The sequence below is a fragment of the Clostridium sp. JS66 genome (assembly GCF_033561535.1).
Taxonomy (GTDB): Bacteria; Bacillota; Clostridia; order Clostridiales; family Clostridiaceae; genus Clostridium_AM; species Clostridium_AM carboxidivorans.
In genome coordinates this window covers 4556052-5017424 of sequence record NZ_CP131467.1, presented here as the reverse complement: position 1 = coordinate 5017424, position 461373 = coordinate 4556052, and the positions used below count along the sequence as shown (strand labels likewise).

The 461373-nt window shown below is 29.7% G+C and carries 401 protein-coding genes, 1 tRNA gene, 2 pseudogenes, 8 riboswitches and 3 other annotated features (2 of these 415 running past the window's edge); of the genes and pseudogenes, 316 read left to right on the top strand and 88 right to left on the bottom strand.

Features of this window, described 5'->3' with window-relative positions; all coding sequences use genetic code 11:
• The 36 genes from sigE to Q6H37_RS22975 all read left to right on the top strand — a co-directional run.
• Nucleotides 1-356 carry the 3' portion of an RNA polymerase sporulation sigma factor SigE gene (sigE, locus tag Q6H37_RS23150; protein WP_007061497.1) on the top strand. Its footprint begins 352 nt before the window's first position, so 356 of the gene's 708 nt are visible here — the last part of the coding sequence; the start codon falls outside the window, past its left edge; the stop codon is at nt 354-356.
• A gap of 76 nt (nt 357-432) precedes the next feature.
• A complete protein-coding gene (sigG, locus tag Q6H37_RS23145; protein ID WP_029161429.1) occupies nt 433-1206 on the top strand; it encodes an RNA polymerase sporulation sigma factor SigG in 774 nt (257 codons plus the stop codon).
• 147 nt (nt 1207-1353) lie between these two features.
• Nucleotides 1354-1617, top strand: coding sequence for a YlmC/YmxH family sporulation protein (locus Q6H37_RS23140; RefSeq protein WP_318736920.1), 264 nt, complete (start codon nt 1354-1356; stop codon nt 1615-1617).
• 92 nt (nt 1618-1709) lie between these two features.
• The gene (nrdR, locus tag Q6H37_RS23135; RefSeq protein WP_318736919.1) at nt 1710-2165 is read left to right on the top strand and encodes a transcriptional regulator NrdR; all 456 of its coding nucleotides are present in this window, start codon (nt 1710-1712) and stop codon (nt 2163-2165) included.
• 162 nt (nt 2166-2327) lie between these two features.
• The gene (gene pgeF / locus Q6H37_RS23130; RefSeq protein WP_318736917.1) at nt 2328-3035 is read left to right on the top strand and encodes a peptidoglycan editing factor PgeF; all 708 of its coding nucleotides are present in this window, start codon (nt 2328-2330) and stop codon (nt 3033-3035) included.
• 27 nt (nt 3036-3062) lie between these two features.
• Entirely contained in the window at nt 3063-3758 is a 696-nt protein-coding gene (locus Q6H37_RS23125; protein WP_007061492.1) for a response regulator transcription factor, read from the top strand.
• A 12-nt stretch (nt 3759-3770) separates the two neighbouring features.
• Nucleotides 3771-5471 carry an ATP-binding protein gene (locus tag Q6H37_RS23120; RefSeq protein WP_318736915.1) on the top strand — a complete coding sequence of 567 codons (1701 nt, stop codon included), beginning with the start codon at nt 3771-3773 and terminating at the stop codon, nt 5469-5471.
• Nucleotides 5472-5788: 317 nt separating this feature from the next.
• Nucleotides 5789-6679 (top strand): phosphate ABC transporter substrate-binding protein, encoded by an 891-nt coding sequence (locus Q6H37_RS23115; protein ID WP_318736913.1) that lies wholly within the window; start codon nt 5789-5791, stop codon nt 6677-6679.
• A 61-nt stretch (nt 6680-6740) separates the two neighbouring features.
• Complete coding sequence (gene pstC / locus Q6H37_RS23110; RefSeq protein ID WP_318736912.1) at nt 6741-7646, top strand: phosphate ABC transporter permease subunit PstC; 906 nt, start codon at nt 6741-6743, stop codon at nt 7644-7646.
• Complete coding sequence (gene pstA / locus Q6H37_RS23105; RefSeq protein WP_318736910.1) at nt 7647-8534, top strand: phosphate ABC transporter permease PstA; 888 nt, start codon at nt 7647-7649, stop codon at nt 8532-8534. It begins immediately after the preceding gene.
• Between the two features lie 12 nt (nt 8535-8546).
• Nucleotides 8547-9296: a phosphate ABC transporter ATP-binding protein PstB gene (gene pstB / locus Q6H37_RS23100; protein ID WP_318736908.1), complete on the top strand. Its 750-nt coding sequence runs from the start codon at nt 8547-8549 to the stop codon at nt 9294-9296.
• A gap of 66 nt (nt 9297-9362) precedes the next feature.
• The gene (gene phoU, locus Q6H37_RS23095) at nt 9363-10019 is read left to right on the top strand and encodes a phosphate signaling complex protein PhoU (protein WP_007064510.1); all 657 of its coding nucleotides are present in this window, start codon (nt 9363-9365) and stop codon (nt 10017-10019) included.
• Nucleotides 10020-10397: 378 nt separating this feature from the next.
• Nucleotides 10398-11021: a DUF47 domain-containing protein gene (locus tag Q6H37_RS23090; RefSeq protein WP_318736906.1), complete on the top strand. Its 624-nt coding sequence runs from the start codon at nt 10398-10400 to the stop codon at nt 11019-11021.
• Nucleotides 11014-12018, top strand: a complete 1005-nt coding sequence (locus tag Q6H37_RS23085) for an inorganic phosphate transporter (RefSeq protein ID WP_318736903.1) — start codon at nt 11014-11016, stop codon at nt 12016-12018. The genes Q6H37_RS23090 and Q6H37_RS23085 overlap by 8 nt, the downstream gene beginning before the upstream one ends.
• A 166-nt stretch (nt 12019-12184) precedes the next feature.
• Nucleotides 12185-13519 carry a DUF512 domain-containing protein gene (locus Q6H37_RS23080; RefSeq protein WP_318736901.1) on the top strand — a complete coding sequence of 445 codons (1335 nt, stop codon included), beginning with the start codon at nt 12185-12187 and terminating at the stop codon, nt 13517-13519.
• Nucleotides 13520-13521: 2 nt separating this feature from the next.
• Complete coding sequence (der, locus tag Q6H37_RS23075) at nt 13522-14838, top strand: ribosome biogenesis GTPase Der (protein ID WP_318736899.1); 1317 nt, start codon at nt 13522-13524, stop codon at nt 14836-14838.
• Nucleotides 14839-14840: 2 nt separating this feature from the next.
• Nucleotides 14841-15839, top strand: coding sequence for an NAD(P)H-dependent glycerol-3-phosphate dehydrogenase (locus Q6H37_RS23070; RefSeq protein WP_318736897.1), 999 nt, complete (start codon nt 14841-14843; stop codon nt 15837-15839).
• An 86-nt stretch (nt 15840-15925) separates the two neighbouring features.
• Complete coding sequence (spoIVA, locus tag Q6H37_RS23065; RefSeq protein WP_318736896.1) at nt 15926-17404, top strand: stage IV sporulation protein A; 1479 nt, start codon at nt 15926-15928, stop codon at nt 17402-17404.
• Nucleotides 17405-17669: 265 nt separating this feature from the next.
• The gene (locus tag Q6H37_RS23060) at nt 17670-18548 is read left to right on the top strand and encodes a YicC/YloC family endoribonuclease (protein WP_318736894.1); all 879 of its coding nucleotides are present in this window, start codon (nt 17670-17672) and stop codon (nt 18546-18548) included.
• 16 nt (nt 18549-18564) lie between these two features.
• Nucleotides 18565-18843: an extracellular matrix/biofilm regulator RemA gene (gene remA / locus Q6H37_RS23055; RefSeq protein WP_007061476.1), complete on the top strand. Its 279-nt coding sequence runs from the start codon at nt 18565-18567 to the stop codon at nt 18841-18843.
• Nucleotides 18843-19472 carry a guanylate kinase gene (gene gmk, locus Q6H37_RS23050; RefSeq protein ID WP_318736891.1) on the top strand — a complete coding sequence of 210 codons (630 nt, stop codon included), beginning with the start codon at nt 18843-18845 and terminating at the stop codon, nt 19470-19472. Before remA ends, gmk begins: the two co-directional genes overlap by 1 nt.
• The gene (gene rpoZ, locus Q6H37_RS23045; RefSeq protein WP_318736889.1) at nt 19453-19671 is read left to right on the top strand and encodes a DNA-directed RNA polymerase subunit omega; all 219 of its coding nucleotides are present in this window, start codon (nt 19453-19455) and stop codon (nt 19669-19671) included. Before gmk ends, rpoZ begins: the two co-directional genes overlap by 20 nt.
• 3 nt (nt 19672-19674) lie before the next feature.
• Nucleotides 19675-20862, top strand: coding sequence for a bifunctional phosphopantothenoylcysteine decarboxylase/phosphopantothenate--cysteine ligase CoaBC (coaBC, locus tag Q6H37_RS23040; RefSeq protein WP_318736887.1), 1188 nt, complete (start codon nt 19675-19677; stop codon nt 20860-20862).
• A gap of 81 nt (nt 20863-20943) precedes the next feature.
• The gene (priA, locus tag Q6H37_RS23035) at nt 20944-23148 is read left to right on the top strand and encodes a primosomal protein N' (RefSeq protein WP_318736886.1); all 2205 of its coding nucleotides are present in this window, start codon (nt 20944-20946) and stop codon (nt 23146-23148) included.
• 43 nt (nt 23149-23191) lie between these two features.
• On the top strand, nt 23192-23647 hold the full coding sequence (def, locus tag Q6H37_RS23030; protein WP_007061471.1) for a peptide deformylase: 456 nt from the start codon (nt 23192-23194) through the stop codon (nt 23645-23647).
• Between the two features lie 4 nt (nt 23648-23651).
• Nucleotides 23652-24584 (top strand): methionyl-tRNA formyltransferase, encoded by a 933-nt coding sequence (gene fmt, locus Q6H37_RS23025; RefSeq protein WP_318736884.1) that lies wholly within the window; start codon nt 23652-23654, stop codon nt 24582-24584.
• Between the two features lie 39 nt (nt 24585-24623).
• Nucleotides 24624-25304: a zinc metallopeptidase gene (locus Q6H37_RS23020; protein WP_318736882.1), complete on the top strand. Its 681-nt coding sequence runs from the start codon at nt 24624-24626 to the stop codon at nt 25302-25304.
• Nucleotides 25305-25329: 25 nt separating this feature from the next.
• Nucleotides 25330-26658, top strand: a complete 1329-nt coding sequence (rsmB, locus tag Q6H37_RS23015) for a 16S rRNA (cytosine(967)-C(5))-methyltransferase RsmB (protein ID WP_318736881.1) — start codon at nt 25330-25332, stop codon at nt 26656-26658.
• A gap of 9 nt (nt 26659-26667) precedes the next feature.
• The gene (gene rlmN / locus Q6H37_RS23010) at nt 26668-27717 is read left to right on the top strand and encodes a 23S rRNA (adenine(2503)-C(2))-methyltransferase RlmN (RefSeq protein WP_029161454.1); all 1050 of its coding nucleotides are present in this window, start codon (nt 26668-26670) and stop codon (nt 27715-27717) included.
• Nucleotides 27718-27721: 4 nt separating this feature from the next.
• A complete protein-coding gene (locus Q6H37_RS23005) occupies nt 27722-28471 on the top strand; it encodes a Stp1/IreP family PP2C-type Ser/Thr phosphatase (RefSeq protein WP_318736878.1) in 750 nt (249 codons plus the stop codon).
• Complete coding sequence (gene pknB / locus Q6H37_RS23000) at nt 28449-30335, top strand: Stk1 family PASTA domain-containing Ser/Thr kinase (RefSeq protein WP_318743136.1); 1887 nt, start codon at nt 28449-28451, stop codon at nt 30333-30335. Before Q6H37_RS23005 ends, pknB begins: the two co-directional genes overlap by 23 nt.
• Nucleotides 30336-30358: 23 nt before the next feature.
• Nucleotides 30359-31225 (top strand): ribosome small subunit-dependent GTPase A, encoded by an 867-nt coding sequence (gene rsgA, locus Q6H37_RS22995; protein WP_048029787.1) that lies wholly within the window; start codon nt 30359-30361, stop codon nt 31223-31225.
• Nucleotides 31226-31264: 39 nt separating this feature from the next.
• Complete coding sequence (gene rpe, locus Q6H37_RS22990; RefSeq protein WP_007061461.1) at nt 31265-31915, top strand: ribulose-phosphate 3-epimerase; 651 nt, start codon at nt 31265-31267, stop codon at nt 31913-31915.
• A complete protein-coding gene (locus Q6H37_RS22985; RefSeq protein WP_318736875.1) occupies nt 31916-32554 on the top strand; it encodes a thiamine diphosphokinase in 639 nt (212 codons plus the stop codon).
• Between the two features lie 178 nt (nt 32555-32732).
• Nucleotides 32733-33407: a DUF2971 domain-containing protein gene (locus tag Q6H37_RS22980; protein WP_318736874.1), complete on the top strand. Its 675-nt coding sequence runs from the start codon at nt 32733-32735 to the stop codon at nt 33405-33407.
• Between the two features lie 91 nt (nt 33408-33498).
• The gene (locus Q6H37_RS22975; RefSeq protein WP_007061458.1) at nt 33499-33666 is read left to right on the top strand and encodes a hypothetical protein; all 168 of its coding nucleotides are present in this window, start codon (nt 33499-33501) and stop codon (nt 33664-33666) included.
• A 146-nt stretch (nt 33667-33812) separates the two neighbouring features.
• On the opposite strand, the gene rpmB is transcribed toward Q6H37_RS22975, so the two are convergent.
• The gene (rpmB, locus tag Q6H37_RS22970) at nt 33813-34004 is read right to left on the bottom strand and encodes a 50S ribosomal protein L28 (RefSeq protein ID WP_007061457.1); all 192 of its coding nucleotides are present in this window, start codon (nt 34002-34004) and stop codon (nt 33813-33815) included.
• Between the two features lie 205 nt (nt 34005-34209).
• On the opposite strand from rpmB, the gene Q6H37_RS22965 reads away from it, so the two are divergent.
• The 6 genes from Q6H37_RS22965 (at nt 34210) to Q6H37_RS22940 (ending at nt 40099) form a co-directional block, all read left to right on the top strand.
• Nucleotides 34210-34560, top strand: coding sequence for an Asp23/Gls24 family envelope stress response protein (locus Q6H37_RS22965; protein WP_007061456.1), 351 nt, complete (start codon nt 34210-34212; stop codon nt 34558-34560).
• Nucleotides 34561-34575: 15 nt separating this feature from the next.
• Nucleotides 34576-36213 carry a DAK2 domain-containing protein gene (locus tag Q6H37_RS22960; protein ID WP_318736870.1) on the top strand — a complete coding sequence of 546 codons (1638 nt, stop codon included), beginning with the start codon at nt 34576-34578 and terminating at the stop codon, nt 36211-36213.
• A 95-nt stretch (nt 36214-36308) separates the two neighbouring features.
• Complete coding sequence (gene recG / locus Q6H37_RS22955) at nt 36309-38354, top strand: ATP-dependent DNA helicase RecG (RefSeq protein WP_318736868.1); 2046 nt, start codon at nt 36309-36311, stop codon at nt 38352-38354.
• A gap of 157 nt (nt 38355-38511) precedes the next feature.
• Nucleotides 38512-39072 carry a 16S rRNA (guanine(966)-N(2))-methyltransferase RsmD gene (rsmD, locus tag Q6H37_RS22950; RefSeq protein WP_318736866.1) on the top strand — a complete coding sequence of 187 codons (561 nt, stop codon included), beginning with the start codon at nt 38512-38514 and terminating at the stop codon, nt 39070-39072.
• Between the two features lie 5 nt (nt 39073-39077).
• Nucleotides 39078-39560, top strand: coding sequence for a pantetheine-phosphate adenylyltransferase (gene coaD / locus Q6H37_RS22945; protein WP_318736864.1), 483 nt, complete (start codon nt 39078-39080; stop codon nt 39558-39560).
• 14 nt (nt 39561-39574) lie between these two features.
• Nucleotides 39575-40099 carry an ATPase gene (locus tag Q6H37_RS22940; RefSeq protein WP_318736863.1) on the top strand — a complete coding sequence of 175 codons (525 nt, stop codon included), beginning with the start codon at nt 39575-39577 and terminating at the stop codon, nt 40097-40099.
• On the opposite strand, the gene ylbJ is transcribed toward Q6H37_RS22940, so the two are convergent.
• On the bottom strand, nt 40082-41251 hold the full coding sequence (ylbJ, locus tag Q6H37_RS22935; protein WP_318736862.1) for a sporulation integral membrane protein YlbJ: 1170 nt from the start codon (nt 41249-41251) through the stop codon (nt 40082-40084). The genes Q6H37_RS22940 and ylbJ overlap by 18 nt on opposite strands.
• A gap of 160 nt (nt 41252-41411) precedes the next feature.
• Nucleotides 41412-42638 carry a nucleotidyltransferase gene (locus Q6H37_RS22930; RefSeq protein WP_318736860.1) on the bottom strand — a complete coding sequence of 409 codons (1227 nt, stop codon included), beginning with the start codon at nt 42636-42638 and terminating at the stop codon, nt 41412-41414.
• Between the two features lie 334 nt (nt 42639-42972).
• Here Q6H37_RS22930 and pta point away from each other — a divergent pair, with 334 nt between their 5' ends.
• The 22 genes from pta to Q6H37_RS22820 all read left to right on the top strand — a co-directional run bounded on the left by pta (nt 42973) and on the right by Q6H37_RS22820 (nt 61022).
• A complete protein-coding gene (gene pta / locus Q6H37_RS22925; protein WP_318736859.1) occupies nt 42973-43977 on the top strand; it encodes a phosphate acetyltransferase in 1005 nt (334 codons plus the stop codon).
• A 16-nt stretch (nt 43978-43993) separates the two neighbouring features.
• The gene (locus tag Q6H37_RS22920) at nt 43994-45193 is read left to right on the top strand and encodes an acetate kinase (RefSeq protein ID WP_318736857.1); all 1200 of its coding nucleotides are present in this window, start codon (nt 43994-43996) and stop codon (nt 45191-45193) included.
• A 96-nt stretch (nt 45194-45289) separates the two neighbouring features.
• Nucleotides 45290-45793 (top strand): YceD family protein, encoded by a 504-nt coding sequence (locus tag Q6H37_RS22915; RefSeq protein ID WP_318736856.1) that lies wholly within the window; start codon nt 45290-45292, stop codon nt 45791-45793.
• Nucleotides 45794-45807: 14 nt separating this feature from the next.
• Nucleotides 45808-45990 carry a 50S ribosomal protein L32 gene (rpmF, locus tag Q6H37_RS22910; protein ID WP_007060114.1) on the top strand — a complete coding sequence of 61 codons (183 nt, stop codon included), beginning with the start codon at nt 45808-45810 and terminating at the stop codon, nt 45988-45990.
• 91 nt (nt 45991-46081) lie between these two features.
• Nucleotides 46082-47092, top strand: coding sequence for a phosphate acyltransferase PlsX (gene plsX / locus Q6H37_RS22905; RefSeq protein WP_318736854.1), 1011 nt, complete (start codon nt 46082-46084; stop codon nt 47090-47092).
• 133 nt (nt 47093-47225) lie between these two features.
• The gene (gene acpP / locus Q6H37_RS22900; RefSeq protein WP_029161473.1) at nt 47226-47459 is read left to right on the top strand and encodes an acyl carrier protein; all 234 of its coding nucleotides are present in this window, start codon (nt 47226-47228) and stop codon (nt 47457-47459) included.
• A gap of 133 nt (nt 47460-47592) precedes the next feature.
• Nucleotides 47593-48294 carry a ribonuclease III gene (rnc, locus tag Q6H37_RS22895; RefSeq protein ID WP_318743132.1) on the top strand — a complete coding sequence of 234 codons (702 nt, stop codon included), beginning with the start codon at nt 47593-47595 and terminating at the stop codon, nt 48292-48294.
• Nucleotides 48287-49375: an elongator complex protein 3 gene (locus tag Q6H37_RS22890; protein ID WP_318736852.1), complete on the top strand. Its 1089-nt coding sequence runs from the start codon at nt 48287-48289 to the stop codon at nt 49373-49375. The genes rnc and Q6H37_RS22890 overlap by 8 nt, the downstream gene beginning before the upstream one ends.
• A gap of 48 nt (nt 49376-49423) precedes the next feature.
• On the top strand, nt 49424-49684 hold the full coding sequence (locus Q6H37_RS22885) for a stage V sporulation protein S (RefSeq protein ID WP_007060107.1): 261 nt from the start codon (nt 49424-49426) through the stop codon (nt 49682-49684).
• A gap of 161 nt (nt 49685-49845) precedes the next feature.
• Nucleotides 49846-49944: a DUF4044 domain-containing protein gene (locus Q6H37_RS22880; protein WP_318736850.1), complete on the top strand. Its 99-nt coding sequence runs from the start codon at nt 49846-49848 to the stop codon at nt 49942-49944.
• A gap of 11 nt (nt 49945-49955) precedes the next feature.
• Nucleotides 49956-53522: a chromosome segregation protein SMC gene (smc, locus tag Q6H37_RS22875; RefSeq protein ID WP_318736849.1), complete on the top strand. Its 3567-nt coding sequence runs from the start codon at nt 49956-49958 to the stop codon at nt 53520-53522.
• Nucleotides 53523-53553: 31 nt separating this feature from the next.
• The gene (ftsY, locus tag Q6H37_RS22870; RefSeq protein WP_318736847.1) at nt 53554-54465 is read left to right on the top strand and encodes a signal recognition particle-docking protein FtsY; all 912 of its coding nucleotides are present in this window, start codon (nt 53554-53556) and stop codon (nt 54463-54465) included.
• A gap of 114 nt (nt 54466-54579) precedes the next feature.
• Nucleotides 54580-54921: a putative DNA-binding protein gene (locus tag Q6H37_RS22865; RefSeq protein ID WP_318743130.1), complete on the top strand. Its 342-nt coding sequence runs from the start codon at nt 54580-54582 to the stop codon at nt 54919-54921.
• A gap of 12 nt (nt 54922-54933) precedes the next feature.
• The gene (ffh, locus tag Q6H37_RS22860; RefSeq protein ID WP_007060102.1) at nt 54934-56298 is read left to right on the top strand and encodes a signal recognition particle protein; all 1365 of its coding nucleotides are present in this window, start codon (nt 54934-54936) and stop codon (nt 56296-56298) included.
• A gap of 32 nt (nt 56299-56330) precedes the next feature.
• Entirely contained in the window at nt 56331-56588 is a 258-nt protein-coding gene (gene rpsP, locus Q6H37_RS22855; protein WP_007060101.1) for a 30S ribosomal protein S16, read from the top strand.
• Between the two features lie 21 nt (nt 56589-56609).
• Nucleotides 56610-56837 carry a KH domain-containing protein gene (locus Q6H37_RS22850; RefSeq protein WP_007060100.1) on the top strand — a complete coding sequence of 76 codons (228 nt, stop codon included), beginning with the start codon at nt 56610-56612 and terminating at the stop codon, nt 56835-56837.
• An 86-nt stretch (nt 56838-56923) separates the two neighbouring features.
• Complete coding sequence (rimM, locus tag Q6H37_RS22845) at nt 56924-57412, top strand: ribosome maturation factor RimM (protein ID WP_007060099.1); 489 nt, start codon at nt 56924-56926, stop codon at nt 57410-57412.
• Nucleotides 57403-58119, top strand: coding sequence for a tRNA (guanosine(37)-N1)-methyltransferase TrmD (trmD, locus tag Q6H37_RS22840; RefSeq protein WP_318736844.1), 717 nt, complete (start codon nt 57403-57405; stop codon nt 58117-58119). Before rimM ends, trmD begins: the two co-directional genes overlap by 10 nt.
• Before the next feature lie 130 nt (nt 58120-58249).
• The gene (gene rplS, locus Q6H37_RS22835) at nt 58250-58594 is read left to right on the top strand and encodes a 50S ribosomal protein L19 (protein WP_318736843.1); all 345 of its coding nucleotides are present in this window, start codon (nt 58250-58252) and stop codon (nt 58592-58594) included.
• Nucleotides 58595-58701: 107 nt separating this feature from the next.
• Nucleotides 58702-59223, top strand: coding sequence for a signal peptidase I (gene lepB, locus Q6H37_RS22830; RefSeq protein ID WP_318736841.1), 522 nt, complete (start codon nt 58702-58704; stop codon nt 59221-59223).
• Between the two features lie 34 nt (nt 59224-59257).
• Nucleotides 59258-60100 (top strand): ribosome biogenesis GTPase YlqF, encoded by an 843-nt coding sequence (gene ylqF / locus Q6H37_RS22825; RefSeq protein ID WP_318736840.1) that lies wholly within the window; start codon nt 59258-59260, stop codon nt 60098-60100.
• A 121-nt stretch (nt 60101-60221) separates the two neighbouring features.
• Nucleotides 60222-61022: a ribonuclease HII gene (locus Q6H37_RS22820; RefSeq protein WP_318743128.1), complete on the top strand. Its 801-nt coding sequence runs from the start codon at nt 60222-60224 to the stop codon at nt 61020-61022.
• An 88-nt stretch (nt 61023-61110) separates the two neighbouring features.
• Here Q6H37_RS22820 and Q6H37_RS22815 read toward each other — a convergent pair whose 3' ends face one another.
• The gene (locus tag Q6H37_RS22815) at nt 61111-61479 is read right to left on the bottom strand and encodes a YraN family protein (RefSeq protein WP_318736839.1); all 369 of its coding nucleotides are present in this window, start codon (nt 61477-61479) and stop codon (nt 61111-61113) included.
• Nucleotides 61480-61806: 327 nt separating this feature from the next.
• Here Q6H37_RS22815 and Q6H37_RS22810 point away from each other — a divergent pair, with 327 nt between their 5' ends.
• Complete coding sequence (locus tag Q6H37_RS22810; protein WP_318736837.1) at nt 61807-63324, top strand: YifB family Mg chelatase-like AAA ATPase; 1518 nt, start codon at nt 61807-61809, stop codon at nt 63322-63324.
• Between the two features lie 48 nt (nt 63325-63372).
• Here Q6H37_RS22810 and Q6H37_RS22805 read toward each other — a convergent pair whose 3' ends face one another.
• Nucleotides 63373-64191, bottom strand: a complete 819-nt coding sequence (locus Q6H37_RS22805; protein WP_318736835.1) for a TIM barrel protein — start codon at nt 64189-64191, stop codon at nt 63373-63375.
• 12 nt (nt 64192-64203) lie between these two features.
• Nucleotides 64204-65007 carry an MBL fold metallo-hydrolase gene (locus tag Q6H37_RS22800; protein ID WP_318736833.1) on the bottom strand — a complete coding sequence of 268 codons (804 nt, stop codon included), beginning with the start codon at nt 65005-65007 and terminating at the stop codon, nt 64204-64206.
• 323 nt (nt 65008-65330) lie between these two features.
• Between Q6H37_RS22800 and dprA the strand changes: the two genes are divergently transcribed.
• From dprA to Q6H37_RS22610, 38 genes are all read left to right on the top strand, one after another.
• The gene (dprA, locus tag Q6H37_RS22795; RefSeq protein ID WP_318736831.1) at nt 65331-66410 is read left to right on the top strand and encodes a DNA-processing protein DprA; all 1080 of its coding nucleotides are present in this window, start codon (nt 65331-65333) and stop codon (nt 66408-66410) included.
• Nucleotides 66411-66553: 143 nt separating this feature from the next.
• Nucleotides 66554-68659: a type I DNA topoisomerase gene (gene topA / locus Q6H37_RS22790; RefSeq protein ID WP_318736829.1), complete on the top strand. Its 2106-nt coding sequence runs from the start codon at nt 66554-66556 to the stop codon at nt 68657-68659.
• A 250-nt stretch (nt 68660-68909) separates the two neighbouring features.
• Nucleotides 68910-69686, top strand: a complete 777-nt coding sequence (gene codY / locus Q6H37_RS22785) for a GTP-sensing pleiotropic transcriptional regulator CodY (protein WP_007060087.1) — start codon at nt 68910-68912, stop codon at nt 69684-69686.
• 303 nt (nt 69687-69989) lie between these two features.
• Complete coding sequence (rpsB, locus tag Q6H37_RS22780; RefSeq protein WP_048029810.1) at nt 69990-70691, top strand: 30S ribosomal protein S2; 702 nt, start codon at nt 69990-69992, stop codon at nt 70689-70691.
• Nucleotides 70692-70766: 75 nt separating this feature from the next.
• Entirely contained in the window at nt 70767-71687 is a 921-nt protein-coding gene (tsf, locus tag Q6H37_RS22775; RefSeq protein ID WP_318736828.1) for a translation elongation factor Ts, read from the top strand.
• 129 nt (nt 71688-71816) lie between these two features.
• On the top strand, nt 71817-72530 hold the full coding sequence (gene pyrH / locus Q6H37_RS22770) for a UMP kinase (RefSeq protein WP_007060083.1): 714 nt from the start codon (nt 71817-71819) through the stop codon (nt 72528-72530).
• A gap of 21 nt (nt 72531-72551) precedes the next feature.
• On the top strand, nt 72552-73109 hold the full coding sequence (gene frr / locus Q6H37_RS22765) for a ribosome recycling factor (RefSeq protein WP_007060082.1): 558 nt from the start codon (nt 72552-72554) through the stop codon (nt 73107-73109).
• Nucleotides 73110-73261: 152 nt separating this feature from the next.
• Nucleotides 73262-73966, top strand: coding sequence for an isoprenyl transferase (locus Q6H37_RS22760; protein WP_318743126.1), 705 nt, complete (start codon nt 73262-73264; stop codon nt 73964-73966).
• Nucleotides 73967-74041: 75 nt separating this feature from the next.
• Complete coding sequence (locus tag Q6H37_RS22755; protein WP_318736825.1) at nt 74042-74839, top strand: phosphatidate cytidylyltransferase; 798 nt, start codon at nt 74042-74044, stop codon at nt 74837-74839.
• Between the two features lie 334 nt (nt 74840-75173).
• Nucleotides 75174-76328 (top strand): 1-deoxy-D-xylulose-5-phosphate reductoisomerase, encoded by a 1155-nt coding sequence (dxr, locus tag Q6H37_RS22750; protein WP_318736823.1) that lies wholly within the window; start codon nt 75174-75176, stop codon nt 76326-76328.
• Between the two features lie 50 nt (nt 76329-76378).
• Entirely contained in the window at nt 76379-77389 is a 1011-nt protein-coding gene (gene rseP / locus Q6H37_RS22745) for an RIP metalloprotease RseP (protein WP_318736822.1), read from the top strand.
• Between the two features lie 115 nt (nt 77390-77504).
• Nucleotides 77505-78554 (top strand): flavodoxin-dependent (E)-4-hydroxy-3-methylbut-2-enyl-diphosphate synthase, encoded by a 1050-nt coding sequence (ispG, locus tag Q6H37_RS22740; protein WP_318736821.1) that lies wholly within the window; start codon nt 77505-77507, stop codon nt 78552-78554.
• 218 nt (nt 78555-78772) lie between these two features.
• Entirely contained in the window at nt 78773-79237 is a 465-nt protein-coding gene (rimP, locus tag Q6H37_RS22735) for a ribosome maturation factor RimP (protein WP_007060076.1), read from the top strand.
• A 17-nt stretch (nt 79238-79254) separates the two neighbouring features.
• Nucleotides 79255-80361, top strand: coding sequence for a transcription termination factor NusA (gene nusA, locus Q6H37_RS22730; protein WP_007060075.1), 1107 nt, complete (start codon nt 79255-79257; stop codon nt 80359-80361).
• 23 nt (nt 80362-80384) lie between these two features.
• On the top strand, nt 80385-80654 hold the full coding sequence (rnpM, locus tag Q6H37_RS22725) for an RNase P modulator RnpM (RefSeq protein WP_007060074.1): 270 nt from the start codon (nt 80385-80387) through the stop codon (nt 80652-80654).
• Nucleotides 80644-80958, top strand: a complete 315-nt coding sequence (locus tag Q6H37_RS22720; RefSeq protein WP_318736818.1) for a ribosomal L7Ae/L30e/S12e/Gadd45 family protein — start codon at nt 80644-80646, stop codon at nt 80956-80958. Before rnpM ends, Q6H37_RS22720 begins: the two co-directional genes overlap by 11 nt.
• 17 nt (nt 80959-80975) lie before the next feature.
• Nucleotides 80976-83063 carry a translation initiation factor IF-2 gene (gene infB, locus Q6H37_RS22715; protein WP_318736816.1) on the top strand — a complete coding sequence of 696 codons (2088 nt, stop codon included), beginning with the start codon at nt 80976-80978 and terminating at the stop codon, nt 83061-83063.
• A 74-nt stretch (nt 83064-83137) separates the two neighbouring features.
• Nucleotides 83138-83503, top strand: coding sequence for a 30S ribosome-binding factor RbfA (gene rbfA / locus Q6H37_RS22710; protein WP_007060071.1), 366 nt, complete (start codon nt 83138-83140; stop codon nt 83501-83503).
• A complete protein-coding gene (locus Q6H37_RS22705; protein WP_318736814.1) occupies nt 83490-84449 on the top strand; it encodes a bifunctional oligoribonuclease/PAP phosphatase NrnA in 960 nt (319 codons plus the stop codon). Before rbfA ends, Q6H37_RS22705 begins: the two co-directional genes overlap by 14 nt.
• 21 nt (nt 84450-84470) lie before the next feature.
• A complete protein-coding gene (truB, locus tag Q6H37_RS22700; RefSeq protein WP_318736813.1) occupies nt 84471-85346 on the top strand; it encodes a tRNA pseudouridine(55) synthase TruB in 876 nt (291 codons plus the stop codon).
• A gap of 6 nt (nt 85347-85352) precedes the next feature.
• The gene (locus Q6H37_RS22695; RefSeq protein ID WP_318736811.1) at nt 85353-86291 is read left to right on the top strand and encodes a bifunctional riboflavin kinase/FAD synthetase; all 939 of its coding nucleotides are present in this window, start codon (nt 85353-85355) and stop codon (nt 86289-86291) included.
• A 115-nt stretch (nt 86292-86406) separates the two neighbouring features.
• Nucleotides 86407-86670 carry a 30S ribosomal protein S15 gene (gene rpsO, locus Q6H37_RS22690; RefSeq protein ID WP_007060067.1) on the top strand — a complete coding sequence of 88 codons (264 nt, stop codon included), beginning with the start codon at nt 86407-86409 and terminating at the stop codon, nt 86668-86670.
• 154 nt (nt 86671-86824) lie between these two features.
• Nucleotides 86825-88939: a polyribonucleotide nucleotidyltransferase gene (locus Q6H37_RS22685; protein ID WP_318736809.1), complete on the top strand. Its 2115-nt coding sequence runs from the start codon at nt 86825-86827 to the stop codon at nt 88937-88939.
• A 76-nt stretch (nt 88940-89015) separates the two neighbouring features.
• A complete protein-coding gene (locus tag Q6H37_RS22680; RefSeq protein WP_318736808.1) occupies nt 89016-90314 on the top strand; it encodes a pitrilysin family protein in 1299 nt (432 codons plus the stop codon).
• A gap of 68 nt (nt 90315-90382) precedes the next feature.
• Complete coding sequence (locus Q6H37_RS22675) at nt 90383-90655, top strand: YlmC/YmxH family sporulation protein (RefSeq protein WP_007060064.1); 273 nt, start codon at nt 90383-90385, stop codon at nt 90653-90655.
• Nucleotides 90656-90709: 54 nt separating this feature from the next.
• Nucleotides 90710-91915, top strand: a complete 1206-nt coding sequence (gene dapG / locus Q6H37_RS22670) for an aspartate kinase (protein ID WP_318736807.1) — start codon at nt 90710-90712, stop codon at nt 91913-91915.
• 64 nt (nt 91916-91979) lie between these two features.
• A complete protein-coding gene (locus Q6H37_RS22665; protein ID WP_318736806.1) occupies nt 91980-92651 on the top strand; it encodes a ClpP family protease in 672 nt (223 codons plus the stop codon).
• A 110-nt stretch (nt 92652-92761) separates the two neighbouring features.
• A complete protein-coding gene (locus Q6H37_RS22660; RefSeq protein WP_318736804.1) occupies nt 92762-95026 on the top strand; it encodes a DNA translocase FtsK in 2265 nt (754 codons plus the stop codon).
• Between the two features lie 96 nt (nt 95027-95122).
• The gene (gene rimO, locus Q6H37_RS22655; RefSeq protein WP_318736802.1) at nt 95123-96460 is read left to right on the top strand and encodes a 30S ribosomal protein S12 methylthiotransferase RimO; all 1338 of its coding nucleotides are present in this window, start codon (nt 95123-95125) and stop codon (nt 96458-96460) included.
• Nucleotides 96444-97031, top strand: a complete 588-nt coding sequence (gene pgsA, locus Q6H37_RS22650) for a CDP-diacylglycerol--glycerol-3-phosphate 3-phosphatidyltransferase (protein WP_318736801.1) — start codon at nt 96444-96446, stop codon at nt 97029-97031. Before rimO ends, pgsA begins: the two co-directional genes overlap by 17 nt.
• Nucleotides 97032-97368: 337 nt before the next feature.
• Nucleotides 97369-98445 carry a recombinase RecA gene (gene recA, locus Q6H37_RS22645; protein ID WP_412523884.1) on the top strand — a complete coding sequence of 359 codons (1077 nt, stop codon included), beginning with the start codon at nt 97369-97371 and terminating at the stop codon, nt 98443-98445.
• Between the two features lie 263 nt (nt 98446-98708).
• The gene (gene rny / locus Q6H37_RS22640; protein WP_318736800.1) at nt 98709-100250 is read left to right on the top strand and encodes a ribonuclease Y; all 1542 of its coding nucleotides are present in this window, start codon (nt 98709-98711) and stop codon (nt 100248-100250) included.
• Between the two features lie 140 nt (nt 100251-100390).
• Nucleotides 100391-100651, top strand: a complete 261-nt coding sequence (spoVS, locus tag Q6H37_RS22635; protein WP_007060056.1) for a stage V sporulation protein SpoVS — start codon at nt 100391-100393, stop codon at nt 100649-100651.
• A 151-nt stretch (nt 100652-100802) separates the two neighbouring features.
• A complete protein-coding gene (locus Q6H37_RS22630) occupies nt 100803-101669 on the top strand; it encodes a decaprenyl-phosphate phosphoribosyltransferase (protein WP_318736798.1) in 867 nt (288 codons plus the stop codon).
• A gap of 38 nt (nt 101670-101707) precedes the next feature.
• A complete protein-coding gene (locus tag Q6H37_RS22625) occupies nt 101708-102961 on the top strand; it encodes a hypothetical protein (protein WP_318736796.1) in 1254 nt (417 codons plus the stop codon).
• Nucleotides 102958-103314, top strand: coding sequence for an SMR family transporter (locus Q6H37_RS22620; RefSeq protein WP_029161526.1), 357 nt, complete (start codon nt 102958-102960; stop codon nt 103312-103314). Before Q6H37_RS22625 ends, Q6H37_RS22620 begins: the two co-directional genes overlap by 4 nt.
• A gap of 202 nt (nt 103315-103516) precedes the next feature.
• Nucleotides 103517-104710, top strand: a complete 1194-nt coding sequence (locus Q6H37_RS22615; RefSeq protein ID WP_318736792.1) for a pyridoxal phosphate-dependent aminotransferase — start codon at nt 103517-103519, stop codon at nt 104708-104710.
• Between the two features lie 169 nt (nt 104711-104879).
• Complete coding sequence (locus tag Q6H37_RS22610; protein ID WP_318736790.1) at nt 104880-105140, top strand: HPr family phosphocarrier protein; 261 nt, start codon at nt 104880-104882, stop codon at nt 105138-105140.
• Nucleotides 105141-105169: 29 nt separating this feature from the next.
• On the opposite strand, the gene Q6H37_RS22605 is transcribed toward Q6H37_RS22610, so the two are convergent.
• Nucleotides 105170-105409 carry a DUF378 domain-containing protein gene (locus Q6H37_RS22605; RefSeq protein WP_318736788.1) on the bottom strand — a complete coding sequence of 80 codons (240 nt, stop codon included), beginning with the start codon at nt 105407-105409 and terminating at the stop codon, nt 105170-105172.
• A 203-nt stretch (nt 105410-105612) separates the two neighbouring features.
• Here Q6H37_RS22605 and purB point away from each other — a divergent pair, with 203 nt between their 5' ends.
• The 18 genes from purB (at nt 105613) to dut (ending at nt 126608) form a co-directional block, all read left to right on the top strand.
• Complete coding sequence (gene purB / locus Q6H37_RS22600; protein ID WP_318736786.1) at nt 105613-107049, top strand: adenylosuccinate lyase; 1437 nt, start codon at nt 105613-105615, stop codon at nt 107047-107049.
• 159 nt (nt 107050-107208) lie between these two features.
• Nucleotides 107209-107469 (top strand): hypothetical protein, encoded by a 261-nt coding sequence (locus Q6H37_RS22595; protein ID WP_007060048.1) that lies wholly within the window; start codon nt 107209-107211, stop codon nt 107467-107469.
• A gap of 281 nt (nt 107470-107750) precedes the next feature.
• Entirely contained in the window at nt 107751-109838 is a 2088-nt protein-coding gene (locus Q6H37_RS22590) for a molybdopterin oxidoreductase family protein (RefSeq protein WP_318736784.1), read from the top strand.
• 2 nt (nt 109839-109840) lie between these two features.
• On the top strand, nt 109841-110257 hold the full coding sequence (locus Q6H37_RS22585; RefSeq protein WP_318736783.1) for a 4Fe-4S dicluster domain-containing protein: 417 nt from the start codon (nt 109841-109843) through the stop codon (nt 110255-110257).
• 47 nt (nt 110258-110304) lie between these two features.
• Complete coding sequence (locus Q6H37_RS22580; RefSeq protein ID WP_318736781.1) at nt 110305-111531, top strand: NAD(P)/FAD-dependent oxidoreductase; 1227 nt, start codon at nt 110305-110307, stop codon at nt 111529-111531.
• Nucleotides 111532-111826: 295 nt separating this feature from the next.
• The gene (locus tag Q6H37_RS22575; protein ID WP_318736779.1) at nt 111827-113137 is read left to right on the top strand and encodes an MFS transporter; all 1311 of its coding nucleotides are present in this window, start codon (nt 111827-111829) and stop codon (nt 113135-113137) included.
• A 236-nt stretch (nt 113138-113373) separates the two neighbouring features.
• Entirely contained in the window at nt 113374-114144 is a 771-nt protein-coding gene (locus Q6H37_RS22570) for a formate/nitrite transporter family protein (protein ID WP_318736778.1), read from the top strand.
• 43 nt (nt 114145-114187) lie between these two features.
• Nucleotides 114188-115189 (top strand): anaerobic sulfite reductase subunit AsrA, encoded by a 1002-nt coding sequence (asrA, locus tag Q6H37_RS22565; protein ID WP_318736776.1) that lies wholly within the window; start codon nt 114188-114190, stop codon nt 115187-115189.
• On the top strand, nt 115190-115981 hold the full coding sequence (asrB, locus tag Q6H37_RS22560; RefSeq protein ID WP_318736774.1) for an anaerobic sulfite reductase subunit AsrB: 792 nt from the start codon (nt 115190-115192) through the stop codon (nt 115979-115981).
• A 19-nt stretch (nt 115982-116000) separates the two neighbouring features.
• Nucleotides 116001-116948, top strand: coding sequence for a sulfite reductase subunit C (gene asrC, locus Q6H37_RS22555; protein ID WP_318743122.1), 948 nt, complete (start codon nt 116001-116003; stop codon nt 116946-116948).
• A 152-nt stretch (nt 116949-117100) separates the two neighbouring features.
• A complete protein-coding gene (locus Q6H37_RS22550) occupies nt 117101-117793 on the top strand; it encodes a Crp/Fnr family transcriptional regulator (RefSeq protein WP_318736773.1) in 693 nt (230 codons plus the stop codon).
• 298 nt (nt 117794-118091) lie between these two features.
• Nucleotides 118092-119555, top strand: coding sequence for a transcriptional repressor LexA (gene lexA / locus Q6H37_RS22545; RefSeq protein ID WP_318736771.1), 1464 nt, complete (start codon nt 118092-118094; stop codon nt 119553-119555).
• A 57-nt stretch (nt 119556-119612) separates the two neighbouring features.
• Nucleotides 119613-119912 carry an ATP-dependent Clp protease adaptor ClpS gene (locus tag Q6H37_RS22540; protein WP_318736769.1) on the top strand — a complete coding sequence of 100 codons (300 nt, stop codon included), beginning with the start codon at nt 119613-119615 and terminating at the stop codon, nt 119910-119912.
• A 2-nt stretch (nt 119913-119914) separates the two neighbouring features.
• Nucleotides 119915-122134 (top strand): ATP-dependent Clp protease ATP-binding subunit ClpA, encoded by a 2220-nt coding sequence (clpA, locus tag Q6H37_RS22535; RefSeq protein ID WP_318736767.1) that lies wholly within the window; start codon nt 119915-119917, stop codon nt 122132-122134.
• Nucleotides 122135-122343: 209 nt separating this feature from the next.
• On the top strand, nt 122344-123582 hold the full coding sequence (gene fliD, locus Q6H37_RS22530) for a flagellar filament capping protein FliD (RefSeq protein WP_318736765.1): 1239 nt from the start codon (nt 122344-122346) through the stop codon (nt 123580-123582).
• 90 nt (nt 123583-123672) lie between these two features.
• Nucleotides 123673-124131 (top strand): translation initiation factor IF-3, encoded by a 459-nt coding sequence (gene infC / locus Q6H37_RS22525; protein ID WP_412523948.1) that lies wholly within the window; start codon nt 123673-123675, stop codon nt 124129-124131.
• A gap of 129 nt (nt 124132-124260) precedes the next feature.
• A riboswitch (Lysine riboswitch) is annotated at nt 124261-124438 on the top strand.
• Between the two features lie 110 nt (nt 124439-124548).
• Nucleotides 124549-126003 (top strand): amino acid permease, encoded by a 1455-nt coding sequence (locus tag Q6H37_RS22520; protein ID WP_318736764.1) that lies wholly within the window; start codon nt 124549-124551, stop codon nt 126001-126003.
• Nucleotides 126004-126161: 158 nt separating this feature from the next.
• Complete coding sequence (gene dut, locus Q6H37_RS22515; protein WP_318736762.1) at nt 126162-126608, top strand: dUTP diphosphatase; 447 nt, start codon at nt 126162-126164, stop codon at nt 126606-126608.
• Nucleotides 126609-126681: 73 nt separating this feature from the next.
• Here dut and Q6H37_RS22510 read toward each other — a convergent pair whose 3' ends face one another.
• The 6 genes from Q6H37_RS22510 to Q6H37_RS22485 all read right to left on the bottom strand — a co-directional run bounded on the left by Q6H37_RS22510 (nt 126682) and on the right by Q6H37_RS22485 (nt 133194).
• The gene (locus Q6H37_RS22510) at nt 126682-127767 is read right to left on the bottom strand and encodes a protease complex subunit PrcB family protein (protein WP_318736760.1); all 1086 of its coding nucleotides are present in this window, start codon (nt 127765-127767) and stop codon (nt 126682-126684) included.
• 200 nt (nt 127768-127967) lie between these two features.
• Nucleotides 127968-128879 (bottom strand): DUF4367 domain-containing protein, encoded by a 912-nt coding sequence (locus Q6H37_RS22505; protein WP_318736758.1) that lies wholly within the window; start codon nt 128877-128879, stop codon nt 127968-127970.
• Entirely contained in the window at nt 128869-129390 is a 522-nt protein-coding gene (locus Q6H37_RS22500; protein ID WP_007064264.1) for a sigma-70 family RNA polymerase sigma factor, read from the bottom strand. Before Q6H37_RS22500 ends, Q6H37_RS22505 begins: the two co-directional genes overlap by 11 nt.
• Nucleotides 129391-129899: 509 nt before the next feature.
• A complete protein-coding gene (locus Q6H37_RS22495; RefSeq protein ID WP_318736755.1) occupies nt 129900-130670 on the bottom strand; it encodes a CpsB/CapC family capsule biosynthesis tyrosine phosphatase in 771 nt (256 codons plus the stop codon).
• A 382-nt stretch (nt 130671-131052) separates the two neighbouring features.
• Complete coding sequence (locus Q6H37_RS22490; RefSeq protein WP_318736753.1) at nt 131053-131832, bottom strand: LysM peptidoglycan-binding domain-containing protein; 780 nt, start codon at nt 131830-131832, stop codon at nt 131053-131055.
• 4 nt (nt 131833-131836) lie between these two features.
• Nucleotides 131837-131970, bottom strand: a riboswitch (cyclic di-AMP (ydaO/yuaA leader).
• A 339-nt stretch (nt 131971-132309) separates the two neighbouring features.
• The gene (locus tag Q6H37_RS22485) at nt 132310-133194 is read right to left on the bottom strand and encodes a DegV family protein (RefSeq protein WP_318736751.1); all 885 of its coding nucleotides are present in this window, start codon (nt 133192-133194) and stop codon (nt 132310-132312) included.
• A 266-nt stretch (nt 133195-133460) separates the two neighbouring features.
• Nucleotides 133461-133567: riboswitch (TPP riboswitch) on the top strand.
• 125 nt (nt 133568-133692) lie between these two features.
• Between Q6H37_RS22485 and thiC the strand changes: the two genes are divergently transcribed.
• Nucleotides 133693-135006, top strand: coding sequence for a phosphomethylpyrimidine synthase ThiC (gene thiC / locus Q6H37_RS22480; RefSeq protein ID WP_318736750.1), 1314 nt, complete (start codon nt 133693-133695; stop codon nt 135004-135006).
• A gap of 202 nt (nt 135007-135208) precedes the next feature.
• On the opposite strand, the gene Q6H37_RS22475 is transcribed toward thiC, so the two are convergent.
• Entirely contained in the window at nt 135209-135649 is a 441-nt protein-coding gene (locus Q6H37_RS22475) for an ImmA/IrrE family metallo-endopeptidase (RefSeq protein ID WP_318736749.1), read from the bottom strand.
• A 14-nt stretch (nt 135650-135663) separates the two neighbouring features.
• Complete coding sequence (locus tag Q6H37_RS22470; RefSeq protein ID WP_318736748.1) at nt 135664-136077, bottom strand: helix-turn-helix transcriptional regulator; 414 nt, start codon at nt 136075-136077, stop codon at nt 135664-135666.
• Between the two features lie 230 nt (nt 136078-136307).
• Here Q6H37_RS22470 and Q6H37_RS22465 point away from each other — a divergent pair, with 230 nt between their 5' ends.
• The 13 genes from Q6H37_RS22465 (at nt 136308) to Q6H37_RS22405 (ending at nt 144682) form a co-directional block, all read left to right on the top strand.
• A complete protein-coding gene (locus Q6H37_RS22465; protein ID WP_318736747.1) occupies nt 136308-136514 on the top strand; it encodes a helix-turn-helix transcriptional regulator in 207 nt (68 codons plus the stop codon).
• Nucleotides 136515-136652: 138 nt separating this feature from the next.
• Nucleotides 136653-137174 carry a hypothetical protein gene (locus tag Q6H37_RS22460; RefSeq protein ID WP_318736745.1) on the top strand — a complete coding sequence of 174 codons (522 nt, stop codon included), beginning with the start codon at nt 136653-136655 and terminating at the stop codon, nt 137172-137174.
• A 216-nt stretch (nt 137175-137390) separates the two neighbouring features.
• Nucleotides 137391-137561: a hypothetical protein gene (locus Q6H37_RS22455; protein WP_318736744.1), complete on the top strand. Its 171-nt coding sequence runs from the start codon at nt 137391-137393 to the stop codon at nt 137559-137561.
• A 71-nt stretch (nt 137562-137632) separates the two neighbouring features.
• The gene (gene terS / locus Q6H37_RS22450) at nt 137633-138412 is read left to right on the top strand and encodes a phage terminase small subunit (protein ID WP_318736743.1); all 780 of its coding nucleotides are present in this window, start codon (nt 137633-137635) and stop codon (nt 138410-138412) included.
• Nucleotides 138390-139652 (top strand): PBSX family phage terminase large subunit, encoded by a 1263-nt coding sequence (locus Q6H37_RS22445; protein ID WP_318736742.1) that lies wholly within the window; start codon nt 138390-138392, stop codon nt 139650-139652. The genes terS and Q6H37_RS22445 overlap by 23 nt, the downstream gene beginning before the upstream one ends.
• A 13-nt stretch (nt 139653-139665) precedes the next feature.
• Nucleotides 139666-141072 (top strand): phage portal protein, encoded by a 1407-nt coding sequence (locus Q6H37_RS22440; protein WP_318736741.1) that lies wholly within the window; start codon nt 139666-139668, stop codon nt 141070-141072.
• Nucleotides 141073-141111: 39 nt separating this feature from the next.
• Nucleotides 141112-141696: a phage scaffolding protein gene (locus Q6H37_RS22435; RefSeq protein ID WP_318736740.1), complete on the top strand. Its 585-nt coding sequence runs from the start codon at nt 141112-141114 to the stop codon at nt 141694-141696.
• A 15-nt stretch (nt 141697-141711) separates the two neighbouring features.
• The gene (locus Q6H37_RS22430; RefSeq protein WP_318736739.1) at nt 141712-142038 is read left to right on the top strand and encodes a hypothetical protein; all 327 of its coding nucleotides are present in this window, start codon (nt 141712-141714) and stop codon (nt 142036-142038) included.
• 13 nt (nt 142039-142051) lie between these two features.
• Nucleotides 142052-143071, top strand: coding sequence for a major capsid protein (locus Q6H37_RS22425; RefSeq protein ID WP_318736738.1), 1020 nt, complete (start codon nt 142052-142054; stop codon nt 143069-143071).
• A gap of 37 nt (nt 143072-143108) precedes the next feature.
• On the top strand, nt 143109-143447 hold the full coding sequence (locus Q6H37_RS22420; protein WP_318736737.1) for a phage head-tail connector protein: 339 nt from the start codon (nt 143109-143111) through the stop codon (nt 143445-143447).
• Between the two features lies 1 nt (nt 143448).
• Entirely contained in the window at nt 143449-143799 is a 351-nt protein-coding gene (locus tag Q6H37_RS22415) for a hypothetical protein (RefSeq protein WP_318736736.1), read from the top strand.
• Entirely contained in the window at nt 143799-144251 is a 453-nt protein-coding gene (locus tag Q6H37_RS22410) for an HK97 gp10 family phage protein (RefSeq protein WP_318736735.1), read from the top strand. Before Q6H37_RS22415 ends, Q6H37_RS22410 begins: the two co-directional genes overlap by 1 nt.
• Nucleotides 144248-144682, top strand: a complete 435-nt coding sequence (locus Q6H37_RS22405; protein WP_318736734.1) for a DUF6838 family protein — start codon at nt 144248-144250, stop codon at nt 144680-144682. Before Q6H37_RS22410 ends, Q6H37_RS22405 begins: the two co-directional genes overlap by 4 nt.
• 108 nt (nt 144683-144790) lie before the next feature.
• Here the strand turns inward: Q6H37_RS22405 and Q6H37_RS22400 are convergent, their stop codons facing one another.
• Nucleotides 144791-146086, bottom strand: coding sequence for an IS110 family transposase (locus Q6H37_RS22400; protein ID WP_318733743.1), 1296 nt, complete (start codon nt 146084-146086; stop codon nt 144791-144793).
• Nucleotides 146087-146579: 493 nt separating this feature from the next.
• Between Q6H37_RS22400 and Q6H37_RS22395 the strand changes: the two genes are divergently transcribed.
• From Q6H37_RS22395 to Q6H37_RS22310, 18 genes are all read left to right on the top strand, one after another.
• Nucleotides 146580-147671: a phage tail sheath subtilisin-like domain-containing protein gene (locus tag Q6H37_RS22395; RefSeq protein WP_412523883.1), complete on the top strand. Its 1092-nt coding sequence runs from the start codon at nt 146580-146582 to the stop codon at nt 147669-147671.
• 15 nt (nt 147672-147686) lie between these two features.
• Nucleotides 147687-148142 (top strand): phage tail tube protein, encoded by a 456-nt coding sequence (locus Q6H37_RS22390; RefSeq protein WP_318736732.1) that lies wholly within the window; start codon nt 147687-147689, stop codon nt 148140-148142.
• 96 nt (nt 148143-148238) lie between these two features.
• Nucleotides 148239-148658 carry a phage tail assembly chaperone gene (locus Q6H37_RS22385; protein ID WP_318736730.1) on the top strand — a complete coding sequence of 140 codons (420 nt, stop codon included), beginning with the start codon at nt 148239-148241 and terminating at the stop codon, nt 148656-148658.
• A gap of 243 nt (nt 148659-148901) precedes the next feature.
• Entirely contained in the window at nt 148902-152084 is a 3183-nt protein-coding gene (locus tag Q6H37_RS22380) for a transglycosylase SLT domain-containing protein (RefSeq protein ID WP_318736729.1), read from the top strand.
• Between the two features lie 75 nt (nt 152085-152159).
• Nucleotides 152160-153539, top strand: coding sequence for a C40 family peptidase (locus tag Q6H37_RS22375; protein WP_318736728.1), 1380 nt, complete (start codon nt 152160-152162; stop codon nt 153537-153539).
• A 14-nt stretch (nt 153540-153553) separates the two neighbouring features.
• Nucleotides 153554-153871, top strand: coding sequence for a DUF2577 family protein (locus tag Q6H37_RS22370; protein ID WP_318736726.1), 318 nt, complete (start codon nt 153554-153556; stop codon nt 153869-153871).
• Between the two features lie 11 nt (nt 153872-153882).
• Nucleotides 153883-154305: a hypothetical protein gene (locus Q6H37_RS22365; protein ID WP_318736724.1), complete on the top strand. Its 423-nt coding sequence runs from the start codon at nt 153883-153885 to the stop codon at nt 154303-154305.
• Nucleotides 154306-154316: 11 nt separating this feature from the next.
• Nucleotides 154317-154745: a DUF2634 domain-containing protein gene (locus tag Q6H37_RS22360; protein ID WP_318736723.1), complete on the top strand. Its 429-nt coding sequence runs from the start codon at nt 154317-154319 to the stop codon at nt 154743-154745.
• A complete protein-coding gene (locus tag Q6H37_RS22355; protein WP_318736722.1) occupies nt 154738-155784 on the top strand; it encodes a baseplate J/gp47 family protein in 1047 nt (348 codons plus the stop codon). The genes Q6H37_RS22360 and Q6H37_RS22355 overlap by 8 nt, the downstream gene beginning before the upstream one ends.
• A 5-nt stretch (nt 155785-155789) precedes the next feature.
• On the top strand, nt 155790-156602 hold the full coding sequence (locus Q6H37_RS22350; RefSeq protein WP_318736721.1) for a hypothetical protein: 813 nt from the start codon (nt 155790-155792) through the stop codon (nt 156600-156602).
• Between the two features lie 3 nt (nt 156603-156605).
• Nucleotides 156606-157220 carry a YmfQ family protein gene (locus tag Q6H37_RS22345; protein ID WP_318736719.1) on the top strand — a complete coding sequence of 205 codons (615 nt, stop codon included), beginning with the start codon at nt 156606-156608 and terminating at the stop codon, nt 157218-157220.
• Between the two features lie 16 nt (nt 157221-157236).
• Complete coding sequence (locus Q6H37_RS22340) at nt 157237-158742, top strand: hypothetical protein (protein WP_318736717.1); 1506 nt, start codon at nt 157237-157239, stop codon at nt 158740-158742.
• Between the two features lie 18 nt (nt 158743-158760).
• Nucleotides 158761-159399, top strand: coding sequence for a hypothetical protein (locus Q6H37_RS22335; RefSeq protein ID WP_318736715.1), 639 nt, complete (start codon nt 158761-158763; stop codon nt 159397-159399).
• On the top strand, nt 159366-159833 hold the full coding sequence (locus Q6H37_RS22330) for a putative ABC transporter permease (protein ID WP_318736714.1): 468 nt from the start codon (nt 159366-159368) through the stop codon (nt 159831-159833). The genes Q6H37_RS22335 and Q6H37_RS22330 overlap by 34 nt, the downstream gene beginning before the upstream one ends.
• 168 nt (nt 159834-160001) lie before the next feature.
• Nucleotides 160002-160715, top strand: coding sequence for a hypothetical protein (locus Q6H37_RS22325; protein WP_318736713.1), 714 nt, complete (start codon nt 160002-160004; stop codon nt 160713-160715).
• Nucleotides 160716-160925: 210 nt separating this feature from the next.
• Nucleotides 160926-161174, top strand: coding sequence for a hemolysin XhlA family protein (locus Q6H37_RS22320; RefSeq protein ID WP_318736711.1), 249 nt, complete (start codon nt 160926-160928; stop codon nt 161172-161174).
• A 22-nt stretch (nt 161175-161196) separates the two neighbouring features.
• A complete protein-coding gene (locus Q6H37_RS22315; protein ID WP_318736709.1) occupies nt 161197-162030 on the top strand; it encodes a GH25 family lysozyme in 834 nt (277 codons plus the stop codon).
• A 66-nt stretch (nt 162031-162096) separates the two neighbouring features.
• The gene (locus tag Q6H37_RS22310; RefSeq protein ID WP_318736708.1) at nt 162097-162669 is read left to right on the top strand and encodes a bZIP transcription factor; all 573 of its coding nucleotides are present in this window, start codon (nt 162097-162099) and stop codon (nt 162667-162669) included.
• 175 nt (nt 162670-162844) lie between these two features.
• Here Q6H37_RS22310 and Q6H37_RS22305 read toward each other — a convergent pair whose 3' ends face one another.
• Nucleotides 162845-163174 carry a hypothetical protein gene (locus Q6H37_RS22305; RefSeq protein ID WP_318736706.1) on the bottom strand — a complete coding sequence of 110 codons (330 nt, stop codon included), beginning with the start codon at nt 163172-163174 and terminating at the stop codon, nt 162845-162847.
• A 389-nt stretch (nt 163175-163563) separates the two neighbouring features.
• On the opposite strand from Q6H37_RS22305, the gene Q6H37_RS22300 reads away from it, so the two are divergent.
• From Q6H37_RS22300 to Q6H37_RS22260, 9 genes are all read left to right on the top strand, one after another.
• Entirely contained in the window at nt 163564-164856 is a 1293-nt protein-coding gene (locus tag Q6H37_RS22300; protein WP_318736705.1) for a hemolysin family protein, read from the top strand.
• Between the two features lie 52 nt (nt 164857-164908).
• On the top strand, nt 164909-166648 hold the full coding sequence (locus Q6H37_RS22295; protein WP_318736704.1) for an ABC transporter ATP-binding protein: 1740 nt from the start codon (nt 164909-164911) through the stop codon (nt 166646-166648).
• A 141-nt stretch (nt 166649-166789) separates the two neighbouring features.
• Nucleotides 166790-167263 (top strand): HAD family hydrolase, encoded by a 474-nt coding sequence (locus tag Q6H37_RS22290; RefSeq protein ID WP_318736703.1) that lies wholly within the window; start codon nt 166790-166792, stop codon nt 167261-167263.
• 339 nt (nt 167264-167602) lie between these two features.
• Nucleotides 167603-168229 (top strand): TetR/AcrR family transcriptional regulator, encoded by a 627-nt coding sequence (locus Q6H37_RS22285; RefSeq protein WP_318736702.1) that lies wholly within the window; start codon nt 167603-167605, stop codon nt 168227-168229.
• A 297-nt stretch (nt 168230-168526) separates the two neighbouring features.
• A complete protein-coding gene (locus Q6H37_RS22280; RefSeq protein ID WP_318736701.1) occupies nt 168527-171613 on the top strand; it encodes an efflux RND transporter permease subunit in 3087 nt (1028 codons plus the stop codon).
• Nucleotides 171603-172889, top strand: coding sequence for an efflux RND transporter periplasmic adaptor subunit (locus Q6H37_RS22275; RefSeq protein ID WP_318736700.1), 1287 nt, complete (start codon nt 171603-171605; stop codon nt 172887-172889). Before Q6H37_RS22280 ends, Q6H37_RS22275 begins: the two co-directional genes overlap by 11 nt.
• A 200-nt stretch (nt 172890-173089) precedes the next feature.
• On the top strand, nt 173090-173371 hold the full coding sequence (locus tag Q6H37_RS22270) for a metalloregulator ArsR/SmtB family transcription factor (protein ID WP_318743115.1): 282 nt from the start codon (nt 173090-173092) through the stop codon (nt 173369-173371).
• 21 nt (nt 173372-173392) lie between these two features.
• Nucleotides 173393-175903, top strand: coding sequence for a CoA-disulfide reductase (locus Q6H37_RS22265; RefSeq protein WP_318736698.1), 2511 nt, complete (start codon nt 173393-173395; stop codon nt 175901-175903).
• A gap of 72 nt (nt 175904-175975) precedes the next feature.
• Nucleotides 175976-176461 carry a DUF6803 family protein gene (locus Q6H37_RS22260; protein ID WP_318736697.1) on the top strand — a complete coding sequence of 162 codons (486 nt, stop codon included), beginning with the start codon at nt 175976-175978 and terminating at the stop codon, nt 176459-176461.
• Nucleotides 176462-176567: 106 nt separating this feature from the next.
• Here Q6H37_RS22260 and Q6H37_RS22255 read toward each other — a convergent pair whose 3' ends face one another.
• The 7 genes from Q6H37_RS22255 to glgB all read right to left on the bottom strand — a co-directional run bounded on the left by Q6H37_RS22255 (nt 176568) and on the right by glgB (nt 187445).
• Nucleotides 176568-177224 (bottom strand): superoxide dismutase, encoded by a 657-nt coding sequence (locus Q6H37_RS22255; RefSeq protein ID WP_318736694.1) that lies wholly within the window; start codon nt 177222-177224, stop codon nt 176568-176570.
• A gap of 77 nt (nt 177225-177301) precedes the next feature.
• On the bottom strand, nt 177302-179233 hold the full coding sequence (locus Q6H37_RS22250) for a glycoside hydrolase family 13 protein (protein WP_318736693.1): 1932 nt from the start codon (nt 179231-179233) through the stop codon (nt 177302-177304).
• Nucleotides 179234-179249: 16 nt separating this feature from the next.
• Complete coding sequence (locus Q6H37_RS22245; RefSeq protein ID WP_318736691.1) at nt 179250-181694, bottom strand: glycogen/starch/alpha-glucan phosphorylase; 2445 nt, start codon at nt 181692-181694, stop codon at nt 179250-179252.
• A gap of 35 nt (nt 181695-181729) precedes the next feature.
• Complete coding sequence (gene glgA, locus Q6H37_RS22240; RefSeq protein WP_318736689.1) at nt 181730-183163, bottom strand: glycogen synthase GlgA; 1434 nt, start codon at nt 183161-183163, stop codon at nt 181730-181732.
• Between the two features lie 26 nt (nt 183164-183189).
• Nucleotides 183190-184311, bottom strand: a complete 1122-nt coding sequence (gene glgD, locus Q6H37_RS22235) for a glucose-1-phosphate adenylyltransferase subunit GlgD (RefSeq protein WP_318736688.1) — start codon at nt 184309-184311, stop codon at nt 183190-183192.
• Nucleotides 184312-184330: 19 nt separating this feature from the next.
• Nucleotides 184331-185467, bottom strand: coding sequence for a glucose-1-phosphate adenylyltransferase (locus Q6H37_RS22230; protein WP_318736686.1), 1137 nt, complete (start codon nt 185465-185467; stop codon nt 184331-184333).
• On the bottom strand, nt 185415-187445 hold the full coding sequence (glgB, locus tag Q6H37_RS22225) for a 1,4-alpha-glucan branching protein GlgB (protein ID WP_318736684.1): 2031 nt from the start codon (nt 187443-187445) through the stop codon (nt 185415-185417). Before glgB ends, Q6H37_RS22230 begins: the two co-directional genes overlap by 53 nt.
• 296 nt (nt 187446-187741) lie before the next feature.
• Here glgB and Q6H37_RS22220 point away from each other — a divergent pair, with 296 nt between their 5' ends.
• The 3 genes from Q6H37_RS22220 to Q6H37_RS22210 all read left to right on the top strand — a co-directional run bounded on the left by Q6H37_RS22220 (nt 187742) and on the right by Q6H37_RS22210 (nt 190227).
• Nucleotides 187742-189055, top strand: coding sequence for a M48 family metallopeptidase (locus tag Q6H37_RS22220; RefSeq protein ID WP_318736683.1), 1314 nt, complete (start codon nt 187742-187744; stop codon nt 189053-189055).
• An 81-nt stretch (nt 189056-189136) separates the two neighbouring features.
• A complete protein-coding gene (locus tag Q6H37_RS22215) occupies nt 189137-189832 on the top strand; it encodes a metallophosphoesterase family protein (RefSeq protein WP_318736682.1) in 696 nt (231 codons plus the stop codon).
• A 68-nt stretch (nt 189833-189900) separates the two neighbouring features.
• On the top strand, nt 189901-190227 hold the full coding sequence (locus Q6H37_RS22210) for a hypothetical protein (RefSeq protein ID WP_318736681.1): 327 nt from the start codon (nt 189901-189903) through the stop codon (nt 190225-190227).
• Between the two features lie 119 nt (nt 190228-190346).
• Here the strand turns inward: Q6H37_RS22210 and Q6H37_RS22205 are convergent, their stop codons facing one another.
• From Q6H37_RS22205 to Q6H37_RS29610, 3 genes are read right to left on the bottom strand one after another with little or no spacing between them, the layout of a single operon-like run.
• The gene (locus tag Q6H37_RS22205) at nt 190347-191468 is read right to left on the bottom strand and encodes a DegT/DnrJ/EryC1/StrS family aminotransferase (RefSeq protein WP_318736679.1); all 1122 of its coding nucleotides are present in this window, start codon (nt 191466-191468) and stop codon (nt 190347-190349) included.
• A gap of 23 nt (nt 191469-191491) precedes the next feature.
• The gene (locus Q6H37_RS22200; RefSeq protein ID WP_318736678.1) at nt 191492-192670 is read right to left on the bottom strand and encodes a DegT/DnrJ/EryC1/StrS aminotransferase family protein; all 1179 of its coding nucleotides are present in this window, start codon (nt 192668-192670) and stop codon (nt 191492-191494) included.
• Nucleotides 192671-192697: 27 nt separating this feature from the next.
• Nucleotides 192698-193897 carry a MerR family transcriptional regulator gene (locus Q6H37_RS29610; protein ID WP_412523882.1) on the bottom strand — a complete coding sequence of 400 codons (1200 nt, stop codon included), beginning with the start codon at nt 193895-193897 and terminating at the stop codon, nt 192698-192700.
• A 182-nt stretch (nt 193898-194079) separates the two neighbouring features.
• Here Q6H37_RS29610 and Q6H37_RS22185 point away from each other — a divergent pair, with 182 nt between their 5' ends.
• A complete protein-coding gene (locus Q6H37_RS22185) occupies nt 194080-194238 on the top strand; it encodes a hypothetical protein (RefSeq protein WP_318736676.1) in 159 nt (52 codons plus the stop codon).
• A gap of 134 nt (nt 194239-194372) precedes the next feature.
• The gene (locus Q6H37_RS22180; protein WP_007060155.1) at nt 194373-194930 is read left to right on the top strand and encodes a GNAT family N-acetyltransferase; all 558 of its coding nucleotides are present in this window, start codon (nt 194373-194375) and stop codon (nt 194928-194930) included.
• 98 nt (nt 194931-195028) lie between these two features.
• On the opposite strand, the gene Q6H37_RS22175 is transcribed toward Q6H37_RS22180, so the two are convergent.
• Together Q6H37_RS22175 and Q6H37_RS22170 are read right to left on the bottom strand one after the other, a co-directional pair.
• The gene (locus Q6H37_RS22175; protein WP_318736671.1) at nt 195029-198085 is read right to left on the bottom strand and encodes an efflux RND transporter permease subunit; all 3057 of its coding nucleotides are present in this window, start codon (nt 198083-198085) and stop codon (nt 195029-195031) included.
• 15 nt (nt 198086-198100) lie between these two features.
• The gene (locus Q6H37_RS22170) at nt 198101-199384 is read right to left on the bottom strand and encodes an efflux RND transporter periplasmic adaptor subunit (protein ID WP_318736669.1); all 1284 of its coding nucleotides are present in this window, start codon (nt 199382-199384) and stop codon (nt 198101-198103) included.
• A 195-nt stretch (nt 199385-199579) separates the two neighbouring features.
• Between Q6H37_RS22170 and Q6H37_RS22165 the strand changes: the two genes are divergently transcribed.
• The 4 genes from Q6H37_RS22165 to Q6H37_RS22150 all read left to right on the top strand — a co-directional run bounded on the left by Q6H37_RS22165 (nt 199580) and on the right by Q6H37_RS22150 (nt 202494).
• Nucleotides 199580-200221 carry a TetR/AcrR family transcriptional regulator gene (locus Q6H37_RS22165; RefSeq protein ID WP_318736668.1) on the top strand — a complete coding sequence of 214 codons (642 nt, stop codon included), beginning with the start codon at nt 199580-199582 and terminating at the stop codon, nt 200219-200221.
• 215 nt (nt 200222-200436) lie between these two features.
• Nucleotides 200437-201441 (top strand): asparaginase, encoded by a 1005-nt coding sequence (locus Q6H37_RS22160; protein ID WP_318736666.1) that lies wholly within the window; start codon nt 200437-200439, stop codon nt 201439-201441.
• A 130-nt stretch (nt 201442-201571) separates the two neighbouring features.
• Nucleotides 201572-201680: riboswitch (TPP riboswitch) on the top strand.
• 72 nt (nt 201681-201752) lie between these two features.
• Nucleotides 201753-202340, top strand: a complete 588-nt coding sequence (locus Q6H37_RS22155; protein ID WP_318736665.1) for a thiamine phosphate synthase — start codon at nt 201753-201755, stop codon at nt 202338-202340.
• Between the two features lie 63 nt (nt 202341-202403).
• Nucleotides 202404-202494 (top strand) — tRNA-Ser (locus tag Q6H37_RS22150).
• Nucleotides 202495-202579: 85 nt separating this feature from the next.
• Here the strand turns inward: Q6H37_RS22150 and Q6H37_RS22145 are convergent.
• Genes Q6H37_RS22145 through Q6H37_RS22135 form a run of 3 tightly spaced genes read right to left on the bottom strand, consistent with a single transcriptional unit; the run spans nt 202580 to nt 205291 of the window.
• A complete protein-coding gene (locus Q6H37_RS22145) occupies nt 202580-203335 on the bottom strand; it encodes an aminotransferase class IV (protein WP_318736663.1) in 756 nt (251 codons plus the stop codon).
• 17 nt (nt 203336-203352) lie between these two features.
• Nucleotides 203353-204702 (bottom strand): aminodeoxychorismate synthase component I, encoded by a 1350-nt coding sequence (gene pabB / locus Q6H37_RS22140; RefSeq protein WP_318736662.1) that lies wholly within the window; start codon nt 204700-204702, stop codon nt 203353-203355.
• Nucleotides 204703-204706: 4 nt separating this feature from the next.
• On the bottom strand, nt 204707-205291 hold the full coding sequence (locus Q6H37_RS22135) for an aminodeoxychorismate/anthranilate synthase component II (protein WP_318736660.1): 585 nt from the start codon (nt 205289-205291) through the stop codon (nt 204707-204709).
• A 598-nt stretch (nt 205292-205889) separates the two neighbouring features.
• Here Q6H37_RS22135 and add point away from each other — a divergent pair.
• Nucleotides 205890-206915, top strand: a complete 1026-nt coding sequence (gene add, locus Q6H37_RS22130; RefSeq protein WP_318736658.1) for an adenosine deaminase — start codon at nt 205890-205892, stop codon at nt 206913-206915.
• Nucleotides 206916-206949: 34 nt separating this feature from the next.
• Here the strand turns inward: add and Q6H37_RS22125 are convergent, their stop codons facing one another.
• Complete coding sequence (locus Q6H37_RS22125) at nt 206950-207474, bottom strand: DUF1256 domain-containing protein (protein WP_318736657.1); 525 nt, start codon at nt 207472-207474, stop codon at nt 206950-206952.
• Between the two features lie 276 nt (nt 207475-207750).
• On the opposite strand from Q6H37_RS22125, the gene Q6H37_RS22120 reads away from it, so the two are divergent.
• Entirely contained in the window at nt 207751-208392 is a 642-nt protein-coding gene (locus Q6H37_RS22120; RefSeq protein ID WP_318736656.1) for a DUF5105 domain-containing protein, read from the top strand.
• An 87-nt stretch (nt 208393-208479) separates the two neighbouring features.
• On the opposite strand, the gene Q6H37_RS22115 is transcribed toward Q6H37_RS22120, so the two are convergent.
• Nucleotides 208480-210231, bottom strand: a complete 1752-nt coding sequence (locus Q6H37_RS22115) for a stage V sporulation protein D (protein WP_412523881.1) — start codon at nt 210229-210231, stop codon at nt 208480-208482.
• Nucleotides 210232-210649: 418 nt separating this feature from the next.
• Between Q6H37_RS22115 and thiS the strand changes: the two genes are divergently transcribed.
• The 4 genes from thiS to thiH are packed head-to-tail and all read left to right on the top strand — an operon-like array spanning nt 210650 to nt 213528.
• The gene (gene thiS, locus Q6H37_RS22110) at nt 210650-210757 is read left to right on the top strand and encodes a sulfur carrier protein ThiS (RefSeq protein WP_318743109.1); all 108 of its coding nucleotides are present in this window, start codon (nt 210650-210652) and stop codon (nt 210755-210757) included.
• Nucleotide 210758: 1 nt separating this feature from the next.
• Nucleotides 210759-211568 carry a sulfur carrier protein ThiS adenylyltransferase ThiF gene (thiF, locus tag Q6H37_RS22105; RefSeq protein ID WP_318736654.1) on the top strand — a complete coding sequence of 270 codons (810 nt, stop codon included), beginning with the start codon at nt 210759-210761 and terminating at the stop codon, nt 211566-211568.
• A 15-nt stretch (nt 211569-211583) separates the two neighbouring features.
• On the top strand, nt 211584-212354 hold the full coding sequence (locus tag Q6H37_RS22100; protein ID WP_318736653.1) for a thiazole synthase: 771 nt from the start codon (nt 211584-211586) through the stop codon (nt 212352-212354).
• Nucleotides 212355-212367: 13 nt separating this feature from the next.
• Complete coding sequence (gene thiH / locus Q6H37_RS22095) at nt 212368-213528, top strand: 2-iminoacetate synthase ThiH (protein ID WP_318736651.1); 1161 nt, start codon at nt 212368-212370, stop codon at nt 213526-213528.
• A gap of 71 nt (nt 213529-213599) precedes the next feature.
• Here the strand turns inward: thiH and Q6H37_RS22090 are convergent, their stop codons facing one another.
• From Q6H37_RS22090 to Q6H37_RS22080, 3 genes are read right to left on the bottom strand one after another with little or no spacing between them, the layout of a single operon-like run.
• On the bottom strand, nt 213600-215342 hold the full coding sequence (locus Q6H37_RS22090) for an NADH-dependent [FeFe] hydrogenase, group A6 (RefSeq protein WP_318736650.1): 1743 nt from the start codon (nt 215340-215342) through the stop codon (nt 213600-213602).
• A 26-nt stretch (nt 215343-215368) separates the two neighbouring features.
• Complete coding sequence (locus Q6H37_RS22085; protein WP_318736649.1) at nt 215369-217249, bottom strand: NADH-quinone oxidoreductase subunit NuoF; 1881 nt, start codon at nt 217247-217249, stop codon at nt 215369-215371.
• A gap of 30 nt (nt 217250-217279) precedes the next feature.
• Nucleotides 217280-217762, bottom strand: a complete 483-nt coding sequence (locus Q6H37_RS22080) for an NAD(P)H-dependent oxidoreductase subunit E (protein WP_318736647.1) — start codon at nt 217760-217762, stop codon at nt 217280-217282.
• A 247-nt stretch (nt 217763-218009) separates the two neighbouring features.
• Here Q6H37_RS22080 and Q6H37_RS22075 point away from each other — a divergent pair, with 247 nt between their 5' ends.
• A complete protein-coding gene (locus Q6H37_RS22075) occupies nt 218010-218429 on the top strand; it encodes a hypothetical protein (RefSeq protein WP_318736645.1) in 420 nt (139 codons plus the stop codon).
• 176 nt (nt 218430-218605) lie between these two features.
• On the opposite strand, the gene Q6H37_RS22070 is transcribed toward Q6H37_RS22075, so the two are convergent.
• Nucleotides 218606-220582 carry a methyl-accepting chemotaxis protein gene (locus tag Q6H37_RS22070; protein ID WP_318736644.1) on the bottom strand — a complete coding sequence of 659 codons (1977 nt, stop codon included), beginning with the start codon at nt 220580-220582 and terminating at the stop codon, nt 218606-218608.
• A gap of 662 nt (nt 220583-221244) precedes the next feature.
• Between Q6H37_RS22070 and nirJ1 the strand changes: the two genes are divergently transcribed.
• The 3 genes from nirJ1 to Q6H37_RS22055 all read left to right on the top strand — a co-directional run bounded on the left by nirJ1 (nt 221245) and on the right by Q6H37_RS22055 (nt 224011).
• On the top strand, nt 221245-222429 hold the full coding sequence (nirJ1, locus tag Q6H37_RS22065; protein ID WP_318736642.1) for a putative heme d1 biosynthesis radical SAM protein NirJ1: 1185 nt from the start codon (nt 221245-221247) through the stop codon (nt 222427-222429).
• 105 nt (nt 222430-222534) lie between these two features.
• Entirely contained in the window at nt 222535-223521 is a 987-nt protein-coding gene (gene nirJ2 / locus Q6H37_RS22060) for a putative heme d1 biosynthesis radical SAM protein NirJ2 (RefSeq protein WP_318743107.1), read from the top strand.
• Between the two features lie 31 nt (nt 223522-223552).
• Nucleotides 223553-224011: an AsnC family transcriptional regulator gene (locus Q6H37_RS22055; RefSeq protein ID WP_318736641.1), complete on the top strand. Its 459-nt coding sequence runs from the start codon at nt 223553-223555 to the stop codon at nt 224009-224011.
• Between the two features lie 87 nt (nt 224012-224098).
• On the opposite strand, the gene Q6H37_RS22050 is transcribed toward Q6H37_RS22055, so the two are convergent.
• Nucleotides 224099-226120, bottom strand: a complete 2022-nt coding sequence (locus Q6H37_RS22050; protein ID WP_318736640.1) for a methyl-accepting chemotaxis protein — start codon at nt 226118-226120, stop codon at nt 224099-224101.
• A gap of 438 nt (nt 226121-226558) precedes the next feature.
• Here Q6H37_RS22050 and Q6H37_RS22045 point away from each other — a divergent pair, with 438 nt between their 5' ends.
• The 27 genes from Q6H37_RS22045 to Q6H37_RS21915 all read left to right on the top strand — a co-directional run bounded on the left by Q6H37_RS22045 (nt 226559) and on the right by Q6H37_RS21915 (nt 258563).
• Nucleotides 226559-227338 (top strand): short-chain-enoyl-CoA hydratase, encoded by a 780-nt coding sequence (locus Q6H37_RS22045; protein WP_318736638.1) that lies wholly within the window; start codon nt 226559-226561, stop codon nt 227336-227338.
• A gap of 80 nt (nt 227339-227418) precedes the next feature.
• Nucleotides 227419-228264, top strand: a complete 846-nt coding sequence (locus Q6H37_RS22040) for a 3-hydroxybutyryl-CoA dehydrogenase (RefSeq protein ID WP_318736636.1) — start codon at nt 227419-227421, stop codon at nt 228262-228264.
• 66 nt (nt 228265-228330) lie between these two features.
• Entirely contained in the window at nt 228331-229509 is a 1179-nt protein-coding gene (locus tag Q6H37_RS22035) for an acetyl-CoA C-acetyltransferase (protein WP_318736634.1), read from the top strand.
• A gap of 167 nt (nt 229510-229676) precedes the next feature.
• Complete coding sequence (locus Q6H37_RS22030) at nt 229677-230105, top strand: MaoC family dehydratase (protein WP_318736632.1); 429 nt, start codon at nt 229677-229679, stop codon at nt 230103-230105.
• A gap of 73 nt (nt 230106-230178) precedes the next feature.
• Nucleotides 230179-231318, top strand: coding sequence for an acyl-CoA dehydrogenase (locus Q6H37_RS22025; protein ID WP_318736630.1), 1140 nt, complete (start codon nt 230179-230181; stop codon nt 231316-231318).
• A gap of 13 nt (nt 231319-231331) precedes the next feature.
• The gene (locus Q6H37_RS22020; RefSeq protein ID WP_029161646.1) at nt 231332-232111 is read left to right on the top strand and encodes an electron transfer flavoprotein subunit beta/FixA family protein; all 780 of its coding nucleotides are present in this window, start codon (nt 231332-231334) and stop codon (nt 232109-232111) included.
• A 75-nt stretch (nt 232112-232186) separates the two neighbouring features.
• Nucleotides 232187-233194 carry an electron transfer flavoprotein subunit alpha/FixB family protein gene (locus Q6H37_RS22015; protein WP_318736625.1) on the top strand — a complete coding sequence of 336 codons (1008 nt, stop codon included), beginning with the start codon at nt 232187-232189 and terminating at the stop codon, nt 233192-233194.
• 451 nt (nt 233195-233645) lie between these two features.
• Nucleotides 233646-235352 carry a sigma 54-interacting transcriptional regulator gene (locus Q6H37_RS22010; protein ID WP_318736624.1) on the top strand — a complete coding sequence of 569 codons (1707 nt, stop codon included), beginning with the start codon at nt 233646-233648 and terminating at the stop codon, nt 235350-235352.
• Between the two features lie 353 nt (nt 235353-235705).
• Nucleotides 235706-237259: an acyl CoA:acetate/3-ketoacid CoA transferase gene (locus tag Q6H37_RS22005; RefSeq protein ID WP_318736622.1), complete on the top strand. Its 1554-nt coding sequence runs from the start codon at nt 235706-235708 to the stop codon at nt 237257-237259.
• Nucleotides 237260-237306: 47 nt separating this feature from the next.
• Nucleotides 237307-238701 (top strand): GntP family permease, encoded by a 1395-nt coding sequence (locus Q6H37_RS22000; protein ID WP_318736620.1) that lies wholly within the window; start codon nt 237307-237309, stop codon nt 238699-238701.
• Nucleotides 238702-239081: 380 nt separating this feature from the next.
• Complete coding sequence (locus tag Q6H37_RS21995; RefSeq protein WP_318736618.1) at nt 239082-239426, top strand: hypothetical protein; 345 nt, start codon at nt 239082-239084, stop codon at nt 239424-239426.
• Between the two features lie 238 nt (nt 239427-239664).
• A complete protein-coding gene (locus Q6H37_RS21990) occupies nt 239665-240603 on the top strand; it encodes a hypothetical protein (protein ID WP_318736617.1) in 939 nt (312 codons plus the stop codon).
• A 32-nt stretch (nt 240604-240635) separates the two neighbouring features.
• On the top strand, nt 240636-241103 hold the full coding sequence (locus Q6H37_RS21985; protein WP_318736615.1) for an Lrp/AsnC family transcriptional regulator: 468 nt from the start codon (nt 240636-240638) through the stop codon (nt 241101-241103).
• Nucleotides 241104-241253: 150 nt separating this feature from the next.
• A riboswitch (THF riboswitch) is annotated at nt 241254-241349 on the top strand.
• Nucleotides 241350-241481: 132 nt separating this feature from the next.
• Nucleotides 241482-242273, top strand: coding sequence for an ECF transporter S component (locus Q6H37_RS21980; protein WP_318736614.1), 792 nt, complete (start codon nt 241482-241484; stop codon nt 242271-242273).
• Between the two features lie 185 nt (nt 242274-242458).
• A complete protein-coding gene (locus Q6H37_RS21975) occupies nt 242459-243091 on the top strand; it encodes an MtnX-like HAD-IB family phosphatase (RefSeq protein ID WP_318736612.1) in 633 nt (210 codons plus the stop codon).
• A 120-nt stretch (nt 243092-243211) separates the two neighbouring features.
• Nucleotides 243212-243395: riboswitch (cobalamin riboswitch) on the top strand.
• Nucleotides 243396-243655: 260 nt separating this feature from the next.
• Entirely contained in the window at nt 243656-244396 is a 741-nt protein-coding gene (locus Q6H37_RS21970) for an energy-coupling factor ABC transporter permease (RefSeq protein WP_318736611.1), read from the top strand.
• Nucleotides 244397-244400: 4 nt separating this feature from the next.
• Nucleotides 244401-244715 carry an energy-coupling factor ABC transporter substrate-binding protein gene (locus Q6H37_RS21965; protein WP_007062110.1) on the top strand — a complete coding sequence of 105 codons (315 nt, stop codon included), beginning with the start codon at nt 244401-244403 and terminating at the stop codon, nt 244713-244715.
• Nucleotides 244715-245503, top strand: coding sequence for a cobalt ECF transporter T component CbiQ (gene cbiQ, locus Q6H37_RS21960; protein ID WP_318736607.1), 789 nt, complete (start codon nt 244715-244717; stop codon nt 245501-245503). The genes Q6H37_RS21965 and cbiQ overlap by 1 nt, the downstream gene beginning before the upstream one ends.
• On the top strand, nt 245503-246339 hold the full coding sequence (locus Q6H37_RS21955; protein ID WP_318736606.1) for an energy-coupling factor ABC transporter ATP-binding protein: 837 nt from the start codon (nt 245503-245505) through the stop codon (nt 246337-246339). Before cbiQ ends, Q6H37_RS21955 begins: the two co-directional genes overlap by 1 nt.
• Nucleotides 246340-246383: 44 nt before the next feature.
• Entirely contained in the window at nt 246384-247637 is a 1254-nt protein-coding gene (locus tag Q6H37_RS21950) for a 4Fe-4S dicluster domain-containing protein (protein ID WP_318736605.1), read from the top strand.
• A 292-nt stretch (nt 247638-247929) separates the two neighbouring features.
• Nucleotides 247930-251280 (top strand): ATP-binding protein, encoded by a 3351-nt coding sequence (locus Q6H37_RS21945; RefSeq protein ID WP_318736603.1) that lies wholly within the window; start codon nt 247930-247932, stop codon nt 251278-251280.
• Between the two features lie 173 nt (nt 251281-251453).
• On the top strand, nt 251454-251804 hold the full coding sequence (locus tag Q6H37_RS21940; RefSeq protein WP_007064476.1) for a CidA/LrgA family protein: 351 nt from the start codon (nt 251454-251456) through the stop codon (nt 251802-251804).
• Entirely contained in the window at nt 251801-252502 is a 702-nt protein-coding gene (locus tag Q6H37_RS21935) for an LrgB family protein (protein WP_318736600.1), read from the top strand. The genes Q6H37_RS21940 and Q6H37_RS21935 overlap by 4 nt, the downstream gene beginning before the upstream one ends.
• Before the next feature lie 25 nt (nt 252503-252527).
• Nucleotides 252528-253595 (top strand): CdaR family transcriptional regulator, encoded by a 1068-nt coding sequence (locus Q6H37_RS21930; RefSeq protein WP_318736599.1) that lies wholly within the window; start codon nt 252528-252530, stop codon nt 253593-253595.
• Between the two features lie 191 nt (nt 253596-253786).
• The gene (locus Q6H37_RS21925) at nt 253787-254482 is read left to right on the top strand and encodes a response regulator transcription factor (RefSeq protein ID WP_318736598.1); all 696 of its coding nucleotides are present in this window, start codon (nt 253787-253789) and stop codon (nt 254480-254482) included.
• Nucleotides 254467-255687 (top strand): HAMP domain-containing sensor histidine kinase, encoded by a 1221-nt coding sequence (locus Q6H37_RS21920; RefSeq protein ID WP_318736597.1) that lies wholly within the window; start codon nt 254467-254469, stop codon nt 255685-255687. Before Q6H37_RS21925 ends, Q6H37_RS21920 begins: the two co-directional genes overlap by 16 nt.
• Before the next feature lie 284 nt (nt 255688-255971).
• Nucleotides 255972-258563 carry an Ig-like domain-containing protein gene (locus Q6H37_RS21915; protein WP_318736596.1) on the top strand — a complete coding sequence of 864 codons (2592 nt, stop codon included), beginning with the start codon at nt 255972-255974 and terminating at the stop codon, nt 258561-258563.
• Nucleotides 258564-258766: 203 nt separating this feature from the next.
• Here the strand turns inward: Q6H37_RS21915 and Q6H37_RS21910 are convergent, their stop codons facing one another.
• From Q6H37_RS21910 to Q6H37_RS21900, 3 genes are all read right to left on the bottom strand, one after another.
• Nucleotides 258767-259573 (bottom strand): ExeA family protein, encoded by an 807-nt coding sequence (locus tag Q6H37_RS21910; protein WP_318733562.1) that lies wholly within the window; start codon nt 259571-259573, stop codon nt 258767-258769.
• 15 nt (nt 259574-259588) lie between these two features.
• Complete coding sequence (locus tag Q6H37_RS21905) at nt 259589-260848, bottom strand: DDE-type integrase/transposase/recombinase (protein ID WP_318734736.1); 1260 nt, start codon at nt 260846-260848, stop codon at nt 259589-259591.
• A 206-nt stretch (nt 260849-261054) separates the two neighbouring features.
• Nucleotides 261055-261609 carry a DUF6431 domain-containing protein gene (locus tag Q6H37_RS21900; RefSeq protein ID WP_318742904.1) on the bottom strand — a complete coding sequence of 185 codons (555 nt, stop codon included), beginning with the start codon at nt 261607-261609 and terminating at the stop codon, nt 261055-261057.
• A gap of 213 nt (nt 261610-261822) precedes the next feature.
• Here Q6H37_RS21900 and Q6H37_RS21895 point away from each other — a divergent pair, with 213 nt between their 5' ends.
• The gene (locus Q6H37_RS21895) at nt 261823-264528 is read left to right on the top strand and encodes an Ig-like domain-containing protein (RefSeq protein WP_318736595.1); all 2706 of its coding nucleotides are present in this window, start codon (nt 261823-261825) and stop codon (nt 264526-264528) included.
• A 108-nt stretch (nt 264529-264636) separates the two neighbouring features.
• On the top strand, nt 264637-266451 hold the full coding sequence (locus Q6H37_RS21890) for a motility associated factor glycosyltransferase family protein (protein WP_318736594.1): 1815 nt from the start codon (nt 264637-264639) through the stop codon (nt 266449-266451).
• Between the two features lie 223 nt (nt 266452-266674).
• Here the strand turns inward: Q6H37_RS21890 and Q6H37_RS21885 are convergent, their stop codons facing one another.
• Nucleotides 266675-267709 (bottom strand): GntG family PLP-dependent aldolase, encoded by a 1035-nt coding sequence (locus Q6H37_RS21885; protein WP_318736592.1) that lies wholly within the window; start codon nt 267707-267709, stop codon nt 266675-266677.
• Nucleotides 267710-267916: 207 nt separating this feature from the next.
• The gene (locus tag Q6H37_RS21880; protein ID WP_318736590.1) at nt 267917-269065 is read right to left on the bottom strand and encodes a methyl-accepting chemotaxis protein; all 1149 of its coding nucleotides are present in this window, start codon (nt 269063-269065) and stop codon (nt 267917-267919) included.
• A gap of 276 nt (nt 269066-269341) precedes the next feature.
• Between Q6H37_RS21880 and Q6H37_RS21875 the strand changes: the two genes are divergently transcribed.
• The 3 genes from Q6H37_RS21875 to Q6H37_RS21865 are packed head-to-tail and all read left to right on the top strand — an operon-like array spanning nt 269342 to nt 272169.
• On the top strand, nt 269342-270301 hold the full coding sequence (locus Q6H37_RS21875; protein WP_318736588.1) for an efflux RND transporter periplasmic adaptor subunit: 960 nt from the start codon (nt 269342-269344) through the stop codon (nt 270299-270301).
• Nucleotides 270302-270324: 23 nt separating this feature from the next.
• Nucleotides 270325-270987, top strand: coding sequence for an ABC transporter ATP-binding protein (locus Q6H37_RS21870; RefSeq protein WP_318736586.1), 663 nt, complete (start codon nt 270325-270327; stop codon nt 270985-270987).
• 12 nt (nt 270988-270999) lie between these two features.
• A complete protein-coding gene (locus tag Q6H37_RS21865; RefSeq protein WP_318736584.1) occupies nt 271000-272169 on the top strand; it encodes an ABC transporter permease in 1170 nt (389 codons plus the stop codon).
• A 59-nt stretch (nt 272170-272228) separates the two neighbouring features.
• Here Q6H37_RS21865 and Q6H37_RS21860 read toward each other — a convergent pair whose 3' ends face one another.
• Complete coding sequence (locus Q6H37_RS21860; protein WP_318736582.1) at nt 272229-273089, bottom strand: YitT family protein; 861 nt, start codon at nt 273087-273089, stop codon at nt 272229-272231.
• 545 nt (nt 273090-273634) lie between these two features.
• Here Q6H37_RS21860 and Q6H37_RS21855 point away from each other — a divergent pair.
• Both Q6H37_RS21855 and Q6H37_RS21850 read left to right on the top strand, forming a co-directional pair.
• Nucleotides 273635-277954, top strand: a complete 4320-nt coding sequence (locus tag Q6H37_RS21855) for an acyl-CoA dehydratase activase-related protein (protein ID WP_318736581.1) — start codon at nt 273635-273637, stop codon at nt 277952-277954.
• A complete protein-coding gene (locus Q6H37_RS21850; protein ID WP_318736579.1) occupies nt 277947-278546 on the top strand; it encodes a TetR/AcrR family transcriptional regulator in 600 nt (199 codons plus the stop codon). Before Q6H37_RS21855 ends, Q6H37_RS21850 begins: the two co-directional genes overlap by 8 nt.
• 38 nt (nt 278547-278584) lie before the next feature.
• Here the strand turns inward: Q6H37_RS21850 and Q6H37_RS21845 are convergent, their stop codons facing one another.
• Complete coding sequence (locus Q6H37_RS21845) at nt 278585-279643, bottom strand: HD-GYP domain-containing protein (protein ID WP_318736577.1); 1059 nt, start codon at nt 279641-279643, stop codon at nt 278585-278587.
• A 299-nt stretch (nt 279644-279942) separates the two neighbouring features.
• Nucleotides 279943-280419 carry a spore coat protein gene (locus Q6H37_RS21840; RefSeq protein WP_318736572.1) on the bottom strand — a complete coding sequence of 159 codons (477 nt, stop codon included), beginning with the start codon at nt 280417-280419 and terminating at the stop codon, nt 279943-279945.
• A gap of 169 nt (nt 280420-280588) precedes the next feature.
• On the opposite strand from Q6H37_RS21840, the gene Q6H37_RS21835 reads away from it, so the two are divergent.
• On the top strand, nt 280589-281740 hold the full coding sequence (locus tag Q6H37_RS21835; RefSeq protein WP_318736571.1) for an MFS transporter: 1152 nt from the start codon (nt 280589-280591) through the stop codon (nt 281738-281740).
• 422 nt (nt 281741-282162) lie between these two features.
• On the opposite strand, the gene Q6H37_RS21830 is transcribed toward Q6H37_RS21835, so the two are convergent.
• Entirely contained in the window at nt 282163-282606 is a 444-nt protein-coding gene (locus tag Q6H37_RS21830) for a hypothetical protein (protein ID WP_318736569.1), read from the bottom strand.
• A 444-nt stretch (nt 282607-283050) separates the two neighbouring features.
• Between Q6H37_RS21830 and Q6H37_RS21825 the strand changes: the two genes are divergently transcribed.
• From Q6H37_RS21825 to hisC, 3 genes are all read left to right on the top strand, one after another.
• A complete protein-coding gene (locus Q6H37_RS21825) occupies nt 283051-285141 on the top strand; it encodes a sigma-54 interaction domain-containing protein (RefSeq protein ID WP_318736567.1) in 2091 nt (696 codons plus the stop codon).
• A gap of 177 nt (nt 285142-285318) precedes the next feature.
• The gene (gene buk, locus Q6H37_RS21820) at nt 285319-286380 is read left to right on the top strand and encodes a butyrate kinase (RefSeq protein WP_318736565.1); all 1062 of its coding nucleotides are present in this window, start codon (nt 285319-285321) and stop codon (nt 286378-286380) included.
• Between the two features lie 26 nt (nt 286381-286406).
• Nucleotides 286407-287507, top strand: a complete 1101-nt coding sequence (hisC, locus tag Q6H37_RS21815) for a histidinol-phosphate transaminase (RefSeq protein ID WP_318736557.1) — start codon at nt 286407-286409, stop codon at nt 287505-287507.
• 90 nt (nt 287508-287597) lie between these two features.
• Here the strand turns inward: hisC and pdaA are convergent, their stop codons facing one another.
• The 4 genes from pdaA to Q6H37_RS21795 form a co-directional block, all read right to left on the bottom strand.
• Nucleotides 287598-288497: a delta-lactam-biosynthetic de-N-acetylase gene (gene pdaA / locus Q6H37_RS21810; protein ID WP_318736556.1), complete on the bottom strand. Its 900-nt coding sequence runs from the start codon at nt 288495-288497 to the stop codon at nt 287598-287600.
• A gap of 107 nt (nt 288498-288604) precedes the next feature.
• Complete coding sequence (locus Q6H37_RS21805; protein WP_318736554.1) at nt 288605-289297, bottom strand: DUF3298 and DUF4163 domain-containing protein; 693 nt, start codon at nt 289295-289297, stop codon at nt 288605-288607.
• Between the two features lie 162 nt (nt 289298-289459).
• Nucleotides 289460-290815: a PFL family protein gene (locus Q6H37_RS21800; protein WP_318736553.1), complete on the bottom strand. Its 1356-nt coding sequence runs from the start codon at nt 290813-290815 to the stop codon at nt 289460-289462.
• An 11-nt stretch (nt 290816-290826) separates the two neighbouring features.
• Nucleotides 290827-291096, bottom strand: coding sequence for an ACT domain-containing protein (locus tag Q6H37_RS21795; protein WP_007059808.1), 270 nt, complete (start codon nt 291094-291096; stop codon nt 290827-290829).
• Nucleotides 291097-291152: 56 nt separating this feature from the next.
• Nucleotides 291153-291322 (bottom strand) — a binding site (T-box leader).
• A 34-nt stretch (nt 291323-291356) separates the two neighbouring features.
• Nucleotides 291357-291522, bottom strand: a binding site (T-box leader).
• Nucleotides 291523-291692: 170 nt separating this feature from the next.
• On the opposite strand from Q6H37_RS21795, the gene Q6H37_RS21790 reads away from it, so the two are divergent.
• Nucleotides 291693-292592 (top strand): fumarylacetoacetate hydrolase family protein, encoded by a 900-nt coding sequence (locus tag Q6H37_RS21790; protein WP_318736551.1) that lies wholly within the window; start codon nt 291693-291695, stop codon nt 292590-292592.
• Nucleotides 292593-292761: 169 nt separating this feature from the next.
• On the opposite strand, the gene Q6H37_RS21785 is transcribed toward Q6H37_RS21790, so the two are convergent.
• Nucleotides 292762-293049, bottom strand: a complete 288-nt coding sequence (locus Q6H37_RS21785; RefSeq protein ID WP_318736550.1) for a hypothetical protein — start codon at nt 293047-293049, stop codon at nt 292762-292764.
• Between the two features lie 311 nt (nt 293050-293360).
• Between Q6H37_RS21785 and Q6H37_RS21780 the strand changes: the two genes are divergently transcribed.
• On the top strand, nt 293361-294113 hold the full coding sequence (locus tag Q6H37_RS21780; protein ID WP_318736548.1) for a DeoR/GlpR family DNA-binding transcription regulator: 753 nt from the start codon (nt 293361-293363) through the stop codon (nt 294111-294113).
• Nucleotides 294110-295021: a 1-phosphofructokinase gene (pfkB, locus tag Q6H37_RS21775; protein ID WP_318736546.1), complete on the top strand. Its 912-nt coding sequence runs from the start codon at nt 294110-294112 to the stop codon at nt 295019-295021. Before Q6H37_RS21780 ends, pfkB begins: the two co-directional genes overlap by 4 nt.
• A 310-nt stretch (nt 295022-295331) precedes the next feature.
• Here pfkB and Q6H37_RS21770 read toward each other — a convergent pair whose 3' ends face one another.
• Nucleotides 295332-296639, bottom strand: coding sequence for an IS110 family transposase (locus tag Q6H37_RS21770; RefSeq protein ID WP_318736544.1), 1308 nt, complete (start codon nt 296637-296639; stop codon nt 295332-295334).
• A gap of 373 nt (nt 296640-297012) precedes the next feature.
• Here Q6H37_RS21770 and Q6H37_RS21765 point away from each other — a divergent pair, with 373 nt between their 5' ends.
• From Q6H37_RS21765 to Q6H37_RS21735, 7 genes are all read left to right on the top strand, one after another.
• Entirely contained in the window at nt 297013-298902 is a 1890-nt protein-coding gene (locus Q6H37_RS21765) for a fructose-specific PTS transporter subunit EIIC (RefSeq protein ID WP_318736543.1), read from the top strand.
• A 784-nt stretch (nt 298903-299686) separates the two neighbouring features.
• Complete coding sequence (locus Q6H37_RS21760; RefSeq protein WP_318736542.1) at nt 299687-301072, top strand: peptide MFS transporter; 1386 nt, start codon at nt 299687-299689, stop codon at nt 301070-301072.
• A gap of 214 nt (nt 301073-301286) precedes the next feature.
• The gene (locus tag Q6H37_RS21755) at nt 301287-302186 is read left to right on the top strand and encodes an NUDIX hydrolase (protein WP_318736540.1); all 900 of its coding nucleotides are present in this window, start codon (nt 301287-301289) and stop codon (nt 302184-302186) included.
• Nucleotides 302187-302201: 15 nt separating this feature from the next.
• The gene (locus Q6H37_RS21750) at nt 302202-302786 is read left to right on the top strand and encodes a DUF4291 domain-containing protein (protein ID WP_318736538.1); all 585 of its coding nucleotides are present in this window, start codon (nt 302202-302204) and stop codon (nt 302784-302786) included.
• A gap of 133 nt (nt 302787-302919) precedes the next feature.
• A complete protein-coding gene (locus Q6H37_RS21745; RefSeq protein ID WP_318736536.1) occupies nt 302920-303468 on the top strand; it encodes an NADAR family protein in 549 nt (182 codons plus the stop codon).
• Between the two features lie 399 nt (nt 303469-303867).
• Nucleotides 303868-304665, top strand: a complete 798-nt coding sequence (locus Q6H37_RS21740; RefSeq protein ID WP_318736534.1) for a ribose-phosphate pyrophosphokinase — start codon at nt 303868-303870, stop codon at nt 304663-304665.
• A 47-nt stretch (nt 304666-304712) separates the two neighbouring features.
• Nucleotides 304713-306182, top strand: coding sequence for a nicotinate phosphoribosyltransferase (locus Q6H37_RS21735; RefSeq protein WP_318736532.1), 1470 nt, complete (start codon nt 304713-304715; stop codon nt 306180-306182).
• Between the two features lie 362 nt (nt 306183-306544).
• On the opposite strand, the gene Q6H37_RS21730 is transcribed toward Q6H37_RS21735, so the two are convergent.
• A complete protein-coding gene (locus Q6H37_RS21730) occupies nt 306545-307300 on the bottom strand; it encodes a TSUP family transporter (protein WP_318736531.1) in 756 nt (251 codons plus the stop codon).
• 208 nt (nt 307301-307508) lie between these two features.
• On the opposite strand from Q6H37_RS21730, the gene Q6H37_RS21725 reads away from it, so the two are divergent.
• The 3 genes from Q6H37_RS21725 to Q6H37_RS21715 all read left to right on the top strand — a co-directional run bounded on the left by Q6H37_RS21725 (nt 307509) and on the right by Q6H37_RS21715 (nt 309767).
• Entirely contained in the window at nt 307509-308387 is an 879-nt protein-coding gene (locus Q6H37_RS21725; protein ID WP_318736529.1) for a LysR family transcriptional regulator, read from the top strand.
• A gap of 163 nt (nt 308388-308550) precedes the next feature.
• On the top strand, nt 308551-308727 hold the full coding sequence (locus Q6H37_RS21720; RefSeq protein WP_318736528.1) for an aspartyl-phosphate phosphatase Spo0E family protein: 177 nt from the start codon (nt 308551-308553) through the stop codon (nt 308725-308727).
• A gap of 245 nt (nt 308728-308972) precedes the next feature.
• Nucleotides 308973-309767, top strand: a complete 795-nt coding sequence (locus tag Q6H37_RS21715; protein WP_318736526.1) for a Cof-type HAD-IIB family hydrolase — start codon at nt 308973-308975, stop codon at nt 309765-309767.
• An 82-nt stretch (nt 309768-309849) separates the two neighbouring features.
• Here Q6H37_RS21715 and Q6H37_RS21710 read toward each other — a convergent pair whose 3' ends face one another.
• Nucleotides 309850-310305: a CBS domain-containing protein gene (locus Q6H37_RS21710; RefSeq protein ID WP_318736525.1), complete on the bottom strand. Its 456-nt coding sequence runs from the start codon at nt 310303-310305 to the stop codon at nt 309850-309852.
• A 379-nt stretch (nt 310306-310684) separates the two neighbouring features.
• On the opposite strand from Q6H37_RS21710, the gene Q6H37_RS21705 reads away from it, so the two are divergent.
• The 3 genes from Q6H37_RS21705 to Q6H37_RS21695 all read left to right on the top strand — a co-directional run bounded on the left by Q6H37_RS21705 (nt 310685) and on the right by Q6H37_RS21695 (nt 314080).
• Entirely contained in the window at nt 310685-311380 is a 696-nt protein-coding gene (locus Q6H37_RS21705) for a response regulator transcription factor (RefSeq protein WP_318736524.1), read from the top strand.
• Nucleotides 311370-312755 (top strand): HAMP domain-containing sensor histidine kinase, encoded by a 1386-nt coding sequence (locus Q6H37_RS21700; protein ID WP_318736523.1) that lies wholly within the window; start codon nt 311370-311372, stop codon nt 312753-312755. The genes Q6H37_RS21705 and Q6H37_RS21700 overlap by 11 nt, the downstream gene beginning before the upstream one ends.
• A gap of 74 nt (nt 312756-312829) precedes the next feature.
• Entirely contained in the window at nt 312830-314080 is a 1251-nt protein-coding gene (locus Q6H37_RS21695) for a hypothetical protein (RefSeq protein ID WP_318736521.1), read from the top strand.
• Nucleotides 314081-314400: 320 nt separating this feature from the next.
• On the opposite strand, the gene fdhF is transcribed toward Q6H37_RS21695, so the two are convergent.
• Nucleotides 314401-316557, bottom strand: coding sequence for a formate dehydrogenase subunit alpha (gene fdhF / locus Q6H37_RS21690; RefSeq protein WP_318736520.1), 2157 nt, complete (start codon nt 316555-316557; stop codon nt 314401-314403).
• 240 nt (nt 316558-316797) lie between these two features.
• Here fdhF and prdD point away from each other — a divergent pair, with 240 nt between their 5' ends.
• A complete protein-coding gene (gene prdD / locus Q6H37_RS21685) occupies nt 316798-317553 on the top strand; it encodes a proline reductase cluster protein PrdD (RefSeq protein ID WP_318736518.1) in 756 nt (251 codons plus the stop codon).
• 54 nt (nt 317554-317607) lie between these two features.
• Nucleotides 317608-318555, top strand: coding sequence for a DMT family transporter (locus Q6H37_RS21680; protein WP_318736517.1), 948 nt, complete (start codon nt 317608-317610; stop codon nt 318553-318555).
• 69 nt (nt 318556-318624) lie between these two features.
• Here the strand turns inward: Q6H37_RS21680 and Q6H37_RS21675 are convergent, their stop codons facing one another.
• Nucleotides 318625-319851, bottom strand: a complete 1227-nt coding sequence (locus Q6H37_RS21675) for an MFS transporter (protein WP_318736516.1) — start codon at nt 319849-319851, stop codon at nt 318625-318627.
• Between the two features lie 220 nt (nt 319852-320071).
• Between Q6H37_RS21675 and Q6H37_RS21670 the strand changes: the two are divergent.
• Nucleotides 320072-320206: pseudogene (locus tag Q6H37_RS21670) on the top strand (3,4-dihydroxy-2-butanone-4-phosphate synthase); the annotation flags it as partial.
• A 277-nt stretch (nt 320207-320483) separates the two neighbouring features.
• Here Q6H37_RS21670 and Q6H37_RS21665 read toward each other — a convergent pair.
• From Q6H37_RS21665 to Q6H37_RS21650, 4 genes are all read right to left on the bottom strand, one after another.
• Nucleotides 320484-321473, bottom strand: coding sequence for a GerAB/ArcD/ProY family transporter (locus Q6H37_RS21665; RefSeq protein WP_318743104.1), 990 nt, complete (start codon nt 321471-321473; stop codon nt 320484-320486).
• Nucleotides 321474-321606: 133 nt separating this feature from the next.
• A complete protein-coding gene (locus Q6H37_RS21660; protein WP_318736515.1) occupies nt 321607-322380 on the bottom strand; it encodes a Ger(x)C family spore germination protein in 774 nt (257 codons plus the stop codon).
• Between the two features lie 23 nt (nt 322381-322403).
• Complete coding sequence (locus Q6H37_RS21655; RefSeq protein ID WP_318736514.1) at nt 322404-322775, bottom strand: hypothetical protein; 372 nt, start codon at nt 322773-322775, stop codon at nt 322404-322406.
• Between the two features lie 32 nt (nt 322776-322807).
• A complete protein-coding gene (locus Q6H37_RS21650) occupies nt 322808-324244 on the bottom strand; it encodes a spore germination protein (RefSeq protein ID WP_318736513.1) in 1437 nt (478 codons plus the stop codon).
• A 315-nt stretch (nt 324245-324559) separates the two neighbouring features.
• On the opposite strand from Q6H37_RS21650, the gene Q6H37_RS21645 reads away from it, so the two are divergent.
• Nucleotides 324560-326047 (top strand): hypothetical protein, encoded by a 1488-nt coding sequence (locus Q6H37_RS21645; protein ID WP_318736512.1) that lies wholly within the window; start codon nt 324560-324562, stop codon nt 326045-326047.
• A 48-nt stretch (nt 326048-326095) separates the two neighbouring features.
• On the opposite strand, the gene Q6H37_RS21640 is transcribed toward Q6H37_RS21645, so the two are convergent.
• Nucleotides 326096-327553 carry an ArnT family glycosyltransferase gene (locus tag Q6H37_RS21640; protein ID WP_318736510.1) on the bottom strand — a complete coding sequence of 486 codons (1458 nt, stop codon included), beginning with the start codon at nt 327551-327553 and terminating at the stop codon, nt 326096-326098.
• Between the two features lie 214 nt (nt 327554-327767).
• Between Q6H37_RS21640 and Q6H37_RS21635 the strand changes: the two genes are divergently transcribed.
• Nucleotides 327768-328826, top strand: a complete 1059-nt coding sequence (locus Q6H37_RS21635) for a glycosyltransferase family 2 protein (protein WP_318743102.1) — start codon at nt 327768-327770, stop codon at nt 328824-328826.
• A 232-nt stretch (nt 328827-329058) separates the two neighbouring features.
• Complete coding sequence (locus tag Q6H37_RS21630; RefSeq protein ID WP_318736509.1) at nt 329059-330384, top strand: amidase domain-containing protein; 1326 nt, start codon at nt 329059-329061, stop codon at nt 330382-330384.
• A gap of 105 nt (nt 330385-330489) precedes the next feature.
• On the opposite strand, the gene Q6H37_RS21625 is transcribed toward Q6H37_RS21630, so the two are convergent.
• Nucleotides 330490-331056 carry a hypothetical protein gene (locus Q6H37_RS21625; protein WP_318736507.1) on the bottom strand — a complete coding sequence of 189 codons (567 nt, stop codon included), beginning with the start codon at nt 331054-331056 and terminating at the stop codon, nt 330490-330492.
• A gap of 272 nt (nt 331057-331328) precedes the next feature.
• Here Q6H37_RS21625 and Q6H37_RS21620 point away from each other — a divergent pair, with 272 nt between their 5' ends.
• From Q6H37_RS21620 to polC, 6 genes are all read left to right on the top strand, one after another.
• Nucleotides 331329-332030, top strand: a complete 702-nt coding sequence (locus tag Q6H37_RS21620) for a response regulator transcription factor (RefSeq protein WP_318736506.1) — start codon at nt 331329-331331, stop codon at nt 332028-332030.
• Nucleotides 332020-333468 carry a HAMP domain-containing sensor histidine kinase gene (locus Q6H37_RS21615; RefSeq protein WP_318743100.1) on the top strand — a complete coding sequence of 483 codons (1449 nt, stop codon included), beginning with the start codon at nt 332020-332022 and terminating at the stop codon, nt 333466-333468. The genes Q6H37_RS21620 and Q6H37_RS21615 overlap by 11 nt, the downstream gene beginning before the upstream one ends.
• An 88-nt stretch (nt 333469-333556) precedes the next feature.
• Complete coding sequence (locus tag Q6H37_RS21610) at nt 333557-334903, top strand: hypothetical protein (protein WP_318736503.1); 1347 nt, start codon at nt 333557-333559, stop codon at nt 334901-334903.
• A gap of 276 nt (nt 334904-335179) precedes the next feature.
• A complete protein-coding gene (locus tag Q6H37_RS21605) occupies nt 335180-337288 on the top strand; it encodes a M1 family metallopeptidase (RefSeq protein WP_318736502.1) in 2109 nt (702 codons plus the stop codon).
• Between the two features lie 192 nt (nt 337289-337480).
• Complete coding sequence (locus Q6H37_RS21600) at nt 337481-338299, top strand: type II CAAX endopeptidase family protein (protein ID WP_318736500.1); 819 nt, start codon at nt 337481-337483, stop codon at nt 338297-338299.
• Between the two features lie 153 nt (nt 338300-338452).
• A complete protein-coding gene (gene polC, locus Q6H37_RS21595) occupies nt 338453-342802 on the top strand; it encodes a DNA polymerase III subunit alpha (protein WP_318736498.1) in 4350 nt (1449 codons plus the stop codon).
• A gap of 131 nt (nt 342803-342933) precedes the next feature.
• Here polC and Q6H37_RS21590 read toward each other — a convergent pair whose 3' ends face one another.
• The gene (locus Q6H37_RS21590; protein ID WP_318736497.1) at nt 342934-343827 is read right to left on the bottom strand and encodes a LysR family transcriptional regulator; all 894 of its coding nucleotides are present in this window, start codon (nt 343825-343827) and stop codon (nt 342934-342936) included.
• A gap of 113 nt (nt 343828-343940) precedes the next feature.
• Here Q6H37_RS21590 and mdcA point away from each other — a divergent pair, with 113 nt between their 5' ends.
• The 6 genes from mdcA (at nt 343941) to Q6H37_RS21560 (ending at nt 350563) form a co-directional block, all read left to right on the top strand.
• On the top strand, nt 343941-345602 hold the full coding sequence (gene mdcA / locus Q6H37_RS21585) for a malonate decarboxylase subunit alpha (RefSeq protein WP_318736495.1): 1662 nt from the start codon (nt 343941-343943) through the stop codon (nt 345600-345602).
• Between the two features lie 62 nt (nt 345603-345664).
• Entirely contained in the window at nt 345665-345973 is a 309-nt protein-coding gene (locus Q6H37_RS21580; protein WP_318736493.1) for a malonate decarboxylase subunit delta, read from the top strand.
• Nucleotides 345954-347651 (top strand): biotin-independent malonate decarboxylase subunit beta, encoded by a 1698-nt coding sequence (locus Q6H37_RS21575; RefSeq protein ID WP_318736491.1) that lies wholly within the window; start codon nt 345954-345956, stop codon nt 347649-347651. The genes Q6H37_RS21580 and Q6H37_RS21575 overlap by 20 nt, the downstream gene beginning before the upstream one ends.
• Nucleotides 347642-348283 carry a malonate decarboxylase holo-ACP synthase gene (locus Q6H37_RS21570; RefSeq protein ID WP_318736489.1) on the top strand — a complete coding sequence of 214 codons (642 nt, stop codon included), beginning with the start codon at nt 347642-347644 and terminating at the stop codon, nt 348281-348283. Before Q6H37_RS21575 ends, Q6H37_RS21570 begins: the two co-directional genes overlap by 10 nt.
• A 1-nt stretch (nt 348284) precedes the next feature.
• Entirely contained in the window at nt 348285-349214 is a 930-nt protein-coding gene (mdcH, locus tag Q6H37_RS21565; protein ID WP_318736488.1) for a malonate decarboxylase subunit epsilon, read from the top strand.
• A gap of 233 nt (nt 349215-349447) precedes the next feature.
• The gene (locus Q6H37_RS21560; RefSeq protein WP_318736487.1) at nt 349448-350563 is read left to right on the top strand and encodes a hypothetical protein; all 1116 of its coding nucleotides are present in this window, start codon (nt 349448-349450) and stop codon (nt 350561-350563) included.
• Nucleotides 350564-350749: 186 nt separating this feature from the next.
• On the opposite strand, the gene Q6H37_RS21555 is transcribed toward Q6H37_RS21560, so the two are convergent.
• On the bottom strand, nt 350750-352429 hold the full coding sequence (locus Q6H37_RS21555) for an alpha-keto acid decarboxylase family protein (protein WP_318736485.1): 1680 nt from the start codon (nt 352427-352429) through the stop codon (nt 350750-350752).
• 231 nt (nt 352430-352660) lie between these two features.
• Between Q6H37_RS21555 and Q6H37_RS21550 the strand changes: the two genes are divergently transcribed.
• The 3 genes from Q6H37_RS21550 to Q6H37_RS21540 are packed head-to-tail and all read left to right on the top strand — an operon-like array spanning nt 352661 to nt 355972.
• Nucleotides 352661-353047: a GntR family transcriptional regulator gene (locus tag Q6H37_RS21550; protein ID WP_318736484.1), complete on the top strand. Its 387-nt coding sequence runs from the start codon at nt 352661-352663 to the stop codon at nt 353045-353047.
• The gene (locus Q6H37_RS21545) at nt 353044-353943 is read left to right on the top strand and encodes an ABC transporter ATP-binding protein (RefSeq protein WP_318736482.1); all 900 of its coding nucleotides are present in this window, start codon (nt 353044-353046) and stop codon (nt 353941-353943) included. Before Q6H37_RS21550 ends, Q6H37_RS21545 begins: the two co-directional genes overlap by 4 nt.
• Entirely contained in the window at nt 353918-355972 is a 2055-nt protein-coding gene (locus Q6H37_RS21540; protein ID WP_318736480.1) for a DUF6449 domain-containing protein, read from the top strand. Before Q6H37_RS21545 ends, Q6H37_RS21540 begins: the two co-directional genes overlap by 26 nt.
• 423 nt (nt 355973-356395) lie before the next feature.
• Here the strand turns inward: Q6H37_RS21540 and Q6H37_RS21535 are convergent, their stop codons facing one another.
• Nucleotides 356396-357397, bottom strand: a complete 1002-nt coding sequence (locus Q6H37_RS21535) for a sodium:calcium antiporter (RefSeq protein WP_318736479.1) — start codon at nt 357395-357397, stop codon at nt 356396-356398.
• A 363-nt stretch (nt 357398-357760) separates the two neighbouring features.
• On the bottom strand, nt 357761-357973 hold the full coding sequence (locus Q6H37_RS21530) for a hypothetical protein (RefSeq protein ID WP_318736478.1): 213 nt from the start codon (nt 357971-357973) through the stop codon (nt 357761-357763).
• Nucleotides 357974-358256: 283 nt separating this feature from the next.
• Between Q6H37_RS21530 and Q6H37_RS21525 the strand changes: the two genes are divergently transcribed.
• The 4 genes from Q6H37_RS21525 (at nt 358257) to Q6H37_RS21510 (ending at nt 364754) form a co-directional block, all read left to right on the top strand.
• Nucleotides 358257-360482, top strand: coding sequence for an ABC transporter ATP-binding protein (locus Q6H37_RS21525; protein WP_318736477.1), 2226 nt, complete (start codon nt 358257-358259; stop codon nt 360480-360482).
• The gene (locus Q6H37_RS21520; protein WP_318736475.1) at nt 360479-362362 is read left to right on the top strand and encodes an ABC transporter ATP-binding protein; all 1884 of its coding nucleotides are present in this window, start codon (nt 360479-360481) and stop codon (nt 362360-362362) included. The genes Q6H37_RS21525 and Q6H37_RS21520 overlap by 4 nt, the downstream gene beginning before the upstream one ends.
• A gap of 152 nt (nt 362363-362514) precedes the next feature.
• Nucleotides 362515-363228, top strand: a complete 714-nt coding sequence (locus Q6H37_RS21515) for a MurR/RpiR family transcriptional regulator (RefSeq protein ID WP_318736474.1) — start codon at nt 362515-362517, stop codon at nt 363226-363228.
• Between the two features lie 188 nt (nt 363229-363416).
• On the top strand, nt 363417-364754 hold the full coding sequence (locus Q6H37_RS21510; RefSeq protein ID WP_318736473.1) for a 6-phospho-alpha-glucosidase: 1338 nt from the start codon (nt 363417-363419) through the stop codon (nt 364752-364754).
• 103 nt (nt 364755-364857) lie between these two features.
• Here the strand turns inward: Q6H37_RS21510 and Q6H37_RS21505 are convergent, their stop codons facing one another.
• Nucleotides 364858-365421, bottom strand: a complete 564-nt coding sequence (locus Q6H37_RS21505; protein WP_318736471.1) for a hypothetical protein — start codon at nt 365419-365421, stop codon at nt 364858-364860.
• A gap of 576 nt (nt 365422-365997) precedes the next feature.
• On the opposite strand from Q6H37_RS21505, the gene Q6H37_RS21500 reads away from it, so the two are divergent.
• The 3 genes from Q6H37_RS21500 to clpP all read left to right on the top strand — a co-directional run bounded on the left by Q6H37_RS21500 (nt 365998) and on the right by clpP (nt 368961).
• Nucleotides 365998-367662: a glutamine--tRNA ligase/YqeY domain fusion protein gene (locus Q6H37_RS21500; RefSeq protein ID WP_318736470.1), complete on the top strand. Its 1665-nt coding sequence runs from the start codon at nt 365998-366000 to the stop codon at nt 367660-367662.
• A gap of 243 nt (nt 367663-367905) precedes the next feature.
• Nucleotides 367906-368289, top strand: coding sequence for a helix-turn-helix transcriptional regulator (locus Q6H37_RS21495; RefSeq protein WP_318736468.1), 384 nt, complete (start codon nt 367906-367908; stop codon nt 368287-368289).
• Between the two features lie 87 nt (nt 368290-368376).
• Nucleotides 368377-368961 carry an ATP-dependent Clp endopeptidase proteolytic subunit ClpP gene (clpP, locus tag Q6H37_RS21490; protein WP_318736466.1) on the top strand — a complete coding sequence of 195 codons (585 nt, stop codon included), beginning with the start codon at nt 368377-368379 and terminating at the stop codon, nt 368959-368961.
• Between the two features lie 133 nt (nt 368962-369094).
• On the opposite strand, the gene Q6H37_RS21485 is transcribed toward clpP, so the two are convergent.
• Nucleotides 369095-369658, bottom strand: coding sequence for a nitroreductase (locus Q6H37_RS21485; protein ID WP_318736463.1), 564 nt, complete (start codon nt 369656-369658; stop codon nt 369095-369097).
• A gap of 108 nt (nt 369659-369766) precedes the next feature.
• Nucleotides 369767-370843 carry a Xaa-Pro peptidase family protein gene (locus Q6H37_RS21480; protein ID WP_318736461.1) on the bottom strand — a complete coding sequence of 359 codons (1077 nt, stop codon included), beginning with the start codon at nt 370841-370843 and terminating at the stop codon, nt 369767-369769.
• 335 nt (nt 370844-371178) lie between these two features.
• Between Q6H37_RS21480 and Q6H37_RS21475 the strand changes: the two genes are divergently transcribed.
• The 15 genes from Q6H37_RS21475 to Q6H37_RS21405 all read left to right on the top strand — a co-directional run bounded on the left by Q6H37_RS21475 (nt 371179) and on the right by Q6H37_RS21405 (nt 388742).
• Entirely contained in the window at nt 371179-371724 is a 546-nt protein-coding gene (locus tag Q6H37_RS21475; protein WP_318736458.1) for a cupin domain-containing protein, read from the top strand.
• Nucleotides 371725-371823: 99 nt separating this feature from the next.
• Nucleotides 371824-373623, top strand: coding sequence for an aminopeptidase P family protein (locus tag Q6H37_RS21470; RefSeq protein ID WP_318736455.1), 1800 nt, complete (start codon nt 371824-371826; stop codon nt 373621-373623).
• A 36-nt stretch (nt 373624-373659) separates the two neighbouring features.
• Complete coding sequence (locus Q6H37_RS21465) at nt 373660-375036, top strand: peptide MFS transporter (RefSeq protein ID WP_412523947.1); 1377 nt, start codon at nt 373660-373662, stop codon at nt 375034-375036.
• A gap of 138 nt (nt 375037-375174) precedes the next feature.
• The gene (gene feoB, locus Q6H37_RS21460) at nt 375175-376944 is read left to right on the top strand and encodes a ferrous iron transport protein B (RefSeq protein ID WP_318736448.1); all 1770 of its coding nucleotides are present in this window, start codon (nt 375175-375177) and stop codon (nt 376942-376944) included.
• On the top strand, nt 376934-377128 hold the full coding sequence (locus tag Q6H37_RS21455; protein WP_318736446.1) for a FeoB-associated Cys-rich membrane protein: 195 nt from the start codon (nt 376934-376936) through the stop codon (nt 377126-377128). The genes feoB and Q6H37_RS21455 overlap by 11 nt, the downstream gene beginning before the upstream one ends.
• 99 nt (nt 377129-377227) lie before the next feature.
• Nucleotides 377228-378274: an HD-GYP domain-containing protein gene (locus tag Q6H37_RS21450; RefSeq protein WP_318736442.1), complete on the top strand. Its 1047-nt coding sequence runs from the start codon at nt 377228-377230 to the stop codon at nt 378272-378274.
• Between the two features lie 551 nt (nt 378275-378825).
• The gene (locus Q6H37_RS21445; protein WP_318736439.1) at nt 378826-379935 is read left to right on the top strand and encodes a DUF362 domain-containing protein; all 1110 of its coding nucleotides are present in this window, start codon (nt 378826-378828) and stop codon (nt 379933-379935) included.
• Between the two features lie 255 nt (nt 379936-380190).
• Complete coding sequence (locus Q6H37_RS21440) at nt 380191-380871, top strand: GntR family transcriptional regulator (protein ID WP_318736437.1); 681 nt, start codon at nt 380191-380193, stop codon at nt 380869-380871.
• 373 nt (nt 380872-381244) lie between these two features.
• Nucleotides 381245-383359 carry an AAA family ATPase gene (locus tag Q6H37_RS21435; RefSeq protein WP_318736434.1) on the top strand — a complete coding sequence of 705 codons (2115 nt, stop codon included), beginning with the start codon at nt 381245-381247 and terminating at the stop codon, nt 383357-383359.
• A 55-nt stretch (nt 383360-383414) separates the two neighbouring features.
• Nucleotides 383415-384065: an oxalate oxidoreductase subunit delta gene (locus Q6H37_RS21430; protein ID WP_318743099.1), complete on the top strand. Its 651-nt coding sequence runs from the start codon at nt 383415-383417 to the stop codon at nt 384063-384065.
• 23 nt (nt 384066-384088) lie between these two features.
• Nucleotides 384089-384382: a 4Fe-4S dicluster-binding protein gene (locus Q6H37_RS21425; RefSeq protein WP_032079124.1), complete on the top strand. Its 294-nt coding sequence runs from the start codon at nt 384089-384091 to the stop codon at nt 384380-384382.
• Nucleotides 384383-384414: 32 nt separating this feature from the next.
• Complete coding sequence (locus tag Q6H37_RS21420) at nt 384415-385605, top strand: oxalate oxidoreductase subunit alpha (protein ID WP_318736427.1); 1191 nt, start codon at nt 384415-384417, stop codon at nt 385603-385605.
• 20 nt (nt 385606-385625) lie between these two features.
• Nucleotides 385626-386570: an oxalate oxidoreductase subunit beta gene (locus tag Q6H37_RS21415; RefSeq protein ID WP_318736426.1), complete on the top strand. Its 945-nt coding sequence runs from the start codon at nt 385626-385628 to the stop codon at nt 386568-386570.
• Between the two features lie 193 nt (nt 386571-386763).
• The gene (gene oxlT, locus Q6H37_RS21410; protein ID WP_318736425.1) at nt 386764-388065 is read left to right on the top strand and encodes an oxalate/formate MFS antiporter; all 1302 of its coding nucleotides are present in this window, start codon (nt 386764-386766) and stop codon (nt 388063-388065) included.
• 347 nt (nt 388066-388412) lie between these two features.
• Nucleotides 388413-388742 (top strand): hypothetical protein, encoded by a 330-nt coding sequence (locus Q6H37_RS21405; RefSeq protein WP_318736422.1) that lies wholly within the window; start codon nt 388413-388415, stop codon nt 388740-388742.
• A 69-nt stretch (nt 388743-388811) separates the two neighbouring features.
• Here the strand turns inward: Q6H37_RS21405 and Q6H37_RS21400 are convergent, their stop codons facing one another.
• Nucleotides 388812-390260: an MEDS domain-containing protein gene (locus Q6H37_RS21400; RefSeq protein ID WP_318736419.1), complete on the bottom strand. Its 1449-nt coding sequence runs from the start codon at nt 390258-390260 to the stop codon at nt 388812-388814.
• Nucleotides 390261-390760: 500 nt separating this feature from the next.
• On the opposite strand from Q6H37_RS21400, the gene Q6H37_RS21395 reads away from it, so the two are divergent.
• Complete coding sequence (locus tag Q6H37_RS21395; protein ID WP_318736416.1) at nt 390761-391942, top strand: cation diffusion facilitator family transporter; 1182 nt, start codon at nt 390761-390763, stop codon at nt 391940-391942.
• A gap of 11 nt (nt 391943-391953) precedes the next feature.
• Here the strand turns inward: Q6H37_RS21395 and Q6H37_RS21390 are convergent, their stop codons facing one another.
• From Q6H37_RS21390 to Q6H37_RS21380, 3 genes are all read right to left on the bottom strand, one after another.
• Nucleotides 391954-392289, bottom strand: a complete 336-nt coding sequence (locus Q6H37_RS21390) for a YnfA family protein (protein ID WP_318736414.1) — start codon at nt 392287-392289, stop codon at nt 391954-391956.
• Between the two features lie 41 nt (nt 392290-392330).
• The gene (locus tag Q6H37_RS21385) at nt 392331-392873 is read right to left on the bottom strand and encodes a GNAT family N-acetyltransferase (RefSeq protein WP_318736411.1); all 543 of its coding nucleotides are present in this window, start codon (nt 392871-392873) and stop codon (nt 392331-392333) included.
• A 149-nt stretch (nt 392874-393022) separates the two neighbouring features.
• The gene (locus Q6H37_RS21380; protein WP_318736408.1) at nt 393023-393901 is read right to left on the bottom strand and encodes a PHP domain-containing protein; all 879 of its coding nucleotides are present in this window, start codon (nt 393899-393901) and stop codon (nt 393023-393025) included.
• Between the two features lie 99 nt (nt 393902-394000).
• On the opposite strand from Q6H37_RS21380, the gene Q6H37_RS21375 reads away from it, so the two are divergent.
• The 7 genes from Q6H37_RS21375 to Q6H37_RS21345 all read left to right on the top strand — a co-directional run bounded on the left by Q6H37_RS21375 (nt 394001) and on the right by Q6H37_RS21345 (nt 404203).
• Entirely contained in the window at nt 394001-394237 is a 237-nt protein-coding gene (locus Q6H37_RS21375) for a hypothetical protein (RefSeq protein ID WP_318736405.1), read from the top strand.
• 90 nt (nt 394238-394327) lie between these two features.
• On the top strand, nt 394328-395650 hold the full coding sequence (gene xylA, locus Q6H37_RS21370) for a xylose isomerase (protein ID WP_318736403.1): 1323 nt from the start codon (nt 394328-394330) through the stop codon (nt 395648-395650).
• Between the two features lie 74 nt (nt 395651-395724).
• On the top strand, nt 395725-397221 hold the full coding sequence (gene xylB, locus Q6H37_RS21365) for a xylulokinase (RefSeq protein ID WP_318736400.1): 1497 nt from the start codon (nt 395725-395727) through the stop codon (nt 397219-397221).
• Nucleotides 397222-397479: 258 nt separating this feature from the next.
• Nucleotides 397480-398658: an ROK family transcriptional regulator gene (locus Q6H37_RS21360; RefSeq protein ID WP_318736399.1), complete on the top strand. Its 1179-nt coding sequence runs from the start codon at nt 397480-397482 to the stop codon at nt 398656-398658.
• 93 nt (nt 398659-398751) lie between these two features.
• A complete protein-coding gene (locus Q6H37_RS21355) occupies nt 398752-399375 on the top strand; it encodes an HAD family hydrolase (protein ID WP_318736397.1) in 624 nt (207 codons plus the stop codon).
• A 515-nt stretch (nt 399376-399890) separates the two neighbouring features.
• Nucleotides 399891-401537, top strand: a complete 1647-nt coding sequence (gene abc-f, locus Q6H37_RS21350) for a ribosomal protection-like ABC-F family protein (RefSeq protein ID WP_318736395.1) — start codon at nt 399891-399893, stop codon at nt 401535-401537.
• A 107-nt stretch (nt 401538-401644) separates the two neighbouring features.
• The gene (locus Q6H37_RS21345) at nt 401645-404203 is read left to right on the top strand and encodes a SpoIID/LytB domain-containing protein (RefSeq protein ID WP_318736392.1); all 2559 of its coding nucleotides are present in this window, start codon (nt 401645-401647) and stop codon (nt 404201-404203) included.
• 57 nt (nt 404204-404260) lie between these two features.
• Here the strand turns inward: Q6H37_RS21345 and yedF are convergent, their stop codons facing one another.
• The gene (gene yedF / locus Q6H37_RS21340) at nt 404261-404842 is read right to left on the bottom strand and encodes a sulfurtransferase-like selenium metabolism protein YedF (protein WP_318736389.1); all 582 of its coding nucleotides are present in this window, start codon (nt 404840-404842) and stop codon (nt 404261-404263) included.
• Nucleotides 404843-405158: 316 nt separating this feature from the next.
• On the opposite strand from yedF, the gene Q6H37_RS21335 reads away from it, so the two are divergent.
• Entirely contained in the window at nt 405159-406676 is a 1518-nt protein-coding gene (locus Q6H37_RS21335; RefSeq protein ID WP_318743097.1) for a glycosyltransferase family 2 protein, read from the top strand.
• Nucleotides 406677-406846: 170 nt separating this feature from the next.
• On the opposite strand, the gene Q6H37_RS21330 is transcribed toward Q6H37_RS21335, so the two are convergent.
• Nucleotides 406847-408763 carry an ABC-F family ATP-binding cassette domain-containing protein gene (locus Q6H37_RS21330; RefSeq protein ID WP_318736385.1) on the bottom strand — a complete coding sequence of 639 codons (1917 nt, stop codon included), beginning with the start codon at nt 408761-408763 and terminating at the stop codon, nt 406847-406849.
• Nucleotides 408764-408957: 194 nt separating this feature from the next.
• Here Q6H37_RS21330 and Q6H37_RS21325 point away from each other — a divergent pair, with 194 nt between their 5' ends.
• The 4 genes from Q6H37_RS21325 to Q6H37_RS21310 all read left to right on the top strand — a co-directional run bounded on the left by Q6H37_RS21325 (nt 408958) and on the right by Q6H37_RS21310 (nt 415004).
• The gene (locus Q6H37_RS21325) at nt 408958-411405 is read left to right on the top strand and encodes a VIT and VWA domain-containing protein (RefSeq protein WP_318736383.1); all 2448 of its coding nucleotides are present in this window, start codon (nt 408958-408960) and stop codon (nt 411403-411405) included.
• A gap of 271 nt (nt 411406-411676) precedes the next feature.
• Nucleotides 411677-412402, top strand: coding sequence for an ABC transporter ATP-binding protein (locus tag Q6H37_RS21320; RefSeq protein WP_318736380.1), 726 nt, complete (start codon nt 411677-411679; stop codon nt 412400-412402).
• Nucleotides 412395-414059 (top strand): putative ABC transporter permease subunit, encoded by a 1665-nt coding sequence (locus Q6H37_RS21315; RefSeq protein WP_318736378.1) that lies wholly within the window; start codon nt 412395-412397, stop codon nt 414057-414059. Before Q6H37_RS21320 ends, Q6H37_RS21315 begins: the two co-directional genes overlap by 8 nt.
• A gap of 90 nt (nt 414060-414149) precedes the next feature.
• On the top strand, nt 414150-415004 hold the full coding sequence (locus tag Q6H37_RS21310; RefSeq protein ID WP_318736375.1) for a 4Fe-4S binding protein: 855 nt from the start codon (nt 414150-414152) through the stop codon (nt 415002-415004).
• A gap of 78 nt (nt 415005-415082) precedes the next feature.
• Here the strand turns inward: Q6H37_RS21310 and Q6H37_RS21305 are convergent, their stop codons facing one another.
• The 6 genes from Q6H37_RS21305 to tenA form a co-directional block, all read right to left on the bottom strand.
• A complete protein-coding gene (locus Q6H37_RS21305; protein ID WP_318736373.1) occupies nt 415083-416870 on the bottom strand; it encodes an ATP-dependent metallopeptidase FtsH/Yme1/Tma family protein in 1788 nt (595 codons plus the stop codon).
• A gap of 413 nt (nt 416871-417283) precedes the next feature.
• Nucleotides 417284-418459, bottom strand: a complete 1176-nt coding sequence (locus Q6H37_RS21300) for a M20 family metallopeptidase (protein ID WP_318736370.1) — start codon at nt 418457-418459, stop codon at nt 417284-417286.
• 219 nt (nt 418460-418678) lie between these two features.
• On the bottom strand, nt 418679-419695 hold the full coding sequence (locus Q6H37_RS21295; protein WP_318736367.1) for an ABC transporter substrate-binding protein: 1017 nt from the start codon (nt 419693-419695) through the stop codon (nt 418679-418681).
• Entirely contained in the window at nt 419692-420435 is a 744-nt protein-coding gene (locus Q6H37_RS21290) for an ABC transporter permease (protein ID WP_318736362.1), read from the bottom strand. Before Q6H37_RS21290 ends, Q6H37_RS21295 begins: the two co-directional genes overlap by 4 nt.
• The gene (locus Q6H37_RS21285) at nt 420432-421184 is read right to left on the bottom strand and encodes an ABC transporter ATP-binding protein (RefSeq protein ID WP_318736359.1); all 753 of its coding nucleotides are present in this window, start codon (nt 421182-421184) and stop codon (nt 420432-420434) included. The genes Q6H37_RS21290 and Q6H37_RS21285 overlap by 4 nt, the downstream gene beginning before the upstream one ends.
• A gap of 6 nt (nt 421185-421190) precedes the next feature.
• Nucleotides 421191-421850: a thiaminase II gene (gene tenA, locus Q6H37_RS21280; protein WP_318736357.1), complete on the bottom strand. Its 660-nt coding sequence runs from the start codon at nt 421848-421850 to the stop codon at nt 421191-421193.
• 117 nt (nt 421851-421967) lie between these two features.
• Nucleotides 421968-422078, bottom strand: a riboswitch (TPP riboswitch).
• Nucleotides 422079-422383: 305 nt separating this feature from the next.
• Between tenA and Q6H37_RS21275 the strand changes: the two genes are divergently transcribed.
• Nucleotides 422384-424084 carry a methyl-accepting chemotaxis protein gene (locus Q6H37_RS21275; protein ID WP_318736355.1) on the top strand — a complete coding sequence of 567 codons (1701 nt, stop codon included), beginning with the start codon at nt 422384-422386 and terminating at the stop codon, nt 424082-424084.
• Between the two features lie 89 nt (nt 424085-424173).
• A complete protein-coding gene (locus Q6H37_RS21270; protein WP_318736352.1) occupies nt 424174-425340 on the top strand; it encodes an AI-2E family transporter in 1167 nt (388 codons plus the stop codon).
• 632 nt (nt 425341-425972) lie between these two features.
• Here Q6H37_RS21270 and Q6H37_RS21265 read toward each other — a convergent pair.
• The gene (locus Q6H37_RS21265) at nt 425973-427973 is read right to left on the bottom strand and encodes a methyl-accepting chemotaxis protein (RefSeq protein ID WP_318736348.1); all 2001 of its coding nucleotides are present in this window, start codon (nt 427971-427973) and stop codon (nt 425973-425975) included.
• Nucleotides 427974-428527: 554 nt separating this feature from the next.
• On the opposite strand from Q6H37_RS21265, the gene glf reads away from it, so the two are divergent.
• The 12 genes from glf (at nt 428528) to Q6H37_RS21205 (ending at nt 442918) form a co-directional block, all read left to right on the top strand.
• Nucleotides 428528-429703: a UDP-galactopyranose mutase gene (gene glf / locus Q6H37_RS21260; protein WP_318736346.1), complete on the top strand. Its 1176-nt coding sequence runs from the start codon at nt 428528-428530 to the stop codon at nt 429701-429703.
• Complete coding sequence (locus tag Q6H37_RS21255) at nt 429703-430722, top strand: glycosyltransferase family A protein (protein ID WP_318736344.1); 1020 nt, start codon at nt 429703-429705, stop codon at nt 430720-430722. The genes glf and Q6H37_RS21255 overlap by 1 nt, the downstream gene beginning before the upstream one ends.
• Before the next feature lie 441 nt (nt 430723-431163).
• Entirely contained in the window at nt 431164-431814 is a 651-nt protein-coding gene (locus Q6H37_RS21250; protein WP_318736341.1) for a GntR family transcriptional regulator, read from the top strand.
• Nucleotides 431815-432131: 317 nt separating this feature from the next.
• Nucleotides 432132-433154, top strand: a complete 1023-nt coding sequence (locus Q6H37_RS21245) for a zinc-binding alcohol dehydrogenase family protein (protein WP_412523880.1) — start codon at nt 432132-432134, stop codon at nt 433152-433154.
• A gap of 57 nt (nt 433155-433211) precedes the next feature.
• On the top strand, nt 433212-434660 hold the full coding sequence (locus Q6H37_RS21240) for a tagaturonate reductase (protein ID WP_318736339.1): 1449 nt from the start codon (nt 433212-433214) through the stop codon (nt 434658-434660).
• Nucleotides 434660-436144, top strand: a complete 1485-nt coding sequence (locus Q6H37_RS21235; protein ID WP_318736336.1) for an altronate dehydratase family protein — start codon at nt 434660-434662, stop codon at nt 436142-436144. The genes Q6H37_RS21240 and Q6H37_RS21235 overlap by 1 nt, the downstream gene beginning before the upstream one ends.
• Nucleotides 436145-436335: 191 nt before the next feature.
• On the top strand, nt 436336-437292 hold the full coding sequence (locus Q6H37_RS21230; RefSeq protein WP_318736333.1) for a 2-keto-3-deoxygluconate permease: 957 nt from the start codon (nt 436336-436338) through the stop codon (nt 437290-437292).
• Nucleotides 437293-437343: 51 nt separating this feature from the next.
• The gene (locus Q6H37_RS21225) at nt 437344-437982 is read left to right on the top strand and encodes a bifunctional 2-keto-4-hydroxyglutarate aldolase/2-keto-3-deoxy-6-phosphogluconate aldolase (protein ID WP_318736331.1); all 639 of its coding nucleotides are present in this window, start codon (nt 437344-437346) and stop codon (nt 437980-437982) included.
• Between the two features lie 180 nt (nt 437983-438162).
• Entirely contained in the window at nt 438163-439113 is a 951-nt protein-coding gene (locus Q6H37_RS21220) for a sugar kinase (RefSeq protein ID WP_318736328.1), read from the top strand.
• 281 nt (nt 439114-439394) lie between these two features.
• On the top strand, nt 439395-441947 hold the full coding sequence (locus Q6H37_RS21215) for an HD domain-containing phosphohydrolase (protein WP_318736325.1): 2553 nt from the start codon (nt 439395-439397) through the stop codon (nt 441945-441947).
• A gap of 176 nt (nt 441948-442123) precedes the next feature.
• Nucleotides 442124-442615: a ribonuclease domain-containing protein gene (locus Q6H37_RS21210; protein ID WP_318736323.1), complete on the top strand. Its 492-nt coding sequence runs from the start codon at nt 442124-442126 to the stop codon at nt 442613-442615.
• Nucleotides 442616-442639: 24 nt separating this feature from the next.
• Nucleotides 442640-442918, top strand: coding sequence for a barstar family protein (locus Q6H37_RS21205; RefSeq protein ID WP_318736321.1), 279 nt, complete (start codon nt 442640-442642; stop codon nt 442916-442918).
• Between the two features lie 195 nt (nt 442919-443113).
• Here the strand turns inward: Q6H37_RS21205 and ablB are convergent, their stop codons facing one another.
• Nucleotides 443114-443992, bottom strand: coding sequence for a putative beta-lysine N-acetyltransferase (gene ablB / locus Q6H37_RS21200; RefSeq protein ID WP_318736320.1), 879 nt, complete (start codon nt 443990-443992; stop codon nt 443114-443116).
• A 183-nt stretch (nt 443993-444175) separates the two neighbouring features.
• Nucleotides 444176-444306, bottom strand: a riboswitch (cyclic di-AMP (ydaO/yuaA leader).
• A gap of 334 nt (nt 444307-444640) precedes the next feature.
• Nucleotides 444641-444696 (top strand) — a sequence feature (sodium ion sensor (DUF1646 type); this cis-regulatory element may regulate processes involved in with the transportation of sodium ions).
• A 47-nt stretch (nt 444697-444743) separates the two neighbouring features.
• Between ablB and Q6H37_RS21195 the strand changes: the two genes are divergently transcribed.
• Nucleotides 444744-445940: a cation:proton antiporter gene (locus tag Q6H37_RS21195; protein ID WP_318736319.1), complete on the top strand. Its 1197-nt coding sequence runs from the start codon at nt 444744-444746 to the stop codon at nt 445938-445940.
• A gap of 186 nt (nt 445941-446126) precedes the next feature.
• Here Q6H37_RS21195 and Q6H37_RS21190 read toward each other — a convergent pair whose 3' ends face one another.
• Both Q6H37_RS21190 and Q6H37_RS21185 read right to left on the bottom strand, forming a co-directional pair.
• On the bottom strand, nt 446127-446906 hold the full coding sequence (locus Q6H37_RS21190; protein WP_318736316.1) for a dimethylarginine dimethylaminohydrolase family protein: 780 nt from the start codon (nt 446904-446906) through the stop codon (nt 446127-446129).
• A gap of 132 nt (nt 446907-447038) precedes the next feature.
• A complete protein-coding gene (locus tag Q6H37_RS21185; RefSeq protein ID WP_318736314.1) occupies nt 447039-448406 on the bottom strand; it encodes a sigma-54 interaction domain-containing protein in 1368 nt (455 codons plus the stop codon).
• A 439-nt stretch (nt 448407-448845) separates the two neighbouring features.
• Between Q6H37_RS21185 and Q6H37_RS21180 the strand changes: the two genes are divergently transcribed.
• From Q6H37_RS21180 to Q6H37_RS21145, 8 genes and pseudogenes are all read left to right on the top strand, one after another.
• Nucleotides 448846-449229 carry a hypothetical protein gene (locus tag Q6H37_RS21180; protein WP_318736312.1) on the top strand — a complete coding sequence of 128 codons (384 nt, stop codon included), beginning with the start codon at nt 448846-448848 and terminating at the stop codon, nt 449227-449229.
• Nucleotides 449230-449728: 499 nt separating this feature from the next.
• Nucleotides 449729-450416, top strand: a pseudogene (locus tag Q6H37_RS21175) (response regulator transcription factor).
• A 4-nt stretch (nt 450417-450420) separates the two neighbouring features.
• A complete protein-coding gene (locus Q6H37_RS21170) occupies nt 450421-451368 on the top strand; it encodes a histidine kinase dimerization/phospho-acceptor domain-containing protein (protein WP_318736309.1) in 948 nt (315 codons plus the stop codon).
• Nucleotides 451358-451915, top strand: coding sequence for a HAMP domain-containing sensor histidine kinase (locus Q6H37_RS21165; RefSeq protein ID WP_318736306.1), 558 nt, complete (start codon nt 451358-451360; stop codon nt 451913-451915). Before Q6H37_RS21170 ends, Q6H37_RS21165 begins: the two co-directional genes overlap by 11 nt.
• Before the next feature lie 139 nt (nt 451916-452054).
• On the top strand, nt 452055-453356 hold the full coding sequence (locus Q6H37_RS21160) for a hypothetical protein (protein ID WP_318736304.1): 1302 nt from the start codon (nt 452055-452057) through the stop codon (nt 453354-453356).
• A 396-nt stretch (nt 453357-453752) separates the two neighbouring features.
• Nucleotides 453753-455099, top strand: a complete 1347-nt coding sequence (locus tag Q6H37_RS21155; RefSeq protein WP_318736302.1) for an FIST signal transduction protein — start codon at nt 453753-453755, stop codon at nt 455097-455099.
• 120 nt (nt 455100-455219) lie between these two features.
• Nucleotides 455220-457040 carry an ATP-binding protein gene (locus Q6H37_RS21150; RefSeq protein WP_318736299.1) on the top strand — a complete coding sequence of 607 codons (1821 nt, stop codon included), beginning with the start codon at nt 455220-455222 and terminating at the stop codon, nt 457038-457040.
• Between the two features lie 47 nt (nt 457041-457087).
• Nucleotides 457088-457606 carry a ferritin-like domain-containing protein gene (locus Q6H37_RS21145; protein WP_318736298.1) on the top strand — a complete coding sequence of 173 codons (519 nt, stop codon included), beginning with the start codon at nt 457088-457090 and terminating at the stop codon, nt 457604-457606.
• A gap of 207 nt (nt 457607-457813) precedes the next feature.
• Here the strand turns inward: Q6H37_RS21145 and Q6H37_RS21140 are convergent, their stop codons facing one another.
• Nucleotides 457814-459481 (bottom strand): metallophosphoesterase family protein, encoded by a 1668-nt coding sequence (locus Q6H37_RS21140; RefSeq protein ID WP_318736296.1) that lies wholly within the window; start codon nt 459479-459481, stop codon nt 457814-457816.
• A 341-nt stretch (nt 459482-459822) separates the two neighbouring features.
• Here Q6H37_RS21140 and Q6H37_RS21135 point away from each other — a divergent pair, with 341 nt between their 5' ends.
• Entirely contained in the window at nt 459823-460551 is a 729-nt protein-coding gene (locus Q6H37_RS21135; RefSeq protein ID WP_318736293.1) for an HAD-IB family hydrolase, read from the top strand.
• Between the two features lie 210 nt (nt 460552-460761).
• A protein-coding gene (locus Q6H37_RS21130) for a ribonuclease H-like domain-containing protein (protein ID WP_412523879.1) crosses the window boundary here: on the top strand, nt 460762-461373 show its 5' portion. It continues 57 nt past the right edge of the window; 612 of the gene's 669 nt are visible here — the first part of the coding sequence; the start codon lies at nt 460762-460764; its stop codon lies beyond the right edge, outside the window.

Here is a 461373-nt window from a genome sequence, read left to right as displayed (position 1 = left end):
TACTCATGTATTTAAGAAGAAATAGTAAAGTAAAAGCTGAAATATCCTTTTATGAGCCTTTAAACATAGATTGGGATGGAAATGAATTACTCTTATCTGATATATTAGGTACAGATAATGATGTGGTTTACAATTTGATAGAGGATGAAGTAGACAAACAATTACTTATGGTAGCCATGAAAAAACTTAATGATAGGGAAAAGGAAATAGTTAATTTAAGATTTGGTCTAAATGGACAAGGCGAGAAAACTCAAAAGGAAGTAGCTGATATGCTTGGTATATCACAATCTTATATTTCAAGATTGGAAAAAAGAATAATAAAGAGGCTAAAAAAAGAAATAAATAAAATGTTGTAAGGTTGTCTTTAGTATAAAATTTCGCTCCTTAGGAAACAATTAAAATGCGATATATTCTGAAGGGGCTGATAACTTTATGATAATTAATAAAGTTGAAATTTGTGGTGTAAACACAGCAAAACTACCAGTTTTAAAAGAAAAAGAGATGAAAGAATTATTAATAAGTATGAGAAATGGAGATGTAAGCTGTAGGGAAAAATTTATAAAAAGCAATTTAAGATTAGTACTAAGTGTGATTCAAAGATTCAATAACAGGGGAGAAAATGTAGACGATTTATTTCAAGTAGGATGTATAGGGCTAATCAAATCAATTGATAATTTTGACTTGAGCCAAAATGTAAAATTCTCTACATATGCTGTACCAATGATTATTGGTGAAATAAGAAGATATTTAAGAGATAACAATTCTATAAGAGTAAGTAGATCACTTAGGGATATTGCTTATAGAGCATTGCAGGTTAGGGATAAACTTATAAGTGAAAATAATAAAGAACCTACAGTATCACAAATAGCAAAAGAATTAAAGGTTCCTAGAGAGGAAGTGGTATTTGCTTTAGATGCTATACAAGATCCAGTATCACTATTTGAGCCAATTTATCATGATGGAGGCGATGCAATTTATGTAATGGATCAAATAAGTGATAACAAAAATATGGATGATAGCTGGCTTGAAAATATAGCCATAAAGGAAGCTATGAAAAAATTAAATGACAGAGAAAAACTCATACTTAATTTAAGATTCTTTGATGGAAGAACTCAAATGGAAGTGGCAGATGAAATAGGTATATCTCAAGCACAGGTATCTAGGCTTGAAAAAACTGCTTTAAGACATATGAGAAAATATGTTTAAACATTAGTAATTATATTGTTTATAGATAAGTTGTATAGAATGCTGAAAATATAAGATTATTTAATATTTTCAGCATTTTTTGTTGTGGTAATTAATAATTAATATAACTCATATATTAATAAAAAGAGATAAAATGAGGTGATAAAAGTGGAAGATGAAAAAGGATTATACTCTATAAGTAATTTAAGATCCATGGAAATTATAGAGATAAATACTGGAGCAAAATTAGGTTTTATAAAAGATTTAAAAGTAGATTGTGATGAATGTAAAGTTATATCAATTATTTTGCCTTCTGGAAAAATGTCTTGGTTTGGTAAAAGTGATGATATAGAAATTCCATGGGAAAATATTAAAAAGATAGGCATAGATGTGGTTTTGGTAGAAACTAATGATTTTGGTATAAAAGATTAATAGTAGAAATTTATTAAAAAAAGTGTATAATATATATATTGAGTATTTTTAAAGCTAAGGTAAAAATTGATTTTAAAAGGACGTGAATAGATGTGAAATGCCCTTACTGCGGCTATGCGGAAAGTAAAGTTGTAGATTCTAGATCTACAGAGGACAATATGTCTATTAGAAGAAGAAGAGAATGTTTGAAGTGCAGTAAAAGATATACTACATATGAAAAAGTTGAAAATGTACCTATACTAGTAATAAAGAAAAATATGAATAGAGAATATTTTGATAGAACTAAAATAATAAATGGTTTAATAAAAGCTTGTCAAAAAAGACCTGTGTCTAGACAACAGATAGAAAGCATAGCTTACGAAGTTGAAAAGACAATAAACAATCAAATGCTGACAGAAGTACATTCCGAATATATTGGAGAAATGATAATGGAAAGCCTTAAAAATATAGATGAAGTTTCCTATGTTAGATTTGCATCTGTATATAGGCAATTTAAAGATATAAATACCTTTATGGAAGAAATTAAAAATTTAATTAGTGATAAGTAAGTGGTATGCTGAATTAGTATACCACTTATTTATTATTAAACTTAATTTATTTTTATTAAAAGCATGCTGTGTTAAATTTAGGTTAAAACAACTAAATTTTTCTGTGTCTACAAAACAAACAATGTTAAAATATAATTAACAGTTAGTTAATGGAGGAGTAAAATGGAAGAATTAAGAATTGAGAATTATAAATTTATAAAAGTGTCTTTAGAAGGAGCAGATATGATTTTTTCTACTGCAGAAGGTGGGTTAGATTTTAATAAAAATTCGTCTAATGGAAAAAAAAGTTTGCAAAATATAAAAAAATGGTTTGGAGTAAATGAAATTGGATTTTTAAATCAAATACATAGTGATAAAATTATTGAGTACAAAAATGAAACAGAAGAAGGGGATGCTTTAATTACAGACAAAAAAAATACAGCAATAGGTGTATTTACTGCAGATTGTGTTCCAGTTCTTTTATATGATAAAAATAAAAAGGTAATAGCAGCAGTGCATAGTGGGTGGAAAGGAACTTTTGATTGTATATTGCTAAAAACAATTGAAAAAATGGAACAACAATATGAAACTAAATGTGAGGATTTAATAGCTTATATAGGACCACATATACATGAATGTTGTTATGAAGTAGGATTTGATCTTATAGATAAATTTAAGGGTTTAGAAATATACAAAGATGTGAACATATGCAGTGGAAGGTATTTAAGTTTGAAAAAATGCATACTACATCAGCTAAATTTAAAGAATATAAATAAGAGTAATATAAAAGATTTAGATATATGTACCTTCTGCAGTACAGAATATAAAACTCATTCTTATAGAAGAGATAAAAATCAAGGAAGATTATTTTCATTTATTTATTTAAAATAGTTTTTAATGGAGTGGGAGGGAAAATTAGTGTCAGAAGAAAAAATACTTATTGTAGACGATGAAGAACACATAACAGAATTGATAAAATTCAATTTGGAGAATAGTGGATATAAGACTATTTGTGCGGATAATGGTTTAGATGCAATAAAGAAAGCTAAAAGGGATACTCCAAATCTTATATTATTAGATATTATGTTGCCTGGAATGGATGGATATGATGTATGTAAGGAAATTAGAAAAGATAATTCCATATCCTCAACTCCTATAATAATGATAACTGCTAAGGGAGAAGAATTTGATAAAGTATTAGGTTTAGAGTTAGGAGCAGATGATTACATTACTAAGCCTTTTTCTATAAGAGAATTATTAGCTAGGGTAAAAGCAATTCTTAGAAGAACTACAGCTAAATCTATAGATAAAAACTTTGGTTTTGGAAAAATTAACATAAATTTTGAAAAACATGAAATTTTAAAAGATGGTGTTAAATTAGACCTTACTTTAAAGGAATTTGAAGTATTGGAACTCTTAATAAAAAATAGAGGAAGAGTCATGACGAGAGATTTTTTATTGGATAAAGTGTGGGGATATGAATATATAGGTGAAACAAGAACTGTGGATGTTCATATAAGACACTTAAGACAAAAAATAGAGGAGGATGATAAAAATCCAAAATATATAGAAACTATTCGTGGAATAGGATACAGGTTCAATTCAGAAGAGTAGTTGGTGATTAAAATGAAAAAAAAATTAATGATAACAATGCTCATTACATTGCTTCTTACATTTTCTATAGTTACTACCTTATTTGTAATTATTGAAAATTATCAATATATGCAAAACACAAAAGAAAATTTGAGAATAAATAATCAAATTGTAGTAAATGTGTTAAAGACAGAAGGATTTAATAATAAAAATTTTTCTTTCAAGAATAATTTTAAAAATGATGTTATTAGAGAAACATTAATAGATAAAAAAGGAAAAGTATTAAGCGATACTATAGCAGATGCCGAAACAATGGATAATCATAATGAGAGAAAAGAAGTTAAGGACGCAAGAAAATATGGTACGGGGTATAGTACACGATATAGTGCTACTTTGGGGAAGAAGACTTTGTATTTTGCTACAGCTGTTGATAATGGTTATGTGGTAAGAAGCGCTATAGCCATGCAAATTATTAAAGGAATAGAAATGAGCTATCTGAAATATTATATAATTGCTATGATGTTTTCAATTATGGTTTCTATAATATTTGCATCAAAGCTTTCTCATACCATAGTTAAACCCATTAAAGAATTAGAATTTACTACTTCAAGTATTGCTTCAGGAAAATTGGATAAAAGAGTAAAGGCTAGTTCTAAAGATGAAATAGGTCAATTAGCCATAACTTTTAATAATATGGCAGATAAACTTAATAATACCCTGAATGATGTTTTAGATAAGCAAAATAAATTGGAAGCAATATTAAAGAGCATGGACAGTGGAGTTATAGCTGTAGATGTAAACTACAAAATTATTATGATAAATCCTTATGCAAAAAAAATATTTGGTATAAATAAAGACATTATAGGTGAAAATCTTATGGACAATATAAGAGATTTTGAGTTTGAAGATGTATTTAAAAATACTGATGAAGACTATGTAGAAATAAAGATATTGTGGCCTAAGGAAAGAAATTTAAGAATAAGGACTGCTGATATAATTAATGTTAGAGAAAAAATTGGTACAGTTGCTGTAGTACAAGATATAACTGATATAAAAAGATTGGAAAATATGAGGACTCAATTTGTAGCCAATGTTTCTCATGAGCTTAAAACACCATTAACTTCAATAAAGGGATTTGCAGAAACTTTGAGATATGTAGATGATTTTGAAAACAAAGAAAAGTTTTTAAATATTATAAATGATGAAGCTGATAGATTAACAAGATTAATTAATGATACCCTGACACTTTCGCATATTGAAAGTAGTATAGAGAATAAGGAAGAAGAAATAGATGTAAACTTTATTATAAAAGATGTATGTTGTTTAGTTAAAAATTCGGCTGAAAAGAAGAATATTAAGGTTCTTACAATGGGAGATAAGGTTCCTAATTTAAAAGGAGATAATGATAGATTTAAACAAATGCTTATAAATCTAGTGGATAATGCAATAAAATATTCTGATAACAATGGAATTGTAAAAATAGGCACTAAGCTTGAAAATAATAATTGCATAATATGGGTTGAAGATAAAGGTGTTGGTATATCAAAAGAACATATAGATAGAATCTTTGAAAGATTTTATAGGGTTGATAAAGCAAGATCAAGAGCTCAAGGTGGAACAGGATTAGGCCTTGCTATTGTAAAACATATAGTTATGGCTCTTAATGGAAATATTAGAGTGGAAAGTGAGATAGGAAAAGGAAGCAAATTTATTTTGGAAATACCTATTGTATGATTTTTAGCATATTACTATACCAATTGTTTATGCTTAGAATAAACAATTTTAACGTTTATGTTAGCAATGTTAAGAGTTTGTTAAGTAAGTAAAATTAAATGATTTTGTTGAATATTGTGAAAAGAACCTTTGTATATAGAGTATGCAAAGGTTCTTTTATTATATTTTCAATAAAAATGGTGAAAATAAATAAATTTCCAATGTTAATTTTAATTAACCTATGTATAATAATGGGTTAACTTTGTAAAGTTATCATAGTATTCATAGGGAATAATTTAAAATTAATAAACGTTGAAAGTTTTAGGAGGTTCGTATTAATGAAGAAAAAGAGTTTAAAAATTATAATAGCTGCATTAGCAGTTACCATGGTAACTGGTGTATTTGCAGGATGTGGATCAAAAGAACAATCATCTTCAGGAGATACTAAAAAGGAAGTTTCAGGTTCAATAACATTGGCAGGATCTACAGCGCTTCAACCATTGGCTGATCAAGCAGGAAAGAAATTTACTGAAAAAAATTCTAAAGCTACTATTAATGTTCAAGGTGGAGGTAGTGGTACTGGAATAAAATTAGTATCTGAAGGCACTGCTGATATAGGAAACTCTGATATAACAGCAGAAGCGGCCAAGCTAGATGCACAAAAGGCAAAAGAATTAGTTGATCATAAAGTTTGTGCTATTGGTTTTGCAGTAGTTGTAAATAAAGAAGTTAAAGTTGATTCTTTAACAAAAGATCAGATACAAAAAATATTTACTGGTGAAATTACTAACTGGAACCAAGTTGGAGGAGACAACCTACCTATAAATGTAATTAATAGAGCAAAATCTTCTGGTACAAGAGCAACATTTAAAGATACAGTAATGGGTGGAAAAGATGAAAAGGACGGACTAGGAACTACACAAGATTCAAACGGAAACGTTGAAAAAGGAATACAGTCTACAAAAGGTTCTATAAGTTATTTAGCGCTGTCATATTTAAGTGATAAAGTTAAAGAAAGTGTAAAACCATTAAAAATAGATGGAGTAGATGCAACTGAAGAAAATATAACTGCTGGAAAATATCTTTTCTGGTCATATGAGCATATGTATACAAAGGGAGAAGCTAAGGATTTATCAAAAGCATTTATTGATTACATGTTGAGCAGCGAAAATAGTGATTTAGTTAAAAAATTAGGATATATTCCAATGAGCGAAATTAAAAATAAATAAAGTTTTTTATGGGGCTGGCTGTTAATCAGTCAGCCATTAAATTAATATTGAGGTAGAGAGTATGGAGAATAGTATAAAGAAAAGAACCTTTTGGAAAAAGTTAAAAACTGAATATTTAGGAAGAAGTTTTGCCATATTTTGTGGAATGTTAATAATAATTTTAACTTTAAGTATAATAGGATTTGTAACTGTAAAGGGATTAAATACTTTTATAAAGCATGGATATTCATTAAAAGACTTTTTATTTACTGCAAATTGGAATCCAGATAGTGAAAAACCTAAATTGGGAGCACTTATATTTATTGTAGGTTCTACTTTAGTATCCATAGGTGCAGTTATTTTGAGTGCACCAATAAGTATTGCACTAGCAATTTTTATGAACTTTATTTCACCAAGGATTGGAAATAAATTAGTTCAACCTGCATTGGAATTGTTCGTAGGAATACCTTCAGTCGTTTATGGCTGGATAGGATTTAGTGTTTTACTACCTCTTATTAAAAAAGGCTTTGGAGGTATTGGATTTAGCTTAATAGCAGGTATTATAGTATTAAGTATTATGATATTGCCAACTATAGCTAGTTTATCAGCAGATGCTGTTAGAGTTGTACCTAAGAGCTATTTAGAGGCATCCTATGGATTAGGTGCAACCAGATGGCAAACTATAAGCAAAGTTATATTACCAGCAGCCAAAAGTGGTATATTAACTTCAATAGTATTAGGACTTGCAAGAGCTTTTGGAGAAGCTTTAGCTGTTCAAATGGTTATAGGTAATTCCATTAAATTTCCTAAAAATTTAGTAAGCCCAACAGCTACATTGACTAGTATTTTAACTATGGATATGGGAAATACAATATCAGGAACAGCATGGAATGATGCGTTGTGGTCGCTTGCTTTATTGCTTTTAGTTATATCATTTTTATTTATTTTGCTAATAAGAGCCATTGGAAAAAGGAGTGAACTTAAATAAATGGATGCTAAGTTAAAAGATAAAATATGGACAGGAATTTTATATGTTGTATCTGGATTTGTAATATTACTTCTAATGGCCTTGATAGGATATATATTATATAAGGGCGGAAATTCATTAAATCCTTCTTTCTTGTTTGGAAAACCTAAAGTAGGTGAAGCTGGAGGTGGAATAGGTCCTCAGCTATTTAATTCCTTCTACATGCTAGTAGTATCTTTAGTAATAACTGTGCCTTTTGGAGTAGGTGCAGGTATATATTTAGCAGAATATGCGAGAGAAGGATTTTTATTAAATATAATAAGGTTATGTATTGAAACTATGGCTTCATTGCCTTCTATAGTAGTAGGTCTTTTTGGTCTTTTAGTATTTGTTGGTATGACGAATTGGGGGTTTACACTTTTATCAGGAGCATTAGCTATAGCAGTGCTAAATCTGCCATCTTTAACAAGAGTTAGTGAAAGTGCTATAATAGCCGCTGGTAAATCTGTGAAGGAAGCAAGTCTTGGACTTGGAGCAACTAAATGGCAAACTATAAAAAATGTTATATTGCCTTCTGCCATTCCTCAAATTTTAACAGGAATAATATTGGCATCAGGAAGAATATTTGGTGAAGCAGCAGCGCTTTTGTATACTGCAGGTATGAGTGCACCAGTACTCCCATTTGATAGCTTTAGTTTAGTTGGAAAATCATCTCCTTTCAGTGTAATGAGACCTGCAGAAACATTAGCAGTATACATTTGGAAGCTCAATTCTGAAGGAATGGTACCAGATGCAACAGCTATAGCAAATAAAGCATCAGCGGTACTTATAATAATGGTTTTGTTATTTAATTTAACTGCTAGAATATTAGGAAAAAAAATATATGAATCTTATGCTGGTAAAAAATAAGGAGGAAGCTAAATGGGTATAATACAAACTAAGGCACTTGATTTATACTATGGAAATACTCAAGCCTTGAAAAAAATAAACTTGGATGTAGAAAAGAATGCAGTTACAGCATTAATAGGTCCATCAGGTTGCGGTAAGTCTACCTTTTTAAGAACTTTAAATAGAATGAACGATTTAATAGACTCTGTAAAAATAGAAGGAGAAGTACTATTTGAAGGTAAGAATATATATAAGGATTATGATGTAATAGATCTTAGAAAAAGAATAGGAATGGTTTTTCAAAAGGCTAATCCTTTTCCAATGTCTATATATGACAATATAGTATATGGACCCAAGATACATGGAGTAAAAGATAAAAGTAAGTTAGATGAATTGGTTGAAAGTAGTTTAAAAGGTGCTGTACTTTGGGATGAAGTAAAAGATAGATTAAATAAAAGTGCACTAGGACTTTCTGGGGGTCAGCAGCAGAGATTATGCATTGCAAGAACGTTAGCAGTAGAGCCAGAGGTATTACTGATGGATGAACCAACTTCTGCATTAGATCCAATATCTACATTAAAAATAGAAGAACTTATGGATGAGTTAAAGAAAAAGTATACTATAATTATAGTTACGCATAATATGCAGCAGGCAGGAAGAATATCAGATTATACAGCATTTTTTCTTAATGGAGAGATAGTTGAAAATGGAAAAACTGAAAGTATTTTTTATAAACCTCAGGATAAAAGAACAGAGGATTATATAACAGGAAGATTTGGTTAAAACTGTTTGTAGATAAAAGCATATAATACAATAATGTAAACTTAATTTAAATAGAGGTGAGTATGAATGACTAGGACCGGATTTGATATTGCTTTAAAAGAACTTCATAATGATTTATTAAGAATGGGAAGCATAGTTGAAAAACAGATACATCAGTGTATAGAATCATTAGTTAATAAAGATGTTGAATTAGCAGATAACATAATAAAGAACGATGATTTGGTAGATGATCTTCAAAAGGAAATAGAAAATAAATGCATAAGATTAATAGCTAAAGAACAACCCTTGGCTATAGATTTAAGAACTATTTTTACAACTACTAAGTTAGTAACAGATCTTGAAAGAATGGCAGATTATGCAGTAGACATAGCAAAAATAACAAAAAGACTTAAAAATGAACAGTATGTTAAGGAACTTATAGATATTCCTAAAATGTCGGAGATAGTTAAAAAGATGATAAGAAGTGGGTTAGATGCTTATGTAGCTGCAGATGTGGATAAGGCCTATGAAGTGTGTAAAATGGATGATGAAATAGATAACTTGTATAAAAATGTTTTTACTGAAATGCTAACTATAATGGCAAACAATAATCAAAATATAAATCAAATAACCCAACTTTTATTTGTGTGTAAATATTTAGAAAGAGTTGGCGATCATGTGACTAATATATGTGAATGGACTATATATTTAGTTACAGGAGAATTAAAAGATTTAAATGAATAAAACATTTTGAATTTTATAGAAAAATGAACTTTTGAAAATGATTACATGCATTATGATTTCTATAATATTAGGATACCAGCATATGGATTGATATGCTGGCATCCATTTTTGTGCAATTTATTTTTTTGTTAAAGTGTGATTTGTGCTTGTTTAAATATTTCCTTATAATTAGTAAATACAAACTAGAAACATAAAGAAGAAAAAAGTATAATGATGTAATATAATGTAGAAAAAATATTTGAAATAAGTTTATACAAACACTGTATAAAAGAGTTATTGAGTAAAATATATGTTAATTTTCTGTTTTATTTTTGTAAAATCTATGGTATACTTTATAAGGTCGAAAATTTATACTTTTAGATTCAGGAGGGATAAAGATTGTTTAGTTTGACTCCAAAAGAAGACAAATTTTTCGAATTTTTCGTAGAAACTGCTAATATAGCTTATAAAGCATCAAATATGTTGGTAGAGTTTCTAAAGGATCTTGACAATTCAGAGGAAAATTTAAAAAAACTTAAAGAGGTGGAACACGAAGGAGATAGAAAACAACATCAAATACTTGAACAACTTAATAAAACATTTATAACACCCTTTGACAGAGAGGATATTTACATAATAGCAAAGGATATGGACGATATTATAGATCTTATAGAGTCTGCTGCAAGCAGATTTGTTATGCTAAATGTAAGTAATACCACAAAGGAAGCAATTATATTAGGTGATATGATTGCAGCAAGTTGTAAAGAAATTATTACTCTCATGGAAGAATTGAAAAATATGAAAACCAGTAAATATCTAAATAAAAAAATTATAGAAATTAATAGAATTGAAGAAGAAGGAGACAGAGTTTCAAGAAGAGCTATTGGTGATCTCTTCAGATCAAATATTGAAGTTATTGAAGTTATTAAATGGAGAGAAATTTATCAGTATTTAGAGGATACTTTAGATGCTTGTGAAGACATAGCTAATGTAATTGAAGGAGTAGTAATGAAAAATGCTTAGTGGAACTTTGATTTTAATATCGGTCATAATTGTTACTGCTTTAATTTTTGATTTTATTAATGGCTTCCATGATAGCGCCAATGCTATAGCATGTTCTGTATCTACTAGGGTTTTAACGTTAAAGCAGGCAGTTATAATGTCAGCCACATTAAACTTTATTGGAGCTTTTGTTTGGGAAGGAGTTGCTAAAACTATAGGTAGTGGTATCGTAGATCCCAATCATATATCACAAACTGTAATTGTAGCTGCTTTGATTGGTGCAATAGTATGGAATATAATAACATGGTATTTTGGAATTCCAAGTAGTTCTTCACATGCCCTTATAGGAGGATTAATTGGATCTGCAATGGTTTTTCAATGGTCTTTCAGTATAGTTAATTGGTCAAATTTATTTTGGAAAGTTATAATATGGATTTTTTTATCGCCTATGATAGGATTTGTTATAGGATTTGTAGTTATGACTATTATGAATACTGCTTTAAGAATTATGGAAGCAAGACCTTCATCTGTTAGCAAAATTTTTTCCAAGGCTCAAATATGTTCAGGAGCGTTTATAGCTTTTAATCATGGATGTAATGATTCTCAAAAATCTATGGGAATTATTACGATGGCACTTATAAGTGGTAATTTTATAACACAGTTTGAAATACCAAATTGGGTAAAGATTTGCTGTGCTTTAGCTATGGCGTTAGGCACAAGTCTCGGAGGAAAAAAGATTATTAAAACCATGGGCACAGGTATGACCAAACTTGCACCTATTAATGGATTTACAGCTGAAATGAGTGCATCAACAGTAATGCTTACTGCAACTTTGTTAAATGCACCAGTAAGTACAACTCATATAATTACTGGCTCTATAATGGGAGTTGGTGCATCTAAAAGATTTTCAGCAGTAAAATGGGTTATAGCCAAAGATATTGTAACTGCTTGGGTGATTACTATACCAGCCAGTGCTTCAATTGCAGCTTTAGCAATGTTTTTAATAAAATTACTTTAAAATGTGATTTACCCTTCTTAAATATGAAGGGTTTTTTTGTTTCCTTAAACAATAAAGCTAATACGTTGACTAAATAAACATATTAAGGTAATATTACTAAATGGATATTTTTTTAGTAACAGAGCCATATTGCGAGATGTCCATAGGTCAAAAAGGAGTTGTATATATGAAAAATCAAATAGCGCTAGTAGAACTGGGAAGTATTGCAGAAGAAATGGGAATAGAAGTAGGAGACTATTTATTAAGCATTAATGGCAAAATTGTTAAGGATATTATAGATTACAGATTTCTTATGTGTGATGAATATATTAATGTAGAAATAGAAAAGAAGTCTGGAGAGATATGGGAGTTAGAGATAGAAAAAGAGTATGATGAAAAGCTAGGAATACAATTTGCAGAGGCTATTTTAGATAAACCTAAAAGTTGTCATAATAATTGTATATTTTGCTTTATAGATCAATTGCCTAATGGTATGAGAGAAACTCTTTATTTTAAAGATGATGATTCAAGGCTTGCTTTTTTGCAAGGTAACTTTATAACATTGACTAATATGAAGGAAGAAGATATAGACAGGATAATTCAATATAAAATTAGTCCAATAAATGTATCTGTTCATACGACAAACTCTGAACTTAGAATTAAAATGATTAACAATAGGTTTGCAGGAAATGTTTATGACAGATTAAAAAGACTATCTGAAGCAGGTATAAAAATGAATTGCCAAGTGGTGTCTTGTCCAGGAATAAATAATGGAAAAGAGCTGCAAAAAACCATAGAAGATTTATATAAACTGTATCCACAAATTGAAAATTTAGCAGTAGTTCCAGTAGGTGTTACAAAGTATAGAGAAGGATTATACGAGCTTAAATTATATGATAAAAAAACAGCACAAGAGGAATTAGATAGAATTTCTGAAATTCAAAAAAAGTATATAAAAGAAATAGGATCTCCATTTGTAAGATTATCAGATGAATTTTATGTTCTAGCAGAAAGGGATGTTCCTTCGTCAGACTTTTACGATGGCTTTGAACAGCTGGAAGATGGAATAGGCATGATAAGAGTTTTTAGAGATACTATTGAAAGTTCTTTAAAAAATTTGAAGAAAGATATAAAGGGTTCTTTTACTGTTATTACAGGAGTTTCTGCTTATGAAGAAATAGTTAAGGGTACTCAAAAAATATGCAATGTTAATAATAAAATTAATATAAAGGTTGAAAAGATAATTAATGATTTTTTTGGCCATACTATAACTGTAGCAGGACTTGTAACTGGTGGAGATATAATCCAGCAGTTAAAGGAAGTAGAGCTAGGAGAGTATATTATAATTCCTAATGTTATGCTGAGAAAAGGATATGAACTTGCCTCAAATAATGAAAAAGTATTTTTGGATGATGTTACTATAGAACAATTAGGAAAGGCTTTAAAGAGAAAAGTTATCATATGTGACTTCACAGGAGAGGATTTAATAAATATAATAAATGATCATTGTAAGGAGGAATAAAAATGGGAAAACCAATAGTAGCGATAGTAGGAAGACCTAATGTAGGAAAATCTACATTGTTTAATAAAATGGCTGGAAAGAGAATATCTATAGTTCAAGATACACCAGGTGTTACTAGGGACAGAATATATGCAGAGGCTGAGTGGCTTAAGTATAATTTTACTATAATTGATACAGGTGGTATAGAACCTGAAAATAGTGATATAATAATTTCTCAAATGAGAAGACAGGCAACAATGGCAGTTGAAACTGCAAATGTCATAGTATTTATAGTAGATGGTAAACAAGGACTTACAGATGCTGATAAAGAAGTAGCTCAAATGCTTAGAAAAAGTAAAAAACCTGTAGTACTTGTAGTTAACAAAATAGATAGTTTAAAGGATGAAGATAATGCATATGAATTTTATAATCTAGGAATAGGAGAGCCTATTGCTATATCAGCTTCACAAGCACTTGGACTTGGAGATATGCTAGATAAAGTTGTATCATATTTTGATGATGACAAATTAGATGATGAAGATGATGAGTATATAAAGATAGCATTTGTAGGAAAACCTAATGTAGGAAAGTCATCTCTTATCAACAAGCTTTTAGGAGAAGATAGGGTTATAGTAAGCGAGATACCTGGAACTACTAGGGATGCTATTGACAGCTATTTAGAAACAGAACAAGGCAAATTTACTCTTATTGATACAGCAGGGCTTAGAAGAAAAAGCAAGGTAAAGGAAGAAATTGAAAGATACAGTGTAATAAGAACTTATACAGCCATAGAAAGAGCAGATGTTTGTATACTTATGTTAGATGCTACTCACGGTATAACAGATCAGGATGAGAAAATAATAGGTTATGCTCATGAAATGAGTAAAGCTATTATGGTTATAGTAAATAAGTGGGATTTGGTGGAAAAGGATACAAACACCATGAATGCTTTTAAAAAGCAAATAGGAATGAATCTTTCATTTATGTCTTATGCTCCATATCTATTTATATCTGCAAAAACAGGACAGAGAGTTCAAAAAGTGTTAGATATGGTTAAGGAGTGCTATTCTAATTACTCTAAGAAAATAAAAACAGGTGTATTAAATGATGTAATAAGTAAAGCTGTAATGATGAAAGAACCTCCTATAGTGGGGACAAAAAGATTAAAGATATATTATGTTACACAAATAGGTACAAAAGCACCTACTTTTGTATTCTTTGTAAATGATCCATCATGTCTTCATTTTTCCTATGAGAGATATATTGAAAATCAATTAAGGGAAAATTTTGACTTTACGGGCACAGGTATAAAGCTGCAGTTTAGGGAAAGGAAGGAATAAATATGAGTTCTAAAGTTGCTTTTTTAGGTGGAGGAAGTTTTGGAACAGCGTTATCTATAATGCTAGCTAAAAAAGGAACTAAGGTTAAAGTTTGGGATAGAAACAAAAGTGTAGTAGATGATATTAATATCAAGAAAGAGAATATAAAATATTTGCATGGAGCAGTTATACCTGTTGGTGTAGAAGCTTCAGAAAATATGGAAGAAGTAATAAAAGATAGTGATTACATAGTAATTTCGGTTCCATCTCATGTGGTAAGAACAATATCTAGAGAAGTGGCAAAGTTTATTAATAAAGATCAAATAGTAATAAGTATAGCTAAAGGAATTGAAGAAAAGACTGGTAAGAGACTTTCACAAGTTATAAAAGAAGAATTGCCGTTAAATCATATAGTTATTTTATCAGGACCAAGCCATGCTGAAGAGGTAGCTCAGGACATACCAACTACTGTAGTTGCTGCTTCAGAAGATATAAAGTTTGCAGAGAATGTGCAGGATTTATTTATGACAAATAAATTTAGAGTTTACACTAATGATGATTTAATAGGAGTTGAAATAGGTGGTGCTGTTAAGAATATTATAGCACTAGCAGCAGGAATATCTGATGGTGTTGGATATGGTGACAACACAAAAGCTGCACTTATGACAAGAGGTATGAGTGAAATAATAAGAATTGGATTAGCTTTAGGTGGAAGAAGAGAAACTTTTTCAGGACTTACGGGTATAGGAGATCTTATAGTTACATGTACTAGTATGCACAGCAGAAATAGAAGAGCCGGTATACTTATAGGAAAAGGAACTGCTCCAGAAGAAGCTACAGAACAAATAGGAATGGTTGTAGAAGGCATAAAGGCCTGTAGGGCATTTTATGATTTAAAAGAAAGTTTAGGAGTTTCTATGCCTATAACAGACGTTTTGTATAAGGTACTTTTTGAAAGTAAAGATGTTAAGTATGGGGTTTATGAATTGATGACTAGAGACAAGAAAGAAGAAGTTTATTAAACAGTATAATTTTCATATTTAGTAATAAGTTGCCTCTCATTTTAATATATATATATTGTTAATATTAGAATATTGGGGGGTATACTTTGGAAAATTTTGATATATACAAAGACATAGCGGAAAGAACCCAGGGAGACATATATGTGGGAGTAGTAGGTCCTGTTAGAACTGGAAAATCTACATTTATAAAAAGATTTATGGAACTTATGGTATTGCCTAATATAGAAAATTCCTATAAAAAAGAAAGAGCTAAGGATGAATTACCTCAAAGTTCATCAGGAAAATCCATTCATACAACTGAGCCAAAGTTTGTACCAAATGAGGCAGTAGAAATAACTTTGGATGAAAGCACTAGGTTTAAGGTTAGAATGGTGGATTGTGTTGGATATATTGTAAAAAGTGCATTGGGATATATGGAAGGCGAAGAGGCAAAAATGGTTACTACACCTTGGTATGATTATGAAATACCTTTTGAAGAGGCAGCTGAAATAGGTACTAAAAAAGTTATAAACGAGCATTCTACTATAGGACTCTTAGTTACAACAGATGGATCTATTACAAATATAAGCAGAGATGATTATCTAGAAGCAGAGGAAAGAGTAGTAAATGAACTTAAATCAATAAATAAACCTTTTATGATAGTTCTTAATTCTCAGCACCCATATGACCCAGAAACTATGACTATTAAAAAAGATCTAGAGGATAAATATGATGTTCCTGTTCAGACCATGGATGTACTTAATATGAGACAGGAGGATATAACTAACATATTTCAAAGAATATTAAAAGAATTCCCAATTAAGGAAATAAACATTGATATGCCTGAATGGATTGAAAAGTTAGAAGCAAAGCATTGGCTTAAGGTAGATTTTATTAATGTTGTAAAAGATATGTGCAAGAACATATATAAGGTCAGAGATATAAACAAGTCTGTGGATAGTTTAAGCGATGTAGAATTTATAGGAAGATCAGATATAAATGAAATTAATATGGGAGAAGGCACTTCAAGGGTAAGTATAAATCCTAAGGAAGATTTATTCTATAGAGTACTCAGTGAAGTTTGTGATAGTGAAATAGCAGGAGAGAGCGATCTTTTGAGAGCAGTACAGGAGATGCATGAAGCAAAGATTGAATATGATAAGGTGGCAGATGCGTTAAGAGATGTTAGAGAGACAGGTTACGGATTAGTTGCTCCGCAGCTTTCAGAAATGAAATTGGAAGAGCCAGAAATAGTAAAGCAAGGTAATAGGTCAGGAGTTAAATTAAAAGCTAGCGCACCTTCATTACATTTTATAAGAGCAGATATCGAAACAGAAGTTTCTCCTATAATTGGTACAGAAAGAGAAAGTGAGCAAATGATTAAATCACTATTAGAACAGTTTGAAAATGATCCATCAAAGATATGGCAAAGCAATATGTTTGGTAAGTCTTTGGAAATACTGGTAAAAGAGGGACTTCAAAATAAATTGTATAAGATGCCTGAAGATGTTCAAATAAAAATACAAAAAACACTTCAGAAGATTATAAATGAAGGTAATGGTGGATTAATTTGCATTATATTATAAAAGTTCATATGTTAGCATATAATTTCATTAAAATAAGCCTGTGAATTTAAATTCACAGGCTTTGAAGCGTAATATACAATAATTTAAAATAAATTTTCAATATTTCATTAAATATGTTTATACCTTATATTTTGTGGTATAATTTTTATAAATGTATTTTAATCTTCTTATGATATTAGTAATTGTAAATTTATCTTGAAATTATTATTAATATTTATGTATAATTAGTATGGATTGGTAAGGTAAACACGGAAGGATGAAAAATATGATAAAAAGTATGACTGGTTTCGGAAGGGGAAGTACAGACCAAGAAGGTGGAAGATTTACAGTAGAAATAAAAACTGTTAATCATAGGTACTTTGATTTAAATATTAAAATGCCGAAGGCCTTTATAGCTCTTGAAGACAGAATGAGAAAACTTATTAAGGAAAAGATCAATAGAGGCAAAATTGATGTTTTTATCACGCAAAACAATTATGAAAAACAAGGTGTAAATGCCGTATTAAATGAGTCACTAGCTGATAGTTATGTGCAATGTTTAAACAAAATAAGAGAAAGATATGGTATACAAGAAAATATAACTGTATCACTTGTTGCGAAGTTTCCAGAAGTAATAACTGTAAAGCAAGAGGAAGAAGATTTAGAAATACTATGGAAATCTCTTAGAACTCCATTAGAAGATGCAGTGAATATGCTTGTTTCTATGAGAGAAAAAGAGGGAACAAAGTTGCAGCAAAATATATTTGTAAAGTGTGACTATATTAAATCCCTATTGGATAAAATAGAGAAAAGATCACCACAAGTAGTAGTGGAATATAGGCAAAAACTTACTACTAGGTTAAGTGAGCTAATGCAGGATTGTACAATAGACGAGAACAGAATTGCTATGGAAATTGCTTTGTTTGCAGATAAGGCTTGTCTAGACGAAGAAATTGTTAGATTAAATAGTCATTTGATTCAAGTGAAGGATACTTTAAATTTAGATGAACCTATAGGAAGAAAGTTGGATTTTATTGTTCAGGAAATGAATAGAGAAGCCAATACTATTGCGTCAAAGTCAAATGATTTAGAGATCACTAACTATGTATTAAATATAAAAAATGAAATTGAAAAAATTAGAGAACAAATTCAAAACATAGAGTAAAATTAGGAGGAAGCATATGGGTATAAAATTGATAAATATAGGTTTCGGAAATATAGTTTCAGCAAATAGATTAGTAGCTATAGTTAGTCCTGAGTCTGCACCTATAAAAAGAATAATACAAGAAGCTAGAGACAGGGGAATGCTTATAGATGCTACTTATGGAAGGAGAACAAGAGCTGTTATAATTACAGATAGTGATCATGTAATACTTTCAGCAGTTCAACCGGAAACTGTAGCACATAGATTGGCTTCAAAAGAAGAAGATGATGATGCAGTTAACGAGGTAGAGGAATAATGAAGGAAAAAGGGCTATTAGTGGTGATATCAGGTCCATCAGGAGCTGGTAAAGGAACTATATGCAAGGCTTTATTAGAAAAGAATGATTTTTGGCTTTCTGTTTCTGCAACTACGAGAAATCCAAGGGTAGGAGAAGTAGATGGCGCAAATTATTATTTTTTGAGTAAAGAAGAGTTTCAAAATAGAATAAAAAGTGAAGGATTTCTTGAATATGCAGAGGTTTATGGAAATTACTATGGAACACCTAAAGACAGTGTTTTATCAGCAGTAGATAGTGGTAAAGATGTAGTGCTGGAAATAGATATTCAAGGGGCTTTAAAGGTAAAAGAAACTTATCCAGAAGGAGTTTTCATTTTTATACTTCCTCCTTCTATGAAAGAATTAAGACAAAGGATAATAAACAGAGGAAGTGAAACTGAAGAGTCTTTAATGACAAGATTTAAAGCTGCATATAAAGAAATAAATTATGTTTCAAAATATAACTATGCAGTTGTAAATGACACTGTAGAAGAAGCAGTAAAAAAAATAGAAGGTATAGTTATAGCAGAAAGATGTAGAGTAGACAGAGTTAAAGAAAATATATTAGATTCAAAGGAGGGTATTATTCATGAGCAACTCTATGATTAATCCATCAGTGGTAGATTTATTAAAAAAAGTAGACAATAGATATACATTAGTTACAATGACAGCTAAAAGGGCTAGACAACTAATTGAAGGTGCAGAACCTATGGTAAGAATTACTTCTACTAAACCTGTTACAATAGCAATAAATGAAATTAGTCAAGGAGCAATTACTTATACTACAGTTAGAGAAGGTATTAAATAAACAATGACTAATAAAAAGACTATAGTTATAGGGGTAACGGGTGGTATTGCAGCTTATAAAGCTTTAGATATAATAAGTAAACTAAAGAAAAAAGATTTTGAAATACATGTGATTATGACTAAAGCAGCTTTGGAGTTTGTCACTCCTTTAAGTTTTCAAACCCTAAGCCAAAATATAGTTAGTTTGGATATGTTTTCTGAACCAAAGGCTTGGGAGATACAACATATTTCTCTTGCGAAAAAAGCAGATTTAATGTTAATAGTTCCTGCTACAGCAAATATAATAGGAAAAGTTGCCAGTGGCATAGCAGATGATTTGCTATCTACAACTATTATGGCCACTAAGGCACCAGTAGTTTTTGCGCCTGCTATGAACACTAATATGTATAATAATCCTATAGTACAGGATAATATGGGAAAACTTATTAAGTTTGGATATAAGTTTATATATCCAGAGTCAGGAAGATTGGCTTGTGGTGATGAAGGCGAAGGTAAGCTGGCTAATACAGAGCTTATATCAGAGTTTGTGCAAAGTATGATGTATGACATAAAAGATCTTGAAGGTAAAAAAGTTTTAGTAACAGCAGGACCAACTATAGCATCAATGGATCCTGTTAGATACATAACCAATAGATCTTCAGGAAAAATGGGTTATGCTATAGCAGAAGAAGCTAGGGACAGGGGAGCAGATGTAACTTTAATATCTGGAGATACTTATATTAAAGCTCCTGCTGGAGTAAATGTAATCAATGTTAAAACTAATGAAGAAATGCTAAATAGTGTTATAGATAACTTTGGAAAGCAGCATATAGTAATAAAAGCTGCAGCTGTAGCAGATTATAAGCCAAAGAATTATTCAGAAAAGAAAATAAAAAAATCTGAGGATGAGTTTGAATTAAAACTTGTTAAAGATGAGGATATACTTAAAAAATTAGGAACTTTAAAGAAAAAACAAATACTTGTAGGTTTTGCTGCAGAAAGTAATGATTTAATGGAAAATGCACAGAAAAAACTTCAGGTTAAAAATTTAGATTATATTGTTGCCAATGATATTACAGCATCAGATACAGGTTTTGCTTCTGATAACAATAAAGTAACCATTTTGTGTAGAGATGGAAGAAAAATTGATTTAGAAAAGATGTCTAAGAGGCAAGTTGCAAAGAAATTATTTGATTTAATAAATGAAAAATAAATTTTGGGGAGGGGTTGAAACTTACGATTTATCGTAAGGAAATACCTCTCCTATTTACTATTGGAAACAAAGGGTGATTAAGTGTACAGTTATGCAGGTATAGTAGTTAATAATAGTTCCTTACAAGTAGATAGAATTTTTACATATAAAATACCAGAAACATTAGTAAATAAAATAGATATTGGCATTAGGGTAAAAGTTCCTTTTGGTATGGGAAATAAAAAAATAGATGGATTTGTGTTAGAACTTTATGATGAATATACAGGTAATACAAGAATTAAAGAAATATCAGGAATATGCGATAAATTTACCTTGTTTACCAGAGATGATGTAATTCTTATTAAAGAGATGAAGAGTAAATATTTGTCAACTTATTTGGAATGCATAAAAGTTTTTATTCCAACAGGTATTTCTAGTGGAATGAAAAATAAGACAGAAATCCAAGTGTATATGGGAGAAGTAGAGTTAAGTGAAAAATTTCAAAAAGAACCTTATTTAAGTATATACTCAATAGTGAAAAAAAATCCGGGTATGTACAATAAAAATGCCTTAGCAAAAAAATTTAATATATCATTATCTTCTGTAAATACAATGATAAAACATGGTTTTCTTTCTCAAAAAGAGAATGTGGTAAATAGATATAATGTAAGACAGTATGAAAAATACTCCAAAAAGATTTTAAATAGGGAACAGCAAAGCGCTGTAGATACTATATTGAATTTCCCCAAAAGTGTGTTTCTGATACATGGAGTTACAGGTAGTGGAAAAACCGAAATATACATGCATTTGGTAAGTAACATGATAGAAAAAAATAAAGAATCTATAATACTAGTACCTGAAATTGCACTTACACCTCAAATGGTAGAGAGGTTTAAAGGCAGATTTGGAAAGGATATAAGTGTTTTTCATAGTAAGTTATCACCAGGGGAAAGATATGATGAATGGCTAAGGGTAAAGGAAGGAAAAGTTAAAGTAGCAATAGGAGCTAGATCTGCAATATTTCTTCCTTTTAGCAATCTAGGAATGATAGTTATAGATGAAGAACATGAAGGAAGTTATAAATCTGACAGTAATCCTAAATATAATGCCAGAGAAATTGGGGAAATGAAATGTAGAATAAGTAATTGCAAGTTAATTCTAGGTTCAGCCACACCATCTGTAGAAACCTATTATAGATGTAAAAATAAAGATATAGAACTTATAACTATAAAAAATAGAGCTGATAATGCTATTATGCCTAAAATTGAAATTGTTGATATGAGACAAGAATTGCTAAATAATAATAAATCTATGTTTAGTAAAAAGCTTTATGAATCTATAGAAGAAAGATTAAATAAAAAAGAACAAATAATACTTTTCTTAAATAGAAGAGGTTTTTCTACATTTGTTTCCTGTAGAAAGTGTGGTTATGTATTCAAGTGTGATAACTGTGATATATCTCTAACCTATCATAGGGATGAAGGAAAATTAGTGTGCCACTATTGCGGCAGTAGCAGAAAATCACCTAGTATTTGTCCTGAATGCGGAAGTAAGTATGTTAAGTATTTTGGTGTTGGTACTGAAAAAATAGAACAGGAAATAAAAAAGTATTTTCCTGAGGCTAGAACTTTAAGGATGGATTTTGATACTACCAGAGGTAAAAATTCTTATGAAACAATATACAACACTTTTAAAGAAGAAAAGGCAGATATACTTATAGGAACTCAAATGGTAGCAAAAGGATTGGACTTTAAAAATGTTACGCTAGTAGGGATAATTGCAGCAGATTTATCTTTAAATTTGCCAGACTTCAGATCTAATGAAAGGACATTTCAGCTTATTACACAGGTTTCAGGTAGAGCTGGCAGAGGGGAAAAAAGAGGAGAAGTTATTGTTCAAACCTATAGTCCAGAAAACTATAGTATAATATGTGCAACTAATAATAATTATAAAGGTTTCTATGAAGAAGAGATAAAAGTTAGGAGTATTATGGAGTATCCACCGTTTGTTGATCTATTTCTTATTAATATGAGCAGCAAGAACGAAAATATATTAATAAAAAGTATACAAAATGTTGGTATATTTTTAAAAAATATATTAGAAAAAAATGATACAATTAAAATATTAGGACCTTGTCCTTGTGAAATTTCTAAAATTAAAGAATTTTATAGATGGCAAATAATATTAAAGGGCAATATAGAAAAGGAACTTAAGGAAAAAATAAGAAAACTAGTTTATGATTTATTAAAAAATGTTTATAATGATATAAGGGTAAGTATTGATGTAAACCCTAATAGTTTATTATAGTTGGGTAAATAAAGTTTGTATTTAAATTTAGGAGGTAAAAGTAATGGCTTTAAGAAATATTAGAAAATATGGTGATGATTTATTAAGAAAAAAGAGTAGAAAAGTAGAAAATATAGATGATAGAATTGTAACATTATTAGATGATATGGCAGAAACTATGTACGATGCTGATGGGGTAGGACTTGCAGGCCCTCAAGTAGGTATACTTAAGAGAGTTGTAGTAATAGATGTAGGAGAAGGAATATTAAAGCTCATAAATCCTGAAATTATATCTACAGAAGGTAGTTACATAGATGAAGAAGGATGTTTAAGTGTACCTGGTGAACAGGGAAAAGTGGAAAGACCTTACAAGGTAAAAGTAAAAGCTTTAAATGAAAAAGGAGAAGAAATCATAGTAGAAGGCGAGGAATTGCTTGCAAGAGCATTATGCCACGAAATAGATCATTTAGAGGGGATATTATTTGTTGATAAAATTTTAAAAACAGAAGGAGAAAATTAGGAGTATGAATATAGTTTTTATGGGAACACCAGATTTTGCAGTTCCTTCATTAAAAAAACTTATAGAAAAATTTAATGTAACAGCTGTCTTTACTCAACCAGATAAACCTAAGGGAAGAGGAAAAAAATTAGGTATGTCAGCTGTAAAAGAAGTAGCAGTACAATATAATATACCTGTATATCAACCAGAAAAGTTAAGAAAAGATATTGAAGCTTTAGAAAGCTTAAAAAATATAAATCCTGATTTTATAGTAGTAGTAGCATATGGGCAGATACTTACAAAAGAAGTATTAGACACACCTAAATATGGATGTATAAATTTACATGCTTCGCTTCTTCCAAAGTATAGAGGAGCTGCACCTATAAATTGGGCTATAATAAATGGGGAAAAGGAAAGTGGAAATACAACCATGTTTATGGATATTGGTTTAGACACTGGTGATATGCTTTTAAAAAGCCATGTGGACATTACAGAAGATATGACGGCAGGAGAACTTCATGATATTTTAATGGAAGATGGATCAGATCTTTTAGTTAGAACTTTAGAAGGTATTGAAGACAAAACTATAAAAAGAGAAAAGCAGGGAGATTCAACTACTGCTTATGCAGCCATGTTAAATAAGGATATGGCTAAAATAGATTGGAATTTAAGTAATAGGGAAATAAAAAATTTAATTAGAGGATTAAATCCTTGGCCTATTGCATATACTCAATATGAAGGAAAAAATATGAAGATTTATGAAGCAAACATATTAGATGAAAATAGTAATTACAACCCTGGATATGTAATAGATGTATGTAATGAAGGAATAAAAGTTGCTTGCAAGGAAGGATCTATACTTTTAACAAATATACAATTTCCAGGTGGTAAGCCTATGAAGGTTAGTGAATATATAAGAGGACATAAATTAAATAAAGGTATTACATTGGGAGAATAAATTACTTTTAATTTAAGTAATTGGAAGGGGAGTATAGCTATGTTTTATTTTGATAGTAGTTTCATTATACTAATTCCAGCATTAATAATAGCAGCTGTAGCTCAATATAAGGTTTCTTCTACTTTTGATAAGTATTCGAGATTTGGAAATCGTAATGGATATACAGGATCACAGGTTGCAAGAATGCTACTTGACAATAATGGATTATATGATGTACCAGTAGAAGTTATTCCAGGAAAACTTACAGATCATTATGACCCGACTAGAAGAGTAATGAGGCTTTCAGAAGAAGTTTTTTATGGGAATTCTGTAGCTTCTATTGGAGTGGCAGCTCATGAAACAGGCCATGCTTTTCAACATAAAGAACGTTATGCGCCTTTAGTGATTAGAAATTCTATAGTTCCTGTGGTAAATTTTAGTTCAAATATTTCATGGTTATTATTTTTTGCAGGGTTTGTACTTGGCATAAAGCCTCTAATTAATTTTGGAATATTATTATTTTTAGCAGTAGTGATATTTCAACTTATAACATTGCCTGTAGAATTTGATGCTTCCAGCAGAGCATTAAGAATATTGGAAAGAAGAGGTATACTATATAGTGAGGAACTAAAAGGAGCTAAAGCTGTATTAAGTGCAGCTGCTATGACATATGTAGCAGCAGCTATAACAGCTATATCAAACTTGATAAGATTAATACTTATTAGCAGAAGAGAAGATTAAAAATAATTGAAGCAGAGGTAATATAATGGATAGTGCTAGAAAAACAGCAGTTAAAATACTTAAAGAAGTATTTTATGGAAATTCATACTCTAATATGGTTATAGGAAAAGAATTAAATAGATCTGATATGAATGATAAAGATAAGGCTTTAGTAACAGAAATAGTATATGGAACCTTAAAATACAAATATACAATAGATACTATATTGAATTATTATATAAAAAGTGGACTTAAAAAATTAGATGTAGATATCCTAAATATACTTAGGATATCTATTTATCAGATAAGGTATTTAGATAAAATACCAGAGTTTGCTGTAGTTAATGAGGCAGTTGAATTGGCTAAGAGAAAGGCTGTGAAGACTGCAAGACTTGTAAATGGAGTGTTAAGAAGTTATCTTAGAAGCAATAATATAGATTATTATAATAAAAATAGTGATATAGAAAAAATGTGTTTTGATTACTCTTTTCCTAAATGGATGGTTAGTTTATTTAGTAACCAGTATGGAAAAGAAGAAACTAAAAAAATATTACAGGGATTAAATGAAGTTCCTGCAATTACAGTGAGAGTAAATAATTTAAAAACTAATTATGAAGAAGCTTGGGAAGAACTTAAAAAGAATGGATATGACATAGAAGAAGGAAAAGTATGTCCAGAAGCAATTATAATAAACAGAGGTAGAAATATAGAGAACAACCCTCTTTTTAAAAATGGACTAATCACTGTTCAGGATGAAAGTGCAATGATGGTGGCTCCTTCCATGGAGTTAAAGGAAAATATGACTGTTTTGGATTTATGCAGTGCTCCAGGAGGTAAAACTTGTCATATAGCAGAACTTACAAACAATCAAGGAAAAATATTTGCTTTTGATATTCATGAAAATAAATTGCCTTTAATAAAGGAAAATGCTAAAAGACTTGGAATAACGAATGTAAAATGTGGCACTTTAGATGCTTCTAAATATATGGATATATATGAAGAAAAAGGTGATAGGGTATTGATTGATGTGCCTTGTTCAGGACTTGGAATTATAAGAAAGAAACCAGAAATTAAGTGGAATAAGGATAAAGAGTCCTTAGAAAGTCTTGTGAAAATTCAAAAGACAATTATGCTCAATGCAGCTAAATATGTTAAAAAGAATGGAAAACTTATTTATGCTACTTGTACTTTAAATAAGGAAGAAAATGAAGAAAACATAAAGTGGTTTATAAAGAAGAGACCAGATTTTCAGATAGAACCAATATATTACGGGAAATTAGATAATATAATTTATCATAATGAAGGATATATAACAATATTGCCAAATAAATATATGGATGGATTCTTCATTGCAAAAATGATAAGACGTGGGTAGGTGTAATTAGTGGATAATATTTTAGACTTAAGCCTTGAAGAACTAAAGCAGTGGATGAAGGATAATGGAGAAAGTGAATTTAGGGCTAAGCAAGTATTTCACTGGATATACAAAAATAATCAGTGGGATTTTGAAAAAATGGATAATTTGCCTAAAGGTACAAAAGAAAAACTTATAAAATGTTTTGAGATAGATATACCACAAATTATAGAAGTATACAAATCTGAGAATGATGATACACATAAATTTCTTTATGAATATAAGGATGGAAATATAATTGAAACAGTAGTTATGAAATATAAACATGGAAATTCTATATGTGTTTCTACTCAAGTCGGTTGTAGGATGGGATGCAAGTTTTGTGCATCTACTGTAGAGGGTATGGTGAGAAACTTAAGTAGTGGTGAAATAATAGCTCAAATTTTAAAAGCTCAAGAAAAAATAGGAGAAAGAATATCGAACATAGTTTTAATGGGAAGTGGGGAACCTCTAGATAACTATGAAAATGTAATAAAATTTTTAAGCTTAGTAAATGCTGAATATTGTCTTAACATTGGTCAAAGACACATAACTCTTTCAACTTGTGGCATAGTTCCTAAAATTAAAGAACTAGCAGATAAAGATTATCAAATAACACTAGCAATATCACTTCATGCTGCTAATGATGAACTTAGAAAAACTATGATGCCAATAGCTAATAAATATTCTATAAACGAGATTATAGAAGCATGTAAGTACTATATAAGTAAGACAAACAGAAGAATTACCTTTGAATATGCTTTAGTAAAGGATGTTAATGATAGTGCTCAATCTGCAGAAGAATTAGTTAATCTTTTAAGGGGGATTTTATGTCATGTAAATCTTATACCTGTAAATAAAGTGCGGGAAAACAATTTTGAAAAATCTCCTACAAATAATATAAAAAACTTCTCTAACATTTTGATTAAAAAAGGTATAGAAACTACTATTAGAAGAGAAATGGGCTCAGATATAAATGCTGCATGTGGTCAGTTGAGAAGGAGCTATTTGAAATCTAAAAATTATTTAAGAGGGGTGTAAAAAAATGGTAGGGATGTTGTCAGATATAGGTAACGTTAGGAAAATTAATGAAGACTCAGTGGGATTTTATCAAAATGAAAACTTTGATATTTATGTTATTGCCGACGGTATGGGAGGACATAATGCCGGAGAAGTTGCTAGTAAATTGGCAGTAGACACTACTATTGATTATGTAAAATCATTTGTTAGTTTTATTAGTATAGAGAGTATGAAGGATACATTGAAATCAGGTATAAAATTAGCTAATGAAAAAATTTTTAGTTTATCTAAAAGTAACTCTGAGCTCAATGGAATGGGGACAACTATAACTGCATGCTTAGTTAAAGAGAATAAAATGATAGTAGCTAATGTAGGAGATAGTAGTTGTTACATTATGAAGTATGATGGAATAATTAAAATAACTAAGGATCATTCATTAGTGCAGCAGTTAGTGGATGAAGGAAGTATTACTGAAGAAGAGGCTGTAAGTCATCCTAATAAAAATATAATAACAAGAGCATTAGGCACAAATATAGATGTAGATATAGATATTTTTGAAGCAAATTTATCTGATACGTTAAAAATAATTCTCTGTACTGATGGATTATCTAATGGAGTAAGTTTAAATGAAATGTATGATATAATAATGAATAATAATAATCAGGGAGCATGTAAGCAATTAATAGAACTTAGTAAGTTAAAGGGTGGAAGAGATAACATATCAGTTATTGTATTTGGAGGAGAGTGTGAAGATGATAGGAACCATGCTAGGTAATAGGTATGAATTGTTAGAAAAAATAGGTGAGGGAGGTATGGCATTAGTTTATAAGGCTAAATGTCACTTATTAAATCGTTATGTAGCAGTTAAAATATTAAAAGAACAGTATTCTGATGATAAAGAATTTGTTGAAAAATTTAAAAGAGAAGCAACAGCAGTAGCCAGTCTTTCAGATAACAATATAGTAAATATTTATGATGTAGGTACGCAAGGTGATATAAATTATATAGTAATGGAATATGTTAATGGTAAAACCCTGAAACAAATAATTCGTGAACAAGGCAAGATACCTACAGCAAAAACTGCAAACCTAGCTATTCAAATAGCTAGAGCTTTAGATTGTGCACACAGAAATAACATTATACATCGGGATATAAAACCACAAAATATATTGGTTACTAATGAAGGAGTAGTAAAAGTAACAGACTTTGGTATAGCCAAAGCTTCCAATTCAGTTACGATAACTAATTCCAGCAAGGTTATGGGATCAGCACATTACTTTTCTCCTGAACAGGCTAGAGGAAGCTTTGTAGATTGTAGAACAGATATATATTCTTTAGGTATAGTTATTTATGAAATGTGTACAGGAAGAGTACCTTATGATGCTGATAGTCCAGTATCTGTAGCATTAAAGCATATACAAGAACCAGTGATTCCACCAAAACAGTTAAATGAAAATATACCTGATAATTTAAATAAGCTTATATTAAAAGCTGTGGAAAAGGAACCTATTAAAAGATATCAGACAATAAAAGATATGCTCACTGATCTTAGAAAAATAGAAAATAATCAGGAAGTTGATATTTCCACTAGTGATTTTGATGAAGACATGACTAGAATAATGGATGCTGTAGTAGTAGATGATAAAGATAAGTATAATAGAAATAAATATGAAGATAGTAAATACGATAATAAGTATGCTAATGATAAAAAGTATAATGATGATTATGATGAACAATATAATAAAAAGAAAACAATGCTTGATCCTAAGAAAAGAAAAATACTAATGTTTGTTACTGCAGCAATATTAGTATTAGTTATAGGTGGAATTTCAGGATACTTTGCACTTAATAAGGCATCTGCTAAAACTACAGTACCTAAAATAATTGGAATGAAGCAAGAAGATGCAAAAAAGGCTGTTGAAGATAGCAAGTTAAAATTTGTTTCTATTGGAAAAGAAAAAAGTGATAAGCCAGAAGGAACTGTGCTTAGAACTTATCCAGAGCCAGGAACAAGTGTAAGCGTAAATTCGGAAGTTAGAGTTAGTATAAGTGGTGGACCAGATAAGTTAGCAGTTCCTAGTTTAATAGGTATGGATTTAGATTCTGCAAAGGATGTTATAGAAAAAAGTGGGTTAAAGCTTGGAGATGTAAGTCGAGAGTATAGCGATAGTGTACCTAAAGGAAGTGTAATAAAGCAAGATCCTCAACCAGATTCAGATGCTACAGCAGATACTAAAATAAATCTTGTAGTGAGCAGAGGACAAGAGGTTAGAAATTTAACTGTTCCAGATGTAAATGGAAAAGGTATTGATGAAGCCTCAGGAACAATATCTAGTGCAGGTTTTAAAGTAACAAAATCAGCAGTAGATACATCAGATAAATCACAAGATGGAAAAGTAATAAGTCAGTCTATTTCAGGTGGAGAACAAGCAAAAGCGGGAAGTACTGTTAACTTAACTTATTATAAGTATAAAGAACAGCAACCTGCTCAATCAGATATTAAGAAGCCAGATCCAGGTACAGTGACAAAGCCAAATGATCAACCAGGTCAAAATCCAAGTACTGTGAATCCAGGAAAATCCGGTTCAGGAGACTCAAATAATAAAACAGATTCAGGTAACAATAATAAAAGTCAGTAATTATTAATTCAATAGGAGGGTGTATGGAAGGAACTATAATAAAGGGAATAGCAGGGTTTTATTATATAAAAACAGATAAAAATGTAGTTGAATGTAAAGCTAGGGGTAAGTTCAGACATAATGAACTTACGCCTATGGTTGGTGATAAAGTAGAAATTACAATAAAAAATGGAAAAGGTGTTATAGATAAAATCTACCCTAGAATAAATAAGCTTATAAGACCTTCTGTGGCAAATGTAACCCAGGCATTAGTAGTTTTTGCATTAAGAAATCCTGAAATAAATGAAGAATTGTTAAATAAGTTTTTACTTAGTTGTGAATACAATAATTTAAAGGCCATAGTATGCTTTAATAAACTAGATTTAGTATTACAAGAAGAAATGAATGAAATTGTAGAAATGGTTAAAAGTGCAGGATATGAAACGCTGTTTTTGAAAGCCAAGGAAGGTTATGGAATTGATTTAATAAGAGAAAAGCTGCAGGATAATGTTACAGTTTTATGCGGACCTTCTGGAGTCGGAAAATCTACAATATTAAACTCCATAATGGGAGAAGAAGTTATGGCTACTGGGGAGATAAGTGAAAAGTTGAGACGTGGTAAACATACTACAAGGCACAGTGAACTCATAGACATTGGGAATGGATTTTTAGTGGATACACCAGGATTTTCTTCTTTAGAAATAGAGTTTATTTCTAAAGAAGATTTACAACAGTGCTTTCCTGAATTTGATTCATATATAGGTAATTGCAAATTTACAGGATGTTTTCACTATAAAGAACCTGGATGTGCTGTAAAGCATGCTGTGGAACAGAAAAAAATAAATGCAAAACGGTATGAATTTTACATAAAAACATTGGAAGAAATAAACAATAGAAAAATTCAATGGTAACTATTTTTAGTTACTTTAATTAAGGAGGAAAATACAAAAATGATAAAATTAGCACCTTCAATATTGTCAGCAGATTTTTCTAAATTGGGTGAGGATGTTAAAGCATTAGAAAAGTATGGAGCAGACTGGGTACATATAGATGTAATGGATGGAATGTTTGTACCTAACATATCTTTTGGGATACCTGTAATTAAAAGTATAAGAAACATTACCTCCCTTACTTTTGATGTTCATTTAATGATAGAAGAACCTGCTAGATTTGTGGAAGACTTCGTAAAAGCAGGAGCAGACATGATAACTATACATTATGAGACAGATAGACATATAGACAGAACAGTGAATTATATAAAAAGTTTAGGAGCTAAAGTAGGAATAGCTTTGAATCCGGCTACACCTGTGGAAAGCATAAAGTATTTGATACCTAATTTAGATATGGTACTTATAATGACTGTAAACCCTGGATTTGGTGGACAAAAGTACATAAATTATTGTTCTGAAAAAATAAAGGAATTAAAAGAATTAAGCAATAAGTTTAATAAAAATTTGCTTATAGAAGTAGATGGTGGAATAGGAAAAGACAATATAAAAAGTGTAGTGGAATGTGGTGCTAATGTAATAGTGGCTGGATCTGCAGTTTTTAAGGATGGAAAAATTGAAGAAAACATAAAGATTTTAAAAGGGGATAGGTAAATGAAAATAGTAATTGTATCAGGGGGAGAAGCACCATCCTATGAGTTAATAAAAAATGAATTAGAAGATAGTTCTTTTTTGATTTGTGCAGATAGTGGTGGAAATTGCTTATATGAATACAATATATTGCCTAATTATTTAATGGGGGATTTTGATTCTATAGATAGGAAAGCTTTAGAATTTTTTAAAGAATCTCCAAAATGTTGTATAGAAACTTATCCTACAGATAAAGATTTTACTGATACAGAGCTTGTGTTAAATAAAGCATTGGAACTAGGTGGAACTGAAATTATTTTATTAGGCTGTACTGGTACAAGAATAGATCATCTAATGGGAAATATGGGTATGCTTTTGAAATGTTTAAAATTAAATATAAATGCTTATATAAAGGATGATCATAATTGTATTCAAATAGTAGATAAGCCTATAAAAATAAAAGGAAAAAAGGGTGAAACATTTTCACTTCATTGTTATGGTGAAAATGTAGAAAATTTAAGCATAAAGGGAGCTAAGTATAAGCTCCAAGAGTACCTTTTAAAGATAGGAGACCCTAGAACTATATCTAATGAATTTTTAGATGGGGAAGTTGAAATAAACTTTACTAGTGGAAACTTAATGGTGTTTTATAGTAAAGATTAGATATAATTAAATAGAAAGTATATAATGAAAAAAGTTCACAGATTCTAGTGGACTTTTTTATATTTTTTGAATTTATCAAAATATTAAGTAGTTAAAGGGGAATATTACATAACATATACATGTTATTTAAAATCTTATAATTTTGGAGTATTTAAGTTTAGGAAAGGAAAAATAAATAATGAATGCATATGGTCTTATTGTTGATAAAAGTATTAAAAAAAATATAAAAATTTATAGATATATGACATTAGGTAAATTTATGTCCATGATGGAAAAACAAGAGATTTATCTTACAAAAATTAAGTCTTGGGAAGATAAGTGGGAAATACCTACTGATGAAATTGAAAATAAATATTTACAGGATAATGATTTATATGGACAATGCTGGAGTTTAGAAGGAACTTCAGATGCCTTATGGAAAATCTATTCATCAAATAAAGAAGGGATATTAATTGAAACTTCTCCAGAAAAATTTAAATTAATTTCTGATATTAAGTTTGGAATACTTTCACCAGTGATATATTATAATGATTTAGAAAAAGCACTATTACAATTAAAAAATATGAAAGGTGATAAATCCATATTTGGAAGTGGATTATTAAAAAGGTCAGCTTTTAAACATGAAAATGAAGTCAGATTGATTGTTATAAATAATGAAAGATGTTTAGACAAAAAATATGAAAATTGCACACATATAAATTTAAGAATAGATCCATTTAAGTTTATAGAAGGTATAATAGTTGATCCAAGAGCCAGCGATTGGTATTTAGAAGCTATAAAATTATACTGTTTGCGATTAGGCTTCAATATTATTCCGATAAAATCAGATTTATATTCACCAGGTGATTTCTAAATAATTAAAATTTTAAGATTATCAATATTTTTGTAACATTCTATTTTGCTATTTCATATAATAATATAGAATGACTTTGGGGGATAATAATATGTCTAAGAAGGTGTGTACTAAAAGTTTTAAGAAAAAGGTTGGAATTGCTCTGGTATCCATTGGCTTGGGGATTATAATTACTGTTATTATCCCATTTTGGGGGTTTATAATGGTAGTTGGTGCATTACTCATTTGCCTAGGATTTAAGCTTATAGATTTTCATTAATTTGGGGGAGGAATATATATGAAATTTATTACCATAAAACTTCCTAGATTTATATCTAGAATCATAAAAGTCTTTAAGAAAAAAAAATAAGTTTATAGTAAAATAAATAAAAATGCAATTGTAAAAACAACTGCATTTTTTATTTATTAAATAGCACGTTGAACCTTTCCAGAACGAAGGCATCTTGTACAAACATGAATAGTTTTTGGAGTTCCGTTAACTATAGCTTTAACTTTTCTTATGTTTGGAGCCCATGATCTTTTAGATTGACGGTGTGAATGGCTGTATTGAACACCAAATACAACACCTTTTTCGCATATTTCGCACTTCTTTGACATTAAAAACACCTCCTTAAAAAACTGTGAAGAAATAATCTCCTCAATTCAAACATTTATTATTTTACCATAGAATAGGTTAGTTGCGCAAGTATATAATATAATTTTAGTAGTATAAATAATGTTTTAAATTATATATTTCCTTGAATAAATTTATTATTTAATATAAAATATGTTATATGATGTTTAAAGTAGGGAGGATTTTATTATGATAGGTAATATCACCAGCGAAAATGGGTATATTAATTATTCAGAAGAAATTGTTGCCAACATAGTTGGAGTTTCAACTATGGAATGTTATGGTGTTGTAGGTATGGCTTCAAGAAATGCTAAAGATGGACTCTGGAAATTAATAAACGGTGAAAACTTAAGTAAAGGTGTAAAAGTTCGTTCAAAGGATAACGAGTTATTTATAGAGTTATATATAATGGTTGAATATGGAACAAAGATATCTGTGATAGCTAATAACATAATTCAAAAAATAAAATATAATTTAGAAAATTATACAGGACTTAAAGTATCAAGTATTACTGTAAATGTTCAAGGTGTCAGAGTCTAGGGAGGTAATTCATAAATGGAACACTTAAAAATAGATGGGCAATGCTTTTATAATATGGTTGTGAATGGGAGCAACTCCCTAGAACAAAATAAGGAGTATGTAAATTCTTTGAATGTTTTCCCAGTTCCAGATGGCGATACAGGAACTAATATGTCTATGACATTTAGAACAGCTGTATCAGAAATACAAGGTATGCAAAATAAATCGGTAGGAGAAATTGTAAAAAAGTTATCCAAAGGTGCACTTATGGGTGCAAGAGGTAATTCTGGTGTAATACTTTCACAAATATTTAGGGGAATCGCAAAATCATTAGAAACAAAAGAATATGTTAATTCTAAAGAATTTGCAGAAAGCTTAATGGAAGGGTCAAAGGCTGCCTATAAAGCTGTTATGAGGCCAACAGAAGGTACTATACTTACTATCATAAGAGCAGCTGGTGAAAGTGCAGTTAAATGTGAAAGTAATGATATAGCAGTAATGTTAGAAGAAGTTTGTGACTACAGCAGATCAATGCTTAATAAAACTCCTGAAATGCTTCCAGTGCTTAAAAAAGCTAAGGTAGTTGATGCTGGCGGTATGGGACTTCTTATAATACTTCAAGGAATGTATGAAGTTGTAAAGAATAATATGGAGTCAATAGAAATTAAATCTCCTAAAAAAATTGAAGTGCCATCAGTAATTCAAAACTTAGAAGAACATGAAATAAAGTTTGGATATTGTACTGAATTTTTTATACGTTCAAACAATGTTGAAATTGATGATTTTAAACACACCATAGAAAAGATTGGTGATTCTATGGTAATAGTTAATGATGAAGATATAGTAAAGGTTCATATTCATACAAATGATCCAGGTAAGGTATTGTCAGAAGCCGTTAAGCTTGGAGAACTTTCCAAAATAAAGATTGATAATATGAGAGAACAGCATAGAAATGTATTAGATATACATAATGAAGCCTCTATTGAAAAGGATGAGGAACAGGAAAATATTCAGTTAAAGAAGTATGCTTTTGTATCAGTTGCCATGGGAGAAGGAATAAAAAATATATTTGAGGATCTAGGAGTAGATTTTGTTATAGAAGGCGGCCAAACTATGAATCCAAGTACTCAAGATATATTAGAATGTATAAATAAAATAAATGCAGAAAATATTCTGGTTTTCCCAAATAATAAAAATATAATCATGGCAGCTAATCAGGCAGCAGAAATTTCTGATAAAAATGTAAAGGTGGTAGAAACTAAAACTATACCTCAAGGAATTACAGCTATAACGTCATTTAATCAAGAATTAGAACTTGATGAAAATATAAAAGCTATGGAAGAAGGTATAAATAAGGTAACTACAGGTTCTGTGACTTATGCCGTGAGAGATACTGAAATAGATGGTAAAGCCATTAAAGAAGGAGATATTCTAGGTATTGTAGAAGGAAAAATAGAGGAAATAGGAAATGATATGTTTAACATATGCAATAATATTGTTTCCAGCATGGTGAAGGACGACAGTGAGCTAATAACTGTTTTTTGTGGAAAGGATTGCGAAAAAGATAAAGTAGATGAATTTTCAAGTAAACTTCAAGAAAAATATAAAGATATAGATGTACAATTTTACGATGGAAATCAGCCATTATACTACTTTATTGTATCTGTGGAATAAAATCTACAAATAAAAAAAGCCTTTAGGCTTTTTTTATTTGTAGATAAGCAAGTGTTTGGTAAGGTTTATTATGAGTTTTAAAAGTGGGTGGTTTTGTGGATGTATATAGTGACATAAGCAGCATAAAGGGAGTTGGACCTAAAACAGCAGACAATTTAAGAAAATGTAGTATATTCAATGTTATGGATTTACTTTTATATTTTCCAAGAGATTATGAAAGTATATCTTCTTGTGGAAATATAAAGGGAGAAAAAACTAATAATAAAGTGATAATAAATTGCAAAACCATTAGAATTGAGAGAGATATAAGAACTAAAACAGGAAAAATATTAACAACTATAGTTTTTCATGATGGGAACAATATTTTAAAGGGAAAATGGTTTAATCAGCCTTATATAAAAAATAGCTTTAGAATAGGTAACATATATACTTTGATTGGAAAAATAGAAGAATTTAGAGGAGAAATGTTTATTGCTAATCCTAAATTGTTGAAAAATAATCAAAATATTTCAAAAGTAGAGGAAAAGATAATACCAAAATATCCTTTAAAATCTGGAATAACTAACAATTTAGTAATTAAGTTAGTAAATATAATATTAGAAGATGTAGTAATAGTAGAAAATCTACCTGATTATATAATAAATAAATATAAATTATGTGATCTAGATAAAGCCATAAGAGTTATACATAATCCTATAAATTTAGCTGAGTTAGACGAAGCTACTAAAAGACTTAAATTTCAGGAATTATTTACGTACTCATTAAAAATATTGATGCTTAAAAATTATTTTAATGAAAATAAAAAAGGCATAGCATTTAGTATAGCAAAAGAACTAAATGCTTTAAAGGATAGGCTGCCTTATCAGTTGACTAAGGCTCAAAATAGGGTAATACGAGAAATATTAATAGATGAAAAAAAATCGTGTCCTATGAATAGGTTGGTTCAAGGTGATGTAGGAAGTGGTAAAACTATTGTAGCATTAATATCTATATTTAATGTTATAAAAAATGGGTATCAAGCTGTAATGATGGCACCTACGGAAATATTAGCCACTCAGCACTATGATGAAGCATTAAAATTATTTGAAGGCTTTGATATAAATATAAAATTACTTTGCGGAAGTGTATCACAAAAAAACAAGCAGGAAATAAAAAAAGAATTGGCCAATGGAGAAATAGATTTAATAATAGGTACACATGCTTTGATTGAAGATGATGTGGAATTTAAAAATTTGGGAATGGTGGTTACAGATGAACAGCATAGATTTGGAGTAATGCAGAGAAGCAGGTTGACTAATAAAGGAGCAAATGTAGATACTATTGTTATGACAGCTACTCCTATACCTAGAACTTTAAGCCTTTATCTTTATGGTGATTTAAATGTATCAATTATTGATGAACTACCTCCAGGACGTCAAAAAATAGAAACTCAATATATTAAACAAGATTTTAAATATAAAGCTTATAATTTTGCCTTAGATGAAATAAGAAAAGGACGACAAGTATATATAGTTTGCCCACTAGTTGAAGAGAATGAAGAATTAAAATTAAGTTCTGTGGAAAACTTATACATGGAATTGAAAGAGGAGTATTTTAAGGACATAAGTATGGAAATTCTACATGGTAAAATGTCTCCAAAACTCAAGGAAAAAATAATGAATGAGTTTAAGGAAGGAAAAACAAAGGTTATTGTTTCCACTACAGTTATAGAAGTGGGAATTAATGTTCCTAATGCTACTCTTATGATAATAGAAAATGCAGAAAGATTTGGATTAGCACAGCTCCACCAATTAAGAGGAAGAGTGGGAAGAGGAAAGCATAAATCCTACTGTATACTTATTGCAGATATTAAAAATGATATTATAAGAAAAAGAATGGAAATTATGAAAAGCAGTAATGATGGATTTTTTATTGCTGAGCAAGATTTAAAAATTAGAGGAGCAGGAGAGATATTTGGTTTTAGGCAGCATGGCGAAAATGGACTTATACTGGCAGATGTGGTTCAGGATATAAATTTATTGAAATTAGCAAATGCAGAAGCTAAAAGACTTACAGAAAGTAAGGATGACAAAGATATAAATATTAAAAATGGGATTTATGATAAAATTGGTAAAAGTACAAAATACATTTGTTTTAATTAATTTTGCATTTATTTAACAAAAAAACAAGTATTTTGAAAATCGAAATTGTAGTTCTAATAACGGAAATAAATTTTGTATAATGAAAGCATATATGTTAAAATATTATAGAAAAATATATAATTTTTAAACATCGTGCTAATTACAAGGAGGAAAAATTATGAGAATTATTGCAGGTCTTGCAAAGGGAAGAAAAATTATGTCACCAATTGGTATGGATACCACGAGACCTACTTTAGATAGAGTAAAAGAAGCCATGTTTAACATAATACAAAATAAAACTTATGGTTCAATAGCTTTGGATGTGTTTTCTGGAACAGGAAGTTTAGGATTAGAAGCTGCTAGCAGGGGAGCTAAACAATGTTATTTAGTTGACAGAAGTCCTGAAACTTATTCTTTTTTAGTTAAAAATGTACAAAATCTAAAATTTGAACAAATTTGTAAGTGTATTAATATGGATTCGTATAAGGCTTTAGAAGAATTTGCTAGAAAAAAAATAGTTTTTGATTTGATTTTTATAGATCCACCTTACATGAAGGATATGATTCCACCTGCAGTTGAAATTATAGAAAAAGAAGGATTGTTAAATAAAGATGGACTTATAGTAACTAAAATTGATACTAGAGAAGAATTATATCAGGGAACAGATAAAATAATTCTTGTTGATTATAGAAAGTACGGTAAAACAACAGTTTGTTTCTATAGGTACAGGGAGGATTAATTATTATGAGAACAGCAGTATACCCCGGAAGTTTTGATCCTATAACTAATGGTCATTTAGACATAATAAAAAGATCTTCAAAGGTTTTTGATGAATTAGTTGTTGGAGTATTAGTAAATCCACAAAAAAAAGGACTTTTTGATATAGAAGAAAGAGTTGAATTAATTAAGAAAGCAGTCAAAGATATACCAAATGTAAAGGTTGAAAGTTTCAGTGGATTACTAATTAATTTTTTGAGACAAAAACATGCTAAGGTAATAGTTAAGGGGCTTAGAGCAGTTTCAGACTTTGAATATGAATTTCAAATGTCACTTATGAATAGTAAACTGGATCCTAATATAGAAACAGTATTTATGATGGCTAGTGCAGGAAATTCTTTTTTAAGTTCTTCATCAGTCAAGCAAGTAGCTATGTTTGGTGGATGTATTCAAGGATTAGTACCAGATAGTGTAATACCAGCTGTAATTAATAAGATAAAAAACCTTTAGGGGGAAAAGATTTTATGGATGTTATTAAATTACTAGAATATCTTAATGAAATTATAGAAACATCTGCAAAAGTTCCTATGACAGGGAAAGTTATAGTACAAAAGAAAGAAACTTTGGAAATAATAGAAAAAATAATTAATTATCTTCCAGATGAATTGAAAAAAGCACAGTGGATAGTTGAGGAAAAAGAGAGAATATTAAGTGAGGCTATTGAAGAAGCTGAAAATCTAAAAAGAGAAAATATTAACTTTTTAAAGAAGCAAATAGAAAATCATGATATAACAAGACAAGCAAAAGTAAAAGCAGAGGCTATTGTAGCTTCTGCTGAAAGAAGTGCTAAATCCATAAGATTAGGAGCTAGGGACTACGCAGATGAAATTTTAAATCAGTTAGACAATGAAATAGATAATAAAAGTAAAACTATGATGATAAACTTAAAAAAGCAAATGCAAGATTTTGTAGTTGATTTAGAATCTAGCATTAGCTTGAATTCTGATACTATAAGAGAAAATATTAAAGAACTAAGGGATATGAAATAGTTTCTTGATCTTAAAAGTAATCCAAGGCAGCATTATTAAAAAAATAATTGTTATTATAAAAGTATATTCAAGTGAATAAGTACTTATATAATTTATATTGGAGCTTTGTTTTGATTGATTGAGATACAGGAGTTTATAAAGAATAATGCTTATTATAGAGCAACTTATACCTTGTAATATCTTTCTGAAAGCATATTTTTTCATGGAAATATTAAATTTATAAGTAAAAGAGTAAACTTGTGAAATAATGGATAATCCACTAAAGGTAAAAAGAAAACTTACCAGTGCTATTTTTAATAATATGGATGAATTTGACGCTGAAACTAAATTACATCCATTAGTCATTTCTATTATTCCAAGCAGGAAACCCTGTAATATGTCTTGGGGAGTATTAAGTAATAGAGAAAGCTTATGTGAAAAACTGTTAAATAAATAATTGCTTTTAACAATGTTATTTACTACAGAAAAAAGAGTAACAAATCCGCCTATAGATAGGCAGGTTTTAATGGAATTTTCGATACTGGATTTAAGAACATTACCAATGTTTGAATTTGAGTAAGTGTGAGTTCCCTTAAAGCCATTTTTTTGTCCACAAATATCTGCAGGAAGAAAAAAACCCATAGCTATACATGAAAGAGCATTTGATAATAATAATATATATCCTATTTTAGAGTCTTTTAACATAGATATGCCTACAGATCCAAGTACAAATAGGGGACTTGCATTTGAAGCTATATTTAATAATCTTTCACAGGTTTTTAAATTTATTATGTTCTTTTCATATAAATCACAAGCATATTTTGCGCCTAAAGGATATCCACAAAGTAAACTTATTATTAGTACAAAGCTGCAGCTTTTTGGCAATCTTAATGGTCTACATAAAGCATTGCCAAGAATTTTAGAATATATGTAGATGCCATCGTAAGCCATTATTACATTTGATACTATCAAAAATGAAAATAGAGAAGGAAATACTTTATAGAAAAAAAGTAAAGCTCCAGATACTGCACCATCTATACACAGTTTAGGAGAAGCTATTATTTCTAATATAATCAAAGAACAAACAATGGTTACAAAAAGATTTTTGTTCTTCAGTAAAACAGCTAGTAATATAATTATAAGTATTATCAATATGTATAATATAATTTTCAATCTTAACCACCAACCTTACATAAATCCATGATGTGGAAAAATTCCACAAACATTGCTAAGTTTAACTTGCTATATAAGTATATTTGCAAATTTTACTAGTTATTCTAGTTTTATATAAGATGATGTTAAATTTAATTGCTTTAAATTTATGCTATAAAAATTACTTAATTATTATTGGACTAGTTAAATAGTCTGAATTAGGATTTATACTTTTATTTAACAGGCTGTAAACTCTAGTAGCATGTATATCTAAGCCTAAAGTAGGAATTGGATTTTTGGGAAGCTTTGTATATATAGGTATAGTTGAGTTTTCCTTTATTGCTTTTAAAATTTTTGATCCTGTAGAATTAAAACCAAGAATTCTAGCATAGGGACACGACTCCTTTCTTAAAGTTACAGTATCCCAATTTTCAAGTCCTAGGAAAAATTGACATAAGATTCTGTTTATACGAGTATAAGTATATCTTTTAGTTTTTGAGTCCGATATTAGTTCGTTAAAATTTTCAGTATTTTCTAAGGCTTTGAATATTCTATTTTCAATACCTTCAGATACGTCTGGAAGCTTTGTTATAGAATTTTTATATAGAGTATATTTGTATTTTATGTAAGGGAATATTTCATCTTCAAAAGTAAAATGATAATTGTTTCTATTTAAATTTAGTAATAAATTATATACATTATCTGGAATATAATTTGTTAAAATATCAATATCTTTGTTATCCTTCATATATTTTCTTATAGAAGAGGCACTAGAAAATTGCTCGTTGAAAACAGTGCTGTTATAGTGTCCGCCTTCTCTCTTTATAGTAAATGGTAAAATGTTGCTATTTAATTTGACTAATTTTTTACAATATTCTAAACCTAAAATATTATTGGAGGAATTTAAAATTTCCTCAATATTTTCAAAATGTAATGATTTACTATTGTTAACTTTCAAGAATTTTAATAATGCTTTACTTCTTGCAAGTGGATAGGAAAAACCTTCATTGAGTTCATCCTTGAGAAATTTTTTGAAATTTATAGGCTCTTCAGATAGTATTTTTGATATATATAATAAAGTTTCAATATCTCCACATTCACTTCCAAAACATATATTGTTTACCACTCCTAAATTATTCAAAAGGCTTATGGACCCGCCAGCAAAAAATTCAGCAGAAGATACGCTATAAACTAAAGGAAGCTCTATGACTAAATCAACTCCATTCATCAATGCCATTTTAGCTCTGGTCCATTTATCGACTATAGCAGGAAGTCCTCTTTGAACGAAGTTGCCGCTCATTACTGCAACAATAGCATCACAATTAGTTAGTGATTTGGATTTTTTTATATGGTGTAAATGCCCATTGTGAAAAGGATTATATTCAACTATAATTCCTGTAACTTTCATATCTTGCCCTCCAATTTTTTATGTAAGGTCTAATTTAATTACTATAATTTTCTTAATTATAAAATACTTATGTTTTTATAGGCTATGTAAAATTAAATATTAAGAATTATAATTTATTTATGAGTAATTTATGTAATATTAAGTATAACATTTTACATAAATTAATAAACAAATGTTATAAAAAATATTGTAAATTTTACGTTTTATAGAATTTTTTTTAGAAAAAATTAAAAATATAAGTTTTTTTTATTGAAAAATATATAAGAAAAGGATTATAGTATATAGTGTGTATACTTTTATTTAATTCTATATATTTGAAGGGAGCAATAAAAAAATGAAATTAATGGATGAGATTTGGAAAAAGGCAAAAGCTAATAAAAAAACAATCGTTTTGCCAGAAGGTGAAGAAGAAAGAACACTTAAAGCAAGTGCAAAAATAGCAGAAGAAGGACTTGCAAATTTAGTTCTTGTAGGAAATGAAAAAGTAATAAAAGAAAAAGCTGCAAATCTTGGAGTCAATTTAGAAGGAGTAAAGATAGTAGATCCTGAAACTTCAGAGAATACTGCGAAATATGCTAATGGATTTTATGAATTAAGAAAGAAAAAGGGAATGACTCCAGAAAAAGCAGATAAAATAGTAAGAGATCCTCTATATTATGGAACAATGATGGTAAAATTAGGGGATGGAGATGGAATGGTTTCAGGAGCTATCCATACTACTGGTGACCTTTTAAGACCAGGACTTCAAGTAATTAAAACTGCTCCTGGAGTATCGGTAGTTTCAAGTACATTTATTATGAACATACCAAATTGTGAATATGGAAAAGATGGAATGCTTCTTTTTGCAGACTGTGCAGTTAACCCATGTCCAACTGCAGAAGAACTAGCTTCAATTGCTGTAAGTACAGCAGAAACTGCAAAAAATCTTTGTGGAATGGATCCAAAAGTTGCAATGTTATCATTCTCAACTATGGGAAGTGCTAGCCATGAATTAGTTGACAAAGTAACAAAGGCTACTGAACTTGCAAAATCAATGAGACCAGATTTAGATATAGATGGAGAATTACAGCTTGATGCTGCTATAGTTCAAAAAGTAGCTGATTTAAAAGCTCCAAATAGTAAAATAGCAGGAAAGGCAAATGTGTTAGTATTCCCAGATATTCAAGCTGGAAATATAGGATATAAACTAGTTCAAAGATTTGCTAAGGCAGAAGCTGTAGGACCAGTTTGTCAAGGATTTGCTAAACCAATCAATGATTTATCAAGAGGATGTAGTGCTGAAGACATAGTTAATGTTGTTGCTATAACTGCAGTTCAAGCACAAGCACAAGAAAACTAAAAGGAGAGATTGAGAAATGAAAGTATTAGTAATAAATTGCGGAAGTTCATCCTTAAAATACCAATTAATTAACATGGAAGATGAAAAAGTACTTGCAAAAGGATTAGTTGAAAGAATAGGAATAGAAGGTTCAATATTAACTCAAAAGGTTAATGGAGAAAAGTACATTATTGAACAACCAATGAAGGATCATAAAGTTGCAATAAAATTAGTATTGGATGCTTTAGTTGACAAAGAACATGGAGTAATCAGCAACATGTCAGAAATATCAGCAGTAGGTCACAGAGTTGTTCATGGCGGAGAAAAATATGCAGAATCAGTGCTTATAAATGAAGATGTTATGAAAGCTTTAGAAGAATGCGTTAAATTAGCACCACTTCATAACCCACCAAACATAATAGGAATTAATGCTTGTAAAGAATTAATGCCAAACACTCCAATGGTTGGTGTATTTGATACAGCATTCCACCAAACTTTACCAGATTATGCATTCACATATGCACTACCATATGAACTTTATACTAACAATGGTGTAAGAAAATATGGATTCCACGGAACTTCTCATAGATTTGTATCAGCAGAAGCTGCAAAAATGATGGGTAAAGATGCAAAAGATTTAAAAATAATAACTTGTCATTTAGGAAATGGTGCTAGCCTTTGTGCTGTAGATGGAGGAAAGGCTGTAGATACTACAATGGGATTTACACCACTTGCAGGACTTGTTATGGGAACTAGATGTGGAGATGTGGACCCTTCAATACTACCTTTCTTAATGAAAGAATTAAATTTAAATGTGGATGAAATTAATGATCTAATAAATAAAAAATCAGGTGTATTTGGTGTATCAGGAGTAAGCAGTGACTTTAGAGATATTGAGAATGCAGCTAAAGAAGGAAATAAGAGAGCAGAACTTGCACTAAATGTGTTTAATTATAGAGTAAGAACTTCTATAGGTTCTTATGCAGCAGCTCTAAATGGAGTAGATGCTATAGTATTTACAGCAGGTCTTGGTGAAAATTCAGGTGTAAATAGAGAAAATATCTGTAATGGATTAACTTATTTAGGAATTAAAATAGATGCAGAAAAGAATGCTAAAAGAGGAGAAGCAATGGAAATAAGTACTCCAGATTCAAAAGTTAAAGTATTTGTAATTCCAACAGATGAAGAACTTATGATAGCTAGAGATACAAAAAACATTGTAGCATCTGGTAAATAAGGAAAATCATAATTAAACAAGCAACAATAAATAATTCTTGACTTTTAATGCTCATCTTTATATAATAAATGTGGCTAATATGTAGAGGTGAGCATTATGAAATTAGATGTGTCAGATTTATTAAAAAGAGAAAAGGCCACAAAAGAGCTTCATCTTGAAATTCAGGAAGAAAGTTTTCATGATGGTAGAGAAACTATAAAATTTCTACAGCCAATTAAATTAAATGGAACACTAGATAAGATTGGTGATATGCTTACTTTAAATGGCACTATAAGCACCAAGTTAGAGCTAACTTGTTCAAGGTGTCTTGAAAAATTTAGTTATGCTGTAGATATTACCATTGAAGAACAATTTACCAATAATGATGGAGCAAGTAGAGATGGCGATGTCATCTTTATTGATAGTGATACAATAGATATCACAGAAGTAATAGAAAACAATATAATTGTAGAGATGCCAATTAAAAGGCTTTGTAGAGAAGATTGCAAAGGATTATGTCATAAATGTGGTACTAATCTAAATTTTGCTACATGCCAATGCGAAGATGATAATATTGACCCAAGATTGGCAAAATTGAAAGACATGTTTTCGACTGATTAAGGAGGTGTTTTACTGTGGGAAATCCAGCGAGAAGATTTTCAAAAGGAAGAAGAGATAGAAGAAGAGCACAAACTTTCAAATTAAGTTTACCAGGAATAGTTGAATGTCCTCAGTGTCATGAAATGAAACTTGCTCATAGAGTGTGCAAGAGTTGTGGATATTATAATGGCAAAGAAGTTGTTTCAACAGAAAAATAACAAAAGAGAAAGTCATAGGACTTTCTTTTTTTTGACAATAATTATTAAATGTTAGGGTTTATCAGCCGTTGCGTAAAAAGGAAGTGAGAATATGATTATTGCAGTAGATGGTATGGGAGGAGATTTTGCACCAGCCGCTGTGGTAGATGGATGTGTTCAAGCCGTAAAAGAGTACGATGTAAATATAATTATTACAGGTAAGAAAGAACTTATTGAAAAGGAATTGAATAAGTATAAATATCCTAAGGATAAAATTGAAATACTTAATGCTGAAGAGATAATAAGTACAAATGAAGCTCCAGTTATGGCTGTTAGAAAGAAAAAGGACTCTAGTTTAGTTAAAGCTTTTGAATTAGTAAAGGAAGGAAAAGCTCAAGGCATTGTTTCAGCAGGAAGTACAGGTGCGATAATGACGGGAGCTACACTTATAGCAGGAAGAATTAAAGGAATAGATAGAGTAACTTTAGCACCTATTATTCCGGGCAAAAATGGAGCTTTTATGGTAACAGATGTAGGAGCTAATGTTGATTGTAAACCTCAATATTTAATTCAATTTGCTTTAATGGGGAAAATATACTTTGAAAATATTTTGAAGATTAGTAATCCAAGTATAGGATTAGTAAATATAGGAGTTGAAGAAGAAAAGGGAAATGAGCTCACTAAAAGTACTTATCAAATGTTTAAACTTAAATCAGATGAGTTCAATTTTGTAGGTAATGTGGAACCAAGGGATGTATGTAATGGTGATGTGAATATTTTAGTTTGTGATGGATTTGTAGGAAATACCATACTAAAGATGTATGAAGGGGTAGCTATGAATTTGTTTAGCATGATTAAAGAAGAAATTATGAAATCATTTACAACAAAAGTAGGTGCTGCACTATTAAAACCTGTATTTAAAGGATTAAAGAAAAAAATGGATTATTCCGAATATGGAGGATCTGCATTTTTAGGATCAAAAGCAATTTGCATAAAGGCTCATGGCAGTTCAGATAGTAAAGCTTTCAAAAATGCAATAAAACAAGCTTATAATTGCTATGAAAATGCAATTGTAGATAAGATAAAAACTCAATTAGAAAAGTTAGCAGAAGAAAATCAATAATATATTTTTTAAATAATAGAAATTTAATGAATTAATATAAAATAATTTAACATAATAAATTTTAGCAGTATTTATATTGACGGTGAAGTAGTTATGTAATATTATTTATGTATAAAGCTTTTAGGAGGTGACAATTATGTTTGAAAAAATTCAAAATTTAATTTCAGAGCAGCTTGGTATAAGCGCAGAAGAAGTAACTATGGAAGCATCATTTATTGATGATTTAGGTGCTGATTCACTTGATGTTGTTGAATTAATAATGGCTTTGGAAACAGAGTTTGATTTAGAAATACCTGATGAAGATGCTGAAAAAATAACTACTGTTGGTGACGTAGTTGAGTACATAAAAAATCATACTGAAGAGTAGAATTAAAGTCCCGCTATATACGGGACTTTAAATCTGTAAAATTGTAGTTTATTCTTGAGTTTACTTAAGTAAATAGCAACCTGAAGAATAAACTTCAGAAGGAGTTAAAACAATGCTTGTAAATGAATATGTAATAAATAAAAATGACACATTTGTAGAATTAGAACAAAAATTAGACGTATGTTTTAAAGATAAAGAATTATTAAAAATAGCATTAACACATAGTTCTTATGCAAATGGAAAGAAAAATATTAAGTTTAATGAAAGATTAGAATTTTTAGGAGATTCTGTACTTCAGATTTCTATATCTGAATATTTATTTTTAAATTATTCGAAAAAAACTGAAGGAGAACTTACTAAGAGGAGAGCACTTATTGTGTGTGAAAATTCTCTTTATGAAATAGCAAAGAAGTGGGATCTTGGAAAATACATAAGAATGAGTAAGGGCGAAGAGCTTACAGGGGGAAGAGAAAGGGTATCAATATTGGCAGATTGTGTAGAAGCTATAATAGCAGCTATTTATATTGATGCTGGCTTTGAAAAGGCAAAGGGATTTGTACTTACTAATTTCAAGGATACTATAGAGAAGGCAATAAAGAATAAAATAATATTAGATTACAAAACAAAGCTTCAAGAGGTAATGCAAAAAAATGGCGATGTAGACATACAATATGATCTAATGAAATATGAGGGACCTCCTCACAGAAGAAAATTCTACACACAGGTATCTGTAAATAATAAAGTTTTAGGCAATGGTACAGGTTATAGTAAAAAGGAATCTGAACAAAGCGCAGCAAAAAAAGCACTAAAGGGGTTGGAGAAGAATAATGGGTAAAAATCATTACATAATACCTATATTTGTGCCTCACGAAGGTTGCCCACACAACTGTGTATTTTGCAATCAAAATACTATAACAGGAAGCAGCGGGAAAATAGATGCTGAATTTACTAGAAATACTATAGAAGAATATTTAAAAACTATAAAAAGGGAAAATTCAATAGTTGAGGTTTCTTTTTTTGGGGGTACATTTACAGCCATAAGTATGGAAAAGCAGAAGGAATTTTTGGCTGTAGCAAAAGAATATAAAGAAAAAGGATTTATCGATCTTATACACTTATCTACAAGACCTGATTATATAGATGATGAGATACTTACAAATCTTAAAAATTATTCTGTAGATGTAATAGAACTTGGTGTTCAATCCTTAGATAAAGAAGTGCTTTTAAAATCTGGAAGAGGACATTCAACAGAAGATGTAGTTAAAGCATCAAACCTTATTAAGGAATATGGATTTGTATTAGGACATCAAATTATGTTAGGTTTACCAGGTGATACTTTTGAAAAAGATATAGAAACTACTAAAAAGTCTATACTTATGAAACCAGATATATATAGAATATATCCTGCACTAGTTATTAAGGATACACCTATGGAAAAAATGTATAAGAGTGGTATGTATAAGCCTTATGATTTATATGAAGCAGTAGAAATATCAAAAGTAATATATTGTATGCTTACTTCCAATAATATAAATGTTATAAGAATTGGGCTTCAGCCAACAGAGGAAATAAATGAAGGAAAAGAGATTGTAGCAGGTCCTTTTCATGCTGCATTTAGAGAATTGATGGAAGGAAGTTTATATAATCAGTGCATATTAGAAGAGATAAATAAGGTTAAAGAAGAAAAGATTACGATTAAAGTTAATAGTAGAGATTTATCAAAAATATATGCAAATAAAAAAAAGTTTTTTCAAGACATTAAACAACAATTAATTACAACAAATATTCAAGTAAAACAGGATAATTGTGTGCAAAGAGGAAGTCTACTTTTTGTACATAGCGAAAAAAGTAAAAATGTATCAATTTTTGAATATATGAGGAAAAAGTATAAAGAAGGAAAATACAGGGTTTTATAGAATTATATCCTTATAAATATATGCATATTTGTAGGGAGGAATTAAATTATGGAAGTATTAAAAGTATCAGCTCAATCTCAACCAAAATCTGTAGCAGGAGCATTGGCAGCAGTGCTTAGAGGAAATATTTCGGCAGAAGTTCAGGCCGTTGGAGCAGGGGCAGTTAATCAAGCTATAAAGGCTATTGCAATTACACGGGGATTTGTAGCACCAAATGGTATTGATTTGGTAGTGGTTCCAGCTTTCTCTGAAATAAAAATAGAAGGTGAAGAAAGAACTGCTATAAAATTTATAGTTGAACAGAGATAATCTAATTAATAAAAAGCCCTGTGTTAAACAGGGCTTTTATTTTTGCATTGATATTTTAATTCATATATTATAAACTATATTTTGTATTAAATATAAAGATAAAATATTAAAAAGGTTAATAATTTGCATGAAAATTAAAAAATTAGGAGAGGTGTTTTCTTATGAAAAAAGAGAAGAGAGAAAAAATGACTAAAATATTTGTAGTTTTGGTAGTAATTATATTTGTGGTTAGTATAATTCCGCAACTGTTTGGAAGATAAGGAGATACCTTATGTTTTTGAAGTCTATGGAAATAAGAGGATTTAAATCCTTTGCAGATAAAACAGAGCTGGTATTTAAAAATGGAATTATGGGTATAGTAGGACCTAATGGCAGCGGTAAGAGTAATATTTCTGATGCAGTAAGATGGGTTCTTGGAGAGCAAAGTGTAAAGAGTTTGAGAGGCGGGAAAATGGAAGATGTTATTTTTGCTGGTACTCAATTTAGAAAACCTGTAGGGTTGTGCCAGGTATCTTTAACACTGGATAATGAAGACAAAAAGCTTTCGCTAGATTATGCACATATCACCATATCCAGAAGATTGTACCGTTCAGGAGAAAGTGAGTATTATATAAATAATACTCAATGCAGATTGAAAGATATTCAACAATTATTTATGGATACAGGAATAGGAAAAGAAGGATATTCTATAATAGGTCAAGGTAAAATTGAAGCAGTATTAAGTGGCAAGCCGGAGGAAAGAAGAAGCCTTTTAGAGGAAGCAGCTGGTATAGTAAAGTTTAAATGGAGAAAAGAGGATGCACAGAAGAAACTAGAAAATACTGAAAGCAACCTTGTAAGAATAGATGATATTTTAGAAACTTATAGTGAAAGGTTGGAACCTCTAAAGATTGAAAATGAAAAGGCTAAGGAATTTATAAAGTTATCTGAAGAGCTTAAAATTAAGGAAATAAATATTGCTGCTCACTCTATTGAAAAGGTTCAATGTAAATTGAGTGAAATAGAAAATACCATAAATAATATGAATTTGGCTAATGAAGAATTGAATAACAGATGCAATGAAGTAAAGAAGTCTATTGAAAAATGGAATGAGGAAATTCAAACAATAAATTTGAAAAGTGAAGACTATAAAAATGAATACTTTAACACTAAGTCTAAAAAGCAAAATTTAGAATCTCAAACTTCTTTGCTGCATGAAAGATTAGAAAATTTGTCTCAGATTATAGAAAAAAATTTCAAGGAACTTGAAATTGTAAAAAATAAGATATTGAATATGAATAAAATAGAGAATGAGGAAATTACGGAATTAGAATCTTTGAAAGCTGAGCAGAAAAATTTAAATAATGAAATAGATAATTATGAAAAGTTTATAGAAAAAGTAAACTTATCTATTTATGATAAAAATGATTTAGTTAAGAAATTAAAAGATGATCAAATAGAATATTTAAGCAGTATTGCTAATTCTAAAAATAGTTTGATCATGATAAAAAATGATTTGGATGAAACAAAAAAGAAAATACAAGAATTAAAGGATTCTTGTAATAGTTATGTGCATTCTATTACTATAAATCAAGGAACAAAAGAAACATTAGTATCTGAAATTGAAACAGTGAAAAGTAAGATAGAGGAATTTGAAAATAATATTAAATCTAATAAACAGCAAATTAATAAGATCAATAATAATTTGGGTAATAAAGATAGGGAATTTAAAGAATTAAATGTTTTGCACAATAAGTTAGAGGCTAATTGTCACATGCTTATTAATTTGGAAAAGCAGTATGAAGGATATAATAGAGCTGTAAAAAACCTTATGCAAGATGTAATAAAGGGTAAGGTAGCAGTGGAAAAGGATAGCTGTTCTGTATTGGGAGAAGTAATAGATGTAAAAAAAGAATTTGAAACAGCTATAGAAATAGCATTAGGAGGAACTATTTCTGATGTTATAACTAGAAATGAAGAGATTGCTAAGAAGCTTATAAAACATTTAAAAGATAATAATATGGGAAGAGCTACCTTTTTACCTTTAAATATAGTTAAAGGCAAAAAGGTAGCTTATGAGGATAGAGTATCCAAAATTGATGGATACATAGGAATAGCAAGTAAGCTTATACAATATGATAAAGTTTTTACTAATGCTATAGAGTATGTAATTGGTAGAACTATAATTTGTAGAGATATGGATAGTGCTCTTAAAATTGCTAAGGAGACTGGATATAGCCTCAAAATAGTTACACTTGCAGGAGAAGTAGTGAATCCAGGAGGAGCTCTTACTGGAGGAAGCATTTATCATAAGAGTGTTAGTATCATGGGAAGAAAAAGAGAAATAGAAGAGACTAAAATAAAAATACAAAGTACTGAAGAAAAAGTAAATTTGTTGAGTGATGAAATACAAGGATTAAGAACTACTTTGAAAAATTTAGATGAGCAAAATTTAAATTTAAAAGATGCAGTTTATCACGAAAATATTGAAATAACAAGAATAAAAGGAAAAATAAGTACTATAGATAGTGAAAGCTTAAAAATTAAAGAAAATCTTAAGGTATCCAATAATGAAATAGAATTGCTAAATGAAAAAGCAAACAATATGATGAAAGAGATTGGGGAAAAACAAGAAAACTTAAAAGTGTTATCTGAAAAGCAGTTAAAAAATGATGACTCTATTATTGAAATGGAAGAGAAGCTTAAAGATAAAAATAAAGAAGTTCAAGTTACTAAGGAAAAACTTGTTGGTCTTAAAATAAAAAAGGCTAGAGTGGATGAAAATACTGCTAATAGAACTAATACATTGCAAAAGTTAAGTGAAGACTTGGAGGAATTAAAGCAAAAGAGAATTCACATAGAAGAAGAAATTAAAGATTCAAATGAAAATGTATCTAAGTGTAAAAGTGAAATTGATTCCAATGGAAAAGAGATAAGCAAGGTTAGTGAGTATATATTAAAAAAGGAAGAAGATATTAAAGAGCTAGAAGTGGAATTGATTGAAGCAAAGGAAAAATTAAAAATAAGCAATGAAAAAATGGAAAGTATTAATTTGTTAATTGGCAAAAAGGAAGATGAATTACATAGGATGGAAGTTTCTTCGGCAAAGCTTACTACAGAAAAAGAGGTGCTTTACAAAAAACTTAATGAAGAACTTCAAATTACATATGCAGAAGCATTAGAATATAAAGCAGAGATAAAGGATATAGATGCTTATAAAAAAGATATTTTAACCTTAAAAAATAGTATAAGTTCCTTAGGTATAATTAATTTAGGTGCAATAGAAGAATTTAAGGAATTAACTGAAAAAGTAAATTTTATGACCACTCAAAGAAATGATTTAATAAATGCAAAAGATGAATTAGTAAGTTTAATAAATGAAATGACAGATAAAATGAAAATAGTGTTTAATGAGAATTTTAATAAATTAAGACATAATTTCAATGAAACTTTTATAGAACTTTTTAAAGGTGGAAATGCAGATTTGGTTTTATCAAATGGAGATGAATTAACAGGAAATATAGAAATAACAGTTCAACCTCCAGGTAAAAAACTTCAAAATATAAATCTGATGTCTGGAGGAGAAAAGGGATTATCTGCTATAGCACTACTTTTTGCTATTTTAAAGATGAAGCCTACACCTTTTTGTATACTGGATGAAATAGAAGCAGCTCTAGATGATGCAAATGTGTCTAGATATGCTGAATTTTTAAAAAAGTTTTCTGGAAGCACACAGTTTATTGTTATAACTCACAGGAAAGGAACTATGGAAGCTAGTGATGCATTATATGGAGTTACCATGGAGGAAAAAGGAATATCTAAAGTAGTTTCCGTAGATTTAGAGAAAGAAGCATCTTAAATAACTTATGATTCATATAGGAGGAGTACAAATGTTTGGAGGATTTTTTGACAAACTAAAGAAGGGTCTTACAAAGACTAAGGATAATTTTACTGAAAAGATAACAGATATGTTAAGTGGTGCTATGAGCATTGATGACGATTTGTATGAAGAGTTAGAAGAAATATTGATAACAGCAGATATAGGTGTAGATACTACACTTTATATAATAGAAAAGCTGAAAGAAAAGATAAGAGAAAAGAAGATAAAGGACCCTAGCCTAGTTAGTGGTTGTTTAAAAGAGGTTATAGTAGATATACTTGGAGAAGAAAGCTCTACTATAAAACCTAATAAAACTCCTGAAGTAATATTGGTTATAGGGGTAAATGGAGTAGGTAAAACTACATCTATAGGTAAAATATCAGCTAAGTTAAAGAATGATGGATATAAAGTATTAATGGCAGCAGCAGATACGTTTAGAGCAGCAGCTATTGATCAACTTGAAGTATGGAGTAGCAGAGCATCAGTAGATATTATAAAGCATCAAGAAGGATCAGATCCTGCAGCAGTTGTATTTGATGCAGTGCAGGCTGCTAAGGCTAGAAAAACTGATGTACTTATATGTGATACAGCTGGAAGATTACACAATAAGAAAAATTTAATGGATGAGCTTGGAAAAATCAACAGAGTAATAGATAGAGAATTTAGCGAAGCGGAAAGAGAAACTCTTTTAGTGCTAGATGCTACTACAGGACAAAATGCAGTAGAACAAGCAAAACAATTTATGGAGGTTTGTCCTATAGGCGGAATTATTTTAACTAAATTAGATGGAACTGCCAAGGGAGGAATAGTTATTTCAATAAAACATAGTTTAAACATACCTGTAAAGCTTGTTGGCGTAGGTGAAGGTATAGATGATTTGCAAGAATTTAATCCAAAAGAATTTGTAGAAGCATTATTTTAAAATGTGTTAAGTAAAAATACTTGACAGGTAACTAAATTTTTGATAAGATAAACATCGTTGAGTTAATAATAAATTGAGGAAGTGAATTTGCAATTAAAAATTGCAGTATATATCATGGAAGAAAGAGTTAAGCTTTCTATACTATTAGATTTATATGGTGAACTTTTGACTGAAAAACAAAAAGATGTTATGGATCTTTATTATAACGATGATTTATCTTTATCAGAAATATCAGAGCTTACAAATACTAGCAGACAGGCAGTTCATGATATTATAAAAAGATGCCATAAACTTTTAGTTCAGTATGAAGAAAAATTAGGTTTAATGAATATAAAATTTAAAATGAAGCAATTTAAGGAATGCCTTTTACAGGATATAAATAATTTGGTAATACAAGATAAAGTTAATTTAGAAAAATTAGAGAAAATGAAAGAATATATAATAGATAATATTTAGGAGGAATAGCTCATGGCTTTTGAAGGATTGGCTTCTAAGCTTCAGGAAACCCTAAAAAAACTTAGAGGTAAAGGTAAACTTTCTGAAAAAGATATAAAAGATGCTATGCGAGAAGTAAAACTTGCACTTTTAGAAGCAGATGTTAATTATAAAGTTGTAAAAGATTTTATTAAAAAAGTTAGTGAAAAGTGTCTTGGAGAAGAAGTTTTAAAAAGTCTAACTCCAGCACAACAGGTTGTTAAAATAGTTAATGATGAGCTCTCAAACTTAATGGGTAGCACTGAAAGTGGAGTGCAATTTTCCTCTAGTGGTTTAACAATGATAATGTTAGTAGGATTGCAAGGTGCAGGAAAAACTACTATGGCTGGTAAACTTGCACTTCAATTTAGAAAGAAAAATAAGAAACCACTTCTTGCAGCATGTGATATATACAGACCTGCAGCTATAAAGCAGCTTCAGGTAGTTGGAAAACAAATAGATGTGCCGGTATTTGCTATGGGGGATAAGGTTAGCCCTGTAGATATATCAAAAGGTGCTATAGAATATGCAAAAAATAATGGATTGAATGTAGTTATAATAGATACTGCAGGTAGACTTCATATAGATGAAGAGCTTATGAATGAGCTCAAAGATGTAAAAGAAAATGTAAAGCCAGATGAGATATTATTAGTAGTAGATGCTATGACAGGTCAAGATGCAGTTAATGTGGCTAATAGCTTTAATGATCAGCTAGATATAAGTGGTGTAATACTTACAAAACTAGATGGTGATACGAGAGGTGGAGCAGCTCTCTCTATAAAAGCTATGACAGATAAACCTATAAAATTTGTAGGTTTAGGAGAGAAAATGAGTGATTTTGAAGTATTCCATCCAGATAGAATGGCTTCAAGAATACTTGGAATGGGTGATGTACTTTCTCTTATAGAAAAAGCTAAACAATCTATAGATGAAGAAGAAGCAAAAAAAATAGGAAGCCGTATGATGAGTCAGGAATTTAACTTAGAAGATTTCTTATCATCTATGAAGCAAATAAAAAAAATGGGGCCAATGAATAAATTATTAGAGATGGTTCCAGGATTAAATACTAAAGAATTACAAGGCGTAGATTTAAGTGGCAGCGAGAAAGAAATGGCAAAAATAGAAGCTATCATAAGTTCTATGACTGTAAAGGAAAGAAGAAATCCTTCATTAGTGAGTGGTTCACCATCAAGAAAGAAGAGAATTTCACAGGGGTCAGGTACTACAGTACAGCAGGTTAACAAAATTCTCAAGGATTTTGAAAATATGAAGAAGATGATGAAGCAAATGAAGGGAATGCAAAAATCTTTCGGTAAAAAGGGAATGCTTGGTAAGTTACCTTTTAATGGTTTTAAATAGATTGCATATATTTTTTAAAGGAGGTGATACTAATGGCAGTAAAGATGAGATTAAAAAGAATGGGTGCTAAAAAGTCTCCATTTTATAGAATAGTTGTAGCAGATTCAAGATCTCCAAGAGATGGCAGATTTATAGAAGAATTAGGTTATTATAACCCATTAACTGAACCAGCTACTATAAAGTTTAATGAAGAAAAAACTATTCAATGGGTAAAGAATGGTGCTCAACCAACAGAAGTAGTTAAAAGACTTTTTGCAAAAACTGGATTAAATGAAAAACTTGCAAAATAGTGTTACTGGGGGTGTAATATTATGAAAGAATTAGTTCAAATTATAGCTAAATCATTAGTTGATAACCCAGATGAGGTTCAAGTTAATGAAGTTGCAGGTGAACAATCTATTATTCTTGAACTAAAAGTTGCACCAGATGATATGGGAAAAGTAATAGGAAAACAGGGTAGAATAGCTAAGGCTATAAGAACTGTTGTAAAAGCAGCAGCTATAAAAGAAAATAAAAGGGTTGTTGTTGAAATAATTTAAGAGTTAGGTGCACCTAACTCTTTTATTATATATAATTAAGATGAATTTTCATTAATTAATTTAAGAAATTAGGAGGATTTATTCGTATGAAGCAGTTTGTAACTGTAGGACAAATAATAAATACTCATGGTATTAAAGGAGAATTAAAAATATATCCTTTAACAGATGATTTAAGAAGGTTTAGAAAACTTCAAAAGGTTTATGTAGAAGGTGTAGAAAAAAATGTAGTTTGGTGTAAACTCCAAACTGATAAAGTTATATTGAAAATTGAGGGTATTGATTCCGTAGAAGAGGCTATGAAATATAAGGAAAAATACTTAGATGTATCTAGAGAAGATGCAGTTAAATTGCCAGAAGGCAGTTATTTTATTGCAGATATAATTGGATGCAGTGTAGTAGGCGAAAATGGGGCTGAATATGGTAAGATAGCAGATGTGATTAAAACTGGTAGTAATGATGTATATTGGATAAAGGAAGGAAAAGAACTTTTAATTCCAGCTTTAAAGGATATTGTCATTGATATGGATATAGAAAATAAAAGAATTGTAATAAAGCCGGTGGAAACATGGCAGTAAAAATAGATATTTTAACACTTTTTCCTGAAATGTTTGATATATTTAATTACAGCATAATAGGAAAAGCTAAAGAAAAGGGTATTGTAAATATAAATACAGTTGACATAAGAGATTATACATTAGATAAGCATAGGAAAGTTGATGATTATCCCTATGGTGGTGGAGCAGGTATGGTCATGGCTGCGCAACCTATAGTAGATTGCATCAAGAAAGTAAAAGAAAGTAATACAGGAAAAGTAATATTTCTAGGTCCAAGAGGAAATAAATTTAATCAAGAGACTGCAAAAAAACTTTCTAAGGAAAAGGAATTAATTTTTCTCTGTGGTCATTATGAAGGTATAGATGAAAGAGCATATAAATATATAGATATGGAAATATCTTTGGGAGATTTTGTACTCACAGGTGGAGAAATGGCCTGTATACCTGTAATTGATAGTATATGTAGAATGATTGATGGAGTTTTAAAGACTAGTGAAAGTTACACGGAGGAGTCTTTTTATAGTGGCGTGTTGGAGTATCCACAATATACTAGGCCAGAGTATTTTCAGGGAGAAAGGGTACCTGAAGTTTTAATTTCAGGACATCATGAAAATATAAGAAAGTGGAGAAGATTGCAATCTTTAAAAATAACTAGAGATAGAAGAATAGATTTATTTCAAAAGTTAAATTTATCTGATGAGGATAAAAAACTTTTAAAGGAGCTCTAGAAAAAATAGAATTTCATATTGAAAAATTTGTACACATATGATAAAATGAATTTTGTGCTACACAGGCGCTCCGCTGTCTGCTTACATAGCTGGGCATGAACGTCGAATAAATTTTAGGAGGTAATGCACAATGTTAGATATAATAAAACAAATAGAAGCAGAACAAATAAGAACTGATTTACCAGCATTTAATGTAGGTGATACAGTAAAGGTTCATGTAAGAATCACAGAAGGTAACAGAGAAAGAATCCAAGTTTTTGAAGGAACAGTTTTAAAAAGACAAAATGGTGGATTAAGAGAAACTTTTACAGTAAGAAGAGTAGCTTACAATGTTGGAGTTGAAAGAACATTCCCTGTTAATGCTCCTATCATTGAGAAAATAGAAGTAGTAAGAAGAGGTAAAGTAAGAAGAGCTAAATTATTCTACTTAAGAGATAGGGTTGGTAAAGCTGCAAAAGTAAAAGAAATAAGATAAGTAAATTTGTAAGTATTACATAAGTTAGTTATCTGGTATAAGAAATACTATGTTGAAAATGGGGCTTAATAAGTCCCTTTTTTGCATATTGGGGTGGTGTGAAAATTTTGGTAAAAGAGTTAATAGAACTTGGTAAGTCAGTAATTATAGCTATAATAGCTGCGTTTCTAATAATAACATTTGTGTTTGAGACTGTAAGTGTTGATGGTCATTCTATGGATCCAACTTTAGCTAACAAAGATAGGTTAATAGTAGAAAAAGTAACATATTACTTTAGTAAACCAAAGCCTGGAGATATAGTTGTAATAAAATATCCAGCGGATCCAAAGGAAAAATTTATAAAAAGAGTAATAGGTATAGCTGGAGATAGAGTAAAAATAGAGAATAATAAGGTTTATATAAATGATAAGCCTCAGGATGAAAATTATATACTTGAACAAAATATGCGCGATTTTAGTGAAGTAACAGTTCCAGATGGCACTATATTTGTATTAGGTGATAACAGGAACAATAGTAGAGATAGTAGATATTCAGATGTAGGGTTTGTAAAATATAATATGGTGGTAGGAAGAGCTGCATTACGAATTTACCCATTTAGTAAATTTGGGAGTTTGTACAAATCAAAATAGGTAAATTTATGCATAAGAAAGGATAAGATAAAATATGGCTATAAATTGGTTTCCAGGTCATATGGCCAAAACTAGAAGAGAGATAAAAGAAAACTTAAAATTAGTAGATGCTATAATAGAGATCAGAGATGCAAGAATAGTAAGGTCTAGTAAAAATCCAGATATAGATGATCTATGTGGTAATAAGCCTAGAATAATACTGCTAAATAAAAGTGATCTGAGTGAAGAAAAAGTAACTAAGGAATGGATAAAAACACTTTCTAAAGACAATATAAGAGTTCTAACTGTAAATTGTATTACAGGTGAAGGATTAAAAGGTATTAGAGCAGTAGTAAATGAACTTTTGCAAGAGAAACATGAAAGAATGAAAGCAAAGGGTATTGTTAATATAACAGATAGAGTTATGGTAGTTGGAATACCTAATGTAGGAAAATCATCTTTTATAAATAAAATTGCAAAAAGCAGTATAGCCAAAACTGGAGATAGGCCTGGAGTTACTAGAAGCAGGCAGTGGATAAAGACTAAAATAGGTATTGAGCTTATGGATACTCCAGGAATTTTATGGCCTAAACTTGAAAGTGAGGAAACTCAACTGAATCTTGCATTTACGGGAGCAATAAAAGATGAAGTAATGGATATTGAAGAATTAGCATTAAAGCTTGTAGAAAAGCTTCAAAATGAATATCCACAAAAGTTAATGGAAAGATATAAGCTTAAGGAATTAAGTGAAACACCATTGGACAATATGGATAACATAGGAAGAAAAAGAGGAGCTGTAATAGCTAGAGGTGAGATAGATTATAATAGGGTGGCAGTAATGCTTTTAGATGAATTTAGAGGTGGAAAAATAGGGCATATTTCTCTTGAAACACCCTAAAAAGTGAAAGACAGTTTATAGAAAGTGGAGATATTCAATTATGAATGAGAGCATACAAGATAATCATAATGAATTTTATGGTATAGAACAAAAGATATTTACGGAAATTAGTAATTTAAAAATGAAGGATATTAAGTTTTATACTGACTATTTGAAGAAAAACTATTTCCATATTGAAAAAGATAGATTAGGCAAAGTACTAGAATGTCTAAATAGAGATGGCAGGAAAAATGTACAGCTTTTGGCACAAAGTTTAAGTAAATTTTCAGTTAAACAGGAAAATGAATTGATTAGGGTTAAATCTATGTATAGCTTTGATAAGAATTTTGGAAATTATGTATATATAGCTGGAGTAGATGAAGTAGGTAGAGGACCTTTGGCAGGACCAATAGCAGCTGGTTCAGTAGTTTTAAATTTAAGGTCTCACGATTTCAAAGATCTATTACTTGGCATTAAAGATTCTAAAAAGCTTTCACATGATACTAGAGAAAGACTGTCAAAACTTATAAAAGCTAAATCTATAAGTTATAATATTTCGGTTATAAATAATGCAGAAATAGATGAAAGAGGAATAGCATGGTGCAATAATGAAGTGCTTAGAAGAGCAGCTTCTGGATTAAAGATTGCACCGGATTTAGTGCTTTCAGATGGTTATGCTGTAAAAAATTTAAATATAGAAAATGAATTTGTAATAAAAGGAGATGCTAAAAGTGCTAGTATAGCATGTGCATCTATAATAGCAAAAGTTTATAGGGATAATTTAATGCAGGAATATGCTAAGATATATCCGCAGTACGGATTTGAAAGAAATTCAGGTTATGGCACAGAAGAACATATTGAGGCCATAAAGAAATATGGAATTTGCAAAATACATAGAAAAAGCTTTCTAAAAAATATTTTACCACATAATTGCATAATCTAATATTTGAAACAAAAAATTATTCTCCACGTTTATAAAAACATAAAGGTTGTAAACAATATTAAGCATATGAATTTTATCATATGCTTTTTTACATTTGAAAAGCATCTTTAATAAGTCTTATAGATGGGATGTTATTAGAATTGTTTAATATAATTTCTATAACATCAAATCTAAAGTTAAATTTAAAAAGCTTCTTTTTCATTATATAAATTTCTGCAGTTTTATATATTTTGTGCTGCTTAGAATAAGTTACAGCTTCGCAAGGATTACCATATAATGAACCATATCTAGTTTTTACTTCTATGAAGCAAATATAATTGCCATCACGTCCAATTATATCTATTTCACCTATTTTACATCTAAAATTTCTGTCTAATATGGTGTAACCAATTTGTCTTAGATAATTGTCAGCAATATCTTCGCCCAGGAAACCTATTTCCTTGTTAAAAGAATGCATAAATTTGCTCCTTTCGAAAAATATATTATATTGTTCATTTTAACCAATAAATTCATAAAAATCCATATAAAAGTGCAAATATTAATGAAAAGAGTTTAAATTTTTAAATGCTGTAAAATGATTATATTTGTTGATGTGAAAAATTAATTCATTAAGATACATAAGTAAACTTTATATAAATTTACAAACCACTTAACAAATTAATATATATTAATTTTAACAATATTAATTAGTGTTGTAAATATAATCTTTACAGTAAAGATTATACATTGAAAAAATGAATATAAATGGATATCGATGTTAATAATTAAGCTGAGGTGATATCCAATGACAATTAAAATAAATTCTGCCACATTTACTGGTATAGAAGGTGTAGTAGTGTCTGTAGAGGTAGATATTGCAAGAGGAATGCCGTGTTTTAATATAGTTGGACTTGCTGATACTTCTGTTAAAGAATCTAAGGATAGAGTAAGAGCTGCAATAGTAAATTCAGGCTTTGATTTCCCGGTAAATAGAATAACTGTTAATTTAGCTCCTGCAGATATAAAAAAGGAAGGAGCTCTATTTGATTTGCCTATAGCGATAGGTATTTTAGCAGCTACAGAACAGATAAATTTTGAAGATACTGAGAATTTTCTCATAATGGGTGAACTGTCCCTTTCAGGACAATTGAAAAAGGTTAAAGGAATATTACCTATTGCAATTGAAGGGTTAAAAAATAATATATATAGTTTTATCTTGCCAATGGAAAATGCGGAAGAGTGTTCAGTAGTTAAAAAAAGCAATGTATATCCATTTAGTAATTTGAAAGAAGTTATAGGATATATTAAGTATAGGGACTTAGTACCATATGAATATAAAAGTATAGGTTACAATAGAAAAAGTTTATTAAATTTTGAGGATATACTAGGTCAAGAAAGCTGTAAAAGAGCTGTAGAAGTTGCTGCAGCTGGAAATCACAATTTACTTATGATAGGTCCACCTGGTTCTGGAAAAACTATGATTGCACAGAGAATACCAAGTATACTCCCTCCTTTAAATTATGAAGAAGCATTAGAGGTAACTAAAATTTATAGTGTTTCTGGAAATTTGAAAGATGCTAAAGGGTTAGTAAGAGAAAGACCCTTTAGAAATCCTCATCATACAACCACATGTGCTGCTTTAGTTGGTGGAGGGAGAAAACTTATGCCAGGAGAAGTATCGCTTGCACATAATGGTGTTTTATTTCTAGATGAAGTTCTGGAATTTAAAAAATATGTTTTAGAGGTTTTAAGGCAACCTCTTGAAGATAGAACAGTAAAAATATGCAGAGCTTCTGGAACCGTATCATATCCTTGTAATTGCATGACTATATTTTCCATGAATCCATGTCCGTGTGGATTCTATGGATCAGATAAGCAGTGTGTTTGTAGTGAATACGAGAGAAAAAGGTATATGCATAAGTTATCTGGACCTATGCTTGATAGAATAGATATATTTACTTTTGTAAAGTCCTTATCTTATGAGGAATTAAAAAATAAACCTAAAGGTGAATCATCTGAAGTCATAAGAAATAGAATACAAAAATGCAGGAAAATACAGCAAAATAGATTTAAAAATGAGAATATATTTTGCAATTCCCAAATGAGTAGCAAGCTAATAAGAAAGTATTGTAAGTTAGATAATAAATCCAGTAAAATAATAGAGAAAATTTACAATAAGTACGCTTTGAGTACAAGAGCTTATACCAGAATTTTAAAAGTAGCTAGAACTATAGCGGATTTAGATGAAAGTGAATCTATTAAAGAAATTCATATTATAGAAGCGCTTCAGTATAGAAAATTTTTAAATAAGGAAATAATTTAATTTATAGCATAAGCATAATACGAAGCTTTGCTTCGCATTATGCTTATTTTAAAAACTATTATACATTTCTTTAAGCAGAAGGGCATCCTTTTCTAAAATAGGGCTTTCGCATATGATACAGCCTTTTACATCAAATTTTTTTAAGGCCTTTAAGCAAGCCGCATAATTAAAATCACTTTCTTGAAGTGGAAGATGGGTTCTTTCCCCCTTTGCAGTATAATTTATGCCAGATAAATGGATATGGATATCTTCTAAAGCACTTCTTCCTAATTCATCTTCAATGTATTTAAGAATAGATTCAAAACCTTCATAGTCTTTTAAAATTCCATTAAATCTAGCATGAATATGTGAAAAATCTATGCACAATTTGCAGTGATTGATTTCTTTACATAGAGAAACTAATTCTTTCAAATCACCAAATTGAGTACCTTTACCGGTGGTTTCTAACCTATAATCTACACCTAAATAAGGCAACTTGGTTAAATTATTTTTTATGGTATTAAAGGTTTCTTCTTTTGAGTCCTTTAAATAGAAACCTGGATGAAAAATTAGACTTTTACCTTCAACTTTTAATAGACCTTGGGCACCTTTAACTATTCTTTCCATAGATTGTTCTTGCTTTTCTTTTTCATCAGCATTTAAATTTATGTAATAGGAACCGTGAGCAGAAAGATAAAAATCATTATCTATTTTTGCTTTTAATATTTTATCTTTATTTTTATCTGTAACATTTACAGATCGTACAAAAGGTAGTTCTATTGCATCTAAACCTATAGATTTTAAATAAATTATGCTTGATTCATAATTAAATTTTTTACTTCCATCTCCAATAGGTGTACCAGATATACCAAATAACAATTTCTCCATGGTTAACCCTCCTTAAAGATTTATTATTTCTAGATCGTTAGGTACTAATATATTTCCACTAAAAAATTTTTTACCTTCTTCTGTATAAAGTTCTTTTTTGTTCATAAGATTTTTATCCTCAGAATGATATAAAATCACATTTTTAACATTTAATTTAGAGGCATTTTCACAAGCATCTTTTACTGTTGAATGAAATTTTTCATAAGGTTTGAATATATGCTTTTGGGAATATAAACAAAAAGCTTCATGCAATAAGTAGTCAACTTTATAAGCATATTTGAAGAGTGGGTCCTTATAAGGTTCATCACCTAAGAAGGTTAAGTTTTTTCCATTTTCCAAATTTAAATTGAAGCCAAATTGTAACTGCTTGTTACTTCCAATGTCAAAAAAGTTTACATCCCAATTGAGTATTTTAAAAAAACTATTATTTTCTATTTCTTTAAAGAGGATTCTATTATCTATAAAGTTTGTAAATTTCTTTTGAAGAAGTAAATCGCAAATAGTTCGTATTACTTTTATTACTTCTTTATGAGCATATATGTATAAATTATTTTGGTAGCTTTCATTTAAAATTTTTTGAGCCACAGCTCTTATAATCCAAATAATACCTGTTATGTGATCATTATGACTATGAGATATAAAAACATGGTGGATATTATCAATAGATATATTGGTACTTTCTAAATTGGATAAAATAGTATTACCACCACCAGTATCTATTAGAAAATGTTCTTTGTCATTTGAAAGAGTAAAACATGTATTATAACATTTTGTAACCATAGCAGAACCTGTACCTAATATAGTTAATTTTTCCAAAGTAAAAATCTCCTTCCTTAATACAAAACCTTCATCAAGTAATTCTTAGACTCAGGTGAAGTTTGCCTGTGAGGAATACCTCTCTCCATCTGAGTCTTAGAAGAACTTATCCAGGCGCGTAGCAGTGCTTATCCACCACTTGAAGAAGTGGCTGGATTAGCAATGGTAGCGGTCGGATAAATAATTGTTTCAAACAAATAATAATATAACATATAAATAAAAAAATATGAATAAAAATGTTTTTATAGATTTTTGTGAATAAAAAACAAGAATTATGACAACAATTTTACATATTAATTATATGTTTTTGAAAGGGGACCAAAATGAATATTTATGATTTATGGTTTAGTTCTATACAATTATCAAATAGAATAAAGCTGTTACTATTAAAAAATATGATAAATACTGAACAGCTATGGAATTATACCTTCTATGTAAAAGATAGTATAACTATTAATGAAAAAATTAGATATTATTTAAAAAAAGCATGGGATAAAGTTCAGTTAGAATCTTTATATACATATCTTTCAAGTAAAGGGATTGGAACTGTAGTTTTTAATGAAAAAGTATATCCTAAAAATTTAAAAAATATCATAGATGCACCTGCAATAATTTTTTATAAAGGCGATATAAATGGTGTAAGTAAAAAATTATCAGTTGGAATTGTAGGTTCTAGAAATTGCAGTGTTTATGGAGAAAATGTTGCAGAAATCATAAGTAAGGAACTTTCCATAGATGGAATGAATATAGTGAGTGGCATGGCTAGAGGTATAGATAGCTTTGCTCACAAAGCATGTTTAAAGCAGAGAGGATATACTTGTGCGGTATTGGGATCTGGAATAGATGTAGTATATCCTAAAGAAAATAAAAAAATATACGATAAAATTTCAGAAAACGGTTGTGTATTATCGGAATTTTTACCAGGAACAAAGCCATTATCAAGAAATTTTCCAATAAGAAACAGAATAATAAGTGGCCTTAGCGATTTGATAATTGTAGTTGAAGCTGGAGAAAAAAGTGGATCCCTTATAACTGCAGAATTGGCTTTAGATCAAGGAAAGGACGTTGTAGCTGTTCCGGGAACAATCTTTTCAGATCAAAGTAAAGGAACTAATAAATTGATTAGAGATGGAGCGTACATATTTACTGGTTTTGAAGATTTATTTCAAATATTAAATATGAAATATGTACGTCAAAACTCTAAAAAATTGAAAGAAATGACAAGTATAGAAAAAAAAATTTATGATAGCATAACTGATACTCCGGCTCATATAGACGATATATTTGAAAGAACTAATGTTGACATAAAACAATTATATGAGGTATTATTTGAATTGCAGCTTAGAGATGAAGTAATATGTATTTCGGGAAATTATTATGCTAGGATAAATAAAGCGCTGTAAAAACATTAATGTAGCAAAATCAGGTATATTTATTTAGATAGGGAATAGTATTTAGTAAATGTAAAGAAAATAAGCAATATAAGTGTAGTTCAAAACGAGGGGGTGTGAAAACTCTGGTGTAAAATAATTCATCGGAGCACAAAATGGGACAAAAATTAGTTATAGTAGAATCACCGGCAAAAGCCAAGACTATAGGAAAATATTTAGGTAAAAACTATATAGTAGAGGCATCTATGGGACATGTAAGGGATCTTCCCAAAAGTCAATTGGGAGTTGATATAGATAATAATTATAATCCTAAATATATAACTATAAGAGGTAAAGGGGAATTATTAGATAAATTAAAAAAGGAAGCAAAAAAAAGTGACAAAATATACCTTGCAACCGACCCTGATAGAGAAGGAGAAGCTATTTCATGGCATTTATCCCACGTACTTAAATTAGACGAAGATGATAAGTGTAGAATAGAATTTCATGAGATAACAAAAAATGCTATAAAAAGTGCAATTAAAGAGCCAAGAAAAATAAATGTGGATTTAGTTAATGCGCAGCAGGCAAGAAGAGTTTTAGACAGATTGGTTGGATACAAAATAAGCCCAATTTTATGGAGAAAAGTAAAGTGGGGATTAAGTGCAGGAAGAGTTCAATCTGTTACTTTAAAAATGGTATGTGATAGAGAAAAGGAAATAGAAAACTTTGTAGCAAAAGAATACTGGACTGTAGAATGTGAATTAACTAAAAATAAAACTAAAAAATCTTTTAAAGTTAAATTAAGTACTTTTAACAAGAAAAAAATAGAAATAGGAACAAAAGAAGAAGTTGATAAAGTAATAGAAGAGCTTAATGGTGGAGAATTTCTAGTTAAGGGTATTAAGAAAACGTCAAAAAATAAAAATCCATTAGCTCCATTTACAACCAGTACTTTGCAGCAGGATGCTTATAAAAAGTTAAATTTTGCAACTAAAAGAACTATGTCAATAGCACAGCAATTGTATGAAGGTATTGACATAAAAGGTTATGGGACAGTGGGTCTTATAACATATATGAGAACAGATTCAGTTAGAATAGCTGATGAAGCACAAGAAGCTTGTAAGAATTTTATTAATAAAAGCTTTGGTGAAAACTATGTGCCAAAACAACCTAGAGTGTTTAAAGGAAAGAAAAATGCACAGGATGCACATGAAGCAATAAGACCAACTAATGTTGAGATAACTCCTCAAATTGCTAAAGAAAGTTTAAAGGATGAGCAATATAAATTATATACATTGATATGGAATAGATTTGTAGCAAGTCAAATGTCTTCTTGTATAATGGATATTACATCTGTTAGCATAGAAAATGGTAAGTATTTACTTAAGGCAAGTGGTTCTTTAGTGAAATTCGATGGATTTATGAAAGTATATGAATATGCAACAGAAGAAGAAAAAGAAGATATAAATTTACCTTTACTAGAAGAGGGCGAATTGCTTCAAAAAAAGAATATAGAAGGTAAACAACACTTCACTCAACCGCCAGCTAGGTATTCAGAAGCTACTGTTGTAAAAACCCTAGAAGAAAAAGGTATAGGAAGACCAAGTACTTATGCTCCAATTATATCTACACTATTGGATAGAAAATATGTGGAACGTGAGAAGAAGACTTTAAAACCAACGGAACTTGGCTATATAGTAAACAATATAGTTAGTGAGTATTTTAAACAGATAGTAGATGAAGAATTTACAGCAGAGATGGAAGAAAAGCTAGATTATGTTGAAGAAGGAAAACAAAATTGGAATACAGTAGTAAATGAGTTTTTTACTCCATTAAAGGATGCTATAGATATAGCTGAAAAAGAAGTAGCTAAAGTTACTATAGAAGATAAAGTTACAGATATAAAATGTGAAAAGTGTGGAAAATTCATGGTTATAAAACATGGTAGATTTGGAGATTTTCTTGCATGTCCTGGTTATCCTGATTGTAAAAACACTAAAGCCATAGTGGAGGAATTAGATGTAAAATGTCCTAAATGTGGTGGAAATATTTTAATTAAAAGAAGTAAAAAAGGAAGAAAATTCTATGGATGCAGCAATTATCCAGATTGTGATTTTGTAAGTTGGCTTGAGCCTGTTTCCCAAAAGTGCTCTGTTTGTGGAAATTATATGGTAAAAAAACATAGTAAGAGTAAAGGTGATTATTTGCAGTGTTCTAATAATGAATGCAAGAATATAGAAGATATAGCAGAGAATCAGAGCAATAGTGAAAATAAATAAAGGTTATTAACTAAAATGTCGAAATTTATAAAATTGATGTTGAAAAGTAATAATTATTATGTTATCATGATTAGAGAATGGACAATAATTCTAAATATTTTAAAAAGTCTAAATTATTAATACAATAACTCATATTTGTTTAAGTCTTTAATAATTGAAGAAAAAAATTCATATAATTAAATTGAGCACAGATAGATGTATAAGTAATAATGGTTAGGACTAGTATAAAAATAAAAAAGGAGGAATACAAATGACATCATTGTTAAATAAAACAAGAATGTTAAATAAAATATTACAAAAATCAGGAACAGAACCAGTTGTTTTTGATGACATATGCAACTTATTAAGTGAAGTGTTATCTTGTAATGTTTATATAATAAGCAGAAAAGGAAAAGTACTTGGATATAACTTTTCAACAGGTTTTGAATGTGAAACAGTTAAAGAGAAAGTTTTAAGTGAAATGAGATTTCCAGAAGGATACAATAACAAATTACTTAATATTCATGAAACACTTTCAAATTTAACTAACCATGGTATTTGTGTTTATGATGAAAGTGAACCTTGTGCCATAAAAAATAAGCTAACAACTATAGTACCTATAAATGGGAATAGGGAGAGATTAGGTACATTGATGCTTGCAAGGTTTGATGAAAACTTTACAGATGAAGATTTAATATTATCTGAATATAGTGCTACCATCATAGGCCTTGAAATACTAAGAGCTAAACACGATGAAATAGAAGAAGAAGCAAGAAAAAAGGCAGTAGTACAACTTGCAATAGGTACACTTTCTTATTCAGAATTAGAAGCTGTAGAACATATATTTAATGAATTAGATGGCAGCGAAGGGTTACTTGTTGCTTCTAAAATAGCAGATAAAGTTGGAATTACTAGATCTGTAATAGTAAATGCACTAAGAAAATTTGAAAGTGCTGGAGTTATTGAATCAAGATCATTAGGTATGAAGGGAACACACATAAGAATACTTAATGAAAAGTTATTAGACGAATTAAAGAAAATAAAATAGTGAATAAAATATTTTAAAAACCCACATGAATAAATCATGTGGGTTTAATAAATGAATTATTTAAAATTTTGTGTATTTTGTGTATTGGTATAAAAATTCATAAATTTGAAAATAATTTTAACAGAAGCAATAAGCTTTAAATGGTACATAAATTAAAATTTATTGTTGAATAGAGTCAATGCTTGTGATATACTACTAAGGTAAGAAAATACGCACATTATCCAATTTATAGAATAGTGCCTTGTTTTAAGGTGTTCTATAAATATGACGATAGTGGAGGTAAAAACTAGGAGGGAAAAATTTATGTCAGTTATTTCAATGAAACAATTATTAGAAGCAGGTGTTCACTTTGGACATCAAACAAGAAGATGGAACCCTAAAATGGCTCCATACATATTCACAGAAAGAAACGGAATATACATTATAGACTTACAGAAAACAGTTAAAAAGGTTGAAGAAGCTTATAATTTTATAAGAAGCGTTTCAGAAGAAGGAAAAGATGTTCTATTTGTTGGAACTAAAAAACAAGCTCAAGAAGCTATTCAAGAAGAAGCAAAGAGATCAGGAATGCACTTTGTTAATAATAGATGGCTTGGTGGAATGATGACTAACTTTACAACAATCAAGACTAGAATTGGAAAGTTAGAAGAATTAGAAAAGATGGAAGAAGACGGAACTTTTGAAGTTCTTCCTAAAAAAGAAGTTATAAAGCTTAAGAATGAAAAAGAAAAATTAGAGAAAAACTTAGGCGGAATAAAAGAAATGAATTCTGGAAATGTAGGAGCATTATTTATTGTTGATCCAAGAAAAGAAAAAAATGCTATATTAGAAGCTAAAATTCTTGGAATTCCAGTAGTAGCTATAGTTGATACAAACTGTGACCCAGATGAAGTTGATTACGTAATACCAGGAAATGATGATGCAATTAGAGCTGTAAAATTAATAACAGCTAAAATGGCAGATGCTATTATAGAAGGAAGACAGGGAGAACAACTAGCTGAGTAATTTGTGGAGGTAGATGAAGAAATAAGTTTTCTTCATTTACCTTTTAAATCAAGTTTGAATTAGGAGGAATTTACAATGATAACTGCACAGATGGTTAAAGAATTAAGAGAAAGAACTGGAGCAGGCATGATGGACTGCAAAAAAGCTTTAAATGAATCTAATGGAGATACAGAAAAAGCTGTTGAAATATTAAGAGAAAAAGGTTTAGCAGCTGCTGCTAAAAAATCTGGAAGAATAGCTGCTGAAGGTTTAGTAAAAACTTTTGTTTCAGAAGATGGAAAGCTTGCTTCAATAGTAGAAGTTAACTGTGAAACAGATTTTGTTTCAGTTAATGATGCTTTTGTAGGATTTGCTGATAATGTTGCAAAACAAGCAGCTAATACAAATGCTACTACAATAGAAAGCTTCTTAGAAGAAAAATACATAGCAAATGAAGAAAAGACAGTTCAAGGTGCTGTAACAGACTTAATAGCAAAACTTGGAGAAAATATGGCAGTAAGAAGATTTGAAAAATTTTCTGTTGAAAATGGAGTAATTGAAAGCTACATCCACGGTGGCGGAAGAATTGGAGTTCTTGTAAAACTTGAATGTGAAAAAGATAGTGAAGTTTTAAAAGAAATTGCTAAAGATGTTGCTATGCAAGTTGCTGCAACAAATCCATTATTCTTAAATAAGGATTCAGTTGACAATGAATCTTTAGAAAAAGAAAAAGAAATATACAGAGTTCAGGCATTAAATGAAGGAAAACCAGAAAAAATCGTTGAAAAAATGGTTATGGGAAGAATTCAAAAATACTATAAAGAAAATTGTTTAGTAGAGCAGGTTTGGGTAAAAGATTCAGACCTTACTATTCAAAAATATCTTCAAGCAAAATCAAAAGAAGTTGGAGCTCCAATAACAATAGCTTCTTTTGTAAGATTTGAAAAAGGTGAAGGTATAGAAAAGAAAGAAGAAAATTTTGCTGAAGAAGTTCAGAAGCAGATAGAAGGTAAATAGTAACTGAAAAGAGAACACTGCGTGTTCTCTTTTTTTAAGGTAGGATTCTATTAAGTTTTAAAAAGTTCATATAAAATAAAACTTAAAATTAAATAGTATGTAATTTTTTACAATTTGGAGGTATAATATATGTGTAAGCCTAGATATAAAAGAGTAATGTTGAAACTTTCAGGAGAAGCTTTAGCAGCAGACAAAGGTTATGGAATAGACTTCGATGTTACTAACAAGATAGCTGAAGAAATAAAAGCTTTAGTTGACATGGGAGTAGAAGTAGGTGCTGTTGTAGGTGCAGGAAACATTTGGAGAGGAAGAAGCGGTGAAGGAATGGACAGAACCACTGCTGATTATATGGGCATGCTTGCTACATGTATAAATGCTTTAGCACTTCAAGATTCTCTTGAAAATATTGGAGTTAACACAAGAGTTCAAACAGCAATAGAAATGAGAGAAGTAGCAGAGCCTTTTATAAGAAGGAGAGCTATGAGACATTTAGAAAAAAGCAGAGTAGTGATTTTTGGTGCTGGCACAGGAAATCCATATTTTTCAACAGATACTGCTGCAGCATTGAGAGCAGCTGAAATAGAAGCAGATGTTATACTTCTAGCTAAAAAAGTAGATGGCGTTTATGACAAAGATCCTCATCGATATTCAGACGCTGTAAAGTTCAATAAATTAAGTTACATAGAGGTATTAGAAAAAGGATTACAAGTTATGGATTCTACAGCAACATCATTATGTATGGATAATGATATTCCTATTCTAGTATTTGGATTAGATAATCCAGAAAATATAAGAAAAGCTATATTAGGCGAAGAAATTGGTACATTAGTTTGCAAAGAATAACAAAATAAGGAGGTATTTTCTATGATAAAAGACATAATGAAAAAAGCAGATGAAAAAATGAATAAAACTGTTGAAGCCTTAAAAAGGGAATTAGCTTCTATGAAGGCTGGAAGAGCTAATCCTGCTATGCTGGATAAAATAGAAGCAGAGTATTATGGAACCATGACTCCAATAAATCAGCTTGCAAACATATCAGTTCCAGAACCAAGGGTGCTTGCTATACAACCTTGGGATAAAGGATCGTTTAAAGCTATTGAAAAAGCTATATTAAAGTCAGATTTAGGAATAAACCCATCTAGTGATGGTGAAATGATTAGACTTGTTATTGCAGAACTTACAGAAGAAACAAGAAAGAATATTGTTAAGAATATAAAAAAAGATGGTGAAGATTCAAAAGTTGCTGTTAGATCAATTAGAAGAGATTGTAATGATAAGATAAAGGTATTGAAAAAAGAAAGTGATATATCAGAAGATGAAATTAAAAAAGCTGAAGACGAAATACAAAAAAAGACAGATGCTTTTATTAAGCAAGTAGATAAAATTGTGGAAGCTAAAGAAAAAGAGATTATGTCATTATAATTGCTTAAACCTGCGAATCCGCAGGTTTTTATTAACATATTAAGTTTAATTGTTATATTATACTTATGAATGGAGAATAGAATATGTTAAGTTTTTTTAAAGTTAAAAAGAATAATGAAAATAATGATGAAAATGATAAGATAGAAATTGATATGAACAACATTCCAAAACATATAGCTATAATAATGGATGGAAATGGCAGATGGGCAAGGGAAAGAAACCTTCCAAGAACTATGGGACATAAAGCAGGGGTAGAAGCTATAAGAGAAATTGTTAAGGAGGCAAGTACCTTAGGAGTAAAGTATTTGACTTTGTATGCTTTTTCAACAGAAAATTGGAAAAGACCTTCTGATGAGGTTGGTGCACTTATGAATTTACTTGTTCAATATTTAAAAAAAGAATTTAAAGAATTAAATAATAATAACGTTATTATAAATCATATAGGAGACATATCAAAATTACCATCAGCTTGCCAAAAAGAATTAATCGATGCCTATAATAATACAAAAAATAATACTGGACTAACTTTAAATTTAGCTTTGAATTATGGTGGAAGAAATGAGATAGTTCGTGCATTTAATCTTATATATGAGGATATAAAATCACATAAATTGAGTGAAAAATGTATAGATGAAACTGTTATATCAAAATATATGTATACTAGTAATATGCCTGATCCAGATTTAATAATAAGGCCAAGTGGTGAGCAGAGACTCAGTAACTTTTTGTTATGGCAGTGTGCTTACTCAGAATTTTGGTATTCAAATATAAAATGGCCTGATTTTGGAAAAAAGGATTTGCATAAAGCAATATATGATTATCAAAATAGAGATAGAAGATTTGGAGGAGTAAAATAAAATTTGGAATTTATCTAAATCTTATTTGAACTGATAGTCATAGGATAAAAAACCTATAGCTTAGGAGATGATGGCGTGAATAATAGATATATTGGAGCAGTTATATTAGCACCTTTTCTTATATTTCTATTTTTAGGAGGAGTATATTTAAAGTTTGCAGTTATGCTTTTATCTTTATTGGGAATGTATGAATTTTATAAAGTAGTTAAAGAAAAAGATATTAATGCTATAAGTTTAATAGGATATCTATTGTGTATAGTTTATTATATAAGTTTAAATGCAGAGATCAATTTAAAGCTTACATTTTTTATGATTATAATAGCTGTCTTTATTTTGATGTGTATACCTGTGCTGAATTTAAAATATAATTTTATAGATGTGTCTATAACTATATTTGCTTTCTTGTATATAGCTGTATTTTTTAGCTTTATTGTATTAGTAGATAATAAGCCTTATGGAAAATATTTGGTGTGGCTCATATTTCTTGCTTCTTGGCTTTGTGATACTTTTGCCTATTATGCGGGTAAGGCTTTTGGTAAAACAAAATTATGTCCAAAAGTAAGTCCTAAGAAGACTGTAGAAGGTTCATTAGGTGGAATTTTAGGAAGTATTATATGTTGTGGAATATTTGGATTAGTACTCAATTTAAAGGGAATTAATATACCTGTTTATAACTTTTTTATTATTGGTGCATTTTGTGGCACTATTTGTCAGCTCGGAGATCTTACTGCATCGTCAATAAAAAGATATGTAGGAGTAAAAGATTATAGTAATTTAATTCCTGGACATGGCGGAATACTAGATAGATTTGATAGCATATTATTCTCATCTGTTGTTGTATATTATTACTTAACATTTGCAATAGGAATGTAATAAAAATATTGATGTTATAGTCACATATAAATAAAGTTTTTTGTATGTTAAAAAATTAAAATTTTGATATACAGAAATTAATACATAAAGCATACTATAGTGTGAATTTTTATAGAATATTTAAAATTCCACTATAGTATGCTTTTTGTATGGATTATATTTTAAAATTTTGTAGACAATATTTATGATTACTTTATTTTGAGATATAAATATGATATAGTTAATCATGTTACTAATTGAAATTAATTTAAGTGATGTTTAGATAAATGTGAAAGAAGACTACTTGACAGTACTTATTTTAATGGAAGTTTGACATATGTAGGGAGATGATGGCATGAAAAATATAGCTGTACTTGGAGCAACAGGATCTATAGGAACACAAACTATGCAGGTTATAAGACAACAAAGTGAAGAGTTTAAATTAATAGCTGTTTCAGCTAATACAAGTTCACATAAAATAATAGATATTATTGAAGAATTTAAACCACTTTATGCGGTACTAATGGATAGAAATGCTTTTAATGAAGTTAGAAAATATTGCAGTGATAAAAGAATAAATACGGAAATACTAATTGGAATAGAAGGACTAAACACAATAAGTACATTACCAGAAGTGGACATGGTAGTTACATCTGTAGTTGGTATGATTGGATTAACTCCAACACTAAAAGCTATTGAAGCAGGTAAAGATATAGCGTTAGCTAATAAAGAAACTTTGGTAGCAGCAGGCAAGTTAGTTATGGATGAAGCACAAAAACATAAAGTGAGAATATTACCTGTAGATTCTGAGCATGGAGCCATTTTCCAATGTTTGCAAGGCAATGATAAGTCATCAGTAAACAAAATATTACTTACTGCTTCAGGAGGACCATTTAGGGGAAAAAGAAAAGAAGATCTTTTAAATGTTACAGTAGATAATGCATTAAAACATCCGAGATGGAAAATGGGAAGAAAAATATCTATTGATTCAGCTACTCTTATGAACAAAGGATTAGAGGTTATAGAGGCTCATTGGCTTTTTGATGTAGATTATGATAATATTCAAGTTATAGTTCATCCTGAAAGTATAATACATTCCATGGTTGAATATATAGATGGAAGTGTCATAGCACAATTGGCTAGTGCAGATATGAAATTGCCAATACAGTATGCTCTAAATTATCCAAAACGCCAACAATGTGTAATAAAAAAGTTGGATTTTTATGATTTGAAAAGTTTAAGTTTTGAAAAGCCTGATTTAGATACTTTTAAGCCTTTAAAACTTGCATATGAAGCGGGTATTACAGGTGGAACGATGTCAGCTATATTAAATGCTGCTAATGAAGCTGCAGTAGAACTTTTCTTAAATAAGAAAATTGGATTTTTAGATATAGGAAACATATTAGAAGAATGTATGAATAAGTTTGAATCAAAGGAAAACTATATTTTGGAAGATATACTAGAAATAGATTCTAAAGTAAAAGAATATGTTAGTAGTAAAGTATATTAAATAAAAAAATAATTTATAGATAATTGCAATCTATAAAAGGAGGAATGTGTTTGTATATTATAGCCGCCATTATAACTTTTGGCATCTTGATTTTAATCCATGAACTTGGTCATTTTACACTGGCTAAACTAAATGGTATAAAAGTAGAAGAGTTTGCAATAGGCATGGGACCACAAATATTTAAAATAAATAGAAAAGAAACAGTGTATTCAATTAGGATACTTCCTATAGGTGGATATGTAAAAATGTTGGGAGATGAAGGTGAGTCCACAGACCCTAGAGCATTTAATAATAAAAGTCCTCTTCGTAAGCTTAGTGTTGTTTTAGCAGGACCAGTAATGAATTTTATATTGGGTATAGTACTTTTTGCTATTATAGCTGCGGCAAAAGGTTATTTATCTCCAATAGTCGATAAAGTAGTTCCCAACCAACCAGCAGCTGTTATGGGAATAAAAGCTGGTGATAAAATAGTGAAAGTTAACGGATCAAAAATTATAACATGGGAAGATTTTGAAACTCAAGTATACACTTCAGCGGGAAAACCTATGGATATAAGTTATGTCCGTAACGGTGAAATAAAGAATGTAAAACTAACACCTGTAAAAGATATGAAAGACAATAGATTTATTGTTGGTGTTTATGCTACGGCAATTGAAAAACCTACTATAGGTCAATCAGTATCTTATGGATTTATTGAAACTAATTCTCTAGTAAAACAAACTTTTTCTTTCATTGGATCTGCTTTTAAGGGAAAAGTTAGCAAAAATGATTTTGGTGGACCTGTAACTATAATAAAACTTTCAGGAGCAGCTGCTAAAGCGGGAATTTTAACTCTTACTGCGTTTGGAGCCTATATAACAGTACAACTTGGAATATTTAATCTTTTACCTATTCCAGCATTGGATGGTGGATATATATTCTTATTCCTATTTGAGCTAATTACAGGAAAAAAAGTAGATCAAAACAAAGTTGGAGTTATAAATTATGTAGGCTTTGCATTACTTATGGGATTGATGGTTTTAGTTACTATAAAAGATATACTTTATCCTATTAAGTTTTAGAAGAAATTAACAGATACACAAAGTACTTTAAATTAGAATTTTATATTGGGAATGGAGATTATCTTCATTCTCAATTTTAATTTTTTACATTATAATTTTTGTAGGAGATGAAGATATGAATAGAGTAAAAACTAAAAAAATTAAAGTTGGAAATACCTTCATTGGTGGAGATTCTGAGATTGCGGTTCAGTCCATGACTAATACAGATACTAGAAATGTAGAACAAACAGTGAAACAAATAAAGGAACTTCAAGAAGCTGGGTGTGATATAATAAGATGTGCTGTACCAGATATGGAAGCTGGTGAGGCTATAAAAAAAATAGTTAAAAGTATAAACATTCCTTTAGTATCAGATATACATTTTGATTATAAATTAGCGTTGAAATCTATAGAAAATGGAGTATCAGCACTTAGAATAAATCCTGGAAATATTGGAAGTATAGATAGAGTAAGAGAAGTGGCTAAAGCAGCTAAGGAAAAAAACATACCTATAAGAATAGGAGTAAATTCAGGTTCTCTTCAAAAAGACATATTAAATAAATATGGTAAGGTTTGTGCAGAAGCTTTAGTAGAAAGTGCTTTAGAGCATGTTAACATTTTGGAAAGTGTAAATTTTGATGATATTGCTATATCTATAAAATCTTCAAATGTAATTCAAATGATAGAAAGCTACAGGATGATATCAAAAAAAGTAAATTATCCACTACATCTTGGAGTTACTGAAGCAGGAACTATTTGGAGAGGAACAATTAAATCCAGCGTTGGCATAGGAACTCTTTTGTCAGAAGGTATAGGAGATACTATAAGAGTTTCTTTAACAGGAAATCCTGTTGAAGAAGTTAAAGTTGGAAGGGAGATATTAAAATCTTTAGGTTATCTAAATGAAGGAATAGAGTTTGTTTCCTGTCCTACATGTGGAAGAACCAGAATAGATTTAATAAAAATAGCAGAAGAAGTTGAAAAAAGGTTAGGTAATTGTAATAAAAATATCAAAGTAGCTGTAATGGGTTGTGTAGTAAACGGACCAGGAGAAGCTAGGGAAGCAGATATAGGTATAGCTGGTGGTAATGGTGAAGGACTTATATTTAAAAAGGGTGAAATTATTAAAAAGGTAGACGAGAAGGATTTAGTAAATGAACTCTTAAAGGAAATTGAAAGTATGTAGATGGCTTATACCAGTTGTTAACTTTTTCTTGAAATAACCAAAACAGTGTGTTAAAATGAATTTGGGAAATCTACAGAAGTTTATTGGAATTGTAGAGTGGGTTTACAGCCCGCTCTTTCTATTTGTAAAAAACGCAGCGTTAGTTGCGTTTTTAAATTAGGACAAAAAAGTTATTTTTTATGAAAAATTGCAGAACATACAGATAAGGAGGGATTATGATGAATAAAAAAATTTTAATAGATGAACTTACAAATCTAGTAAAGCCAATAGTAACTGAATTAAATTATGATTTATATTATTTGGAATTAGTAAGAGAAGGAAAAGACAACTATTTAAGAATATATATAGATAAAGAAAATGAAGGAATATCACTACAGGATTGTGAAAAAGTAAGTAGGGCAGTTAGTGAGATGTTAGATGTAAAAGACCCTATTAAAGAAGGATATTATTTAGAAGTTTCTTCACCAGGAATAGAGAGAATTTTGCATACAGATGAACATTTACAAAAATACACTGGAAATGATGTAGTAGTCAATATATCCGGATTATTAAATGGAAAGAAAAAGTACGAAGGTCAGTTAGTAAACTTTAATAATGAAGAGTTAAATATTAAGGTTGAAGATGAAGAAATATCTATTCCTAGGGAAAAAATTTCAACAGTTAATTTAAAAGGTGAATTTTAAGGAGGTTAAATGGAAAAATGAATCAGGAATTTATTGAAGCCTTAAAAGAAATAGTGAAAGAAAAAGGAATTAGTGAAGATTTATTATTTACGACTATAGAGGATGCATTAGTTGCTGCATACAAAAAAAATTATATAAATCAAGGCGGAAACAATCAAAATGTTAAGGTTACAATGAATAGGGAAAATGGAGAAATTCATGTTTATTCTCAGAAAACTGTAATTGATGAAGTGTTTGATGAAATAAATGAAATTTCTTTAGAAGAAGCTAAAAGTATAGATCCAAATTATGATATAGATGATGTAGTTAGCATAGAAGTTACACCTAAAAAATTTGGAAGAGTAGCTGCTCAAGCTGCTAAACAGGTTGTTATACAAAGAATAAAAGAAGAAGAAAGAAGAATTGTATACAATGATTTTATAGAAAAAGAAGATGACATAATAACAGGAGCAGTTATAAGAAAAGATAAAAACAATGTACTTGTAGACCTTGGTAAGACGGAAGCTGTTCTTGGACCAAATGAACAAATGCCTGGAGAAAAATATAATTTTAATGATAAAATAAAATTATATATTGTAGAAGTTAAAAATACTACAAAAGGTGCTCAAATAGTAATATCAAGGACACATCCAGGTCTTGTAAAAAGATTATTTGAACTTGAAGTTCCTGAAATATTTGATGGTACAGTTGAAATAAAATCTATTGCAAGAGAAGCAGGATCTAGAACTAAAATAGCTGTAAATTCAAATGATGAAAATGTAGATCCAATGGGAGCTTGCGTTGGACCAAAGGGAATAAGGGTTCAAAATATAGTAAATGAACTTAAAAATGAAAAAATAGATATCATCAAGTGGAGTAAATTACCAGAGGAGTATATAGCTAATGCTTTAAGTCCTGCAAAAGTAATAGATGTTACTTTAGATGAAGAAAACAAATTTGCTCAAATTGTAGTGGATGATAATCAATTATCACTAGCAATAGGAAAAGAAGGCCAAAATGTAAGATTGGCAGCAAAACTTACAGGATGGAAAATAGATATTAAAAGCAAATCTCAGGTGGAAACTGTTCCTGAAGTAGAAACTGTTTCTCAAGCAGAAGATATTTCTGATGAAGAAGATATCTAAATTTTAGGTGAGGTGGTTATAATATGAAGATGAAGAAAATACCACAGAGAATGTGCACAGGATGTATGGAGATGAAACCTAAAAAAGAGCTTATAAGAGTGGTAAAAAGTAAAGAAGATGAAGTGTCTGTGGATTTAACAGGTAAAAAGAATGGAAGAGGAGCTTATATTTGTAAAAGCAGCGAATGTTTAGAGAAGGCTTTTAAAAGTAAGAAGCTTGAAAAAAATCTTGAAACTAAGATAAGTGAAGAAATCTACAATAGATTAAAGGAAGAGATAGAAAATGGAAAATAAGTTTTTTCAATTTCTAGGATTAACAAAACGTGCAGGAAAAGTATTAGAAGGATATAATAAATGTGAAGATGCTTTAAAGAGAAGAAAAGCATATCTAATTATAATATCAGAAGATGCATCGCAAAATACAGTGAATAAATTTCTAAATTATAGTGAGAAATGTAAAATTCCTGTTTTACAGGGATATAATAAAGAAGATTTAGGAAAAGCTTTAGGTATGGAACAAATAAAAATTTTAGGTGTGTCTGATAAACGAATGAGTGAAAGGTTACTTGTCTTATGGAAAGAATGTGAAAAAATTTAGTTTCGGGGGTGAATACTTTGTCAAAAATAAGAGTTTATGAATTAGCAAAGGAATTAGGAATATCAAGTAAAGAATTAATTGGTATTCTTTCCAGTGAGTTTGGTATAGAAGTTAAGAATCATATGGGTGTTATTGAAGATGAAGATGCAGAATTAATAAAAGAACTTTTTGCAGAAAAGGAGAAAGAAAAAGCGTCGGATCCAAGTGATATTGTAGAAGAGAAGTATGAGGATTTAGCTGAGGAAAATCTTAAAAAAAGCATAAAGGTAACTAAAGTTAAAAATAAGAACAAGGATAACAAAGGTCAACAAGGTTCTGATGAAGATAATGAAGGTAATGAAATTGAGAAAGTTATAGAAATAGATGAAACTATAACAGTAAAGGAAATATCAGAGAAAATTGGCAAACCTACTACAGAAGTTATCAAACAGCTTATATTTATGGGAGTAATGGCAGCTATAAATCAAGAAATAGATTTTGATACTGCAGAAAAATTAGCAGAAAAATTTGATGTTTTAGTAGCTAAAAAGGAAAAGGATATAGATAAGGAATCTGTAGAGCAAGAAGAAGATGAAGAAGATGATGATGATTTACAAAAAAGACCTCCAATTATAACAGTTATGGGTCATGTTGATCATGGTAAGACATCTTTACTAGATGCTATAAGAAAAGCAAAAGTTACATCTACAGAAGCAGGCGGAATTACTCAGCATATTGGTGCATACACTGTAACTATAAATGGAGAAAAAATAACATTCCTTGATACACCTGGACATGAAGCTTTTACTTCTATGAGAGCAAGAGGTGCTCAAATCACAGATATAGTTATACTTGTAGTAGCTGCAGATGATGGAATAATGCCTCAAACGGTTGAAGCTATAAACCATTGTAAAGCTGCTAATGTTCCTATGGTAGTTGCTATAAACAAAATGGATAGACCAGGAGCTAATCCAGATAGAGTTAAGCAAGAATTAACTGAACATGGGTTAGTAGCAGAAGACTGGGGCGGAGATGTAATATGTGTACCTGTGTCTGCGCATACAAAAGAAGGAATAGATACATTACTAGAAATGGTGCTTTTAACGGCTGAAATGCAAGAATTGAAAGCTAATGCTGGTAGAAATGGTAGGGGAACAGTAGTAGAATCTAAGCTTGACAAAGGAAGAGGAGCTGTAGCTACATTGTTAGTCCAAAATGGTACTATACATGTTGGAGATTCTATAATAGTAGGATCTACTTATGGAAGAATAAGAGCCATGTTTGATGACAAGGGTAAGAAAATCAAATCAGCAGGACCTTCTATACCAGTAGAAATACTTGGATTATCTGAAGTTCCAGCAGCAGGAGATAGATTCCACCAGGTAAAAGATGAAAAAACTGCAAGAGAAATGGCTGATAAGAGAAAAGAAAAATTAAGAGCTGAGTACTTACAATCAACACATAAAGTTTCTCTTGAAGATTTATATAATCAGATACAAGAAGGAAAAGTTAAAGAATTGAACATAATAGTTAAAGCTGATGTTCAAGGATCTATAGAAGCTTTAAAACAATCTCTTCAAAAGTTATCTAATGAAGAAATAAAAGTTAGAGTTATACATGGAGCAGTTGGTGCAATAACTGAAACTGATGTTACTCTTGCATCTGCATCTAATGCTGTAATTATAGGATTTAATGTAAGACCTGATAATAATGCAACAGCAGCAGCAGAAAAAGAAGCTGTAGATATAAAAACTTATAGAGTTATATATAATGCTATAGATGATATAAAAGCAGCTATGATTGGAATGCTTGAACCAGATTACAAGGAAGTAGTACTTGGAAAAGTTGAAGTAAGACAGGTATATAAAATATCTAATGTGGGAACTATTGCAGGATGCTATGTAACAGATGGAAAAATTGTTAGAAATAGCAGTGTTAGAGTTATAAGAGATGGTATAGTAATATTTGAATCAGAGCTTGCATCTTTAAAGAGATTCAAGGATGATGTTAAAGAAGTGGCATCAGGTTATGAATGTGGTCTTTCTGTTGAAAAGTTTAATGACATAAAAGAGGGAGACGAAATAGAAGCTTATACTATGGAAGAAGTTAAAAAGGATTCACTTTAATTTAAAAATATTAGGAAATTGAGAATTAAAAGTAGTTATGTCATATATACTATGTAAGAATGAGGTGATATTATATGGCTAAATATAGAAGTGGTAGAATAAATGAAGAAATGAAAAGAGAAATAAGCACTATAATTCAGAATGATATAAAAGATCCAAGACTAAGTGCTATGATAAGTGTTACTAAAGTAGATGTGACAAAGGATTTAAGGTATGCTAAAGTATACGTAAGTATTTTTGGAGATGAAGAATCTAAAAACAGCACATTTGAGGCTTTAAAGGGTTCAGCCGGATTTATTAGGAGAGAAATTGGGCATAAAATAAATTTAAGATATACACCAGAAATACTTATAGAATTAGATAATACTATAGAACAAGGTATGCATATAGATGCACTTTTACACAAAATAAAGGAGAAAGAGCATCATGATAATGAATAATATTTTAAAAAAAATAAAGGAAAGTAATAGAATAGCTATTACTTTCCATGAATCTCCTGATGGAGACTCATTGGGATCTGCTCTTGCTTTGATGCAGGGGCTTAATAAGCTTAATAAGGAAGTTTATATACTTTCTAAAGAAAAAGTACCAGAATCTTTTTCTTTTTTACCTTGTTCAGAAGAAATAGATGGATTAAAGCATGAAGTTATTAATGAAACCCAGTGTGTAATAGTTTTAGATTGTGGCGATGTAAAAAGAATAAATGCAAATTTGGATTTTGAAAATAGGAAATATACATTGATTAATATAGATCATCATATGTCAAATGAATTATATGCAGACTTAAATTATGTAGATACTAATGCTGCGGCAGTAAGTGAAATTGTTTATCAAATGCTCAAAATTATAGGTATAAATATTACTAAAGATATGGCAGTGTGTTTATATACTTCATTGATTACAGATACAGGAGCTTTTAAATATTCATCAACTACTTCAGTTACACATACTATAGCAGGAGATTTAGTAAATACGGGTATTGACTTTAGTGAAATTCATAGAATTATATATGAAAACAAAAAGTTTGAGAGAATAAAATTTTTTGGAAAAGCTATTGAAAAAATGGATTTAGTTGGAGATAAAATATGCGTGATAACTATTACAAAAGATATGTTGTTACAGAATGGAAATGCAAAGGATACTGATACATCTGATATTATAGCTTTTGCTATGCAAATAGATACTGTAGAAGTAGCATTGCTTATAAAAGAAACTGAAGCAGGTATAAAAGCAAGTCTTAGATCTAAATCAAAAGTGGATGTGAGAAAAATTGCAGAAAAATTTGGCGGCGGTGGACATATAAAAGCTTCTGGTTTAGCTATGAATGATAAAACTTTAGAAGAAGCAAGAGAACTAATACTTAATGAAATAGAAAATTTATTATAAACAGAAAAAGAGTTGATATATATGAATGGAATATTAAATATTAATAAACCTTTAGGAATGAGTTCTTTTGATGTAGTAAGAAAAGTAAAATCTATTGCCAAAACTAAAAAAGTAGGTCACACAGGTACTTTAGATCCAGAAGCTTCAGGGGTGCTTCCTATATGTATAGGAAATGCTACTAAGCTTGTAGATTATATAATGAGCGATTATAAAATATATAAAGTAGAATTAATGTTAGGAATTACCACAGATACTTATGACAGGGAAGGAAAAGTAATTAAGAATTCTCCTGTGGATTTAGAGGTTGAAGAGGTTAAAAAGGTTATTAAAGAATTTGAAGGAAATATAGACCAAGTTCCTCCTATGTATTCTGCTTTAAAAGTTAATGGACAAAGATTGTATTCTTTGGCCAGACAGGGAATAGAGATAGAAAGAAAACCTAGAAGTATAACTATATACAGTATAAATATAATAGATATTCAATTGCCTAAAGTGATATTTGAAGTAAAGTGTTCTAAGGGTACATACATAAGAAGCTTATGCTATGATATTGGAGAAAAGCTTAAGTGCGGAGGCACTATGTGGAATCTTCAAAGAACTAGAACAGGAAGTTTTAATATAGAAAGTTCAGTGGATTTGGATAAATTAAATATAGAAAATATTAATGAATATTTAATTCCAATGGACAGAGCTTTAGAAAAATATCCTGCAGTTTACATAGATGAAAAATATGAAAAACTGGTGCTTAATGGAGTTACATTAAAGAATCCTATGTTGATTGAAAACATAGAAATGGATATATTGTATAGAGTTTATTTGGAAAAAGAAAAATTTATTGGCATTGGTATGAAACAAAAGTTTGGATTTAAAATGATAAAACTATTAATTCAGAGGTAATTTAATATGATTATAATGGAGGATAACTTTAAAAAATATTTACAGTATAATACATATATTGCCCTAGGAAGTTTTGATGGTATACATATAGGACATGTAAGTCTAGTAAATAAAACAATAAAGCTTGCAAGAAAAAATCAGGCTAAAAGTATGATATTTACTTTTAAAAATCATCCACTTAGTGTTATAAATAAAGAAATAGCACCTAAGATTATCATGGATAATTCTAGTAAAATAGAAGTTTTAGAATCTTTTGGGTTAGATGTGATAAACATGGCCAATTTTGATAAAGAACTTATGATGTTATCACCAGAAGACTTTATATTAAATTTAGTAAGTCATTATAGAGCTAAAGGCATAGTAGTAGGATTTAATAACAGGTTTGGATATAAAAATCTTGGTGATGTGGAACTGCTAAAAAAATTAAGTAAAAAATATGGATTTGATCTTTGTGTGATGGATCCAGTAAAATATAAAACTCAAGTAGTTAGTAGTTCAGTTATAAGAAATGTTATCTCCGACGAGGGTGATATGAAAAAAGCAAACAAAATGCTTACTAGACCTTTTATGCTGCAAGGTGATGTAGTTAAAGGAAAGCAATTAGGAAGAACACTAGGATTTCCAACTGTAAATTTGAATTATGATAAAAGATTTGTGCTTCCAAGAGGTGGTGTTTATTACACCTTAGTAAAATATGAAGATAAATTTTTTAGAGGAATAACAAATGTGGGATATAATCCAACTGTAGAAGATAATAAATTAAGCGTAGAAACCCATATATTGGATTTCGATGAAAATATATATAATAAGCATATAAAAATATATTTTATGGATAGAATAAGAGATGAAAAAAAATTTGATTCTGTGCAATTTTTAGCTGAACAGCTAAAGAAGGACAAAATATATGCAAAAAAGCAAAAATTAGAAATTAATTTTAAAAATTAATTTACAAGTGTATTTAGATTTGTTATAATACGTTTGTGATCCTTATGCTAAGAAACTCGACTTGCCGACGCTTTTCTTGGAATAAAGGGGATTAACATTTGGAGGTGTAGGTTTAATGGAAAAGGCAATAAAAGAAGAATTAATGAAAAAGTATGCAAGACATGAAGGAGATACAGGTTCTCCAGAAGTGCAAATAGCATTACTTACTGAAAGAATTAATCATTTAAATGATCACTTAAAGACTCATAAGAAAGATCATCATTCAAGAAGAGGTCTTTTAATGATGGTTGGTAAAAGAAGAGGTCTTTTAAACTACTTAATGAATCAAGATATTGCAAGATATCGTGCTATTATCGAAAAGTTAAATTTAAGAAAATAGTTTTATTAGAGCGGCTTAAAACCGCTCTATTATTTTAAACAATAATTCTTAAAATTATTGTAAATTCATAGTTGAATTAGTTTAATAATTGTATAATATAATTGATAAATAATGATAATAATATTATAACCATTGAGAGGAGGTTAATTTATTTATGAATCAAACACTAGAAACTACTGTTGCAGGAAGAACCCTTAAAATTGATTTTGGCAAAGTTGGAATGCTTTCAAACTGTGCTTTGCTTGTAAGTTATGGTGAAACAGTAGTACTTATTAATGCAAATGCTTCAGAAAAACCAAGGGAAGGGGTTGATTTCTTTCCTTTAAGTATAGAATATGAAGAAAGACTATATGCTGTAGGTAAAATACCAGGAGGATTTATCAAAAGAGAAGGAAAACCTTCTGAAAAAGCAATTCTCCATGCTAGAGCTATAGATAGACCTTTAAGACCATTGTTCCCAAAAGGATATAGAAATGACGTACAGGTGGTATGTACTGTAGTATCTGTAGAGCAGGATAATGCTCCGGACATATTAGCTATAAACGGTGCATCAATAGCGTTGAGCCTTTCAAGTATTCCTTTTAACACACCTTTAGGTGCTGTATCTGTAGGATTAGTAGATGATGAATTTGTAATAAATCCAACATTAGAACAAAGAGAAAAAAGCACATTAAATTTAACTGTATGTGCTACTAAAGAAAGAGTTATGATGGTTGAAGCTGGTGGATCTGAAATACCAGAAGATGTAATGTATGATGCCATCATGTTTGGATTTGAAGAATGTAAAAAAATAGTAGCCTTCCAAGAAGAAGCCATGGAAAAGCTAGGAAAACAAAAAGTAGAACCTAAATTATATAAGGTAGATGAAGGTTTAGAAAAAGAAGTTAGAGATTTTTCTTTTGAAATGATAAAAGAAGCTATGTACATAATGGATAAGGATGAAAGAAATGCGGCCATAGATTCTGTGAAAGAAAAAATTAATGATGAATTTGAAGAAAAGTATCCAGATAATGGTGCAGATGTAGCCGAAGTAGTATATAAACTTCAAAAAGAAATAGTAAGAAATATGCTTTTAAATGAAAACAGAAGACCTGATGGAAGAGGTTTTGAGGAAATAAGACCTATAAGCTGTGAAGTTGGATTACTTCCAAGAACTCATGGTACAGGTTTATTTACAAGAGGATTAACTCAAGTAATGACTGTGGCTACTTTAGGTGCTTTAGGAGATGTGCAAATTCTTGATGGACTTGGTTCAGAAGAATTCAAAAGATATATGCATCACTATAATTTCCCATCTTATAGTGTAGGAGAAGTTAGACCTTTAAGAGGACCAGGAAGAAGAGAAATAGGTCATGGAGCTTTAGCTGAAAAAGCTTTAGAACCACTAATACCAAATGAGGATAGTTTCCCATATACTATAAGACTTGTATCAGAAGTTTTAAGTTCAAATGGTTCAACTTCTCAAGCTAGTGTATGTGGTAGTACTTTAGCACTTTTAGATGCTGGTGTACCAATAAAAAGACCAGCAGCAGGTATAGCTATGGGACTTATAACTAGTGAAGATTTATCTAAGGAGAAGGTTTTAACTGATATACAAGGTATAGAGGACTTCTTTGGAGATATGGATTTTAAAGTAGCTGGTACAGAAGTTGGAATTACTGCTATACAATTTGATACAAAAATTCACGGATTATCAAATGATTGTATAAAGGAAACTTTAGATAAAGCTAGAAAAGCTAGATTGTTTATACTGGAGAAAATCCACGATTGTATTAGTGGACCAAGAGAAGAGTTATCAAAATATGCTCCTAAAACTTATACAATGAGTATTGATCCTGATAAAATAAGAGATGTAATAGGACCTGGTGGAAAGGTAATAAATAAGATTATTGCTGAAACTGGTGTTAAAATTGATATAAAAGAAGACGGAAAAATATTTGTAATGTGTGATGATAGCACATGTGCAAAAAGAGCTTTAAAAATTATAGATGATTTAACTAGAGAAGTAAAATCAGGAGAAATTTATTTAGGAAAAGTTACTAAGACAACAAATTTTGGTGCCTTTGTAGAAATACTTCCTGGTAAAGAAGGATTAGTTCATATATCTAAGTTGGATTTTGCTAGAGTAAATAAGGTTGAAGATATAGTATCTGTTGGAGATGAAATACTTGTTAAGGTAACAGATATTGATAATCAGGGTAGAATTAATCTATCAAGAAAAGATGCTATAAAGGATTCAGAGGAAAAAGAATCAAAGGAAGAAGAATAAAAATAGAAGGGCATTATGGTGCCTTTTTATTTTTATATAGGATATAAAAAATTATGTAATTCCTTAGGAGGAGATAATGTATAATTTATTTAAGTTGAATAATGGATTAAGAGTTGTTGTGGAAAATATAGATTATGTTAATTCTGTAAGTGTAGGCTTGTGGGTGGAAAATGGTTCAAGAAATGAAGACAAAACTAACAGTGGAATTTCTCACTTTATAGAACATATGTTTTTTAAAGGTACAAAAAAGAGAACTGCACTTGAAATAGCTGAATGTATAGAAGATGTTGGGGGTCAAATAAATGCTTTTACAGGGAAAGAAGCTACTTGCTTTTATATAAAAGCTTTAGATTCACATTTAGAATTAAGTCTAGATGTAATATCAGATATGCTCTTTAATAGTAAATTTTCCACTGAAGACATAGAAAAAGAAAAGGGTGTTGTAATAGAAGAAATAAACATGAATGAAGATTCACCAGAAGATGTATTATCAGACCTTCACAGTGAAGCTATATGGGGAGAAGACCCTATATCGCTTCCTATACTAGGGGACATAGATACAGTAAAATCTTTTACAAAGGATCAAATAGAAAAATATATTTCTTCATATTATATACCTGAAAATTCAATAATATCTATTGCAGGAAAATTTGATATGTCTAATATAGAAAAGCTTGTAGAAAAATATTTTGGACATTGGAATAGTAATAATAAAAAAATTACTATTTATTCAAAACCAGAATTACAGCAAAATCATCTCTTTAAAAAGAAAAGTATAGAACAACTTCATCTAAGCTTAGGTATACCAGGAATTGAAACAGGGAATGACAATATTTATACATTATTACTTTTAAGTAACATATTTGGTGGAGGAGCTTCTTCTATATTATTTCAAAAAATAAGAGAAGAAAAAGGCTTTTGTTATTCAATTTATTCATATGTTTCAGCTTTTAATAATACAGGTGTATTAAACATATATACCAGTTTAAATCCTAAGTATGCAGCAGATGTAGTATTTACTATAAAGGAAGAAGTGGAAAAGTTCACTAAAACTGGTGTAAGTAAAGAAAAATTAGTTAAAGCTAAAGAACAGCTTAAGGGAAGCTATATTTTAGGATTGGAAAGCACTAGTAGTAGGATGTTTAACAATGGAAAATCAGTTTTGTTTTTAAATAGGATTAATACACCGGAACACATTATAGAAAAGATTAATAAAATAGATGAAGAAAGTTTAAATTCTGTTATGAAAAAAAGCTTTGGAAAAGGTATAATAAATTCAGCTTTTGTAGGAGAAAAGGTAGATTTATCTCTTGTAACTGATATAATACAAAAGGATACTGTACCGTTTAAAAACTTCAAAAGTAAGCAAGTGTAATAACTACCTAATATAATTCATAGTATTAAAAATAAGATTAACTATAATTATATTAGGAGGTATTTAAAATGAGTGATAACGTAAAACTGTATAGTGAAATGGAGAGATATGAAATAATAAATGTAAATGATGGAGATAAGTTTAATTCATTAGGAAGTAATGATGTAGTTATTGACGAAGAAGGAAATTTAAAACTATTAATACTGAATAGTAGCAAATCTAAACTTGGATTGTTCGGAAAGACAGAATTTATAGAAGCACCATGGGAATGTGTAAAAAAGATTGGTTCAAAAACTATAATAATAGATGCGGATGAAAAAATGATAAAGAGATCTCATTAACATAAAAGAGGTCTCCTTAATATAATATTAATATAAATTTTTATGGAGGAAAAAATGAATATATTAGTACAAAAATTTGGAGGGACCTCTGTTTCTACTCACGAAAGAAGATTAATGGTAGTTGATAAAATATTAAAAGCTAAAGAAGAAGGATTTTCACCAGTAGTAATAGTATCTGCTATGGGAAGAAAAGGTCAGCCTTATGCAACGGATACTCTTCTTTCATTAATAGGTGAAGAATTTAAAAATAGTAACAAATTAGCTGCAGATTTATTAATGAGCTGTGGAGAAATTATAAGTACTGTAGTAATGAGTGAGGAATTAAATAAGAAAAATTTACAAGCAGTACCGCTAACAGGGGGACAAGCAGGGATTATAACTAATGATAATTACAATGATGCTTCTGTTTTAAGAGTAGACACAGATAATATAATGAATATAATAAAAGAAGGCAAAATTCCAGTAGTGGCAGGTTTCCAAGGAAGAAGTGAAAAAGATTTTATTACTACTTTGGGAAGAGGTGGAAGTGATGTTACAGCTTCTCTTTTAGGAGTAGCATTAAAAGCTGAGGAAGTTCAAATATATACAGATGTAGATGGTATAATGACTGCAGATCCTAGAATAGTTTCAGATGCTTTATTAATTGAAAAAATAGGGTATAATGAAGTTTTTCAATTTGCAGATCAAGGAGCAAAGGTAATACATCCTCGTGCTGTAGAAGTTGCAATGAAAGGAAATATACCTCTTGTTATTAAGAATACTCTTAATGAGTGCAAGGGTACTATAATAAGTAATCATGTAATACCTAATTCACATAACGTGATAACTGGAATAACTTCTATGGGAGATAGAGTTCAAATTACGGTAGAATTTGAACAAAATAAAAATAATGAAAATTACCATATATTATTAGATGAATTGGCTAATGATATGATAAGTATAGATTTAATTAATGTATTTCCAAAAGAAAAAATATTCACTATTGACGAAAAAGATATGGAAGATTTTAAAATAGTTATGGAGAATTTAGGGTTAAAATATTCTTTTGTTGAGCACTGTACAAAAATTGCTGTAATTGGAAGTAGAATGAGAGGTATTCCAGGTGTTATGGCAAAAATATTAAAAGCACTGTTAATGAATAATGTAGAAGTGCTTCAAACTGCGGATTCACATACAACTATATGGTGTCTTGTAGAAGAGAAGGATGCAGATAATGCTATAAATTCACTTCATAGTGAATTTAAGTTGGGAAAAGAATAATATTAAAATGAATAGGTGTCCTCTTTAATGCACAAAATAAACTTGTGTTAAGGAGGGGATTATTATGCCAGAAGAAAATGATAATAAGAATGAAAACTTGGAAAGCATAAAAGAACTAGGTGTTATGAATAATGAAAAAAATAAGGATAAAATTCAGGTGCTCCCTATAATAGGGCAAATAGAAGGACACATGATTTTACCTCCACAAAGTAAAAGTACTAAATATGAACACGTTATACCTCAATTAATAAATATAGAAAATGATGGCAATATAGAAGGATTGCTGATAGTTTTAAATACTGTAGGTGGTGATGTTGAAGCAGGACTTGCCATAGCTGAGATGATAAGAAGTTTAAGTAAGCCTACAGTTTCTTTAGTTATTGGAGGAGGACACTCCATAGGAGTACCACTTGCTACTGCAGCAGATTATTCTTTTATATCACCTTCAGCTACTATGATTATTCATCCTATAAGAATGAATGGTTTAGTTATAGGTGTTCCTCAAACCTTTGAATATTTTAACAAAATGCAGGAAAGAATAACAGAATTCATAGTTAGAACATCCAAAATAAAGAGAGAACAGGTGCAAAAACTTATGGTTCAGACAGATGAGCTTTTAAATGATATGGGCACTATATTAATAGGAGAACAGGCAGTAGAAGCTGGACTTATAGATCAGGTAGGGGGCATAAGTGATGCCATAAAGAAATTAAATGTTCTTATGGAGGAAAAATAGTTTTTAGTAAAAATCACCATAGGTGCTTCCTATGGTAATTTATATTTATAGAAAATTTGAAAGGAAATCCTTATTAAATGTAGAATTATTAACTGGAGGTGATAAGTTACATGGCTAGAAAAATGGCTAGGAAAAAGGAAAAATATGAATTAAATAGTGATATAAAAGGCATTTTATTAGTTACTATAGGAATACTCATGGTAATTAGTGTTTTTTCTTCTGAAGCCTCAGGCATCTTAGGCAAGTTTGTAAGAAAGATATTAATAGCCATTGCAGGACTTGGAGCCTTTATTTTTCCTATTTTAATAATTTTTATAGGATTTTGTTGCATAGTAAAAAAAAATAGGATAAGCTTTAGTAAGAAATTTTATGGAATACTAATTTCTATAATAAATACTTTATTATTTATACAGATGATATTAATGCCTAATTATTATGTAAATAATGATATAAGCCTAGGTATAAAAAAGATATATGAGACAGACAAAATAGTACATGGAGGAATTATAAGCTTTTTAATCGATATACCTTTATTGAATTTATTTGGTACTGCAGGTTGCTATGTGATTTTTATTGCTATATATATAATATGCTTCATATTAATGAGTAAGATTAGCATATATGATATATTACATAATATTAAATATGCACTAAAAGATGATGGTGTGGATGATGAAATTATTCAAGAAAAAGAAGACATAAAAGGTGATCATTTAGAAAATAATGATGAAAAGCAAAGTTTTATAAAAAATATAAATAATAGAATAAAGATATTAGACTTTATGAAAGCAGGAGATAAGAAAACTGATGAAGAAGTAAAGGATATTGAAATTAAAAAAGATGAAAAATTAAGGGACAAGGTTCCAGAAGTGCAAATTCAATGTGCTGCAGATAAAGCAGTAGATGATTCAATTAACATGGAACTTGATAGACAGATAAAAATAGGTCATAATGTACAAAGTATCAAATATAAAATTCCACCGATAGACTTGCTTAAGCTCAATGTTCAATCTAAATTAAATAAAGAGGATAAAAGGGAATTAATCAGTAATGCTAATAAGTTAGTTGAGACTTTAGCTAGTTTTGGTGTTGAGGCTAATGTAAATCAAGTTAGCAAAGGTCCTTCAGTTACCAGATTTGAACTACAACCAAGTCCAGGAGTGAAGGTAAGTAAAATAGTTAATTTATCTGATGACATAGCATTAGGACTTGCAGCTTCAGGAGTTAGAATAGAAGCTCCTATACCTGGTAAATCTGCTATAGGAATAGAAGTACCTAATAGAGATTTAACACCTGTTTATTTGAGAGAAGTTATAGAGTCACCTGAATTTGCAAATTATAATAAAAATTTGGTTTACTGCTTAGGAAAAGATATAGGAGGAAATTGTGTTGTATCTGATCTTAGCAAAATGCCTCATATGCTTATAGCAGGTGCAACTGGTTCTGGTAAAAGTGTATGTATAAATACACTTATAATAAGTTTGCTTTATAAATACTCACCAGAAAATGTAAAGCTCTTAATGATAGATCCTAAAGTAGTTGAACTCAGTGTTTATAATGGAATACCTCATCTTTTGATACCTGTGGTTACAGATCCTAAAAAAGCTGCAGGTGCTTTAAATTGGGCTGTTCAAGAAATGACTAGAAGATATAAGCTTTTTGCAGAAAATTCAGTGAGAAATATTGAAGGTTATAATGAATTATTTGAAAAAGGCAAAATTGAAAGTAAGTTACCTTTTGTGGTAATAATTATTGATGAATTAGCAGATTTAATGATGGTATGTCCAAATGATATTGAAGATTATATAGGAAGGCTAGCACAAATGGCAAGAGCTGCAGGAATGCATTTAGTTATTGCAACACAAAGACCTTCTGTTGACGTTATTACAGGAGTTATAAAAGCTAATATACCATCGAGGATATCTTTTGCTGTATCAAGCCAGATAGATTCTCGAACTATACTTGATACCACTGGTGCAGAAAAGCTTTTAGGAAAAGGTGACATGTTATTTTATCCTGTAGGGGAGCCTAAACCTGTAAGAATACAAGGCGCATTCATTTCAGAAAATGAAGTAGAAAATGTGGTTAACTTTATTAAAGAACAGCAGGGAGAACCAGAATATAAAGATGAAATAATAAATCAAATAGATAGTAGTACAAGTGGAAGCAATTCAGAATGTGATGAATTATTGAGTGAAGCTACCAGAATAGTTGTTGATGCAGGTCAAGCTTCTACATCGCTTTTACAAAGAAGACTTAGAATAGGATATAATAGAGCTGCTAGAATAATAGACCAAATGGAGGAAAGAGGAATTATTTCAGGGAGAGATGGAAGTAAACCAAGGCAGGTGCTTATAAATCGAGAAGATTTGTAATTAAATCTAAAAACTTACTTGTAAAATATAAAAAGTAGATTTAAAATAAAGTGTGTGTTTTTTAATTTTAACAGTATATATTCAGGAGGAAAAATAGTGGATAATTTAAAAGTTGGACTAATAAGTTTGGGATGTGATAAAAATAGAATAGATTCTGAAATTATTCTCAGCAATATTAAAGCTAACAATGAAATAATAAATGATGCAAAAAAAGCAGACATAATAATTGTAAACACCTGTGGATTTATAGAATCTTCAAAACAAGAATCTATAGATACTATACTGGAAATGGCTAAATATAAAAATAAATATAATTGTAAATTGCTTGTAGTAACAGGATGTCTTACTCAAAGATATGGTAAAGAACTTATGGAGCTTATGCCGGAAATAGATGTAATGCTAGGAGTTAATGATTATGATAAATTAAATGAAAGCATAGATAAGTGTATTAAAAATAGTGAAGAAAAGGTTTATAGCTGTGAATATAAAGATGCAGGAATAAATGAAGGAGAAAGAATTTTAACAACTCCATCTCATACAGCTTACATAAGAATAGCAGAAGGCTGTAATAATTTTTGCACTTATTGTATAATTCCTAAAATAAGAGGAAAATATAGAAGTAGATCAATGGAAAATATTATAAAAGAAGCACAAAGTTTAGCACAGCAAGGGGTTAAAGAAATAATACTTGTAGCCCAAGATACTACTAGATATGGAACAGACATATATGATAAAAAAGCTCTTAGTGAACTTATACGTGAGCTTTCTAAAATAGAGAATATTCATTGGATAAGGATACTTTATTGTTATCCAGAAGAAATTACAGAAGAACTTATAGATGAAATAGCAACTAATACTAAAGTATGTAAATATTTAGATATTCCACTTCAACATATAAGTAATAATATTTTAAAGGCTATGGGAAGAAGAGGAACTAAAGAAGAGATATTAAATAATATAAATAAACTTCGAGAAAAAGTAAAAAATATTGTACTTAGAACATCTATTATAGTAGGCTTTCCAGGAGAAACTGAAGAAGACTTTCAGGAATTAAAAGATTTTATTAAGGAGGAAAAACTGGATAAGTTAGGAGTATTTAAGTATTCCAGAGAAGATGGAACTCCAGCAGCTTTAATGAAAAATCAGATCGATGAAAAGGTAAAGGAAAGTCGAGAAGAAGAACTGATGAGTATTCAACAGGAAATATCAAAACAGATCAATAGCAATAAAATCGGAAGAGTGTATGAAGTTATAGTAGAAGGTAAAGAAGAAGAATGGTATGGAAGAAACTATGAGATGACACCAGAGATAGATGGGTTAGTCTACTTTAACTGTGATAAGAATTTGGAAATTGGGTCCATAGTTAACGTAAAGATTACTCATAGCTTGGAATATGATTTAATAGGAGTTGTATGTGATGAATCTTGCAAATAAACTTACGATATTAAGAATTTTATTAATTCCCTTCTTTCTAATATTTATAACTATAAAAGGTGTACCTTATGGTAAACTTATTGCCATTGCTATATTTATAATAGCTTCAATTACAGATAAGCTGGATGGATACATAGCAAGAAGTAGAAATCAAGTAACTAGGTTTGGCAAATTTATGGATCCTTTGGCAGATAAGTTATTAGTTACAGCAGCATTAATATCATTAGTGGAATATCGTATAATACCAAACTGGGTAGCTACAATAATTATTGCTAGAGAATTTGCAGTAACAGGCTTGAGAACAGTAGCTGCAGCAGAAGGTATAGTTATAGCAGCTAGTAAATGGGGAAAGGCTAAAACAGTAACCCAAATAATAGCAATTGTATTAGCATTGGTAAACTTGAATTATAATCATGTATCTTTGGGAATTATTAAAAGGTTTATTAATTACCCACATAAATTTTTAAATATAACTACAGATGTAGCAATGGGATTAGCAGTGATTATTACTATAATTTCAGGTGTGGATTATTTTGTTAAAAATAAGGAAGTAATGAGAACAGACAAATAGAAAATAAAATTTAGCATGATAAGTAAAATGTGATACAATATTTTAGTGGATATTTAATAGTTAAGAAAGTTACTTTTTACAGTAAAGAACTTTCTTAGCTGATTATTAATTATTATTCATTTTGAAAATTGTATCTTATTTTTTTGTTTGTGGACTAGATACATGCAATACTGTCAATAATTACATTGTAAAGTTAAAAATGTTATTTTTAATTAGATTTATGTAGTTGACCATGAATGTAATATATTATATAATTAGTTTAGAACAAGTGTTCGAATTTGTGATAAGCGAGTTTTATATTATTATATATTGTAATTTAAGAAAGGAAGTGACCCTTTTGGGAAACGTTAATGGCGAAAAGTTAAAGGCTTTAGAAGCTGCACTTGGACAGATAGAGAAACAATTTGGAAAAGGATCTATAATGAAATTAGGGGAACATAGTACTTTAGATATAGAAGCTATATCAACAGGATGTTTAGATCTTGATATAGCTTTAGGGATAGGTGGTGTTCCAAGAGGCAGAGTAGTAGAGATATATGGCCCTGAATCTTCAGGTAAAACTACTGTTGCACTGCATATAGTAGCTGAAGCGCAAAAAGCTGCAGGAGCTGCTGCATTTATAGATGCAGAGCATGCATTAGATCCAGTTTATGCAAGAGCATTAGGTGTAGATATAGAAAACTTAATAGTATCCCAACCAGATACAGGAGAACAAGCATTAGAAATAGCTGAAGCTTTAGTAAGATCTGGAGCTGTCGATGTAATTGTTGTAGATTCTGTTGCGGCTTTAGTTCCTAAGGCTGAAATAGAAGGAGAAATGGGAGATTCACATGTGGGATTACAGGCAAGACTTATGTCTCAAGCTTTGAGAAAACTTACAGGAGCTATAAATAAGTCAAAATGTGTGATTATATTTATAAACCAATTAAGGGAAAAAGTTGGTGTTATGTTTGGAAATCCTGAAACTACACCAGGTGGAAGAGCATTAAAATTCTATGCTTCAGTAAGAATGGATATTAGAAGAATAGATTCCATAAAACAGGGAGATTCAATTGTAGGTAATAGAACAAGAGTAAAAGTTACTAAAAATAAAGTTGCACCACCATTTAAACAAGCGGAATTTGATATAATGTATAATCAAGGAATATCAAGAGAAGGAAATGTATTAGATGTAGGAGTAAGGGAAGAACTTGTACAGAAAAGTGGAGCATGGTTTGCATATAAAGAAAATAGACTTGGTCAAGGAAGAGAAAATGCAAAACAATTTTTAAAGGAAAATTCAAGTATATTATGTGAAATAGAAAATAAAATAAGGGAAAAATATGAGTTACCTATTATTAAACCTAGTGCTAATAAAGCTGAAGCTAAGAATGAAAATAAATCAAAACAAGAAGCTAATTCTGAAAATAAATAGTGTTTAGGTTATCGCAAGTTGTAAAAAACTTGCGATTTTATTAAACAATTATTGGTGTAATTTATTGAAGGAATTAGTAAGAAAGACAATAACTGAAATAATGCACATAAAACTTGACAATGGGCAAAATATAATATAAAATTAAGACAAATTCTGGTTTATCATGTATTAAATTAATTACCAATTGAATAAATATGTCACCTTTTCTATGCTTGCATATTTAACTAAAGGATAGATGCACAAAAAGCAAAGGAGGTGTTCATGTGAGTCCTATTATATATGAAATTATTGCTGGCGTAATAATAGCCATTGGTTTATTAGTAGAGTTTTATGTTGTAAAAAATAAAGCGTATGCTATAAAATCACAGGCTCAAGAAGAGTCTAATAGATTAAAAGAAGAAACAGAAAGAGATGCTGAGTCTAAAAAGAAAGAGGCTATACTTGAAGCTAAGGAAGAAGTTCATAAATTAAGATCAGATTTAGAAAAAGAATCAAGAGATAGAAGAAATGAAAGCCAAAGGCTTGAAAGAAGATTAATCCAAAGAGAAGAATTGCTTGATAAAAAAAGTGATATGTTGGAAAAAAGAGAAGAAAGTATAAGTAAAAAACAACAAGAGATTAATGAAATTCAAGCAAATGTAGAGAAATTATATGAAAAAGAAAGACAAGAATTAGAAAAGCTTTCAGGTTTAACAACTGAAGAAGCTAAAGAAATTTTATTAGAAGAAGTTAGTAAGGAAATAAAACATGAATCTGCAATGATGATTAAAGAAGTGGAAACAAAAGCAAAAGAGGAAGCAGACAAGAGGGCAAGAGAAGTAATAACTTGTGCTATCCAAAGGTGTGCAGCAGATCATGTAGCTGAAACTACAGTTCATGTAGTTACTCTTCCTAACGATGAAATGAAAGGAAGAATAATAGGTAGAGAAGGTAGAAACATACGAACCCTTGAAACTCTTACTGGTGTAGATTTAATTATTGATGATACACCTGAAGCAGTAATTCTTTCAGGATTTGATCCAATAAGAAGAGAAGTAGCAAGAATAGCGTTAGAAAAATTGATTATTGATGGAAGAATTCATCCAGCAAGAATTGAAGAAATGGTTGAAAAAGCTAAAAAAGAAGTTGAAAATGATATCAAAGAAGAAGGCGAACAAGCAACTTTTGAAACAGGAGTACACGGTCTTCATTTAGAATTAATAAAATTATTAGGAAGATTGAAATATAGGACCAGTTATGGTCAAAATGTACTAAAACATTCTATAGAGGTTGCTTATTTAGCAGGTCTTATGGCTTCAGAACTTGGAATAGATCCAACTGTAGCTAAGAGAGCAGGATTACTACATGATATAGGTAAGGCTGTGGATCATGAAGTAGAAGGGCCTCATGCTATCATTGGGTCAGAAGTTGCCAAAAAGTATCGTGAGTCTGCTATAATAGTTAATGCTATTGCAGCTCATCATGGGGATGTAGAATCTATATCCTTAGAAGCGGTACTTGTTCAAGCAGCAGATGCAATATCAGCTGCAAGACCTGGAGCAAGAAGAGAAACTTTAGAAGCTTATATTAAAAGGTTAGAAAAATTGGAAGAAATAGCAAACACATGTGAAGGCGTAGAAAAGTCATATGCCATTCAAGCAGGTAGAGAAATCAGAATTATGATAAAACCAGAAGAAATTGATGATGCAGGTGCTATTGAAATGGCAAGGAATATAGTTAAAATCATAGAAAATGAATTAGAATATCCTGGTCAAATAAAGGTTAATGTTATAAGAGAAACACGTGCCATCGAATATGCAAAATAGTTAAAATGATAATTATTCCTTTTGAATTCTGTAAAGTTTAAAGCTTTACAAAATTTAAAAGGAATTTTTAATTTTTTGTAGAATATTATAAAGTAGTAACAATAACTAATTAAGTTAATATAACATATAGGAGGTTTATTATGGAAGTATTAAAAGTTTCAGCAAAATCAAGCCCAAATTCAGTTGCAGGTGCTCTAGCAGGAGTTTTAAGAGAACGAGGAGCTGCAGAAATACAAGCTATAGGAGCAGGAGCATTGAATCAAGCTGTAAAAGCTGTGGCTATAGCAAGAGGATTTGTAGCACCAAGTGGAATAGACCTAATATGTATTCCAGCATTTACTGACATTGAGATAGATGGAGAAGAAAGAACTGCTATAAAGTTAATCGTGCAGCCAAGATAGGAATAATAAGATTTGTAAAAGGATTTGAATTTTAATTCAAATCCTTTAGTTTATTATAGCTGTTAATTCAAATTATATTGACTATATTGTATGCTGTGCTAAAATGTAAAAGGTATATAATAATACAACCTTTGATTTTTAGGAGGAAAAAATGGACATTAAGGCAATTGTGAAATTATTGAGACCAAAGCAATGGATTAAAAACTTTTTTATATTTGCAGCTATAGTTTTTTCAGGAAAGTTTTTTAATACACATATATTGTATGCAAATGTTTTAACTTTTATTTTATTTTGTTTTACATCTTCTTCTATATATGTATTAAATGATATAGTTGATATAGAAAAGGATAGATGCCATCCAGATAAAAAAAATAGACCACTACCAAGTGGAAGAGTATCAAAAAAGCAAGCAATTATCCTTGACTTTTTCATTGTTTGTGCTGTATTGTTTTTTTCATATATGTACTTAAGTATTAAAGTTTCAGCTATACTTATAGCATATATGTTAATAAATGTGGCTTATTGTTTTAAGTTAAAAAACATAGTAATTATTGATGTTATGGTAATTACTTTTGGATTTGTTTTAAGAGTGGAAAGTGGAAGTCTTGCTACTGGAGTGCAAGTATCTTCATGGCTGTTCTTGTGTACAATTCTATTGTCGCTATTTTTAGCACTTAACAAGAGAAAAAGTGAAATTATAACACTAAAAGATAAGAGCGGCTCTCACAGAAAAATACTTGAAGAGTATTCAGTTGGTATGATAGATAAAATGTTGACTATAGTAACGCCATCTATTCTTATGGCTTATTGCTTATATACTTTTAGTTCTGTACAAAGTAAAACCATGATATTTACCATTCCGTTTATTTTATATGGGATTTTTAGATATGAGTATTTAATGGACAAGAAGAATATAGGTGGAAAGCCAGAGGACGTGTTTGGAAAGGATAAGCCTTTTCTAATAAATATAGTTATGTGGGGAATATCAGTTTTAGCCATAATATATTTTAAATTATAATAAGAATTAAACTTACAGTTTTAGAAAGGATTTTATACATGGAAATCAAAAGTTTAAAAGAAAATATGTATTACAAAGTTGTACTAGTTTTGGGGTTATTAGCTTCTATACTATGGGTGACTTTTGTAAATACACAGCCCTTTTCTGATTTTGACTATTACTACAATTTATCAGTTGATATAGCTAATGGACTCCCTTGGGGAGATACTTATACATCTGTAGGATATTGTATAGTATTAGGAGGCATATTTAAGTTGTTTGGGGCTAGCATACTTAAAGCAAAAATATTTAATATATTGCTTACCCTTGTAAGTAATATATGCTTTATTTCTATACTAGACAAATTGGACATCAAAGAAGGAAAAAAGAAAATAATATTTGCTGTATTTGTATTTATGCCTAATAACATATTTTACAATAGTATGCTTGCAACAGAAGTGCTGTTTACCACAATTTTACTTTTAATCACTAATATATATTTTGGAAGTGGAAAATTTAAATATTTATGGATAGGTATTTTAACTGGATTAAATACTATGGTAAAGCCTTTTTTTGCAATATTTTTCTTTGCAATATTTTTAGTTGATTTGCTTAAAGAAAAGAAACTTGTGAAATCTATTAAAAATTCTTTTGTGGTTCTTTTAATTTCTACATTAGTAATTTCTCCTTGGCTTTATAGAAATACAAAACTTATGGGACAACTTACTTATGTATCTAATAATGGGGGAATAGTTTTATATATAAACAACAATTCTCAAAATAAGGTAGGAAGATGGATGCCAGCAGAAGAAGTAGAAAATTCTATAGTAAAAACAGATGAATACAAAAGTGCTAACATGACTCAGAAGAATAAAATGTTAAGCAGTGCATCAAAGAAGTGGATTAAAGAGCATCCAGTACAATTTCTAGAATTAGGATTTAAAAGATTGTTTAATACATATTTTGTAGGAGATGATATTTCATATAGTACTTATGGAACTGGAATAAGCGAACATACTAAAACAACTATGTTAACTATAACTAATAATATAAGAAAATTAATATTTGGTTTTGGTATTATATATATACTAATTTACAGCATATGTATTTTAAAAAGTATATTTAAGAAACAAACTGAATTGTTGAGTAAATTTGATTTGTATTTAGTTGTATTGTTCTTTATGTTTACTTCAGTTTATTTTGTAACGGAAGGCCAAGGGAGATATGCTTTCCCTGAAATATTTATAATGATATATAGCTTTTATAGCTTCATTAATGCTTTAATAAATAGATATAAGGAGTTGCGAGTATGATAGGTTTGATTTTAATTTCAGTTTTTTTAGGAGCTATTGGACAGGTTTTAGTTAAATATGGAGCAGTTAATTTACAGCTGAATTTTTCTGGTAGTTATTTAATACCTAGTATTTTAGGAATTTTGAAAAATGTACCAGTAATGTGTGGTATTATATCTTATGGAGTAAGTTTTTTATTGTGGATAAAAGTTTTAAGTAAAGTAGAGTTAAGTTATGCATATCCTATGGTTAGTATAGGATATGTACTAATAATGTTTTTTTCTTATTTTATATTTAAAGAAAATATATCAATAATAAGAATAGCAGGTGTTGTTTTTATTATAATAGGTGTAATATTGGTATCTAGAAGTTAAAATTACTAATTTAAGGTAGTAATAAGTATCTTTAAGTAAATCTGAATATAGTTATTATGCATGAATCACGTTTGTCAAATTGCAAAAAATAAAATATTTAATTGTAAACATGCCAATATGATGGTATATTATAACTAAACGAAATTTTTAAGTTGCAATTTAGTTAAATATTTAAAATTTACTATATATGGAGGAAGTAAAAATGATACTATCAAAAAAAGCCCAGCAAATTCAACCATCTATTACATTGGCCATAACAGCAAAGGCTAAAAAGATGAAGTCAGAAGGAATTGATGTAATTGGATTTGGAGCTGGAGAACCAGATTTTAATACTCCAGAAAACATACAAAATGCAGCTATCGAAGCTATAAAGCAGGGATTTACAAAGTATACAGCTGCATCTGGAATTACAGAATTAAAGGAAGCTATAGCTAATAAGTTTTATAAGGATAATGGCCTAAAATACAATGCTTCACAGATTATAATTTCTACAGGGGCAAAGCAGTGCTTGGCAAATGCCTTTTCAGCAACATTAAATCCTGGAGATGAGGTTATAATACCAATACCATATTGGGTAAGTTATCCTGAACTAGTAAAATTAGCAGATGGTGTACCTGTATTTGTGGAAACTAGCGAAGCTAATAATTTTAAATATGATATAAAGGATTTAGAAAAAGCAATAACAGATAAAACAAAGATTATACTTGTAAATAGTCCTAATAATCCTACAGGAACTGTTTATACAAAAGAAGAATTAACAGCCATAGCGCAGTTAGCTAAGAAGCATGATTTAATAATACTATCTGATGAAATATATGAAAAACTTATATATGGAGATGAAAAACATATAAGTATTGGCAGTCTTTCAGAGGATGCTTATAATAGGACTATAACTATAAATGGAGTTTCTAAAACTTATTCTATGACAGGTTGGAGAATAGGATATGCCGCAGCTAATGAAGAAATAATAAAATTGATGTCAAGTCTCCAAAGTCATACTACAGCCAATCCTAATTCAATTGCGCAATATGCGTCTGTAGCAGCTTTAAATGGTGATGAAGCACAAATTGAAAAAATGGTAAAAGAATTTAAAAGCAGAAGAGATTATATGGTAAAAAAGATAAATGAAATAGAAAACTTATCTTGCACTGAACCTAAAGGTGCTTTTTATGTAATGATGAATATATCAAAGACATTTGGTAAAAAGTCTAATGAATGTAAAATTAAGGATTCATTAACTTTTTCACAAGCACTTTTAGAAAAAGAAAAGGTTGCAGTTATACCAGGTATAGGATTTGGTATGGATAACTATGTAAGACTATCTTATGCTACATCTATGGATAACATAAAAGCAGGATTAGATAGAATAGAAAAATTCGTAGGTGAATTGCAATAAGAATCATAAATTTAGGTATACTATTATATATAAATAAGTCGACATAAGTAAAATTTATTACAATGTAACCATTTTCATACAAAAATAATTGTTGAAACATCCGCAGAAAATGATATAATTGAATTGAAAAGTTAGTACAATGTAAAATTTTAAAATAGAGGTGAACTAAATGGTATCAAAAGAAGTTATAGTTAAAAGTGCAACTGGTTTACATGCTAGACCAGCTACATTATTAGTAAAGAAAGCGTCTTCTTTTAAATCAGACATAAGTATAGAGTTTGACGGAAAAAAGGCTAATGTGAAAAGTTTAATAGGAGTTTTATCTTTAGGAGTTACTAAAAATGCAACTATTAAAATTACTGCATCAGGTGATGATGAATCATTAGCTGTAGAAGAAGTTACTAAATTAATAGATTCATTAGATGAATAATATTTGATTTTTATAAATAAAAGGCTCTTTTAGAGCCTTTTATTTATTGGACTAATATTTACAGCTCTTTTCATTCTAAAAAGAATAAGTAATATGTTAAGACCAGATACACCTACTAATATATAGATAAGCCTACCTATTAAATCAGCTGGTTCTCCTAAAAAAAGTCCTATTAAATTAATATTTGATAAACCTATAAGTCCCCAGTTAATAGCACCTAATACTACTAATACGAGAGAAATTTTGTCTAAAATGCTAAACTTGTACATAAATTCTCATCCCCCCAAATCTAATAAACTTAATATAGTAAATTATATTAACCACAATACATAAAATAGAACAACTTATTGAAGTTAAATAATAAAAAATAAAAATACGAACATAATATATATGAAATGAATTAAACATATGTTATAATATGAATTAAAAAGGCACAATTATAAATTATATACGCATTGGAGGTACTTTTATTATGAAACAAAGAGATATATATAACACACCTTTAAATACTAGATATGCATCTAAGGAAATGAGTTATTTATTTTCTGATGAAATGAAATTTAAGACTTGGAGAAAATTATGGGTAGCTCTAGCTGAATGTGAAAAAGAGCTAGGTTTAAACATAAGTGATGAACAAATAAAAGAACTGAAAGAAAATGTAGATAATGTAAATTATGAAGTAGCAGAAAAGAGAGAAAAAGAAGTAAGACATGATGTTATGAGTCATGTATATGCATATGGTGTACAATGTCCTAAAGCTAAGGGAATAATACATTTAGGGGCTACTAGCTGTTATGTAGGAGATAATACCGATTTAATAGTAATGAAAGAAGCTCTTTTTATAATAAAGAAGAAAATCATTAATACCATAAATTCTTTAACTAAATTTGCTTTAGAATATAAAGATTTACCTACTCTTGGATTTACCCATCTTCAACCTGCACAATTAACTACTGTAGGTAAAAGAGCATCACTTTGGATTCAAGATCTTTATTTAGATTTAGAAAACATAGACTTTTTAATAGATCATATGAGATTCAGAGGAGTAAAGGGAACTACAGGTACTCAAGCAAGCTTTATGGAGCTTTTTAATGGAGATGAATCTAAAGTAAAAACTTTAGACAGAATGGTTACTGAAAAGATGGGATTCAAAAAGGAATTCATGGTAACAGGTCAAACTTACACAAGAAAGTTAGATTCAACAATACTTAATACTCTTTCAGAAGTTGCTCAAAGTGCATATAAATTTAGTAACGATTTAAGAATACTTCAGAATATGAAGGAAATGGAAGAACCTTTTGAAAAGAATCAGATAGGTTCATCAGCTATGGCATATAAGAGAAATCCTATGAGATCAGAAAGAATAGGTGCTCTTTCAAGATATATAATAGTTGATTCATTGAATCCAGCAATAACAGCTGCTACTCAATGGTTTGAAAGAACATTAGATGATTCTGCAAATAAGAGAATATCTGTAGCGGAAGCATTCTTAGCATTAGATGGTGTATTAAATCTTTATATGAATGTATCCTCCAACATGGTAGTATATCCAAAAGTTATTGAATCACATGTTAAAAAGGAACTTCCTTTTATGGCAACAGAAAATATAATTATGGAAGCTGTAAAAAAAGGTGGAGATAGACAGGAACTTCACGAAAGAATAAGACAGCATTCCATGGAAGCGGCTAAAATGGTAAAGGTTGAAGGAAAGGATAATGATCTTATAGAAAGAATAATAAATGATTCTTTCTTTAATATGACTTCAGAAGAAATATTATCACTAATAGATCCAGTGAAGTTTGTTGGAAGAGCACCAGGACAAGTAGTAGATTTTGTAGAAGAACAAATAAAACCTATATTAGAGAAAAATAAAGATTTATTAGGAGAAGAAGCAGAAATAAACGTTTAATTAGAATATTAAAACATTTCATAATTGTAACGAAAAACTAGTATATGTGATAAAATATAATATATACTAGTTTTCTATACAGATATTTATGCATAATATATAGTTATCTTTAATATTTTTATAATAATATCAATATCGCGATACTATAATTATGGGGTGATGGAAGTGAGCACACAAATATATCAAAGTCCAGATTTTAAGGTTTATAAAACTGGGGATGGTTATATAGTTCACAATAGGCATAAAGATTTTAAGTATGGACATACTCATGTGAAAAAATATGATATATGTATGGTTATGATTAAATTAGTGGAAAAGAAACGGATGCCTAAAAGTCACAGTAAATATTTTATAGAAAGCCTTTTGCGGATAAGCAATGATAGAAGGTATATAAAAAAAATAAAACAATATGTTGGATAAAATTTAATGTTAGAAAAGTCTACTTTTGAGTAGGCTTTTTTTATTTATAAATTTAAGAAATACACATCAGAATAGTTTTAGATATTATTTTTCAATAACCCATAAAATGTGATATAAATCACGGAACAAAAAAATATACAATGATATACTTACAATTAATAGGAAAAAATATTCTTTTTTAAAGAGTTTAAGTTAAATAATTAACAATTTTTTGAAATAATCAATGATATAAATGTGAATAATGCAACCATTAATACTAAATTTGGGAAAGAGGGGTAGTTATGAAAAAAATTCAATCAACATGTAATTATTGCGCCTTAGATTGTAATTTAGACTTTTATGTTGAAGACAATAAAATAGTTAAAGTAATACCAACAAAAGGTTATCCAGTGAACAATGGTTTTTCATGTATCAAAGGAATTTCATTGGATAAGCAGCAAACAATAGTAAGAGAATCAACATTACCTAGGCTTAGACAAAAAGATGGTTCTTTTAAAAGAATTCCTTGGGATGATGCATATAAACTAGTTGCAGATAAGTTTTTAGAGTTGCAAGAAAAGTATGGAAGAGAGAGTGTTGCAGGTCTAGGTACTGGCCAACTAGCCTTGGAGGAGTTTGCATTATTTGGTCACGTAATGAGAAATTACTTAAAGACCAATGTTGATGGAAATACTAGACTATGTATGGCAACATCAGTAGTTGCTCATAAGCAGAGTTTTGGATTTGATGCACCACCATATACATTAAAAGATGCAGAACTTTCTGATACAATAATATTAATTGGAGCTAATCCAGTTTTGGCTCATCCTATATTATGGGGAAGAATAAAAGAAAATAAAAATAAAAAATTAATAGTTATAGATCCAAGAAAGTCAGAAACAGCACAGAATGCTGATTATTGGTATGGTATTAAAGGAAAAACAGATTTAATACTGCTTTATGCTGTAGCTAATAAGCTTATAGAAAAAGGATACATAGATAATGAATATATAAAGAATTATACAGAAGGCTTTGAAGATTTTAAGGAATTTGTTAAAGGATATACTGCCACAAAAGCAGCTGAAGCAACAGGGCTTAGTGAAGCCTCCATTTTAGAATTGGTAGAATTAATTCATAAGGGTAAAAGGGTTTCATTTTGGTGGACTATGGGAGTTAACCAAGGATATGAAGCAGTTAGAACTGCTCAAGCTATTATTAATTTGGCTTTAATGACAGGTAATATTGGCAAACCAGGTACTGGGGCTAATTCTATTACAGGTCAGTGTAATGCAATGGGTTCTCGTGCATATAGCAATACTACAATGCTTTACGCTGGTGGAGATTTTGACAATACGGCTAGACGTAAACGAGTGGCAGAAGTCCTTGGCGTTAATGAGGATGTACTTGCAGATAAGCCAACACTGCCTTATAACGTTATCATTGAAAAGATAATTTCTGGAGAAATAAAAGCTTTATGGATTGTCTGTACAAATCCTCGTCATTCATGGACCAATAATGAAACTTTTAAAGAAGCAATGAAAAAATTAGAGCTTTTTGTTGTACAAGATATCTATGGTGATACGGATAGTTCGAAGGACTGCGATATATATCTTCCAGCTGTTCCTGGTATAAAAAAAGAAGGTACATATATCAATACAGAAAGACGTATTTCTGCTATGCAGCCAGTTCTTAAGAAATCAGAAGATGAAAGAAGTGACTATGAAATTATATATGGTATTGGAAAAGCATTAGGCATGGGAAATCTTCTTGATAAATGGAAAACTCCAAGAGATGCATTTAACTTAATGAAGGAGTGTTCAAGAAATATGCCTTGTGATATGACAGGAGTTAGTTATGATGGATTGGTAAATTCAAAAGGAATACAATGGCCTTTTAGGGAAGGTGAAGTTCTTACAGATGACCAAAGACGTTTATATGAAGATAATATGTATTATACACCTTCAAAAAAAGCCAAGTTTATATTTGAAGAAGTGTGTGAAAATCCATTAGTAGCTACGAAAGATTTCCCATACACATTGAATACAGGTAGAGGAAGTGTTGGGCAATGGCATACACAAACACGTACAAGAGAAGTTGCATTTGTTGAAGATGTCAGTGTTAAAGATGCATATATCTATATCAATACTAAACTTGCGAAAGAAATTGATATTAAAGAAAATGAAATGATTAAAGTTTCTTCCATAAATGGAAAGCATTCAAATTTTATGGTTAAGCTTACAAACAATGTTAGATATGATGAGCTTTATGCGCCTTTACATTATTTGGAATGCAATAATCTAACACCATCTTTATATGATTTTTACTCTAAAGAACCTTCATATAAGACTACTCCAATTAATATTTCCAAAATTAAAATGGGAGGAATCTAATTATGAAAAGAATAAAAATTGATAGAAGCAAATGTATAGGATGTTTAACTTGTGTTACTGCTTGTATTGTTAGCCATGAAAGTAGTGATGCAAGAAATCGTGTAACTATAGATAGTAAAACTAAACCTGCACCTATTTTCTGTCGTCATTGTGATAAACCAGAATGTGTTTATACATGTATGACTGGTGCTATGTCTAAAGATAGAGAAACTGGATTGGTTCAATATGATAAAGAACGATGTGCAAGCTGTTATATGTGTATAATGGCATGTCCTTACGGTGTATTGAAAAGTGATCGAATTGAATATAAGGAAATTATGAAATGTAATATGTGTGTTCATCGTACAGAAAATAATGAACCAAAACCTATGTGTGTAGAAAAATGTCCAATGGGAGCAATAACATTAGAAGAAGCATAAGGATTAATAATCCTTACGTGCTAATAAGGAATACGGGAGGGAGTTTTATGAAATATGTTGTTTTAGGTGCTTCGGCATCAGGAGTTAATGGAGCCCGTCAGCTTAGAAATTTAGACAAAGAAGCTGAAATTACATTAATATCGAAGGACGATAAAATTTATTCTAGATGTATACTTCATCATTATATGGAAGGCATTCGTGATGCTAAAAAGCTTGAATTTGTTGAATACGATTTTATAAATAAAAATAATATTGAATGGATTAGAGGTAATGAAGCTGCTAAAATTGATGTGAATTCAAAGGAAGTTGTGCTTTTAGATGGGGAAATAGTGAAATTTGATAAATTGCTTATAGCAACAGGATCTAACACATTCTTCCCACCTATACCAAATTTAAGAACTGCACCTAATGCTATTGGATTTCGTAATTTTGATGATTGTGAGAAGGTAATGGAGCTATCAAAAACATGTGACAATATAGTAATTATGGGTGCCGGACTTATAGGAATAGATGTTATTTCGGGTTTACTGCATACTGGTAAAAATATTGCTCTTGTTGAAATGAAGGATCACATGCTTTCAATTCAGCTTGATAAAAGAGCGGCGACCGCTTATGAAAAAGGTTTTGAGAGTAAAGGCGTTAAGCAGTATTATGAAAAAGGAATTAAGGAATTAATTGTTGATGAAGAAGGAAAGATTACAGATATATTGCTAACAAATGGAGAAAAAATTCCTTGTGATTTATTAGTAGTTGCAGCTGGTGTTCGTGCTAATGTTGGATTTTTGGAAGGTTCGGGAATTGAAAAAGATAAGTTTGGACTTATTATTGATGCCGCTGGAAAAACAAATTGTGAGGATATTTATGGTGCAGGAGATGTTACAGGAAGAAATCCTATTTGGCCTACAGCTGTTAAGGAAGGAATTATTGCAGCAAGCAATATGGCAGGAGTAAAAAGTGAAATGACTGATTTTTTTGCCAGCAAATCAACAATGAACTTTTTAGGAATTCCTACAATGTCCCTTGGAATTAATGAGCCTGCAGATGAAACTTATACAGTTGAAATTGAAAGTGATGATAATGGAAATTATAAAAAGGTAATATATAAGGATGGCAGGATTTATGGGGCTATTCTTCAAGGAGATCTATCTTATGCTGGTATTTTGACTCAATTAATTAGAGCTAAAATTGATGTTTCAAAGGTTAAAAAGCCAATATTCAAGATAGATTACTCAGATTTTTTTAATATTAAGGAAAACTTTGAATTTACGTATTAGTTAGTCTAAATTAGTATGTATATTAAATGAGAAAAGGTAATGATATGTTTTATCCCATTGACATGTCATTACCTTTTTTCTTTATATAGAGTTTTTGGACATAGTTGATAGTTTCACCATTTAAGAAAAAAATTGTTTTAAAAATCTAATAGAAAATCATAAAGCGTGATATAAATCACGGAACAAAAAAATGTATAGTGATATACTTAGCGTAAAAATAAATGGAATTCCTTTATAAAATGAAGTTAAATAATTAACAATTTTTTGAAATAAATATAATAAAGGGGGAAAAATAATGAATTCTGTAAAATTAAAGGGAAATTCAAAACAAGGACTAACAGGAGCAACCACTGGTTTTTTTGTAGGCTTTGCTGCAGTAGCACTTTATGGAGCTACAATTGCTGTTTTTAAACAAAGCTTTTCAACTCTTAATCCTATTCTACTAGCATTGCTTATTGCAATACCAAATCTGTCAGGTTCATTGCTCAGAATTCCATTTGCAGCTTGGGTAGACATAAATGGTGGAAGAAAACCTTTTATCACATTACTTGGACTTTCAATAATTGGCATGACTGGTTTGTACATAATTATGGCATTTTTCAAACAAAATTTAAGTCAGTATTATTCTTTGTTATTAATTTTTGGAGCATTATCTGGCTGTGGTATAGCAACATTTTCCGTTGGAGTTAGCCAGGCATCTTATTGGTTTCCTCAGAGTAAACAAGGAGCGGCTTTGGGAATATATGGAGGTGTTGGAAACCTGGCACCAGGAATATTTACATTATTACTACCTAATGTTGCACTGCCATTATTGGGGTTATCAGGTTCTTACTTAGCTTGGTTAATATTTTTAATAATAGGAACTATAGCGTATTGTATTATAGGCAAAAATGCATGGTATTTTCAATTAATTGATGCTGGAGTAGAAAAAAGTGAAGCAAAACGAATAGCATCAAAAGAGTATGGTCAAGAATTATTTCCAAATGATAAAGTAAGTGAAAGTTTAATGATTTCTGCAAGGACTTGGAAGACATGGGCACTAGTATTAATATATTTTACAACTTTTGGAGGATTTTTAGCTCTAACAAGCTGGTTACCTACTTACTGGATGAGTTTCTTTAAACTAAATATAAAAATGGCAGGTGTGTTAACTGCAGTTTACTCAATTACTACATCTGTTGTAAGAGTATATGGTGGAAAGATAGCTGATAAGCTTGGAGGCGAAAGAGTTTCTAATGTATCCATTTTTATAATGCTTATAGGAACTATTTGTATGGTTATTGCTAGTTCATTACCAATAGCTATAATAGGAATTTTATTTTTAGCAGTTGGAATGGGTGTAACAAATGCTGCTGTATTTAAAATACTTCCAAAAGAAGTTCCACATGCAATAGGAGGAGCTTCAGGATGGGTTGGAGGAATTGGTGCCTTTGGAGGCTTTGTAATACCACCTGTAATGGCATCATTCATAGATAAAACTGGTGCAAATTTAAGTGGATTTTCAAGAGGCTTTTTAGTATTCACAGCATTAGCTGCAATGTCATTAATAATTTTATGGTTATTTAAAATGGGATCAAAAAATTCCCCATCTACTAGTAAAGCTTAAAAAATTAACAAACGTGATGGACGTCACAGAGTTTAAAAAGAAGTTGTGATATATTTATCATATAGTGGGGGATGGGAAATAACATACACCAAGATGCTTTCGCCCCACTATAAAAATGCAAAACTGTAAATTATACTTTGTGAGTCTAAGCAGCAGTTTGAAGTAAGCCCACAATTTATACAAATTAATTATGTTGATATGTAATACAGTATAAAAAATTTGAAAGGGTGGTAAATTTGTTTAGCGAAGAAATTAACAAACTTAGTGGAGCTGCAGTAAAAAAGGCATCATTTTTAAAGGAAAGTAAGAGCAGGTATTTGATTGCATCGGCGTTAGCGGGTATGTTTGTAGGTTTTGGAATTATACTTATATTTACGGTAGGGGGACTGCTATCCTCTGTAAATGCGCCAGCTACTAAAATTGCAATGGGAGTTTCTTTTGGAATCGCATTAAGTTTAGTATTAGCCGCTGGTTCAGAACTATTTACAGGTAATAACATGATTATGCCAATAGGTGCTCTGGAGAAAAAGGTCCCATGGAGTTCAGTTTGGGGCATATGGGTTTTTAGTTATATTGGAAACGTTTTAGGCTCAGTAGTGTTAGCAGCACTATTTGTACAATCAGGACTTTGGAAAGGTACTACAGCTGAATTTATTTTAAAAACATCAGCTGCAAAAATGACAGCACCATATATGGAGCTATTTGTAAGAGGAATTTTATGTAATATTCTAGTGTGTTTAGCAGTATGGTGCTTTTTCAAATTAAAGGATGAAGCTGCAAAGCTTATCATGGTATTTTGGTGTTTGTTTGCATTTATAACTTCAGGTTTTGAACATAGTGTAGCAAATATGACGTTGCTTTCAATAGCTTTAATGATTCCACACAAAGCAGCAGTATCCATCAATGGATTTATGTATAATCTATCAGCAGTTACCTTAGGCAATATTGTTGGTGGAATGATTTTTGTTGGTATAGCTTATTGGTATATATCTAACAAAAAATCTTAAAGAATTTAGATAATTAAAATAAAGTAACATAAGGAGGATCAATATGGGATATAAGTTAAACTCAGAAAAGTTTAATAATTTTTTAACCGCAATAGGAGATGAATATAAGGTTTATGCTCCTATACTTTTAAAAGGTAAGGGTACCTTCTCAGATACAGATACTGTTAGGTATGGACAAGTTAATAAGGTTGAGGAAATAGAATTTAATAAGAAGTCTAATTTTTCACCAAAGGAAGTTATTCTTCCAATTACACAAACTATCTTCTACTTTACAGAAGATAGTGTAACAGAACCTAAAGTAGAAGATAAGAAAGCGTTAATATTCTTAAGAAGCTGTGATATACATGCTGTTAAGAGATTAGATCAAATATATTTAAAGAATGGTGCTGAAGATCCATATTACAAGAGATTAAGAGAAAAAGTTAAATTTGTACTTATGCAATGTGAAAACAGCTTTGAAAACTGCTTCTGTGCAAGTATGGGAAGTAATAAAACAGAGGAATATGATTTATTTGTAAAAGTAGTAGATGGACAAGTTTTTGTTGAATGTAAAGATGAAAGCTTTAAAGGATATTTTGAGGCTTCTGAACAGTCTGAAGTAAGTCCAAAATTCATAGAATCTAACGAAAAAGAAGTAAAAGTTCCTGAAAACTTAGATACAAGTGTATTTGGTTGGAGTGGATGGAAAGAGTATTCACAAAGATGTATAGCTTGCGGCAGATGCAATACAGTCTGTGGAACCTGTGCTTGCTTTACAATGCAGGATATATTCTACAAGGATAATGAAAAGACTGGAGAAAGAAGAAGAGTCTGGGCTTCTTGTCAAGTAGATGGATTCTCAGATATGGCTGGTGGTCATAGTTTTAGAAAAGAGCAAGGTGAAAGAATGAGATTTAAAGTTATGCATAAGGTTTATGACTTTAAGAAGAGATTTGGTTATCACATGTGCGTAGGTTGTGGGAGATGTGACGATGCCTGTCCAGAGTATATCTCACTTTGCAATTGTATAAATAAATTAAACAATGCTATGGAAGAGGTGAAGTAAATGGAGAATATATATTTACCAAAGGCTAGTAAGATAATTAGTATTACTCCACATACAGATATTGATTATACATTTAGAATGGAATTTACAGGTGATGTAAAGCCTGGCCAATTCTTTGAGGTTTCTATACCTAAATATGGAGAAGCTCCAATTTCTGTCTGTGAAATAGGAGAAGGATATATAGATTTAACAATCAGACGTGTGGGAGTAGTTACAGATGTTATTCATACTTTTTTCCCAGGAGACACACTTTTCATGAGAGGACCTTATGGAAATGGGTTTGATGTAAATATATACAAGGGAAAAGAAGTTATTGTAGCTGCAGGTGGAACTGGACTAGCTCCGGTTAAAGGAATTGTAGATTATTTTTCAGCACACAGAGATGAAGTTAAGAACCTTGATCTTTTAGTTGGATTTAAATCACCAGACGATATACTGTTCAGAGAATCACTAAAAAAGTGGAGCGAAAGTGTAAATGTTACAGTAACTGTAGATAAAGCTGAAGAAGGATATACTGGTAATGTTGGCTTGATTACTACGTATATTAAAGATTTAAAAATCGAAAATATAGAAGAAGCACAAGTGGTGGCTGTTGGACCTCCAATAATGATAAAGTTTACTATAGCTGAGTTTCTTAAAAGAGGAATCAAAGAAGAAAATATATGGGTTTCCTATGAAAGAAAAATGTGCTGTGGTCTAGGTAAGTGTGGACACTGTAAAATGGATGATACTTATATCTGTTTAGAAGGACCAGTGTTTAACTATACTAAGGCTAAACATTTAATGGATTAAAGGGGGGATAACTATGTCTATAGATATTAATACAAAAAAGTTGAAAAAGAATGCATTTAGAGTTACAAAGGAAAGAGGAAAGACTGCGGTAAGAGTAAGAGTTCCAGGTGGACATATGGAAGCAAAGCATTTTGAAATATTACAGAAAATTGCTGAAGAATATGGTAATGGAACTGTTCATATAACTATAAGACAAGGATTTGAAATACCTGGAATAGACATGAGAAATATTCCCAAAATAAATGAATTGATTCAACCTATAATAGAAGGTTTAGAAATAAATCAAGTTGATTCAAATACAGGTTATGCTTCATCTGGTACAAGAAATGTATCTGCCTGTATAGGAAATAGTGTCTGTCCTTTTGGTAATTATAATACATCTGCTTTTGCAAAGAAAATGGAAAAAGCAATTTTTCCTAATGATCGTCATGTAAAAATTGCTTTTACAGGATGTGCTAATGATTGTGTAAAAGCTAGAATGCAGGATTTCGGAATTATAGGAATGACTGAGCCACAATATGACAGTTACAGATGTATAGGATGTCAAGCTTGTGTTAAGAATTGTAAAAAAAGATCAACAGGAGCATTACGTTTTGAGAATTTTAAAGTTGTAAGAGATCATGATAAGTGCATTGGCTGTGGAGAATGTGTTGGTAAATGCCCAACAGGTGCCTGGACAAGAAGTGATGAAAAATACTTTAAGCTAGTTATAATGGGAAGAACAGGTAAGAAGAACCCGAGACTTGCTAAGGATTTTGCTAAATGGATAGATGAAGAAAGCATAATAAAAATTGTATTGAATACTTATGATTTTATAGAAGAATATATTGATAAAGATGCACCATTAGGTAAAGAACATATTGGATACATCATAGATAGAACTGGATATCAGGAATATAAGAAATGGGCATTAAAAGATGTAAAATTAGGAGATAAAGTGGAGATACAAGATAATATTTATTGGTAATAAGCTAATTTAAGGAACGGGCATTGATGTCCGTTCTTTTAAGCATATTTTTGTAACATAAGTTACTGACAAATGTATGTAAAATTGCTAAAATAAAATTAAGAAAAGAGAATTTCATTTAAATAAATTAAAAGTATGGGGTTGAAGTAATAATGATTAAAGCCACAGAACAAGATTTTAATCAAATATCAATTTTTAATTGCATAAATGAAAGAACTTTAGAATTGTTAAAAGCTAAGGCTTTTAAAGTGAAGCTCAAAAAAGGAGAACTTTTGTTTTACGAAAAGCAGAAGGTTAATAAAATATATTTAGTTTTACATGGAAGGGTAACCATGTACAGAAACTCAGAAGAGGGACAAAAAAGAGTAGTTTATATTTTAGGTGATGGAGATTTTGTTAATGAAGTAATCTTTGATGACTTGCCTGCATCTATAAATTGTGAGGCTTTTCAGGAAAGTTGCATCTTATGCTTTTACAAAAAAGATTTATTAGAAATTATGGCTGGAGATTTTCAATTGACAAGAACTATAATAAATTCCATGGCACGAAAAATTAGAAGGCTTTATAGGCAGCTTAAAAATACTGTACCTATAAAGATGGATAAAAAGCTTTCAGCAAAGCTGTGGAAATTGTGTAAAGATTATGGAGTTGAAGTGGAAGAAGGAACATTAATTGATATGAATATAAGCATTACTTATTTAGCAGATATGTTAGGAAGCACAAGAGAAACTATATCAAGATGCATGAAGGGATTTGAAAAAAGTGGTATGCTTAAATTTATAGGTAAAAAAATATTAGTCAGAGATCCTAAAGAGTTGTCTATATACTTTAGGGGCAGGGAGTAAATAGAGTTTATTTTGTAATACATATGAAAATGTAATCAATATTAAAATTGAATTTAAACAAATAATTCATGAAAACCAACATGTATTAATGAAGAAAACATTATGTATATGTTGGTATTTTTGTTATATTTATAAACATTTTCGTGGAATTATTTATAATTATTGAGGAATAATTGCAGCTAGAGCTTTAGCTTGCGGCAGTTACTTTATTTTTAATAAAATATTTATAACATAACACAACAATTTAAGTTATAATATACTTAAATTAAAGGTTATTCCTATACAAGGGGGTGTGGTTATGGAATTAAATGCAGCACAGATAAAATTAGTTGAAAATAAATCGTTAGGATATAATTTACTAAAGGGAGTAACAGGCTCGGGAAAAACTACAACAGCAGTGTATAGAAGCGTGTATTTAGAAAACTACTATTGTTTATATGATAAAGATAGAATTTTGATGATTGCTGGAGATAGTACACAAATTGAAGATATAAAAACAATGTATGATAAAGCAAAAGAAAATACTAAATTTAATTATATAACCTTGTTTTCAAAGTTAGATGATAAATTGCATATACATAGTATAGAGGACATTGTATATAAATATTTTCATTATGACAAAAAATATAGTAATTATAATTTAATAGAAAGTAAAGAAGAAAAGGAATCGATATTAGTTCAGTGCATAAAAGATGTTAAAAAGTCATATGAGAAAATAAAGATATTGAATAATAAGTATATAGAATTTATTATAGATGAAATAAGTTGGATTAAAAGTTGTAATTATAATACACTTGAGAAGTATCAAGATGCAGATAGAATAGGAAGAAGTAATAGTAAAATACAGGGACCTAGAAGGTTGATGAAAAACTCTGATATAAGAAAAGCTATTTTTAAAATTATGAATTTATACAATGAAAAGCTTGAAGAAAAAAATTTAATTGATTTAGAAGATATGGCATTAATAGCATTGCAGCAGTGCAAAAATATTATTGATGAAAGGTATACTCATGTTATAGTAGATGAAAGTCAAAACCTAACTAGGGTGCAATTAGAGCTTGTAAGAGAGATAAATAGCAATGAGACTTATTCTAGTACTACTTATGTACTTAGTAAGGATAACTGCAAAAATTCAAATGGGTGGTTAATAAAATCACGTAAGGCTAGTAGTTTAGGATTACCATCAAAAGTAAAAGGGCACATATTTACTAAAAGATATGAAAATTATGTAGAAAAGAAAAGGATTGAGTATTCTATGGAATCATTTAAGTATTGTGACATAAAGCATGGAAGAGATTATGAATTATCTAGAGATATAAATAATATTTCTGAAATAATAGTAAAAGATTCAGATTCGCAATATAAATATAGTGAAGAGGAATTAAAAAAGTTACCTGTATATAGTGATATAGCAGCAGGAGAACCAATACTCATGAATCCAGAAATTGAAGATGTTTTTTATGTTCCAACTTATTGGCTTAAAGGTATGAAGGATTGCTTTATATTAAAAGTTAGAGGAGACAGTATGATAGGTGCGGATATAGATAATGGAGATTACGTAATAATCAAAAAACAATATACAGCTCAAAACAAAGATATTGTAGCAGTTAATTTAGATGGAAATGCTACATTAAAAAGGTTTGTAAATAAAAAAGAAGGAATATACCTTATGCCTGAAAATAAGAAATATGAACCTATTCGCATTAATGATGAAGGAGCAAGGATTATAGGAGTAGCAGTAGGAATAATTAAACAAAATTAGACTAAACTTAATTTATACCTAACGGTATAATAATTTTAACTTTGGAGTTGTTTATAAATGAGTCAGAAAACTATTGAAAAGCAAGATACAAAAATAAAAATAAGAAAACCAAAAATGTATAAAGTAATTATATACAATGATGATTATACTACTATGGAGTTTGTGGTAAAAATTTTAATAGAAATTTTTAAGAAGTCTGTAGTAGAAGCTACAAAGGTTATGTATGATGTACACAGGAGTGGCATAGGAATTGCAGGTATATATTCCTATGATATAGCGGCTACTAAAGTGACACAAGCGATGAGTGCATCACGGGAAAGTGGATTTCCATTAAAATTTAGTATAGAAGAGGAGTAAAAATGAAATTAGATACTATAGTAAATGAAATCATTACAGCTGCATATAATGAAGCGAAATATTCAAAACATGAATATTTTACACCAGAACATATTTTATATGCTTCCTTATTTTTTGAAGAAGGAAAAAAAATAATAGAAAATTGTGGTGGTAATGTAGAATATATAAAAGAAGATTTAATAAAATATTTTAAAGATAATATGGATTTGATAGAAAAAGGAGAACCAACAGAAACTGTTGGAATAGGCAATATAGTGGCTTCAGCAGGACAGCATGTATTATCAGCAGAAAAGGAAATTATAGGTTTAGGTGATATATTTGTAGCTATGTATGACGAAGAAGAAAGCTATGCTAGCTATTTCTTAAAGAAGCAGGGAATTCAAAGATTAGATATGTTAGAGTATATAACTCATGGTGCTTCAGAATTTGATTTGGAAGAGATAGAAGAAGATGTTTATGAAGAGAACCATGAAAGACAAGAAGAGGGTTCGTTAAGTCAGTACACTATGGAACTTACAGAAAGAGCTAGAAATGGACAGATAGACCCTCTTATTGGAAGAGAAGATGTATTAGATAGAACTATACAAGTGCTTTCAAGAAGACTTAAAAATAATCCAATTCATGTAGGTGAACCTGGAGTAGGCAAAACTGCAATTACGGAAGGATTAGCCAAAATGATTGTAGAAAATAAGGTGCCAAAGCTTCTTCAAGGAAGTAAGATATATTCTTTGGATATGGGAACTCTTTTGGCTGGAACTAAATACAGGGGTGATTTTGAAAATAGAATAAAAAATGTGCTTAAGAATTTAGAAAAACAAGAAAAGGCCATTGTTTATATAGATGAAATTCATACTATAATAGGTGCTGGAGCAGTTTCAGGAGGCTCTGTAGATGCTTCAAATATACTAAAACCTTTCTTAGCTAAAGGAAATATTAAATTTATAGGTTCTACTACCTATGATGAGTATAAAAAGGTTTTTGAAAAGGATAAAGCTTTAGCAAGAAGATTTCAAAAAATCGAAGTAAGGGAACCTTCTATAGAGGATACCTTTAATATATTAGACGGACTTAAAGAAAGTTATGAGCAATTTCATAATGTAAAATATACAGAAGAAGCCTTAAGAGCTGCAGTGGAGCTTTCAGCAAAGTATATTACAGACAGGTATCTTCCAGATAAAGCAATTGATGTTATGGATGAAGTAGGAGCTTATGTAAAGCTTCATTCAGATATGGAAGGTACTGTTGAAATACAGGCTAAGGATGTGGAAAAAATAGTGGCATCCATAGCTAAAATACCTGAAAAAACTGTGTCAGTAGATGAAGCTGATATACTTAAAAACTTAGATGAAACGATAAAAAAGGAAATATTTGGCCAAGAAAAAGCAATAGAATCTATAGTTACAGCTATAAAAAAATCTCGTGCAGGTTTTAATGATGAAAATAAAACTGTGGCTAATCTGTTATTTGTGGGACCTACAGGTGTAGGAAAGACAGAAATATGTAAACAGGTGTCAAAGGCATTAAATATTCCACTTATAAGATTTGATATGAGTGAATATCAAGAAAAGCATACAGTGGCAAGACTTATTGGGGCTCCTCCAGGATATGTAGGTTATGAAGAAGGTGGACTTCTTACAGATGCAGTAAGAAAAAATCCTTATTGTGTACTGCTGCTGGATGAAATTGAAAAAGTTCATCCAGATGTTTTAAATGTATTACTGCAGTTAATGGATTATGCAACTCTTACAGATAGTACTGGAAAAAAGGTTGATTTTAGAAATGTAATACTTATAATGACTTCTAATGCAGGAGCTAGATCTATTGGAAAACCTCTTATGGGATTTGGAGGAAGAACTGTAGAAAATGAAAATATAGATAAAGAAATAGAAAGATTTTTCTCTCCAGAGTTTAGAAATAGGTTAGATAATATCATAGTGTTTAATAAAATGAATGAGGATATGGCACTTTTAGTAGCTAAAAAGACTATAAGAGAATTTGAAGAAAAGTTAAAAACTAAAAATATAAAAATACAGGTTACAGAAAAGTGTTATAAGTGGTTAGCAAGTAAAGGATTATCTTTAGAATATGGTGCAAGGGAAATAATAAGAATCGTATCACAGCAAATAAAACCTTACTTTGTTGATAAGGTACTATTTGGAGATGTAGATAATAAAAAGATCATAGTCATAGATACAAAAGAGGATAAAGTTTTTATTAGCTAAAAAATATATAAGTATTTAAAGATAAAGTTTATAAGCTTGTAAAAAAACAGTTTTGGAAATTCCAAAGCTGTTTTTTCTAAATTTAATTACATAAGTTTGTTATTTTCAAAAAAGTAAGAAAAAAATGATAAAATTATATAAATTATCCTTAAAGTATGCGATAATATAAATAATGAGTTTGGAATATTATACCGTGGAGGAGGATTATAATGATTAATGGTTTAAATTGGAATTACCAAAACATTCCTATGATAGACGATACAAGTAGTGTTAGAAAATATAATACATTAGATGATCTTTCTTTAGCATACAATAGTATAAAAACAAATAATAGTGATTATTACTATAATATTAAAAATTCCTCTAGCAAAATATATTCAGTATCTACAGTGAAAAATGATGCTTCGGAGCTTTTTACTAGAGGTAAAAATTTAGTAGATGAAAGTAACAATGGATTATTTCAATCCAAAACTGCTGTTTCTAGTGATGATAAAAAGGTTTCTGCTTCAGCAAAAGAGGGGGCATTAAATAAAACCTATAGTGTAGAAGTTAAAAACATTGCTAAATATCAAAGTAATAAGAGCAATGAGATTAATGCTTATGATAAAGCAAGGTTTAATGTAGGAAATAACACTTTTGCAATAAATCACAATGGACAAACTAAGGATATATCCTTTAAAGTAGATGCAAGTGACAACAATGAAAAAGCTTTAAATAGTATGGTTAATGCTATAAATAATTCTGATGCAGGAGTTAAAGCTTCAATAGTAAAAGATTCTAAAACTAATTTAATGTATATGAAAATTGATTCAAAGGAGACTGGAAAAGGTAATTTTTTTGAAGTTGTAGACAAGATTGGTAATGCAGCAGCTGCATCTGGGACTAGTAATAAAGTTCAGACAGCTGAAGATGCAAATTATAATGTAAATGGGGTAAACTATACATCTAAAACAAATGATATAAGTTTAGATAATGGAAAAGTTAATTTAAATCTTAAGGAAAGCACTACAACTCCAATTAATGTAAAAGTTAAAAGTGATGCCAATAAGATAGAAAAGGGTATTGAAAACTTTGTAAATAGCTATAATAAATTTTCCAGTGACATACAAAATAATGATTTCGATTCCAACATATTAAAAGCATCAACAAGTGCATTAAAAAGAAATGAAGCTAGATTAAAAGGTATAGGAATAACTGTTAATGAAGATAATACTTTATCTATTGATAAGAAAAAACTTAATGAGGCAATTGAAAATGATGCTGATAAAGTAAAAAATATATTTTCAGGGTATACTGGAATTGGTAAAAAAATAACCAGTGCTGCTAAGGCAGTGGAAATTAATCCAAATATAGTTGTACAAGTTAATCAAAATATTGGATATAATAATAATTATGCTATTATGCAAAGTACAGCTCAGTATGGAAATTTTCTTAATTTAATCAGATAAAAATAATAATAAATTATAGATTCAAAATTATGGAGGTGTTGTATTATTAATAAAAATTTTAATTTAAATGAAGGTATTAGGGAAAATGAAATTAGATTGGTGGGTGAAGAAGAAAGTGTAATTATCAAAACTAATGAAGCTTTAAATCGTGCTAGAGATGAAGGATTAGATTTGGTAATGATTTCTCCAACAGCTAAGCCGCCAGTGTGTAGGATAATGGACTATAATAAATTTCTTTATGAACAATCTAAGAAAGAAAAAGAAGCAAAAAAGAATCAAAAGGTTGTTGATATTAAAGAGATAAGATTAAGACCTAATATCGAAGAACATGACATACAAATTAAGGCTAATAATGCTAAAAAGTTTTTATCTAGCGATAATAAAGTGAAAGTATCCATTAGATTTAGAGGTAGAGAAAACAATTATACTCATTTGGCAAGTAAGGTATTTGATGTATTTATTTCTAAATTAGAAGATACTGCAGTAATTGAAAAGTCACCTAAATTAGAGGGAAATAATATGATTATGATATTAGCACCTAAGAAATAATATATTTTTAGTAATTGGTTTATGAACTATTTAACTTAATATGAAATATATTACTATAATTAGTAAATACATTTAAAATGTATTTACTAATTATAAGTTTTAGTGTATAATAGTTAATTATAAGTGAATAACTGAGATAGAGGCGCAAAATTTAAGAGTAGCACTGCAGAGGTAAGTACTATGAAGCAGTTTGAAAGGAAATTTTGCCGAAACTTATAGCAGATGCTTTAATGCTATATAGTTGGGCTTTGTATAGAATATGTACAGGACTGTCACAAAGTTTATTTTGTGGAGAGCTATCATTCATGTATTAATATGTATTAAATACGTATTTTAATGCTCTGAGTGTGTTCTCAGAGCATTTTTTATCTTAGTTATTTCACTTATCGGAGAATATTACCGATAAGGGGGAGAAAAATGGAACAAGTTAATCAAATTAAAGAGCAGGAGTCAGGTGGATTAAAAAGAACTCTAAAGGCAAGACATCTTAACATGATTGCAATGGGTGGTGCCATTGGAACAGGAATATTTTTAGCACTGGGAGATACAATTAAACAAGCAGGTCCAGGAGGTGCTTTAGTTGCATATGGTTGTATAGGTATTATGGTATATTTTTTAATGACTAGTTTAGGAGAAATGGCAACCTTCATGCCAGATTCAGGTTCTTTCAGTGTTTATGCAACAAAGTTTGTAGATCCAGCATTTGGATTTGCTATGGGATGGAATTATTGGTATAACTGGGCTATTACTGTTGCTACAGAAATGGTTGCAGGTGCTGTGCTTATGAAATTTTGGTTTCCAGGAGTTCCACCTGTTATATGGAGTGTTATATTCCTTACATTAGTAGTTGTGCTTAATCTTTTATCAGCGAGAGCATATGGAGAAGCAGAATTTTGGTTTGCAGGTATTAAAGTAGCTACTGTAATTGTATTTTTGATAGTAGGTATTGCAACTATATATGGAATAATAGGCGGACATTATGTTGGATTCAAGAATTTTACAGTTGGTGAAGCACCATTTGTAGGTGGACCTAAATCAATTTTTCTAATATTTTTAATTGCAGGATTCTCATTTCAAGGAACTGAACTTGTTGGTGTAGCTGCTGGTGAAAGTGAAGACCCTGGCAAAAATATACCAAAGGCGATAAATACAATATTCTGGAGAATTTTGCTATTCTATATGGGAACAATATTTGTAGTTGGAGCATTAATTCCTTACACAGATGCAGGTGTTCAGACTAGTCCATTTACTATGGTATTTCAAAGAGCTGGTATTGCAGCTGCAGCATCGTTAATGAATGCTATTATCTTAACTTCAGTACTATCAGCTGGAAATTCAGGAATGTATGCTTCAAGCAGAACCTTATATGGAATGGCTAAGGATGGAAAAGCTCCTGCATTCTTTGGAAAACTTAATTCAAGAGGAGTGCCTGTAAATGCATTAATAGCAACTACAATAGTAGCATCACTTTGCTTTTTAACAGGTCTTTATGCAGAAACAACGGTTTATGTATGGCTTGTAGCAGCTTCAGGACTTGCAGGATTTGTTGCCTGGGTAGGCATAGCGTTGTGCCATTATCGTTTCCGTAAAGCTTATGTGGCTCAAGGACGTGATTTAGGTAAATTAAAATATACAGCTAAATTATTTCCATTAGGTCCAATAATAGCCTTGGTATTATGCGTAGTAGTTATTTTAGGCCAAGGATTAACTTATTTTCAAGCAGATACAATAGATTGGAAAGGAGTAACTTCATCATATATAGGATTACCATTATTTTTAGTATTATGGTTAGGATACAAAAAGAAACATAATACTAAGGTTGTAAAATTGGAAGATGTTGATTTGAAAGTTAATGAAGAAAAAACATTTTAAATAGCATATGTTTTGTAAGGTAAAAAGTACACGCTAGGTTATATATAGCGTGTACTTTTATACTTTACTAACTATTTTTACAAGATTCCTTGGCAGTATAACTAATAATTGATAAAATAAATAATGTCACAAAATATATGATTAAGGAGATAAATGCAATGAATGAAAGTACAATACAAGTAAAAGTTATAAAGGTTAATGAACTGGCAAAATTACCAGAGTATGCTCATGAAGGTGATGCAGGTATGGATTTATTCTCTATAGAAGAAATTGTTATACCTCCATTAGAAACTGCACTTATACATACAGGTATAAAAATAGAACTTCCAAGAAATACTGAGGCTCAAATTAGGCCAAGAAGTGGTCTAGCACTTAAACATTCTATAACAGTTTTAAATACTCCAGGAACTATAGATGAAGGATATAGAGGTGAAATTGGAGTAATACTTATCAATCATGGAAAAATTCCATTTAAAGTTGAAAAGAATATGAAAATAGCTCAAATGGTAGTTAAACCTATAACTAGAGTTAGCATATTAGAAGTAGAAGAGTTATCTGAAAGTGAGAGAGCAGAAGGCGGATTTGGATCAACAGGAGTTAAGTAGTGAAAAGCTTCATAATAGCATATTAGCAGTATAAAAAATGAGTACTTATAGAGTTCTATAAGTACTCATTTTTTTATTGAATAGATACTTGAAATTGCATTCTGTAGCCTTGATTAGAAACCTTAATATTAGAAGTAACATCACTTGTTATAAATAGATAATATGTTTGATTAGCAACATAAGGTTTCAAAGGAATAATTCTTATAGATTTTTTATCATCAGACAAAGATGCTTCAGTAGGAATTCTAGTTCCATCACTATCAACTACATATATATTCGTATTGTTTACATTTTCTTTTGCAAGTTCTTTATCATAATACAATGTCAATTGCATATTTTTGTCTAAGTTTTTTTGGAAATTTAAATCTTGCCATTTTGAGTCAGTAAAGGAAGATTTATCAACAGGGAGTAATATCTCTGTTAATGGGAAAGAAGAATTATTATTATATTTTTGTGGAGTTCCTAATGCATATTTAATAGTAACATTACTATTTAACTTTAAATCTTTAATTTTGTTTTCACTTTCTTCATTATCGTTAAGGTAGAAGAATTGGGATACTCCATTAGAATTTTGAATTTCTAAAAATATAAAATTATTTTCTTTATATATATTTTTTAAATTACCTGAAGCCCAAGATATACCAATTATAGGCTGAAAGCTTCTTTGAATATCATAATAGCTAAAATTTTTTCCGTCAGAATTTTTTACTGTTATATTGTGCAATGGAACATCTGCTTCTATTATAGTGTAAGGATAACTTGCTATTTGAGACAATGCAACATTATTATCTGGAGAAGTTTCTTCAACTAATACATTTACTTGTTGCTCAGAATCTTCCACAGCCTTTACAGTGATTCCATAACCAGAAGTAGGCTTTTCTCCACTCATAACAGCTATATAGGACTTGTTAGAAGAGCTGTCAGTATAAGAAACAAAACCTTCATTGTTTTTATAAAGTTCGATTTTTTTCATTAAATCACTAGGAGCCTCATCTTGTGATATAGTATGAAAATTAACTTTATTATAAATTATAGAATATGTCTTTGCTTCAATAGAATTTGTGTTTTTGGACAAAACTGCAGCGCTTACTTTGAATGGCATGTATACTAAACCTATGCCCAAAGCAATACACGTGGATATTAAAAATTTTTTTCTCATTAATGGGACCTCCCTGAAAATAATCCTTTAGTTAATTAAATAAAAAATAAATGTACTTTTAAAATTCTAAATTTGTCAAACGCCATTTTAATAGGGTACAAGAAATATACCCTATTAAAATATAAATATATAGAGCTTCCTCCGTATATTAAATTAGACGTAACCATAATATAAAATGTTTCAAAAACTTTTATATTTTTTTAATTAATAGATTTAGCTATATTTATCAACGAATCTTCTGGCAAAGTACTGGATAAATAATATTGTACATTATTGTTTATCCATACTATTTGTGTAGTGGCAGATTTACTGTCTTTCATATAATTAATATAAGCTTTATTACTATTTATATATACAGTTTTAGATCCGTCTAAATTGGATATATTTTTGCTCTCATATATTTCAAAATATGAGGAATCTGAGCTATATTTTAATTTAATACATTTCAATTTTGCATCTGGAATTGATATATCTGTAAGATTAAAACCATCTGGAACATAAGATGGAGTTATGATCTTACTTTCAAAATATTTTTCAGCAGTTGCCATATCTAAGTTTTTCTGTGGTGAAGCTATACCTTGAAGTCCCTTATAGGATTCTTTACCACTAAAATTTTCACTTGGTGTCAAAGAGTTTTGCGTTGAGTTTCCAGATGTAGAAGTACCACTTGAACTCTTGGAATCAGCAATGCTATCTACTGAATTGGCAGTATTGGTGCTGCTTTTAGTTGTCTTATCATCTGGTTTATTATTAGCGGATGTACCAGATTTATCTTTATTTTTTGAAGAATCATTTACTGATTTAGCTAAATCATTATTACTTTTTGTTTTTGAGCCTTCTTTAATTTTTCCACTATCATTAGAGTTTTTATACTGTTGCTCATTATTATCTACGTAATTACGAGGTATAGTTGAATTATTAAAGAAATAATTATATGTAAATCCGATTATTAAAAAAGCTGCAGAAGCTGCCGTAGCAAGTATAGGTTTTATCCTATTCTTTTTTTTACTTTTACATTTTTCTAAAGTCATTTTTTTTAATTTTTCAGTAGCATAAATGTCTTTAAGGAGCAAATTTGATGCCTCTTTAAAATATTCCATATTATCCTTCATATTCAATCTTCCCATCTATATTAAATTTTAACATTTTTCTAGCACGAAAAAGCCGACTACGAATCGTTGCTTCTGGTACATTTAAAATTTTACTTATATCCGTAGTAGATAATTCCTCGTAATAATAAAGTAGTATAGGCTCTTTATATTTATGAGGCAAATTCATAACTTCATTTAATAATTTTTCATATTGAATTGAATTAATAACCTTATTGTCTATATTAGCATCTACATAATTGTCAGCTATTGAAGGGTTGTCAGTATAGTCAAATGCAAATACCCTCTTAAACCATGAATTTCTTAATATATCCTTGCAGGCATTCATGGTAATAGTCATAATCCATGTTTTTTCACTACTTCTCTTTTCAAACTTGTAAAAATTCTTATAGACTTTTATAAATACTTCTTGAAAAACATCTTCAGCTAAATACTTGTCCTTAAGGTACATGTAAGCAATTCTTAGTACATCATCGCCATAGTCGTTCATTAATCTTTCTAGTTCCTTGTCCATGTTTTAATAATATCTTTTTTCAAGATATTTCCCCCCCATCACAAATACCAAATGTACTAAAATGTAATAGCTTAATTAATTTCTGAATTGAGCAACTAAAAATTAATGGATATAAGAATTTCATATTATATAATATCATATCACATTTTCCAGTGTTTGGCGTAGTTTTAAAATCAAAAAATATATGATATAACGATAAAAATAGCTAATTTAGAGAAATATTAAAGAAATAAATATATAATACTATAATTTTTACAACATTCCATAGTCAAGTATTAGTAAATTTCTATTTTAATTTACATAGTAACAATTTTATAAATGCAAACATTCATTTGTTGAACAATTTTGAGGAATTAAAATATTAATTTGTGTTTGATTTGATATTGTATTTTTTTATAAGTACGATAATAATAGCATATTTTGTATTTGAAAAAAAGATGACAAAAAAGCTTAGAAAAACTTCTAAGCTTTTTTGTCTAAGGGAAATTAATAAGAACATTGAAAAAATTTCATATACCATAAGGACCTGTTATACTATTACCAAATCCCATAGCCCTTGAAATAGAACAATCATATTTTAAAATTTTAATAGACTTATGTTTGGATAACATATTTCCTATTTTAAGCTTTCTTATATCATAATAATCAAGGCAATGAGTATCAGAACCAACAGATATTTTTATATCATTTTTTTTCAAATGTTTAAATAATCGTTTAGTTTTCCAAGTATCTATGGATTTTACTATTTCATCAAAATACTCGTAACCTTCATTTACATTTAGTTCCCAGAATAGATTGTTTTCTTTTAATTTGCTTATTAAAAAATTCAATCCATAATTTTTATATAAGCGAAGCAAATCGGTGTGTGCCAAACCAATATTGCATTTTAAATGTTTTGTGTATTTATCTAATTCACTAAGTTTTACACTATTTTTAAAGTAGTCTATATATTCTAAAAGAACATAATCTAACTTATTAAATAGATCATAGGGTAAATTATTTAAATCGCATAAGTCCTTATTCATACATATTTCAATTCCAGAATATATTTTTATATTGTTCTTATATTTTAATTTTAAACCTTCTAAGTTTTCTATATAGCGTCCTAAGTTTTCTATAAGTACAGAATTACATTTATCAGTTTGAAAGTGATCAGATATACCTATTGCAGTTAAGTTATGTTCTATAGCATTTTCAATTATTTTTTCTGGAGAGTGAATTCCATCTGACCAAAGAGTATGATTGTGTAAATCCATAAAATCTATTGAACTTAAGTCCATTAAAAATACCTCTTTTCAATTCAAGTATTTATTCTTATAAATTTTCTAATAATTTTTAATTTAATATATTTTCTATAAAACGATTACACTTATATGATATAATTAAATTAAAGAAATGTAAATGATATTTTAAACAGATCATATAGAAAATTAATTGAAAATTTCTGTGTCAACTTATTGATTTATTAATATAATGAAATTAAGCAAGGGATGTAAAGTGATGAAATTAGGATTATAAAATGAGGTTACTATTAGAAAAAACAAAGTATAATATTAAAATATACTAAATTTTAATATACTTTATTAAATTTTTATAATTAAAAATAAACACTATTAGTTTATTAAAATCTAATAAACCAATAGTGTTTTATTATATTTAACTTTAATATACAAATACCAATTTATCTATTCTAGCAGCTAATGGCTTAGACCAAAGCCATTGATTAGTAGCACTATCATCAAAATAGTAAAAAGCTCCCTTAGATGGATCAACGCCATTAAGAGCATCCTTAGCAGCTTGTACACATTCTGCTGATGCAGACTTATCAATCCATCCATTTGCAACTGGAGTAAACTGGTAATATCCACCAGATTTTTCGTATATTACAGAAGATATAGTTTTTGGAAAACGAGGGTCTTTAACTCTATTTAACACTACAGCACCTACAGCTACCTTAGCATTGTAAGATTCACCTTGGGCTTCAGCCATTATGAGTCTAGAAAGAATATCTAAGTCACTTGCTGTATAAGAGGCAGTTGTATTAGAAACTGCTGTAGCAGAAGTTGTTGTTGTATTTAATGAAGTTATTCCAGGTAAAGTAAGCTTATCACCAATATTTAAATAGTTGTCCCATTTATTATTAGCTTGTCTTAAATCGGAAATGGACACACCATATCTTTGTGATATTAGATATAAACTATCCCCACTTTTTACAGTGTAAATGCATCCGGGAACAGTAAGTGTTTTTCCTGGATATATTGCTGTGTTTGTAAGATTATTGTCTTTCATGATAGACGTATAGGTTGTATTAAAAAGTTTTCCTATAGTATAAAGAGAATCTCCAGATGTTACAGTATAACTAGCAGCTTGTACTGGAGTACATATCATTAAAGATAAAGATGCAATTGATACTAAGTTTCTGATTTTTTTTAAGTTAATCATAAAATTTATCCCTCCATTTTGCCTCCGAGGTTAGTTGACGGGTTCGGGTTGAGAGTCACCCTACTTCTTATTATAGAAGATTCACCCCAAGATAATTGATCCCCCGTACTCATTTTAGAGATTCGGCACGATTTGTTTCTAATTCTAACAGAAGTCTGATAATACATCTATGGTTGATTCATGGTTATTTAGGAAAATTAATGATTTATATATAATATTAATTACTTGTTACATAAAAAGTAAAAAAATAAAGTACAGGCAAGTTTTATCCGATCGCTACCATTGCTAATACCCCCACCTTCTTCAAGTGTGGGATAAGCACTGCTGCGCGCCTGGATAAGTTCTTCTAAGGCTCAGATGGGTAAAATACCTAAATGGTATTTTACGAGCTTTTGCTCAGGTAAGAGGGTATTCCTCAGAAGCAAACTCCACCTGAGTCTAAGAATCACTTGATTACCTGTACTTTATTTTAATATTTTAGTTTGCATGAATTTCTCTTTTTTTACCTAAAAAGAATAAAGCCAGAGCACCTGGACCTCCATAAGCACCAACTACAGGTCCAACATAATTTATAATTACATCCTTGATCTTAAACTTGTTTAAGATAAGTTTTTTCAGAGCTAAAGCATCTTCTATGCAATCACCATGGGAAATTGCTATAATTTGCTCTTCAGGATTTTCTATTCTTTCAATAAATTTTTCAAAAAGAGTAGATAAGGCTTTTTTTCTACCTCTGATTTTTCCTATAGGTAAAACTTTACCTATATTGCTTATAGTCAAGAATGGCTTTATATTTAATAGCATACCTACAAAAGCAGAAGTTGCAGATATTCTCCCGCCTCTTTTTAAATGATTAATATCATCTACAATAATATAGGTATTTAACTGGTGTTTAACGTTTTCTAAATAGTCCATAATTTCCTTTAAAGTTTTACCGGATTTCTGCATTTCATAAGCTTGTAAAACCATAATACCTTGTCCTAAAGAAGCTGTTAAAATATCAATTATATGAATATTTGAATCAGGATACTCTTCTTTTAACATATGCTTGGCTATATGAGCACCATTAGTAGTTCCACTTAAGCCGCTGGAAACTCCAATATAAAGTATATCTTTTTCAAGTTCTAAAATTTCTTTAAAAGAGTTATAAAAAGCATGGCTACTAGGTTGAGAAGTTTTTGGTATTTCACCTTTTCTCATATCTTCATAAAAGTCCTTAAAAGGATAACTTTCACCAAAATTGTCCAATACTTCCGTACCCTTACAATTACAAGTCAGACTGACATAAGGTATTTTTAAATTATTGATATAGCTTATTGGTAAATCACAGCAAGAATCTGTAATGATAATAAAATCTTTCATAAATACATTCCTCATAAATTTTATTTTTGTATAAAAAATTTGTCATAATTCATTTTATAATGTAATCCTTTAAAGTTCAATAGATAAGAGGAAAAATTAAGAATGATTAAATTTACAAAAATTCATTTTTAAGTATTTAAATACTACTCTATTAGATTAAAAAATATATAAAAATAAAATGATTAGGCCGAATTTAATTGTGTGAATTTAACAAAGCTGGAATATTGAAAAAATTAAACATATATGATATAATTTACATGAAAAATTAAATAATCTAGGGGGGCCTATGTTATAGGCTGAGATAGAACTGTTAGTTCTGACCCTCATACCTGATCTGGATAATTCCAGCGTAGGGAAGAGCTTTATATAGTTTTAAAATGCAACTTTATAAGGTTGCATTTTTTTATTTATATAAAGATGAATATGAGGGAGATGTAGAATCTCCTCCTTTTTTATTTAACATAGTTTTTGAAAAATATGTTAAGGGAGATGTTTTAAATGAATTACACAACACAAATGGATGCTGCTAAGAAAGGCATAATTACAAAAGAGATGGAGAGAGTAGCTGCTAAAGAAAACATGGAAACATCGCAACTAATGGAATTAGTTGCGCAGGGTGCAGTTGTAATACCAGCTAATAAAAATCATAATGCATTAGATCCAGAAGGTGTAGGACAAGGACTTAAAACTAAAATAAATGTAAATTTAGGAATTTCAAAGGATTGTAATTGTGTAGATGATGAATTAGAAAAAGTTAAGGTAGCTTTAGAAATGAAAGCAGAAGCCATAATGGATTTAAGCTGCTTTGGAAAAACTGAAGAATTCAGAACTAAATTAGTAGAAATGTCACCTGCTATGATAGGTACAGTGCCTATGTATGATGCAGTAGGATTTTACGACAAAGAATTAAAAGATATAACTGAAGAAGAACTTTTAGGAGTAATTGAAAAACATGCACAAAATGGTGTGGATTTTATGACTATTCATGCAGGCATAAATAGAGAAACTGCAGCAGTTTTTAAGAGAAATGAAAGACTTATGAACATAGTATCTAGGGGAGGAGCCTTGATATATGCATGGATGGAACTAAACGGAAAAGAAAATCCTTTTTACGAGTATTTTGATAAAGTCTTAGATATATGTGAAAAATACGATGTAACTATAAGTTTAGGAGATGCTTGCAGACCAGGTGCTATAAAAGATTCTACAGATGCTTCACAGATTAAGGAGCTTATGACTTTAGGAGAACTTGCAAAAAGAGCTTGGAAGAGAAATGTACAAGTTATGATAGAAGGGCCAGGACATATGAGTTTAGATGAAATAAAAGCAAATATGCAATTAGAAAAGAAATTGTGTCATAATGCGCCGTTTTATGTGCTAGGACCTTTAGTTACAGATATAGCTCCTGGTTATGATCATATTACATCAGCTATAGGAGGAGCAATAGCTGCATCTTCAGGAGCAGATTTCCTATGTTATGTAACTCCAGCAGAACATTTAAGGCTTCCAAACTTAGAAGATATGAAAGAAGGAATTATAGCCACTAAAATTGCAGCTCACGCAGGAGATATTGCCAAAGGAATAAAAGGTGCAAGAGACTGGGATAATGCTATGAGTAAGGCTAGAAGAGAACTTAATTGGGAAAAAATATTTGATTTGTCTATAGATCCAGAAAAGGCAAGAAGATATAGGGAAGAATCAAAACCAGAAGATGAACATACATGTACTATGTGTGGAAAAATGTGTGCTGTTAGAAACATGAACAAGGTTATGGAAGGAAAAAATTTAAATGTTTTAAGAGATGATGATTAGTGTGCGTGCATAAAAAAAGAAGATAAATTAAAATAGGTTTTAGAAATTTTTCAAATAAGCATTAGTGAAAATACTAATGCTTATTTAAATTACAATAAATTGTACATATGAAAATAAAATTACTATCAGAAATTAAATATAGAGTTGCATATATATTGAGAACATATAGATAGATGATAAGAGGTTGTATTATATAGAATACTTATTCAAAAAACTTATACATAATAAGTCTTTCAGGAACTCCAAAATAGCAACTTAGTTCATTTATAGACATAGTTCTAAGAGAATACATATCAATATCATTTTCATTAATTAATATTTCTGCAGCAAATTTATTAGCAGCATTTTCATATTTACCACGTGGAAATAAAGTAAATTCATGTATGTAATATGATGATTTACTTATATGCAAAGTAGCATGACCTAATTCATGAGCCAAAACAATTTTTTGTAAAAACTCACTAAGATTTGAGTTTATTACAATAAATTTTTTGCCAAATTGTTTTTTAAAGAATCCTTTTGTTTTTTGTGATTTAAAGGGCACCTTTTTAATTATAATATTTAGTTCTTTAGCAAGTTTTTCGGGATCTCTAGTACCATATTTTTTTACTAAATGATTAACCCTAACGCGTATATTTATCATTATAAGTCACCTGCCTATTTTTTAGGTTTTCTTTTATTAAGCGCTTTAGCTTCCCAAAAAATTTCATTCATAATGTCCAAGATTTCTTTTTTATCTTCTTCGTCGAATTCATCATTCATAAAAAATCCTTGAGCTTCTTTTTTTAAAAATTCTTTATATTGATCTTTATCTCTCTTAGTAACCTTAAACTTATCAGAGTATTCTTTAGGTATATCTATATAGTCTTCTTCTGAATCCTCTTTAAAAAATTCATCTATAGTCACATTTAAAGCTTTTGCTATTTTAGATAAAGTGTCAGCAGTTGGGTTGCTTTTATCATTTTCGATTTCACTTATTGTAGACTTTGAAAGACCAGTAATGTTTTTCAAATCTAATATTGATAATTTATGTTTTTTTCTTATAAATCTTATCCTTTGTCCTAAAGTCATAAAAATCACCTTTACTTTTTATTCGGTATTATTTACCGTACTTTTATTGTAACACAAGGTTCGGTAAAGTAAACTAAAAATTTAAGAAAATCAAAGAAATAGAACGTAAGTTCTGCTTATCGAAACAATAAGTTCGATATACAGGTAATTTTGGGCTGTGAAAATAGTTCGATAAAGTGGTAATATATATATATGTAAAAAGCAATAATAATTAAAAATGAGGTGATAGAGTGCTCAATAAAATAAGACAAGCTATAGAAGAAAAGAATCTTAAAATTACTAATGTTATAAGAAACATAAGGGTATCAAAGTCCTATTTCTATGATGTTATGAATGGAAATAGTATTCCTTCGCTCGTAGTAGCCAGGAAAATTGCACATGAACTTAAGGTTCCTTTAAACGAACTTTTTCCAGAACAAAAATTTGATAGTTATTAATGTTACAAAACTAGCAAAAGAAAATTTTGTAATTGTATCATTAAATAAATTATATAGCAGTATATTAAAAATCACATAATAAGATTTTAATTTAAAGAAGGCCAAAAAGAAAAAATTCATAATTTTAGGAGGAAAAAAATGATAGATAAAAGTACTTTTAAACATATAGAAAACAAACTATACAATTATTATGGTAGGAGTAAAAGAGTTAATAGTATTAATAGAAAAATAAATTTACTGAAAAATCAAATAAAATGTATAGAGGATAAACTAAAAAATGTGGATATTGAAATACCAGAAGAGTCAAGAAGTATGACATATGAAGAAAGAGTTCAAACGTCTAGTGGTGGTGAAAGTTATGCGGAAAAAGCTCTAATAAGAATTACAGACAAGTTATTAAGAGAAAAGTCAAGAAAAGAAGAAGAAGTTGTGGATTTAGAGGAAGAACTAAGAAATATAGAAGCTGATAATGTAGTTATAGAAGATAATATAAGGGATATAGAAGACAGGCAAATTTTGGATTTCTTAAGCATGAAATATAAGGAACAATTAAAAGATTGGCAAATAGGTATGAAAATAGGAAAGGATCAATCCACTGTTACTAGAACGAGGCAGAAAATAATTTCAAATATAGCAAGTGGAGAAGAATGGGATAGATAAAAGATATTAAAAATATGCATTAAATATGCATTAGGTACGCATTAGATATGCATTAAATTTAAAAAAATCGATGTTATAATAGTATCATAGAAAAAATTAAAAGATGGTTGCTGTAGTAAATATTTATTGAAGAATATAATAAGTTGTCCTTATTATATATAAAGCACTAGTGGAAGTAACACTAGTGTTTATTTAAATTTATAGGAGGTGAGAGGTGTGAAGATAGTAAGATCTCAGCGATCAGATATACATGAAGAATTAAATAAGCAAAATATCAAAGAAAGTAAAAATAAAGTTGAAAAAGAACAACTCTCTTTTTATGATATTTTAAGTTTAATGAAGCATGATAGTTATTATAGACATAGAGGAGCTATAAGACAAAGATAATACGAAATTGTAATTTTTTATTCTAAAACTTTCAGAATGTATAAATAAACAGTTAGAGTAGGTGAAATGATATGCCAAGACAAAGAAGTCCTAACAGTATAAGAGCAGAGCAAATGTATATAAGTGGTAATGGAAAGATGGAATTAGTTGATATTGCTAGGAAATTAAAAGTACCTTATGGAACCATAAAATCATGGAAAAGTAGATATAGATGGAATAACAAATTAAATGAATCATTAGAAAAAGAAAGAATGAAAATTAAATGCAATACTATAAATGAGAAATATACTAAAGGAGCACCAAGGGGTAATAAAAATGCTGAAAAACACGGCTTTTTTTCTAAGATATTTCCACCTGAAACATTAGATATAGTACAGGATATTATAGTCAAGAATCCGTTAGATATGTTATGGGAAAATATAATAATTCAGTATACAGCTATAGCAAGATCACAAAAAATTATGAATGTAAAAAATCAGGAAGATCTAACTAAAGTACTTAAAAAGCAAAAAGAATCCAATGGAGATACATCAGAAAGCTGGGAAAAAGAATATGAGCTGCAGTTTGCATGGGATAAACAAGCTACATTTTTACAAGCTCAATCAAGAGCTATGAAGACTTTAGAAAGTATGATTAAACAATATGATGAACTATTAAGAAGCAACCTTGCTACAGAAGAGCAAAAACTTAGAATTGAAAAACTTAAGATTGATATTAGCAATGTTAATGTTGGTAATAATGGCAGCAATAAAGAAGGAATTAAGGAATTTGTAAAAGCTACAACAATGAATGAAGATGAAGTAAAAGAACTATTTAAGGATGATGAAAATGAAAAAGAAGAAACAGAATAAAGGCTTTAAGTTTCAACCATTTTCTTTAAAGCAGAAAAAGTTGTTGTTCTTTTGGGAAAAAGGGTCGCCATTTGCAGACAAGGATATAGTAATTGCTGATGGAGCTATTAGGTCAGGTAAAACTATAGCAATGATATGCAGCTTTATAAGATGGACATTAAAATATTTTAATGGTGAGAATTTTATTTTAGCAGGTAAAACAATAGGTGCACTTAAAAAGAATGTTATAGGTCCTATGCAGCAAATATTAAATTCTTGGGGACTTAAATATGACTATAATAGGTCAGAAAATTATATAACTATAGGTGATAATACTTATTATATGTATGATGCAAATAATGAGAAATCACAGGATAGACTTCAAGGTTTAACTGCTGCTGGAGCATTAGCTGATGAAGTGGCTTTGTTTCCTCAAAACTTTGTAGATCAAATGATAGGACGCTGCTCAGTAGATGGTGCTAAAATTTTCATGAATTGCAACCCGGGTAGTCCATATCATTTTGTTAAAATAGAGTTTATAGATAAAGCTAAAGAAAAAAATATATTATATATGCACTTTACTATGGATGATAATTTAAGCCTTTCAGAAAAGGTTAAAGAGAGATTTAGACGTATGTTTAGTGGAGTATTCTTTAAACGATATATACTTGGCTTATGGGTACAAGCAGAAGGCTTAATTTATGATATGTTTGATGAGATTAAGCATAAAGTACAAACTATAGTAAGAGATTATAAAGAGTTTTATATAAGTTGTGATTATGGTACTCAAAATGCAACTGTATTTTTATTATGGGGTAAGTACTTAGATAAATGGTACTTAATAGATGAATATTATTATTCTGGTAGAGATAAGGGAAAGCAAAAAACTGACAATGAATATTATGATGACTTAATTAACTTTGCTAAAGACAGAAGAATAAAAGCAGTTGTAATAGATCCAAGTGCAGCTTCTTTTATAGCAGTGATAAGGAAAAAGGGTAAGTTTAGAGTTAAACAAGCTAAAAATAATGTGCTAGAAGGAATAAGAAATGTTTCAAGTGCGCTAAATGATTCAATAATACAGTTTAATGATAAGTGCATAAATACATTTAAAGAATTCTTCTCTTATATTTGGGATGAAAAGTCTATTGAAAGAGGGGAAGATAAACCTGTAAAAGTAATGGATCATGCTATGGATGCTGTAAGGTATTTTGTTAATACAATTTTATATAAAAATTGTGGTGTATCAGTATTTAAGTAAGGAGGTGGAAATTATGTTATTTGACTTTAAGCCTAAAGTATTAGCAATGAGTCAGGAAGAAATTATAAAGGAATTTATTGATGAATTTGATAAGTCAGGCAAAAGAAAAAACATGCTAATTGGCCAAGCTTATTATGAAAATAGAAATGATATAAATAATAGAGAAATATACTGTTATGTAAATAAGCAAAAAATGATAGATGATACTAAAGTAAATAATAAGCTAAGTCATGCATTTATGAAGCTTTTAGTAGATGAAAAGATTGGTTATATTTTGGGTAAATCTCCGGTATATACTTCTTTGGATGATAAGTTTCAAAAAAAAGTAAATGAAATATTGGATGAGGATTTTGATGATATTTTGAATGAGTCTGGAATTGAAGCAAGTAATAAAGGAATTTCGTGGCTGCAGGTATATATTGATGATAGTGAAAAATTAAGATTTAAATTAATTCCAAGTGAGCAAGTGGTTCCTTTATGGGAGGATACAGATCATTCTAAATTGCAGGCGGTCATTAGATATTATTATGTTACTGAATATGAAGGTAAAAATAAGAAGGATGTGCTTAAAGTAGAATACTGGGATGATAAAACTGTTATGTATTACACAGATTATAATGGAAAAATTATTTCCGATGTGGAAGCTAATGAAACAACAGAACCATTAGGTCATTATTTAAAGGATAAAGAGCATTATGGCTGGGGAAGAGTTCCATTTATAGCAGTTAAGAATAATAGTAAAGAGCTTAGTGATTTAACATTTGTTAAATATTTGATTGATGATTATGATTTAAATACTAGTGATATAAGCAATAATCTTGCTGAACTACAATCTCTTATATATGTGTTGAAAAATTATGCAGGACAAGATGTTGGAGAATTTATACAGGACTTAAGATATTATAAGGCAATAAAGGTTGAAGGTGATGGAGGGGTGGAATCACTTAATTCTAATTTAAATGTTGATGCAGCAGAGAAACATTTAGATAGGCTTAAGAAAGATATTTATCAATTTGGGCAATGTGTAAATATGGATACAGATAAATTTGGAGCCAATCCTTCAGGGGTAGCACTTAAATTTTTATATAGTGGTTTAGATCTTAAATGTAATAATTTTGAAAGAAAACTTAAGAAGGCATTTAAAAACATATTTTGGTTCATATCAGAGTATTTAAAAATAAAGAAAGAAGGAAATTTTGATTATACTAAAGCAAAAGTGAATTTCAACAGAAATATGATTACTAATGAAACAGAAATAATCCAAGATTGTCAAAATTCAAAGGGCATGGTAAGTGATAAAACTATAATTGCTCATCATCCTTGGGTAAGTGATGTAACAGAAGAAGAACAAAGATTATCAGATCAATATAAAAATTTGAAGTGCAATAAATCCAATTACATTGATAATGCAATCAATTAATAACTATTATTTAAGAGATCAAGAAAGGAGTGATAGTAAATGCCAAAGTTAACTGAAATACTTGGAGAAGCATATTCTCAAATACCAAAAGAAATAAAAAGTAAGTATAGAGATATGGATTTGGTTGACAGTTCTAATTATATAATCAGAGAAAAATATAATAGCTTGAAAACAGATATAGAAAATGAGCTTAATATTGCTAATAAGACTATCGAGGAATTGAAGAAAAACAATAAAGGAAATGAAGAGCTTAAAAATAGGATAGATCAATATGAAAAAGATTATAAAAAATTAAAAAGAGATAGTGAAAAAGAAATAGGTGAAATGCAATTTAATTATGCATTAGAAAAGGCTTTAAATAAGTCAGGAGCCAAAAATAGCAAAGCAATAAAAGCTTTGATAAATACTGAAAAAATTAAATTAGAGGGAGAATCAATCATAGGGTTGGATGAGCAGTTAAAGAATTTGAAAGCATCTGATCCTTATTTATTTGCAGAAAATAAAATAATTACACCTAAACCAGGAGATGGAATAAGTACACCAGGAGGAAGTTCCTTAGCTGTTAAAATAGCAAAGAAGAGAAATAAACAAGTTCAAAATTCATATGAAAATATGTGGAAATAGAAGGAGGTACAAGGTATGTATGTAAAAACAATAAACATTAATGATCAAATTGAATTCTTAGCTAGTGAAAAGTATGTTAATTTCACTACCACAGTAAGTGATGAAGGTATAACAGCTGATGAGCTTGGAAGAAAAATAGTTCTTGCAGGTAGTATACTAGATGCAAATGGAAAAGTAGTTAATGATAGTACTGCTGCAGGAATATTATTTTCTAGCGTAGATGTTACACAGGGACCGCAGCCAGGCTCATTAATGGTTGAAGGTTATGTATTAGAAGATAGGCTTCCTGTTAAGCCTGCAGACACAGCAAAAACAGCATTAAAAGAAATAAAGTTTAGATAGGAGTGAGTTATAAATGACTAGAGTAGAAGAATTATTTTCACCACAAGCAATTTTAAATTATGTAAAGAACAGAGAACAGACACCAATGTTAGGAGATATATTATTTCCAGAAACAAAAATAGAAGGATTGGATTTCAAAATAATAAAGGGCGCCAATAATTTGCCTGTAAGTGCTAGTATACATGGGTTTGACACTGAAACTGAAATAGGTTCAAGAGATGGAGTTTCCTATAGTGTAGAAGAATTAGCATTAATCAAAAGAAAAATTAAAATGGATGAAAAATTAATAATACAATTAAATTTTCCAAGAAGCACGCAAGAAGAAACTCAGGCTATTAACCAAATTTATAATGACGTAGATAATATGGTAAACAGTGTTAAAACTAGAATTGAAGCTATGAGAATGGAAGTTATAACTACTGGAAAACTTAACATAAATGAAAATGGAGTTAAAACCTCTATAGATTACGGCACACCTAAAGTACAGCAAAGTACAACCGATTGGACTAGTACAGATGCAAAAATATTAGAGGATATTTATAATTGGACAGATAAGGTAGTACAAAACGTAGGTTGTACTCCTACTAGAGCTGTAACTTCTAAGTCAGTATTAAACTTGCTTTTAACTAATATGGCAATAAGAAAGGCTGTATTTGGAATTAATGCAGATAGATTATTAACCAAAGATATGCTTAATCAACTATTATCATCTATGGATTTACCTGAAGTAGCAACCTATGATTCACAATATAGAACGCAAGGTAATGATGGAAAGTATGTAGTAAAAAGGTATTTTGAAGATGGTAAATTTGTATTACTTCCAGATGGTAAATTAGGTGATACTATTTATGGACTCACTGCAGAAGAAATAGAATTAAGGGGTAAAAGTGATACTAAAATAGAGTCCTTTGGAAATATTGTAGCTGAAATATATAGTACTAAAGATCCAGTAGCAAGGTGGACAAAAGCAGTTGCCACTTGTTTACCATCATTCCCTTATGCTGATCAGATATATATTGCTAAAGTGAAGTAAAAAAGTTTATTATTTTATAGGCTAAGGAGAATTAATTATGTTAGAAAATATAAAAAATATTTTAGGAATAACAGATGATTCCGAGGATAAAATTATTAATCAATATATAAATAAATTTACCCAAAAGACACTTAATTATTGCCATATTAAAAAGTTACCAGAAGAATTAAAAGGATTTGTAGAAGATAAAGTAATAGCTGTAATGCAATATAGATCTCAGAACAGCAGTATGAGCTGTGAAAAAAAAATTAAATCCGTAGAAAGGGGTGATACCAGGATAGAATATTCAGTAGATGAAAAAGATGAAAGAACTTTATTAAGTTTTGGAAATGAGGATATTCACGAATTAAATATTTTTAGAAGGGTTGCTTGGTAATATGACAGAAGCTGAAATATTAGAGTTGACTTATTTTGATAAAGCTGCAGTATATGGTCAAATAGAGTATAAAAAACCTAATGGGGCTACAGCGTTTAAATCAGGTGTAAAAGCAGAAAATGTTAAATGTGCAGTTTCAAAGAAAGATATAAACAATGTAAATCAAACAGATATCACTAATAATATTAAGTATAATGTGATTATGTTTTGCTCTTCAGATACACCTATAGCTGCAGGTGATGATGTAGAAATTACTTTTGAAAATGGTATAAAGAGAAAGTATGAAGCGGGAGAATTTTTTCCTTATTTAAGTCATTTAGAAGTACCTCTTTTAAGAAAGGATAAAGCATAATGGGATTTGAGATAGATGAATTATATCAGTTTGAAAATGCTTTAATGAATTTTACGAATGTTGAGTTCCCTAAAGAACTAGAAAAAGAAATTTTGGAACTTTCAAATAGTTTTTTACAAAGTTTAAAGAATAAGTCTTCAAGTGTAAATTATGAGCATAGTACTTCAGAAGAAAGTTTAGCAAATAACTGGAAGGTAGGTAATTTAGTAAGAGATGATAATGAATACTATATAGAAGTATTTAATAACTCACCTTATGCAGAGGATATTGAATATGGATATAGGTCGAAATTAGAGAAAATTAAAAATGGTGAAAAATATAAATCAAACAATAAAATGGTTTTTATACCTGGAAGGCATATGCTTAAGGTTAGTACAGAGCAGCTTAGTAAAGAACTACCTGAACATTTATCAGAATGGCTTGATGAAACAATTAAGGAGCTAAGTTTATGATTACATTTAAAGATATTAAAGATGCTGTAACTTTAAAATTAAGTACGGAGTTTTCTAAAATAAATGTATATGATGAAGAAATAAGACAGGGGTTTAGTCCACCTGCTTTTTTTATTGAGTTAATTCCTGTAAGTACAACTAGAGCAAGTTTTTTTACTAAAAATCCTACTTTAATTGTAGATGTTCAGTATTTTGCCAAAGAAGAAAGTAATGAAGAGCTTTATGATATGGCTGATAGTTTGGAAAGAAGCTTTAAATTTTGTATACAAGTTAAAGACAGAGTCCTAAATATAATGAAAATAGAATATGAAATAGTTGATTTTGTGCTTCATTTTCAAATAAGTTTAAATTATTTAGTTTCAATTCGTGAAGATATTGAAGCTGTAGAAAATATTGAGCCTATGAGAAAGCTTCATTTTGAGACCAGCTAGTAAAAGTCAATAAGTTTTTATAAAAAATTTTATTAATAAAAATAGGTATCACAAAAAATCCATTAAAAAACACGAATAATGGAAATTACTTCCTAATTATTTTAGCCGTTAGGCTGCTGGTTTAGATAGCTTATTAAGATACATTTTTGTATGTATTTTAGGGTCACGTAATTCATACTCTTTTTGATTTTTAAGAACAGAGAATATGTAGTTAATTAGCTTATGCATTATTGCCACTAAGCCTACTTTTTTACTTTTACCTTTCATATTTTCAGTATAAAAATTAAGTAAAACTTTATTTATTGGTTCACCGTTTCTACTTTTACGTACGGATGATAACGCGACAACATATAAGGCTCTTCGTCCTATTCGGGTACCTCGTTTAGACATAACATTTTTGTTACTATTAAACTTACCAGATTGTTTAACTGAAGGATCTAAGCCAAAATATGCAACTAAATGCTTAGGTTTAACAAAACCTTTAATATTACCAATTTCGCTCATTATTGCAATGGATGTAAAATCTCCAACACCAGGTATTGAGTAAAGTAATTGTACATTTTTCTTAAATTCATCAGAAATTCTATTGCTACACATTAATATATGAATTTCAGTTAATAGGTTTCCAATTTGGATTTCCAATGATTCTATTATTGCAATAGTATTAATTACTTTTACAAATAGACTTGGTGATTTAAGACCAATGTAAACAGCTTCCTCAGCAGCAGCATATAACTTTTTATATATCTTTTCACTATGTACTAACCCTTTTCTAGAATTGCTTGAAATGAGATTAATAACTTCATCTCTATCAGCATTTAAAACTGCTTCAGCACTAGAATACTTTTTTAAAATGGCTATTGATGTTTTTCCTGTAATATTTGAAAAAACAGACCTGTAACCAGGAAAAATGACTCTTAAATCCGTAGAAAGTTTTTTTGTAAATGTAGATTTACTATCAGTAAATTTATAGTAATCTCTACAAAGAGATTTTAAAGTGTAGATTTCAATATCAAAACTAGAAGAATATTTGACATCTTGAAATTTACCTATATTAGCAATGGTTAATGCATCTTTTTTATCATTTTTTACTTTTCTTATATCCACATTTTTGTTACAATTAGTAATGAGTGGATTAAGGATACATACTTCAAATGTATCTTTAAGAAAGTGGAAAAGAGTAAGATGGTATACACCAGTAGATTCCATGAAAATGGCTGTTTTCATGCTAAACTCTTCTTCCACTTTTTTTATTTGATCTACTAGGTAATCAAAACCATTTCTATTATGCATAATCTTAAAAGGTTTTCTATAAATTTCACCGTTAGGTGCTAGTATAGCAGCTACTGAAAAATCTGCGGATACATCAATTCCAACTGTTGGTCTATAAAAAAATTTACTCATATACATTATCTCCTTTGTTTGTAAGAGATAGAATAGATATTCCATTTCTATCAGTAATTTTGTAACCTTGTTTGTGACACAGGTAATTCCCAAAGGGAAACCTAACCAGCTAAACACAGAATTCTCACTGATGGAATGACATGCTCAGTCACGGGTAATAATGACTCGATAGAGTCATTTCCCAGGAGGTGTCCATCTATCTTCTATTCAGGAGATATTATACATCAATATTTACTAATTTGGTTTCCCCTTAAGGGAAAATAGAAAACTAAGTTAGAGTAGAAACATACACCCTGTCGGGTAAAAGAATTACGAATAATAAGAAAAAACTAAGTTGTAATATTCACAAATGGTATAGATAGTTTTCTATTGAATGTTATGGCTACATTATACAAGGAGGTGATATATAAATGATTAAAAAAATATCTTTAGAGTAATTGTTATAAAAGGTTGTGTAAATTATTAAAAAAGAACTATAAAAAAGGAGATGAGTATGTTGGGATTACCATCATTAAATATAATTTTTAAAGAAACAGGTACTACAGCAGTTGATAGAGGTACAAGAGGAGTAGTAGCACTAATATTGAGAGATAAAACTGTACCTCAAGTAAATCCTATAATTTTAAATGGAGTAGATGAAATTCCAAGTGGATTGACAGCTGATAATCAGGAACAAATTAATCTTGCGTTTATAGGATATAAGTATCCTCCTAAACAAGTTATTGTTTATGTTCAAGTTGACACAGCTGCAGATTATGTAGAAGCACAACATTATCTAGAAACTATTAAATGGGATTATTTGGCAATACCTGGTATATCAGATGCAGATACTACAGCATTTGCTACTTGGATAAAAAAGCTTAGGGATTCGGATGATAGGAAGGTTAAGGTTGTACTTCCAAATACAGCAGGGGATCATGAGGGCATAATTGATTTTTGTGCTTCTACAATTAAGACAACAAATAAAACATATACTGCCAAGGAATATTGTGCTAGAATAGCTGGATTACTTGCAGGAACACCGTTATCTATAAGTGCTACTTATGCACCTTTACCAGAAGTAATTGATTGTGATCATCTTACAAAAACAGATATGGACACTGCTATTGATGCTGGAAAATTGATTTTAATGAATGATGGAAGAAAAGTTAAGGTTGCAAGAGCAGTAAATAGTTTAGTTACCACTATTGAAGATAAAGGGAAGATATTTAAAAAAATCAAGGTAATAGATATTATGGATCAAATACATGATGATATCAAATCTACTGTAGAAGATAATTATATTGGGAAGGTACAAAATGATTATGATCATAAAATTTTACTTATAAGTGCTATAAGCAATTATTTTGATGGACTTGAGTTGGATGGTTTATTAGATAAAGGTAAAAGTAATGTATTTATAGATACCACAGCTCAAAAAATTTATTTAAAAACTTCTGGATATGAAACAACAGATGGAAGAACAGTTGATCAAATGTCAGAAAATGAAATTAAAGAAGCAAATACAGAAGATCAAGTATTTATAGCTGCTTCAATTAAGATTTTAGATGCTATGGAAAACATTAAATTTGGAATTGCAATTTAAAGGATGGTGAAATATATGAATAGACAAGGATATTATGATGAAACCAAAACTATATATGGAAATTATGGAACTTTATTTTTAAATGATGCTCAGATTGCAGAATGTACAGCATTTCAAGCTAAAGCTAAGTTAAATAAAGTTGAAGTACCTATGTGCGGGACTAATGCAAAAAAGCATAAGACTGTTGGTTGGGATGGTTCAGGTACAATGACCCTAAATAAAGTTAGTGACAGAATGATATTACTTTTAATGGATAATCTTAGAGATGGCATAGAAACAGTTTGTACTTTAATTAGTAAAATAAGTGACCCAGGAAATGGAGGAACTTCAAGAGTTAAACTTAGTGGTGTCAAATTTGATGAGTTGACTGTAGCAGATTGGTCATCTAATAAATTAGGCACTGAATCCATTCCTTTTACTTTTGAAGATATGGAAGCTTTAGATACTATTGATCCAAGCATAGTTAAATAAGAAAAGTTGTATAATTACAAACATAATTTAGAAACCCAGCATTAAAAAATGCTGGGTAAAATTATTTAATAACATTTTTAATTTAGGAGGAAAGTTATGAGTAAGATAGATTTATTATTAAAATTAGACAAATCAAAATTAGTGAGACCAACAAAGGAAATAGAAATAAAGAGATTATCAGAGGTGTTAGGAGAGCCTTTTTCAGTTACAGTTCAATCAATTACAGCAGATGAATTTGAAGATATTCAAAATGGAGTGTCAGTAAATGCAGATGGAAAAGTAGAATCTGAAAAGAATATTCAAGCTAAGTATGTAGTTTCTGGAATAAAAGACCCAGATTTCAACAATCAACAGGTTATAGAACAGTTTGGTGCAGTTAATGCAGCAGAAGCTGTAAATAATATATTTTTACCTGGAGAAATAACAGCAATATTTAATGTAATAAATGAATTAAGTGGATTTAGTAAAGATTCAGTTAAAGAAATAAAAAACTCATCACCAGAGACAGCGAAGTAAATTTAATGTACTGCCTCTGGAAAGAGAAAAGAATTAATATTCCCTCGGACTATTGGAATTTAAGTCAGGGGGATAAAATCTTTTTAAGAGCTTTCTATGAGAAAGAAATTGAAGATAAAAATAATGAAAGAAGAGAAATAAGAAGTAATAAAATTCCAGTGTTTTTAACAGAGTCCATTTAGTTTAAAAAGAATTATATTTTTGTTTTTTATATGATTTTTTTCTTGGATGGGAGGTGAGAAGATGTCAGAAATAAGTGCTAAAATGACGTTAGATACTAGTATGTATATAAGTGCAATTAAACAAAGCATTGAATATACTGATAATTTCAGAAAAACAGTAGAAGAAGCAAAACAAAGTATAAACTTAATTAGCATGACAAAAGTGCAAGTTAAAATTGAAATTAATATAAATAAAACTTTAGAAAATATAGCAGAAACGAAAAAACAATTAGATGGAATTAAAAAGAATGTGAAAAGTCAAATATTAATAGAGGCACCTCTTAATACTATATCAGAAACAAAGAAACAACTTAATGAAATTAAAAAAAATGTTCAAATTATGATAGCAGCCAAAGATTCAGCAAGTAACAGTATAAAAAACATCGGAAAAGAAGTTAAGTCTTTAGTAAGTAGACCTTTTCAAGTTGTATTTAAAGCTAAGGATGAAGTAAGTAAAGTGATAAAAAGTATCACGGATAAAGTGAATAGTTTAAAAGATTTAGCAGATAAAATTGGGAAAAATACTATAGGTGCAGCAGCTGAATCAGAGCAACAAGAAGTAGTAATGAAACACGTTATAGGAAATAATAATCAAATGTCAAGTTCTCAAGATATACAGAAAATGACCAATGATTATATATCACAGCTTAAATCACAAATAAATGAAGCCCCTTTTTTACCATCTGATTTTATGTCAGCAGGTCAAAAAGCTGTAAATATAACTAATGGTAATACTAAAGAAGGTATGGATTTAGTAAAATTAAGTGAGAACATGGCAGTTTTAAATCCTGGTAAAAGTTTAATGGATGCTATGAATGCTTTATCAGATTTAAAAAAAGGTGAAACGAAAAGCATGGAGGGTTTTGGAGTTAAGATATCCGCAAATGATATAAGTAAGGCAGGAGGAATTGATAATTATTTTAAGACCCAAATAAATGATAAAGGCAGTTTAGGAAAAGTATTTGCTGGTGGTGCAAGTAGCCAAAGTAAAACAGCATTAGGTCAATGGGATACTGTTAAAAATAATTTAAAAAGTATGGGAGAAAATATAGGAGAAGCATTTTTGCCATCTATAAGCAAGGTTTTAATACCTATAAATAATTCTTTAGATAAAATAGGTAAGTCAAAAGCATTTGCTAATTTAAAGAAGGATCTAATGGATTTTGTAGGGAAAGGTGCGGATAAAGTTGTTAAATTCTTTGATGATTTAGGAAAAAATCCAGAGCAGCTTAATAAATATAAAAATTCATTTAAACAATTAGTTAAAGATATTCAAGCAGGTTGGAAAGAAGCGAAACAATTTGTAAAAGCTATGGGAGACATAATAAAAGGATTAATGCCAATAGTTAGCTTTGCAGCATCTCATGCTAATTTATTTATAGGAATTTTGGGGGGAACTAAAGTTATTCAAATGGGTATTTCTTTATATAACACCATTTCTAAAATAAGAACTGAATTTCCAATATTGGGAGCAGCTATTATCAAATTTTCAGGTGGTGCTGTAAAAGCTTTAAGTGCTGTTGGAAAAATATTTGTAGATAATCCGTGGGTTGTGGCTATAGGATTAATAGTTTTGGCAGTCGTTGGACTATATGAAGCATGGACAAAAAACTGGGGTGGATGTAGGGACTATGTGGAAAAAATTATAAAAGATGTAGAAGACGATTGGGCTGCTTGGAGAAAAGAATGGGAAAAGTTAAGAGAATTCTTCAAAGACCCAATCACAGCAACTGTTAAATCAGTTCAAGAAGGAACAGCAGTCACATTACCTAAAGGTACAAAACAAGATAACCAGGCTATTCCTCACGGATTAGCAGTAGATAGTGGTGATGTTAAATATAAAGCATTAGGTACAAATTATTTTGAAGGTGGAAGGACTTGGGTTGGTGAACATGGTCCCGAACTTTTGAAACTTCCAGGTGGATCAAAAATAATTAGTAATAGAGAATCTATGAATATGATAAAGCCTAAAAATAATCAATTACCTAATATGGCTTTTTCATCTACAATAGCAAGTCAAACTAAATCAATGGTTCCAGAAACTAATAAATGGGGACAAGATATTCCTGATAATTTAGCAAAAGGAATAAAAAATAATACTAAATCTGTTACTGATGCAGTTACTTTCATGGCTACAAAAATAAGAGAATTGATACATTTTAGTGTTCCTGACAAAGGACCACTTTCTGATTTTGATACTTATTCAGTTGATATGCTAAAGAATTTTGGCACAGGTATAAAGAATAATACCAAATTAGTAACAGAGCCAACCACTAATATGAGTACTAATGTTAAAACTGTATATTCTCAATTGTCTACAGAAAGTAATAGTTATGGAAAACAAGTTATCCAAGAACTTGGAGAAGGGGTTCAAGTCTCCTCAAATAATTTAATTAGCATTGTAAAAACACTTACAGATAAGGTTATACAGCAGTTTAAAACAGGATTTGGAATTCATTCACCTTCAAAGATTATGTTTGAGATGGGTGGATTTTTAATGCAAGGACTTGTAAATGGTATGTCTTCAAAAGATGTAAGTGGATTTATTGAAAATTGGATAGGAAGTATTACAACATCAGCTGGTGGAGCAATAAATGGAAACTTAAAAATGTGGATTGCAACTGCAATGGCATTGACTGGAGTTTCATCAGACTGGTATGGACCATTAGCACAAATTATCGAGCATGAATCTAGTGGAAACCCAAATGATATAAATTTATGGGATTATAATGCGCAGCATGGAGATCCGAGTCGTGGACTTATGCAACTCACGGGTGAAAACATGAGAGACTTTCATCTTTCTGGAATGGACAATATTTATGACCCAATATCTAATATTGCAGCAGGAATACAATATATAAAGTCCAGATATGGAACTGTATATAATGTTCCAGGCGTTCGGGCCCTAGCTGAGGGACGATCATATGTAGGTTATGCTAATGGAGGTATAGCAAACAGAGCAGCTATTTTTGGTGAAGGACAATATGCAGAAGCAGCAATTCCATTGAAGAAAAATAGTTCTCGTTCTCAGCAACTTTTAGATATAGCAGATAGTTATATAAATGGTGATAAAAAAGAATCTGACAAGAAAGATATAAAACTAATAATTAATTTTAATGGTGTGACAATAGGTGAAGAAGAATTTTTTGATAAGGCAGGCGAACATATAGTTAAAAAAGTAAAGCTTGCATTAAATAATATGTAGAATGTTTTAGTAAAAACATCTTAGAAATAAGGTGTTTTTATTTTATGCAATTTTAATAAAAGGAGCGTTTTGACAATGTGGACTTTTAGCACTAACTACATAATAGGTAAGGGCCAACTTTCACAACCAGAAGATATAATCGACAGGTGTGGTAGTTTTAGTTGGACAGATGATTCTGACACCTTAGCAGTAAGCCTAACCTTCGATAGTACGTTAGACCTTGCAGAAGGAAGAAGCCACCTAACTTTAAAAAAAGATAGTAAGGTAGTGTTCCAAGGCGTTATTGTAAATAAAACAAATAAAGATAAAACAAGTTCTTATACTGCCATGGATTACGCTTTTTACTTAAATAAAAATGAAGATATAATTCAATTTAATGGTTTGAACGCTAAAGATGCTATTTATGCATTGTTAAACCGACAAGGCATAGGTGGGGCTTGCACAACATTAAGTACAAAGATATCGAAATTTTATAAAGGAAAAGCAGTAAGCGATATTATAAAGGATATTTTGGAACAATGTAAATTAGAGCTTGGTGAAGATGTATGTATGGAAATGCGAGGTAATGTCCTTTGGATAGATAGAATAAGTAATCTAAAACTTGACTGTAAATATGCATTAGGTACTGATTTTTCTGTAACTAGAAGCATGGAAGATATGGTCAACTATGTTAATGTTGCAATCAATGAAGAAAGTGATACAGGCTCATATGCTCACGCAAACGACGACAACAGTGTAAGGATATTTGGTAGACTTAGCAAAGTAATAACTATAGAAAAAGGTAATGCCGCACAAGCACAAAACGTTGCTAATAAGTATTTAGATGCTTACAATGGAACAAAAAAGGAATTAACTTGTACATTAGTAGATATAAAAAATTGTGAAGACATTAGATCAAAGAGAAGTATTTACATTAGTATTGCAAGATACGGGGTGCAAGGGTATTACAAGGTAAAATCAGCACAACATTCTCTTAATAATGGCATACATAAAGTAACTGTTACTATAGATTTTAGTGGAGTTACTTTTGCAGATCCCGAGGAGTTAACAGCAGCTAGTAGTAGTTCTGCTAATAATAGTAGTAGTAATTCTAGTAGCGTAAGTAGTAAGGCTGATCAAATAATTGCCTTTGCTAAACAGTTTCTTGGCGTTCCATATGTTAATGGCGGTGGTAATCCTCCAAGCAGTTTTGATTGTAGTAGTTATGTAGCCTATGTATTTAATCATTTTGGATATCACCTTACAGCTTATACTTATGACATGGTAAATGAAGGCACAAGAATAAGCATCCAAGAAGCAACTGCAGGAGATATTTTATTCTTTCATAACACGGGGCATGTTGGCATTTACATAGGTAATGACCAATTTATACATTGCCCACACACGGGAGATGTAGTTAAAATAAGTCAGTTCTCTACTTATGGTGACTGTAATGCAGCAATAAGGGTACTATAGGAGGTATAAATAAAATGAGTTATGATACAGATTTAGCTAAAGAAATGAAGGGTAGAGATAACGAAAGTTATATAGGTGTTATTGTTGGCATTGTAGCCAAAGAAAATCCTCTAACTATAAGCATATATAATGGTGCAGGATTATTTACAGGTGATAATTTGTATGTATGTAAAAGTGTAACAGAGTATAAAATCCCATTTAGTTTGAACGGATACGAAGGTGCTACAGTAACAGGAACTATTACACATGAAGGATTAAAGCAAGGCGATAGAGTGGCTGTAATAGCCACAGAAGACAATCAAAAACTTTTTGTTATAGATAAATTAAGTTAGGAGGTACCTGTATGGAATTTTGGTTAAAAGTAGAAAGAAATGATAATAACCCACTTAATAAGAATCAAATCTTCCAGTTGCCAGTTAATCCTCCCAGCTTTGAACTAGAGAGAGGCGCAAATAATGAAGTTTTTGAAACTGAAGAAGGGGAAATAAATCTCATAGGAAATAAGAAGTTAGCTACAATAACATTTAGTAGCTTTTTTCCTGCTCAAAAGGGAACTTATTGTGTATGTACTCCACGAGATGATCCATACGAATATGTTTGGATAATTGAAAACTGGATGCATTGGAAATCCCCGGTAAGGTTAATTATTACAGATACAAACATTAATATGCTTTGCAGCATAGAGAGCTTCCCATATAAAGAAGTAGCAATGAGTAGGGATATTGAATTTACTTTAAACTTAAGAGAATACAAAAAGTTTTCATAGGGGGTGAATAAATGAGTATTTTCCCAGACTATGTTTTAAATTTAAATACGACAACAGAGGATGTTACAACAACTACTACTATTCCCAAAGAATATGCTTGGGACTTTGAAAATAATGATTTTTTATTAAAAGACGGGAAGTTTCAAATAGTAACAGGCAAAAAGGCTTTAAAAGTGTGGATATGGAAAGCACTTCATACTATGAAGATGACTTATAGTATTTATTCAGATAATTATGGTCATGATTTAGACAGTATTGTAGGACAAGGACTTAGTAATGGAGTAATACAAAGCGAAGCTAAAAGATTAGTATGGGAGTGCTTAAGTATAAATCCTCATATTATAGATATAGAGAATTTTTTAGCTAGTGTAGATGATGATTTATTAGTTATAAACTTTATGGCTATTACAGACCAAGGGGAGGTGCCAATAAGTGTTTAGTGAAGATAATTTGGCTAGTGACATAAGGAATAGAATGTTAAATAATGTACCTTCTGATATAGATAAGTCAGAAGGATATTTTGTTTATGATGCACTTTCACCAGCTTCAAAAGAATTAGAATTAACATATGCTAAAGATGATGAAATATTGAAAAGAACATCTCCATATACAGCAACTGGAGCTGACCTTGAGAAAATAACTAATCCAGTTGGAGTTTACAGAAAAGAAGGCGGTTATGCTCATACCGACTTAACTGTAAATGGAAATGCGTCCATAAACGGAGGAGACATAGTTCAAACTCCATCAGGTTTAAAATTTGCATGTATAAAGCAAACCGTAATAAATGGTAGTGGGACAATACCTATTCAAGCTTTAGAGATTGGATCAGATAGTAATGTACCAGCAAATGCTATTACACAAATGCCTGTAACAATTCAAGGGGTAGTATCTGTAACAAATTTACAAGCTGTAACAAATGGATATGATGTTGAAAATGATGAAAGTTTAAGGCAAAGATACTTTGAAAGAATGCAGACACCAGCAACTAGTGGTAATAAATATCATTACAGAAATTGGGCCAAAGAAGTTGTTGGGTGTGGAGATGCTAAGGTGAATCCATTATGGGCCGGAAATGGTACCGTAAAAATAATAATAGTAAATGAAAATAAAAGGGCAGCAGACACAACACTTATAAATGCAGTTGCAGAACACATAGAAGATAATAGACCTATAGGAGCTACAGTTACAGTAGTAAGTGCTACAGAAAAAGCTATAAATATTGGTGTTACTTTAGTAATAGACACTAAGAAATATACTTTAAGCGATATGCAAATAGTATTAGAAAATACCCTTAAACAATATTTTAATAAAATAGCTTTTGTAAATAACTATATTAGTTATGCAAGTATAGGTAACCTTATTTTTAACACTCCAGGAATAATAGATTACAGCAACTTATTGATTAATAGTGAAGCTAAGAATATACCTTTAGCGGATGAAGAAATACCAGTGTTCGGCACTTTAAATTTAGGGGTGTGATATAGATGGCGTACCCAGATAGCATTGATAAATTCACAGAAAAACTTAATAAATTAGATGGAAATACGTATGTAATTGAGGAAGAGATAACACTTACCAACGGAATGTATGAAGGTGACTTACAGCATGACAATATAAGTTTACCTTCTTTTTCTGTTTGGACAGGTTCAAAGTTAACAGGAGAAAAAGTAGAAAATTATATACTTAGTACTCCAAGTTCTACTCCATGGAAAAAACATGTAAAAATATTTAATAGTGTTTCACCAGTTTATGTGACTTACGAAACACAGGGGGATACTGTTGAAGCTGAGGACATTAATAAGGTTCAAGAGAGTATAGTAAATACACAAAAAGAAGTAGACAGATATAAATCCTCAAATGATGCCAGAATAACTCAAGATGAAAATAGACTTACAACAGCAGAAAATAACAAGGCAGAGAAAACCTATGTTGATACTGAATTAAATAAAAGGTGTTTAAAAACTGAAACCTATACTAAAGAAGAAACAGATCAGAGAATACAAATGGTTGTTAATGCAGCACCTGCAGCACTGGATACCTTAAAAGAAATTGCAGATGCTTTGAATAACGATCCAAATTTTGCAGCAACAATAACAACTCAATTAGCAGGGAAAGTAGACAAAGTAACTGGAAAGCAATTAAGCACAGAAGATTATACAACTGAAGATAAGGCTAAAGTTACCAACATGCCAAGCAAATTTGTAATAACAGTTAATAACAAAGCTCCAGATGCCAGTGGTAATGTGTCGGTTATCTTTACTGGATCCTTTACTTGGAACCAGCTTAAGGGGGTGTGATGTATGTATGGAGAAAATTTATATGGGAATACATTATATGCTAGCAATAACCTAACTTCTGAACAAATAGATCCATATGTTCCAGATTTGATGAAATACTTACCTCCTTGGTACCGCAACTCTAAAATAATGGTAAATATACAAAATGCTATTGCTATAGAAATTGGAAAAAATAGATATTGGAAAGATAGTTTGTACAAGCAATTCTATATAGACACTGCTACCTGGGGACTAGGTGAGATATGGGAGAAGCCTTTAGCTATAGAAACAGGTCTAAATAAAAGCTATGAAGAAAGAAGAGAAATTGTAAAAGCAAAATTAAGGGGTTCTGGAACTGTAACAAAGAAAATGATTAAGAATACAGCAGAAGCTTTTTCTAATGGTGAATGCGATGTTATAGAGCATAACGACCAGTATTACTTTACTGTTAAATTTATTGGAGTAAAGGGTATTCCTCATAATATGAACTCATTTAAAAAAATGTTAGAAGATATTAAACCTGCACATTTAGGTTATGATTTTTCTTATAACTGTACTGTGTGGGATTTTATAGACTTTAAAAATACATGGGACCAAGAAAAAGCTAAAAATACATGGGATAGTATAAGAGCTTATTAAGGGAAGGTGAGATGTAATGCAAACAACAACTAACTATGGACTTAAAATGCCCGAGGGCAGTGATGCAGTAAATATAGATGATATAAATTATAATACTGCTCTTTTAGATAAAAAAGTAAAAGAAGTAGAAACTGTAGCTTCTAATAGTGCCGCAGTAACACAATTACAAAAAGATTTTAATTCACATGAGGCAGATTATGTGAAACATCCAGGCTATGTAGTAGCAACAGGAAGTGCTAATACTTATGCTGTAACTTTAAATCCAGCACCAACAGCTTATGCTGATGGGATGGGTATTGTAGTAAAGATAAATGTAGCAAGCACAAGTGCAAGTACTATAAATGTGAATGGATTGGGTGCAAAAGCCATAAAAGATAGTTTAGGAAATGCAGTTGCAGCAGGTGGATTAAAAGCAAATACACCTTATACTTTAAGGTATGAAAGTACATCAGATTCTTTTATTGTACAGGGTAAAGGAGGTGGTGATAGTAGCACCGAGCCCCCTATAAAGTATATATATTCAATTAATTCATCATCTTCATTAGTAGAAGTTGCTGATTCAATACCTGGCAAAATTGTTGCGATAAATTTATATAATGGGCCATCTACTCTTGGTGGTTGTACATTAATTATAAATAATCAAGGTAATATTATAGCTCAATATACTCATCCTACTGGAGTATCTGCAAATAATGGAAAAGCAATAGTTATATTTACAAGTGATAATGGGTGGATTTTAGGATATACTCAGTCTATGAATACATCAATATCACGATATAATAGTTCAGGAAGTTTAATGTGGACAGTACCCTTATCTAGTGACACATATTTTACAATCACAAATGTTCAGATACCAAAAGACCACAGTGATGTAATTGGAGTATCATATTTTCATCAGCCAAATTATACTAATATTCAAATACTAAATTTAAATATTGCAGATGGTAGTTCGCTTTCAACAACATATTTTGATAAAACTATTGATAATTCAAATGCTACAATTGATGGTTATTCATATAAAATTGAGATAAACCAATGGAGTACAATGCAAAGCGGTAATGTAACTCCAGTATATAAAGCTATAATAAATAAATTAGATAATAATCAGAATGTAGTTAATTCAGTAGCATTAACAGGAGACCTTATAAGGATACCACCTATATATCCAGATGGGATTAAACTATATAATGATTATTTAATTGCATCTATAAAAATGTCTGATACAACAAAATCTGTATATATTATAGACAAAAATCTCAATATTATCGGAAAATTTGAAAACTGTTCTAATATATATATTGCAAATTATGATGGAAAAGATTCAGTTATATCATATATTGATCTTGGTACATCTTGTTATTTATCACTATATAATATAGATTGTTCTTTTGTTAAAAGTATCCAAACATTTGAATTTAAAATAGTATATTGTTTAAATAATATTATATTAGGATACAATAAAGCTTTAATAAATAATAATGTAGAAACACTATATATTAAAGAATTAATTAATTTGTTTTAGATAAAGGGGTGAATAATTATGTATTTTTATAAAATTAGCAATTTGCTTAAAGGAACAACATGTGATTACAAAGGGTTAAATTTAGACCTAATTATACCTGGCACTCAATTATATCCAGATCTTAATCAAAATAATATATGTATACTTGCATCTTCTGAAAATATTCCTTCAAAAGATGATTTAATACAACTATCGGAAGATGGATATAATAGTATAAAGAAACAAATTCAAGCTTCTTTAATATCACCTGTAACATTAGAAAATATTAGAGCAACGAAGATTCAAGAAATACAAAAAAAATGTATTGAATTATCTACAGGAACTTTTAAATCAAAAGCATATGATGGAGAAACTGAAGAAGAGTATTCTTGCTCAGAAAAAGATCAAATGAGGATAAATGGAGAATTTTCTATAGCATTAGCTGTCAAGGCAGGATTTAGTACAAGACCAGTATCATGGTATAAAAATAAAGATGCTGTAGAATGTATAGAATGGAACGCAGATAACATGATAAAACTTGGTGAAGATTTGCATAAATTTGAAACAGATTTAACAGATAGAGTTGAAGCTTTAGCAGCATATGTAATGTCACTTACTACAGTTGAGGAGGTACAAAAAGTAGCATGGGATACAGTAATTCCAACAACAACTACTTAAAAAAGGACTTGCTCTTAATATTTATAATGGGTGCTTTATACATGGTATTGGAGGGTGTGTGGCGTGGATGGACACATATAAGTATGCTGGTAGTTGGTGGACTAGCTGCTTTCCTTATTGGACGATTAAATCAGCATCCTAAATTCTATGATAGAAAGATGTGGCAGGAATGTGTTATAGGTACTTTAATAATTCTTATATTAGAATTTACAAGTGGTATGATACTTAATGTATGGCTAGGATTAGGAATTTGGGATTATTTAAATGAGCCCTTTAATCTTTATGGACAAATATGTTTACCTTATGTTGTGCTGTGGTTTTTCCTAGTTCCATTTTGTGTATTTGTAGATGATTATTTAAGGTATAAACTCTTTGGAGAGAAGAAACCAGAAGGATTATTAAAGAATTATAAGGACATGGCTACAGGAAATTAACTCCACCATACAAAAATTACCAAAATATTTTACAAAATGAATAAGCTACAATATGATTATGCATATTAATTACACAATTTACATAACTTGACAAATAGGAAAAATAGTAATAGTATGTAATTGTATTAAACACCAATATTTTACAAAGGCATGAAAGAGGGTATTGTCATGAATAAAAAAATTAAATTTTTAACACCTATTCTATGTGGTACATTGTTAGCTTCTGGCTTAGCTTTAACAAATGCACAAGCAAGCAGTATAAAGAATGATACTACAAAAGTACAAAGTTATTATAGTTATCCAGAAACATATCAAGATTATAACTATTATACTACTTTATCAGAGGATGTAGTGCAAAAATTGGAAAACTATTGTGCTGAGTCACCATCTCATCGCACTGAATTAGCTGTAAATAATTTCCTGCAAGATAATAATCTTACAAGTAGTTCAGTTGCAAATACCATTTCTTATGAACTAGCATATTGGATTAATTCAACAGCAAGAGCCCAAGATTATGGTAATGGTTTAACAGTTTTAAAAGTACCTGATTCTCTTGTAAGAGTTACTATAATTCCTAATGATCAATATAATTATGATTATAATTTTTATACAAAAATATCAGTTGCTGATGCTGATAAAATAAGCGGTTATATAGATAATCCTAATTTAACTGTTAGCCAGCTAGCAAGTTATTTAGTAAATAACAATATAATGGGTTGGTCTTATGCAAATAAAGTAGCTCCTTTGTTACTCTATGCAGGCCATGGAGTATTTAAATCTCAAGGTCGTATCAACTATTTGAATGCAAGAGGTGGTGGGATACTAGTACTTCAATCAAAAACAAACCCTGACGTACTAGTATTAGCACCTTGGCAAATATAAGTTTAATAAATAGAAGGGTGAAAAAAAGAAAATAAAAAGGCACTCAAAGGAGTGTCTTTTTATTGTTAGTTTTAAGTCAGAATAGAAAAATTATACGAACTAATTTAAATTCAAAGAACATGAGTTTTTGAGAAATTTGATTTGATATTAGAAGGACTATTAACGTAAGTCTTTTTATTTTATTTAAAATTATTATAACAGAGGTGGCATATGACTTATGATGAAAAATTATGCAATGAAAAACATCAAAACATAAAGCTTACATTAAAGGATCACGAGGATAGACTAAATGGACATTCTAAAAGGCTTGATGTTCTTGAACAAAATGATAGAGAAAATCATACTGAAATTAAAAATTTAATAAAAAAGATGGACACATTTATAAATGTGATAATGTGGGGACTTGGCATATTTGTCACAGTCTCTATTTTTGTTATTGGAGTTTTATTAAAAAAATGAATATATAAGGGGAGGATCAATAATGCTGAAGGGTATAGACATATATGAGGGTGATAATGTTCAGGATTGGAATGCTGTTAAAAATGAAGGAATAGAAATTGTAATTCAAAAGGCGAGCCAAGGGACAACACATGTAGATAAGCTTATTAATTATAGATATCCACTTATAAAATCAGCTTGTTTAAAAATTGGATTTTATCATTTTGCTTCATATAATTCTCAAGATCCAAAAGGAGAAGCACAACATTTTCTCAATTCCATAAATGGACTGGAAAGCGATACAATTATGTGGCTGGATTTAGAAGCTGAAGAACATTGGGATAAACAAATAGCTATAAATTATGCAAATACATTTATAAATTATATAAAAAATCAAGGGCATAAAATTGGCATATACACAGGTGATAGCTTTTTTCATTCCTATCTTGAAGGTAATATTCCAGATATTCCTTTGTGGTTAGCGAGTTATGGCAGAGAACCAAGTTTATATACAAATGGTGCAGCTTCATGGCAATATTCAGAATTGGGAAGTTTAGATGGAATTATAGGAAATGTGGACCTTGATTATTTTCTAGATAATATACTTGTAAAAGATGGAGGTATAAAAAAAGTGGATTATTTAGTAGTAGTAAATAGAGGGGCAGATGAAAATAGTGCTAACGTACTGGCTGATTATCTTAATTGTCCTGTTATAACCAATGATAGAAAATTTGATTATGCTTGTGTGAAAAATATAATAGGTGTTGGAGGTAAGAAAGAACAGTATACAAGTTACCTTACCAAATTGATATCAGGTTCAGACAGATTTCAAACTAATCAAGCAGTATTGGACTTTATAAAAAATTGTGATAAATAGTAAAATTGAGAGCTTAAAGGCTTTTTTTATTTACAAAAAAATTTGAAATTGAAGGAGGAATTATTTATGTTGAATGTGCAAGAGATGAGTATTTTAGTAATGTTAGGTGTGGTTATGGGAGTTCTAGGAATTATGTTGATTGTAGTTCCAGCATTAAAAAAGAATGGCATAAATGGAGAGGCAAATTTAAAGAAGATTCAAGAGGTAGTAGGTGCTTCAGATGCAGCTATAAAGGCAGTTGATGGTATTTTACCAGGTAACAAAGCTGTAGGTATATTAAAAGTTATAGAGAAATGGGCAATAATTGCAGTAGGACATGCTCAACAACTTTATTATACAAAAAGTATAGACAAGGATGAAAGAAAAAAAGTAGCTCAAGATGTAATATATAAAATGTTAAGAGAACTTAATGTAGAGCTAACAGAGTCAAGACAATATTTAATCAATGCTGCTATAGAAAATGCAGTGAATGATTTAGGACATACAGATTCTACAGAAGCTGAAAAACAAGCTCAAAAACAGGAATTACAAACAAAAGTTATTCAATTAACTACAGAAAATACTAATTTGAAAAATACAATAAATGATATAACTAATGCAGTTAGTATAGTTAAAAGTGCTGAACCAATAACACAATAATATTTAATAAGTTGAACTTAAGCAGCAGAGTAGATTAAGTTTATATAATATGGATTTTCTAATAATGCAATCCCTAGGCTAAAAGCCTAGGGCATTTTGGCTTTTAGGAATAAAAAATTTATAAGAATAAAGCTTTTATATCGGAGAAATATGACTAATATTACAAAGTTAATTTTTATAAATATTTTTTTCCTTTTACATACCTTCTTAGTGATTCACCTTCTTGAGCAAGTGGAAAAGTATTCACTAATATTCCTTCTTTGTTTTTAGTCTTGAGATTTTCAATGTCAAAAAAAGAAAATGAGTCTTTAACCAATTCATTCTGTACAGAATCTAAGGAACAATATATTACTTTTCTACATTCCTTGTCCAGCTTAACAGTGTACCTATTATAACCAATCCAATCGTGAAAATAAGGTATAAAATATTTAAAATCAAAGCCATCTAAGAATTTTTTACAATCCTCTCTGTTATTAAAATAATTTAAACTATTAATTTTTAACATCTCCTTTCTATGTAAATTTACAATTTTCTAACTTATTGATTACATTATACTTTGAAGTTGTCTTATTGCCAATGTATATTTTATATTATAAAAATATATTTAGAAATATAATAGATAACATTAAGTATTGTTAGTAATTAAACTTGATTTGAATACCTAATAAATTGTTTAAAAAGTTAAAATTTATGAAAGACTTATATTAGGAATGTAATGAACTCGGATAAAATGGAGTTTAGTATTAAAAGTAAATTTAACTTTAATGCTGAAGCCTTTATTTGATATTATGGAATAAGTGCAAAACAGAGACTTATACAAGTATATTTATATATTAAGTTTGTGATATAATACTCTTACTTACGAATTGAAACTGAGAAAGGGGAAATTAGAGAATGATAATGTTACTTAATGTTTTTATTATATTTTTGCTTGTTTTTATGAATGGATTTTTTGTAGCAGCAGAATTTTCTATGGTTAAGGTCAGAAAATCAAGAATAGAAACTTTATTAGCACAAGGAAATACAGGTGCTAAATATGCTAAAAATGTTGTTAATAATTTAAATTCTTATTTGTCAGCATGTCAATTGGGGATAACCTTAGCATCACTAGGATTAGGCTGGATAGGAGAACCTTCAATATCTAAAATGATTATGCCTCTTTTTAAGCTGTTTAATTTATCAGATGTTGCCATACATTCAATATCCTTTGTATTGGGTTTTACTATAATTACAGCATTTCATATTGTACTTGGGGAACTTGCACCTAAATCTTTAGCAATTATAAATACTGAAAAAATAGCATTATTTACTGCAGCACCTTTAATACTTTTTTTTAAAATAACTTATCCTATAATATGGCTATTTAATCATAGTACTAATGCAATATTAAGTATATTTAATGTTTCTCTTACTGAAGAACATGAAGTGGCACATACTGATGAAGAAATTAAATTGTTAGCAGAAGAAAGCTATAAACATGGACTAATAGATAAAACAGAACTTACCTTTGTGGATAATATTTTTGATTTTTCTGAAAAAACCGTAAAGGATATAATGATTCCAAGAACTGATATGATTTGCATTTTTAAAGAAGATTCTTTTGATGAAATTTTAGAAATGACTATGAAGGAACAGCTAACTAGATATCCTGTTTGTGAAAATAGTAAGGACGAAGTTATAGGATTTATACATATAAAAGATTTGTATAAACAAAAAATCGAAGGAAATGAGCAAAGCATAGAAAAAATCACACGAAGTATATTATCTGTACCTGAATCTACATCTATTAGCGTACTATTCAAAAAATTCAAGAAAGAAAAGGAACATATGGCCATAATAATTGATGAATATGGTGGTACTTCAGGCTTAGTAACTATTGAGGATATTTTAGAAGAAATTGTTGGAGAAATTCAGGATGAATTTGATGAAGGATTAGAGGAAATTCAATTACTTAATGATGGAAGCTATATTGTAGATGGTAAAGTTATTTTAGAAGATATTGAAGATATTTTGAATATTCCTATGATAACAGAAAATATTGATACTATTGGAGGGTGGTTGTATTCAAAAGTTGAATTGCCACCACAAGCTGGAAGTAAAATTACCTATGAAAATTATGATTTTATAATAAGCAAATGTAATGGAAAAAGAATAACTAAAATTTTAATTAAAAATGTTTCACAGTAATAAATGTAAAATAATAATTTAAAATTATTAATTGTTACAAAAGGAGGTAAATATGAATATACTAAAAAAATTTATTGATTATTATAAGCCTTATAAAGGCATGTTTTTCATGGACATGTTTTGTGCGCTTGTTTTATCAGCTATAGATTTAGCATTTCCACTTATAGTAAGATATCTTTTAAATGATGTTTATACTTTAGTAGACAAAGCAAAATTACTTCATTATGTAATGCTTATAGGCTTAGGATTGCTTTTAACTTATGTAATAAGATATTTTTGTCAATATTATATAACTTCCTGGGGACATATAATGGGAGCTAAAATGGAAGCAAATATGAGAAGTGATATATTTAATCATTTGCAGAAGCTTTCCTTTTCATATTATGATAATACAAATACAGGAAAACTAATGTCCAGAATTATTACAGATTTATTTGATATATCAGAATTAGCACATCATGGACCAGAGGATATATTTATATCCATGTTAAAAATACTTGGATCTTTTATAGTGCTTTTAAGTATTAATGCTAAAATAACTATGATATTATTTTTTATAACTTTAGTAATGATTTATTTTTCATACTTTTATAACAAAAGAATGAAATATATATTCAAAAAGAATAGGGAAAAAATTGCAAGTGTAAATGCTCAAATTCAGGACAGCCTTTCAGGTATAAGAGTAGTAAAGTCTTTTTCAAATGAAGGTGTTGAAAAATCAAAATTTCAAAGAGGAAATATGGAATTTTTACAAACCAAAGAGGCAAGCTATTTTATAATGGGAAAGTTTTTTAGTGGAAATGGATTCTTTCAAGGAATATTATACTTAACTGTAATATTATTAGGAGGAATATTTATAAGTAATGGTGGGCTAAATGTTTCTGATTTAGTTGTTTATATACTATATATAAATGTATTTTTAAATCCTATAGATAAACTTGTAAATTTTACTGAACAATTTCAAAGAGGAATTACAGGATTTGAGAGATTTTTAGAAGTTATGAACACTGAACCAGATATACAGGATGAGCCTAAGGCTATTGAAGTTAAAAATCCAAAGGGACAAATAGAGTTTAAAAATGTATCTTTTGGATATAATGAGGACAACAATATTTTAAACAATATAAACGTAAATATAAAAGCAGGTAAAAATATAGCATTGGTAGGTCCTTCTGGCGGAGGAAAAACTACATTTTGCAGCCTTATACCTAGGTTTTATGAAGCTACTCAAGGTAGCATAAATATAGATGGAATAAACATAAAAAATATAAAGCTAAAATCATTAAGAAAAATTATAGGCATAGTTCAGCAGGATGTATATATGTTTGCAGGATCTATAAATGAAAATATAGCTTATGGAAAACCAGATGCTTCTTTTGAAGAAATAGTTGAAGCAGCTAAAAGGGCTAATGCTCATGATTTTATAATGAATTTAGAGGATGGGTATGATACCTATGTTGGAGAAAGAGGAGTAAAACTGTCAGGAGGACAAAAACAGAGAATATCCATAGCAAGAGCTTTTTTAAAGAATCCACCTATACTTATATTAGATGAGGCAACTTCCGCACTTGATAATGAGAGCGAATATTTTATACAAAGATCTTTAGATGAACTTTCTAAAAATAGAACTACCATAGTTATAGCACATAGATTAAGTACTATAAAAAATGCAGATGAAATATTAGTTCTTACAGAGGATGGAATAGAAGAGTCAGGAACTCATGAACAGTTACTTAATAAAGATGGAATGTATGCTTCATTGTATAATATGCAATTTGAACAAATTTCTTAGCAAAATAATGTAATTATAGTATGTAACTGTATAAATATATTAAGGTAGCAAGTTAAATTTTTATTTAACTTGCTATTTTAATATATATTTGTATTATCAATCATATTTTATTATTATTAAAATAAAAGGGAGATGGTATATATGATAATGGTTAATATACCGGGATATAAAATCATTGAAATAGAAAATGTTGTGTTTGATTTTAATGGTACTATTGCCGAAGATGGTATTTTGCTTAATGAAGTAAAAGAAAAGATAAAAGAATTAAAAAATAAAGAAATTAATATTTTTATTGTTACATCAGATACCTATGGTACTGTAATTGAACAATGTAACAATTTGCCTGTGAAAGTACAGATCTTTAATAAGGAGAACGCATCGCAAGATAAAAAGAAAATAGTTGAGAAACTTGGCCCTGATATAACTGCTACAATTGGTAATGGAAGAAATGATGTAGAAATGTTTAAAAATAGTATTATGTCTGTTGCGGTTATAGGAAGAGAAGGGTGTTTTGCTAAAGCAGCATTTGAAGCTGATATTATAGTAAATAATCCAATAGATGCTATAGATTTATTAATAAAACATAGTAGAATTAAAGCTACGCTTAGAACATAATATTGAGTTGATTCTATAAATTAGGGGAAATTAGTAAAGTCAGTTAGAATAGTTTTTAAGATTATTCTAACTGACTTTTTAATATTATTGTGTTAAATAAAAATCTAATATATCAATGTTAATAAACTATAAACATTAATTGAACATTAAATTAACATATATGATGCTTACAATTTTAGTATTCTTTTAAGTGCTTTGTTTTGTGGATTACATTGGATTAAGCGCATTTTTTTACCTTGTATTTAAGTGTAAAAAATAAAGTAAAAATATGTTGACGGTAGTAATATTTAGGATTACAATAACTTTATTGAACGCTCGATGAATAAAATGGAGGAGAATATGAATAGTAGAAAAAAAATGACCAGTAGAGAATTGCAAGCGATTGAAAGAAAACAACAATTGCTTAAAACATCTAAAAAATTGTTTGCACAAAATGGTTATTATAGTACATCTGTTCGATCTATTACTAAAAGTATAGGTATGGCTGATGGACTAATTTATCACTATTTTCCTAATGGTAAAATGCAAATCCTGAAAAGTCTGTTCAAGGAAGGTAATGAAACTTTAGACAAGCATTTATATGAAACACTAAAAGGGATAAAAGATGAAATGACATTGAGAGAAGTAATGATTTATTTAGGTAATAATTTCAAGGAAAACTATAGAAAAGATGATGAGTTTGCATCTATCATTTTTCGTGAAAAAGATTTATTAGAGAATGATGATGTTGATTTTCTTTCACAAATTTTTAAAAAACAGATTAACATATTAGCAGACTTTTTCAAAAAAAGAGCTGAAAAAGGGGAAATGAAAAAATTAGATTTTGAAATGGTAGCATATCAATTTATAAGCACTATAATAACTTTAGTTATGCTGGAGTATATGGAAATTTATGATATATGTAAACAAAATGATGTTGATGAAATAGAAAAGGTAGTAGATTTTATGTTGAATTTGTGGGTGTGATCATGAGCTCAATTAGGTATTAATAAATTAAATATATGACAAAAGTCATAGTGATTTTTATAACTAAAGTAACTATAATTAAGACAGCTTGTAGACTAATATATTCATGTAAATATGACTAAATTATGCAAAGTAGTAAAAGTTAGAAATATAAAATGATTAATTCAGGGCTATCTATGCATTATGAATGTTAATAATGGATTTATGGGGGTGATTATGTAAAAAATTTTTAACTCAGTAGTATTTGAATTTATACATACTAAAGATTATAGTAAAGATTGTTAATGGAGGTAAAGCATGAGTGTAACTGAAATATCAGTAAAAAGACCAACTGCAGTGTGGATGGCTGTAGTATTAATACTTGCACTAGGTGTATTTGGTTATAAAAGCATGGGATCAAGCTTATTACCAGATATGAATATGCCTATTTTATCAATAATGACAACATATAATGGTGCAAGTGCTGAAGATATAAAGAAAGATATTGTTAAGCCTATAGAAGATTCAGTATCAGGAATAAGCGGTGTTGACACTATTAGTTCCACTTCCCAAGAAGGAAGCGGTTCTGTTATGATAAAATTTAAGTCAAGTGCTAATATGAATACTGCATATCTAGATGTGCAGAAAGCTATGGATAATGCATCTAGAAGTCTTCCTAAAGATGCTGATAAACCGACTATATTTAAAATGGATACTAATGCTATTCCAATTCTAGTAGTTTCATTAAATGGAAATGCTAATTCTGATGAATTGTATAATGAAGGGGATACATTAAAGCAAAAATTAGAAAAAATACCTGGCGTAGGACAGGTTAGTATAATGGGTGCACAAAAGAAAGAGCTGGTTATAAGAATTGATAAAACTGCTATGGAGTATTATGGAGTGAGTACGAATACCATATCCAGTAAAATTCAAGCAGCTAATACAACTGTACCAGCAGGACAAATTAAGCAGGATAATATGAATCAATCAGTTAGAGTTATTGGACAATTTAATAATATAGATTCTGTAAAAAATATGTTAATCCCTACAACAGCTGGCGGAACTGTACGTCTTGGTGATATTGCTAAAGTAAGCCTAGAAGCTCCTGAAGATACATCAATAATGAGATATAAGGGAAAGAAAACTTTGGCGGTTGTAATTAGCAAGCAAAGTGATGCTAATGTGGTAGAAGTAGCAGATACTGTAAAAAAAGAATTGCAATCAATGAAAAAAGATATTCCAAGTGGAATTAATATGGATATTGCAATGGATACTACTACTTTTATTACTTCTTCATTGGTTCAAATAAAGCACAATCTTATTGAAGGAATTATAACTACTGCAATAGTACTTTATTTATTCTTCCGTAGTTTACGTTCTTCTTTAGTTGTTTTAGTTGCAATACCTACATCACTTATAGCTACTTTCTTTATGATGTATGAATTGCATTTTTCAATGAATATGCTGTCTATGATGGGATTATCTCTTGTTGTAGGTACTCTGGTGGATGACTCTATAGTTGTAATAGAAAATATACAGAGGCATTTTGACATGGGAAAACCTCCTATAGAAGCAGCTATTGGTGGTCGTAAAGAAGTAGGACTAGCAGCTATAGCAATAAGTTTTTGTGATATGGTTGTATTTGCACCTATTTCACTTATGTCTGGACAAATAGGTCAGATGTTTAAGGAGTTTGGTTTAACTATAGTTGTAGCTACAATATTTTCACTTATAGTATCATTTACAGTAACTCCAATGCTGTCAGCACGTTTACTTAAAAAGAGAGAAGAAAGTGCTAAAGAAAAAAGTGGATTATTTAGTAAATCAATAGATATTTATAGAGGGTTAATTATAAAATCATTACATCATAGAGGAAAAGTTATAATTGCTTTTATTATAGGTTTGATATTTAGTGTGGCTCTTATTCCAATGGGATTAGTAAAATTGGAAAATATGCCAAAGTATGATCAAAGTGAATTTACTATTGATATAAAACTGTCAGCTGGAGCTACTTTAAAGCAAACAGATGAAAAAGTAGCACAGGTAGAAAATTATTTAAATGGACTAAAAGAGGTAAAAAGTTACTATTCATCAATTGGAGCAAGTGGACGAAACTCCCAAGCTGCTTCAGGACAAATTACTGTTAATTTGGTTCCAAAGAGTAATCGTAAGAAAAGTCAAAGTGAACTTGTAAGTCAAGTTCGTGATTTTGGAAGTAAAAATTTGACTGGAGTAGACTTTAATGTATCAGAATCAGAAGGTGGTTCAAGTGGTGCTAGCAAGCCAATTGCTATTGAGATAAAAGGTAGTAATTCAGATACCATAAAGGAATTGTCAAAAGAGGTTGAAGATATAATAAAGAAGGTTCCAGGTGTTACAGATATTGGAAGCTCGGCTGAGCAAACAGATAATGAAATTAAGGTAAATATAGATAATCTTGCTGCTTCTCAATATGGTCTTTCTACTTCAGATATAGGAAGTACTATTAGAGTAGCATTAGCAGGCAGCAGTGCAGGAACATATAGAGCAAATGATAATGAAAATGACATAACTCTTAAGTTCATGGATGGACAAATAAAAAGTGTTGAAGATATAAAGAATATGAAAATAGCAAATCAATCAGGTCAGCAAATAGCAGTAAGTCAGGTTGCTACTGTTGAAAAAGCAGATACTAAACAATCAATATCAAGGGAAGATAAACAGGACATAGTTACTGTTAGTGCTAACATTGCTCAAGGAAAATCCTTGGGAGAAGTATCAAAGGCTATTGACAGTAAATTAAAAGCAACTACAATACCTTCAGGTTATACTGTAAGCTTTGGTGGAGATAGAAAAAGTATGGATGATTCATTTTCATCTCTTGGAAAAGCTTTAGCAGCTTCGGTAGCTCTTGTTTATATGATACTGGTAGTACTTTATCAATCATACCTGACTCCAGCTATAAGAATGCTATCCTTGCCTTCAGCTATGATGGGCGCGCTTATTGCACTTGCGTTAACAGGACAAAGTATAAATACAATGTCATTTATTGGTATAATTATGCTTGAAGGATTATCATCTAAAAATGGTACATTGCTTATAGATTATACTAATACTCTTATGGATAGAGGAATGAGCTTAAGGGAGGCTCTTGTAGAATCAGCAATTACCAGATTGAGACCTATAGTAATGACTACATCTACAATAATAGTTTCAATGCTTCCAGTTGCATTATCTCTTGGAGAAGGTGCTGAATTGAAAAAGAGTATGGGCATAGTAATAATAGGTGGTATGCTTATGTCAACGGTACTTACCCTTTTTGTAATACCAGTAGTTTACACATTAATGGAAGATTTTAAGAACTTTATTTTCAGAAAAAGAAAATCTAAGAATGTAGGGGGTAGAGGACAGTATGAAGTTTAAAGGTATTAAATTTAACGCTGCTAAGTTAAAAAGCTTATTAAACAAAAGAAATATAATAATACTTGTAGTTTTGATAGTTGTTGTAGCAGTAGGTTCCCGTTTCCTAGGTAAAGGTAATAAAAAAGTAGAAATAAAGCAGAATGTTAAGAACGTAAAAACAGAAAAAATAAAAGTTAGTTCAATATCTTCTGATGTACAATATGCATCAGCTCTAAAACCTATAAAGCAAGTTGATGTTTTGCCAAAGAGCAGTGGTAAAGTTGCTAGTGTAAATGTTAATGTTGGAGATAAAGTTACAGCTGGACAAACATTATTTACATTGGATACTTCAGATCTTAGAGCTACACTTCAGCAGCAGCAGGCATTGGTGGAGTCTGCAAATGCTAAGTTACAACAAACAGGTGGTTCAAATTATCAAAAGCAATTAGCAAGCTATGAACAAGATCTTAAAGGTAAACAAATAAAGTATAATGCAGCACAGAGAGATTATGAAAATTATCAGAAATTGTACAATGCAGGTGCTGCATCAAAAAATGATTTCGATCAGAAAGCGGATGTATACTATACTGCTAATGCGGACCTAGAAACGGCAAAGCAAAATTTGAATTTATATGAGAGTGGAATAGGGCCTCAGGATACGAGAGCTGCAGTAGCTTCTGTTACGCAAGCTCAAGCTGGAGTGGATTCTGCACAAATACAAATAAACAATGCCACAGTTACAGCGCCAATTTCAGGAGTTGTATCGGTAAAAAATGTTGAAGTAGGCCAAATTTCTGGCGGACAATCAGGTTCAGTTACTATTATAGATTCAAGCAGTTTAAATGCAGAAATAAATGTTCCAGACAAAATAATTGGAAAAATTCAAGTAGGACAATCAGTCCCTGTAATAATAACTGCATTAGATGATAAAGAAATAAAAGGTACAATAGATAATATAAGTCCTAATACTAATTCAAAGGATAATTCTTATACTGTGAAAGTTAAAATTGATAATGCAAGTGGTGAATTAAAAGCTGGTATGTTTACTAAAGTATCATTACAAGCTGAAAATAAGAGCAATGTACTGGTTGTTCCAAATGAAGCAATAAAGGTAGAAAATGGTGTAAATTATATTTATGAAGTTAAAAATGGAAAGATAAAAAAGGCAGCTGTCACTACTGGAATTTCAAATGATAAATCAATTGAAGTATTAGGTAATGTAAAAGCAGATGATGATATAATCACAGAAGGTCAAAGCTTATTAAGTGATGGAGAAAAAGTTAATATAGTTAAGTAAGAGTTTATTTTGTTAAAGTTAGATCCTCTAATAATAATGGTATTATTAGAGGATCTTTTATATTTGAAGAAAAATAGTTATCTAATTTTAAAATATTATTGACATTTGCATTTATATATCGTAATATATAAATATAGTAATTAATGAATATGAGAATAGATGATAGTTAAACTTAATAATGGAGGTAAAAATATATGGATATGGATAAAGATTTTTCTAAGTACAATGAATCAGCAGAATTATTAAAAGTACTAGCACATCCTGTTAGATTATGTATAGTTAAAGGGTTGCTGGAAAATGGCGGATGTAATGTTAGTCACATGCAAGATTGTTTGCAGGTACCTCAATCCACTATATCCCAGCATTTACAAAAGCTTAGAGCAGCAGGAATTGTGGAAGGAAAAAGAAATGGTCTTGAGATTTATTACAGTGTTTCTAATGAAAAGGCTGTAAGATTAATAAAAGAATTATTTAAAAACTAAAATATTGAGGGGGGAATTTGTATGAATAAAAAGGTATTGATAGTTGGTGGAGTAGCTGGAGGTGCTTCAGCTGCTGCTAGGCTTAGAAGGCTGGACGAAAATTTAGACATAATAATGTTTGAAAAAGGACAGTATATTTCATTTGCAAACTGTGGACTTCCTTATTATATAGGCGAAAGAATAAAAGAAAGAGAAAAACTTTTGGTTCAAACTCCAGAAGCAATGAAGGAAAGATTTAATATAGATGTCAGAGTAAATAGTGAAGTGGTTTCTATAGATTCTAAAAACAAAAAAGTAACAGTATATAGCAAGGATAAAGGTGAGTATAATGAAAGCTATGACTATTTAATTTTATCACCAGGAGCATCACCTTTAAAACCTCCTATAGAAGGTATAAATAGCAAAAAAATATTTACACTTAGAACTGTACCAGATACAGATAAAATAAAGACCTATGTAGATGATGAAAATGTTAAAAATGCAGTAGTTATAGGCGGAGGCTATATAGGGGTTGAAATGGCTGAAAATCTTAAAGAAAGGGGATTAAATGTAGCATTAGTTGAAGCTGCACCTCATATATTAGCACCTTTTGATTCTGATATGGTTACTTTTGCAGAAAAGGAATTAGAGGATAATGGCGTTGGAGTTATTTTAAATGATGGAGTTAAGGCTTTTAAGGAAGAACATAATGGCATAAATGTAATGTTGAACAGTGGAAAGTGTTTGTATGCTGATATAGTTATACTTGCTATTGGTGTGAAGCCTGACACTGAATTTTTAAAGGATTCAGGTTTAGAATTTGGACCAAAAGGTCATATAGTGGTAAACAGCAATATGGAAACAAGTTTGCAAAATATATATGCTGTAGGTGATGCTGTAGAAGTAGTTGATTTTGTGAATGAAAGTAAAACTGCCATAGCATTAGCTGGTCCTGCAAATAAACAGGGGAGAATTGCAGCAGATAACGTATGTGGATTAAATTCAAAGTATAAAGGTACTATGGGAACAGCAATTATAAAAGTATTTGGAATTACAGGTGCAAGTACAGGAAATAATGAAAGAATCTTGAAAAGTAAAAACATATCTTATAAAGTTATATACATTCATCCACAATCCAGTGCATCTTATTATCCAGGAGCATCTCCTATGTCTATAAAGCTTATATTCAATGGAGAAGGAAAAATTCTTGGAGCTCAGGCTTTTGGATATGCTGGGGTTGATAAAAGAATTGATGATATAGCAGTTGTTATGAGGCTTAAGGGAACCATTTATGATTTAGAGGAATTGGAGCTTGCTTATGCACCACCTTATTCTTCAGCAAAGGATCCAGTAAATATGGCAGGTTTTGTAGCTGAAAATGTAATAAACGGAAGAATGAATTCAATAGTTCCAGAAGACATAGACAATAGAAATAAAGATAACAGTGTGCTTGTAGATGTAAGAACAGATTTAGAATTTGATAATGGACATATTGAAGGTGCTTTAAACTTACCTGTAGATGACTTAAGAGAATTAAAAAATAAATTGGATAAGGATAAGGAAATATTAATATACTGTCAGGTAGGTCTTAGAGGATACATTGCATCTAGAATTTTAACTGCTCATGGATTTAATGTAAAAAATTTAACTGGAGGATATAAAACTTATTCTATGAGTAAATTTAAACCTGCAGATGTTGTAATGAATAAAAATGATAAGGGCAGTTTCATTAATTTTAAAACAAAAGTTATGGAAGAAGTAAGTTTGGAAAGTGATGGTAATGAGTATAATGAACAAAAAGAAGAAAGTTTTAATAAGACTTTAGATGCTTGTGGATTATGTTGCCCTGGACCATTAATGCAAGTTGGTAAAAGTATTGAAGATATGAAAGATGAAGAAGTTTTAAAAGTTACTGCATCAGATCCTGGATTTTATGAAGATATAAAATCTTGGTGTAAAACTACAAACAATGAATTGTTAAATAGAAAAAAGGATAAAGCAAATATAGAAGCACTTATAAGAAAAGGTAAAAAAAAACTAATGAATAGTAATGATATGAACTTAAATAGTGAAGCATTACAAAAAGATAATAAAACTATGGTGGTTTTTAGTGGAGACTTAGATAAAGCTATAGCATCTTTTATAATAGCTAATGGTGCAGCTTCCATGGGTAAAAAAGTTACTATGTTCTTTACTTTCTGGGGACTTAACATACTTAGAAAACCTGAAAAGATTAAAACAGATAAAGGTATTATGGATAAAATGTTTAGTATGATGATGCCAAGAGGAAGTAAAAAATTAGGACTTTCCAAAATGAACATGTGCGGCATGGGTGCAAAAATGATTAGAAAGGTTATGAAGGATAAGAATGTAAACTCCCTTGAAGAATTAATACAGTCAGCTATAAATTCAGGTATAGAAATAGTAGCTTGTCAGATGTCAATGGATGTTATGGGAATAAAAAAGGAAGAATTAATTAATGGAGTAAAAATAGGAGGAGTAGGTTATTATTTAGGAGAAGCAGAGGATTCCAATGTCAATTTATTTATCTAGAAGATCTTTATAATATCTTCATAAAAAAATGCTATTATTACCTCAAGTAAATAAACAGGAGGTAATTAAATTATGAGTATGACACATTATATGTCTCTTTTGGCAGACAATCAGCCATGGAATCTTATAATATTTATGGTAATCCCAGTTGTAATGGCAGAAACCCTTACAATTACAGAATTTTTTATTGTGTTTAACAGATTAAAAAGTGGAGGAATTAGAACTTTAAATAAAGTTGTAGGTATTTTTGATGGATTTTATTTTACAGGTATCTTTATATATTTGTTTATAAATGCTGTATTACCATTAACTCAAAGTGGTGGATGGCATACTTGGGTAGATGTTGTAGCAGTAGGTTTTTATCTAAGTGGAGTTCTATTCCTTCTTCCAATAGCACTTATGGAGCTTGGAATTTTATTTAGAGGAAAAAACGATGAAGAAAAGATGAAGATTCATTTTATATTAGTCAGTGGGTTTTTAGTAGTTGCTCATGTGGCAATGATATTTGGTATGGTAAATCCTCAAATAGTAGGAAACATGTCAAACATGAAAATGTAGAAAAGTAATAAAAGAAGCTATGTTGTCTAATGTTTTTTTAATATCCAATATTGAGCGATTTGATCAATAATATAAAGAAAGTGGTACAAAAAATGTACCGCTTTTTTTAAATGTACCATCTAGGGCATATAGAATTATTGCCAAAGCACCTAAGATTGTTCAATGTAGATTTGATTAAATAGTATTTTTGAAGTCTTTCATTTACTATTTTCCAATTTATATTTTCTATAAATATCTGAATGTATTTTTTTCTATCTGTCTGAAAATCTATGAAATAAGCATGTTCATATACATCCATGACAAGTAGAGGATAACAGTTCCACAAGGCTCCAACATCGTGAGCATCAGAACCTATTATATGGAGTTTATTATCTATAGGATCTATGACTAAAATAGCCCACCCCCTCATGGAGAGCCCTACATTTGTTAAATACTCCTTGAAATTTTCAAAGCTTTTAAAATCTCTTATTATTAAATTAAGTATTTCACCATAGGGTTTTTTAAAACTGTTACATATATTTTCAAAATATAATTGATGAAGGATAATTCCATCTAAAGCATAAGTTTCTCCTAATTTAAGACTTCTCATATTGCTATAAGTTGAATTACCTTCACCATAGCTTCCAGCATCTACAGGAAAATTCCACAGTTCATTTAATTTCTTTACGTATCCAGAATATAATTTATAATGCTGCATTAATTGATCTTCAGTAATACCTTTTACAGTAGAAAAATTAAAATTCATAGGCTCTAGTTTAAACAATGAAAAAATCTCCTTAAAATTTCTTACTCAACCTTCATACTATATATTTTATTAAAGTACTCAATAAATTGTGATATTTAATTGCCAATATATAGTTTTGCATCTAAAGGTTTAATAAAAAGATTAAGTTCATTATTATCAAATTCTACCTTATCACATTTGTTTAAAAAGTTAGTGAAACTACTATATTTATAGTTGTCCATATTTATTTTAATATTGCAGCCTTCAGTTGGACTCTTATTTACTAGTATGAGACACAAAGAATTTTCACAAGGAATATTAAATTCATCTTCGTTATTATCTATATAACGAAAATAACCATATACATTATCATAAAAGTACATCTGTTTCCATTTTCCTGTTCTCAAAGCTTTGTTATCATTTCTTATATGAATTAAATTTTTGTACCAATTTAATACTTCTTTATTTTCAAATCCCCAAGGATAAGTAGCTCTATTATAAGGATCTTTAAGCCCTTCAAGTCCTGCTTCATCTCCATAATATAAAAGAGGGACCCCTGGAAATGTAAATTGGATTAATGTTACTATTTTTAATAACTTAAAACATATATCACCCAAATCATCAAAGGAATTTACCATGTAATTATTAGCAATTTGTTTAAGTAATGTGTGAATTCTTTCAACATCATGACTTCCAATAAGATTAACTAAGGAATAAAAGTTATGGCGAGGATAATTTTCATATAAACTCATAAATTTATTGTGTAAAGTTTCAGAGTTTATATTATTCCATAGAAAATTTAAAAGGTTATCTCTCATTAAATAGTTAGTTACAGAATCCAGTTCTTTTCCCAAAAAGTATTGTCTTCTTTTACTATAGCTTATTTTATTTGAAGCATCTTCCCACACTTCACCTATAACTATAGAATCTGAATTTTTCTTTGAGCTTATCTTTTTTAATTCTTTTATGAATTCATCAGGAAGCTCATCTGCTACATCTAATCTCCAGCCTTTTACTCCAGCCTTCATCCAGTGATTTATAACGCTGTCCTCATCTTTTATGATGTAGTTTAAGTAGTCTTCATTCAGCTCATTGACATTAGGCAAATCTGATACTCCCCACCAGCTTTCATATTCATTTGGATGGTTTTTGAAATTATACCAGGAATAATACTTAGAATCCTTTGATTGATATGCTCCTAAAGAATTATAATTGTTATATTTGTTAAAATACAAACTGTCAGAGCCTGTATGACTGAAAACTCCGTCTAGAATTATACTTATACCTCTTAAGGAAGCTTCCTTTACAAGAAGTTTAAATAAGCTTTCATCACCAAACATACTGTCTATTTTTTTATAGTTACCAGTATCGTATTTATGATTGCTGCGTGCTTCAAATATAGGATTGAAATAAATAACGTTCACACCTAAATTTTTCAAATAATCAAGCTTTTTTAGAACACCATTTAAATTTCCACCATAAAAATCCCATCGTAATATTTCATTGGTTTCAGGATTTCGTATATACATAGGTTTATCATACCAATTACCATAAATAAAAGTATTTTTTTTAGGATTCAATATAGAATTATCATCATTTCCATTAAAAAACCTATCCACAAATATTTGATAAATTGTAGAATTTTTAAACCAATTAGGTGTACTATATCCCTTTTGGAAAACTGTGATTTGATAAGGAAGAGGAGAACTTTCATAAAGGTCTCCTTTTCCACCAGTCAATAAAGAATTATTTCCATAATAAAGAACTTTATTATCTATCCACACTTCAAAATAGTAGAAAAGTAAAGAAGGATTAGCTGGAGTTTTTAAATTAAAATTAAAGACAGTTTTATCATTTTCTTTAAATTCAAAGTCCATAGGATAATAATTTTTATTATAATCATCAAATATCACTAGCTTGACAACATTAACATAAGAATTTGCAGTTATTTCAATTCTAAGGTGAATATCTTTGTCACATTCAACTGCGCCAAAAGGACATCTAAAAAAGGAATCCCAGGAATTGTGTAAAATTGAAATTGAGTTCATTTAGTGCCCCTCCAATTTAATCAAGTGCTTGACTTTTTAAATACACTTTTTTTATATTCCATATTTCATCAGCGTATTTTGCTACAGTATTGTCACTGGAAAAAATACCTGAATTAGCAATGTTTATTATGCTCATTTTTTGCCATTTTGATTTATCCGTATAAAGCTGATTTATTTTATTTTGAGCATTTACATAGGCATCAAAATCTTTTAATACAAAATACTCATCATTTTTGAATAAAAGGTTGTCATATATATCATTAAATTCATAATTGGATACATTTAAAAATCCATTGGTGAGTTGAGTTAAAATTTTGTTGATTCTAAGATCATTATTAAAGATATCTCTAGAGTGATAGTTCTTATTTTTATAAAATTCAATTACTTCACTAGCAGTTAAACCAAATATTACAATATTATCTTCTCCAACAGCTTCTTTTATCTCAACATTTGCTCCATCTAAGGTAGCTATAGTGACAGCACCATTCATCATAAATTTCATATTTCCTGTACCAGAAGCTTCTTTGGAAGCTGTTGAAATTTGTTCGCTTACATCTGTACAAGGAATAAGCTTTTCTGCTAAGGAGACACTGTAATTTTCAAGAAAAACTACTTTAATTTTATCTCCTATGCTAGTATCATTGTTTATTTTATCAGCTACGCTATTTATTAATTTTATAACTTGTTTTGCTAGATGATATCCAGGTGAGGCTTTGGCAGCAAATATGAATGTTCTTGGAACTATATCTAAATTTGGATTTTCTTTTAATCTGTTGTATAAATCTAAGATGTTTAGTACATTTAAAACCTGTCTTTTATAAGCATGAAGTCTCTTAGCTTGAACATCGAATATAGAGTTTGGGTTGACGTTAATATTATATTTATTTTTAATGTAATTAGATAAAGTTATTTTATTATCTCTTTTTATATTTGCAAATTTATCTTGAATTGAAATATCATATGCAAAGCTTTCTAGTTTCTTTAATTCTAAAGGATGTTTAATCCAATCTGTACCTATAGTTTCATTAATTAAATTAGTAAGCTTAGGATTTGACTCCATAAGCCATCTTCTATGGGTTATACCATTAGTTTTATTGTTAAATTTTTCAGGATAAAAATCATAGAAATTTTTAAGTTCTTGGTTTTTCAATATTTCTGTATGAAGTTTTGCCACTCCATTTACTGAATGACTTCCTACAATGGCAAGATAGGCCATTCTTATAGTATTATTAGATATAATAGACACTTCATTTATTTTGTTCCAGTTTCCGTTATATTCATCAAAAACTTCTGCACAAAATCTTCTGTTTATTTCTTCTATAATCATATAAATTCTAGGAAGAAGTTTTTTAAACATATCTACAGGCCATTTTTCTAAAGCTTCAGCTAAAATAGTATGATTGGTATAAGCCATAACATTAGTAGTAATTTTCCAGGCTTCTTCCCAAGACATTGATTTTTCATCAACCAATAATCTCATTAATTCTGCTATGGCAACAGATGGGTGGGTATCATTTATGTGTACAGCTATATATTGAGCTAGTTTATTTAAAGGTAAGCCCAGCTTTTCATATCGTCTTAATATACTTTGAAGGCCTGCGCTTACAAAAAAGTATTGTTGTTTTAATCTTAAAATTTTTCCTTTTTCATTTGAATCGTCAGGATATAGTACTTGAGTAATGGATTCTACTGAATATTTATATTCTACGGCTTTCAAATAATCTCCATTGCTAAAAGAAGAAAAATCAAAATCATCATCAACAGTTTCTGCGCTCCAAAGCCTTAAATTATTTACAATATTGTTATCATAGCCAACAATAGGTATGTCGTATGGTACTGCAAGAACAGGTTCATAATTTTTGTATATTACTTTAAAGCTATCATTTTCTTTAATAAGATCAACATTTCCACCAAATTTAACTATGACAGATTTATGAGGCTTTCTTGTTTCCCATACATAGCCTTCCTTAAGCCAATTGTCAGGAACTTCAACTTGATAACCATTTGCAATTTTTTGTTCAAATAGTCCATGTTTATATCTTATACCACAACCATGACCTGCAATTCCAATTGATGCCATTGAATCCAAAAAACAAGCAGCTAATCTTCCTAGTCCACCATTCCCAAGACCAGCATCTTTTTCAACAGATAAAACTTCATTAAAATCTACTCCAAGGTCTGTTAAAGCTTCTTCACATACATCCCTTAAGCCAAGATTAATTAGGTTACTTTCAAGAAGTCTTCCTATAAGAAATTCCATTGAAAAATAGTAAACTTGTTTTTGTTTATTATTTAAGTAATACTTATTTGTCTTCATTAAACCCTCTGAAATATAGTCTTTCACTAGATTCCCTAGAGCTGTAAAGTAATGATATTTATTTAATTCACTTATATCCTCTGCATATAAACTCATTAATTTCTGCTTAAAGGCATACTTTATGAATTCCTTATCTAAAATCATTTTTAATCACCTCGTATAAGCTTTGGAATAAATTATTATGTCAATGTTTTGTATAAATCTATATAAGTTTTTGCGGAATTTTTCCAGCTATTATCTTCAAGCATAGCTTTTTTCATAAGTTTATTCCAAGCTTTTTTGTTATTATATATTTTTATAGCATATTTTATTATGTCTAGCATTTCATAAGCATTATAATTTTTAAAAGAAAAACCATTCCCTTCCTCTGTGTATTGATTATAAGGAGTTATGGTATCTTTTAGGCCTCCTGTTTCTCTTACTATTGGAATTGTTCCATATCTTAGAGAAATTAATTGGCTTATTCCACAAGGCTCAAAAAGAGAAGGCATAAGAAGCATATCGGAACCTGCATATATTTGTTGAGCTAAACAATTATCAAACTTTATATTAGTTGAAATTTTTGAAGGATATATATGTGAAAAATATTGGAACATATCTTGAAAACAGTCATCACCAGTACCTAATATTACTAGTTGAATATCCATAGCAAGTAATTGCTCGACGATTGAAGCAACTAAATCTAAGCCTTTTTGGCTCACAAGTCTTGATATTATGGAGATAATTGGTATATTCTCGTTTTGAGGAAGGTTTAGTATTTTTTGAAGTTTTGTTTTATTTTTTACTTTATTGTAGGTAGTTGATGAATTATATCTATAGTGTATGTGGTTATCTGTATTAGGATTAAAAAGTTCATAATCTATTCCGTTGACAATGCCGTGCAGTTTATAGTCTTTACTGCATAATAATCCATCTAAATTTTCGCCATAGAAAGGAGTCTTTATTTCTTCTGCATAAGATTTACTTACAGTAGTTATTATATCTGAAAAGTTAATACCAGCCTTCATAAAGGAGATTGCATCATAATACTTAACTGCATCTTCGTTAAAATATTCTTCTCCAAGAGAAAGTAAATCGCCTAAATTTTCCTTTCCAAAAACTCCTTGATATTTTAAATTATGAATTGAAAAAATAGTTCTAGTATTTATAAATTCATTTTTCTTTTTATAATGTTCATTTAGTAAAACAGGTATCATTCCAGTATGCCAATCATTGCAGTGTATTATATCTGGAACAAAATCACCCATGTATTTCATGGATTCTAAAACGGCTCTGCAAAAATATGAAAATCTTTCACCATCATCAAAAAATCCATAAAGATTGTTTCTTTTAAAATAGTATTCATTATCTATAAAATAAAAAGGAACTCCATTAAATTCATAATATTCTAGTCCACAATACTTGTTCCTCCAGCCAACAGGTACATCAAAATTGTTTATATGATTCATTTTTGACTTGAAATTTGAAGATATATTTGAGTATTTAGGAATTATAACTCTAGCATCAATTCCTAATTCTCTTAAGGCTTTAGGAAGTGAGTAAGCTACATCACCAAGACCACCTGTCTTTATAAAAGGATGGGCTTCTGCTGCTGTAAATAAAATTTTTAACATATTGTTTCCTCCCTTATATAAAAGATTTAGTTAGAATTTAAAACGCTATTTTTTTCTACAACTAACGGAAATTCACATGTTCCTTGAACCTTTACATTTTTTCGAACTAAAACATCCTTGTCCAGTATTATGTTATTTAAGTAAGTACCTTCTTCTATTGTGCAATTTTGAAATATTATACAGTTTTTTATTACAGCACCTTTTGCTATATGTACTTGTCTTGAAATAATACTATTCTCTACAGTGCCTTCTATGACACAACCGTTGGCAATTAATGAATTAGATACAGAAGAGTTTTTTAAATATTTTGTAGAAGGTTCATTTTTAGTTTTAGTATATATAGAACCATTCTTGTAAAAAAGCTCCTCAAGAACTTCAGGATTAAGTATATCCATATTAGCATCATAGTATTGATTTATTGAATTAACGGACTTTACATATCCTTGAAATTCATAGGCATTTACAGTATATCTATCTATATTTAGATAGATGCATTCATATAAATTTTCATATATATCAGATTTTGCAAGTTCATATAAAAAGTTAAACAGTAACTCCTTTTTCATTAGTATTATATCCATGGAGATCTTAGCTTCTTTGTTAAAGCCAATGTTGTTTCGTATTTTGGATACTTTGCCTTCTTTATTTATATTTATAATATTGCAGCCATGAATGTATGTATCCCCATTTTTCACATTTTTGTAAACAACCGTAATGTCATTTTGAGATTCTTCATGATTTTTTATAACTTTATCAATATCAATATTACATATCATATGTGATTGACATAATATAACATTTTGCTGCTTGCTGATGTTAACATATTCTATAAAATTTTTTAGTAAATTTTCATTTTGTTGATAACGGTATTTTGAATAAGAACTAAATATAAATAATCCGTCCACGTTTCTATTCAAATCCCAAGAACGTCCAGTACCTAAATGGTCAATTAAAGAACGGGAATTATTAGGTGAAAAAATGCCAACATTTCTTATACCGCAGTTAACTATATTTGAAAGGATAAAATCAATGATACGATACCTTCCATAAATGGGTATTGACGCTAGAGGCCTATTTTTAGTTAAGCTTCTAATATCTTGCTGATGTTCATTTAACATTAATATTGCCATATATGAGTTTTTTATCATGTTTAATCACCTCTTATAGTTATAAATTTGCACCTATTTCTTCTTCTTCACCAATGAGGACAATTTCATTTGAATTTGCTACTATGTTATTTTTCCTTATGATACTGTTATTTCCTATTATTGCTCTATCTACTATTACATTATCTTCTACCATTACATTAGGTAAAATTACGGAATTAATTATTCTTGAGTTTTTGCCAACATGTACACCTGGAAATAGAATAGAATTTAATACATCACCTAATACTACACAGCCATCGGAAATTAAAGAATTTTCTACCTTAACATCCTTACCAATGTACTGTGGTGGGAGGGTGGAGTTATTAGAATAAATTCTCCAGCTTTTTTCATATAAATTAAGCTGATTGTTTTCTTTTAATAAATCCATATTAGCTTCCCAATAACTTTCAATAGTACCAACATCCTTCCAATAGCCTTCAAATTGATATGCAAATAGTTTTTTCTCTTTTCTAAGTAAAGCAGGTATTATATTTTTACCAAAGTCATTGCTAGAGCTTGGATTATTTTTATCTTCTTTTAAAAATTCCTTTATTAATTTCCAATTAAAAATATATATTCCCATAGAAGCCATGTTGTTTTTAGGTTCTTTAGGCTTTTCTTCAAATTCAACTATAGCGTTGTCTTCATCGGTGTTCATGATTCCAAAACGACTCGCTTCTTCAAAGGGTACTTGTATAACTGCTATAGTTGCATCTGCCTTCTTTTCTTTGTGATAGTTAAGCATATCTGAATAGTCCATTTTGTATATATGGTCACCAGATAGTACAATTATATATTCGGGATCATAATAATCTACAAAACTGATATTTTGATATATAGCATCAGCTGTACCATTATACCAATTCATTCCGGATTGGTTTACGTGAGGGGGAAGAATTGTTACGCCTCCATTCATTGTATCAAGATCCCAGGGACTGCCGATACCAATATGATTACTTAAAATTAAAGGTTGATATTGAGTCAATATTCCAACTGTATCAATACCAGAGTGGGTGCAATTACTTAAAGTAAAATCAATTATTCTGTATTTTCCTCCAAAAGGTACAGCTGGTTTAGCATTATATTTAGTTAAGTCCTTTAATCTAGTACCTTGTCCTCCTGCTAGTAGCATGGCGATAATTTCTTTTTTTATCATTAAAACCCCTCCTAATAGCATTTAAGCTAAGATGTATTTTGTTCATAGAGCATTTGCTTTTTAATAATTTTTTAGGCTTATTAACATCTTTAAATATTGGTTTAATAAAGATTACTGATAGTGGTGGTATTTTTATCTTTATGCAAAATGGTTTGGTATTCCATTTTTCCATGACTGGGTCAATAATTTCACTATTTAATTTATTTGAACCCCCATAAAGACTATTATCACTATTAAGAATTTCTTTATAATGAGTTAGTCTTGGAACTCCAACTTTATAATTTTTATATGAATTTAATGAAAAATTACATATAACAATAGTAAAGTTGTTTCCATTGAATCCCTGTCTTATAAAAGAAACTATACTTTGATTGTTATTTGAGGCATCTATCCAGTTAAATCCATGAAAATTATGATCTTGTTGCCATAGTGAGCTCTCATTTTTATATAGATGATTTAAGTCTTTAACATATTTTTGCATTTTGGAGTGCATAGGATAAAGCAATAATTTCCAGTCTAATGCAGAGTTGAATTTCCATTCATCAAATTGAGCAAATTCATTTCCCATAAAACTTAATTTTTTACCTGGATGACCAATCATGTATCCATAAAAAGCCCTTACCCCTGAAAATTTATCTTCATAAGTACCTGGCATTTTATTTAAAAGAGATTTTTTACCATAGACAACTTCATCATGGGATATAGGTAGTATAAAGTTTTCTGAGAATGCATACATTATTGAAAATGTGATTAAGTTATGGTTAAGTTTTCTTTGCGACATGTCTAATTGCATATATCGTAAAATATCATTCATCCAACCCATATTCCATTTATAATTGAAGCCAAGACCGCCAGCATAATCTGGGCTTGTGACCATAGGCCAAGATGTTGATTCTTCTGCAATTACAAGAGCATTTGGGAAGCGTTTAAATATGGCCCTATTAAGTTTTCTTAGAAAATCTACAGCTTCAAGGTTTTCTATTCCGCCATATTTATTTTTTAAATTTGGATTTCCCTGTTTACCATAATCTAAATAAAGCATACTTGCTACTGCATCTACTCTTATGCCATCTATATGATACATTTCAAACCAGAAAATAGCACTGGATATTAAAAAATTTTGTACTTGCGTTTTACCTAAATTAAAGTTGGCGGTTCCCCAACCACAATTTTCTCTTAGATCTTCATTATCATATTCATAAAGATATGAACCATCAAATTTATATAGTCCATGTTCATCTTTGCAAAAATGTCCTGGAACCCAATCAATAAGGACACCTATACCATTTTGGTGGAATTTATCTATAAAGTACTTAAAATCTGATGGAGTGCCGAAACGGCTAGTTATGGAATAATATCCCGTTGCTTGATATCCCCAGGAAGCATCAAGGGGATGTTCTGTAATGGGAAGTAATTCTACATGGGTATAACCCATGTCCAATACATAAGGAAGGAGTAAATCAGCTATTTCTCTATAAGAGTAGAAATTGTTCTTATCACTTAGTTTCCATGAACCTAAGTGTACTTCATATATATTTAATGGAGATGAAAACGTATTTTTTTTACTTTCCAGCCATGATTTATCATTCCAAACATAATCATCTTTAATGTTCGTAACAATGGAGGCCGTATTAGGTCTTAGTTCTGAATAAAAAGCATATGGGTCTGATTTTAAAACAGACTTACCATCAGGCATTAAAATTTCATACTTGTATAACTCTCCTTCCATAACATCTTCTACAAATAGATTCCAGAATCCAGTATTAGGTTGCTTTTTCATAAGGTGATTTTTTCCATTCCAACTGTTAAAATCACCAACAACACTAACCTTTACAGCATTGGGTGCCCAGACTCTGAATAAAGTTCCTAAAGTTTCTTTTAATCTTATAAATCTACTTCCAAGAAACTTATAAGACCTAAAATTGTCTCCATTATTAAATAAATATGTTTCATAAGAATTTACATTTAAATTTAACATAATTAAGTATCTCCTTATAAAGTGTTGTATACTATAAATAACACTAATACCATATTTTGTTAATTATTCAGTTAAATAGTATTTTTATATATGGGTAAATAATACATATTTTTTGGATAATTGTCAACATTTTTCTAGAGATTATGAATTCATTTCCAATAAAAAATATTGAGAAAGTTAATAGCTTAAGCATGGAGTTCTTACCATACGAAATTTAAATTAATAATAAACAGTTCATTATCATAGATTATAAAGTATAATAAAAATTATTAAGCTACAAAAAGGAGGAGATATAAATGCAAAGAAAATTAGTTTTATCCATAATAGCGATGACTATTTTAATGGCTATATTTTCTGTATCTGTTAAGATTACAGAAGATGTTAATAATAAAAGATTAGTTCAAGAATATACATATTCAACGAGAACAGTTGGAAACATCAATACATCCATTGCACCCCCAACACAAAAAGCTATAGAGTATCATAATAAAAGAGTGAATTTGTGGATTTTTAGTACAGCTATGAGTTTATTAATTCCTATAATTTTTTTATTTTCAGGATTATCAAGTTTTACAAGGAACTATTGTTTAGGCAAGAGTAAAAATTTACTTATAATCATGTTTTTATATTTTTTAATATATTCTATAATTAATACCATTATAGATTTTCCCTTGGATTACTATAGTAGCTTTATCTTGAAGCATTCTTATGGACTTTCAGATCAAAGTTTTATCAAATGGGTTGTGGATTATTTTAAAAGTTTTGCTATTTATACCTTGGTAGGAGCATGTTTTGTTTCTATACCGTATCTGCTTATAAAAAGATTCCCAAATTATTGGTGGTTTAATTTAGGATTACTCTTAATTCCTATAATTGCTTTTGTAACCTTTATAAGCCCAATGTATATTGATCCTATATTTAATAAATATGAAAAAATTCAAGATACTACATTGGAAAGAAAAATATATGAGGAGCTTGATAGAGCATCTATAAAAAATTGCAAGGTTTACCAAGTAAATAAAAGCGTGGATACGAAAGAAATGAATGCTTATATGACAGGAATTTTTAATACAAAAAGAATTGTATTGTGGGATACTACTATTAAGAATCTGACTGACAGGGAAACTCTTGGAATATTGGCACATGAAATGGGACATTACCTAATGGGACATGTATGGAAATCTATAGTGTTGGGTGGAATATTAAGTGTGTTCATTTTTTACCTTGTAAATAAAGGTTCAATTTGGGTTATAGATAAATCAGGAGGTATTTTTGGATTTACAAAATTATGTGATATAGCATCACTTCCTTTATTAATATTAATGTTGAATATATTTATGTTTATAGCACAACCAGCAATTAATACTTATACTAGATATACAGAAAAGGAAGCAGATAGATTTGAATTGGAACTTACAAAGGATAATGAAGCTTCAGCATCTGCTATGATAAAATTACATGAAACTAGTTTAGTGCTGCCTTCTCCAGGAATAATATATAAATTGTGGAATTATGATCATCCAACATTTGAAGAAAGAGTGAAGTTTGCTAATAGCTATAAACCTTGGGAACAGGGTAAACCTATTAAATACGGAAAATTTATCAAATAAATTTGTAGCATTGAAACAATGGGTATTTTGTTATATCCTAATACTATATTAATTAAATAGACTTTAGCATAGGAGGAAAAAATGAGAATAGCAGTTATATCAGATATTCATGGTAATTTAGAAGCACTAAAAACAGCATTTTGGGATATAGAGGAAAGAAATGCAGATACTATAATTTGTTTAGGAGACTTAACAGGCTATGGACCATATCCAAATGAGGTTATAGATTTTATAAGGGAAAAGAGAATAATAAGTATTTTAGGCAATTATGATGCAGCAGTAGTAGAGGAAAAGTTTAATTGTATAAGGCCTAATGAAGTTAATAAATTCTGTATGCCATGGGCTGCACGTGAGTTAACTCAGGATAATAGGGAATATCTGAAGTTCCTTCCACAGAATTTTATAGTTAAATTTCAAGGTAAAGAAATAGTTTTTGTTCATGGAAGCAATAGAGACATGAATGAATATTTAAAGGAAAATTCAAAGGAAGCAGAAGAAGCTATGAAAGAATTTTCTGGAGATGTGTTAGTATGTGCTCATACTCATATACCTTATGAAAAACATTATGGAGATAAAATTTTATTAAATGATGGAAGTATAGGTAAGCCTAAAATAGGAAGACCAAATGGTACTTATATTATTTTAGATATGCAAAATAATAGTTTAAATATAGAGTTTATAGAATTTGAGTATGATTATGAAAAGACTGCAGCAGCTATGGAAGAAAAAAGAATACACTTAAGCTGTATAAATAATATAAGAACTGGAATTGAATAGAAGCTTTATATATAATAAAGTTAAGAATGTTTTACATTAATTAGTAAAATTAGTTGGGAGTGATTCATGTGGGTGAAAATGTAAGTGCAGAGGGGCTTTATATGGTGGTTACCTTATTAGAAGATAGAATAAGAATAGAAAAAAATCATGGCTTTTCAAACAATTATCAGAGGCTTTATGATGAGGTAATGCTTGCTGATATAGATTTAAACCATATAGAGTACTCTCAGGCAAGATCCATGCTTATAAAAGGATATCTTCTTATTCCATTGAATAAGAAATTAGCATTTCCTAATACTTTTAATGCAAAAGCAAGAGAAATAAAATTATGGTTTAAAACAGATGGTAATGAAAGCTTTGAAGGGTTTAAGCAGGCTTTGATGGAAAGAAGATAGGGAAATTAAGAGGACAGATGACAATTCACCTTCATTGTCCTCTCAAAAAGTTGTGCCGCATTATACTTATTAAGTCAAAGATAAAGTATAATGAGGCACAACTTTTTTGAATTAAGGTTTTATTTTCTATAGAATTTTTTAATAGTTTCACATACAAAATCTACTTCTTCTTCTTTTATTTCAGGATATATAGGAAGAGCAAGTACCTTCTGACATAGCTTTTCAGCAATAGGGAAGTCACCTTTCTTATATCCTAAATAGCTAAAGCATTTCTGAAGATGAAGAGGTATTGGATAGTAAATGCTTGTGCCTATTTCATTTTCCTTTAAAAAGGAAGCAAGTTCATCTCTTTTTTCTGCTAAAGTATTAAATGCATAGTAAACAGGTTTTTGATCTCCTTTTACTACAGGTGTTTTTATATATTCGCAGTCTGCAAGTTTTTCTCTATACCAATTTGCTACAGTTTCTCTTTTCTTTATAGCTTCATCTATATATTTCAATTTAACTAAAAGTACAGACGCTTGCATTGAGTCAAGTCTTGAATTATAACCTATATAATCATAATGATATTTTTTAGATGCACCATGTACTCTAAACATTTTAGCTTTATTTGCTAAATTATCATCATTAGTTATTATCATACCAGCATCACCATAGGCACCTAGAGTTTTAGTTGGGAAGAAAGAAAATACACCTAAATCCCCAATAGTTCCAGAATGTCTATATTCAGTGCCATTACCTTTCCATCTCATACCAAAAGCTTCAGCAGCATCTTCTAAAACACGTACATTGTGTTTTGAAGCTACTTCCATAATTTTATCCATGTTAGCCATTTGAGAGAAAAGGTGTATAGGTATAATACCAGCAGTATTTGAAGTTATTTTTTCTTCTATTTTATTTACATTTATATCAAAAGTGTCTTCGTCCACATCAACAAATACAGGTTTCGCATTATGTTTTGCAATACAAGAAGTTGATGCAAGAAAAGTAAATGGAGATGTTATAACTTCTTTTCCATTTTCAAATCCAAGTATATGAGAACCTATTATTAATGCATCACTACCAGAAGCAACACCTATTGCATGTTTTGCTCCAGTATATTTTTTTACAGATTCTTCTAATTCTGTAACTTTAGGTCCTAATATAAAGCTTCCACTTTCTACAACATCAAATATAGCTTTATTAAATTCTTCTTTCTTTTCTGAGTATTCTCTTAGAGAAGTATAAAAATTAACCTTCATAATTTAAAATCCCTTCCTTATTTTTATTTCATAACTCTTTCTACAGCTTTGATAAGTTCTTTAGCTACATATTCAGTATCTTCTAATGTAAGAAGAGAATAAAGTGGTAGAGAAATCTCATTTGCATATTGTGCATAAGCATTTGGATAGTCTTCAATTTTATATCCTAAATTTTTGTAGAATGTAAACATTGGCAATGGAACATAATGAACATTAGTAGCTATATCAAGTTCAGCTAACTGTTTTATAACTTCATTTCTTTGTTCTTCACCAAAACCTTTAATACGTAAAAGATATAAGTGATAAGAGCTTACAGTACTGCCATCCCCTTTTGATGGAAGTATAGCCCAATCTTTTTCAGATAAATATTTGCTGTAAATATCAAAAATTGCTTTACGCTTTTTCAACATTTCTTCATATCTTGTTAATTGAACAAGACCGATAGCAGAACCTATATCTGTAAGATTGCATTTAAGACCATCTGTGACTATATCATATCTCCAAGCGCCTGCTTTCATTTTTGAAAGAGCATCTTTGGATTGACCATGTAAAGATTCCAATTTAAATTCTTTGAATAAATCTTCATGTCCTCTAAAATTGTTATTGGCAAAAGTTAAAGCTCCACCTTCAGCAGTAGTGAAATTTTTTACTGCATGAAAAGAGAATACGTGAAAATCAGCTTGGCTTCCAACCATTTTGCCTTTATATCTTGCACCAAATGAATGAGCAGAATCTGAAACAAAAATTATATCTTCACGATTTTTAGCTTTTAAAACTTCGCGAACTTTATCATAATCTACAGGTAAGCCTGCAACATCTACAGTGTAAATAGCTTTTGTTTTAGGAGTTATAGCATCAGCTATTTTATCAATATCTATAAGGAAACTATCCTTTTTAACATCTACCAAAGTAGGCTTAATACCTCTATGAATAGATGCACTAGCAGTAGCTGTGTAGGTATAAGGGGTAGTTATAACTTCATCGCCCTCTTTTATATCAAATGCTTTTAAAACAAGTTCCAATCCAGCAGAGTTACTATTTAAAGTTACAGCTTTACCAGTTTGAAGGTAGTCTGCTAGTTTTGTTTCAAGCTCAGCAGTTTTAGGTCCTGTGGTAATCCATCCTGATTTTAAAACTTCAGTTACAGCTTTTATTTCTTCTTCTCCTATATCTGGTGGTGAAAATGGTATTTTTTTATTCATAAAATATCAATCCTTTCTTAAATTAAATTATTTGATCCCTTGAAAAAATCCTGTGTCTTTTGTTATATAAATTCCTCCTGTTTTTTTTATTTCTTCTTGCAAAAATTTTATAAGACTTTGAAGTTTATCTTCAGTAAAAATATCTTTTGTATTTCCAGGCATTGAAAATATGTAATCTACAAGAGGAATAGGGTCTGTTACAATTAAACTATCTTCATATCTTTTTAGTTTTACCTCTTTAAACCATTTTGAAACCTGTTTAAAACCATTTTCTAATTGAAAGTTTTCTGTTAAATCCCAACTCTTAGTAGTTATATTCTGAGAATTAAATTTTGCTACGATTTCTCTCATTTCCTTCATATGGTTCTTGCCAACTGTAGAGGCATAGAATAAACCGTTATTTTTTAAAACTCGTTTTGCTTCTGAGAAAGCTTTTTCTCTGTCAGGCACATGATACAGCATATTATTAGCAATAATTACATCAAAAGAATTATCTTTAAAAGGTAATTTCTCAGCATCAGCTATTTTAAATTTAAATCTTGATGCTTTATTTGCCAAATTTTTTTTAGCATCTTTAAGCATTCCATTAGAAAAATCTGTTAAGGTTATATTCCAATTACATGGGATATCTGAGAAATTTCTTTCCCATAGGCTTCCATCACCGCAGCCAACTTCAAGTATAGAGGCATTGGAAGGTACATATAGGTTATTGAAAAACCAATTCATCCATCCTTGTTTGTTGGTACTAAAAAGTTCATGTATTCTAATTCTTGATCGCAGGTTAGAAGCATTTTCATATTGTTCAATCCACTTTTTATCAGTATTTATTGCATTTATTATATTAACAAACTTATCCCAATTTAGTATATTGTTGTTGTCTAACATATGTACTGCTTCATCAATAGCTTTTATAACCATTTGTATATGTTGTATTTTTTCTTCCATTATGGTTTTTTGTATTTCCAGAGGCTTTTTTAAATCTTGATCATTGTTGTCGTACTTTATTATATTGGCTATATCATCTAAAGAAAGACCTATAAATTTCAAGGTTAGTATTTTTTGCAGCCTTCCAAAATCCTGCTCACTGTATAACCTATGACCTAAATCATTATGATAACTAGGTTTTAGTAACCCTATTTTATCATAATATCTTAAAGTTCTTAAGGTAACTCCTGCCTTCTTTGAAAACTGACCAATAGTAAATAAGTTATTTTCATTTTGGCACATTTTATCACCTCTACTTAGAATATTTTAACACATTACGTAAGGTAATGGGCAAGAACTTTTTTTATTAAAGTAACATTTTTTATTTAAATCAATAATATGGTAATAAACATAAGAAAAAACAAAAATTAATTTATTTAATTTTTAAAGCTTAGTAACGGTTAAGAGAATAAGGAGGGTTTAACATGTGTGAAAAATGTAAATGTCATAAACATCATAGATGCCATAGATGTTGTAAAAAAATTCATATAACTATAAGATGTTGTGAGAAAAAGAAATGTAGATGTCATAAAGAAAAGAAAAAAAGATGTTCTAAAAGAATAACACATGACTGCTGCTGTTAAATATGAGTTGAGGAGAATCAATATTATTCTCCTCAATTTAATTATATAAAATTGACAGGGGAATAAGTATTAATTAAAATCAAAATATAAATTAAAGGTTTAAAAATATTTTAATATATAGGGAGATTTTAATAATGTATACAAATTTAAAAAGTTTGCTTAAGGGAGAAAGATTGAGACTGACATCATTAAATGAAAAAGATATATTATCTATGGAACAATGGTACAATGATGTAGATTTTCTGCGATTATATGATATGACTATGGCTTTTCCCAAATCTTCAGCTCAATTATATGAAATGCTCAATGAAAAGAGAAAGTCTAATAATAGTTATATTTTTGCCATAAGAACCTTAGAGGAAGATAAATTTGTAGGTGTTGCAGGTTTTGAAAATATACTATGGAACAATGGTACAGCAGTAGTTTTTATAGGATTAGGAGATGAAGAGTGTAGAGGAAAGGGATATGGCAAAGAAGCTATGCAAATGCTTTTAAATTTTGCATTTCAAGAACTTAACTTACATAGAATTCAACTAGATGTTTTATCCTATAATAAGGCAGCTATCAAGCTTTATGAAAGTCTTGGATTTAAGAGAGAAGGGGTTTATAGGGAGTTTATACATAGAGATGGAAAAAGATATGATATGTATCTTTATGGACTTTTAAGATATGAAGTAGAGAATAATATGTAAATTTAAAATAAGCTGCATGGAAGTAGAAATTATTTTCTTTTTTCCATGCAGCTAAGCATAATTACATTGAATATTTTTTTATATATGACATGATATTTCTAGTTAGCAGTAATTTCCTTACTTTTTGCTTTTTCTTCTAATTTAGTATTTATCATAGAATAAATTACAGGTACTACTATAAAGGTTAGAAATGTAGCTGTCAAAAGTCCACACATCATGGCAACTGACATAGGTCCAAATAGTGCACTGCCTGAAAAAGCTAGTGGTATAAGTGCTGTAATAGTTGCTGTAGAACTCAATATTATAGGCCTAAATCTTTGGCTTACAGCATGCATACAAGCGTCATCTATAGAAAAACCATTTTCTCTAGCATCATTTATATATTCAATAAGAAGTATAGCATTTCTTATAACTACTCCAATTAAGCTTATTATTCCCATAAAGGCTGTAAGTGACAAATTCATTCCAAAAGCATGAAGTCCTATTGAAACGCCTATAAGTGACAGAGGCAGAGAACACATTATTACAAGTGGTTGTATAAATGATTTGAATTGAACAAACAAAAGTACATAGATTATTACCAAAATAAGTACTCCAGCGACGCCAAGACTTGTAAAGTATTTACTTATTTGAGCTTTTTCTCCGTCGTATATAACTTTTATTGGATCTAAATTCATTCCATCTATTTTTTGCTTTAATTCATTTTCTATATTAACAGAATTATATCCACTTTTAACATCACTATAAACGGTTATAGTTCTATCTTCCTTATAATGTGTTATTTTATCTACTTCTGAGTTAAGTTTAATAGATGCTACCTCATATAAAGGTATTTTGTTTTTGATAATACTTGATTCAATGTATAAATTTTTCAGATCTTCTACAGATGAAATATTTGTTTTAACCATAATATCATACTCACTACCATTTTTTCTATAAGTAGATGCTTTATATCCTTTAAGTGCAATATTAATTTGCTGTAGAACATCTGACTTCAATAGTCCAAGTTGTGATGCTCTATTTTCATCTATATTTACTTCATATTCATAAGTTTTTTTTGCAGCATCATCTCTTACATTCATAGTTCCAGGCATATTTTTTAACTGTTGTTCTATTTTTTCAGAAGCTTTTTGAATCTGATCTAAATCATCTCCAGTAAGTCTTAAACGTATTGGTGCACCTATAGGCATTGCTTCTTCAAGTTGCTTTACTGTAGCTGTGCCACCTGAAATGTTAGTATCTATTTGTTTTTGTATATATTCTACTAATTCTTGCCTTGTTTTAAACCTCTTTGATTTATTTAAATCTACTTTTACCATGATTTGAGCTGTATTGTCAGCAGGTGCAACTGTAGCTAATGTTACATAAAACTTAGGCATACCACCGCCTATAGCTGATGTGTAACTTTTAACTTCTTTTTCCTGTTTTAATATGCCTTCTATTTGATTTACTAATTTACTAGTATTTCTTATATCTGTAACTTTTTCATTTGAAACATCTATATATATTATATCTTTATCTACATAAGGAAAAAGCTGCATTCCAAGGGTTTTCATTAAAATCAATGCTGCTGCAAAGACAGCTAAAGCTGCTGAAATAATAGTCTTTTTATGCTTAAGTCCATATTTTAAAAGATGCTCAAACATCATACGAATTGGATTTGTCCCTTTGTTTTCTTTACTCTTTTTAAAAAACAAGGAAGACATAGCGGGAGTTACAAACAATGCACATAAATATGAGCAGATTACACATATTATAACAACCTGTGGCAGACTTTTTAAAAACTTACCAACTACTCCTGATATGGACAGTAGAGGCAAAAAGGCTCCTACAATAATTAAGGTAGAGGTGAATACTGGTATAAACAGCTTTTTTATACCAATAAATGCTGCCTCACTTCTTTTTAATCCCTCATCTATTCCAACTTGTACAACATCACCTATTACTATAGCATCATCAACAAGTATACCAAGAGCTATAATAAGTGCTGTAGTCGACATCTGTTCAACTTTTATTCCAAGTGCATACATAATGATAAAATTCATGCATATTGATATGGGTATAACTGTAGAAACTACCATTGAATTTCTAAAACCCATACCTATTAGTACTGTTATAATTACAAGTATTATTCCATCTCTAAGATTCTTCATAAAAAACGAAACGGAATTGCTCACATCTTTAGGCTGAAAAGTAACCTCATCTATTTTCAGATCACTTGGCATTCCTTTTTTTATTGTATCTAATTTTTTGTTTATATCATTTCCTATTGGAATTATATTTTTATTTTTTTGAAAATAAGTTGCCAGTAATACTGCATTTTGTCCATTATCAGTAAATTTGTAAGTAGAATCATTATCATAGTCCATATATACTTTTGCTATGTCCTTAATCCTTATAGTTTCACCAGTACTGTTTGAAATTCCTATAACAGTATTTTCTATATTATGTAATGAACTAAACATACCAGGTGTGTTTACTTTTATTTTACCTGTAGCTAAATTTAAAGATCCTGATGGTATGTCGACATTTTGTGCACCTAATATAGTACATATATCTTTTACAGATACCTCGTACTTATTTACCTTGTTCCAATCCACCTCTACATTTATTTGTCTATCCTGTTTACCTTTTACGTCTATTCTAGAAACACCATCAGTATCACGAAGTTGTTTCTTTATATCATCAGCATAATCTCCTAATTGTTGGTAAGAGTAATTATTACCTGATATACTTATTATAATACCAGCTGTTTCTGTAAGATTAGTATTAATTTCACTATCTCTACATCCACTAGGAAGATCTGATTTTAAGTCTTTTATTTTATCTCTTAAATCTCTCCAGGCTTTATCTTCATCAGCGTTGTTGTTTAAATTAATAATAACTATGGAAGCATTACTTTCCGAATAAGATTGTACATAGTCGCATCCATCAACTTCTTCAGCTTTTTGTTCAACTTTTTTAGTAACCAACTTTTCTATATCACTAGGTGAAGCACCTGGATAAACCGTAGTAATCATGGCTGCTGGAGATTCAACATCTGGGGTTTCTTGCTTTGAGATGCCACTATAACAGTAAAAGCCACTAACTATAATTATAGCCACTAAAAATAATACGATTTTTTTATTTTTTATAGCTGCTTTAATTAATCCCATATTATATATCTCCTTTTATTTAATTGTAACCTTGTACCCTGATTTTAGATTTTTCATTCCTTCAATTACAAGCTTATCTCCATTTTTTAGACCTTCTACTGAAACTTTATCTTCATTGGTATCACCTAGAGTTATATTTTTTTTAACAGCATGTCCATTTTCAACTACATAAACATAATCCTCTCCATCGTTTAAAACTGAGTTGATTGGGATAGATATAGAATTTGTTTGACCCATATCTATATAAACTGTTGAAGTTTCACCTACATAATATTTGCTAGTATCTATGGGAGTGGAAAGATTAATTTCAGCACTATATGTGCCAGATTTGCTGTCTGCTAATTGAACTATATTTATAATTTCTCCCTGTGCTTTATCATCACCAATATTTACTTGTGCTTTTGTTCCAATCTTTACTTTTTTTACATCATCTTCTGATAGACCTACTGTAATAACTTGTTTTTCACTTCTAAATAATATTACAGGATTGCCTGCTTGCTGCATTTCTCCTTCTTTACCTAATACATCAACAACATAACCATCCATATCTGCAGTCATGGATGCATCGTTTAGTATATTTTCTTTTGATTCGTAATCTGCTTTTGCTTCATTTAATTGACCCAAAGTTGCCTGTTTATCTTCAGGTCTAGATCCTTTTTGCAACTGCTGTAAACTTTGCTCAGCACTATTTAATGAGTTTTGAGCATTGTCCAATTGAAGTTTTGAATCATTTAATTGCTGGCTTGAAATAGCACTTGACTGATACAATTTAAGATATTTATTATATAAATCCTTATAATAATTACAGCCATTTTGTGCATTTTTTACAGCTATTTCGGCCCTATTTATATCTTCTTGTTGAGTTCCATTTACTGCCTTATCATATTGTGCTGAAGCTTCATCCACTTTAGATTTAGAAGCCTGTGCTGCAAAATTTAAATCGGTTTTATCAAGTTCAGCCAATTTTTCACCTTTTTTTACATGTTGACCTTTTGATACATATATTTTCATGATTTTGGCTGAGCTTTTAAAAGATAATTTTCTGACCTCGCTGCCTCCAGTTAATCCCTGATATTGAAGTGTCATAGGAAAACTTCCACTCTTAATTTCCATAGTTTTTACTGGATAACTTTTGGTAGTAGTTTCTTTTTCAGTATTCTTTGAAAAAACTGTAAAATACGCTGTTAATGCAACAATAGCTAAAATAGTTATAGTAGATAGAAATATAATAGATAAATTTTTTCTTGTTGCAGTATTAGATAATTTATTTTTTATAATGTTAAGAATTTTGTTTGACATAATACACCTCCTAATGCGAGAATGATAGGTCGCGACTGTATGGTCAACATAGAAAATTATATCATTATGTGCTTTTTGATGTCAATGCTAGAAAACTTTTTCACAAATGTTATAATTATTATTGATAAGATTATATAATTAGAAATTCATTACTTAAGTTATATTAATTATGAAACTACGAAATTAGGAGTGGTGATGTTGCCAAATAAGACTTTTTTTAATTTGCCCCAAGAAAGGCAAGAAGAAATTATACAAATATCTATTGGAGAATTTGCAAATCATGATTTTGATTCAGCTTCTTTAAATAGAATTATAAATAGTTTAAAAATTGCTAAAGGAAGTTTCTACAGGTACTTTAATAACAAAACAGATTTGTATATTTTTCTTATTGATTATACTATAAAGAAACAGTTGGATTATATAACTGATTTTGAAGCTGAGGAAGAGCATTTAGACACTATAGCTATAGCAAAAAAACTTGTACTACATGTGTTGCAATTTGATTTTATATATTACAATTATGCTAATTTTCTTTTTCATGCCTGCAAAAGTGAGCAATTTAAATCATATTTGCCAATGAGACGCAAAGAATTTATAGATATAGTAGATGTGTTTCAAAATAAAAAATTGATACGCAAGGATTTAGATAAAAGTATTATAATTTTTTATATATTTAGAAATATGATACTTTTAAGAGATTTTATTATGGAAAAATTAAATATACCAGAAACAGAATTTTCTAAAGGATATATTACATATAAAAAGCATGAAAAATCTATAAGTGAAATTACAGAAAAATATTGTGATTTATTATTGAATGGTATAAAACAGAAATGATTTAAGAATTCAAATACGAATTGATAAAATCAATATATATAGTAATTGGATAATTATTTTCATTACTATTTTAATATATAAAATGCCTATCCTTAAACATTATTAGAAGCATATAAGGAATATTATTGGTAATATGTGAAACATTCTGAAATTTAGAGGAATAAGCTATATTATGAAGAATGTTAAATAATCCAATAAAATTAGGGGGGATAGGTGTGTCTGAAATACTTGTGAATGTAAAAAGAGGATCTATAGTAGAAAGCTTGCATAGAGGTGATATAGCTGTAGTTAATAATGACGGAAAACTTTTATATTCTATTGGAGATCCATACAAGGTTACTTATATGAGGTCAGCAGCAAAACCAATTCAAACTTTAAATGTAATCCTAAGTGGTGCAGCAGATAAATTTAAGTTTACAGATGAGGAAATTTCTATAATGTGTGCTTCCCATTATGGTGAAGATTTTCATAGAAAAACAGTTGAAGGCATAATGAAAAAAATAGGATTGTCTGTAAATGATCTTTTATGTGGAACTACGTTATCTTTAAATGAAGAGTATAAGAATCAGCTTATATGGGATCACGTAAAACTAAATCCTACAAATACTGATTGTTCAGGAAAACATGCAGGTATGCTTGCTGCATGTATTTGCAAGGGTTATGATGTAAAGGATTATAATTTGGAACAACATGTTATACAAAAAGAAATAAAAAAAGTAGTAGCAGAAATGTGTGGTATAGATGAGAAAAAAATATTTATAGGAACAGATGGATGTACGGTTCCAGTATATGGTATTCCTCTATATAATATGGCATTTGGATTTGCAAAGCTGGCCAATCCAAATAATTTGTCTATAGAATATAGAAATGCTGCCAACAGAGTATTTAAGGCTATGAATAATGCACCTGAAATGATAGCAGGTACTAATGGATTCTGTACAGAACTTATAAAAAATACTCATGGTAAGCTAATAGGTAAATTTGGAGCAGAAGCAGTTTATTGTATTGGAATAAAAAATATGAACATTGGTATAGCAGTAAAAATAGAAGATGGAAATAGTAGTAGAGCATTATATCCAGTAGTTATTCAATGCCTTGAAGATTTAAATGTTTTAGATGAAGAAGAGAAAAAGGCTTTAAATAAGTTTAAAATAATGAAAAATTTAAATAATGTAGGAAAAAGTGTTGGAGAAATAAAGCCTGTTTTTAATTTAAAATAACAGTATATATAAAAATAATTTTAACATCACTGGAAAATTGATGATTAGCACATAATAAGGCTAGATTTAAATGAAATTGACTTTATTTTAAGCTTATGGTAAATTGATGCTAAAATGTGTTGACAAATTAATATAAGTTAAGGGGAGTTCATAATAGTGGACTGAGAGTGGAATGATATTCATTATCTTCATAACCTGATTTGGGTAATAACGACATAGGGAGAAGAATTATAGATTTTAAGCACAAATTCTCTATGAATTTGTGCTTTTTACGTTTTGATATGATTTTAATAAAAGGTGGTGGATAAGCTTTGTTTAATTTAAAGGAAAATAAAAAAATATATGTAGTTACAAATAGGCATTTAATAGAGCAGAGCAGCAATCTGTGTGAAGTAATAGAAAAATGTGCATTTAAGGGTGCAGATGGTGTTATATTAAGGGAAAAAGATTTAGAGTATGAAGCGTTAAAACATTTAGGTGAAAAAATTAAAACTATAACAGGTGAATATAATATTCCTTTAATTATTAATGGAAATATTAAAGCAGCTCTAGATATAAATGCTTATGGATTTCATACAAGCTTTGAAAACTTTAAAAATATGAAAAGCAATGAAAGTATTTGTAAAAAAATTGTTGTGGGGGTATCTGTTCATAAAGTAGAAGAAGCAGTGGAAGCAGAAAAGCTTGGTGCAAGTTATTTATTGGCAGGTCATATATTTGAAACAGACTGTAAGTTGGGGTTAAAAGGAAGAGGAATAGAGTTTTTAGAAAAAATATGTGAAAGTGTTACTATACCAGTTATAGCCATAGGAGGAATAAATGAAGATAACATAAAAAAAGTTTTAAGTACTAAAGCTTATGGAGTGGCTATTATGTCTTCGGCTATGAAAATAGGATAAAAATTAAATTTAAAAAAGTGTTGACATTTAATCATATGGTTGTTATAATTATAAATGTTCTTTGGAAAGATGGTCGAGTTGGTTTAAGGCACCGGTCTTGAAAACCGGCGTACGGGTGACCGTACCTAGGGTTCGAATCCCTATCTTTCCGCCATAGAAAACACCTAATTATATTTTAAATATAGTTAGGTGTTTTTATTTTAAATTACTTAATAAAATAAGTTATAGGCTGCCTTGCTTTAATATTTATTTAAATGTTCTTTATAAACTTTTCTTATTTCCTCAATAATACTATAGTCGTTAAAATTTCTATTGCAAATATTAGAAACCTTCATTATTCCCATAAGGCTATTAGTTAAAAAAACACTATCTGCGGACATTAAATCCTCCTTGTTGAATTTACCTTCAGTAACATCAAAGTTATTTATTATAAACTTTCTTACTGTACCTTCAAGTAATCCACATTTTTTATGTGGAGTATATATTTTTTTGTTCTTGATAAAAAATACATTAGAGATACTTCCTTCAGTTAGCTTATTGTTGGTGTTGAAAAATAATACTTCATTATATCCTTCATTAATACATTTTTCGTGCTCTAGTATATTTTCTAAATAATTTAAAGATTTTAGATATGTAAGCTTAGAAAATTCATTTTTTTTAACAGAACTTATTTTAGCTTTAAATCCTTTATTATATTGTTCAACAGTATAATTATTTTTTTTAGTAGTAAATAATACATTTTTTTCTGTAACTACTAGCTTTAACACACAATTGCTGCAGTGAAGTTTTTTTACAGCATCTATAACTTCAGCTTCAGTAATTTTTTTATCTATTCCTATAATGGAAAGCCCATTATTTATCCTAAATAAATGATCCTCAAGAAAAATTGGTATATTATTTACAAGCATTGTTTCAAAAAGTCCTCTTCCAAAATAAAAACCACTATCTAAAAGTAAATTCTGATTTTTTGATATTTTGCCATTTAAAAGTATCATGAACTCAAATCTCCTTTTCATAGTACATTCATCAAAGCCTTAGCTTTATCCAATGTTTCATTATATTCAGACTCATTTTCGGATTCCCAGGTAATTCCTCCACCAACACCTAAATAAGCCTTTTCATCTTTTATAAGTATAGTTCTGATAACTATATTTAAGTCTGCATTACCATCAAAACCTAAATATCCTATAGAACCTGTATAAATATTTCTTCTAGTATTTTCTAATTCCTCAATTATTTCCATAGATCTTACTTTAGGGGCCCCTGTTATAGAACCACCAGGAAAACATGCCTTTATACAATCAACTGCTGTGTATTCTGTTTTTAATTCTCCAGTAATAGTTGATACTAAATGAAATACCGTACTGTATTCTTCTAATTTAAAGAGTTCTGTTACTTTTACAGAATAAGGCTTACAAACCTTACTCAAATCATTTCTCTCCAAATCTACAATCATTAATAATTCAGACTTATCTTTTTCACTATTTATAAGTTCTTGCCTATTTTTTAAATCTTCTTCTTTATTTTTTCCTCTAGGTCTTGTACCTTTAATAGGTCTTGTTTCAACAACGGTATTCCTTATTTTTAAAAACCTTTCTGGAGAAGAAGATACTAAACTAAAATCTTCAACATTCATCAATGCAGCAAATGGAGCTGGATTTATATGTCTTAAATTTTTATATATTTCATAAGGTTCTTTTTTTGTTTTGCAACAAAATCTTTGAGTTAGATTAGTAATATAAATATCTCCATTTCGTATGAACTGTCTAACCTTTTCTACTGTTTCAATGTATTTACTCTTACTAAAGTTTGATGTGAATTTGGTATCACTTTTGTAAATTTCTCTATATATGATCTTGCTTCCTGATATTATTTTATGTTTTATTTTATATATGCTTTCTTCTTTGGAATTTAATATACCAAGGGAAGTGATATAAGTTTTCTTTTTTAAGTTATCTACTATAACTGCATTGTCATAGAAGTAAAAATAGCAATCTGGTATTTTTACTTCTTGCTTAGCTGTTATAGGGAGATCTTCTATAACTCTTCCTAGATCATAGGAAAAGTAACCCATGGCTCCTGCAACATATGGGAGTTCTGTGTTATTTTCAATTTTACATCCATTGATAAGTTTATTAAGCTCTTGAAATGGATCAGCATTAAATTCCTTTCCATTTATAGTGCAAATATGATTTTCATACTTAAAAGTAGTAAATGGTTTTAGTCCTATAAATGAGTATCTACCCAAATTTTCTGTGCTCATACAACTATCCAAAATAGTAACTGTTTTATCATCCTTAAATAACGAGTAAATATCGAAAGCATCTAAATTTGTATTTATTTCTTCAATCAAGAAATCCATATCATTACCTCCTGTTAAATATTTTTGATTCTTCTATAAAATTTTTTAGCATTTTATGTCCACATTCTGTTAGCTCTGCTTCAGGGTGAAATTGTACTCCTTCAACAAGATATCTTTTATGTCTGATTCCCATTATAATTCCATCAGTGGTTTCACAGGTTATATTAAGGCATTCAGGAAGTGTATTCCTATCTATTATTAATGAATGGTATCTTGTAACGTTTACTGGATTTTTAAGTCCTTTAAATACTCCTATATTTTTATGATGCACTTTGCATACTTTACCGTGTATTGGTTCTTTGCCCTTTATTATATTAGCACCAAAAGCATATCCAATACATTGGTGTCCAAGACATATGCCCAAAATGGGAATTTTATTACTAAATTTTCTAACTACGTTTGTACAAATGCCCGATTGGTCAGGAGATTTAGGGCCTGGAGAAATTATAATTCCTTCTGGATGCATTTTATTTACATCTTCTAAAGTTAATTTATCATTCCTATAAACTTTAATATCTTCCTTTAATTCTTCTAAGTATCTTACTAGGTTATATACAAATGAGTCATAGTTATCAATCATAAGAAACATAGATTTTCACTCCTTAACATTAAAATATATTGTTATTAAAATTTCATTTGTATTTTAATTAGAATATACTCTTTATCTTTTAATAGAAAAATCTATTTATTTAAAAATAATAAAGACATATAGTGCATTTTATTTATCCAATTACACCAAACACAAACACACCATTTCTCTTTACGAAAAGAGAAATGGCAGTAGAATTCTCTAGATTTAACTAGCTAAGAATTCTTATATTGTGTATACTAGAACTTTTGAAATTTAAGATTTTAAAGTTCTAGATGTACATAGGTTATTTAAACCTTGGATAAGTTTATACACTATATGCCTTTATTTTTTTATATCATTATTGATAAGAATATAAATTGAAATTCTAATAACTTATAAATAGTATACCATAGTGAAATAAATCATAGCAATATGAAAACAAATGCATGAAATTGTTTTGCATTAAGTAATTTATATATAAAAAGTTATAATAATGATTTTGTATTAGTGACATTACTGTTATACTCATATAATATAATTTGTAATTAGTAGTTATATGTTTTTTATAGAATTGATTTATTATAAATGTTATTATATTAGAAAGAGGTGAAGTAAAATGGATTATAACAAAATAATTAAAAATCTCCCTAAGGTAGATCTTCACTGCCATTTAGATGGAAGTTTAAGACCACAAACCATAATTGATATTGCTGTGAAGGAGAATATAGATATTCCAACTAAAGAATTAAAAGAATTTGAGAAGTATGTAAAGGTCTTTGGAGAATGTAATTCTTTAAAGGATTATTTAGATAAGTTTGAATTACCAATTAAAGTTATGCAAAATAAAAAAAATATATATAGAATAACTAGTGAACTTTTAGAAGATGTTTCAAAGAATAATGTAAAATACATAGAAATAAGATTTGCACCTTTTAACCATATACAAAAAGGACTTAAAGCAGAAGAGGTTATAGAAGCTGTTATTGAAGCTATGGGAGATGGAAGAAAAAAGTATGGAGTTATGTCAAATCTTATTTTGTGTGCCATGAGACATGAATCTGTAGAAAGCAGCAAGCGTTTAGTTGAAATAGGTAAGAAATATCTAGGAAAAGGAGTAGTAGCAGTAGATTTAGCAGGTAACGAGCATGATTTCCCTCCAGAAATTCATAAAGAAGCTTTTGACTTAGCACAAAAATATGGATTTCATTGTACAATACATGCAGGAGAAACAGGCATAGAGAAGAATATAATAAAGTCAATTGAATTGCTCCATGCAGAGAGAATAGGACATGGAGTATATGCTTTTAAGGATGAAAGAGTAGTTGAATATTTAAAAGATAAACAAATACCTTTAGAAATGTGTATAACAAGTAATATTGATACTAAAGCGGTTAAAGCCTATGAATTGCATCCTATAAAAAAGTATTTGGATGAAGGATTGGTGGTAACTGTAAATACAGACAATATGACAGTTTCTAATGTATCTCTAAATGATGAGTTTAATCATTTAGTTAAAGAACAAAATTTTACTTTAGAAGATATAAAGAGGGTAGTAAAGAATGGAATAGAAACTTCTTTTGCTTCTGAGGATGACAAAAATATATTGAGAAAGCAGTATGAAAAGGCTTTAGAAATATTATAAGTAGAATAGAGGAGTTAATTTAAACTTCTCTATTTTAATTAACAAAGTTTTTGGCTTTAATTATAGAATTACAAACAATCCTAGAAAATTTATAAACGTCATTAAAGCTAACTTTTTTATTAAGCAGCAGATATTGAAGTTTTTCTGATACGCTGCACATAATACTACTGTGGCCTATTGAAGGCATGTTTTTACCTAAGGCAGAACCTGGAGTTATACCACCATTTTTTAATAATATCATTCCAACGTCATCTTTGAGCGATAAAATAGAATCTATAGCTAAAATATGCTTTTCCTTTTTTTCTATATGTGGGAGTTTACTTTTGATATTTATAGAATTAATTGGAGAATCTAATGTGCCATATACTTTAATATTCAAATCTTTTTTGTTTTCTTCAATAAGAGTGCCTGTAAAGGGACCAATTAGATCCTCTATGCAATCATTTGTACCTAAGCATATTATAGCAGTATCTTTATTTATAAGATTATTATGTATCAATGCTTTGACTATTATATTCTCAGCACAAGGAGACGTTAATTTAACTTTGTCTACAATCATAAATATCACCTTTGTATAATAAGTATTTAAAAATGTATAGTTATTATTCCCTATAATACTTAAGTTATTAACAAGTGGTTTATATATATGCTAACATAGTATAAGTATAGCATTTGACAGTATTTTGATTTGTAAAAGATTTAAATTAAATTCAATATTGAAAATAATGATAAAATTTACATAAACATGTAATGAACGAGAAAATATTGACGAAATATACATTATGTGGTATATTAACAGAGCAATAAAATATATATAATTTTACAGGGGGTAACTATGAAAAACTTAAAAAGAAATTTAGCAATATGTATGAGTTTGCTAATGATTCCTTTAATGCTAATGGGATGTAAACCTAAGGTAGGACCTGATGAAACTGCAAAAACTTTGGTTGAATTTGCTATTAAAGGAGATCAAAGTGGTGTATCAAAAATTGGAGTATCTCAAAGCGAAATTAATGATGCTGTAAAGGCTGAAAAAGATGATTTCCTCAAAGAAATAAAAAGTAGTTTTACAACTCAAGGATTAAATGTTACAGATGCACAGGTGAATGCAATTTATAACGCTGTTATGGATGATTTTAAAAAGGTTACAGTAACTACACAAGTTGCATCACAAAATGACAAAACTGCTGAAATAAAATTAAAATCAACTTATTTTGATTTAGAAGCAATTTCTGTAAAGGCTGCTAATAATGTTATTGCTCAATTTAAAGATTCTCAAATAGCAGATGAAAAGGAACGTAAAACAAAAGTAACAGATGCTTTTGTTAAAAATTTAATAACAGAATTAAAAAATGCTAAACCATCGGAAGCTAAAGAGAAAACTTTTAAATTTGTGGTAAAGGATAAAGTTTGGTTACCAGAAAATGAAAGTCAATTCTTTTCAGATGTAGCTAAATTAGTTTCTGGTCAAAAATAAAATCTTATTAGGATTTAGGTTAAATATTAAGGGACTATCTTATACACATATTTTATATGGTATTAAGAATAGTCCCTTTGTTATATACTAGTTAGCAGGTTTATCCAGTGATAACTGGCCTTTCATTATCATATAATTAAATATTTGACTAAAAAGATCCTTGGCTACTGGAGCAGATACTTGACTGCCATAGTAGTTTGATGGATCAGGTTCATCTACTGAAACTAGCAAAGTAATTTTAGGATCATCTTCAGGTGCCATACCAGCGAAGGAAGAAAAATACTTATCACTTTCGTAGCCACCGCCCTTTGGATTTGCCTTTTGAGCAGTTCCTGTTTTACCTGCAATGTGATAACCATCAATAAAAGCATTATGTCCAACTCCTGTAGGCAAGCTTACAACTTTTTCTAAATAAGTTCTCAAAGTAGCAGCAGTATTAGAATCAAGAATTGATTTTTTACCAAGGTCAGTAAAGGTTTTATCTACTACTGGGTTATTATTTTCATCTGAGTGAGTTATTTGCTTCATAATATGAGGTCTTATCCAAGTACCACCATTTGCTACAGAATTAAAAGCAGCTAAATATTGGACTGCAGTAACTGAAAGGCCTTGTCCAAAAGCTAAAGAAGCCAAGTCAAAATTAGTTAATTTGTTAGGATCTTTAACTATACCATTAGACTCTCCTGGTAAATCAATACCTGTTTTTTGTCCAAATCCAAATAAAGAAACATAATACCCTAAACGTCCTTTGCCTAGCTGCAATCCTAATTGAACAAATCCTACATTACAGGAATTTTTAATTATGTCAACAAAACTTTCTGCTCCATGACCATTTAAATTCCAGCAGTTAATAGGATACTTGTCTACTTTTACACTACCATTACAGTAAAATGAACTATTTTCATTTGCTACATTTTCTTTCATGGCTGCATAGGAAGTAATTACTTTAAATATGGAGCCAGGTTCAAAAGCACTTTGTACAGCAATGTTTTTTACAGCATCATCAACAGATTTTACGGCATTTCCTTTTGAATCTTTACCTGGATTGTTTGGATCAAAGTCTGGTTTATTTACCATAGCTAATATTTCACCGGTTTTAGGATCCATTACAGTAATGGTAACTGACTTAGCTTTGTTATCAGTTAAAGCCTTTTGAGCAGCTTTTTCTGCTATGGATTGAATGTTCTCGTCAATAGTTAAGACAAGATCTTTACCGTTAACAGGAGCCTTATAATCCGAATTACCATAAGGTAATTGAGTACTGTTTCTATCTGCTTCATAAGTAGTACGCCCAGGAGTTCCAGATAACTCTTTGTCATAATTTAATTCTACACCAGAAACACCTTTGCCTTCTAAATTTACATAGCCAAGTACTCCAGCTAAAAAGTTATTATTAGGATAATACCTTTTTGAATCAGAGGAGATAATAATGCCTCTGATGTTTAATTCCTTTATTTTATCTACCTGAGGTTTATCAATACCTCTGGCTAGAATAGCAAACTTTATTGGAATTCCATTAGAGGAGGTTCTATTTAAAGTATCAGATAGTTTATCAGTGCTAGTGTTTAGTATAGTCGATAACTTTGCAGCAAGTTGTTCCATTGACATTTTTTTATTTATTAAGCTTTCTCTTAATGTAACCATATCAAGATCCACTCTATAGGCATTCATGCTTACAGCTATTTCCATACCATTACGATCTAGTATTCTACCTCTTCTGGCAGGAATTTCATAATCGTTTGTCCATTGATCTAGGGCTTTGGCTTTATAAACTGGAGACTTAATATGCATGATATAAAAAAGTCTTCCTACTAAACCTAAAAATATAAAAATTAGCATAACTAGTATAAAAAATGATTTTTTAGATGATTTGTTTTTTTTCTTTTGTACCAGAATGGTTACCTCCTTTTTAAATGATGCTTTTTAGCAATCATATAGTGTTATAAAACTATTATAAGATATAATCCACAAAAAAGCATAAAATATAATAAAAAACTTAATAAATTATACTGTATTAAATTTAAATTGACCATAATTTACTAAAATGATATAATAACAGCATAATAATATAATGAAATTTAGAGTGTGAGGGTCACACGAAGGGGTACACCACCATGGGTGTAATTTCTTCGTGTGGCCTTTTTGCTTGATGTAAAAGAGGTGATTAAGTGATAAAACTAAATGAAAAAGAAATAAATAATGCTAATGATACATTTTTGGACAAGCTTCTTATTAGTGAAGGTATTCACTTCAAAGAATTGCTGTTGAATTAAATGGTGATATAATACCAAAATCTCAGTATGTTAACAAAGAGGTTAAAGATGGTGATTTTATCCAAGTAGTTAGTTTTGTAGGAGGAGGCTAATATGAATCTTTATGTGAATGGAAAAAATAGAACAACAGAATGCTGTTCATTATGTTCATTAAAAGAAGAGTTATTTTCAGAAGTTTCTAATATTATTATGATTTACAATGGCTTTCAAACAGAAAATGACATTATGCTTAATGAGGGAGACAGTGTATCTTTTATAGAAAGAGGTGCTATGCCTTCAGAAGATGAATTGGAAGCATTGATGATGGCTAGACATACACCATTTGTACATGAAAAAGTAAAGAGAGCAAGAGTTGCAATTGCAGGTCTTGGAGGTCTAGGTTCAAATGTGGCAGTTGCTCTTGCAAGAACTGGCATAGGTCATCTTCATTTAGTAGATTTTGATATAGTAGAGCCAAGTAATTTAAATAGGCAGGCATATAAGATAAGGCATTTGGGAATGAAAAAAACAGAAGCATTAAAATCAGAAATTAAAGATACTAATCCCTATATTAAAGTTTCTATTGATAATGTAAAAGTTACAGAAGGAAATGCTATTTCTTTATTTGAAAATGATCCTATTGTTTGTGAAGCCTTTGATAGGGCTGAATATAAAGCAATGCTTATAAATACTTTATTGGAAAAGCAATCAGAAACTAAATTAGTGTCAGCATCTGGTCTAGCAGGCTATGAAAGCAGTAATTCAATTACTACTAGAAAGGTTTTTAATAATCTCTATTTATGTGGAGATAGGAAAAGTAATGCAGAACCAGGAAGAGGTCTAATGGCTCCTAGAGTAAGTATTTGCGCTGGCCATCAGGCTAATATGATTTTGCGACTAATTTTAGGTGTGGAAGAAGTCTAAAGGAGGATATAGATAATGGAAAATGATAAATTAATAATCGGAGGACATGAATTTTCATCTAGATTTATTTTAGGTTCAGGAAAATATAATTTGAATTTAATTAAGGCAGCAGTAGAAAATGCTGGTGCAGAGATAATTACTTTAGCAGTAAGACGTGCCAATACTAAAGGTAGTGAGAACATTTTAGATCACATTCCTAAGGGTGTAACTTTACTGCCTAATACATCAGGTGCAAGAAATGCTGAGGAGGCAGTTAGAATTGCAAGATTGGCGAGAGAATTAGGATGTGGAAGCTTTGTAAAAATTGAAGTCATTCATGATTCAAAATATTTGCTTCCAGATAATTATGAAACAATTAAAGCTACAGAAATTCTTGCAAAAGAAGGATTTGTAGTAATGCCATATATGCATGCGGATTTAAATGTAGCTCGTGATTTATACAATGCTGGAGCAGCTTGTATTATGCCTTTAGCGTCACCAATTGGTTCTAATAGGGGATTGAGTTCAAAAGATTTTATAAAGATACTTGTAGATGAAATTGATCTTCCTATTATTGTTGATGCAGGAATTGGACGTCCATCTCAAGCTTGTGAAGCTATGGAAATGGGTGTTGCAGCTGTTATGGCTAATACTGCAATTGCAACTGCTGGTAATATTCCAATGATGGCAGGAGCTTTTAAACAAGCTATTGAAGCAGGACGTACAGCATATCTTTCTGGTTTAGGACGTGTACTAGATAAGGGTGCATCTGCATCTTCACCATTAACTGGATTTTTGGCGGAATAGGAGGAATGTATTTATGGATGAACAACGTACAAATCATATGGAATACATGCCAGGAATGGAAGTATTGGAGTCAAATGTTATGGATCAAGTCATAAGTAGTATGCATGCTTATGATTACAATAAATATACAGCACAAGATGTAAAGAGAGCATTGCAGCGTGAATACCGTACACCAGAAGATTTTGCAGCATTGTTATCTCCTGCAGCTGAAGAATTTTTAGAAGAAATGGCTAGACTTGCAAAAGAGGAAACAAGAAAGCATTTTGGCAATTCTATTTATATGTTTACTCCAATATATATTGCTAATTATTGTGAAAATTACTGTATTTATTGTGGATTTAACTGTCACAATAAAATAAGGCGTGCTAAATTGAATTCTGAAGAAATAGACAGGGAAATGCAGTCTATAGCTAAAACAGGTTTAGAAGAGATATTGATTCTTACTGGAGAAAGTAAAAAAATGTCAGATGTAAAGTACATTGGAGAAGCTTGTAAAATAGCACGCAAATATTTTAAGTTGGTTGGATTAGAGGTATATCCAATGAATTCTGATGAATATGAATATCTTCATAAATGTGGTGCGGATTTTGTTACTGTATTTCAAGAAACCTATAATTCGGACAAATATGAAACTCTTCATTTAGCAGGACATAAACGTATATTTCCATATAGAGTTAATGCTCAGGAAAGAGCTTTAAAGGGTGGTATGCGTGGTGTTGGTTTTGCAGCTTTACTTGGACTAGATGATTTTCGCAAGGATGCCTTTGCCACGGGAATGCATGCATATTTTCTGCAAAGAAAATATCCACATGCAGAAATAGCATTTTCATGTCCAAGGCTAAGACCAATTATAAACAACGATAAAATAAATCCTAAGGATGTTCATGAACCTCAGCTTTTACAGGTGATTACAGCATATCGTCTCTTTATGCCTTTTGCAAGTATTACTATTTCTACAAGAGAGTGCGAAAGATTTCGTAACAATGTAATTGGACTAGCAGCTACTAAGATTTCAGCTGGGGTAAGTACTGGAATTGGAAGTCATGTGGAAGAAGTAGAGGATAAGGGAGATGATCAATTTGAAATTGCAGATACAAGGTCTGTAGATGAAGTGTATCAAGCAATTAAGGAGCAAGATTTACAACCAGTAATGAATGATTATGTTTATGTATAAAAGTTCATAATTGACAGTTGAAGGTTGTTTTTTCCTCAACTGTCAATTTTACATTGTAAATTATCAACTATTTATAATTTTTGTCTTTTTGTATAGTGAGTATGAAGAAGATCATGAGCTTTTTTGCCACCTACTTCTCCAATAAATTCCTTATATAGAGCTTGAACTTCAGGATTTTCATGAGATTTTCTTAGATGTTTGTTTCTATCTTCTCTGTATATAGCTTCCATTCTTTTTTTCACAATGTCTAAATCTCCAAAGTGATATGGTTGACCTCCTCCATCAATACATCCTCCAGGACATGCCATTATTTCTATAGCATGATATTTTGATTCGCCAGATTCTATTTCCTCAAGAAGTTTTCTTGCATTACCAAGACCGTGAGCTACACCGATGTTTATATCTTTACCATCAATATTAATACTAGCTTCTTTAAGTCCGTCAAGGCCTCTTACACTATGAAATTCTACTTCTTTTAAAGTTTCTCCTGTAATCCATTCATAAGCAGTTCTAAGAGCTGCTTCAATTACACCACCAGTAGTTCCAAATATTACAGAGGCTCCTGTGGATTCTCCAAGTGGATTATCAAAATCTTCATCAGGAAGTTTACTAAAATCTATTCCTGCTTCCATTATCATATCTGCAAGCTCTCTTGTGGTAACTACAAGGTCAACATTTTTTTGACCTTCGTGTTCAAGTTCTGGTCTACTTATTTCATATTTTTTTGCAATACATGGCATAATTGAAACTACTACAATTTTAGATGGATCAATATTTAATTTTTCTGCCATATATGTTTTAGCTAAAGTACCAAACATTATGTGTGGAGACTTACAAGTTGAAGGTATATCTAAAAGATCAGGAAATTGATGTTCTATAAATTTTACCCAGCTAGGGCAGCAGCTTGTAAGTATTGGAAGCCTTCCTCCATTTTGAAGTCTATCTATAAATTCATGAGCTTCCTCCAAAATAGTTACATCTGCTGCAAAGTCTGTATCACATACCTTATCAAACCCCAATCTTCTTAAGGCTGCAACCATTTTCCCAGTTACAATGGTCCCCGGTTCCATACCAAATTTTTCACCTAAAGTAACCCTTATAGCAGGTGCAGTTTGAACTAATACATATTTATCAGGATCAGCTAGCACTTCCCATACTTTAGCTACATTACTAACTTGAGTTAATGCAGCAGTTGGACATACAGATACACATTGACCACAAAATGTGCATTGAGTGTCAATCATAGGACGACCAAATGCAGGGGATACTACGGTTTCGAAGCCTCTATCTACTGCAGAGTAAACCTGGCAGGTTTGAACTTCATTGCACATGGTTTCGCATCGTCTGCACATTATACACTTATCCAGATTTCTATATAGAGCACCACTGGAGGAATCCTTCTTGTAATTAGACATAGCACCTTTATATCTTATTTTTCTTATACCTAATTCAGCAGCAATTAATTGAAGTTGACATTGAGTATTCTTTTCACATACAAGGCAGTCGGTGGGATGATCTGATAATAAAAGTTCTACCATGGTACGCCTTGCTTTTATAGCTCTGAAACTATTGGTTCTAACGATCATGCCTTCAAAAGCTTCTGTAGAACAGGAAGGTGCAAGGTTACGTCTTCCTTCAACTTCAACAAGACAAACTCTACAGGAAGAAGTTCTATTTACCATTTTTATATCATGAAGATCAAGGTAGCAAAGAGTAGGTATATTTATGTTTATTTTCTTTGCAGCATCTAAAATTGTAGTGCCCTCTGGTACTGATACTTTTACATCATTTATAGTTAAATTTACCATTTTCATTCTTACAAACTCCTTTCTTAAAACTATTATTGCTTTGTAATAGCAGAAAATTTACAAGTAGTACTGCAGCCACCACAATTTATACATTTTTCTTTATTTATTACATGAGTTTTCTTAACTCCACCAGAAATGGCATCTGTAGGACATACCCTTGTACAAGCTGTACATCCAATACATTTTTCAGGATCTATACTATATTTTAAAAGTGCAGTGCAAACTCCAGCTGGACATCGTTTATCTTTTACATGAGCTACATATTCATCCCAGAAAAATTTCATTGTACTTATAATTGGATTAGGTGATGTTTGACCAAGACCGCATAGAGAAGAATCCTTTATTACATAGGATAAATCTTTTAATCCTTCAAGATGTTCCATGGTACCTTTTCCTTTGGTGATATCCTCTAAAATTTCTAAAAGTCTTTTATTTCCGATTCTGCAGGCAGTACATCTTCCACAGGATTCATCTACACTAAATTGAAGATAAAATTTTGATATATTTACCATGCAGTCATCTTCATCCATTACTATCATTCCGCCAGAGCCCATCATGGAGCCTATTTCAGTAAGGCTTTCATAGTCAATAGGAATATCCAAGTGATCAGCAGGAATACATCCTCCAGAAGGTCCACCAGTTTGAACGGCTTTAAATTTTTTGCCTCCTCGAATACCTCCACCTAAATCAAATATTATTTCTCTTAAGGTTATTCCCATAGGTACTTCTACAAGACCAACATTATTAATCTTACCTGCCAATGCAAAAACTTTAGTTCCTTTACTCTTTTCAGTTCCTATAGAACTAAACCATTCAGAACCCTTTAATATAATAGGAGAAATGTTTGCTAAAGTTTCTACATTGTTTATGTTAGTAGGCTTTTTCCACAGACCTATTTGAGAAGGGAAAGGAGGTTTTACAGTAGGTTCACCACGCCCACCCTCTATAGAATTTATAAGTGCAGTTTCCTCACCACATATAAAAGCTCCAGCACCATACTTTAAATCAATATGGAAGGAAAAATTAGTGCTAAAAATATTGTCACCTAATAAACCCAAATCATAAGCTTGTTTTATGGCAATCCTTAATCTATTTATTGCAAGGGGATATTCAGCTCTAATATAAATATAACCTTTATTTGCACCTATACAGTAACCCGCAATAGCCATAGCTTCAAGTACAGAGTTGGGATCCCCTTCCAATATACTTCTATCCATAAAAGCACCAGGATCTCCTTCATCAGCATTGCAAATTATGAATTTTGTATCAGACTTGGACTTTTTGGTCATTTCCCATTTTATGCCTGTAGGAAATCCGCCGCCACCACGTCCTCTAAGGCCACTTTTCTTTATTTCATCGATTACACTATCAGGAGTCATTTGTGTTAAAACTTTACCTAAAGCTTCATAACCATTCATTGCTATGTATTCAGTAATGTCTTCAGGGTTTATAAGACCACAATTTTTAAGAGCAATTCTTTTTTGCTTTTTATAAAATGGAATATCCCTTTGTTTGGATATTTTATTGTCTGTAGATGGCTCTTTATATAATAATTCATCAACGATTATGTTTTTTGAAATATGTTCATATACAATTAGCTTTGCTTTTTCAGCAGTGACCTCAACGTAAAAAACATTATCAGGTACAACTTTAACGATAGGTCCTTTTTCGCAAAAGCCAAAGCAGCCTGTTGAAATAATATTGACTTCATTTTCTAGGCCTGCATTTTTAATTTCCTTTTCTAGTGTGCTAATTACATCTAAACTTTTTGAAGCATGACATCCTGTTCCACCACATACAAGTATGCTCTTTTTCACATTTTCATTTGCATTTTCAATGGTACGATTTTCAACTTTAGCTTTGAATTTTTTTCTTAAAGCTGTTAGTTCTTTAAAGGATTTTATTTTATCCATATATTTACCTCCAAATTAAGTTTTAATATTTTAATCTACAGTATATTGACTTAATATTCCTTCAACATCTTCAACCTTTACTTTTCCATAAACCATTCCATCAATTACAACTACTGGTGCAAGACCACAAGCACCAACACATCTTAAAATATCTATGGTGAAGAGTCCGTCCTCCGTTGAAAATCCGTCTTTTACTTTAAGTTGCTTCCTAAATTCTTCTAAAACCTTTTCTGCACCTTTTACAAAGCAGGCAGTACCCATACATATACTTATTACATGCTTACCTCTAGGTTCCATGGTGAAGTATGAATAAAAGGTAACCACACCAAATACTTTGGCAGCAGTAATATCAAGCTTGTTGGCAATAAATATTTGTAATTCTTCAGGAAGATATCCAAATATATCTTGTGCCTTGTGAAGAACGCTTATAAGAGAACCTTCCTTTTCCTCTAAATTATCTATATAGGAGGAGAGTTCTTTTAATTTTTCATTGTCTAATTTGCATACACCCATAACTTTCCTGCAGCGCTGCAGGTTTTTCACCATCCTTCTTTCTTATATTCTCAAAGTAGTATTGGCAATATGAGTAATTTTTATTATGTAATATGTCGAGAATATTGAATTTTAATTAGATTAATGAAAATTATTTTGTGTTATGGAGAAAATATATATAGAAATGATATAATGGGATGGTGAAAATTTATTTATGTAGTGTTGAATTTGATTTTATATAGATATTGTGGAAAGGATATAGATATTAATGAATGATAAAATTAAGGTAGAGATATTTGGTTTAAAATATAAAGAACTTCCTCAAGGCTGTGGCTGCAGTCATAAAAACAGTTCTTGCAGCGGTTGTGGCAGCGGAGAAAATAAAAATTGTGGAGGTTGCAGTGGTGGAGGATGTACAAAAACCGCTGAAGATAAGAAAACGAAAAACATAGGAGAAGTTTTTGAAGAATTAAAGGAATTTATTAATGACAGTGATGTTAAAGATAATGTGGAACTGGAATTTATAGATTTAGATAAAATTGATATAGAAAAAAAATATGAAAGGGTATATGAAACTATAAATAATGGATTTGAGCCTCCTATTACGGTTATTGATAATATAATAAGATATTATGGAGGAGTATCTGCAGCTTTAATTTATAAGGATGTAAAGGAGCTTTTAGAGTGAAAAACGACTTATGTGTAGCTGTTTTTCTATTGTATGATACAAACTAATTTTAAAGAAAAATTGATATAAGCGTGGACAAAGTTCACACTTATATCAATAAAAATTAAATTGCTATTTTTGATTCATTTTGCAATCAGGCCTTATTGTATGTAGAATCAGGATATAATGTGCTTTAACTAAACAAAAAATTTATTTAAAGCTTCATTAAGTTCTTGAGCCATTTTAGAAAGAACTTGACTAGATGAGGAAATTTCCTGTACTGAAGCTGATTGTTCTTCAGTAGCAGCTGATACCATTTGAGATTGTTCTACAGTCTTTTTACTTAGCTCATCTATATCTTTAACAGCCAATACAATATCTTCACTATTAGTAGTGATTTGTTGGGTAGCAGAGGAAATACCTCTAACCTCTTCCGATACTTTCATTACTAAGTCAGCGATTTCTTTAAATACACGTCCAGCAACATTTACTACCTCTGTACCAATTTTAACTTCATTGGTGCCTTCATTCATAGCTTTAATAGCTTTATCAGTATCAGATTGAATTTCACCTATTAATACAGATATTTGATTTGTAGCGTTTTGTGATTGTTCTGCAAGAATTTTAACTTCTTCTGCAACAACGGCAAATCCACGACCTTGTTCACCTGCTCTTGCAGCTTCTATTGCAGCGTTAAGGGCTAATAAGTTTGTCTGTTCAGCGATATCTGATATAGTATCTAAAATTTGTCCAATTTCTTTAGATCTTTCACCAAGTTTAGCAACTACTTCAGCTGAGTGATTAACTGTATCTTCAATATGTGTCATTTGGATAACAGCCTTTTTTACAGATTTTTCACCTTCCTTAGCTGATTCAGCAGCTTTAAAGGAGTTGTTTGCTACGTGATTTGTACTATTTGCTACTTGAGTTATGTTAGTAGCCATTTTTTCTACTATATTGGTTGCTTTATTTACTGTATTTAATTGAGCTTCTGCACTATAAGCAACATCTGTTATAGATGCAACTACCTGGTTTGCCGCTTGTGCTGATTGGTCTGAGCTAGCAGTTAACTCTTGTGATGATGCAGCAAGTTGTTCAGCACTATTTTGCACTTTGCAAATTAGCATTTTCATATTTTTAATCATTTTTTCAAAACTATTAGCTAGATTTCCAAACTCATCATTAGAGGTGATATTTATTCTTTCTATTCTTAGGTCGCCATTTGCAATTTTGTCTGATGCTTCACGTATAATGTTAATAGGTTTTATTGCGCTTGATGTAATTATATAACAAATTAAAATACTAATTAAAAGAGTTATTATTGTCACTATAAGAAAAATAACTGTTAATGAATTTAGTTGATTTCTTAATTCTATTGAATTAATACTTACAGCAATGGACCATTCAGTGCCTGGAACCTGAGAATATGAAGCTATTGTTTCTGTATTATTATAGTTGTAGTGTGCAATTCCAGATTGTCCAGAGGCCATTTTTTTACCTAGGCTTTTAAAATCTTCAGAAATTGTTTTGTCTTGAAGTAAATTTAGTTTCATTACTAAATTAGTGTTTGGATGTGAAATAACAAAACCATCCTTTTGAATAATAAAATTCTGACCTGTATTTCCAACTTTATTTGATATAACTTTTTTGTTAATAACATCAAATGGAATATTTCCACCAATAACTCCAATTAATTTTCCATCTTTTTTTATTGGTGAGGCAACTATAATAGATAATTTACCAGTAGATTTATTTAAAAGTACCTCTGAAAAAACAGTTTTTTGAGTACTTATAACCTTTTGAAAGTACTCTCTTTCTTTAATAGAACCTTTCCATCCTCGTGATGAATATCCATTTCCATTTATATCTGATACAAATATTCCATCATAAAGTGCAATTCTTTTATCTTCTTTTGTTATATAAGAAAGGATAATTTCTGAATTTTCTGATACTAAGTCGTTAGTATTTGCAAGTGTCTCCATATCATTTTGGCGAGCTTGCAGCCATAGGCTAATTTCGTTACTAATAGCATCGGTTTTTAATTTTAATGTTTGTTCTGTTTGGTTTGTAAGTATATTGCTGGATTTCCAGTAATTAAAACCTGATAAGGTTCCTAGGGATAAAAACATCATTACAATAATAATTACCATAAGCTTTGATTTAATGCTTTTCATATGTGTTCCTCCTCAATCTTGGTTTTAGAATATTTTGAAAATTGGAGCAATTATACTTCCTATTTTTCAATGATTAATATAAAAAAGTAATTATTTAAAATAGCTTAAGACATAAGTTTGAAACATAGATTTATAATTTAAGTTTGTTTTAGTTAAAATTGTTAGATTTTGCATACATGTTAATGTAATTAAAATATGGAAATTTTAATACTATATTAATACAACAACTAGATAAAGTGTAAAAAGTGACATAATAATCTAATTTATGATCTTATTAAAAATTTTAATCACTTTGTATTCAAATGTCAACTAAGAAATTTTAACACCTATAGCTTTTAGTATGAAATTTAATGAGTTATTTACTCATAGTGTGATTTAAATTATAAATTGCCACAAAAGACACTAAGGTTTTACTAAAAGTACAAGTTTTAGGTATATTATTCTATTGTAAAATGGTAAAATTAAAAGAAATATATGATTATAAAAGAGCAGTAAAAGTAAAGTAAATGTCATTAACTAATTTGATATTTATGTAAACTGAGTATTAATTATCACTATATCAGTAAATATTGTGTAAAAACTATTATAGATAGTATTATTAATAAATACATAAAAATATTAATATATAAATGGTATAGTGTTAGAGGAGAGGTAATGAAAAAATGATTGGCATAACTAAATTATTGTGTAATTCACAAAATTTTGGCGATAGCATTCGTTATGTAAAAGGAGCAGCTGAAGAAAAATTTGGAGTGAGTCCTGGTAGAGGACCTGTTGTGGTTTGGAATTGTACAAAAACTTGTAACTTAAAATGTATGCATTGTTATGCAGAATCAGATAACAAACAATATGAAGGAGAATTAAGCCTTAAGGAAGCAGAAAATTTTATTGAAGATCTAGGAGAATTTAAAGTTCCCGTAATATTATTTTCTGGTGGTGAACCTTTACTTAGAAAGGATATATTTCACATATTAGATTATACAAAAAAATATAATATAAGAAGCACCTTGTCTACTAATGGAACACTTTTAGAAAAAGATATATGTAGGGATTTAAAAAGATTAAAAGTAGGATATGTAGGCGTAAGCTTAGATGGTATTGGGGCAAAACATGATGAATTTAGAAGAACTAAAGGTGCTTTTAATAGAGCTTTAAATGGAATTAGAAATTGTATTGATATAGGTCAAAAAGTTGGATTAAGATTTACTATAAATAATTATAATTACGATCAGTTAAATGATATTTTTAAATTGATAAAGGAAGAGAATATACCCAGGGTTTGTTTTTATCATTTAGTTTATTCAGGAAGAGGAAGTGAAATGATAAAAAATGATATTAGCAAAGAAGAAACTAGAGCTGCCATGGATTTAATTATAGAAAAAGCTTTAGAGTTTGGAACTAAAGTGGAAATATTAACAGTAGATAATCATGCAGATGCAGTTTATCTATATATGAGAGCTAAAGAAACATATCCTGAAATAGCAGATAGAATTTTAAATTTGATAAAAATTAATGGAGGAAATAGGTCAGGAATGGCTTTTGCTAATGTGGATTTCCAGGGAAATATTCATGCAGATCAATTTACTTGGCAGCATACCTTTGGAAATGTAAGAGATAAAAAGTTTAGTGAAGTTTGGAAAAATGTTAATCATCCAATTTTAAATGGCTTGAGAAGCAGAAAATCTTTATTAAAAGGACGTTGTAAAAGCTGTAAATGGTTAAACATGTGTAATGGAAATTTTAGAAGCCGTGCAGAAGCAGTAACTGGCGATTTTTGGGCCTCTGATCCTGCATGTTATCTTACAAATGACGAAATAGGGGTAGAAGAAGGAATTGGATTAATTTAAAATCCAACCTTTCACTGCACACTTACAGCACATTATACTTATACTATGGATTACAGTTAGTATTTGACTCTTTTATATTATAAACAATGGAGGTGCTTAGATATGATGATTGTTTCATGGAATACTACGAATAAATGTAATATGTACTGTAGTCACTGTTATAGGGATTCTGGGAAAGAGTCTAAAGAGGAATTGACAACAGAACAAGGGAAAAAACTTATAGATGAAATTGCAAAAGCAGGTTTTAAAATGATGATTTTTTCTGGTGGAGAACCTTTGATGAGAAAAGATATTTTTGAACTTGTACAATATGCTTCAGATTTAGGGGTGATACCAGTTTTGGGAAGCAATGGAACTTTAATCACTCTAGATATTGCTAAAAAATTAAAGAAAGCAGGAGCAAGGTCAGTAGGAATAAGTTTGGACAGTTTAAATGAAGAAAAACATAATAAATTTAGAAGTCATGAAAATGCATGGAAGGATACAGTACAGGGAATGGAAAATTGCAAAGAAGCAGGACTTAAATTTCAGGTACATACTACGGTTATGAAGTGGAATAAGGAAGAAATATTGGATATTACAGATTTTGCAGTTAAAATAGGAGCATCTGCTCATCATATTTTCTTTTTGGTACCTACAGGAAGAGGAAATGAAATAGAGGAACAAGCTTTGGATAGCGAAGAATATGAAATAATGCTGGAAAATATAATGAAAAAGCAGCAGGAAGTAAACATTGAATTAAAACCTACCTGTGCACCTCAATTTGTGAGAATTGCAGAAAACTTAGGGGTTAAAACTAGATTTAAAAGAGGATGTTTAGCAGGTATTAGTTATTGTATAGTGAGTCCAAAGGGAAATGTTCAGCCTTGTGCTTATTTAATGGAAACGGCAGGTAATGTGAAAGAAAAAGCTTTTAATGACATTTGGAATGATAGCAGTATATTTAAAAATTTAAGATCTTTGGATTATAAAGGAAGTTGTGGGGAATGTTCTTATAAGGAAAGTTGTGGAGGATGTAGAGCTAGAGCTGCACATTATAATAATGGAGACTATATGTCAGAAGAAAATTCGTGCATATTAGGTAAATTGTAACTGAATTTATTTAATTACAAGGGGTGAATATATGGATAATGTAGACAAACAATTATTGAATTTGTTACAAGAAGGATTACCATTAGAATATAGGCCTTTTTTGATATTAGCTAAAAAATTAGGTGTTTCAGAAGAAGAAATTATAAGTAGAATAGAAAGACTAAAATCACAAGGATATATAAGAAGACTAGGAGGAATTTTTAATTCAAAAAATTTGGGGTACTTTAGCACCTTATGTGCTATGAAGGTACCTGAAAAAAGTATAGGGTATACAGCAAAAATAGTTAATAGTTATGATGAAATAACTCATAATTATATAAGAGACAATGAGTACAATATGTGGTTTACTATTATTGCTCCATCAGAACACAGAATTGCTGAAATTATTGGAAACATTAAGAAGAAAACTTTAGTTGAAGACATATTAAATTTGCCTTCAAGTAAGGTTTTTAAAGTTAAGGTGGCTTTAGATGTTATAAGAGATATTTAGAATATAATGGGACTGTCACATTAAGAAATTTAAGTACAACATGTTGTATTTATTCTTAATGCAATAGTCCCATAATTTATTATATATTTAGCGTATTTTAAACAACTTAGAAGCTTCCTTTAATTTAATAATTTGATTTTTTAAATTTTCGGATTCTATAGATATAGATTCCATGGAAGCAGTCTGTTGCTCTGTGGAAGCTGACACTTCTTCTGATGAAGCTGCTGTTTTTTCACAAATGGATGCTATATTTTGAACTGAATGAAGCATTACATTTTTATTGCTTTTAAGTTCAGAAAATAATTTACTAGATTCATCAATTTTGTTTGCTATATTACATATTTTCTCAGATATAGTATCAAAGGCTTTTTCAGTATTTGACACAGCAATTGTTTGTTTATCAATAGCAAGTTCTACACTTTTAGCTGTGTTTACGGAGTAATGCATCTGGCTTTGTATTTCTCCAATTATAAATGATATTTCTTCAGCTGCATTTTTTGATTGATTTGCTAATTTTTTTATTTCATCTGCAACAACTGCAAATCCATTTCCTTGCTTACCGGATTTAGCAGCCTCAATTGCTGCATTAAGTGAAAGTAAATTTGTTTGTTCTGCTATATCAGAGATAGTATGTGTTATATCTTTAATATTTAAAGATTTTTTATCTAAATTTTCAATTGCGTAAGTTAAGTTATTACTAAGCTTGATTTGAGCATTATTTTTTTCTTCTAGGTCCTTGATGATAGCTTTACCATTACTATTGGATTCTTTTATCGAGGAAGAATATTCATTTATTTTTAAATTCATTATTGAAGCAGTGTCAATTAATTCTCCAAATTTTTTAAATAAATTGCAAGTATAATCAGTTTCCTTTGCTTGATGATTAGTTCCTTTTGCTATGTTTTCTATTTCAAAGGATACTTGAGAAATGGATTCAACATTTTCTTTTGAAACTTTAGTTAATAGCTCTGCACCATTCATCACAATTAAAATTGCTTCATCAATATCTATAATTAGTGATTTTATATTACTTATCATTTTATTAAAGTTAGTACTTAAATTTCCCAATTCATCTTTAGAATGAAAATGTGAAATTACGGTTATATCACCATTTGCTGCTTTATTCATTAAACTCATTAATTCATTTATAGGAAGAGTAATCTGTTTTGAAATAATATAGCCTAAAAAAATAGATATCATTGCGGATATAGCAGTGGCAGCTAATATAATTTTAAGTAATAGATTTGCTGCTGAATTTGCTTCAGCAGCACTTTGAGTTACTGCAAATACCCAATTTACTTCTGAAACCACATTATAAGACATGAGTTCTGTTATACCATTGATATTATAGCATCCAGTATCTAGTTTAATTGTTTCACCTTTACTAATTTTTGATACAACTTGTAGAATTTTAGAATTTTCTATTTGTTTATTTATTTTTTCTTTTAGCGGATGAGATAATACTAATCCAGATTTATCTACTAAATATGCATATCCAGTATTGCCTATTTTTATATTTTTGAGTTTATTTGTGAAATAGTCTGTATATACTGAGTCTGCCATAACGGCGATAACGTTTCCAAAATCATCTTTAATAGGATAAACAAAAACTATAATACTTTTTCCATTAGCTTTAGATACTATAGTATCGCTTATAGATGCTTTGCCTTTCAGTGCATCTTGAAAATATTTTCTGCTTTTTAAATCTAATTTTAGTGATGAGATATTACTGTCAGCAAATATTTCACCATTTAAATCTATTACAAATAAATGCTCATGATCTTTTAATGAGTCAGTTCTATTTTTTAAAATTGTAAATGACTTATGATTTATATAAGTAGAGAAAAAAGAATCATCTGAATTTGATTTTCTAATTTTAGATATATCTACTATATCCTTTTGTTGTGATAATAGTTCAACTTCTTTTTTCTCAGAAACTATAAGTGAATTGATATCGTCAGTGCCTAAGTTACAATTAATTGAAACTTTGTTTAGAGCTTCATTTTTTAGCATTTTTGAAGTGAAAAAATAAACAAATAGACTGGTAACAATTAAAGAAATTGTTACTAGTATAGCTAAAAACAATGGTAATTTTTTTTGTATAGTCATCAACATTCCTCTTTTCATCATTATTTTATTATAGGATTTATATTTTATTGGGGAACGTTGTATATGAAATTTGAGAAGGGAAAGTTTATTCCTATATTACGTATAATACTATCAATTTATATATTTGTATATAGTTACCTAATTAATTCTCAAAATTTTAAATACAATATAATATGTTTAATAGAAAATAATTTAACTTAGTTAAAAAATAATTATAAAAAGTGTAAATATTATATACATGTAAAATATATAAACAATCTCCATTTGACCATATTATAAGAACAAGGCTCAATTGAAGAAGAAGTGTAAAAATATTATACAGTAGAAATTATCGTTTAAAGAAGAATTATAGTTGTAACAATATGAATTTTAAAGGTTATAAAAAAATAAGTAAGTTTGGTATGCTTCTTGCTAATAATTTAAGTGAGGAGGGATAAGATGGGGTATGAAAACGTTGTTTTAGACAAACAAGGTCATATTGCTACTTTGAGTTTTAATAGACCTCGAGTGCTTAATGCTTTAAACAGTAATGTGTTAAATGAACTTGATAAGGTATTAAATGAAATTGAGGAAGACAAAGACATCTATGTAGTAATAATAACTGGTTATGGAAAAGCATTTGTAGCTGGTGCAGATATATTAGAAATGAAAGACAAGACACCGGAAGAAAGTAGAAAATTTTCAGAATTGGGTTTAAAAGTATTTAGGAAAATAGAACTTATGGAAAAGCCGATTATTGCAGCTGTTAACGGATTTGCACTTGGTGGTGGTTGTGAATTGGCTATGAGTTGTGATATACGAATAGCTTCAGAAAAAGCAAAATTTGGACAACCAGAAGTTGGACTTGGAATTATTCCTGGTTTTGCTGGAACTCAAAGACTTTCACGGCTTATTGGAATAGGAAAAGCTAAAGAATTAATATTCACTAGTAATTTAATTAATGCTGTTGAAGCAGAAAAGTTAGGTTTAGTAAATAAAGTTGTAGAACATGATCATTTAATGCTTGAAGCTATAAGTTTAGCAGAAAATATTGTTTCAAAAGCTCAATTAGCAGTAAGGTATTCAAAAACATCTATAAATAGAGGAATTGAAAGTGATATAGAAACAGGAATGTCAATTGAGAAAGATTTGTTTGGTTTATGTTTTGCAACAGAGGATCAAAAGGAAGGCATGTCAGCATTTTTAGAAAAACGAGAAGCAAATTTTAAGAATAAATAAGTAAATATACAATAAAAAAACGTTAACTATATAGGTAATAAGTTTAATATTATTTAAAAGGTATATAGGGAGGTATCAATATGAAAGTATTTGTTTTAGGAGCAGGAACAATGGGAGCAGGAATTGTTCAGACATTTGCTCAATCAGGATATGAAGTAATAATGAGAGATATTGAAGAAAGATTTGTTCAAAGAGGTGTTGAAACAATTACTAAGAATTTGGAAAAAAGTGTTCAAAAAGGAAAGCTTTCAGAAGAGGAAAAAAATCAAATTCTTGGTAGAATAAAACTTACAACAGATATGAATTTGGCAAAGGAAGTAGATTTGGTTGTAGAAGCCGCTATTGAAAATATGGAAATTAAGAAAAAAATATTTGCTGAATTAGATGTAATATGTAAGCCAGAGGCTATACTTGCAACAAATACATCATCTTTGTCAATAACGGATGTAGGAAGTGCTACAAAGAGACCAGATAAAGTTATAGGAATGCATTTTTTCAATCCAGTTCCAGTAATGAAATTGGTGGAAGTCATAAAAGGAATTGCTACTTCTGAAGAAACTAATAATACTATAATTGAAATAGCTAAAAAATTAAAAAAAGATGCGGTACAAGTTGAAGAAGCTCCAGGTTTTGTTGTTAATAGAATACTTATACCAATGATAAATGAGGCAATAGGAATTTTAGCAGATAATGTTGCAACTGTTGAAGATATTGATTTAGCAATGAAATTAGGAGCAAATCATCCAATAGGACCTTTAGCCTTAGCTGATTTGATAGGTAATGATGTTTGTTTAGCTATTATGGAAGTATTATATTCAGAATTTGGTGATTCAAAATATAGACCTCATCCTTTACTAAGAAAAATGGTCAGAGCTGGATATTTGGGAAGAAAAAGTGGTATTGGATTCCACAATTATAATAAATAAATTATTAAAAATTTCTTGAATTTTAATATTATAAGTATTAATTGAAAATTAATTGGAGGTTTAATAATGAGAGAAGTAGTTATAGCAAGCGCAGTTAGAACAGCTATAGGTTCTTTTGGTGGAAGTTTAAAAGATATCTCAGCAGTTGATTTAGGAGCTATAGTAATTAAAGAAGCAATAAATAGAGCAGGTATAAAACCAGAAATGGTTGATGAAGTAGTTATGGGAAATGTGCTTCAAGCAGGGCTTGGACAAAATCCTGCAAGACAAGCCTCAGTAAAATCAGGTATACCAGTAGAGGTACCATCATTTAGCATAAATAAGGTTTGTGGTTCAGGATTAAGAGCAGTTAGTTTAGCATTCCAGATGGTAATATCAGGTTATAATGATATCGTAATTGCTGGCGGAATGGAAAATATGTCTAGAGCTCCATATTTATTAAACAATGCAAGATGGGGACAAAGAATGGGCGATGGAAAATTAATTGATGAAATGATTACAGATGGACTTTGGGATGCTTTTAATGGATATCATATGGGAATAACAGCAGAAAATGTAGCAGAAAAATGGGGAATAACTAGAAAAATGCAGGATGAATTCGCTTTACAATCACAATTAAAGGCAGAAAAGGCTATTAAAGAAGGAAGATTTAAAGATGAAATAGTGCCAGTATCAATACCTCAAAAAAGAGAAGAACCTAAAATATTTGATACTGATGAGTTCCCAAGGTTTGGAACAACAATTGAAGGATTAAATAAACTAAAACCAGCATTTAAGAAAGATGGAACAATAACTGCAGGCAATGCTTCAGGTATAAATGATGGAGCAGCAGCGCTTGTTATAATGAGTGCTGAAAGAGCAAAAGAATTAGAAATAAAACCATTAGCTAAAATTGTTTCTTTTGGTAGTAAGGGAATAGATCCATCAATTATGGGATATGGTCCAGTAGCATCAACTAAAGAAGCTTTAGAAAGAGCAGATTTATCAGTAAACGATTTAGATCTAGTGGAAGCAAACGAAGCTTTTGCTTCTCAATGTTTAGCAGTGGCTAAGGATTTAGAATTTGATATGAATAAAGTAAATGTAAATGGTGGAGCTATAGCTATGGGACATCCGATAGGAGCCTCAGGAGCTAGAATATTAGTTACACTTATACATGAAATGATAAAAAGAAATTCTAATAGGGGTCTTGCAACTTTATGTATAGGTGGAGGTCAAGGAACAGCAATCATTATTGAAAGATAGAATAAATTGTAATTTATAAAAAATTATAATTTAGCTATATATTTAAAGGGTTACAAGGCTGTAGACTCTTAAAAGCTGTGGACCAATAACCCTTTAACAAATTACATCATTAAAACTTTAATGTATAGACTTTGTTGGAAAAATATACTATAGAGGAGGAAAATATTATGCAAGGTTTAAGTATTGATGAAATAAAATTAGGAGATAAAGTTTTTGTTGAAAAAACTATATCTGAAACAGATGTATACCTTTTCGCTGGAATTACTGGAGATTTGAATCCAGCTCATATAAATCAAGTTGCTTCAGAACAAACAATGTTTAAGGGAAGAATAGCACATGGAATATTAGTAACAGGACTTATTTCCACTTGTTTAGGAATGTATCTTCCAGGACCAGGAACTATATACATGGGTCAACATGTTAAATTTACAGCACCAGTTCATATTGGAGATACAATAAAGGCAGAAGTAGAAGTTATAGAAATGAATGTGGAAAAGAATAGAGTTAAATTAAAAACTGTGTGCACAAATCAAGATGGCAAAGTAGTTATTGATGGAGAAGCATTAGTTATGCCACCTAAAAAGAAAGTAGCATAGTAATTTTAATTATATAAAGTTATTAATAAAAAAATCTTATTAAATTTTTACTTAAATAAAAGGAGGATCAATTATGGAATTTGGACTAACAAAAGAACAGCAATTAGTAAAACAGATGATCAGTGAATTTGTAAAAAATGAAGTTGAACCAATAGCTACAGAAATTGATGAGACAGAAAGATACCCAATGGAAACAGTTGAAAAAATGTCAAAATACGGTGTGATGGGTATGCCATTTCCAAAGGAATATGGTGGATCAGGCACTGATTATATAAGTTATATAATAGCAGTAGAAGAATTAGCAAAAGCTTGTGCTACATCGTCTGTTATTTTATCAGGTCATACATCTCTTTGCTGTTGGCCAATATATGCATTTGGAACAGAAGAGCAAAAAAAGAAATTTTTGCCGGACCTATTAAGTGGAAAGAAAATAGGTGCATTTGGATTAACTGAGCCAAATGCAGGAACAGATGCTGCAGGACAACAAAGTACAGCTGTGCTTGAAGGAGATCACTATATATTGAATGGTTCAAAAATATTTATAACTAATGGAGGAGTTGCTGAAACTTTTGTAGTGTTTGCAATGACTGATAGAAGTAAAGGAACTAAAGGTATATCAGCATTTGTAATTGAAAAAGGAATGCCTGGTTTTTCAATAGGTAAAGTAGAAGATAAGCTGGGTATAAGAGCATCTTCAACTACAGAACTTATATTTGAAGACGTTAAGGTACCTAAAGAAAATTTACTTGGAAAAGAAGGAAAAGGATTTGGAATAGCAATGAAAACTCTAGATGGAGGAAGAATTGGTATCGCAGCTCAAGCTTTAGGTATAGCTGAAGGAGCTTTAGATGCTGCAATATCCTATATGAAAGAAAGAAAGCAATTTGGAAAGCCTATTTCTGCATTTCAAGGATTACAATGGTATATTGCTGATATGAAAGTTAGAGTAGAAGCTGCTCATTATCTTGTATTTAAGGCTGCATGGAAAAAACAATCTGATATGCCATATACCATAGATGCAGCAGAAGCGAAACTTTATGCAGCTGAAACTGCTATGTATGTAACAACAAAAGCAGTTCAAATCTTAGGAGGATACGGTTATACAAAGGATTATCCAGTTGAAAGAATGATGAGAGATGCTAAGATAACTGAAATATATGAAGGAACTTCAGAAGTTCAAAAAATGGTCATAGCTGGTAGTTTATTAAGATAGGAGTGGTATAGAAATGAATATAGTAGTTTGTTTAAAACAGGTTCCAGATACAACAGAAGTTAAGATAGATCCGAAAACAGGAACTCTTGTAAGAGAAGGTGTTCCATCAATAATAAATCCAGATGACAAAAATGCATTAGAAGAAGCTTTGGTATTGAAAGAAAATGTAGGTGCAAAAGTTACTGTAATAAGTATGGGACCACCACAAGCAGAAGCAGCATTGAGAGAAGCTATAGCAATGGGAGCTGATGAAGCAATACTTATTTCGGATAGAGCATTTGCGGGAGCGGATACATTAGCCACATCAAATGCATTAGCTGGAACATTAAGAAAGTTAGATTATGACATAATATTTGCAGGAAGACAAGCTATAGATGGAGATACAGCCCAAGTAGGACCAGAAATAGCTGAACACTTAGGAATTCCACAAATTACTTATGTAGAAAAAGTAAGCGTAGAAGAAGATTCATTAAAAGTGCAAAGAGCATGGGAAGATGGTTATGAAGTAGTAAGTGTTAAAACACCAGTACTTCTAACAGCTATAAAAGAGTTAAATAGTCCTAGATATATGCATATGGCAAATATATTTGAAGCTGTTAAGAAAGAAATAAAAATATGGAGTGCAAATGATATAGATGTAGATAAAAATCTTCTTGGATTGGCTGGATCACCAACAAAAGTTAAAAGATCATCAACAAAGGAGCCAAAAGGACAAGGTGAAATAGTAATTTTACAACCAAAAGAAGCAGCAGCACATGCAGTTTCAAAGTTAAAAATGAAACACTATATTTAAGCAGGTGTCCAATTTTGATTTTATGTATAGTAAATTGCTAGAAGTCCCGTATAAAGAATTTAGGAGGTAATTACAATGAATATAGCAGATTATAAAGGTGTATGGGTATTTGCTGAACAAAGAGATGGAAAACTTCAAAAAGTGTCATTAGAATTATTAGGAAAAGGTAGAGAACTAGCTGATAAACTAGGAGTAGAGTTAACTGCAATTTTACTTGGAAGTGATATAGATGATATAGCTAAGGAATTAGTAGCTTATGGAGCAGATACAGTTTTATATGCAGACAGCAAGCTTTTGAAACACTTTACAACAGATGGATATACTAAAGTTATATATGATTTAGTAAAAAAGTTAAAACCAGAAGCACTATTGGTTGGAGCTACATTTATAGGAAGAGATTTAGGACCAAGAATAGCTGCAAGATTATCAACAGGACTTACAGCAGATTGTACAGGACTTGATATAGATTCAGAAACAAGACATCTTCAAATGACAAGACCAGCATTTGGCGGAAACTTAATGGCAACGATAGAATGTGCAGCCAATAGACCACAGATGTCAACAGTAAGACCAGGAGTATTTGAAAAATTACAAAAGGATGTGTCAAGAACTGGGAAAATTGAAAAAATTAATGCAGATATAGTGGAAGATGATATTAGAACAAAAGTAATAGAAGTTATCAAATCGGCTAAAGATATAGTAGATATTGGAGAAGCTAAAGTAATAGTTTCAGGTGGAAGAGGAATAGGAAGCAAGGAAGGCTTTGAAATGTTAAAAGAGCTTGCAAGTGTTTTAGATGGAACAGTAGCAGGATCAAGAGCAGCTATAGAAAATGGATGGTTGGATAAAGCATATCAAGTTGGACAAACTGGAAAAACAGTAAGACCAAATCTTTATATAGCATGTGGTATATCAGGAGCAATACAACATTTAGCTGGAATGCAGGATAGTGATTACATTATAGCTATAAATAGAGATGCAGATGCAGCAATTATGAAGGTAGCTGATCTTGGACTGGTAGGAGATTATAAAAAGATAATACCTGAGCTTATAGATGAAATTAAAACAATAAATAACAATTAGTGATAATTAATATATAATATAACATACATTAAAAAATTCCCTTTTTTCAATGTTAATATAAATAATAAAAACATAGTAATATTATAAATAAAAATTTTATAATATTATTATGTTTTTTTTATGAATGATTGAAAATTACCTGTTAATAAAGCTAAATTTTTTGCCAATTTGGTGAAAGAGATTTTTATTTTAAATAATATTTTTATAAAATGAGAAAGTAATGTTATTGTTTACATTGAAATTATAATGATGATATAATATCTTAAGATAAAAATTATTTGTTATTATATATAATTTAATATGAAAAATTATTATTAGTAGATAATCTACAAAGATAACCCCTTAGCAGATATTTTAGTAAATGAATCATTTGATATAAAATAGTGTTATATTTTATATATCTGTTTAGGTGGTTATTTTAAGTTATCATTTAATTATAGGAGGAAAATTTATGTTTTTACAAAAATGCTTTGAAGCAGTAACTGAAAATATAGATGAAGCTGTAATAGCAATTGATGATAATGGACTTTTAATTGTTATCAATAGAATGGCAGAATGTTCTCTTGGAATTAGTGCTGAGAAAGATATTGGAAAACATGTGGAAGAGGTTATACCTGAAACAAATCTTATTAGAATTTTAGAAATGGGAAAAATTGAATTATCTCAAAAATTTTTAGCAAGTGGAAGAGAATTTATAACAAATAGGATTCCTATAATTATAAATGAAAAAGTTGAAGGTGTAATAGCTATTTTTAGAGATGTAACTGATCATAAAAAGATGCAGAAGGAGTTAACCGAGGATAGAGTATATATAGATATTTTAGATACAATACTTGAAACTCTTAATGAATGTATAGTTGTAATAGATGGAAATGGTATTATTACAATGATGAGTGAATCATATAAAGAGTTTTTAGGCTGTAGCAATTCTGAAGGAAAATTCGTAGAAGATGTAATAGAAAATACAAGAATGTATAAAGTAATACAAACTGGAAATTTAGAAATAGGTGATGTACAAGAGATAAATGGAAATAAGATGGTTGCAATGCGTGTGCCATTGAAAAAGGATGGTAAAGTTATTGGAGCAGTAGGAAAAGTGATATTTAAAGATATTGGTGATTTTTATACATTGAGTAAGAAATTAAATAGCTTAGAAAAGGAAGTAGAATTTTATAAAAATCAACTAGGAAAAGAGAGAAAAGCAAAATACTCTATCAAGAATATTATAGGAGAATCTGATAAAATTAATAAGTTAAAAGCTTTAACAAAAAGAGTAGGAAATACAAGTTCAAATGTTTTAATAACAGGTGAAAGCGGTACTGGAAAAGAATTGTTTGCTCATGCAATTCATAATACAAGTAAAAGATGGCTAGGTCCATTTGTTAAGGTTAATTGTGCTGCTATTCCTTCAGATTTATTAGAGGGTGAGCTATTTGGTTATGAGGAAGGTGCTTTTACTGGAGCTAAAAAAGGTGGGAAAATAGGAAAGTTTGAGTTAGCAAATGGAGGAACTATATTTTTAGATGAAATAGGTGATATGCCTATGAATATGCAAGTTAAGATTTTAAGAACAATTCAAGAAAGAGAAATTGAAAGAGTAGGAGGTAATGTTCTAAAAGAAATTGATGTTAGAATTATTGCTGCTACCAATAAAAATCTTGAAGAAAGCGTGAAAGAAGGAAAGTTTAGGGAAGATTTGTATTACAGACTTAATGTCATGAAAATTGTTTTACCACCACTAAGAGAAAGAAAAGACGATATTCCAATATTGGCAAATTCTTTAAGAATTAAAATTGCTAAAAGATTTGGAATATATGTAGAAGGAATATCAAAAGAAGCTTTACAATGTCTAATTAATTACGATTGGCCAGGAAATATTAGAGAACTTGAAAATGTTATTGAAAGGGCAATAAATTTATTGGACTCAGATTTAATAATAAAATTGGAGCATCTTCCGGAAAAATTGACAAAATGCAAGTTTAAACGTTATATTAGCGATGGAAAATATTTAAAGGATATAGTTGAAGAGGTGGAAAAGGAAATTATTACTGAATGTTTAGAAAAAACTAATTGGAATAAGAATAAAACAGCTCAATTACTTGGTATAAGTAGAGCTGGATTATATAAAAAGCTAGAAGAGTATAAATTAGAAAGTTAGTTAAATAAACTTCTATGTAACAATACGTAGAAGTTTATTTTTATAAAGGCACAAAATAGTAATAAATTTTTGAAGAATAATGTAAAAAAAATGAACATGTAAAAAATATATACATAAAAAAAATTCAGACAATTCCACAATTATACTAAGTAAAGCATATATGTGTACATTAAATATACACTGAATATGATTTGCTTTTTTTTTATATTTAAATTTAGCTATAAGTATTCATGAAGCAGTTGATATTTAAAGGTTTTCGAAAATTTAAAATAAATCAAAATGGTTTGGATTTGGCATGATTGTTGCTCTATATAACAATATAAAATAAAGATTATATGAAAGGAGATAAAAATATGAAGTCAAAGGTTATTTCAAAAGAACAGGCAATTGATTTGATAAAAGAAGGAGATACTGTTGCCATAGGAGGTTTTATAGGATGTGGTCATCCAGAAGAAATTACATTAGAAATAGAAAAAAGATATATAGAAAGGCAAACTCCTAAAAATTTAACATTAGTTTATGCAGCTGGTCAGGGTGACAGCCAAGATAAAGGGTTAAATCATCTTGGACATGAAGGATTGGTAAGTAAAGTAATAGGAGGACACTGGGGGTTAGCACCAAAACTTCAGAAATTAGCACTAGATAACAAAATTAAAGCATATAACTTGCCTCAAGGAATTATATCGCATTTATATAGGGATATTGCAGCTGGAAAACCAGGTACACTCACTCATGTTGGATTAAAAACTTTTGTAGATCCAAGAATTGAAGGCGGTAAGCTTAATAAGGTCACTACTGAAGATATAGTAAAGGTTGTCAATATAGAAGATAAAGAATATCTATTATACGAAGCTTTTCCTATAGATGTAGTAATTTTAAGAGCTACTTATGCAGATGAAAATGGAAATGCGACTTTAGAAAAAGAAGCTGCAATACTTGATGGAACATCGATGGCTCAAGCAGCAAAGAATTCAGGTGGAATAGTAATTATACAAGTTGAAAAAATTGTTGCAAAAGGTTCTTTAGATCCAAGAAAAGTTAAAATTCCAGGTGTATATGTTGATGCTATAGTTGTAGCAGAACCTCAAAATCATATGCAGACTTTTTCAGAATTTTATAATCCATCTTACTCTGGAGAAGTTAAATTGCCAGTAAATTCAATCGCTTCGTTACCTCTTGATGAAAGAAAAGTAATAGCAAGAAGAGCTGCTATGGAACTTGTACCTAATTCAGTTACTAATTTAGGAATTGGGGTACCAGAAGGAGTTGCTATAGTTGCAAATGAAGAAGGAATTGGGAACGAGATGACCTTAACTGTAGAAGCTGGAGGAATAGGTGGAGTACCTGCAGGGGGATTAAGTTTTGGCGCATCAACTAATCCTGAGAGTATATTGGATCAAGCAAGTCAATTTGATTTTTATGATGGGGGTGGATTAGATGTAGCTTTCTTAGGATTAGCTCAATGTGATAAAGCTGGCAATGTAAACGTTAGCAAGTTTGGACCTAAAATTGCGGGTTGTGGAGGTTTTATTAACATTACTCAAAATGCTAAAAAGGTTGTATATTGTGGAACTTTTACTGCTGGTGGTTTAAAGGTTAAAGTTGGGAATGGTAATTTAACAATAGAAAAGGATGGAAAGTTTAATAAATTTTTAGATGTTGTAGAGCAAATTACTTTTAGTGGCGAATATGCATCAAACGTAGGACAAAATGTTTTGTATATTACTGAAAGAGCAGTATTTAGATTGACTAAGGAAGGTTTGGTATTGGAAGAAATTGCTCCAGGAATAGATTTGGAAAAAGATGTACTAGATCATATGGATTTTAAGCCAATAATGTCTCAAAGATTAAAACTTATGAATGAAAATATTTTCAAAGATGAACTTATTGGCATAAAGATTAGTTAAAAATTTATCAGTAAGTAAGAATAATAAATTAATGGAGGTTTTTGTTTATGGCAGTTTTAGGAATTTTTTTAAGCTTAGGATTATTAATGTTTATGGCATATAAAGGATTTTCGGTTATATTCTTTGCTCCTATTTTTGCATTATTAGCTGCTTTATTTTCTGGAATGGCACTTTTGCCGACATATACAGAAATATTTTTGCCAAACTTGGCTAGTTATGCAAAGGTATATTTTCCATTTTTCTTATTAGGGGCTGTATTTGGTAAAGCAATGGAGGAATCTGGTGCAGCAAAATCTATTGCTAAGGCAATTGTTGAAAAGTTAGGAAAGAGAAACGCTATATTATCAGTTGTACTATCAGCAGCAATCCTAACTTATGGAGGTGTAAGTCTTTTCGTTGTTGCTTTTGCGGTGTATCCATTTGCAGCTTCTATTTTTAAAGAAGCAGATATACCAAAGAGACTTGTTCCAGCAACTATTGCTTTGGGAGCCTTCTCATTTACTATGGATGCTCTTCCAGGAACCCCTCAAATTCAAAACTCAATACCAATGAAATTCTTTAACACAGATCTTTATGCTGCTCCAGTCTTTGGAACCTTAGGTACTATTATCATTCTGGCTGTTGGCATATTTTATTTGGAATTCCGTAAACGTAAAGCTCAAGCAGCGGGAGAGGGATATGGTGAAGGTCATACTAATGAACCTGTACTTGTTGAAGAAACTAGCTTGCCCAATCCATTTTTATCAGCACTACCATTAATTTCAGTACTTGTTGTAACTTTAATTTTACAAAAAGTTATTTTTCCACATTGGGATATCACTTCTTGGGTAACACAAAAACCTTATAGTATGGCAAAAGACGGAGTTGTAGGTACAATGAATAACTGGGCACTTATAATTGCACTTATTTTTGGTACTATCCTTGCTTTTGTAATTAACCCAATACGTATAAAAGGAAATGTAGCCAAGGCTATTAATGCAGGTGCAATAGGTTCTTTATTAGCTGTTATGAATACTTCTTCGGAGGTTGGTTTTGGAAACGTTATAAAAACACTTCCAGGATTTAAATCTATAGCACATGCTTTAATAAATATTAATCCTCATGGTAGCCCGCTTTTATCTGAAGCAGTTAGTGTAAATGTTTTAGCAGGAACAACTGGTTCTGCATCAGGTGGTATGAGTATTGTATTAGATATGTTTGGTAAACATTATTTAGAGTGGGCTAAGACTTCTGGAATAAGTCCTGAACTACTACATCGTGTAGCTGCCATGGCTTCTGGTGGTATGGATACATTACCTCATAATGGAGCAGTTATTACACTTTTAGGTATTGCAGGTTTAACTCATAAACAATCTTATAAAGATATTTTTGTTATTACTTTACTTAAAGCTGGAACTTGTTTCTTTTTAATATTCATGCAAAGCATTTTACATTTTGTTTAGTCAATAATGAAATAATTAAATTCCATTTGAATTGAAAAGTAATTTATGATTAATTGGGAAAGTATCACAATTTAAATAAAAAGATTGTGATACTTTCCCAATTTTTTTTGTAGCAAAGTTTTGTAGTAGTTAGAATTAAGAATTAGATGATTAATCCAAATGAGGGTATTATTGAAATAATTATTTAGTAACTATTTCATTAAGAAAAATTTATATTTAAGTGGTTTAGCATAAAAACTAGAAAAAGTCTATAAAATAAAGATTAAATTAGGTTTAATAGAGAATATAATCCATTTGAGAGCTAAGGTATTTTTAAAAATTACATAAAAGGTACTATAATTAAAATCAAATCAAATATTAAGTTTTAGGAGGTAAATTCTATGTTAGATAAACGAGAATATAGTAAATGTGAAAAACTATTAGATAAATTATATAGTAAGTGTACTTATAATGAATTTCTGGTAGCCTTTGATGTCGCTGTTAGAGCTTATCAAAGAATTTCCAAAAATGACTCTATATTTTATCGTAACAATTTTTATTTAGGAGTGATTAGTTGTGAGGATAGACTTATTTCTACGATTTGTGATTACTATTTAAATGGAAATGGACAAAAAGAAAATTTGAATGAAGATATTTTTCCTATGATAAATATTCTATCAGGAAATAAAGATAGCATATTGGCTAAGGAATTAAAAAAATTATTTTTAAATGTATATAATAATTAGATATGGAAGAATTTAAAAAACTTAGTGAATATATTCATAAATTCATAATGGCATATTTACAATTACAATTTTTAATTTTACCCTCTTATCTGTTAACTGATTATAAATTCTATTCATTTTTTAATAGAAAAGACGATACTTTACAGTTAGGATAAATTTAACAAGTTAATTTTAAAAATCAGAAAATATAAGTTAATTACTGATTTTTTTATTAATGAAAAATTAAGGGGGAAAAGGTTTGGAACAAAATACTAATGAACAAAAAAACACAAATATAAAAAGAGAAAAGGCAAAAAAGATTATTTCTAAAATTTTATCAAGTGCTTTGATTTTAATGGGAACTTTAATGCTGTATCCAACAGTTACACAACGTAAAGAAGGATATAATGAAAATATTAAGATGTTTCTTATTAATGTTGCTGCAGTTTATTTACTAACCCTAATAGTATATTTGATAAGAAAAAAAATATCTTTTAAAAAGAAGAAAAAGTCTTCATTGATTTTCTTTTCTTCTGTACTTTTCTTTATTTCATTGTGTAATTTTACAAATGCTGTAAAGGAAAATTCGAAGGAATTAGCAGCTGAAAAGTATGTTATGGCAGTATGTGAAAATACTAGGGATGATGATAATGCAATATTTAAAAGTAAAGAAAAGAGTGATTATGGAAAGTTAAATTCTTTAATTGCAATTATAAAGGACGATGCTGATAAAACTTACTCTATTAATAAAAATTTTAAAAGTGAATTTAAACAAAAAACTTCAAAAAATCAGATAACTTCCAATGATGTTTTAAGAAGTGAAGATAAAATTAAAGAATTTAGAACTAGTTTAAGTGAATTAAATAAGCTGTTTGCTAAATATGAAGCTGATTTAAATAACAACAAAGCAAATTCTGATAAAAAAATGTCTGGGTATAAAGGTCAAGATACTATATTTGAAAAGAACCTAATAAATGAATTTAATTTTTGGAGAAAAGAAAAGTACGATAATGCCACTAAAGATCTTAGTAAAAAGAAAGTGCTAAGAGAAAAGATGGATAAATATCTTGAATTTATGGAATCTAAACAAGGAAGTTACAAGTTAATTAACAATAAGATAATGTTTGAAAATCAAAGCGATGTAGATAAATGTAATTCACTTATAGAAGAAGTAAAGGAAGCAGGTACTAGTTGGTAAATGTTTTATAACTAAAGGTGGAGGTAGGAATAATGCTAAGTGATCTAGATAAATCTATAATCAGAAAACTTCAAGAAGATATTCCGTTAACACCTAGGCCTTATAAGTCAATGGCTGGAGAAATAGGCGTTACGGAAAAAGAATTGTTAAATAAAATAGAGGATTTTCAAAGTAAAGGCATACTTCGCAGAATAGGTGGAATTTTGTATCATAGGGAAGCAGGCTTTAAGGCTAACGCAATGGTAGTTTGGATGGTTCCAGAAGATAATGTTCAGAAGGTTGGAGAAACTATGGCTTCATTTAAAGAAGTAACTCATTGTTATGAAAGGCCTACTAGTAGCAAATGGTCATATAATATTTTTACTATGGTTCATGGGCAAAATAAAAAACAGTGTGAGGATATTATAAAAAAAATTTCTGACAGTATAAAAATTTATGACTATAAAATTTTATATAGTACTGAAGAACTTAAAAAGAACAGTATGAAGTATTTTGAATAATAGTATGAATTAAGTTTATTTTTGAAGTTATGAAGCAAACATAATTCTCACAGAAATTACACCATATGTATATATTGGAAGTATAGAATGAAAAATATTACAAAAACTATGGACATTTTTATCCAAATTTTGTATAATTATAATTAAAGTAGCAGAGTAAATATTGTGCATTAAGTGTTAGAGAATGGGAGGTTGTCTCTAAACGAAAAGCAGCTGGGCTTATGATGCAATATTGCTTCCACTGTTACATTAAAGGGATTTTGTATTTTTTATACCTCTTTTCTCTTTAATGTGACGTACATTAAAGAGAAAAGAGGTGTTGTATTTTAGAAAATAAAACGTATACATTTTATTAATATTTGTATAGGAGATAATAAAATGAAAAGTAAAATGAATACAAAATTTCTTGTAATGACGGCTTTGTGTATCAGTATATCTATAGTTTTAAGGTTCTTTTCTATAATGATTACTGCTGGTGGTGCTCTTACTATGAGAATAAGTTTTGCTGCAATTTTTTATGTACTTCCAGGTTTACTTTTCGGTCCATTATATGGTGCAGCAGCAGGTGGTATAGTAGATATAATTGGTTATATTTTAATGCCTATGGGGGCATATATACCAGTGCTTACTTTAACCAATATTTTAGCAGGTTATTTGCCAGCGGTGGTTTGGAAAAAAATAAGAAAAATTCCAATAGAAAGCTTAAAGAAATATTATATTGCTTTCTTTTCAGTATTAACATTATTAGGAGTATTTAATACTTTAGTGATTATGAATATGCAAAATTCTTATTTAGGAAAAATGTTTATGCATTTTGGCAAAAAAGCACAATATCTTGGAGTTGGATTTGTATTAATTGGAGCAGTAGCATTTGTTCTTCTTATAATAAACAATATAATAAATAGGCGTAATGATATTAATTATGGTTATGTTTATGATAACTTCTTTAAAATAGTTATCGCTACGGGAATAGCAGGAATTATAGTGTCTACCATAAATACCTATTTTATACTAATTTTCACACCAGCCGTTGCAACTAAAGGATTTATGATCTTGTGGATTCCAAGGATGGTAGAAACATTAGTTTTGACTGTTGTAAGTTCCTATGCAATATCAATACTCATGTACTCTTATAATGCTCTTTCAGGTAGAGTGCCTAAAAAGATATAAGATATGTAATAAAGAGATAACTTGTCACTATACAACTTAATGTGTATATTGACTTGTTATTTCTTTTTATATTTACTATATTATAATAAGGATTAAATAAATTTCTAATAGATTTAATTAAGTTAATTAGAATGGTTCTCATGTTAATTTGAGTTAAAATGGTAGTAAGACGAGGAGGAATTTAATTGAAAAAAGCTTTTGTAGTTGATTTTGATGGAACTATAACAGTACAGGATGTAGGATTTTCTATAATAAAGCAGCTGGCAGATGAAGGGTGGAAAGAAATAGGAGACTTGTGGGTAAGCAAAAAAATAGGAACCGCTCAATGTGGTAAGATGCAGTGGGATTTAATTAAACATGATGAAGAATACATAAAAAATTTTGTTAGAGAATTTCCCATAAATAGAGGATTTAGAGAGTTTGTTGAGGAAGTAAAGAAAAATTCCTATGAAATGATAGTAGCTTCTGATGGATATGATATTTACATAAATGAAATATTGAAAACATATGGTTTTCAAGGTCTGAAAGTTGTATGTAACAGCGCAAAATATGATAATGGTTGGAAATTATCTTTTTTAAATTCATCTGGAGAATGTGGATTTTGTGGAAATTGTAAAAAAAGAATAGTAGATGATTTAAAAAACAGAGGATATAAGGTTTATTATATTGGAGATGGTCATTCGGATATATGTGCGTCTAAAGATGCAGATGTAGTTTTTGCTAAATCTTTTTTAAAACAACACTATGAAAATAAAGAATTACCTTATCATAACTTTGATAATTTTTTTGATGTTTTAGAATATATGAAAAAAAATTAAGCTAAATACATGTAGAATTACAATTGTTATTTGTGTTGAAGCAATTGTTTTAAAAAATAGTAATTTCAGAATATTATGTTGACATAATTTGAAAAATAATGTACAATTTTAATTGTAAAATTAAATAGTGAAGTGTTAGGTTTATAACGTTAATTAAAAGGGAAAGTGGTGAAAATCCATTACAGCCCCCGCTACTGTATACGGCGACAAATTCTATATCCACTGGATCCTATGGATTTATCTGGGAAGGAAGAAGGAGGAAGACCCGTGAGTCAGGAGACCTGCCTAGTACTGTTTACTGCAATCTTTCGGAGGGAAAGAAGATGCATAAAAACTGTTATTTTATCTAAATTAACATAACCTAATTAAAAACGTACAAGGAAATTAGTTATGTTTAGGATAAACAGTATGTGTGCTTTTAAATTTGATTATTAGGAACTTCCAGAAGAAGTTCCTTTTTATTTTTATTGGAATAGTTTTGGCAATTAGTAGAATTTTTAGTAGTACGAGCACCATTATCGTTTTATAGGCTACGATTATTTATGTAATAAAAGGGGTGTAGTTATGTCAAAAAAATATCAAATTTCTTTAGGAATTTTTATTGCAATATTATGTATTCCTAAAAATGTGTTTGCAATGCACATTATGGAAGGATTTCTTCCACCAAAATGGTGCATTACATGGGGAATTGTATGTATACCTTTTATTGTGGTTGGATTATTTTCTATAAAGGAAAAAATAAGGTTAAATCCTAAAACAAAAATGTTAATAGCTATGGCTGGGGCTTTTGCTTTTGTTCTTTCTGCTTTAAAAATACCATCAGTAACAGGAAGTTGTTCACATCCAACAGGAGTGGGACTTGGAGCTATACTTTTTGGACCTACGGTTATGAGCGTTTTAGGTGTTATAGTTCTTATTTTTCAAGCATTACTTCTTGCACATGGAGGATTAACAACTTTAGGTGCTAATACATTTTCTATGGCAGTTGTAGGACCTTTAGTGTCATATTTTACATATAAATTACTAAAAAAATTAAAAGTATCACAATCTATATCAGTATTTTCTGCAGCAATGCTGGGAGATTTAATGACATACGTTACTGCATCTTTTGAGTTAGCATTAGCATTTCCAGATGCTACAGGTGGAATTGCAACATCTGTAATAAAGTTTATGGGTATATTTGCTGTAACGCAAATTCCATTAGCAATAAGTGAAGGAATATTAACAGTTATAGTTTTTAATCTTTTAAGTAATTATAACAAGCAAGAACTTATAGAATTAAATGTTATACCAAAGGAGGCTTAATGGTATGCATGTACAAACTAAAAACAATAATTTATTGAAAAAAAATTTAATATTAGCTTTCCTTGTAGTAGCCATTACTGTAGTCCCTATGTTGTTCTTAAAGCATGCTGAATTTGGTGGTTCAGATGATCAGGCAGAAAAGGCAATTACACAAATTAAACCTAATTATAAACAATGGGCTTCACCAGTTTGGCAGCCACCAAGTAGTGAGATAGAGAGCCTTTTATTTGCACTTCAGGCTGCTGTCGGTTCAGGAGTTGTATGTTACTATTTTGGATATATGAAGGGAAAATCTAAAAAAGACGGAAGTGAAAAATAATGATTTCTATAGATAAATTGGCATATGTATCAGAACTTAGAAAAGTTAATCCTATGGAAAAATTTATGTTTTCTATTTTAACTATGATATTGTGTATATCTTTAAATAATATAGTATATTCAATATTAGTAGTATTATTTATGGCAGCTATAACTATTTTTAAAGGTAAGATACCAGCTAAATCTTATGGTGAATTGATTTTAATTCCTTTAGTGTTCCTGGTTATTGGAATTGTTACAATAGCAATAAATACTGTTGGAGATAGTAAAGAAATACTATTTAGCTTTCACATTTTTAATATTAAACTTGGATGTACAAAAACAAGCTTTCTTATGGCTTCAAAAATATTTTTTAAAGCACTTGCATCAGTTTCATGCTTGTATTTTTTAGCACTAACAACTCCTGTATTTGAGATTTTAACAGTGCTTAGAAAATTTAAGGCACCTAAGTTATTTGTAGAACTAATGGGTCTTGTGTATAGATTTATTTTTGTATTACTTGATACAGCTAACATGATTTTCATATCGCAGAATTCAAGACTTGGATACTCAAAAATAAGTACAGGTTATAATTCTTTAGGAAAATTAGTTACTTCGCTTTTTATAAGTTCATACAAACGTTCACAAGACATTTATACTGCTATGGAATCTAGGTGTTACGATGGTGAAATAAATTTAATAGAGGATAACTTTAAAATTTCATACAGGAATATATTTGTTATAATAATTGTAGAAGTAATATTAGTAACTATAAGTTTGAGCAAGAATATTTTTGGGGGAATCATTTAATGAGCGAATACATAATTGAAACGAAAGATTTAAGCTTTAATTATCCAGATGGTACTAAAGCTTTAAAAAATGTAAATATTAAAATAGAGAAAGGCAAAAAAATATCATTTATAGGTGTTAATGGTTCGGGAAAGTCCACATTATTTTTAAATTTTAATGGAGTTTTAAAGCCAAGTAATGGTGATCTAATATATAAAGGTGATATAGTAAAGTATAATTCAAAATCCTTATTGCAATTGAGAAAAAATGTAGGAATAGTATTTCAAGATCCAGAAAACCAACTTTTTTCAGCTAGCGTATATCAAGAAGTTTCCTTTGGAGCTATGAATTTGAAGCTTGAAGAAACTGAAGTCAGGAAAAGAGTTGATGGAGCTTTACAAGGTATAGGTATGTATGATTATAGAGAAAAAGCTGTTCATTTTTTAAGCTATGGTCAGAAGAAAAGGGTATCAATTGCAGATATACTTGTTATGAATCCGGAAGTAATAGTATTTGATGAGCCTACTTCCAGTCTTGATCCAAAACATTCTAGCCAAATTGTTGATATATTTGATAGTATCAATGAAAAAGGAATTACAGTAATACTATCAACACATGATGTAGAGCTAGCTTATTCTTGGTCAGATTATATTTTTGTTATGAGAGATGGGGAAGTAGTTAAAGAAGGTACTCCTTATGAAATATTTTCAGATGATAAGCTTATAAGTGAGTGTTATCTTCAAAAGCCTTTAATTCTTGAAATTTTTCAAAATTTAGTAAGCAGTGGAAAAATAAAATTTGAAGAAAGTGTGCCTAGAAATAAAAAGGAGCTTTTGGAAATAATAAATTCAAAATAACTTATTTGTATAGTAGAATATAAGTTAAAAAAGGTTGTGAAGATATGTCTCACATTTCAAATAAAGAAGCTTATAAGAGATTGGAAGAAAGAATTAATAGATTTCCACAAGGTGCGCCGCCTTCAAAAACATTATATAAAATACTGAGTATGCTTTTTACAGAAAAGGAGGCAGAACTGGTGGCAATGCTGCCTATAAAGCCTTTTACTATTAAAACTGCAAGCGAAATTTGGAAGATAAGTGAAGCTAGCACTGAGAATATCCTTCAGAAGCTTGCTTCAAAGGCTATTCTTATGGATATTGACTATGATGAAAAAAAGGAATATTGTCTTCCACCACCTATGATTGGATTTTTTGAATTCTCCCTTATGAGAACTAGAGATGATATCGATCAAAAAACATTATCAGAGTTGTACTTTCAGTATTTAAATGTAGAAGAAGACTTTATCAAGGATCTATTTTTAGGGACAGAAACAAGATTCGGAAAGGTTTTTGTGCAGGAAGGAGTTCTTTCAAGAGAAAATGAACTAGAGATAATGGATTATGATAGAGCTAGCAATGTGATTAAAGAGGCTAGATTTATTACTGTAAGTATGTGTTTTTGCAGGCATAAGATGAAACATTTAGGAAAACAGTGTTATGCACCTATGGAAACTTGCTTAACATTTGGGAATAGTGCATACACTTTAAGTAAAAATGGATATGGTAGGGCTATAGATTCAGTTGAGGCTTTGGAAATATTAAATATGGCATATGAATATAATCTAGTTCAATGTGGTGAAAATGTTAGAAATGGATCAGTATTTCTTTGTAATTGTTGTGGCTGTTGCTGCGAAGGTATGTTGGCAATTAAGAAATTTGGATATTTGACTCCTATTCAGACTACTGCATTTCTTCCAGAATTTATAGAGGAAAGTTGTATTGGATGTGGTAAATGTGCAAATGCATGTCCTATAGATGCTATAAAAATTGATCCTGTAACAAAAAAAGCTAGAACAGATGAAAACGTGTGCCTTGGATGTGGTATTTGTGCTAGAAATTGTCATAAAAAAGGTATATATCTTAAACATAGGGAAAAACAGATAATAACTCCAGCTAATACAACTCATAGAATTGTACTTCAAGCTATTGAAAAAGGTAAACTTCAGGAGCTTATTTTTGATAATAAAGCTCTTTTAAGCCATAGGGCTATGGCAGCAGTTTTATCAGCTATTTTAAAACTTCCACCTGTAAAGAAAGCTATGGCAAGTAAACAAATGAAATCAGTGTATTTAGATAAATTGCTAAGTGGAAAATAATCTTTGTAAGTTTTACAGAGTTTAAAATTGGATAGAATTATAAATGAAAAACTATTTTTAAGTTAGATAGCACTTGATAAGTTAGGAGAGGTGAGAGCCTCTTCTTTTATTATTAACAATATTCTATTTATATTTTCAAATTTTTTACCAATGAATAAGTAAATTTCAAAATTCGAGTTAAAATGCCAGCGAAATGTGGAAAAATAACTAAAATTTTGTTAATATATTTATATAGCATTAAACTTATTTGTATCTTTAATGTAAATTAAGTTTATTACAAAGGGAGAATTTTATGAAAAATTTTAAATTAGTTATTCATAGGGTAACTTTTTTGATTATGTTATTGATTGTAAGTTTAGCTCTTTTAGGGGTTTTTATCAACAAAGATAGAGAAGAATTAAATAAAAGGCCTGTAGCTAAATCTGGTGTATTAGATTTAAGGGATTGGAATTTTAAAAAGCAAGGAATAGTTAAACTGGATGGACAGTGGGAATTTTATTACAAACAGTTGTTGACACCTGAGGATTTTAAAGTTGAACAGAAGGTCAAGAAAACAGGACTAATTAATATTCCAGGAAGCTTTAAAAATTATAAATTTGGAAATGAAAAACTAAATTCTCAAGGATATGCAACCTATAGATTAAAAGTAATTGCTAATGATTCAGAGGATTTATATGCTATTAAAACTCAATTTATTCAAGCAGCTCATAAGCTTTGGGTAAATGATAAAATAGTTGTACAGTGTGGAGAAGTAGGAAAGACTAAAAATGAAACTGATGGAAAACTTGCCACAAGACTAGGTTCATTTTACAACAATACAAATGAGTTTGAAATAGTACTTCAAAGTAGTAATTTTCAATATGGTGTGCCAGAAATTGATAGTATATTACTTGGAAGTGAATCTCAAATTAGTGAAGAGAGAGCTAAAAAAGTAGGGTTTGATTTATTTTTATTTGGAATTACTTTGGCAGCTGCTATATATAACTTTATTTTATTTATAAGAAGAAAAAAAGACAAAGCTCCTTTATATTTTGCTGTGGTATGTGTATTAATTTGTTTAAGAACTTTATTGGTAGGAGAAAGACTAATTTACTGGGTATTTCCTAACATGAACTATATTATCAATGTAAAATTACTCTTATGGACTTTCTTTATATATATACCAGTACTTATATTGTTTATGAGTAATTTTTATACTGAGCTTATAAGTGAAAAAGTAGTCAAATTTTCAAAGATTTTAGGTATAACTTATTTTTTTCTTATATTAATATTACCTCCAATATATTATATTAACTTGATATTACCTGTTGAAATAATATCAGATTTTATAATTTTATATATTGTAAGTAAAATGCTTTATATGCATATTATAAAAAAATCTAATAATGCAATTGTTATTATTGCTATGATTATTTTTTTAGGAACAAGAATAAATGATATTTTATATGAATATTCGGTAATTGATACAGGGTCTTACGCTCCGATAGGAATTCTTATTTTTATTTTTGCTCAATCATATGTGGCATCTGATAAATTTTCAATGGCTTTTTCAAAGATAGAAGAAATGACGGAGAGGCTTAAGTCAGTTGACAAAATGAAGGATGATTTTTTTGCAACTACATCTCATGAATTGAAGGCACCATTAGATGGAATTGTTGGACTTTCAAAAAGTCTTATAGATTGTAATTCAAAGCAATTGAGTAATGATGAAAAAGAAACATTAATTTTAATTAAAAATAGCGCTAAGAGATTATCCAATCTGGTAAATGATATATTAGATTTTTCAAAAATAAAAAGTAATGATATAAACTTAATAATGAAGCCTGTAGATATAGGGCAGCTTATAAATATGGTGACAAAATCCTTTAAATCATTTATGAGCAATAAATCAATTGAAATATTGAATAAAGTTGAAGAAAGTATTCCTTATGTTTATGGAGATGAAAATAGAATTCAACAAATTTTATACAATCTAATAGGAAATGCAGTAAAGTTTACAAATGAAGGACAAATAGAAATTTCTGCTGCTGAAAAAGGTGACTATGTTTTTATTACCATTGAGGATACAGGTGTAGGAATAGATGAAAGTGATATTTATAAAATTTTTCAGCCTTATAATCAAGTTGATGGTATAAATAAGCAATATCATGGTTCTGGATTAGGATTATATGTAACTAAAAAATTAGTTCAGCTTCATGGTGGTGAATTAGAAGTAAAATCTACATTGGGAGAGGGGGCTAAATTCACTTTTAATCTACCTAAATTATCTATGAATATTGAAAAAGATGATTCTATAGGTGAATTAGAAAATTATGATTGTAGCGAAAATTGTAATAAAAAATTAGAACAATGTAAAAGTAATGGCAAAATTCTAATTGTAGACGATGAGTCTGTAAATATAAAAGTAATGGGAAATTTTTTGTCAGAGGAAAAATATACGATTATTACCGCTGCAAGCGGCAAAGAAGCATTGAATATAGCTTATAATGATAAAAATATAGATATGGTGATTTTGGATATAATGCTGCCAGATATGATAGGATGGGAAGTATGCAGCATACTGAGAGAAAAATATTCTTTACTTGATTTACCAATTTTAATTGCAACCTGGGACAACCGTACAGAAAGCTTAGTGCTATCTTTTAAAAATGGAGCTAATGATTATTTAAGAAAGCGTTTTGAAAAATCTGAACTATTGGCTAGGGTAAAAACTCTTATAGATTTGAAACATTTGGCAGGAGAAGTAACTAGCCTTCAAGGTAAAGTGAAAAGTACTACAAAACAGGTTGAAGAGTTAAATGAGGGCTTTGAAGAAAATAAAAAAATACTTTCTCAGGTAATAAAAAATGATAAGTTAAAAACAGAATTTTTTACAAATATGTCCCATGAACTAAGAACTCCATTAAATGTTATATGGAGCACTATACAGTTGATTCAATCTATAAATGCAAATAAGTTAACTGCAGGATATGATATAGACAAATACCTCAATATTATGAGTCAGAACACTTTAAGACTTTTAAGATTAATAAACAATTTAATTGATACTACAAAAATAGAGGGCGGATATTTATCCTTAAAACTTACTAAAGGAAACATAATAAGTACAATAGAAGAAATTACTTTATCTGCTGCAAGCTATGTTCAAGCACAAGGAATAGAATTAATTTTTGATACAGAGGTTGAAGAAAAATATATGGCTTTTGATGGAGATAAAATTGAAAGAATCATGCTTAATTTGCTTTCAAATGCAATTAAATTTACAGAAGAAGGTGGAAGTATATTTGTAAATATTTATGATTTACAAGATAAGGTTAAGATTTCAGTTAAGGATACAGGTATAGGCATTCCAGAAGATAAGTTAGATAGCATTTTTGATAGGTTTACACAGGTGGATACATCTTTATCAAAAAAACTAGAAGGTAGTGGAATAGGGTTAGCTTTAGTAAAATCATTAGTTGAAATGCAAAAGGGAAGAATATATGTGAAAAGTACTTTAGGTTATGGAAGTGAGTTTATTGTTGAATTACCAGCAGTAGCTGTAAAAGAAAATGAAGAATTGGATCAAAATATTAAATCTAAAAGCTTTTCTAGATTTATAGACAAAGCTAAAATAGAATTTTCGGATATATATCATGAGTAAGACCAGTATCTTTTGTTTGAAGTAAAGCTTTTGTTCATTTGCATAATAAATTTATAATAAAAATAAAACTGTTGACTGATGTTTATTTATATCAATTAAGCTATAATGTTAAGTATTATACATTTAATATTGCAAATGAACAAATAGTTTTTGCTTGGAAAGGAGATGTGTTTATGAAACTTGTAAGACAGCTAAGTATAATTACTGCAATTTGCTTTTTAGGAGAACTAATTAAGTTATTATTTAAGTTAACTATACCTGGAAATGTAATTGGAATGATATTATTATTAATTTTTTTATGCTCTGGAATTATTAAAGTTGAAATGATAGAAGATGTTAGTAAATTTTTACTTGATCATTTACCCTTTTTCTTCGTTCCAGCAGGAGTAGGATTAATTGCTAGTGTCGCCACTATAAAAAATTGTTGGCAGTACATAATTCTTATAATATTTATATCTACTATTGTTGTTATGGCTGTTACAGGTGTGACTATTCAGTTGATTAAAAGGAGATGGTTAAAGTGAAAAATTTAATTTCTACACCGCTTTTTGGAATAATGATATCTTTAATAACCTTTGAAATAGGCTGTATTGTAAATAAAAAAACAAAGTTGGCACTTTTAAATCCACTTTTAATAAGCATAGCCTTGGTTATAATGGTTTTAAAATATGTTAATATAAGTATAGATGATTATAATAAGGGAGGTCAATTTATAACCTTCTTATTGACTCCAGCTACTGTAGTATTGGCAGTACCTCTTTATAAAAAAATAAAACTTTTTAAAGCCAATGCAGTATCCATATTTTCTGGAATTTTTATGGGGACTTTAGGAGGCATTACTACAGTAATAATTTTAGGTCATGTATTTGGATTGTCAAAGTCAATAGATTTATCAATGATTCCTAAATCCATAACTACACCTATTGGAATTGAAGTTTCAAAGCAGCTAGGTGGTATACCTTCTATAACTGTAGCTGTGATAATAATAACAGGTATAGTAGGAACAATAATTGGACCAACTATTTTTAAATTATTAAAAATAAAGGATAAAGTAGCTATAGGAGTTGCTTTAGGTACAGCTTCTCATGCTGTAGGTACTTCAAAGGCTATTGAACTTGGTGAAATTGAAGGAGCAATGAGCAGTCTTTCTATAGGTATTGCAGGACTTATAACTGTTATAATTGCACCTATAATGGCAAAGATTTTTCAGGGATTAATTTAAAAAAAACATGTAAGAGAGGTACATCATGATTCGGTTATCAGAAGAATTAGCACAAAAAATTGTAGATAGGATGATGAAGGTAATACCTTATAATGTTATTATTACTGATGAGAACGGAATAATTATAGCTAGTGGAGATGTTGAAAGAATCCATCAGTTTCATTCAGGCGCAAAGCAAGCTTTAAACATAAAAGAAATAGTTGAAATTGATTGTGAGCATTCCCAAGGAGTGAGACCAGGAGTGAACTCTCCAATTTTTTTTCAAGGAAATCTATTAGGAGTTATAGGAATTACTGGGGTTCCTGAAATAGTTAAGCCTTTTAGCGAGATAGTGAGGGTGACTGCTGAACTTTTAATTAGTCAGGAATATGTTTTGAAAAATCAAAGTATACAGGAACAAGAAAAAGAGAAATTTTTATATGAACTTGCTTATTTAAATGAAGAATATTCTCAAGGTTTTATTGAAAGAGGGCTTTCACTAGGAATAGATGTAACTGTTCCCGACATAGCAATAGTAATAAATTCTGAGGAAGAATCTTTAAAAAGTTTAAAAAATCACTTAAACTCTTTGCTTCAAAATGGTGAATATTGTTTTATGCTTAATCCGAATATTATTGTGGCATTTATTAGTTTGAAAAAACCATTTTTAAATATTCTAAGAAAATCTTTAGAAAAAAAGCAGTATGGAAATATAAAAGTAGGTGTTGGACTTAGTGAGCACATTATTTCAGTTTCTATGAATCAAGCTTTTAAAGCACTTCATATAGGAAAGCATCTTCAAAAAGATAAAAGTATTTATTTATACAAGGATTTATGCTTTATATCCATGCTTGCCAATATTAAAGAAGATTATAATTTAAAAGAAGTAGTTAAAATATTAAAATCGGAAGGAAATCAAGCAGATCTTTTAAACACTCTTATAGTTTATGTGTATAACAATGGAGAAATGCAAACAACTGCTCAAGCTTTACATGTGCATAGAAATACATTAAATTATAGGTTGGAAAGAATTAAGGAAGTTTCGGGAAAAGATCCGAGAAATTTTATTGAACTTTTTGAACTTTTTACAGCCTATGTGGTTTCAATGTTATAATTTAAAATATTTTGTAGTTATATATGCTCGCTTTATGGAAGATAGTTAAAATAGTAAAACTGTCAACCATAAAGTGAGCATTTTAGTTATTTACAAATATGTTAAGAATATAGTTTTATTCTTAGGAAAAACTATCAGGAGAAAAGTGTTTAGAAGGTGGTACTTATAATAAATAGAAGGAGTAATATGCTATGAGAATACTTGTAGTAGAAGATGATAGATTAATTTTACAGTCTATAAGAAACAGTTTAAATAAGTACTATGCCATAGACAGTGCTTCAGATGGTGAAGAGGGTCTATACATGGCACAGCAAAATATATATGATAGTATAATTCTTGATGTAATGCTTCCAAATTTAAGTGGTGATAAGATACTTAAGACTATTAGACAGGAAGGCATATATACTCCAGTATTGTTTCTCACTGCAAAGGATTCTTTGGAGGATAAAATAAAAGGCTTTAAAATGGGAGCTGACGATTATATTGTCAAGCCTTTTTATATAGAAGAATTAAAAATTAGAATAGATGCATTGCTTAGAAGATCTGGAGCACTTGTATCTCAAAATATATTAAAATGCGGTATATTAGAGCTTAATATTAAGTCTAGGGAACTATTCATCAATGGGGAAAAAATAGAGCTTCAAACTAAATTGTTTGATATTTTAGAGTACTTAATTAATAATAAAGGCGCTATTCTCACAAAAGAACAAATATTTCATAGAATATGGGGATTTGAATCAGATACTACTATAAATATTGTAGAAGTATATATACATAAGCTAAGAAAGATATTAGAACAATATGGCTGCCATAATTATATAAAGACCATAAGAGGAGTAGGGTATATGTTTAAAATAGATGAGGAGAATAAATGTTTAAAAAATTAAAACTTAAACTTACATTGATAAATGCCGTAGTTTTTTTTATACTTTTTTTAATGTTTAATATAGTTATATATTTTTATACAAAATCAAGTTTGTATGCGGAAGTAGATAGAAGCTTAGCTATTTCTAGAAGAATAATTGAAATGAATCTTAAAAACAGCAATCCTAATTTATCTATGTTAGATCCTAGAGTGATTTCCATAGTAAGGGATAATAAAGGAAATATTCTTTCGGATACACATATGCCTATATTTTATAAAAGTAATGAAGAATACATTAAGCCAGTAAAAATAGATGAATTATACGATGTTAAGTTCAAAAAATTTAATTTTAGAACAATAGCCTTTAGTGACCAATTAAATGGTAAAACTGTTATGGTTCAATTACTTAGAAATACAAACTCAGAGAAAGAGTTTATGGATAATGTTTTGAAAATTATAATTTTAGGTGGAGGAATAATATTTTTAGTCTCTATATCAGCAGGATGGTTTTTAGCGCAGAGAACTATGGTGCCAATAGTTACTGCATGGGAAAAACAGAGGCAGTTTGTTGAAGATGCTTCTCATGAAATGAGAACACCGTTAACCGTGATACAATCTCAAGTACAATTAGTTTTTCAAAAACCAAATAGTAAAGTAATAGAAAATGCAAGTTATTTAGGTATAGCTCTTTCTGAAACAAGAAGATTATCTAAATTAGTATCTGATTTATTAACACTTGCTCGTTCTGATTCTAATGCAGTAGAAATAGAAAAAAGACCTGTAGATATAACAGAACTAATAAAAAAAGTATCTGAACCATACATTGAAATAGCGGAAATAGAACATAAATATATGAGGATAGAGGAAATGAAAGGTTTAACTATAAATTGTGATGAAAAGAGAATACATCAACTTTTGGTAATTCTTTTGGATAATGCATTAAAGTATACGTATGAACAGGGAAATATTGAGATAAGTGTTAAAAGGAAGGATAATAAATGCAGTATTGTTGTAAAAGATGATGGTGCAGGTATAAGAGAGGAAGAAAAAGAATTAATATTTGAAAGATTCTATAGAGGGGATAAAAGTAGAGCAAGGGAAACAGGTGGCACAGGATTAGGTTTATCTATTGCTAAATGGATAGTGTTAAAGCATGGAGGAACTATAAGAGCTGAGAAAAATGTTCCCAAGGGAACAATAATTGAGATAGTACTTCCTGTTAATTAAAATAAATTATTTTTAATTCTATATGATTGCAATATATAGTACCCTTAGAGAAACATTTCTGGAGTGTACGTTCAAGAAAAAATAAACATTTATGAATAGAATTGTTACTTTGTGTTGAGCAAAAACTTTATTAAAAGAGAAACTTTAATGAAATTTATAATGAAAATAAAATTTATACTACAGTTTTACACAAATGACCAGTTAGTCTATATAGAATCAAGATAAATATTAGTGTATAATGAAATTATTATCAAATAAGATAAAATATAGGTAGGTGGTTCAATTTGAAGAAAAATTCAGAAGTAGGTAGAAAAATTAGTGCTCTTTTAAGCTTAGCTGTTTTCTCAACTTCGTATATATCATCACAAATATCTAACGTGCATGCTTATTCAAATATTAGTGAAATAAGTAAAATTTCGAAAAATAGTGGCCAAATAAGCAAGCCTTTTAAAAGTACTAGTATTGTAGAAAATAAGTATGGAATTAAAGATTATCCCAGGTATAACACGAGCCTACAAACTCAATCTTCAGATTTAAATAAAAATAAGATTAAAACAGAAAAAAAAGTAAGCACAACAAATGCAGACAAGCAGCAAAGTACATATTATGATGCTACAGTATCTACGAGTTCTTCTGCAAATGTGAAAGCTAGTAAAATTACAGCTAGTAATGAAGCAGGATCCGTAGTACCAAGTATAAAAAAAATATATACAGTACCTTATGGTGATTATTCACAGGGTGCACAAGATTTAAATAATGGGCAAATGAGTGTAAATGTAAAAGATGTTGAAAAGATAATAATAGAATTTAACGATAATGATATAATTAAAAAGGATAATAAAGGAAGTTCGGTATATGCAGGAATAGGAAATTTGCCAAATGATTTAATAAAACTTGAAAAATTAGATGGCATAAATAAAATAGAAACTGAGTTAAATTTAAGTGGAGTAAATAATTATGGAAATAATATTATAAAGTTAGTAGATAATACAGAGTCTGGAGAAAACGATGAGATAATAATCAATACTACTTCATCAATGAATATGGAAGGGCTAGTACAAAATTCAGCGTACAAGCTATTAATAGGAAATATTACAGATGAAGCAGGAAACAAGATAACAAATCCTCAGACATTAAATTTTTCAACTGGACCTGCACCAGTGCTGCAGTTGAATAGAGAAGAATCAAATGTAGAAAATTCTGGATCTAGCATAAATTCTGGAAGTTTAATAACAGATGTAAAAGTAGATGGAAGCTATAATGGATTTGTATTAGACACAGGTTATAGTGATAAAGAAGACATGCTAACAAATGTAAATGTGGATACAATAAAAGTTTATGAAAATGGAAGTTCAACACCATTAAGTTCTGATGCATATTCAGTAGTATTATCACCAGACGGAAAGAAGATAATAATAAAACCAAATGCTAACGGACTACAAAAGAACAAAACATATGCAGTAGTAGTAAATGGAGTAAAGGACATAGAAGGAAATCCGATAGGAAACATTGATGGAAGTATAAAGAATCAGTATAGATTCTATTTTCAGACAGGAGACGGAACAGTATTAAGCGTTGGAAAAGTATATATGACATATGATGAGTTTGGAATGTATAAAAATAAAGAACGAGATTTGAAAGATGGAGCAACAGGTGTATTTGCAGATCAAAATAGTTATTATCATAATATAGTTATAGAATTTAACGATAATGACATAATAAAGAAAAATTCTTTAGGAAGTTCGGTATATGCAGGAAATGGAATATTAATAAATGATTTGGTAAAGCTTGTTAAAGTAGATAACTTGAATGGGAATGAAACGCAAGTAGATTTAAGTGGGAAAAATAGATATGGATATGAGCAAGTAAGAGTTTTAGACAATACAGACTTAAATTCAGAGGGGAAAGATAAAATAATAATAAGTGCAAATTCATCAATAAATATGCCAGGTATTATAGAAAATTCTAAGTATAAATTGATAATTGGAGATATAACAAGTGCATCGGGAAATATCATAAGTAACCCTCAAAGTATAGGGTTTGTAACTGGACCATCACCAATGCTGGGGTTAAATAAAGTGGAATCAAGTGTTAATAATATTGGTTCAAGCCTTAATGCGGGAAGTTTAATAACAGATATAAAAATAGATGGCAGTTATAGTGGATTTATAGTTGAATCTGTTTGGAGTTATCTAAACGGATATGTGGATTTGGATGATAAGCTGACAAATGTAAATGCAAATACAGTAAAGATATATGAAAACGGAAGTAGTACGCCGATAGAAAATGACAAATATGAAGTAAGCTTATCAACAGATGGAAAGAAGATAACAATAAAACCAAATGCTAACGGATTAGAAAAGAACAAAACGTATGAAGTAGTAGTAAATGGAGTAACGGACATAGAAGGAAATCCGATAGGAAACATTGATGGAAGTACAAAGAATCAGTATAAATTCTATTTCCAGACAGGAGACGGGTCAGAGCCAAGTGTGGCAGAATTCCATACTGGATATATGTTTAAAGGTAACCATGGAGAAGTACTTTTTGGAAGTCAAAGTATTATTCATGATGGAAGTAAAGATGTTGCATCAGGAATATTTCAAAACCAAAATAGTATAGTGGTATTATTTAATCATAAGGATATTATAAAGAAAAATTCCTTAGGAAGTTCAGTATATGCAGGAAAAGGAGTATTAGCAAATGACTTAATAAAGCTTACAAGAACAGATAATATAACACAGCGAGAGCAAGCAGTGGATATAAGCCAAACGGATGTTTATGGAAATAGGGTGATACAGTTTAAAGATGATACTGAAAAATTTGGAGATGTAGTCGATGAAATAGTAATAACTGTTACGCGTCAAATTATTTAAGCTATTCAAAGTCAAATTATTTCAACCTAAATTAAGTAATAATATGGTAAAAATGCAGATTAAATAATCTTACGATAGAAAAAAATATGTAAAAAGTCAAATTAAATCAACCTTTCTTCACAATATCCACAATGTATAAAATATGAAAATTAGACAATTAATATAGGTATAAAAAAACACTGCCAAGTAAGCAGTGTTTAAAATTAAATTGTAAGGTCAATTTCGCTTTGAGCTTTATAAACTATTTCAGCATTAATAGAGGAAAGTTTTTGATTAGCACCAGAAATAAGACACATTCTCGTTAGAGAATTTAAAGGTCTTATAGAGCCATTTGTGGTTGAATACATAAGTTCAAATGCATCATCAGTAAAAATAGGTTCTATGCAGCCTGCGGCTTTAAGCATTGAAATTATGTAGGGTTTACATTCTTCTGGCGTTAGCCCTCGTAAGCAATAATTCATTAAAATTCGCTGGCGCAGCGCTTCATGAATTTGTCTGCTGAGTTGAAGTAAAAAGTTAGGTTGACCTGAAAGAATTAGCATAGCATAATTCTTTGAATCCATATTAAAGTTAAATATAATTCTTAAATCATCAAGGATGGAATTGCTTAAAAACTGACATTCATCTAATATAATGACTGGGGTTATATTTTTACTATGACTATAAGTGTATATAGCTTCCTGTATTTGTTTAAACATAGTAACTTTTTTACAGGCAGGAATTATTCCAAGACCATCACAAAGAGCTCTGTAAAAATCCATGACCGTTAAGGTCGAAATAGGAATATATATACATTTATATAAATTGGGGTTGAGTGAATTTACAAAATAACGGAGTAGGAAAGACTTACCTACTCCGGGTTCACCAGTAAGTACACCAATGCCCAAAACAGATTTTAAAAATTCTAATCTGCTTAATGCGTGATTAAAGTCTTGGAATTTAAAGCTGTGTGTTAAATCAATATTTTTATCAAATGGGTCAAAGGTTAACCCATAAAAAGTTTTATACATAATATCAACCTCCGGTTAGTTAGCTTTAAAGGCAGAAAAATCAACAGAATCATTATTAGATCTTCTAACCTTTGAGTTATCAATTTTTTTTAGTGGGAAAATAGTATCTGTAAGCTTAGCATCTTCAGAGAAGATGTATGCTTTATCAAGTGAAGTAGGATCATAACGAATATTTATTTTTTCTCTTACATACTTTAATGGAACTTCAAATAATTTAGTTCCTATGGATACTGTGGAGTCATTTTTAACAGTACGTTGAACTTTATATAAAAATAAATGATCAAGTTCACTTTTAGAGGAAACAAACCTTAAATTTTCAATATTATTCATATATTTATCAAAGGGTGTAGAATTTATTGATGAATGAAAGGTTTTGTTATAGTGATTAACATAAGTCAATAGAGATTCATTCAAAATGTCTATTGACTTAAAATCACCCCAGTTTATTGAATTCATCCATTGTTTTTGCATTGTTTGAAACCACCTTTCAATTTTACCTTTCGATTGAGGAGAATATGGCCTAGCAAAGCTTAAAATAGACCCAAGTGAAGCACATATAAGTTGAAACTGTTCACTTTTATATATCTTTCCGTTATCAACAAAAACTTTTTTAGGAATACCTTTAGATGCTACCGCATCTTTAAAAACAGCCATAAGAGACAATAAATCATCTTTAAAAAATACTTTACATCCAACAATAAGCCTACTAGCATCATCAAGGAAAGCTATAATATAAGTTTTATATTTTCTGCCTTGAATAGTGAGATAAGGTCCAACAGATACATCAGACTGCCAACATTCATTCGCATATTCAAATTCAAAGGCTCTTCTATCTTGAGGCGCCAGCTTTTGAGGTGCTATATTAGCCTGTTTTATGAATCTAGTTATTGTAGAAAGAGATATATTGTTTTCATTTTCAAATCCTTTGGCAATAACTTCATGATATATATGTTTAGCAGTTTTTTTGGGGGAATTAATTTTGCAGTTTATAATGAACTGCTTTGTTTCTTGCGAAATTTTTCTTGAACAACCTTTGTCATCTCTTGTTTTAGGATATAAACCGTCTATACCATGTTTCCTATATAAGGTTAACCAACCTTTAATTGTAGCCGGAGAATACTCTTTTCTTCCGCCGTTAGGCATAGTATAAGATTTAGCAGCAATTTCTGATAAATATTCTTTAACAGAAGATTGAGTAAAAGTATTAGTGATTATAGGTGCAATTAGAGAGTATCTAAACAGAGCTATTTTTTGGCTTAATTCATGAGATATCATAATTAAATGCCTCCTTCAACTTTGAGTTTATTTTCATTTTTAATTATGTACCTCAATAATCAGCCTTAACCGTTAAAAGTTGTGTGGAAAAATATAAGAACTTCAAAATAAAATTTAAAAGTTGAGACAAGTTTTAAGTAAATAAGCATTAAAAAAATAAGAAGTGTTTAATTTGATAAAGGGCAAAAAAACTAAAGCTTCTGTAATTAAGGTTTACAGAAAAAATATTTAGGCATATCTAAGAAAAATCTTAAATTAAAATCATATCTTAAACGTGAAAAATCAGTAATCATTGTAAGTAAATTGGATGGAAAAACATTTTTGGTATCAGGGCAAAATATTTTAAGTTGTGCAAAAAATAGGCGAATAGCCGTTAAAGAAGTTATTAGTCTGCTTTTCCAAAATGATAAATGAGTTTTGTTTATGGATAACATACAATTTATAGAGTTAACAAACTTAATAATTTTGCTAAATGAGTAATTAAATTTAAACATAATAATAAGGCAAGTTAATATAACATGATAGGTGTATTGTCTATAAGGTATTATGAAACTTGGAATAAGAGAGTACGTCTTATGGCATGATTTGCACCTATATCTAATGATAACTACTCTATAAGCTTTGTTAAATGTAATCAAATTTCTATAGTAGAATCCATGTCTATATAGTTTTCCTTCATATCCGCATGCTTCGCATCCATATTTTATGGGAAACCTATTATACTTATTAAGCTTATTATATTTTCTTATGCCGTAAGGCATCTTTATTATTTCTATCACTTTTTTTCAGTCCTATAAAATTTTTTATATTTTTAAATTATAGTCAGATTAAATAATCTTATTCTTTTTGTGTCAGATTATTTAATCTGACGTAAAAAGAAAGGCTATTATAATTTACTTTTTTTGAACCTGTTATTAAGCAAATAAATTGCTTAATAACAAATAACACCAATGTCATCAATGAGCATGATAGGATTGCTGAAAAACTCAACCTATAAATTGAGTATAGGAAATATAACAGATGCATCAGGAAATGTGATAACGAATCCACAGGATATAAGCTTTACAACAGGACCAGCGCCAGTAATAAATTTCAACAGGGAAGAATCGGGAGTAGGAAATACAGGTTCAAGTATAAACGCAGGAAGTTTAATAACAGACATAAAGGTAGATGGAAATTACAACGGATTTGTAGTGGATGCAGGGTATAGTGATCAGAACGATAAGTTAGCAAATGCAAACTCAAACACAGTAAAGATATACGAAAATGCAAGTACTACGCCAGTAGGAAGTGACAAATATATAGTAGGTTTATCAGAAGATGGAAAGAAGATAACAATAAAACCGAATGCATTACAGAAGAACAAAATATATTCTGTAGTTATAAATGGAGTAACAGACGCAGAAGGAAATCCGATAGAAAATCATGATGGAAATGTAAGCAATCAATATAGATTCTATTTCCAGACAGGGGATGAAGTAGCACCAAGTATTGGGAAAATAGGTACAGCAAGTGTTTGGATGAGTAATATATATAACTATGAAGAAATTAAAAACGGAGATAAAAATGTAAGTAACAGCTGGAATGGCAGTAATAGTATAGTAATAGAATTTAATGATACAGATGTTATAAAGAAAAATGCTTTAGGAAGTTCGGTATATGCAGGAAATGGAATACTTGAAAACAATTTGATAAAGTTAACAAAGGTAGATGGTATAACAGGTGAACAAAAGACAGTAAATATAGGAGGATTTGACAGATACACAAATAGGGGAATACAGTTTATAGATGACAGTGATAGTTATGGAAATGGAAAGGACAAAATAGTAATAACACCAATGTCATCAATGGATATTGCAGGATTAATGCAAAACTCAATGTATAAGTTGAGTATAGGAGATATAACAGATGCATCAGGAAATGTGATAATGAATCCACAGGATATAAGCTTTACAACAGGACCAGCGCCAGTAATAAATTTGAACAGGGAAGAATCAGGAGTAGGAAATACAGGTTCAAGTATAAACGCAGGAAGTTTAATAACAGACATAAAGGTAGATGGAAATTATAACGGATTTGTAGTAGATGCAGGATATAGTGATGAGAATGATAAGTTGGCAAATGTAAATACAAGTACTGTAAAAATATATGAAAACAGCAGTAATACGCCGATAGGCAGTAGTGAATACAATGTAAGTTTATCAGGGGATGGAAAGAAGATAACAATAAAACCGAATGCGAATGCATTACAGAAGAACAAAATATATTCTGTAGTTATAAATGGAGTAACAGACGCAGAAGGAAATCCGATAGGAAATCATGATGGAAATGTAAACAATCAATATAGATTCTATTTTCAGACAGGGGATGAGGTGGCACCAAGTATAGAAAGAGTTTATACATCAAGTGATGATTATGGAATGTATAATCAAAAAGATTTGCATGATGGAGATAAAGGAGTAAATATAAATAAACACAGTGGAAGTATAGTAGTAGAATTTAATGATAATGATGTAATAAAAAAAGATGGATATGGAAGTTCTATATATGCAGGTAATGGAAATTTAATAAACAATCTTATAAAGTTAACAGAAACAGATAGTGTAACAGGAAAACAAATATTATTAGATCTAAATGGACTTAATAAGAAAGGGCATTCAGTTGTAACACTGGAAGATAATACGGATTATTATTCTAACGGAAAAGATAAAATAATAATAAATAATTCATCATCATTAAATATGGTAGGTTTTGAAGATAACTGCAACTATACATTGACAATAGGAAACATAACAGATGCATCAGGAAATGCAATAACCAATCCACAGAATATAAGCTTTACAACAGGTCTATCTCCAGTATTGAAATTAGATACTATAAGGTCAAAAGTAAATAATACAGGTTCTGGACTAGATTCAGCAAGTTTAATAACAAATATAAAAGTAGATGGCAGTTATTCGGGATTTGTATTAGGGGAGATAAATGATCCCGATGATAAGTTAGCTAATGTAACTACTAAAACAGTGAAGATATATGAAAATGGAAGTTCTGTACCAATTGGAGAAGATTCATACACAGTTAGTGTAGCAGCAAATGGAAGAAGTATGAGTATAATCCCAAATGAAAACAAGTTACAAAAAGGAAAAATATATTCAGTGATAGTAAATGGAGTAACAGACACAGTAGGAAATCCAATAATTAATAAAGATAATGCTGGAAACGAGGATAATCAATACAGGTTTTATTTTAAGACAGAGGAAGCATCAATACAGCCTCCAATAATAGTTGTACCTGTACAGCCGGTAGAAACGACGGTATTGTCTACGGTAACTCCAACGACAGTACTAAAACCAACTGATACTGAACTGCAAAAGGCCAAAACTTTTAATATATCTACACAACCAGTAAGTCCAAGTAAGGTATGGACAATTGCTTTTACTAAAGAGGTTGCTGTTAAATATGATGTTGCATCAAATATAATTGTACTTGATTCTAGCGGAAAAATAGTTCCGGTGAAGATTAACATTTTAAGTAATAAAAAATGTATTACTATAATTCCGGTTTCAGGAATGTACAAGCTAGGTGAAACTTATACATTGTATGTAAATAAAAAGATGAGTTCAGCTGAAGGTAAAGATTTAAAATCTTCTTACAAAATAAATTTTACAATTATGAATTAAACATTTGCTAATAAATATTTTAGCTGTATGACTAGCTTTAAATAGAAGAGTTGAATTGAGAAATACAACTCTTCTATTTTATATAATATAAGTCTCAGGAGGAAAGTAATGAATTTCTATGATACAAATATTTCTATATTAAAGGAAAAGCATAAAATAAATTTAATAGATCAAACAATAAATACGGGAAATTATAGAATATTGAAAAATAATCAAGGCATATATACTGGTATGGTAAGAAAAAATGAAAATTGGATTTATATTGATTATGAAGATAGAAGAATAAAAGAGTTTGGGGAAAATATAAAATCAGGAAAAAGGACAATTATAGTAATTGGTTTTGGTTTAGGAAATTGCATTAGTAAACTTTTAAATAACATTGGTAATAGTGATTTCATTGTATTAGAAAATGATATTCAGATGATGAATTGTGCATTAGCTATAAGGGATTTATCGGAAGTCCTTAATGATAACAGGATTAAATTAGAAATTTGCTATAATAGTAGCGATATAAATGAAATTCTTGAAAATAATATTAAAAGTATATTTTTTACAAGTGCTTTAGATGTTATAATTTGCCCGGGATATAATGAAGCTCATAATGAGTTTACTAATACCGCTATTGAATGTATAAAAAAAGCTTTTAATAATAGCATTGTGAATAAGGATACAATGCAAGTTATGTCAAATGATATTTTAAAAGCTTTATTTGATAATATACCTTATATTGTTAAGTCAAGTTGTGCTAATCAGCTTAAAGATGTATTTTGCGGAAAAACAGCAGTGATAGTATCCTCAGGACCTTCTTTAAGCAAAAACTTGCACATATTAAAAGAATACAATGATAAAGCAGTTATTATTACTAGTGCAAGGAATGTTAATTATATGTCTAGTGAAGGGATAGTACCTCATTTAGTTTGTATGATTGATCATGGAGATATTGTATATGATTTTCTTAAGGATTCCTTTGATAAAGGACTGTATTTTGTTAGTACAGAACATGCAAATAATAAAGCTATAAAGAATATAGAAAACTTTAATATGTTTTGTACAGTGCTTTTTCATGAATTTGTGAGTAAAATAACTGAAAGAGAATATGAAAAGTTTCCAAGTATATCATCAGTAGCTCATTTAAGCACAATACTTGCTGTTTATATGGGATGTAAAAATGTAATATTTATTGGACAAGACCTTGCGTATACAGATAATAAAAGTCATGATGATTTTTCTGGTGCTAAATGGGGAGCAGATTTAAGTAATAGAGATGATTTGTTTTATGTAGAAGGAAATTATAATGATAGAGTTTTAACTGATATATCACTTCAAAATTTTAGACAATGGTTAGAAGATTACATATATAATAATAAAGAAGTTAGATTTATAAATTGTACTGAGGGAGGCGCTAAGATAAAAGGAACCTGTATAGCAGAACTAAGAAAAACATTAGATCAGTTATGTATGGAAAATATAAATGCTAATGAAATAATAAAAAACACATTTAATAATAAAATAAAATTTGATAAATATAGAGTTATTCATCAAATTATGAAGTTAGAAGAGGAAATCACCTTAATTAAGTCAAAATATGAAGAAGGAATAGAGTTATGTAAAATTATATATGAATTTAATAAAGGAAATATTAAAACAGATGTAAATAAAGTTGTACAACAATTTTCAGAAATTGATAAAGTTTCCGAAGGAAAAACTTATATAAATAGTCTTATTAATATTATTGCAGTAGTTCCATTGAAAACAATTATGCAAGATACCAATTTAATTGAAAATTTATCAGATTCTCCAAGGCAAAGAGGAATTAAATATGCAAAAAGAAATCAAGCTGTGTGTAAGCTTTATATTGAAAGCATGAATAAAATACTTGAATTAATTCATGAATGTATTGAAGAATTAAAAAATATCTCATAATTATTATATTCTTATGCAAGTTGCATATGAATTAGCAATAAGTTACTATTATTAAGCACTTGAATAAGTTTGATAAATTAAATGAAAAAATTTTAAGAATAAAAAATCCCATCAAAATGTTTTATGATTGCAAGTGATGAAATAAACAAAGGATGGGATTTTATGCAAGATTTATTAGTTGAAATTTTCTATAATTTTTATAATTGCAATAGCAGTGTATGTTTTACAGTAATATATTTTTTAATACATCAATTGTCTCATCAATATCTTCTGTTGTAATACCTCTATGAGTTACAAATCGACAAGTTGTTGAATCAATTACTTTTATTTTTATACCATGTTTTTGCAGATCACTAGATACGTAGCAAGCATCTTTTTTAATATTTTTAAGATTTAATTGTACTATATTAGTTAAAGTATTTTCCACATCAACTAGATTGTTATTTAAATTGGCAAGTCCAACGGCTAAACGTTTAGCATTTAGATGATCAATTTTTATTTGGGGAATCATGGTTTTAAGTGCAACAATACCTGCGGCTGCCATATGTCCTGCTTGTGCCATTCCACCTCCAATTCTTTGTCTCATTCTTCGTGCTTGTCTAATAAAATCTTTTGTACCAAGAAGAATACAACCCACAGGAGCGCTTAATCCCTTGCAAAGAGAAAATTGCATAATATCAATTCCTTGGCATAGGATTTCAGGATCAACTTTAAGAGCAACTGCAGCATTAATTATTCGAGCTCCATCTAAATACACCAGTAAATCATTTTTATGAGCCAATAAAGAGAGTTCAGATATGTACTCTTGGGAGAGTGGAATTCCACGATTTAAATCGTAAGTATTTTCTAAACATAGTACTTTTGTTGAAGGAAATTGTAATCCACTTTTATGAATTGATTTTTCTACATTTTTAAAATTAAACTGTCCATTTTGGCTGTGAAGAGATCTAGTTTGAACTCCTGAAAGAGCAGCTAGTGCTCCAGTTTCCATATTATAAATGTGAGATTCTTCACCTACCAGTACCTCATCACCAGGATGAGTAGATGTCATAATAGCTATTTGATTTGCCATAGTAGCTGAAATAACAAACATCCCATCTTCTTTTCCAAATATTTTAGCACTCATCTTTTCCAATCGATTTACTGTTGGATCTTCGCCATTAAAATCATCACCTACTTCGGCATTCGCCATAGCTTGTCGCATTTCTAATGTTGGCAATGTTGCTGCATCACTTCTATAATCTTTAATTAAGCTCATTTTGACCTCCTTGAAATTAAACGATGTTTCTACAATGTAGTTTTATTGCATTGCTAGTATTATTTTAACATTTATAGTTTGCTTATATATTAATAGTAACACTTATGTGAAAAAAGTGTACATAATTAAACAAGTCAAAATAAAAAACTTACAAAGTTAAAAGATAACACTCAATTAGCTTTGTAAGTTTTTTTATTAAACAAAGTATTAAAGACTATGTGCAATTTTATTTAATTCTTCACATGTAGAGGTTATTTCTTCTATGCCTGCTGTAATTTCTTCTGTAGCAGCAGCTTGCTCTTGGCTAGCAGATAAAGAACTTTCACTTTTTTTATTTGATTCATCTACTTTTGCTATTATATCTTCTGTTAATTTTGCAATTTTAGGTATTGTACTCTTTGATTGATCAGACAGTCTTCTAATTTCATTAGCAACAACTCCAAAGCCTCTTCCAAATTCTCCAGCTCTTGCTGCTTCTATGGAAGCATTTAGACCTAACATCTTAGTCTCATCTGCAATTTCTTTTATAAAATGTGAGACTTCGTTAATTTTTTCTGATAAAGCAGTTATCTCATTAATAGTAGTATTAAGATTTTGTTGGTTAGCATGTATTTGGGATGCAGAGGCTGCTAATTCTTGGATAGTAGATGATATTCCAGTAAGATTGTTTTCGAGATTAGAGGACATGTTGCGCAAATTTACAGCAATTTCTTTTGGTGTAGTGACACTAAAAGCAGCTACCACTTCATTAGTATCTTCATCAAATAATGGATAAGCCGATAACCTAACTGGAACTCCATATTCTAGACTATCAATTTCTTCTGCCTGAGTTTTTTTTGATTTTATTGCTTTACTTTCAATGGAATTTTCATTAAGGGAAACGCCTTCTTTTAAAGAAGGTATATCAAATTTTTGAGATGATTGAGTAAGTATAATTTTATTTAGATCTGTTAATCTAAGCTGAACACCTTCAGAAAACATTTCAGATAACATTGGTGCAAAGTCTGGAAATGCTTTTACTACTGGATGCAATTTTGGAATTGCCATAGAAAAAGCTCCAATAGAATTACCTTGTTCATCTATGATGGGGATGGAAGAAATAGTTAGTCTCGTACCGTAAACAGAACGAGGAACATTTTGAGACATGGCTCTTTTTTCACGAATAGCAGTCATAGTAGTACTATTATGGTCTAGTTTAAGTCCAACATAAAATACATTAAGGTCAAGATTGTCAGAATACTTTACCCATGTCATGGTATCTCCTTCTATAATACCATAAACTACACCTCCAGGTATTAAGTTTGCTTCAAATTCAGTAAATGTTTTTAAAGCATCTAATGATTGTTTAGAAATCATAATGTCAACTCCTTTTAATTTAGAAATTTACCAATTATAGTGAAATTTTTAATATAATTTTGCTGATAGATTAAGCTAAATATAACCATTTTTAAAAATATGTACTCTATATTATCTCGTTTGACATTGTTAATACTTTAACCCAAATTATCCATTACATAGAAGAAATACATTTTATTTGTTTAATGAAATTAAGGAAAAGTTAAGGTTGTAATGTCATAATTGATTTCGTAGTGAGGTATATTAAATTAATTATTATAGAGAGGATAGATGATTATGAAAAAGGTAACCATTAGTATAATGTTAGTAGCTGTGCTAGGAGTTAGTGGAGTTGGAGTATATAAAAATATTACAGCTAAAGCAGCAACTGTAAGCAAAACTTCGCAGTTTTCTAAAGTAAAGGCATCAATTCAAAGTATTAAAAAGTCAGTTTCAGGTTCAGGTAGTGTTCAGTCTTCAGAAACACAAGTTATTAAATCTGTTAGTAAGGATACTGTGGACTCTGTTCTAGTAAGTAAAAATCAGGCGGTAACTAAAGGGCAAGAGCTTATAACATTTAAAAATGGAAGCGATGCTATATTAGCACCTTTTGATGGTGTTGTAAGTGATATAAGTGTAGCTGTAGGTGATAGTATAAATGCATCACAGCAGCTTATAACAGTGTTTGATAACAAGAATTTTTATACTACTATATCAGTAGATGAAACAGATTTACCGAGTTTAAAAATTGGTCAAAAGGCAGATATTAAAGTTAATGCTTATTCTGATGAAAAATTTACAGGAACTATTAAGGACATCAGTCAGCAGGGAACCTATTCTAATGGAGTGTCAAACTTTGATGTAATAATAGAATTTGATAGCATAGATAATATTAAGGTTGGAATGTCTACTGAAGCTACAATAATAACTGAATCTAAGGATAATGTAATAGCAGTTCCTGTAGAAGCAGTAAAGGATATTAAGGGTCAAAAATATGTAATGCTACCTAAAAATGATGGATCAACTACATTGCAAAAGGTTGAAGTGGGAATTAGCAATGGAAGAATGGTAGAAATAACTAATGGATTAATAGCTGGACAGGAAATTGAAATACCACAAGTACAAATTTCAAATAGTAATTCGTCTAAGATGAAAGGTATGGGTGGTTTTCAAATGATGCAAGGGGGAGGATCAAGAAGCAATAGTAAATCCTCAAATAACCAGGGAAGTGGAAAAAGTAGTACACAAGGAAATTAGAACTTAGGGAAAGGGGAAAACTAATGATTGAAATTAAGGATTTAAGTAAAGCTTATATCATGGGAGATACGGAAGTAAAAGCTTTAGATAATATAAATTTAAGTATAAAAGAAAATGATTTTGTTTCTATTATAGGTCCTTCAGGATCAGGAAAATCCACATTAATGAATATAGTAGGATGCTTAGATGTTTCAGACTCAGGAAATTATATCTTTGATAATATTAATGTAGAAAAAGCCAGCGAAGCTGAATTGACTAGAATTAGAAACAAACAAGTAGGTTTCATATTCCAAAACTTTAATTTGCTTAATAAATTAAATGCAGTGGAAAATGTAGAAGTGCCTCTTTTATATAGAGGAATTAGTGCGAAGGAATGTAGAAACTTAGCAATGGAACAACTTGAAAAAGTAGGTCTAAAGGGAAGGGAACACCATAGGCCTAATCAACTTTCAGGAGGCCAACAGCAAAGGGTAGCTATAGCAAGAGCATTGGTTGGTAAGCCAAAACTTCTTTTAGCAGATGAACCAACAGGTGCATTAGATAGCAAAACTAGTAAAGAAATTATGGAACTTATAAAAGAACTGCATAAAATGGGACAAACTATAATAATAATAACTCATGATCCCAATGTTGCTAAACAGGCAGAAAGAGTTATTACTATTGAAGATGGAAAATTGTATGCATAGGAGGGAAACTAAATGGGATTTTTTCAAACATTAAAATTGGCCATTAAAAATATACGAAGTAATAAATTAAGATCTGCCCTTACTATGATAGGCATAATTATAGGAATTTCTTCAGTAATAGTGTTAGTTGGAATGGGAAGTGGTTCTACAAAACAAATAACTTCACAAGTACAATCCTTAGGTACAAATCTTATTTCAGCAAATACATCTAATAACAATGGGAGTAAACAGTTCACTCTTGATGATGTGAAGAATGTAGAAGCTATACAAGGAGTAGATAAGGTAGCACCTATTATTTCCACAAGTACAACAGTTAAGGTGGATAAAAATTCGCAAAATACTTCAGTAACCGGAACTACTAGCAATTTTCTTGATATAAGAAATATGACTATTAGTGAAGGTAGATTTATTGCAGATTTAGATGTGGATTATAGAGGAAAAGTAGCTGTTTTAGGTTCAAATATTGCTTCAGAGCTTTATGGATTTACAGATCCTGTAGGAAAAAGTGTTGACATAAAAGGTAATACTTATGAAGTAGTAGGAGTTTTGAAGTCACAGGGAAGTTCTATGGGAAATAATACTGATGATATGGTAATTATACCATCAACTACTGCTATAGGACTTTCAGGGACTAGAAATGTTCAAAATCTCTATATTAAGGCATCAGATCAAAACAATGTTGATGCTTTAACTAACGAGATAAATGTATATCTTAATAATTTCTTTAAATCTACTGATAATAACAATAGAGTTATGAGCCAGAAACAATTATTAGATACTATGAGTTCAATAACCAATACCATGACATACTTATTAGGTGGAATAGCAGCAATATCATTAGTTGTAGGTGGTATAGGAGTAATGAATGTTATGTTGGTATCAGTATCAGAGAGGACAAAGGAGATAGGAATTAGAAAAGCTTTAGGTGGATCAAGAAAGGACATATTAATTCAATTCCTTATTGAAGCTCTAGTTTTAAGTTCATTAGGCGGAGTAGCAGGTGTATTATTTGGACTAGCATTAGGTTGGGGAGTTACAGCTGCAGGAATGTCAATGAGTTTTTCTTTACCAATAGTTATAGTAGCATTTTCATTTTCTTTAGCAGTAGGTATTGTATTTGGTATATTCCCAGCATATAAAGCGTCAAAGCTTAAACCTATTGATGCATTGAGATTTGAATAAATATACAAAACACCGCAGAATTCTAAATTCTGTGGTGTTTTAATGTAAGTACATAAAATTTACAAACTAGGTTTAAATCCCTTTCCATGAATTTCGGAAGTATCTGAAATAGAAATAAAGGCTTTTTCATCTACAGAAGTAACTAAATTTTTCAATTCAGGTAGTTGAGAAAGTGGAACAATACAATAAAGTATCTTTTTAGTATCCTTATTATAGGCACCTTCTCCATAAAGATAAGTAACCCCTCTATGAAGCTTTACCATTATGAGTTCAGATAATATTTCTTCTTTTTTTGTAATAATAAAAACAGCTTTTGATTGATTAAAGCCTTTTACTACATTGTCAAGGACAAAAGAAGTTATATACATAGCTATTAAAGTATATAAAGCACTAGGTAATCCAAATATAAAAGCACTAATACTTACAATAACTAAATTTATACCAAAAGATATTTTGCCTATATTAAGGTTGGAATATTTTTTTCTAATTAACATGGATACTATATCAAAGCCTCCTGTAGAACCTCTGTGCACAAATACTAGTCCAAACCCAATTCCATTAACTACACCACCATACAGGCATAAAAGCAAATTATCATTTATATTTAGAATATTTGATATAGGGTGAGTTAATATTAATGATAAAGAAAATGCCAAAGTTCCTACTAAAGAATATAAAGTGAATTTTTTATCCAGTTTAATTATGCTTAATATGAATAAAGGAAAATTTAATAAAAGTATTACATATCCTGCTTGAATTTTAAATAAATATTGAAATATAAGTGCTAATCCTGTAACTCCTCCACTTAAAAGTTTAGCATGAATTAAAAACATGTTTACACCTATTGAGCCTATAAAACTTCCAAGTATGATAAATAAAAAGTCAATTAAATAAATTTTATTTAAGAACTTTATATCCATTTTGCAATCTCCTTTTAATTATTTATTATTACAATTTAGATTATATAGCACAAAAATAAATAATCAATAAGAACTTCTTTATAATTTTAAATATTTAGATTAAATGGTATTAATTAGTGATGTGGATTATATTGATAAAAAGTAAATTCAAATAATATATTTAATATATTTTGGAAAAAAACAAAAAAATATAAGTATACATATATTAGGAATAATTTTACTTTAATGGAAACAAGGTTAAAAGGGGGAAAGATATATTATTAAATTTAAGGCGAATAAATAATTTATAAATTAAAATAATGTATAAGAGAAGATGGTAAAATTTGAGTACTATAATATAAGTTGTGAACTTTTAAAAATGGATATTTTCAATTTGCAGTTAATTATAAAAATAGAAAATGTTTTAATTATATTGAGTATAAAACCTTGTATTGACAGTAGGCTTTTTAAGATTTAAAATAGAATAAAATAACATTTTAAATGGCATTTGAAATATCATTTGAATTTTAAATGCTGTTGAATATGGAAAATTTGGAGGAATATTTATGAATAAATTGTTTCATGTAGGTATTGATGTTGGGTCTACTACAGTTAAAGTTGCAGTTTTAAATAACTTCATGGAACTTGTATATGGTAAATATGAGAGGCATTTTTCTGATATAAAGAAAACGGTAAAAGAAATCCTTACTGACGTTTATAAAGAATTTAAGGATAGTGAAATAACAATAACAATAACAGGTTCTGGAGGAATGTCTCTTTCTAATTCCGTGGGTATAACTTTTGTTCAGGAAGTTATAGCAAGTACAAAAGCTATACAAACTTATAATCCACAAACAGATGTGGTAATAGAACTTGGTGGAGAAGATGCCAAGATCACTTATTTGAAAGATGGAATAGACCAAAGAATGAATGGCACTTGTGCTGGAGGAACAGGTTCTTTTATAGATCAGATGGCTTCTTTACTTAAAACTGATGCTGCAGGATTAAATGAATTAGCAAAGAACTATAAAACAATTTATCCTATAGCAGCAAGATGTGGAGTTTTTGCTAAAACTGATGTTCAACCTCTTTTAAATGAAGGTGCCTTAAAGGAAGATATTGCAGTGTCCATACTTCAGGCTGTTGTAATTCAAACTATAAGTGGACTAGCGTGTGGAAGACCAATAAGAGGTAATGTAGCCTTTTTAGGAGGACCTTTATTCTTTCTTTCAGAGCTTAGAAAAAGATTTATAGAAATGCTTAAATTAAAAGATGAGCAAGTAGTTTTTCCTGAAAATTCACAGCTTTATATTGCCATAGGAGCAGCTTTAGCTTCAGTTGATGAAAGAAAAATATCTTTTAACTCTCTTATGAGTAGATTTGAAAATTTAAAGAATATTTCTATAGATGAATCTGATAGATTAAGACCACTCTTCAAGGATAATGAAGAGTATGAAGCTTTTAGAAAAAGACATGATGTTCATTCAGTAAAAAGAAAAGATTTATCAGATTTTCAAGGAGACTGTTTCTTAGGAATAGATGCTGGATCAACTACTACAAAAGCATCACTTATTGATAATGAGGGAAATATACTTTACACTCATTATTGCAATAATGAAGGAAGTCCTCTTAGATCTACTGTTAAAATATTAAAAGAACTTTATAGCATTATGCCTAAAAAAGCTAAAATTGTAAATTCTGCAGTAACAGGTTATGGAGAAGCTCTCCTAAAAACTGCCTTGAAGGTTGATATAGGGGAAATTGAAACTATAGCACATTATAAAGCAGCAGCTTTTTTCTGTCCAGGAGTAGATTTTATATTGGATATTGGTGGACAGGATATGAAATGCTTAAAAACAAAAGATGGGGTTATTGAAAGTATACTTTTAAATGAAGCGTGTTCTTCTGGATGTGGTTCATTTCTAGAGACTTTTGCAAATTCACTTGGTATGGGTATAAAGGATTTTGCAAAGGAAGCTATATTTTCACAAAAGCCTGTGGATTTAGGGTCTAGATGTACTGTTTTTATGAATTCTAGAGTTAAACAAGCTCAAAAGGAAGGAGCTTCTGTAGGAGATATTTCTGCAGGTCTATCTTACTCCGTTATCAAAAATGCTTTGTTTAAGGTAATAAAGATAAGAAATCCTAAGGAAATAGGAGAAAAGATAGTTGTACAGGGAGGAACTTTTTACAATGATGCAGTATTAAGAAGTTTTGAACTTTTATCTGAGAGAGAAGTTATTAGACCAGATATTGCTGGAATAATGGGAGCCTTTGGAGCGGCTTTAATAGCTAAAGAAAAATATAAAGAGAGCTATATAACTAAACTCTTAAATATAGACGAATTGAATGAACTTAGTGTAGAAACAGGTATGGCAAGGTGTGGATTATGCGCAAATAATTGTTTACTTACCATAAATAAATTTGGTAATGGAGAAAAATTTGTATCAGGAAATAGATGTGAAAGAGGAGCAGGTAAGGAAAAGAAAAAAAATTTGCTTCCAAATTTATTTAAATACAAATATGATAGACTTTTTCAATATAAACCTTTAAAAGAAGAAGAAGCTAAAAGGGGAATTTTGGGTATACCAAGGGTCCTTAATATGTATGAGGATTATCCATTTTGGTTTGCTTTATTTACTGAACTTGGTTTTAGAGTAGAATTATCCTCTAGATCTTCAAAGAGGATATATGAAAAAGGAATTGAGACCATACCTTCAGAATCCGTATGTTACCCTGGAAAAATGGTTCATGGTCATATTATGAATCTTATAGAAAAAGGTATAAAAACTATTTTTTATCCTTGTATTACTTATGAAAGTAAAGAGCAAAAAGAAGCAGACAACCATTATAATTGTCCTATTGTAATATCATATCCTGAAGTAATTAAAAATAATGTAGATGCTATAAGAGAGCAAAATATAAAATTTATAAAACCTTTCTTGCCTTTGCATAATAAAAAGGTATTGATAAAAAGGTTACTGGAGGAACTTAAAGAATTTCATTTAAGTGAAAAAGAGGTTAATTATGCAGTAGATAAAGCATGTAAGGAACAAGAAAGCTTTAAAGAAGATATTCGAAAAGCTGGTGAAAATGCTTTAGAATTTATTAAAGAAAAAGGGATAAAGGGTGTAGTGCTTTCAGGAAGACCTTACCATATAGACCCAGAAATAAATCATGGAATACCAGATTTAATTAATGGACTTGATATGGCAGTGCTTACGGAGGATTCCGTGGCTCATCTTGGACATGTTGAGAGACCACTTAGAGTAGTAGATCAATGGGTATATCATTCTAGACTTTATGCTGCAGCTAGTTTTGTTGCTACTCAGAAGGATTTAGAACTAGTTCAGTTAAATTCCTTTGGTTGTGGATTGGATTCAGTTACAACAGATCAAGTACAGGAAATATTAAATGGTAACTCAAAGATATATACATCTCTTAAAATTGATGAAGGAAATAATTTAGGGGCTATAAGAATAAGACTTCGTTCACTTAAAGCAGCAGCAGAAGAAAGAGAAAATAGTGGCTTTAAGCTTAAAAAGGTTGAAAACAAATATAAAAGAATAATATTTACTAAAGAGATGAAAAAAAATCATACGATTTTAATTCCAGAAATGTCTCCTGTGCATTTTCAATTTTTAGAGGAAGCATTTAGACAATCTGGTTATAATGTAGTAGTACTTCCATCTCAAGATAAAAAAGCTGTAGATGAAGGTTTAAAATATGTAAATAATGATGCTTGTTATCCAGCAATAATTGTAGTAGGACAAATCATAGAGGCATTAAAATCAGGTAAATATGATTTGAATAATACTTCGGTTATAATATCTCAAACTGGAGGCGGATGCAGAGCTACAAATTACATTGGCTTTTTACGTAAAGCATTAAAAGATGCGGGTTTTTCAAATGTTCCAGTAATATCTTTGAATGCTAAAGGTATGGAAAAAAATCCTGGGTTTAAAATTTCCTTGGGACTACTTAATAGATCTATGATGGCACTTACTTATGGAGATTTACTTTCCAGGGTTTTATATAGAGTTAGACCTTATGAAATTGAAGAAGGTTCAGCTAATGGGCTTTATGAAAAATGGGTGGATGTATGTAAAAGATCCTTGAAAATGGCTTATAAAAGTACATTTAAGCATAATATTATATCTATAGTAAAAGAATTTGATAATTTAAAAATAAATAATAAATTAAAGCCAAAGGTTGGATTGGTAGGAGAAATTCTTGTTAAATTTCACCCAACAGCCAATAACAATGTAATAGATGTATTAGAAAAAGAAGGGGTAGAAGTAGTAGTACCTGATCTTACAGATTTTCTATTATATTGTGCTAGTGATTCAGAGTACAAACATAAATATTTAGCAGGAAAGAAACTTCCTGAATTATTAGGAAAAGCAGCTATAGCTGTCATTGAATTTTATAGAATGACTTATAAGAAGGCCATAAGAAAAAGTAAAAGATTTACTCCTATTGAATCTATAAAATCTATAGCAAAAGGAGCTTCAAGTATTGTTTCTTTAGGTAATCAAACTGGAGAAGGATGGTTTTTGACAGGAGAAATGGTAGAGCTTATACAAAGTGGAGTTAAAAATATTGTTTGTATGCAGCCATTTGCATGTTTGCCTAACCATGTAACAGGTAAAGGTATTATGAAAGAATTAAAGAGGGTTTATAAAGGAACAAATATAGTTGCAATAGATTATGATCCTGGTGCCAGTGAAGTAAATCAATTGAATAGAATAAAACTTATGCTTTCCACTGCATTTGAAAATTTAAAAGAACTCGATTCCACAGAAGAACAATATACATCTAAAGAATATTTTAAATATAAATGTGGTTTAAAAGGAGCTATCAATAGGAGTGATATAAATGGATAGCAAATGGGGTTGTAAGCAGTCCACTAGAGAAAGAATATTAGATGCTACGTTAAATATAATAGGTAATGAAGGATTTCAAAATGTTACTATTAAAAAGATAGCAAGTTTGGCGGAAGTTAATATAGCAGCAGTTAATTATCATTTTGGCAGTAAAGACAATGTAATTGATGAAGCTATGAAGGTGTTCTCTAAAAGAATTATGCAATGCTTTGAATTGTTAGAAGACAATGATGTTTCGCCAGAGGAGAGACTAAAAAATTTTTTGCAGAATTATTCAGATACAACTTTAGAATGTCCAGATGTATTTAGAAATATTGTAAATCATGGAGTGGGCAATTGCGAGATTGAATCTGATTATATGAAGTTTTTAAAAGATGCTGGATATAAGAAAATTTTAGATACATTAAAGGCTGTCGGCGTAGAAGGAAGTGACGAGGTATTACTTATGAAAGTTTTTCAAGCTCTTGGTGCTTTAGAAATTCCTTTACTACTGGGAAATTATACTGAAAAAATTTCTGGTATTGATTATAATGAAAAGCCTACTAGAAATGTGTATATAAATTTAATTTTAAAATCATTACTTTCTAAATAGTAAATTAAAAATAGAGCATTATAATGCTCTATTTTTAATTATGATACAACCAACTTTTCAACATATAAATCCTTTTCTTTTTTTAAATCAAGAAATTCTCCATCATCAAGTAATAGAGGGTTTGTCAAGTCTTCCATTTGAATTTGTATGATTTTACACAAACGTTTATCGTTCAATTGTACAGTTTCACCCATGAAAAAATTTACTACATGGTTTAAAAACATATTACAATAACTGGAATCAAGTTTTGTAAGGCTTTCTTCCTTAATAACTTTTAGAGCATCAAGAGGACCCGTAATTTTTTTAGAATATCTATTGGAACTAACTGTATCAAATAAATCTGCAATGGCTATTATTTTTGCAAATTTAGGAATTTTATTTCCTTTAACTTGAAGAGGATAGCCAGATCCGTCTATTTTTTCATGATGCATTATTATTGAGCGGCTTATAGAAGGATTTATACAAGGAATCTGATTTATAAAATGATAACTTATAACAGGATGAGTTTTATAAGTTTCATATTCTTCAGGAGTTAAAGAACCTTCCTTGTTCAATATATCCGTATCAATTTGAATTTTACCAAAATCATGTAGTATTGCTGCATAAGTCAATAAAGCTAAATCCTGTACGTCAAGACCTAACCATTTACCTAATATAAAACTAATAGCAGTTACGTTTACAGTATGTCTGTAAATCGGGTCACCTGCGCTGCCATAGAACAGGATGTTTTTTATAACTACGCCTGTTGATTTGAATTCTTCTTCGATTTTATCCATGAAATTTTTTATTTCAGCTAACTTAGGTACTTTTAAAGAGGATATATCTGTAAAAATATTTTCTAAATTTGATGAAAATTCGCTAAAGGTAGTTTGGAGTTCTTTTACTGTTTTTACTTTGAAAATAAAAGTTTCATCAGAATCTTTGTCTAATAGAACCTGTACTTTGTCAATAATATAGGCTTCTTTCAATTTATCTATAATGGGTTGAGTGATGACGAAACCTTTAGCTAATAATACTGTACCTTCAACTTTTATATCCATAGATGATACCATTCCTGGTATTAATTCGTTAATTGACAACAATTTTGTTTTCTGCATATTATAATCCACCCCATATTACTAATTTCTATTTAAATAAAATATTATTTAAACTAATAATATTACTAATTTAATTAGTAATATATAACATATATGTATAGTTTATCGTGATATTTTTATATTTCTAAATAGGTTTGACGAAAAAAAACAGTTTATTCGTGCATTTTTTTTATTTAAATTTAAATTTGAATTTAAACTGTGGATTTGCTTTATGAAAAATTTAAAAAAGCTAGTAAAGATCAGTGGAGGGTATCTTTACTAGCTTTTAATGAAGGATTAAGTTATTGATAAGAAAATATTTATTGAGGTGTATAATATCCTTTTTTATACATATAGTCAAATATTTGCTGTCCGTGTTCTTGTTCTTCTTTCTGAATATGATTTAGTACTTGACGAGCATTAGGGTCTTTAAACTCAAAAATTGTTGAATTGTAAGTTGAAGATACATATTTTTCTGTAGTAAGTGCATCTTGACAAAGATCACAATCTTTTTGGTTAAAGGCCATATTTGATTTATTTGTATTCATATTAACATTTTGGGTTTGATTTTGTTGTCCTTGCTGCCCTTGTTGATTTACATTTGGTACTTGACCATTTAACATAGTATTTATACTATTTAAATGTTGTCTTTCGTGCTGGCCTAAAGTTGTGAATAATTGTTTTAATTCTGGGTCTTGTGCTTCATTAGAATATGTAGTGTACTTTTTTATACATAACTCTTCATGTGATTTTTCATCATTTAATAACATAGTTTCCTTTTGTGTTAGAGCTGGCATACATTTATCCTCCTCATATGATAAAATTATTATTTGTTTTCAAAATATAGTATTAGTTATATAAAGTAAAATATACTGACAAATTTTTATAAAATATAATGATTTGATACTTCCTCCAGAATGTCTTATGTTGTATAATAAGTTGTAATTTTAAAACAGGAGGATACGCATGAATAAAGATTATAGAAATATGATAATTGTTTTTATAGGGTATTTTTTTTCTTCATTATTTTCGAATACATTATCACCTTTTATAACCACTATAAAAAATAATTATAATGTGTCATCAAATACTATTGCTATATTGCCATCGGTAGTTTATTTTGCATCATTTGGAATGAGTATATTAGGTGCTAGACTTATGCAAAAAATAGGTCTTAAGAAAGGATTGCGTACAGGCTTTTGTCTTACTATACTTGCAAGCTTAATAATTATAATTTCGAAGTCGTTTTATGTGCTTTTATTTGGATATTTCATATCAGGATTAGCAATAGGGATGATGTCTCTATTTTCTAGTACTATTCTATCAATACTTCCAGTTAAATATCAAAAATTTAGCCTTGCCAATGCATGCTTCGGATTAGGTGGAATTTTGATTTTGCCAATAGATAGGCTTATATTAAAGAATGAAATAAAATTTAATTATACATATATTATACATATATTATGCATGTGTTTTCTGATGATGCTTGTAAGAAAAATGGACATTCAATCATCATCTAGCAGTAAGCATCATGCTAAAGTTTCTTTTGATATAATAAAAAATCCATTGGTGATGTTCTTTTCCATTGCAATATTCTTTTATGTAGGAGCGGAAATATCAACAACCAATTGGACAGGTGGATTTCTTGAAAAATGTTATGGGGTTAACAAAGAAGAGGTTCCTAATATTCTCTCTGGTTTCTGGATTTTGTTTACTATAGGAAGAAGTATAGGAGACAAGCTTCTGGAAAAAGTAGGTCAATTAAAATTCCTTGCAATTTCTCCAGCAATATCTATTGTGGGTGTGATTATCATTTTAACTGGAACAAATAAAATTCAAGCTTTAGCAGGTCTTGCAATTATAGGCATATCTATAGCATTAATGTATCCAGCACTTCAAGGATATCTTGTACAGCATGTTGGAAAAGAAAATGTATATTCAGCTTCTGCTATTATAATGATTTTTAACTATCTTGGGGCCACATTTTTAACTTATATAATAGGTTTTGCAGGTGGAATAAATATTAAATATGTTTTTATAATTCAAATAATATTCTATGTATATATAGCACTAGTTTCGGTGAGATATTTAACTTTTAAAACTAAAAGTGTTCGTTAGTAAATGAGTGATAAATTTTAACAATATAAATATAATGCGACGTAAAGGTGTAGTGGAAGTTTGGATTTTAACTTTCATTCCGTGATATATGATAAGGGTATCATCACGGCTAAATGTATTAAGCAGAGAGCCAAAATCTACGATTTTGTGCGAATCGCTTACTCCTCTGAGGAAACGAAGAGGAGTTTCCAATTTAAAATAAAGCTCGAAATTTTTAAAAGCCTAAGAACTTTGTCAAACTCGGTTCCTTCAGACAGGACTAAAGTTCTAAGTCTTTTAAAAATTTTGATCTAAGAATAATGATAAAACAATTTAGCTAATGTGATGACACCCTTATCATATATCAGCCGGAATACAGTTGAAAGTTACTTCGCTTACGTCGCAATATGCTTATTATGTAAATTGTATAATAATTGATATTGCTAACAATTGTCTAGTAAGATTTCTAGTCTTTTTTTTAACACGTCATATATATCAGCACATTCATCATTAATTTTATATATTAAATGAATAGTATCTTTAATATCAGAATTTTTAGGGTGAACTATAGAGGATGTTGTTAAAGTATTTACCGAAGTAGATAAACCTGAAGAAGTTTGTGAAAGCAGGTATAGAATGTTCAACAATGGATTTATGCTATTAGTAATATATTGAGATTCGCAGGGGTTTAAGGGTAGCTTACATAATTCATCTTTAATAGAATTTATATCTTTTAAAGTATCTTGAATTTTATCAAGGTATTTATCTGTAGAATCTTCTGATTGTATATTTTCTTCTTCAGATTCTTTATTGAAGTCTTCTTCAACTGAAGATTCAGATAGTGGATTTGTTATTGGAACATGTTGACCATTTTGATTATCGTTCATAAATACCTCCTGCAACTAAAAAGCTTAATTTATCCGATCGATACCATTGCTAACACTCCCATCTTCTTTATATGAAACTCCTTCTTCTATTGTCGAAGGAGTAAGTGATTCGCACAAAATCATAGATTTTGGGTCTCTACTTAACTGTGGGATAAGCACTGCTACGTGTCTGGATAAGTTCTTCTAAGGTTCGGATGTAGAAGGTCATTCTCATAAGTAAACTCCATCTGAACCTAAGAATTACTTGATATATCATAATTAACTTGCTTAAATTCAATTTAAGATAGAGGGTAGATAGCTATGTATTTACTTTATGTAAATTTAGCTATATTAGTAATACAATTATATGCTTCAACATTAGCCAATAGTAGAAATTTAAGTAAAACTATAGTAAAATAACTAATTGTATAGAACAAAATGTATGGTATATAAAGGGTGAAAATAATGTTTAGAGAAATAGATAAAAAAAGGTTACTTATAATAAGTTACAGCGAATCAAGTGCAAATACTTATTATGAACAAATTAAGACTTTATTTTCTGATAATATAATTTTGGAGAAAATTTGTATTGATAGCGAAAAAATTAAAAATGGTATAGAAGCAGATTTAGTACTGGTTCAATCACAAGATGTTTTTAGATTTATTAAGCCTTATATGCAGAAGAAAACAGATGTAATTATAGCAACTAGGACAATTTCTAAAGCTGGTCTAGAAAAAGTTATGCAAATAGAGGAAGGAGCTTCTGTATTACTTCTTGATGAAACAAAAGAAATGGCAATGCAAATGATTTCAGTATTGTATCAGTTGGGAATAAGAAATTTGGATATAGAACCAGGATATCCTGGGAATAATGAGCAGATGAATAAAGACTATATTATTGTACTAGGTACATCTGCATATAATAGTTATTCTTGTAAAAAAGTTATTAATGTAGGTAATAGTCTTTTAGAGCTTAATACTATAATTGATATTGGAACAAAACTAAATTTAAGTGATATTTTACAAAGGCAAAATATTAGAGAAAGTTACAGAGAAATTGTCACTACAAATATTGGGTTATCCAATGTAATGGGATTATCCAATAGATTTGAAAGTGAGCTCGATATATTACTTCAAATTTTAGATGATGGTATCATAGGAATTGATGCTAAGGGAATAATACGTACTTATACTGAAATGGCAGAAAATATAATAGGTTATAAGAAAAATCAGGTCATGAACAAGCATGGTTTGGAAATAATGCCTGATATTCCATTTAAATTAGCATTAGAAAATTTAGAAGCAGTTAAAGAAAAGCTTATAAAAATAAATGGATATGATATAGTAGCATCGGTGCATCCTATAATTCATTCAGGAAAACTCTATGGAGCTGTTGCTATAGTTAGAAAGTTTAGTGATATAGAAAAAAACCAGCATAAATTGAGACAACAGCTTATTGGAAAAGGTCACATAGCTAAATATAACTTTCAAGATATAATAGGGGAAAGTGAAGCTATAAAAAAGTGTAAGAATATTGCAAAAAGGATGGCGAAATCAGATTCTTCCGTTATGATTACAGGAGAAACTGGAACTGGAAAAGAGATGTTTGCACAAGCTATACATAATAGTTCACAAAGGAAGGATTATCAATTTGTGGCGGTAAATTGTGGGGCTTTACCTGAAAGCCTTCTAGAAAGTGAATTGTTTGGGTATGAAGAAGGAGCTTTTACAGGAGCAAGAAAAGGAGGTAAACCAGGACTTTTTGAACTCGCTCATAATGGAACTTTGTTTCTTGACGAAATTGGAGAAATGCCAATAAACCTTCAAATGAGGCTTTTGAGGGTTATCCAAGAAAGGGAAGTAATGAGAATAGGTGGTGATAGGTTAATTAAAGTAAATATAAGAATAATAGCAGCCACTAATAGAAATTTAAAGGAAATGGTTAGAAAAGGTGAATTCAGGGAGGATTTATATTATAGATTGAATGTGCTTCCTTTAAAAATTCCACCTTTAAGAGATAGAAAAGAAGATATATTATTTTTAATCAATGAAATGAAAAATGAATTTAAAAGTAATTTTCATTTTACAGAAGCATCAAAAGAAATGTTAATTAACCATAATTGGAGAGGTAATATAAGGGAACTTAAAAATTATGTTGAGTATCTTGCTAATTTAGAATTGGATTCTATTGATGTAAAGGATTTGCCATTTAATGATGAGGTTGTTTTACATGAAGATATTTTAACTCATGATGAAGAAAAAATGGCAGAAGAATTTTTAGAATTAGCTGATGAAAAAATTGATAAATATATATTCATAATGGAAGAACTTAAAAAGAGCTATATTAATAAAACCAGAATAGGAAGAAGAACTTTATACAAAACTGCTAGAGAAAAGGGCTTTTTTATAAGTGAACAAGAAGCAAGATTAATATTAATTAATTTAGAAAAGTTTCTTATGGCAAAAGTGTATAAGGGAAGAGGCGGCAGCGTAATAACAGAGTATGGAATAAGAGTGCTTAAATATTTAAAAGTAGAAGTACAAGATTCTAAATAAATATTTATTATAAATGGTATTAATGGGATTTAGTTTTTAAATAATTAATACCATTTATTTTTGGGTTAAAAAACAAAAATATTAAAAATAATAAAAAATAGTAATATTTAATATATGGCACGATACTTGCTCATTAAAATATTTATCAAGTATTGCTATAATCAGGAGGGTAAAATAATGTACAAAATACTAGCAATAAATCCAGGTTCAACTTCAACTAAAATAGCTATTTATGATGACACAGAGGAATTATTTAAAACCACTATAGAACATTCTAGTGAAGAAGTGAAAAAATATGAAAACATAGCTGATCAATATGGTATGAGATATGAAGCTATAATGAAATTTTTAAAAGAAGTAGATTTTGATGTCAAAGATTTATCTGCAGTAGTTGGAAGAGGAGGAATTTTGCCTCCAGTTAAATCAGGGGCTTACAGAGTAAATGATTCTATGGTAGAAAGACTTGCTAAAAGACCTGTAGTAGAGCATGCTTCAAATTTAGGAGCTATAATTTCATATGCAATAGCAAAACCTTTAAACATACCAGCTTTCATATACGATTCTGTAGCTGTAGATGAATTTGAGGATATTGCAAGAATATCAGGACTTGCTGATATAAAAAGAGAGAGTTTTATTCATGCTTTAAATATGAGAGCTGCAGCAATAAAAACAGCAAAGAAACTAGGTAAACCTTATGAAAAATGTAATTTAGTTGTTGCTCATTTAGGAGGCGGAATATCTCTTACTGTCCATAAAGATGGAAAAATGATAGATGCTGTTACTGATGAGGAAGGACCATTTTCACCAGAAAGATCAGGTAGAGTACCTTGTAAGCGCTTAATAGAAATGTGCTATAAAAATGATGAACGCACAATGAAAAAGAAAATAAGAGGAGATGGCGGATTAATTTCTTATTTAGGAACCAATAGTGCATTGGATGTAGAAAAAAGAATTGAAAATGGAGATGCTGAAGCTAAATTAGTCTATGAAGCTATGGCATATCAAATTGCAAAAGCAATAGGAGAACTTGCAACTGTAGTAAAGGGAAAAGTTGATGCAGTAGTAATTACAGGGGGAATTGCCTATTCAAAAATGATGACAGAATGGATAAAAGAAAGAGTAGAATTTATAGCACCTGTAGAAATATTGACAGGAGAAAATGAATTAGAATCTCTTGCTTTAGGTACGCTTAGAGTTATAAAGGGAGAAGAAAAAGCACACGAATATGATTTAGATTAGATTTGATTTAGCATGGGGGGAAAGTTATGTCAAAAAAGTTATTTAGAAAGGAAGTATACTCAGCAAAGGCTTATGTTCCAGGAAAGCCAGTTGAGGATTTAAAAAGAGAATTAAAAATAGATAAAATCGAAAAGTTAGCATCAAATGAAAATCCGCTGGGACCATCACCTAAAGCAATGGAATATATTGAGAAGGAAATTAAAAATATCAATATGTATCCTGACTCTGCTGCGATAAAACTAAGAGAAAAATTAGCAGAGAAGCATGGTGTTAAAATTGAAAATATTGTAGTTGGCAGTGGTGGAGAGGAACTTATAAAAAATATTGCAGAAACTTTTATAAATCCCGGTGATGAAGTAATGATAGCTACTCCTACTTTTGGTAAATATGCTACCGATGTATCTTTTTTAGGCGGAATTGTGATTAATATCCCTCTTAATAAAGAATATAAACAAGATGTTGAGAAGATTATTGAAAGTGTTAATGAAAAAACTAAATTGATATTTATATGTAATCCTAATAATCCTACTGGAAACATAATGACTAAATTAGAACAGGAGTATTTAATAAAAAATTTACCACAGGATGTGGTTGTTGTATTTGATGAAGCTTATTATGATTATGCTATAAAAAATGAAGAATATCCTGAAACTTTAAATATATTAGAAGAAAGACCTAATACCATAATTTTAAGAACATTTTCAAAGGTAGCAGGAATAGCTGCTGTAAGGTTAGGATATCTTTTAACATCACAAGAAATTTGCGAAGCTATGTATAAAATAAAATTAACCTTTAGTGTAAATAGACTTGCCCAAGCAGCAGCTTTAGGTGCATTGGAAGATAAAGAACACATAGAAAAAACAGTGGAATTAAATTATAAATCTTTAGCTTTAATGGAAGAATATTTTGATAAAAATGGATTTGAATATATAAAATCAAGTGCAAATTTTGTATTTGTTAATGTAAATATGGATTCAAAGATAGTATTCCAAAAGCTTTTAGAAAAAGGAGTAATAATAAGAGGCGGATTTTTATGGGGCTGGAATAACTGGATTAGAGTAAGCACAGGGACTGTAGAGCAGACTAAAATATTTATAGATAGATTAGAAGAAGTGCTTAAAAACTAAGTTAAATAAAAATAAATTTTTATTTATGCGTAATATTTTGGAAAGGGAGTTGTTAATAAGAAATTTTTTAACAACTCCCTTATTATTATTTTATTTTGGTAGTTCATCTAAGCTTTTAAGCTCATATCCTTGATTTTTCCATTCTGTAATTACATCATCTAATATTTCGGCATTAGTTTTTGAAACTGCATGTAATAGTACAATGGCACCATTGTGAGTTTTATCCATTATACGTTTTTTTGCAAATTCATGGGAAGGTTGTTTGTTGATTTCCCAATCCATATAAGCAAAGCTCCAAAATATAGTTTTGTAACCAAGCTGTTTTGTATTGTATAGTGATAATTCGCTGTACTTTCCCATAGGTGGTCTGAAATATTTTGGCATTTTTTTGCCACCAGTAACTTTTTCAAAAGCTTCTTCTACCTCAGAAAACTCACTGTTGAATTTTTCAGTATTTGTTATAGAAGCCATGGAAAGATGATGTGAACTGTGATTACATACTAGGTGACCTTCGTTGACCATCCTTTTAATCAAATCTTCATTGGAATTAATATAAGGTTTAACAACAAAAAATGCTGCTTTTACTTTATGTTTTTTTAGTACATCTAAAATAGGGCCTGTATATCCATTTTCATAACCCTCATCAAAGGTTAAGTATAAAACTTTTTTTGAGGTATCTCCTAAATGATGGCAGGAGTATTTAGGTAAAAAACTTGCTGTTTCTTTAGGAGGTAGTGGTGGATTTTTATCTTTACGTGGTTGAAAATACCAATTATATTCTTTAGTGCTAATGCCATTTTCAGAATGGCTGATAGAATTTTTAAAAAATCTTGGTATATCCAATAATGAGTGTCTTTTATTTTCATAAATCGATTCATCATATATATTGGAATCTTTTAAATAAAAATCAGTTGTATTTTTGCTGAAATTAATTCCAGTTAAGCTATTAATAGTAAGCATTGATGCAAGAGCAGTACTTAATATACGCATACATTCACCTTCTTTTGTATAAACCAAATTTAAATATAAAAGTATTATGTGCAATATTATAGGTTAAATGAGCGTAAATATAGTACAAATGTGTATATTATTTGCAATCAATTTAAAAAGATAGGTTTTATATAATTTTTTAAAGTACTAAAAGGAATTTTAATTATAGGTATTTCTGATATATTAGGTGCGATTTCGTTGAAACCTAAGTATATTACAATATTTTCGTTGTCCAAATAAAAGGGCTGGTCATCTGAGATGCCTTTAAAATTAGTAACTGTACCAGGAAGATATAGCTCTTTGTTTTGAATTAAATATCTTTTTATTTCTTTATTGATGATTTGTTTATAAGAAACTCCTTGCTTGAATAAATCCTTTAGAGATAATGATTTGCCTGAATTTAAGTCGAAATTGTAAGAGGTTTTAATATATGAATGTTTTCCGTTAATAAACTCATAATAAAAAATAGTAATGCTTGTAATGTTATTTTTATTATAAGTGATACTATAATTGGTGGAAATAATAAAAGGAATAAATTTTTTACCTCCTTTATCAGCTTGCGTGCCATATTCATTAGCAGATTCCTCCATTTGATCTTTGAACTCCATAATATCACTTTTAATTGAATTGTTAATTTGATTTTCTATATTCTTATTTTTCATACCTTTCAATACTGGTATTTTTAAATCTTTTTTAATATATTTTTCTGTAGAGTTTATTTGCTGTGAATCTATTGTAATATTGTTTGAAATACGCATACAATTAGTGAATGGACAATAAAATGGATATAAATTATACAATATAAAAACCACCTCTAAGATATTTATATGTAGTTAAGCTTTATAAAGTAAGCATAATGCGAAGTTTTGCTTCGCAATGTGCTTACTTTGTAAATTTTAACCATACCAAAAGAGCACTTAATTTATTTTATGCAAAAGTTTAGAATATGGTTAATAAAAATTCTAGTTTTTAAAGCTGTGGATAGGGGCTGGAATTCTACCACCTCTAGCTACAAAGGCTTCACTAGAAAATTTGCTCACTGCCATAACAGGAGCATGGCCTAGAAGTCCACCAAATTCAACTACATCACCTATTTTTGTTCCAGGAGCAGGAATAACTCTTACAGCAGTTGTTTTATTATTTATCATACCAATAGCTGCTTCATCTGCAATTATAGCTGAAATTGTTGATGCAGAAGTGTCTCCAGGAATGGCAATCATATCAAGTCCAACAGAACATACGCAAGTCATTGCTTCTAGTTTTTCTATGTTTAAGGAGCCGTTGTTAACAGCATCTATCATACCAGCATCTTCGCTAACAGGTATGAAAGCACCACTAAGGCCTCCAACGTGACTGCATGCCATTACTCCGCCTTTTTTAACAGCATCGTTTAATAGAGCAAGTGCTGCTGTAGTTCCATGAGTTCCACAACTTTCAAGTCCAAGCTCTTCGAGTATGTGAGCTACACTATCACCAATTGCAGGAGTAGGTGCTAAGGATAAATCTACAATTCCAAAAGGAACATTCAATCTGCTAGAAGCTTCTTTTGCTACTAATTGACCCATTCTTGTGATTTTGAAAGCAGTTTTCTTTATAGTTTCAGCGACTACATCAAAGCTTTCTCCTTTTACCTTTTCCAAAGCTCTTTTTACAACTCCAGGTCCGCTTACACCAACATTTATTATAGTATCAGCTTCTCCAACACCATGGAAAGCACCAGCCATAAAAGGATTGTCCTCAACAGCATTTGCAAATACTACTAATTTAGCGCATCCTAATCCTGCTGAATCCTTTGTAAGCTCTGCGGTTTTCTTAACTATAATTCCCATTTCCCTTACAGCATCCATGTTTATTCCACATCTAGTAGAACCAACATTGACAGAGGAACATACAAGCTTTGTACGGCTTAAGGCTTCAGGAATAGATTGAATTAATATTCTATCACCTTTGGTATAGCCTTTATGTACTAAAGCTGAAAAACCACCAATAAAATCTATACCTAAAGTATTAGCAGCTTTATCAAGTGTTTCAGCATATTTAACATAATCTGTATCGCTTGAACAACCTGCAATCATTGAAATAGGAGTTACGGAAACTCTTTTATTTACAATAGGAATGCCAAATTCATTTTCTATTTGTTTACCTACTTTTACTAGGTTTTCAGCACATTTAGTTACTTTATCATATATTTTAATTCTAGATTTTTCTCCATCAGAATCGCAGCAATCTAGAAGTGATATTCCCATGGTTATAGTACGAATATCTAATTTTTCTTCTTCTATCATCTTTATAGTTTCTAATACATTGTTTACATTCATCGTTATTCCTCCTAAAGTGTATGCATTGAATTAAAAATTTCTTCTCTTTGAATTTTTACGTCTACGCCTAATTCTTTCCCTTTTGATAAAAGAGCTTCTTTAGTTTTGTCAAAAGACACATTAGCTTTGGACATATCTACTAACATTATCATTGTAAAGAACTCTTCCATAATAGTTTGAGTAACATCTAAAATATTTATATTCAGATGTAAAAGTTCACTGCTTATACCTGCTACAATACCTACCTTATCTTTTCCAACTACAGTAATAATACCTTTCATAAATAACATCACTCCTATTTTAATATTTTGATATATAAAAAAGACTTATACTCAAGCAAAGGGACGAAAAAAATTTTCCGCGGTTCCACCCTTCTTGACATAAGTCCATCTTTCTAAAAAATATTGCTCCAAAGTTCCCTTCGTAATAAATTCTTAGTTGCTCACAGCAAAATGCAACCTCTCTTTAAAGAAAAAAATTACTACTCTTCTTTATCACAGCACATTATTAAATTTTGAATTGTATAAAAAAAGACCATACCTTAAGGGACGAAAATCATTTCCGCGGTTCCACCCTTTTTGGCATAAGCCCTGCTTTACAAATTATCACTCCAAAGTCCCATTCATAATAAATTCTTAGTTGTTTACAGCAAATACAACCTCTCTTTAAAGAAATTTAATATTACTCTTCTTTATCATAGCGATCTATAAAATTGTTTAAAGCTATTGTAACATAATTTGAGATATTGTCAATAAAAATATTTTAATTTTTATTTTCTGACAATAAATTTATGAGCTTTATAGAAATTTATTATTTAAAATATTATAATAATATAAACGATTTATGAAGGACAAGTAAATATTTGGGAGGTATAATAATGAAATTTATAACATATGAGTTTGAAGGAAAAGAAAGTATAGGAATTATAAGAGGAGATAAGATAGTTTCCATAGAAGATATTGCGAACTGTATGTCATGGGAAAAACCAAAAAATATGGTTGAATTAATAGAGAAATATACCGAAGATATGCTAGATAAAGTGGAAAATATTCTTGAAAAAAAAGGAGATTTTAAATTAGTGTCCTTAGAGGATGTAAAAATAAAAGCTCCTATACCTTATCCTAAAAGAAATGTTTTGTGCTTGGGAAAAAATTATGTTGAGCATGCAAGGGAAATAAAAATAACTAGAATTGCAGGTACTGGAATACCTGAAGAACCTATATATTTTACAAAAGTGGCAGCACCAGCTATAGGACATGGAGATGAAATAAAATTTTCATACGAAGTAACAAAACAGGTTGATTATGAAGTTGAACTTGCAATTATAATAGGAAAAGACGGGATTAATATCAAAAAAGAAGACGCTGAAGAATATATTTTTGGATATACTATAGTTAATGATGTGTCTGCTAGAGATTTGCAGGGTAAGCATAAACAATGGTTTAAGGGTAAGAGTTTGGATACTTTTTGTCCTATGGGACCTTGTATAGTACATAAAAATGATATTCCATTTCCTGTAGAATTAAATATTAAATGCAGCATTAATGGAGAATTAAGGCAGAATTCAAATACTAAAAATCTAATATTTGATATTCCGTACATTATAAGTGATTTATCAAAAGGAATGACATTAAAAGCAGGAGATATTATATGTACTGGTACTCCAAGTGGTGTAGGACTTGGATTTGAACCTATAAAAGTATTAAAAGATGGTGATAGAGTAGAGTGTTCCATTGAGAAAATAGGGGAATTAGTTAATAAGGTGAAGGTTATTTAAAGTGCCGTTGCATTGAATCATTTAAAGATGAATCAGGACAAAAGTATATACAAAATAATAACTTGAAAGATAAAATATAATATAATCAAATCTTTTATTGAAAATCAAAAGGCCGTGTTTGAGAATACGGTCTTTTGATTTTCAAAAATGTTATATATGAGAAATCATTTTAATTTGAATAAACATCTATTTTTCTTAAATCAATTTCAAAACTAACCCAATGAGAACCATCCCATCTGAAACCACCAAGGTGAGGGCCAGATATATATGAAATCCAACACCAAAACTCACTCCCATCCCTGAGCCACATGTATATATGTTTGAACATAAGAGGCTTTAGAATATTTCCATGAATGTTTAAACCAGTTAAATCAATATTATTAATGCCTTTAGATTTCACAGGAATGAAATTTGGAGGTGTACTGCTTGGGGGAGGTGAAATAAAATTTCCAATCATATCACCTACAGGTGAATTACATTGATAACCTCAACGTGAAATTGGCATAAGATTCAAGTTTGCAGCATTCATAAAATCATCTCCTTTAATATGAATTTTTATAAGTTTGATTAATATGAGTTGAAAAATTCTGATTATAATATCAGTTTATGAGTTAAACTAAAAAAAGCTCTTATCTATGTGAAATTACCGTTAATGATTGATTATGACTGAAACTTAAAAATAAGTGATTATTTTTGAATAAAAATGATTGTTTTTCGAAAATTTTTATATTATAATGTCTACATAGATAATAAAGAAGGTGGTAATAAGTGCTTACAGAAGAGCGACATAATTTGATATTAGAATTTCTAGAAAGAAAAGGAATAGCAAAAATCAATGAACTTGTAGAAATAACTAATACTTCAGAATCTACTATAAGAAGAGATCTCACATTGCTTGAAAAAATTAATGCACTTAAAAGAATACATGGAGGAGCAACATTACCAAAAGGAAGATTAGTTGAACTTAGTTATAAGGAAAAAGAAGTTCAAAGTATAAATGAAAAAAGAAGTATAGCTAAATTTGCTGCATCCCTTGTAGAAGAAGGGGACAGTATTTATCTAGATGCAGGTACATCAACTTTTGAAATGATTCAATATATAGATAAAAGAAACATAATTGTAGTTACTAACGGACTAAAACACATAAATAATCTTGTAGAACAAAATATAAATTCTTATATATTAGGTGGGAAAATTAAAATTACCACAAAAGCAGTTGTAGGTTCAGATGCTTTAAAAAATCTTCAAAAATTTAGATTTGATAAATGTTTTTTAGGCATTAATGGCATTCATACAGAATGTGGATATACTACGCCTGATTCAGAAGAAGCAATATTAAAGGAAAATGCAATGAAGCATTCAAGACAAACCTTTGTTTTGGCTGATGAAAGCAAATTTGGAGAAGTCAGCTTTGTAAAGGTAGGAGACTTAGATGAAGCTATGATCATTACTAATTCTAAAATGGAAGATTATGAAGGTTATAGTAAAAAAACAATTATAAAGGTGGTGGATAACAAATGATATGTACGGTAACTTTTAATCCATCTATAGACTATGTCATTAAAGTAGATGATTTTAAACCAGCAGCAGTAAACAGAGTGATTAGTGAAAATAAATATCCTGGCGGAAAAGGTATAAATGTATCGAGAGTTTTAAATAATTTTGGTATAAAAAATAAAGCTTTAGGCTTTATAGGAGGCTTCACAGGAGACTTTATAAAAAATTCGTTACAAAATGAAGGCGTTTATACTGATTTTATAGAGGTTGCGGGAGACACAAGAATAAATGTAAAACTTAAATCTAAAGAAGAAACAGAGATAAACGGAGCTGGACCTATTATAAAACAAGAAGACTTAAATAAGCTGTTTGAAAAAATAGAAGCTTTAAATTCTGATGATTATTTAGTGCTTGCAGGTAATGTGCAAAAGTCACTGCCAGCTAATGTATATTCATTAATTCAAGAAAAGTGTTTAAGTAAAAAAGTTAAAGTAGTAGTGGATACTACTGGAGAAGCTTTAACTTCAACATTAAAATATAAACCTTTTTTAATAAAACCAAATAATCATGAATTAGGTGAAATATTTGGAGTAGAAATTAAAACTAGAGAAGAAATTATAAAGTATGCGCAAAAGCTTAGAGATATGGGAGCAGAAAACATAATTATATCTATGGCATCAAAGGGAGCATTACTTTTATGTGATGAAGGTGTATATCAAGCATCAGCACCTAAAGGTACTGTAAAAAATTCAGTAGGTGCAGGAGATTCAATGATAGCAGGTTTCTTAGCAAGTTATTCTAAAAACTTAAGTTTAGTTGAAGCTCTAAAATATGGAGCAGCATCAGGAAGCGCCACAGCATTTTCTATGGATTTATGTAAAAAGCAAGAAGTAGAAGCTTTGCTAAAGGAAATAATTATAAAAAAAATATAAAATGATTTTTAATTCAGAGGATGGTTGCTTATAGAGAATAGAGGCTAGTTATAATTTTAGATTAGATATTTAATCCTTAAGCAAACTTGTTAAATGCCATTTAGGCATTTAACACATCTAGTAATTAAATAAAAGTATGTAAATTATTTTAAAAGTGAACGATGAAAACCTTTAAGTTAAGAAGAGTCCAGCTAAGAAATGTCAATAAGAATTAAAAAATAATTAATATTTTTACTATCTTAAAAAAGGGCGACCTTAATAAGTCTTTGTTATGTTAACAAAAAATGTGAATAAATTTTATGGAATTACACTACGCAGCGAAGCCGCATTTCGCTTTACGATAATTCTTTTGATGTTCTTCTGGTGTGATGATTTCAAACTTTTTTTCATCACGAAGAATGGCAAATACAATATTACAAACTTTATGCATAATGGCTCCAAGAGCCACCATTTTAGGCTTGCTCTGGCATTTTAAAAGATAGTATTCTCTAAGTACAGGATTTTTAGCAGAACCATCTTTGTTTTTACTGATACTGTTTAGGGCTATGGTGTGGATAACTCTTCTGGCAATCTGAGAACCTCGTTTTGACATACTGATTTTCGTACCATTAAACTTACCAGATTGTTTTACTGCTGGGTCCAAACCAAAGTAAGCAAAAAGCTGTTTGGGTGAGTTAAATGCAGAGAAATCTCCGATTTCTCCCATCAGACTTACAGCAGAAAGAAAGCCTGCACCTTTGAATGATTCGATTAGGTGAATATGCTTAACAAAATCAGTAGATTCATTTGCGTCAGCAAGGTTATGCATATCAGAGAGTATTGAAGAAATCTCTTCGTCATACTTTCGAATAAAGCTTATATATAAGCGAATACGCTTAAAGTTACTGCTTACGCTATGTCCGAAGGACTTAGCATCATTTGCAGCCTGAATAATGGCAGTATACTTATTGTTAGCATATATAAGTCCAAAACGAGCAGTAAGGCGTATGGAATTAATGACTTCATCTTTGGAAGCATTTAAAAATGCATCTGGAGAAGTATATTTCTCAAGTAAAGTCATTGCCGTATTTGTAGTTATCTTCGAGAATATTTTCAAATACTGAGGAAATACTATTCGAAGTTCAGCTTGAAGCTTATTTACGTAAGCAGAGCGATTGTCCATCAGGTCATAATATTCTCTTGAAAGATTTCTTAAATCAAGAGCAAGATCTGATGGCATAAGAGAAACCTTTAAATCAGGCTTTAAGCCTACCAATGCAGCTTTTTTTGAATCAAATCTGTCATTATGCACTTTTCTAATATTAATGTTTGTGCTATTCTTAGTGATGATAGGATTAATAACGCTAACATTAAATCCATTATCACGAAGATAGCAGAAGAGTGGGTAATGATAAATTCCCGTGGATTCTAGGAAAATGCGACTTTCCAAAGAATACAGCTCTTCTGCTTCTTTTATTTTAGAAACAGCGGCAGCAAGGGAACTTAAATCAGAATGTAGGATCTTAAAAGGTTTTCCTACAAATGTTTGGTTGGGAAGTGCAATAGACATCCAACTAAAGTCTGCACCGACATCAATTCCAACCGAGATAAATAAATCATATTTTATAGTGTTTAACATGAGCGATAGCTCCTTTCTGATAGGAATCCATTTCCAAGCAATGAGTACACAACCTAGCATGTGATACAGGAATAGCCTGAGGCTCCCAACCAGCTAATCATAAAACCTCATTGAATGGACTAATTGACTCAATCGTAGGTATAGGTCAGTGGTAACTGACTTCCCAAGGAGGCGAACATTCTTTATCCTATCCTTAAAGATTATACTTTATGAAAAGTCTGGAGTCTATCAGGAACCGTCAGACCATATTAAATTATTAAAGTAACATCTGATGAAGGAAGAAATCCTTCTTCCGTTACTGATTTTTGGAAATTTATTAAAAGAAGAATAGTCCTTAGTGGCTATATCATTATTATACTAGGGAGGAAAACATATGAAAATAACAGAGTTATTGAAAAAAGATACTATAATTTTAGATTTAAGTTCTAGTACAAAATCTGAAGTAATCGATGAATTAGTAAATAAATTAAATCAAGCAGGAAAGTTAAATGATAAAGCAGAATACAAAAAAGCAATATTAGCAAGAGAAGAACAATTTTCTACAGGAATAGGTGACGGTATTGCAATCCCTCATGCGAAGACATCGGCAGTTAAAGTTCCAGCATTATGTTTTGGAAGATCAAAACAAGGTATAGACTATGAATCTTTGGATGGAAGTGATGCACACATATTCTTTATGATAGCAGCTAGTGAAGGAGCACATAATGATCATTTAGATACTTTATCTAGATTGTCAAGCTTGCTTATGAATGAAGGCTTTAGAAAAAAACTTATGGAAGCAAGTTCAGAAGATGAAATTTTAACTTTAATTGATAATCAAGAAAAAGAATATTTAAAAGAGCAGGAACCAAAAAAAGAAGAAAGTCATACTAAATCAGAAGGATTTATATTGGCGGTAACAGCTTGTCCAACAGGCATAGCGCATACTTACATGGCAGCAGATTCTTTAAAGAATAAAGCAAAAGAAATGGGTGTTGACATTAAAGTAGAAACTAATGGTTCTACAGGTGTGAAGAATAGATTAACAGAAGATGAAATTGAAAGAGCAGATGCCATAATAGTTGCTGCAGATAAGCAAGTAGAAATGGCTAGATTTGAAGGCAAGAAGGTAATTCAAGTTCCTGTAGTACAGGGAATAAAGAAACCAGAAGAGCTTATAAACAGAGGATTAAATGGAGATGCTCCAGTATATCATCATAGTGGAAGTAGTGAGGGTTCTTCTTCTAAAAATGAAAGAACAGGCTTTTACAAACATCTTATGAATGGTGTTTCAAATATGCTGCCTTTTGTTGTAGGCGGTGGTATATTAATTGCTATATCCTTTATGTTCGGAATTAAGGCTTTTGATCCAAAAGATCCAACATTCCGACCAATAGCAAAATTGTTAATGGACATTGGTGGAGGTGCAGGAGCATTCTCACTAATGATACCTGTACTTGCCGGATTCATAGGTATGAGTATAGCTGACAGACCAGGATTTGCTCCAGCAATGGTTGGTGGTTTACTTGCTAATACTTCTGGTGCTGGATTCCTAGGGGGATTAATTGCAGGTTTCCTTGGAGGTTATGTAGTAGTATTACTTAAAAAAGTATTTGCTGGACTTCCACAGTCTTTAGAAGGTATAAAACCAGTGCTTTTATATCCTTTATTTGGAATATTCATTACTGGCGCAATAATGTTACTTGTTATAGCAAACCCTGTTAAGGCAATTAATACAGGACTTACAGCATGGTTAGGTTCTATGGGTACAACTAATAAAGTTATTCTTGGATTAGTTTTAGGTGGAATGATGGCTGTTGATATGGGTGGCCCAATAAATAAAGCAGCATATACATTTGGATTAGCAATGATAAGTGCAAATAATTTTTATCCACACGCTGCTATTATGGCAGGTGGTATGGTTCCACCACTTGGAATTGCTATTGCAACTACTATATTTAGAAATAAATTTACAGAACAAGAAAGAGATGCAGGTAAAACTTGTTATGTGATGGGATTAAGTTTTATAACAGAAGGTGCAATACCTTTTGCAGCAGCAGATCCAGGTAGAGTATTACCTGCAGCGATTGTAGGTTCAGCAGTTGCTGGTGCTCTTAGTATGATGTTCAATATAGGATTGCCAGCTCCACATGGTGGAATATTCGTAATTGCTATAGTCAAAGGAAGTCCTTTATTATATGCTTTAGCAATATTAATTGGATCAGCAATAACAGCAGTATTACTTGGAATTTTGAAAAAACCAGTGGAAGAAAAATTAAAGTAATTGAGGTCTATAAGTATCTAATTTTAAAAAGTTTATATTGCAATAATTTTTGCTTAGTAAATTAAATGATTTATATAAGCATATTAATAAAATTGCAGCTGATTCTTGTTATAAGAGCAGCTGCAATTTTAATTTTTTAGCAAAATTATTTAACATTTGTGATGAATGAAAAAAAGTTTTATTCAAGCTTTTTAGTATTCCTTATTATTTTTATTATTTGCATATAATTTATAAGAATTCTATAAAGATATATATATTTAAATAACATTATATATAATGATGAAACAACGTGTAAAAAAAACAATTAAAAGGTAAAAAGAAAATTTAAAAGAAATAACAAAAAAGTATTGAATTTTATAGTAAATTAAATATATTATATTAAGTGTAGATTTTGTAAAAAATTTCATAAATTATATAAATATAGTTGTTGAGCTTTTTAGAAGATTTTTAGCTAAATTCAATACTTGATGAATAGTATTCCATGATAGTGGGACCAATTTTATAGATTTCCTTAAGACTTGATAAAAGAAAATTTTGATAATCAAAATGGCTACACCAGCTGTCTAATATAAGAAATACATCACAATATTTTGAAAATAGACTCCATGTTGCAAGGTTACAAGTCTTATCAACTTTGTCAATATTTTTAAAAATAAATGAATGAATTTTTAAATATTTTGTTTCAAATTCTGGGGGGAATCATAAAAAAGCACCCTTCGGGATTAAGATAAATGGAGGCCTAAGGGTTTCCAAATAGACTTTTTAAGAAACAGGGGGGAAGATTATGAATGGACAAATTATCATGGAACCTAAGGTAAAACCAAAACAACCTAAAGCATTATATGGATTGGGATTGACATTTACGTTCGAAAGGTTTGCGTATTATGGCATAAAACCAATGTTAGTGCTTTTTTTAACTTATTCTATTGTTCAAGGTGGTATGGGTGTTAGTAGAACACAGGCAACTATTATGGCAGCTAATCTAGGTGCATTTACTTACTTAGCTCCAATATTTGGAGGTATTGTTGCAGATAAGTGGTTGGGAACTAGATATTGCATTATGATAGGCTCTATTCTTATGAGTATAGGGTGGCTGATAGGTTATTTTGCTACTAGTCCTGCATGGATTAATGCACTTATCGTAGTAGTATCTATTGGTACAGGCTTTTTTAAAGGAAACTTAAACAGTTTAGTTGGTGACTTATATGAAAAGGATGATCCTAGAAAAGATATGGGATTTTCAATTCTTTATTCATTTGTTAATGGAGGGGCATTACTTGGATCATTTATAATGGGAATACTTTATGTTGCAACCTTTGCTACAAAAGATGCTTCTGGAAATATTTTAACTTATGGATTTAAACAATGCTATTTATTAGGAATGGTGTCTTGTATAATTTCAGGAATTATATTTATAGTTACTTGCAAGGATATAGGAGACTTAGGAAAGAAGCCTAATATACTTAATAATCCTTCAGAAAAGAAAATAAATAAATCAGAAGTTAATAAACCTTTAAATAAGCTAGAAAGAAATAAAGTTGTGGTTATTTTGATTTTAGCACTATTTTCAGTATTTTTTTGGATATTCTATAATCAATCAGAAACATCCTTGTTATTGTATGTTGATAAATATACTAATTTTAATTTGGGAAGCTTTAAAGTACCTCCTACCTGGACTACAACTTCATTCAATGGATTGCTTTGTGTAATTCTTGCACCAATAGCAGCTGCTTTTTGGATGAAGCTTGCAAAGAAAAGGAAAAATGGAGATCTTACAATGACTCAAAAAATAGCTCTTGCATATATATTTCTAGGTATAGGATTTTTAGTTATGGTAGGAGCTGAGTTTGCAAGAGGTGGAGATACAGGTGCCCATTCCAGCATGCTTTGGATATTAGGCTTTTCACTATTTCAAACTATAGGAGAAATATGTTTCTCACCACTGGGAAGTTCTGTAGTGAGTAAGATGGCACCACCTAAATATTTATCATTATTAATGGGGGTATGGTTTTTCGCTACATTTATAGCCCAAAAGGCATCAGGCTATATAGAAATGTTAATATCAAAATTAGGAACAATGGAAGTATTTATAATTATACCAACTATTCTTTTTATAGGAGCAATTATACTATTTGCCCTTAATAAAAGGATTACAGAGCTTACAGAATAAAAGAGTAATTAAGAATTTTAAAATAAAAAATATTAATAATAATATTCTTATCATATGAAAGACTAAGCACTAGTAAGTATTACTAATGCTTAGTTTTTTTGAATTATCAAGATTTTTATTAACAGGATTGTTGACAAAAGGAGAAATAAAGTATAATATGTTAATATCAATATGATAATATCATTTATATAAAAATAGATTTAGGGTGATGATAATGAAAGATGTACATATTAAAAATAAACAGGGATTAACTGAAGAACAGTTTTTAAAACAATATGATGAGAGCATATACAAAAAGCCATCTTTTACAGTTGATATGCTTATATTTACAATTATGAATGAAGAAAAAGAAAATTATAGAAAGCTTCCAGAGAAATCTTTAAAAATTCTCATGGTAAAAAGAGGAGATCACCCATACATTGGAAAGTGGGCACTTCCGGGTGGATTTGTAGATGTTAATGAAAGCTTGGATGAGGCAGCATTGCGTGTACTTAGAACTGAAACAAATATTAATGATATTTATATGGAGCAGTTATATACTTGGGGAGAAGTTAATAGAGATCCTAGAACTAGAGTAATAAGTTCTTCTTACATGGCACTTGTAGATAGCAGTTCATTAAGGATTAAAGCTGGTAGTGATGAACAGGATGCAGCTTGGTTTAATGTTACATATAATCTACTTCAAGAGAAAAAGGAAGTAGTGGAAAAAGGATATATTTACGAACAGATAGTACAAATAAAACTCTGGAATGAAAATGAAGAATTGTCTGCCAAGATAAAAATTATAGAAAATCCGGATGGTAAAGTAAGTAGAGAAATTATGGAATCTACAGGTATTGCTTTTGATCATGGTAAATTTATTGAGTATGCTATTAGCAGGTTAAGGAATAAAATTGAATATACAAGTTTAGCTTTTAACCTTATGCCGGAATTATTTACGCTAACTGAACTTCAGCAGGTTTATGAAGTTATACAAGGAAAAGAACTTTTAGCAGCTGCCTTTAGGAGAAAAGTTGCAAACATGGTTATTGAAACAAATCAGTTTACAAAGGATGCTGGGCATAGACCTTCAAAATTATTTAGATATAATTCAGGTTGGAAAAGAAATATGTAAAAGGAGAATTTAAACATGGAAAAGAAAATATATGCTTCATATACTGAAAATTCAATTCGGGTATATCAAGCGTATAATGATAAGATTGCGGAGGAATGCCTTAAGTTAGGTACTTTTGGCAAGTCTTTCAAGATGGAAAGAATGACTTGGATAAAACCATCTTTTTTATGGATGATGTATAGATGCGGTTGGGGAAAAAAAGAAAATCAAGAGAGAGTTCTTGCCATGGATATTTCAAGAAATGGCTTTGAAGAAATGCTGTCAAATGTTGTGTTGTCAACATACAACGAAAAAATATACAAGTCTCATGAAAATTGGAAATTTAAACTGAAAACTTCAAATGTAAGGTGTCAATGGGATCCTGAAAGAGACATTTATGGAAATAAGTTAGATAGAAGGTCAATTCAAATTGGACTTCAGGGAGAAATGGTATATAAATACGTAAATAGGTGGATTTTAAAGGTTGAAGATATGACAGATAAGGTGAGTAAATGGACAAAGGATATCCAGAATAAAAAGTTAGATTTTAAAGAATTGCCAGTTGAAAATGAATACTATGTGGATAATCTTATAAAAGAAAAATTAGGTATGAGTATTTGAAATTATTTTACAATTTATAACAAAAATTTAAATAATAGTTTATTTTTTATAGAAAAAATGGAATAGAAGTTTTTATAGTTAGCTTAGTTGTGTTATAAGATAGGCTTTATGATGAGAGGAGAAAATTATAAAAATGAAATATACAATTGATAGTTTAAAACAGGATTTTCAAAAGGGGAAAAGAATTAAATATTTATTTTTTTGGGGACATCAGCCTTCTAGAGATGGCAGTATTATAAAAACTTGTTTAAGCCAGTGGTGGAAAGTAAATTTTGTTATTGATGAATATACTTATTGCTGTATGGAGCAGTATATGATGGCAGAAAAGGCTAGACTTTTTAAAGATAATGAAACTTTGGATGAAATAATGAAGAGTAGTCATCCTAAACAGATGAAGACTTTAGGCAGAAAGGTGAAAAACTTTGATGAAGAATTGTGGATAAAATCACGATATTCTATCATAGTTAAAGGCAACTATGCAAAGTTTACTCAAAACAAAGATCTTAAAGAATTTTTAATTCAAACAAAAGATAGAGTTTTGGTAGAAGCAAGTCCTTATGATAGAATTTGGGGAATAGGTATGTCTAAGGATGATCCTAATATAGAAAATCCTTTGTATTGGAAAGGATCAAATCTTTTAGGATTTGCCTTAATGGAGGTTAGAGATAAAATTCTTTTATAGTGTGTTTTTAGTTAAGCAATAGCTGATAATATATATGCATGTAATAAAAATAGAAAAAATAGATTTCATTAAAATAAAGTTAAAGAGGTATTTTAAGCTGTGGAAATGACCACAGCTTTTTTTGATGAATAAACAAAAGTTTTCGAACTACAGATATTAATGTTTGTGCATCATATTTTTTAAAATAGAAATTTAAAATATCTATTGACATTTTCAAAAATAAGATGTATCATCATATTAACAAATTGATATTAACAATATATTAATATCAATTTGTTAATAGAATACATATCAACTATATTTGGTATTTTTGCAAATATACTTGTTTTTAGAAGAATTATAAAATTTTTAGGAAGAATAATAAAAAAGAATATTTTTTATTTTAGAGGAGGCTGAAAAATGATTTATTTTAATGGTGAGAAAGTAGAATTTAAAAAGTTTCCTAATGGTGAATCTATGATCCATAGTGAAAATTTAAAATTAAGAGTAAATAATAATGAAATAAAGGTTAAGTTTGAAAATGATGAAGATATAACTCATTTAATATTTTTAAAAGGGCACTTAGATGAATTAAAAGTAAAATGTAGTTTAATACTTCCATATATGCCATATAGCAGAATGGATAGAACTGAAGGAATAATGATTTTTACTTTAAAGTATTTGTGTAAATTGATTAATAGTTTAAATTTTGAAAGTGTTACAATTTATGAGCCACATTCAGATGTATCTGCTGCATTATTAGATAGAGTTAAGGTAGTGAATATGTCAAAAATCCTAACTGAACATTTATTAAAAAAGTTGAACAATGGAAAAGAAGATGTGTACTTAGTTTATCCAGATGCAGGTGCAGCAAAGAGGTATGGAAAAGATATAAGTTATGAAAAAATTTTAACTGCAAATAAAGAAAGAGATTTTAAAACGGGATTTATAAAAAAATTAGACATTAATGGTAGTATAAAAAGTAAAAATTTTAAAGCCATTATAGTAGATGATTTATGTTCAAAAGGAGGTACTTTTATGTTAGCAGCTTCCAGACTAAAGGAAATGGGAGCAGGGGAAATATACTTGGCAGTTACTCATCTTGAGGATACAGTTTTTCAAAGTGATCTGTTGAAAAATGATTTAATAAAAGCAATATATACAACCAACAGCATTTTAAGTAAAGAACATAAAAAAATTAATGTGTATGAAATTTAAGGGCAAAGTCTACAAGCAAAATTAATTAACAGAGGGGGAAATTTATAATGATAAATCCATTTTTATTAACAGATTTTTATAAAACAATTCATCATATGTGTTATGCAAAAGGAATGACTAAATTAGTAAGTTATTGGACTCCAAGAATGTCTAGAAAAGAAAATATGAATAAAGTTGTTATGTTTGGCTTACAGCCTTTTATAAAGAAGTATTTAATTGAATATTTTAATGAAAACTTCTTTAATAAGGACAAAGAAACTGTAATTTTAGAGTATAAAAGAATTATTTCTAAAACTATGGGGAAAATGGCAGCTGATACAAAGCACATTGAGGCTCTTCATGATTTAGGATATTTACCAATACAAATTAAAGCTGTAGAGGAAGGATTAAGAGTAAATATTAAAACTCCAATGATAGAAATTACCAATACACATAAGGATTTTCCATGGCTTGTAAACTATTTAGAAACCTTTATGAGCTGTAATATATGGCAGCCAATGACTAGTGCAACTATTGCATATAGATATAGAGAAATAGTGGAAAAATATTTTAATCTCACTGTGGAAAATGGAAATGTAAAAAATGCTTGTGGTGATTTTAGTATGAGAGGCTTTAGCTCTGTGGAAAGTGCCCAGCTTAGTGGAGCAGCACATTTACTTTCATTTGTAGGAACAGCAACTATACCTGCTATTAGCTATTTAGAGAAATTTTATAATTGTAATGTAGAAGAAGAGTTAGTTGGGTTTGGAACGCCTTCTACAGAGCATAGTGTAATGTGTAGCTATGGAGAAGATGAGTTTTCAGCATACAAAAGATTGATAACAGAAGTATTTCCAAGTGGAGTTTTGAGCATAGTATCTGATACCTATGATTACTGGAATGTTATAACCAATATACTTCCAAAATTAAAAGAAGATATTATGAATAGAGATGGAAAGATTGTTATTAGAGGTGACAGTGGAGATCCAGTAAAAATAATTTGTGGAGATAAAGATGCTGAAAAGGACAGTAATGAATATAAGGGGACTGTTGAATTATTATGGGATATATTTGGTGGTGAAATTAACTCAAAAGGATATAAAGTTTTAAATAGCAAAATAGGTACAATTTATGGGGATAGTATAACTGTCCAAAGATGCGAACAGATTTGTAAGGGGTTAGAGGAAAAAGGCTTTGCAGTAAGTAATTGTGTATTTGGTATAGGATCATACACCTATCAGTACAATACTAGAGATACTTTTGGGTTTGCATTAAAGGCTACTCATGCAGTAATAAATGGGAAAGAAAAGTTCATCTTTAAGGCTCCAAAAACAGATAAAGATAATTTTAAAAAGTCACAAAAAGGAATGTGTTATGTCTATAAAGATGGACAAGATATTTTGTATAAGGATGAATTGACAATAGAAGAGCAGGCAAAATGTAATGATAACTTATTACAAGTTGTGTTTAAGGATGGTAAATTGATAAAAGATTATTCATTATCAGAAATAAGAAATAAATTGCATAGAAGTTTTTAAAATGGAAATTTAAATTTGGAGGTTATTAAGAAAAATTGTCATATTTGCAATAAGAATGTAAATTGGTTCATAAAAATCCAAGTGATGTATTGGAGAATAATCTGATAAAGAAAGTTGGGTAACAATCACTTTTAGCATAGGGACATGATTTGAATTGAATCAGTATCTCAAGATATCGCAGTAACAAATGTATATAAAATAACAATAAGTAATAAAGAATTTCATATCTTTAAAGATTAGATTTTAATATAGTATTCAATTCCAAATGATTTTACCCAATTTATTATTTTTTATGATTTTATCAAATGTGCAACAAACTTTAAGATCATTACTTATAATAGCAAACTTCATAATACCATCATCTAAAGTGTCATGCTATACAGTAATTTAGCTGCGACAGCTAAAGACATAGTGACAAAAATAGGCTTTATAATTTTAGATCCTTTTTTTAAGGTCACTTTTGCTCCCACACATGCGCCTATCATCATACATATTGCAACAGGTATACCTATCTTATAATTAATTGCTCCTCTTAGTGAAAAAACAAGAACAGATGCAATGTTTCCTATAAAGTTCATTACTTTACAGTTTCCTCCTGCTCTTACAAAGTTAAAATTATATATATTTACAAGTCCAAAAATCAAGAATGTACCAACACCAGCACCTAGAAAGCCATCATAAAAACCTAAGGATGAAGCAAGAATAATACCCAAGGATATATTCTTTTTTGAAATACCTTTAAATTTATCCTCCATTCCTATGTTTTTTGAAAATAAGCTGTATAATCCAACAAATAGCAGTAGTATAAGTACTATAACATTAAGGTAACTTGAATTTATGCTAAGTACAGTAGTTGCTCCTAAAGTAGCTCCAATAAAACTAAAAGGAATTAGATATTTTAATATATTAAAATCTACTTTTTTAGATTCAGCAAATTTTATTGAACTGGAAAAAGTTGAACAACAAGAAGTAAACTTATTTGTACCTAATGCTAAATGAGGTGGAATACCTGCCAGCAAAAAAGCTGGTAAACTTATGATACCTCCACCGCCAGATATAGAATCAACAAAAGCTGCAAAAAAACAAGCTGTACATAAGAAAATTAAGTTACTATCCAAGGATATCCCTCCCTAAAATTTTAGTTTTATAAAATAAAAAAAATATATTATAAATTAAATAACTTAAATATTTGATAGTACTAGTTTTTAAGCATGATTAACTTTTCATCTATTATTATAACAAAGAAGATTTCATATGAAAAATATATATAAAGTATTATAATCATACTTATAAAGTATAAATAATGTATGGGAAGTGATTGTTTGTATGGATATAAGACAATTAAAATATTTTCTTGCTATTGCTGAAGAAGAGAATATAACCAGAGCTGCCGAGAGATTACATATAGCTCAACCTCCACTTAGCCATCAATTAAAAATGTTGGAGTATGAACTAGGGGTGAAACTAATAGATAGAAGCACACGTAGAATACAATTGACAGATACAGGAGAAAAATTACGATACCGCGCTGAGCAGATGTTAAACTTAATGGAAACTACAGTAAGAGAATTAAAGGATATTAATGAAGGGGTTCAAGGAACTTTGTTAATTGGTACAGTACCATCTTCAGGAGCAACACTTTTGCCAGAGAGAATCCATAGTTTTCATGAGAAATATCCAGGGATTGATTTTCAAATATGGGATGGTGATACTTATAGGATAATGGAATTGCTCAATAGTGGGACAATAGAAATTGGTATTATACGAACTCCATTTAATTCTAAAATTTATAAATCAATATACTTACCTAAAGAGCCAATGGTGATAGCTAGCAGCAATTCATATTCTTATAATAAACAAGGATCTGTAGAAATTGCTGAACTTGTGGATACACCATTAGTAATTGATAGAAGATTTGAGAAGGTTATAGTTGATGCATTTGAAAAAGAAGGAGTTAAGCCTAAGATTATTTGCAGAGGCGATGATGTTAGATCTATACTTCTTTGGGCAAGTACTGGAATTGGAGTAGCTATTGTACCTAAAGCTGCTACTGGACTTATTCCAAATTCTAATTTAAATTATAGGAAAATTAATCTGACTTCTGTAGAGACACAGACAGCTATAATATGGATGAAAAATAGATATTTATCATCTGCAGCTAGACATTTTTTAAAAAATTTTAAAGAAGTCAATAAAAAAGATTAGTTTAGATTGTAAATTTTTTTAAAATAGAAACTTTAACTAACAATATACATTTTTGCGTAATATACTGACTAATTGTGTAACATTATAGATTGTAAAATAATATACAACATAATCCATAATATGCCTCAACATGATAATATTGGTCATGAAAGGAGGGGATATTATGGATAGAGTGGAACAATTATTGAAAAAAGTTGAAGAAACTAGGACTTATATGAATGACTTGATAAGAGAAAAATCAGATTTGCTGGACTCAGAAGTAATAATTGCAAGCCAAATGCTAGATTCAATTTTGGATGAATATTATAAAATTCTCCAGCAAGAAAACATCAGGAAGTAGCTAAAAAACAGAAGAGGTAATAGGGAGACAAGCAGGTTAAAACAGCATATAAAATACTATATAGTATAAAAAAGTTAAAATTGGAGGGGAGATTATTACCTCTTCTTCGAATAAAAAGAGTTGAGTTTTTATACATAATATATATAATATAAATAGTTGGATGTATGAAAATTAAATATAAAGTGATTGAAGATTAATCATAATATAGTGAAATGATTATAGCGTTGTGTTTGGGAGGAAATTTAATGATAAAACTTATAGCAAGTGATATGGATGGTACTTTGATAAATGATGAAGGAAAGATAAATGAAAAAATGTTTGGATTAATAAATGATCTTCATGAAAAAAATATAAAATTTGCAGCAGCTAGTGGTAGATTTTATTCACAGCTTAGCAAAAATTTTAAAAAAATAAGGACAAGCATTATATTTATATCACATAATGGTGCACTAGTAAAATACAATAATAAAGGAGAAACTCTCTATTCTAGCTGTATTTCAATAGAGAATATAGAGCATGTAGCAAGTTTAAAAAGAGATTTTGGAGAAGAGTTATTTTTAGGAGCTGCAGAGGATGCATATATAGTAGATCCATCACAGACTATATTGGAGGAATTTAAATTTGTTGAAGTACCTTCGGTAATAGTAAAAACTTTTAAAGAAGTAAAATGCCCAATTTATAGAATGACATATTATATAAAAGATGGTGTAAGGCAAGAGACTATTGAGTATTTAAAAGATAATTTAAATGAAAATCTTGAATTTGTAGTGTCTGGTGATAAGTGGATAGATATAATGAATAAGGGTACTAGCAAAGGAAGTGCCATAAAAATACTTCAAGAAAAGTTTGATATAAATGAAAATAATACAATGGTATTTGGAGATTATTATAATGATTTAAGTATGTTTAAAGAGGCATATTACAGCTATGCTATGGAAAATGCTCCAGAGGATGTTAAAAAACATGCTAATTTCATTGCGGAAAATAATAATAAAAATGGAGTATATAATGTAATTAATAAGTATGCTGCTTCCATTTAACTAATATTATTAAAAGGATTCATTTATAAACCGCACACTTAAATTTGAATAGGTGTGCGGTTATTTGACTTTTGAATAAATGCTAGAGTATAGATTTAAAGCAATTTCTTATGACATCTCCACGACTGATAATTCCAACTAGCACGCCATTATGTTCTACTGGTAGTTTTTTTATACTCTTTTTGGCCAATATAGAAGCAACGTTTTCAATGTCTTCGTTCATGCTAACTTTAATAACCTTGCGTTGAGCTATATCCATGATGCTTAAGTTAAGTATTCTTTGAAGCCTGTCTTCAAATTCATCATCATCACCTTTTGCAGCAGAAACATAATATAAAAAATCTACAACCAAGTTTTCATGCTTTCCTATGTATCTCATAATATCACCATCACTTACATAGGCTACAATTTGATTTTTGCTATTTATTATAGGAACACCGCTTATGCGATATTTAATGAATTTTTTTATAACAGACCTTACTAAGTCATTTTCATTGGCTGTGTACACTTCATTAATCATTATTTCATGAGCTTGCATAATTCAACCCCCCTATTATATATAATTTTTACTTCTTTGTTAATAAGTTGATATAATTTAATTATATAGCTTGGTGGAAGGATGTCAATGATGTATTTGAATAATTTAACATTTTCGACATATTAATACTAAATAAAAGTATAAATTTAGATAGTTAACAAATTTATAAGAAAATGGAGACAGTTCTAATTGTGTTGAATATGTATTAGATTTTAAAAATAATTAATGAGTTTTTTATCTTCATAAAATCTTAATAAATTTGATAAATAATTCTTTAAAAACAGCTATTAAAATTAACATATAAGGTAAATTAAAGATCAAATTAGTGATATTATGATATATATACATTATGTACTATCATAGTAAGGAGATTATAAAAATGGGAAAAAACACAGTACTACTAGTGGATGATGATGATGATATAAGAGAAATAGTTAAAATTTATCTTATGAATGAGGATATTGATGTGATTTCTGCGTTTGATGGTATTGAAGCTTTAGAAAAACTTAAAAATAATCATGTGGATTTAATAATACTTGATATTATGATGCCGAAATTGGATGGAATTAGAACTTGTCTAAAGGTTAGGGAAGATAAAAAAGTACCTATAATTATGCTATCTGCCAAAAATGAAGACAGTGATAAAATATTAGGTTTAAATGTTGGGGCAGATGATTATGTTACAAAACCATTTAATCCTCTTGAGTTGGTTGCTAGAGTAAAATCTCAATTAAGAAGATATATTAAATTTAATGGAGAAAATGAAAAAAAAGAAGAGGAAATTATTATTAATGGGCTTAAGATAAATATAAGCACTAGAGAGGTTTTTGTTGAGGATAAGTTTGTAAGGTTAACACCTATAGAATTTTCCATATTGAAGGTACTGGCTTTAAATAGGGGAAGGGTTTTGAGCAGTGAGCAAATTTATGAGAAGGTATGGAAAGAAAATTTTTATAATGCAAACAATACTGTAGCAGTTCATATAAGAAATATAAGAGAAAAAATAGAGATTAATGCAAAAGCTCCAAAGTATATAAAGGTTGTTTGGGGAGTGGGGTATAAAATTGAAAAGTAAAATGAAGATATTGTTACTTGGAAGTATAAAAAGTGAACTGTTACTAATTAATATTATTACTTTTACCGTAGTGATAATAGGAGTTTTTATAACTGTTGGAATTTTAATTACAGTACCTAATACTAATGACAAAATTGTAGCTGCTTCCAATAATATATATGTTGAAGTTAATAGATATATATATAGAAATGATGAAGGGGGTAAAGAATATTTAAAAAGGCTTGGACAAGAGTACAGTATGAATATAGCTATTACTGATTTTAATGGAAATATAATAATGAAATCTCAGAATGTAAATATAAATACTATCAATCTAGAATATATAAAGAATAAAATTCTTTATACTGTTCCACATGAGGGTGATGTAATGTATCAAATTTATGATATACACATCGATGGTAAGACTTTCAAATTAATAATATGGAATTGGGTGGATGTTTTTTCAAGCAGAATGAAATATATGTGTATATTATTGATTACTCCAATTTCATCTATATTAATAATATATTTTCTAACTCGAAGAAAAACTAACTATATAAAAAGTATTAGTAATGGAATAGTAAAAATTTCTCATGGAGATTTAAATTATAGAATAGAAAAGAAAGGCTTTGATGAATTAAGCATACTATCTGATGAAATAAACAATATGTCACTTAATTTGAAAAATAGAATAGAAGCAGAAAAATCGTCAGAAAAGTTAAAAAGGGAGCTTATAACCAATGTTTCCCATGATTTAAGGACACCACTGACAGCGTTGATTGGATATTTACAACTGTTGCAAAGTGATAAGATTTCACAAGAAAATAAAGAAAGATACATTGAAACATCTATAGAAAAAGTTGATAAACTTAAAGTATTAATAGATGATTTGTTTGAATACTCAAAATTAGAAAGTGGAGGAATTAAATTAGATAAAAAAATAGTTAATATTGTGGAAATTATAGAACAATGCATAGGAGAAGTTGCAATTTTAAATAGAGAAAAGAAAATAGGTTTTAAAAAGCAATATAAAGCTACTAATATAAAACTAAAAGTTGATCCTGATAAAATAAGTAGAGTATTCCAAAACATTCTATCTAATGCAATAAAATATAGCACAAAAGAAAGTGATGTGTACATAGATATCATTCAGAATAATTATGCTGTAGTTATAAGCTTTGAAAATTTAACTGATGATTTGCTTAATAATCACATTGAAAGAATATTTGATAGGTTTTATAAAGTGGATGAATCGAGAAATGCTAAGGTTGAGGGTTCTGGATTAGGACTTGCTATATCTAAAAGCATTGTTAATTTGCATAGCGGAGAAATTTGGGCAGAAAATAAAAATAACAAGTTTAAAATTTATGTAAAATTGCTCAATGAATACTACTAATGTTTTATTTTTAATTAGAAAAGTTAAATAGATATTTATAAATATAAATTACATAAAATAGAGGAGACATTACAATGAAAAGTATAGATGAAATTACTACAAACACATTATTTTTAGAAAAAAACTATTATAAATCAATAACAATGTTAGGTATTCTAATTTGTATTATATGGGTTGCTTTAGTAAATACAAAACCATTTTCAGATTTTGCATATTATGATGAAGTTGCAAGGCAGATTGCTGCGGGAGGTGCTTGGGGGGATACATATACTTCTGTTGGATATTCCATTGTTTTAGGTGGAATATATAAAATGTTTGGAAGCAGTTTGATAGTTGCAAAGATATTTAATTTAATTTTGACCTTTTTTAATTATATACTTATGTACAATGTTTTGAAAAGTGTAGAGTTAAAGGAAAATAAAAGAAAACTAGTATATGCATTATTTGTTTTTTTTCCTGATAACATTTTTTACAATAGTATATTAGCAACAGAAATATTATTTACAACTATATTACTTCTAATAACCCTAATATATCATAAAAATATTAAGCATAAATATATAATTATTGGAGCCTTAACAGGTATAAATACTATGATTAAACCATTTTTTATGATATTTTTCTTTGCTATATTTGTAATAGAGATAATTTTAAAAGTTAAATTTATAAAGGTAATAAAACACTCATTAATAGTTTTAATTACTAGTGCAATAGTTATATCTCCATGGATATATAGAAACACAAAGTTAATAGGGGAGTTTACATATGTATCAAATAATAGTGGTATTGTACTATACATAAATAATAATTCTCAAAATCACTATGGTGCATGGATGCCAGCAAGTGATGTTGAAGATTCAATTGTAAATAAAAAAGAGTATAAAAAAGCTAATATGACAGAAAAAAATAAGATGCTAAGTGCTGCAGCTAAGAAATGGATAAAGGAACATCCAATACAGTTTGTACAACTTGGATTTAAAAGATTATATAAAACATATCTTGTTGGATATTCCATAACTTATAGCTTTAATGGAGCTGGTTTAAATAAAATTACTGAAAATACTTTAACTGCTTATTCTAATGCCATATCAATATTAGTAGCTGCAGTGTCAATTATAGTAATGATTATGTATAGTAAAAAGGTAATTTGCAGCATATTTAATAAAGAAAAAGTTAATTCATATAGTGTTTATAGTTTAATTTGCTTTTATATGTTTTCTTGTATGTATTTTATTACTGAAGGACAGCCGCGTTATGCATTTCCAGTTATATTTATTATGATTTATTTTTTCTCAGATGTAACTAGAATAAAAAAATTTAGATAGGAAAAAATAGATAGTGACCACAATGCTCTGTTTACAAAATCTAACTTGTAAAACTTCATATAATATGGGTTTCATTTTCAATTTAAAAAGCTATAAAATATAGGTTAACCTAATTTTATAGCTTTTTATGTTTACATTATATATTTGTGCTTAAGTTAAAAAGCTTTAGTAATTTTAATTTTAACTGTTTACAATAATATGAAAAAGCGTTATACTAATAATAAGATAACGACTTTTCATATTATATGATTTAAAAATAAAATATTTGCAGTAATCTTTTTAGGGAGTATGGTATTAAATAAATGAAAAAAATAAATTATTTAAGCATCTACTTCATAAGCATCTTTTGTTACTCCCATTTTTTTACGTAATTCAGTATATTTTTTTGCTAGTTCCTTTTCAGCTAAGGCTTGATTAGGAAAAGGTTCTACTTTGATAGCACAATATTTGTATTCTGGAGTTTTTGATATAGGATCTAAATTATCACAAGTAAGTTCATTACAAGCCCCAATCCACCATTGATAAGTCATATAAGTATCACCACTTCTAACTCTATCTGTAACTGATGCTCTAGACATTACAGAACCTCTTCTTGAAGTAACTTTTACTAAATCTCCATCTTTAATTTTAAGCTTCTTGGCATCTTCAGGATTCATCTGAATTTTACCAGGCTCATCTTCTAGCATCTTAAGAGCACGACAGTTTCCAGTCATTGTTCTTACAGAATAGTGGCCTATTTCTCTAACAGTACATAAGCTTAAAGGATATTCTTTATCTGGAGATTCTTCAGTAGGTCTCCATTCAGCAGCAAATAAAATGCCTTTTCCACTTGGCGTGCTAAATATATTATTTTCATAAAGTACAGGAGTTCCAGGATGATCTTCAGAAGGACAAGGCCATACTATTCCTACTAGTTTTTCCATTCTTTCATAAGATGCGCCAGCGAATTTTGGAGAAAGACTTCTCATTTCATCCCATATTTCCTTTGTGTTGTTATAGTGCATTGGATATCCCATAGCAGTAGATAACTCGGAAATTATTTGCCAATCAGGTTTAGCTTCACCAATTGGTTCTACAGCTTTACGAAATCTTTGGAAACCTCTATCAGCAGCGCTGTATACACCTTCATGTTCACCCCAGGAAGTTGCAGGAAGTATTACATCTGCATGGAGAGCTGTTTTATTCATAAATATATCCTGAACTATTACAAGTTCTAACTTATCTAAGGCTTCTTTTACTTCATTTGAATTTGGATCACTTTGAACAGTGTCTTCTCCCATTATATAGTATGCTTTTAACTTATTTTCCTTTAAAACTAGTTTAGGAACTTCAGTTAGATGATATCCGACTTTATCAGAAAGTTTTACGCCCCAGGCTTTTTCAAACTTTTCACGAACAGCTTTATCAGTAACCTTTTGATATCCAGGGAAGCAGTTAGGAATGGCTCCCATATCGCAAGAGCCTTGTACATTATTTTGACCTCTTACAGGTCCTATACCAACACTAGGTCTTCCATAATTTCCTGTCATTAAAGCTAAAGCAGCCAAACCTTTAACTACATCTACAGCTTGACCAAATTGACAAACTCCCATACCATAGAGAATCATTGGGTTCTTTGCACTAGCATACATTTTCATGGCTTCTCTAATTTTTTCAGAAGAAACATTGGTTATATTCTCAACATATTCAGGAGTATATTTATTTACAATAACTTTATATTCATCAAAGCCTTCAGTATATTTAGAAACATATTCTTTATTATATAAGTTTTCGTTAAGAAGTACATTGGCAAAACCGTTTACAAGAGCCATGTTACTTCCACCCTTTAGTTGAAGCCACAAATCTGAAATTCTTACACTCTCTGTAACTCTAGGGTCTACAACTATAATTTTTGCACCTTTTTCCTTTGCTTTTACAACTCTTCTAGCAACTATAGGATGGGATTCAGCAGGGTTGTATCCAAAAATAAGTAGTAAATCTGCATTTTCAATTTCAGGAATAGTGTTTGACATTGCACCATTACCAAGAACCGTAGCTAGTCCTGCTACAGAAGGTCCATGACAAACTCTAGCACAGTTATCAACATTATTTGTACCTATAACAGCACGCATAAATTTTTGCATTACATAGTTTGTTTCATTTCCAGGTCCTCTAGAACATCCGGTACCCATTATAGAATCGGCACCATATTTATTTTTTATATCTGTTAATTTTTCTGCAGTGAATTTAATAGCTTCATTCCATGTAACTTCTACTAGTTGACCATTTTTTCTAAGCATTGGTTTCCTTATACGAGCGGTTAAAAGTTGAGGATCATTTAGAAAATCCCATCCATAGTATCCTTTTAAACATAACTCTCCTTCGTTTGTTCTGCCATTTGCAGGTTCTGCTCTTTTGATTTTTCCGTCTTCAACTACTAAATACAAATTGCAGCCTGCACCGCAATAAGGACATACCGTTAAAACTTTTTCTTCCATACCTTAATACCCCACATCTTAATATTTTTAGATAAGCAAAAAATATACTTATCTACTTTAAATATACATGGATATGATATACAATTCAAAAAATATAAAAAATTGCTATTACTTTGACTTCATCTTATAAGAATTTGTAATACAACATATAAAAATTTATAATATAGTTCTCATTCATTTGCAAGGAATAATATTGAATGCTAAGATTGTAGTATAATTGAAAAAGTTAAGGTGATTAAAATGAATAAAGAATTACGAAAGCTAGTTATTAAAACTTTTCATATTGAAAAGATAATGTTCGCTGAAAAAACTTATATAAAAAATAATGTACTTTTTTTAAAAGAAAATTTAGAAAATCAAGCTGTGGAAAATGAAGATATTATAAAAAGTGTACATATAAAAATTATAGAACCTAATGATAAGGAAGTATGGGTAAATTCTATAATGGACTTTTATCCTATAGCTACTAAAGTACAGGGAAGGCTAGGTGAAGGAGTAACTAACCTAATAACAGGTGTAGTTGTTATGCTTACTGGTGTAGATGAACTAGGAATACCTCAAGGAAAATTTGGATGGTCATCAGGTTATCTTAAAGATATTGTTTATTTCAATAGAAGAGGTACACCTTCCACTACAGATATTATACTTAATATAGATGTAATTTTAAAAACTGGAAGAGGAAGCTCTAGGCCAGATATAACTACAGTGCATAGAGTATGTGATAAAATAGTTCAAGAAATAAGACATTACTTAAAAAATGTAGATTCAAGTTTATGTGATGAAGTTCATGAATTTGTAGATAAAGTAAAGGCTGAAAAGAAGAAAGTTATTATATTAAAACAAGTAGCTGCACAAGGAGTCATGTATAATAATCAGTTGTTTCCAAAAGAGCCTTGTGGGGTTATAGGAAGTAAATCTATAATAGATTGTGGAAGTTTACCTATGGTATTAAGTCCTAATGAGTATAGAGATGGAGCCTTAAGAGCGATGACTTAGTAAATGTCAATCAGAAATTTTTACGTAATGCATAAAGAAAGGAACTTGGTAGTTTTGAAGGACAGAAAGATTTTTACAAACACAAAATTTGTTGCTACTATTGCAACAATATGCTGCTTATTATGGGGAAGCGCTTATCCTGCAATAAAAATAGGGTATGAGCTATTTAATATTTCCTCATCTAATATTTCATCAGAACTTGTATTTGCAGGATACAGATTTACTATAGCAGGTATAATATTACTTATTATTGCTCAAAAGTATGGAAAAAAAGTATTTAATATTTCAAAGAATAATCTATTAGAGTTATCTTTATTAGGTTTTACGCAAACCACATTACAATATATATTTTTTTATATTGGGGTTTCCAATATCACTGGTGTTAAAAGCTCTATAATGAATTCTACAGTGACGTTTTTTAGTGTTATTCTAGCACATTATATATATGTAGATGATAAATTAAATGCGCAAAAAATAATTGGATGTACTGCAGGATTTATAGGAGTTATGATAGTAAATTTTAGTAGTGATTTATTAAATTTTTCTTTTAGTTTTCAGGGAGAAGGATTTGTTATAATAGCAGCATTTATTTTTTCTGCGTCTGCTATTTACGGTAAAAAGCTTACTAAAAGTATGGATGTAATTATAATAACAGGTTACAGCCTTTTTATAGGAGGATTAATTCTTATACTTATTGGTGTTTTGTTTAAAGGAAGAGTTTATAATTTTACAATAGAATCCTCTTTATTGCTTGTTTATCTGGCAGTACTATCTTCTGCAGCATTTTCATTGTGGAACTTACTCTTAAAATACAATAAAGTGGGTCCAGTATCTATGTTTAATTTTTTAACTCCAATATTTGGAGCAGTGCTTTCAGCTATTTTTTTAAAAGAAAGTATTTTTGAAATTAAAAATATTGTTGCACTAATATTGGTATGTTTAGGTATATGGATGGTTAATAGAGAAAAAACTAGCCTTTTTCAAAGCCCAGTGAAGCTTTAATAGTAAAACTGTTATGCATATTATAACTAAAAAATATCTTGCAATTAATCTTTTTATGCGCGATATTTTTTAGATTTTATCAGTTTGAAACTTATTTACCTTGAAAAGTGATGGAAATAATTTGATCCAAATTAGTACTACAATTATAGTTCCAATTCCTCCAAGAAGTGCAGCAGGTACAGTTCCAAAGAGAGAAGCTGTAATACCTGACTCAAATTCACCAAGTTGATTGGAGGTACCAATAAATATCATATTCACAGAGCTTACTCTTCCTCTCATGTTATCAGGTGTTTCAAGCTGTACAAGTGTTGAACGAATAACAACACTTATAACATCTGATGCACCAAGTATAAAAAGTGCTAAAAACGATATAGTAACAGATTTTGATATGGCAAATACTATAGTAGATAATCCAAAAAATATTACTGCTGTGAACATTATTTTGCCTACATTTTTATTTAGTGGTTTCCTTGCTAGTATTGCAGACATTAATAATGCGCCAATAGCTGGAGCAGATCTTAGTATACCTAGTCCAAAAGAACCAATATGAAGAATATTACTTGCATAAATTGGCAACAAAGCAGTGGCGCCACCAAATAGTACAGCAAAGAGATCTAGAGATATTGCTCCAAGTACTATAGGTCTGCTTTTAATGAAGCTTATTCCAGCAAAAAGTGATTTTAAATTTGCAGGTTCATTTTTTCTTTTTTCTTCTATAAGAAGAATTTGTGATACTAATATACTTGATATTAGTAATAATGAACCCACTATTGAATAAATTAGTGTTGCCCCAAAATGATATAATATTCCTCCAACCCCAGGACCTATTATAACTGCAAATTGAGAAACAGAAGACATTAATGCTGATGCACTTGGGAAAATATCTTTTTCTACTATATTAGGAAGCAAAGCTTGCATTGGTGGACCTTCAAATGAATGAGCTATAGCTATTAAGAAAATTATTATTAAAAAGCTTTCTTTGTTAATCCAATTGCTATAGTTTCCAAAAGCCAAAATAAATATAGAAATACTTTCAGCTATCTGACTTATAGAAATTATATTTTTCCTATCATACCTATCAGAAAGCTGTCCTACAAAGAGAGATAACAATAACATTGGTAGAAACTGAACTAATCCAACAAGGCCAAGGTAAAAAGCGGAATGAGTTAATGAATACATTTGCCAACCAATAGCTACAGTAAGCATCTGATATGCAAAGTTAGTTGATATTCGTGCTAGCATTAAAAATCTTAAAGACTTATTTTTAAATAAAATAGAATTATTAATTGTGCTCATTATATTATGTTCATCGCCTTCCTGTAAATGTAGTTAAAATGATTATTGATTTCAAGTTATAAATTCTTTAAAAGTGAAAATATATTGTGACTTGCTTTTGAATTATGTTTGCAGCTGATGAATTTTGTAGATTATGTCTAATTGTTTTTTATTATATATAATTTGAAAGTAATTGTCCAAGTATTCTTAAGAATTAATTCATATTGTAAGTGCATAATGAGGAGATCTTATTTTTTCTGCTGAAACTATTACACAGCCACAAATGGCTATGTTAATAAGAGAATGTAGTGGTATTGTCTGTCTTTGTTTGACAGATGAAAAAGTTAAAGAATTGAATTTGCCTCAAATAGTTAATTTTGCTAAGGAACATAATATGACTGTAGTTTCCATTGAGGATATTGTAGAGTATAAGAAGAATATGTAGCTAGAAATTTTATTTCAATTCCAAATCCAACTATTTTGCAAACAAGTGCTCACAAAATTATGTAAGAAAAGCAAGGTTTAAAGCCTTGCTTTTCGATTAACTATAAATGGGTGGAGATTAAGTGCTTTATATGCAATAGGTTATTTTGTAAATTAAAAACAAACACAATATAGTATTTATTCTTAATAGAGTGACATTAATTTATTATTTATGATTTAATGGTTGTCCCCTTATAAATCCAACTTTTTATGAAGTAAATTATTAAAGTAATAAAAGGTATAATAATTTGAATTGGTATATGTATGTATTTTACTGTAAAATCCAGTCCTAACTTTATGTGTTCAGGATAATTTCTTGCTATTAAAGCTGAAATTATACATATTGAAATGCCAAAAGGTACAATAAGCACTTTTTCACTTTTTAATTTGAACAGTTGAGTTGTTCCAAGTATGGCTACATATAAAAGTACACTGATTTTAAAGAAAGCAGCATAAAGCATAAGGATTATTACTAATATATCAAATCTATTTATGAAACCACCAAATTTTATTAAACGCATTGCAACTATATGTGGAAACAAAGTTCTAGATGCATATTTTGCTCCTAGAGATATAATAAATAATATATTTATTATGCTTAAAAGTATACCTTCTGTAATAATAGAAACATAAGCTGTAATTTTTACTTTTTCAGGTTGATTTACATAACAATACAACATAGAAAATACTACTGTTTCTCCATAAGGAAATGTTATAAGAGGCCAGCCTTTTTTTATTATATCTATTAATCCATTTTCCATTATAGGCAAAAAGTTTTTAGGATTTATGGCATGATGGGTTATTAATAAAAGAGCACTTTCTATAATAAGAAATATAATGAAAACAACTATACCCATACCTGCTATTCTTGCAATATTTTCAAAACCTTCATAAATGCCATATATAACTATTGATATTAGACATATATAAATTACATAAGGTGGCATAAATGCCATAACATCTGTTAACAAAAGCTCTATATAATCCCTTAAATCTCTTGCTGCTATGTACATAAAATATAAAATGTAAAGTATACTTGTTATAGTTCCAAAGAATTTTCCAAGTATTTTAGGCATATAAGTTACCAAAGTGTCATTGGGGTATTTTTCAAATAAGGATACGTAAATATATTGAAGACCAATGCTAGGTAAAATATAAATTAATATGCCAATCTATACATCTTGTTGAAGTTCAGGAGCAAGAAAATATAGTGCAGCAGTGGCATAAGGAAGGATTACCATAAGACTAAACAATTGGTATAATGATATTGTAATCTTCACATTTTTCCTCCTGTTATTTAATAGATTTGTTCAGACTTCCTGGTCTTTCAATATTTGAATGTACATTTACCTTTACAATGCAGCGTGGAAATTCTTCAGACCACTTGTCTTTGATTTTTTTCCACTCTTTAGGATACTTTCTGTAAATAGCCTGATCAAAGCCAAAAACATCTTGTTTAAGATTTTTTTGTGCTGAATTTATTGCTTCCTCTATTTCAGTCTTTATTATCTTATTTTGGATTTCATTGAGTTCATCCATTATTTCGGGATTTTTCATCATATCTAAATCATCTGTCATTTCTCGTATATTGGCTTTGTTTTTTACATCTATTTCTATTGTTATGTCATTGCCTTTCAATATAGGATTTATTTTAGAGTATGAGTCTATAACAAGGGTAGTTAAACTCCCAGTTTTAATACCAGGAAGTACAATAGCACCTAATCTTATATTTCCAATTACCCATTCTAATCCCCGTGTTTCTCTATCATTTAAATAGCCTACTAGCTTATCTTTTTTTAATACAGCAGTACCTTCAATTCTAAAAGAATTTGTGTTAGTTGCTTCCTTGGTATTTTTCATTATTAATGGAATAATTGGTGCAGTACTTTCAGTTAATAGAGCATTGGCAATATCTAGATTAGTTATATATGGAGCATATCCTATTTTGTTCTGCTGCATAAGTATATCTTCTATAGCGGCTGGTGGTAATGGGTTTTCAACAGTCTCTATATTCATTATTTCTAGAGCAGTTCCTTTAGCTATTAGTATCGGAATGTTAGGACGCATTTGATAAAGTCTTAAAGAATAATCTAAAGTGCTATATATACTTTTTTTGCAGTTTCCTCTCCAATGATAATTACTTTACTGTGTGAAAATCTAATTTCTTTACCAAGCTGTACATTCAATTTATTCATTGAATCAAGTATACTGTTTCCACTAGCAGAATAAACTGCTGATTCTGTAGATAGTCCCCCAGCCTTTTGTGTTGGTATACCTGCGGACTTTGATGAAGATGATTCAGTGAGAATTCTTATGGATACTAAATATTTACCATCAGGGTTAATATCTACACCTAATGCGATTACTTTAGCTAGATTAACCATTTCTGTTTTTTGATTACATCCTGAAGAAAAAAAGATAAAACTAATAGCTACAAATATACATAAAAACTTTTTTTTCATAATTTTCACATCCAATAAAGAGTAATGTTATATTAGTTTTTAGGCCTTTTTTTTCTGCGAATAGATTGCACCCATGTCATTATTTTAGGTCTATTCTTCATGCTTGGAATAGGAGCCCTTATAATAGCATCATCTAATTCATCTTTTACTAGTGGCATTAATGGAGCTATATAAGGCACTCCAAAGGAACGTTTAGCTGTAAAGTTTATTATAAGTGCTATTAAGCCGCAATTTAATCCAAGTAACCCTAACGTTCCACCTAAAATTACAAATATATATCGTGGTACTGAAATAGACATATACATTTCAGGATATCCAAGCGTAAAAGAAGATATACCTGTAAAGGCTACTACTATTACCATTAGTTCACTGACTAGTCCTGCACTAACTGCTGCTTCTCCTAAAACCAAAGCGCCAACTATGCTTATGGCCTGGCCTAACGCTCTTGGCATCCTAAGACCAGCTTCTCTTAGTGCATCAAAAGCAAATACCATCGATATTGTTTCTAATAACGTAGGGAAAGGAACATTACTACGTCCTTTAATTATTGTTATTAACAAGGAGGTTGGAATAAGTTCTTGATGAAAGGTTATAATTGCAACATAAAATCCTGGTAATAATATAGATATAAAAAATAGAAAATATCTAATCCACCTATTAACTGTTGTTGGAATATATCGCAAATAGTAATCTTCACTTACTTGTAGAAATTCTAAAAAAACTGCTGGAGCAGTTACAGCACATGATGAACCATCAGTGATAATTGCAATTCTTCCTTCTAATAGCTTACTTACAACACTATCAGGTCTTTCTGTTGTAAAAGTTGTAGGAAATATACCTTTACGAGTGTCACTTATGTATTCTTGAAGATCATTGCTGTCAAAAATGGAATCTGTATTTACTTGATTAATTCTATTTTTGACTTCGCTTACTATTTTGGGATTAGCTATGTTTTCTAAGTAAATAATGATAATATCAGTTTTGGTATTGGTTCCTAATCTATTTTTTTCTATCTTTAGATATCTGTTTTTAAGTCTTTTTCTTATTAATGCTATGTTAACATCTGCGGATTCAGTTAAGGCTTCTTTGGGACCACGTAAACTTAATTCTGTGTCTGGTTTATCGATAGATCTTCCAGGTGGATTTTTTAAGTTAATTGCTATGCTTTTATTTATGCCTTCAATGAATAATGCTATAGTTCCTTCTAATACTAAATCAATAACCTCATTCATATCTTCAAAAGTATCAGACTTTCCCACTCCAAATAAGTTTTCATAGTATTTAGCATCATTTAAATCAGAATTTTCTACAAAGTGTAATTCAGTAAGCTTATTTACTATAAATTTTTCTATTAACTCTAATGGAGTCAAGTTGGCAATATAGACTGCAAATGCTGGATATTTACAATTGCTAGCTATGTTTATTTCTCTAATTATTACATCTTCACAGTTATTAAAAATGTTTTTCAAAGTATTTTTATTGATCTCTAAACTGTTTGACACATATATGGATTGTTTTTGTTTAGAATTTATATCACAAGAAGAATTATTATAATTATTACTAGAAACAGTTATTTTTATCACCTCATTACAAAACGATTTACAATTATTATTTTCATAATATGGCCATATATACAAAAAACTATTTTCAAGGAATATGAATTGAATTTATTAGGAAACATTAGAATATAATAAATAATTAGGTTTAATACATAGGTTTATGGTAATACTTTGTTTAAAAGAGCATATTTTCTGTTGAAATAAATTTGATGAAAGGATATTATTGTGATAAATATGAAAGAAAGTAATTTTTACGCAAAACTTCATTTAAATTTGTATAAGTACATACCAGCTGTCAGTGCTTTAGTAGCTTGTATAATAGGTTTATTCATACTGTTCTATCCTCCTATGCCAGGAATAGCGGATCAAGGAGATTTTCAAAGAGTGATGAAAGTTACAGGACTAGGGAATACTAAAGAGCAAGATGGAACGCAATGGTTTAAGTATGTTATAACTAAATATGAATCTCTTCCAACAAGTTCTTCCAGACTTTTAGGAGCTACCCCAACAACAAGTATGATTTATCCTATAATATTAGGAAAATTTTTATGTAGTATAATGGGGTATAATTATTTCAATACTAGGATTCTAGCATTTATTTATTTAATTTTGTATATAACAGCTTTGTACATATGCATTTGTTGTATAGGTTTTAAGAGCTTAAGCACAACACTTTTTTTTAGTATATTATCCATACTTATATTGGTAGATGGAAATTATATTGTATGGTTTAATAGTCTTTATGGAGAACCAATGATGATTATTGGAATGCTTTTATTTATTTCAAGTGTGCTCTATTTTTTGAAGCATAGAGAAGATAAATCTTATGCAAAGTTTTTATTTATATTTATTTCATCCATTTTGTTTCTTGGTTCAAAAGCTCAATGTTTTGCTGCTTTGCCATTTGTAGTTTTAATTATACTACGTGTGACGAAAATTACTGAAAAACAAATATCTTTTAATAAAACTAATGTATTTCTAATTATAACCATAGTGCTATTGTCTTTTTATGTAAAAGGTATATATTCTCATATTGATGGTTCTTGCGGTGTGGATACAAAATTTAATTCAGTTTTCTATGGAATTTTAAAGAGTTCAGAAAATCCTAAGAAGGATTTAGTTGAACTTGGACTACCTCCAGATTTATCAGTAGAGGCAGGGAAACATGCTTATATGCCCCAAAATGCATATGTAAAATATATTCCTCATTCAGATATAACCAATAAAGAATTTGATGAGAAAATTAACAATATGAAGTTATTAAAGTTTTATATTTTACATCCTGATAGGTTGTTAAAAGGTATGGAATATACTGCATCAAAATGCTTTCATACTGAGACCTCTTTGGGAAAATACGAAAAATATCAAGTGAAAAAATATACTTCAGAATTTAATCGTTTTACACTTTGGTCAAATTTTAGAAATTTAGAGATACCTAAAACATTGGTGTTTATAGTAAGTTTTTATATTTTAGTATCATTGATTTCTGTTATTGAGTATATTAAAAATAAAAATAATGAAACAATTATTTTGAGCATAGAACTTTTATGGGTAGTTATGTTAATTGGCATTACGCAGTTTCCTATGCCATATATAGGTAATGGCGAAGCTGACACTGCAAAACAGCTTTTCTTATTTAACTATACATTTGATATTATATTTTTAGTTGTCATTACATGGATTTTTAATAAAGTGAAGCTTATACTCAAATAAATTTCATTTATTAGCATGTATATTTATTTATATTAAACAAAATTTCACTTACTTGCTGTAAATGCAGGCTGTTTCGTTTTCGTCTACTAATTTTAAATTATTGACGTTACTTCCTAAATTATTTTTTTTGTCTTTTGTAATAAGAAGCATGGAACTAGTATTGTCTTTTAAGAACCCCTCTATTCCACCAGAAACTGGAATTAGGTCTCCATATAATTCAGCACAAAGCCAGTAACTTTGTTCAAAGTGGTTAATATAAATTTTTTTACCTTTATATTCAGGATGTTTTTTTAAATCCTTTAATAATACTTGTATTTGATCTGTTTTAATATTTGAGATTTTATCTAAAATTAGTAACTGATTTTTAGTTATAGCAAGTATTATCATGCCGCTTAACAAAATAGGCATAAAAATATTGGATTTTTTTACTTTTAGAAGTACACTTGAAGTTGCACCAATACTTATAGCAAGGGCAGGGTAAATGGGAAATATGTACCACCAAATTTTGGTTTTTGCTATTGAATAAAGTGAAAAAGGGATGGTTATCCATAGTGCTATGAATAAACTATAATTTTTTGAATCACTGGTTAAAGTTTCTGTGGTGGTTGTTGCAGCCATTGCTAAAGTTGTAGCTATAAAGACACAAAACCAGTAAAAATAAGACCATTGAAAATGTTCAAGATAGTAACACATACCACCAATATGACCTTCTAAAGTTTTGGAGGTTCTAGCCATTAAGTCATATCCTATCATATTTTTAAAAAAAGCAAAACCATCTTGATTGTATCTTAGTATAGCCCAAATAAGAATTGGAAAGGAAACAACCAATAAAAATGAGATTAAATTTTTTTTGTTTGCTTTAAATAATGTTTTGTTTACAACTAAATATATAATTATAATAACTACTATACTACCTGAATGCCAACTTTTCGTAAGAAAAGCTAATGAAAAAGCTAATCCAGAGGCATAAAACCATAAAATATTCCTTTTGGAAATTATTAAAAAAATCATCGATAATGTAAAAAATAATACAAATATTGAATCTGCATCTCCGGATCTAGAACAATGATCAACAATAAAAGGCAAAGTTGTTGTCAGTACTGCTGTAGAAATTAGGGATGCTAATTTGCCATTATAGTGCAAAACAAATATTGTTATGGAGAGTATTGTTAGTACACCTGCTATAGCAGAAAACAACCTCAATCCTAAAGCATTAAAACCTACTAATTTATAGCCTAAAATTATTGCTAAATAACTTGCAGGAGGCTTCAGATTCCAGTAGTCATTATTATATGCATAAGTATTTACTATATAATTATTTCTCTTAATCATTTCATAAGCATTAACTCCATGCCTAGCTTCATCCCAGCTATTTATAGGTATATTGCCTAGATTGTAAAAAATATTAAATGCTGCTGTACATAAAATTATTACTATAAAAAGGTAATAACATTTTTCAATAAATTTAATGGTTTTATCCACTGGTTTTGTATTGAATACATTCATATTTCTTCTCCTCATCTTTTTAGGTTTCTTTTTACGCATAAGGTCCTATTTTATTTTTGTAGAAGTAGTATGGAAATATTCATAAATAAGGAAAATTTTTAATAAAATTTATGAAATCAAGAATAGAAAACTCAACTTATACCTAAAATAATAACTGTGGTTAAATTTTTAATTATAACCTATTTATTAAGCATGTTTTCGGGAGGTTTAGATGATGAATCATAAACTTATTTCAATAATCATTCCCATGTACTTTGAAGAAGAGGTTGTTAGTGAATGCTATACTCGGCTAAGTAGTGTAGTACTAAAAAATAATTTGGAATATGAACTAGTTTTTGTTAATGATGGAAGTAAAGATAACACTCTTAAAATTTTAGAGCAAATTGCTAAAAAAGATTCTCATGTAAAGGTTATAAGCTTTTCAAGAAATTTTGGACATCAAATTGCAGTTACTGCTGGATTAGATAAATCCAAAGGCGATGCAGTAATTATAATGGATGCTGATCTTCAAGATCCACCTGAACTTATACCTGAAATGATCAAACTTTGGGAAGAAGGTAACGATGTTGTATATGGAAAGAGAAAGAAACGTGAAGGAGAAAGCTTATTTAAGCTTTCTACAGCAAAAATATTTTATAGAATTTTAAATAAAATAAGTACTGTAGAAATTCCTATGGATACGGGGGATTTTAGGCTTATTGACAGAAAAGTAGTAGAAGCGTTGAAAAAAATGCCTGAGCATAATAGATTTTTAAGAGGAATGTCAAGTTGGATTGGATTTAAACAAATATCTTTAGAATATGAAAGAAAGGAACGTTTTGCAGGAAAGACAAAATATCCTTTAAAAAAGATGATAAGATTTGCACTTGATGGAATATTTTCTTTTTCGTCAAAACCATTAAAGTTAGTTGAGCATTTGGGTTTTGATGCTATTTTAATATCCTTGATAGTCTTTATATATTTAGTGGTAAAAATGTCACATGGAGTATTAATTAGTTCTATAGTATGGATAACAAATTTGACAATAGCATGTTTTATTGGAGGCATCCAGCTTGTTGCAATAGGAATTGTTGGTGAATACATTGCTAGAATTTATGATGAAAGCAAATGCAGACCGCTATACATAATAGACAAGGAAATAAATCTTGATATTAATGCAGATAATACATTAAATAATTCTAAAGGTGCAACAAACTTACATAAGAATTCCCAGAGAACATTATATGTGCTTAATCATAGTGCAAATATAGATGAAGATTGTGATGCTAAGTAAAAAATTATAACTATATGTATTATTAAACAGTTTGGTATTTATGAAATTGGCTTTTAAATAAAAAAGGAATTTGTATATAGTTAACTTCTATACATAAGTTCCTTTTTTTATTTTTAATCGCTTTAATTACCAGTCCATAATGGATATAAAATTTAAATTAAATTGAATAACTCATAGTGCTACCAGGGAAAGTTATATACTAAGAGACTAAAAGGAGCGTGATGAGTTAGCAATGATAAAAAGACATAAGCATGTAATATTTTTTATTTTAATTATTAGTTCTATTTTTGGTTATAAAGCCAAACTTAATTATGTTAAAGGAATGCAGCTGAAAAATTTAACAGAAATTACAGATGAAAAATTAAAATACAACATACTAAATGTAAATAAATATAATCAGGAATGTATAGTAGTCAGCAATTTACCAAAGTATAAATTAGTTCAAAGCAATATTGAACCTAATAGTGAAAAGCAGGGTGAAACAGATTCTAACAAGAAAAATTCAGTTGAAAATATTGATGAAAATCAATTAAAATCAGAAGTTGAAAGAATATACAATGCACGTTCAGCAGCATTTGTTTCTGGTGATGTATCATCTCTAAAAGAACTTTTTGATACTTCGCAGAGATATGGTAAATGGGCATTGGAGCACGAAATTAAGCGTGTAAAATATCTTAATGACTGGTCCAATGAAAGAAATATAACATTTGGTAAGGTAGCATCTTCAGTGAGAATAAAAAAGGTATATCCTCGTGGTAATATAATAAAAATGGCTTTACAAGAATCATATAAGTTTGATTATGTTTACAACAATGATGATAATTCTCCAATTAATTCTTTTGGAGTTGGAATAAGACATACAACAAGTTTGATTAAAAAAAATGATAAATGGGTTATTTATAATGATTGGTATACTGATTGCTTTGAAGATGCACTACGAGGTTATTCTAATGTTGCTGATAGTATTTTAAGAATGTTACCTAATATTCATGATTCAAATAATGGTCATGAAGCATTAAGTTATAGCAAACCATTCTATAATAGAGAAAAGGCTGTTGCTTATGCTGATAAATACTGTGGAGCTGCCTGGGGAAGTAGTAATAATTTTAAATACAACAAGAAATATAGTGATTATAATGGTATAGGCGGAGATTGTAGTAATTTTGCATCACAAGTATTAGGGGATAAAGAAGGTGGAGGAATGCCTATTGGTGGTTCTTGGACTCCAGGAAGTAGAGCCTGGTCTAATGCAGACGGATTGAAAAATTATTTAGTAGGTAGTGGAAGAGGAAGTATAATAAGTGTTGGTACATTTAAAGATCTAACTAAATTTTCGGAAAGACTTCCAAGTGGTGCGGTTGGTAAGCTGCAGATTGGAGATTTGGTTGCTTATGAGAAAGGTAGAGGGAATGTAGATCACTTTGCGGTAGTAACAGGATTTGATAGTCATGGTTATCCATTAGTAAATTCTCATACTACAGATAGATATCATGTACCTTGGGATTTAGGCTGGGGCGATGCTAAAATTAGATTTTTTCTTATACACATAAATGGATAAGATAGCTTTAACATATCTTATCCATTAATAATAATCAATATATAAAAATAAATGAGCTGTCTCAAAATGATTTTAGAGACAGCTCATTATATTTTTACTTATTTTTTAATGCATACCTTGTCCGTGTTGACATTGATATCCTTGCTGCATTCCCTGTTGACCCATTTGACCCTGTTGATTCATCTGATTCTGTTGGCCCATTTGACCTTGCATTCCTTGCTGCCCTTGTTGCCCTTGCTGACTTTGTTGAGCCATTTGATTTAATTGACTTTGAACTTGGTCTATAAGTTGATTAGTTTGTGCAAGCGCATAATTTGCTTGTATTTGATCATTAGCTTCATTTAAAGAACTCATAGCTTGTTGAATAGAAGACTGTAACTGTTGTTGAACTTGTTGTTGCTGCTGCTGAGCACGAGTTCTAAGTCCTTGAATTTCGTGTGTAAGTTCACTTGAAATTTGTTGATTATTTTGGGATTGTCCTTGAGACTGAGACGTTGCTTGCATTGAAGAACTTTTTTTGCTTAAAGTACTTCCTAGTGTTGATTTAATTTCATTTAGTGTATGTTCTAAAGAATCCTGTTGATTTTTAACAGTATTTAATTCTCTTGCAACTTCAGTATCTGTCTTTTTTTCCTTAAACCCTTTTAAAATTTCTTTGCTTTTTTCATCCATATTTTTGCCTCCTTCATAATTCATTACAAAAATATATTTCCCTCTATAACTACATCTATACTTTATTATTAAAAAAAAAGTTTCCAATTCCTGAACTTTTAGATGATACAATTAGTGATATTATTAATGAATAAATGATAACATAGTTAGTTATACAAATATAGAAAAAATGAAATCATATGGAATCTTTTGATGAATAGTAGTGTATGGTATAATTTTACTGTATAAAAATTATAATTTTAATTGAAATACAAATTTGGAGGAACAAAAAAGTGAATGAAAAAATACTTTTAGTGGATGATGAAAAGAGCATTTTAGATGTAGTTACTTATGCACTAAAAAAAGAAGGTTATTTTGTGGAAAGAGCTTATGATGGTAGGGAAGCTCTTGATAAAGTGAAAATTTATAAACCACGTATAGTAGTTTTAGATTTAATGCTTCCTATAATAAATGGATATGATGTCTGTAAAAGGTTAGAAGGTAAAAATATAGGAATTGTTATGCTTACAGCAAAAGAAGATATTGTGGATAAGATACTTGGACTTGAACTTGGAGCAGATGATTATATGACTAAACCTTTTGACATTAGAGAGCTCATTGCAAGAATTAAGTCTCTTATAAGAAGGCTTGATAAAACTATTGATGAAGAAAAGGACAGGGGTGTTATAAATATAGGCGATCTCAATATCAATAAAAAGAAGAGAACTGTAAGTATAAAGAATTCTCTGCTAGAATTCACACCTATGGAATTTGATCTATTGTATTTACTTCTTTCAAATTCAGATATAGTGTATTCTCGTGAGCAGATTTTAAACATAATATGGAACATGGATTATGTTGGAGGAACACGAACGGTAGATACACACATTCAGAGAATAAGGAAAAAGCTGGGTAATAGGTATCAAGATTTAATACAAACTGTATATGGTATTGGCTATAAAGGGGTTGATGAATTAATTGAAAATGGGAATTAAATTTAAGCTAATATCTTTTACAGCTTCACTATTGCTTATTGTAATATTATTTTTAAACTTTTTTGTACTCAGTGGAATAAAGGAATATCAGGAAAAAGGGACACAGGCTATTTTATTCAAGCAAAAAGATATGTTTGAAGAATATTTTAGCGAGCGAATGAGGCTGAATAAAAATGATGACTATAGTAATAGTTTAGCAAGAGGAAGCATTTTTAACAAAACATGGTTAAGGACTATACCTGCTAATATATATAATACAAAAGGAGAACTCCTTTCAGGATTTAAGACAGATGCAAAATTAAACGAGAATGATAAGAAAAAAATCATGGTAGACTATGCCAATAAAGATAAGGTTTCTTTTAGAGAAATTAAGGATGTAATATATTTCTATTCTCCAATTAAATATAATGGAAATACAGTAGCAATTTTAGAATTGGAATATTCAAACAAGGAAAATAATTTGTTTTACAATAATATAAAAAAATTATTTTATGGCATAGGTTTTTTGGTGTTAATACTTGGTATAGCTGTGGAAAGCTTTTATTTTTCTAGGTTAACCAGGGATATATATGAAATGAAAGATTTGGTGGAAGACATTCAAAAAGGTAAATTTAATAAAGTTCATAAAGTAAATCGAAATGATGAATTAGGTGAATTGAACAAAGGTCTTATATTTATGAGTGATACCATAGAACAAAACATTAAAGATCTTAAAGTTGAAAGGGATTCTTTAAGTAGAGCAGTAGACAAATTAAAAGAGATGGACAAGCAACAAAAGGAGTTTATAGGAAATGTAACACATGAATTTAAAACTCCAATTACTAGTATAAGGGCTTATGCAGATGTTATTGCAATGTATAATGATGATGTAAAATTAATCGAAGAGGGAACTTTAAGTATATCGAAAGATTGTGAAAGGCTTTCAAGTATGGTAGATAATGTACTGAATCTATCTGCCCTTGAAAAATATGATTTTGAAATTGAAAAAAGTGAAGTTAATTTAAGAAGATTATTGAATGAAACATGTAAATCAATGATGGCAAAAATAAAGAAAAATAATTTGATTTTAAAATGTAATGCTGAAGATATTGAGGCAAACTTGGATGAGGAAAGTTTAAAACATGTTTTCATAAATTTAATTGATAATGCTATAAAATATAATAAGATAAAGGGAAGTATATGTATTGAATGCTATAAAAACGACAAAGGTAGGATAGTTATAACTGTTTCAGATACTGGAATAGGTATCAGGGAAGAAGTACTTTCTAAAATTTTTGAACCATTTTACAGAGCTGATAAACACAGAAGCCGTGAAACTGGAGGCGCTGGATTAGGATTGGCTTTAGTTAAAAAATTGGTTGAAAAACAAGGAGGAACTATAAGTGTAAATTCTAAGTTAAATGAAGGCACTACTTTTTGTGTTGAATTTTCTCCATAAAGTTTACAAGATTGTAACATTTATTTATAACTTTGTGAAAAAGTTTTGATAACATGAATTTATAAATAATATAGGGGAGGAAAATTCAATGTTAGGTAAGAAAATTTTAGCTTTGATTTTAGTTACAGGGGTTATAGGAGGTGTAAGTATATTTAAAGTTAACAGTGATGTATCTGCTAAATCTACAAATGATATAAAAGTTATGACATACAAGCCTTCTGCCAAAGTTAATGAAAATGGATATCAAATTGACAAGTACGAGAATATTGAGAGTGCAGCATGGATAAATGAAAATGAGGTTTTGACTTTAACTAAAAAAAGTGAATTTAAAAATCCTGATTCCACTACAATTATAAGATATTGTAGTATATATAATTTAAATACAAAGAAAATTAAAGACTTTAAAAATGTTAATATAGATGAATTTTTAGGAGTGTCACCAGATAAGAAATATGTTCTTTATGCAGAAGTAAGGAGCATTCCTAAAATTGAAAGCGAGGAATGGAAAAAAGCCCTTGAATCAGGAGATCTTCTTCATAAAAATGTAAAATTGTTAGATTTGTCTACAGGTGAAATTAAAGATGTAAATACTGAAAAATTAAATAGTGATGCTCAATTTATATGGATAAGTAGTAATAAAGTCTTAGCAAATTACTTCAATCATTGGGCAGTAATTGATACAAGTGGAAAGGTATATGCTGATGGAAATTATAATGGTGAAGAACATGATGATGCATGGATATCCGGTATAGATGATATTAAAGATTTAGGAAGCAGTGTAGAAGGTAAGTTTTATTATACTCAATATAAAAATGGTAAAGAGGGAGTAAAATTATGTTCCATAGATATAAAGACTAAGGAAATAAAAGATATTTATTCCAATAAATATTCTTCGCATGCAGATAAAAAAGGAAAGATAATTATTATGAATAATTATGATAACAATGGCGATGCAACTAATGGAGTTTATATAAATAGAACTTTTGGAGCACTTATAATGAATGAATCTGGTAAAGTATTAGAAAATATTAAATTACCTAAAGGAAAAATAAGCTCAGGATCATTTACATCTGATTACATACTCTCACCTGATGGAAGCAAAGCTGCCTATATAGAGAGTAATAATGGAATAAATGGTAATAATAATAACAAATCTGACGTGTCTGTTAAGGTTATAGATACCAAAACTGGAGATATAAAAGAGATAGTAAAAGCCTCTAGTTTAAATGATAAAAATGAAGAAAATGATTATATTACAGTTAAGATTAAAGACAAGGATGGTAATATTAAAGAAAAGAAAATTAAAAGAGTGCCTTGTATTTCAAATATTTGCTGGGATAGCACAGGAACCGCATTGTCCTTTACCTATGGAAATTCTGGTGATGTGATTAATAAGAATAATATAAATACTTATGTAGTTACATTTGATAAATAACAAATTTATTTTGTAAATATGTAAAAATTAAGATATAAAATGATCTGTGTAAAATTTATAAGAATAGCATAATATTTTTATAGTTTTTATACAGATTATGTTTTTTTATGATAAATATTTAGCATAAATTAGTATCACTTTATATGATTAAAATTACATTCTTTCAACTTAAAAGTACTATAATAAATAAACAATTATATAAGTTTTTGTTTAAAGGTATGGAATTAAATGGTATAATTTATATAATATTTATATGGTGAAAGGGTGTGATTTTGTTTGAAAAGAAGTAATGCTAAAATAATCTCAACAACCTTTATAATTTTATTATCAATTTTCTGCTTTTTTAAAAGCACTCCTGTAAAAGCAGATTCTTTAACTGCAAAATATAGTATGGATATTGAACTTAATGGGGATAAGAAAACTTTAGCAGGAAAAGAAAACGTTTCTATTCACAATTCTAGCGGTGCTGACCTTAAAGAACTTGTATTTCATTTATATCCAGATTTATATAACAAAAGGGAAACAATGCCTTTTTCTTATACTAATACAAAAAATATACCTTTAACAGAAGAGGAAAAAGGTAATATATCTATTGAAAAGGTATCCATAAATGGTGAAGATACAAAATTCACTGAAGATAATGAGATTCTTAAGATAAATTTAGAAAAAAATCTTAAGAAAAATGAAGATGTAATGGTTTTTGTGCAATTTAGTTTAAAGATTCCAAAGGGAACTTCTAGGCTTAGTTATTTTAATGATGTATATTCATTAGCAGATTGGTATCCAGTACTGTCTATTTATGATTTAAAAGAAAATAAATGGGATGAAACTAAATTCTATCCTATAGGAGAATCAAATTATAGTGATGTTTCAGAATACAATATAAATATAAAAGTTCCCAAGGACTTTGTAGTAGTTTCTACTGGGAAAGAAAAAGAAATATCTTCAACAGACAACAAAAAAGTTGTAAATTTAACTGCAAAAAATGCAAGAGACTTTATAATAATGATAAGTCCTTATTTTAAATGTATATCAAAGGAAATAGATGGAATAAAGGTGAATAGTTATTATCTATCTACAGATAATGAATCACTTGTAGATATAGCTCAAAGTGTACTGGATGCTTCAGTAAATGCAATGAAATTTTTCAGCCAGCAATTTGGCAAATATCCTTATGATGAGTTTGATATTGTTGAATCTTATTACGAGGGTGGAGCTATGGAGTATCCCGAACTTATTCAAATGCCAAAGTATGTAACAAGTATTGAAATTCCATCTACTAAAAGATCTATTGATGCTAAACCTTCTATAATTCAAGGAGCTATTCATGAGTTATGTCATCAATGGTGGTATGTTACAGTAGGAAATAATGAGTATAAAGAACCTTTTTTAGATGAGTCATTTGCTACTTTTTTTACTGCATACTATTTTGAAAAATGTGAAGGACAATATTCTCCTAATGCTGTACTTCGAAGTTTAAGATATAATTTTTGTAAACTAGCTGAAATCAATCCTAAGATATTAAATTTACCTTGTGCAGGCTCAAGTGTGGACAGGTTCGGAAATGATAAGACTTCATATGTTCAATCAATTTATGTTAGAGCACCTTTAATATTGGAAGATTTAAGAAAAAGGGTTGGCGAGGATAGCTTTTTAAAAATAATGCAGACATATTTTAAAGAATATAAGTTTAAAAATGCATCTATAGAAGGATTTTTAAATATAATTGAAAAACAGTCTGGATCAAAAATTAGAGATTATATAGATGATGAAATTTATTCAGGGGAATATAAGGCAGAAAATTTAAAACCTACTGATGAGGAAATAAATCAAATTAAACATGAGGCATTAAAAGAGAAAATAAAAGCTTCAGAACAAACCAATGGAAGTGTTCTTGGAAGTTTACTTTTGAGAGTTGAAAATGGTGAAAAAGCAATAATAGTTAAACCTTATTCTCTTACTAAGGAAGAGGAAGCTTTTGTCAATAGTAAGTTAAAAAGTTATTTTGGAAATTCTTATAATAAGCTATCAATTGAATCAGATAATAGTGTAACTGAAAATGATCTTAAAAATAGTAATATTGTACTTATAGGAAACCCATGGAACAATAAAATATTTAGCTTAATGACAAATAATATTCCACTTTCTATAAATAAAACAGGAATATTTGCTCAGAGTTTTTCAGAAAATAGTGATAGTGTTAGCGGAATATTTTCAGCAAAGAACCCTAAAAATGACAAAAATATGATGTTAGCTATATTTTGGACAAAAGATGTTTCAACAGATTTTTCTTTTGATACCTATGCAAATCCTGAAGCCATAATGATAGAATCTCAGTTTATATTATCAATAAATAATAAAAGAATTGAGACTGGAAAGTTTTAGATAAATATTAAAGCCTTCTATGATATGATATATAGAAGGCTTTATACAATATATTATAACGATATTTAGTATTTTATTTGAAATAAAGTTAAAAATAATTTACATTTACCGTTGACAATGCAAAATTCCAGTGGAACAATATAGAAATGAAGCAAAATGAATTGAAACTTGATATATTAAGAGGTAAAGTATATGAAAAATAATATTGATTATTTAAAAGAGAAACATACATTTATATTATGTATATTGATAACTGTTGTTTATTTGGCTGTACTTAAAGGTATTGGGTGGATAGTCAGCTTTTCAATGAAATCCCATGGTTATGGATTAGAATTAATAGTAGAATTTATTGGAGTTACTGTGTCCATAATTATTATTAGTTTGTTTGGGAAAAAATATATCTTTAAAGAAAAAGGTGTAGGGATACTGAGAGGACTTTTTATAGGTGGATTTTTGGTTTTTATAGGTTCAATAACGGTTGTTTCCAGTGTAGTAGATATTATTCACAACAAAAATGTTAGTCAGTTATTGCCATTATCACAAATTTTAATGTTTATTGCTGCTATGGCTGGAGTGGGAATGTCTGAAGAATTTATTTTTAGAGGAACCATACTAAATTTGCTTATGGATAGATTTGGGAAGACATCAAAAGGAATTTATGCTGCAATAATTTTATCTAGTGTAATATTTGGAATTGCACATATAACTAATGTTTTTTCTGGGGTATTGCTTAAAAGTGCATTTATACAAGCAGTAGGAGCTGGAGTGTTGGGGGCATTACTTGCTGCTATCTATGTAAGATCAAAAAATATATGGGTAGTTGCTATGCTGCATGCTTTTATAGATTTTAGTGCACTGATAGGTTCAGGATTTTTTGGAACTACTTCAGTTGCTAGTGAAATAAATAGTTATGGTTATATAAAATTAATTGGCTGTCTCATATATTTAATACCAGTATTATTTTTGCTTAGAAAGAAAAAGTTATTGGAAATATTGAAGAATGAACAATAAATGTTAGCAATGATAGCAATCGGATAAAGAAGATAGAGAGAAATTTTTTATAAAGGAACTCCAATAAACATCTTTTTCCTACATGACAAAGTATAATCTTATCTTATATAATAGTAACATGCTAAAAATTTTTGGGAGAAGGTTAAAAATAATATGAAGAAAATAAATGAAATTTTTAGTGATTGTGAATTAGAGGGAAACATAAATACTGCCATTGTAGAATCTGTAGTCTTAAGCAAAAAAACTAAAACTTTGGAAATGAAAATTAGCTCAGATAAATATATTGAAATAAAAGAATTTGAGCACCTTAATAAGTTTATAAGACAAAGATTTGCCCTGAATGATTCTAGAATTGCTGTAAAGTATGCCGAGGGGACTAATAAAAAACCTATAGAGAAAGAATTAAAGAATATTGTATTTTTTGTGGCAAATAGATATCCTGCGTTAAAAGCAGTGATGAATAATAGTGAATATGAAGTAGCAGAGGATACTATAAATTTTAATTTTAAAATTCCAGTATCAGGCTTTTTGAAAACTATGGATTACGATAAAAAAATTCATAAAGTAATAAAAAACCTCTATGGTACAGATTACAAAATAAGTTTCGTTGATAAATTAAGCAATGAAGAATTATTAAAAATGGCAGAGGATAAACGTGCAAGTGAAATGCTGTTTATTAAGAAAGAAATTAATAACAGCGTAATAGCTAAGGAGGAGACTCCTAAATTACCTAAGAAAGTTGTAGAAAAGAAACAGGAAGTAAAAGTGGAAGCTGCTGTGAAAAAAGGAACTTCATGCTTGATATTAGGCAGAAATCCTAATATTAAGGAACCTATAGTAAAAATTACTGACATTACACCTGATGAAGGTAGAATAGCTATAGAAGGTGAAATATCAAATATAGAACCAAAGGAGTTAAGAAGTGGAAAAACATTAATTTCCTTTGATTTGTACGATGGATCAAGTTCCATGACCTGTAAGGTATTCTGTAAACCTGGTGAGGATAGTGGAGTATTATCAAGGCTTAAAAAAGCTAAGGGTGTTAGACTTGCTGGAAATTCAGGATATAGCAAGTTTTCTCAAGAAATTGAGATTATTGCCAATACTGTAATTGAAACAGAGGGTATGAAAAAGGTTAAGAGACAAGATAAGTCAGAGGTGAAGAGAGTAGAGCTTCATATGCATACACAAATGAGTCAAATGGATGCTATGACTAGTGCCACTGATTTGATTAAAAGGGCCATGAGCTGGGAAATGAAATCCATTGCCATAACAGACCATGGAGTAGTGCAAGCTTTTCCAGAAGCACATAAGCTTTTAGGTAGGGATAATCCAGATATGAAGATTATATATGGAGTGGAAGCTTATTTGGCGCCTGATAAAAAGCCATCTGTAACAAATATAAAGGGACAGAGAATTGATACTACATATTGTGTGTTGGATTTGGAAACTACAGGCTTTTCTCCAGTAATAGAAAAAATTACCGAAATAGGAATTATGAAAGTTAAAGATGGAAAGGTAATAGACAAATTTAGCTGTTTTGTAAATCCGAAGAAACCAATTCCACCAAGGGTTGTAGAAGTTACTAATATAACTGACGACATGGTAAGAGATGCAGAAACTATAGAACAGGTATTTCCTAAAATGCTTGATTTTATTAAAGATAGTGTTTTAGTTGCTCATAATGCCGAATTCGATATAGGGTTCTTAAAGCATAATGCTAGAGTTTTAGAATATGATTTCGATTTTACATATCTAGATACGCTGACTTTAGCACAAGAACTCTTCCCTGATTTTAAAACTTATAAATTAGGAAGAATTGCTAAAAACCTTGGAATAAAGGTAGAGGTTGCTCATAGAGCATTAGACGATGTAGATACCACCGTTAAGGTATTTAATGTAATGCTTGAAAGGCTAAAAGAAAGAGGAGCAGAAACCCTTCAGGACATAGATGTGTATGGTTCTGATGAGGCTGCTAAAAAGCAAGAATATAAAAAGCTTAAAACCTATCATGCAATAATACTGGCAAAGGATTATGTAGGTTTAAAAAATTTGTATAAGTTGGTATCTTATTCTCATTTGGATTATTTTTATAAAAAGCCGCGTATATTGAAGAGCATGTACAAAAAATATTCTGAAGGCTTAATACTTGGTAGTGCTTGTAGTGAAGGTGAATTATATCAAGCAATATTACTTGGAAAATCTGATGAGCAAATAGAGGCTATTGCACAGGATTATGATTATTTGGAAATACAACCTTTGGGGAATAATGATTATTTGGTAAGACAAGAACAGGTACCAAACAAAGAATATCTAAAGAAAATTAATAAAAAAATTATAGCATTAGCAGAAAAATTGAATAAACCTGTAGTGGCAACAGGAGATGTTCATTTCATGGACCCTGAAGATGAGATATATAGACGTATACTAGAAGCTGGTCAGGGTTTTAAGGATGCAGATAATCAAGCTCCTTTATATTTAAGAACTACTGAAGAGATGCTTCAGGAATTCTCATATTTAGGAGAAGAAAAGGCCTATGAAGTGGTAGTTACAAACACTAATAAGATATCAGATATGTGTGAGCAGATTAGTCCTATCTCACCAGAAAAATGTCCACCGCATATAGATGGTTGTGAACAGACTATTAAGGATATAGCTTATGAAAAGGCACATGAGCTATATGGAGATCCGCTGCCAGAAATTGTTCAGACCAGATTAGATAAAGAGTTGGAATCAATTATAAAAAATGGATTCTCTGTAATGTATATTATAGCTCAAAAGCTGGTATGGAAATCAAATGACGATGGCTATTTGGTAGGTTCAAGAGGATCTGTTGGTTCTTCTTTTGTTGCAAACATGACTGGTATAACAGAAGTAAATGCATTGCCTCCACACTATAGGTGCCCTAGCTGCAAGCATTCGGATTTTTCAGATTATGGTGTTAAAAATGGCTTTGACTTACCAGATAAAGTATGCCCTGTTTGTGGAGAAAAACTGGTTAAGGATGGTATAGATATACCATTTGAAACTTTTTTAGGTTTTAATGGAGATAAGGAGCCTGATATAGATTTAAACTTTTCAGGAGAATATCAGGCAAAAGCTCATAAATATACAGAGGTTATTTTTGGAAAAGGCACAACCTTTAAGGCTGGAACTATAGGTACTATAGCAGAAAAAACAGCCTTTGGTTATGTGAAAAAATATTATGATGAAAAAAATATTCCAGTAAATAAGGCAGAAATAACCAGAATTGCAGTAGGATGTACAGGAATAAAGAGAACTACAGGACAGCATCCTGGAGGAATCATAGTTGTTCCAAAGGGGCGTGAAATATTTGAATTTTGTCCTGTTCAACATCCTGCAGATGATTCTAATTCAGATATTATAACAACACATTTTGATTATCACTCCATTGATCAGAACCTATTGAAGCTTGATATACTGGGGCACGACGATCCCACAGTTATAAGAATGCTTCAGGATATAACAGGAGTGAATCCACATGAGATACCTATGGATGATAAGGAGACTATGTCCATATTCTCATCCACTGAGGCTTTAGGAGTAACACCAGAACAGATAAATTCAAAGGTAGGAACCTTTGGTATTCCTGAATTTGGTACTAAGTTTGTACGGGGAATGCTTTTAGATACAATGCCAAAAGCATTTTCAGATTTGATATGTATATCAGGACTTTCACATGGTACTGATGTATGGCTTGGAAATGCAAAGGACTTAATTGATCAGGGAGTAGTTACCTTAAGCGAAGCAGTGTGTACCAGAGATGATATTATGATTTATCTTATCAAAAAAGGTTTGCCAAACAATACGGCCTTTAAGATAATGGAGCTTGTACGTAAAGGAAAAGCATTAAAAGATCCTGCAAAATGGGCAGAATATGAAGCTTTAATGAGAGAACATGATGTTCCTGAATGGTATATAGATTCTTGTAGGAAGATAAAATACATGTTCCCTAAAGCTCATGCGGCAGCTTATGTAATGATGGCTTTTAGAATAGCTTGGTTTAAGGTTCATATACCTAAGGCTTATTATGCAGCATACTTTACTATTAGAGCAAAGGCCTTTGACAGCGAATTTATGATATTTGGCAAAGAAAAAGTTAGAGAAAAAATGAAGGAAATTGAAATGATGGGCAATCAAGCTACCCCTAAGGATAAAGATATGTACGATGATTTAGAAATAGTTTTGGAAATGTATGAGAGAGGTTTTAAGTTCCTTCCAATTGATTTATATAAATCCCATGCTACTAAATTTATAGTAGAAGAGGAAGGGTTAAGGCCGCCTATAAATAGTATATCTGGAATGGGAAATGTAGCAGCAGAAGGTGTATATAATGCAGCCAAGGAAGAGCCCTTCAGCTCAATAGAGGATGTAAAGAAACGTTCTAAGATTGGTAATTCTGCTATAGAATTACTTAAAAAGTTTGGCTGTTTAAAAGGGCTTCCTCAAAGTAATCAAATGTGCTTTTTTGATGTAATTTAATTTTATAAGAAAGTGTAATTTTTGAAATGATATCATGTGAGGAATATTAAAAAAGTAATATTAAGATTTTAAAAGCTGATTTCTGTATTGTACAGGAATCAGCTTTTACTGTTTATAGACACATAATATTTCTAGTCGTGAGCTTTATTATTAAAAGCAAGTTTAGCAAAATAGTCAATGGTAAATTGACGAAATAACCGTGCTGCCTTGGGAAGATATCGTTCTGATTTATATGTCAGCGATATAGTACGATTACATACAGGTTCTTCTATATGTAAAAGAACCATAGAAGAACCTGCAGAACCGCCCCAGGATACAGCAGGAATGAATGCTATACCTTGACCAGCTCTTATTAAACCACGTACAGTTGCTGGATCATCACTCTCGAAAATGACATTGGGAGTAAATCCTGCATAGCTGCAAAAAGTGTCAGTTATTTCTCTAAGATTTTTACCACGTCTTAAACTTATAAAACCATCATTAGCAACTTCAGTTAGCTTTATACTGCTTCGTTTAGCTAAAGAATGTTCTATTGGTACTGCTAAAAAAATTTCCTCAGTTATTAAAGGTATACTGTCAATATCATTTAATTTTACAGGTGAAGATGATATGCATAAATCAAAGTCAGGTCGTGTTATTGAGTTTGAAAAATGCTGAATAAGATTAAAATTTATATGTGGATACTGTTTACGAAATGAACTTAAAAGATCAGGAAGAATATTGGAGGCTGCAAGAACTGCTAGTTTAACATCTCCAAAGGTTTTTCCGGATAAGTCGTTAAGTTCGTGCTTCCCATCTTCTAATGCTGCTAATGCTTGATCTACTCTTCTTAAAAAGGCCTTACCATATTGATTTAAATATATGTATTTTCCACGTCTATCAAATAATAAAACACCCAGATCTTTTTCTAAAAGAGAAATAGTCTTGCTAAGGGATGGTTGAGGAATGCGAAGTTGTTCTGCTGCTCTTGACATATGCTCAAGATGAGCTACTGTTTGAAAATATTTAAGTTGCAATAATTCCATAGCTTTATCCTTTCATATATTTAAATGTATATATATTATACATAATTATATATTAGACGTTATATATATATCAAGTTTATAATGAAATAAAGAAGAAAATGGAGGAATAAATCATGAATCAATCTAGTTTAAATGCTGGTTTACAACGTTCATGGACTACTCGACGTGATAAAAAGGCAAGTCAAATTGCAAAAGTACAAAAGTTAGTAAATGGGCGAATTATACCAACAGAAAAAATTGTAGAAGTTCTAGAAACACTTATAACATCAGGTGATCTTGTGGCTTTAGAAGGAGATAACCAAAAACAAGCATCCTTCCTTTCAAATGCACTTAATAATGTAAATCCTGATAGAGTTAATAATTTACATATGGTTATGTCAAGTGTATCCAGGCCAGAGCATCTTGATATTTTTGAAAAAGGAATTGCAAAAAAATTAGATTTTTCTTATGCAGGACCTCAAAGTCTTCGTATGGCTCAAGCCATTGAAGATGGCATTGTGGAGGTTGGAGCAATTCACACTTATCTTGAGCTATATGGAAGATTATTTGTTGATCTTACACCAAACATAGCCTTGGTTGCAGCAGATAAAGCAGATGCTAGTGGTAATCTTTATACTGGAGCTAACACAGAAGAAACACCAACTATTGTTGAAGCTGCAGCATTCCGTGATGGAATTGTAATTGCTCAAGTTAATGAATTAGTTGATGAAGTACCTAGAGTAGATATACCAGGTTCATGGGTAGATTTTGTTGTAGTATCCGACAAGCCATATCAACTGGAAGCATTATTTACAAGAGATCCTAGACAGATTACAGAAATGCATATTCTTATGGCTATGATGGCTATTCGTGGAGTATATGAAAAACACAATGTACAATCTCTTAATCATGGAGTAGGCTTTAATACAGCAGCAATAGAATTACTTCTTCCTACTTATGGTGAATCGCTTGGACTAAAGGGTAAGATTTGTAAAAACTGGACCCTTAATCCACATCCAACATTAATTCCAGCTATAGAGAGTGGTTGGGTAGAAAGTATCCATTGCTTTGGTGGAGAAGTAGGCATGGAAAAGTATGTTGCAGCAAGGCCAGATATATTCTTTACAGGTAGAGATGGAAGTCTTCGTTCAAATCGTGCAATGTGTCAGGTTGCTGGACAGTATGCAGTTGATGCATTTGTTGGATCTACGCTTCAAATGGATGCCGATGGTCATTCCTCAACAGTCACACTTGGAAGACTTGCAGGTTATGGAGGTGCGCCTAATATGGGATCAGACCCCCATGGAAGAAGACATGCCACAGATGCTTGGCTAAATATGATAACAGAAGAAAGTTCAATTGCTCGTGGTAAAAAATTAGTTGTTCAAATGGTTGAAACCTTTCAACAGGGCAACAAGCCTGTATTTGTGGAATCATTGGATGCAATTAAAGTTGGAAAGGATGCAAAATTACCAATTGCACCAGTTATGGTATATGGTGATGATGTAACACACGTAGTAACCGAAGAAGGAATTGCTTATTTGTATAAAGCTCAAAATTTAGAAGAACGTCGTCAAGCATTGACTGCTATTGCTGGAGTAACTCCAATTGGACATAGAAATGATCTAGAGGTTACAGAAAAATTGAGAAAAGCTGGAGTAATAGCTTTCCCAGAAGATCTTAAAATAAAGCGTACAGATGCTAAACGTTCTTTACTTGCAGCAAGGAGTATTGATGATCTTGTAGATTGGTCTTCAGGCTTATATGAACCACCAGCTAAATTTCGCAGTTGGTAAGATGATGATAAATTAGCATTTTTATATTAAATTAAAAGATTAAGATTTGGAGGTAGCTTAACATGGAGAAATTAACCTTTGAATATTCTGCAACAAAGTCTGTACCTAAGCGTGCATATGTTGGAGTAGTAGGTTCTGGGGATTTAGAAATTTTGCTAGAGCCAATAAAAGAAAAAAAGGCTTACGTTGTAGTGAGAACTAGATTTGATGGTTTTAAACAGATATGGAAGGATATATTGGATAAATTTTTTCAAGCTAATGATATTGCTGTAAGGATTGAAATCAACGACTTTGGTGCAACGCCAGGTATGGTTACAATGAGATTATTACAGGCTTTGGAGGTGAGTAGTTATGCTAAAACTCAAAGATAGTTTTGTAGAATTTGGAGCACGTGATCGTGCAAAAGTATTACTTGATGAAGGAACTTTTAGGGAATTACTTGGACCATTTGAAAGATTTGAATCACCACACTTAGAACCACAGGGCATTGTACCACAATGTGATGATGGAGTAGTAGTAGCTCGCGGAGAAATTTCTGGCAAGAGAGCTGTTGTTATTTCCATAGAAGGTGCATTCCAAGGTGGTGGTATAGGTGAAGTTTCAGGAGCAAAGATTGCTGGAGCATTAGAAATAGCGGTTAATGATAATAAAAAGGGTGTAAAAACTAATGCAGTAATAGTACTTGATAGTGGCGGAGTTAGACTTCAAGAAGCTAATTATGGGCTATTATCAATTTCTGAAATTCAATCTGCAATTGTTGCATTACGTAACTATGTACCTGTAGTTGGTGTTATACCAGGAAAAATAGGATGCTTTGGTGGAATGTCCATGACAGCAGGTTTATTTAGTAAAATTATTATAACTCGTGAAGGAAGAATGACACTAAATGGACCTGAAGTTATTGAACAAGAAGCAGGAGTGGATGAATTTGATGCTAGTGATAAGAGGCTAATATGGAATACTATTGGTGGAGCTCAACGTCAAGCTATAGGACTAGCTGATGTCCTTGCTGAAGATGATATTACTGATATTGTTGAAGCAGTTAGAGCTGCGGTAAAGGAAGGAAAACCTTCTAAACTTAGAAGCAAGCAAATAGATTTATATCTTTCGCGTATTAATGCGGTTGATCCAACTAAGCCTTTAACCCAAATAGAAGTTCGCAAAATGTGGGCAAAGGAGTGTACTTTAGAAGAAGTTGAGAATGTAAAAACACAAGAAGTTGAACAAAATGAAAAAGTAATGAGTAGAGGAAGAATTTGGTTTGAAAAGTTGACAGGCATAGAAAATCTAAAGGTAGGAGATGTACCATCAATATTATGTGCTGATGTTAAGTTAGGCGATGAACTAGTTCGTTATATTGCTGTAGTACCTAATCCTAACAGCCGTTTTCCAAGAGCCCGCAAAGGAGAGGTTGGATTGGAAGAAGGTTGGACTATTGCTAAGTATGTAAGAGAAGCAATGGAAGAAGATGCAGATAAAGAAAAGAAACGTCCAATAATTGCAGTTGTAGACGTACCAAGTCAGGCTTATGGATATAAAGAAGAATTACTTGGTATATTCCAGTCTTGTGCAGGAGCTGTAGATGCTTATGCTACAGCAAGATATGCTGGTCACCCAATTATTTCTCTGTTAGTTGGACCTGCTATATCAGGAGCATTTTTAACGCATGGCTATCAGGCAAATAGAATTATTGCACTAGATGATCCAGGAGTATTGGTACATGCTATGTCAAAACAATCTGCTGCTAGAATTACTAAGCGTACAATAGAGGAATTAGATGAAGCAGCTAAAAAAGTTCCTTCTATGGCTTATGATATAGGCTCATATTCTACATTAGGATCTTTAGAGGAATTAGTAAGTGGAATTAATGCTGACAAGCCAAAGACAGAAGATGTTGAAAATATAAAAGAAAAGCTATCTAAAGCTATAAAAGTAACTCGTACTTTTGGAATTACAAACTTAAGTAACCGTCTTACTTCAGAAAAAGCTCTTGAGGGAAGAGCAGCTGGAATTAAAGTTAGGAGTAGGTTAAAAGAAGAATGGGATTAAAGGTTAATGATTTAATAAAAATTAATGATATAAGTGATCTTATTGGGGATTTTGTAGATATTTCATGGATTAATAAAGCAGTGAAACGTGCACCATTTGTGGTGGTGCGCCGTGCTCCAATAATAAATGATATGATTCCAGTAGGAGTACGTGGTAATAATAGAAGTCAGCGATTAGCTGCAACTATACTTAATAGTAATATAACTGAAATCATAAGTCCTGAACAATTAGTAGAAGATAAGTTATGGAGAAACAATAATCACATAAAAGAAACTCATATATTTGAAACTCTTGAAGCTGTAGATAGTATTTTTAAAACTCATAATATGATCTGGGGACTTACAGGCAGTGTTGGATTTGAATTAGCTAGTGGAGTAGAGAGTGTAACTGATACTAGTGATTTAGATGTTATTATTAGAGCAGAGAGATTTTTATCAGTTAAAACTGCTGAAGATATTATAAAAGAGTTGTTAAAAGTGCCTGCTAAAGTAGATGTACAACTTGAAACATCAAAAGGAAGTGTAGCCTTAGCCGAGTATGCAAGAGGCAATAGTCCTTTTTTAATTAGAACAGTTAGTGGTCCAAGGTTAGTTGAAAATCTATGGTCTGAAGATGAACATTTGGAGGGATAATATGAGTGTAGCATTTTTATTTCCAGGTCAAGGTTCACAACAAGAAAATATGCTTCATGAACTTCCTAGACATCCTATGGTTACAAAAACTATTGAAGAAGCAAGTTTGGTATTAGGAAGGGATGTACTTTTATTAGACTCTAAAGAATCTCTTTTATCTACTGTTTCAGTTCAGTTATGTTTACTTATTTCTGGTGTAGCCATAGCTCGTGTATTGAAATCAGAAGGAGCAGTTCCTAACATGGTTGCAGGACATTCAGTTGGATCTTTTTCAGCAGCTGTTGTATCTGGTGCATTAGATTTTAAAGATGCATTGTTATTAGTTGAACTTAGGGGAAAACTTATGGAGAATAGTTATCCTAAAGGTTATGGTATGGGAGTTATTCTTGGCCTTGATGAAGTGCGTATAAGCTTATTATTAGATAAAATAAATAAATCAAATTCACCAGTTTTTATTGCAAATTTAAATGCGCAGGATCAAATTACAATTGCAGGCAGTCTTTCTGCAATTGAAGCAGTATTTACCCTAGCACTTTCTGAAGGAGCACATAAGGCTAAACTTTTAAAGGTTAATGTACCATCACATTGCAAGCTTCTTAAAAATGTTTCTGATGAAATAGCAAGTAAAATAGCTAGTATAGACTTAAAAGACCCAAGGACATTATTTGTTGGTAACTGTAAAGCAAGAGTGCTTCGAAAAGCTGAGGAAATTGGGCAAGATCTTTCAAATGGGGTTTCAAATCCAGTTAGATGGTATGAAGCTACAACATCAATGTTTGAACGTGGTGCTAGGTTATTTGTAGAGCTTGGTCCAGGGGAAACTCTTACTAATATGGCAAAGAAAGCATTTCCAGACGCACGTTGTATTTCTGCATTGAGTAGTGGAATTGAATCCACCTGTATCCTTGTAAAACGCGAAAGTGAAAGGTAAGCTTGAAGATTTATAAATGGTAGAAGGATAATAATATGTGAAATTGTATATGATTATTTAATTTTATACCATATATATGAAAATGTTGTATATATGTTGATATTTACCGTCATATGGTATAAAATTTAAATAATTAATAATTTTTAAAATTGAGTTGATAATATTCGTTAGGAAACAAAGATGGATTCTATTAAATGTTACAACTACATACATGGTACAAGGGGGATAATATTATGGATACTACTATGCAAATAAGTACTAGTAGACTATTGTTGTTGAAAAAATTATTTGAATTAAGGGATATAGCTACTAATATTAATGAATCACAAGCGCTTTTAAGTGATGAATTAAAAAAATTGGAATATAAAAAACAAAACTATTCTACAAAGGACAATGATGCTTTAAATTTTATAAAAAGTGATGATTTTAAAAGATTATGTATTGCTGCATATTGCAATTTAGATAATAGATTTTCGTATATTATGTATAACTATGAAAATCATAATGGTATTTGGTGTACGGCGCAAAGTGATCCTGAATTATTTGATGACAATAATAGTATCATGAAGTATATTCAAGATTTAATGGGTAAATATAATTTTGAAATTATAGACTTTATTAATATTATAGAAAGAGAAGAATATAAATCTTTTAATTTTAATTACTTTGTGGTAGATGAACTTAGTAAAGTATTACGAGAAAAAGTTCAGAGTTATTACAAATCACAACTTTCAGATATGGTAGAGGATTGTAATGATGAAATAAGTATGAATGTTACATTTAGACCAAGTGTTCCTTATGAAAGTTGTTCAGCCTATAGACAAAAGCAGGTAAACTTTGTAGAAGAAGCAAATAAATTAAAAAAGGAACTTAAAGAGAAATTAGAAAAGCTTATTTATAAAATACCAGATCAATTTATAAAAGAAGAAAGTTTGATAAAAATACAGTCTTACTATTTAATGAAATTCCAAGAAAATCATGCCGAAAATAGATCTAATAGTACTGACAACAAGATGAGCAGTATTGAATCAAAGAATAACTATTTAGCTGATCTCAAAAAGAAAGTTATAGATAAATATTGTGAATTTTTAACACCGAAATACATTTTTAATCAACATGCATTAAATTGTTTTGTGCAATATATTCATCATGAACAGGCAGATACAATTGAACAGTGTGTGGATATTTTTGAACATAGGGAATTAAAAGAAGACACAATTGAACGAGCAATTGCTTTAACGCATGTTATTGATAACTTAAAAGACTTAGTAATTGATCAGTTATCAAAAGTAGATATGAAATTAGATACTTTTAATAGTGATATTGCTGAAAAGAAACAAGTACAATAGAATAATTATGATAAAGTTATGTAATTAGGTAATGATACTCAAAGATTATATCTAAGAACTTTATTTGTAAAAAATTTTATTATAATATAATTAAAAGTAGACTTATTTTATAGGGTATATTTATATTATTTTAAAACAATACCCTTTTTCAATAAGCCTACTTATTTAGTGCAGTTTTGATATATGTTATTTTTGCATTTGCTCGAGTACTTTTGTCATTTTATGAACCATAGGTGGAGCATCCATTTGAGGAGCATATATTTCAATTAAACATAATTTATCATTACACTGAATTTCTGCTTGTGTTATTGCTTCATCAAGTTCCCTATTTGTATAAACCTTTGCTGTAAATGAATTTCCTCCAAAAGCTTCTATAAGCTTTGAGTAGTCCCATACAGGCAAATCATTGTAGTGAGTATTTTTTTCAGCTGTATTAAGATATTTTTCAATAGTATATTCCTTGTTATTAACTAGGAATATAATGGGTTTACAATTATTATGCAGCATAGAGCTAATTTCCTGAACCGTCATTTGGTTAGATCCATCTCCCACAAATAGAATCACACGTCTATTTTTATCCGCTATACATGCGCCAAAGGCTGCAGGTGTTCCATAGCCTATGCTGCCCCAGCCACCCTGAGTTATATAGGTTGCACCTTTTGGTAATTTTAATTGTGCTATTCCAAATTCGAAGGTGCCAGCATCTGCAATGAGTATATCATTTTCTTTAAGCATTTTTTGAAATCTTGGATAATAATATTTGGAAGAAACATCCTCATTCAATGATATATTAGTATCATTGTAAGGAGAATCTGCAGCTGCAATATTAGTGAAACTTTTATTAATCCTTGTTAAAAGTGCATTTAGCATATCTTGTATTAGTATATTTTCATATACTGCCATTCCAACCCTTACACTATCAGGTTGAAGTTCTACTATATTCAAAGGATTTAACTTTGCTGTAAAGGAACCTGTATTGTAGTCTGACCATGTAGTACCAATAGCTAATATACAGTCAGAAGATTCAACTATATTTTGAACTTCCTTGCATCCAAGTTCTCCGGCATATAAACCAATAAAGTTTTTATGGCTCTCATCAAAGGAACCTTTACCCATCATCATAGTAGCTACAGGAAGATTCATTTTGTCTGCTAATTGCTGAACTTGATGCTGAAGATTATATCGTGATACATTAACACCAGAAATAAGAATAGGTCTTTGTGCTTTGTTTATTAGAGTATCTATATTTTGTACTGCAGCTTGCAAAGAACCTTGATTTGTCTGCTTTTTTTCTAATTTAACTTCTCTGTTAACTATAGGTTGATTGGCGGCATCAGTTGCAATAAGTAAATATACAGGTTTTTTTGTTTCCTTTGCCTTTTGAATAGCTGTATTAATCTCAAAAGTTGCATTTTCAGGAGTTATTGTAGCTGTATATGCTGTTAAGTTTTCATAAACCTTTTTAAAAACATGAAAATCTCCATTGAGTAGAGAATGATGCATTTGCTTATGGGCCATTTGATCTTTTGTTTTAGGAGCTCCAACTATGTGGATAATTGGAACATTTTCACAGTAAGATCCTGCAATAGCATTGCAAGCACTTAATTCACCTACTCCGAAAGTGGTTATTAGGGCACTTATTCCTTTAACTCTTGCATAGGCATCAGCTGCATATCCAGCGTTTAATTCATTATGACAGTTAATAAAATTTATGCCCTTATATTTTTCGAGAATATCTAAAAGTGAAAAATTATAATCTCCAGGAACACCAAGGACTTCTGTAATACCTTCTTTGATTAAACAGTCATATAGATAGTAACCAACAGTTTGATTCACGTTAGGTAAGTTTTCATTACTTTTAACCATTTTTACCCTCCATAATTTTAAAATAATTGGTTTGATTTTTAGTATAGTAATTCTTAGAATATCAATGTAAGTCCTAATTTATTATTACCATAAGTATTAAAATATACGATATAATTTTCAATATAGTCAGGTTTTGATTTTTATAAATTTGTATTTACAACCATAATTAACTAGTTTATAATATAACTGTACTAACAATAATAGTACAGTTGTTACGGAAGGAGGGTGGAAATGTTTGAATTGGATTTAAGAAGTAGATTGCCTATTTATGAACAATTAGTAGAAAAGTTTAAAGAACTTATCATTAGTGAAGTTTTAAAAAAGGATGAGAAGCTTCCTTCAGTGAGATCTCTTGCAAGTGAAATTACTATTAACCCCAATACTATTCAAAAAGCATATAGGGAGCTTGAAAGACAAGGATATATCTATTCCATACCTGGAAAGGGTAACTTTGTAGCTTCCATAGAGAACAATGAAAATAGTGAAAAATTAAGCATACTTAAAGATGAATTAATTAAAATTTTATCTGAAGCAATGTATTTGGGCATGAAGAAAGATGAAATTTATAGGATAGTTTCAGAGATAGATGAAAATGTTAAGGGAGGAGATAGGAAATGATTCAGGGGAAAAATGTAAGTAAATCTTTTGAGGATTTAGAAGCATTGAAAAATGTAAATATAAATGTTAATAAGGGATCTATTTATGGATTGGTAGGTTCTAATGGAGCAGGAAAAACAACTCTTTTAAAGACTTTGGTGGGAATTTATAAACAGGATAGTGGAGAAGTACTTATATATGGACAAAGTGTATTTGAAAATTTAGATGTAAAATCTAGAGTTATATTTATTCCTGATATGTTGTATTTCTTTTCACAGTATAGTGTAAAAGACATGGCTGGGTTTTATAAAAGGATATATGAAACTTGGGATGAAGAAAGATATTTAAAGCTAAAAGATGCTTTTAACATAGATGAAAATAAAAAGATAAATAACCTTTCAAAAGGGATGCAAAGACAGGTGGCATTTTGGCTTGCTTTGTCTGTACAACCTGATGTACTGATATTGGACGAACCCTTAGATGGATTAGACCCTGTTATGAGACAAAAGGTTAAAAATTTAATTGTTCAAGATGTGGCAGAAAAACAGATGACAGTTTTAATTTCTTCTCACAATTTAAGAGAACTTGAAGACTTATGTGATTACATAGGTATAATGCATAAAGGTTCTTTAATTTTGGAAAAAGATTTAGATGATTTAAAATTAGATATTCACAAAATTCAGGTGGCATTTAAGGAAAGTGTAGAAGAAGAAATTTTAGAGGGTGTTGATATCCTATATGAGGAAGAAAGAGGTAGTGTAAAATTGTTTATTGTTAGAGGAAAGAAGGAAGAAATTGTAGATCAAATAAATAAATATGATCCTGTAATTTTAGACATTTTGCCTTTGACTTTAGAGGAAATTTTTATCTATGAAATGGGGGATGTAGGATATGAAATCAAAAACATTATTTTTTAATAAAGGAATAATTTTAGATGATTTAAAAAGATTTGGATGGATAAGTATTGCATATACACTGTTTTTATTTTTAATAGTGCCATTAAAAGTAATAATGATAAATAGCGGTAAGCAGTACGCTTATGATTATAATATAATTAAGAAAATATTCTATTTTGCTAATGGTTACACACAAATTCTTTTTATTCTCATAGCACCTGTTTTTACTGCTATATTAATTTTTAGATATATTCAGGTTAAAAATTCGTCAGATATGATTCACAGTCTTCCTATTAAAAGAAGCGTACTGTATAGAAGTCATACAGTTGTAGGGGCTTTATTATTAGTTTTGCCAGTAATTATAAATGGCTTTATATGTGTATTTTTAGATATAGTCATGTATTTGGGCAAATATTATAGTCCTTATGATGTGTTTCAGTGGACTGGAACTACTATTGTAATATGTTTGGTATTTTTCTTTATGTGTATATCAGTTGGAATGGTAGTAGGAAGCTCAATTATGCAGGGAATATTAACTTATATCTTGTTAGTTTTGCCAGTGGCAATAGCAATTTTATTATCAGGAAATCTTGATGGATTTGTATATGGCTTTGTATGCAATGATGATAATATAAAAAAATTTTCACCTGTAACAAGGGTATGGCAAATGGTTACTAGTATTAATAATAATAATATTAATAAAATAAGCATTAATGAAATAATAGTATATATTTTTGTATGTATTATCCTATGTTTTATAGGAATGTTTATATATAATAAAAGAAAACTAGAAGCAGCGTCTAAAAGTATTGCTTTTAAAGGTTTAGAGTATGTGTTTAAGTATGGTGTAACATTTTGTGCTATGTTGGTAGGTGGAATATATTTTAGAGTAACAGAAAAAAGTGTACACTGGCTTTTAGTTGGATTCTTAATTGCTTCTTTTATAGGATATTTTGCAGCAGAGATGATTGTAAAAAAATCTATAAGGGTATTTAAAAATATAAAAGGTTATTTAATTTATGTTGTTATAATTATCTTAGTTATAATTGGAGTAAAGTTTGATGTATTAGGGTATGAAAAAAAGATGCCAGCACTAAGTAATGTTGATAGTATATATTTTAGTGAAGGATTTGAGCATTTAAATTATTATAAATGTAATAGAGATGTATATTTTGATAAAAAAGATATTGAAAATATTTATAATTTTCATAAACAACTCATAGAAGAAAAATCAAAAAATAGATATAACAACAATGGTGGACAAAGTAGAAAAGTTATTTTCATATACAATTTAAAAAATGGAAGCAAGATTCAAAGGGGATATGATGTTTCACTTGGAGATTATACTAAGTATTTAAAACCTATTTATGAATCTAAAGAATACAAAAAAATGCATTATGATATTTTACAAGTGAACAGTTCAGATATAGAAAAAATTACAATTCATCCTTTTGGAAATATTAATAAACAAACAGTAATAATTAATCAAAATGATATTAAAGAAGCTGTAGATATTTTAAAACAGGATATTAATAATGAATCATACGAATCGAGTAATGAACGAATAAAACCATGGGCAGATGTAGAGTTTATGATTGATGATAATAATTTTAAAAAGTATTCTCAACTAATTGATGAAAGAAATAATATGGAAAGTAATGTTCATTTACCATGGGAAAAATCTTATATATTATTTGATCAGTGGTTAAAGGAAAAAGGATATTTAGAAGGGTCAAGGATTACATCTAAAGATATATCGTATGCTTTAGTAGAAAAAGTTGATGATATAGAAGATTGGTCACAAAAATTAAAGAATGGTAAAGTTAAAATTGATGAAAATAGTGCAAAGAATTTAAAAATAACTGATAAAAATCAAATAGAAACTTGCCTTAGAAATTATAAAGATGAACAGCGAAATAAATCAGCAAAATATATTATAGGATTCTATAGTCAAGATGGAAAAAATATTGAGTATGGAAGTTTTTCTGAAAAAGATTTACCAGATTTTATTGTAAAATATTTTAAAAATAATATGATACAAGCGAAATAACTTTCAACTGTATTCCGACTAATATATGCTGTGAAGAAAAGCTGAATATAGTAGCATATCAGCAGGCTACGCCTTAATTTTAAGCGTTATAAATCATTGTTAAATGTAATTAAATGCGTACACTTAAAGTTACTAGTTTGAATTTTAACTTTTATGCAGCGATATATGATAAGTGTTTCATCACATAAGCTAAATTGTTTTAGTATTATTCTTAGCTTCAAATTTTTGAAAGCCTTAGAACTTTAGTCTTGTCTGAGGGAACCGAGTTTGACAAAGTTCTTAGGCTTTCAAAAATTTGGAGCTTTAGAATAATTAAAACATTTAGCCGTGATGAAACACTTATCATATATCACGGAGTAAAAGTTAAAATCCAAACTCCCACTGTATCTTTACATAGCATAATTTTTAAAATGTAATATAAAATTATATTACACCTTTTATATAAAATATCCCTATAATGAATACAATATATAATACAGCATTAAATGATAATCTTTTTGCTGATAAGTGATGTCTTTTTAAGGTAGTCCATATTAATAGGATAGCTATAAAAGTTATGATTGCTGAAATAATAAGGGATTTATCAAGCATCCATGGTGTAAAAATAATACCTAATGCACTTGGGACTGTAGCTTGAATCATCATAGATCCACTAATATTTGAAAGGGCCAAATTTTCTTTACCTTGTCTTACCCATATAACAGCATTTAAAGTTTCTGGTAATTCTGTTGCTACTGGACTCAATAGTAAAGAAACCATGTGAGGTGGAATTCCAAGGGAAATACTTAAAGCACTCAAATTGTGTACAAACATTTGTGAGCCAATAAAAATAAATATAAGTGATCCTATAGTTTGAACTAAAATTAATGATTTTTTAGGATTTTCACTTTTAGGACTGAACTTCAATGGTTCCAGTTCTCCAGCAACTTCCACATTATCACTACTCATTTCTCTATAAAAGTAAACTCCATAAGCTACTAAAAATAAAAATCCCAGCCAAGGTTTTATTGCAAAGGCTACAAGTCCTAATCCAATCTTAAATACAAAAATGCACATAAACCAGACTTGATCTCTTGCTAATTTTTCACCATTAAATTTAATATGATCACCAGCTTTTCTCTTGCCGCTGAACATAACTATACTGATTCCCACAACAGCATAGGCAATTGTGCTTAAAACCAGAGGACCACCTAAAGCTGCTCCAATACCAATATCCTTTTGACTTGAACTTGCTCCAAATACTACAGCTATGAATGTAACAATACTTTCAGGTAAAGCTGTACCAAAGGCTGCTAAAACTGAACCTACTGCACTTTGAGAAATATTAAAGGCTTTACCTACCCATTCAATTCCATTTACAAACAGTTCACAACTAAAGTAAATTAAAAGTGCTGCAGCAACCATTACTAAAATAGTTATTATCATCTTTTCTCCTCCTCAAGGTAAAAAATAAAAGACCTTTGGCGTATTAAAAAAACACGCCAAAAGTCTCGTTTCGCATTTTGCGGATACTGCCAGGTTTATAACCAATATGTTGACAATATCTATCAAACTACTCCCTTTTGTAAATATGTATTTATACATTATATTTATAAAGTATACTAAATTCATTTTATGATGTCAACAAGCTAGTTTTACTTTTGAAATTTTTTATTTAGAAGATGCAAAAGTAATAATAGCTAATTTTTCAGGTAACCCTCTAAAAGAAGTAATTCTTTAATTTTAGTTTATATACCTTGTTTGTACACGAACAATGTATATAAACTAAAATTTTATGAAACATAAGTGTTAATCTTCATCATCTTCCAATTCATTCATCTCATTTACTGTTTCTCTTTTTTCATCTAAGTTATTGTTAGTTTCCATACCTTGATTATTGATTTGTGTTAACTCATTTATAGATGATATTGCAAAACTAAATGCACCCATAGTTGCTGCTTCAGCAATAGAATTTTGAAAATAGTTTTCAAAGCTATCTAAGTCCCTTGTATCCTTTGACATGATCTCACCTCTTTTAAACTTAGTTTTTACAAAACAAACTATATTATTCCTTAATAAATTTAAGCACTATATCCTACTTAAAGAAAAGTAGGAAGCTGAAATCTATAATTTTCTGCCGATCGCTTTCACAGAGTGTGACGGCAGTGTTATGGATGATAGCCATCGGATAAAATTTGTCATATGGGAAATCATATATAAAGTGAAACAAATTCTATCTAGCCATGATGAAATAAAGATACATAAACAAATGCAAGAAATTAAAAAGTAAGGGGTAGATGCAATAGTGCGTGGATTATTAAAATATTTAAAACCATTTATTGGACTTATTATTGCTGCCATAGCATTACTATTTGTGCAGGCAATGTGCGATTTAGCACTGCCAGATTATATGTCTAATATAGTAAATGTAGGTATACAACAAGGGGGAATTGAAAATGCAGTACCTCAGGCTGTAAGAAAAAGCGAAATGGATAAACTTACATTATTTATTTTTGGAAAAGATAAAGATGCAGTTATGAGTAATTATGTATTTGTAGACAAATCAAGTAAAGATTATGACAAGTATGTTAAAGAGTATCCTGTTCTTGTAAGTGAACCAATTTACGTACTTAAGAATGTAAACAATACAGAAATTGATAAGTTAAATCCAATTATAGGCAAAGCATTTCTCACAGTTTCAGGTATTGAGAATATGAAAGCCAATGCAAAGGGTGGTGTAATTAATTTTAATGGGAGGAAACTTCCTGCAAATACAAACTTATTTGCTTTATTTGGAAAATTACCTGAAGATCAACGTGGAAAAATCATGGAAGAAGGAGCAAAGAAGTTCATGGCTTTAGGAGATAAGATGATTGTTCAGGCTGCTGCCAGCTCAGTTAAAGCTGAATATAAGGCTTTAGGAATGAACACAGACAAAATTCAGAATAGCTATATCATTAACATTGGAGTCAGGATGATTTTAATATCTCTTTTAAGTGCAGCATGTATTGTAGCTGTTGGTTTCTTTGCATCTAGAACTGCTGCAGGACTTTCAAGAAATTTAAGAAGTAGAATATTCACAAAGGTTCAAAGTTTTTCAAATGCTGAGATGAATAAGTTTTCTACAGCTTCACTTATTACAAGAACTACTAATGATATCACTCAAATTCAGATGCTTATTGTTATAATGATAAGAATGATATTTTATGCCCCAATTATAGGCATTGGTGGTGTTATAAAGGCTATGTCTCGAAGTACTTCTATGTCTTGGATTATTGCATTAGCAGTGGCAGCACTTTTGATAATTATTATTGCTGTGATTTTTGTTGCTATGCCCAAATTTAAGGTTATACAAAAACTTATAGATAAACTAAATCTTGTTACTAGAGAAAATCTTTCAGGTATTATGGTAGTAAGAGCCTTTAATACTCAAAAATTTGAAGAAGAAAGGTTTGATAAAGCAAACAAAGATCTTACAGATACAAGCTTGTTTGTAAATCGTGTAATGGTAGTTCTGTTTCCTTTCATGATGCTTATAATGAATGGTGTAACAGTACTAATTGTTTGGGTTGGTGCTCACCAGATTGCAAATTCCAGTATGCAGGTAGGAGATATGATGGCTTTCATGCAGTATGCTATGCAGATTTTATTTGCATTTCTCATGATGTCTTTTATGTTTATTATGATACCTAGAGCTTCTGTAGCTGGACAGCGTATAGTAGAAGTTTTGGAAACAGATACTGTAATAAATGATCCTAATTCACCCAAGAATTTTGACAATAACTTGAAAGGTATTGTAGAGTTTAAGAATGTTTCTTTTAGATATCCTGGGGCGGAAGAAGATGTACTTAAGAATATTAGCTTTAAGGCCTTACCTGGACAGATAACAGCCGTTATTGGACCTACTGGATCGGGTAAAACTACACTCATTAGTTTGATACCAAGGCTTTATGATATAACCGATGGCCAGCTTTTTGTAGATGGTGTTGATGTACGAGAGGTTACTCAACATGATTTAAGGGATAAGATTGGTTATGTTCCTCAAAAAGGTAATTTATTCAGTGGTACTATAGAATCTAACTTGAAGTATGCAAAACAAGATGCAACAGAAGAAGATCTAAGAAAAGCTTCAGAGATAGCTCAGGCTATGGAATTTATAAATGATAAGCCTGATGGTTTTAAAACAGAAATTTCACAGGGTGGAACTAATGTTTCTGGAGGGCAGAAGCAGAGACTCGCTATTGCTCGTGCTCTTGTAAAAAAACCAGAGATCTTTATATTTGATGACAGTTTCTCAGCACTTGATTTTAAAACTGATGCTGCACTTAGAAAAGCACTTAAAGACAAGACTAGTTCTACAACAGTCATAATTGTAGCCCAAAGAATTGCAACTATAAAAAATGCTGAACAGATAATAGTTCTTGATGAAGGCAAAATAGTAGGTACGGGCACTCATAAACAGCTTATGGATACATGTGAGACCTATAAAGAAATTGCTTTGTCACAGCTTTCGAAGGAGGAGTTAGCATGAGCGATAAAAACAATAAGTCTGTAAACTCTGAAGGTAGAAGACATCGAGGTCCTGGTGGTGGTCCAATGGCTATGATGAAGGGTGAAAAGGCTCGTGATTTTAAGGGTACAATGAGTAAGTTAATCAAATACTTAGGAGTGTATAGAGTATCAATAATCATAGTCTTTATTTTTGCAATAGTCAGTGCAGCTTTAGGTGTAGCAGGCCCTAAGATTTTGGGAAGGGCAACTACAAAATTGTTCGAAGGAATAATGGCTAAAATTGCGGGTACAGGAAATATTGACTTCGATTATATCAGAAATATAGTTCTTATACTTATAGTCTTATATTTGATAAGTGCTTTTTTTGCTTATATACAGGGGTGGATTATGTCAAGTGTATCCATGAAGGTAAGCTATAACATGAGAAAGGAACTCTCAGAGAAAATTAATAAAATGCCTCTTAAATATTTTGACAGTACAAATCATGGCGAGGTATTATCTCGTGTTACAAATGATGTTGATACATTAAGCCAGACACTTAACCAGAGCTTGGGACAGATAATTACATCAGTAACTACTGTAATTGGAGTTCTTATAATGATGCTTACAATTAGTTGGCAGCTTACTCTTGTAGCACTTGTTATGATTCCTATATCTTTTCTTCTTATAATGTTTATTGTAAAGAATTCTCAAAAGTTTTTTAAACAGCAGCAGGATTATTTGGGAAATGTAAACGGGCATATTGAAGAAATGTATAGTGGACACTTGGTAATGAAAGCTTTTAATGGAGAGAAAAAAAGTGTTGAAAAGTTTGATAAATTAAATAGCAGGCTTTTTAGCTCAGCATGGAAGTCACAGTTTTTAACAAGTATAATGATGCCCCTTATGAATTTTGTAGGTAATCTAGGTTATGTTGGAGTATGTATTCTAGGTGGATATCTAGCTGCAAAAGGAAGTATTTCTGTTGGAGATATTCAAGCCTTTATACAATATGTACGTCAATTTACACAGCCTATTTCACAGATTGCCAATATATCCAATATACTTCAACAGACTGCAGCATCAGCTGAGAGAGTATTTGAGTTTTTGGCAGAGGAAGAAGAAGTGTCTGAAACCTCTAACCCTGTAAATCCTAAAAATGTAGATGGAAGTGTAGAGTTTAAGAATGTGCATTTTGGATATAAGCCTAAGACTACAGTTATAAATGATTTCTCAGTTAAGGTTAGAGAAGGACAGAGGGTTGCAATTGTTGGACCAACAGGTGCAGGCAAGACTACCATGATAAAACTTCTTATGCGTTTTTATGATGTAACTAAAGGTGCAATATTAATTGACGGACATGATATAAGAAATTTTACACGTGAAGGGTTACGTTCAATGTTTGGAATGGTTCTTCAAGATACATGGCTGTATAATGGCACTATAATGGAGAATATAAGATATGGAAAACTTAATGCAAATGATGAAGAGGTTAAAAAAGCTGCAAGAGCAGCTCATGTAGATAGCTTTGTGCATACTCTTCCAGATGGTTACAATATGGTTCTTAATGAAGAAGCAAGTAATGTATCTCAAGGACAAAAACAGCTTTTGACAATTGCAAGAGCTATTCTTTCAGATCCAAAGGTACTTATTCTTGATGAAGCTACAAGCTCCGTTGACACTCGTACAGAAGTACAAATTCAAAAGGCTATGAATAATCTTATGAAAAACCGTACCAGCTTCATAATAGCTCATCGTCTATCAACTATTCGTGATGCTGATCTAATACTTGTTATGAAGCATGGTGATATTGTTGAACAAGGAACTCATGAAAAATTGCTAGAAACCGAAGGCTTCTATGCTAGTCTTTATAATAGTCAATTTGAATTAGCTGAAATGGCAATAGATGATAATCTTTAAAATTATAAAGGTATATCAAAGGATTAAATGAAGTTTATGACAGATATATTTCTAGAGCATGGCGAAGTATTTTAGAAAAATGTGCTATAATTAGATTTAAATAAAATGTATGGTAGCATGCTGCACAAGATATTATTAGAAGGTGTTCATAAATGAAGAATAATGTAATATTAACAGAACTTGAAAAAGTAATCTTAAATAAAATACAAAATTACATTAATAAAAACGAGAAAGTTGGAATAGGTACAGTAGCAAAGGAATGCTTTGTTTCAAAATCGGCAATTGTAAAGTTATCGAAAAAACTGGGTTATAGTGGATATAGTGAAATGTATTATACTATTCTTGCAACTAATAATAATGCATTAAAATTAGATTTTACTTATAATAGTGATACTATGTGTATGGATGAACACTTAAAAAAGAATATTGATATGCTTGTAGAAATGCTGAGAAAGTTTAGAAATGAAAAGATTTATTTGGATTCTTTAGGAATTTGTGATAGTGCAAAAGAATATTATTTACAAAAGTTATTAATATTTGGATTTGATGCAGCTAGCAGTTATCATTATGAAGTCTTTAAAAATATTAAATCTGGACTTTATTTTTTCTTTTCTCATTCTGGATGTAGATCAGAGATTATAGAAAAGGTTAATGAAGCTATTAAAAATAATTTTAAGGTTGTATCCTTTACTTCTAATAAAGATTCACCGCTGGCAAAAATGTCTCATATCACAATTGAAGTAGCAGGAATAAAATCGGAGAGAGAACATTACTTGCCAAACTTTTTTACTGCTAATTTAATAATTTTGCTTGAATTAGCATTAAGCGAATATTCTAAAAGATACTTATTTAATGGGGAAGATTAAGTATGTATCAACCTTGTAAAAAAATATATTGTGAAAATGAACTGATAATTCTTTTTATCAGTTTTTTTATTTGTAATTCAGTGAACTTTTTTACTATAGGTAAATATTTTCACAATGGTAGAAAGTGTATTGATGAGGGAAGTAAGCTGGGTTATATTATACATAAATAAAAAAAGGAGAAACATAAAATGAAAAAGTATTCAATTTGTATTGTTGGCGGAGGAAGCCGTTACACACCAGATATGCTTGCAATGTTATGTAATCAAAAAGTCAGATTTCCTTTAAAGAAAATCGTTTTATATGATATTGAGAGTGAACGTCAGGAGGTGGTTGGAAAATATGCAAAAATATTATTTAAAGAATATTATCCAGAATTAGAGGAAGTAATATATACCACTGATGAAAAAGAGGCGTTTCAGGATATAGATTTTGCTCTTATGCAAATTCGTGCTGGAAGATTAAAGATGCGTGAAAAGGATGAGAAGATTTCGCTTAAGCATGGTTGCCTTGGCCAGGAAACTTGTGGTGCAGGAGGGTTTGCTTATGGTTTAAGAAGTGTTCCTGCTGTTATAGATTTAGTAAAGAATATTAGGACTTATTCTCCAAAATGTTGGATCTTAAATTATTCTAATCCTGCTGCAATTGTTGCAGAGGCAACGAAACGAGTGTTTCCTAAGGACTATCGTATTATTAATATTTGTGATATGCCAATTGCAATTATGGATATTTATGCAAGTGTGCTTGGATTAAATAGAAGAGATTTAGAACCGAAATATTTTGGATTAAATCATTTCGGGTGGTTTACGCATATTTTGGACAAGAAAACAGGAGAAGATTATTTACCTAAATTGAGAGAAATATTAAAAACTCCAGTAGATGTACAGACAGAACCTCTTTTTCAGGAGAAGTCATGGAAATCAACCTTCGAATTCATGAGTCAGATGATCAATGACTATGATGAATATTTACCAAATACTTATTTACAGTATTATTTGTATCCCGAAAAGATGAAGAATAAAGAAAATCCTGAATACACAAGAGCTAATGAAGTAATGGATGGAAATGAAAAAGAAACTTATAATAGAATGAATAAGATTATATTATTAGGGAAGATACATGGTACAGAATATGAAATTAATAGTGAAGTTGGATGTCATGCTGAGTATATAGTAGATCTAGCAACAGCAATTGCTAATAATACAAATGAAATTTTTCTAACTATTACAGAGAATAATGGAGTTATTAATAATATTTCACCTGATGCCATGGTTGAAGTTCCATGCCGTGTTGGAAGTAATGGAGTTGAACCATTAATTGTAGGAAGCATACCGACCTTTTATAAGGGGCTTATTGAAAATCAATATGCCTATGAAAAGCTTGCAGTAGATGCCTGTTTAGAGGGAAGTTATCAAAAAGCATTAAAGGCTCTTGTACTAAACCGTACAGTTATAAACACGGATGTTGCTAAAGAACTGTTAAAGGATTTAGTTGAAGTTAACAAAGAATATTGGAATGGACTACATTAAGTTTTAAACAGTTTATGGTATTATTGAAAAGTTTAAAAAAGACTAAGAACTTTGTTTGAAATAAAGTTCTTAGTCTTTGACTTATATTATACGATAAAAGTTATTAATATATCCCATAATCTAATATGCATAGCTCTCTATTTTCATCATACCCAAAGGTACTTAGCTTTGAAAATTCATATTGGACAGCAGGAGATTTAAATACTAGGTTTTCTTTAAAGCTATCCAGAAGCAATAAAAATGTACTGCTGTTAGTAAAAGAGTTGTCCTCTTTAATATGAGAGTATATGGTATCAGGACAATCATCGTTTTTGGCTAAAGGAACTATGGGTTTGTGTATAGTTAAATATATAAATTTGCTTTTATATATAGCATAAACAGGGCACAGTATTTTTTTAAAAGGCATTATAGAACCATCCTCGGAATGATATAAATTAAATTCATTAATACACTGTTCAGCACCAAAAGGTAAACCGTTTAAGGTTGAATCAGAAGATGTTTTTATTATTAGATTATCTACTAAATATACACATCTAGCGCTGCGTGCAATAAGGTTTTTTCTATTTAATTGTTTCATGAGTTTTTTACTTATGATTTTATTCTCGCCTAAGTGCATATTATAGTTATCTTTCAAGCATTTTTCAACTTGAGCTAAATTGTAATCCATAAAACACCTCCATTTAAGAAAAAATGACCGAATATAAATATATAAATTCAATTATTTAAATATTCTATAATAAATCATATAATATGCATCGTTAAATGTCCAGATGTTTTATGTTAAAATCCTAATTAATATGAGAAAATAAGTGGGTTTTATACTTGTAAACTTACAAAATTATGTTTTTGATATAATTATCATATTTATAATTTAATTTTGCATATTGAATATAGTATGATTAGCATATTCAACGTGCCTTGAAGAAATTGTAAAATAATGGATAAATGTATGGGATTTAAATACGATTAATTAATATTTAAAAATTATGTTTAGTTTAGAACATAATAGTTAAGAATGAAAATTATAATTAAGAGTTTTTACGATAATATAAATAAAAATCTTAAATTTGAAAAGTTATGTGTAAACTTGTATAATAAAGGAAAGAATTTTAATATGCATATGTTTAACTGGAAGCATGTGAATTTCTATAGCAATTGTAGAAAAAAATGCAGTTTTATGATATATTTATTTCATTGGAAATGAAAAAATTAAATTAAGTATATAGAAAGAGAAGTGGAATTCATGGAAGAAAATAACGTTAAATCCAATTTTATTAAAAATATTATTACAGAAGACTTGGAATCAGGAAAACATAAACAAATAGTTACTCGTTTTCCTCCAGAACCAAATGGATATTTACATATAGGTCATGCTAAATCTATAACATTGAATTTTGAGTTGGCAGATGAGTTTAATGGAAAAACTAATTTGCGTTTTGATGATACAAATCCTGTAAAGGAAGATACAGAATATGTAGAGTCCATAAAAGAGGATGTTAAGTGGTTAGGTTTTGATTGGGATGCATTATATTTTGCTTCTGATTATTTTGATGAAATGTATAAAAGAGCTTTAGTGCTTATTAAAAAAGGTAAGGCTTTTGTATGTGATTTAACAGCAGAAGAAATAAGAGATCATAGAGGAACTTTAACAAAACCAGGAGTAGAAAGTCCTTATAGAAATAGAACAATAGAAGAAAATTTGGATTTATTTGAGCGTATGAGAAGTGGTGAATTCAAAGATGGAGAAAAAGTTTTAAGAGCAAAAATTGATATGTCCTCACCTAACATAAACATGAGAGATCCTGTAATTTATCGTATAGCACATTCTACTCATCATAATACAGGAGATAAATGGTGTATATATCCTATGTATGATTTTGCACATCCTATTGAAGATGCTATTGAGGGAGTTACACATTCAATTTGTACTTTAGAGTTTGAAGATCACCGCCCTCTATATGATTGGGTAGTGAGAGAATGTGAAATGGAATCACAGCCAAGACAAATTGAATTTGCAAGATTGAATGTTACAAATACAGTTACTAGTAAGAGAAAACTAAAAAAATTAGTGGATGAAAAGTTTGTAGATGGATGGGATGATCCACGTATGCCAACTATTGCAGGTATTAGAAGAAGAGGATATACTCCTGAATCCATTCGTAATTTCTGTAGAGAAATTGGAGTGGCAAAAGCCAGCAGTGTGGTAGATGAACAAATGTTAGAGCATTTCTTAAGAGAAGATTTAAAAGCAAAGGTTCCAGCTACTATGGCTGTTTTAAGACCACTAAAAGTTATTATAACAAACTATCCAGAAGGTAAAGTAGAAATGCTTGAAGCTGAAAATAATTCTGAAAATGAAGCATTAGGGGTACGTCAAATTCCATTTTCAAGAGAGTTATATATAGATCAAGAAGATTTTATGGAAAATCCTCCTAAGAAATACTTTAGATTATTCCCAGGAAATGAAGTAAGATTTAAAAATGCTTATTTTATAAAGTGTAATGAAGTTATAAAAGATGAAGAGGGCAATGTAGTAGAACTTCATTGTACTTATGATCCAGAAACAAAATGTGGAACAGGATTTACAGGAAGAAAGGTAAAAGGAACTATTCACTGGATAGATGCAAGTCACGCTCTTCCAGCAGAATTTAGATTATTTCAGCCTTTAATATTGGATGAAGAATCAGAGGAAGATGATGGAAAAGATTTCTTGGATAAGGTTAATCCAAATTCATTAGAAGTATTACAGGGATTTGTAGAAGAAAATATGAAGGGCGTAAAGCCACAAGAAAAATTCCAGTTTATAAGAGTAGGATATTTTAATGTAGATACTAAATACAGTACTGATGCGAAACCAGTATTTAATAGAATAGTATCATTAAAGAGTTCGTTTAAAATAAAAAAATAAGTTAAGGTATATTAAAAAAAGTACCTAAAAAGATTAAATTCTGTGAAGCATTAATATGGTACTATGAAATTAAAACTTCTGTCCTTTAGTTAGGGATGGGAGTTTTTTTATTTGTTAAAAAATTAAAATTAGGAAGAATTGAGGTGATATCATTTTAATTATTAAAGAGCAAAAAAAGACAGGATTTATATAAAAAGTTAATATATAATATAAAAAAAGGCTAAAGGAGGTAAGCATTTTAAAATGAATTATGATTCTTGTATTAAAAAATCTATTGAATATATTGAACACAATTTAAATAGAAAAATTGAGCTCAAAGATATTGCACAAAGGGTTTTTTTATCAAAATACCATTTCCACAGAGTTTTTCATGCTGCTGTTGGAAAACCTGTGGCTGAATATATAAGAAACAGAAGACTTGCAAAGGCAGCAGACGAATTATTAAGTACAGACCATAAAATTGTGAATATAGCTTTAAAATATCAGTTTAGTTCTCAGGAGTCATTTACAAAGGCTTTTAAAAGAATTTATGGAATACCTCCTAGAGAATTTAGGAAAAACAGAAATAATGTAACTATGATGAAATCAAGAAAGAAAGTTGTACATTCACTTTCCATGGCAGCTTAATATTTTTGCGTTTTCAACTATGGTAATACAAAGGTAAATGGGCATATTAGGGAAAATAGTGATTTTAGAAAAGGGTGATGTTAATTAATGAGTTATGTACCTGTGGTTATTGAACACACAAATTCAGGAGAACGTTCCTATGATATTTATTCAAGGTTGCTTAAAGATAGAATAATCATGTTAAATGGTGAGGTAGCAGATGCAAGTGCAAGTGTAATTGTAGCACAACTTTTGTTCCTTGAGGCAAATAATCCTGATGAAGATATTCATTTCTATATAAATAGTCCAGGAGGTTCTATTACAGCTGGAATGGCAATATATGATACAATGCAGTATATTAAATCAGATGTTTCTACAATATGTGTAGGTATGGCTGCAAGTATGGGGTCATTTCTTTTAGCGGCAGGTGAACCTGGAAAAAGGTATGCACTTCCCAATAGTGAAATACTAATACATCAACCATCAGTATATGGAGGCTTTCAGGGACAGGCTACTGATATAAAAATTCATACAGATTGGCTGCTTAAAACTAAGAAAAAGATGAATAAAATATACAGTGAAAAAACAGGTAAGCCTATTGAGCGAATAGAAAAGGATATGGAAAGAGATTATTTTATGAGTGCAAGGGAAGCTGTAGAATATGGATTAGTGGATAAAATTCTTTCAAAATAGACTTAGTTTTTGTATTTAATATATAGTTGTAATAATTATTTTAGAATTGCACAAACTATGTGTAGCCTTCATTGTACAAATTATCTTACATGAATAAGACCTGTACCTATTATGGTGCAGGTCTTGTTTTGATTTAAAACCATTCTGTAATTTCTTGCAGTGGCTTTCGTGGTCGTGGGTATGGTGATTGGTCGGGATATCCTATAGCTATGGCTGCCATAAGCTCATCTTTACGATTTAACCATGAGCATACTTCTTTATCACAATAAAAAATATCACAAATCCAAAGAGCGCCTAATTTAAAATCCTGTGCTGCCAAAAGAAGTGTTTGTATAGATGCACCTATTGATTGGGTATCAGTAAGTAATCTATGATGATTATAGTCTTCTTCAAAATTAGAAAATGCATTGAATACTAAAACTACTGCCGATGCTTCATTAATTGAATTGGTACTTAACTCAAAACTTCCAATAGATTTGTTTTGCTTCTTATATAAGCTTGATACATTTTTCATAATATTTACTAACTCGTTTTTCTTCTTATTTTGAAGAACAACAAATCTCCATGGTTGACGATTTTTACCTGAAGGTGCTTTGCTTGCTAATTCCAGTAAATTTTCAAGTGTTTCCTTTGATATTATTCTATTTTGAAACTTTCTTATACTTCTTCGTTCTTCTATTGCCTTTATTGTATCCATAGTAATTCTCCTTTAAGTAATTATTATAAGATATATTAACATATTCTATAATTTCCTACAAAATAAAAAAAATCTATATGGGGTACATGAAACCCCATATAGATTTTTTTATTCGACTACAATTAAATCTTTTGTATAATGATTTAAAACTTCGCAGCCATCTTCAGTTACTATTACAAGATCTTCTATACGAACGCCTACATCTCCAGGTAGGTATATTCCAGGTTCAATTGAGAATATTTGACCTGGTTGAACTCTATCTGTGTTTGAAGAAGATACATCACCAAAGTCATGACATTCGATGCCGATTGAATGTCCTAATCTATGAGTAAAGTATTTTCCGTATCCTTTTTCAGTTATGTAATCTCTAGCTGCTGCATCTATATCGCAAAATCTGACACCTGCTTTAACTTTATCTATACCTCTTTTATTTGCTTCAAGTACAATGTTGTATATTTCTTTACTATGCTCTGAAACAGATTTGTAGAATACAGTTCTTGTCATATCAGAACAGTATGAGTCCTTCTTACAACCAATATCAATTACAACACTATCTCCTGGTTTAACTGTGGAGTTATCCATTACATGATGAGGATCTGCAGCATTTGCTCCATAACCTACTATAGGATCAAAAGAATGTCCTTCAGCACCAAGTTCTTCCCATATACCAGAAAGAAGTTGTCCCATCTTTTTTTCAGAATGTTTTTCAGGAACAAGTTTAATCATCTTGTCTACTGCAATATCATTTAGTTTTGAAGCTTGTCTCATCAATTCTTTTTCATCTTCATCCTTGCACATTCTTACCATGTCAACAATTTCAGATCCATTTACAAATGCGCTGCCACATTTAAGCTCCATTAATCCTAAAAGAAATTTTGAAGGCCAGTTTTTATCAATACCCATAGGTTTATCTTTTTCAACATGTTTTGCTAGAATTTGTACTGGGTTTTCAGTATCATTAAACCATATCATCTCTGTTCCTAAATCTTCAGTTATTGGAAATAATTCATTAATAAATAATTTGTTTTTCCCATTTAGATTTAAGTAAAGTACAAGCATTCTTTCACCAGGAAGAATCCACTTTCCTGTAAGATAAAAAATACTAGCAGGATCAGATACTATCATCTGAGGCAGCTTTCTCTCTTCCATAATTTTTAAAACTTTTTTTAATCTTTCCTGTATCATGAAAAATTCCCTCCTAAAAATAATATACTTTTAGCCGCTTGCGGAATTCCGTAAGCATTAAATTAGTCTAACTTTTTAGTTGTTAGACGTTTATATTTTACCACACTATGAAATAATAAATGTTATCACAATAAAAATAAGCTACAGTGTGGAGAATAAGCATGTTTTATTTAGTAAATTCTATTTTTTGAAATATTTACTTGGTTTAAAATTCAAAATGTTGAATTGTTTTCGTTTTCATGTTATTATATTATCATAATTATTACAGTATGTACATAATTAATTTTAGATATACTGTAATTCAATACGGAAATTATAGTTTTTGGAGGAAAATGATGATAAATGAAATAGCACAAAAAATACGTGATTTACGAAAGGAAAAAAATCTTACTTTAAAAGATTTAAGCAATGTAACTGGACTATCAATAAGTTTTTTGTCACAGGTTGAAAATAATTCTTCATCTCTTGCAATAACTTCTTTAAAAAAGATTTCAGATGCATTAGGTGTTAATATAAATTACTTTTTTGAGATTCCAGAAGTGAATAATTTTGTAGTTAAATCAGAAGATGAGAAACCATTTAAAATAGAGGGTTCCAACTCAGAGTTTATAAGATTAAGTGGAGATTTTCCAAACCGAAAGCTGGAAGCTATGATCACAACAATTCCACCAGAACAAAGGCATGGGAGTAACTTCAGTCATCCTGGAGAAGAATTTGTTTATGTGCTTGAAGGAACTCTTATTGTGGTAATTGATGAAAATGAGTATGAGGTTAAGGCAGGAGATTCAATACATTATCCTTCAACTTCTAATCATGGATGGATTAATCCGTCTAAACAAGGCGTGAAAATTCTTACTGTACTAACACCAGTAATTTTTTAAAAATTTGCTATTCTTTGAAAAGCAATTCTATTTTCTATTGTAATCTAGAAAATATCAAATTGCTTTTCTAAAAATAAATTATGAAAGAGATGAACAAATATGAGTGAAGGTGTAAAAGAAATAATTTCAAAATTCAGAGAAATTATGGAACAAAGGGGCTTGGATGCTTATGTTATTCCATCCTCAGACAATCATCAAAGCGAATATGTAGGAGAATTCTTTAAGGCAATAGCTTATGTAACAGGATTTACAGGCGAGGCAGCCACAGCAGTTATTATGAAAAATGAAGCTGGACTTTGGACCGATGGAAGATTTTTCTTGCAAGCCGAGTATCAACTTAAAGGTAGTGGAATTAAGCTCTTCAAAATGGGCAACCCAGGTGTACCTACTGTATTGGAATATTTGGAAAATCAAATTCCATGCAATGGAAAGCTCGGATTTGATGGACGTCTTATTTCTATGCAAGAAGGAGGAGAGTTTGTTCAGAGTCTTGCACGTAAGAGCGTAGTAGTTGAATACGACCATGACCTTGTTGACAAAGTATGGACAGGCCGTCCTAAATTGGCAAATGAACCTGTTTTTCTTCTTGAAGAAAAGTATTCTGGTGAAAGTACAGCATCCAAATTATGCAGGGTAAGGAAAGTTATGAAAGAAGCAGGCGCAAATCATCATGTTATCACAACTTTGGATGATATCGCATGGTTACTCAACATTCGAGGTAGCGATGTCTTATATTCACCACTAATACTTTGTTATGCAGTTGTTTCCATGGAAAAGGTAGAATTGTTCATTGAAGAAAGTCGACTTGATGCTAAAGTAAAGGAAGCTTTAGCTAAGGATGGTGTAGTATTAAAACCTTACAATGACATTTATGAATATGTTAAGAGTTTTAAAGATGAAGATGTAGTAATGATTGATCCAGAACGTGTCAATTATGCACTGTATAAGGATATTCCGGTTCACGCCAGAAAGGTAGAAAGAGACAATCCTACTGTACTGTTTAAGGCTATGAAAAATTCTGTGGAACTTGCCAATATTGAAAACGCTCACATAAAGGATGGTGTTGCCTTTACAAAGTTGATGTACTGGATAAAAACAAATGTGGGAAAAACAAAAATCACAGAAATTACTGCTTCTGAAAAACTAGAAGAATTAAGAAAACTTCAAGATGGTTACTTGTGGCAAAGCTTTGCTCCAATTTGTGCTTTTAAGGAGCATGCAGCTATGATGCATTATTCTTCTACACCTGAAACAGATGTGGAACTCGAAAAAGGTCACTTTTTCTTAATGGATACTGGTGGAAACTATTTTGAAGGCTCGACGGATATCACTAGAACAATAGCTCTTGGAGAAGTGAGTAAAGAGCTTAAGCATCACTTTACAGCTGTGGCTAGAGCTATGATGAATTTGGCACGTGCTAAATTTTTATATGGATGCAAAGGCTATAACCTGGATGTGTTAGCTAGGGAACCTATGTGGAATCTTGATATTGATTATAAATGTGGAACTGGTCATGGTGTCGGTTATTTGTTAAATGTTCATGAAGGACCTACTGGCTTCAGGTGGTATATAGTACCATCCAAGCATGAAACACACATATTTGAGGAAGGCATGGTCATAACTGATGAGCCTGGAATTTATATAGATGGATCACATGGTATACGTTTAGAAAATGAACTTATTGTTAGAAAAGGTGTTGAAAATGAATTTGGTCAATTTATGTACTTTGATGCTGTAACTTATGCTCCAATCGATTTGGATGCCATAGATACAGAAGATCTTAGCTGTGATGAGAAACTGTATTTAAACAGTTATCATAAACTTGTGTACCAGAAATTAGCTGAACATTTAAGTGATGAAGAACGTGAATGGCTAAAATGGTATACAAGAAAAATTTAAAAAAAATTAGATTTGGAGGGGAAGATTATGAGTGAAATGACAGTAAAAGACAAACGACCTTTTGGTTTTTATGTTTGTTGTATCGCATTCCTGTTTGAAAGGATGGCTTATTATGCTGCCAAGTATCTTATATTTGTTTTTGTTGCTGCTACAGTAGTAACAGGTGGATTGGGACTTACAAAAGTTGAAGCTGCACTTATTCAATCAAATCTTGTTGCCTTTACCTACCTTGCACCTGTTTTTGGTGGATTTATCTGTGACAGATATATTGGTGCTAGATATTGTATTCCAGTTGGATTACTTTTGATGGCTGGTGGTTACATAATTGGTGGATCTGCAACAAGTGTATTAACAATGAACATAATGGTAGCTCTTGTAGCTATCGGTACAGGACTTTTTAAAGGAAATGTTTCTGCAATTAATGGATCTTTATTTAAAGATGAATCACAACTGGATTCAGCATTTTCAGTTCAATATTCCTTTGTTAATGTTGGGTCATTTATAGGAACAATGGCAGTGGGAGTTCTTGTAGCTAGTACTTTTGCACATGGTGGTGTTCAGGGCTTCAGACCTGCATTCAAATTATGTGGTATTATTTGTATTATTGATGCTTTATGGTTCTTGTTTGGTATGAAGTTCCTTGGCGATGCAGGAAAAAAACCATTCAAAGCTGGTAAGCATATTGAAAAGAAGGCTGAAACTGAAGTTAAGCCTCTTACGAGAGTTGAGAGAAGAAAGGTATTCGCTATTATATTGGTATCTATATTTTCAATTGTGTTTTGGATTTTTTGGTATTTAACTTATTTAGCTGTTTATGATTATGGTGGTCAATTTGTTAACATGAATGTAGGTGGATTTGCAGTGCCACTTTCATGGTTTGATTCATTAAATTCCTTTGTATGTATTGCCTTAGGACCAGTTTTGGCTGTATTATGGTTTAAATTGTCTAAGAGACCTCAAGGCGATATAAGCTTGTTTAAAAAATTAGCTATGGGTCTTAGTTTCCTTGGATTGGCCTTTTTAATGCTTGTAGGAGCAGAACTTTCAAGAGGTGTAGGCGCATCAGCTGCATCAAAGGCAAGCATTGTTTGGATCATTGCATTTGGAGTATTACTTAGTATGGGGGAAATGCTTTTCTCTCCACTTGGTAACTCTTTTGTTACTAAATACGCACCAAATAAGATGTATTCAGTGCTTATGGGGGTTTGGATTTTTGCTACTTTCATTGCTGGTAAATCTTATGGATACTTGTATGCATTTGCTTCAAAATTTCCAATAATGCAATCCTATATTGTAATACCAGTTATTTTGTTCATTTGTGGAGCACTACTGTTTTTATTCGATAAGAAACTTGTAAGATTGCTTGAAGATGAAGACCCTGATAAAAAGGCTGGTGCTGATATATCTGCGTAGTAGTTTTTATCTTTAAAATAGAAAAGATGTCTTCTGTTAATTTACAGAGGGCATTTTTTTGTTTTGAATAAAAACATGCTATAATAAATTGTTGATAGTTTAAATTGATAATATGTGAATTTGGGGAAGGAGAGATATATGATTCTTTGTACTTTAGTAGGTAATCCTAATGTTGGACAAGAGATTGTATTTAATAAAATAGCAAGAGTTGAAAAGAATTCTGATGAGGAAGGAAGTTCAAAAATTGAGAAGCAGGAAGGATTTATAGACAACACAACTAAAATAGTGGCGTTTCCAGGGATATATTCCATAGATACAGATTCAAAGCTTGAAAAAATATTCAATGATTATATAAGTGATAATAAAGTAGATTTAATAATAAATGTGGTAAATGCTCTTAATTTGGAAAGAAATCTTTATCTTACTATGCAGCTGAAAAAGTTAAATATACCTATGGTTGTAGTTTTAAACAAGATGGATAAAGCAGAAAAAAGTGGATTATATATAGATTGCGAAAAATTATCTGAAGTTTTAGGGTCCAAAATTATACCAATGAATAATATAAATGATAAAGAGGTAAAAAAATTAAAAAATTACATAAAAAAAGATAAATTTACAGTTTCTAAAAAAATGAACGATAACACAAATAATGAAAAAGAAATTTATGCTTATATAGAAAAAGTTATGAATTTAGTTGCTGTAAAAAAAGTAAAAAATTCAATTAATGGTACAGAAAAAATTGATAGATTCGTTTTAAATAAATACTTGGCATATCCTATATTTATAGCTATTATATATTTAATTTTTAAATTGGTTTTTTCGTGGATAGGAACACCTTTGTCTGAAGTATTTAGAAGTACACTTTTTAATTATGCAATACCATTTTTAAATAAGCTTTTACAAAATCAAAGTCCATGGTTTAAATCGCTTTTAGTTGATGGAGTTGTATCTGGAATCAGCTCAGTTTTAGTATTTTTGCCTGTAATACTTACACTTTTTGCATTACTTTCTTTATTGGAAGACAGTGGATATATGAGTAGGGCAGCTTTTTTAATGGACAAAATTATGAGCTTAGCAGGAGTATCAGGTAAATCATTTATTCCTATGATTATAGGTTTTGGTTGTTCTGTTCCAGCGCTTATGGCTGCAAAAAATATTGAAAGTAAAAGAGAAAGAATAATTACAGCATTAGTTATACCTTTTATGTCCTGTAATGCAAAACTTCCAGTGTATATGCTTTTTGCAACTATATTTTTCCCAGGAAAAGAGATTGTGATTTTAGGTTTAATGTATATTACAGGTATATTGATGGCATTTTTCTATAGCTTTGTATTTAAGCTAATATTCAAGGAAAAAGAATATGAACCTTATATGGAAGAATTGCCTCACTATGTTATGCCTGACTTAAAACTACTTTTAATGCACACGTGGGAAAAAGGAAAAGGTTTTTTAAAGAAAATAGGGACTATAATCTTTTCCATGTCCATTGTAACCTGGGTATTGTCTAACTTTAATTTCAGTGGTATGGTAAATATAAATTATAGTTTTCTTGCATCAGTTGGAAAATTTATATCACCAATTTTTAATCCACTAGGCTTTGGAAATTGGCAGAATTCAGTTTCTCTTCTTACAGGGCTTATGGGGAAGGAAGTTATAGCAGGAACCTTAGGCGTTCTATATGGTGGAAATTTACCTTCGGTTATTCCACATCAGTTTAATTTAGCATCAGCCTTAAGTTTTTTGATTTTTGTATTGTTATATACTCCTTGTGCATCTAGTATAGTAACGATAAAAAAAGAATTTGGAATGAAGCTCACTTTAGTTTCTATATTGTACCAGTTTGCTACTGCATGGATAATTTCATTTTTATTTTTTCATATGGGAATGAGGTATTTTTATGGATTATAGGAAAATAGTGGAATTTATTATTGCTGGAATCATAATTGTTTTGGCTATATATATATTATGCAAAAATGTAAAGAATCGAAATGATAAATGCAGTGGCTGTGGAAGCTGCTCCAAAATGTGCCCTTATTATGAAAGTAAAAAAACTATTGAAGAAAATAAGAAAAAACACGTTAAGAAATATTAAATTAATGTACAATTGCTTTTCCAAAGTGTCAATTTTCACTGAGGTGAAGTTTGCACAATTTCAAGACAATAATTTTTGATATTTTTGGGGGAAATGTAGATGGGAAAAAAATGTGTGTTGGTTTCTGAATGTAAGGTAGGGGATATAATTGCGCAAAAGATAGTAAGTAAATATGGTGCAACCATTGCTGTAGAAAATACTGTTATAAACAATTATATAATAAAGAAACTTGCTACATTTGAAATAAAATACATTTGGATTTATGCTATAGATAAAGATGAGTTACCTAAAATCGACAAAGCTAGCTTTTCCGATGTAAAGAAAAATTATAAAACTAATATTATAGAAATAAATCAAGTAGTAAATGATTTATGTAAGGGAAAAAAGGTAGAAGTGAACAAAATAGACAAAATATCTAATTCAATTTATAAGAATATAAATGATGAATATTACATTGTTAAATGTCTTAGTGAATTGAGAAATTCTGAAGAGTATGTATATACTCATAGTGTAAATGTATCTTTTTATGGAATGCTTTTAGGTAAGTGGTTATGTTTAACTAAGAAGGATATAAACCAGATAGTTGTGGCAGGACTTCTTCATGATATAGGACAGGTAAAGGTACCTATTGAAATTTTAAATAAAAAAGGAAAAGTGGATGTGGAAGAATTTGATGAAATTAAGAAGCACCCTATTTATGGATATAACATGGTGAAAGATGCTAGTATTGTATCAGATGTAGTGAAAGAAGTTATATTAATGCACCATGAAAGAATGAATAGTACAGGGTATCCCCTTGGTAAAAACGGTGATCAATTAAGCATATATTGTAAAATAATTGCCGTTGTAGATGCTTATGATGCAATTACATCTGACAGAACCTACAGAAAGAGGAGAACTCCTTTTGAAGCTTTTGAAATACTTAAAAATAATAGCATGGAATACTTTGATATACATGTAATGGATACTTTTTTAGAAAATATAGCAGCTTGCTATGTGGGATCAAAGGTTTTGTTAACTAATGGTGAGAATGGGGAAATTTTATATGTGCCTCCTCATTGTATTACAAATCCTGTTGTGAGTATTGGGGAAAGATATATTGACCTATCTAAAGAATCAGATATTAAAGTTAAAGCAATGTTGTAATTTATAAATGTGAATATTTCCATATAATTATACAATAGACTTATTTTTACAAAAGTCTATTATTAGTATATATCATTTGCAAGATTTTGTAAACAGCAAAAGATAGAATATTATGTTTAGAAATAACCTATAAAAGTAAAAAGCTTTTATAGGTTATTTTTATAAAAAAACTATGATTCAGAGTGTTTTTTACAGTATTCATTAAATATAATTACAAATGCTAATACATATATAAGTAATAATATTATTGAAGTGCAAAAACCATAGAATACGATATCTATTATTTCTAATTCCATAAAATCACCTCACAACAATAAGTAGTGTATTTACATGTATACTACTTATTATGTTTTAAATTATATTGCTTCATATATTATTTTAGACAAGTTATCTACAGGTTATACAAATATGTTTATTTTATAGGTGGCATTAACAGCTCAAGTTCAATATGAGTTTGCTCAAAAGCTTAATAAGATGGTGGAAAAGTTTAAGATTTAATGATAAAGTAATATAGTATTCATACTAATTCATTCTATGGGAGGATAAGAAATATGGAAAAATCTAAGGTATATTTTACAAACTTAAGAACTAAGCCTGGTTTAAACTTATTAGATAAGCTGGAAAGATTAATAAAAAAGGCAGGCATAGAAGATATTGATTTTAAAAATAAATTTGTAGCAATAAAAATTCACTTTGGAGAACCAGGAAACTTAGCTTATATAAGACCAAATTATGCTGCAAAAGTAGTGAAGATTATAAGAGAACTAGGTGGAGTACCATTTTTAACAGATTCTAATACTTTGTATACTGGTAGAAGAGCTAATGCTATTGATCATTTAGATTCTGCCTTTGAAAATGGTTTTAACCCATTAACAGTAGGTTGTAATATAATCATTGCAGATGGACTTAAGGGTACTGAATATAGAGAGATAGAGGTTGATGGAAAACATTGTAAAACTGCTAAAATAGGTTCTGCCATAGCAGATGCTGATATTGTTATATCAATGAACCATTTTAAAGGACATGAAATGACTGGGTTTGGTGGAGCATTAAAGAATTTAGGTATGGGTTCAGGATCAAGAGGTGGAAAACTTGAAATGCATTCTGCTTCACAGCCTAAAATAAAGGAAAAGAATTGTAAGGCATGTAAACAGTGTATAAAGAGTTGTTCACAAAAGGCTATAAATTTGAATGAAAATAAAGCAGCTTCTATAGATTATAGCAAATGTATAGGATGCGGACAGTGTGTTGCAGTATGCCAATTTAATGCAGCACAGGTTGTTTGGAATGAATCAGCAGATACAGCTAATGAAAAGATAGCTGAATACGCTTATGCTGTTATAAAAGGCAAGGAAAATTTCCATATTAACTTTATAATGAATGTTTCGCCAGATTGTGATTGTTTTGATTCAAATGATTTACCTATTGTACCTGATATAGGAATAGCTGCGTCCTTTGATCCTGTTGCGCTTGATAAAGCAAGTGTTGATTTGGTAAATAAGGCACCAATCATTGAAGGTTCCATACTTACAGATAAACATTATCATGAAGGTGAAGATAAATTTAATCATGTGCACATGAATACAAATTGGGAAACTGGATTAAAGCATGGTGAAGAAATAGGAATGGGAACTTTAGAATATGAATTAGTAACAGTATAAGGTGAAAATTTAATTGAAAAATTATATATTTACTGAGAAGAGTTGTCTTATAGGCAACTCTTTTTTATGTATAATTAGGAAAAAAACTAATATAATTTGACAGCTTTTAATTTTTAATGATATACTTTTTTTAAAGATGTAAAAGTAAAAAAATGTATCTTATGTAAAATAAATATAAAATTTACAACTTAAATGAGTATAATACGGTATAACGTGTTATGCTTAAGAACTAAAAAATTAAAAGGGGGGAGAAAAATGACTTATCAATTTTCGCCTATAAAATTTGATAACATGGGTTATATAAGAGATTCAGTATTTTCTATTTTACGTAATGCTATTCTTGATGGAAAGTTAGAACCTGGTCAAAGGCTGGTAGAACGTAATATTGCAGAACAGCTAAGAATAAGTAGAACTCCAGTTAGAGAGGCAATTCGTAAACTTGAATTGGAAAAACTGGTTACTCATATTCCACGTAAGGGGGTAGTTGTTTCTGGATTTACTAAAGAAGATATTGAAGAAATACAAGTAATCAGAGTAGCTTTGGAATCACTTAGCTGCAGTATTGCAGCTGTAAAAATTAATGATAAAGAATTAGAAAAATTAGAATGTACTAATAAGAAAATGTTAGAAGAATATGAAAATGGAAATGTTGAAAAATCTATTTTAGCTAATAAGAGATTTCACGAAATTATTTATAAAGCTGCAGAAAGTCCTCACCTATATTATTTTGTTAATACACTTCGTGCATATATTAGCAAGTTTACAAGGCTAACATATACAAAGGAGGGCCGTATTCAGGAAGTGCTTAATGAGCATAATGAAATTATTAAAGCATTAGTTAAGCATAATAGTGATGCAGCTCATGATGCAGCTAAAGTTCATGTGGAAAAGTCAAGTAATGTATTTTTAGAAATGTCATATTCAAATGATAAGTGATACACATATAGACTAAATTTACTATACATGGCATAGCACAATTGAAAAAATATAAAAAATAATAACTGGAAAAATATTGCAAATGGAAAAAAATGTGATATAATTAAAGTAAAGAAAAACAAAAATTGGAAATTTAAAACATTCTCCATTTAAATGGTATACCGGATACCATATGCCATGTATTACTACTAAATAATAGTATATTATATGTTCTAGTCCAATATTACACTTTTAGAAAAATAATAGGTGGTATAATTTAAATTAAAGTTTTTTTGTAAAAATGGTATACCGTATACCAAATATAGTATAAAAATATTAAATTTCAAGTTTATTTAATTCATTACTTACTAAGAATAGTAAAGAGGTGTAAAAAATGCTTGAACTCAATACTATTAAATTAAAAGTCAAAGAAGGCTTAGTAGAAGATTCTCGCAAAGGTATAGTTCGTATAAATAGAGAAGATATGGAGCAGTTAGGCATAGATACAGGAGATGCAGTTAGTATTAAAGGAAAAAGGGATACTGTAGCTAAAGTTTATCCATCATTTAATGATATTTACGGAGTACCACTTATACAGATGGATGGAATTATTCGAAGAAATGCTGGTGCAGGATTAAATGAAATAGTAACAGTTAGTAAAACTGAAATAAAAGAAGCAAGAGAAGTGGTAATTTCTCCAATAGATATGTTTTTTAAGTGCAAAAAAGATGATGCAAGACAGATAAAAAATTTAGTAAAGGGAATTCCATTATTAATTGATGATGAAATATCTTTAATGGTTTATGGACATAATGAAGTTGGGTTTCATATAAGTGGAACAGCGCCCTCAGGTCCAGTTCAGGTAACTGAAAAAACTGAACTTGTTTTTATAGACTGTGAACTTGGAGGCTCAAAAACTAGAGTTACTTATGAAGATATAGGTGGTTTAAACCAACAAGTCAAAAAGATAAGGGAAATTGTAGAGCTACCTTTGAAGTATCCAGAAATATTTAGAAGATTAGGTTTTGAAGCACCAAAAGGTATTTTACTCTATGGGCCTCCAGGCACAGGGAAAACCTTAATTGCTAAAGCAATAGCATCTGAAACAGAAGCTCACTTTATCCATGTGAATGGACCAGAAATAATGAATAAGTATTATGGTGAGAGTGAAGCTAAGATTCGACAGATTTTCAAAGAAGCTAGAAATAAAGCACCAAGTATAATTTTTCTTGATGAGCTTGATTCAATTGCACCAAGACGAGAAAATGTTCATGGTGATGTGGAAAAAAGAGTAGTAGCACAACTGCTTGCTCTTATGGATGGTTTGGAAAGCAGAGGACAAGTTGTTGTAATAGGTGCCACTAATATACCTGATTCATTAGACACTGCACTAAGACGTGCCGGTAGGTTTGATAAAGAAATTGCTATAATGCCTCCTGATAAGGATGGAAGGTTTAAAATATTACAAATTCATACAAAGGGCATGCCTCTTGATGATGATGTAAAATTAGAAGAGTTGGCTAAAATAACTCATGGATTTGTTGGATCAGATATTTCGGCTTTATGCAAAGAAGCTGGAATGGTAGCTTTGCGCAGTTCTCTGGATAAAATTGGATTAGATGGTAAAATACCACTGTTTAAAATTTCAATGGACGATTTTGTGCAAGCTTTAAGAGAAGTCGAACCATCAGCTACCCGTGAATATGCTACAGAAATTCCTGATGTAAAATGGGAAGACATTGGGGGATTAGATGAAATTAAAAATACTTTAAAGACTTTACTAGAGATTCCACTTACAGATTTCAAATTGTGCAAGGAATATAATTTTACGTCTCCAAAAGGTATTTTACTCACTGGACCATCGGGTACAGGAAAAACTTTAATTGCAAAGGCTGCTGGAAATTTTACTAAAGCAAATTTTATAACTATAAGTGGTCTCACATTAGCCTCTAACTGGAAGGGGCAATCTGAAAAGATTCTGCATGATATATTTATTAAAGCAAAACAAAGCGCTCCATGTATTTTATTCTTTGATGAAATCGATGCCATTATCCGTTCTAGATCAGAAGTATCAAATAATTTAACAGAAAGACTTATAAGTCAGCTCATATTAGAATTTGATAATTTAGAAAAATCTAATGGAGTTACTGTGCTTGCTGCTACCAATAGAATGGATTTAATTGATTCGGTTTTAATAAGAGAAGGGCGTTTTGAATATATACTACAATTTAGTTTGCCAGATATCCATGAAAGAGAATGCATTTTAAAAATTCATTCCGAAAGCTTACCTATATTAGAGGATGTAGACTTTAGAAGATTAGCTGAAGCTACAGAAGGAATGACAGGAGCAGAATTAGCTAATTTGTGTCATAAATCCTCATTCATAGCACTTACAAAAGCAATGAAAACAGGTTCAAAGGTGAAAATTGATGAAAATATTTTTGAGCAGGCTATTGACAATGTAAATGCTCAAAAACAACTTAAGGAGGTGGTCGCACACAATTCTTAAGTTCATATTAAATGAAATAGTCATTATTAAAGGAAGGAAGGTGTAGAACAAAGTGATGAATAAAAATTTGTTCGCTGAACCAGATTTAAAACAAATCACAGTTTGGGGAAGAGGAGTGTATGAAAACAAAGAAGCTCGTGACGTAGTTGTTTCTTTAACTGAAGCTGCTGCTTTAGAAGGAAAACGTGTTCAAGCTTGGGAGAATTATGTTGATCTTCCAGACCGTATTTATGTTCCAGTAAGGGCATATGGAAAAATTAGTCCTAATGAAATTGAGTCAAAATATGTTTATGAAAATGAGGAACCAGATATAGTTGTTCTTACAGAGGAGACTCTTGTTAAAGGGGTAGACATATTAGCTGGAATTAGACCAGGAGCTATTTTGGTAATTAACACTAAGAGAGCACCTGAGTACTTGTTCAAATTCATAAAGAAAAATACTGAAAATCTTTCAAAGATAGTTACAATAGATGCTAACAAACTGTCAAAATCAATTATTACTCTTTCTGGAGCTGAAGGTGCTACTGATGCATCTGGTATAGGTAAAGGAATGGGTGCTGCATTAGCTGCTGCTGTTGTTAAAGGTACAGGAATTGTAAAATTTGAAAACTTACTAGAAATTGTTGTTAATAAGAGTGCGGCTAAAAAGGCTTATGATCAAGCTGTTGTTGTAGATGTAAAGAGCTTACCTAAAGCTTCTGCTTAAAATATTAAGGGGGTGTCGTAAAAATGGCTGTACCATATGAAAAGATTCCTTTTGCAGGGACTGTCCCTTCACCACAAAAAGAAAATGAAGGAATGATCACTGGTAATTGGCGTACAAGAAGACCAGTATTAGATGCTGACAAATGTGTAGAATGTCAAACTTGTTGGATTAGCTGCCCTGATTCAAGTGTTAACCTTATGACAAAGGATCATCCTATTAACTTCAATTTGAAGTATTGTAAGGGTTGTGGCATTTGTGCTGAGGTTTGCCCAGTTGGAGCAATAAGCTTAGTTCCTGAGTTAGATTTTGAAGATTAAGTTTAATATTAATAGGAGGTGAATTAAAAAAAATGAAAAGTAATATAAAAAGAATGTCTGGTTGTGTTGCAACAGCTAACGCAATCAAATTAGCTAATGTTGATGTTATTTGTTCATATCCAATACGTCCATATACTGGAATTATGTCAGAACTATCAAGAATGGTAGCAGATGGAGAGTTAGATGCTGAATTTGTTCTTGGTGAAGGTGAGCACGGACAATTAAGTGTTGTTTATGGTGCTGCAGCTGCAGGAGCTCGTGCTTTTACAGGTAGTTCAGGAGTAGGTGTTACTTACGCAATGGAAGTTTATTCACCAATATCAGGTGAAAGGCTACCATTACAGATGGCAATTGCTGACCGTACATTAGATCCTCCAGGAGATTTCGGCTCTGAGCAGACAGATGCTTTATGCTGCCGTGACCAAGGCTGGATACAAGGATGGGCATCTACTCCTCAGGAAGCTTTAGATATGAGTCTTATGTACTATCGTATAGGTGAAGATCCTAGAGTTCTTTTACCTCAATATGCTTGCCAAGATGGATATTTCGTATCTCACATACTTGGTGAAGTTGATGTTCCACCACAGGAACAAGTTGATTCATTCTTACCACCATATAAGAATCATCATGTTTTAGATACAAGAAATCCTCAGATAATTGGCGCACAGATGGAACCTGAAATGGGTCCTGGTACTCAATATCAGCGTCATTTAGCTGTAGAAGGTACTTATAAAGTAATTGAAGAAGTTCATGATGAATTTGGTCGTATATTTGGACGTAAATATAATCCATGGGTAGAAGAATACATGACTGACGATGCAGAGTGTGTTATCTTCATGCAAGGTGGACACGCTGAAACAGCTAAAAATGTTGCTAAGCATTTACGTAACCTTGGAGAAAAAGTTGGTGTAGTTAGACTACGTACATTCCGTCCATTCCCAACGCAGCAAGTAAGAGACGTTTTGAGAAAGTTTAAGGTTGTAGGAGTAGTTGACAACTCAGTTAACTTTGGAATTTCCTGTGGATCAGGTGTTCTATTAACTGAAGCTAGAGCAGCTCTATATAACAATGATGAAAAAGTTAAAACTGTTGGATTTGTTGCTGGATTAGGTGGATCAATGATTACTCATGACGAATTCTATAAGATGTTTAACATATTAAAAGAAGTTAACAAGACAGGCAAAGTTGAGAAACAAAACTATTGGTCACCATTTGAACTTTAGATATGAGGGGAGGAAGTCAAGTGTTAGAAGAAATTAAATCTATAAAACAAGCACCAGTAGAGGAATATTATGTCCCAGGTCACCGTACATGTGCAGGCTGCGGTCCTGCTTTGCAGTATAGATTAGTTGCTAAAGCTGCTGGAAAAAATACAATTTTCATAGGACCTACTGGTTGTATGTATGTTGCAAATACAAGTTATGGTTGTGGTCCTTGGGCAGTTCCATGGATACATGCACAAATTACTAATGGTGGTGGAGTTGCATCTGGTATATCAGCAGCTTTTAAAGCTATGATAAGAAAACATAAAACTGATGCAGAATATCCTAATATAATTGTTATGGCTGGAGACGGTGGTACAGCTGATATAGGAATTCAAGCTCTATCTGCAGCTTTCTATAGAGGCCATAATATAGTATTTATTTGCTATGATAATGAATCTTATGCAAATACAGGAATTCAAGCTTCTCCAACTACTCCATATGGTGCATGGACTACGTTCACACCAGCTGGACCTGTAGTTCCAGAAGGTAAGAAGCTTATGCCTAAAGATATTACAAAGATTATGGCACATGGTCATCCAGAATTAAAATATTTAGCTACTGCATCACTGGGATACCCACTAGACTTAATGAATAAGGTACGTAAAGCTTGCAATGCTGAAGGACCAGCTTTCTTATACATTCATGCTCCATGTCCAAAAGGTTGGAGTTTCCCAGCTGAAAAGACAGTAGAAGTAGCAAAATTAGCAGTTGATACAGGTATGGTGCAATTATATGAACTTGTTGATGGACAGTATAAACTAACTGTTTCACCTAAACAGTACAAACCAGTTAGCGAATACATTAAATATCAAGGTAGATTTAGCCATCTACAACCAGAGCATATAGAAAAACTTCAGCAATTTGCAAATCAAAGATTGAAGGAAGTTGGAGTAGAGAATACTGTATCTCAAGTAACTGAATAGATAATTTTAAATTAAGATTCTACTTAATTTTATAAGATCATTAGCAGATCCTGCCTGCTGTATTAACCCCGGGCCAATTTTCAGTTGATCCGGGGTTATAATCAAGTAAAAATATTTAGTGTTAAAAATTTATTTTTTACACTAAATATTAAATAAATTTAAAAATTAAATATTGATTGAGGAGGAATAATGTATGGCTAGTGTTGATGACATTAAAGCTAAGGCTCTTGAGGCATATGGACCAATTCTTGGTAATCGCTGGTTTCAACTAATTGTTGCTTTTGTATCTATGGTGATGATTGCAAACCTCCAATATGCTTGGACTTTGTTTACCATTCCATTAACTAAGACTATAGGAGTGTCTTTGGCAGTTATACAATGTGCTTTTACAATATTCATTGTAATGCAAACTTTTTCGCAGCCAATTGCTGGTTATTTACTTGATAGGGTTGGTCCAAGATTTGTATTTCTTTTATCAGGTGTACTGGTCGGCTTTGGATGGAGCATGATGGGACAAATACATTCTGTTGCTGGACTTTATTTTTTCTATGCTATAGCAGGAGCAGGAGCTGGAGGGGTTTATGGTGGAAGTGTTAGTACAGCAGTTCGTTGGTTTCCTGATAAACGTGGTCTCTGTTCTGGATTAGTAGTTGCAGGATATGGAATGGGTTCAATGGCTTTTGTTCCAGTACTTGCAAAAATGTTAGCGAGTGGCAATGTTTCTGTTCCATTTATGCGTACAGGAATACTTCAAGGTGTTGTACTTATAATTGCAGCATTAGTTTTACGTTATCCTGTTGGAACAAAATCACCTAGTAAAAAAGATAAGAAAGAAGCTATTGCTAATTTAGATCCTTCACAAGTTGGATTTAAACCTTCAGAAATGTTAAGAACACCTCATTTTTGGCTTACATGGACAATGTTCTTTGGTATTAATGTTGGTGGACTTATAGTAACAGCAAATACAACATCATTTGGAAAGAAAATGGGAATTGCTGCTGCATATATTACATTAGCTGTAACAATGAATTCTTTTGCTAATGGTGTTAGTAGGTTTTTCTGGGGATGGATATCAGATAGGATGGGGCGTTATAAAACTATGGTTATTGGATTTGGTTTAAATGCAATATTTCTGTTTTTATTGCCGATATTAGGAAGTAAGAGTAATGTCTTATATGTAGTTTGTTTAGCATTTGTTATGTTTACATTTGGTGAGGCGTTTTCATTATTCCCATCGGTGAATGCAGATATGTTTGGAACAACTTATTCTACTTCTAATTATGGTTTTTTAAATAGTGCTAAAGGAACTGCATCTCTTTTAGGTGGTGGATTAGGAGTTTTACTAGCCAATTCTTTTGGATGGAATATTGTATTTTCTTTTGCAGCAGCACTTTCATTATATGCATCTGTAATGTCACTAATCTTACCACGCATACCAAAACCTGTAAAAAAACAGAATATTATAGATAATTTCAAACCTACTATCCCTCAATAGTACTTGGTTTGTACTTAAGTATAGTATCTCGATAAGCTGATTGCTTTCCATTGGGAATATATTCCGTGGAATATATTCCCATCCATTTATTGTAGTATAACATAATATTTAAAGCATTGCAATAGTATTTGGTATACCAAACACAATTTTTAGTATAAAATTGTGTGTTAAATACTCATGTTTTTTAATGAGCATTACATTAAAATTTGCCCTCTGTCCTATTGTTCTAAATAGGAATCAGTTGATATAAATTCAAAATGTAAATTCCGGATACCAAATGCTATTGCAATACTTTAAAGAGTATTAAAGTATCAAATACAAAATTATTAAATGGGAGGTAATTTACGATGTTAAAAAAATTGAATGACAATAATTTTGAAGGCTTTGTAGGAGACAGCTTTTATTCTGTAATAGGCTTTTATTATCCTTCTGTAAAAGATGGTGATAAAATGCTAAAGGTAATGGAAAACTTTGAGGAGACACATGGTAACATAGCTTGTGGAACAATGGATATTACAGCACAAGAAGTACCAGATGAATATGGAATTGGGGAAGATGAAAGTCCAGTTATAGTTGTATTTAAGCAGGGAAATGCAATTAAGGCTATAACTGAATTTTCATCAGAAAATATTCAAAATGCAATTACCCCTCCAGGAAAAAATATAACTTTACAATAATATAATCAATAGTTTATTTTATAAAATTCGAGATATAATGAAAGGCTTACAGACAAAAACTGTGAGCCTTTAAATACTATAAATATCGGAAAACTCAATGTTGACTTTTTCCATGCAATCTTGATTTTCGTTTAATACAGTAGGACTAGAAATTAGTATTTTTTCAGGTATCGTTCTTATAGGAAATTTCATGGTAAATTCACTTCCTACACCAAGGGTACTGCTGACAGTTATTTTACCACCATGTTTTTCAACTAATGATTTTACTATGGCTAGTCCTACACCACTTCCTTCACATTCTCTTGATAGCGATTTATCAATTTGGTAGAAGCGTTCAAATATAATTGGAAGTTTGTCTTTTGGTATTCCTTTTCCATCATCTTTTACTGAGATAATTACATGATCCTGTTTATCATATAAGTTGACCCATATATTACCTTCAGGTTTTGCGAATTTTATCGCATTTGAAATCAGATTTAATATTATTCGTTCAAACTGATCTATATCAATAGCCATTATCTTTTCTTCCACATCAGTGTCAAAAGTTATTTTTATACCATTAGATTTTATATATTCTGCTACTGACAGCACAGTATTTTCAACTACTTCTACAACATTCAAATTTTTTAATTGAATATCAAAAAAATCTGAATCCATTTTTGTTAAATCAATTATATTGTTTACTAATCTTAATAATCTATAGCTGTTCTGTTTAATTATATCAATATATTTTTTTTCAGTCTTTTCATTAATTTTTTCATCTAAATGTGTAGAGCTTTTTTCATCTAATAGTTGTAGTGCTGATAAAATGATAGTTAAAGGTGTTTTTAATTCATGCGAAATATTTGAAAAAAATTCAGTTCTTAGTTTATTATACTCTAGTGCTTCTCCTAGCATTTTATTACTTTCTTTTAGTTCGATTTCTTTTAATTCTAATTCAGAATTTTTCAGTATAGACCATTCAGCTTCATTTTTTATTAAAGTATATTTATGATTACGAATGACATCAGCAATTTGAAAAGAAGTGCATTTCCATAAATTATATAGGCATATAATTGTAAAAGGAAGATTGGTAATAATATTATTAAGATGAGTTTCATAATCAGAAAAGCTGAACCATAAATTTTTATCAATCCAACCAATATCTCCAATAGCTTTTACTCCTGCAAAGCCTTTAGTTTTAGCAAATTCTATATATTTAAGCCATCTATTTGTCACTTTTTCCCTGTGAAAATTACCATCCTTAATATACCAATCAATATAAGGTATTAACAATAACTGGCGTTTCATAATATACTGTTCTATATTATTAATGGATTTTTTCAATATTTTTATAATCACATTTTTATCAATACCACTATAAACCCAAATACATAGTTCGTTGTTTTCAAGCCCAGCTTTAATATAATTTATTAATATATCTGAGAAGTCATCTCTTGATAAATAAAACATACACATATGCGTACCCCATGATATTTTTCCAAGACCCTTAATTCCTGATTCTCTTAGTATTTCCAATTTTATTCCCCCCATAAAATTTATTTTCCCCTATAAATGAGTATTTTATTTTGGTTAAAAATTAAACATATAAGCATTTTATTTTTAGAGTTCATCAGAAGGCTTGTAAACAGACTAGTTGTATTTTTAGTACGCCTCAAGTCTAATTGTTTTTTCTTAAAATTTATCCTAAAATATAAAGTAATGAATTATATATATAATACCACAATTAGTCATAAAATTCTATATAATGTATATTGTATCAAAAAAATACATAAAAGTTCAATATTCTAATCATTTTAAAATATTTCATGGTGAATTTAGACATGTTAAGCATTAAATAGAAAATAATATATGCATATTAGTGTAATCATTAACTATAATGTATATAATTTTAATAATTAAGTATTAAAAAGGAACAGATGATGGATCATTTTCTTTGTATTATGGGAAATTTATAATTTTACATGTTTTCTGTGGTATAATCATCAATAATGAATGAAAATTAAAGGAGTGATAATGTGACAGGGAAATATATAGTATCCCGTTTTATAAAAAATTATGAGGATACTAATGATATAAAGGTAAGAGAAAGGTATGGTATTTTAAGTGGTATTTTAGGAATAATAATAAATTTAATACTTTTTATAGTGGAAATTATTATTGGATTTATAACGAATAGTATTGCTATAGTTGCTGATGCCTTTCACAATTTAATTGATGTAACAAGTTCTGTAATAGCTCTTGTTGGTTTTAGATTATCAAATAAACCAGCAGATAAAAATCATCCTTTTGGTCATGGAAGAATGGAGTATATATCTGCACTTATAGTTGCATTTTTAATTTTAATGGTTGGATTTGAATTTGTTAAAACTTCTTTTGACAGAATTATGCATCCAGAGCCAGTAATTTTTAATATTACCACCTTAATAATTATAGCTTTTGCTATACCTTTAAAGTTATGGCTCAGTTATTTTAATAAATCTTTAGGTAAAATGATTAATTCATCTACCCTTGAAGCTACAGGTAGAGATGCTTTAAATGATGTGGCAATATTAAGTGGTGTAATTATTTCATTATCATTTAGTTATATATTTAAAGTAAATATAGATGGGTATGTCAGTATGATTGTAGCAATATTTATAATGTTGTCAGGAATATCATTAATAAAAGAAACAATAAATCCACTTTTAGGCGAAGCACCTGATCCAGAGTTAGTAAATGAAATAAAAACTTCAGTACTTAAATATGAACATATTTTAGGTGTACACGATATTATAATTCACAATTATGGTCCTGGAAGGTCAATGGCTTCTCTTCATGCAGAAGTTCCAAGTAATATATCAATTATGAAAATCCATGAAATAATTGATAGAGGAGAAAGAGAACTTTCAGAAAAATATAATATGTTCGTTGTTATTCATATGGACCCAGTATGCCATAATTCAAAAGAAATAATTGATGCTAGACATGCAGTTCAAGGAATACTTGAAAAATTTCCTGTTATAAGTTCTTTTCATGACCTTAGAATAATAGGAGAAGGTGAAAATAAGAATCTTGTTTTTGATATAGTAATAGGTTTTGATAAGGAGATAACAGAAGAAGCTGAGGAAAAACTTAAATTAGATATTGATACTGAAATTAAGGCTGAGCATGTTGGATATAATGTAGTTGTAACTATTGATAGAGATTATGCAGGTTAGTTCGTCATGTACTATCCTCTTGGATAATACATGATCACTAAAACTCCAATAAGTGCAATAACTCCTCCAATTAAGTCAAACTTGTCTGGAATAACACTATCTATTTTCCATCCCCATAGAATTGAAAGAACGATAAATATTCCTCCATAAGCGGCATATACTCGTCCAAAACTATTATTTGGTGGTTGTAATGTGGGTACTACTCCGTAAATTATTAGGCTTATAGCTCCAGCTAGACCGTACCACATGCTTTTGCCATCTCTTAACCAAAGCCACACAAAATAACCTCCACCTATTTCAAATACTCCTGCCAGTACAAAATAGAAAATTGATTTAAGTATTTCCATAAATAACTTCTCCTTTGTTTTTAAGCTAATATTAGCTATATCTATTTAACTTGTTTAGTAGTGTAATCTTGCTTTGTCATCAAGTATGAAGGGTGATTCAGCCCTGTTGGTGGATAAAATTCATCATGGGTATATATAAAGCCAAGCTTTTTAAGCAATTCAGCAGATGCTGTGTTTTTAGGGTTGTGTCCTGCAAAAAGTGCATTAACTCCAAGGGTATTGAAAGCATACTCTATAATTGCAGAACATGCTTCCCTGGCAAATCCTTTGCCCCAATACTGTTGTTTTAAATGTATTCCCATTTCCAAAATATTGTTTTTAGGATCATATGGTCGCAGGCCACAGCATCCTATATTTTTATTAGTTTCTACGAGGTAAAGTGGAAAATATTGAACATTAGCATTAGTATAAGTTTCTATTTCCTTTTTGAGCCTTTCACATATCTGCTTTTCTGACATTTTACCATTTGATGTAATAAATTTTGTTACTTCTGGGTTTCCCCAAAGTTCTAAAGCATTAGATATATCTTCTTCACTCCATAGTGAAAATCTTAATCTTTTTGTACTCAAAAAAATTTTTTTCATAATTATATCCATTCCTTTCGTTTCGCTCAAGGCGCAAAACATAATAAAAAATGTTGGCTTGAAGCGTTTATTATTATGTTATAGGGAGTTCTGTGTACTACAAGTCATGGCGAATTAAGTGGTTTGTATGATTTATCTGTTTAGATAAATTATATTATATTATTTGGAAGCCATGGATCTAATATGGTATATGGTATTTTTACATCAGCAATACTTTCACCAATTTTAACATTAGGCTTTAATTTTCCATGATAGTCACTTCCACCTGAGGCATAAAGCTTGTGGTTATTACAATAATCAAGTAGATATTTTGTATTTTCTATGGAATGAAGAGAATGGTAACATTCTATTCCATCTAGTGCATTTAATGATGTCATTGAATTTAAAAACTCTTCATAGTTGTCTACAAAGTATCCATAAAGGTGAGCAAGAAATGCTTTTCCTCCGGCCCTTTTTATAAGATCAGAAGCTTCTTTTACTGTGGGATAATCTTTCAATTGGTTAAGAAAAAATGGACTACTTTCATTGTTAACACAGGTTCTATAAAATGCGTTGAGGCTTTCCCATATTTCTTTAGTGAAATGTTTTTGGTTTTCAGGATATTTTCTAATATCAGCATGCATTATCTGTGTTGCAAAGTATTTACCATTTTTAATAGATAGATTATTACTGCATTTAATATTAAGATTTTTGCATACATTTATCATTTTTTTTAAATAAGAATTTTCTCTTTCAAGAAATTTTTCATCTGAAACAACTCCTGTTGAATTTATTGTGTCAATATCTATACCAAATCCCAATACTTCAATGGGTTTGCCATTATGAACAACGGAAAATTCGCAGCCAGGAATAATTTTGCCTTCAAAATAGTTATTTATCTTAATATCCTTCAGTTTTTTATAAGCTCCAATGGAATCATGATCTGTAATGGATATGTATTTTAGGTCTACTTGTTGTGCTTTGATAAGAATATCTTTAGGTTCATCTGAACCATCCGATGAGGTGGTATGTATATGTAGATCTATCATAATAATTCAGCTCCTTATTTTGTTTATATAATTTATTTTACATGATTTTAAAAGTTGTAACAATCTTAGTCTTAGAAGAACTTATCCAGGCGCGCAGCAGTGCTTATCTCCAAGTTAAGTAGAGATCCAAAATCTATGATTTTGTGCGAATCACTTACTCCATCGACAATAGGGAAGGAGTTTCATATAAAAGAAGGTGGGGGGATTAGCAATGGTAGTGATGGGATAAATAAGAAACTTAAAGAAGATTTTTATAATTTTAAGAATATGGTTTTAATAGGTAGAAATGTTAGAAGATTTGCCAATAAGATTACTTTGAAAATAAAAAAGGTATAATATGTTATTAAAATAGCTTTATAAAGCTAATTGAAAAAGTTCATTTGAAATGTTATACTAAGTTTAATAATAAAACAGGGAGTGATTGTGATGAAAGAGTATTTTTCTAATGTGTCTAAGATAAATTATGAAGGATCAGATTCAAAAAATCCTTACTCATTTAAATATTATAATCCTGATGAAATAATCAGTGGAAAAAAAATGAAGGATCATTTAAGATTTTCAATGTCTTATTGGCATACATTAACTGCTAATGGAACTGATCAATTTGGAGTAGGTACAATGATTAGGTCATGGGACAATGTAAACGATAAGATGGAACTTGCTAGAGCAAGAATGGAAGCAGCATTTGAGTTTATGGACAAGCTTGACATAGATTATTTTTGCTTTCATGATAGAGATATAGCACCTGAAGGAAAAGATCTTGTAGAAACAAATAAGAACTTAGATGAAATAGTATCAATGTGTAAAGAATTAATGAAAAAAAATAATAAAAAATTACTATGGGGTACAGCTAACTTATTTAATAATCCTAGATTTGTACATGGTGCTGGAACTACATGTAATGCAAATGTTTATGCATATTCAGCAGCACAGTTAAAGAAAGCAATAGAAGTTACAAGCGAATTAGGTGGAGAAAATTATGTATTTTGGGGTGGAAGAGAAGGATATGAAACACTTCTAAATACTGATATAGGATTTGAAATGGATAACTTTGCTAGAATATTACAGATGGCAGTGGATTATGCAAAGAAAATAGGTTTTAAAGGACAATTTCTTATAGAACCAAAGCCAAAGGAACCTACAAAGCATCAATATGATTTTGATGTAGCAACTGTTTTAGGATTCTTAAGAAAATACAAGTTAGAAAATTACTTTAAAGTAAATATTGAAGCAAATCATGCTACTTTAGCAGGACATACTTTCCAACATGAAATATGTTTGGCAAGAAATAATAATGTACTTGGCAGCTTGGATGCAAATCAAGGAGATCCACATCTTGGATGGGATACAGATCAATTCCCTACAAATATATATGATGCAACTTTAGCTATGTACGAAATACTTAAAAATGGTGGTATATCACCAGGTGGATTGAACTTTGACGCAAAGGTAAGAAGAGCATCCTTTGAACCAGAAGATTTATTCTTATCATATATAGCAGGAATGGATACGTTTGCTAAAGGACTTAGAATTGCGTATAAATTATTACAAGATGGTCCTATTGAAAACTTTATTAAAGAAAGATATTCAAGCTTTTCTACTGGAATAGGTAAAGACATAGTGGATGGTAAAGTTGGATTTGAAGAACTAGAAAAATATGCTTTGGGCAATAATGTTATGAACAACAAGTCAGGCAGACAAGAATATTTAGAATCAATAGTAAATCAATATATATTTGAAGATAAATAGAAACTAATATGTAGAGGTTGCTTTAAACTAGATCTACAGAAATTACTAATAATTTTATGAAAGAAGAGATTAATGTGAATTTTTTAGGAATTGATTTAGGAACTTCTTCTGTAAAACTTATCATAATGAATGAAAAAGGTGAAATTTTAGCAAGTGTATCCAAAGATTACGACATAAGTTATCCTAAAGTTGGATGGGCAGAACAAAATCCTAATGATTGGTGGAATAGTACTAAAGATGGTATTAGAGAAATTATAAATAATCATAATATTAAACCAGACACTATTGATGGGATAAGTTTTAGTGGTCAAATGCATGGACTTGTAATTCTTGATAGTAGTAATGAAGTTTTAATGCCTGCCATATTATGGTGCGATCAAAGGACACAAAAACAATGTGATTACTTAAATAAAGAATTTGGACAAGATAAACTTTTAAAATATACTGGGAATATGGCATTAACTGGTTTTACATTTCCAAAATTGCTTTGGGTTAAAGAAAATAAACCAGATATATATGCTAAAATAGCACATATTATGCTGCCTAAAGATTATATAAGTTTTAAGCTTACTGGAATATTTGCATCTGATGTATCTGATGCTTCTGGTACGATAATGTTTGATGTTGAAAATAGAAAATGGTCAAAAGAAATATTAGATTTGTTTGAAATCAAAGAAAATGTTTTACCAAAAGTTTATGAATCCTACGAAGTTATAGGTAAGGTTTCAAAAAAAGTGTCAAATGAAACTGGACTTTCAACATCTACAAAAGTTATAGCTGGAGCAGGTGATCAGGCAGCTGGAGCTGTAGGTACTGGGACGGTTAATTCTGGAATATTATCTGTGGCACTTGGAACATCTGGTGTTGTTTTTGCATCAAGTGAAAAATTCTATGTGGATAATGAAAATAGACTTCATTCATTTTGTCATGCTAATGGAAAGTGGCATCAAATGGGTGTAATACTATCTGCAGCATCAAGTCTTAAATGGTGGGTAGATAATGTAAGTGGAGATATGTTTGAAAAATTGCTTTTAGAAGCAGAAAGTTCTGCTGTAGGAAGCAATAAATTATTTTTTTTACCTTATTTAATAGGGGAGAGAACACCTTACAACGATCCTTGTGCAAAAGGAAGCTTTATTGGATTAAATATAACACATAAAAGAGGAGATATGACAAGAGCTATTTTAGAAGGAGTAGCTTTTGCTCTTAGAGATTCACTTGAGATATTGAGAACTCTAAATGTTGATATGAAAGAAGTAAGAATCAGTGGTGGAGGTTCTAAAAGTAAACTTTGGAGACAGATAATTGCAGATGTTTTCAATTTGAATGTAAGTATTATAAATTCAAAGGAAGGTCCAGCTTATGGGGCAGCAATACTTGCAGCAGTTGGCTGTAAACTTTTTAATTCAGTGGATGAAGCCTGTGAAGCTTTAATAAAGACAACAGATATAACAGAGCCTATAAGAGAAAATGTTGAAAAGTATGATAAGCTATACAAGATTTATTCATCCTTATATACTTGTTTAAAAGATAAGTTTAAAGAAATAGATAACTTATCTGATATTGTTTAGCAGGGCAAATGCATGAGTTAATGAAATGTGAATGAGTGAATTTAATCAAAAATTTGTTGTATAATCATTTTAATGAGATTACACAACAAATTTTTTGATTTTTAAATAAGATTTTGAAAAATCCTTTAGATGTAATGCGCTGTAAAATTTAGCTATACTTAGACGAATAGCTTTAAATATTTTCCTTAAATAATATATGCATTAATGTTATACTAAGTAATTATAGTAATAATTTTAAATTTGATTGGTGGTACTAATATGGGTAGATTAAAATCAGTGGATCAAGAAACGATAAGAATATTAAATCAAAAAAAAATACTGAATTTGATATATAGAAATGATAAACTTACAAAACAGGAAATATCCCAAAAGCTTAATATAAGTATTCCAACAGTTATAAGCAATAGTAAGGATCTTATAGAACAGGGTTTTTTAGAAGAAGCTGGTGTTGCAGAATCAACTGGTGGTAGGAAACCTACAATTCTCAAGTTTCTTCCAGACAGTAGATATTCCTTTGGTGTGTGTGTTACTAAAGATAAAGTTAGAATTATATTGGCAAATTTAAACTTTGAGATAGTGCATGAGATGGATTTTAATATGCCAGAAAAATTAAAAGATTTTAATGATATAATTTGTAAAGTATCAGATAATGTTGAGCATATTATAAAGAAATTTGATATTCCATATGATAAAATACTTGGAATAGGGTTTTCACTGCCTGGTACAGTGGATGAAAAAAATTTACTTTTGAAAAATGTACCTAATTTCAGATTGAAAAATATATCTTTTAAAGAATTTGAGACTTGTTTTAAATTTCCTATTTTTATAGAAAATGAGGCAAATGCTTCAGCTTATGCAGAAACTTTTATTAATTTTAATGATATAAAAAGTAGTCTTGTATTTATATCTATTACAGAAGGTATTGGAACAGGTATAGCTATAGCAAACAATGTTTATAAAGGTTTTAATAAGAGGGCAGGCGAATTTGGACATATGACCATTGTAAAAGATGGCAAGAAGTGTAATTGTGGAAAAAAGGGATGCTGGGAGCTTTATGCATCTAAAAAGGCCTTGCTCAGTGAGTATAGGAATGCTTTTGATGATATGAATGGAACTTTGGAGGATTTTCTAAACAGGAGTAAAAATGATTTGAAAATAAAATCAATATTAGACACATATATTGATTTTTTGGCCGAAGGTATTAAAAATATAATTTTGGCTTTAGATCCTAAAAATGTACTTATAGGTGGAGAAATATTTTCATATAAGGACTTTTTAGAAGAAGAATTAATTAAAAAAGTGTTTAAGGACAATAGTTTTTATGATGAAACTCAGTGTAATGTTATGTTTTCAAGTTTAGGAGAAAATGCATCTGTGTTTGGTGCAGCATTATTGCCTATGGAAAATGTATTTTTTTTAAATGACAATATAATATAGAGAATAATATGGTTAACCACATAAGCCAGAGATATATTAAACTGACTTGTAGTATTATACTCTCATAAAATAAGAAATTTAAAGGAGGTTTTTATGATAAAGAATATAATATTTGATGTTGATGGTACACTATGGGATACAACGGAGGTTGTAGCCAAGGCTTGGAATAGAGCAATTTTAGGAGTTGAAGGAATAAATGCAGTTATGACTTCCTCAATACTTAAGAAAGAGTTTGGGAAGACCATGGATGTAATTGCAGAGGATTTATTTCCTGATTTAAATAGTGAAAATAAAAAAATGTTATTAGAAAAATGTTGTGAATATGAACATGAGGATTTGAGAGAAAATACAGATGATTTGCTTTTTGCAAATGTAAAAGAAACTCTTATAAAACTATCTCAAAAGTGTAATTTGTTTATTGTGAGCAATTGCCAGTGTGGATACATAGAATTATTTATGAAAAAAGCAGGAATTGAAAAGTATATCAAAGACTTTGAATGCTTTGGAAATACAGGGAAGTGTAAAGGTGAAAGTATTAAAATACTTATGGAAAGAAACAATTTAAGTGGTGCAGTATATGTTGGAGATACTCAAGGAGATTATGAGGCAACAGTACTTGCTGGAATACCTTTTATATTTGCCAAGTATGGTTTTGGTAATGTTGAAGACTGCTATTTAGAAATCAGTGACATAAAAGAATTATTGAATTTGCAGTAGATTTGAAGAGATCATGTATATGCTTTAAGTATAATCAATTTTTATAAGTTGACATTATTAAAAGGTATTTATATAATTATCTTGAATATAGGTAAATTCAATTTTAAGAAAGGGCAAGGTATTTGCAGAAATGAAAATGTAATTCACTTTTTATTTGTCTAATAAAATTAAAATCAGAATAAAGTCATGATAAAGGCTTTATTGTTATGCGTTTTATTTAACTTTGAGAGTGGATAGTGTTTTTGTAACTGTTGATAGTTTGTTTAAATATAGATATACAATACATAAATGAATTCTATTATTTTTCCTAATTTAGAGACTGGTTTTATCTTTGTGATAGAATTAGAATTTTAAAATTGTATGTTTGCAATATGTGATTGATTTTAATTACTATAATAGTCTTTTTTATTTTAATTAGCTTTGTTTTGCTGTGTTTTAAGACTTATTTATAGATATTAAAATTATTATATAGGCTGAGACACTATCCTCTCCAGGTTACAAGGAGGGGATTTTTTATGCTATTAATAGAAGGCAGTAATATTAAAAAATATTTTGGCGATAGATTAATATTGGATATAGATAATTTAAAAGTTTATTCGGAAGATAGAATAGGTATCGTAGGATCAAATGGAGTTGGTAAGACTACATTAGTCAATATGCTTAGTAAAAGATTTGAGCCTGATGAAGGCTTAATTAAATTATATGGGAGATATTCGTATATATCCCAGCTTGGAGAACCTGATAGTAAGATCATTAGTAATGAAATGGCTTCAAAATTTGGAATTGAAGCTATATGGAATGAAAAAATGAGCGGTGGAGAGAAGACAAGATTTAAGCTTGCTTATACTTTAGGGTGTAACAGTTCGTTGATATTTGCAGATGAACCTACCAGTAATATGGACATAGAGGGTATTGAGTGCGTGGAAGAAAAATTTAAAGAATACAAAGGTGCTCTTATTATTATATCTCATGATAGAATTTTTTTGGATAAGCTTTGCAACAAAATATGGGAAATAGAACATGGAAAAATAAAAATTTATAATGGCAATTATAGCGATTATGCTTTCCAAAAAACTCAAGAAAGAGAACGAGCTGAATTTGAATATGAGGAGTATGTGAAGGAAAAAGAGCGTCTTCAGGGTGTAATTATAGATACAAAACAAAAGTCAAAGAATGTTAGAAAAGCACCTAAACGTATGGGAAATTCTGAAGCTAGACTTCATAAGATGGGAGACCAAAGATCAAGATCAAATCTTGATGGAGCAGTAAAAAATATTAATAAAAGAATAGAACATCTTCAGATTAAAGAAAAGCCTAATAAGCAGCAGGATATTAAGCTTAATATACCAGGTTCAAACAAGCTTTATAGTAAAATAGTTATAGAGGGCAGAAATATAAATAGAGTATTTGGGGAGAAGGTTATATTTAATAATGCTGAATTCAATATATATAACGAGTCAAAAACAGCTTTGATTGGTGCTAATGGATGTGGTAAAAGTACCTTAATTAAAATGATAATGAATGAAGATTCTTCTGTAAAAGTTGCTGAAGGTGCAAAGATAGGTTACTTTAGTCAGGATATGAGTATTTTAAGAGAAGAACTTACATTAATAGAAAATGTAATGGAAAACAGTATATATAATGAAACTTTTGCTAGATTATTATTAGCAAGATTATTGATTAAGGGAGAGGATATCTATAAGAAAGTAAGTGTACTAAGTGGTGGAGAACGGGTTAAAGTATCCTTTGCAAAAATATTAGTACAAGATATAAATTTGCTTATATTAGATGAGCCTACTAATTATATGGATATAAACTCTCTTGAAGTTGTAGAAAAAGTGCTTAAAGAATACAGTAGAACTTTATTATTTGTTTCTCATGACAGAAGATTTATAAACTCAGTTGCAGATAATATAATTACCATAGAGAATTGTAAAATAAAGAGCTTTAATGGAAATTATGAAGGATATATGGCTAGAAGGAATACTAAATTGGATAATAATAAACAAGAAATTGAAAAAGAAATTTTGGTATTGCAAAATAGACTTTCAGAAGTTATAGGAAAACTATCTATGCCATCAAAATGGGATGATATATCAATACTAGATCAGGAATATTATAGTATATTGGCTAAATTGAAGAATCTAAAAGCTAGTATTTAAAAGATATAAAGAAGCCTTTTCCAACCCTCCCTCTAGGTTCCAGTCCATTTAGTAAGTATTCTATCGATACTTTACTAAAGACCAAATTATCTAGAGGGGGGCGGTTTATGTTTAAACGATATTTTACAAGTTTAACAATATTCATTTTATTTATCGCTGTGTTTTCAATTGTTTTTGTACAAAAAGCTTATGCTTATCAGAACAGTGGATATTCTAATAATTTAAAGGTGGGACTTTTAAGTATGTCCACTACTACTATTACAGCCACATTAAATGGGGATTATACTTTAAATGGACAAGTATATCCATCTGGATCTGTTTTGAATTTTGGAACAGATGGAACCAATATAACATTAAATGGAATAGTGCAAAATGATATTACTTTAAGTCCAAATAATAACGCTAATTTGGTAACACTTACTTCTGGTTCGATATCCAATAAATACTTAGGTTCATTTTTGATAAAATTTTATAATGGAAAAGTATTACCTATTAACATGATTGATACTGAAAGTTATTTAAAGGGTGTAGTAGGATATGAACTGGATAATAGTTGTCCAATTGAGGCCTTAAAGGCGCAAGCAGTAGCAGCAAGAAATTATGCTATATCCCGAATTGGTTATGCATCAGCTAGTGGTTATGATTTTGATGATACTCCAGCTTATCAGACCTATAGAGGTTATGATGCAAGTCTTACCAATGTTATTGCTGCTGTTGACCAAACTAAAGGACAAGTCCTTTTATATAACGACAAATTGGTTGAGGCTTTATATTCGGCTTGGCATGGTGGAATTTCAGAAGATAGTGAAAATGTATGGGGCAATTATGTGCCATATCTGCGATCTGTACAAGATTCCTTTGAAAATTTATCTTGGCCAAATGGTAATGTAGTATTAACTAATGCACAAATACAAACAATTTTAGTAAGTAAGAAATACATAGCTTCTACAGATACCTTTGTAAATTTAGATTTAAATTCAATAACTAAATTTACAAGTGGTAGAGTATCAAATATTAATATTATTTATAAAGATGCAGCAGGAGCTGTGCAAACAAAATCTGTAACAAATGATTATACAAGAACTTTTCTTGGATTGCCAAGTAATCTTTATAATGTAACTTATGATTCAGTAAATGGAGCTTACACTTTTTCAGGAAAAGGAAATGGACATGGCCTTGGGATGAGTCAGGTTGGAGCCAAAAATAGAGCAGCTGCAGGACAAACTTATGATGATATTTTAAAATTCTATTATCAAAATGTGTATTTGCAGAATCTTATTACAAGTGCCATATTAAATAATTTTACTCAGAGTACAAATAGCTTGCTTACTGGAAATACTATTTCTTTTAATGCAACTGCAGCATCTGGTAGTGGAAACTATTTATATAAGTATGTTGTAATGAATGGAACTAATGTTGTATACACAAGGGACTATAATAATATTTCATCACTAGATTATGTACCAAGTGCTGATGGAAATTATACTGTGCAAGTTTATATGAAGGATCAAAATTCCACAGCTAATTATGATGATACAAAGACAGCTTCTTTTATGGTTTATGAAAATCCCGTTATAAGTACTTTAACTACTAATAAAACACAATATTTAACAGGACAAACTGTTAACATAAATACAACAGCTGCATCGGGTTCAGGAAATTACCTTTATAAATATGTGATTTCTTTAAATGGAACAACTTTATCTACTGTAGATTATAGTAATAATGTAAATTTACTTTATAAAGTTAATAGTGCAGGAAACTATAATATAACAGTATATGTAAAAGATTCACTTTCTACAAAAGATTATGAAGATATGAAAACTGTGAATGTTCAAGTATATGATCAGCCTTCTATGACTTATATCAGCACACAAAATTCTATTTTTATTGGAAATACTGTGAAGTATACTATAAGTGAAGTAAATGGTTCGGGAAATGCAAAATATAGGTTTGTGGCTATGAATGGAAGTAGCATAGTATCTGATAGTGGATATTTAGATTCAAACACTTTTAATTTCAAACCTGCAGCTGCAGGAAGTTATCAGGTAGTTGGATATCTTAAGGATTCAGTATCTGAAAAAACTTTTGATGCTCAAGGTACTTTGAAGTTAAATGTATATAATCCTCAAATCAAAAATGTGAATGTAAGTGGATATTTTTATGTAGGAACTATGTTAAGCTTTTATGCTAATAGTACAGGGGTAAGTCCCTCTGGAATGAGCTATAGATATGAAGTATATAATAATGGAAATGTGGTGTCGTCTAGTACTTTTAGTACCTCCAGCACGTTTTCTTTTAAACCATCTATAAGTGGAACTTATACAGTTAAAGTTTATGGCAAGGATGGATTAAGTATAAAAGCTTATGATTCTATAAAACAATTTAATATTACAATAAATAGTAAGCCTTTATACATTGCTGCATTGCCTTTAAGTTTAGGAATGACTGGCAGTGATGTAATATCTCTGCAAAATGCTTTGATAAATTTGGGATATAATATTTCCAGTGCTACAGGATATTTTGGAAGTCAAACTCAAAGTGCAGTAATAGCTTTTCAAACAAGTGCTGGAATACCAGCAACTGGAACAGTGGGAACTTGGACTTATAGTTCACTAAATGATGCTCTTGTAACAAAATCAGGAATAAAAAATTTAAGCTTTTAATGAAAACAGGAACTTTGATGTTTATTCAAGGTTCCTGTGTTTTTTTCTTATATGAAATTATAATTTAATAGTATTATCAGCAGAATTCATTTTTTCAACTATAGTGTACATATTTGTAATTTCACCTACAAGTAACTTTTCCTTCAATCCATAAAAATCAAGGCAAGTTCCACAGTTGAATATATTTACACCTTTTTCTTTAAGTGTTTTTATGCTTTCGATACAGTCAGAACCTTCAGTAGTAAGTTTAACACCACCATTTAAAAATAGTATGTCAGAAGGAAGTTTATCACTTTCGCTTAAAGCATAGAAATAACTTTTCATTAAAGTTGTACCTAATTTGTCATCACCAGCACCGAGCTTATCAGAAGAAACTACTATAACAAGATTTTTGTCATTAAAGTTCATAGGTTTGCAGCTGCAAGAATCTTTAGTGATATCTATATAGTAAAAGCCTTCTTTTTCTTCAACTTTGTATTTAAAACCATTGCTTTCAGCAAATTTTGAAACATTATTCTTTGAAACTTCATTATCTACTATAATAGTAGCTTGCCCTTCATCTATAGAATCAAAAAACTTTTTTGTATTGATAACAGGTTGAGGACATTTTAATCCTTTACAATCAATTGTATTAGCCATTTGTATAATTACCACCTTTCAAAAAATAAATAATTGTATATTTAACTATAAAATAATACAATAATAATAGTATGATTTTAAATAAATTATAACATAACTAAATAATACACAGTATAGTTTTTATAAATAGATAAAGAAACAACTATTTATAAAAACTATGACCGAGGTAATAAAAAGTTAACAATCAGAAAATTCTGAAATCAACACTGCGGTGAGAAATTTGTGGTATTATAGTATACGGTATTTTATACTTGGACGTAACTAAAGGATAATATAAAAAGGAAGGTTTTTTATAATGAAAGAATTTATTTCTATGATGGGAGAATTCGTTTATAATTTTGTTATTTGTGGCATAAATGTTTTTCAAGTATCAGTAATTATACTAACAATGTACTATTTGATCATCTCATTATTTGGATTTTACAAAAAAGAGGATAAAGACGTAGAAAATTGTAAACCAGAAAAAAAGTTTGCGTTGCTAGTAGCAGCACATAATGAAGAAATGGTAATTGGAAAAATAGTAGATAGTTTAAAAGAATTGGATTACCCTAAAGATTTATATGATATTCTTGTAATTGCAGATAATTGTACTGATAAAACAGCAGAAATCGCCAGAAAACATGGTGGTAATGTATACGAGAGAAATGTTTCAGATAAAAGAGGAAAAGGTTATGCGTTAGAATGGATGTTTGCTAGAATATTTAAAATGGACACACAATATGATGCTATAGCTATTTTTGATGCAGATAATTTAGTTTCAAAGAATTTTTTAAATGAAATGAACTATAAATTGCTTAAAGGATATAAAGTTGTTCAAGGTTATATAGATAGTAAAAATCCAGATGATTCGTGGATAACGCAATCTTATTCAATATCATTTTGGACAGCTAATAGATTATTTCAATTAGGAAGAGCAAATTTAGGGTTGTCAAGTCAGATAGGTGGAACTGGATTTTGTATGGATACAGAAATACTTAAAAAATTAGGATGGGGTTCTACTTGTCTTACAGAGGATTTAGAGTTTACTTGTAAATTAGTGCTTAATGGACATAAAGTTGGATGGGCTCATAATGCAATAGTTTATGATGAAAAGCCTTTAACGTTAAAGCAATCTTGGAATCAAAGAAAAAGATGGATGCAAGGATTTGCTGATGTATTTTCAAGGTTTTTCGTTAGACTTATGAAAAAAGCTGTAAAAGAAAGAAGTTTTATTACTTTAGATTGTGCTTTATATACTATGCAGCCGTACTTTACATTGTTTATGGCAGCTTCTGCTGTAATAAGTTTAATCAAAGTTTTTAGTGGTATAGATGTAATAACATTGGATGGGATTTTTAGAGATATTTTTTATAGTAGTCAAAGTAGTTATAGTCAATATGCTTGGATGATATTTAGTATAGGTCAATTCTTATTTACACCAATAGTTATGTTATTGGAAACAAAGTTATCTAAAAAAATGTTTGGAGTATTTGCCTTATATTCTTTAAATGCAGTAGTATTTTCAGAGATTTTCAGGTATTTAAGAGATAACAGTAAATATAAGGAGTTTTTAGTAACACACCATTTAGCTATTGAAAATGTAAATAAGGGCTATATAATTCCGTCCATTGAGTACACAGTTCTAATTACCATTATTTACATAATGATGTTTGTTTTCATTATAGGAATGATTGATAGAAAATATTCGTTAAAGATATTCATATGGTACATGTTGTTTAGTATATATACTTTAACTTGGATTCCTATAACTGTTCAAGGAATTTTAAATAAGGATAAAAAGGAATGGAGTCATACTAAACACATAAGACAAATAAGTATTCAAGAAGTAGAATAATCAAGTGATTCTTAGACTCAGGTGGAGTTTGCTTGTGAGGAATACCTCTCTACATCTGAGTCTTAGAAGAACTTATCCAGGCGCGTAGCAGTGCTTATCCCCAACTTGAAGAAGGTAGGGGTATTAGCAATGGTAGCGATCGGATAAAAAAGTGCTAAAGGTCAAGGAGGTTAATCCTGACATTTAGCACTTTCTATTTTTTCTGCTAGTTCGCTTAAGTAAGTCCATCTATCCAACAAATAATCAAGTTTTTCTTGTAATTCTTTCTTTTCCTCGAAAAGCTTTTGAAGAAGTTCATAATCGCTGCCAGCAGAGTTTATCTTTGAATCAACAACTTGTATTTTATTTTCTACATCTGCAATAACATCATCTATTTCATCAAATTCTTTTTGCTCTTTATAGGAAAATTTTAAAGGTTTATTTTTATTTTCTTTGTAGTTTGATTTAATATCTTTTTTACTTGGTTCCTTTATTTCTTCTTCCTGTTTTTCAATTTCACATTTATCCATGTATTCAGTATAATTTCCTGTATAATAATCTATGGGAGAATTGCCTTTAAAAATTAGGAGCTTTTTAAAAGCCTTATCTAAAAAGTACCTATCATGAGATACAGCTATAACTGTTCCTGAAAAGTCTTCCAAATAATCTTCCAAAACGGTAAGAGTTTCTATGTCCAAATCATTAGTAGGTTCGTCAAGCATTAAAACATTAGGGGCACTCATAAGTACTCTAAGTAGTTGAAGTCTTCTTTTTTCACCACCAGAAAGCTTTGAAATAGGTGTCCATTGCATTTCTGGAGTAAATAAAAATCTTTCTAGCATAGTAGCAGCACTTAAGGTTTCACCATCTGATGCTTTTAAAAATTCTCCAACTTCTTTTATATATTCTATAACTCTCAAACTCTCATTCATTTCTTTATTTTCTTGGGAAAAGTACCCTATCTTTACTGTTTCACCAATGCGAACTTCTCCAAAATCAGGTTTGATTATACCTGCACAGATATTTAAAAATGTAGACTTACCAATACCATTTGGTCCAATTATGCCCACTCTATCATTATTGGAAAATATATAGCTAAAATTATCTATTATCTTTTTATTTTCAAAGGATTTATTTATATTTTCCAGTTCTATAACTTTTTTACCCAGCCTAGTACTTGCAGAAGATATTTGTACCTTATCACTGGCTTTATCAAATTCAGTATTTTTAATTTCCTCAAATCTTTGAATTCTTGCTTTTTGTTTGGTGCTTCTAGCTTTTGCACCCCTTCTTATCCAAGCCAATTCTCTGCGGAAAAGATTCTTGCGTTTATCTTCTAAAGCATTGTTTAGTTCTTCTCTTTCGGATTTTTTTTCTAAGAAAGTACTATAATTTCCAGCGTAGCTATAGAGATTTCCATTGCTTATTTCTAAAATTCTATTAGTAACCCTATCTAAAAAGTATCTATCATGAGTAATCATAAGTAGAGCACCTTTTCTATTGTTCAAGTAATTTTCAAGCCAAGCTACAGTATCATTATCAATATGATTAGTAGGTTCATCTAGAATCAATAAATTTGAAGGTGTTATAAGAGCACCAGCTAAAGCTATTCTCTTTTTTTGACCTCCAGAAAGAGTTGCTACCTTTGCATCAAAATCAAAAATGTTAAGCTTGGTAAGTATAGTTTTAGCATCACTTTCTATTTGCCATGCATTTAAACTATCAATTTTAGCAGTTAAATCCAAAAGCTTTTTTTGTCTATGTTCATCATTAGGATTTTTCTCTAAAGATTTAAGTGTATTTTCATATTCTCTTAGAACCTTCATTAATGGAGAATCGCCTCTAAATACTTGTTCTAGCACTGTGGCATTTTCATCGAAGGATGTGTTTTGAGAAAGATAATTTACTGTTAAGGTATTTGAAGTTATTATGTTTCCACTATCATAATTTTCTGCTCCAGCAGTAATTTTTAATAATGTGGATTTACCTGTACCATTTATACCTATAACGCCTATCTTTTCTCCTTCATTTATGCCTAAAGATATATTATTTAGAATGATTTTTTCACCATAGCTTTTGCATATATTTTCTAAAGATATTAAGTTCATTTAATTCACATATCCTTTCTAGCTATTTTCACAACACTATTTAGTATATTAGCAAAAAGCCTTTTTTTCAACAATACTAAAAATATTATTTAAAAATAGAATTTTATGAAGGATATTATTTTTTTTTATGGAATAAAATAATATATATATCTATGGATTAAAATGCAAAAATTATAGATAAGGGAGGGTTGTCCATGGGGTATAGTATGAAGGAGATTAAAGGAAATTGTGAAGAGATGATATTAAAGAAAGTTAGCATAAATGGTAACATTTGTGGGGAATATGCAGAAATATCCATAAACCAAGTGTATGAAAATAAAAGTAAAGGTGACATAGAAGGAGTGTATGTTTTTCCAATACCTAAAACTGCTATAATATCAGGGTTTGAAGCAGAGATAGGAGGAAAGACTCTAAAAACTATAGTAGAGGAAAAAGAAAAGGCAATTAAAATTTATGAAAATGCTAAGAATAGAGGAGACAACACTGTATTTTTAGAAGAATTGAAGCCTCATGTTTTTAAAATAGCTGTAGGAAAAATCGTAAGTGGTGAAACAGTTAAAATAAAATTATCTTATATAGATGAGCTTCAGTATAAAGATAAGAAGTTTAAGCTTACAATTCCAGCAATATATGAACCAACAAAAATGGATGAGAATTCAAAGCTTAATAATTTGAAGAATACTTTAGTAAACAAAATTGTAAAGAAAAAATCAGAAGATAGTGAATTCCAATTTAAAACTAATATTATAGTAGAGTCTTTATGTAAATTAGATTTTGAATCTCCTTATCATAAGTTAAAAGTGGAAAGAGAAGGGGATACTGTAGCTAAAATTAATTTACAAGATGATTATGAAGCTATGGATAAGGATTTCATACTTATTATGAAAGAAAAAGATCCTTTAGAAGCTGATGGCATGATTTATGAATACAAAGAAAATGGGGAGGATAGAAGAGTAGTCTATCTCAGAATGATCCCTAAGCTGGATGACTATGAAATGGAGGATAAAGAAAGTTATGTTTTCCTTATAGACATTTCAGATACTATGAAAGGCGATAAGTTAGAACAGGCTAAAAATGCACTTCAAATGTGTATAAGAAATCTTGAAGAAGGGGATACCTTTGACATTATTGCAATGGGAGAAACTTTAAAGTATTTTTGGGATGAGGGAATGGCCGAATTTAATTCTGAAACTTTAAAAAAAGCATCTCAGTGGATAGAAAATTTGACTACAGAGGATGATGCAGATATATTTGGAGCCATAAAATACAGTCTTGAAAATGAAGGCGGTCATAATACCATATTGATTTTCACTGATGATGAAGTTGAAGAAGAAGATGAAATACTAGATTATGTAAGGGAAAACTTAGGAGACAATAGAATATTTACTTTTGGCTTTGATTCAGAAACCAATAATTATTTTTTGAACAAATTAGCTCATGAGAGCTTTGGAAAAGCTGAGTTTATAAATAAGGGTCGAAGAATAGAAGATGTAGTATTAAGACAATTCAAGAGAATCCAAAACCCAGAAGTGGATGATATACAAATAGATTGGGGAAATATGAAGGTTCAATCAACTTATCCAAGAACTATAGATTATATGTATAACAGAGAAGCTTTTTCTATTTTTGCCTATGTTATAGGTGAAGTAAGTGATGAAATAGTTATAAGTGGAGAAGTTGGTGATAAGGATTATATAAGAAAAGTAGATTTAGATAATTTTAATACAGAGGATAACGCTAACTTACTAAAAAAAATGTGGGCAAGAAAGAGAATTAAATCCATTGAGATGAATATGAAGTCACAGCGTGGAGACGTAAAGGAAGCTATGAGACAAAAAGTAATAGAACTATCTAAAAAGAATGGATTAATAAGCCCTGAAACTACATTCATTTTTATGGAACTTAGAGAAGAACCAGTACTGGGTATAGAACTTAAGAACATAATTCCAATTAGTGTTAAGGAAATAACTCTATCAGATGAATTTGAAGAGGAAAATTTTGATGTGGAAGATAAGACAGGATTTTTGTATAAAACATATGAAGGAACAATAGTGGAAGAAAAAATCCAAAAATTAAAAGGCGATAATTTATATCTAAATAGTAAATATCCTAGAAAGAAGCTTTTGAGAATAATTGCTAAGAATCAATTTGCAGAGGGAGCTTTTGTTGATTATGAGGACAGCAGCACAGAGGATAAGGTAGAAACCACTGCTATGGTATTGATGGCATTTATTTTAGGAGATGAAGATATAGACATATATTTCAATCAACTAAATAAATCTGTAGAATTTATATGTAATAAGTGTGTTGATGAAGATTTTGAACTTGAAGGTCGAGTTGGAAAGATGATAATTTTAGCCTTAGAGCAAGCTATACAAAATGGAATACTAAAGGAAAAAAATGCTCATAAAGCTGAAAAAGCTTTAGAGTATTTATATGATTTATTGAATAAAAGAGAAAGTGCTAAGGAAATGTTAAATAATCTTATAGAGTGTTCCTTAAAGAAAAATGTGGCTTCACTTTTTACAATAAGTGAAGATGGAAGCTGTATAAATGAAAAAATAGTAATTAGCGAAGAAAGAAATTCTATTTTTAATATGGCTAAATTAGCAATCCTTATGGTTTTAAAGAATATGGATTAATGAACACGGATTATTAAAAAATGTTTTTTAGCTAATTAAAAAAAACATAGGATTAAAGCCTTATGAAATGATCCTCTAGAATAGATAATTTATAAAAATCTATTTTAGAGGATTTTTATATTTTTGTATAAAAAAGCATATTGTAAGGAACATTGAAATTAAATAATATTAGATTTAAGAAAAATATTATATAAAGGTTATTGCATTGTAGTTATAATTGTTATATATTATATATAACAATTATAATTTAATTAGTGTGGAGGAAAAAGAAATGATAGAATTAAAAGCTTTAAATAAGAGCTACAATGGAAATATAAAGGCAGTAGATAATTTGAATTTAACTATACCTGATGGACAGATATTTGGATTTTTAGGTCCTAATGGAGCAGGTAAAACCACTACTATAAAGATGATTACAGGTATTATAAATGCCAACAGTGGAAATGTATTTATAAATAATATAAATATAAAAGAAAATTCCATAAAAGCTAAAAAGCAATTTGGATTTGTTCCAGATAATCCAGATATATTTTTAAGGCTTAAAGGTATAGAATATTTAAATTTTATGGCTGACATTTATGAAGTGGATAGTAAGGAAAGAATAGATAGAATAAAAAGTTTATCTGAAAGATTTGAAATGGATAAGGCACTAAAGGATCAAATACAGAGCTATTCTCATGGTATGAGACAAAAAATAGTTATAATGGGAGCTTTAATTCATGATCCTTCTGTATGGATATTGGATGAGCCTATGACAGGTCTTGATCCAAAATCATCCTTTACCCTAAAAGAAATGATGAGGGAGCATGCAGATAAAGGTAATACAGTATTTTTTTCAACTCATGTATTGGAAGTAGCAGAAAAAATATGTGATAGGTTTGCCATTATAAATAAAGGTAAAATTATGTTTAACGGTACTTTTAAAGAGCTTAAGGAAGGATTTAAGGAAAATGAATCCTTGGAAAATATATTTTTGGAGATGACACAAAATGAGTAAATATATAATTTTAACAAAAGCTCTCTTGAAAAATGGAAATGGATTATTAAATGACGATAAAAAGAAAAAAATAAAAGCTATTGCAATAGCAGCTACCATTATTGCAGCTTGCATACCAACTATAATAGCATTTATTTATTTTATTGAAAGTGCTTATGATATGCTTTATAAGATAAATCAACAAGGGCTAATTTTTACTGTAGGTATAAATTTTACTTTCATTTTTATATTCTTTTTTGCCATATTTTATTCTTTAAATGTAATGTATTTTTCAAAGGATATAGAAAATTTATTGCCACTGCCATTAAAACCATGGCATATAATAGCTTCAAAATTCACCATAACGCTGTTATATGAGTATCTTACTGAAACAGCCATATTATTACCTTTGTTTATAATATATGGCTTAAAAGGGCATATGGGAGCTATATATTATGTGTATTCTGTAATACTATTTTTAACTATACCTATCATACCATTAAGTATGGCCAGCATTTTGAATGTATTGATTATGAGATTTACTAATATGGGAAACCACAAAGATTTATTAAAAATTATAGGTGGGATTTTAGCTATGGTTTTGGCTATAGTTTTTAATATGAAGATGCAAAAGCTAGGAACGTCAGGAATGAATCAGCAGCAAATATTGAATATGTTAAGTGAAGGAAATAACTCTTTAGTTGGTATTTCAAGTAAGGTATTTCCAGGGGTTTCTGAAGCTGTTAAAGCCATAGTATTTAGTGGAAGTTTTATAGGTTTAAAAAATATAATAGTATTTTTAATGATAACCTTATGTACTTTATCTATATTTTTAATATCGGGAGAAAAGTTATATTTTAAAGGAGTAATAGGAATTTCAGAAGCACCTTCTGCAAGAAGAAAATTGAATAATAAAGATCTACAAAAAGTATCACGAAAAAGTTCACCTATTAAATCATTAGTGGTTAAGGAGTTAAAAATACTGTTTAGAACACCTATATATTTTATGAATTGTATTATTATGAATTTTTTATGGCCAGTATTTTTGTTAATACCATTTTTTACTGAACCAGAAATTTTTAAAAACTTTAAAAGATTAGTGCCTATAATTAATGATACAAAGTGGATTGGGATAATTATTATAATATCGCTAGCAGCAGGAATATTTATAACTTCAAGTAACCTTATAACTTCTACAGCTATATCTAGAGAAGGAAGTAACTTATTTGTAAGCAAATACATTGCTGTAGGTTATGATGTTCAATTAATAGCTAAAGTTTTGTCAGGAGCAATTATGGGAATGGTAGGCATAGTAGCTATGCTTCTAGTGGTATTATTTTTAATGAAATTACCATTGTATATGATTCTTATAGTTTTTGTATCATCAATACCTGGAATTTTATTTTCAGCTATGCTCGGAATAATGATTGATGTTGCCTTTCCAAAATTAAATTGGGACAATGAAGTAAAGGCTGTAAAACAAAATTTTAATGGATTTATAGCCATTATGGTTGGAATTGGTGTAAGTGTACTTATGGCAATTGCTGCTATAAACCTTAGTTTTGATAAGTTTGTAATGAGTATCATTGCAATTCTATTATTTTTAATTATAGACTGTATTTTATATAAAATCATTGTAACTAAGGGCGTAAGTTTATTTAGAAACATTGAAGTTTAATAAAAAATTAATGCTTATTGTGTACATTTTAATTTTTGTAATAAACTGTTATAATTTTATTTATAATGAGTTGTAATGGAGGAGTTAGGTATGAACAAGGAACAATTAGCACAGTTAAAGCTTGAAGGATTTATAAATCAAAGAGATACTAAATATTTTACATTAAGGATTATAGCTGTATCAGGAATTATGTCATCATCTGAAATGAACAATGTTTTAAGTATTGCCAATATATATGGAAGAGGATATATAAGCTTTACCACTCGATTAGGAATTGAAATTCCTTGGATAAGGGAAGAAGATATAGAAAGTGTAAAAGAGGATTTAAAAGCATTTAATTTAAGAGCTGGCGGCACTGGAAAAAAAGTAAGACCTATTGTTTCATGCAAGGGTACAGTATGTACTCATGGATTAATAGATACACAAAAATTATGTGCCCAGTTGCATAAAAAATATTTTGCACATGATTTACCAGCTAAATTTAAAATAGGTATAGTAGGATGTCCAAATAATTGTGCTAAAACACAATTAAATGACCTTGGATTTATGGGACAAAGACTCCCTAAATTTGAAGAGAGTAAATGTAAAGCTTGTGGAGCCTGTGTAAATGTATGTAAAGCTGGTGCCTTGGATAAAGTAGATGATAAAACAAAATTTAATGAAGAAAAATGCTTAGGCTGTGGTAAATGTATCAGTGCTTGTCATTTTGAGGCTATGGAAACTAAAAAAGAAGGAGTAGCAGTATTTTTAGGTGGTAAGTTTGGTAGAAAATATAAAATTGGGGACAAGCTTCAAGCTGTATTTGCATTAGATGAAATAGAAGAAGTAACACAAAAGGTTATGGATTATTATGCTGAAAATGGTAATAGCGGCGAGAGATTTGGCGACATGATAGATAGAATAGGAATACAAAATTTAAAAGCTCAATTGCTAAATAAACTTTAGTTATAAAATGGAGGAGGAGACATCTGAAATACATGTATTTATGTGCTTTAGACATCTCCTTTTTATGTTAGTAAAGATTTAACTTGCTATTAGTACTTCAAGATCATGTTCATCTATAATTTCATTTTCTAGAAGTTTTTCGGCAATTAGCTGAAGCTTATTCTTATTATCAATTATATAATTTAAAGTTGAGTTGTAGATTTTGTCTAAAATTTGTTTTGTTTCCCTCAATATCAGTTCATTTCCTAAGGATATTTCTTTATCATCTAAACAAACAAGACCCAGCTTTTCACTCATTCCATATTTGGCTATTAAGGTTACTACCATTTTAGTTGCTCTTTGTAAATCATTAGCAGCACCACCTGTTATGTTTTCTTTACCAAATATTATTTCTTCAGAAGCTCTTCCACCTAATAATTCACTTACTTTATTCAAAATTTCCTTTTTTGTCTGAAACATTTTTTCATTTGGATTTATTATAGTGTATCCAGCAGCTCCCTTTGTAGTAGGAATTATAGATACTTTAGGCACACTTGATTTATTTAATAATTTAGCTATTAAAGCATGTCCGGCTTCATGGTATGCAGTTATTCTTTTTTCAGCATCTGATATATTGGACCTGTCTTTTTTTTCATCTCCAGCTATTATTTTATTCATAGCTTTGTCTATGTGATTTAAAGTTATTTCACTACAGTTTTCTTTAATAGCATATATAGATGCTTCATTTATTACGTTTGCTAAATCTGCCCCACTCATGTAAACTGTCTGCTTAGCTATTTGAAATAAATCCACAGAAGGAGATAAGGGTTTATTTTTTGAATGAACCTTTAATATTTTATATCTTGCATTTAAATCTGGAAGACCAACCATTACATGTCTATCAAATCTTCCTGCACGAAGCAGTGCATCGTCCAGCATATCAAGTCTATTAGTTGCGGCAACAACTATGACATTTTCCTTATCATTAAATCCGTCCATTTCTACTAATAATTGATTCAAGGTTTTTGCATCTTCACTTGTATCTTTGCCTGATCCTCTTTTTCCTCCAATTGCATCTATTTCATCTATAAATATTATTGCAGGAGAATTTTTTCTAGCTTTATTAAATAGTTTTCTTACTCTTGAAGCACCCACTCCTACGTATTTTTCTATAAAATATGAACCACTGGTTGGTATGAATTCAGAGCCTGTTTCACCTGCTAAAGCCTTGGCTAAAAGAGTTTTTCCGGTTCCAGGAGGACCATAAAGAATTATACCTTTAGGAATTTTAGCACCAAAATCTTCGAATTTTTTAGGGTCCTTTAAGAATTCAATTATATCTTGCATATTTTCCTTGGCTTCTTCACTACCAGCTACATCGCTAAATCTTATTTTAACGTCCTTTGATTCTTCAAATTCTACAGAATCCCTGTGCAAGTCAGCAGAAAGAGTTTTTTTACTATAAAAGTTTGTAAGTAATCTAACAATAAATAGTAATACTATAGCAAAAGCAATGGAGCTCAATATTTTAGAGTAGGAGTTAGAAGATTCAACAATTTTCACTTTATGTTCCATTAGGTACTGCCTAAATTCAGGATTTTTAGGATTTTCAAAAGTGAAGGTTTTTTTAGTTTTATCTTCTGCTATAAGGATAAAGTCACTTTCATTATAATAAACAGTTTGTATTTTCCCGGTTTCTACTAAAGTTTTAAATGAGTTTATACCTACATCGGCATCTGTATAATTGAATGCCATAGTACTTTGCAATTGTCTTAAGTTGTTTTTATAATCGGGGCTAGATTTTGAAGCAAGTAAATAGACACCAACCATCAATGGTATTATAAAAATTAGTATAGCAACGTACTGTTGTAAATTTTCACGTTTCATTAATAATATCCCCTTTCTAAAATTATTTTCAATAACAATTGTTACTTGAATAAAAGTTTATATAATCAAAAATTAAATTTTAGTATGTTTTTTTAACAATTTATTAAAAAAATACTGATGTATTTATTAAAATAATAATATTTTAAACAATATTATTAAAAAAGTCAATTCTTAAAATTTGCATTTTTCACTTTTATACAAGAATAAGCATAATTACATTCAAAATACTATAGTTAAAGTTGAAAAATTATAATAAATGGAATTTAATGAAGTGAATAATTCAATTTAAATATAAAAAGCTATGAATATGGTTTAAAAGAATATTTATAAAATAAACAGTAAATTTCTAAAATTACTTGTTTCTATTCATATTCTTTTAATACTTAATTCATAGCTTTTAGTATTTTATGAGATTATTTTAAATGCTCATCTAGATTTAGTATGCATGCAATTACAAGTTTTGCTCTTTCAAATAAAGATTCTACGGTGGCATATTCTCTAGGAGTATGATTCCACTCACCCTTAACTCCTATGGCGCATAGTGTTGGAACACCAGCAGTAACTATGTAGGATGCGTCAGAACCACCACCTGTTGTTTTAGAGTATATATCTCCAAGACCAATTTCTGAAGAAGTTTTTTTGGCAAATTCAAATAATTTCATAACATCATCGGTGGTTTCCATAGGAGGCATATAACTTTTTACTTTAAGTTTGCTTTTTGTACCTTCTATATATGTTTTTGATGCAATGCTTTGTAGAGTATTTTCAATACTTGACTTTTCACTTACTTTTGTATATCTGACATCTATTTCAATTTTGGCATAGTCAGGAATAGCATTTGGTACAGTACCGCCAGTGATGGTTCCAACATTAAAGGTGGTACCATTTTTAAAATTATTTAAATTTTGTATGTCTATTATTTTATATGCCATTTCTTGAATTGCACTTCTTCCTTTTTCAGGTGAATTACCTGCATGTGCAGAAATACCTTCTATTTCTAAACTAAATTCAGCAACGCCTTTTCGTCCTACGATTACTCCATTGTCAAGAAATCCAGTTTCAAAATTGAAGGCAGCTCCAAATCCTTTTGATTCATTGATAAATAATTCATTGCATTTAGAATTGCAATGACCAGTTTCTTCGTCACCTGAAATTATAACTTTTATAGGACGTTCATTATATCCAATGGAATTTAGAGCCTTAATAACATAAATAGCAATTATAATACCACCCTTCATATCTAGAACTCCTGGTCCATAAATTTTATCATTTTCTATTTTAAAAGGCATATTTTCTAGGGTGCCTTTTTTAAAAACTGTATCCATATGACCAGAAAGGATAACTCCTTTTTTACATTTGTTTGATCCTGATTCTGCAACGATGGAATTCCCAGAGTTTTTATATTCAACTATTCTTGTATTCATTCCAATTCTAGAAAGTATTTCTTTCAATTTTTGAGCCAAGTTATCTACTGAATCTTTATTTCGAGTGTCACTTTCTGTATTTACAAGTTCTTTCAGTAAACATAACATTTCATCTTTATGAAGGTCTATAAATTCAAAAGCCTTCCTTCTTTGTTGTAGTGCCATTTTAAATTCCTCCCTGTACATTTTATATGTGTTGAAAATAAATATTGAAATTAATATTAAATTATAGTTGAAAAAATTAATATTTACAAATAATAATTTTTAAAATTTATATTTTAATGTTTTGAAAATAAAATAATGTGTTGAATTAAATTGAAATAACAAAAGAAAGAGATGCTAAAATGAATAAATGTACATTTTAAACATCTCTTTCTTTAATATTTATTTTAAGTCGTTAATATTTACAAAACAATCTTCAGCCTTTGGTTTCTGTTTTATAAGACCTTTTTGATATAACCAATTTATGTGATCTTCCCAAACCTTCTTATTTTGAGTTAAAAATGGTTCTTCTTTTGAATCCATTTTTGGAAGTAGTGTGCTCATACTTTCCTTTTCAACTGCCTCTACAAGAGGAAAGTTTTCCTTTTGTTGATTATTCATTAAAATTTTTAATGCTTTGTCTGGATTTTGCTTCATAAATTCAAATCCTTTTTGTGAAGCTTTCATAAATTTTTTTAGAGTTTCAGGTTTTTCTTTTATTGTTTTGTCACTAGCTACAAAAATTTCTTCATAATAATTAGGAACTCCATATTTTGATGGGTCAAAATAATTTAGTTGATGTCCTTCATGCTTTAAAACAGGGACTTCATGATTTATAAGTCCACCAGTTGTGGCATCAACCTTTTTAGTTGTCATAGAAGAAAGCAGCTCAAAACCTACATCTATAGTTTTTATTGAACTTGGATCTCCTCCATCAGCTTTGATCATAGTTTTAACATATTCTACATTTAAAGGATTTCCTGAAAAACCAATAGTTTTTCCAGCTAGATCCTTTGGAGAGTTTATGTTTTTTTCTTTTAAAGCAATAACCACATTTAAAGGTGTATGAACTATGGCCCCAACGGATTTTATAGGAATGTTTTCATTAGCTCTGGACATTATTATATCAGGTTGATAATAGATTCCTATAGTTGCTTTGTTGGCAGCGGTAAGCGTCAACGGATCTGTTGCATTGGATGGAAATTTAATATGAACATTTAATCCCTGTTCTTTATAATATCCATTTTCTATAGCTGCATATATGAAACTGTGTATTGCATTTGGATACCAATCCAATACTACATCAACATCCTCTAACTTATCAGAATCCTTTTTACTGCTTTGAGTGCCAGCAGAGCAGCCTGTACCTATTAAACATATTAGTACTAATAATAAAGCTAAATACTTAAATTTTTTCACACTTCATTCCTCCATTTTATTAGTTTATTTTCTAAAATATCTATTATAAAAACAAATATTACTGCGATAAGAGATAAAATTACTATAGGTGCAAAGACTCCTGCACCATCTAGTTGAGTCATCATTCTTTTACTAAAGTATCCAAGACCTGATTGAGCTCCAAGCCATTCACTAATGGCAGCACCTATTACGCTAAGTGGTACAGATATTTTTAGTGCTGAAAAAAAATATGGTAATGCTGAAGGCAATTTTAACTTAATAAATATATCTTTTTTGGTAGCTCCATAAGTAATTAATAATTCTTCCATTTCTCTCTTAGTGGACCTAAGTCCATCATATACATTAATTGTAATAGGAAAAAAAGTCATAAGTATGGTTGCCAATACCTTGCTCCATATGCTGTAGCCAAACCAAAGTACAAATATAGGAGCCAAAGCTGTAATTGGTACAGTTTGAGTTACCACCACAAGAGGGTATATTGCATTTTGGATTTTTTCATTTAAACTCATGAGTATGGCCAAGAATACTCCGAAAATCAAGGATATAACAAGTCCTAAAAAAGTAACCCATAGTGTAGCAGGAAGATGTACTGTAAATAAAGGATCCCTTAGTTCCCAAGTTCTTTGTAAAATTTTGCTTGGGGATGGCAATATATACGCTGCATCTATTTTTCGTGCTATAGTTTCCCAAATTAAAAAAAATGAAATTCCTACAATTATTGATGATGTGTATTTTTTCATAGTTCAATCCTCTGTTTCAATTCATTTATAAGTTTTTCTTTTATGTCCAATATTTCTGGTCTGCTTAACATGTGCCTATCTCTTGGATAACTGAGAGGAACTACTACTTCCTTTAGCTGAGTTATAGGTTTTTGGGAAACCACTAATATTTTACTTGATAGAAATAAAGCTTCCTCAACATCATGAGTTATAAATAATATGGTTTTCTTAAACGAAGACCATTGAGTTAGCAGCCATTCTTGCATTGATATTTTAGTTATAGCATCTAAAGCACTGAAAGGCTCATCCAAAAGCATAATTTCAGAACCGGTAAGCAAAGTTCTTATAAATGAAACTCTTTGTTTCATTCCACCTGATAAGTCCTTTGGATATTTATATTTATAACTTCCAAGACCAAAGGTTTCTAAAAATTTTTCTGCTTCCTTCTTAGCTCGTTTGGGGTTATTTTCACGTATTTCAAGTGGAAGTGAAGCATTTTCTAAAATGTTTCTCCAGGGAATTAATAAATCCTTTTGAGGCATATAGCCTATATAACCTTTTAAATTATTAATATCATTGTCATTTATGAAAATGTTTCCAGAATATCCATGCTCTAAACCACAAACAAGCCTGAATATAGTACTTTTTCCGCATCCGCTTGGGCCTATTATACTTATAAAATCTCCTCTATGTACTTTGAAGCTCAAGTTCGCTATAAGAGGAGCTGCATCATTTTCATATTTGAAATTAATATTGCAGAATTTTAACATAAAAAATTACATCTCCTTGTTATAGGCCATGTCCCAAAACATGAGTTCATATTTACTACAGTTTATAAATATTTCTGTTAACCTATCTAATTCTTTCTTTGACAAGTAGTTTCCAAGGTTATCTACTAAATCTAAAAGCCATTGTACTTCTTCCTTATAATTTTCTGAGATATAACCCTTTATCCATTTGCCATAAAATTCATGGTCTAAAGAACCATTAATTTTACTTAAATTTGTAGCAATTTTTAAGTAACTCCATGCGCAGGATAACAATGAAACAGCAACATCTCCCAAAGAGCCTGCTTGAGAAACAGCAAGCATGTAATGTGTATATGAAGTATTGGCAAGTGATGCTTTAGTGTTTTTAACTTCTTCTGATGTAATTCCTAATTCCTCCATATAAGAGCGGTGAATATTCATTTCACCATTTAATATACTATTTACTGTGCTGGAAAAACCCTGCATTACTTCTTCTGTTTCAGCTTTAACTACACCTAAAGCATAAACTTTAGCGTAATCTAATAGGTAAATATAATCTTGTATCATATAAAATTTAAATTTATCTTTATCTAGAGTTCCTTCACCTATTCCCCTAACAAATGGATGTATGTAATAAGAATCCCAAATGTCTTTAACGCTTTTGTATAGGGTATCTGAAAATTTCATTTTAAATCCTCCTCATTATTAAGTTTTGTTGAACTTGTATTTTATTTGAAATGCAATGTAATTTATTGCTTAAAATTAAAAAGGTACAAACCAACAAGAGGTTTGTACCTATAATCCTTAATTATATAAAGCCTCTTCCTACGCTGGTATTATCCAGATCAGGTTATAGGGTCTAAAAATTAATATTTTTACTCTCAGCTGGTAACACCAGCCCCCCTGGGATTTCTATTATTTAATTTTGTATTTACAAGTTTATGTTACTACAATATACTAATGTCGTCAATAGAGTTAAAGTATGTTAACTAAATATTTATTAACATTTATGTCAATAATATCAATTAACTGAATAATTTCCAAAATAGTTATTGATTAATTATAGCTAGTATAATTAAAAAATATTGCAATAGATACTGCAAATTTTTAAGTTAATTGCAAGTTTTAGAAAATTTACAAAGGATTTTATATCTTTATGACGAATATAGACAATAGAAACTCATGTTTAATATGTAAAATAGTAAATGGGGGGCATAATTATGAACAGAATAATAAAGTTTAAGTTTAAAGGAAAGATAATTTCCGTTATTACTTTAATGTTACTATTCTTAGCTTCGGCAATTTTATCTATTGTATATTATAAAATTAATGGCATTGTTGAAGAAAATGTAACCAATCAGCTTAAAATTAGTAACAATAGCGGTTATAGAATTTTAAATGAAAAATATCAAGGGGATTGGAAAATAGAAGGGGAGAACCTTCTTAAAGGTAAAAAGATATTAAATGAAGATACTGAACTGGTAGATAATATAAAAACTGATACTAATTCTATATGTACTATATTTTTAAATGATACAAGGGTTTCAACTAATGTTATGATGGATGGAAAAAGAGCTGTAGGAACTAAAATGTCTGACAAAGTTGCTGATGTAGTTTTAAAACAAGGAAAAGCATATGAGGGTGAGGCAGTTGTAGTAGGAAGTGTATATCAAACAAGATATACACCAATTAAAGATTCCAGTGGCAAAGTTGTAGGTGCTTTCTTTGTTGGAGTGGAAAAGGAAAATATAGTTTCCAAGGTAAGAAATATTATGATAATAATTGTATTAGTATCTTTAGGTGCTATAGCTTTAGGTATTGTTCTTGCCACTATTATGGTAAAACGCATATCTAAAAACATTAATAAAATACAAGAATTTCTACAAAATATTTCAAATGGTGACTTGAAAAGTACTTGTGAGATAAATTCAAATGATGAAACTAAAGAAATTGCACAGCATTTAAACAACACTACAGAAACTTTCAAGAAAATGATAGAAAATGTAATGGAGGAATCAGAAAATATTAAACATGTAGTTGATGATGTTTCTGTAAAGGTTGATGGATTGAATTCAAATATAGAAGCTGTGTCAGAAGATACAGAGGAGTTATCTGCAGGTATGGAGCAAACGGCAGCATCATCACAAGAAATGAATACTACTGCGCAAGAGATTGAAAAATCAGTAGAATCTATAGCAAAGAATTCTCAAAATGCTGTAAATGAAGTTTTGGAGATTAGTAAAAGGGCAGTTTATACAAAAGAAAGTGTAAATGATGCACAGAGAAAGGCTTCTGATATTTTCTTCAAAACAAAGGAAGAACTTGAAAAAGCTATTGAAAATTCAAAAATTGTAGATCAAATAAATGTTTTATCCGAATCTATAATACAAATAACTTCTCAAACCAATATGCTTGCATTAAATGCAGCTATAGAAGCTGCTGGTGCAGGAGAGGCAGGAAGAGGGTTTTCAATAGTAGCTGAGGAAATTAGAAAGCTTGCAGAGCAGTCAAAGAATACAGTTATGCAGATACAAAGTGTTACAGGAAAAGTTACAGCATCAGTTAATGAGCTTTCAAGTAGTTCAAATAAGTTACTTGATTTTGTATCTAATGATGTGCAAAATGACTATAAAACATTGCTTGATGTTGCGGACAAGTATAGCGAAGATGCAAAATTTGTGGATAAGCTTATTAAAAATTTTAATTCTACTTCAGAAGAATTATTGATTAGGATAAAAGATGTATTAAAATCTATTGATGGAATGGCCAAATTATCAGGTGAAGGAGTTAATGCAACTACTGACATTGCACAAAAAGTAATGGACGTAACTTTAAAATCCAATGATATTTTTCAGTTGACAAAGAAATCCAAAAATAGTTCTGAAAAATTAAAAGAACAAATTTCAAAATTTAAGATTTAAACTTTAATAATTGCGTAAAGTCCATTATTATTGCAAAGTAATTATATAGAAAAAATAAAAAATAACTTGATTAAAGTAGAGAGGCGAAGATGAAAATAGATAAAAAGTTATTACAATATTGTGTATATGCCGCGGCAACAGTGATTTTTGTTTATGCGGTTATAATGTTTTTTAATAATGTAGGAGGTATATTATCCTTACTCAATAACACATTAAATAAAATTATTGGTGTTTTAAAACCATTTTTTATTGCATTAGTAATTGTGTACCTGTTGAAACCAGGTGTAAAAAGTGTTGAAAATTTTTTAGAAAAGAAAAAAATATTGAAAAAACCATCTAGTAGAAGAGCAATTGGAATTTTAGTAATATATGCGTTAGTAACAGGGATTTTTGTAGCTGTTATTAGTGGAATATATATTATGGTTGGAGGAAAAGTTTCTAGTAATGTGACTATATCCAATATGGGAATGTTTCTTACTGATTATTTAAAGAATTCTACATTGTCTGTTACTTCTATAAATGAAAAACTAGCAAGTTTAAATATATCAATACCAGGTAATTTAAATGATAAAATTGCTGAAATAGTAAGTTCTATACAGTCATATTTTTCTGCCAGTATAGGTTCAATAACAAATTCTGTTGTGTCCATAGGTGGAAATATAGCTTCATTTTTTATAGCCGTGGTGTTGAGTATCTATCTAATACAGGATTTTGAATATTTTATGGATTTATGGAATAAGATTTTTGATCTTATATTTGGAAAAAGTAAGGTAGGCAATAAATTAAAAGAAATATTAAATATTGTAGATGATACATTTTATAGATATATAAGAGGACAGCTATTGGAAGCTGGTATTGTAGGAGTTCTATCAGCTATAGTATTGTATTTTATTAAAATAGACTATGCATTAATGATAGGAATTATTGCAGGTATTTGTAATATGATACCATATATTGGACCTGTTGTTGGAACTGTTTTAGCAGTAATTATGGCATTATTAAGTGGAGAGCCTATTACAGCATTATGGGCGATTATTGGAATGCTTGTAGTCCAACAAGTGGACAATAATTTATTAGCACCTAAAATAGTAGGGGATAGTGTTGGACTTCATCCGGTATTTACCATGGTTGCAATTCTTGTAGGTGGAAATGTAGGTGGGCTTATAGGAATGCTTATAGCTGTACCAGCAGCGGCTTCTTTGAAAAGATTAATTAGTAAGTGGTATGCTTATCATATGAGGCAAGTAACTGAGTGATTAGGAAAAGTTACTTCTTAGTGCCATTACCTGTACACATAATACTTATTATCTAGTTTAACAATATATTATGGTATAGCCTAATTTATTGAGGCTTTTCTTAAGGCTATAGGACCATATATGTAGAGGCTAAATGTTGATAGTTAATATATCTACCTTGAAATTTAACTACATTTTCATGTCACCATGTGTAAGCAATTGCTTTTTAAACTAAATATATTAGTGCAATAGCATATTCAGCATTAATTTTTGAGCGTTATAAGTTATTGGTACAAATATGCTTTTGCTTACTAAAAGTATCTATAACAATGCAATTAGATGTGTACATTTGAAGTTACTAGTTTGAACTTTAACTTTTATGCAGTGATATATGATAAGGATGTCCTCACATTAGCTAAATTGTTTTAGTATTATTCTTAGTTCAAAATTTTTGAAAGCCTTAGAACTTTAGTCCTGTCTGAGGAAACCGAGTTTGACAAAGTTCTTAGGTTTTCAAAAATTTCGAGCTTTAGAATAATTAAAACATTTAGCCGTGATGACACCCTTATCATATATCACGAAGTAAAAGTTAAAATCCAAACTTCCACTGTACCTTTACGTCACAATATGCTCATATTTAGCTAAAAATTAAGTTAGTTAACTTTAAACTTAGTTATTTGTGTTTCTAACTGTTTTGCTAACATTTGAAGCTCGTTTGAATGCTGTGTAAAATCTTCCATAGTAGCAGTTATTTCTTCTGTAGAAGCAGTAACTTCTTGTGAAGCAGAAGCTGTTTGCTCAGATATAGATGAAATATTTTCAATTTCAGCTACTGTAGATTGCTTTTTATCATTTATATCAACGATAGACATCTTTACTTCATCAACTTTAGTAATCATCGTTTCAATGGATTTTAAAATATTATTAAATATTTCTTCAGTCTTATTTACTGCTAAATACTGATCGTTTACTGCAGCTTCTGTTGAATTAATAGCACTTACTGCTGTTTCTGATTTCTTCTGTATAGCAGCTATAATTTCCTTTATTTTTTCTGTGGAGCTTTGCGATTGTTCAGCAAGAGTTCTTATTTCTTCTGCTACCACAGCAAATCCTTTACCAGCTTCGCCAGCACGTGCGGATTCTATACTTGCATTTAATGATAAAAGATTAGTTTGTGATGTTATATCAGATATTGTTTCAGATATAAGACTTATCTGCTTAGCACTTTCATTCATAGCACGAATTACATGATTTACTGATTTAGTAGCTATTTTAGCTTTATCTGATTTTTCTATTAAAGTATCTATCAGAGAAAGTCCTTTTGAGCCTAATTCTTTAGTATCTTTTGAAATTTTATCCATTTCTTTAGAACTAACATTAATTTTGTCTAGTCTAGCGGATAAGTCTTCCATTTCCGAAGCACCTTTTTGAGCATTTTGTGCTTGTTCTGTTGCACCTAAAGAAACTTCTTCTATTGCTTTTGAAACTTCAGTTATGGAAGCTGTTACTTCCTCGGATATATTAGCAAGGATTGTGGATGTATCTAATACAGTTTCGGAGGAACTTGTTACATTATTTATAAGCTCTGATATATTTTTCATCATTAAATTGAATGATTCAGCTAAATCCTTGAATTCATCTTTCGTTGTAGAGGTTATGGATACTGTCAAATCTCCATTTGAAGCCTTAGCGAACACATCTTTTAACCTTTTAATGTTATTAGAAATTCCCTTACTTAATAATAAGGATAGACCCACTGCAAGTAATGCCATTACTAATATTATTAAAGAAGTTATTTGTAATATGGCCATTGTGTCGCTAGAAAGTTCAGTTTCATTTAAGCAAGCTACTAACTTCCAGCCTGTTAATTCATTTGTTTTATATACTCCAAATTTTTTAGAACCATTATATGTATAATTTATAAAACCGCTATTTTCTGATTTTACTTTATCCCAAAAGGATAAATTGGTAGCTTCCTTTGTGCCAATAAGTTCTTTTGTAGGGTGAGCTAAAACAGTACCTGATGTATCAGCAATAAACATATATCCTGTAGTACCTATTTTTTGTGAGGATATTTTTTGTGAAAGTGTAATTAATGAACAATCCATTCCAATAACTCCAACTACTTGTCCGTTTTTTTCTACTGTTTTTGCAAGTGTAACAACACTATTTCCAGTAGCAGCATCCTTGTAAGGGGGAGTTATTATAACTTTTCCTTTATTGTCTAAAGCTTGTTTATACCAGTCCCTTTTTGTTGCATCGTATCCATCAGGCATTTTCACATTGGGATATATTGTAAATTTGCCAGAGGAAGTTCCATAATATACTCCAAGTATATCTTTATCACTTTCCTTTACACCTTTTAATATTTCTGATACAATTCCAGTATTATTGTCTGTATCAACATTTACAATGCCTGGATTACTTGCAGTAAGAGAAACTATATCTGAAAATCCATTAAAGTAATTAGTAAGACCATTTTCTATTTCTAAAAGTGATTGAGAACTAGTAAGAGATAATTTTTTGTTAAGTATTGATTTCGATTCCATATAAGAAACGGATCCAGATATGATTAAGGGAATTAAACAAATTGATATTAAACTAATAACTAATTTGGTGCGAATACTATTTAGCTTGAAATTTTTAAAGTTCATTTTATCTGCTCCTTTTTTATTATAGTTTTGTTCTACTTTTAATACAGAAAAGTAATTATTAGTTAATATAGATAATTTTGACTAACTTCTGAGTAAAGAAAATTTGAATGTTTTTTAAAATTCACTTAATTTTGAATTTAATCACTTGTTTTGAAATTATCTAATATATAATATAATAAATTACATATTGACAAAAATCAACATATTTTAATTATTTTTTTGAATTAAAATAAAAAATAGATAGTATAAATAATACAAATAGAAATATTTATAAAAAGAATAATGTTTATAACAAATTAATGTCGAAAAAATCAACAATTTTAATAAGAATAGAAACTAAAATAGTATTTCTTTTATCAAAAGTTTATAATGGGTATTTTGTTACATTTTTATTACATTTGTTAAACATGTTGGATACATTATTGACAATGATATAAACAAAGATTATCATAAAAAATAAGTGACATTTTATATAATAATTATTTATGATAAAATAAAGTGTATGACTTTTTATATAAGACATAATATCCGATGAATGGAGGAAATATTAACTAATGAATAACACATATGATTGTTTGGTAGTAGGTTGTGGATTTGCGGGTGCAGTGATATCTCGTGAATTAGCAGAACGGGCAGGCAAGAAGGTATTAATTATAGAAAAACGTAGCCATATAGGGGGTAACACTTATGACTTTTTTAATGAGGATGAAATATTAGTTCATAAATATGGACCTCATATATTTCATACTAATAATAAAAGAGTATATGACTATGTTTCACGATTTACAGAGTGGAGAGATTATTCACATGAGGTTTTAGCAAATCTTCATGGAAAATTAATACCAGTACCATTTAATCTGAATTCTCTTAATATGACCTTCAATACTGAAAAAGCAGAAATGTTGAAAAAAAAGCTTGTTTCTGTTTATGGTATGGGTACAAGATTAACTATTGCACAGCTTCGCAGTGAGACAGATCCTGATCTTCAGGAATTAGCTGATTTTGTTTATAATAATGTGTTTTTGTATTATACTCAAAAGCAGTGGGGAGTTACTCCTGAGAATATAGATCCATCTGTTATAGCTAGAGTTCCTGTACTAATTTCACAAGATAATAGATATTTTCAGGATGCATATCAAGGAATGCCATCTGATGGATATACTTCTCTTTTTGAGAAGCTGTTGGACAATCCTAATATACATTTAAGGGTTAACACAGATGCAAATGAACTTTTTGAAATAAATGAAAGTAATATGTTTTTTAGGGGTAAACCATTTAATGGAACTATAATATATACTGGTGCTCTAGACGAGTTCTTTAATTGTAAGTTTGGACGATTACCTTATCGAACCTTAGATTTCTTGTTTGAAACACATGATATGACTTGGTACCAACCAAAGGGAACGGTAAACTATACTGTGGATGAGCCATTTACAAGAATTACTGAGTTTAAGCATTTAACAGGTCAGAATATTTGCGGAAAAACTACTATTATGAAAGAATATCCAAAGGCATATACAGGAACTGAAGATGAAATACCTTATTATGCTATCCTAAATGAGGAGAATTTAGGGCTTTACAAAAAATATGAACAACTTACTGAGAACTTTTCTAACTTTTATTTACTTGGTAGATTAGCAGAATATAAATATTATAATATGGATGCAATAATTGAAAGAGCATTAATTTTAGCTGATAAAATTATTTCTGACGAGAAAGGAAACGATTAATGAAGATAATAACATTTACAGTTCCATGTTACAATTCAGAGGCCTATATGGAGCATTGCATAGAAACTCTACTTCCAGGGGGAGAAGACGTAGAAATAATACTTGTTGATGATGGTTCTTCCGATGGAACTGCTAGAATTGCCGATAACTATGCTGCAAAGTATCCTAGTATAATTAAAGCAATACATCAGGAAAATGGAGGCCATGGAGAAGCTGTAAACACTGGTATAAAAAATGCTTCTGGTCTATATTTTAAGGTGGTAGATTCTGATGATTGGCTGGATGTGCCTGGAATGTTGAAGGTAATATCTGTGCTTAAAGAGCTTCATGAACAGGGAAAAGAACTGGATATGATGATGTGCAATTATGTTTATGAGCATACGGCAGATAATACCAGTCATGTGGTAAGATATAAAAATGTTATGCCAGAAAATAGGGTATTTGGATGGAGTGATGTTGGTAAATTTAAGATGTCGCAGTATATTCTTATGCATTCTGTAATTTATAATACAGAGCTTTTACATGAATGCGGACTTGTACTACCAAAGCATACATTTTATGTGGACAATCTATTTGTTTATCAGCCACTGCCATATGTTAAAACTATTTATTATATGAATATTGATTTATATAGATACTTTATTGGAAGAGAAGATCAATCTGTCAATGAGAAAATTATGATAAAGAGAATAGATCAGCAAATTCGTGTGACTAAGCTAATGATTGACTTCTATTGTACTATTGGCAGAATACCTAATAAACGTCTGGATGACTATATGAAAAACTATCTTTCTATGATGATGACTATTTCGTCAGTACTTCTTGTGGTGTCTGGAACTGAAGAGAACCTTCAAAAGAAAAAGGAACTATGGCTATATTTAAAGAACGTAGATGAAAAGGTATATTTGCGTATGAGATATCGTCTTTTTGGTATAGTATCTAATCTTTGGGGTAATCTTGGAAGAAAAATAACTAGGTATGCATATTATTTAACTAGTAGGAAGTATAAATTTAATTAGAAATTAATGCATTTTATTATTTTATGAAGAATTTTATAAAATATAATAATAAGAGAGATGTTTAATTTTTGACTAATTCTATTAATAAGAAGAAGTAAACTGTAAGATAGAAACAGAAAAAAAGCTGTACTGTCCTACAGTTTACTTCTTTTTGTTTAAAAATTTATATACATTTATTAATATGGAAATGAAAGATTGGGTGAAGTTACAACTATAAAAAAATTGGTAAAAAAATTAGCGAAAAAAGTTGACGTTTTCAATAAAAGGTAATATACTTAATATATCAGAGATATATCAGAGATATATCTTATGTGTAAAGGTTTATATTTTAGATGAAGTTCAAGTATTTTTATATTTATGAGTAGTATTTATAGCAAATTGTACGTAAATAATTTATACTTTGAAGTAAAACAGGTTGTAATAAATTTGGAGGAATGAAGAATGTCAAGCAGTAAAAAGCAAGAATTAACTCTTAAATATAAAGCTTACGAATTTATAAAAGAGAAAATAATTAATTGCGAAATGAAACCAGGATCAGACATTTCAGAGGATGATCTTATGGAACAATTGAAAACTAGCCGTACACCTATTCGAGAAGCTTTAATGAAGCTTGAACAGGAAGGGCTGGTGGATATTTTTCCACGAAAAGGAATATTTGTAGCCCAAATTACATTCAAAGATATTCATGATATTTTTGAAATACGTCAGATTATAGAAATTCAGATGGCGAAAGTAATTTGTGATAACATTCCAACAGAAAGATTATTGTATTTTAAAGAAAAGTTTGAACAAATGGATGAAGGAGGAAATTACATTACAGATAGGGATTTTTTTCATTTAGACTTAGAGTTTCACAAGACTATTGTAGAAACAACAGGAAATAATTATCTAATTGAATTTATGAATAAAATCTATGATAAGGATTATCGAATTAGAGTTCTTACTACAAGATTTAAAGAAGAGAGAAAACGAAATAAAATGGAACACTTAAATATCATAAACAGTATATTAGATAAAGATAAAGATAAAATTGAAAAATACTTAATGCAGCACATTGAAAATTCAAAACATGCAGCATTAAAAATTATTTGACATCAGGTTGTTGATTAAAATTACATAAAAAACCATCGCTTTGTAGTATGCGTTCGCCAAAACACAAAAAAATATAACAAAGGATGGCCTAAAATAATTATAACACTAAATAGATGAGATTAAAAGAATTATTGTAAATTTTTTAACAATGTATTTAATGAATTTTATGTAAATGATTTCAAATATATTGCTACAGTGATAAGTATTTTCATCAAATAATAAATGGTTATATGCTTTTTAGGCTAGGTTATTTAATGTCAATTATTCAGCAGCTTTAGATATTAATTTATATTATTTAAAGAAAGGATATGTGTATTATGAAAGAAATGAAAGTAGTTGAGGTTAGTAAAGCAGGAGAAATAGAAATTACTAAAAAACCTATTCCTTCTATAAAGAAAGGAGAAGCTCTTTTAAAAATAAAATATTGTGGGATATGTGGATCAGATGTAGCAACTTTCACAGGTAATCAACCTTTTGCAAGTTATCCAAGAGTTCCAGGGCATGAATTTAGTGCTGAAATTGTAGAAATTGATGAGAATACATATGGATTAAAGAAAGGTATGATTGTGACAGCTAACCCTTACTTTAATTGCGGTCATTGTTATTCTTGTGAAAGAGGAAAGGTAAATTGTTGTGAATCCAATGAAACTATGGGAGTACAAAGAGATGGTTCTTTCCAAGAATATGTTGCTATGCCTATAGAGAAAATATATGATGGAAAAGGACTTTCAGCAAAAACATTAGCATTAGTTGAACCATTTTCAATAGGTTACCATGCTATAAACCGTGGTAATGTACAAAAAGGTGATAATGTATTAGTTATAGGATCAGGAGCTATTGGAATGTTTGCAATGCTTTCTGCAAAACAAAGAGGAGCAAAAGTTTATGTAACAGATATGCTTGAAGGAAGATTAAAGAAAGCGTTAGAAATGGGAGCAGATGGTGTAATTAATTCAAAAACAGAAGATTTGGATAAAAGAGTAAAGGAAATTACTAATTCTAAAGGAATGGATGTTTGTGTTGAGGCCGTTGGAAGAGCAGAGACTTTCCTTAAATGTATAGATTTAGCCGCTTTTGGTTCAAAAATTATACTAATTGGAAATGGAAAAACAGAAACTACATTTAATCAATCTATATTGTTAAAAAAAGAACTAGATGTATATGGTTCAAGAAATAGTTTAAATGATTTTGTTCCTTTAATAGATCTAATTTCATCAGGAAAGGTTAAAGTTGATGATATGGTAACTAACGAATTTACATTTGACAATTCTATAGATGCATTTAAAACTTTAACACACAACGATGGTTCACACTTAAAAGTTATGGTTAAGTTTGACTAACAGAATTAGGTAGACAAGTTTATAACTTTTATATTTTATTAAGAGAGGAAGATTAACGTGAGACTTAATAAGAGTGTACATCCAATTGTAAAATATCCAGAAAGAATTATTCAATTTGGAGAAGGTGTGTTTTTAAGATCTTTTGTAGATTGGATGATAGATAAATTAAATAAAGAAGCTAACTTTGAATCAAGTGTTGTAATTGTACAGCCAAGAGGTAAGGGAAAAGTAAAAGTAAAAACAATTAATGAGCAAGATGGATTATATACTGTTTATTTAAATGGAATTAAAGAAGGAAAAGCAGTAAGCGAACATACAGTTATAGAAAGTGTAAGTAGAGGAATTAATCCATATGAGAATTATGATGAATATCTGAGTATTGCCAGAGGTGAAGAATTACGTTTTGTAGTTTCTAATACTACAGAAGCTGGAATTTTCTTTGATGAGAATGATACTTTAACAGAAGTACCAAATAGCTATCCTGGTAAGTTAACAGCTCTTTTATATGAAAGATATAAATTCTTTAATGGTGATAAGAAAAAAGGACTTATACTTTTACCATGTGAGCTCATAGAAAAAAATGGACAAAAGCTTCGTGAAATTATTCTTCAATATGCTAAGCTTTGGAATTTAGAAGATGGCTTTAAAAATTGGATAATGGAGGATAACATATTCTGTGATACTTTGGTAGATAGGATAGTTCCAGGATGTCCTAAAGATAAAATGGAACAAATAACTAAAGAATTAGGATATGAAGATTCTTTAGTAGTAGAAGCTGAACAATTCCACTTATGGGTAATACAAGCGCCTGAAAAGGTAAAAGAAGAATTACCATTGGATAAGTGTGGATTAAATGTAGCATTTACAAAGGATTTAACACCATATAGAGAGAGAAAAGTTAGAATATTGAATGGAGCTCATACAAGTATGGTACCTGTATCCTTAATTTATGGATTTGAAACAGTAAGAGAAACTGTAGAAGATGATGTAATGGGTAAGTTTGTAATGGAAACTGTTTTTGATGAAATTATTCCAACATTAAATTTGCCAGAAGAAGAGTTAAAAGAATTTGCTAATGATGTACTAGATCGTTTTAAAAATCCATTTATGAAGCATTATTTAATGAGTATTGCATTAAATTCAAATTCTAAATATGAAACTCGTGTTTTACCTTCTTTGTTGGAGTATAATAAAAGATTTAATAAATTACCTAAAAAATTAGTATTTTCTTTAGCTGCTCTTATATGTCTATACAAAGGTGAAATTAACGGAAATAAAATTCAGCTTTCAGACAATGAAGATGTATTAACAATGTATGATAAACTTTGGAAGCAATATGATGGCACAGATAGTAATATAAAAATCATAGTTAAAGAAGTTCTAGCAAACAAAAGTATATGGAAAATGAATTTAAATGATGTAGAAGGACTTTCTGAAAAGGTTAGTTATTATTTAATTCAAATACAGAAATTAGGCATGAAAGAAGCTTTAAAAGAGGTAATGTAATGAAGGATTTCATTAGAATCAATGAAGAAGATAATGTTGTAGTTCTTTTAAAAGACTTAAAAAAATCCTATGTTTTAAAAATTGATGAAAGAAAAATTGTTCTAAAGGAAGATGTGAATAGAGGTCATAAAGTAGCTATCAAAAATATAAATAAAGATGAAAATGTAGTCAAATATGGTTATAACATAGGACATGCTATAAAAGATATCGTTGAAGGAGAATGGGTACACACTCATAATATAAAAACTAATTTGGAGGGCATTTTAGATTATAAATATTCTCCAATTAGTAATAGTTTGAATTCATTAAAAAAAGAGTTTACCTTCAGTGGATATAAGAGAAAAGATGGAAATGTGGGAATTCGTAATGAATTGTGGATTATTCCTACTGTAGGTTGTGTCAATGGAATAGGTGACAAAATAATTAAAGAATTTATTGCAGAAATTAATCCTGAAAATTTGGATGATATTCAAATTTTTAAGCATAATTATGGATGTTCACAATTAGGTGATGATCATTCCAATACTCAAACTATTTTATCTGATATAATAAAGCATCCAAATGCAGGAGGAGTTTTAGTATTAGGATTAGGTTGTGAAAATAATAATATAGAAGTATTTGCTAAAAAGCTTGGTGAATATGATAAAAAAAGAGTGAAATTTTTGCAGGCCCAGGAAGTTATAGATGAAGTTTATGAAGGTGTAAAGCTATTAAAAGAATTATATGCAAATATGCAAAAGGATAAAAGAGAATTAGTATCTATATCCAAACTAAAAATTGGTTTAAAATGTGGTGGAAGCGATGGACTTTCAGGAATTACATCAAATCCACTATTAGGAGCATTTTCAGATTTTCTGATAGCTCAAAGTGGTACCACTGTTTTAACTGAAGTGCCTGAAATGTTTGGTGCTGAAACTATACTTATGAATCGCTGCATAGATGAAAAAATCTTTAAAAAAAATGTAAACTTAATTAATGATTTTAAACAATACTTTTTAAAGTATGATCAACCTATATATGAAAATCCATCTCCAGGCAATAAAAAGGGTGGAATTACTACTCTTGAAGATAAATCATTAGGATGTATACAAAAAGGTGGAACTGCACCTGTAGTTGATGTGTTAAAGTATGGAGAAAGAGCAAAGAGCAGCGGATTAAATTTATTAAGTGCGCCAGGTAATGATTTAGTAGCATCTACAGCTTTGGCAGCTTCAGGGTGTCAAATGGTTCTTTTCACTACAGGACGTGGAACTCCGTTTGGAAGTTTTGTCCCTACTGTAAAAGTTTCCACAAATACTGAGCTTTATACTAGAAAGCCGAAATGGATAGATTTTAATGCTGGAAATTTATTAGAGAAAGAATTAGAAGACCAATTAGAATTATTTGTAGACTATATAATCAGAGTTGCTAGTGGAGAATTGGTAAATAATGAAAAAAATGAATTTAAAGAAATATCTATTTTTAAAACGGGAGTGACTCTATAATTTTAAAACTTAATTATTAAAATGAATTTGCTGGTTATAATTTTTGTGGTATTGTTTATTCATAAAAACAATACCACAAGAAAATAGTACTATAGAAAACGATTAATTTTAAGTGGATATGATATCATCTATTGAAATTGTCTTATAAGTAAATATATCCAATATAATATTATTTATGGAGGAGATTACATATGAAAATTTTACAGAATGTTAGAAAGGTACCTGGTGGAATGATAGTTGTTCCTCTTATCATAGGTGCAATTATAAATACATTTATACCTCAGGTAATCGGTATAGGAGGATTCACAGAAGCGTTAGGAAATAAAGGATTTGCAACTCTCTGTGCAGCCAATATGTTTTGTGTAGGAACAAAACTTACTTTAAGAGGTGCTCCTAAAATATTAAAAAAAGGTTTTTCAATTATGTTTGCAAAGGTTGGTATTGCATCACTAATTGGATTAGCTATTGCAAAATTCTTTAATGGAAGTTTATTAGGATTATCTACATTAGCTGTTTTGGCTGCTATGAATGATACAAATGGTGGTATGTTCCTAGCTTTAACTACTGAAATGGGTACTGAAGAAGATTGTGCAACAACAGTAGTACAAAGTGTTGAAACTGGACCTTTCCTTACTATGTTAGTATTATCAGGTACTGGATTAGCTAAAATTCCATACATGGCTATGGTTGCTGTTTTAGTTCCTATAATTGTTGGAGCAGTACTAGGTAATGTAGATAAAGAAGTACGTGATTTTTGTAGTAAACATCAGGAAGTAATTATTCCATTCTTGGGATTTGCATTAGGTGATGGTATTAACTTGAAAAATTTAGTTCATGCTGGTGGATCAGGACTTTTATTAGGTATCCTTACAGTAGTATTTACTGGAATTGCTTGTATCTTAGCTGATGTATTAACTGGTGGTTCAGGAGTTGCCGGTGCAGCTGCATCAACTACAGCAGGAAATGCTGCTGCTACTCCAGCTGCTGTTGCAATGTCAGATCACAGTTATGCAGCTGTATCACCTGTTGCAACTTTACAAGTAGCTGCTTCTATAATTGTAACATCTATTTTAACGCCTATTTTAACAACATTTATTTACAAACGAAATAAGCGAAAAGAACTAGAACAATCTCATCAAGTATCCTAGAAAAGGAGTTTAATTTGAATTAGAGTTTTAAGTAAGAATAGGAGTGATTTTGTGAAAAGACATGAAGTTGTATCTAAGGTGTTTGAATATGGATTGGTGGCTGTTATTAGAGGAAATAGCTTTGAAGAGGCACTAAATACATCTAAAGCATGTATAGATGGAGGAATAAATTGCATAGAAGTAACTTATACAGTTCCAGATGCAGATAAGGTTATTAAAGAATTGGTCAAAAATCATAAAAATACTCTTATAGGAGCTGGAACTGTTTTGGATGAATGTACTGCACGTTTGGCTATTATGTCAGGAGCACAATTTGTTGTAAGCCCTACTTTTAGTGAAGATGCAGCTAAGATTTGTAATTTATATCAAGTTTCATATATGCCTGGATGTATGACAGTTACTGAAATAAAAAATGCTTTGGAAATGGGTGCTGATATAGTTAAATTGTTTCCAGGAAGTATGTACAAACCTGAATTTATTAAAGCAGTAAAAGCGCCATTACCTCAGGCAAATATTATGCCTACTGGTGGAGTTAATCTTGAAAATATGGATAAATGGTTTGAAAATGGAGCAGTTGCAGTGGGAACAGGTGGAAGTTTAACTGCTGCTGCAAAAAATAAAGATTATGCAGCAGTTACAATGAATGCAAGAAAATATGTTGATAGAGTAAATGAGATAAGAAGTAAATAAAGTAAATTTTAGACTTTAGTTATTTTCGCTGTTTGTGACAAAGCTATTTTATAAGTTGAAATTTAATTTGTATAGTATGAGTTTTAATTGAAATTATTCAGGGACGAACTATATTTTAATCTATTCTGAATAAATGGATTATTATAGGTACTGTTCCCTGAATAATATTTTAGAATAGAGGTGAGAATTATTATTAAAGATGTTGTTACATTTGGAGAAATAATGGGAATGTTCATAGCCAATGAAGAAGGAGATTTGATAAAAGTAAATAAGTTTTCTAGGAATATAGCAGGAGCTGAAGCTAATGTAGCTACTGGTCTTGCAAGATTAGGATTTAAAGTTGGAATGATGAGTAAGGTTGGCAATGATGTATTTGGAAAATATATAATACAATGCTTGAAGAAAGAAAATATTGATGTATCTAATATAAAGATGATTGAGTCCAATTCAACTGGAATTCTTTTAAAATCTAAGACTTTACAAGAAGATCCTGACGTTCAGTATTATAGAAAGTTTTCTGCTGCAAGTACCATATCTATTGAAGATTATGATGAGGATTATTTCCTAAACTCAAAGCATATGCACGTAACTGGTATATCTGCAGCACTTTCTAAATCAACATTGGAATTTGCATCATATGTTATGGATAGTATGAGAAAGTTGGGAAAATCCATATCATTTGATCCAAATTTAAGACTTAGTCTTTGGAAAAGTAAAAAAGAGATGATTGAGGTTATTAATAAGATTGCATTTAAAGCCGATGTAGTACTGCCTGGAATCTCTGAAGGAAGATTGCTTACTGGATATGAAAAAGTATGTGATATAGCAGATTATTATATTGATAAAGGTGTAAAATTAGTTGTTATAAAAACCGGAAAGGAAGGAGCTTATTATAAAACAAATAAAGATGATGGTTTTGTGGCTGGCTTTAAAGTTGAGAAGGTTGTTGATACAGTTGGAGCAGGTGATGGTTTTGCAGTAGGCATTATAAGTGCATTACTTGAAAAGCTTACAATAAAAGAAGCTTTAAGAAGGGGAAATGCCATAGGTTCATTAGCTGTAATGAGTTCTGGGGATAGGGATGGATTACCTACTAGAGAACAATTAAATGAATATTTGAATAGAAAATAGACGTGTTTTTTAGCACGTCTATTTTTGTGTATAAAGTTTTGCATAAATGAAGTAATAAAAGCTATAAGATGAATATCCATAATAATAAAACAATTCTTGTTGAATTTTATCAGAATTAATATAAAATATACATATAAGATATTTGTGTTGAAAGATTGGATTATAATAATTTATTTGTTGAAAAATACATAAGTATATGTTTTTATGATAAAATTATGAATATTGAATTGTAAATAAGTTGAGCAGAATCTAATTTAACATAATGTAAATGGAGGTGTAGTATGTTTCAATGGCTAAGAGAAAAAATCTACTCAATTTTAAAAAATAGTGACAAATATAAGTATGAATGTCTTAAAATATGCTTAATATATTTGGTTATAGGATTTTTATGGATTTATTTTTCAGATAAAATTGTATGTGAAATTGTTAAAGATAAGGAGATGCTATTAATTATAAATATGTCAAAAGGTTGGCTGCATGTTATTGTGAGTACAATTATTATTTATTTATTAATAACTACGCTTTTGAAAAAGGTTTATTTAACAGAAAATAAACTTAATGAAAGTTATAGGAAATTATCAACAGCTAATGAGGAACTTGAAGCTTATATACAACAATTAACTGCATTTCAAGAGGAACTAACAGCTCAATATGATCAACTTATAGAAAGTGAAAAGAAATTAAGTAAAAGTGAAGAAAAAAATAAAGCTATTATTAAAGCAATGCCGGATTCTTTATTTATTGTTGACGGCAATGGATATTTTACAGATTGTATAGCAGATTATGAAAAAATTGCATTAATACCAAAGGAAGATTTTGTAGGAAAAAACATTTCGGAAGTTCTTCCTCGTGAAATAGCAAAAATAGCTTATGAAAAAATTAAATCTGTACTTAAGGATGGAGGCATGGAAAAGATTGAATACAAGATGGAAATGCCTAACAAGGAATATTTCTTTGAGTTTAGAATTGTGAAAAATAACGAAAAAGAAGTAATAGTCATATCAAGAAATGTAACTATTGAAAAACACAATGAATTGGAATTAAAAATAAGTGAAGAAAAGTATAAAGCTCTTGTAGATGAAATGCAGCAAGGGTTAGCAATTTATGAAGCAGCTACAGATGAAGAAGAAGAAATTATAAATTACAGATTTTTGCAAGCAAATAAGAGTCATGAAAAATTAATAGGACTAAAAAATAAAGAGATGTTAGGAAAACACATTTGCGAAATATTTCCTAATATAAAAAAGAATTCAATTAAAAAATTTCAACAGGTTGTAAAAACAGGAGAACCTGTATGTTATGAAAGTTATTTACAGGATGTGGACAAATACTACGAAATAATAGTATATAGGCCGCAAAAAATGCAGCTAGCAGTAATTGTTACAGATATTAGTGAAAGAAAAAAGGCAGAAGAGGCTGTTAAGGCAAGTGAAAATACCTTTAGAAACCTTTTTGAAAATTCATCAGATGCAATAATTATAATTTCAGATGATAAAATATTAGATTGTAATATAGCTATGGTTAAAGCTTTAGGATATGAATCAAAAAAATTTATAGTTGGTAAATCTCCAACTGAATTTTATCCAGAAAAGCAGCCTGATGGAGAAAATTCTAGGGAAAAAACTTTTAAAATGCGAAAAAGCACTATAGAAAATGGAAAGTGTAAATTTGAATGGTGGTACAAAAGAGTTGATGGAACTTTATTACCAGTAGAGGTAATGTTAACAACTGTTTTTCTTAATGGAAAAGAAGTTTTTCATTCCTTGTGGAGAGATATCAATGACAGAAAGCAAATGGAGCTTAAGTTGGAATATTTAAGTTATCATGATCAATTAACTGGTCTTTATAATAGAAGGTTTTTTGAACAGGAATTGAAAAGATTAGATAAAGAAGAAAACTTACCATTAACTATCATTATGGCAGATGTTAATGGACTAAAGCTTGTAAATGATTCTTTAGGACATGGTGTAGGGGATGAATTACTTAAAAAAGTTTCTAAGGTCTTAACTAATGGTTGTAGATCTAGTGATGTTATTGCCAGACTTGGAGGAGATGAGTTTGTAATTTTGATGTCTAATACAGGTGAGCATGGAACGGAACAAGTTCTTAAACGTATTAAAAGTATGGCCTCAAATGAAAAAATAGGTGCTGTTGATATATCTATTTCCTTTGGCTATGAAATCAAGAAAGATATGAGTATAGATATATCAGAAATTTTAAAGAGAGCTGAAGATTATATGTACAAAAAAAAGCTTTTTGATAGTCCAAGTATGAGAGGAAAAACTGTAAGTGCTATAATTACTACTCTTCATGAGAAAAATAAAAGAGAGGAACAGCATTCTCATAGGGTTTCTACTTTATGTGAGAATATGGGGAAAGTCCTTGGTTTGCCTGAAGATGAAATTAAAGAACTTAAAACTGTTGGATTGCTTCATGATATAGGTAAAATAGCTATAGAGGAAAATATATTGAACAAACCAGGAAGATTAACAGTTGAAGAAAGACAACAAATAGAAAAGCATCCTGAAATAGGATATAGAATACTTAATACAGTAAATGATATGGGAGAAATGGCTGAATATGTACTAGCTCATCATGAAAGATGGGATGGAAGAGGATATCCAAAGGGATTAAAGGGAGAGGAAATACCGCTTCAATCAAGAATTATAACCATAGCAGATTCTTATGATGCCATGATAAGTGAAAGAAGTTATAGAAGTGCTCTACCAGAAGAAGTTGCTATAAAAGAATTAAAAGTAAATGCAGGTATCCAATTTGATCCGAAGCTTATAAGCATATTTATTGAAAAAGTATTAGATAAATCATCTGCATAGTTTTTTAAAGGAATGCTTAAAAATGAAGGCTGTGTATATTAAGAAAGACAAACTTTCTTATATGCATAGTCTTTGTTTTGGGTTTGTATTGCTTTTTTTATTATATTTGAGATAATAAAATAGTAATTATTTCTATTAAAATATAGAATTATAATGAATAGAAAGGTATGAATGATATGAAAAATAATTTTATGCAAAAAATTTGTTCTGTTTTTCTTTTTTTATTTATTAGTATAAACTTAATAGGCTGTGTATCAACCAATAAAAATGTTACAAAAGAAAAACAAAGCACAAAAATTGAAAATGTAAAGACAGAAAATATCAAAAACAAGAAAGTAATTAATGATTTTCAAGGGGTTGCTGATTATATTCATAAAAATGGGCATCTTCCTGATAATTTTATAACTAAGTCACAGGCAACAAAACTTGGGTGGAATCCAGGAAAAGATCTGGATAAAGTAGCGCCTGGTAAAAGTATAGGAGGAGATATTTTTACCAATGCAGAAAAGTCTTTGCCAGATGCTCCAAAACGAGTTTGGCGTGAGTGTGATATAAATTATAATGGAGGACATAGAGGAGCAGATAGGATACTTTATTCCAACGATGGATTAATTTATTCAACCTCGGATCATTATAAAACCTTCAAGTGCTTATATAATGGAAAATAATTTAGATTTAATGAGGTGAAAAGTTTGAATAAAGTGATATTAGAAGGAAGTACACTTATAGATAAGAAAGTTTTACATAACGTTCTAAAAAAGGAATTAGGGTTTCCAGAGTATTATGGAGAAAATTTAGATGCTCTTTGGGACTGCTTAACTACAGATATAGAATTACCAGTTGTAATTGAATGGATAGATTTTGAAATGAGTAAAAAGCTTTTAGGAGATTATGCAGAAAGTACATTAAAAATTTTCCAAGAAGCTGAAAGAAGCACAGAAGGAAGAGTACAGATACACATAAAAATTTGATTTAAAATAATTACAAATATGATTTTTGAAATAGGAATGAAATATAATTTTTATGAGTAAATAATTTAAAACTAAAATTCAAGGTGAAATTAAAAGATCTACTGAAAACTTATCATTAGTTTTTAGTAGATCTACTATATAGGACTGCTTTAATTGTACAACATTAAAGATTTATTAAAAAGTAAATAATATTTATTACAATGAAAGTGTATTAATTGAGTCATTATTGATATTTTTCACCCAAATATTCACATCTTCAAAGCTGCCACATATATTACAATTATTTATTAATCTACCTCTAAATTTATAACCATGTTTGCTTAGAACTAGATTAATACCAGGACTTATTGATCTAGCTAAACTATACAAACAAATAAATCCCATACTTTTAAGGTCTGACTCTAAAGAATATATAATATTTGATAATATACCTTTGCATCTATATTTTGGATAGGTTGCACAGTTAGTTATTTCAGCATTTAAGTTTGCGTTGTCCAAATCTGCTGAAGCTACAGCAATTATTTTTCCATTGTCAACAGCAACCTTGTATAAAGTTTTTTTATTCATAGTTTTCTTTAAATAATCTTCATCATAAACAAGAGAAGGAGATGTAAAAAATGTATTGGAAAATAATTCGGCTATTTCTTTTGCATCACTTTCCTTTGCATCTCTTATTTGATATTTGAAATTATTGTTATATACAAAACTATTTCCAGCATTTAAACTTTCCACTAGGAATAGATTTTCCTTATTTAAACCCTTATGAAGCTTTCTATTACTTCTTATAAAATAAGACATACAAAATGCATCTTCACCTTGAAAATAGCCATCTATTTTGCCTTCTAGATGAAACTTAGCGTTAACAAAGTTTTCAAAAGAATTAGCATCACAGTTGCAAACAACTTTTCCTAAGTTTTCTTTAGCAGCAAAGTGTACAATTCTATTTATATTTTGAACTGATATATGGTGAAAGTTAACTATTTTTGCACAGCTATTAGAATAGTCAACATATACTTTATATTGATAAATTTTGATGCAATAATTATCGTCTAATTTATAGCTGCTTGTATTCATTATAATGATCCCCCTTTAAATATAACATTGCTTTTTTGGGCATTAGACAATATGAATTAAAAAACATTTGTCATAAAACCTCCATCTTAATTACTCAAAAAAATAATAAAGCTGCAGAGAAGTATCTGCAGCTTATAAAGCATTGCTATTTATTGGCACGCAAAATATACTATTCTGTATACCAAAACTTCTCTCCAACGCTTACGAGATTAGCTGACGGATTCGGGTTGAAGAATAACCCTACTTGCTAATATTGGCAAGATTCACCCCAAAAATTGGTTCTCCCGTTCAAATTGATTCAGCGGTACGAATATTCTATTTTCATGACCCTGTGTATATAACCATATCATTATAACATATTTATGTCAATATGTATATATTACTAATGTATTCATATTTATATATGTTGATGCTATTAAATTAAATATAAGTTTAAAAGTATATTAAATAAATTATTTGTGAATATTATTGCAATGTAAAAGTAATATATATTTATAATTATATGATAACAGCATAAAAAATTATATACAATTTAATTATGACTAGTTTAGGACATTATAATAAAAAATTGCAAAACATTTTTAAATATGATATAATGCTTATTATTAAAATTGTATATTTATAGCTAAGTATTAGCTGTTTATTTTCGGTTGAACAAATTTTTATTTGATTTCAAGAGAATTTGACTTTTGGGGTGGAAAGTCCTTTATGGGGGACTTTTCACTTTTTTTTGTTATTTAAGGAGGTAAACATGGAAAAAACATTATTGAGTATAGTATTAATTCTTATATTTACAAAAATAGGAGGTATAATAAGTAGAAAATTAAAAATGCCTGAAGTTTTAGGGGCATTGATTGCTGGTGTAATACTTGGCCCAGTAGTATTAAATATTGTTCAGTATGATGATAATATTAAGTTGCTCTCAAATCTTGGAGTGATTATGCTTATGTTTCTTGCAGGACTTGAAACTAATGTAGAAGAATTTAAAAAAGCAGGATTGTCTTCATTTATAATAGCAGTGGCAGGCATAGTACTTCCACTTGTATTTGGAACTCTAAGTGCATATATGTTTTTTAATAATTTTTGGGAAAATGTATTTGTAGGAGTTATTTTAACAGCTACCAGTGTAAGTATTACTGTAGAAACTCTTAAAGAACTTGGAAAGCTTAATACAAGGGCAGGCATAAATATTCTTGGAGCAGCTGTAATAGATGATATTTTGGGGCTTATACTTATATCTATAGTTCTTGCAGTAGCACAAACTTCTGGTTCAAGTGCTGGAGTGTTAGGAACATTATCAATTATATATGTGTTTATAAAAATAGTTTTATTTTGTTTATTTTCTATAATTGGAGTGATATATTTACCTAAATATATAAATAAATTTATAAGTTATGTAAAACCTGGTAGAGAATTTCTTACGTTTTCTATAGCCTTTGCTATATTCATAGCATATATTGCTGAAAGTTTAGGTATTGCAGCTATTACTGGTGCATATATATGTGGACTTATGTTTTCATCAATTTCTCATAAGGAATATTTGGAGAGAAATGTTAAAGCAATTTCATCTGGATTTTTATCTCTCATATTCTTTGCAAGTGTTGGAATAGAAGCAAATTTAAAGGGATTAAATATGGAAGTGCTTTTTATAACTTTAGTGATGTTTATCGTAGCAGTAATTGGAAAAGTAGTAGGATGTGGTGCTGCTGCAAGATTTCTTAAGATGAGTAAGAGTGAGGCTGTTCAAATTGGAACTGGTATGATTTCAAGAGGTGAAGTAGCTATAATCACTGCTAATATAGGTCTACAGAAGGGAATAATCTCAGAAAAAGTATTTCTTCCAACTTTAATTGTTGTAATATTAACTACAATTATAACTCCTGTTTTATTGAAATTGGCATTTTCTCATAAAGTAGGTAAAAGTATAGAAAAGCAAAAAATTAAATAGGAAATGTGATCAAATATTTTTACATTAAATAGTGGAGTAATATATAATTCGTTACTATTAGTACCTTAAATAGTTGAGAAATATAATATTAATAGTTTGGCATACTTATTACCTAAAGTGTATTTATATTAGTCGGATGATGACTTTTATATAACACAGGATGTAAAGTATGCCACATCTATTTTTTTACTTAGAATTATCTACAGGTATTCTTAGTGAAAGACATGTAAGGCCACCATCCATTTTTTCAAACTCAGACATTTCGACTTCAATAGTTTTATAACCTGCATTTATTAAAGCCTTTTTTGAATTTGGAAAGTTTTTTGGAATTATAACATTATCATTTATCAATATGCAGTTTGCTGAATATGCTTCTTTACTATCTACATCTATAACTGTAAAGTCTTTAAAAGTATCATTATCGATAAATTCACCGGTTCCAATAAATGTACTTTCTTTTAAATAAACTATGCCTGTTTTAAGATGTAGTATTTTTTTAACAGGTACTGTTGAAGTTGTATAGCCATATTTATTTAATATTTTTGTAAACTGTTTTGCACCTTCTGCATTTGTTCTTTTTGATTGGCCTATATAAAAATGATTTTCAAATCTTAATATATCTCCACCATCTAAGCATGCATTACCAGATAAAAATTCTATGTTGTTATAGAACTTTTTAAGTACATCAATGATTTCTTTTTCTTCTCCTTTTCTTGATTGTGCACCTGGTTTAGTGATTATAGCACATTTTTCAGTTACAATTGCTACATCTTCTACAAATGTTGAATCTGGATATCTTTCATCAGCATCAAGTATAGTAACATTGCAACCACATTTTTTTAATGCTTCAATGTATTGTGTATGTTGTTCTAATGCTTTCTCATAATTAGGTTTACCTAGGTTTGAAGCAGTTATTCCATCTGCAAAATTTTTACTTGGTTTTCTTACTATTACATTTTTTATCATAATGATCATCTCCTTCTAATTTACTAATTATATCAAAAGCAAAATTTATGCCAATATAAAAAAGCTTAAAATATAGTAATTTCTTTTTAAAGAAGTGAAAAATTTTTTGCTAAAAGCAAAAAATTTTTCGCTTTACTTTTTCATATTATATTTTGATAGTTTATAATTAAGAGCTTGTCTAGATATTTTAAGAATTTTTGCTGCTTCTGTTATATTATGAGAGTTTTTCATAGCATATTCAATTATATCTTTTTCATAGTTTTCAATAAGTTCTGTTAGAGATTTTTCAGAAGTTATAATGTCAGGGATATTGAGAGTATCTCTTTTTATAGAAAACATGTAATCAGGTAAATCATCTACTTTTATAATATTATCATAGGTTAAGTTAAAACAAGATTCTATAACGTTCTTTAATTCTCTTATGTTTCCAGGCCAATTATAATTCTTAAATATTTTTTTAACAGATTCATCAAGACCTATAATAGATTTTTTCATTTTTTTATTATATTCCCTTATAAAATGTTCTGATAAAAATTCAATATCATTTTTTCTGTCCTTCAAATTGGGTAAGTTTATTTGAATTACTCCAATTCTATAAAAAAGATCTTCTCTGAGTTTATTTTCAATAATAGATTCTAATGGAGGTTTATTTACTGCTGAAATTATTCTAACATTTACTTTTATGCTTTCTGTAGAACCAATTCTTCGTATTTCCTGATTTTCAATGGCTTTTAAAAGTTTTGCCTGCATAGATATTTCCATTGAATTTATTTCATCAAGAAAAAGTGTACCACCATCAGCACTTTCAAATAACCCCTTTCTATTTTCAGCTCCTGTATAACTACCTTTTAATGTTCCAAATAAAATACTTTCAAGAAGTGTTGATGGAATAGCTGCACAGTTTTGAGATATAAAAGGCTTAGAAGATCTAGTACTATTCTTATGAATGGACTGAGCTATCATTTCTTTACCAGTACCTGTATCCCCATAAATTAAAATTGGTGAATTAGATTTTGATATTTTTAATATTTTTTTCTTTATATCAATCATGTTAGGTGCATTTGTAATTATGTCATCAATATTGTAATAATCACTTTTATCATCATTTCTTTTTTTAAATTGTAGGGTTATATTTTTTCTTTGTTTTTCAGGGTCAATATATGCAGAAATCTCAACAGCACCAATTATTTTATTTCCAGATTTCAATGAAAAGGTAGAGTTTACAGCATCTATTTCAATTTGTTTATAATTTACAAGATGTTGAGTTTCATTAAGAATTGCTTTACCGCTTTTTAAAACTTTTAGTAAGCTACTATTATGTTCATTTAATTGTGGATATATGTCACAAATATATTTCCCTATAATCTCTTCAGAATATAAATTGTAAATGTCTGTTCTAAAATTATCTGAATATCGTATTATTCCATTAGTATCCACCATTACTATTGCATCAATATAATTATATAAACTTAATATTTGCTTAATGTAACTTTGTAACATTTTAGTCACCTCAATCTATTATCTCACATTTTGCTGGAATATATTAAAATAATACTAAGTTTAAAAATCATTTTATCACAATTTTATGTATTTTTTCAATGTAAAGACTTTTGGCTAAATATGAATACATAATAATGAATATATTATGTATGAAAATCAATATTTATTTTTTTATAGTAAGTGATTTTTACAAATTTTAAGTTGTAGTATAGATAAAATACAAGCTCTTTGAAATAAACGTTTGTAAAATAATTAAATATTTATTCAAAAAAATGCATAAATATGTATTGACATATTTGTATAATGGAACTATAATTTTAACAAGTAAAACTTTAGTACATAAAGATTACTAAGTTGATGGAAAATACACATCAAAGAAAATCAACATTAATGAAATGTGAGGAATTTTAAATATATTTTATAAGAGGAGTGATTGGTAATGTTTAATCCACAAATATTCAATTCAAAAAAAGAAATAGTAGATTTTATTTCAGAGTATCTTATCAAACATCAAGATACTATAGCAATTGTTAATAAAGGATTGAGAAAAGGTCTTGTTCAGTCACTAATTACTAAGGAAGATTTTAATAAATTTGAGGATGTTTCCAATGAACAAGGAGAGACACTATTTTTTATTAAAACAGGAGATAAAAAAAATAAAACATTAGGACTTAAAGTATGTGATGCTTATAATAAACATACAAAGTGTTTTAAAATGGTTGACATAGATAATATTTTAATTGTTGATGGCTCAATTACTAAAGAGGAAGAGAAAGAAATTATTTATTATAAGGAAATGTCTAAATTGAAAATAGAAGCATAATATCAAAAGCTTATTAATCTAAGAACAAAAAATATGATTATAAAAAGTTCTACATATAGGTGAACTAAATGTAGGACTTTTTTATTTGCAGTAATTTAATGAATATAAAAGTTTTTATATAAGTATTATGAAATAAATTTTATCCGATCGCTGCTATTGTTAATTTCCTTGCTTTCTTTGTATGAAACTCTTTCTCCTATTGTCGAATGGGTAAGTGATTGACACAAAATCATAGATTTTGGCTCTCTACTTAACTGGGGGATAAGTGCTGCTACGCGCCTGGATAAGTTCTTCTAAGAAATGTCTAAATCATTTGAGCTTGCTCTGGTAAGAGGTATTACTCACAGGCAAATTCCACCTGAGTCTAAGAATCACTTGATTATCTAAAGTATTAATCTAGTTTGAAATAAGATAAAAATATGAAAGCAAAATAAAAATAGAAGTGATACAATTGTGTATATAACATAAAATATGGAAAATATTTTACGGAGGGATATTATTGGATTTTAAAATAGTTGTAATTGAAGATGAATTTTCAATAAATGATATATTAACTTTTGCATTAAAGGGAGAGGAATATAAAGTTAAAAGTGCTTTTTCATCAAAGGAAGCCAGGGAGTTTCTTCAGGAGTTTAAACCTAATTTAGTATTACTTGATATAAATTTGCCGGATGAAAGTGGATTTGAACTGTGTAAATTTATTAATGCTAATTATAAAATACCAATTATTATACTTACTGCTAGAAATGATATTACTGATAAAGTACTTGGTTTAGAACTAGGTGCAGATGATTATATAACAAAACCATTTCATATAAAAGAAGTGTTAGTAAGAGTGAAGATAGCTTTAAGAAGAGTTGACAAATATAGAAACTTGGACAATTATAATGATTTCATAAATTTAAATGGTAGTATAAAAATTAAATTAGAAAATAGGATGGTAATTAAGGATGGAAAAGAAATTAAATTAAAACCTAAAGAATATGATTTGTTAGTATTTTTTATTAAAAATAGAAATAGAGTTTTTACAAGAGAGGAAATTTTAGATAAGGTTTGGGGTATAGATTATTGTGGTGAAATTAGAACTGTAGATATTCATGTTAGAAGGTTAAGGGCAAAATTAAATTTAGATAGTGGACGGATCCTTCATTGAAACAGTTTTTGGTGTAGGATATGTGATGAGGTAGTGATGTGAAAAATAGTGTAAGATTTAAATTTATGTTAGGCTTATCAATTATATTTATAGTTGCAGCAGTTGTTTTAAATATTTTAATCAGACAAGTATTTGAAAATAATTTAGAAAATTCTATAAAGAGTTCTATGAAGGATACAATGAAGAGTTCGAGAGAATACATTAAATATAATATGCTTCCAAAAGATTTGTATATAGGGGAAGAAGCTCTTTGTGAAAAATTGTGGAGCATACTTAATGGTTATATACTTACATATAATTATGAGATGCAAATAAGAACACCTTCAGGAAAAATTGAAGAAAATACTATAAGTTCAGATTTTACTGAATTAACAGATAGAGGAACAAAGGAAGCTCTTAAAGGAAAAGCTGTGATAAATTTACAATATAGCAAAGATAATGTTCAAGCAATATTATCTTATCCATTATATGATGGAAATAGATGCTTAGGAATATTGAATATAAGTAAAAGCTTTGGTGATTCTTATACTGAAAACAAAAGAATAATAAACATTATTACTTTCATAGAGTTAGTTGTCTTTATATTTGTTTTTACAGTTTCTTATTTATTTACATCAAGAATAATAAAACCTATTATAACATTAACAAAACAAATAAAGAAAATTGAAGAAGGAGATTACGAAATAAATTTAAATATTAAGAATAATGATGAGATAGGCATTTTACTAAAAGAATTTATTAACATGAAAGAAAAAATAAGAAATCAAATAGAAACTATAAGTATGGAAAAAGACAAGGTTTTAAAGCTAGAAAAGGGGAGAAGAGAGTTTTTTAACAATGTAACCCATGAATTAAAAACTCCACTAACAGCTATTTCTGGTTATGCTCAAATACTTTCTGATAAAAATGTGAAGGATGAAGAATTTAAAACTAGAGCAATACAGAGAATTTATTTGGAAAATACAGAGAATTTATTTGGAAAGTGAAAGGCTCCATAAGCTTGTAATTAATTTGATAAATGCTTCAAAAGGAATAGATTTTGGAGAAGAGCATAAGAAAAGTATTGAAATGAAAACTCTCTTAAATGATGTGTGTATTGATATGGCAAGTAAAGCTGAGAAGTATTCAATTCATATATTAACCAGTTTGGAACAAGGTTTTATATTTGGTCAGGAAAATAAAATAAGACAGCTTATAATAAATTTATTAGATAATGCAATTAAATATTCTTTTTCAGGAGAAAACATCAATGTTAATGCTTTTAAAGATAATGATCATTACAAAGTAGAAATTTTAAATAAAGGTAATCCAATACCTGAGAAAATTTATAGTTCTATTTTTGAACCTTTTGTAAAGGGTATTAATTCCATTGAAGGTGGGAGCAGTGGTCTTGGTTTATATATATGCAGTGAAATAGTTAAAGAACATAATGGAGAAATACATATACAAAATGGCAATATAGTAAAAGTAATAATAAAAATTCCCTCTTTTTATCTGGTGGAAACAGTTTGGAAACAACTTAAACAAATTTAGAAAACACTAAGTGATATCATGTATATAAATAAAATAAACAAATACAAGAAAGGAAGTTGTTCTTTACGCTTGCTTTAAGAATAGAATCAGTAGAGTATAGCTATAGAACAAATGTCCAATTTTGAAGGAGGGAGCAAATATGATAAGAAAAAATATGAAACAAATATCATTATTTTTAGCTTTAGTACTTTCAATGCCATTAACCTTTAGTGCTTGTGAACAAAAAGAAATTAAGATTTCTAGTGATGTTAAACAAGAGATGAAAAATGAGGAGAAAAATACTTCTAGGTTAGTAAAGATAAAAGAGTTAGATCTAGGCGACATGATATATGAACCAATATGCTGGAAAGATGATGAAAATATTATAGTTACAGAGGGAGGTTATAAAAATAACAATGAAATAAACTTAGAAAATATTAATATGAGAGATATCAATGTTTATAGTGTCAATATAAAAACTTCTAAGGCCTCTAAGGTTAACACTATAAAAGATGCTGTATGTGGAGAAGTAGGAAGTAAAGATATGTATGGTAATTTTCTCTATATAAAGGATAACAAAGTTTGTATGTATAATGCAATAGAAAATGCTGAAAAATCAATATATGATTTATCATCAATAATAAAAGAACAAAAAGAAAACTTGAAAATTAAAGATGAAAAAGAGCTATTAAAAAGAATATATTGTGGATTCGTACTTGGAAGTGATAAATGTATATATATAATGGCACAAACAAGTGATACTAACTGCAGTATAAGAGTAATTAATACGAAAACAGGAAAAGTAACTGAAGGGTCTTTTGCTGTAGGGTATTTTCCTAATTTAGGTAATATACAAAGCTTATATTCATTGGCATATAACAAAAGTGAAGATATATTTTATGTAACTTCAATTTATTATAATGTTATGTATGAATGTAAGGTAGAAGGAGAAAAAAGCATCATTAGAAAACACACTAATGTTGCAGGACAAATATTTGATATATCAGAAGATGGAAATGATCTTTATTTGAATAGTTTATATTATAAAAAGGGAAAAAGAAGCATTATAAAATATGATATGGCAAAGGATAAGGTTACAGAAATAACAAGTGATTATATGGGTAAAAATGGAAACAACCAAATTAGTCTCTTTGTAGATGTTGCTGCTAATTATAATAACAATATCATAGGGTATAGCATAAATAATGCTGCATATGAAAAGGATAATAAAACTGTATCTAAAATTCAATCTACTTCTTTTATAGGAGATTTTGATGGTAGAGAAATAAAAAATAATGTAATGCTTCCAGTAGAACAGATGGAAGGTAAAAATAATAACAACAGAATTATGATTAATAAAAAGGGAGATAGTTTTATTTATACAGTTTTATATTTTGATTTTAAGGATAGCATTATTAAAATGTATAAAATGAAAAGTTATGTATATCAAGTTAAAAAGTAAAGGCTTAGGAAAAAAGTGCAGATATATTTGGATAAAGAATATTCAAATATATCTGTACTTTTAGTTTAAGAGCTATTTCTTTGATAAAAATATCCTTTTAAGTAATAAGTTTTGTTACTTGTTAACATGAAATTACATTTAAAACTTATTTTGTATTAAAAATTATAAAATAAATAAAGAAATATAATGAAAATTAAATAAATAATAAAAAATATATGCTATAATAATTTTATATTTTAGTATAAAATTGGATTTGTAAACGACTTTTGTAAATAAGTACAACTAAATATTAAAAATTCTATGTAATTTATAGAAAGATTTATTAGTTTAAGAAAAGATATATATAGAATAAATTGTCTTCTAAATTTAATGTAAATATGAAGGAGTGAGAAATTCTTGGCTGGGAAGATAAGAGAAATTATTAATGATATTATTAAACAAAGATCCAAAGGAAATCCAGCTATTATTGAAATGACTAAAGCAAAATTTATACTAAAAGGTATTAATCCTGATAAATTTCATGTTGACTCTGAAGATAATCCAGTTATAATGGAAAAGCTTTTTAAAATTGCAGAACAATTGAATGTAAAAAAATCAACATATGATGATGTAAATATAAAATCTGCTTTTTCAAAGAAGTGTCTAGAGAATGAAGTTGTAGATGATATCAAAAATCAATTAGATTTATCTGGTATTAAGCTTATAATATATTTTGCTTCTTCCAATTTTGATCAACAACTTTTAAGTAGTTTAATGCAAGAAACTTTTAAAGATTGCATAGTAGTTGGATGTTCAACTTCGGGGGAAATAGTTAGTGGGAAGTTATTAAAAGATTCAGTTGTAGCAATGGCTTTTAATTCAAATATTATCTCTGATGCAAAGATTCAAGTAATTGAAAAAATGAAAGAAGGTTTAAATGTTGAAAGAGCATTTACTTCTTTTGAAAGATATTTTAATGAAAGTTTATATACAATGAATTCGAAAAAATATGTAGGAATAATCTTAATAGATGGTGTAAGCAAAAAAGAAGAAAGAATTATGGATTTGATTGGTAATAGGACCAATGTCTTTTTTATAGGAGGATCTGCAGGAGATGACTGTAGATTTGTAAAAACTCATGTTTGTGCAAATGGAAAAGCATATAATGATTCAGCAGTACTTGTAATGTTGAAAATAAATGATGATGCAGAGTTTAGTATTATTAAAACACAAAGTTTTAAATGTCTGGATACTAAATTAGTTGCTAGTAAAGTAAATGAAGAAAATAGAGAAGTTATAGAATTTAATGATAAACCTGCAATTTTAACATATGCAGATGCTCTGGGAGTCAGTTCAATTGAGGACGCAGAAAAATATTTTATGACTAATCCTGTAGGTCTATTAATAGGGAAAAATGACATGTTTGTAAGAAGTCCACAACAAGTAAAAGGTACAAGCATGTTGTTTTATTGCAGTATATTGAAAGGCATGGAAGTCAGATTACTTCAAGCTACTAACATCATAGAAGATACTAAAAGGGCTATTGAAGATAGGATTCAGGAATTTGGAAAAATTGATGGAATTATAAATTTTAACTGTATAGAACGTACACTTGAACTAGAAAGAAAAAATCTTGAAGAACAATATGGAGAATTATTTAGAGATATTCCTACTATTGGTTTTTCCTGTTATGGTGAAGAATTTATAGGACATATAAATCAAACATCTACTATGCTGGCTTTTAGACTAAAGACAAATGCATAAATTTTAAAAGTTGCATATAAATAAAAGTGTTTGTATAATTTAAGAGATTAATTTTACTATATTAAGTTAGAGTATTCATGAAATTTTGACTAAAATATTTTTGAAATGGGGAAATAAGTCATGGATGATATAGAAGATTTTTTAAATAATGCTAGTGTGCTTATTGTTGATGATTCTTATTATAACATTAAAATGTTAGCTATGATACTTAGGCAAAAATGGCATAATGTAAGAAATGTTTTAAGTTATGAATTAGGTATGAAATCTGTTATGGAAAACCCTCCAGATATAATTTTGCTTAAGAGTAGTGCAGATGGATGCAGGGTTTGTGAAACTTTCAAAGATCATGATAAGCTTAAGAATATTCCCATTATTTTTATTAATAATAAAAATGAAAAAGTTGATATAGATGATTTGTTTAATGCTGGAGCTGATGATTATATAAATATGCCCATTAATTATAATGAAGTTATAGTTAGAGTAAAAACTCAATTAAAACTATATTTTATGAATAAGCAAGCGTGGAAATATAGTGAAAAGAGCTATAATCAAATTAGTAAGCTTAATGAAAAGTTGATGAAAGATAATAATAATTTAAAAGAACAAGTTAGGAAGAATAATCAGCAATTAGAAGAAATAACCGATGAATTAAAAGAATTTAATGTTATGCTTGAGGAAGAAATTACTGAACGTACTAAAACTGAAGAAGCTTTGAGAGAAAGTGAAATGCAATTTCGTTATTCTATAGAAGAAGCTCCGGTACCTGTAATGATATATGCTGAAGATGGAGAGATAATGAATATCAATAAGACCTGGGAAAGTATTACAGGATATACAATTAAGGATATTCCAATAACTGCTGAGTGGTCAGAAGTATCGGATATATTTAAAGAAGATTCACAGTGTGGTGCAAATATATTATATAGTTTTGAAGAAGGACGAAATGATGGTGAGTATTCTGTAAAAACAAAAAGTGGATATGTACGAATTTGGAACTTTTATTCAGCTTGTATTGGTAGCTTAAGCGATGGGCGTAATATAATAATTAGAGTAGCTATGGATATAACTGAAAAAAAGCATATGGAAGAATTACAAAAAAGTATTGAAAAAGAAAGAATGAGATCACTCGAGATTAAGGAATATGATAGAATTAAAACAGATTTTTTTGCCAACATTTCTCATGAATTAAGAACACCAATTAATGTTATATTTTCTGCCATACAAGTGCATAAGCTTAAACTAAAAGATTGTAACTTTAATGATAACTTTGCAGATAAATATAGGTATATAAATATCATGGAACAAAATTGTTACCGCCTCTTAAGGTTGGTCAATAATTTAATTGATATTACAAAAATAGACTCAGGATATCTTGTAATAAATGAAATTAATTGCGATATAGTAAGTCTTATAGAAGATATAACCCTTTCAGTAGCAGATTATATAGAGAATAAAGGTCTATCTGTGGTATTTGATACAGATATAGAAGAAAAAATTATTGCGTGTGACCCAGAAAAGATGGAAAGAATTATACTGAATTTATTGTCTAATGCAGTAAAATTTACACTTCGTGGAGGCAGTATTTTTGTTAATGTAGAAAATGGTACTGAAAGTGTTGGTATAAGAGTAAAAGATACAGGAAAAGGTATTCCTAAAGAAAAGCTAGAGTCAATATTTGAACGTTTTGTACAAGTTGATAAATCTCTTACAAGGGAAAATGAAGGAAGTGGAATAGGGCTTTCGCTAGTAAAGGCTTTAGTAGAACTGCATGGAGGAACTATATCAGTAAATAGTAGGGAAGGTTATGGAAGTGAATTTATCATACATATTCCATGTAAATTAGTAGATGGTGGAGAATTTAATTACAGTTCCTATGAAGATACAATGAAGAAAAGTTATATTGAAAAAGTGAACTTAGAATTTTCTGATATATATAATTAAAAGCATTCATATAAATATAGTAAATCATTATTATTATGGGAGAATGTATGCCAGGAGATATATCAAAACATACCAAGTATATTGCTGATAGACCTTATCCAGAACCAAAGGTGGAAGGTAAAAATATTTTTTATGCTAACCTACTGCTTGAAGATTATGCAGGTATGGTTAGTGAACTTACAGCTATAAATCTTTATATCTTCCAACATATAGCTAGCGAAGGAAAGTATGATGACTTTGCAGAACTTATAGGTGGAATAGCTATGGCAGAGATGAAGCATCTAGAGCTTTTAGGGGATACAATTAAGTTATTAGGTGTGAAACCAGTGTATGCTAATTCTACATGTCCATTTAGTAAGCTTTGGACTGCTAAATATGTCAATTTTACTACTATCATAAAAGCTATGCTTGCAGAAGCCATTAGATCAGAAAAAAAGGCCATTAATCAATATAAGCGTCATATTATTTTGATTAAGGATGAATTTATAAAGAAATTGATTAACAGAATTATAATAGATGAGGAGCTTCATTTAAAGCTTTTAGAAGAAATGTATGGGAAATATTAAAGTAATATTTTTAAGAGGACAGAGGACAATTGACAGAGGACAGTGAAGGAGGATTTTTCTCCGCTTTGCTACGAAAAATCTTTAATTAAATTTTTGAAGGCTCGTTTCGCTGGAGCGAAACATTGCTGACTTATATAAATTTAAAGATTTTTTTGCGTTAGCAAAAAATCAACCTTCACTGTCCTCTGTCCTTCGTCAATTGTCCTCTTACTTATCTATCATAACCATATTGAATTGAGTATTATAACTGCAGTTGAAGCCTGCTTTAGTTAAAACATCTAAGCTAACATTTTTCTTAGAAGAAAGATCTTTTGCATTGAAGCTGTAGGTTTGCTTATCTATAGTTAATTTCAATGATGAAGAATCATAAGTTCCACCTAAATACATAGCTATATAGAGTGGATTAACATAAGCTTTACCATTTACTATTTCAGTTTGATTACTTCCAAAGGCAATTGGTGTTCCATATATGACTAATCTTGGATCAGCTCCGATAGCTGCTAATTCTTTATTATTCATATCAACATTATATGCAGTTGGAAGAACTACTTTTGTACTGTTTTGTGGATGGTCTTTATCTATTGTGAAGGAATCTACTAAAGTTCCATCCTGTTTATATGCGTTTATTGTAAGCACATTTCCTTTAACATCTGCTACTTCATAGGAAGGCATATCTTGAGGATCAAAGAAAAACGCATCCCAAACTTTAGAAGATAAGTCTCCATAATATTTAGCACCACTTCTGCCAGTTACATAATATACTGTTCCTTTAGAATAATCTGTATAGTATTTTCCATTATTTATAGGAAAGGTTCTAGATACCCCATGATCATGTCCATTAAGAACTACATCTACATGATGTTTTTCTATTATAGGTGATATTATATTTTTTAAGCTTACATTAGCTCTTGAAGCTTTATTGTAGTACGGAGTTTTGTGGAAGGAAACTATTGTCCAAGGTTGTTTATTTGCAGATAAATCTGAATCAAGCCAAGCTGCTTGTTGTTTCAAAAATTCATCATTATTTGGAGCTTCTTCTTCTTCCTGGCTGTCTAACATTACGAAATGAACATTTCCATAATCATAGGAATACACTTGACCCTTAAAACCTTCTGGTCCATTCATAGGAACCTTGAATTGATTTACAAAATATTTAGGCTTAGTTGAATCCCAGCCAACAGCATTGTAGGTTTCGTGGTTACCTTGAGTTGGCATTTCTGGTATGGTATCAATAACACCTCTAGCAGCGTCAAACCAGTTATTCCAATGCCTATAGTCTTGTCCTTTTTCAACTAAGTCGCCCATATTTATTATAAAGTCAGCATCTTTATTTTTAGAATAAGCATTTTGAACAGTTTTATTCCATGGAGCATAATTTGGAACATCTGCATTTCCGCTTTGAGAATCTCCAAAAACAATAAACTTGACATCATTTTCTTTGTCTGCTTCTGTTTTAAAGGTGCTTTCTTCACTCCAATTTTGTCCATCTCCTACTTTGTAACTATATTTAGTATTTGGAGTAAGATTAGTTAGAGTAGCTGAAAATAGATTCATATATCCAGTGTTTATATCAGTGTTTGATGTTGAAAAATCTTCCTTAGTAGCATCAAAAGTTTTTGTCTCACCAGTAGTTAAATTTTTGTATTGAACTAATCCTTTAGTTACATTTGTACTAGTTCTCCAGGTAATGGTTTGTGTAGTTTTAGAATCTTTTGTCCATGTTAAAGTAACATGATCAGGCTTTACAGTAGAATTTAGGCTAGTATTAATAGTTGTACCATCATAGGATGCTTGTACTGAATATATTGGAGCTGCTGTTGTTGCTGCAGTAATGATAAGTGCAGCTATTAACATTGATAAATGTTTCTTTTTCATAAATCTTTCACCTCTTAACTTAATTTTCCACGGCATAACATAATTATATATTTATTAAGTTAAGAGGATATTATATAAAGTTAAGGGTGTGTTAACTTTATAAATAAATCCAAACTTCTACTGCATCCTTGTGTCGTATTATTTTTAAATTGTAAATTTAGTAGCTTTTTAATCACATAAGTAATATAATAACATAAAATATAATTTTAACATTAATATACTTGATTCAAATTGCAGAACTTATAAATATTAGTTAAAGTTAATGAGTATATCTACAGTAATTTATTATGTATATTATCTACTTAATCAATGAACATATAATTTAAACAAGGAGGGATAGTATGAATATAGCAGCTTTTTTTGATATTGATGGTACTTTATATAGAGAAGGATTGATTACAGAAGTTTTTAAAAAACTTGTGAAATATGAAATAATTCCAACTGATAGATGGTATAAGGACGTAAAACCGGAGTATGAAAAATGGGATAAAAGACAGGGAAATTATGATAACTATCTTTTGAAAATGGCAGGAATATATATTGAGGCTATAAAAGGCCTTCATAAATCTCAAATAGAATTCATAGCTAAAAATGTAGTGTCACAAAAAGGAGATAGGGTTTATACTTTTACAAGGGATAAAATTAAGTGGCACAAAGAAAAAGGACACAAGGTGATAACTGTTTCAGGAAGTCCCATAGAGCTGGTAAAAGAAATGTCTATAAAATATGGTTTTGATGACTATAAAGGAGCAAGGTATGTAATAGATGGTGATGAAATGTATACTGGAGAAGTAATTCCAATGTGGGATAGCGAAAGCAAAGAAAATGCCATTTATGATTTAGTAAAAAAGTACAATATAGATTTATGCAACAGTTATGCTTATGGGGATACCTCTGGAGATTTTTCAATGTTTAAATTGGTAAGACATCCCGTTTGCGTAAATCCAACTAAAGAACTCCTTCAAAAGGTTATAGAGGATGAAGAAGTTAGAAAAAAAATACAGATAATAGTTGAAAGAAAGGATACAATATATAATCTAAAACCAGATTATATTAATAATTTTAATTAGGACTTATGAAGTAAGATAACAAGTTAAAGATGCTAATATGTTTTGCTCAGGGCAGTATGATGCAAAGCATATTAACGACTTTCTTGTTATTTTTTATGTTAGAAATTTACATTTATGTTATATGTATGAATTAAATTTCACTTGATTGCTAAAAAATGATATAATATTAAAACGGATGTTTTACATAATTAATTAGAAAAGAGTGGTAAAGTGATAGAAAGGCATAATGTTTTAGAAGTTGAAAAATTGTTAGAAGAAAATACGCTGAGCATAAGTGGAAAGAATTATTTATTTAAGGATGCTTTGTTCTTTGATTTGGAACATTATATATATAAAAAACCTATTTGCATAGGAGTTTTTGGATGCTGTTATTTTGATGATGTAAAAAATAAGCTTAATGTTACACAATATATGATAGAAAGTGGAAAAGATGCAAGACATATATTAACTCTTGCTAAGAATTATTTTCAGATTATGAGTTCAAAATATGGTAAGAAGTATTTAGTAACTTTTTCAGGTAATAATGATTTTACAGTAATTAATTATCTTTTTGAAAAGTATAATATAGACTTTGATATAGAAGCACATTTTAAACATATAGATCTTCAAAAAGAATATGAAAGAGAAAAAAAAGTTTGTATTGGACTTAAGGCATTGGAAAAAGAATTTGGTATAATTCGCGAAAGTGAGGTTATAAGTGGCTCTAACTTAGCTAAAACTTTTAGTAAAATTGTAAAAGATAGTAGCTATGCACAGAGAATGCCCCAGGAGAAAAGAGATAAAATACTTTTGTATAATGAACAGGATGTAGTAAGTTTATTT

Bases quoted from the DNA above. Each gene is read 5' to 3' on its own strand.
- sigG (WP_029161429.1), top strand. From the start codon at position 433: ATGATAATTAATAAAGTTGAAATTTGTGGTGTAAACACAGCAAAACTA.
- pgeF (WP_318736917.1), top strand. From the start codon at position 2,328: ATGGAAGAATTAAGAATTGAGAATTATAAATTTATAAAAGTGTCTTTA.
- Q6H37_RS23120 (WP_318736915.1), top strand. From the start codon at position 3,771: ATGAAAAAAAAATTAATGATAACAATGCTCATTACATTGCTTCTTACA.
- Q6H37_RS23115 (WP_318736913.1), top strand. From the start codon at position 5,789: ATGAAGAAAAAGAGTTTAAAAATTATAATAGCTGCATTAGCAGTTACC.
- pstC (WP_318736912.1), top strand. From the start codon at position 6,741: ATGGAGAATAGTATAAAGAAAAGAACCTTTTGGAAAAAGTTAAAAACT.
- pstA (WP_318736910.1), top strand. From the start codon at position 7,647: ATGGATGCTAAGTTAAAAGATAAAATATGGACAGGAATTTTATATGTT.
- pstB (WP_318736908.1), top strand. From the start codon at position 8,547: ATGGGTATAATACAAACTAAGGCACTTGATTTATACTATGGAAATACT.
- phoU (WP_007064510.1), top strand. From the start codon at position 9,363: ATGACTAGGACCGGATTTGATATTGCTTTAAAAGAACTTCATAATGAT.
- Q6H37_RS23085 (WP_318736903.1), top strand. From the start codon at position 11,014: ATGCTTAGTGGAACTTTGATTTTAATATCGGTCATAATTGTTACTGCT.
- Q6H37_RS23080 (WP_318736901.1), top strand. From the start codon at position 12,185: ATGAAAAATCAAATAGCGCTAGTAGAACTGGGAAGTATTGCAGAAGAA.
- der (WP_318736899.1), top strand. From the start codon at position 13,522: ATGGGAAAACCAATAGTAGCGATAGTAGGAAGACCTAATGTAGGAAAA.
- Q6H37_RS23070 (WP_318736897.1), top strand. From the start codon at position 14,841: ATGAGTTCTAAAGTTGCTTTTTTAGGTGGAGGAAGTTTTGGAACAGCG.
- Q6H37_RS23060 (WP_318736894.1), top strand. From the start codon at position 17,670: ATGATAAAAAGTATGACTGGTTTCGGAAGGGGAAGTACAGACCAAGAA.
- remA (WP_007061476.1), top strand. From the start codon at position 18,565: ATGGGTATAAAATTGATAAATATAGGTTTCGGAAATATAGTTTCAGCA.
- gmk (WP_318736891.1), top strand. From the start codon at position 18,843: ATGAAGGAAAAAGGGCTATTAGTGGTGATATCAGGTCCATCAGGAGCT.
- rpoZ (WP_318736889.1), top strand. From the start codon at position 19,453: ATGAGCAACTCTATGATTAATCCATCAGTGGTAGATTTATTAAAAAAA.
- coaBC (WP_318736887.1), top strand. From the start codon at position 19,675: ATGACTAATAAAAAGACTATAGTTATAGGGGTAACGGGTGGTATTGCA.
- def (WP_007061471.1), top strand. From the start codon at position 23,192: ATGGCTTTAAGAAATATTAGAAAATATGGTGATGATTTATTAAGAAAA.
- fmt (WP_318736884.1), top strand. From the start codon at position 23,652: ATGAATATAGTTTTTATGGGAACACCAGATTTTGCAGTTCCTTCATTA.
- Q6H37_RS23020 (WP_318736882.1), top strand. From the start codon at position 24,624: ATGTTTTATTTTGATAGTAGTTTCATTATACTAATTCCAGCATTAATA.
- rsmB (WP_318736881.1), top strand. From the start codon at position 25,330: ATGGATAGTGCTAGAAAAACAGCAGTTAAAATACTTAAAGAAGTATTT.
- Q6H37_RS23005 (WP_318736878.1), top strand. From the start codon at position 27,722: ATGGTAGGGATGTTGTCAGATATAGGTAACGTTAGGAAAATTAATGAA.
- pknB (WP_318743136.1), top strand. From the start codon at position 28,449: ATGATAGGAACCATGCTAGGTAATAGGTATGAATTGTTAGAAAAAATA.
- rsgA (WP_048029787.1), top strand. From the start codon at position 30,359: ATGGAAGGAACTATAATAAAGGGAATAGCAGGGTTTTATTATATAAAA.
- rpe (WP_007061461.1), top strand. From the start codon at position 31,265: ATGATAAAATTAGCACCTTCAATATTGTCAGCAGATTTTTCTAAATTG.
- Q6H37_RS22985 (WP_318736875.1), top strand. From the start codon at position 31,916: ATGAAAATAGTAATTGTATCAGGGGGAGAAGCACCATCCTATGAGTTA.
- Q6H37_RS22980 (WP_318736874.1), top strand. From the start codon at position 32,733: ATGAATGCATATGGTCTTATTGTTGATAAAAGTATTAAAAAAAATATA.
- Q6H37_RS22975 (WP_007061458.1), top strand. From the start codon at position 33,499: ATGTCTAAGAAGGTGTGTACTAAAAGTTTTAAGAAAAAGGTTGGAATT.
- rpmB (WP_007061457.1), bottom strand. From the start codon at position 34,004: ATGTCAAAGAAGTGCGAAATATGCGAAAAAGGTGTTGTATTTGGTGTT.
- Q6H37_RS22965 (WP_007061456.1), top strand. From the start codon at position 34,210: ATGATAGGTAATATCACCAGCGAAAATGGGTATATTAATTATTCAGAA.
- Q6H37_RS22960 (WP_318736870.1), top strand. From the start codon at position 34,576: ATGGAACACTTAAAAATAGATGGGCAATGCTTTTATAATATGGTTGTG.
- rsmD (WP_318736866.1), top strand. From the start codon at position 38,512: ATGAGAATTATTGCAGGTCTTGCAAAGGGAAGAAAAATTATGTCACCA.
- coaD (WP_318736864.1), top strand. From the start codon at position 39,078: ATGAGAACAGCAGTATACCCCGGAAGTTTTGATCCTATAACTAATGGT.
- Q6H37_RS22940 (WP_318736863.1), top strand. From the start codon at position 39,575: ATGGATGTTATTAAATTACTAGAATATCTTAATGAAATTATAGAAACA.
- Q6H37_RS22930 (WP_318736860.1), bottom strand. From the start codon at position 42,638: ATGAAAGTTACAGGAATTATAGTTGAATATAATCCTTTTCACAATGGG.
- pta (WP_318736859.1), top strand. From the start codon at position 42,973: ATGAAATTAATGGATGAGATTTGGAAAAAGGCAAAAGCTAATAAAAAA.
- Q6H37_RS22920 (WP_318736857.1), top strand. From the start codon at position 43,994: ATGAAAGTATTAGTAATAAATTGCGGAAGTTCATCCTTAAAATACCAA.
- Q6H37_RS22915 (WP_318736856.1), top strand. From the start codon at position 45,290: ATGAAATTAGATGTGTCAGATTTATTAAAAAGAGAAAAGGCCACAAAA.
- plsX (WP_318736854.1), top strand. From the start codon at position 46,082: ATGATTATTGCAGTAGATGGTATGGGAGGAGATTTTGCACCAGCCGCT.
- Q6H37_RS22890 (WP_318736852.1), top strand. From the start codon at position 48,287: ATGGGTAAAAATCATTACATAATACCTATATTTGTGCCTCACGAAGGT.
- Q6H37_RS22885 (WP_007060107.1), top strand. From the start codon at position 49,424: ATGGAAGTATTAAAAGTATCAGCTCAATCTCAACCAAAATCTGTAGCA.
- Q6H37_RS22880 (WP_318736850.1), top strand. From the start codon at position 49,846: ATGAAAAAAGAGAAGAGAGAAAAAATGACTAAAATATTTGTAGTTTTG.
- smc (WP_318736849.1), top strand. From the start codon at position 49,956: ATGTTTTTGAAGTCTATGGAAATAAGAGGATTTAAATCCTTTGCAGAT.
- ftsY (WP_318736847.1), top strand. From the start codon at position 53,554: ATGTTTGGAGGATTTTTTGACAAACTAAAGAAGGGTCTTACAAAGACT.
- Q6H37_RS22865 (WP_318743130.1), top strand. From the start codon at position 54,580: ATGGAAGAAAGAGTTAAGCTTTCTATACTATTAGATTTATATGGTGAA.
- ffh (WP_007060102.1), top strand. From the start codon at position 54,934: ATGGCTTTTGAAGGATTGGCTTCTAAGCTTCAGGAAACCCTAAAAAAA.
- rpsP (WP_007060101.1), top strand. From the start codon at position 56,331: ATGGCAGTAAAGATGAGATTAAAAAGAATGGGTGCTAAAAAGTCTCCA.
- Q6H37_RS22850 (WP_007060100.1), top strand. From the start codon at position 56,610: ATGAAAGAATTAGTTCAAATTATAGCTAAATCATTAGTTGATAACCCA.
- rimM (WP_007060099.1), top strand. From the start codon at position 56,924: ATGAAGCAGTTTGTAACTGTAGGACAAATAATAAATACTCATGGTATT.
- trmD (WP_318736844.1), top strand. From the start codon at position 57,403: ATGGCAGTAAAAATAGATATTTTAACACTTTTTCCTGAAATGTTTGAT.
- rplS (WP_318736843.1), top strand. From the start codon at position 58,250: ATGTTAGATATAATAAAACAAATAGAAGCAGAACAAATAAGAACTGAT.
- ylqF (WP_318736840.1), top strand. From the start codon at position 59,258: ATGGCTATAAATTGGTTTCCAGGTCATATGGCCAAAACTAGAAGAGAG.
- Q6H37_RS22820 (WP_318743128.1), top strand. From the start codon at position 60,222: ATGAAGGATATTAAGTTTTATACTGACTATTTGAAGAAAAACTATTTC.
- Q6H37_RS22815 (WP_318736839.1), bottom strand. From the start codon at position 61,479: ATGCATTCTTTTAACAAGGAAATAGGTTTCCTGGGCGAAGATATTGCT.
- Q6H37_RS22810 (WP_318736837.1), top strand. From the start codon at position 61,807: ATGACAATTAAAATAAATTCTGCCACATTTACTGGTATAGAAGGTGTA.
- Q6H37_RS22805 (WP_318736835.1), bottom strand. From the start codon at position 64,191: ATGGAGAAATTGTTATTTGGTATATCTGGTACACCTATTGGAGATGGA.
- dprA (WP_318736831.1), top strand. From the start codon at position 65,331: ATGAATATTTATGATTTATGGTTTAGTTCTATACAATTATCAAATAGA.
- topA (WP_318736829.1), top strand. From the start codon at position 66,554: ATGGGACAAAAATTAGTTATAGTAGAATCACCGGCAAAAGCCAAGACT.
- codY (WP_007060087.1), top strand. From the start codon at position 68,910: ATGACATCATTGTTAAATAAAACAAGAATGTTAAATAAAATATTACAA.
- rpsB (WP_048029810.1), top strand. From the start codon at position 69,990: ATGTCAGTTATTTCAATGAAACAATTATTAGAAGCAGGTGTTCACTTT.
- tsf (WP_318736828.1), top strand. From the start codon at position 70,767: ATGATAACTGCACAGATGGTTAAAGAATTAAGAGAAAGAACTGGAGCA.
- pyrH (WP_007060083.1), top strand. From the start codon at position 71,817: ATGTGTAAGCCTAGATATAAAAGAGTAATGTTGAAACTTTCAGGAGAA.
- frr (WP_007060082.1), top strand. From the start codon at position 72,552: ATGATAAAAGACATAATGAAAAAAGCAGATGAAAAAATGAATAAAACT.
- Q6H37_RS22760 (WP_318743126.1), top strand. From the start codon at position 73,262: ATGAACAACATTCCAAAACATATAGCTATAATAATGGATGGAAATGGC.
- dxr (WP_318736823.1), top strand. From the start codon at position 75,174: ATGAAAAATATAGCTGTACTTGGAGCAACAGGATCTATAGGAACACAA.
- ispG (WP_318736821.1), top strand. From the start codon at position 77,505: ATGAATAGAGTAAAAACTAAAAAAATTAAAGTTGGAAATACCTTCATT.
- rimP (WP_007060076.1), top strand. From the start codon at position 78,773: ATGAATAAAAAAATTTTAATAGATGAACTTACAAATCTAGTAAAGCCA.
- nusA (WP_007060075.1), top strand. From the start codon at position 79,255: ATGAATCAGGAATTTATTGAAGCCTTAAAAGAAATAGTGAAAGAAAAA.
- rnpM (WP_007060074.1), top strand. From the start codon at position 80,385: ATGAAGATGAAGAAAATACCACAGAGAATGTGCACAGGATGTATGGAG.
- Q6H37_RS22720 (WP_318736818.1), top strand. From the start codon at position 80,644: ATGGAAAATAAGTTTTTTCAATTTCTAGGATTAACAAAACGTGCAGGA.
- rbfA (WP_007060071.1), top strand. From the start codon at position 83,138: ATGGCTAAATATAGAAGTGGTAGAATAAATGAAGAAATGAAAAGAGAA.
- Q6H37_RS22705 (WP_318736814.1), top strand. From the start codon at position 83,490: ATGATAATGAATAATATTTTAAAAAAAATAAAGGAAAGTAATAGAATA.
- truB (WP_318736813.1), top strand. From the start codon at position 84,471: ATGAATGGAATATTAAATATTAATAAACCTTTAGGAATGAGTTCTTTT.
- Q6H37_RS22695 (WP_318736811.1), top strand. From the start codon at position 85,353: ATGATTATAATGGAGGATAACTTTAAAAAATATTTACAGTATAATACA.
- rpsO (WP_007060067.1), top strand. From the start codon at position 86,407: ATGGAAAAGGCAATAAAAGAAGAATTAATGAAAAAGTATGCAAGACAT.
- Q6H37_RS22685 (WP_318736809.1), top strand. From the start codon at position 86,825: ATGAATCAAACACTAGAAACTACTGTTGCAGGAAGAACCCTTAAAATT.
- Q6H37_RS22680 (WP_318736808.1), top strand. From the start codon at position 89,016: ATGTATAATTTATTTAAGTTGAATAATGGATTAAGAGTTGTTGTGGAA.
- Q6H37_RS22675 (WP_007060064.1), top strand. From the start codon at position 90,383: ATGAGTGATAACGTAAAACTGTATAGTGAAATGGAGAGATATGAAATA.
- dapG (WP_318736807.1), top strand. From the start codon at position 90,710: ATGAATATATTAGTACAAAAATTTGGAGGGACCTCTGTTTCTACTCAC.
- Q6H37_RS22665 (WP_318736806.1), top strand. From the start codon at position 91,980: ATGCCAGAAGAAAATGATAATAAGAATGAAAACTTGGAAAGCATAAAA.
- Q6H37_RS22660 (WP_318736804.1), top strand. From the start codon at position 92,762: ATGGCTAGAAAAATGGCTAGGAAAAAGGAAAAATATGAATTAAATAGT.
- pgsA (WP_318736801.1), top strand. From the start codon at position 96,444: ATGAATCTTGCAAATAAACTTACGATATTAAGAATTTTATTAATTCCC.
- spoVS (WP_007060056.1), top strand. From the start codon at position 100,391: ATGGAAGTATTAAAAGTTTCAGCAAAATCAAGCCCAAATTCAGTTGCA.
- Q6H37_RS22630 (WP_318736798.1), top strand. From the start codon at position 100,803: ATGGACATTAAGGCAATTGTGAAATTATTGAGACCAAAGCAATGGATT.
- Q6H37_RS22625 (WP_318736796.1), top strand. From the start codon at position 101,708: ATGGAAATCAAAAGTTTAAAAGAAAATATGTATTACAAAGTTGTACTA.
- Q6H37_RS22620 (WP_029161526.1), top strand. From the start codon at position 102,958: ATGATAGGTTTGATTTTAATTTCAGTTTTTTTAGGAGCTATTGGACAG.
- Q6H37_RS22615 (WP_318736792.1), top strand. From the start codon at position 103,517: ATGATACTATCAAAAAAAGCCCAGCAAATTCAACCATCTATTACATTG.
- Q6H37_RS22610 (WP_318736790.1), top strand. From the start codon at position 104,880: ATGGTATCAAAAGAAGTTATAGTTAAAAGTGCAACTGGTTTACATGCT.
- Q6H37_RS22605 (WP_318736788.1), bottom strand. From the start codon at position 105,409: ATGTACAAGTTTAGCATTTTAGACAAAATTTCTCTCGTATTAGTAGTA.
- purB (WP_318736786.1), top strand. From the start codon at position 105,613: ATGAAACAAAGAGATATATATAACACACCTTTAAATACTAGATATGCA.
- Q6H37_RS22595 (WP_007060048.1), top strand. From the start codon at position 107,209: ATGGAAGTGAGCACACAAATATATCAAAGTCCAGATTTTAAGGTTTAT.
- Q6H37_RS22590 (WP_318736784.1), top strand. From the start codon at position 107,751: ATGAAAAAAATTCAATCAACATGTAATTATTGCGCCTTAGATTGTAAT.
- Q6H37_RS22585 (WP_318736783.1), top strand. From the start codon at position 109,841: ATGAAAAGAATAAAAATTGATAGAAGCAAATGTATAGGATGTTTAACT.
- Q6H37_RS22580 (WP_318736781.1), top strand. From the start codon at position 110,305: ATGAAATATGTTGTTTTAGGTGCTTCGGCATCAGGAGTTAATGGAGCC.
- Q6H37_RS22575 (WP_318736779.1), top strand. From the start codon at position 111,827: ATGAATTCTGTAAAATTAAAGGGAAATTCAAAACAAGGACTAACAGGA.
- asrA (WP_318736776.1), top strand. From the start codon at position 114,188: ATGGGATATAAGTTAAACTCAGAAAAGTTTAATAATTTTTTAACCGCA.
- asrB (WP_318736774.1), top strand. From the start codon at position 115,190: ATGGAGAATATATATTTACCAAAGGCTAGTAAGATAATTAGTATTACT.
- Q6H37_RS22550 (WP_318736773.1), top strand. From the start codon at position 117,101: ATGATTAAAGCCACAGAACAAGATTTTAATCAAATATCAATTTTTAAT.
- lexA (WP_318736771.1), top strand. From the start codon at position 118,092: ATGGAATTAAATGCAGCACAGATAAAATTAGTTGAAAATAAATCGTTA.
- Q6H37_RS22540 (WP_318736769.1), top strand. From the start codon at position 119,613: ATGAGTCAGAAAACTATTGAAAAGCAAGATACAAAAATAAAAATAAGA.
- clpA (WP_318736767.1), top strand. From the start codon at position 119,915: ATGAAATTAGATACTATAGTAAATGAAATCATTACAGCTGCATATAAT.
- fliD (WP_318736765.1), top strand. From the start codon at position 122,344: ATGATTAATGGTTTAAATTGGAATTACCAAAACATTCCTATGATAGAC.
- Q6H37_RS22520 (WP_318736764.1), top strand. From the start codon at position 124,549: ATGGAACAAGTTAATCAAATTAAAGAGCAGGAGTCAGGTGGATTAAAA.
- dut (WP_318736762.1), top strand. From the start codon at position 126,162: ATGAATGAAAGTACAATACAAGTAAAAGTTATAAAGGTTAATGAACTG.
- Q6H37_RS22510 (WP_318736760.1), bottom strand. From the start codon at position 127,767: ATGAGAAAAAAATTTTTAATATCCACGTGTATTGCTTTGGGCATAGGT.
- Q6H37_RS22505 (WP_318736758.1), bottom strand. From the start codon at position 128,879: ATGAAGGATAATATGGAATATTTTAAAGAGGCATCAAATTTGCTCCTT.
- Q6H37_RS22500 (WP_007064264.1), bottom strand. From the start codon at position 129,390: ATGGACAAGGAACTAGAAAGATTAATGAACGACTATGGCGATGATGTA.
- Q6H37_RS22495 (WP_318736755.1), bottom strand. From the start codon at position 130,670: ATGGACTTAAGTTCAATAGATTTTATGGATTTACACAATCATACTCTT.
- Q6H37_RS22490 (WP_318736753.1), bottom strand. From the start codon at position 131,832: ATGATTAACTTAAAAAAAATCAGAAACTTAGTATCAATTGCATCTTTA.
- Q6H37_RS22485 (WP_318736751.1), bottom strand. From the start codon at position 133,194: ATGAAAGATTTTATTATCATTACAGATTCTTGCTGTGATTTACCAATA.
- thiC (WP_318736750.1), top strand. From the start codon at position 133,693: ATGAATTACACAACACAAATGGATGCTGCTAAGAAAGGCATAATTACA.
- Q6H37_RS22475 (WP_318736749.1), bottom strand. From the start codon at position 135,649: ATGATAAATATACGCGTTAGGGTTAATCATTTAGTAAAAAAATATGGT.
- Q6H37_RS22470 (WP_318736748.1), bottom strand. From the start codon at position 136,077: ATGACTTTAGGACAAAGGATAAGATTTATAAGAAAAAAACATAAATTA.
- Q6H37_RS22460 (WP_318736745.1), top strand. From the start codon at position 136,653: ATGATAGATAAAAGTACTTTTAAACATATAGAAAACAAACTATACAAT.
- terS (WP_318736743.1), top strand. From the start codon at position 137,633: ATGCCAAGACAAAGAAGTCCTAACAGTATAAGAGCAGAGCAAATGTAT.
- Q6H37_RS22445 (WP_318736742.1), top strand. From the start codon at position 138,390: ATGAAAAAGAAGAAACAGAATAAAGGCTTTAAGTTTCAACCATTTTCT.
- Q6H37_RS22440 (WP_318736741.1), top strand. From the start codon at position 139,666: ATGTTATTTGACTTTAAGCCTAAAGTATTAGCAATGAGTCAGGAAGAA.
- Q6H37_RS22435 (WP_318736740.1), top strand. From the start codon at position 141,112: ATGCCAAAGTTAACTGAAATACTTGGAGAAGCATATTCTCAAATACCA.
- Q6H37_RS22430 (WP_318736739.1), top strand. From the start codon at position 141,712: ATGTATGTAAAAACAATAAACATTAATGATCAAATTGAATTCTTAGCT.
- Q6H37_RS22425 (WP_318736738.1), top strand. From the start codon at position 142,052: ATGACTAGAGTAGAAGAATTATTTTCACCACAAGCAATTTTAAATTAT.
- Q6H37_RS22420 (WP_318736737.1), top strand. From the start codon at position 143,109: ATGTTAGAAAATATAAAAAATATTTTAGGAATAACAGATGATTCCGAG.
- Q6H37_RS22415 (WP_318736736.1), top strand. From the start codon at position 143,449: ATGACAGAAGCTGAAATATTAGAGTTGACTTATTTTGATAAAGCTGCA.
- Q6H37_RS22410 (WP_318736735.1), top strand. From the start codon at position 143,799: ATGGGATTTGAGATAGATGAATTATATCAGTTTGAAAATGCTTTAATG.
- Q6H37_RS22405 (WP_318736734.1), top strand. From the start codon at position 144,248: ATGATTACATTTAAAGATATTAAAGATGCTGTAACTTTAAAATTAAGT.
- Q6H37_RS22400 (WP_318733743.1), bottom strand. From the start codon at position 146,086: ATGAGTAAATTTTTTTATAGACCAACAGTTGGAATTGATGTATCCGCA.
- Q6H37_RS22395 (WP_412523883.1), top strand. From the start codon at position 146,580: ATGTTGGGATTACCATCATTAAATATAATTTTTAAAGAAACAGGTACT.
- Q6H37_RS22390 (WP_318736732.1), top strand. From the start codon at position 147,687: ATGAATAGACAAGGATATTATGATGAAACCAAAACTATATATGGAAAT.
- Q6H37_RS22385 (WP_318736730.1), top strand. From the start codon at position 148,239: ATGAGTAAGATAGATTTATTATTAAAATTAGACAAATCAAAATTAGTG.
- Q6H37_RS22380 (WP_318736729.1), top strand. From the start codon at position 148,902: ATGTCAGAAATAAGTGCTAAAATGACGTTAGATACTAGTATGTATATA.
- Q6H37_RS22375 (WP_318736728.1), top strand. From the start codon at position 152,160: ATGTGGACTTTTAGCACTAACTACATAATAGGTAAGGGCCAACTTTCA.
- Q6H37_RS22370 (WP_318736726.1), top strand. From the start codon at position 153,554: ATGAGTTATGATACAGATTTAGCTAAAGAAATGAAGGGTAGAGATAAC.
- Q6H37_RS22365 (WP_318736724.1), top strand. From the start codon at position 153,883: ATGGAATTTTGGTTAAAAGTAGAAAGAAATGATAATAACCCACTTAAT.
- Q6H37_RS22360 (WP_318736723.1), top strand. From the start codon at position 154,317: ATGAGTATTTTCCCAGACTATGTTTTAAATTTAAATACGACAACAGAG.
- Q6H37_RS22350 (WP_318736721.1), top strand. From the start codon at position 155,790: ATGGCGTACCCAGATAGCATTGATAAATTCACAGAAAAACTTAATAAA.
- Q6H37_RS22345 (WP_318736719.1), top strand. From the start codon at position 156,606: ATGTATGGAGAAAATTTATATGGGAATACATTATATGCTAGCAATAAC.
- Q6H37_RS22340 (WP_318736717.1), top strand. From the start codon at position 157,237: ATGCAAACAACAACTAACTATGGACTTAAAATGCCCGAGGGCAGTGAT.
- Q6H37_RS22335 (WP_318736715.1), top strand. From the start codon at position 158,761: ATGTATTTTTATAAAATTAGCAATTTGCTTAAAGGAACAACATGTGAT.
- Q6H37_RS22330 (WP_318736714.1), top strand. From the start codon at position 159,366: ATGGGATACAGTAATTCCAACAACAACTACTTAAAAAAGGACTTGCTC.
- Q6H37_RS22325 (WP_318736713.1), top strand. From the start codon at position 160,002: ATGAATAAAAAAATTAAATTTTTAACACCTATTCTATGTGGTACATTG.
- Q6H37_RS22320 (WP_318736711.1), top strand. From the start codon at position 160,926: ATGACTTATGATGAAAAATTATGCAATGAAAAACATCAAAACATAAAG.
- Q6H37_RS22315 (WP_318736709.1), top strand. From the start codon at position 161,197: ATGCTGAAGGGTATAGACATATATGAGGGTGATAATGTTCAGGATTGG.
- Q6H37_RS22310 (WP_318736708.1), top strand. From the start codon at position 162,097: ATGTTGAATGTGCAAGAGATGAGTATTTTAGTAATGTTAGGTGTGGTT.
- Q6H37_RS22305 (WP_318736706.1), bottom strand. From the start codon at position 163,174: ATGTTAAAAATTAATAGTTTAAATTATTTTAATAACAGAGAGGATTGT.
- Q6H37_RS22300 (WP_318736705.1), top strand. From the start codon at position 163,564: ATGATAATGTTACTTAATGTTTTTATTATATTTTTGCTTGTTTTTATG.
- Q6H37_RS22295 (WP_318736704.1), top strand. From the start codon at position 164,909: ATGAATATACTAAAAAAATTTATTGATTATTATAAGCCTTATAAAGGC.
- Q6H37_RS22290 (WP_318736703.1), top strand. From the start codon at position 166,790: ATGATAATGGTTAATATACCGGGATATAAAATCATTGAAATAGAAAAT.
- Q6H37_RS22285 (WP_318736702.1), top strand. From the start codon at position 167,603: ATGAATAGTAGAAAAAAAATGACCAGTAGAGAATTGCAAGCGATTGAA.
- Q6H37_RS22280 (WP_318736701.1), top strand. From the start codon at position 168,527: ATGAGTGTAACTGAAATATCAGTAAAAAGACCAACTGCAGTGTGGATG.
- Q6H37_RS22275 (WP_318736700.1), top strand. From the start codon at position 171,603: ATGAAGTTTAAAGGTATTAAATTTAACGCTGCTAAGTTAAAAAGCTTA.
- Q6H37_RS22270 (WP_318743115.1), top strand. From the start codon at position 173,090: ATGGATAAAGATTTTTCTAAGTACAATGAATCAGCAGAATTATTAAAA.
- Q6H37_RS22265 (WP_318736698.1), top strand. From the start codon at position 173,393: ATGAATAAAAAGGTATTGATAGTTGGTGGAGTAGCTGGAGGTGCTTCA.
- Q6H37_RS22260 (WP_318736697.1), top strand. From the start codon at position 175,976: ATGAGTATGACACATTATATGTCTCTTTTGGCAGACAATCAGCCATGG.
- Q6H37_RS22250 (WP_318736693.1), bottom strand. From the start codon at position 179,233: ATGAACTCAATTTCAATTTTACACAATTCCTGGGATTCCTTTTTTAGA.
- Q6H37_RS22245 (WP_318736691.1), bottom strand. From the start codon at position 181,694: ATGATTTTAGATAAGGAATTCATAAAGTATGCCTTTAAGCAGAAATTA.
- glgA (WP_318736689.1), bottom strand. From the start codon at position 183,163: ATGTTAAAAATTTTATTTACAGCAGCAGAAGCCCATCCTTTTATAAAG.
- glgD (WP_318736688.1), bottom strand. From the start codon at position 184,311: ATGATAAAAAACTCATATATGGCAATATTAATGTTAAATGAACATCAG.
- Q6H37_RS22230 (WP_318736686.1), bottom strand. From the start codon at position 185,467: ATGATAAAAAAAGAAATTATCGCCATGCTACTAGCAGGAGGACAAGGT.
- glgB (WP_318736684.1), bottom strand. From the start codon at position 187,445: ATGTTAAATTTAAATGTAAATTCTTATGAAACATATTTATTTAATAAT.
- Q6H37_RS22220 (WP_318736683.1), top strand. From the start codon at position 187,742: ATGCAAAGAAAATTAGTTTTATCCATAATAGCGATGACTATTTTAATG.
- Q6H37_RS22215 (WP_318736682.1), top strand. From the start codon at position 189,137: ATGAGAATAGCAGTTATATCAGATATTCATGGTAATTTAGAAGCACTA.
- Q6H37_RS22205 (WP_318736679.1), bottom strand. From the start codon at position 191,468: ATGAAGGTTAATTTTTATACTTCTCTAAGAGAATACTCAGAAAAGAAA.
- Q6H37_RS22200 (WP_318736678.1), bottom strand. From the start codon at position 192,670: ATGAATAAAAAAATACCATTTTCACCACCAGATATAGGAGAAGAAGAA.
- Q6H37_RS29610 (WP_412523882.1), bottom strand. From the start codon at position 193,897: ATGTGCCAAAATGAAAATAACTTATTTACTATTGGTCAGTTTTCAAAG.
- Q6H37_RS22185 (WP_318736676.1), top strand. From the start codon at position 194,080: ATGTGTGAAAAATGTAAATGTCATAAACATCATAGATGCCATAGATGT.
- Q6H37_RS22180 (WP_007060155.1), top strand. From the start codon at position 194,373: ATGTATACAAATTTAAAAAGTTTGCTTAAGGGAGAAAGATTGAGACTG.
- Q6H37_RS22175 (WP_318736671.1), bottom strand. From the start codon at position 198,085: ATGGGATTAATTAAAGCAGCTATAAAAAATAAAAAAATCGTATTATTT.
- Q6H37_RS22170 (WP_318736669.1), bottom strand. From the start codon at position 199,384: ATGTCAAACAAAATTCTTAACATTATAAAAAATAAATTATCTAATACT.
- Q6H37_RS22165 (WP_318736668.1), top strand. From the start codon at position 199,580: ATGTTGCCAAATAAGACTTTTTTTAATTTGCCCCAAGAAAGGCAAGAA.
- Q6H37_RS22145 (WP_318736663.1), bottom strand. From the start codon at position 203,335: ATGATACTTTTAAATGGCAAAATATCAAAAAATCAGAATTTACTTTTA.
- pabB (WP_318736662.1), bottom strand. From the start codon at position 204,702: ATGGATTTCTTGATTGAAGAAATAAATACAAATTTAGATGCTTTCGAT.
- Q6H37_RS22135 (WP_318736660.1), bottom strand. From the start codon at position 205,291: ATGTTTCTTATGATTGATAACTATGACTCATTTGTATATAACCTAGTA.
- add (WP_318736658.1), top strand. From the start codon at position 205,890: ATGGATTATAACAAAATAATTAAAAATCTCCCTAAGGTAGATCTTCAC.
- Q6H37_RS22125 (WP_318736657.1), bottom strand. From the start codon at position 207,474: ATGATTGTAGACAAAGTTAAATTAACGTCTCCTTGTGCTGAGAATATA.
- Q6H37_RS22120 (WP_318736656.1), top strand. From the start codon at position 207,751: ATGAAAAACTTAAAAAGAAATTTAGCAATATGTATGAGTTTGCTAATG.
- Q6H37_RS22115 (WP_412523881.1), bottom strand. From the start codon at position 210,231: ATGCTAATTTTTATATTTTTAGGTTTAGTAGGAAGACTTTTTTATATC.
- thiF (WP_318736654.1), top strand. From the start codon at position 210,759: ATGAATCTTTATGTGAATGGAAAAAATAGAACAACAGAATGCTGTTCA.
- Q6H37_RS22100 (WP_318736653.1), top strand. From the start codon at position 211,584: ATGGAAAATGATAAATTAATAATCGGAGGACATGAATTTTCATCTAGA.
- thiH (WP_318736651.1), top strand. From the start codon at position 212,368: ATGGATGAACAACGTACAAATCATATGGAATACATGCCAGGAATGGAA.
- Q6H37_RS22090 (WP_318736650.1), bottom strand. From the start codon at position 215,342: ATGAAAATGGTAAATTTAACTATAAATGATGTAAAAGTATCAGTACCA.
- Q6H37_RS22085 (WP_318736649.1), bottom strand. From the start codon at position 217,249: ATGGATAAAATAAAATCCTTTAAAGAACTAACAGCTTTAAGAAAAAAA.
- Q6H37_RS22080 (WP_318736647.1), bottom strand. From the start codon at position 217,762: ATGGGTGTATGCAAATTAGACAATGAAAAATTAAAAGAACTCTCCTCC.
- Q6H37_RS22075 (WP_318736645.1), top strand. From the start codon at position 218,010: ATGAATGATAAAATTAAGGTAGAGATATTTGGTTTAAAATATAAAGAA.
- Q6H37_RS22070 (WP_318736644.1), bottom strand. From the start codon at position 220,582: ATGAAAAGCATTAAATCAAAGCTTATGGTAATTATTATTGTAATGATG.
- nirJ1 (WP_318736642.1), top strand. From the start codon at position 221,245: ATGATTGGCATAACTAAATTATTGTGTAATTCACAAAATTTTGGCGAT.
- nirJ2 (WP_318743107.1), top strand. From the start codon at position 222,535: ATGATTGTTTCATGGAATACTACGAATAAATGTAATATGTACTGTAGT.
- Q6H37_RS22055 (WP_318736641.1), top strand. From the start codon at position 223,553: ATGGATAATGTAGACAAACAATTATTGAATTTGTTACAAGAAGGATTA.
- Q6H37_RS22050 (WP_318736640.1), bottom strand. From the start codon at position 226,120: ATGACTATACAAAAAAAATTACCATTGTTTTTAGCTATACTAGTAACA.
- Q6H37_RS22045 (WP_318736638.1), top strand. From the start codon at position 226,559: ATGGGGTATGAAAACGTTGTTTTAGACAAACAAGGTCATATTGCTACT.
- Q6H37_RS22040 (WP_318736636.1), top strand. From the start codon at position 227,419: ATGAAAGTATTTGTTTTAGGAGCAGGAACAATGGGAGCAGGAATTGTT.
- Q6H37_RS22035 (WP_318736634.1), top strand. From the start codon at position 228,331: ATGAGAGAAGTAGTTATAGCAAGCGCAGTTAGAACAGCTATAGGTTCT.
- Q6H37_RS22030 (WP_318736632.1), top strand. From the start codon at position 229,677: ATGCAAGGTTTAAGTATTGATGAAATAAAATTAGGAGATAAAGTTTTT.
- Q6H37_RS22025 (WP_318736630.1), top strand. From the start codon at position 230,179: ATGGAATTTGGACTAACAAAAGAACAGCAATTAGTAAAACAGATGATC.
- Q6H37_RS22020 (WP_029161646.1), top strand. From the start codon at position 231,332: ATGAATATAGTAGTTTGTTTAAAACAGGTTCCAGATACAACAGAAGTT.
- Q6H37_RS22015 (WP_318736625.1), top strand. From the start codon at position 232,187: ATGAATATAGCAGATTATAAAGGTGTATGGGTATTTGCTGAACAAAGA.
- Q6H37_RS22010 (WP_318736624.1), top strand. From the start codon at position 233,646: ATGTTTTTACAAAAATGCTTTGAAGCAGTAACTGAAAATATAGATGAA.
- Q6H37_RS22005 (WP_318736622.1), top strand. From the start codon at position 235,706: ATGAAGTCAAAGGTTATTTCAAAAGAACAGGCAATTGATTTGATAAAA.
- Q6H37_RS22000 (WP_318736620.1), top strand. From the start codon at position 237,307: ATGGCAGTTTTAGGAATTTTTTTAAGCTTAGGATTATTAATGTTTATG.
- Q6H37_RS21995 (WP_318736618.1), top strand. From the start codon at position 239,082: ATGTTAGATAAACGAGAATATAGTAAATGTGAAAAACTATTAGATAAA.
- Q6H37_RS21985 (WP_318736615.1), top strand. From the start codon at position 240,636: ATGCTAAGTGATCTAGATAAATCTATAATCAGAAAACTTCAAGAAGAT.
- Q6H37_RS21980 (WP_318736614.1), top strand. From the start codon at position 241,482: ATGAAAAGTAAAATGAATACAAAATTTCTTGTAATGACGGCTTTGTGT.
- Q6H37_RS21970 (WP_318736611.1), top strand. From the start codon at position 243,656: ATGTCAAAAAAATATCAAATTTCTTTAGGAATTTTTATTGCAATATTA.
- Q6H37_RS21965 (WP_007062110.1), top strand. From the start codon at position 244,401: ATGCATGTACAAACTAAAAACAATAATTTATTGAAAAAAAATTTAATA.
- cbiQ (WP_318736607.1), top strand. From the start codon at position 244,715: ATGATTTCTATAGATAAATTGGCATATGTATCAGAACTTAGAAAAGTT.
- Q6H37_RS21955 (WP_318736606.1), top strand. From the start codon at position 245,503: ATGAGCGAATACATAATTGAAACGAAAGATTTAAGCTTTAATTATCCA.
- Q6H37_RS21950 (WP_318736605.1), top strand. From the start codon at position 246,384: ATGTCTCACATTTCAAATAAAGAAGCTTATAAGAGATTGGAAGAAAGA.
- Q6H37_RS21945 (WP_318736603.1), top strand. From the start codon at position 247,930: ATGAAAAATTTTAAATTAGTTATTCATAGGGTAACTTTTTTGATTATG.
- Q6H37_RS21940 (WP_007064476.1), top strand. From the start codon at position 251,454: ATGAAACTTGTAAGACAGCTAAGTATAATTACTGCAATTTGCTTTTTA.
- Q6H37_RS21930 (WP_318736599.1), top strand. From the start codon at position 252,528: ATGATTCGGTTATCAGAAGAATTAGCACAAAAAATTGTAGATAGGATG.
- Q6H37_RS21925 (WP_318736598.1), top strand. From the start codon at position 253,787: ATGAGAATACTTGTAGTAGAAGATGATAGATTAATTTTACAGTCTATA.
- Q6H37_RS21920 (WP_318736597.1), top strand. From the start codon at position 254,467: ATGTTTAAAAAATTAAAACTTAAACTTACATTGATAAATGCCGTAGTT.
- Q6H37_RS21910 (WP_318733562.1), bottom strand. From the start codon at position 259,573: ATGTATAAAACTTTTTATGGGTTAACCTTTGACCCATTTGATAAAAAT.
- Q6H37_RS21905 (WP_318734736.1), bottom strand. From the start codon at position 260,848: ATGATATCTCATGAATTAAGCCAAAAAATAGCTCTGTTTAGATACTCT.
- Q6H37_RS21900 (WP_318742904.1), bottom strand. From the start codon at position 261,609: ATGCCTTACGGCATAAGAAAATATAATAAGCTTAATAAGTATAATAGG.
- Q6H37_RS21890 (WP_318736594.1), top strand. From the start codon at position 264,637: ATGAATTTCTATGATACAAATATTTCTATATTAAAGGAAAAGCATAAA.
- Q6H37_RS21885 (WP_318736592.1), bottom strand. From the start codon at position 267,709: ATGAGCTTAATTAAAGATTATAGAAGTGATGCAGCAACATTGCCAACA.
- Q6H37_RS21880 (WP_318736590.1), bottom strand. From the start codon at position 269,065: ATGATTTCTAAACAATCATTAGATGCTTTAAAAACATTTACTGAATTT.
- Q6H37_RS21875 (WP_318736588.1), top strand. From the start codon at position 269,342: ATGAAAAAGGTAACCATTAGTATAATGTTAGTAGCTGTGCTAGGAGTT.
- Q6H37_RS21870 (WP_318736586.1), top strand. From the start codon at position 270,325: ATGATTGAAATTAAGGATTTAAGTAAAGCTTATATCATGGGAGATACG.
- Q6H37_RS21865 (WP_318736584.1), top strand. From the start codon at position 271,000: ATGGGATTTTTTCAAACATTAAAATTGGCCATTAAAAATATACGAAGT.
- Q6H37_RS21860 (WP_318736582.1), bottom strand. From the start codon at position 273,089: ATGGATATAAAGTTCTTAAATAAAATTTATTTAATTGACTTTTTATTT.
- Q6H37_RS21855 (WP_318736581.1), top strand. From the start codon at position 273,635: ATGAATAAATTGTTTCATGTAGGTATTGATGTTGGGTCTACTACAGTT.
- Q6H37_RS21850 (WP_318736579.1), top strand. From the start codon at position 277,947: ATGGATAGCAAATGGGGTTGTAAGCAGTCCACTAGAGAAAGAATATTA.
- Q6H37_RS21845 (WP_318736577.1), bottom strand. From the start codon at position 279,643: ATGCAGAAAACAAAATTGTTGTCAATTAACGAATTAATACCAGGAATG.
- Q6H37_RS21840 (WP_318736572.1), bottom strand. From the start codon at position 280,419: ATGCCAGCTCTAACACAAAAGGAAACTATGTTATTAAATGATGAAAAA.
- Q6H37_RS21835 (WP_318736571.1), top strand. From the start codon at position 280,589: ATGAATAAAGATTATAGAAATATGATAATTGTTTTTATAGGGTATTTT.
- Q6H37_RS21830 (WP_318736569.1), bottom strand. From the start codon at position 282,606: ATGAACGATAATCAAAATGGTCAACATGTTCCAATAACAAATCCACTA.
- Q6H37_RS21825 (WP_318736567.1), top strand. From the start codon at position 283,051: ATGTTTAGAGAAATAGATAAAAAAAGGTTACTTATAATAAGTTACAGC.
- buk (WP_318736565.1), top strand. From the start codon at position 285,319: ATGTACAAAATACTAGCAATAAATCCAGGTTCAACTTCAACTAAAATA.
- hisC (WP_318736557.1), top strand. From the start codon at position 286,407: ATGTCAAAAAAGTTATTTAGAAAGGAAGTATACTCAGCAAAGGCTTAT.
- pdaA (WP_318736556.1), bottom strand. From the start codon at position 288,497: ATGCGTATATTAAGTACTGCTCTTGCATCAATGCTTACTATTAATAGC.
- Q6H37_RS21800 (WP_318736553.1), bottom strand. From the start codon at position 290,815: ATGAATGTAAACAATGTATTAGAAACTATAAAGATGATAGAAGAAGAA.
- Q6H37_RS21795 (WP_007059808.1), bottom strand. From the start codon at position 291,096: ATGAAAGGTATTATTACTGTAGTTGGAAAAGATAAGGTAGGTATTGTA.
- Q6H37_RS21790 (WP_318736551.1), top strand. From the start codon at position 291,693: ATGAAATTTATAACATATGAGTTTGAAGGAAAAGAAAGTATAGGAATT.
- Q6H37_RS21785 (WP_318736550.1), bottom strand. From the start codon at position 293,049: ATGATTGGAAATTTTATTTCACCTCCCCCAAGCAGTACACCTCCAAAT.
- pfkB (WP_318736546.1), top strand. From the start codon at position 294,110: ATGATATGTACGGTAACTTTTAATCCATCTATAGACTATGTCATTAAA.
- Q6H37_RS21770 (WP_318736544.1), bottom strand. From the start codon at position 296,639: ATGTTAAACACTATAAAATATGATTTATTTATCTCGGTTGGAATTGAT.
- Q6H37_RS21765 (WP_318736543.1), top strand. From the start codon at position 297,013: ATGAAAATAACAGAGTTATTGAAAAAAGATACTATAATTTTAGATTTA.
- Q6H37_RS21760 (WP_318736542.1), top strand. From the start codon at position 299,687: ATGAATGGACAAATTATCATGGAACCTAAGGTAAAACCAAAACAACCT.
- Q6H37_RS21755 (WP_318736540.1), top strand. From the start codon at position 301,287: ATGAAAGATGTACATATTAAAAATAAACAGGGATTAACTGAAGAACAG.
- Q6H37_RS21750 (WP_318736538.1), top strand. From the start codon at position 302,202: ATGGAAAAGAAAATATATGCTTCATATACTGAAAATTCAATTCGGGTA.
- Q6H37_RS21745 (WP_318736536.1), top strand. From the start codon at position 302,920: ATGAAATATACAATTGATAGTTTAAAACAGGATTTTCAAAAGGGGAAA.
- Q6H37_RS21740 (WP_318736534.1), top strand. From the start codon at position 303,868: ATGATTTATTTTAATGGTGAGAAAGTAGAATTTAAAAAGTTTCCTAAT.
- Q6H37_RS21735 (WP_318736532.1), top strand. From the start codon at position 304,713: ATGATAAATCCATTTTTATTAACAGATTTTTATAAAACAATTCATCAT.
- Q6H37_RS21725 (WP_318736529.1), top strand. From the start codon at position 307,509: ATGGATATAAGACAATTAAAATATTTTCTTGCTATTGCTGAAGAAGAG.
- Q6H37_RS21720 (WP_318736528.1), top strand. From the start codon at position 308,551: ATGGATAGAGTGGAACAATTATTGAAAAAAGTTGAAGAAACTAGGACT.
- Q6H37_RS21715 (WP_318736526.1), top strand. From the start codon at position 308,973: ATGATAAAACTTATAGCAAGTGATATGGATGGTACTTTGATAAATGAT.
- Q6H37_RS21710 (WP_318736525.1), bottom strand. From the start codon at position 310,305: ATGCAAGCTCATGAAATAATGATTAATGAAGTGTACACAGCCAATGAA.
- Q6H37_RS21705 (WP_318736524.1), top strand. From the start codon at position 310,685: ATGGGAAAAAACACAGTACTACTAGTGGATGATGATGATGATATAAGA.
- Q6H37_RS21695 (WP_318736521.1), top strand. From the start codon at position 312,830: ATGAAAAGTATAGATGAAATTACTACAAACACATTATTTTTAGAAAAA.
- fdhF (WP_318736520.1), bottom strand. From the start codon at position 316,557: ATGGAAGAAAAAGTTTTAACGGTATGTCCTTATTGCGGTGCAGGCTGC.
- prdD (WP_318736518.1), top strand. From the start codon at position 316,798: ATGAATAAAGAATTACGAAAGCTAGTTATTAAAACTTTTCATATTGAA.
- Q6H37_RS21675 (WP_318736516.1), bottom strand. From the start codon at position 319,851: ATGAGCACAATTAATAATTCTATTTTATTTAAAAATAAGTCTTTAAGA.
- Q6H37_RS21660 (WP_318736515.1), bottom strand. From the start codon at position 322,380: ATGCGTCCTAACATTCCGATACTAATAGCTAAAGGAACTGCTCTAGAA.
- Q6H37_RS21655 (WP_318736514.1), bottom strand. From the start codon at position 322,775: ATGAAAAAAAAGTTTTTATGTATATTTGTAGCTATTAGTTTTATCTTT.
- Q6H37_RS21640 (WP_318736510.1), bottom strand. From the start codon at position 327,553: ATGAATGTATTCAATACAAAACCAGTGGATAAAACCATTAAATTTATT.
- Q6H37_RS21635 (WP_318743102.1), top strand. From the start codon at position 327,768: ATGAATCATAAACTTATTTCAATAATCATTCCCATGTACTTTGAAGAA.
- Q6H37_RS21630 (WP_318736509.1), top strand. From the start codon at position 329,059: ATGATAAAAAGACATAAGCATGTAATATTTTTTATTTTAATTATTAGT.
- Q6H37_RS21625 (WP_318736507.1), bottom strand. From the start codon at position 331,056: ATGGATGAAAAAAGCAAAGAAATTTTAAAAGGGTTTAAGGAAAAAAAG.
- Q6H37_RS21615 (WP_318743100.1), top strand. From the start codon at position 332,020: ATGGGAATTAAATTTAAGCTAATATCTTTTACAGCTTCACTATTGCTT.
- Q6H37_RS21610 (WP_318736503.1), top strand. From the start codon at position 333,557: ATGTTAGGTAAGAAAATTTTAGCTTTGATTTTAGTTACAGGGGTTATA.
- Q6H37_RS21600 (WP_318736500.1), top strand. From the start codon at position 337,481: ATGAAAAATAATATTGATTATTTAAAAGAGAAACATACATTTATATTA.
- polC (WP_318736498.1), top strand. From the start codon at position 338,453: ATGAAGAAAATAAATGAAATTTTTAGTGATTGTGAATTAGAGGGAAAC.
- Q6H37_RS21590 (WP_318736497.1), bottom strand. From the start codon at position 343,827: ATGGAATTATTGCAACTTAAATATTTTCAAACAGTAGCTCATCTTGAG.
- mdcA (WP_318736495.1), top strand. From the start codon at position 343,941: ATGAATCAATCTAGTTTAAATGCTGGTTTACAACGTTCATGGACTACT.
- Q6H37_RS21580 (WP_318736493.1), top strand. From the start codon at position 345,665: ATGGAGAAATTAACCTTTGAATATTCTGCAACAAAGTCTGTACCTAAG.
- Q6H37_RS21575 (WP_318736491.1), top strand. From the start codon at position 345,954: ATGCTAAAACTCAAAGATAGTTTTGTAGAATTTGGAGCACGTGATCGT.
- Q6H37_RS21570 (WP_318736489.1), top strand. From the start codon at position 347,642: ATGGGATTAAAGGTTAATGATTTAATAAAAATTAATGATATAAGTGAT.
- mdcH (WP_318736488.1), top strand. From the start codon at position 348,285: ATGAGTGTAGCATTTTTATTTCCAGGTCAAGGTTCACAACAAGAAAAT.
- Q6H37_RS21560 (WP_318736487.1), top strand. From the start codon at position 349,448: ATGGATACTACTATGCAAATAAGTACTAGTAGACTATTGTTGTTGAAA.
- Q6H37_RS21555 (WP_318736485.1), bottom strand. From the start codon at position 352,429: ATGGTTAAAAGTAATGAAAACTTACCTAACGTGAATCAAACTGTTGGT.
- Q6H37_RS21550 (WP_318736484.1), top strand. From the start codon at position 352,661: ATGTTTGAATTGGATTTAAGAAGTAGATTGCCTATTTATGAACAATTA.
- Q6H37_RS21545 (WP_318736482.1), top strand. From the start codon at position 353,044: ATGATTCAGGGGAAAAATGTAAGTAAATCTTTTGAGGATTTAGAAGCA.
- Q6H37_RS21540 (WP_318736480.1), top strand. From the start codon at position 353,918: ATGAAATCAAAAACATTATTTTTTAATAAAGGAATAATTTTAGATGAT.
- Q6H37_RS21535 (WP_318736479.1), bottom strand. From the start codon at position 357,397: ATGATAATAACTATTTTAGTAATGGTTGCTGCAGCACTTTTAATTTAC.
- Q6H37_RS21530 (WP_318736478.1), bottom strand. From the start codon at position 357,973: ATGTCAAAGGATACAAGGGACTTAGATAGCTTTGAAAACTATTTTCAA.
- Q6H37_RS21520 (WP_318736475.1), top strand. From the start codon at position 360,479: ATGAGCGATAAAAACAATAAGTCTGTAAACTCTGAAGGTAGAAGACAT.
- Q6H37_RS21515 (WP_318736474.1), top strand. From the start codon at position 362,515: ATGAAGAATAATGTAATATTAACAGAACTTGAAAAAGTAATCTTAAAT.
- Q6H37_RS21510 (WP_318736473.1), top strand. From the start codon at position 363,417: ATGAAAAAGTATTCAATTTGTATTGTTGGCGGAGGAAGCCGTTACACA.
- Q6H37_RS21505 (WP_318736471.1), bottom strand. From the start codon at position 365,421: ATGGATTACAATTTAGCTCAAGTTGAAAAATGCTTGAAAGATAACTAT.
- Q6H37_RS21500 (WP_318736470.1), top strand. From the start codon at position 365,998: ATGGAAGAAAATAACGTTAAATCCAATTTTATTAAAAATATTATTACA.
- Q6H37_RS21495 (WP_318736468.1), top strand. From the start codon at position 367,906: ATGAATTATGATTCTTGTATTAAAAAATCTATTGAATATATTGAACAC.
- clpP (WP_318736466.1), top strand. From the start codon at position 368,377: ATGAGTTATGTACCTGTGGTTATTGAACACACAAATTCAGGAGAACGT.
- Q6H37_RS21485 (WP_318736463.1), bottom strand. From the start codon at position 369,658: ATGGATACAATAAAGGCAATAGAAGAACGAAGAAGTATAAGAAAGTTT.
- Q6H37_RS21480 (WP_318736461.1), bottom strand. From the start codon at position 370,843: ATGATACAGGAAAGATTAAAAAAAGTTTTAAAAATTATGGAAGAGAGA.
- Q6H37_RS21475 (WP_318736458.1), top strand. From the start codon at position 371,179: ATGATAAATGAAATAGCACAAAAAATACGTGATTTACGAAAGGAAAAA.
- Q6H37_RS21470 (WP_318736455.1), top strand. From the start codon at position 371,824: ATGAGTGAAGGTGTAAAAGAAATAATTTCAAAATTCAGAGAAATTATG.
- Q6H37_RS21465 (WP_412523947.1), top strand. From the start codon at position 373,660: ATGACAGTAAAAGACAAACGACCTTTTGGTTTTTATGTTTGTTGTATC.
- feoB (WP_318736448.1), top strand. From the start codon at position 375,175: ATGATTCTTTGTACTTTAGTAGGTAATCCTAATGTTGGACAAGAGATT.
- Q6H37_RS21455 (WP_318736446.1), top strand. From the start codon at position 376,934: ATGGATTATAGGAAAATAGTGGAATTTATTATTGCTGGAATCATAATT.
- Q6H37_RS21450 (WP_318736442.1), top strand. From the start codon at position 377,228: ATGGGAAAAAAATGTGTGTTGGTTTCTGAATGTAAGGTAGGGGATATA.
- Q6H37_RS21445 (WP_318736439.1), top strand. From the start codon at position 378,826: ATGGAAAAATCTAAGGTATATTTTACAAACTTAAGAACTAAGCCTGGT.
- Q6H37_RS21440 (WP_318736437.1), top strand. From the start codon at position 380,191: ATGACTTATCAATTTTCGCCTATAAAATTTGATAACATGGGTTATATA.
- Q6H37_RS21435 (WP_318736434.1), top strand. From the start codon at position 381,245: ATGCTTGAACTCAATACTATTAAATTAAAAGTCAAAGAAGGCTTAGTA.
- Q6H37_RS21430 (WP_318743099.1), top strand. From the start codon at position 383,415: ATGAATAAAAATTTGTTCGCTGAACCAGATTTAAAACAAATCACAGTT.
- Q6H37_RS21425 (WP_032079124.1), top strand. From the start codon at position 384,089: ATGGCTGTACCATATGAAAAGATTCCTTTTGCAGGGACTGTCCCTTCA.
- Q6H37_RS21420 (WP_318736427.1), top strand. From the start codon at position 384,415: ATGAAAAGTAATATAAAAAGAATGTCTGGTTGTGTTGCAACAGCTAAC.
- oxlT (WP_318736425.1), top strand. From the start codon at position 386,764: ATGGCTAGTGTTGATGACATTAAAGCTAAGGCTCTTGAGGCATATGGA.
- Q6H37_RS21405 (WP_318736422.1), top strand. From the start codon at position 388,413: ATGTTAAAAAAATTGAATGACAATAATTTTGAAGGCTTTGTAGGAGAC.
- Q6H37_RS21390 (WP_318736414.1), bottom strand. From the start codon at position 392,289: ATGGAAATACTTAAATCAATTTTCTATTTTGTACTGGCAGGAGTATTT.
- Q6H37_RS21385 (WP_318736411.1), bottom strand. From the start codon at position 392,873: ATGAAAAAAATTTTTTTGAGTACAAAAAGATTAAGATTTTCACTATGG.
- Q6H37_RS21380 (WP_318736408.1), bottom strand. From the start codon at position 393,901: ATGATAGATCTACATATACATACCACCTCATCGGATGGTTCAGATGAA.
- xylA (WP_318736403.1), top strand. From the start codon at position 394,328: ATGAAAGAGTATTTTTCTAATGTGTCTAAGATAAATTATGAAGGATCA.
- Q6H37_RS21360 (WP_318736399.1), top strand. From the start codon at position 397,480: ATGGGTAGATTAAAATCAGTGGATCAAGAAACGATAAGAATATTAAAT.
- Q6H37_RS21355 (WP_318736397.1), top strand. From the start codon at position 398,752: ATGATAAAGAATATAATATTTGATGTTGATGGTACACTATGGGATACA.
- abc-f (WP_318736395.1), top strand. From the start codon at position 399,891: ATGCTATTAATAGAAGGCAGTAATATTAAAAAATATTTTGGCGATAGA.
- Q6H37_RS21345 (WP_318736392.1), top strand. From the start codon at position 401,645: ATGTTTAAACGATATTTTACAAGTTTAACAATATTCATTTTATTTATC.
- yedF (WP_318736389.1), bottom strand. From the start codon at position 404,842: ATGGCTAATACAATTGATTGTAAAGGATTAAAATGTCCTCAACCTGTT.
- Q6H37_RS21335 (WP_318743097.1), top strand. From the start codon at position 405,159: ATGGGAGAATTCGTTTATAATTTTGTTATTTGTGGCATAAATGTTTTT.
- Q6H37_RS21330 (WP_318736385.1), bottom strand. From the start codon at position 408,763: ATGAACTTAATATCTTTAGAAAATATATGCAAAAGCTATGGTGAAAAA.
- Q6H37_RS21325 (WP_318736383.1), top strand. From the start codon at position 408,958: ATGGGGTATAGTATGAAGGAGATTAAAGGAAATTGTGAAGAGATGATA.
- Q6H37_RS21320 (WP_318736380.1), top strand. From the start codon at position 411,677: ATGATAGAATTAAAAGCTTTAAATAAGAGCTACAATGGAAATATAAAG.
- Q6H37_RS21315 (WP_318736378.1), top strand. From the start codon at position 412,395: ATGAGTAAATATATAATTTTAACAAAAGCTCTCTTGAAAAATGGAAAT.
- Q6H37_RS21310 (WP_318736375.1), top strand. From the start codon at position 414,150: ATGAACAAGGAACAATTAGCACAGTTAAAGCTTGAAGGATTTATAAAT.
- Q6H37_RS21305 (WP_318736373.1), bottom strand. From the start codon at position 416,870: ATGAAACGTGAAAATTTACAACAGTACGTTGCTATACTAATTTTTATA.
- Q6H37_RS21300 (WP_318736370.1), bottom strand. From the start codon at position 418,459: ATGGCACTACAACAAAGAAGGAAGGCTTTTGAATTTATAGACCTTCAT.
- Q6H37_RS21290 (WP_318736362.1), bottom strand. From the start codon at position 420,435: ATGAAAAAATACACATCATCAATAATTGTAGGAATTTCATTTTTTTTA.
- Q6H37_RS21285 (WP_318736359.1), bottom strand. From the start codon at position 421,184: ATGTTAAAATTCTGCAATATTAATTTCAAATATGAAAATGATGCAGCT.
- tenA (WP_318736357.1), bottom strand. From the start codon at position 421,850: ATGAAATTTTCAGATACCCTATACAAAAGCGTTAAAGACATTTGGGAT.
- Q6H37_RS21275 (WP_318736355.1), top strand. From the start codon at position 422,384: ATGAACAGAATAATAAAGTTTAAGTTTAAAGGAAAGATAATTTCCGTT.
- Q6H37_RS21270 (WP_318736352.1), top strand. From the start codon at position 424,174: ATGAAAATAGATAAAAAGTTATTACAATATTGTGTATATGCCGCGGCA.
- Q6H37_RS21265 (WP_318736348.1), bottom strand. From the start codon at position 427,973: ATGAACTTTAAAAATTTCAAGCTAAATAGTATTCGCACCAAATTAGTT.
- glf (WP_318736346.1), top strand. From the start codon at position 428,528: ATGAATAACACATATGATTGTTTGGTAGTAGGTTGTGGATTTGCGGGT.
- Q6H37_RS21255 (WP_318736344.1), top strand. From the start codon at position 429,703: ATGAAGATAATAACATTTACAGTTCCATGTTACAATTCAGAGGCCTAT.
- Q6H37_RS21250 (WP_318736341.1), top strand. From the start codon at position 431,164: ATGTCAAGCAGTAAAAAGCAAGAATTAACTCTTAAATATAAAGCTTAC.
- Q6H37_RS21245 (WP_412523880.1), top strand. From the start codon at position 432,132: ATGAAAGAAATGAAAGTAGTTGAGGTTAGTAAAGCAGGAGAAATAGAA.
- Q6H37_RS21235 (WP_318736336.1), top strand. From the start codon at position 434,660: ATGAAGGATTTCATTAGAATCAATGAAGAAGATAATGTTGTAGTTCTT.
- Q6H37_RS21230 (WP_318736333.1), top strand. From the start codon at position 436,336: ATGAAAATTTTACAGAATGTTAGAAAGGTACCTGGTGGAATGATAGTT.
- Q6H37_RS21215 (WP_318736325.1), top strand. From the start codon at position 439,395: ATGTTTCAATGGCTAAGAGAAAAAATCTACTCAATTTTAAAAAATAGT.
- Q6H37_RS21210 (WP_318736323.1), top strand. From the start codon at position 442,124: ATGAAAAATAATTTTATGCAAAAAATTTGTTCTGTTTTTCTTTTTTTA.
- ablB (WP_318736320.1), bottom strand. From the start codon at position 443,992: ATGAATACAAGCAGCTATAAATTAGACGATAATTATTGCATCAAAATT.
- Q6H37_RS21195 (WP_318736319.1), top strand. From the start codon at position 444,744: ATGGAAAAAACATTATTGAGTATAGTATTAATTCTTATATTTACAAAA.
- Q6H37_RS21190 (WP_318736316.1), bottom strand. From the start codon at position 446,906: ATGATAAAAAATGTAATAGTAAGAAAACCAAGTAAAAATTTTGCAGAT.
- Q6H37_RS21185 (WP_318736314.1), bottom strand. From the start codon at position 448,406: ATGTTACAAAGTTACATTAAGCAAATATTAAGTTTATATAATTATATT.
- Q6H37_RS21180 (WP_318736312.1), top strand. From the start codon at position 448,846: ATGTTTAATCCACAAATATTCAATTCAAAAAAAGAAATAGTAGATTTT.
- Q6H37_RS21160 (WP_318736304.1), top strand. From the start codon at position 452,055: ATGATAAGAAAAAATATGAAACAAATATCATTATTTTTAGCTTTAGTA.
- Q6H37_RS21150 (WP_318736299.1), top strand. From the start codon at position 455,220: ATGGATGATATAGAAGATTTTTTAAATAATGCTAGTGTGCTTATTGTT.
- Q6H37_RS21145 (WP_318736298.1), top strand. From the start codon at position 457,088: ATGCCAGGAGATATATCAAAACATACCAAGTATATTGCTGATAGACCT.
- Q6H37_RS21140 (WP_318736296.1), bottom strand. From the start codon at position 459,481: ATGAAAAAGAAACATTTATCAATGTTAATAGCTGCACTTATCATTACT.
- Q6H37_RS21135 (WP_318736293.1), top strand. From the start codon at position 459,823: ATGAATATAGCAGCTTTTTTTGATATTGATGGTACTTTATATAGAGAA.